Raw genomic sequence first — 461373 nt, 5'->3', positions numbered from 1 at the left:
AGCGGAAATACTATTATCGATTAAATCTGCAATTGCAGTTTCAAGAGAATATCCGAGATCTCTCATTGAAGCGGAAAGACAAGCAGCACTTGGTGGGTGTAGGCAGTCACGAGCCATATATTATTCCTGTAAACTACTATTGGCGCAATTTTCCACTATAGCCGAAGATTTAAAATATTACATGCTATTACACGGAGTCCATTTATATAGAGTTAGAAGATCCTCTCTCGCTGTAATTTTGCTCCTAGTTCGTTAGATAGTGAGAAATGCAGCGAGCAGATAAACCAACATAGCAAGAATTGGCATTATTGGTAAATAAAGCATTAGCTTCTTATTGAGCAGAATGCAGGAAATTGCGGGCAGCATGGGGCAATAGGTAATAACTAAATTTTCATTAAAGCTTTTGATTAAACCGGAAGCTTCATTTTCGCTTTTACAAGGCGCCCCACCAAACATATAAATTGTGTTTGATTTGAAGGATTTTCCATTTAGCTCATATTTGTATAGAACATCCAATTTAAAAAGCTTTCTGCGATTTATTTCTAACGCGTGATAATCAGCTTTTTCAAGAAGCCCTTCGACTTGCGGCCAATACGTAGACCAAACTAATATTCCCCACATTACAATTGATGCCACGCTTACCAGTATTAATAAAATTGTAATTAAATTCGTCATTTCTCTTAGCGCTCCAGCTAATTCTATTTTTCGTTATTGGTCTCAGATTTCGATCATATCCATTGTATGCGGGATAATACCTGTGCTTGGAATGTTTCGTCTGGATTTAAGGTCCAAAAGCCAACGAAATTGTCTAGCAAATAAAAATGATTTTTTGCGAGTTTAAATGAACGGCTTTATGGATTATTCGCCGCATATTGCGCAGCAAAAGCGCGCTGGTAGGCGGGCCGAGCTTCGCCGCGTGCGACGTAAGCTGCAAGGTTTGGAAATTCATTTAGGATTGCCGATGGCCTTAATCTTAGTAGTACGGATACCATCATTAAATCGCCGGCGCTGAATGCGCCTTGCAGCCATTCGTTATCGCCAAGGTAATTGGACAGTTGTGTGAGGCGGTTGCGAATGCGCTCTGCTACTAAAGGTATTCGTTCGTTAGCCCATGGCTTATCGCCCTCAAAAATTTTTGCGGTTACTAATTCCAGAATGGGTGGCTCTATGGTGTTGACTGCTGCAAACATCCAACTGATGGAGCGTGCTCGAGTGTTGTCGTTTGGCAGTAAGCCTGCGTAAGTTTGTGCGATGTGTAAAACAATGGCTCCTGTTTCAAACAGGGCAATATCGCCTTCTTCGTAAGTGGGGATTTGGCCAAAGGGTTGCAGCGCAAGGTGCGCGGGTTCTTTCATTGCCTGAAAGGATAAATAGCGAACCTGATATGGCTGGCCCACTTCTTCAAGCGCCCAGCGCACGCGTGTGTCGCGCGCTAAACCTTTGCCGCCGTCGGGTGATTTTTCAAACGCTGTAATGGTGATTGTCATGTCGGTTCCCTCTCGGTTTAACTAAGGATGATCAAATGAACAGCGGGAAAAGTGGAAGCAAAAATAATTAAGCGTGCGAGTGCAATCTAGCCCAATATAATCAACAAATACGGATTAAATCTTTTTTCGCAAATAACCGCGTTGTTTTTAACATCAGCAACGGCGGTTGTTTGTATATGTTTTTATTTAACAAACCATCTGCTGCTTACAGCTATCAATCTTTTGTTGCGACGGGTGTCGCTAACAATTCCATCAACTTGGTAAGGTCAACAGGTTTTACGAAATGCTCGTTAAATCCTGCTTGTGCAGATTTACGTCTGTCTTCATCTTGGCCCCAACCGGTTAGCGCAATAATTAAAATATTTTCTGCCCATGGATGTTTGCGAATTTGTTGGCAGGTTTCAAAGCCATTTAAATTAGGCATGCCTATGTCTAGCAAGATGGCATCCGGGCGTTGCGCATTTGCCACAACAACGGCTTGTTCTCCATCATGCACTACAAAAATTTCATTACCCATTAACCTTAAAAATTCCGCCAGGGTGTTTGCGCTATCGACATTATCATCGGCAATGAGAATGCGTTTTTTTGCCGTGGGTTTTTCTACGTTTTTTGATGCTGCAAGTGTTGGTGCTTCATCAATAACAATTGGCAAACGCACGATAAACTCACTGCCTTTACCTAACCCTTCACTAAAGGCTTCAATGTTGCCGCCGTGGAGTTCAACCAAACGCTTGGTTAAGGTAAGACCAATGCCCAAGCCACTTCGTGATCGCTCCAGGGATTGGTCGACTTGCGAAAATATTTCGAAAATAGTTTTAAGCATCGTGGGAGGAATGCCGATACCGTTGTCTTCTACGGTTATTGTCAGGCTGCGATTATTGGTGTGAACATCCAAACTTATGTGGCCATTTTTGTTGGTGAACTTGCAGGCGTTGACGAGCAAGTTGCTTAGCACTTGGGATAACCGAACCGGATCAGCATTTAAATAAATGGGTTGGCTAGGCAGATTAACGGTAATTTTGTGGCTTGCCGCTTCTGCTAATGGTTTACAAATTTCGAGCGATTGTTGAACCACTGACGACAACTCGATGCGCTCACGGCTCAGTTCAATTTTTCCCTGGCTTATGCGGCTCACGTCGAGCAATTCATCCACGAGTCGCACGAGGTGTGAAAGCTGTCGCTCAATAATGTTGGTTGCCTGTCCCAATACTTCTGGTTTGCTTTGTGCAAATTTTAACATTGACGCGGCGTTGCCAATGGGAGCGAGAGGGTTGCGCAACTCATGAGCCAAGGTTGCGATGAATTCGTCTTTACGTTTATCTGCTTCACGTTCGCGTTGTTCCTGACGGCGCAAATCTTGTAATGCCTTCCACATTAATAAGACTGAACCGCACATCAAGGCCGCTGCGCCTAAGGCCCGGCTCGTGCCAAGATCAAATAAACCGAGCTCGTATCCTTTGACTCGAAGCCAAATGAGCAGCGGAATCATAAGAATCAAAATCGGCAGAACTTTTCTTGCCATTGCACCGGCGCTTGAGCGTTCGATTAATAAAAGCATTGGCTGGTGTTGCGGGGCGCTCATGATCAAACTCACTGCTAGCGTCATTAGCATTGCCGCGCTCGGTAGGGAAATAGCTGAGAGCCAGGGTATAGCGTAAAAATTGCGCGCGCCAAACATGTAACCTAAAAGCGAGAACATCATAAGCAGCACGACAAAAAGAGCGAGACCAGGAACGAGCCGACACAAATTATTTTTACGCGCTCCCAATAACGCTAGTGAGATGCCAATGATGACAAACGATATTGATGCCGGTGGGCCAAAGCGGCCTGGTGCCATGGTAGCGGCGCGACCCCATTCGCGACCAAAGAGCAGCTGATGATTAAAACCAAAATCTGCGTCAACCATGTATTGCAGCAAATTGAGTGCTCCAATAAAGGCAACAAATCCGCCCAGTAAAATGGTGGACTTAAAATATTCATATTGCAGTAACAATACTGCGGCACCAGCTAGCGCGATCAATACAGTTGTATTGGGTTGAATTGAAATACCGTCATTCAGCCAGTCTGTAAGGCGTGGGATATCCAGGGCCCAACCACTGAATGAAATAACACCGGCTATTAATGTGCATAAGCCTAAAGCTGATGTGAATCGTTGCAGCCAACGCAGATCATGTTCAGTCACGCTTCACCCCGCATCTTGCGGTTGGTTAAATATTTGTTTAACAACTTGGAGTTCCGTTTATGAAATCTTGAGGGCCATGCGCACATGGCTAATTAATTTGGTGCCAAAAGCGATCAATCGGCGCAATTATACAAGTAATGATTTGGCTACCCGTGCGACAGACCTTAAAAACGCCGGGCAACCTTGGTTAAATGATAGTGTTGGTTTTTCTATAAGTATTCAAGAATTAAATCCAATTTAGCATTTAGATGAGGATACACGGATAAGATTTGAGAGCTATGTCATTTAAATAAGGGTTGCAGCTTTATCGACATACTTTTGCTGTAAATCGCTTTCACAAGATATTTATAAATATCCCTGTCGATTTCTGGCGCGGATGTTTTATTTAATATTTCGCTGTAGTCCGCTACTGAGTCTGCCGCACCCAAAATGCACCAGTTATCTACCAGTAGGTGTACCTCTCTTTCGTCGTGTTTGCATTGCTCGATAAGCGCTATTGGGCCTTGGTAGGGCCAGGTTTTAAGCGCTAGTGTTGATAAGCCTTGCAAGAGTTTAAGGTTATGGACCACGGCAGATTGTTTGCCCACACAGTAACCTTCGCATTTTTTTAGTTGGTGACTTGTGCATGCTCGCTTGGCAGTTTGTTCAAGGCCAATCACTTGGTAACAAAGTTTATGTTCGTTGCTGATTAACTCCAAACTGTCGCGGGCTTTTTTATTGGAGGGGAATAAGCCGTAGAGTTTTTTTCGCCCTGCGGGTATTTCTGATACCGAGAATATGTGTGGCTTTAAAAGCCCTTCCGCATTTTCTTCCAAATGAACGCTATAAAATTTGCTAACCCTGCGCAGCCTGCGATTATAAATTGGGTTTAACTCTTTTACTTTTTTGGATTCGAGAATTAGCGCGGTTAATTCACCAGCGGTTTTATCAAAAGTGACATGACGTGTTTGTTGGCAAATTTTCATTTCCTTTGATGATTTATGATCGGACGTAAAATGCGACAGAACCCGCTTACGAATATTGATGCTTTTACCAATATACAAAAGCTCTTTGTTTTCGCCCCAAAAATAATACACGCCCGGTGAATTGGGTAATTCATCAATCAAGGTTGCATCGAAGCCTGCGGGAATACTTTCTTTACGGTATTGGTGCGCAATAGCCGATTTGATTTTGTCTTCGCCATGTTCGTCTTCAGCAATTCGCATAAAGGTGTAGGTTGCTTGGGCATCTGCCAATGCGCGATGTCGGTCACTCACGAAAATTTGGTGGCGCTTGATAATTTTCTCAAGACTGTGGCCGTCGCACTCGCTGTAAAGAAAACGCGAAAGTTTTACGGTGCACATTAGTTTTGCTTTATAGGTGTAGGCCAAACGCGCAAATTCATTGCGGATAAATCCATAATCAAAACGCACGTTATGGGCTATAAATAACTTTCCTTGTAATTTTAAAATGATTTCTTTGGCAACTTGTTCAAAGTAAGGCGCTGATTCAACCATAGCATTGGTGATGCCAGTGAGACGCTGGATAGTCTCGGGAACTTTCGTCCTGGGATTAATGAGTGTTGACCATTCCGTAATGCCGTTTTCGGTGACTTCGATAATACCGATTTCGGTAATACGATCATAAGTAACATTGCCGCCCGTTGTTTCTATATCAACAATAACGCAAGGCAAAGGAAAATGTTTAAGCATTGATTACACCTATTAAAGGAAGCCGCGGCTTTTTACCGCTGAGCAAAACTGAAAATGCCCACATACTATTTACACCAGTACGTGGGCACTTCGGTAATGGATCTCAATGTTCCTTTAATATGCGCAACTAATATGCACAACTTTCTTTAACAATTATATGAGCATTTGTCCGATGGGATTTATAGCCTTAATTATTTAAGCGTTCAACGCGAGCTAGCTCATTTACGCGACAATATTTATTTCGCTTCCGCCTTTTTGTTAGCTGCGGCTGAATCTTGAATTGCGTTAGTGATCACATCCAGCTTTTTGGTGTCACTGGCCTTGGTCGTTTTTTCCCAAATAATATAATCCAGATCGTGTGAAACGCTCGATTTAACATTTATATAATTTTTTTGATATGGCGTGAAAGTCAGAGTCGCCTCTTTATTATCAGCACTTATTTTTGCAACGACTGAAGGCGGAGTAGCCGTTATTGTACCGAGAGGAATTATCTCTTTACTTTCACCCAGATGGAAAATTACTTTATTTGTTGTTACTTCTAACCTCATAGCATTCATCATGCTCGTGAGTGCTTGTTTAAAGTCCTCTTCTTGTTCCTTTTTATATTTAGGGCTGTTTTTGGAGTTTTCCAGAGTCTTATCTACGCTCACCGTCCAATTTCCCGTATAGGGTGACATTTCATCTGCGAGAACAGACTGGGTGAGTGATAATAATAAAATGCCTAATGCTGCAATTAATTTCATTTTTTAATCCTTCTAATGAGTAAGTTATTATTAGACACATATGAAAAAGACCCGTTGCTAAATTAACAAAGGGTCTTTTTTTCATTTTCACTAGGCTGAAAATTATTCCACAGTAACCGATTTTGCCAAATTACGAGGCTGATCCACATCTGTGCCCTTAATAATTGCCACGTAGTAACTCAACAACTGCAACGGCAAGGTGTAGAGAATTGGCGCTAACCATGGGTGAATATGCGGCACGTTGATAACGCGCATGGTTTCGTCGGATTCGAATTGTGCGTCTACATCGGCAAACACATACAAGATACCGCCGCGTGCGCGAACTTCTTCTACGTTGGATTTTAATTTTTCCAACAAGTCGTTATTTGGTGCAACTACGATGATGGGCATTTCTGCGTCGATCAATGCGAGTGGGCCGTGTTTTAATTCGCCCGCTGCGTATGCTTCTGCGTGGATGTAAGAAATTTCTTTTAACTTCAATGCACCTTCCATTGCGATTGGGTATTGATCGCCACGGCCCAAGAAAAGTGCATGGTGTTTGTCTGCAAATTCTTCAGCGAGCGCTTCAATGCCTTCTGCAAGCTTCAAAGATTCTTCTAATTTCGCAGGCAAGTTTTTAAGTGCGGCAACCATGTCTTTTTGTTGCTCTGCACTTAAGCCATTATATTTACCAATGGCTAAAACCAACATCGCCAAGCCCACTAATTGCGTGGTAAATGCTTTGGTTGATGCCACACCAATTTCTGCACCGGCGCGTGTCATAAATGCGAGATCTGATTCGCGCACTAATGACGAACCTGCAACGTTACAAATAGAAAGGCTTCCCAAGTAGCCGAGTTCTTTTGCCAAACGCAATGCGGCTAAAGTATCTGCCGTTTCACCAGATTGGCTGATGGTGACTACCATGCTGTTAGGTTGCACGAATGATTTTCTGTAGCGGAATTCGCTGGCGATTTCTACGTTACATGAAATACCCGCGAGAGATTCCAACCAGTAACGCGCAACCATTGCTGAATGGTAGCTGGTGCCGCAAGCCACGATTTGAATGTGTTTTACTTTTTTGAATAATTCAGCAGCGCCGTTGCCGAAAGTTTCATCCATTACGGATTCATTGCTCAAACGACCTTCCAATGTGTTCAACACAGCGTTAGGTTGTTCGTAAATTTCTTTAAGCATGAAGTGGCGATATTGGCCTTTGTCACCAGCGTCGTAACTTGCGGTTGATTCGTGGATTTGACGCTCAACGGCTTTGCCATCTTTGTCGAAAATTTTAATCGTTTGGCGAGTGATTTCTGCAACATCGCCTTCTTCCAAAAAGATAAAGCGGCGCGTTACTGGCAACAATGCAAGTTGATCTGATGCGATAAAGTTTTCGCCAATACCCAAACCAATTACGAGTGGTGACCCAGAACGGGCAACCACTAAACGCGATGAATCGTTTTTATCCATCAACACTGTGCCGTAAGCACCGTGTAAATTTTTAACAGATTTTTGTACGGCTGCTAATAAATTGCCGGTTGCTTTTAATTCTTTTTCTACCAAGTGCGCGATAACTTCTGTGTCTGTATCTGACGTAAATACATAACCTTCTTCTTGCAAAAGGCGACGCAGGTTTGCATGGTTTTCGATAATGCCGTTGTGCACTACCGCGATGTGTTCATTGGAAACGTGTGGATGCGCGTTGCGCTCGCTTGGCTCGCCGTGAGTTGCCCAGCGTGTATGTGCTATGCCAGTGCCGCCTGGTGTTGGTTCTGCTTTTACTGCATCTGACAATTCTTTTACTTTGCCGAGACGACGCAAGCGTTGCAATTCACCGCCATTGCTAATAACGGCAACACCCGCAGAATCATAACCACGGTATTCAAGGCGACGCAGGCCTTCTACCAAAATTTCTACTACATCACGCTGCGCAACTGCGCCTACAATTCCACACATAATTGAGTTCCTTTTTGTCAGGATAAATAAAATTAGTTAACGCGTATTAATGACATGGTGGAGGATTCTTCTTTACCTGCCATCCAATAAACTTCTTCTTTCTTAAAATGATCTTTGTCGATAAAGGTGTATTTCATGCGCACCATATGCGGATCATTTTTGTCTTTCAGATTGGTAATATCCTGAAAGTTAAATTCGATTGTATTTCCAACTAACTTGCTCGCTTTTAAACGCGGCTGGTTACCGCGAGCGCAATAATGTGTTCCCAATAGTTTTTCGCCATCGCGGTGAAAAATCGTTTCTGTCGTTTGGCGCGCTGGATCACCGTAAACTTCTACCAACGCAGAGTCGCGCGAAATAAAGTGGTAGTTGAGTCGAAAATTTTTCTCTTGCTCTGATGCCGGCTCAGTTAATTTCCACATCCCAACAATATTTTCCAAACCTGAAAAATTTCCTGAAGCTGGCTGCGCCTGTGCAATCGTTGATGCAAAGCAAACGATCAGGAATAGGGTTTTCAGGTTATTCATTACTGGTTTCCTGCTACAAGGTTGCGCAAATTACTTGCACACCTTGTTGCTCAATTCTTGTTTTGTCTTGGCTACTAATTCCGTCGTCAGTCACCAATACTTTTACCGCTGACCAGGGCAATTCCAGATTGGGAATTTTGCGGCTGATTTTGTCGGACTCGGCCATCACAATCACTTCGCGCGCAACTTCGGCCATAACGCGGCTCAGGCTGTAAAGCTCATTAAAGGTAGTTGTTCCGCGTGTTAAATCCAGTCCGTCTGCACCTATAAAGAATTGGTCAAAGTTATAGGAGCGCAGTATTTGTTCGGCCAACTGGCCCTGGAAGCCTTCTGATTTTGGGTCCCAAGTGCCGCCGGTCATAAGAATCGTGGGTTCGTTTTCCAGCTCGCGCAGGGCGTTGGCGATGCTGAGGGAATTGGTCATCACCACCAAGCCTTGCTTGCTGGAAAGTTCAGGCAAAAGGGCGGAGGTGGTGGAGCTACCGCTATCCAGAATGATGCGGTTGTGGTCGCGGATAAGCGCAGCAGCGGCTTTAGCAATGGCTTGTTTACGAACTGAAACTTTTTCTTCGGCGGGGTTGGCAATGAGCTCTTGCGGAACTGGAACAGCGCCACCGTAACGGCGCAACAGCAAACCATTGGTTTCTAAAGCGGCAAGATCCTTTCGAATCGTAACTTCTGAGGTCACAAACTGCCCCGCCAAAGCCTCAACACTGACTTCGCCACTGGCGTTAAGCAGGTCAATAATGGCGCGGCGACGCTGTTGAGTGTTACGTTTGGTCATTTAGGCTTGCCTTAAGTTTCGTTTCGAAAGATATTGTAGCTTTTCGAAAGATAAAAGCAAGCCTATTGATTACTAATTGAGCCTAAGTTGCACTTCACCAGCCAGAACACTGGCTTTGGTCTGGCAAGAGCCCGTGCCTTTCCAGCTTGCATTTGCACCTACCAACAGCGAGCGGTCACCTTCGATTTTTTCGCCTGTAGGGGAAATTACATGTGCATCGCCAACTTTGGCGCTGAGCTCTGCCGAGGCAAATTGATTTTCCTTGAGCCTGATATTGAGCTCACCGGCGTTGACTTCGGCAGTGAGGCAGGCGCTGGTGTCGCTAATGCGCAGTTCGCCAGCGCTCAAGTTAACGTCCAATTTTTTATCTTTGGGTACGCCGATTTTCACCTTAAGGGTAATGTGATCGTAACGGGTAATTCCAGCCGGGCTTAAGCTCAACTCGGTGACCGTGCCAGTTTTTTTGCTCCAGCCTAATTCTTTGATCAGCTTGTAACAGTTTTCCTGATTTTCTTTCTGGCAAACTACCGTAACCACTGCAGTTAAACCAGTACCCGCCGTGCCAATGATTTCCACATCACCAGCGGGTATTTCTAACCGCAGGAGCTCCGCCTGAGCAATATCCTCTTGCAAGGTTACTGTTCGTTCACCTTCTGCTGCAAAAGCCATGGCAGAATTGAACGCCACCGCCAAGGTAAGGGCGCTGTAGACGATTTTGTTGCGACTCATGCTAAACATATTGGCCATCCATTAGAGTTAGGTGATGGCAGCCCGAAAGAGCTGCCTTATTATTTATTGATCCTGATTGCGCTGATTCATCTTGTCTCGCTGTTTGTGTCCGATTTCGGAATTAGCAGTTCGTTTTCGGAATAATCCTGCCAATAGATTTACTTCTTAAAATAATTTTCACGCAAATCAACGAGTTAATTTTTTGGCATAGACATTGTAATGCAGTACAGAAATCTACTCGGGTGCTGTGCCTGCAGTTCTCTAGACGTATGTTTGTACCTGTTTGGATTCTTTTTTTAGAAAAATATTTTCAGCAATTCACCATAGACAGGGTTAAAGTAACTCACCGTTTGTTAGCCTGTCGTTATTAAGGAAAAACTTATGAAAGCTTTTCAGATTTTAAGTGCGCTTTTAGTGTCGAACATTTTAGTTTCAAGTAGCGCCTTCGCCCACGACCCCAGCTGGAGCGAGCCTCACGCGCCCTTTCAAATTACCGATCACATCTATTCTGTGGGTACCAAAGGCATAGGTGTTTACCTGATTACCACGCCGGAAGGCCATATATTAGTCGACGGTGCTACTGAGGAAGGTGGGAAGATCGTGGAGGCTAATATAAAAAGCCTGGGCTTTAAGTTAAGCGACGTTAAATATCTTTTGGAAAACCATGCACATTACGATCATGTCGCGGGCCTTGCGCAAATAAAAAAATCTACTGGCGCTAAATTGCTTGCGAGCAAGAACGATGTAAAAGCTTTGGAGAGAGGCGCGCATACTGGCGATAATGAAAACGGCGCAACAAAATTTCCTGCTGTGAAAGTTGATCGCATCATCGCCGATGGTGAGCAAATAAAATTAGGTGGTATTAGTCTGCAAGCGGTATTTACACCGGGCCACACCGAAGGCGCAACCAGTTGGTTAACGCGCGATACAATTAACGGCGAAGATCACAGCGTGTTTTTCTTAAGCAGTATTACTGTGGCGGGAAATCGTTTAATTAATAATAAAGTGAGCCCTAACATCGTTGAGGATTACCGCAAAACTTTTGCGCGCGCCAAGGTGATCCAGGCAGATATTTTATTGATTGGCCATCCGCCTGTTATTAATCACGATGAAAAACACCAAGCGCAAAAAAACGGTAACCCGAATGCGTTTGTTAACCCAAATGAATTAAAGGAATTTGTCACCAAAGCAGAAGCTGCTTTTGACGCTGAATTAGAAAAGCAAAAGCAGAAATGATTGTTGTCTTAATCAAGCCGCAAATTTTAAAACTCTCCCAAACTAGCGATGCGTTTTTCTAACAAGATCTTCGCACCGCTAATGCCGCCTTCTGCAGCGTCGGCGTAATTCCTCCTCATCAACAGAAAAATCCTCAGGCTTGGCGATTGCCCAAGCCCGGGTATTTCTGCGTCAACCTTAATCACAACATAACTGAAAAGCTCATGACGTCTTTAAAGGTGGCGAGCTGACTGTCCACGCAGCGGAAATATTTACAGCCCCCTGAGGTTAGGGAACTTGTTTCCCAGCTCAGGTATCTCTTATGATAATCAGATTAAATATCATATAGAATGATGATTAAGTTTAGTTAAGCGAAATTTTTATCTTATTGATTTTTAAGTAATTATTAAATTTTTGGATTTATTTTCAAACTGACTAGCGGATTTTTTTCGCTAATTCGTCTTAGTATTTTGGGTCAAAACATAATAATCACAGGTCACCTATGTCAAACCGAGAGAATCTTTCGACCCTGTTTATGGGTATCCAGCGGAGTTTGGCCAAGGTCGCATCTACTATTGCACCGCCCAAGGAAATTGAAGACATAGTTCAGGAAACCTACGTCCGGATTTGTGAAATATCCAACGAGGAACCTATAAAAAGCCCTCGTTCGTTTATGTACCGGATTGTGAAAAACCTGGCGCTGGACCATGTCAAACGCGCGGAAAACCGGTTGTCCATCAGCCTTGATGATAGCGAGCATGCCGATATCCAGGAGCTCATTGAGCAGACGGGCGAAGATTCCACCTTCAATACAGTCGCTTCCAAAGAAGAATTTGAATTGTTTTGCAGAGCAGTTCGCGAGCTGCCTATTCAATGCAGACGCGTATTTGTGATGAAGAAAGTTTATGGTTACAGCCAAAAAGAAATTGCCGCTGATTTAAATATCAGTGAGAGCACCGTTGAAAAACATATAGCCTTCGGGATTAAACGATGTTTCCACTACATGAACTTTCAGTTGGAACCACTGCCAGAAACCAGCAGAGAAGATTCCGTCATGGAGGTTCATTGTGAGTAATATTGTGGATTTCCCCAATCAGGAAAAACGTTTTGACGAAGCCAGTTTGTGGATTGCGCGTCTGGATAGAAAATTAACCAAAAGCGAAGAAGCGGAATTACAACACTGGTTAGCGCAAGATGCCGAGAACGGCAAAGTATTAATGCGTTTGGCCCAGCTCTGGGACAAGATGGACAGACTGTCTTTGTTGTCAGAAATTTTTCAGATACAACCGCGAAAAAAATCCTACACCATGCACTACGCCGTGGCGGCATCTTTTTTGTTTGCCTGCCTGGGTGCTTTTTTGTTGATGCCATTTGCCGTGGAAAAAGCTACGCCTGAACTGGCTTACAAAACGTCTGTAGGCGAACAGCGAAAAATTTTGCTCGACGATGGCTCAACGCTGATTTTGAATACCGATAGCCAGGTGAAAGTTGTCTATTCCCCCAAGCAGCGTTTGTTGTTGCTCAGCCGCGGTGAAATTCATGTTGATGTTGCTCACGATACCTCACGGCCTTTACGCGTTGTCGCTAACGACAAAGTCGTTCAAGCAGTGGGCACTGCTTTTGATGTGCGAGTACTGAGTTCGAACAAAGTGAAATTGTGGGTTACCGAAGGGCGCGTGGCTATTGCGGATAACAAACATATTGAAAATCCTGTCGCACTGGAACAAGAGCCGCTGAATAATCCCAACCTATTTATTTCCAAAGGCGAGAAGGCAATTTTATCTGGCGTGATCCAACAGGTAGAAAAAATCAGCGATGGTGAAATGACGGCACAACTAAGCTGGCAACAAGGCACTATCGTATTTCGCGGCGAAACACTGGATGAAGCTGTGTTGGAATTTAACCGCTACAGCGACCAAACTTTTGTGATTCACGACTCCTCCCTTAAACAAATTCGTATTGCCGGTGTATTTAAAATTGGCGATACCCCCAGTTTGCTATCAACCTTGCACAATAATTTTGATATCCAATATGAATACGATAAAGCGAACCAAATCCTGTTAACCATGGATAAATGATTCGGCTAATCGAAGAATAACTTTTTACATAGGAAACTTTTTTATAAAAATAATTTTATGCGGTCAACAATAAACTGGTAAATGAAGCACTCGCAATGGTGGAAAAAGCAATCTCTATCGTCTTATAAGTGTGCAGGCAAAAACCTGTCACCACGTATGGTCGATAAAGTCTTATTCAGCACTTTAGTCGTAGGTTGTCTGGTATTAAATTCACCGGCAACTTTGGCTAGCGCTGAGGTTTTGTCAAAAAAATATGACTTCGACATACCGAGAGAACGAGCTGATCTTGCTCTGACTACCTTTGCCGAACAAGCCAACCTGACGCTGATATTTCCTTACGATAAAGTTAAAGAAATACAAGCTCACAAGTTGTCTGGTCATTATTCTATTGACGACGCTATAGATATTTTATTGCGTAATACCGGTTTAAAAATGGTAGTCGATACCAACGGTCAGCTCATGATTATCCAAAATACTAATAATCAGGAGTCTGAAGAGATGCCAAAAAAAACCAAGTTATCAACCGCTATAGTGGCGATAATATCTTCGGTGTTCACTTCGCAATATGCAGCCGCACAGGACAATGGAACTGCGCCTACTGCTGAAGAAGTTATAGTCACCGGGATTCGCCAATCTTTACAACGCAATATGGATATTAAACGCGATGCTTCCGGAGTTGTGGACGCAATTACCGCTGAAGATATAGGTAAATTTCCCGATTCAAACATTGCAGCATCATTGCAACGTGTTCCTGGTGTTTCAATTCAACGCAGCGGTGCGCGTGGTGAACCTACAGGTATTACCGTGCGTGGTTTTGGTGGCGACTTTAACGAAACATTATTTGATGGCCGCAGAATTTCTACTGCATCCGGCGGCCGCTCGGTTGATTTCAGTACGGTAGGTGCAGATTTTGTTGGCGGTGTTTCCGTCATGAAAACACCTGACGTAACCATGGGCAGCAATTCGATTGGTGCCACCGTTAATATTTCATATCCGAAACCTTTTGATCATCCCGGCCAAAAAGTTGCGCTATCTGCTTCTGGCTCCACGCAAGATCAGTCTGGTGAAATAAAACCAACATTGGGTGCTTTGTACAGCAACACTTTTGCTGACGACACCCTGGGTATTTTGGTGAACCTGATTCAAACCGAACAGGAAACCGAAGCCAACCACGTATTTGTTTCCGGATGGCAAGGCGGAAAAGTTCGCCCCTGCCAATTAACAGCGAATTGTACGAATAGCGAATTAAATGCGCCCGGCTCACTTGTTAGCTGGAGCCAAATTCAATTTGGTGCTGATCAAAATATTACAACCGATGAACGTCTGGACGGACGCATTGCTTTCCAATGGAAACCTAACGATCAATTATTATTAACCATTGACGACAACTATTCGCGCCAGGAAGTTGAAACTTTTAACTATGGTTTTGGTGTATGGTTTGATTTCAACGCGTTTCGTAATGTTAAGCAAGATTCAAACGGCACCATTGTTGATTTCGTTAACCTTGATGACGTAATGAATTTAAACGCGGGCATCAACCGTTCACTGCTCGAAACCAATCAAATTGGCGTGAACGTAAAATATGATCTTAACGATAATCTTTCATATACATTTGATTTAGCACACGCAAAAAGTGAATTAAATCCCGACGGGCAAAATAGTACCGATGGTATGAACCTGGGTTACGGTGGCGCCCTGGGCTGTGATATGGGCGTTGCTGTAACGGGCGATAGCAGCAGTCACTTGCCGGTGATGTCTACCTTTGGTCCTTCTTGCAATGAAAGCAAAGTTGTGCGCGATCCGAGCGTGATTGGTTCGCACGTTATTGTGCGTATGCGTCAGGAAAATACTGACACTATTGACCAAGCGAAATTCGCGGTGAATTGGACGCAAGATAATCTTAAGCTAAGCCTTGGTGCGTCGATTGTTGACGATAATTTCACGCTGCAAAACAGCAATACCTTCGCCAATAATTTCTGGCAAACCTGGTCAGGTTATGGTTTGCCATCTGGCAGAACCACTGGCGTGGTCATTCCAACATCAGTGCCCAGACATTTTGTTAGCACTTCAGATTTTATTCCAGGATTCTCTGGTAATGATGCGTTAATTCCTGAGTTGTTGGCCTACAATCCGTTTGATGTGTACAGCTATCTTGAAGGATTAGGTAATCCGCAAACGAAAAATATTCCAGGCTACAACTATGATTGCTGTGGTACTAACTACACCGGCAAATTGGAGTTGGCGTTAGATCCTGGTAGCGTGCAAGATATTACGGAAACCACAACATCATTATTTTTGAAAATTGCATTTGATACCGAATTAGGTAGCTTACCTTTCCATATCAACGCAGGTGTTAGAGAAGAACAAACCGAAATAGAATCCAAAGGCCAAGGTCGTGTACCCACTCAATTAACTTTGAGCCCCGCCGACCCCACACTTTTGACAACCACTTTCTCTGATTCAAAATCTATTTCAACTTCGCACGATTATGCATTCCTGTTACCCAGCCTGGATTTAAAACTGGAATTAACCGACGAATTGAATTTGCGTTTTGATGCATCACGCACACTCACTCGTCCATCCATTAACTTCCTCACTCCAGTATTAAACGTAGGTTCATTGCCACGCGTAGGGGCCTTAACGGCAACGGGCGGCAATCCGAAATTGGAACCCTTCCTGTCGGACAACATGGACCTTGCGTTGGAATGGTATTACCAGGACAACTCTTATGTTGCCGGTAACTATTTTGTGAAGGATGTAACCAACTTCATCGTGCAAGGTACGCAACGTCAAACCATTAACGACGTGATTGATCCAAGCACCGGCCAAAAAGCCATTTATAACGTGAGCCAACGCGTGAATGGTCCTAAAGCGCGCGTCGATGGACTTGAGCTTGCGTGGCAACATGTATTTGGTGAATCAGGTTTTGGTTTCAATGCCAACGCCACCATCGTAAATACCGACAAACCCTATGACCGCAACGATTTAAGTCAAAGTGGATTTGCAGTGACCGGCCTTGCCGACTCAATGAACTTTGTTGGCTTCTATGATCGTAACGGTTTTGAATTGCGTGTGGCTGTTAACTGGCGCGATGAATACTTGTTGCAATTCGGGCAGGGCCAAAATATTTCTGAATACGGCGCTGAACCTACATTTGTTAACGCAAGTACACAAATCGATGTCAGCGGAAGTTATGCATTTACCGAACAATTAAATGTATTTTTTGAAGCGACCAATATCACCAACGAGACAATGAGTACTCATGGCCGATATGACAACCAGTTGTTAGATGCCTGGGCATATGGCAGCCGTTACAAACTGGGCGTTCGTTACAGATTTTAATTTTGTTGTTGCTTACCCCTTTGGAATCAGCTCTTTGAGCTGGTTCCCTTTTTGTTTTTAGAACGATACTTGTTTAAATAAAAAATAATTACATTATGAAACCCATAAAAAAAATCGTCGTCGTCGGTGGCGGCACAGCCGGCTGGTTAACCGCTTGCATTATCGCAGCGCGGCACAAAGGTCGCGAAGCTTCGGGCTTTAGCGTGACGCTCATTGAATCCGCAAACACTCCAACCATTGGTGTCGGCGAAGGAACCTGGCCAACCATGCGCAGTACTTTATCGCGCATTGGCGTTTCCGAAACAGAATTTTTCCGGCAGTGCGATGCCGCTTTCAAACAAGGCGCGCTATTTTCACGCTGGACCACTGGCCAAGCCAGTGATGCTTATTTTCATCCTCTAATGCTGCCGCAAGGTTTTTCGCACACTAATTTGGTGCCTCATTGGTTGCAGCAAAACTTGCATAAAAGCAGTGAACAAAATTTTTGTGATGCGGTTTGTCCACAAGGTGTCATTTGCCAAAAAGGCCTCGCACCCAAAACGATTAGTCATGCAGAATTCGAAGCTGTCGCTAATTATGCTTACCATCTAGACGCTGGAAAATTTGCCGTTTTTTTACAGCAACACGCCTGCAAACAATTAAATGTCCAGCACCGCATTGCCGACGTCACCCAAGTCAAATTAACCGACTCAGGTGATATTGATAGATTGGTATTGAATGGAGATCAGGAAATTGCCGGTGATTTATTTATTGATTGCACTGGCTTTCGCGCGCTTTTAATTGGCGACGCCATGCAAGTTCCCTTTAAAGATTGCAAAGATATTTTATTTTGCGATACAGCGCTTGCGGTACAAGTGCCTTATGAAAATGAATTTTCCCCGATTGCCACCCATACAATTTCAACTGCACAAAGCGCCGGCTGGATTTGGGATATAGGCCTACCTACGCGGCGCGGCGTAGGGCATGTTTATTCAAGCCAACATATTAGCGATGAACAAGCAGAGCGCGAATTGGCTGCTTATATTGGAAAAGATTCTGTATCGGCTCGAAAAATAAAAATTCGTGCAGGTCATCGCGAAACCTTCTGGAAAAATAATTGTGTTGCTGTGGGTTTATCCGCAGGATTTATGGAGCCGCTTGAAGCCTCTGCGATTGTGATGATTGAGTTATCCGCAAAACTGATTGCCGAACAATTGCCGGTTTGCCGCGAGGTGATGGACATAGTGGCAAAACGTTTTAATGCAACCACGCTTTATCGCTGGGGCAGAATAATCGATTTTCTAAAATTGCATTATGTGTTGACCCAACGCCGCGATTCCGATTTTTGGCGCGACAATCTCGATCCATCTTCCATACCCGACAGGTTAAAAGAATTATTGTTATTGTGGAGTTATCAGTCGCCCTGGTTTCATGATGAGTTCAACCAAGTCGAAGAAATTTTTCCGGCCGCGAGTTATCAATATGTTCTCTACGGTATGAAATTTAAAACTCAGGTTGAAGCGGATACTTTGCAAAACACCGCCAAATACGCCGAACGCTTGTTGCGCGAGAATAGAAACCTGACAGAAAAGCTGGGCTTATCCTTGCCTTATCATCGCGACTTAATCATGAAAATACATGAGCGCGGTTTACAAACTGTTTAACTGATTCCGGAGAAATTCGTGGCCCGTTTTGAATTACTGTCTGCTGACCAACATCAGGATTTGCGTTTGATAGCCCAAGGTGAAACGCCGCATTTTACATCGGTCATTACGAGCGAGTTTTTTGAGGCGGCTAATTCATTGCCCATCATGCTGACCAAAAATTCGGAGACAGGTGAATTTTTTGCCGTTGTAATTTTGAGCATGAAATCTGGTGAGCCACCCATTAAAAATCTTGCGCAACGGGGTGGTTTCGTTCCACTGTCACTGCAATGCCAGGGCTTTTATATTTCCGACCAGCAAATTGCTATAGACAGGGACAATCCCCGTTTTAGTAGCACAGAGGGCGAAGCTTTATTTACGGCAAGCCGTCAACCTGCTGAGTGCCTACGTAAGGTACAACACACGTTAGGCAAATTGCATATCGGACAGGAACAAAACCAGGCGTTTATTAAAGCCATGACAGAAAATCAATTAATTGAACCGGTTGATTTGGATTTTAGTTTTGAGAAGGGCGAGCGGATCTCATTAAAAGGTTTATACAGCATTAGCCTGGATTCACTTCATCAATTAGATGATGCAAAAGTCATTGAATTTTTTCGCTCGGGTTATATGCAGCTGGCTTATTTGGTTGCAGGTTCGCTCAAGCAATTTAATTCGCTCGCGCATATGCGCAATCAGGCTTTGTTAAGTAAAACTGAAACAACCTGATACTAATCGCACTTGAATTATTAGGATAACGCGAAGTTAGTCAGATTAAACCTGTGTGAAAAAAATGGCGCGAAACTCATATTGATTAAGTCACCTCTAAACGATATAAATTAATCCGTTTTGCTAGTCGTTTATTTACGACGTGCTTTAATTGTCGGATTGCAAAATTTTGCCCGAGAATTTACTTCTGGATATTTATCATTGATTAGGAGGGAACATATGGACGCCACAATTAACCAATTTATTCGCTTAATAAAAACTACTGTTGCAGTTACGCTTCTCTACCTGATCAATTCTTCCGCCCATGCCCAATGGTTAGGCGCCGATTACGCCACTTATGGTGTTCCCCAAGTTAACTACGCTGCCAATAGCTTTCTTAACTTTTCGGTGCTGAACAACGCGAGCGGTGAAGCCGCATCTTCAGAAGTATCTACTTTAGCACCGCGCGTTGGTCGCTCCACCACTGCCGCAGATTTGGCAGCGCGCTATCCGGGTGGCGCGCAGGCTCAACTCACGCAAATTTTCACCGAATCGCTAACTAACTTTGAGCAAGTCGCTGCGCGACTTGGCTTACCGAAGGATGATGTAGCCGCAGCACTGGCAGCTTTTCTGGTCGGCAATTACATTGCCATGAAGGACACAGCATTACCAGCTGACGAAGATTTCATCGCATTGACCAAACAATTGCGCGCATCACTCGCCAGTTCGCATAAATTTGCAAAGGCATCGCCATCACAAAAACGCCAAGCCTATGAACAACTGGCAATGATGGGCATGTTTATGACCACTGCCCAGATGGCACTAACGAAGACACCAAATCCGCAAGCGCAGACACATTTCCAAAACCACGCAAAAGCTAATCTGGAACAACTTCTCAAGCGATCAGCAGACACTTTGGAAATCAAGGGGGGTCAATTAAACCTGCACTGATTCTCCGACTAAGCGGAAAATAAAAAGGCGCGATTTAATCGCGCCTTTTTATTTTCTAATGAGCAATGTATCAATATTATTTTTTCTTAACCGGGCGCTCCCAACCCTGGATATTTCGTTGCTTGCCGCGACCAATCGCCAACTCGGCAGCTTCTACATCTTTAGTAATTACCGAACCCGCGCCAATCGTACTGCCTGCGCCTAATTTTACTGGCGCAACTAACGCGGAATTAGAGCCGACAAAAACATTATCGCCAATTTCGGTTTTGGATTTATTCACGCCGTCGTAATTGCAGGTGATGGTGCCCGCTCCCACGTTTACGTTACTACCGACAATTGCGTCACCAACATAAGACAGATGATTTACTTTACTGCCCTTCGCAATTACCGCTTTTTTGGTTTCCACGAAGTTACCGATTTTTACGCCGTCTGCCAAATTTGTACCCGGACGCAAGCGAGCGTAAGGGCCAATATCACAATCTGCAGCGAGTACAGAATCTTCAATGTGTGTGTAAGCTTTGATGTGGCTGCCCGCGCCGATTTTGCTGTTAACAATTACGCAGTTTGGTTCCAGCACTACGCCATCACCCAATTCCACTTCGCCTTCAAATACGCAGTTCACATCAATAACAACATCGCGGCCTACGGTTAAATTGCCGCGAATATCAATACGCGCCGGGTCGAGCAAAGTCACACCAGCAACCATCAAATCATTGGCTTTTTGCTTTTGGTAAAAGCGCTCCAGCGCGGCTTGTTGTTGGCGATTGTTAATGCCTTCTACTTCTTCTACTGCGTTGGGTTGTTCAACATGAATCGCAACACCATCGGCTTTCGCCATGGCAATAATATCGGTGAGATAGTATTCGCCTTGCGCGTTATTGTTCTTCAACGCGGGCAACCACTTTTGTAAATGCTTTGCTTTTACCGCCATGATTCCGGTATTAATTTCAGCAATTTTCTTTTGCTCATCACTCGCGTCTTTGTGTTCAACAATCTCTGTGACTGCGCCGGAAGCATCGCGCACTATGCGGCCATAACCGGTGGGATCTTGCATGTTTACGGTAAGCAAGCCCATTTGGGTTTCGCTCACGCCCGCAATTAATTTTTGCAGGGTTTCAGCGCGGGTGAGCGGAACATCGCCGTAGAGAATTAATACGGTAGCGTCATTACGCAATTGCGGCAGGGCTTGTTGCACCGCGTGACCGGTGCCGAGTTGTTGCGCTTGCAACACAAATTTCACATCAGGCGCGGCCATGCGTTCTTCCACTTTTTCTGCACCATGACCGACAATAATCAGCAGTTGCTCACCGCCCACCTGACGCGCCGTTTCCGCTACGTGTTGCACCAGGGCTTTGCCACCGATAGGGTGCAAGACCTTGGGGAGATCTGAACGCATGCGAGTGCCTTTACCAGCGGCGAGAATGAGAATGTCGAGCATGATGATTCCTTTACGATGAAAAATTTGACTGAGAATAAATGGGAATGCGCGCATTCTAGCGCTTTGCGCGCGGCTGTGCCCAGATTATGAAGTCATGATGACGTTCTTGCGTACGATAAGCTCCAATGATGCTTTTAACCCAAGGTGCCAGCATGTCTTTTCTTATCTGGGCTTACTATAAATCCAGATTCGCGTGCATTCTGCCTATCATTTTTATTGGATGTATTTTTTAGGCTCTTAATTTTTCAGGTGATGAAAACAATAAAATGAGCATGTCATCATCTGCGGAAATAAAAAAGGCGACTCGAAAGTCGCCTTTTTGTTTTACATCTTGCTTATTACTTGCCAGCCTTTTTCTTGATGGCTTGCAAGGTACGCAATTGAGCTGAGGCTTCTGCCAATTGGATGGCAGCGCGCGAGTAATCAAACTCACCGCCTTTGTTCGCCAACTCTTGTTGAGCGTGTTGCTGGGCTTGCAGGGCAGCAGCTTCGTCTACGTCATCGGCGCGCAGGGCAGTGTCTGCCAATACGCTGATATGGTAGGGCTGTACTTCCAGAAAGCCGCCAGACACGTAATAGATTTCCTCGGTACCGTCTTGCTTGATCACGCGAATTGGGCCTGGTTTCAAACCAGTCAACAATGGCGCGTGGCCGTAGGTAATACCAACTTCACCTATGGTGCCTGTAGCAATCAACATTTCGACCAAGCCAGAGAAAATCTCGCGCTCAGCGCTGACGATATTGCATTGAACAGTCATGGCCATATCTGTCTCTCTTGATGAATTTCAAACTCACGGTTAACGGGGCAGGGGAAAAACCTGCCCCATCACATTATTTGAGTTTGCCAGCTTTCTCGATAGCTTCGTCGATTGAACCAACCATGTAGAAAGCTTGTTCTGGAAGGTGATCGTAATCGCCAGCCAACAAGCCTTTGAAACCACGGATGGTTTCTTTCAGTGGAACGTATTTGCCTGGAGAACCAGTGAATACTTCCGCTACGTGGAAAGGCTGAGACAAGAAACGTTCGATTTTACGCGCACGGTTTACGGTTTGTTTGTCTTCTTCAGACAATTCATCCATACCGAGGATCGCGATAATATCTTTCAACTCTTTGTAACGTTGCAGTACGGTTTGTACGCCACGCGCTACAGAGTAGTGTTCCTGGCCAATTACCATTGGGTCCAACTGACGTGAAGTTGAATCCAGTGGATCGATCGCTGGGTAAATACCCTTGGCGGCGATGTCACGGCTCAATACTACAGTTGAGTCCAAGTGGGCGAAGGTGGTAGCAGGAGACGGGTCAGTCAAGTCGTCCGCTGGTACGTATACCGCTTGTACAGAAGTAATAGAACCGATTTTGGTAGAAGTAATACGCTCTTGCAGAACGCCCATTTCTTCCGCCAATGTTGGTTGGTAACCTACTGCTGAAGGCATACGACCCAACAACGCAGATACTTCGGTACCGGCCAAGGTGTAACGGTAGATGTTGTCAACGAACAACAATACGTCTTTACCTTCGTCACGGAATTTCTCAGCCATGGTCAAACCAGTCAAAGCTACGCGCAAACGGTTGCCTGGCGGCTCGTTCATTTGGCCGTACACCATCGCTACTTTGTCTACTACGTTAGATTCTTTCATCTCGTGGTAGAAGTCGTTACCTTCACGAGTACGCTCACCTACACCGGCGAATACAGACAAACCGCTGTGCTCTTTCGCGATGTTGTTGATGAGTTCCATCATGTTTACGGTTTTGCCTACACCAGCACCACCGAACAAACCTACTTTACCGCCTTTAGCAAAGGGGCAAACCAGGTCGATTACCTTGATACCAGTTTCAAGCAATTCTTCAGAAGCAGCCAATTCTTCGTACTTAGGAGCGGCGCGGTGAATCTGCATACGCTCTTGTTCGCCGATGGGGCCAGCTTCGTCAATGGGGTTACCCAACACGTCCATAATACGGCCGAGGGTTTGTGAACCCACTGGTACTTTGATAGGCTCGTTGGTATTGGTTACTGTAAGGCCGCGACGCAGACCTTCAGATGAACCGAGTGCAATAGTACGAACAACGCCGTCGCCCAACTGTTGTTGAACTTCAAGGGTCAGATTGCCTTCGGTGATAACCAGTGCGTCATAAACTTTTGGTACTGCATCGCGTGGGAATTCCACGTCGATTACCGCACCAATGATTTGAACTATACGTCCGCTACTCATTTCCGGTTCCTCTTTGTTCCAGAAATATCAGATGCTTTTTCACAAAGTACATCTGAAGGTTAAAAATCAATAAAAACTAATTTTGTCGGTTCGCGTCTTAAGAAACCGCTGCCGCACCACCCACGATCTCGGAGATCTCTTGGGTAATGGCCGCTTGACGCGCCTTGTTGTAAATCAGTTTCAAACTGTTGATCAAATCGCCGGCGTTGTCGGTTGCACTCTTCATTGCAATCATACGCGCGGCTTGTTCGGCAGCGGCGTTTTCAACCACTGCTTGATATACCTGCGATTCAATGAAACGAGTCAACAAGCCTTTCAACAAGAATTCAGCATCGGGTTCATACAAGTAATCCCAGTGATGCTTAAGCTTGCTGTTCTCATCGGCCAACAAAGGTAACAATTGCTGTACACGTGGTGTCTGGGTCATGGTGTTAACGAATTCGTTGCTCACCACAAACAGCTTGTCGATCTTGCCTTCTTCAAACGCGTCCAACATCACCTTTACGCCACCGATCAAATCGGCAATGGCGGGTGCTTCACCTAAATCGCGAGTTGCAGCAACAATGTTGCCACCAAAACTCTTGAAGAAAGCACCGGCTTTTGCGCCTATCAAGCACAAATCCACACCTATGCCTTGATCGGCAAAGGACTTCATGGATTTGATGGCTGCTTTGAACACGTTAACGTTCAAGCCGCCGCAAAGACCGCGATCACTGGACACTATGACAAAACCCACACGCTTCACTGGACGTTCCAGCATAAAACGGTGTTTGTATTCGGGATTGGCGTTAGCCAAGTGCCCGATTACATCGCGCATGCGACTGGCGTAAGGCTTACCCAGCTGCATGCGCTCTTGCGCACGACGCATTTTACTAGCGGCAACCATTTCCATTGCGCTGGTAATTTTCTGCGTGCTTTTGACGCTTGCAATTTGCGTCCGGATTTCTTTAGTGCCTGCCATACTCAAATGCTCTTGAGAGATTGAGACCGCGCTTTCTGCGGCCTCCTGTTAACGGCTATTACCAAGTGCCAGTAGCTTTAAGCTTGGTAACCAGTTCTTTGAACTTGCCTTCCAATTCGCCATTCCAATCGCCAGTTGCGTCGATGTGATTGATCACATCAGCGTATTGCGATTTAGCGAACGAGAGCAAAGCAGCTTCAAAGTCGAGCACTTTGTTAACCGGAATATCTTTCAAGTGACCTTCGTTGGCAGCAAACAATACCAATGCCATTTGCGCTACGCTCAATGGAGCAAATTGCTTTTGCTTCATCAACTCAGTTACGCGTTGACCGTGATCCAACTGAGCTTTAGTAGCTTCGTCGAGGTCAGATGCGAACTGCGAGAACGCAGCCAATTCGCGGTATTGCGCCAAAGCAGTACGGATACCGCCTGACAACTTCTTGATAACTTTAGTTTGTGCAGCACCACCTACACGCGATACCGAAATACCGGCGTTCATCGCAGGACGTACGCCTGAGTTGAACATGGACGATTCCAGGAAGATCTGGCCGTCGGTAATCGAAATTACGTTGGTTGGTACGAATGCAGATACGTCACCTGCTTGGGTTTCAATGATTGGCAATGCGGTCAAAGAACCGGTTTGGCCTTTCACTTCACCCTTGGTGAATTTCTCTACGTAGTCTTCGCTCACGCGAGAAGCACGTTCCAACAGACGGCTGTGGAGATAGAACACGTCGCCTGGGTAAGCTTCACGACCTGGTGGACGACGAAGCAAGAGAGAAATTTGACGGTAAGCCCAAGCTTGTTTGGTCAAGTCGTCATAAATGATCAATGCATCTTGGCCGCGATCGCGGAAGTATTCACCCATGGTGCAACCGGTGAACGCTGCCAAGAATTGCATAGCGGCCGGGTCAGATGCAGTAGCGGCTACCACTACTGTGTGATCCATAGCGCCGTGTTCTTCCAATTTACGAACAACGCTCGCAATAGAAGAGGCTTTTTGGCCGATAGCTACATAAATACACTTAATGCCAGAACCTTTTTGGTTGATGATGGCATCAACAGCAATGGCAGTCTTACCGATTTGACGGTCACCGATGATCAACTCACGTTGACCGCGGCCGATTGGTACCATCGCATCAATTGCTTTCAAACCAATTTGTACTGGTTGGTCTACTGATTTACGCCAAATTACGCCTGGAGCAATTTTTTCAACTGCGTCAGTCATTTTGGTGTTCAATGGACCTTTACCGTCAATTGGGTTACCCAAGGCATCAACCACGCGACCCAACAATTCTGGACCAACAGGTACTTCCAGAATACGACCGGTACACTTACAGGTTTGACCTTCCGCAACGCTGCGGTAGTCGCCAAGGATTACAGCACCTACGGAGTCACGCTCCAGGTTCAGTGCCATACCATATACGCCGCCTTCAAATTCAATCATCTCACCGTACATAACATCGGCGAGACCATGAATGCGGATAATACCGTCGGTTACGGATACGACCGTACCTTCGTTTTGCGCTTCTGTAGAAAATTCAAGGCTCTCAATGCGCTTCTTGATAATTTCACTGATTTCAGAAGGATTCAGTTGCTGCATGCTCTGTTCCTCGATCCTAAAATTAGGATTTCAATGCTTCGGCGAGTTTCGCCAAGCGGCCACGGACTGAACCATCAATTACCATGTCGCCGGTGTGGATAATTGCACCACCCAGCAAGCTCTTATCAACAGAGCCATTTACATTCACTTGACGATCCAACTTGGCGCTCAGGGACTGGGCCAATTTGTTAATTAAGTCAACAGGCAACTCGTAAGCCGCTGTCACCTCAACATCAATAGTTTTTTCTTGCTGCGCTTTCAGGTTGGCAAACAAATCCTTGATGTAAGGAATCAATGCCAAACGCTTATTGCTCGCAAGGGTCTGGATGAAATTTTTGAAATTTGCATCCAACTGCTCACCACAAACTTGTACAAACACAGAAGCTTTCTGCTCGGCAGAAAGACCAGAAGCGGCGAGCGCTTTTTTAACCTGGTCTTGTTCTGCTACTGCGGCTGATACTTCCAATGCTTCAGACCATTGCTGCAATTTACTGGCAGCTTTGGCATATTCAAATGCGGCTTTGGCGTAGGGTCTAGCCAAGGTGGTTAGTTCAGCCATATCTACCTCTTAAAGCTGCGCAGCGAGTTTGTTTACCAACTCGTTGTGAGCATTTTGGTCGATAGAAGATTCGAGAATCTTTTCTGCACCAGCAAGAGCAAGAGTCACTACCTTCGCACGCAATTCTTCACGTGCACGGCTAGCGTTTTGCTCAATTTCAGCTTGGGCAGCGGCTTTCACACGCTCAGCTTCAACAAGGGCTTTTGCTTTTGCTTCTTCAACAATTTCAATTGCACGCTTGTTTGCCAAATCAACAATAGCGGCAGCTTCTTTCTTTGCAGTAGAAAGCTGTTCAACTACTTTTTGCTTGGCTAATTCAAGATCTTTTTCAGCCCTATCCGCAGCCTGAAGGCCATCAGCGATACGCTTGGTACGCTCAGCCATTGCCGCAACAATGGGTGGCCACACAAAACGGCTCGTCAGATAAATAAAGATGACAAACGCCACCATTTGGCCAATTAACGTTGCATTAATGTTCACGTTTAAATGCCTTTGTTAAAGGGTTTAATTATGTTGCGTGGATTAAGAGCCAACAACTGCGAACAGGATGTACAAGCCAATTGCAACACCGATAATTGGCAATGCATCCACCAGACCCATTACAACGAAGAATTGGGTACGCAACATTGGGATCAATTCTGGTTGACGAGCACCGCCTTCCAAAAACTTACCACCCAAAATACCTACACCGATTGCTGCGCCAACTGCACCCAAACCAATTACCAGGGCACCTGCGATATATAAAAAAGCTAATGCTTCAGTCACTGTATTTCTCCTACAAAGTTAAAGTTAAAAAGTTAAAACAAAAAAACAAACCAAAAACAAAAATTAATGCGCTTCGTCGTTTTGATAAGCCAAGCTCATATAAACGATGGTCAACACCATAAAAATTAACGCTTGCAAATAAATAATCAAAAGGTGGAACAGCGCCCAGATAATTTGTACTGCAACGGCTACACCGGCAAACAACCAACCTGCACCGTACATAATCGCAACAAGGATAAAAATAATTTCGCCCGCGTATAAGTTACCGAATAAACGAAGACCCAGTGAAACGGGTTTAGACAAAAGCGTTGGCAATTCCAAAACGAAATTCACCGGAATAAACAAGGTTTGAACAATAGGGTTGCTACTGCTGAAAGGATGCAAAGTTAATTCTTTAATAAAACCCAAAAGACCTTTTTGGGTAATGCTGTACCATAAAATCAATACGAATACACAAAGAGCCATACCCAAAGTAATGTTTGGATCTGCCGATGGAACTACTTTGAAGAAAACTTCGTGCGGATTAGCGCCCAATTGCACGCCGATTTTTTCAGCAATTTGCGGCAACAAATCGATTGCCAACAAATCCATAGAGTTCATGAACAACACCCAGACAAAAATTGTCAGAGCCATAGGTGCGATCATTTTGTTGTGATAGGGGAACATGCTCTTTACGTTGCTTTCAACTAACTCAACGGCACATTCAACGGCGTTTTGTAATCCAGTGGGTGCATCCGAGGTTACTTTTTTGGCAACGCTGCGGAAAATCAAAAAGAACACAAGACCCAGGAAAAGCGACCAACCCATGGTATCCACGTTAATTGCCCAAAAGCCCATTGCTTTGGCTTCTGCGCCGTTAGCAGCAAAACCCCATGAGCCATCTGGCAATTGACCATAGGTCAAATTGGTTAAGTGGTGCTGGATATACTGTGATGACGTGAGCGCCTCGTGGTGCTCAGCTACATGTTCAACGTCTGACATTTGTTAATCCCAAAAGTAAAAATAAAACCAGTAGCATCAACGCCGGCGAGCACTCTTATTTTTTAAGAGTCTGCTGCGAGCCAGCGGATATACAAACGCCATTGACTGGGCAATGACGTAAGCAGCAAACATTAACAGCGCATAGGGCGGCTGTTTGAGAAGCGTCGTTTTTTTGAAAGCGATCAAAAATAACAAGGCTGCAATAATAAACTTTCCAATCTCTGCCACATAAAAGGCAGCCAGCATCTGTCCGGGTGTTTTCCCCAGCGCAGGGCGAAACGCAACAATCGCAAGCCAAAAATTAGCTAACGAACAGATCATTCCACCAGACAGGATTGCAATTGCGGCTTGGTTACTGACGAGGAGCGCAACAAGGCTCAACCCGACACTAACGACAACTTGAGCAGCAACAATCTGCAAAGCAAAAGCACGACCTTTGGGTTCTGCCACGTAAGGCACAGGTCGGGACGAATTGGTTGGACTCGTCAAAGTGCTTTTCTCTTGGATTGTCTCAGGAGCTGTTATTACTTTTAGTAACAATCAGTCTCGTTTATCGCTCAATTTTGGCGCAGGCATTATAGTGACAAAGGTCACGCGCAGCAACCACGCAGGCGCTGCATTTCCAACACTTCTATCGGTAATCCGGACTTATTTTTACCGCCGTTATTGGATATGCCCCAAAATGCCGTCCAGTTCATCCAGCGAGTTATAAGTAATCACTAACTTGCCCTTGCCCTTGGTGCCATGCTGGATTTCAACCGCCGCACCCAATTTTTCCGAAAGACTGTTTTCCAGACGGCGGATATCCGCAGAAGGTTGGTTATCCGGTTTGACCTTTTCGTCTTTCTTGCCTTCCTGATACACGCGAACCAAAGCTTCGGTCTGGCGAACCGATAAACCTTTGGCCACAATCTGACGGGCAATGTCACGCTGGGCAGCGGCTTCCAAGGTCAGGATAGCGCGAGCATGGCCCATTTCCAGGTCGCCATGTTCCAGCAAAGTTTTGACTTCGTCATTGAGCGCAATCAAACGCAAGAGGTTTGTTACAGTCGCACGGGATTTACCCACAGCTTGCGCCACTTCCGCATGCGTTAATTCAAATTCGTCTTGCAGTCGCTTAAGCGCAACGGCCTCTTCGATTGGATTTAAATTTTCGCGCTGGATGTTTTCGATCAGTGCCATAGCGATGGCAGCTTCATCGGGAACATCGCGAATCACCGCCGGGATTTTATCCAGACCGGCTAATTGGGTCGCGCGCCAGCGGCGTTCACCGGCGATAATCTCATAGCGGCCTTCACCAATCGGGCGTACCACAATCGGCTGCATAACGCCCTGAACTTTGATGGACTCGGACAATTCTTCCAAAGCTTCAGGGTGCATATCGCGACGCGGTTGGTATTTTCCGCGCTGGATAATTTCTACCGGTAAATGTGCAAGCTTGCCATCTTTGTATTCGAGTTTTGCATCCTGGTCGCTCGGTACCAGCGGCATTTCCGGCGCCGGCGCGGTTACGCCAAGACCTGCACTCAAAAGTGCATCCAATCCTTTACCCAAGCCTTTACGTTTTGTCGACATCAGAAATAAACCTTATTCAATTTTTAGCTTTATTAAATTTAGTGCGCGGCTTCAGCTGCTGGAGCTGATTTGCTTGCGGCTTCATTGCGACGCAAAATTTCGCCGGCTAATGCAAGGTACGCAATGGCACCTTTGGACTGACGATCAAACGCCAGAACCGGCATACCAAAACTTGGCGCTTCCGCCAGGCGCACATTGCGCGGAATGCAGGTGCGATAAAGTCTATCGCCAAAATGTTGCGTTAATTGTGCTGACACATCGTTGGTCAAACTGTTGCGCGGATCGTACATGGTACGCAACAGGCCTTCGATTTTTAAGTCGGGATTCAACACGCGCTGGATTTGGTTGATGGTATTCACTAAGGCCGACAAACCTTCAAGCGCGTAGTATTCACATTGCATCGCAATGATCACACCGTTGCATGCGGTCATGGCATTCAGCGTGAGCATATTGAGCGATGGAGGGCAGTCAATCAAAATATAATCGAAATCATCTTTCACTTGATTCAATGCATTTTGCAAACGGCGCTCTTTATTATCGAGCGCAAGCATTTCAACTTCCGCAGCTGTCAGGTCACCATTCGCGGGCAGCACTTGATACTTTCCGCTTTCAGAAAGCACTAGACAATCTTTAATAGATTCACGCTCGGTGAGTACATCGTAAATCGATTTTTCAATTTCATTTTTATTCACACCACTGCCCATAGTGGCGTTGCCTTGTGGATCCAAATCCACCAGCAAGACACGCTTTTTGGTCGCAACCAACGAAGCGGCAAGATTCACACAGGTTGTAGTTTTACCCACACCACCTTTCTGATTTGCAATAGCGTATATCTTGGTCAAGTGAAAATCCTTTAACCACAAGGTGGTTTTCAGTATTTGTGAATTCGATTATTTTTTTGTTTGCAGCACTAACAGGTGACGCTCACCATCGGTTTCTGCAACATCTAATTTTATACTTTCCAGTAGTTCAATTTTTTCGGCGATGGGCGTTAATTCATCTTGTGGATACATTCCTTTCATCGCCAAAAACACACCCTCGTTTTCCAGCAAGTGCACACAACCTTCAGTCATATCTTGCAAGCTGGCAAAAGCGCGGCTGATTACAGCGTTAAATTTTTGCGCTGGTTGAAATTCTTCGACACGGCGATTTTCAACACTGACATTTTCTAATTTCAATAAAGTTTTTACATGAAAGAGAAAACGCGTTTTTTTTCCGGCGCTGTCAAGCAGCGTAAATTTTTTTCCGGGAAACATTATGGCTAATGGAATTCCCGGTAAACCGCCGCCTGTACCTACATCAATTACATTTGCAGTTGAATGTTGTGTTTTAAAAAAATAGGGCACCACACTCAAACTATCCAGCAAATGGCGCGCAACCATTTGGCGGATATCGCGAATCGCCGACAAGTTATAGGCCTTGTTCCATTTATCGAATTCGCGGATATAACCAAGCAAATTAGTAATCTGCGACTCGGCCAGCACAATATTCATTTCTTTTGCGCCCTGAACGAGAATTTCACGCAAATCTTTTTCTAAATCACTCACTCGATAAAACTCTTTTAGTCATCATGGCTTGTTAGCAACGCGCCAGTTATCCCGCGAAGCGGAAAATTTTATTTTTCAGGGAGTCGTCATCCTCGCGTAGCGGGGATCCAGCTCTTGATTTTTGTTTCTTTAATTCCAAGGTGATATTTGCATTCATGTCTGTAAGCGTCTTGCAAATATCATCAAGAATTTCCAAGAGTTGTCTTAGCTTCAATAATTTTAAAGCTGGATCCCCGCTACGCGAGGATGACGACTCCCTATTAAAACTATTTACGATGCTTGCTGTTCGGCAGCATCTGACGCTTTCATACGCTTCAACATGCCATGCTTTTTCAAGTACATGAGCAATTGTGAAATCGCCGCCGGTGTAATACCAGAAATTCGCTGTGCACGCGCCAGCGTTTGCGGCCGCGCAGCGGACAATTTTTGTTTCACTTCGTTGGAAAGACCTTCTACCAAACTGTAATCAAAATCATCCGGCAAAATCGTATTTTCATAAGCGCGCAAGCGATCAATTTCTTCTTGCTGGCGATCGATATAACCAGAATACTTCGCTTCGATTTCAATTTGCTCGGCAACGAATTCATCATTGACTGCTTCACCTTTTAAAGTGGCTACTTGATCGTAGGTTAATTCGGGGCGCTTCAACAAATCGTGCAAGCTGTATTCGCGAATTAATTTGGTGTTGATGATGGCTTCAACTTTTTCAGCTTCCGGTGACCCGGCTTGAATCCAGGTGGATTTCAAACGCTCTTGTTCGCGCGCAATATTTTCGCGTTTCTCGCAGAAAGCTTGCCATTGTTCATCGCCAATCAAACCTAATTCGCGTCCTTTTTCGGTCAAACGCAAATCAGCATTGTCTTCGCGCAACAACAAACGATATTCCGCGCGGCTGGTAAACATGCGGTAAGGTTCTTTGGTACCGAGGGTAATCAAGTCATCAACCAATACACCCACATAGGCTTGATCGCGATTCGGACACCAAGCTTCTTTTTCTTGCGCGCGCAGCGCAGCGTTTATGCCCGCAAGCAAACCTTGCGCACCCGCTTCTTCATAACCGGTGGTGCCGTTAATTTGGCCGGCGAAAAATAATCCACCGATCACGCGGGTTTCCAAACTGTGTTTTAAATCTTGTGGATTGAAAAAATCGTATTCGATTGCATAACCAGGACGAAGGATATGTGCGTTTTCAAAACCTTTCATGGAGCGCACGATTTCCAACTGCACATCGAACGGTAAGCTGGTGGAAATTCCGTTGGGATAAAGTTCGTGCGTCGTCAAACCTTCGGGCTCGATAAACACCTGATGGGAATCTTTGTCCGCGAAGCGGTGAATTTTATCTTCGATGCTTGGGCAGTAACGCGGACCAATACCTTCGATCACACCAGAGTACATGGGCGAGCGGTCAAGGTTACGACGAATTACATCGTGGGTTTTTTCGTTGGTGTGCGTCATGTAGCAGCAAATTTGGCGCGGATGCATAGCGCGATTGCCACGCACGGACATTACCGGCACAGGCGTATCGCCCCATTGTTTTTCGAGACCGTCGAAATTTACGGTGCGCGCATCAATGCGCGGCGGCGTTCCGGTCTTCAAACGGTCAACACGCAGCGGCAATTCACGCAAGCGTTTTGAAAGTGCGATTGACGGTGGATCGCCCGCGCGACCGCCCGAATAATTTTGCAAACCAATGTGGATCAAACCGCCCAGGAAAGTACCCGCAGTTAATACAACTTGATTAGCGAAAAATTTCAAACCCATTTGGGTCACAACACCACGAATCTCGTCGTTCTCAACAATCACGTCATCTGCCGCTTGCTGGAAAATCCACAAGTTAGGTTGGTTTTCGAGAGTTTCGCGAATCGCGGCTTTATAGAGAATTCGATCAGCTTGCGCGCGGGTCGCACGCACCGCTGGGCCTTTGCGGGCATTGAGCACGCGGAACTGGATTCCGCCTTTATCGGTCGCGAGCGCCATAGCGCCGCCGAGGGCATCAATTTCTTTTACCAGATGGCTTTTGCCGATACCGCCAATCGCCGGGTTGCAGGACATTTGGCCAAGGGTTTCGATGTTATGGGTCAGCAATAGGGTTTTGCAGCCCATGCGCGCTGCAGCCAAACAGGCCTCAGTCCCAGCGTGGCCGCCGCCTATCACAATTACATCAAAACGTTCCGGAAAAATCATCGAGCAACAACCTTGCAGCGCAGCTGCGTGTTAATACGTTGGGCACTATCCAAGAAACCGCAAAAACGGCTTTTTGGAAAAGGGCACGCATTATAGAGCGAGTTGAGCAATTGCACAAAACATGTACAGGGTTTAATCAGCTTATTTTTTGCACGAAAACTTATTCTGTTACAACAGAGGAAAATATTTAAATAAATATATATAGAGATATTTAGAAGGTTAAAAGATGTTGTAATTAATATGCGAAAGGAAATCTGTGGATAAGGATAATATTTATATATTTTTCAATGGCATATTAGAAGGAAAACCCTTAGGGAAAGATGCTCAAAAGCTACTGCTAAGTTGAAAATAAGCTGTCAATGAAAGCCTAAGTTATACAAGCGACGCCAGAGATCTGAGTTATCCCCAAAAGTATCGCAAGCTTTTATGCAGAGACCCCACAGAATTACACACACAAATGTGAATAATTATTAAAACCCCAGTAAAAACAGTTATTTATGGCGTAAATCTCTATTTTTTTGTGGATAACCTGTGTAAGTGTGTGGAAAAACATGAAAATAACTTTGTATAAACATGTCTGTTACTGGAATGTTTTGGTTTTTAGATCAGGATTTACCATCTATAAAGCTGCTGTCTAAATCCCGGAAAATAAACTAAAAAATTTATTTAAGAGGCTTATTTAAGAAACGTTAGAAAGCGAATGAATGGATTTTTGATCTGTTTGTGAATCCAATAAGTCTGCAGAAAACCCTTGTGCGTCTAACCAACGCAATAATAAATCCCAATCCTGACGATCGCGTGCATGGCTTTGTTGTGAATAATCGCTAATTCCACAGCCTTCGCTATAGGCTTTTATATAGTTCTGGGTGTCACGCAGAGTCGCTGGATAAGGAATGTTGAGGCTCAGCAAAAATTTTTGCAGACGTTGCCATGCGTGAGTTTGGTGTTTAACACGATTGGCAATCACAGCGATTGGGCGGCGCTGTTTACGCATGGCCTGGGTTAGCAACATATTGCCGATAAATTTGGCACCGGCGCGTATATCAATATCAGAAGGTAAAACAGGCACCAGGATCAAATCATGGTTTTGGATAATGTCATTTAAGGCGATATCCGATAATCCCGGTGGAGCATCGGTAATTAACCAGCGCGTGGATTTTGGTGCACGCCACTGGAAACTCAATGTGGTGCGGGTGTTGTGTGCGATCTTTACACCGTGAATTTTGGGCAAATCTGGCGAACGTGAGGCCAGCCAATAACTGGCTGAAGCTTGAGGATCTGCATCCACCAACACTGTAGTTTGCCCCCGTTGTGCTAACCAGGCGGCGAGATTGGTGCTGAGTGTGGTTTTGCCGCTACCTCCTTTTCCATTGATCACTAATATGCGACATGCTGATAAAAGTTGGATGGCGACTAGCGGCTCGCTATCTGTTTTAACTTTATTGATGAAGGGAGATTTATTCATAGTTGTGTACAATTAACTGCTTAATTATTAAGCAGTATAGACACAGAATAGGAAATTGAGCTTTATTGCGCGAGATGGTGACTTGTTCGCGTTTTTTAGCGGCTTATTTACCGATACAAAAGCTACTGAAGATACGGCCAAGTAAATTGTCGGGTGTAAATTCACCGGTTATTTCACTCAGGGCATTTTGCGCCTGGCGCAAGTCTTCAGCGAGTAGCTCTCCGGCGGCATAACCATGTAATTGAGCTTTGCCGAGTGCAAGGAAAGATTGGGCTCGTTCCAGTGCATCCAAATGACGGCGGCGAGCGGTAAATCCACCTTCACCACTGTTACTGAAACCCATAATATCTTTGAGATGTTGCTTTAAATCATCCACACCAACACCGGTTGCGGCACTTATACCTATATAAGAAGCACCATTGGCGAGTTGGATAAGACCAGCTGACTCACCACTTACATCAATTTTGTTGCGAACAAGCGTAATTTTGGTTGGATCGAGCTTATTGACAAATTCTGGCCAAATCTTGTCGGCTTCTAATTCCTGCGTACTGCCGCTATCAACCAATAGAAGAACTCGATCTGCTTGCTGGATTTCTTGCCAGGCGCGCTGGATACCAATTTGTTCAACTTCGTCCGGGCTATCACGCAAGCCTGCAGTATCAATGATATGCAGCGGCATACCATCAATATGAATATGTTCGCGCAGTACATCACGCGTTGTACCTTCAATACTGGTGACGATTGCGGATTCACGGCCACTTAATGCATTTAATAAACTGGATTTTCCGGCATTGGGACGACCGGCAATAACCACGCGCATACCATCGCGTACTAAAACACCTTGTTTGGCTTCTTTAAAAACCTGGGAGAGCTTTTGTTCGATACTGGCTAAATCGCTGGCGACTTTACCATCAGTGAGAAAATCAATTTCTTCTTCGGGGAAGTCGATAGAAGCTTCGACATAGATCCGTAGACTAATCAGCGCTTCAACCAATTCATGGATGCGAACCGAGAAAGCACCTTGCAAGGAGTGAAGCGCATTTTTTGCCGCTTGCTCGTTTGTGGCATCGATCAAATCGGCAATAGCTTCGGCTTGGGCAAGATCCAGCTTATCGTTTAAAAATGCGCGTTCAGAGAATTCGCCCGGTCTGGCTAGACGAATGCCAAGTTGGGTAATTTCACGCAACAGTAAATCGAGAATAACCGGGCCGCCATGGCCTTGAAGTTCAAGGACATCTTCACCAGTAAAGGAATTGGGGCCGGGAAAAAATAAGGCGAGGCCTTGATCGAGAATTTCACCTTGGTTGGAATAAAACGGAGTGTAATGCGCAAAACGCGGCTGAAGTGGTATTTTTAATAGATGTTCGGCAACTTTAACAGCTTTATTGCCGGAGATGCGAACTATACCGACACCACCGCGACCTGTCGCAGTGGCGATAGCAGCGATGGTGTCTGTATTTGGATTCATAATTAAGCTTTACTGGTATCTGCGTTTTCAATTTGCTTGGTAATTACATACTGCTGGGCAATGGTCAAAATGTTGTTGGTTACCCAATACAACACCAAGCCTGCAGGGAACCACAAGAACATAAAGGTGAACACCAAAGGCAACATTTGCATTACGCGTGCTTGCATTGGATCAGTCGGTTGTGGATTGAGTTTTTGCATAAACCACATGGTTACACCGTAGATCAGTGGCAATACATAGTAAGGATCCATTACCGATAAATCCTGAATCCAGCCGTAGAAAGGTGCGTGGCGAAGTTCTACGGATTCCATCAACACCCAATACAAGGCTAAAAATACCGGCATTTGGATAAGCATGGGCAAGCAACCACCGAGTGGATTTACTTTTTCGTCTTTGTAGAGCTTCATCATCTCTTGCGACATCTTTTGGCGGTCATCGCCATAACGCTCTTTCATTTCAGCCATTTTCGGGGCTAACTTCTTCATTTTCGCCATAGATCTGTAGCTGGCGGCAGAGAGATGGAAGAACAAAGCTTTTACAATGACGGTTAAACCAATAATGGCCAGACCCCAGTTGCCTAGGAACGCATGTATATGTTTTAGCAACCAGAACAGGGGTTCACCGATCATCCAGAGGAAACCATAATCAACAGTTAAATCCAAATGGGGAGAAATTTTTTCAAGCGCATCTGTATCTTTCGGGCCCGCATAGAAATTTGCTTTGACGCTGCCTTGCGCACCAGGCGCTACTTCAACCGGGCTGCCAATAAAACTGAACAGGAAAACATCGTTTGTCCCTTGTTGGCTCAGCTTGAAAGTATTGGTGGTGGCTGGATCTGGAATCCAGGCACTGATGAAGTAATGTTGGATCAAAGAAACCCAGCCGCCTTGTTCGGTGGTTTCGAAGGGCGCTTTTCTCAAATCATCAAACTTAACTTTTTTGTAATTTTCTTCTTTGGTTGTGACCGCACCACCAAGGTAGGCGCTCATCATCATGGCATTGGTTTTGGCGAAGTCTTTACTGTCGCGTTTGATTTGGCCGTAGAGTTGGCCGTTCCATTTGTTCGCACTTTGGTTATCAATTAAATACTCAACGCCTACAACATATTGGCCGCGAGTAAAGGTAAAGCGTTTGGTAATTTTCACCTGATCCTGTTGCAGGCTTAAATCAACGGTCAAAGTATCCTTGCCGTTTTCCAACGCGTATTCAGATTTTTCTACGCTGTAGGTTGGGCGACCTTGGGCGGTATCAGTTGCATTGGCACCCACTAAACCACTTTGGATGCGGTAGAGGTGATCGGGTGTGTTATCAATCAACACGAAAGGCGAATCCGGATTTTTAATATCAATCAAATGACGCGGTAGAGCCACGCGAACAATATCGCCACCCACTGGATCAATATTTACCAACAAACTGTCAGTCGCTACTTTAATTACACTGGTTGAAACTGCAGCTGGCACATTGGTTGGTGCACTTGCGTTGGCTGTAGCGGCAGGGATATCGCTGGATTTAGCCGCTGCTGCTGGAATTTCGGTAGTAGAAACCGGAGCAACTAGGGGCGCGTGTAATTCTTGATAAGTATTCCAGCGAATTGCCAGCATAAAAAGAACGGCCAGAATTGCCGCGATCAGTATATTTTTTTGCCAATCCATCTTATTGACTGCCATCTGTAGGTTGTTGAAATGAATTTGTATTTTTATGTAGTTCGGGTTTGATCACAGGATCTAATCCACCCGGGTGCCAAGGGTGGCATTTTAGTAGGCGACGCAAGGTTAAATAACCCCCTTTTGTCACCCCAAAAGTATTAATTGCCTCTTCCGCATAATGCGAGCAAGTCGGATAAAAACGACATTGGTTACCAATCCAGGGACTCAATAAGAAGCGATAGCCATGAATGCATTTTATGGCTAGATGGCTTGGGCTTATTGCCTTCATGATTGTTGTTCCGACTTGGCTTTTTGAAACTTGCGAATCAAACGTTGCCACTGCGCGTTGAGTTGTTCAATCAAGACTGCATTGGTCGAGTCATGCATGCCTTTGCGCGCGAGCACGATAACATCTATACCCGCTAATTGTTGCTGTTTTACACGAAAAGTTTCGCGAATCAGACGTTTCATCCGATTTCTATCAACTGCGTGGCGAATGTGTTTTTTAGCAATGACTAAACCCAAGCGCGGACAATCGAGCTGGTTTTGGCGAGCGAGAAATAGGAAGTGTTGGTGCGAGGTGCGAAGCGGTGCGTCATCAAAGACGCTTTGAAAATCGCTAGAGTTGAGCAGGCGCATCGATTTGGTAAATGCTTGACCAGATTTCCGGTCACCTTGCCATTCGATGGTAATGGCCTGCTTCACTCTAGAGATCCATCAAATACGGGAGACTATTAAACAGTTAACTCTTTACGACCTTTAGCGCGGCGACGAGCCAATACCAAACGGCCGTTTTTAGTAGCCATGCGAGCACGGAAGCCGTGGTTGCGAGCGCGTTTAAGAGTACTTGGTTGGAATGTTCTTTTCATGAAACTAAACCTGTTGTAGAGACAAATAAATCACACGGTGTGTGAAAGACGCGGGATTCTAATGAAGTTGTGCTTATAAAGCAAACAGTTTTCACTTAAATGCCCTATTTACTCGCAGAGTGTTAATAATCACTGCTTACACTCAGTTTATCCATACTATATCAACAGGTTTATCCACAGTTTATAGGTGATAAGGATTTTTAGTTTATTTTTTAAGCAAATCATAAGTTGTTGAATTTTTAGCACTTTGAATAGTCATTAAAAATTATTGCAGAGATTTATAGTCTAACTGTGGATAACTTTATAGGTTGGGAGTACACTGCCTTTTCTTAAAAATTCATTCCCTAAAAACCTCTGTATAACCCATTTTATGTGGCGTTTTTGGCTATTTTTTGGCCTGCGTACATAGATGTAGGTTTGCAGTCCTATATATAGATAAGATCGTCGGGAGTTTCACCTTTGTCGCAGTCAGTTTGGAAATTATGCGCATCCAGTTTGCAGGATGAATTGCCTTCGCAGCAGTTCAACACCTGGATTAAACCCTTGCAAATTGACGAAGTGGCAAGCCCCAATGAATTGCGTTTGTTGGCCCCTAACCGTTTTATCAGCAATTGGGTGGAAGAGAAGTTTTTAACCCGTATTAAAGAATTAGTTGCTCATTTTCAGGAAGGCTCACATTTATCGGTGGTTATTGCTGTAGGTGCAAAACCCCAAGCGGCCTTTGAGCAAGTTCGCTCACCAATCAGTGTGGCGCCCTCGAATTCGGTAAATTCACTTGCTTCTTCTATATCTACTATAAAGGAAGCAACACCCGCTGCTCCTTATATAGAACCCAAGCCAGAAGAGGTGCCTGAAAAATCCCGACGCTCCAACGATGACTCCCAGCGAGTTGCCCAAGAGGCAGAAGTTGAAGGCGGTTTAAAACACAGCAACTATTTAAATGCTGCATCTACCTTTGCAACTTTCGTAGAAGGTAAGTCCAACCAGTTAGGTTTGGCTGCGGCCCGCCAGGTGGCAGAAAATCCCGGCGGTGCCTACAACCCCCTCTTTATATATGGCGGCGTAGGTTTGGGTAAGACCCACTTGATGCAAGCCGTGGGTAATGCGCTGGTTGCGAAAAATCCCAATGCCAAAGTGGTGTATCTCCATTCCGAGCGTTTTGTGGCGGATATGGTGAAAGCGCTGCAATTAAATGCGATCAACGATTTCAAACGCTATTACCGTTCCATGGACGCACTCCTTATCGATGACATCCAGTTCTTCGCCGGTAAAGAGCGTTCGCAAGAAGAATTCTTCCATACCTTCAATTCACTGCTGGAAGGTGGTCGCCAAATTATTCTCACTTGTGATCGCTTCCCCAAAGAAATTAATGGTTTGGAAGAGCGCTTAAAATCGCGCTTCGGTTGGGGTTTGACGGTTGCGGTAGAACCGCCTGAACTGGAAACTCGTGTGGCGATTTTGATGAAGAAGGCCGAGCAGGTAAATATAGAGTTACCACACGATGCCGCCTTCTTTATTGCGCAACGAATTCGCGCTAATGTACGTGACCTTGAAGGCGCTCTGAAACGTGTAATCGCGAGTGCGAATTTTACTGGTCGTGCGATTGATGTCGAACTGGTACGCGAAGCACTAAAAGACTTATTAGCGTTGCAGGATAAACAAGTCGGTATCGACAATATCCAGAAAGTCGTTTGTGAGTATTACAAAATAAAAATGAACGATATGGTGTCCAAACGTCGTAGTCGTTCGGTAGCTCGACCGCGCCAGGTTGCTATGGCGTTGGCGAAAGAATTAACGAATCACAGCTTGCCCGAAATCGGCGAAGCCTTTGGTGGACGCGACCATACCACTGTATTACACGCTTGCCGAAAAATTAAAGAATTGCAGGAAGAAACCGCGGATATTCGCGAAGATATGAAAAACTTGCTGCGGTCGCTAACAACTTGATTTATAAAAGAGGCTTTCGCACGAATACTGCGCTCGATAGAACTGTGTTAAAAATCATTTAAAAATGCTCACTTACTTCGTGTAAGCTCCGCTTTTTAAATGATTTTTGCCTTTTTCTACCATCGCTCGCTACTTCGTGCAAAAGCCTCTTAGGCTGTGTTGATTTTTTAATAAAACCTTTAGATCCCGGACGATAACAAAAGAGACCATCACATGAAATTTGTCGTATCCCGCGAGGCGCTACTTAAACCCTTACAATTGGTTGCAGGTGTGGTGGAGCGTCGTCAAACGCTGCCCGTTTTGTCTAATGTGTTAATCGTATTAAATGGTGATCAACTTTCCTTAACGGGTACGGATCTTGAGGTCGAAATTATTGGTCGTGTTCATTTGGAGCAAGCCGGCGACTCAGGTGAAATCACTGTGCCAGCACGTAAGTTGGTAGATATCTGCAGATCGCTACCAGATGGCTCTAAGTTGGAGTTTATCCAGGAAGATCAACGCATAATTCTAAAATCAGGACGTAGCCGTTTTACTTTATCGACTTTGCCAGCTTCAGACTTCCCCAATGTGGAAGATTCACCCGGCAATTTGCGTTTCAGCTGCGCGCAGCAAGAAGTTAAACGTCTTATCGAGCGCACTGCATTTGCCATGGCGCAACAAGATGTTCGTTATTATTTAAACGGTATGTTGTGGGAAGTTCGCCAGGATCAATTGCGTGTAGTCGCAACCGACGGTCACCGCATGGCCATGTGTACGCGTGCAATTGCAGTTGATACTGCCGATGTAACCCAGGCAATTTTGCCGCGCAAAGGCGTGTTGGAATTATCCCGTCTTTTGGATGATTCAACGGCGCAAGTTGAAGTGACTTTAAGTGGTAACCATATTCGTGTTACTTCTGTGGATTACACCTTCACCTCTAAATTGGTAGACGGTAAATTCCCGGAATACGAGCGTGTACTTCCACGCGGTGGCAACAAAACTATTATTGGTTCGCGTATTGAATTGAAACAGGCCTTTGGCCGTACCGCGATTTTGTCGAACGAAAAATACCGTGGCGTGCGTCTTTTGTTGTCGGATGGTTTGCTAACAATCGTTGCAAACAACCCGGAACAGGAAGAAGCCGAAGAACAAGTTGTTGTGGATTATGCTGGTGATAGTTTGGAAGTAGGCTTCAATGTAAGTTACTTGCAAGACGTTACTAACGTTATCCAAAACGAAAATGTAAAAATTACTTTGTCAGATGCTAACTCCAGTGCGCTTTTGGAAGAGCCAGAGAACAGTGATTCATTGTATGTTGTTATGCCAATGCGCTTGTAAGAGCGCATTTTGTTTAGTTCCAATATTATCCTTTCTCTCTTGCTGTTGGTCGTATGACCTTAAAACGTCTCTTTATCCAGAACCTTCGCAACCTTAACTCGGTGGATGTACAACCATCCCACCGGGTTAATCTCATTTATGGCGAGAATGGTTCTGGTAAAACCAGCGTTTTGGAAGCGATTAATGTGCTCGCTTTAGGGAGATCTTTCCGCAGCCACAAGCACAAACCGCTTATTTCCAATGGCCAAAATGCGTTTACGATCTTCGGCAAAGTACTTGCTGATGACCATGCAGAAGTTCCAATCGGTATAAACCGGCAATTGGATGGAACTGCCAGCTTTAAGGCTAATGGAAATTTGGTAGGTTCGGCTGCCGTATTGGCTTCTTATCTTCCAGTACAGACGATTAATTCAGATACTTTTTTGCTGTTAGAAGGTAGTCCAAAGGTACGTAGGCAGTTCATCGATTGGCTAGTGTTCCACGTGGAACATAAATTCTTTCAAACCTGGAAAGATTGCCAGCGTTGTTTGAAACACCGCAACAGTCTGCTGCGGCATGATAGAATAGATCCCTTTGAGTTATCGACCTGGGATCAAGAGCTGGTGCAGCTTACAGAGCAGCTTCACCTCTATAGAGCCGAGTGTTTTGAGATATTTAAAACAACGTTTTACGAATTACTACAAGAATTTATCAGTGTTGATGGTATTGCTATTGGCTACTATCGAGGCTGGGATAAAGAAAAATCCTATGCTGATGTACTGGCAGCAGGCATAGATCGCGATCGTCAACAAGGTTATACCCATATGGGTAGCCACAGGGCAGACTTGCGCATTACTGTAAACGGCCAAAACGCGGCAGAAATACTGAGCCGGGGCCAACAAAAACTACTGGTATGTGCCCTTAAGATTGCCCAAGGTTATGTGTTTTCACGCATGACTGGCCGTAAAACTGTGTATTTGATTGATGATTTACCGGCTGAGCTGGACGAGAAGCATCGTGAATTGCTGACTCGTTGGCTTGATGCCATGGCTACCCAAGTGTTTATCACCGGGGTAGAGCAGGATAGTTTGCTGTCATCCTGGCACAACAAGCCTGAAACAGAGATAAAAATGTTCCACGTGGAACAAGGTTGCGTGACTGAACATAGTCCGTGATCGACTAAAGGGACAGCTTTTAATAGAAGCCAAGCCTTAAAAAGAGATCAATTTTAAGAATTTATACACGACTTAAACCCTCTTAACAGACGCGAGTGGGTTCACCGAATAAAAAGTGGAGATAGCTATGTCAGAAGAGAACACTTACGACTCGTCCAGTATTCAGGTTCTTAAGGGCCTGGATGCAGTACGTAAGCGCCCAGGGATGTACATTGGTGATACCGATGATGGCTCGGGCTTGCACCACATGGTGTTTGAAGTGGTCGATAACTCTATCGATGAAGCCTTGGCTGGCCACTGTTCTGAGATTAAAGTGGTGATTCACCCCGATGAAACCATTTCTGTAGCCGATAATGGCCGTGGTATCCCAACGGATATGCACGAAGAAGGTGTATCGGCGGCAGAAGTTATCATGACTATCCTCCATGCGGGTGGTAAGTTTGACGATAACACCTATAAGATTTCCGGCGGTTTGCACGGTGTGGGTGTATCGGTTGTGAACGCGCTGTCTGAGTATTTGAAGCTGACGATTCGTCGCGGTGGCAAGATTCACGAACAAATCTACCGTCACGGTGTGCCTGATGAACCGCTAAAAGTCGTGGGTGACACCACAACTACCGGTACTGAGACTCACTTTAAGCCTTCGGCTGAGACCTTTACCAACATTGAATTCCACTACGAAATCCTCGCCAAGCGCTTGCGTGAGCTGTCGTTCCTGAACTCCGGCGTGCGTATTGTGTTGAAGGATGAGCGCAGCGGCAAAGAAGAAGTCTTCCAATATGAAGGCGGTCTGCGTGCATTCGTGGATCATCTCAACAAAAATAAAACTCCTATCAATAAGATGGTTCACTTTGTTTCCCTGACTCGCGCTGACGGTATAGGCGTAGAAGTAGCCTTGCAGTGGAACGATTCCTATCAGGAAAACCTCCTGTGCTACACCAACAACATTCCCCAGCGTGATGGCGGTACCCACTTAGCCGGTTTCCGCGCTGCCTTGACCCGTGGTTTGAACAACTATATTGACAAAGAAGGCTTGGGTAAGACTGCCAAAGTGGCCACTACCGGTGATGACGCTCGTGAAGGCCTGACTGCCATCATTTCAGTAAAAGTTCCAGATCCTAAGTTCTCCAGCCAAACCAAAGACAAGTTGGTATCTTCTGAGGTGAAAGCCGCAGTAGAGCAGGAGATGGGTGAACATTTCGGTAACTATCTGCTGGAAAACCCGGGTGAAGCCAAGGCGATTGTGGGCAAGATGATCGACGCCGCCCGCGCCCGCGAAGCTGCGCGTAAAGCGCGTGAAATGACTCGCCGTAAAGGCGCGCTCGATATCGCTGGTCTGCCCGGTAAGTTGGCGGACTGCCAAGAAAAAGATCCAGCATTATCAGAAGTTTACCTGGTAGAGGGTGATTCGGCGGGTGGTTCAGCCAAACAAGGCCGCGCCCGTAAGACACAAGCAATTCTGCCGCTGAAAGGTAAGATCCTGAACGTAGAAAAAGCGCGTTTCGACAAGATGTTATCCAGCGCTGAAGTCGGCACTTTGATTACTGCCCTCGGCTGCGGTATCGGTAAAGAGGATTACAACCCGGATAAACTGCGCTACCACAGCATCATTATCATGACCGACGCCGACGTGGATGGATCGCACATCCGCACCCTGCTGTTGACCTTCTTCTTCCGCCAAATGCGCGAGTTGGTTGAACGCGGCCATATTTATATCGCCCAGCCACCACTCTACAAAATCAGTAAAGGTAAGCAAGAGCAGTATTTGAAAGACGAAGCGGCCATGACAGAGTTCTTGACTCAGGCAGCTTTGGAAGGCGCGAGTCTTCATGTAAATGCTGATGCGCCCGGCATTGCCGGTGAAGCCTTGGAAAAACTGGTTCAACAATACCGCAAGGTAATGGCAACTATCGATCGCCTATCGCGTTTGTATCCGGCAATTGTGTTGGAGAAGTTGATTTACATGCCAGCACTGCGTGCAGAGCACTTAACGGATCAAGGCCATATACAGCAATGGTGTGACCAGATGCTCGCCCGCTTCGCTTTGGACGCGCGTGCAGGTAGCCAGAAGTACAACATCGTTGTGCGCGAAGACACCGAACGTCATTTGTTCTTGCCGGTAGTGGAAATTATCGCCCACGGTATTTCTAACTACTTCCCGTTCAACCAGGACTTCTTCGGTTCAGGTGAGTACGCATCGATAGTGTCGCTCGGCCAAAACCTTGAAAATCTGATTGAGGAAGGCGCCTATATTCAACGCGGCGAACGTAAGCAACCACTAACTAGCTTCGCCGACGGCTTGGAGTGGTTGATGAAAGAATCGCGCAAAGGCTACAACATCCAGCGCTATAAAGGTCTGGGTGAGATGAACCCTGAGCAATTGTGGGAAACCACCATGAATCCGGAAACTCGCCGTATGCTACGCGTGACCATTCAGGATGCGATTGCAGCTGATCAAATTTTCACCACATTAATGGGTGACCAAGTTGAACCGCGCAGGGATTTCATTGAAACCAACGCGCTGGCGGTAGCAAACCTTGACGTTTAATCGATCTTGATAATGTGTACACCCCTTAAAGGCCATAATTTCACGATTATGGCCTTTAACATTTCTTATCTGACCCTACCCGCTAAAGCTATTGAGTTATAGTCAAAACAACTATATTTTTTATCGAATAAGTTTAATAAAGACTCAAAGGTGATCATTATGCGCGCAGGATATGTGTCATTGTCGGTAGCGGCTATAGCTGCTTGTCTGGTTTCTTGTCAGGCTGCGGATTCTTCTAAAACATCTTCTCGAGCGAGCACTGCTGCGGCCTGCAGCCTACCTGCGTTGCCTGATTTCGCGCAGCTGCCAGTTATTTCCGAATTGCCCAACCCCTTCGTAGGGCTGAATGGCAAAACCATCAAATCCAAAAAGGATTGGGCCTGTCGTCGGGCGGAAATCGGTGCTCAGGCACAAGCGTACGAATTGGGTACTAAGCCTGCTGCGCCCGAGCGCATAACAGCCGAATTGCAAGGCGAGAATTTGATTGTGAGTGTCGCCGACAAGGGCAAAACCATTTCGTTTACCGCCAAAATCACCTATCCCAAAACCGGCAAGGCACCGTATCCTGCGGTGATCGGTATGGGAGGCTCCTGGTTAAACAATGAGGAACTGGCGAAGCAGGGCGTTGCGGTTATCCAATTTCCTAATAATGACGTTGCAGAGCAGTTGAATGGCAGTTCGCGCGGCAAGGGCAAATTTTTTGAGTTGTATGGCGCAGATCATTCCGCCGGGGCGCTGATTGCCTGGGCTTGGGGCGTGAGCCGCTTGATTGATGGGCTGGAAGCAACGCCGGCCAGCCGAATTAATGCAAGCCGTTTGGGAATTACCGGCTGCTCGCGCAACGGTAAGGGCGCATTGGTTGCGGGCGCCTTTGACGAGCGTATCAAACTGACTATTCCCCAGGAATCAGGTTCTGGTGGTTCCGCAAGCTGGCGTGTTTCCGATGACCAAAAAGCGGCTGGCCAAAATGTACAAACTCTGGCGCAAATCGTGACTGAAAACGTTTGGTTTACCGATAGCTTCAAACGCTTTGGGCAATCGGCGAATCGTCTGCCCATAGACCAACACAGCATAATGGGCATGGTTGCTCCACGTGGATTATTGGTGATTGAAAACACATCCATGGAGTGGCTGGGCAATCGCAGTGCTTACACTGCTGTTCTAGGCGCCCGTGAAATATGGCGTGCTCATGGCATAGAAACTGACTTTGGCTTTTCGCAATTGGGCGGCCACAACCACTGCCAACTTCCGGCTGCCCAAGTTCCTGAAGTAAACGCTTTTGTGCAAAAGTTTTTGTTAGATGCAGTTAAGACCGATACTGCAATCTTTAAAAGCGACCAGGAATTCGACCTCAATAAAGACCGTTGGATTAATTGGAAGACACCGCAACTTAAGTAATTCAATGGGCTGGGGTTTCATGGATAGTGACAGGTTTTTATAGCAAAACACTGTTAAAAATTACAATTTTTTGCCCGGTACTTTGAAAAGCCTGAGCTATAATCAGGTCGTGCTTATGTTTAGCGCGAAGTATTTACTAACAGCAAATGGATTCCTAGAAAATGAGTGAGAAAAAAGCAGTAAAGGTGTTGCTCAGCCAGCTTGAGGAAGCGTTGGAAGAACGCCAGAGCAATGATCGTCGTAAGCAACAAACGCCGGTGACCGAGAGCAGTGATCGCCGCAAACAAGATAGAAGAACAGGCAGCAAAGCCTGATTCAGGACTGAACGTCTTTCAGGATAGATCTGGAAGGCGTTCCAGCCAAGCCTCCCCCCACACCACACTTTCGTTAGATTTACAGGACCGGCAAAGCAGTTCCATTTACGGCCGACTTCAACACAAACGACGAATGCACGCCGCTTACGCCTTCAATACGCGTTAACTTTTGCAGTAAAAATTGCTGGTAACCATCCATATCCTTCACGATCACTTTTAACAAATAGTCGGCAGACTGGCCAGTAATCAAATGGCACTCCAAGACTTCGGGATAGGAACCCACGGTTTTCTCGAAGGCGTCGAAGCGCTCGGGCGTGTGCTTATCCATGCTGATCTGGATAAACGCCATCAAGGTCAGCCCCAACTTGCGCGCATTGAGCAGGGCAACATAGCCATCGATTAAGCCGGCCTCTTCCAATTGGCGAACACGGCGCAGGCAGGGGGAGGGCGAAAGACTGATGGCGTCGGCCAGCTCCTGGTTAGTGATGCGGCCATTGTGCTGCAATTGTTCGAGGATCAGTCGATCGTAGCGGTCAAGTTCAATAGACATGCTAGATTCTCATTTAAGAGCATTAATTTTCAATAAAGATATCATTTGAAGCATATTATTGCTCAAAATTTACCATAGAGACAATCTTAGCAATCATCTGCCAGTCGCTTCTACCTATACTTTGTCAACCTGATAGCAGTGCCTTTATGTTTATCTAAACCAAAGGTGCGGAGTTAACGCCAAAAGCCAATGCTTGGGCAGAAGGGTAAAAAGCCCACCAAGGCTTTTTTAATACCGCTTCCGTCGTCATCGCCAACCCGCAATGACTTGCAAGTATTCTCCTCAGGTGAAACCACAGTTTTTTTTGATACGCACACGGAGTTCGCCATGATTGCCAATCCATCCACCAAGTACCAACGCTTTGTCGGCGTGAGTTTGCCCGACCGCCAATGGCCCAATAATTTTATTGTGAAGCCTCCTATTTGGATGAGCACAGATTTACGTGATGGCAACCAGGCACTCATCGACCCCATGTCGGTGGCAACCAAGCTGCGTATGTTTAAAGAATTAGTGGCGATTGGTTTTAAAGAAATTGAAATTGGCTTTACGTCGGCGAGCGAAATCGACTACAACTTTGCGCGTATGTTGATTGAAGAAAATTTAATTCCCGATGACGTTACCATCGAAGTTTTGGTGCAAGCGCGTTTTGATTTAATTGAAAAAACCGTACAAAGTTTACGTGGTGCAAAAAAGGCGATTTTGCATATGTACAATCCACTTGCGCCAGCGTTTAGAAAAATCGTGTACAACACCGACAAAGAAGGTGTAAAAAATATTGCGATTCAAGGCACCAAGTGGTGCAAACAATTAACAGAAACTGCACCGGAAGTAGATTGGACTTATCAATATTCGCCGGAAGTTTTTTCCAGCACCGAAATTGATTTTGTTAAAGAAGTTTGCGATGCAGTGGTTGATGTTTGGCAACCCACGCCGCAGAAAAAATTGATTTTGAATTTGCCTGCAACCGTTGAGATGAATACGCCAAATACTTACGCAGATCAAATAGAATGGATGCACCGCAATATCAACAAACGCGATTCGATTATTATCAGCGTCCATCCGCACAATGATCGCGGCACTGCAGTTGCCGCAGCAGAATTAGCAGTAATGGCCGGTGCAGATCGCGTTGAAGGTTGTTTGTTTGGCAACGGTGAACGTACAGGTAATGTGGATTTGGTGACGCTTGCGTTGAATTTATATTCGCAGGGCATTCACCCCGGTTTGGATTTTTCTGATATCGACAAAGTGAGAAAATTACACGAAGAATGCACGCAATTGCCGGTGCATCCACGTCATCCTTATGCGGGCGAATTAGTGTTTACCGCTTTCTCGGGTTCACATCAGGATGCCATCAAAAAAGGTTTTGCGGTTCAGAAAAAAGATACTCTGTGGGAAGTGCCTTATTTGCCTATCGACCCTGCTGATTTAAATCGCAGTTACGATGCGGTTGTGCGTGTGAATGCGCAATCGGGTAAAGGCGGAATCAGTTTCTTGTTGCAACAGGAAGCTGGTTTGCAATTGCCGCGTCGCTTGCAAATTGAATTCAGCGCAGCGGTGCAAAAAGTGAGTGACACCACCGGCAAAGAAGTGAAGAGCAGCGATATCGTTAAAATTTTTAACGACGAATATTTTGCCGTGAATTCACCCATTGCCTATCAGTCGAGTAAGTTTACCGAGCAAGATGATACGCACCAGGTTGATATAGTGATCCACGCGCAACACAAAAATGAAACCGTACAAATCAGCGGCAGCGGCAACGGCCCCATCGATGCAACAGCTCATGCGATTAGCCAATTTATCGACCAAGAAGTACATGTCATCGACTACCATGAGCATTCTGTAGGCGAAGGTTCGGATGTAGCGGCAGTAACTTACGTAGAAGTAAAGGTAAACGGCAAATCGGTTTACGGCGTAGGGCAAGATCGCAACATTATTACCTCGGCGGTGAAGGCGTTGATTAATGGTGTTAACCGCAGTGGGGCGATTGCTTAATCATCACGCTATACAGCGTTAATCTTTCGCCCTGCTTAGACCTTTGTTGCAAAACGGCTGATAACCCCGGTTATCAGCCGTTTTTTTTTAGCTGCAAGCCGGGGGTCTAAGATATGTTCTATATACCTTCCTACAACAAACCCAAACCCCCGATTTACCAAATAAACCTTCCGCAAGTGAATCTAAAACTGAGTTGTTAGCGTCAAAGTCGATATACAACCTAAGCCATTGAATTTTAAGCGCTGACACTTGTCATGACTTTGTTAATGAAAGTAAAAAAGTCAGCCAGATTTTAAATAGTGATTAAGCTTGGTTAGGTGAAAACCCGTGCACCTGGAGGATGAGAGATCCATGATTAAACTGCATAACATCCACAAATACTATCACTCCGGCGAACAGCCGCTACATGTACTTAAGGGTATAGACCTGCATATTCGCGAAGGCGAGTTAGTGTCAATCATGGGTTCCTCGGGCTCCGGTAAATCCACCCTGCTAAATATTCTGGGGATTTTGGATAACCATGACCAGGGCGATTATTTCCTGGCTGGCCGTGAAATTAAAAATCTCAAAGAAAAAACCGCAGCGCATTTGCGCAATGAATTGCTTGGTTTTGTATTCCAGTCTTTCAACCTGTTGCCTTTCAAAAACGCTACCGAAAATGTTGCCTTACCCCTCTACTATCAAGGCGTCGGTCGTAAAGAGCGTAACTATCGCGCTGCGCAATATTTGGAAATGGTGGGATTAGATCATCGCGCGAATTTTATGCCCAACGAATTATCGGGTGGACAAAAGCAGCGCGTGGCGATTGCGCGCGCGTTGGTTACCAAACCAAAAGTTATTTTAGCGGACGAGCCAACCGGTGCGCTGGATAGCCAAACCACGCAAGAAGTTATGTCCCTGATGAAAGACATTCATCAACTCGGCAACACCATTGTGATTGTGACGCACGAACAAGATATTGCCGATCAAACACAGCGCCAAATTATTTTGAAAGATGGTTTGATTGTGGCTGGCAAACATCATCATTCACATATCGCTGACGACCAAGCCGAACAGGACGAAGAAGAAATTCTGGGTTAATTATTATGTTGGATGGTTTACAAGAAATTTTATTTACCCTGCGCCAAAATAAATTGCGCACACTGCTCACTGCCTTCGGTGTGTTCTGGGGTATTTTCATGTTGATCCTTATGCTGGGTGCGGGCAGAGGAATGCAAAATGGTGTTTACGATGGCTTCGGTGGCGAAGTTATGGATTTTATTATCGTTTACACAGGCGCAACATCAGTTGCCTATAACGGCATGGGTTTAGGTCGTTACGTGCAATTAAACCAGGAAGATATACAGGCAATTAAACAGCAAATTCCCAATGTGCGTTTTATTGCTTCAGAAAACCAGACAAATGGCGCAACTATTACCTACGAGAAAAAAATCGGTAATTTCGCGGTCCATGGTATTCCTGATGACTATTTCAAAATTAAAGAATCAGTGCCCTTTAATTTAGGCAGAAAAATAAATCCGTTTGATCAGCAGGACAATCGCAAAATTTGTGAATTGGGCTCTGCTGTTGTTGAAAAACTATTCGGTAAAGATTTTGATCCGGTTGGTAAAGAGGTTCGCGTAAATGGTGTGGTTCTAAAAGTCGTGGGTGTTTTTCACGATAAAGCAAATCGTGGCCGCGACTCAGAACGCATTTATATTCCAGACACAACTTATCGCAAAGTGTTTGGTAGCGGTAACACTGTGCAAACTATTTGGTTGCGCCCAACCCAGGGTGTGGATGGTTTTGCTTTTGAGAAAAAAGTTATTGAATTACTGCAACGCCGCCACACAGTATCGCCAGAAGACAAACGTGCCGTTCGCTCATTCAACATGGCCGAACCGGCAAAAATGGTGAAGGGATTATTTTTGGGAATTAATGCCATTATCTGGTTTGTTGGTTTGGGCACTTTAGCGGCGGGTATTGTTGGTATTAGCAATATTATGATCATCACCGTAAAAGAGCGCACCCGCGAAATTGGAATTCGTAAAGCCTTGGGCGCGACGCCAAAAAATATTGTGGGCACCTTGTTAATGGAATCCATATTAGTAACCAGTATTGCGGGTTACATGGGAATGGTTTTAGGTGTTGCGCTCCTGGAGTTAGTTGCTTTTGGTTTGCGTAGCTCCGGTGCAAAATTGGAATTTTTCCAAAATCCGGAAGTAGATTTTCAAGTCGCCATTACGGCCATTATTTTATTAGTTGTTGTGGGTGCTTTAGCAGGGCTTGTGCCCGCATTAAAAGCGGCGCGCATCATGCCAATTGAAGCCATGCGAGCAGACTAAAGGACAACTTCATGTTTATTGATATTGAAAAATGGCGAGAAATATTTAGCACTCTTGGCCAACACAAATTGCGCACAACACTCACTGCATTCGGTGTTTTTTGGGGCATTTTTATGCTCACGATTTTATTGGGTGCCGGTAAGGGTTTGGAGAACGGTGTTATTGAAGATTTTAAAACCGTGCCTCCCACAGCGTGGATTTGGTCGCAAAGTAAAACGCAAATTCCCTACCAGGGAATGCCGGTTGGCCGCACCATTGGTTTAAAGGCAGAAGATGTAGAAGGCATTCGCAATAATGTGCCGAGCGTGGGAAGAATTTATGCACAGAACAGCGTAGGCATTTGGGGCGGCTCACCTGCCTATACAGTTTACAAAGATCGTAACGGAAGTTTTTCTATCCAGGGCACACATGCTGGCATGGCGAATATTCACCAGCAAACCATAGAAGAAGGCCGTTATATTAATGAAATTGACGATGAGAAGCATCGCAAGGTTGCAATCATTGGTGCGCGTGTAAAAACCCAACTATTTAAGCCGGGCGAGAAGGTAATTGGCTCAGATATTACGATTTCCGGCATCAGCTTTCAGGTGGTTGGCGTTTATAAAACCAGCGACACCAACCCTGGCAGTACAGAAGAAGAAAAAGTCTATATTCCAAACGACACTTTGCGTTACGCCTTTAATCAGGTGAGCTGGGTCGGTAGTTTTGTTGTTATTCCTAAACCTGGCATCCACGCCTCTGTAGCAGAGCAAGATGTAAAAAATTACTTGGCGGAAAAAAATAAAGTAGATCCAAAAGACCTTGGCGTATTTGGCAGTTTTAATTTGCAAAATGAATTCGACAAAATTTACGGATTATTTACCGGCATTAAATTATTCAGTTGGATTGTAGCTATTGGCACCATTATGGCGGGTGCGATTGGTGTGGGAAATATTATGCTGATTGTGGTGAAAGAGCGTACGCGGGAAATCGGTTTACGCAAAGCACTGGGCGCAACACCGCGCGCAATTATTACCATGATCATGCAAGAGTCGGTATTTATTACCGCCGTTGCGGGGTACTGCGGTTTGGTTGTCAGCGTGTTTTTATTGGAAGGTGTCAGCGCAATTATGGCTGCTAACGGAGGCAAAGCCGGAATGTTTCGACATCCCGAAGTAGATTTTAAAACCGCGATTATGGCACTCATTGTATTGATAGTAGCAGGCGTGCTGGCATCCTTATTACCAGCAGCAAAAGCAGCGAGTGTTAATCCCATTGTTGCATTGCAAGATGAATAATCTTTAAACCATATCAACTATTTCAACCTAGAAATTTCCATTTAGTAATTTATATAAAGGTAAGAAGGGAAAAATGAAAAAAATCATTATGTTTGGCGTACTGGGTTTGGTGGCAATAATTTTTATTGGCACCATCGTGTTCTTGTACAAAAAATCTCAGCAACCCCCGGTCGTCTATACACTTGATAGCCCTACAACTACCACGATTATTAAAAAGACAGTGGCTATTGGTAAGGTTATTCCACGCCGTGAAATCGAAGTTAAATCGCAAGTGTCTGGTGTGGTAGAAAAGGTTTATGTTGTTGCAGGCCAAACTGTGAAGAAGGGCGATATTCTCGCAAAAATTACTTTGCGTCCCAATATGCTTAATGTGAACTCTGCGGAGTCACAAGTACAAAGCGCAAAAATTAATTTGCAAAATTCCGAGACAGAATACAACCGCCAAAAACGACTCTTTGGTCAAAAGTTAATTTCAGAATCTGAATACAATAAATTTTTAGTGTCGTACAACTTGCAGCGTGAAGCTTTGGCTAACGCAGAAAACGCATTGCTCTTGTTGAAATCTGGCGCAACTAAAAATTCTGACAAGGTTTCTAACCTAATTCCTGCTACCGTTGATGGCATGGTGTTGGATGTACCTAACAAAGAAGGTGCGTTTATTGTTGAATCGAGTACCTTCCAATCGGGTACATCATTAGCAACTTTGGCTGATATGACCGATATGATTTTTGAAGGTTTAGTGGATGAATCTGAAGTTGGTAAATTGAAAGAAGGCATGGAGCTAGTGTTGAACATTGGTGCCCTGCAAGGCAAACCTTTCACTGCGGTGTTGGAATATATTTCACCAAAAGGTGTCACTGACCAAGGCACAATTAAATTTACTATTCGCGCCGCGGTAAGATTAAACAAAGATTTATTCTTGCGTTCAAACTACAGCGCTAATGCCGATATAGTTTTGGAGAAGAAAGAAAAAGTATTAGCGATTAATGAAGGCAATTTAATTATTGAAGATAAAGCCAGCTTTGTTGAAGTGGAAACTACGCCGCAAAAGTTTGAAAAACGCGAAGTTAAAACAGGTTTGTCTGACGGTATCAATATCGAAATTGTTTCAGGCTTGAAAGCGAGCGATAAAATTAAACACCGCTAATGCGTATTATTGCGACACCCAAAGCATCGGCTGACTACCGATGCTTTTTTTATGGGCAAGGCTCCGCTATCATACGGAACCGCTGAAAAATTACCTTACTTGCCCTGACTGCGTTAAATTCAAGTAGAAAAATGCTCATTTACATTGTGTAAACTCCGCTTTTTCTACTTAAATTTGCCTTGTCATGTCTGCGCCGCAAACATTTTTCAGCGGTTCCGAGAGGCAAACTCAGCAACTTACTGTTATTAACTAATAGGAATGCTCATGAAAAAGTTATGCGTACTCGCGCTTGGCCTTTTGGCTTTACCCGCATTTGCCGACAATGAACGCGGCTTTTATTTGGGAGCGGGTGTTGCCAGCATTGACGATACCCAGGACGGCGTAGATAACGTCAGCCAAATACGTGCAGTAGAATTTTTTGGTGGTTACAAATACAACGCTGCGCTTGGTGTTGAGTTGCGCTTGGGTAATGGCCAAACCACCGGCACCAGCAATCGCTATTTTGATGCTCAAGGTCAATTGCAAACTGGCACCATTGAGCGCGATATTGGCAGTTATCAAAGTATCTATTACAAGCCGGAATTAGTGAACGATGAAGCCAAGCTTTATGCGCTACTTGGTTATACTCACGTAAACAGTTCAGGCAGAATTCTGGACGCTACTGGTAAATTGGTTAGCAGTTCCGATGGTTCTGAATCCGGTTATTCTTACGGTATAGGCGTTGGCTTTGTGATTAATGAACACTTCAACGTTAACCTGGAATACAAAAATATTTGCGAGGAAATCAGCGGCAAGCCAAATCTGGCCAGCCTGAATATTGATTACCGCTTCTAATAAAAATCGATTGCTCCCATCAGCCAGCAAGTTTTATCTTGCTGGCTGCTCACAAAAGATTACAGATTTGCCCGAGGTTTGGCGGTATAACTAGCGAGTTATGCGTAAAAGGGCTAAGCCATGATCATTGTTAAATCACGTTTTCACCGCACATTTCTCGCTTTTGTAGCGCTCCTGATACTTAATCTAAGTATTATTGCGCAGTCATGGGCGGCTGAAGATGAATCGCGCTGGCAGTTCAGTATCGGATTAGGTCTCGGCGTTCGCACAAATCCCGTCATGGATAATGACGATATTCCGCTGGTTATTCTTCCGCAATTTAGCTATCAGGGCGAACGTTTTTTCATCCAGAATTTGGATCTTGGGTACAATCTTTTTCAAAATAATAAACAAGAATTAAATATATTGTTAACACCCAGTTACGATCAAATTTTTTTCAATGAGTGGGATATTAGTAATTTTGTTGATCGCTCCAACCTTGCAAGTATGGCCGGCGGCGCCAAAGATAGTCCTTCGCTAGAAGCTAACAATCGCGCTATAGATAAGAGCCGTTTACACGATCGCCATGTGGCCGCATTAGCAGGCGTAGAATATAGCCACACTATTTATGATGTAGATATTCAAGTCCAGCTTTTGCAGGAAGCCACCGGTTATTACGATGGCAATGAAGCGCGCCTTGCCATAAGTAAAAGTATTAATGTGGGCAAACACGACGTTAAATTAACGCTCGGCGCTAATTGGCAAAACGCAGCCACGATAAATTATTTTTACGGTTTGCCCGAGCGCGAGTCACCGGGAAATTTTGCTTATGAGCCAAACGCTGGACTAACCAGTTTGTTGCGTTTCGATTGGGCATACCAATTGGACGAGCATTGGAGTCTAAGGTTTTTTACCAGCTATCGTCACTTGAGTCATTCTATTTCCAACAGCCCTTTGGTCACAGAGAATAATGTGGTAACAGCTTTTGCTGGGGGGGTGTATCATTTTTAAGGAAAAATCGCTCGCCATAATAAGCATAATAAGTTGTTCGGTTTTGCTCAATCAACCTTGCCACGCAGAAGAAAATGCACCCCTAATTCAATTGGTGATGAAGCCAAATATTTGTGTGTTATCTGAAGCTGAATCCCAGTGCCAGGATTTATTAATTGCGGAATGGAAGGCACAAAATAACAAAACATATTCGTTGTGTTTATACCAAAGCCCTAACAAAACACCGATTGAATGTTGGCAAAATGTTAACAATGGAAAAACGGAATTTACACAAGCGATTGCTAAAACAACAGTGTTTGAGTTGCGCGATATGAATAACCAAAACCTGCTTGGTCAAGAGGCGTTTCAGGTTATTAACGCACAGAAAAAATATCAGCGTTCACGTCGCAATCCGTGGAGCTTTTTTTAGCGAGAACCGAGATGAAAAATCATATCCTGTTGGTTGAAGATGATCGTCGCTTGGCAGATTTAGTTAAAGACTATCTTGAAAACAACGAATTTATTGTCACCATTGAAGGCAATGGCAATCGTGTCTTGCGACAGTGCCAACAATTAAATCCTACGCTTGTTATTTTGGATTTAATGCTTCCCGGCAAAGACGGTTTGACGATTTGTCAGGAATTACGCCCTCAGTATCGCGGCCCAATTTTAATGTTAACGGCACGCAATGAGGATATCGACCAAGTATTGGGTTTGGAGTTTGGCGCCGACGATTACGTGATAAAACCAGTTGAGCCAAGGGTTTTGCTGGCGCGTGTCCGTGCGCTTATGCGCCGTTATTATCAGCAAGACAGCACCGAACAAGAAAATATGGTGTTCGATAAATTAATAATCCAGCCCACCGCGCGCAAAGTTCAGCTGGACGGTGAGGACATTAATTTATCCAGCCATGAGTTTGATTTGTTGGTTGCCCTCGCAAAACATGCAGGTCAGGTAATCGGGCGCGAATATTTGTTCAACCAAATTTATAATCGCGAATACGACGGCTTGGATCGTACTATTGATGTACGGATTTCCCAGCTTCGTAAAAAATTATTAGATAATTCTGAAAATCCGACCCGCATTAAAACAATCTGGGGTAAAGGTTACCTGTTCGTCGCAAACGCGTGGAGCTAGGGCGATGAATCGCGCCTTTGTATCTCTGTATTTAATTATCGTTTTATCCATTTTACTCTTGGGGTTAGTGCTCAACAAATTTTGGGACGATATTAATCCACCGCAAGCAGTTGATACGGCTGTAGTAGATTTATTCAGCTTAATTGAACAATCCCTCGAAGCAGACTCTGGTAAAGATAAACAAGCGCTGCTTCATAAAGCGATTGCCCAACTCAAATATAAAGTGAGCTTAATCTCTGTCACCGATTTCTCCCGCACAACAATGGCAGAAAAAATTAAACGCGGCGAAATCGTTAGCGCCACAGATGAGCACACCAATTATTTTTATAAGCGTGTAGCTAACACTGACGACGTTTTAATGTTGTCCTACCCATCTGAATTAAATAAACGCAGTGAATTTTATATTGCGTTCATCTTATTGTTTTACGCCGCCATCGCCGGAGTTGTATTTTTATGGGTATGGCCGCTAACGCGGGATCTTGCGCGCTTAAGTCAGCATGCGCAACAAATGGGCGGTGAAGGCCAAGCGACAACGATTGCAATTTCTTCGCGCTCGGTGCTCTATCCGTTTGCAAAAGTTTTTAACGCCATGGCCAAAAGGCTCGATGAAATTTTGCGTTCGCAAAAAGAAATGACGCTCGCTGTTTCGCACGAATTAAGAACGCCCTTGGCGCGCATGAAATTCGCTCTGGCGATTACGGAAGAACAAAATTTACCAGCAAATCTAGCGCGCCAACTTTCCAGCATTAATCGCGACATACTGGAAATGGAATCGCTTATAAATTCGTTTTTAGCCTACGCTGCGTTTGATCAACAATCACAGCGATTAAATCAGCGTGAAGGTCATATACAAGATTTAGTGCAAGATATTATTCATCGCCTCGCTAATCATTTGGATGATCAGGTCCGCATTGAGGTTGTTGATAAAACTGAAGGCGCCGCTATGAAGTGTGAGTGGTCCTTAATGCAAACAGCGATTCAAAATTTAATTCATAACGCGTCGGGTTATGCGAAATCAATAATCCGCATCACCTTACAGGTGAACTCGAACGATTTTGTGATTGCGGTAGAAGACGATGGTCCTGGTGTGCCTGAAGATCAACGCAACAGAATTTTTGAATCATTTGTACGTATCTACAGTGAGTTACCGAACAGAAGCGGTTTCGGGCTAGGCCTAGCATTGGTCAAGCGCATTATGGATTGGCACCTAGGATCTGCAGTATGTAGTCACTCAGACTTGGGTGGTGCAAAATTCCTGCTTAAATGGCCGCGTTAAAATCCCCAAGTACCTATGATGTATCTATATTGATGCGACGCTAAATGCCACATTTTTGGGCAAAATAGCATTTTATTGAATAAAGATGTAGGTATATATACCCAGTTGCTTGGAAATACCGCACAGTTATAGTCCAAAGTTGTAACTGAAAATATTAGGCTAATTTATATGCCAAATATTTAAGTGGAAACCTTGGGTTAGGCTTAAATAGCGCTTTTCATGGTGTTTAAGAGCGGCTACTATAGCCCCGTTTTTTAGGGGGGTAGCGTGTCTACCTGTGCATAAACCAAAAATAACCTAAAAAATTGTCAGAGTTTGTTAATAAGGTTTCTTAGCCAGTGAATCTAGCTATACTTGCTAGCCACTAAGGCCAGGTGCTTTAGGCGCTTACTCCGTGAGATTGTGGATACAACTGCCAGAATATTGGATTTGTTTGTACTGCGATGTCATTTTTTGCAGGTGAAATTCAGAAGGTGGCAGCTAAGTTATGTCATATCACGCCAAAAAAAGTGCAGGACAGCGTACTACAGGTATTATTATTGTAGTCGTCTTCCATGTGCTTCTAATCTACGGTCTGGCCGCAGGTCTTGATCGCGAAGCAGTTAAGAATGTTATTGAAATCCTTAAGGCAGATGTAAAAGAGGAAGAGATCGTTAAAGAGGAACTTCCGCCTCCACCTCCGCCAGAAGTAAAACCACCACCACCAGATTTTGTACCGCCTCCAATGCTTGACTTTGTTCCTGATGCACCAGCTCCAGCAGCTATTCAAAACGTGCAAAGAACAGAGAAGAAAGTTGAAGCTCCAGTAAACCAAACCAAGGCTAAACCAGCTGGTAAAGGTTTAAGTCGTCCGGAATATCCAGCTGCTTCTATTCGTTTGGGTGAAGCGGGAACTACAGGTTTGAACCTGTATATTGGTGAAGACGGCCGTGTATCTGATGCCCAGATTTCTTCTTCAAGTGGTTCCGCGCGCTTGGATGAGGCTGCACAAAAACATGCTATTCGCTCTTGGAAATTTGTTCCTTGCATGGTTGGCGATAAGCCAGTGGCATGTTGGCTTCCAATTAAATTCACATGGAAGATTGAAGACGCTAAGAACTAAGTATTTGCTTGGCTCTTTTGTCACTCAATCAAAAAAATAGATCTTTAAATTTACGTTAACTGCAGGGTTTGAAAAATGTTAAAAAAACTTTCATCTGTTTTAATTTTAGCGTTGGCTTTAGGTGGTCAGCATTTCGTAGTAAGTTCAGCTTTCGCTCAAGACACCGCTGCGCCAGCTGCAGATTCAGCAGCTCCAGCTACCGACGCTGCAGCTCCAGCGGCAGATGCTGCTGCGCCAGCTGCAGAAGCAGCTTCTTCTGAAGGTGCTGCCAGTGCAATTGATGCTGCTAACGACGATACCGCTAAGTCTGAAGAATACGGTATGGGCAAATTGTGGAACGAAGGTGACGCGGTAACTAAAACCGTATTGATCCTCTTGATCCTCATGTCAGCTGCTACCTGGTACATTGCAGCTATCAAATTGATGGTTCAATCAAAATTGTTTAGCCAAGCTAACGAAGCTCGTAAAGTATGGGATTCAAAAAGCTTGCAAGATGGTGTTAACAACCTCAAAGCAGACAGCGCTTTCCGTGCGGTTGCTGAAGATGGTTTGAAAGCACTTAAGCATCACGATGGCAAATTGACCGACAAGATCGATTTGGAATCTTGGGTAAGCTTGTCAGTTAACCGTTCAGTAGCAAATATCACTAACGATTTGCAAACTGGTATGGCTGTATTGGCTACCGTAGCATCTTCATCTCCATTCGTAGGTTTGTTCGGTACTGTATGGGGTATTTACCACGCGTTGATCGTAATTGCACAAACTGGTCAGCCTTCAATTGATAAGGTAGCGGGTCCAGTAGGTGAAGCTTTGATCATGACTGCAATCGGTTTGGGTGTAGCGGTACCTGCAGTATTCCTTTACAACTGGTTGGTTCGTCGTAACAAAGTTGCAAGCGAATCTTTGAATGCCTTTGCTTCTGACGTTCACGCATACCTCATCGTAGGTGTTCATGGCGGTGACAAGTAATTTTACATTAACGGTTTAATACCTGATGCCTAACTCAAGCATGGCGATTGCCAATGTTAGAGTTAGGTATAAGTAAAAACTTGTAACACGAAGGTATCTAAAAATGGGCATGAATATTTCCGAAGGCGGCGATAATACAGAACTGAACTCCACGATTAACACAACTCCATTGGTTGATGTTATGTTGGTACTTCTAATCGTATTCTTGATCGCTGTACCGGTGGTTCTAAAAACTGTACCGGTTCAACTTCCAAACGTTTCAAATATTCCAACACAATCCAAGCCTGAAAATATCGTTATTGCGGTAGACGCAGCTGGCGAAACCTATTGGAACAACGTTCCAGTGACTAAGGAAGATTTGTTGGCTAACTTACGTGCTAAAGCTCCTATTAAGCCTCAGCCAGAAGTACATATCCGCGGCGATTTGAATTCTCGCTACGAGCCAGTAGGCCGCGTAGTAGCTTATTGCCAAAAAGCAGGTATTGTCCGTGTGGGCTTCATCACTTCACCTGAACATCATTAAGTTGATGGTTCCACAATAAAGGTAATTCATCATGGGTATGAATGTTGGGAGTGGAAGCGCAGAACCCGATGTAATGGTGGAATTGAATACCACACCATTGATCGATTTGATGCTTGTACTCATTGTAATGTTAATTATGTCTCTCCCGCCGCAGACCCATGCGGTTAAGTTGGACATGCCAGTAACAACTCCTCCAGAAAATCCGGAAAAACCGCCAGTGATAGATATCGTAGTAGATTTTGACGGTACTATTTATTGGAACTCGGAAGTGATTTCAGGTGGAGATCAATTGAAAAGTTATTTAAGCCAAGCTGCACATGCTGAACCTCGTCCAGAGATTCACCTGAAACCTAACAAGTTAGCAAAATACGATTATGTTGCTAAAGTGTTGGCCACCGCACAGCGCTTGGGCGTAAAAAACATCGGTATATTGGGTAATGAAGCGCTGGAGTAATCTCCAGCGTTTTTTTCGCATTTGTGCTTAACATTGCTGTAATCAGTAAACGTATTGGTAAACATAGTTATGTGTGTTAAAAAAAATTTATTTGGAATCGCAAAATCAGTTTCATTTGTAGTGGCTTTAACAACCGGCATAACGACTGTTTCAGCAGTGTTTGCACCAGCTGTTATGGCGGCGGAAAAAGCTCAACAACTTAGCGCTAAAATGAAGCCTCTGGGCGAAGCCCAAAAATTAATGGCTGAGAAGAAGTGGAAAGAAGCCTTAGCTGTTATTAACGAAAAAGTTGTTCCTGTCTCTGGCAAAAACGCCTACGAAGAACAAGTTACTAACGAATTCAAAGCTGCTTGCTTGGTGCAATTGAAAGATTACGCTGGTGTAGCAAAAGTGTATGAAGCAATGCTTGCTGCAAACCAAGTTCCTGCTGATCAAGTTGGTCAACGTTTAAATACCCTCGCAGAACTTTATTTGTCTCTGGGTGATTATTCAAAAGGTATCGAAGCTTACGAAAGATACTTGAAAAATAATCCTGCAACTATCGAAGTTACCACCGGTATGATGCAAGCCTATTTCAAAAAAGGTGATTACAAAAACTCTGCTGAATACGCTCAAAAATTAATTAAGCAAGCAGAAGCGGCTAAAAAGCCAGTTGATAAAAACTGGTTACAAATTTTAGGCTACAGCTATTCAAAATTGGGTAATAACTCGGCATATATAGACGTTTTATCGAAACTGCTTGAGCTTTATCCATCCCCTGAGTACTGGAATGATATTTTGAAATTTACTCGTAACGAAGTGAATTTTTCAGACAGGGAAAAAATTGAGTATTACCGCTTGAAAAAAGCCGTAGGCGCAATGACTGCGGAAGACTACAACGACATGGCTGAATTGTCTTTGTCTATGTTGGATTCTGGTGATGCAAAATCTGCTATCGAAGCTGGTCTTGCTGCAGGTGTAGTTCCAAGTTCAGAGCGTACTACCAAACTCTTAAACCGCGCTAAAGCCGATGCTGCGACTGACCTCGCTACATTGGATGCAACTGCGAAAGAAGCTTCAACCAAACCAAACGGCGAGCCTTTGGCAAAAATCGGTGCTGCTTATTTGGGTCACGGTTTGAACGATAAAGCCATCAGCACTATTCAAAGTGCTATTGCTAAAGGTGGTTTGAAAGCTATCGACGAATCTTATGTACGTTTAGGCGTTGCATATTTGAACTCTGGTAAGAAAGCTGAAGCAATTAAAGCTTTCCAATCCGTATCAGATAAATCCAATTTGGGACGTGTTGCCAAGCTTTGGATCATGTACGCTAAAAAGTAATAGAATAGTGTTTAAATGAATGCCCGCATTAGCGGGCATTTTTTTTGGGCGCGAATTCAACCGGTGGAAGTGCGCCAGAAATCACTAGCCTGTGTATAATGGGCGTCCGTTTTTCGCCCTAGCGGGCGGCCTCTCGATTTCAATATAGGTAGCCTTGTGAATTTTATTCAGTTTTTGATACAAGAATGGATTTTAACCAGTCTGTTAGCGGTTCTGATTATTGTTTATGTTATGCGCGAGCGCGTGAAAAGTGGTGTACCGGTAACCAACAATCAGCTGACGGCCCTGGTTAACAGTGATAAGGCAGTGATTCTGGATATTCGCCCCAGTGCTGAATTCAAAGCAGGTCATTTGGTTGATGCTATTAATATTCCCTATGAGCGCATCAATAGTGATTTGGCTACTCTTGAAAAATACAAAAGCAAGACCATTATCATAGTAGACAAGATGGGGCAGTATGCAGGAGTTGCAGGTCGCCAATTGGCTAAAGAAGGTTTTGAGGTTCGTAGACTTTCAGGCGGTATCAGCGAGTGGCAAAACCAGAATTTGCCGCTAGTTAAAGGCAAGTAAAAGCAGAGATTTATATGGCGCGAGTTTTGATGTACACCACAGCGATTTGTCCTTACTGCGTTAATGCTAAAAAGCTATTGGCGCAAAAAGGCGTTAGCGTGGAAGAAATTCGTGTTGACCAAAATCCCCAGCTGCGTACAGAAATGATGCAGAAAAGCGGGCAACGAACAGTGCCACAAATCTGGATTGGTGAGCTTCACGTAGGTGGCTTTACTGATCTTTGGGCGCTGGACAAACAAGGTAAGCTCGACGGGCTTTTACAAAATAACTAAAGTGACATTAAGAGAATTATTATGAGTGAAGAAAACACCCAGGCTGCGGCAGCTCAAGAACAAGAAATTCCGCAAGCAGGTTTTGCAATCCAAAAAATTTATTTGAAAGATATTTCTTTTGAAACCCCAAGCGGTCTTGATGCTTTTACTAAAGCCTGGAAGCCTAACGTACAACAAGATTTAAACATTCAGGTAACTCCGCTTGAAGAAGGCTTGTTTGAAGTCTTATTGCTGTTAACCATTACCGCTCGTATTGATAACAAAGTTGTTTTTCTTGTTGAAGTAAAACAAGGCGGTTTGTTTGTGATTAATGGTTTGGATGGCATTCAACTGAGCCATGCAATTAACACCTTGTGCCCTCAAATTCTTTTCCCTTACGCACGCGAAACTATCGACAGTTTGTTAACGCGCGGCGGCTTCCCACCATTGATGTTGGCACCTATTAATTTTGATGCTGTATTCGCGCAAGCAGTTATGCAAGCGCAGCAACAAGCAGAGGCAAATGCGGCCGCTGCAGCACCAGCAGAAACAGCACTGAATTAATAACCACAATTTGCCCGACTTTTGTCGGGCAAATTTTTTTATCAGGTGTAAAAGTCGATGTTCAACCTTTCTCGCCTCGATCGTTCCAACACCAGTCACATAGCCGCTATTGACTTGGGCTCCAACAGTTTTCATATGATCATTGCCAAATGGGATAACGACCAATTGGTGGTGCTTGATCGTTTGCGTGATCCGGTACGTATGGGTTGGGGTTTGGGGAGTGACGGTTCGCTCAGTGAAGATGCGCGTATTCGCGCCTTAAATTGTCTTGAAAAATTTGGCGAACGCTTGCGTGAATATCCATCGCGCAGTGTACGTATTGTCGGCACAAAAACTCTCCGAAGTATTAGCGACTCCAGTCAATTTTTGGCAGATGCGCAACAACGCCTTGGTCATCCTGTTGAAATTATTTCCGGTGATGAAGAAGCCCGTTTAATTTATTTAGGTGTTGCACATTGCATAGCGCCTAAAGATGGCAAACGTTTGGTGATGGACATTGGCGGTGGCAGTACAGAAATTATTGTCGGCGAGGGTATGTCGCCGCTGATTAAAGAAAGTTTGAACATGGGTTGTGTTGCCATCACCAAAAGATTTTTTTTGGATGGAAAAGTCAACGACAAAAATGCAAACAAAGCTTTTATTGCCTGTATGCAGGAATTAACGCCGGTTGCGGAAGAATTTATTCAGCAAGGGTGGAACCAGGTTCTCGGAGCGTCCGGCACCATCAAAGCAGTTGCGAAAGTTTGCGCAGCGGCGGGTTGGAGCAACGGCATTGTTCGCTTGATGGATTTGGAAAAAATTGTGCGGCTGTATTGTCAGCACGGTAATACAGATTTAAAAATTCCAGGATTGTCGGAAGATCGGCAACCGGTTTTTTTAGGTGGTGTTATTGTATTAAGAGCCTTATTTGAAAGCTTGCAAATAGCTGAGATGATGGCGGCGGATTGGGCCCTGCGTGAAGGTTTGTTATTCGATTTAAAAGGTCGTTTAGAAAATCATGATATACGCCAAGGGAGTGTCGATGCTTTAGCATCACGATTTCACGTCAATATGGAAAAGGCTCAGGCGGTAGCCGCAACCGCATTAAATCTTTTGGCACAAGTTGCTGACGATTGGGATTTGAACCACACCGAAGCAGGTAAACTTTTAAGCTGGGCCGCGCGTTTATATTCTGTCGGCCTGGACATTGCGCACAACGATTATCACAAGCACAGTGCTTACGTTGTTCAGCACGTAGATTTAGCAGGTTGCTCGCGTGTTGAGCAAAGTCATCTCTCGGTGTTGGTGCTAGCGCATCGCAAACGTTTTCCCATTAAACATTTTCCACCGGGCAATGAAGAGCTTATTCATCTGGCGATACTTCTACGCATGGCGGTGATTTTTCATCGTGGAAAAAAAGTGGAAGGCTTACCGCCTATTAACTTATCCGCAAGCAAAAAGAAAATAAAACTGCAAATATCTGCTGCGTGGTTAGAAGAGCATCCATTAACCTTTGCAGATTTGGAAACAGAAATGCGCCACCTGGATGATATTGGCTACACCTTGGATATTGTTTAAATCACGATTATAAAAAAGGCCGATCAATGATCGGCCTTTTTTATGCGCTGAAATTGTTAATGTCGCGATGTCCAGCGATCCAATAAGATTCCCTGGGCATCAATTTCGATTTCATCACCTTTTGGTGCGAGCAATTGATAATTTCCCTCAGCATCCAAAATCCAGGCGTGGGTATTGTCTGAAAGATAAAGATTTAAATCTTCGATCATACGGTCGCGAATTTTTTTATGCTTGATAGGAAAACAAGTTTCCACACGATGAAACATATTGCGTGTCATCCAGTCCGCACTTGAGCATAACAATTCCGGATTACCATTGTTTTCAAAATAGAAAACGCGGTGATGTTCCAGAAAACGGCCGATGATTGAACGCACGCGAATATTTTCCGAGAGCCCGGGAATACCGGGACGCAACTGGCAAACACCGCGTACAATCAAATCAATCTGCACACCAGCTTTGGACGCGGCATAAAGTTCATTTACCAATTCTTCATCGTAAAGCGCATTCATCTTCGCAATAATGCGTGACGGCTTGCCATGTTCAGCGTGTTCTTTTTCGCTGCGAATACGACGCACTATGCCTCTGTGTAAGGTGAAAGGCGCATACAAAAGCGCTTCCATTTTGGATGCTTTACCCATACTGCTTAACTGCAAGAAAATTCGGTAAACGTCGTCACCAATATCTTTGTCAGAGGTCATCAAACCATAGTCGGTATAAAGCTTACTGGTTTTGGGATGATAATTACCTGTGCCCAAATGCACGTAGTAATGCAATTTGCCTTCTTCACGGCGCGCGATGAGCAACATTTTGGCGTGAGTTTTAAAGCCCACCACACCGTAAATAACGTGGATACCAAAACGTTGCAAGCGCTCGGCGAGGGCTACGTTTTGTTCTTCGTCGAAACGTGCGCGCAGCTCAACAATAGCGGTAACTTCTTTGCCAGCTTTGGCAGCGGCAACCAAGGCATCAACAATCGGTGAATTTGAACCTGTGCGATAAAGCGTTTGCTTAATGGCGAGTACGTGAGGATCTGCAGCGGCCTCCCGTAAAAAATCAACTACACCCTGGAACGAATCGAATGGGTGATGTAATAAAATGTCCTGCTTCTGCAAAACTTCAAAATAGCTGTTGGTGCGCTTTGAAAGTTTTGGCATTGCCTGCACAAAAGGCTGAAAAAATAATTCTTTATTTTTGATGAGTTCAAACAAATCGCTGTAGCGATTTAAATTCACCGGACCGTTAATTTTATAAAGATCGCGCTCTTTAATTTCACAGCGCTGCAATAAAAAATCTACCAGCTCGTCCGGACAGGTGTCAGAAATTTCCAAACGCACTTCATCGCCGTATTGGCGATAGGCAAGTTCACCTTGCACGGCGCGCAGTAAGTCTTCGGTTTCTTCTTCGTCCAGAAAAATATCGGAGTTGCGTGTAAGACGGAATTGGAAGCTATCAATTACCGTCATGCCGACAAAAATTTCCGCCATAAAGAAATGGATGATGGAAGAAATAAATACAAATTCACGGCATTGGGTTGTTAGCTCAATGGGCAACTCGATGATATGCGAAAGCGAGCGCGGAACTTGCACAATAGCGCGCCCGGAGCTGCGCCCAAAGGCATCTTTGCCATCAAGCTTTACAATAAAGTTTAAACTTTTATTCAGGATGCGCGGAAAAGGGTGAGCAGGGTCCAGGCCGATGGGGCTGAGCACCGGCAAAACCTCTGACATAAAATAATTTTTGAGATACTGGATTTGTTCCGGCGTCCATTCGTTGCGGCGCAAGACACGTATGCCCGCTTCGCGCAGACTGGGGACGATTTCAGTATTTAAAATCTTGTACTGTTCTTCAACCAGCAAATGCGCACGTTCCGAAATTTGTTCCAGTGTCTGGATTTCGGTAAGGCCATCGGGGCCGAGCGGCGTTTTAGTGGGTAACTCCAGGCGTTCAACCAGACCGCCAACGCGCACCTCAAAAAATTCATCGAGATTGGTGGAGAAAATACACAGGAAACGTAAACGTTCCATCAGTGGTAGCGCCCTGTTATAGGCCTGATAGAGCACGCGTTTGTTGAATTCAAGCAAGCTAAGCTCGCGATTGAAATAGGCGCTGGACACAGTAAACCTCAGTGTTTAAAGCAAATCAACAGCAGAATATGGCACTTAAATATGACGAGAAAAAGACAGGTAAACTAACCTTAGCAAACAATCCGGCGCCTGCACACATTTCACTTTGTTGAATTTAATGCCAGCAGCATAGTAGCTGCTGGCGAAAAACATTATTTATTGCATTTGTAAACGTTAAAGCTCTGCTTACCGTTTTCGATAGTAGAGCTGGGCACAATGGTATCGCCACCCAATCCGGCAGCTTCGTTGCGTGCCAGGTTAGCAAGTTCAGTGGCAACCTTATCGGCATCACGCTTATAAAATCCTACTTTGCTCGTCACGCTCACGGTAACTTCACTCAAGTTTTTGCAACCGCGCACATTTACAGAATTCGCAACGGCGACGCTGCTGGCAGTTTCGCTAACTTTTACCCAGGTACAGCTGCTGGTCATTGCGGCCACGGCGATCAAGGTGAGTGTTAATTTTTTCATGGTGTGATCCTCAAGCATGTTGATGGTGCGACATAGGATTAATTAAAAAATCCCTGGCGCTGTAAAGAAATAAACAGCGGCTACACTAATCGCATGAATCATGAGATGCAACCAATGCCGGGAGTTTTGGGCATTAAATAACAATACTGCGCGAGAATACCAAGAAAGCAGCTTAAAACGACGTGAAACTCTGGTTTGCTGGTGTTCAGGTGGTTATGATGCGGTGCAAACCTTAAGGTTTATTTTGAGGCCAATCTTGGCCTACAGGGAAGTAACGACCTGCCAACTAGTTTTAATAATAAATTGCGCAACTCACCAATGTGTCATCTGTAAACGGGAATTTCTCAGGAGTCCACCATGTTTATCATCAAAGCGATTGTCGGTTTGTTTCACTGGATTCGCCGTAATTTTCGCACCCTTTTAAAATTCAAAATCGTTTTTGCAATTATTCTGCTGGTGATTCTCGCGGCGGGAAAAACCTATCAGCGCTGGGACGATGATCCCGAGCGTGGTGCTATAGCGGTGACTAATGGCGCTAACGGTGAAAATTATTCCACTCCCGTTTACCTTGATCAGGGTTGGAGCGAAGCAGATAGTTTGTGGTTCTACAACACCACCCAGGGTTCGGGCTTGCTGCCCTACGACTTCTACCTCGCGCTTGAGCAAGTGGATTCCACAGAATTGCTGCGTGCAAACAACAACATCGACAAATTCCGTTATTTGCCGCAAAAGCCAACTTTCTTTAATCCTGACGGCTTGGCCGTCGGATTCGTAAAAGAAACCTATCAGGGCAATGACTACATGGGTTACACCTGTGCCGCTTGTCATACCGGCCAAGTGAATTACAAAGGTAAGGCAATTCGTATCGATGGCGGCCCGGCAATGGCAGATATGGTGGGCTTCCTCACTGCCATGGAGAAAAGCCTGGAGCAAACCCAAACCGATCCGCAAAAACGCGAGCGTTTCGTAAAAGCGGTATTGGCGTTAAAAAATAATTACTCCAGCGAAGAGCAAATTCTCAAAGACCTCAAAAAGTGGGGCGATACCATTGAGCTCTACAATACGGTGAACCATAGCCATCTCGATTACGGCTATGCTCGTCTGGATGCTTTTGGCCGCATTTATAACCGCGTGCTTGAGCACATGATTAACAAAGCCCAATTGAAGTTGGCGCTTATGCAAATCACTACGCCTGAAGACAAGCGCATGCTCAACGAAGAGCAAGTGGATGCGATTCTTGAAGGCATTAATGAAACCATCATCGGTGACGTGCAATTTGCGCTAATCATGGAGCGCCTGGGTTCAACAAAGGGCAAGTTACCGGGCCTAAACCAGCGCGACCAGTTGCGCGTGCGTGAAGTTATTTTCAACGAGCCTAACGCTCCAGTTAGCTACCCTTTCCTGTGGGATATCACTCACTCGGATTACGTGCAGTGGAATGCCTTGGCCGCTAACGCAGGAGTGGGTCCTTTGGGGCGCAACACTGGCGAAGTCATTGGTGTATTCGGCATTCTCGATTGGAAAGCACAGGAGTCACGCTTTAGCCTCTCTGCACTTATCACTGGCGAGAAAGCTAAAAAACATACGATTGATTTTAAATCTTCTATCGACCTGACCAATTTGGGTCGCATTGAATCGCATTTGAATAGTTTGCAGTCGCCGGTGTGGCCACAAGAAATTTTGGGCAAGGTGGATCGTGAAACGGCAAAACGCGGTGAGCTGGTTTACAACGAATACTGCGCGTCTTGCCATCAGGTTATTGAACGCGACAATTGGGATCGTTTAGTAGTGGCCAATATGTCGAGTATCGATGTGGTTGGCACTGACCCGACAATGGCGACTAACAGTGTGGCTTACACAGGCTATGCGGGTAATTTTGAGTCGGTTTACCAGGAGACTGACGTAGGCTCGGTAGTCGTTCAAAAACGCGCGCCGGTTGTTCAAGTCCTGACCGCAGCAACCAAAGGCGCAGTAGCGACACCCGATGCTGACAAGTGGGTAGTGCGCCGCGTTGCCGATTGGGCGTACATGTTGGGTAAATCCTTCTTTGATAATGAGATAAGACCCAGTGTAAAATCCGGTAACTACAAACCGGACACCACTGCGAACCCTTATCAATCACTCTTGTCATATAAAGCGCGCTCATTAAACGGTATTTGGGCGACTGCACCCTACTTGCACAACGGCTCTGTTCCCAATCTGTGGACTTTGCTTTTGCCAGTGGAGGAACGCCCCACGGAGTTCTGCGTGGGTAACCGCGAGTTTGACCCGGTGAATGTTGGCTTCAATGCGGATGGTTGCGATAAAACTGATCCTAAAGATAAGCGGAGATTCATTGTTGAACCGCTTGGCAATCACAATACCGGCCACGAATACGGCACAGGTAAAGATGGCAAGGAAAAACTTACTGAGCAGGAGCGTTGGGATTTAATTGAATATATTAAAACGCTGTAAGCTTTAAAAATATTTATGATGTTCAGGAAACCTTTGAACGATTATTGCGCTTGTTCGCCACATCGTACAAAGGTTTCTTTTTATTGCTAAGAATTAAAAAGAACAGCATAAATTTTTGCGAATTTTATTCAGCGTTCTTTGCCGATGGTTGTGCATAAGACGTTATGAAAAAATTGAAAGAAAATGTTCCACTTATAAACCTGCCAGGATTTTTTGCGCGATACTTTTTTAAGTTTGTCGCCTTGTGCACACTGATGTCTGTTGCTCAGGTAAATGCGCAAAATGAAAAACAAATTTCTTACCCTGTAGCGATTCAAGCTGAGCGTGCAGCTGCAAGCAGCGCCCCGGCCGCGCCTGTGTATAAAGCACCCGAACCTGTGATTCGCCCGCTTGATGAAGCATCCACAACACCACCGGTTGCGCGCAAAAAAACGGCTGCAAAAACCACGCAAGAAAAACCGGCAGAGAAAATCACTAAAACTGGTGCTGAGAAAAAAACCGCCAAATCCACAGCAACAAAAAAAGCTGTAGCCAACAAATCAGAAAAGAAAGTTGTTAGTAAAAAGCCCGCACCAACGATTGCCAAAACATCCGCTAAAAACCAGCGAGCTCCTGCTAAAGCACCTGCAACAGCCAGCGTAAAAAAAAACCTGACCGCAACAGACACAAAACAGGACGTGGAAAAATTAGCACCGCCCATGGTTGCGGCAGTGGGAGCTGGATCTGGTACCGAGGCACAACCACTATCCTCGGCCATGAAGATGGCGATTGCTCCGGTAGCGGCAGCAACTTTGGTTAAACCTGAATTAGCGGATGAAGAAGATCAACTCACAGAAGGCACTTTGGATGATGAAGATTTTTCCGGTGGCCCAGAGCCTATCAATGATGTAAAACCCGTCGCAGCAACCGCGTCTTCTGTCGCCGCTTCAACTGCAACTGGCGCAATAAAAAATTCACCGCTACCCGTTGCAAGCCCGCGTGAAAAATTTGTTCTGGATTTTAAAAATTACGTTGAAACAAAACTTGTTCCGCGTGTGCCTGGTCTTGCAGTCGCCATTATCGCCGACGGAAAAGTAAAAGTGCTGCAAGCTTACGGTGTTAAAAAAGTTGGCACTAATGACCTGATTAATACGGATACAGCATTTCGTTTAGCTTCTGTGTCAAAAACTATTGCGGGCACTACAGCGGGCGTATTAGTGAACGACGGTCTTATTAATTGGGATACACCAATTACCTCGGTTTTGCCAAACGTTGAGTTTAGTAATCCGCGTTATGGCAATCAGCTGACTTTGCGCAATATCATGTCGCAATCAACCGGATTGCCAACCCACGCCGGCGATAATTATATTGAAGAGGGTTTGCCCTTTGATGCGGTGATGCAAAAATTTAAAACGGTAAATTTTGTATGTCCGCCGGGTAAATGTTACAGCTACCAAAATGTAACCATGAGTTTGCTGGCTAATATTGTGTTGAAAAAAACTGGCAAGCCTTATGAACAGTATGTGAAAGAAAAATTATTTACACCCTTGGGGATGCGCTCGGCTTCAATTGGCCTGGAAGGTTTGCTGGCCACCAAAAATTACGCGTTGCCACACGAAGTAAGTGGACGCGGCAAATGGTATACCAAAGAAATTACGCAACATTATTATCGGTTAAATCCCGCTGCTGGCGGCAATGCCAGTATCAATGATATGGCGCGTTGGGTGTTGGCACATATGGGTCACAATCCTGAAGTTTTGTCGCCCGCAACCTTACAGGCGGTTCACGCCAAGGTAACAAAAAATACTGCGGCGCAATCTCATTATGGCGCGCGTGAAGGTGTTACAGATACGCATTACGGAATGGGCTGGCGAACCTTTGATTACCGCGGCGATAAAAACTTTTTGCACCACGGCGGCTATGTATTTGGTTCACGCTCGGAAATGGTATTTAACCCTGAGTTGCAAATTGGCATGGTGATTCTCAGCAATTGCAACAAATTACCGGGCTCGGTTGTGTTTGAATTTTTGGATGCATACGAAGATGAAAAGCGCGGTGAAAAACGTCCCTCACTGGTTCAGCCAGTAAAAAAGAAAGCCAAACCCAAATAAAAAAGCCCGTCGAATGACGGGCTTTTTTATTTAACTCATTCTTAATATCAACAGTTAAATTTAAAAAATTCCGTGATCTTCAGCTGCAGGATCTTTTAAAGCGAGTACTTGCAAAATTCGGCGTCCTTCCATTTGTTTAATCTCAAAGATAAAACCGGAGATACTAATGGTCTCGCCTACAACTGGAATATGTTGGAGCTGTTCTAACAAGAGACCTGCGAGCGTGAAGTAATCGCCTTCTTCGCGGACAAGTTCTGTTTCCAACAATTCTTCGAGCTGCTCCAGTGAAATACTGGCGTCCAGTAGCCAACCATTTTCCTGTTCGACCACTAAGGGAGCTTCGTTACTATCTGCCAATTCACCGGCAATTGCGGCGAGCAAATCGCTGGTGGTGACCACGCCTTTAATGCTGCCGTATTCGTCGATCACAATTGCGAGAGGTACGGCTTGTTGGCGCAACATTTCCAATACGTTTAAGGCGCTGGTTCCTTCAGGAACTGCAAGTGGCTCTACGGCCAATGCCGCAAGGTCGAGTGGTTGATTGCTGAGTGCGGCGGCAAGCAAGTCGCGACTTTGCACAACACCGTGCAAATTATCCAATTCATCGCGCGCAACTAATAATCGTGTTTGCGGCGTAGTTTTAAGAACGTTAAGTAATTCTTCCGGCGTTGCGTTCACGTCTACCCAAATGATATCGGGGCGTGGTGTCATAAGTGATTGCACGGAGCGATCAGTAAGTTGCAGCACTGAGCGAATCATTTGGCGTTCGCTGTTTTCAAATACCAGCTCTTCGCCTTGTGGATGAGCCATAGCAACTATGTCATCGCCCACTTCATCAGCGTCGCTGCGGCCGCCCAGGAGTTTCAATACCGCTTCTGCCGTGCGGTCGCGCAGGGGTCGCTCGCCGATAAGGTGGCGAGTGCGATTTGAGCGTGCGAGTTGGTTAAAGAATTCAATTAATACCGAGAAGGCGATAGCGCCATAGAGGTAGCCTTTGGGTATGTGAATACCTGCGCCCTCGGCAACCAAACTGAAGCCAATCATCAACAGGAAACCCAGGCAGAGCATAACGACCGTAGGGTGTTTGTTAACGAAATCGGTCAGGGCCTTGCTGGCGATAATCATCATGCCCATGGCAAAGATGACTGCAAGCATCATGACCGGAAGGTGGTTGGTGATACCTATGGCAGTAATGACTGCATCCAGGGAGAAAACCGCATCCAACACAACTATTTGGGTAATTACGGCCCAAAAGGCGGCGTGCACCCGGGAACCACGTTGCGTGTTGACCTTGCCTTCCACCCGCTCATGCAGCTCGATGGTGGCTTTGAAAAGTAAGAACAGTCCGCCAAAAATCAGGATTAGATCACGCCCTGAAAGGTCCTGACCCAATACCGTAAATAGCGTCGTGGTAAGGCTCACCATCCAGGAAATACCGGCGAGCAGACCGAGGCGCAACACTAGCGCTAAACTCAAACCGATCATACGTGCGCGATCACGCTGATGTTTGGGGAGTTTGTTGGCGAGTACGGCGACGAAAATAAGGTTATCTATGCCGAGAACGATCTCGAGCACGATGAGTGTGAGCAAGCCCAGCCAGGCTGTGGGGTCAAAAATCCATTCCACCGCTAATACCTCACCAACAAGTTAAGGAGCGAGGGCGTAGATGCAGAGCAGGTTTTACGCGGGTATAGACTGTGACACTGACATTCAGGGTCGGGTTCTGCGCTTGGCATTGAAAATCCAGAGTGACCAAAGGAAGGGCGATTCTACTGTAAGCATGCCAAGAATGACCAGTCTTGCCTTAGACAGTGTCTTAATATGTCGCGAAAGGGCGCTGCACGAGCATTGTTTGCTTGCTCCTTATTTGGTTGCCTTAATTGATTACGCCTTAGGGTAGAATCGGCCCATGCAAATTACCTTTATTTCTCAAATAGCCGAGATTGGCGCTGAGCGTTGGAATGCGTTATGCGCTGAAGATTACCCTTTCGTGCGCTATGAATTTTTGCACGCGCTGGAAACCAGTGGCAGTGTGGGCGCCGGTACAGGTTGGCAAGCGCAGCATTTGGTTGCGTATGAGGGCGACGAATTAATCGCCGCTATGCCGCTCTATAAAAAAACGCATTCATACGGTGAATATGTTTTTGATTGGAGCTGGGCCGATGCCTATAAACGCTATGGCCTTAATTATTATCCAAAACTAATTAATGCCATTCCTTTTACACCTTGCTCGGGTACGCGGCTTTTATCAAAGAACACGAAGCGAGAGGCAGAACTTTTGCCCGCAATTGTGGCAGCAATAAAAAACCAGGCGCTAAACATAAATGCATCCAGCTGGCATTGTTTATTTCCATCAGCAGAGTTGTCGGCGCTCTTGGTTGAACAGAATATTTCGCAACGTTTAGGCGCACAGTTTCATTGGTTTAATCGCGACTATAAAAACTGGGATGATTTTGTTGCGACCATGACTTCGCGCAAGCGAAAAAATATTAATAAAGAGCGGCGTATAGTAGCAGAGCAGGGCATTGATTTTATCGCTAGCAGGGCACAAGAAATTAACAAAGAAGATTGGAAATTATTTTACCAATTTTATTGCAACACCTATTTAAAGCGCAGTGGCCATACAGGTTATTTAACAGAAACTTTTTTCGAATTACTACGCGAAAATCTTGCCGAGCATTGTTTAATGATAATTGCGCGCAAAGCCAATCAGCCTATAGCGGCGGCATTATTTTTTGTCGATAGCAAAACTATTTATGGTCGCTATTGGGGGTGTTTGGCGGAATATGATTTTTTGCATTTTGAAACTTGTTATTACCAGGGCATTGAATACGCCATTAAACATGGCTTACAGCGTTTTGATGGTGGTGCGCAGGGCGAGCATAAAATACAACGCGGATTTGAACCTATAGCAACCTATTCAAATCATTTTTTAGTGCGTGAAGATTTTCAACAGGCGATTAATCGTTTTCTGGAATCTGAAAAACCGTCAGTTGAACTTTATATTCAGGATGCAAAAACCTATTTGCCCTTTAGTGAACTAAGAGTCATAAAACAATAAAGAGAAAATAATGCTAGAAAAACTCCACCCTAAAAATATTTTGGTTGTGCTCGACGACATTGATGCGCAGTCACCTTCCTATTCAATGAATCGCCCGCAAGCATTACGCCGCGTGTTTGCCGTACTCGCCTGCGTCTCCGTCTGTTTGCTGTTTATGCATTACGGAAAATTTTCCGATAACTTGCTGTCGTTGTTGCGTTCAGTTGCAGAATGGAAAAACCTGCCGAGCAATTATTACGTTGAGCCCTTAGTGCGCGCCGGTGTGTGGGAATTGTGTGGCTATGTGTGGTGGACGAGTGTATTGGCGATTGGCTATGTGTTAGTGCCCGCGCTTTTGATTCGCTACCACTTTAAAGTGCGCATGCGCGATTTTGGTTGGCAGCTTAATCAAGCGCCGCAACATTGGCGCGGTTATTTATTGCTGCTGAGCCCGATTTTGCTTTTTGTGTATTTGGTCAGTTTGGGTAAGGATTTCGTCAACCATTATCCTTTTTATTCGCAGGCAGGCAGAAGCTGGGCTGATTTAATTGCCTGGGAATTTTTGTATCTCACGCAGTTTATTTGTCTGGAATTTTTCTTTCGTGGATTTATCCTCAATGCCTTACGCCCTGCAGTAGGTGCCAATGCAATTTGGATAATGTGCGTTCCCTATTTAATGATTCACTTCCCTAAACTCTGGCTTGAGGCAACAGGCGCAATTTTGTTTGGCCTGTTCCTTGGCATATTGGCGCTGCGCTCGCGTTCTATCTGGGGCGGTGTTTTGGTACATGCCGGTGTTGCACTCAGCATGGATATTAGTGCGCTTCTCCGTAAGCAAAATTTGCCGCAACATTTTTGGCCGTTTTGAATTTTGTTGTTTACAAATTCCCCAGCAATGATTTCTAAAAGCACATGGTTCCCTTCCCTCCTCAAATTAAGGTATTTACCCTAGAAATTGTGGCACCTCATTAGTCATTTGAGGTCTATACAAATTTTTTTTGGCGTCCAAGGAGTCTTGGCGGTTGGCGCATAAAATTGCTACGATTTTTTTGCGGTAATGATTTTCAAGCGGGATTTTTTTTGGAGGCTTTTATGAATAAGTATTTCATGTTCAAAGCGTTCCTCATGTCAGCTCTGCTCGGGATAACGCTTAATAGCTATGCAACTTTAGTGACTTGTACCGGGGCTAATACCCTGAGCCTGGTTGAACATGCGAGTGCCTGCCAGCGCAGCACCGAATTCCAGGACTACCTTAGCGACCCCATGACGGTAAATACCGAGGGGTTTTTTGGCAGCAGTGATTGGGTTTATTTTGATAAAAAGGATGACCCGGCAGGGGATGGCCAGAGTGGCACTTGGTCCCTGACAAATAATGAATGGAGCACCTATGCCAACATCATGCTTGTTTTTAAGAATGGCGAAGGTACAACTTTATTGGGCTACCTTTTAACGCCCACCTTTACCAGTGGTGATTGGTATTCCCCTTTCAGGGCCGATGACGAGTTCCCTAACCTCTGTGTACACCATGATGCCAAAGGCAATAAACCAGCCTACGACGATTGCAGCAAAGTTAAAAATGTATCTCACATTACCTACTATGGCCGCAGTACCCCAGCGGGTGAGGATCCACCACCAACACAGGTAACAGAACCAGGAACATTGGTGTTGGTAGTATTTGGTTTGGCCAGCCTGGCGTTTGCTCGTCGTCGTCAAACAATCTAACTTTTTGTGCGTTCGTGAACCCCTCGCTATGAGGGGTTTTTTATGTGCGGATTTCCCGTTGTCACCCCCGGTGCCGTCATTGTGTACAAAGGTGTCAGGTGAGCGTGCCGCTGTGCGATTTTTAAAAGTGAACCCTCCCATGTTGCTGGTAATCGTCAATCTGGGACGATGCCTTGAGCCGTCACGCATAGTCTGATCAGGTAACCTTCAGTGCCTGGTCGAGAGAGTTGAGGACGCAGTTTTAACAGGGGGGACGAAGTTTTAAAAAGGGGATTGGCGCGCTGGGTGTTCGTATCTAACAATAACGAGGACACTCCCAAAATGTTAAAAATAAAACCCGTTTTATTATTGTTGACTACGCTCGGCGTGGCGCAATACAGCAGTGCGGCCCTAACAACCTACGGCGCCGGCAACATTAGCGACAGTGCAAACCCAGCTGGCTACAAGTGCGCGGTTGACCACGGTAACTGGATTTTCAGTGCTGGTGTGGTCGCTCCCGGTGTGAGCAGCTGCAGCCCAATTGGCACTCCAACGCCGATCTACCCACAAAAAGTAGCTCCTGCTACTAGCAAACCGACTATGACTCACCGTTGGTGGGGTTCGATTTCGTTTTTTGGCGAAATGAAAGTAGGTGATTCTGCAGGTGCGGCCTACATTACTCCCGATCCAATGACCGCGCGCATTACTGATCGCGGCGCACGTATTCTGGGTATCCCCGGCGGCCTGCGCACCAGCGCGACCCAAACCGCTTACTCTATTCCTGATCCGTTCAGCGAAGTCTTTGATGGCTTGGCAATTGGAAACACCAATTACGCCAACATGGAAGCTTACTTGAAAGATTACAGCGACGGCTCAGTAACTGTTCAATGGAACAGCGGCAGCACGCCAGTGATGGAAGCGACCTTTGTACACGGCTCGCCCTATGCTTATTTCACAGCATTGCAGGGCAACATTGTTATCCGTACCAAAGCGGCGGATAGCGGTGAAAAAGGGGTCTTCTACCAAAGCGGCAATAGCCTGGGTGTGTGGACCGATGTTGCGGGCGATCGCAATAACTTCCTCATTACCGGACACGATGCCACCACCTTCAGCAACGTAAATAGCGCAGCGATTGGTGTTGCTAACAGCAGCAAGCGCGTCACTATTACCTTGCTGCCACAAGTAACAGGTACACCTGACAGCGCCATGATTTCAGCCTTCGCCCAATACGCTCCGCAGCGTGTGGACAAGGTGAACATCAACTATGCGGTAGACCGCAACACCAACAAAGTGACCGTTAGCCATCAGTACCAATTCAATGGCTCAAACGTAACTACTATGGTGGGTATGTTGCCTTTGGCCTGGAAAAACTCCAGCCAAGCGGTAACCAGCTACAAAATCCGCAGTGCACGTGGCGTGACCAAATTCGCCACCACTAACGGCTTTAGCTACACCATTCCTTACGTAGGTGTGTTGCCAACCCTGCCTGCGGGCATTGGCGATTACAACCTGACTCAATTGAAAGCCTTCGTGACCGAGTTTATCAACCAGGGTTCTGCTAACTGGAACACCGCAACTGATACCTACTGGGCTGGTAAAAACTACGGCAAAGTGGCGGAATTGGCAGCTATCGCTCGCGGTATCGGCATGAATACCGAAGCTGACCAGCTGATCAATTGGTTGAAAGGCGAATTGCAAGACTGGTTCCGCGCCAATACTAACGGTGGTTTGGATACAACCAAGTACTTCGCTTACGACAACAACTGGAACACCTTGCTCGGTTTCGATGAGTCATTCGGCGCGCAACAACAGTTGAATGACCACCACTTCCACTACGGCTACTTTGTGCGTGCTGCTGCGGAAATCTGCCGTGTAGATGCAAGCTGGTGTGGTTCTAGCAAATACGGTCCTATGGTTGAGTTGTTGATTCGTGACTACGCGGCTGATCGCAACGATGCCATGTTCCCTTACTTGCGCAACTTCGACCCGGCTTATGGTTTCTCATGGGCATCTGGCCACGCTAACTTCGTGTTGGGTAACAACAACGAATCAACTTCAGAAGCGGCTAACGCTTACGGTGCAATGGTTCTTTACGGCCAAATCACTGGCAACAACAGCATTACCGAGCGCGGTATGTACCTGCATGCGTCTTCTACCTCTGCCTACTGGGAATACTGGAACAACTACGACCGCTACCGTGGTCTGACTGGCGATTACGATAACTTCGATGCGTCTTACCCAAAAATGACCACCTCTATTATCTGGGGCAACGGCCATGTATTTGGTACCTGGTTCAGCGGCGCTTATGCGCACATCCTCGGCATTCAGGGCTTGCCTTTGAGCCCGTTGGTATTGCATATCGGCCAGCGTCCGGACTATTTGGCTAACTACGTGACTTTGGGTATGACCGAGTCTAGCAACGGTAAACCTTCTGGTTTACCAAACGGCCAATGGCGCGATGTATGGTGGAATATCTGGGCTATGACTAACGGTCAAGCTGCTGTAAACGATATGACTACTTACGGTTTCAACTACACGCCAGAAGAGGGCGAAACCAAAGCTCACACCTATCAATGGATTTACACCCTTAAGCAATTGGGTACGCTTGCAACGGGTACTGGTGCGTTGACTGCTAACAGCCCAGCAGCGGTAGCCTTTGAGAAATCCGGTGTGAAAACTTACCTCGCCTACAACTTTGGTTGCACAGCGCAATACGTAAGCTATTCAGACGGCATGAAACTCGCTGTACCTGCGAACAGCTTCCGTATGAAGAAGAGTGGTGACGCGGTAGATGCTAACCCAGGCACCACCACTTGCTCTGGTTCAAGCAGCTCAGCGGCTAGCTCCAGTTCAAGTTCAGTAGCCAGCAGCGTTGCCAGCACTTCAAGCAGCAAAGCAAGCTCTAGCGCTTCTTCTGCAGCAACAGGCAATGGCCACACGGTATTGAGTAGCACAAGCGTTCAGTTCTACTCGAACAACGCACCATGGGCTGATATTCACTACACCATTAACGGCGGTGCACAGCAAAACGTGCGCATGACCCACAATGCGGATAACAGCAACACCTTAACGGTGACAGGAATTCCAGCGGGCGCAACCGTAAGATATTTCTACACCGTAGGTTTGGCAGCTGGGGGTGCAACTGATACCGCATGGGTACAATTCACCATGAGTGGTACGGCGTCTTCTGCGGCCAGTTCATCTAGCAGCAGCAAAAGTTCAGCAGCTAGCAGCGCATCCAGTTCTATGCCAGCAACTGGCAATGGCTACCAAGTGCTGAGTACCACTAGCGTGAAGTTCTACGCGAATGCTGCACCTTGGGCTGATATTCACTACACCATTAACAATGGTGCGCAACAAAACGTGCGCATGACTCACAATGCAGATAACACTAATGTTTTAACGGTAACGGGCATTCCAGCTGGTGCGGTGGTGAAATATTTCTACACTATTGGCCAAGCAACTGGCGCGACTGATACCGCATGGGCACAAGTGGTTTGGTAAGTTAGACTTTTACTAAATCCGAAAATAAAAAAACCTCAACCATGAAAGTGGTTGAGGTTTTTTTATTCTGGTGAAATTTTTATTCGCTCATCCTAGCCGGCATGTCCTGAGCGAAGCAGTCGAAGGATTTTGGTAAGCACACTTCGACAAGCTCAGTGTGAGCGGGAAAGATTTAAGTAGGGAATCGTCATCCTCGCGTAGCGGGGATCCACCGGGCTGGCGTTCCAGCTTTTGATTTTACATAGCTCTTTTTAAGAGCTGGATCCCCGCTTCGCGAGGATGACGATTCCCCATTGAATTACATTATGAATAACTAACGATTTAATTTATTCAACAACAATGCCCGCAACTTACGCGATTGCATTTCATCAATTTCACCTAAAGAACCACGCGCTGCTTCTGGCAAATGTTCTCCCGCATGTTTTGAATCACCAAAAATATAGTAATCAAAAATATGTTTCCACGCGGCTTTTTCGTGTTCAGGTAAATCGCGAATGCTTAAAATGGCGTGGTTAAGTACAGTGACTGCTTGCCCCATATATTTGGGTGCAAGCCGCCACCAATAATTCACGAGCATATTAAAACTGCTTAAGCCTTCCACGTGGTGCCACCACATAGTTGGTATTAATAAAGCATCACCCGGTTCCATGTCGGCAACCAGTGCGCTTTCCAGTGCAGTTTTAAAGCGCGGAAATTTTTCGTAATCGGGATTGTGAAAATCAACCACGCTGACCACTTGGCCTGCGGGTGTAAAATCTAATGGGCCGGGGTAAAGATTTTCAATTTGGTTAGGTGGAAATAAAGTGAAGCGACGTTTGCCAATCACTACGCAGGCAATATTTTCGGGTGCATCGTAATGCGCTGGAACGCGAGTTTGATTGCCAACCCAAATACTCACCAATGGATTTAAATCATTCATGTTTAAATCATTTTCAGCGCGCATGCCGGGCAAGCAGGCATCGAGGGTAGTGGAACCTACGTAAATCGATGGTGGCAGTGTGTCGTTTTTATGTTCAAAGATTTTATCCAATACCATATCAAGTGTTGCGGTATGGGTAGCAAAATTCATTTGCGAGAAATCGTCGTTATAAAAAAAACGGCCGCGATTCTCTGGCACATTGGTAGAAACGGTTACCGGATAGCCCTGGTAAAATTTGCGCAAATAATCGCGTGCTTCTTCATCTGAACGCAAACCGGCTTGCACCAGCGGCCAGTCTTTTACCAATCCTTTTAATAGCAATGGCTCGGTAGAATTTAAAACCTCGGCAGGTAGTGACTGCGGTGAACAGCCTTCAATTTCTTTTACCTTTTGAGTGATATTCAATAAAGCCGGGTTAGCCATGGGATTCCTGTGCGCTGGGCGTTAGCAAGTGTGTTCTGGTGATTAGCTGTTTATGAAGACTTGGGCGAGAGATCAGTATACGTAAAGGGTAGGAGTGAGGAAACAAGGCAATTTGCAAATTTGCTGATGTAAAACAAAGCGCGAGGCAATAAAAAAAAGCCGCTGCTTGCAGCGGCTTCTCCAATCTATTTTTGATCTGACAGAGACTTTGGCAGCGCTAACATCTGGTCATAAGTTGCACGAGACTTGGCAACGTGGCCGAGATGTTTTGGTAAGACTATATGAATAAATCATACATACCAATCGCCGAATTTCTTTTACTTCATCCTGAACGCGAGATGATTGCTCACGCGCGGTGCGGATAAACTTGTCAGACATTTTATAAGCTAACTGTTTTTGTAAATGGAGAGTACTGCTATTTATATTTTCCAATCCATGTGCGCCTGATTTAAAAAAACAACAATCGTTTTTAAACGGAGCTTCCGTTTTTTACAGCAAAACGGTTTTCCTTTTGCTGACATTCTTCTGTAGCAATATTTTTTTGCATTCAAAAGACAGCGCTGTCAACTTTCTCATGTGCACTTTTTTTACGCAATACTTTTTACATTAAAGTGAGTTTTTTTGTTCGCCTTAAAGTGTTCGCAGTAGAAACTCGCAGGTGTTCAACGCAAAAAAATTAGCGAAGTTCAAACCTGTTTGCTGGAATTTTTTCTAAAAAAAATGCCTGAAAAGGTTCTGTTGATGTTTTTCCGCCTATTCGAACGCGCAAAAAAAATGAGAAATGCGCGTTAATTAAACTGAACTTTTTTCGCAAAAATTTCATAACTTGTTGATTTGCATAACAAAGCAACATTCCCACCTAAATGAAATTTAAGTGAACTTCCCACGTTAGGTAAAAAATCGATAGTGGGACGAAGAGATTCCTCGAAATCGTGACCATAGCCCGCGGTTAGATGCCAGATGTCTATCCGAATGATAAGACCAGTGTGGTAACTGGCAGGAAGGATTGCGGCAATCCCAAGAGCGCGGCACCAACTCGCAGTTACGATAACAATAACGGTTTGAGGAATTACTCCATGCAAAAAACAGTTAGCTTTAAAAAGAAAATCATCGCTAGTGCCATAGCTTCAATAGCGGGCTTCAGCGGTGTAGCTTTTGCGCAAGACGACGCAGAAGAAATTGTAGTTACCGGTATCAAGGCTTCTTTGCAAGCGTCGATGGAAATCAAGCGTCAGGCAGTCGGTGTAGTTGATGCAATTTCTGCGGAAGATATCGGCAAGATGCCAGATACCAACCTTGCAGAATCTCTCCAACGTATCACCGGTGTGTCGATTGACCGCGCGGGTGGTGAAGGTTCTAAAGTAACCGTTCGTGGTTTCGGTGCGGATTACAACCTGGTTACCTTGAACGGTCGCATGATGCCATCGTCAGGTTTTGACTCTCGTTCATTCGAGTTTGCTGATTTGGCTTCTGAAAGCGTAAGTGGTTTGGAAGTGTACAAAACCGGTCGTGCGGGTGTAGCCAGCGGTGGTATTGGTGCAACCATTAACATCAAAACCTTGCGTCCATTGGATAGCCCAGGCTTGAAAGCGAGCATTGGTGCCAAAGGCGTACACGACACTACCGTACGTGAAGGTTCTTCTATTACTCCGGAAGTTTCTGGTCTGTTCAGCAACACCTTCGCTGACGACACCATTGGTGTTGCTTTGACTGGTAGCTACCAAAAACGTGACCAGGGCAACTCAGGCGCTTACAGCCAACAATGGAATACCGGTGTTTGGAACTCAGCTAAAGGCAATGACAACTTCAGTACCTACCAAGGTAAAGGTGTTGTAACCAATGCTCCAAAAGACGGCGATTTGTTCTCAACGCCAATTGACTTCCGTTTGACCCTGGGCGACCAGGAGCGTGAGCGTACCAACGGCCAGTTGACCTTCCAATACAAGCCAAATGACAACATCAAAGCAACTTTGGATTACACCTATTCCGAGTTGGATTGGCACCAGGATCGTATCGAGCAATCAGTATGGTTCGTAGGCTCTCGCTCTGCGGTTACCTTTGACAACGACATTGTTAAAACGCCAGTGTTGTTCACTGAATATATCGATTCTCCAAAAGACATCAGCTTTGCACGCCAAGTGCAAGGTAACCACCGCGAGAACAACGCTGTTGGCTTCAACCTTGAGTTCAACCCAACAGATGATTTGAGCCTGACTTTCGACTACTTCAAAGCTAAAGCTGAAACTCGCGAATACGATCCACGCGGTAACTTGAACTTGTCAGTAGCGGCTAACGTTGTTAAGCAACAAAGCATGAACTGGAACCCGGCTCTGCCAATCATGACCGTATCTATTGACGATAAAGTATTCGGCAATGGCAATGGCAAGTTGGACGCTGGCGACATGACCACCACTGCTGGTACTACCAACTACAACTGGGTAGGCGATGACATTGAGCAAATCCGTTTAGACGGTAGCTATAAGTTTGAAGACAGCAGCCTGGATTTCGGTATCGAATCACGCTCTAACGATTACCTCGGCCGTAGCCGTGGTGACTGCTGTATCGTATTCGGTGACTGGGGTGGTACAGACGCGAAGAACGTACCAGATTCATTCTGGACTCCACGTAACTTCCTGGCTGACTTCGAAGGTTACAACCTCGGTACTTCATTCACCGGCGGTATGGACTGGGACTTCAACGAAGTTGCTGCATGGGTTGAGAGCCAAAACGGCAAGTTGCCAAACTTCCGTGACTTCCCGCCAAGTGGCAAGTTCGAAGCTAAACCACGTGTATCTACCTACCGCGGTATCGTAGAAGACGTTCAAGCAGCTTACTTGCAATACAAGTTGAGCGGCGAATTGGGCGGTAAGGCTTACCACTTATTGGCTGGCGTACGTTACGAGAAAACCGACATCACCTCTAGCACCAAAGCGGCGAACCCAACTCGCATCCGTTGGACTGGTGACGACGACTTCGTATCTGATGCTTCTGCCGATCTGCAAGCATTTAGCCGTGACGCAAGCTACAACCACACCTTGCCAAGCGTGGACTTCGACATCGACTTGACCGAAAACCTGAAAGGCCGTTTGTCTGCGAGCAAAACTATTGCGCGTCCAACTTACGGTAACTTGAGAGCGGATATAGGTGTAGGCGATTTCAGAACTTACACTGCTGACCAAGGTAACCCAGGTCTGTTGCCACTTGAATCTACCAACTTCGATGCGTCCATCGAATGGTACTACTCAGATTCAAGCTACGTTTCTCTCGGTCTGTACCGTAAAGACGTAGACAACTTCAACTCTACTCAAGCTGTTGACGGTACTTTGTTCGGCTTGCGTGACGTGACCAAAGGTCCACGTGCTGAAGCTGCCAAAGCTCAATTGATTGCCAAGGGCAACACTGCTCCTAGCAAGCAAGAGATCTATGACCAGGTATTGGCTAACCAGGGCGACAAAGGTCCAAACGGTAACGTAATTCCTAACGATCAAGACCCGGTTGCTGTTTGGCACATCAACACGCCAATCAACAACAAGAGCGCAACTATCGACGGTGCTGAATTCGCGGTTCAACACATGTTCGGTGAGTCTGGCTTTGGTGTTTCTGCGAACTACACCACCGTTAACGGCGACATCGCTTACGACAACAAAAAATTGGGTACCCAATTTGCGTTGGTGGGTATGAGTGATTCTGCAAACGGATCTGTGTTCTACGACAAAGACGGTTTGCAAGCGCGTATTGCTTACAACTGGCGTGACAAGTTCCTCGATACCGCTAACCAATACAACAACGAACCTGGCTACACTGAAGCCTTTGAAACTTGGGATGCAAGCATCAGCTACCAAGTTAGCGAAGAACTCAGCGTATCTTTAGAAGGTTTGAACTTGTTGGGTGAAGACAAGCGTCGTCACGGTCGTACACAAGTGCAATTGTGGAACCTTGAAATCCTCGGCCCACGTTACACTGTTGGTGCTCGTTACACCTTCTAATTTCAAACCTGTTAATTTGAAATTTGGAAGTGAAAAAAGGCCGCTGGAAACAGCGGCTTTTTTTATAAGCGATGGCTATCAAAATAAAGTTCAAAACCCTATTCTTTTGCCTCTCCAAAAAACCAGCGAAAGCAAGACTGGGAATACAACGAAAAATAAGTGAGTTATTCGATGGAAAAGCGCATAAAGCAAATTGTTATTGTCGGCGGCGGTTCCGCAGGTTGGTTAACCGCAGGTCTTCTGGCGGCACAACATAGCACTAACACCGAAACCGGATTGCAAATCACCTTGGTGGAATCACCCGATGTTAATACCATAGGTGTAGGTGAGGGCACTTGGCCTTCCATGCGCAAAACATTGCAGACTATTGGCCTTTCCGAAACAGAATTTATTCGCGAATGCAGTGCTGCGTTTAAGCAGGGCTCAAAATTTGTCGGCTGGAAAAATGGCCGCAGCGATGATTTTTATTATCACCCCTTCACCTTGCCCAATGGTTATACACAATTCAATTTAGTGAGCGCGTGGCAAGCAGGTTTTGCAAATATTCCTTTCGCTGATGCCATGTGCGAGCAGAGTCATGTGTGCGAAGCGGGCCGCGCGCCCAAACAATTCAATACACCGGAATACGCCGGTGTTGCCAACTACGGCTATCATTTGGATGCCGGAAAATTTGGCATGATGTTGCAAAAACATTGCACGCAAAAATTAGGCGTAAAACATGTGCTCGATCATGTTACGCATATTAATTCCGCTGAAGATGGTGATATTGAATCCATCGCCACAAAAAATAGCGGTGACATTGCCGGCGATTTATTTATCGATTGTTCCGGCCTAGGTTGCTTGCTCATTGGCCAGCATTTCCAAATTCCGTTTGTAGAAAAAAAACAATTTTCACTTAATGATTCTGCCATCGCAATCCAAGCACCTTATGCAGAAGAAAATTCACCTATTGCATCGCCCACTATCGCCACCGCGCAAGACGCGGGTTGGATTTGGGATATTGGTTTAAGCTCGCGCCGCGGCACGGGCCATGTTTATTCAAGCGCGCATATTTCAGATGAACAAGCAGAAAAAACTTTGCGTGCTTATATTGCTAAAGCCATTGGCGAGAAAAAAGCCGAAGAATTAGGTTGCAGGAAATTATCCATTCGCGCGGGCCACCGCCAAAAATTCTGGCACAAAAACTGTGTGGCTGTAGGTATGTCGGCGGGCTTTATCGAACCACTGGAAGCTTCTGCCCTCGCGTTGGTAGAGTTGTCTGTCAATATAATCAGCAGTGAAATGCCAGCAACCCGCGAAGTGATGCATATTGTTGAAAAACGTTTTAACGAGGTTTTTGAATATCGTTGGTCGCGCGTTATTGAATTCCTCAAATTACATTATGTATTAACGCAGCGCACTGACACTGATTACTGGCGCGATGCAGCGAGTCCGGCATCCACGCCAGACGGCTTGAAAGAATTACTGACCCTGTGGCGTCACCGCGCACCTTATTACAACGACTTTATCCACAACGAAGAAGTCTTTCCTTCTGCAAGTTACCAATATGTACTTTACGGAATGGGCTTTGAAACCCTGGCCCAGCCTTATCCAAAAATGTTGGAAAACGTGGATGGCGGTATAAAAAATATCAATGCCACGCTCAATAAAGTGTCCAAATATATCGCCGGTTTACCCTCAAACCGCGAACTGCTGGAACACGTCATTAAAAATGGAATGTATCGAGGCTAGCAGTGAATCTGCTAGCCGTTTTAAAACCCGGCGGATTAGCCCGAGTTTGTTTTCTATTTTTCGAGCTACAACATCCCAAACAATATTATTAAGAACTGAAATTACTTTAAGCTTTAGAGTATTTATGTTTTGGTTATTAAATACTGCAGGTTCTAGCAAAGTTATTTGTTCAAACGCTTATTCGAACCCTCCGCAAAAAAGTGAACAGCCCCACCTTACAAGAATTTTGAAAGTGGGACGACACCTTAATCAAATCTCCGCAATATTCGCCTCACGGTAAAGCTTTTTTACCAACCAGTTTTTGTTTCGGCGTTGTCATAACTCGATAAGTCCAGCGCCAAAACACCGAACCTAGATACGGGTCAGGCCGTATTTGGGCGTTAGCAAGTCTGTCAGGAGTTTTTGTACGTCAAGCCGACCCCTTTCCATTCTTGTTAGCTCTCCTTGCATAGCCCCCGGTTTCGGGGGCTTTTTTGCGCAAACAAAATTTATGAATTGTGGATGCCTTATGGCGCACTCCATAAAAAATAAACGCTCCTTATCTGGAGACACGTTTTAAAAAAGTCACTATCAAAAATGAATCTATAAGGTGCGCCAGAGTACATCACCTGTGTATAGGGTTAGGAATAATACCGGGAGTCACTTGCAGTAAACGAGATCAATACGTAAAGCCAAGCCAGGTATGAGCTATTTCGTACCTGTTCAATAATAAAACGCGAAACATCGGAGAACACCCAATGAAAAAACTACTTTTACTTAACGCAATTGCATTAACCATGGTCGCCTGTGGCGGAGGTGGTAGTGGCAAATCTGATACTCCTCCGGCTAGCTCGTCTGCGTCTACATCAAGCAGCTCAGTGGCCAGCAGTGAAGCGCCATCATCGTCAAGTTCTTCATCCTCAAGCACACCGGCAAATTCAAATACCTGGGAGCTGGTGTGGAACGATGAGTTCGATGGTTCTGCTATAGATACCACCAAATGGTCATTTGAAAAAAATTGCACCGGCGGCGGCAACAATGAATTGCAGTGCTACACAGATCGTGCAGATAACGCATTCGTTGCAGATGGCAAATTGCACATAGTGGCGAAAAAAGAAAGTTTTAGCGGTCAGGCAAAAGTAGACGACGACCCGGGTTATAACGCTGGTGATACCTCTGTTAAACGCGATTACACATCGGCGCGTTTGCGTTCCAAAAATAAAGGTGACTGGACTTATGGTCGCATGGAAATTCGTGCGAAATTGCCGCAAGGCCAAGGCATATGGCCAGCAATCTGGATGCTGCCAACGGAATGGAAATATGGCGGTTGGCCGCTAAGTGGTGAAATCGACATCATGGAAGCAGTGAACTCTGGTTCAGCAGCATACGGTAATAAAGTGCATGGCACTTTGCATTACGGCGATGTGTGGCCAAACAATAAATATGAAGGGACTTTCTACATACCGCCAAAAAATGTGTGGGAGGAATATCACACCTACACCATTGAATGGGAAGAGGGCGAAATTCGTTGGTACGTGGATAACAAACATTTCCAAACAGAAAATAAAAAAGGTTGGTTCACCAAAGGATCAACAAATGAGAACGCACCTTTTGATCAAAAATTCCATATGTTGTTGAACCTTGCTGTTGGCGGCAACTGGCCGGGCAATCCAGACGGCACTACAACATTCCCGCAAGAAATGTTGGTTGATTCTGTAAAAGTTTATCGCTGCCCTGCGAACCCAACGACAGGGAAAGGCTGTGCAACAAATGTTGATTCTGCAATCAAACCACTAACAGGCCACCCAAGAATTACCGGTGAATTTGCTGCGCCACCATTGTTCACTATGTATGACGATGCCTTGGCGACGGGTTTGAAATTTGATTCATACAATCCAAACGGCGCAATTTCCTATTCGCAAATTGCCGAGGCTGATCACGGTACTGTATTAAATGTGGTGAAAACTGGCGCAACAGGGAATGTTTATTTCAACATCCCGGCAGGTTCAGCAAATTTGAGCACATGGGGAACGGGCGGCGAATTGGTATTTAATTTAAAAGTTAACAGCATGGCCGAGGGCGCAAAACTGCTAATTAAAATGGATAGCGGCTGGCCAAGCGTGAGTGATGTAGCGGCAACGCTTCCCGCAACAGGTGTATGGGGCGAATACCGAATCAACGTGTCAGATTTAATTGCAAAAGGTAATTCAATTCAAAGCGGTATTGCTAATTTATCCTCAATCTCCAACATTTTTGTAATCGAGCCAACGGCTGCAATGAATGTCAGCTTCGATAACATACGTTTAGTAAAACCTTAATTAATAACGCCCACTCAATAATTTGTGTGGGCGTTATTTTTTTGTTCTAGTTTTTCCTGAAAAAAATAATGTTGAAAATCTATTAAACAATGGGATCTGTGTATGGAATACAAAATAGTTAAGCGATTCATTATTAGTTCAATTCTTCTGGCGCCCGTGTGCTACGCGCAAATATCCGGTGATACTGGCGGAGCTGCACCACAATTAGGTGGCGCATCAGCTATGCCTGCAGATGGGCGTATAGAAGATTGGAAAAAGTTACTAGAGCAAAAAGAGTTAGACAAAACGGCAGCTCGCCCGGCGTTTTATGCAATTTTTAAATCCGCGCAATCAGATTTAATGGCAAACAAATTACCCAAAGCTAAAAAGAATATTGATCGCCTGCACGAAATGCAGGAAACAACGGATTATGAAAAATCCCGAATTTATTTGTTAGATTATTGGTATGCAGGAAAAACTGGCGATAAACAAAACGAAACCGCAGCAATGGAAGCGCTAATTCCCATTGGTGCAGGCAACGTAGATTCACAAGTATTTATCGAAGCAGGCATTCGTCTTTTCAAACGCCAATACAACGCTAAAGATTATGGCGGCGCGCTGGATACAGTAAACCATTTACGTAAAGACCCCACATCAGTTTCAGAGCTAAACAATCTTGCAATGCTCACCAGCAAACTGGAAGATCTCGCGTCGGGAACACAAAATGTCAGCCACGATGTTAAAACCGATAAAAGCGGTTTATGGAGCACTACTCTTTTAAGACGTTATTTTTATTTAACGAATATTGCAGGCGAAGTAAAAACCATAGATTTCAAATGCGAAAACAAAACTACATCAATTCCCTATAAAGCCGACAGCGTAATGGCCGCACCAGAAGCCTGGGGGAAATGCTCCATTAATATAACCGCAACACCAGAAGCGACTTACAACCTAATCCAGTTGACCAACAAACCCTCCTAGATTCTTCCTCAACTTATGGCCACCAAGCCATGCTTCGCGCAGCGAGTTAACTCGCTGCGCTTTTTTCTTTACGCCTTTTGAGCCTGCTTCCTAAACTCTGTAGGTGAAACTCCCACCAACCGGTTAAAAAATCTGTGGAACGCCGATTTACTGTTAAAGCCGGCTTGCAACAAAATATCCAGTACTGTCATTTCTGCGCATTTCTCATCCAGCAATAAACGTTTGGCTTCCTCTACTCGATACTTATTCATAAACTCAAAAAAGTTGGTGCCGTAATGTTTGTTGATAACGGCTGATACGTCTTTGATGGGCAATTCAATGCGTTTGGAAAATTCTTCGATATTTAAATTGTGTTTTAAATAGAGTTTTTGAATCTCCATGCCCGTCTGTACTTTTGCTATAGCTTGGCTGGTGACTTTTTCGTCGGTTTTTTCTTCTTTAATGACTTCCGGTTTTGTCGCGAGTAATTGGTGGGCGTATACCACGCTGTAGGTAAAGAGGGCGTTAATTAAAATAAAACCTACATAGTTGTCGGTAATGCCGAAGGTATCGGAAATAGAAGGGTCTGCAAATTCTGCGATTATGTGAACGAGCAGGGTGAGGCTCCAGCTAAATAAAAATCCGTAGGTCAAAACACTGAGCCAGCCCGGTTCGGTAGGAGAAAAATGTGAATATTGGTTTTCTAATTGGGTGACATATTTGCGCACTTTCCATACGGCTGCGATTACGTAGGCGAGCGGTACAATTTTGATTGCGCCCCACAAAATATCGACGGCCCATTTATTGGGAAGGGGATTGGCTGAATCGCGGAACCACACCAATGAATGCGTATCAATTTTAAAAATCACCAGCCAAAGTATTCCAATCGCGACGGGTATGAGGTGGCCCAATTTTTTGGAATCGATTGCGAAGGATTCCTGGGTAATAGCACGCACGTACAAATAGAGCGCAGCGCCTTTCAGCAATAGTGAGCTTGTTAAAAAATAAGGTAAGAGCGTGTGATCGAATAATGCGAAGAAGCGTACATTGTTATTCCACAGCATAAGCACACAGGTTGCACTTACGGCTACCGATAATAAAAATATCGTAAGTAAAATGCTGGAGGCCTTATTTTTGGCGGGTAAAACAGCTTGAAAAATGGCGAGTAAAATACACTCGGCTGCTGTCATGAGCAAAATAACATCGTGGATGTTAAAGATATGATCTTTCATGAGACACTCGGTTGATTGCACGTTGCCGCTCTGTAGTGGAGCCACGGCGGCTAACGAGTCAGGCGGTTAATTATTATATGGAGAGATTATAGTTGAGGCTGACTGCGCTGTCGCCAAGTCCAAGTGTAAAACTATCGTCAGCGCGGCAAGACTAGGTTAAATTAACTTCAATAATCCTCGCCACGACTTATATTCATTGTGACTAGAAACTGGTTTAATTCAGCCTCAACCCGCGTTAATAATTGAAGTTACCACTATGACACTCAGCCTACAGGATTTGCGCGAACTTGCCCGGCAGTTGCCTGAGTTGGAATTTTCGCCAGCCAAAGATTGCGATTGGCCGCAAACAGATCTTGTACAAGCCTACCTCAATGACTACGACATAAATTTCGCGAATGAATTTGCTCAGGTTTCCCACGGCTTTGGGTGCGTAAATGTTGCTGGATTCAAAATAGCCACACATTATTGGTTGCCAGAAAACGCGCAGGGCACAATGCTTGTTGTGCATGGCTATTACGATCATGTTGGAGTTTTTGATCATCCCATTCGGTTTGCGCTGCAACATAATTTTGCAGTGCTCGCTTTTGATTTGCCCGGCCATGGATTAAGTAGTGGCGAGCCAGCGGCAATTGATTCGTTTAATCAATACGGCGACGTGCTCGCCGAAATTTTGCAACAAAGTGCCATCATAATGCCGCAACCTTTATACGCATTGGGCCAGAGTACAGGTTGCGCGGTCTTGTTGAATTATTTGTGGCGTTACGCAATCGCGCAGGATTCCCTAGCTTGTCTAGAAAAGGAGCGTTTTGAAAAAATTGCACTGTGTAGCCCCTTGGTGTTACCACGCGGCTGGCGCGGTGTTCATATGGGGCGTTATGTGTATGCAGTGCTGCGCCACTTTATTCGCCAAATTTCGCGCACTTTTTCCAAAAGTTCGCATGATCTCGAGTTTAATCAATTCCTGAAAGATCAGGATTTATTGCAGGCACGAATACTATCGCTCAGCTGGGTAGGCGCTATGAAGGCCTGGCACGAAATGGTTTTGCACTTTGCTCCTTTGCAAAACGAATGTTTAATCGTGCAAGGCACCGACGATATGACCGTGGATTGGCGATACAATTTACCCTTGTTACAGCAGAAATTACCCAATGCTAAAATTGCCTTAATTGCCGATGCAGGCCATCAATTGGTCAACGAAAGCGATCTGTACCGATCACAAGTTTTCGCAGCTATAAAACAATATTTTTTTAATTAATTATTTTTTCACTCTTTTTAACTATTTCGTGTAAGGATTTTCCGTGGAATTTATTCAGTTGGTTATAAGTTTTATTTTGCACATTGATGTCCATTTGTCTGAGCTTTTCAGTCAATACGGTTTATGGATTTATGGCATTTTATTCTTGATTATATTTTGTGAGACAGGCTTGGTCGTAACACCTTTTTTACCCGGCGATTCACTGTTGTTTGCAACAGGTGCGCTGGTTGCCATAAGCGCCAGCAGCGGGCTTGATATCAATGTGATGGCGGCAATTGTTGTTACCGCAGCTGTGTTGGGGAATATTGTTAACTACACGATTGGTCGTTTTTTTGGTGCACAATTATTTCGTAACCCCAATTCAAAAGTGTTCCGGCAAGATTATTTAAACAAGGCGCGCGATTTTTACGATAAGCACGGCGGTGTAGCCATTATCATGACGCGCTTTATTCCCATCATCCGCACCTTCGCACCTTTTGTAGCAGGTATGAGCGGAATGAAATATCCCAAATTTATTGCATACAATATTATCGGCGCGCTTTTGTGGGTGGGTATCTTTTTGTATCTGGGTTATTTCTTTGGCAATCAGCCAGTGGTGAGAAAAAACTTCACCTTGTTAATTTTTGGAATTTTAGTTGTATCTGTACTGCCTATTTTTTATGAGGCCTGGAAAGCGCATAAAGCAGCGAAATCGCCAGTCAAATAACTAAATCAATTTTTTGAATTTAAAAACCGCTGCTTTGTGCAGCGGTTTTGCTTTCTAGATAGATGAAATGCTGCGCCCGCATTAGCCTTGGACTCCAGAGGATGTTAATATGGATATAATAATACAAAAAAGGAGTCCTCATCGTGCGATATTTTTCTTTTCTTCATGCTCCAGCCTCATCCAAATTGATTTTCACCGGGCTGCTATTAGTGCTCTCATATTCCGGTGCAAATGCGGCTGTGGAGACTTCAGCTTGCGGTGATTTGCTGCAGCACAAATTTCCCGCTGCCATGAAGCTCGAACTTCAAACCACCAAATTGAATGAAGCCGATGCGTTTTGCCAGATCAATGGCGTGGTTAACGCGCGGACTGGTATTGATGGCAAACATTACGCTATCGGATTTGAAATGCGTTTGCCTTTGTCATGGAATGGACGCTTTGTTTACCAAATGAATGGTGGCAATGATGGTGCTGTGGTTCCTGCGGAAGGTGACATGTTTGAGGGACGATCTGCGCGTTCGCGAGGTTTTGCTGTTCTGAGCACTAATGCCGGTCACGATGGCAGCGCGGCAGAGAATCAACAATACGGTTTGGCGGCAGGTAATCGTTTTGGTTTGGATCCGCAGGCGCGCGAGGATTATGGTTACCAGGCAACTGCAACCATGGCCCCTATAGCCCACGCGATTATCAAAACTTTTTACACCAAAGAAGCTGAATATTCTTATTTATCTGGGTGTTCCAACGGCGGTCGCCACGGCATGGTTGCGGCGAGTCGTTACGGTGATCAGTTCGACGGAATTTTAGTGGGCGCTCCCGGTTTTAATTTACCCAAAGCCGCAGTGCAGCACGCATGGGACGTACAAAGCACGCAACAAGTTGATCCAAAATTACATAACGCGTTTAGCCGCGCTGATATGCAATTAATCGTTAATAAAATTACCGATGCTTGCGATGGGCTTGATGGCGCCAAAGACGGGTTGGTCAACAATATTCGTCAGTGCCAAAAAACCTTCGATATAAATAGTTTGCGTTGTTCGGGCGAAAAAAATGCGAGCTGTTTAAGCGATGTGCAAACCAAATCCTTCGCGCGCCTAATGAGTGGCCCACATAACAGCAAAGGTAAGCAACTTTATAATCACTGGTGGTACGACACAGGTATTGCCGATGAAGGTTGGCGCTTCTGGAAATTTGAAAGCCCTATACCGCCTTGGAACAACAATCCTTTAATTGCCACCATGGGTGCGGGTTCGCTTGCCTATGTATTTACGACACCAGCAACCCAAGTGGAAGGTTCACCAGATAAGTTGTTGCAATTTTTAAGCGAATTTGATTTTGATCGCGATGCACCCAAAATTTTTGCAACGCAAGGCGAATTCAAAAAATCTGCCATGGAGTTTATGACTCCACCGGATGTAAACAATCCCTATTTAAAAACCTTTTATAAAAACAAAGGCAAACTGATTATTTACCAAGGCCAAAGTGACCCGGTATTTTCTACAGTAGACCTTGTGGATTGGTATGAAAAATTAAATAAAAATTATCGCGGCAAAGCGCAAGATTTTGCGCGTTTGTTTGTTGTGCCCGGTATGAACCATTGCAACGGCGGTCCGTCGACAGATCAATTCGATGGGCTTGGCGCATTGGTTAATTGGGTTGAAAAAGGGCAAGCACCCGACACTATTGCGGCCAAGGTGAATCCTGCAAATAAATCACTGCCTGCTAATTGGAGCAAAACTCGTTCAAGAAATTTGTGCCCCTGGCCGAGTATTGCAACTTATAAATCGGGTGATATTGAATCTGCAGCAAGTTTTGCCTGCGTAACGGAGTAACTGATGATGAAAAAAATAATCTTGTGTTTGATGATAGCCGCTACCGCAAATTTCACTTTTGCCGCCGATAAAAAACCAGCGGATACGAAAGACCTAACCGCAAAAAAAGAACAGATATTTACCACCAAACATATTTGGGATGCAAAAGTGTTAATTGGTGAGGGTGTCGAGTTAGGTAAAACAAAATATGGCACGCGCAGAATGATCCCTATCACTGGCGGTACCTTTAAAGGTGCAGATATTGAAGGCACTGTATTGCCAACGGGTGCCGATTTCCAAGTGACACGCGCCGATGGCGATACCGAATTTAACGCGCGCTATATGTTAAAAACCAATGATGGGGTTTTGATTCAGGTTATTAACCGCGCTCTCTACTCGCCGCCATCAGATAAAAAAGGCGCACCCTATATGCGTTCTGTATTGGAGCTGGAAGCTCCAAGCGATAGCCGCTACGCCTATCTTAACCACGCGATATTTTTAGGTACTTTGGACGTTCCGCCATTAAAAGAGGGTGAAAAACCTTACGTAGTTATTGGTGTACATCAGTTGTTGTAATCAGTTTGTGTTCACTCGGTTTGTAGAGAAAATAAAACCCTTCGATAGACTCAGGGTGAACGAGGTGTTGAAAATAAATGCATAAAATGGGAGTCGTCATCCTCGCGCAGCGGGGATCCAGCTCTTAAAAATTTAATAATAAATGGTGTATTGTCTATAAAAAATATGCCATAAAAAACTAAAAATTAATCTGATTGCGAACATTGAAAAAGCTGGATCCCCGCTGCGCGAGGATGGCGACTCCTAATTAATGATATTTAGCGTGATTGTTATTTAAGCATCTACATCATAAAGCCCAAATTCTTTAGGCTGTAATTAGAAATATTCGGCAACACAGTTGTCAATTCTGAATTGCTCACCCCAAACCATGTCGCCAGTGTTGCGCCTAATTGATCAACAGAAATTCCCGGTAATAATCTTCCTTGCCCAACATCATCCGGGCCATTGTTAGCGATAGCAGGTGGTGTGCCGTAATAATTTTTTCCATTCACTGCACCGCCCAATACAAAGTGCATGCTACCCCAACCGTGATCGGAACCATCGCCATCAGTAGTGAGCGTGCGGCCAAAATCGGATGCAGTAAATGCAGTAACTTTGTCAGAAATTCCCAACTCAACCATGGTTGAATGAAATGCATTTAATGCGGTACCAACTTTAGTCATGAGCACCGGGTGATCGGTGAGAATATTATCGTGTGTATCAAAACCTCCGAGCGATACAAAAAATACCTGACGCTTTGCACTGAGTGCATTTCGCCCTGCAATCATTTTCGCCACCATTTTTAATTGCGAGGCCAAACTGTTTCCGCTCGGGTAAACCGTTGTGAATTCACTGACACTTGCTAGCGCCGCTTTTAATTGTACGTCGGCATCAATCGAACGTTTGGTTATGGTGGCGAGTTCTGCTTCGTAAATATGATTACTGTTTGCAGTGATGGATGCCCGTAAAGCATTTGCGCACGCTGTCGAACCGAAGAGTGTGGATTTAATTCCATTGATTGCAATAGAACCGCTCGTGGAAACTTGATAGGGAATTGCCGTGTTACCTGCGAGATAAACCGCATTGCCCGCCGCGCTCACGCAAGTAAATGTTGCGTTGCCGTTACTCGCGGCAAATAAATCACCCATGCGGCCGCCCCAGCCTTTGGTTGAACCTTCGGGCGATGAAGATTGCCACACCGATTGTTGATCGTTATGTGAAAATAATTTTGGCGGCAAGGGAACGCTTTTAGCGTTGTATTCGGTTTTTGTTGTTGGTTGAATCAAGGTTCCAACATTTAATAACACGCCCATTTGCCCCGCGTTAAAAATCGGTACCAAATCTTTCAATTCCGGAGCGAGTGCATATTGGCGTGAATTCGCTAAAGACAATGCGGGATTCAATACAGTTGCGGTGAGGCTATCGCGCGCAGTTGCAATGGCAGGGCGCAAACCGCTGTAGAGGTTGTAGCTCGCCGTATCATAAGGTACCAGTGTATTGGCGTAATCATTTCCACCGTACAAAAACACGCACACCATAGCTTTGTAATCTGTCGCCGTTGCAGCAGCGGCTTCACCAATAGCGGCGAGGTTTAATGCAAAAGGTGCGGCGATTCCCGTCATTGAGAGTGCGCTGGCACGCTTCAAAAATTCGCGGCGCGATAATTCTGAACTCATAATTGGCTCCTGTTTTTATCGGCCATTTATTTTTGTGTGAGATATTCGGGGCAAGACATAACCAGCAAAATCGCTGCGTAAATACGATTGTTTTGTCCCGTTGTAGTAGTGGCCGCAATGCTGTCGAGCGCCGTTTTGAAATTAGTGATGGTTGTGGCAGAGAGCTGATTTGCAGCCAAACTGGTATTTAATTCTGCGAGTAATTTATTTGAATCTGTCGCGAGCGGCACAAGTTTGCTGTAATCGGCTTTGATGCTGGCAATGCCGTTGCTAATAACGTTCTGCATAAAATTGATGTAACCCGCCACCGAGGTTTCGGTAGTGATTTGAAATTCCGGCGCGGTGCGCTGGCCGATAAACGAGCTGGGCGGAATGTAGCCGGGCCGAAAAAAATTGAACACAGATGATGAACGCAATGGACTTTGCCCGAGGCGCGATGCAGGATCAGAGGTATCGCCAATATTCCAATTGTCAGCGGGATCTGTGTAGCCAAAATTGCGCGCCCAGTGCACAAAACGCAAAACAGGTTCGCGCAATTTTCCAAAAGTCACGTTGCTTAAACGGCTGGCAGAACGTGCTTCGGTATCTAACAACACGGCTTTAATAACGGCAGCCAAATCACCTCTTACGCCTTTGCCGTTATCGTTAAAAATTCCTGCGACGCGTGCGACATAACTAATGCTCGGATTGCTCGTCACCAAACGCTGAATTAATTGCCGGCTGATAAAAGGTGCAATGTTTGAATGGGCCATTAAAGTATTGAGCGCAGTTTGCAAACTGGCTTCGCCACTTGTGTTAGCGGGAATTGTTGTGCCTAAAAAAGTTTTTGTTCCAGTCTCATGATATTTGGCGATTTGTACCATGGGGCGATAAACCGCATCGGGCGTATCGTTGGTGCCTGTGCTGGTGTCCAAATCCCAACCGGTAAACACGCGAGCGAGTTGGCTCACATCATCTTGCGTGTAAGTTTCTTTGGGTTTTCCGTTGAAAAGTTTAACTGTGCCGTCGATATTTAATTCGTAAACACCAATGGTGAACAGCTGCATAATTTCGCGCGCGTAATTTTCATCGGGCAAACTATTGCCTGATGCTTTACGGTTACCTTTGAAGGTGAGCCAGGTACCCATGGCGGGTGATTTGGAAATTTGTTCGAGTAGATCGCGATAATTTCCAAAGGCATTTAACTCAAGCGTGTCCCAATAGTAGGCCATGGCAAATTGACGAAAACGAATGCCTTCAATACCCAGGCTAACCACAACAATTTCAGAGAGTGCTAAAGCAACACGCTGGCGCAATACATCGCTGCTGTTGATTAATCGCCGCCACATCATGCTATCGGCGCCGGTTAGACTATTTTTGTTGGCAACATCCGCCAAACCTTTTTGCATCAAGATCGCTACGTTTTTACTGCCGAAAGGTTTTTTCATTTCATCGTCAATCCAGCCTTCGTAACCCAAAGACTGCACGCGTGCAATTTCAAGATCAGTGCTGGATAAACTCGCTTGCGCCAAAAAAGCCACTGCTTGTGCATTGCTAATATTGGCAGCGGAAGAGCTGGATGAAGATGACGAAGAACTTTGTGTTGATGAGCTCGATGACGAACTTGGCGCTGAGCTTGAAGACGAACTCGATGAACTTGAAGAAGATGAAGGCGCAGAACTGGATGAAGAGCTTGAGGAAGAACTGGAAACCGAACTGGATGAAACTGAAGAAGAACTTTTAGACGATGAAAGCAAGCTTGAGCTGGATGAAGATTTTGATGATGTAACTGAACTGGCCACACTGCTGGAACTAACCGCCGCTGAACTCGCAGCAGACGACAGCGTAAAACCGCCGCCGCCAGCGCCACCCGCTGCACCGCCACCGCAGGCGGTCAGGGTCGCAGAAGCTAGTGCTATGCCTAATCCTGTTTTGGTTGAGTTTTTACTTTCTGGAACATCGCTTTCTAGAGCGTCAATGTCATCCAAGTGGTTGGCTTGCATAGCGCGGCCTTTAAAAAAGAATTATTAGATGAACCAAAGTGTAAAAGACAATTCAGCAAGCACCTGTGAACGAATGCCAGCTTTTGCGCCAAAAAGCGCGCGATTTTCCAAGCTTGTGAACTGGTTTGTATTGGGGTTACAGGAGATATAACGCAGAAAACAAAAAACCGCTGACAAGGCAGCGGTTTTTATTTTTGGAGCAGAGGTAAAACTAAATGAATTAGAACAACACGCGGCAACGGATGGTGCCTTCAATGCTCTTCAATTGTTCCAGTGCAACTTCATCGTAAGGTGAATTGATATCTACCACCACATAGCCAACCTTGTCGTTAGTTTGCAGGTATTGCGATGCAATGTTGATGTGGCGATCAGAGAAGATGTTGTTGATCTTGGACAAAATACCGGGAACGTTGGCGTGTACGTGCAGCAAACGATGTGCGTCCGGGTGGCCGGGCAAGGCAACTTCGGGAAAGTTAACCGAGCTGATGGTGGTGCCGTTGTCGGAATACTTGATTAGCTTTTCTGCCACTTCAATACCGATGTTAGCTTGTGCTTCCATGGTCGAACCGCCGATGTGCGGAGTCAAAATCACGTTGTCCAAACCGCGCAATGCCGATACGAATTCGTCGTCGTTTGCTTTGGGTTCTTCCGGGAAAACGTCAATCGCAGCGCCAGACAAATTGCCTGCTTTAATTGCAGCGGCGAGCGCATCAATATCTACCACTGTACCGCGCGAGGCGTTGATCAGGATTGCGCCTTTTTTCATCAAACCAATTTCGCGTGCGCCAATCATATCTTGAGTCGCTGCAGTTTCTGGTACGTGCAGGCTGACAATGTCAGATGTTGCCAACAACTCATCCAACTCGCGAATTTGGTTGGCGTTGCCTAAGGGCAATTTGGTGATGGTGTCGTAGAACTGAACGTTCATACCCAAAGATTCTGCGAGCACAGAAGTTTGGCTGCCAATAGAACCGTAGCCAATCAAACCTAAAGTTTTGCCGCGAATTTCGTAAGAGCCTACAGCTGATTTATCCCAACCGCCGCGATGGCAAATGGCGTTCTTTTGCGGAACATTGCGCAACAACAAAATTGCTTCAGCAATTACCAACTCGGCTACTGAACGAGTATTCGAATAAGGTGCGTTGAATACCGCAACACCGTGTTCTTGTGCGGCTTTCAAATCCACTTGGTTAGTACCAATGCAGAAGCAACCAGCGGCGATTAGGCGCGGGGCGTTTTCAAATACACGGCGAGTCAATTGGGTGCGTGAACGCAGGCCAACGAAATGCGCATCCTGGATTTTCTCGATGAGCGCGTCTTCATCCAAAGCGGTTTTCAGGTATTCGATATTGGTGTAACCCTGATCATTCAGGACTTGCACGGCAGATTGGTGCACACCTTCCAGTAATAAAAACTTGATCTTGCTTTTGTCTAAGGACGTTTTGCTCATGGCAACCTCGGAGTAGTGGATTCGCAGGGCTGGGGGTAACCGGCACGCTGGAATGGGGAGCTGGGGAAAATTTGGGCGGCATGATAGCACAAAGGTGCGCCTCGACGACTGCCTTTAACCCCCTCCCAGCCTCCCGTTCATAAACCACATCCTTGTGGTTTCCCCTTCGGGTGGCGTTGCCATGCAAATTGCTCCTGCAATTTGTGAAAAGGGGGAAGGCTGGGTAGGGGTGCTTTTAAAACGAAAAAAATATCCGCTATACACACTTGCCAACTGTGTATATCCGTGCATATACTGTGCATATCGTATATATACAGTTTGAGGTGTGCGTGACCGACGAGTTGTTTCTCTCGCAAAACGATAGCCGCCCCATGTACTTGCAAATCATGGCGCAAATTAAACAAAAGGTTCGTGTGGGCGATTGGCCTGCAGGTCACCCCCTGCCTTCCATTCGCGAATTGAGCGCAGCGACCAAAGTCAGTGTGATTACGGTTAAGCGCGCTTACACCGAACTGGAAGCTGAAGGTGTGATTGTGACGCAACCGGGGCGCGGTTCTTTTGTAGCCGATGGCGATGGCCTGCATAGCAATCTCGCTCGCCTTGAGCTGAACAAACATTTAAATGGATTGATTGAGAGCGCTGACGCGGCGGGGTTGAATGAGGGCGAGTTGATCGCGCTGGTTCAAGCAGCAATTGCCGCGCGCAAGCAGCCCTAACGATTTCTTTGAGGCATGAATATGCAAAATGCGATTGAACTTGAGCAGGTATCCAAGCGTTATTCCAGTTTTTATCTGGAGCATCTCAGCTTGCAAATGCCCGCTGGCCAAATTATGGGTTTGGTGGGAGTGAATGGTGCGGGTAAATCCACCATCTTGCGTATGCTGATGGGTTTAATCCAACCCGATACCGGCAGCGTGAATGTGTTGGGTTATCGTTTGCCCGAGCAACAGGTTCTGGCCAAAGAAAATATCGGTTTTGCCTCTGAAGATATGCGTCTCTACAAAAGCGAAAACTTGCGTTGGCACATGCAATTTATTCAATCCATTTTCCCCTCCTGGGATTACAAGTACGCAGAACACTTATTAAAAATATTTGATTTGAATGCCGAGCAAAAACTCAAAGGTTTTTCACACGGCCAGCGCGTGAAAGCCTGCTTATTATTAATTTTGGCGAGAAAGCCCAAGCTGCTGATTTTGGATGAGCCCACTACAGGTTTAGACCCGGTTGCACGTTACGAAGTCTTGAGCGAGCTCGCTGAAGTGTTACGTGATGAAGATCGCAGCGTTTTATTTTCATCGCACAACACCCAGGACGTAGAACAACTTTCTGATTCCATTACCTTTTTGCACAAAGGGAAATTATTGGCCTCGCAAGATAAAGAAAGCTATTTGGAATCCTGGCGACGCATTGTGTGTTCCGGTGATATTAACGGCAGAAAAATTGAATTGCCGGGCTTGGCTATGCAGAAAAGTAACGGTTCGCTACATGAATTAAAAGTGAAATCTTTTAATGAGTTTTCACTTGGAAAATTGCAGGCCCAAGGCTTGGAAGTATCGCAAGTTGAACCTATGTCGCTGGAACAAATTTTTGTGGCCAGTGTGAAGGAGGTGGCTTAATCATGACATTGAATCAACCTATGATTAAAAAATTGATTGCCAAAGACTGGCATCTCACGCGAAAAATAAATGCACTCTATTTGGCCGGTGGAATTTTCGCTTTGAGTTTTATCAGCTTGGGTGAATGGCAATTTTATATCGGCAGTGTTTTTCTAATAACGGTATTGATTGGTTTAGGAAATCATCAAATCGCAATAACAATTGTTCAAGAGCGAAAAGAGCAAACGCTTCCTTTTATTATGACGTTGCCGATTTCGCCCATGGATTACATCATCGCAAAAATGATTGCAAACATGACAATATTTATTGTGCCCTGGTTAATTATTTTGGCAGGAATGGTTGTTGTTTTTATAGCTACGCCAATTCCTGATGGCCTTCTGCCGTTTTCCATCATTCTTTGCCTGTTAATGTTAGTGAATTATTGCATCACCTGGAGTGTTGGTACGGCACTGGCAACTGAAGGTGCAACTATATTTGTGATGATTGTGCTTAATTGTTTGGTTAACCCGGCTATGTATTTGCTGGGTAAAACACCCGAGATCGGAAGCCACACTAAAGACGCCTATATGGTGTGGAATAGTACAGCTACAGGTATCGTGCTCGCCGAAGTCCTAATTGCTGTACTTGCGTTAATTGTTGCCGTTTGTATTCAAGCGCGAAAGAAAGTTTTTCTCTAACCAACCTGCCAACTTTAAGCCCCGAATTTTTCGGGGCATTTTTTCCATATTATTCTTGAGGTGGTTGCTATGAACTCCACGGTTGAGTCACGCCCGTACGAAGTACCCGTTGCAGATGCACTGATGTCTGATACACGTTTGCATTACATGGATAACCTGCGCGCTATTGCCATGTTGGCAGGCGTTCTATTTCATGCTGCGCTTGCACACAGTGTTTTACTGCATAATGTATGGTTGCCTGCAAATGCAGAGCAATCGCAATGGGTAGATGTATTCGCCTGGTTTTCCCATTTATTTCGCATGCCTTTATTTTTTGTCATCGCCGGATTTTTTGCAGCGCTCCTGGTGCAAAAGCGCGGTGTCGGCAGGATGTTAAAAAACCGGGCAGTGCGAATTTTATTGCCACTGGTTATTTTTCTACCGCTTTGTATGTGGGCAGTTATTGCCGGGCTGTTTGATGCACTTGCCCATGTGCAAAATAAATCGCCGGTACTGTTGATGATTGCAAATGCGGCACCAGGTACTCCGCCCCCGCCACCGACAACTCTGCATTTGTGGTTCTTATACAATCTGTTATTTTTCTATTTAATAACCTGGATTCTATGTCAGTTCCAATGGGGAAAATTGAGCGAATTTTTTAAGCGTGTAAAACCCTGGCAATTTATTTGCGTGTTTCCATTGATAATGGTGCCGGCGCTAAGTTCAGTTAACGTCCCCATGCCTGCCCCAGACAGCTTTTTCCCGCAGCTGTGGTCGTTTGGATTTTTTGGAATATTCTTCCTGCTGGGCTATTGGATATTTAGCGCTGAAAACTTCATTGAAAAATTTCAGCCCTACTGGAAACTTCTTTTGGTATTGAGTCTGGTTGCCTACGGAATTTTTTATACCTTAATCCCTAAAGAATTTTCAATGGTGCCAGCACCAATGGTGTTATGGAAAAAAATCATTGTGAGTTTATGTGAAGCTTATGTTGCGGTTTGGATGACCCTGGTGTGTTTAACTCTTGGTAAAACCTGGTTGAATTCGCACAGCAAATTTATGCGGCTAATTGCCGATAGTTCCTATTGGATTTATATCATCCACTTACCCTTGCTATTTGCATTGCAATATCAGTTGATGGATAAGAACTGGAGCTTGTTCGCTAAATTTAGCGTTGCATCGGGAGTGACTTTGGCAATAGGGTTTGTCACTTATTTGTTGCTGGTGCGCTGGACACCTATAGGTTGGATGCTCAACGGTCGCCGAAAATAAACCCGTCTTTATAGATCTCTAAAGAAACCGCTTTTAGCGGTTTTTTTGTACATATTCAGGTGGGCTTATGATCTTTAAGACTATGGTAGCTTTAAACCACATGGTGTAGTTTTTCTTGGCTATTCTTGTTAAATCGAACTACAGGAATGGACAGCCGTTGATAAATTTTCTGCGTCGCATACTAAGTGCACCCGGCTTACTTTTGGTAATGCTCATTACCGCAACCGTGGGCGGCGTGCTATGGGTAGTAAAAGTCACCATCGTCCAACAAGACGAACTCTTTATTGTGCATTCGCAGGAAATGGTGGCATCTGGCATGGAGCAACGCCGCCAACAATTAGTGGGTGCCTTGCGCGAATACTCAATGTGGGATGGCATGGCAGAAAACGCCAATCGCGGGTCGGTCAATAGCGAGTGGCTCAGGGCCAATATGTCGGGCTCGGCCTACATTAACCAAAGCATTAATATTGAAGCGATTGTAGATCGCCAACAGCAAATCAATTACTTGCTAGTTGATGGCAAGTTCGTTCCCTCGGACACCAAATCAGCAACCCTTAAGCGCTTGATTGCCGACCTTTACCCGATTGCGAAATTTTATAATCCCTACGTTAAAACGCCTTCGCCCATGGGTTACGTGAGAGTCATTGAGCAGGGCAAGAGTGTTTATTATCTGGTGATTATGGAGCCCATTGTTTCCGAGAGCGGTACCCAGGTTCCGGTGAATGGGCGCTTGCTGTTATTTGCGTCTGCGCTGGATGATCAATGGCTCGGCACCCTGGGCGAAAACTTCAAATTGCGCGCTCCTGAAATTCGCGAACGCGCTTCCAAAACCGAACCTAATTTACCGCTTAAAAATCCTCAGGGTGTGGTGCAGGGCTATCTGGTTTGGGGTTTGGACATGCCGGGCCACACTATTTTTTCCGCCATCATGCCTTACGTGTTGGTGCTCTTGGGTGTGGTGGTTACCATCGCCGTTTTGCTGGGGCGGCTTGCTTCACATTTGCAATCCAGCCAACTGGCGCAAGCGGTGCGCTTGGCGGCTCAGGGCGATGCACTGCGCAGCCTGGCGCTGAGTAAAGATGCTATTCCCACCTCTGAAGCCTATGCAGAAGAGGCGGCCGCATTGGCGCGCGGAACCCTGCAATTACCGCATTTATCCGTGTGGGAATTAAGTGATGATCGCCAGTCGCTAAAAAATAAGGCCCTGGTTGAACAGCCGCGTGGGCTTTCGGTATTTGGCCAAAGTATCGAGCGCGCCCATGCACCCTGGCTGTTTGATTTACTTGATCGCAAAGTCGGTTTGGTTGTCCCCCGTGTGTCGCGTACAGATAATCCGGGTTACTGGGTCAATATCGGCGGAGCTGGTGCTTTGCTCGCCATGCCCACATTGGTACGTGACCAGGCAATTGGTTTGGTGCTGGCGATGAGCCCCTGGCCGCGTCAATGGCGGCCAGACGAAACCAATTTCTTAGCATCAATTGCAGATATGCTCGCGCTCTCCATTGAATCCCAGGCACGCAAACGCGCAGAGCAAGAATTGGCGCAACGGATTTATTTTGATCAGCTGACTGAATTGCCCAATCGCGTTTACCTTGATCAAAAAGTACAGGAATTATTAACCAATCCCCAAGCTAATAATCAGTATGTTTGTACGCTCGTAAATGTTGAAGGCTTGGTACTTATCAACGATAAATATGGTGTAGCAACGGGTGATCAACTATTGGTGAGCGTAGCCAAAAGGCTGGCGCATTTTTGCGGCGCAAACGAATTGGTTGGGCGCGTTGGCGACAACCGTTTTGCACTAGTGCTGGATTTGGAGCGCGGCGTTAACTTGCCGCAACGCATGGACATGTTGTTCGGATTTTTTTCCAGCCCAATTAAAGCCCGCGATACTTCTCTGCCTGTGCGTTTAAACATAGGCGTAAGTTACGTACAAGGTGGCGCTGATTGGGCGAAAGCATTACATAACGCAGAAATTGCGTTGCACAGTTTGCATCGCGCCAATCGCGAAAATGCCTGGGTGGAATACAGCATTGAACATCATGCGGCTGAACAACAGGAACAGGCTCTGCGCGAAGATTTGCAGCAAGCGCTAGAGCGCGACGAATTCTTTTTACTTTATCAACCGATTATTAATTTGATATCAGGTGAAGTGTGCGGCGCAGAGGCACTCATCCGCTGGCAGCATCCTTTGCGCGGTTTGATCAATCCCGCTACATTTATTCCACTTGCAGAAGCTACCGGCAGCATTTATTACATTGGCTTGTGGGTACTCAAAGAATCTTTGCATCAAATAAAAATTTGGCAAGCTGCAACCAACAATAAACTTACGGTGTCGGTGAATGTTTCCATGATTCAATTGGAGCACCGCGGTTTTGCAGAAGATGTGAGCCGCATACTGCAAGAGGAGGAAGTGGACGCGAGTATGCTGGAACTGGAAGTTACCGAAGGTATTGCGCTAAGCGCAGCGCCGGAAGTGGAAGAAAATCTAGCGCATTTGCGCGCGCAAAAAATTGGCCTGGCGATTGACGACTTTGGAACGGGCTACGCATCTTTCAGTTATTTGCGTCGTTTTGAAGTGGGCAAATTAAAAATTGATCGTCTGTTTTTGGAAGGTGTTCCCGACAAAAGACGCAGCGCAAATTTAGTCAAAATGATTATTGCTATGGCTCACACACTCAACGCCAAGGTAACCGGTGAAGGTATAGAAACTCCTCAGCAAGCTGCATTTTTACGCAGCACAGGTTGCGAGTTTGGCCAAGGCTATCATTTTGGTAAACCGCTTGCCGTTGCCGATTTTACACAGCAATTAAACAAAATTTATCGCGTGCCGGAGTAATTGTTATTATGATTTAAATCATTGGCGTTGCAAGAAGCACGGGATTTTCTATAGCACTTTTGAAGGATTCATTATTTATAAATGGCCAAAATTCAATTTCTCCGGATGTCAAAAATTCATGCTGCTTATTATGTCGATTTAATAGTCTGCCTAAAAAGTTGTATTTGATTGGACGAACCCCGGGAGAACTAATTTTAGGCCATTTATATTCTTCATTAGAATACAAAAATAACAACCATCGCATCATCAAAGCTTTTGTTTCTTCTGGAATGGATTTAAGTGTGTGTTCTTCAAAATCGTCGTAGAAACACCAAAGAGTATCTTCTATAGCATAAAGTGCTGGATCATCGGACGAAGGAAAGCAGTTTTCGAATTCAAAGTTAGAAAATTGGCCCGCAATGAAACGCCGAGTTACCTCTGCCGCTTTTTTTCTTGCTTCAATGTCAATCATGTTTATCTTAATCGTCCAATTTGTGGTGGGCTTTAAGTAAATAACGTGAACCGCTATAACAAAAAATAAAGCCAAATATAAAAAGTGCACTGCCGGCAATATACGTAGCAATTTTTTCGTCGACTAACGTGAAAAATAAAGCAATTATATCAAATTGAGGCGGCATAAAAATCGGCCATTTCCCAGAACTAAAAGAAACGAAAGCGCCCATCAGGAAATATGCGCCAAACAATATTAGCAAGATGGCTGTTGCTGAATGATTGCGAGACTTGCTTTTATTATTGGATTTTAATTTGATCATAGATATTCTATTTCTTGGTATTTCCTTTCCATTATTTTACAGAGCGAGGTAGTTAAAGCTGAATCCTATTAAATTCAGTGTTCATGATATCGCTTGTGCATATCGCAGTGATGTCTTAAAAAACGTACATCAACAGCGATCCCTAACGAAATGAGGCGAAGCTAATGATAGCTTCGCCTCATAGCGGTTACTTCATAAGATCAATAAAATGCTCAAACGTTGGTGTTGCCATTTCGTTGTGGGTTTCCTTTAGCTCGATATTTTTTATGTCGAGCGTCGGGTTATTTAAGCTTTGTACGCGCTTAACAAAATCTAAATTGGGAATGTAATTTCCCTGGCGCGTGCCGGAGGTAAAAATCGAAATGGTTTCTGATTTCGGTTGCGTTAAAGCAACGTTAAGTTGTTGCTGAATTTCCGGTGGGTTTGCCCAGAAAGCACCATCGCTTAATGCATAGGTACTAAAATAAGGTTTCTTACCGGTTTCCTGGCTCAACAAAATTTCGCCGACAGTAGCGCCCAGTGATGCACCCCAAAAAAGTCGATTTGAATTGGTGCGATATTTCTTTTCAATGTGCGGAATAATTTCCTCTTTCAGGAAGCGAATATAAGGTAAGGCACCGGGCAACTTATAATCTACCATGCGACGATCTTCCGGGCCTTGCTCGATAGCAACAACAATAAAATCTTTATGATGCGCTTCTACGGCTTTGTGGAATTCTTTCACCCATTGGCCATCGGTTAAATAAAGCACAGGATATGTTTTCTTTGAGGTTTCATAGTTTGGTGGCAAATAAACTGAGTAAGGGTATTCGATTTTGGTGTGCTTTGATTTGTACTTTAAGCCGTCCGTAAACTTGCCTTGAACTTTATAGTCGGCCACCGGTATCCAGCGTGAACTCATAAACATGCCGCTCGCTTTAAACGCGCCGTTACCAACGTTCACTTCAAACTTGCCAAAATAAAATTGGTCAAAATGCAATTGAATTTCAAACGGTGTATCACCATGCACCAGGCCTTGAATGCGCTTATTAAACGTATCCACTGCAATCAATTGATAATTTTTTATTTCAAAGTCTTTGTTGTCCAACGTGTATTTTGCATTGGTGGAATCACTGAAGCTCAAGGTAATTTTGGACCCGGGTTTTATGCCCATGTTTTTTTCATTGGCGCTGATGTCTTGAAAGGTGAGATCCAGATTAGAGTAAGCTAATCCTTTCGACATCATATCCAGCTTGGTGTCGATAGGATGAAATGTACCTTCATGTCGATAATGAACACTACCGGCAAGACTGTGGGTTTGGTTTACGTCTAATTGGAAGGTGCCTGAGTTTGGTGTTGTATAGGTTAATTGGGTTTTAACTGTTATATCCACCGTTGCGTTGTTGTCTGGAAATTTCATGGCCTGGACAATTTCGGCATGATCACCTTTGGTGGAATATTTATATTCCGAACTCCATGAAGAGCCGTTGTAATCGCGCCCATCACTAAACATGCGGTCGGCATAAAAATAATTTTTTAAAGTGCCGTCATGGAAAAGACGTTGTTCTTGGCCGCTAACAAGTTCAGTCTTGCTGATATCAAATGCAAGCGCGCTTCCTTGTAAACTGACAGGTGCGCTAATAGTTGCACTTTGATTAGCAGTAGTTGGTTTTTTATTGGAATCGGCGTTATTGCTGGTGCAGCTCGACAATAAACATAAAAAAACACTGGCTAGCAAACCAAAGCGGTATTTATGAATTAATTTATTCACGATATCTCCATTAAGTGTGATATTAAAAATGCTGAGCTGTATAGCCCGAGTTTAGTCTAAAGTAGGAACGCTATTTCTTTGCTGAATTGGTTGCAGGGTTAGTTGTACCCTGGTGTTAGATGCATTTATGTAAGGAACAGATTCAGCCCGGCAAAAAAAATCCCGCTAGATGCGGGATTCTTCACAACACACAAGTGCACTAATAGCACTTAACGCTTATTTTCCTTCAACATCACGTCGCGGAAATGTTTACCCGATAGCGTAGGTGTGTAATTCCAGTCGGAAATTAATTGTGGTGACCAATCCGGGTCAAAGCACCAGGCAGTCCAGCTGATGCCTTTGCTAGCCATGTAGTTGGTAATGCGTGGGCCGTAACTGCCATCGTCGATCACGGGAATATGTGCGCCTTTATCGGTTGCTAACTGGTAACCAATTTCGGTGGTGATGACAGGATATTTATCGGCAACATAACCCCAATCACGATCCCAATTTTTTTCAAATGGCGCTTTGACTTTCATGGGGTAGGGGTGGCTTACGTAAGCGACATTTTCTTTTTCGATAGGCGCTGTTGCAATAGGTGTTAAATCGTAGGCCCAGTTAAAACCGGCAACCAATGAAATTGCGTTAGGGTTATGCGCTTGAATAATGGTGATGGCTTCTTCGTTAATGGCTTTCCAATCTGCCCAGCTCAATACACCTAACTGGCCGCCATAAACTGTTGGCTCGTTAAAAATTTCATACATAGCTACTGAGTTTACAAATTTATAGCGCGCGGAAACTGTGCGGAAAAAATCAAAAGTCTCTGGTTTGGTCGTGTAATAACTTGGGGTTTGGTACATCTCGGATTTCAAATTACCGATGGAATGCCAGTCGATAATCACGTACATGCCTAATTCATTTGCCCATTGGATGCTTTGGTCGAGTAACGGCAAATAGCCTTTCTTGCCGCGCTTTTGCCAGGCCGATGGATGCACGGGAACGCGCACAACGTTCGCACCCCAACTTTTTATCGCTTCAAAATGTTTGCGGTTGAAATGACCCTGGGTTTCAAGTTTATCCGGGTCGGCAATATTCACGCCGCGAAAGATAACTGTGTTGCCTTTGTCGTCGACAAATTTATTACCTTGCACTTTTACCAGTGGCAGCTGCTTGGTAATTTTGCTGCTATCAAATGCGGGAATGTCAGTGGCGTTCCACCAGCCTTGTTTGTTTTGCCAGGCGTCGGTGTGTTCGTCGGCAGCCGTTGCGAAACTGGCGATGCAGCTTAGGAGAAGAAGCGAAAAATAGTGTTGGAGGCTTTTCATTTTATTGGCTCTCATGTGGATGGGCACCCATAAGCATAGATAAGTGGCCGCCCGAGTGAGCCAGGTTTAACCCTAATTTACATAGCGGGCGGGAGCTTGTTGATGCTGGTGACCACTATGTACGGAGCGCTTTCACTGGCGGGATACTGCCATTGCACATCCACATCTAACAACTTCATTCCATAGACGCGCTCGGGCTCTGGTTGCTGGTATTGCGGGCGCGGGTCTTGTTGCAGAACTTGGCGGATAAGTGTTTCAAGGTTTATTTGAGTTTTTTGACGATGTTCGCTGCAAATGGCGTTGGCTTCGCTGCTAAATTCCACAGGAATTAGCTTGGGCGGAGCATCGGCAAAGCTGTTGGTGGCTTCTGGAACCAAATCGACATAGGGAACATAGGGTTTGATATCGAGTACGGGGGTGCCGTCCAGCAAATCTATGCCGCTAAGATTGAGCAGTAACTTTCCGTCTACTTCTTCGATAGATTCCAGCTTCACCACCGAGAGCCCAATAGGTGCTGGGCGTGTGGGCGAGCGGGTGGCGAATACGCCGAGGCTTTTGTTTCCACCCAAGCGTGGCGGCTTCACTTTGGGTTTCCACGCTTCGCGCTTGTTGGCGTGGAAGACAAATTGAATCCAGATGTGGCTACAGCCGTCCAAGCCGTTCAGTGCATCCCAATCGTTATAGGGCGGCAGCAGCTCGAGTTGTGCGGTCGCTAAAGGCGCTAAACCCGGCTGGCGAGGAATGCCAAACTTCTCTTTGAAGCATGAATGGATAATGCCGATGGCCGGGAAGCTGAAGTTCATGGATTAATCGCCTTGTTATTCATGCGCTTAGTGTACTTCATGTGTTGAAAATCTCTGCGAAAAGGTGACAGCGCTGTCGGTTTAATTTACACTTTTGTGTGATGTAGTTATCATTTTTTGGGTGATGTCCTTCCACGGTAAGGACTTATAAGGCTCGGCACAAAACCTGCATTTAAACGTCAGGTTCTATTCTTCATTAAAAAAGGTTCTGATATGCCTGTTAAATACATTAAAAGAATCGCTGCACTGAGCTTGGTAGCAGCGTCTGTAGGTGCAAGTGCAACTCCATTAAATGATTACAACCTTATTCTTAGCGGCGATTTGAATGTATCTGGCGGCAGCGGCCATATTGAAGGCAAAGCCTTTATTGGCGGCAATGTGCTTAAGGGTTCGGTATTTGCGCAACACGTAAACAAAAGCTCCACTGCTGATACTGTAAAAGTGGTTGGTAACTTCACCAGCAATAACGCCATGCACGTAGAAGCGGGTTATGTGGCTTACCAAGGCACTTTTTCGGGTCCAACCAACATTTGTAATGGCAATGGTATGGGCCAAAGCGGTTGCTTGAAGAAGGTGAACGATAATTCCCTGACCACCGAAAAAAATGCCCTTTTGGCCGAATTGACCAGCGAAACTAACTATTTCAAAAGCCTCGCGACTTCTGCGAACTTCGCTATCACTGGTGATAGCCAGAACAAAACCTTCAAATACACTGGCGCTGCAACCGATTTGGCGGTGTTCAACATTGCGGCGGCCGATCTTGCCAACCTGAACTGGGGTGTGGATTTTGGTTCGGCGGTAAATGTATTGATTAACGTAAGCGGTACCACTTTCAACGCGGGCAACGCCCACGTGAACGGTTTCCAAAACAAGGCTAACAATGTTTTGTGGAACTTTGCCGATGCTACCGCATTGAACTTTGGTGATTCCTGGTACGGCTCGATTTTGGCTCTCAACGCTACCATTAATACCAACTCCAATTTGAACGGTGCCATAGCTGCCAAGTCTTACATCGGCAATGGCGAGATTCACGATTATCACTGGAACTACACTCCGCCGAAGCCACCAAAGCCACCGGTTAAAGTATCTGAGCCATCAACCTTGTTATTGAGCTTGTTAGGTCTGGGTTTGATTCTGGTTGGCCGCGCACGTCGCAAGTAAGCGCTGGCATTATCATGTTCTAAACAAAAACCCCGGCTTTTGGCCGGGGTTTTTGTTTAAGGTCGCAACTCATCAGCAACTGTCCCTAGACGCTTTTCATCCCTAAAGCTTTCAATCCTGGAAGCCTTTTGCCCTGAATGTCTTAACCGTAAAAACTTTTACGGCGCAGGGTGAATATACCCAGCAAGCCAATCGCCAATAAAAACATACTGCTGGATTCCGATACCTGCGTCTTGGTAGTGACGCTTACCAGGTTCACGCCCCACCATTCGTCAGTAGGTGGTTGTCCCCAGCCGGTATAAGAAAATACCAGTTCATTGGCACCGAGTAACAAGTTAATGGGAAGCGCAATTTGGGTTAGGCCACCCGCCCAGGTTACTTGATGTGAGTTGTGGATATCGTCAGTTGCGCCGTAAGTCGTCGTAACTGCGGTTCCCCCATTTGGATTGAACAATATGGTGTTCCAACCGCCTCCACCCATATTGAATGATCCCGTAAAGATTTCAGTCCCGTTTAACCATAAATGGAAAATATCGGTGTAATTGTTGTTGTAACCATCCAGGCTGCGGTAACCAGCAAGATCAAAGGCAAGGCTGGCGGGGCCGCTTGGTGCCCAGAGAGTCCAATTGATTTGCCCTGGGCTGGTGCGGGTGCCCGCAACACTGAGATCATCCGTGATAACCAAGGCAAAACTGGCAGTTGAAAACAGTGCCATTATGGAAAAAAACGCAACAGCGACCTTACTAAAGACACGTTTCATATTTCATCCTCGAATTGAATGTTGAGATTCGCAAGCGCTCTCTTTCGTGGCCAAATCCAATGTCCCGCGGGGCATTTAGCCTGCTGGCTACCTCGCACGGATAAAGGATGAGGGGGCCAACGTCGAAAGGTTAGCTAGAGTCTCACCAGCCTCTTATCGCTTCGGTACGCTGAGCAACACAGGCACCTAAATACTTTTGGGATGAAATACTAAAAACTATTAATTAAAGGGAAGCTATTAATAAAAGAGAAGCTATTCATAAAAGAAAAACTAGGCGAACTTAAGAACTTTGGTCGTTTGCATCATGCGCAAGGCAATCTGGTTTTGCTGCTTTGCGCTCAGCGCCAGGCGTGAGATAGATTCGTCCGTTTGGTTAACTGCATTAACCATTTCCGCCAGACGGAAGCGCATGGTTTCCGCCCGGGCAGACTCACCTTGCGCTTGGCGAGTGAGGGCGCTGGTGATTTTTTGGATATCTACCACGGCTTGTTGAATGCTTAGCAGGGCTGACTCTGCTGCTTCGGATTCTGCAAGGCATTGTGCGGCGCTTTCCTGTTCGCGGTTGAGGCCTTCGGCTGTTTGATCGACAGTTTGTCGCAGGTTATTGATCAACTCCTGGATTTCACCAGTTGCTACCTGGGTATCTGCAGACAGGCGGCGCACTTCATCGGCTACCACTGCAAAGCCGCGCCCATGCTGCCCGGCACGCGCAGCTTCAATAGCGGCGTTGAGTGCAAGCAGGTTGGTCTGTTCGGCAACGCTTTGGATGGTATCCAACACTTTGGTAATTTTATCGGCTGCGGCGCGTAGCGCGGCCATGCTCTCGCAGGACTCAGTCACCTGACCCGAGAGCAAACGCATATTTTCTGCTACTGCAATCACACGGCCTTTACCCCTTGCAGCGGTTTCAGCGGCCTGCTCAACCTGTACAGCGACTACATCCAATTGCCCGGTCATGTGATTGAAGGCTATTACCATCTTGGTGGTTTCACTATCCACAACGGTAACTTCATGGCGTTGGCGTTCAGTTTCGATACGGCATTGCTCGCTGGTGGCGGCGTTTTCGCTCGCGCTGGAAACTGAGTTATGCGATGCGGTCGTAACTTCCGCCAACATCATGCGCAACTCTGTGAAGAGCCCGTTAAGTGCCTGGCTAATCTTGCCAACTTCGTCTTTGTGCTCCACGGTAAATTCAACGCTTAAGTCTTTATGGTCGCCCACGCGCTGGATTTGCTGCGCCAGCCGTGTGATCGGCTGGGTGATATGGCGAGAGAAGAAATAGGCAATAACCGCAGCAACCGCAGTCAGCATGAGCGCAGCAATAATCAGGTTGCGCCAAACATGTAGTTCGAGTGTGTTAATGGTGCTGAATACTTCATCCGGCGTCTGCTGGGTGATGAGTGCGAATTGCTGGTTGCCAATGTGTAGGGGGCGCCAGGCTGTAAGCATATTGCGACCCAAATAATCGATGTGCTCACCCATCCCGGCCGTTCCGGCCAGCGCCTGTTTTACCGGCGCAGTGGTAATAGGCATCCAACCTGCGGCAGTTTGGTTGCGTTCTATCTCATTAACGGTGGGCGTTTCTTTGCCTAACCGGGTAATAAATTCCTTACTGTTTTCGTGCATGGGGCGCAGTTCAGTAATTAAGTTGCCGTTGCTAGCAACCAAATAGGCCTCGCCGGTTTTACCCAAACCTAATGACGCCCAATTAAAGCCGCCGGTCATGATGTCGGAAAAACGGCTGGCCGGAATTTCGGCAATCAAAAAACTCACGGGTTTGTCTTTGCTGAAGAGGTCGTAAAATACCGGCACGCCCAGGTAAATTACTTGCTGCTCAAATTGAAACGGGCTGCGGCTGAATTCCGAAATGACCAGGTCACTTCCAGGGTTTAGCGCGAGGCTTTGCGCCGTGGCCGCTAGTTGGGTGTTTTTAAAAGCACCGTCTTTAAGCGAACTGATTAGCTGTGGGCCTTTTTTAACGGAGTAGATGACGGTGAGGGTTTGGCTATCTACCAGCATCAAATCGTTAAAGCCAAAACGTTTTACCAAATCGTGAAAGCTGCTGTGATAGCGCTTGTATTGCTGGCCGTAAATGGTGCCGTCAGCTGCATCTTCCAGCTCGGCCATGGCGCTCACGCTTTTGCTACGCGCCATATAGTTGGTTTGAATTAGCCGAGCATCTACCGATAGGGAGGCCAGCCAATCATCCACCGGCGCGTTTAAACCGTGGGTTTGCTGTTGATAGGCAGGAGCGTATTCCTGTTGATACCACTGGCTGAGCTGGGAGCGCAGTTCTTCGGTTGCGGGGGCAGTGACTTCATAGTGGTAACTGCTAAAGGCGCGCACTAAACCATAGCCCGCTTCTTGCGTCATACGGTTGTGGGCAAGCGATTGCAGGAGATCTTTGTAACTTTCAAACTGTGCGCGCAAGGCATTTTCACGCCCCACGGCGACGGCTTCAAACTGTTGCTCAATCGCGGTTTCAACCGCATCTGCGCTATCGGAAATAGCAATCCAACCGGTGGTTCCGGCGGCGAGGATAACCACAGTGGCGGTGAGCGTGACGGCCCCAATCATTAATCGTGCAGCAATATTCATTATCAAAATCCCAACTGGCCAGGAATAAATCAGCAGTTCAGCTTATGGGATTGATGTGACAGGATGGAGACAGAGTGCGCCAGAAAGGGTGTAAGGCAAGGAGTGTCGAACAGGAAAGCCATCCCCAATACTGCAGGGATGGCGTCAGGTATTAATGATTAAAATGAGTAATCTGGCGCTCCAGCTCGCGCGCCACGCTGTTAAGTTCGGTGGCAACATGAGTGGATTTTTGTGCGTTGTTCGCTGCGCTTTCCACCAGGTTCACCACCCGTACCACGTTTTTATTGATCTCTTCTGCCGCGTAGCTTTGTTCCTCGGCAGCTGTGGCGATTTGTGTATTCATCATATGGATACGCGCTACAGCTTCGGTGATTGAAGAAATTGCCTGACCGGCCTGACCCGCCATTTCGCTGGTGTTTTGGGTTTTGGTTTGGCTGACTTTCATGGCGTTCATTGCCTTGCTCGCTCCCTGCTGTACGGCTTGGATAATATGTTGAATCTCGGCAGTGGATTCCTGCGTACGCTTGGCAAGTGCCCGCACTTCGTCTGCAACTACCGCAAAGCCACGCCCCTGTTCTCCAGCGCGCGCTGCTTCAATCGCCGCATTTAACGCAAGTAAGTTAGTTTGCTCGGCAACGTTTTTAATCACATCTAGCACCCCGCCAATACGCCCAGTCTCGGTCTCCAACTGGGTCATAGCGGTGCTTACGTTGTCCACTTCCTCGCTCAACTGCTGAATGGAGGCTATGGTGCTATCCATAATCTCAACACCTTTGCGCGCGTGCTCATCGGCTTCCTGCGCAGCATTGGCCGCACCTGAGGCATTATTCGCAACCTCCTGCACGGTCGATGTCATTTCATTAATCGCCGCTGCAACCTGATCGGTGGATTTATGGCTGTTGTCGGTATCGACAGAAATAGCCCGTGCTACATCAGTAATTTTTTGCGATGAGTTGTTCAAGGTATTTGAAGATTGCTTTACGGCATTAATCACACTGATAAGCGAATCCTGCATACGGTCAATATTGTGGTTAAGCTCGCCCAATTCGCCCTGCTGGTTTAAATGCAGGCGTGTTTTAAAATTGCCTTGAGCCAGCAATTCAATATGCTTGATTACTGCCAACAAGGGCGTGACAAAACTGTTTTTCAGGGTAATTAACACCAGTGCAATAATCGCTATGCCAAAAAGAGCTACCAATAACTGCGACCAAAACACCACAGTCGCACTGCCAGATTCAATTTTGGTGTTGGTTTCTGTGCCGATCTTATGGATAAAAGTCGCGCAGTCACTCAGCATTTTGCTCGGCTCGCGGTCTATGCCGGTAACAGCTTTATCACCCGCAGCCGGATCAAAGTCCGCCGCTTTAAAGGCGTTTAAACCTGATTCATATTTTGGATAAGCTGCCGCGTGGGCACGCAAAAAATCCTGCAATAATTTTTTGCTGTCATCGTTAGGCAATTTACTGCCTAAGCTCTCACCTTTAGCCTGAATTTCTTTTTGCAGCGCAGAAAATTGATCCCAGTATTTTTGGAGTTTTTCGGAATCTTTTCCGCGCAACAACACGTTTTTCCATTCCTGAATTTGCGTTTTATACGACAAGTTCAGCTCACTAATGCCGCGCTCAAACTCAACACTGTGGGAGATTAATTGGTGATATTCATTGAGGTGGGATTTCAACTGAAATACCGCAACACTCGCCACTAATAAAAGCACGCCAATCCCGCCACCTACCAAAACTGTAAGACGCGATTGCACGCTGGAAAATAAACCGTTCATAGCAATACCTTAAACCGTGAAAACTGCTTGGAGTATAGTCAGGATTGCTGGAGTTTCAGAATAAAAGGGAAAAAACTGGCGAGAAGGGAAAATAGACTAAGCGGTTGTAATACAAGCGTAACAAAAGCAGATCCGAGGCCGAATCTGCTTTCTTTAAATGCTAGAGAGCCTTAATAGTTTTTACGCCATCAGCGGTTCCCAGCAATAAAACATCTGCAGGTTTGGCGGCAAATAAACCATTGGTAACTACGCCAGTAATTTGGTTGATAGCGTTTTCCAATCCAACCGGATCAATTATTTGCAGGTTGTGCACGTCCAGAATAACGTTGCCGTTATCGGTCACAACACCTTCGCGGTACACTGGCGCGCCACCGAGTTTTACCAACTCGCGCGCTACGTAAGAGCGTGCCATTGGAATCACTTCAACTGGCAAGGGAAATTTACCCAATACATCCACCCATTTGCTGCCATCGGCAATGCAAACAAATTCTTTGGAAATCGCACGCACAATTTTCTCGCGTGTTAGCGCTGCGCCACCACCCTTAATCAAATGCAAATATGCGTTACTTTCATCGGCGCCATCTACATAAACAACCAACTCGCTCACCGAATTGCAATCCAGCACATCAATACCCAACTTTTTTAAGCGCTCGGCAGAAGCATCCGAACTTGCCACGGCGCCCGCAAAACGGGTTTTGATATCGGCTAGATAATCGATAAAAAAATTCGCAGTAGAGCCAGTGCCCACACCGATAATCGAATCGTTAAATAATTTGGGGGTGATGTATTCAACCGCTGCACGGGCAACAGCTTTTTTAAGCTCGTCTTGGGTCATTGCCGAATCCTCTGTTGTTTTTAACCCCCATCCTCCCTTTGGAAAGGGGGACGGGCCGACTCCCTATTTAGTTATTGCGGAGTGCAATCAGTCCCCTCCTCTTTTCACGGGGAGGGTTAGGGTGGGGTTTTCGTGCGCGCATTATACGGAAAATCATACCTAAAGCGCGTTTTGAGTACCCCAGATGCGCGCAAATTGTTTACTATGCGGATCACATTTATTTCATTCCAAAAGTTTGTATTCCTATGCCTGAATCCTACATAAAACGCATCCTCAATGCCCGCATCTACGATCTTGCGGTAGAAACCCCGCTTGACGAAGCGCGTCTGCTATCTGCCCGTACCGGCAACAAAGTCTTGCTCAAGCGCGAAGATTTGCAGCCGGTATTCTCATTTAAATTGCGCGGTGCCTATAACAAGCTGCTGCAATTGACGGAAGCAGAGCGCAATCGTGGTGTGATTTGTGCCTCTGCCGGTAATCACGCACAGGGTGTTGCACTCGGCTCGCAACACCTCGGGATTAAAGCCACCATCGTTATGCCACGCACCACACCCAACATTAAAGTGGATGCGGTAAAAGCGCGCGGCGCAAAAGTTGTGCTGCATGGCGACAGTTACGATGAAGCTTCTGCACACGCGAAAAAGCTCACCGAAGAAAAAGGCTTAACCTATATTCATCCCTTTGATGACCCGGACGTAATTGCAGGCCAAGGCACCATCGCAATGGAAATTTTGCGTCAGCATCCCGGTAAAATCGACGCGATTTTTATCGCAGTCGGCGGCGGTGGTTTGGCAGCGGGCATAGGCGCGTACATTAAATTCGTACGCCCCGAGACAAAAATTATTGCCGTGGAATCTGATGAGTCAGCGTGCCTCTATGCTGCCATGGATAAAAAGAAACGCGTAGTACTTCCGCAAGTTGGAATTTTTGCCGATGGTATTGCAGTAGCGCAAATTGGTGAAGAAACGTTCCGCGTACTGCGCAAAGTAGTGGACGAATGCATCACCGTCACCACCGATGAAATTTGCGCGGGCATTAAAGATATTTTTGAAGATACGCGTTCAATCGCAGAACCTGCGGGCGCAACGGGTGTTGCAGGCTTGAAAAAATATGTGGCGCAACACGGCATCACTGGCCAAACGCTGGTGGCCATTGATTGCGGCGCAAATATTAATTTTGATCGCCTGCGTTACATTAGCGAACGCACAGAAATTGGCGAACAGCGCGAAGCAATTTTGGCGGTAACAATTCCAGAGCGCCCCGGTGCCTACAAAGAATTTTGCAAAGCACTCGGTAAACGCAATATCACTGAATTTAATTATCGCTACGCAGATGCAAAATCGGCCAAAATTTTTGTCGGTATTCAAGTTGCTGCTGGCGGAAAAGATCGTGCAGATTTAGTGAGCGAATTGCGTGAGCAAGGTTATGACTTGGTAGATATGACTGAAAACGAATTGGCGAAATTACATATCCGCCATTTGGTAGGCGGCCACGCACCGCAGGCGACAGATGAAGTTCTGTATCGCTTTGAGTTCCCCGAACGCCCCGGTGCCTTAATGACTTTCCTAACCAAAGTTGCAGGCCGCTGGAATATTTCTCTGTTCCATTACCGCAACCACGGTTCGGCATCTGCGCGGGTGTTGGTGGGAATGCAGGTTCCTAAAAAAGATTACGCGGAATTAAAAGTGTTCCTAAATGATTTGAATTATCCATACTGGGATGAAACCAAAAATGAAGCTTATAAGTTCTTTTTAGGGTAAGTGATTGATGGAAAGGCGCAACGGAAGTTGCGCCTTTTTTAGTTGCGATTACGGTAAGGTATTGTAGATTTCCTTACTTCAACATCTATAAATCCATTATCACGCAAAAAATCTTTAATAATGTCAATCGGTGTTGGGTGGTTGGGCCCTAATACAATTTCTTGAAATATTCCAGCTTCTAAATAAGGAAGGTTAAAAACGCGGTATGGTGTTAAGACGTCGTTTCTTTCTTTATATTTAATTTTTGTGTTTATCGAAGGTAGATATAAATAATCAAATAATCGCCATTCTTTTTCTTGATAAAAACAAGAAGACTTTATGGAATGTATTTTTTGTATTAAATATAGTGATAAAAATAAGAATTTTTTTTGTTCATCTGAATTAAAAAGTTTAGATAAATCTGAGTTGTCCATATCACGTAAATCGTGAGTAGCACTATGATTAAAACCATTGATGATTTCATCTGTTAGCAAACGATATAACTTTTCAATTAGAGGGCGAATTTCATTTTGGACGTTATCTTCATAGAAAACTTCTGTAAAAAATAAGCTTTTTGGATCTACATTTAGAATATCAGTGGATATTTTTTGTAGATAGTCTAGTGAAAAGCCTATGGCTACTCCTTTTCCACCGTTGCCATATTCTCTCCATTGACTTAATAAATCGTCATGTCCTGAAAGGCAAAATCCTAAACTTCTAAATTGAATTTCAAATACTTCAAACAGTTTTACTAAAAAATCACTCTTCTCCGAAGATATGTTCTGTTCGGTACCAAAATCTTTTATTGTTTTGGTAATTATCTTACCCTCCGTATCATCATTTGATAGAGAAAGAAGCGAAAGATAGATAGATCTAGTTTCAATAATGGAACGAAATGTAGGTGTGCTGCAATAATGATACAGGATGTTAGGCTTTTGATTTTTTAGTTCTACTTCCATTGCTTTGTTCCATCCGACTTTATCGTTAAGCATAGTTTTTATGCATATTAGCAATTGTTGGAACTTTAAAATAGACTTAGAATTCGCCCCTTGGCGAGTCACTTTTCGTTGCTTGCCCAACGAAAAGTAACCAAAAGGAAGGGCACCCATCTCGTTCGTGTTTCCTGTGCGCTTCAGAAAATGGCTGTCGTTCCGGTGCGACATCCATGTCGCATCGTCACTAAAACAAACATCCTGTTTGTTTTCCACCAATTTTCCTCCAGTGCTCGGCGAACTCGCATGGGAAGTTGGTGCCAATAGATGTTAAATAGGGAGTCGTCATCCTCGCGTAGCGGGACTAAAGCACAAAGTGCTTTGAACAACCATAGGTTGGCCCGAAGGGCGAGCGTAGCGAGTAATCCAGTGTGGTTGCTTTATAAGTAGATCTCTTTCACCAAGAGGCGAAATAAAAATAATTTAAGATCACAAAACCATTCGGCAATGGCTCAATTAATACCACCACAATAACATTAACTGGTTGGTGTAATTAGCTATGAAAAAATTGAAAGCATTACTCATAAAAATTATTTGTTGTTCTGCTCTATTGAGTGGATGCAACTTTTCCTTTGCAGAATCAGCCAGCAAAGCATCCGTTCTATCCACCATGAAAAAATCCACTCATTTTATGATGGATAAAGTGAGTTATCAGGGTGGCTTCGTTTGGTCATATCTTCCTGATTTCTCCCGCCAATGGGGTGAACTTGAAGCGCGTCGCTCAATGATTTGGTTGCAGCCGCCCGGTACAGCAACAGTTGGTCATGTGCTATTAGATGCATATCACGCAACAAAGGACGAATATTATTATCGCGCAGCTGAACAAGTTGCTTCAGCAATTATGCGTGCACAATTACCCAGTGGTGGTTGGAATTATGTAGCTGATTTTTCTGGTGAAGATTCGCTGCGTGAGTGGTATAGCACTGTGGGGAAAAACGCCTGGCGCCTGGAGGAGTTCCAGTATTATTCCAATAACGCCACTTTTGATGATGGTGGCACTATGGAAGCTGCTACCTTTTTGTTGCGGCTTTATCTTGAGAAGCATAATAAAAAATATCGACCTGCACTAACCAAGGCAATTGATTTTGTATTGCAAAGCCAATACCCGATTGGTGGATGGCCGCAGCGTTATCCGCTGAGTAAATCGCAGCCACATAAAGGTGTGGCGAATTACGCTTCTTTTATTACCTTTAATGACGATGTTGCCGATAAAAATCTGGAATTTTTATTGATGTGCTATCAGTCGCTTGGCGAAACACGTGTGCTTGGTGCTATAGAGCGTGGAATGAATGCCTATGTTCTCTTGCAATTAAAACAACCGCAACCCGGTTGGGCATTGCAATATAACGCGGATTTGTTGCCTGATGGCGCTCGTTCATTTGAACCAAAATCTGTTTCAACGAGCACAACCCTAGATAATATTTACCAGCTACTAAAATTTTATAAGTTAACCGGTGATAAGAAATTTATTGCGCGAATTCCAGAGGCACTGGATTGGCTGGAAACGAAAAAACTGCCGCCAGAGGCGATAAAAAATAACCGTACTTATGCAGGTAATGTGGAGCTTGGTACCGGCCGTTTTTTATTTACCCACAGGCGTGGCTCTAATGTAGTGAATGGCGAATATTATGCGGATTACAACCCGGAAAAAACGCTGGCGCATTATGGTTCTGCTCGTCACATTGAAATAGATGCGTTGGGTGCAGCTTATGCAGATGTCCTGGGTTTATCGTCCGATGAGCTCGCCAAACAGTCGCCATTTAAATCCCTCAAACGCATTCCTCTGCCAGCTTATTTTAGTTTTAAACAGGGAAATAATTCCGATCTTAATTTGCGCGGCAGAAATTCCATGGACAGCGAGCGACACTTGCAAGAAATTCTTACTACACTTAATTCTCAAGGTTATTGGTCAACGACTTTAGTGATGACCAGCAATCCCTACAGAGGCGAGCCACCGGCAACGGGCTTATCGAAGGATACACGCTATGCTGAAACTATGGTGGGTGACGAGTGGGATACCTCGCCTTATATTTCTGAAGCGCCGGTGGAAGGTATTTCAACCGGTGTTTATGTGAAAAATATGGGTGCCTTGATTCGTTATTTAATAGACAATAAAAATCTGTAACACTTTTGGAATAAGAACTGGATGAATATTTCCCTAAAACGTTTGGCTGTGCCCGTGATTGTGATTTTGCTGTTGGCAGCTTGCGCGCAATTTTTTCTGTTGCGCGATGCTAGCGCCGCAAGTTCACCAGGCGAATTAATTGATATTGGCGATATAAAAATATACGTAGAGCAGCATGGTAAAAAAGATGACAAAGCTGTGCCGATTATTTTTTTGCACGGCGGTTTGGGTAGTGCTCGTTCGTGGGGGCATCAGGTCAATTATTTTTCAAAAAATTATCCTGTGATTACACCGGAAAGTCGCGGGCAAGGGCGCTCTACAGATAATGATGCAACCTTGACCTATCACTTGATGGCAGAAGATATGGTGCGCTTGATGGATAAATTAAAAATACCGTCGGCTTATATTGTAGGTTGGAGTGATGGTGGGAATATCGGCATTGATATGGCGATTCATCATCCGTCACGCGTAAAAAAAGTGGTAGCTTACGGTGCTAATATTAATCCTGCGGGTTTGCAAAATCATTTTCTGGATTACTTGCGCACAGTCACGCCGGAAAAAATGCAGCGCGATAGCGGCGGTGATTTTTTGGCCTTATCTGCCCATCCTGAAAAATTGCCGATTATTGTCGAAAAAATTAGAAAGATGTGGTTGACCGAACCGCAATTCACGCCTGCGCAGCTAGCGGGAATTACAACCCCAATTTTGATCATGGATGGTCAACAAGAAGAATTAATTCGCCCGGATCACGCACCGGAAATTGCTGCAGCAATTCCAAATGCCAAACTGGTGATGTTACCGGATGTTGGTCACTACGCGACTTTTAAAACGGCGAAGCTTTGGAATGAAACGGTGGAGAGTTTTTTAAAATCGAATTAGCTTTCGTTGATCCATTCATTGGAAAGCATAGCACCCCCGTTATTTGAATATGTTCTTTGCGTGCTGCAGCTATGTATTGCTGAGTTGCTCGCCGTTTCCTGAAAGGTTAATTTTTGTTCCGCCCCTAGCGTTTCAGGAATTATTGTGTATTCTTGGACAACGTTGTCTTTAGCGTCGACTAAACTGCACCCGTAGAAGCGATTAGCTGTAAATGGCTAGATGGCTAGGCGAAATTAAGACAGATCAAATGACCACATACGAGAGAGTCTAATAATGAAATCAACCCTCGGCATGGCTCTGCTATGCACATCTTTAGTCAGCGCTATGAGCTTTGCCCAGGCTCCCAAAAGCCTGACTCAGCAGGAATTAACCCAATTTGGCCAAAAAACCGAACTTCGGCTTGGGGTAATTACCAATTTTGGTCGCGAGGGTATGCAGGCGCATTTGGTTCTGAACAACCATTCTTCTGTGGCTTTGCCAGCGGGCGAGGGTAATTGGCGAATTTATTTCCACTCGGTGCGCAACATCCATGCGAAGGAAGTTGGTGGCCTGCGTCTTAAACGCATTAATGGCGATTTGAACGAAATTGCGCCTACCAAGGATTTTGCGGGTTTGGCAGCGGGTGCCAGTCTGGAGTTTTTATATGGTTCGGGTGAATGGGCGGTCAGTTACACCGACTTTATGCCCCGTGCCTTTATTGCCCAACAGGATCTGACGCCAGTAATTTTTGCCAATACGGATACCGAAGATCTGCCCCGTTTTGTCGATGCCTTTGAGAAACCGGAGCAGCAACAGCGTTTTGGTGGCAATGGCAAAAGCGATCTCTATCCCGTAGCGACTGCGGCTTCGCGCTATCAGGATAATCTTGCATTAAACCAGGTAAACGCTAAGGCGCAGCTCATTATTCCCACCCCAAAATCGCTTAAGTTGGGTAAAGGCAGTATTAAGCTCGATAACACTTGGCAGATCCGTTATGCCGGTCGTTTAACCCAAGAGGCGCTCTATCTCCAGCAGCAGTTAAAAGCTGCTGGTCTTAGTCTCGATTCCCAACCAGATAATGTCCCTGCAACAGGAAATATTATTTTATTAGGCGTTGATGAAACTGCAAATGTCCAACCGAAAGATAGCGTCAAGTTCAGTGAAGAAAGTTACCAATTATCAGTAGATACCAACAAAATTACGCTAAACGGGGCTGATAACACCGGTACTTTCTATGCTATTCAAAGCTTGTTGAGCCTGCTACCTGCGGGTACAGCAAATCAGTTTGAAATTCCCAAGCTCAGTGTTGCGGATAGCCCACGTTTTAGCTGGCGTGGTATGCACTATGACATGGGCCGCAACTTTCACGGCAAGGCAGTTACCCTGCGGTTGATTGAGCAAATGGGCCGCTACAAACTCAATAAGTTGCATTTGCATTTGACGGAAGACGAGGGCTGGCGCATTCAGATTCCGGGTTTACCAGAATTGACTGACGTAGGCGGAGCGCGTTGTTTCGATCTAACGGAAACCCAATGTGTGCTCACCCAATTAGGCACCGGGCCAAGCAAATCGGGTTCTGGCAATGGCTATTACACCCGTGAGGATTTTGTAGAAATCCTTAAATTCGCGGCTGCTCGCCATATTGATGTTATTCCCGAAATTGATATGCCTGGCCACGCGCGTGCGGCAATCAAATCCATGCAAGCGCGCTACAAAAAACTGCTCGCGGCTGGCCAAAAAGAAGCTGCCGAACAGTATTTGCTGAGTGATCCGGCGGATAAGTCGCAATATATGAGCGTACAAAATTACACGGATAACGCCATTAACGTTTGCTTGCCATCAACCTATGCCTTTGCTGAAAAAGTAATTTACGAGCTACAGCAAATGTACCGCACTGCGGGTTTGAAATTGACTACCTTCCACATGGGTGGCGATGAAGTTGGAAAAGGCGCCTGGGAGCAATCGCCCGCCTGTAGAGCGCTCTTCGCAAAAGGCGAAAAAGGCGTTACTGGCGTGGCGGATTTGAAGCCTTATTTTGTGAGTAAAATTGCCGATATCACCCATTCGCGCGGCCTGAATTTGGCCGGTTGGGAAGATGGTTTGATGTACGACACCACCAACACCTTTAACCGCAAACAATTCGCCAATGACAAAGTTTTCGCCAACGCCTGGGACAATATTTGGGAGTGGGGCGTTGCCGACCGCGCTTATCGCTTGGCGAACGCGGGCTATCAGGTGATTTTGTCGCCCGGCTCGCACCTGTATTTCGATCACCCTTATGAAGCCAACTCAGAGGAGCGCGGCTACTACTGGGCGACCCGTTATTCAGATACCGCCAAGGTGTTTGGTTTCATGCCAGACAACTATTACGCCAACGCCGATAAAACTCGTGAAGGCGTGCCCATTACCAATCTGGAAGCCTTAATTGGACGTGAGTTGCCCAAGCTTCGCAAACCCGAAAATCTGGCGGGGATTCAGGGGCAGCTCTGGAGTGAAACGGTTCGTACACCGGAGCAGTTGGAACAAATGATTTATCCGCGTGTGATTGCTCTGGCGGAGCGCGCGTGGCACAAGGCGGATTGGGAAGCGGATAAGCCAAATACCCAGGCGCGCTTGCAAGAATGGGCAAATTTTTCTGCGGCTCTCGTCGCCAAAGATTTGCCCAAAATGGCTGCCGCAGGTTCTTCGTTTTATTTGCCTCCACCTGGGGCCATCATCCAAAACGGGCAACTTTTAGTTAACACGGGTTACGCTGGATTGGGAGCAGACTACAGCTTGGATCAAGGCGCGACATGGCAAGCTTATACGGCTCCGGTCGCGGTAAGCATCAAATCGGTGCAGGTGCGCAGTCGCGTGGGTGATCATTACAGCCGTGTGACAAAAACAGAATAATTGAAGCGACAAGGACGTCTTAAGTGTTGTTTTTGGCATATAAAATGAGCTTTAGTGCACAAAAACGATGCAATTTCGTTATTTATCTATGAAATTCGCGTTTCGCCTGTATCTTTTTTAAACAGCTGTACTATGCTGTTCTTCTCACCACAGTTTTAGTTGTTGTTGTGGCTGACGTCGGAGTGGTTAATAACCCTCTAAAAATAACGATGCGTCAAAGGTGAACCATGAAACTCGATGTTATTTCGGTCGTTGTAATGGTGTTTTGTCTCTGCGTTTGCGTCACTTTAGCGTCTGAGGCCAAAACCCTTTTTAGCACCAAGACTTCAGAAGTCGTTGTTGCTAAAGCGCCCTAGCTTAAGTCCTCGTTGCCAAGGAGTTGGCAACCCACGACCTCACTTCTTACCCGCCAATATCAACTCTTTATCAGTCACTATTCCGAACAGCGGAATATCCCAATCGGCCATTTCCAAACTATCTACTTCCTGGCACGCGTGCGCCATACCTAACAAATAGGGTTTAGTCTGCTTTCCTTTATGAAACGCAAAAGTCCTGTCATAAAAACCACCGCCCATACCCAGGCGACCACCTTTGCGGTCAAACCCGACCAAAGGCAAAAGCACGACATCCAATAAGTTAGCCGCAAATTTCCGCTCAAGGCGATGGTCAGGTTCGGGAATGCCAAAGCGATTAGGTTTGAGTTCGGTAGTGGGGGTGTACTCCACAAACCAAAGCTGGCCTTCAATCCGTGGATGCAAAACCGGCAGGTAACAATGCTTGCCCATCTTCCAGAGCTGCTCTGCTACAGGATGCGGATTCAACTCGCCGTCAGCCGCTATATATAAGGCGACATGCTGGGCGCGTAAAAACTTTGGCGACTTCATTAAATGGCGCAAAGCCCAGGCCGCTGCTGCTTCTTGTTGCGTTGGATTCAAAGCGTTGCGCCGCGCACGCAGTTCTTTGCGCAAGGCCTGTCGGGGATCAGGAGTCGTCATAAGAAAATAAGCGTGTTATTGAACATCCCGTCATTGTAGAGATGAACCAGCAAAAAGAGGAGAAAAGCACAAAAATTGACTCGACAAGCAGTCAGGGCAAGATTTTTTTACACGAGGAAACTACTACGAAGCACCAGCGATACAGGAAGTATCGCCCATTTGCCACCGGCAAATGCGAGCTTAAGACTACAAGCAAACCCACGTGTTTGCGCCAGTAATCGCAAAACGACGCTTTAAAAGTCGCCAAGGATGGCATTTTTAAAACATGGTAATAGGAAACCCCGAAAATGCCGCTACCAAGCTGGCCTTGAACCCATAGGTTCAAGGAGGTAGCACCTGTGGTTTTTAAGGCTTTCCGTCAAGCGGACATGCACACCAAACACAACGAGACACCACCAGTTTTGTGGAAATCGGCTCAAGGACTTGTCGGTTTGCAAACATTCCAGGGCTGGGGCCCAGTATAACCCAGAGTCTATAACCCATCGCAAATGATATTAAGCTTGGGTCTTATAACCATTTAGACAAAATCAGTCTTATAAACTGCTGGACAGGCACTGAAAGTTAGAGTTTCGCATGCACAAAAACCAAAATGGTAAACTTGTGAACAAATTGATTAAAAGCATCGCACAATTATTTAGCGCTTTTCTTCCATCAGCCCGACTAAATTTCCATCGGGGTCGCGCAAAAAACCAATCCAGAGTTCGTGGTCAGGCATTTTCGCTGCCAGCTGCGGCGCTCGTTCACTTACTGCTCCACGCGCGACTTTATCGGCGTAAACAGCTTCCACATTTTCGGCTTTAAAATAAAGCGTTGAATTTGCGCCAACTGAGCCTGCCCCTTGGGGTGTGCTCAGCATAATGCGGATGTTGCCTGCTTTTAGAAATGCGAGGTTTGGGCCTGCGCTAAATAGAAACTCCAGCCCGAGGATATCGCGGTAGAACGCCAAGGCTTTTTCTACATCGCTCACGGTAATGGCAATTTGCCCAATTTCGGATAGTTTTGTGTCCACAGCTTTCTCCTTGGCAATCTATAAATAAAAACGCCTGCACAAGGCAGGCGTTAGTGTGTGGCGCTTGGGATTAGTTACCCGCTAGCACTCGTTCAATTTTATCGCTTAAACGCTGCAGGTCGGCTTTGTCAGTCGCCACGCCAACAGGTGCTGGGCTATCAGATTTAGCTTGCAAGAGTTCATGGCTTAAATTCAGTGCGGCCATAACTGCGATACGCTCCAAACCTATCACTGCACCTGAACCGCGAATCGCTTTCATGCGCTCGTCCAGCAGTTGGGCAGACTCCATAAGTGCCTGGCGTTCTTCGCGTGGGCAGGCGACTTGATATTCTTTATCGAGGATTTTTACAAAAACAGTTTCGTTAGCCACGGTAAGTTCTCTTGTAATTATTCAGTATCTAGACTTTTCAGGTGCGTGATCATGGCTTCCACGCGGCTGCGCGCAAGCTCATTCTTTTCAATCAAGCGCACACGCTCTTGCTGCCAGGCGCTTTCACGCGCTTTTAACTCGGCATTTTCCTGCTGCAACCGGCTGGTGAGCAGAATCAAGCGGTCGAGCTTGGTTTCTAAAGAGAGTAAGAGTTCGTCAGACATGTTTGGTGACCAATAACAAGGCAAATGTACTTAAGCTAGCCACTATATTGCGGGACTTGGCGAGGGTCAATCGCCCTAATGCTTTAGCGGGCAGATTTAAAGTGAATTCGAGGACTGATCGAAAATTCGCCGACATCGAATGTGCGTTTTGCAAATGCCACTTGCGACAGAAAAGTGCGGATTAGCGCATGCATCGTGATAGCATTCTCTTTCTATTTATTGAACGGCTTTTAGCACTCATGACTGAACAATCGCTCTCCACTGAAACCTCTATTTTTAACTTCGACGACTTCTGCAACTTGATCGCGCCACTTGGCGCTATTAATAGTCCCTCTGAATTACATGGTTTGCTCTGTGGCAAATTTAGCGGTGGCGCCGAATTGAGCGAAATTCGCTGGCTGCTGGATGCCGTAGAGTTTTTGGATTTTACCCAAGCCCCTGATGAGCGCGTTCGCGAAGCCTTAACGAATCTCTACCACTCCAGCTTGCAACAGTTGCGTGATGGTTTTGGCCTGACACTCTTATTGCCTGATGACGATACGGATCTTAGCCAGCGTACAGCTACACTGGGTCAATGGTGTTACGGATTTTTAACCGGCTTTGGTTCCGCAGGAAAAACTGATCGCGTATTAACAGAAGAAGCCGAAGACGGTTTGCGTGATCTCGCCGCCATTTCGCAAATTGCGATTGAAGATGGTGATGAATCCGACGAAGCAGATTATATGGAAGTGACTGAATACGTCCGTCAGCTCGCCGCCTCCTTGTTTTTGGAATACGGGGCACAAACTAATAAAGCATCCAGTGACGCTATAGCTGCACCGGCGTCTGATCAGATTCATTAAATACATCAGCGTTAATGATTAAGAGAATGTTATGAGAATCAGCAAACAGGAATTCGCGCGTCGTCGCAAAGCATTAATGGCAATGATGGAGCCGAACAGCATTGCAATTGTACCGGCAGCGCCGGAGCGCACACGCAGCCGCGATACTGAGCATCACTATCGCCAAGATAGCGATTTGTTTTATCTCTCCGGTTTTCCTGAACCACAAGCTGTGCTCGTATTAATTCCTGGCCGCGAACATGGCGAATATGTTTTGTTTGTGCGCGAGCGTAATCGCGAACGCGAAATTTGGGATGGCTATCGCGCAGGCCCCGATGGTGCATGCAGTGAATACGAAGCAGACGACGCATTTCCTATTGATGACATCGACGATATTTTGCCCGGCTTAATCGAAGGCCGCGAGCGTGTTTACTATGCAATGGGTAAAGACAGCGAGTTCGATAAGCAAGTCATGGATTGGGTAAATACAATTCGTGCAAAAGTTCGTTCAGGTGCAACACCACCGGGCGAATTTTTAGATCTCAGTCATTTCCTGAATGAATTGCGTTTATTCAAAAGCGCCGCTGAATTGCGCGTGATGAAAGAAGCGGGCGAAATTTCTGCACGTGCGCATGTGCGTGCAATGAAATTTTCCAAACCCGGTGTTATGGAATATCAGCTCGAAGCAGAAATCATGCACGAGTTCCAAATGGCCGGCGCACGTTTTCCGGCGTACAACACCATTGTCGGCGGCGGCAAAAACGGTTGTATCCTGCATTACATTGAAAACTCCGCGCCGCTAAAAAATGGCGATTTGGTATTAATTGATGCTGGATGCGAATTGGAATCTTACGCTGCCGATATCACTAGAACATTCCCCGTAAATGGAAAATTTTCACCCGAGCAAAAAGCGCTCTACGAAATTTGTTTGCAGGCACAATTAGAAGCCATCGCCGTTGCTAAACCAGGCAACCATTGGAATGATCCGCATGAAATGACAGTAAAAGTGATCACCGAAGGTTTGGTAAAAATTGGTTTACTCGAAGGCGATGTCAACGAATTAATTAAAACCGAAGCTTACAAAGAATTTTACATGCATCGCGCTGGTCACTGGTTAGGTATGGACGTGCACGACGTAGGCGATTACAAAGTCGGCGGCGAATGGCGCGTACTCGAGCCCGGAATGGTAATGACCGTAGAGCCAGGAATTTACGTAGCGCCCGACAATGAACGCGTTGCAAAAAAATGGCGTGGCATAGGTATTCGTATTGAAGATGACGTTGTGATTACCAAAGATGGCAACGAAGTTCTGACGAAAGATGTACCCAAGACTGTTGCAGAAATTGAAGCGCTAATGGCCTAAGCTAACTACCTTTTTCTCTCCTTATCAGGAGAGAGGCTAACTCCCGTCTGAATTGGGAGCGAGATGTTTGAATGAATGAATTAGGAAATTTTGATATCGCCATTATCGGCGGCGGCATGGTGGGCGCTAGCCTTGCGCTTTTGCTTGCGCAGCAAAAGCCGGACTGGAAAATTGTTTTGCTGGAGGCACAAAATTTTTCTGATTCAGATCAATCGCAATTCGAAAATAGTTTTGATGCCCGTTCCACTGCTATAGCCCAGGGCAGTGTAGAAATTTTGCAAGACCTTGGTGTATGGGAAAAGCTTTCACAAGAGGCGACCGCCATTTCACAAGTACATGTGAGTGACGCGGGACATTTTATGGGCGGTTTAATTGATGCCAGCGCTTATCAGCTGGACGCAGTAGGTTATGTAATTCCCAATGCGTGGATTGGCCGGGTATTGCTTGATCAATTGCGCACGCAAAAAAATATCCAATTCATTGCTCCCATTCGTGTTGAAAAGTTAAAACCACAACAGCAAGGCGCGCTCTTGCAAGTTCAAGCGCAGGGCGAAAGCTTTGAGCTAAATTGTAAACTTGCAGTAGTTGCCGATGGTGGTGATTCACCCTTGCGCAAATCTTTGGGAATTGATTCCCACATTAAAGATTACAATCAAACTGCACTTATCGCGAATGTTGCTTATAGTGAACCGCACAAAGGTGTGGCTTACGAGCGCTTTACCGCTCAAGGCCCCTTGGCGCTCTTACCCTTAGGCAACAAACTTACCGCAAAAGAATCTGCTTTGGTGCTGACGTTACCACGCGATCAGGCGAATGACATCGCGCGATTAAATGACGAAGATTTTTTGCAGCATTTGCAAACGCGTTTTGGCAATCGTTTGGGAAAGTTTTTGCGTGTCGGCAAGCGTCATAAGTACGAATTAAAACTGGTTACGGCCAGCGAGCAAATTCGTTCACATATTGTATTGGTTGGCAACGCTGCGCACTTTCTTCACCCTGTCGCTGGCCAGGGCTTTAATTTATCGCTGCGCGATTGCGTATGTTTGGTAGATGCTTTGGTTAACGGCGATGCTACAGACAAACACTTGGGCGAGTTGGGCACACTACAAGATTATTTACATCGCCAGGAATTAGACCAAACTCTTACAATAGAATTTAGCGACAAGCTTGTTCGTTTATTTTCCAGTTCATCTTTACCTTTAATCGCATTGCGTCATTTAGGGTTTGTGGGGCTGGATTTAATGCCCGCTGCAAAAATTCGTTTTGCGAACCAGACAATGGGAATCGCGGGCGAAAAATATTTATCTCGAATTAAATAAAGCTCGAATAGGAAAAAATAATGGCTGAAGATACCGATGAGAAATTCTATAACCGTGCTGATGCACACATAAACCTGGCCAATGAGCAATTAGCAGAGGCGGCACGCGGTAAAGTGAGTGGTTCACTCATGTTTGCAGCTGCGCGTTACAATGCATGGATAAGTGCGACTGATTTGCAATCCAGCAAAGAATTACAAAATCGTCGTGACGGTTTGGTGGAATTCTTTTTAAACCAATATAAATCTATGTTGGAACACAATCTGGACAACTATATTGCCAATTACGACGATTACGTGAACTCGAAAAAATCCTGACCCTATGACAACCCTTACCGCACAGTATGATCTGATTATTGTTGGCGCTGGCCTGGTGGGGGCGAGTCTTGCTTGTGCTATTGCCCAACAAGAAAACGCGAGCACTTTGCAAATCGCATTGATTGAAGCATCTAACGAAGCACAGGATTTCGCAGGCGAAAATTTCGATCCGCGCGTGGTGGCACTTACGCAAGCATCGCAAAATTTATTAAATAACCTGGGTGTGTGGGAGGATGTTGTTCAAGCGCGTGCTTGTGCTTACAGCGATATGCATGTGTGGGATGGCGAAGGCACGGCTGCTATTCATTTCAATTGCGCAGATGTAAGGGCAAATCATCTTGGCCACATTGTTGAGAATTCCGTTGTGTTAAATGCATTGCGAAAAAAAATATCGCAGCACCAACAAATTAGGGTAATTCAACCGGCACGCGTGGCAGGTTTAAAAAATGGCAGCGGCGTTGAAGTTCAGTTAGGTGATGGTTCGGTTCTTGTTGCAAAATTAATTATAGCTGCCGATGGCGCGCAATCTAAAGTGCGCGAATTAACTGAATTTGAAACGCGCGAGTGGGATTATGGCCACAAAGCAATTATTACTACGGTGCAAACTGAATTGCCGAACCAGGCAACGGCGTGGCAGCGTTTTATGCGCACAGGTCCGCTTGCATTTCTGCCTTTACCAAGCATTAACGATAAACATTTTTGTTCAATTGTTTGGTCGGCAGAAACTGAATTGGCCGAAGAATTAATGCAATTAAACGATGCTGAATTTTCCAAGCGTTTGGGTGTTGCCTTTGAACATAAGCTCGGAAAAATTTTACATACAGCGGAGCGTCACGCAATTCCTTTGCGGCAGCGCCACGCGAAAACTTATATTCAACCCCACATTGTTTTAGTGGGTGATGCCGCGCACAACATACATCCCTTGGCAGGCCAAGGCGTGAATTTAGGTTTGCTTGATGTTGCTGCACTCGCGCAAGAAATTGAGCGCGCGCTATTGCGCAAAATTCCGCTTAATGATTTTTCAATATTGCGCCGATACCAGCGCCAAAGGTTGGCCAGCAATTTGGTGATGATGAGTGCAATGGAAGCTTTCAAGCGTTTGTTTGGTAGCAATTCACTAATGCTTACCTGGTTACGAAATACTGGCATGCGCCAACTGGATTCCATCACTGAACTGAAAAAAATTATTGTCAAAGCGGCAATGGGGATTCATTAATTTAAAGTGCAGGTTTTACAATGACATTTGCAGAAATTATTTCTATTGAGCCTTTTGAATGGCGCGCGGTGCTGACCTCACTCGCTTGCGGTGGCATCATTGGTCTTGAACGGCAGTTGCGTGGAAAGCCCGTTGGTATTCGCACCTCGGCATTAATTGTGTTGGGTACTTATATTTTTATTGCCGCTTCTATGCTGGTGTCGGCATCCAACGCAGCGACTGATCCCTCGCGCATCATCGGCCAGGTAATTACGGGCATAGGCTTTTTGGGTGCGGGGGTGATGCTTGCGCGTGATGGTATGGTGTGGGGTGTCACTTCAGCGGCAACCATTTGGTCGCTCGCCTCCATAGGTGTTTGCATTGCGATTGGCTACGATTTGATTGCTATCAAACTCTCGCTCGTTGTGGTTTTTGTGCTGGTCGGTGTGGATACCATGGAAGATTATTCCCAAGCATTGACCCGTGGTGTACACAAAAAATATCAGGATTGGTTTGAAAAACCCCGTAGCGAAGATAAGCCGCAATAATTTTGGTGTAAAAAAGTAACACTTAATTTAGGTCACAAACAAATGTCAAAAACTTACCAGGTCGCAAAGTTTTTAAATTGGGTTCTATTGTTATTGCTGGTCTTGTCGGTGGCCGGGTTTTTATCATTTAAAAATATTTATGGATTATTTTTGGCGTCTGTTACCGCATTAATCGCTTTTGGAGTCTATAAAAATAATGCTTTGGGTTATTTTTCAGCGGCCGCATGGGGTTTAGCGGCTTATCAGCTAGCTAAACAGGGTTATGAGTTTCAGGACATTAAGCGTTACGTAATGATGGCCGGCTTTATTGTTATACCCGTTGCACTCTTTTTGCACGAAATTCTGGCAAAGAAAAAAGATAAAAATGCGCAAAAAAGTGTCAAAAATGAAACAGATAGCCGCAATATGCCGCAGTAAATTGTGTGTTCCTTACACATCTTTGTGAAATTTGGCGATATTCCTTAAATTAGCTCATAACTGCTTGAACTCACCTTTCACAAGTGCTTTAATTTTGAACTGCTGCAGATTGAGATTCGCCCGAAGATCCGCTTTTGTAAGACAACCGCTTGCACAAGACACTTGGACGTACCACGACCTGAGCAATAGCTTTATTAACAAGCTATTTCACTCTGGCTTTTAGTAAAGTCGGTTTTTTTGTTCGGTCAGCTTCGCTGACGTTTTATAGTAAGACGAGGAAAGTATGTCAGATTTAGTCTCTGGTGTTGTTAAGTGGTTCAACGACGATAAAGGCTACGGTTTTATCGAGCGTGAAGGCGGTGCAGACGTATTTGTTCACTTCCGTGCAATTAACGGCAGCGGTCGTAAAACCTTGAAAGAAGGTCAAAAAGTGACTTTCGAAGTGACCGCAGGTCAAAAAGGTCCGCAAGCGGAAAACGTAACTCCTCTGTAATAAGAAGAGTTCCGCAACAAAGGGCGATTGAGCAATCAATCGCCCTTTGTTGTTTTCAGATTAGTCATTTCTGAAATCGTTAGTGTTAAACAGTCTTTCTGGTTGTACTTGAAGTCCTGCACTAATCCCCCAACTCTATATTTCCCATAAGGCCAATAAGTCACGTCCATGTATTTTGATATTAGTTCTATCCTCTGGCTCACTGCGTTTGCAACGGTTGTGTTTTATTGGATCCACGCAATGCGTACCAAAGAAATTGCGGTTAAAGCTGCGGAAAAACATTGCGAGTTCATGCAGGTACAATTTCTTGATCAAACGGTATTCCTGAAGAAGCTTAGTTTTAAACGCAATGCTGGCGGGCATTTAGGATTTATGCGTGAATACTATTTTGAGTTTACGGTGAGCGGGGAAGATCGCTATTTCGGTCGCGTGTTTATGCTAGGCAACCGCATTGAAAGCGTAAATCTTGATCCTCATCGCATTCACTAAATCGCATTCATTAATTGGTTGAGCATCCAATGGAATTCCTTAATAAAGTTATTTTCGTTTCCAAAAAGCTAATCATGGAAGACGGAAAAGTCTATTTCGATAATTATTTTGTCACTGTGAAAGCTATTAATGATGAGGCTTTAGTTGTAGTAAAGCCCAATGGCGAAGAAGAAAATTTGCCAAAAGGGGAAGACTTTTATGACGAGGCTGATGAAGGCTTGTACGAGCTGGATGACGGTACTAGCTATGAAGATCCGGATTATATTGGCGAGTTCCTCATTTTTGAAAACGATGTCGCCTACGAAAAGTTTAAAGACGAACACTAATTGAGCTGGAAGATGACTGAGCAAAAATATCCGATTGAAAAAATAGGCGGCTGGAAAACTAAAAACTCTAAAGTCGCCTATGAAAATCCCTGGCTAAAAATATCGCATGAAGAAGTCATCACACCTAAAGGTACCGATGGGATTTATGGGGTGGTGCATTTTAAAAACACCGCTATAGGTATTGTTCCTATTGATGATGAAGGAAATACCTGGCTGGTAAAACAAAGCCGGTACACGCTCAATCAATATACCTGGGAAATTCCAGAGGGTGGCTGCCCACATGGGGAAGAGCCATTAGATGCCGCGAAGCGTGAATTGGAAGAAGAAGTTGGTTTGCAGGCGCGCGAATGGCAACAATTAATGACTATGCATTTATCCAATTCAGTAACGGATGAATTTTGTGTGGTTTTCCTCGCGCGCGGTTTGTTTGCGGGCAAACAAGAATTGGAATCTACGGAAGATATTGAATATAAAAAATTACCGCTTATCGAAGCCATTGAAATGGTAAAGCGTGGTGACATTACCGATGGTATTTCAGTCGCTGCTTTGCTGCGTGTAGCGCTGATGCTCAAAGAATAAATCCGTATGACGAGCAATCAAAAAAATCTTTATGAAGCATTTGCCAATCATATCAGTGAATATGTTCAAGCCAATCTTGATAAAGAAATTGTCATTGATGATTTATCGAATAGAGTGGGCGTTTCCAAGTATCATTTAAACCGTTTGTTTCAAGCCACCACAGGTTTTCAGCTGGGTGAATTTATCCAGCGTCGCCGACTGCAACATGCTTATTCGCTGCTGGCGTCGGGTGAATCGTCTGTGATAGACGCAAGCCTGGCCGCGGGCTACGAATCCCACTCGGCATTTTCGCGCGCATTTTTCAAAGCTTTTGGTTGCAAGCCCAATGAAGTAAAGCTGGGAACTGAATGTGAATGGAAAACACCTAATACGCTAAAAAATGTTTCCAGACGCGACCTCGAATTGCAACCAGACATTGTGGATCTACCCGCGCGAACCTGTTTTGGTCTTTATGGCAGAGGATTCAGAGACAACAGCTTTAAAAGCTTGGGTGAAAGTTTGTTTGCTGAATTGGGGCAGCGTTTTCAAAGGATAAATTACACAGATTATTTTTCGTCAGCGGTAGGTGTCGCATTGGAAAGCCCCTGGCAAGGCGATCAAACAGCCAGCCGATTTTTTGCAGGTGTTTTGCGCGCAGACTTACCTGCGAACCTCGGATTGGATGAATATTTCTGGGCTGAGGGAAAGTGGGCGAGGTTTCGGTACAAAGGATCTTACAGTCTCATGTGGCAAACCATATCGCGCATCTATGCTGGCTGGGTCATACCGGAAGCTATCAGCTTGAAAGATGACGCAATTGTGCAGGTCTATTTAAATAACCCGAAAAATACGCCTGAATCTGAATTGCTGACGGAAATCTATTTTCCCCTGCTTTAATCTCACTTGTCCTAATGAATTTATCAAATCGCACTTTCTGCACAGTAGTGCTGATCATCCTTTATTAAACTAATATCCAGTGACTAACAAAGACCAAAATTTCGCCTTTTGGAGATCTTAATGAATTACCTGGTTCGTGCCTTACTGCTTATAGCATCGTGTGCTGCCCTTTCCCTAGCGGTGCATGCTGATAATACTTCGGTCCCTGTTGCCAAACATGTGGTTGATCTCGGTGAATTACCTTCGGGACGCCCGGCAAAAATTACGCTTTGGTTTCCCGAAGGAAAGTGTGCCTCCAATCAACCGCATTGTTTGGCCGAATCAGCAATTACCGACAGAACTCTCGTATTTAGTCACGGCGCTATGGGTGCCGCGGATAATTATAATTGGCTTGGCGAAGCTATGGCCGCAGCTGGTTACATTGTGGTTGGTATTAACCATTACGGTGAATCCTGGCTTTATGGTCAGGACACGCAAGATGTGCGCGCTACGGCAATGGTTTGGCAACGGCCTACGGATATTTCCGATATTTATACCGCCTTGTCGAATCGCGAGTTGTTTCAAAAATCTGTTAACTGGTCAAATATAATCGCGCTTGGTCATTCATCGGGCGGACAAACAGTCGCCATGCTTGCAGGTGTTCAATACGATTTATTAAACATGATGGATTTTTGCAAAACCCCTGCAGCAGCACAGGATCACTCCTGTGATTATGGAATTCGCAACTCACCAGCTCCGGGTGAATCTTTCCTGAAAAAATTTGGCGGCAACTATGCTGATAGTCGCGTCAAAAAAATCATCTTGCTTGATGCAACACTTGGCTATGGAGCAAGCCCTCAAAGCTTGGCAAATGTAAAACTTCCAGTGTTGGTTGTAGGTGCACAACACAATGATTTCCTGCCATGGGAAAATCACGGTGCGCGCTACATCAAGGGATTTCTGAATGCAAAATCGTTTCTGCTAAGTGGACAGGAAGGGCATTTTACTTTTCTCGATTCGTGCAATAACGACATACGAGTCATGGGCGTTTCATTATGTCAGGATCGCGCTGGGGTTGACCGGGTTGCAACACACGCGTCACTCATACCCATCATCCGCGAATTTGTAGCAGAAGATAATATAGTGATTGATGCATCCCAAAAATTTGTTGAGCGCGAAAGAACTGTAATAAAAATGGAAGCAATAACACAGGTTTTGATGTACACACCGCGATGGGTATTTGGACTCTTGGCAGGGTTGGTGATTTTGGGTTTAACACAAGTGCGCACACGCAAAATTCCAGTTCAGGTAGCCTTTATTATGCCTGTCGCCATGATGTTAATGTCGTTGATAGGTACTTTGATGGATTTGGGTTTTAATGGCGTAGTGATTTTGTGTTGGTTGTTGGGAGCAAGTTCCGCTACTCTGATATTTACTAAACTTCTTAGCAACAATTCCGCGAGTTATGATCAGGTTACGCGTAAATTACTGTTGCAAGGCAGCTGGATTCCGCTGTGTGTTATTTTAACGATTTTTTGCGTACGTTATGCGTTGGGAATGGCGCTGGGTATGAAATTAGACATAGTGCAAAAATTCTATTTCGCACCCGGATTCAGTTTAATTTTAGGTTCATTAAGCGGCTATTTTATCGCACAGGGTGTTCGCTATTTAAATCTTGTACGCAGTCGGGATTTAGTGGCGGCTGTTTAACGTGTCTCTGCTTCAAGTTAAAAAATAATCTTGAAGCAGATGCTTCACACTATCTCACTTTGGCTCAAACTGCTTAATCAGTTGAGCCATTTTTGTCTTGCCAATGTTTTCCAGCGCCGCAATAACAGATGCGCGATCCTGCGCCGGGCGATTTTGGCTGAGTTTCCATTTTCCCTTTAGCTCTTTAATTTCAATTTCAAAGCCAATAATCGCCTTGGATAAACGCGCTATAAATTCATCTGGCGCATCACTTACTTTCCACGGATGCGCAAATGATTTTTCATGGTGATCGCTTAACGCGTTTAAATGCGTGAGAAGCCAATCGGTTTCCTGAATGAAACGAATCGAGCCGCGCACATGCACCGCAATAAAATCCCAAGTGGGTACTACCTTGCCATTCTCCGGTTTGGTGGCATACCAACCGGGCGAAATATAAGCGTTCTCGCCTTGGAAAATAGCCAATACATCTTTGGCGCAGTTGTGCTTTTCCCATAGAGCATTTGGGCGTGGAATATGGCCAGTTAAATAATCTTTTCCGTCGCGCGTTTCCAGCAACATGGGAAAATGATTAACCTCGGGAAAACCATCTGCATCAGTGATCAAGGTAGCGAAAGGATAATCGACCATCAGTTCATGAAGGACGGTCTTTTCGGTTATTTCATAAAGCGATTGCGTAAACATAATTAATTCCCTGTAAAAAAGCTGCTTATTCTAAAGCTCTAGCGACATGTGGTGCGACGTTAATTTCATTTTTTTACGCAGGTATAGACGATGCGCGTCGTGTCGCGCGTAACCTGTATCAAGGTGCACAGCTTTGCATCCCTGTTCCCTGGCGTAATTGATAACCCAATCCATCAACATATCGGCGTAACCCTTACTACGCGCGCTAGATAAAGTAGCTAAATCATCTATATAAACAATTTTCCCCCAGGCTAAAAATTCACCCATACGAAAACCTGCAACACTTTTTACCGAATCGTTTTCGCGCAACAATAAGAGCTGGTAACCCTGTGCTTGTTGACGTCTAATTTGCGGTAAAAAAAGTTCTGGTTCCAAATGTGGACGCAGCTCTTTAAAAACCGAGAAACTGCCTTCAATTTCTTTATCTGTTTGAGCGATTAATAAGGATATAGTCATGGCTTTTATTCAAAGTTTGTATCAAGTCGTATTGCTTGCAGAAATTAATCGTGAAAACTTTATTATGAATACCCTTGGCAATTAGGCATCGGTTTTGACAAATTCAAATGTGGGCTTAGTTTCATTGCTAACCTGTACGCTAAATCCGCAGTCGGTGGAATAGATGCCGTTTATTGGCTTACAACTATAATGTAAAACCCACTTTCCTGGTGTAGTGCCGTACCGGGCGTAGTAGTTAAAAACAATTAAGGACAGCTGATACTTTTCTATATCAATTGCCCGCTCTTTTATTAGATAGGCCTGTGTTTGCTCAAGAACAGCTTCTGGTTTAAGCACGGGTTTAAATATTTCCAGTGCCACTGAAGCATTACACCAACTAAATAGAAATAAAATGAAAAAATATTTTTTCATCGACTGTCTCCAATAAATAAGCTTTGGCAAATAATAATATTTAGGTTTTTGTCGCTATCAACACACCACTTCCTAAGATAACACTGCCAGCAGTGATATTAAGTGTTGTATTTGTTTTAGCATTTTTAAATATTGTGCTGGCTTTACTAGCGGTATAGGCATAAGCAGCCATTACCGAGCCTACGGCCAAGGTTGCCAGTAATAATAATTTACCAATCTCAACAGGCGTAACTTGTTGCACATTCACAAACGCAGGAAAGAAGCTTGCATAAAAAAGAATAGCTTTGGGATTGCTCAGCGTTGTAACCAAGCCGGCCGTAAAGTTGGCAAAAAATGATAATTCATGTACGGGTTTAACTTCCATGGTATCAGGCTTGGCTAAAAGCAATTTTAACCCTAACCAAATAAGGTAAGCTGCGCCGGCATATTTTATAAAGGTAAATAAACCGCCCATAGTCGTTGCTAAAGCAGACAAGCCGTAAAGTGAAAGCAGTATAAAAACATAATCACCGAACACAATACCAAAAACCGTTATCAGGCCATGGGCGAACCCTGACGCAATAGAACGGGCTACTACGGTGAATACACCGGGGCCAGGAATTGCCGCTAGAATAACTAAAGCAACAAATAGCGAAAGCATAGTAGCTAAAGACATAATATTTCCTTTTAAAGGTGGAGCAAAAGCTAGTCATTTTTACGCGGTGCAATCAAATACCGCAACCAATTCCAAATAGAGTTTTTGCCAAGCACGTAGCGATCCAATTGATCTTGATTATAAAAATAATGCTCGGCATCTTTAAATAATAGTTCGCGCTTTAACATTCGCCGATTCGGATTAATTGATTTAATAATCCGCGCCGGATTGCCAGCAGCAATTGAGTTTGGCGGAATATCTTTAGTCACTACTGAGCCTGCGCCTACCACGGAATTCTCTCCAATAGTTACGCCTTTATTAACAATAACACTTTCGCCGAGCCAAACATTATTTTCAAGTATGACCGGTTTAGTACACCGGAAGGGACGAATGCGGTTGTAAATCCCGTGCCAGTCACTATCGCTGATGTAGACGTTAGCTGCAATCATACAATTGTCACCAATGCGAATGGATTGCGCTGCTGAAATTCTTACGCCTGGCGAAATCAGGCAATAATTTCCAATAGATATTTCGCCTGAATATTGCTTGCCCGGCCAAGTGGTTAAACGAATACAATTATCGGGTGCTGCAATGATTTGGGCGTAATTGCCGATATGAATATTGTGCCCAAAAATCACGAGATGGCGCGGATGCCCTATATCCAAACCAGCGCCCACACTATCGAATTGTGGTGCAATAAAGCGTTTTACATAAAAACGGTTTATTGCAGTGCAAATACGTTTAACGAAATAGGGTGTGTTATTACGGCGCATGAAAGGATTCGCAACAAGTCTGTTATGTGTAAGTCTGGTAGAATAGCGGCTTCATTATGCTTGAGACTCGCCATGCTGCCAAATTCTGTAGATCTGCCGCTGGATATCAATTCAGTGAAAGGCTTTTTAGATGATGATGAAGCAAAAGCACTTTATCAGCATGCAATTGCGGCCGCGCAGCGAGGGCCAATTTTGGAGGTAGGCAGTTATTGCGGAAAATCCACGGTCTATTTAGGCGCGGCGTGCAAGCAACACAATAGTGTTTTATTTGCAGTGGATCATCATCGTGGTAGCGAAGAACATCAATTGGGTGAGGAATATCACGATCCAGATTTATATGATGTACGCTTCAAAAAAATGGATAGCTTTCCAGAATTCCGCCACACACTTGCACGTGCAAATTTGGAAGAAGTAGTCGTACCGATTGTTGCGCCTTCTGTACTGGCTGCGCGTTTTTGGTCGACTCCATTGGCTATGGTTTTTATTGATGGTGGCCACAGTATGGAGGCTGCGTTAAATGATTATCGCTGTTGGTCTGGGCATGTAATGCGCGGTGGCTTGTTGGTAATTCACGATGTATTTCCCAATCCCGCAGACGGTGGCAGGCCACCTTATGAAATTTGGAAGCTTGCGCAAGAGTCAGGTTTGTTTGAAGCATTGCCACTGGTAAAAAGTTTAGGCGTTTTAAAACGCCTTTGATTTTCGCTTTTAGGTTTTTGAATTTAAATTCCACTTATGGCTTCGCCGAGCACTGGAAGAAAATTGCCGTCAAACAAACAGGAAGTTTGTTTGAGTGACTACGCGGCATGGATGCCGCGTCGGAACGACGGCTATTTTCTGAAGCGTGGAGGAGAAACGAAGCCATGGGGTGCATTTTCTTTTGGTTCCTTTTCTTTGGGCAAGCAAAGAAAAGGAACTCGCCAAGAGGCGAAAAACTTAGTATCCGGATTGTTAAATGTTTTTAAATTTATTATGTATGTCTGCAGCAGGCCTCACTTTTCTTTCATGAAAGCCATCCATAGCTTTCACCCTAGCGGGCAGCTTCGCTGTGCAAAATTACTTTCCTGTAATTTTGTGCTCACGCCAAAGAAAAGTAACCAAAAGAAAAGATACCCTGCGCCTTCCTGTTTGTTTGACGGCTATTTTCTTCCAGTGCTCGGAGAAGCCACAAGGGATCGCTTCGGTGCCAAATTCGAAGTTTTCGTTTTTTTATTTAGAAAATTATTTATATTGAGTTATTTATGACAGCAACAAACTTTTCATCTCTTTTTCTTTCCGCCGAAATGCTTAGCAATTTGGAATCCCTCGGCTATAACGAGATGACACCTATTCAAGCGCAAAGCTTGCCGATTATTTTGCAGGGCCAAGATATTATCGCCAAAGCAAAAACCGGTAGCGGAAAAACAGCGGCATTTGGAATTGGTTTGCTCGCACAGCTCGATGTAAAAAAATTTGCAATTCAATCTTTAGTCTTGTGCCCAACTCGTGAGCTTGCAGATCAAGTGGCGAAAGAAATTCGCCGTATCGCACGTGCTACTCATAACGTAAAAGTGCTCACCCTGTGTGGAGGTGTTTCTATTGGCCCGCAGTTGGGTTCGCTTGAACATGGCGCGCATATTATTGTGGGAACTCCGGGACGCATTGTTGATCATATTGAAAAAGGTTCGCTTAAACTCGAAAATGTAAAACAGCTTGTGCTTGACGAGGCTGACCGCATGTTGGACATGGGGTTTGCAGATGCATTAAAGGTGGTTCTCGACGCTTGCCCGAGCGAGCGCCAGACATTGCTCTTCTCAGCTACCTACCCGGATGAAATAAAAAAAATCAGTGCGCATTGCCAAAAAAATCCGCAAGAAATTCATGTTGAATCTGTTCATAGCGATGCCCATATTGAACAGCATTTTTATGAGCTGCGTGAGGGCGATCAGAAAGATGTTGCAGTGCAAAAATTATTGGCGCACTTCAAGCCGCAATCTTCAATTGTATTCTGCAACACTAAAATTCAATGTCAGGAAGTGTGTGATCTTTTGCGCGCGCAGCGAATCAATGCACTGGCATTACACGGTGATCTTGAACAAAAAGAGCGTGATCAGGTATTGGTGCGTTTTGCGAATAGAAGTTGTTCAGTGTTAATTGCAACTGATGTAGCTGCGCGCGGTATTGATGTTAAGGGTTTGGATGCGGTGATTAACGTTGAGCTTGCACACGATAGTGAAGTGCATGTGCATCGAATTGGTCGTACGGGCCGCGCGGGTGAAAATGGTTTGGCATTAAGTTTAATTGCACCAAAGGAACTGGGTCGGTTAAATCGACTGGAAGATTATTTGCAAAAACCAATTACGCTGGAAAATTTGCCAGAGAATGATGGAAATATTGGGATAATGCCGGAGATGGTGACCCTGCATATTGATGGCGGCAAAAAAGATAAGGTGCGCCCTGGCGATATTATTGGTGCTTTAACCAAAGAGGCTGGTTTGGAATTTGAAAAAATTGGCAAAATAGATATTTTTGAATTTTCGGCTTATGTGGCTGTGCATCAATCAATTGCAAAGCAGGCATTGCAGCATTTGCAGGATGGAAAAATTAAAGGCCGTAAGTTTCGCGCGCGTAAATTGTAATAAATGATTGCAGCGGAGATGAGATCTATGAAAAATCCTAGATGTTTGATGGTTATTATTGTTGGTGTGATCAGCTTGGTCTGTTCAGTTTCGCTATTCGCGAGCACATCTTCTTCAGTTACGTCCAGTTCCGCAAAATCCAGCCGAAGCAATAGCGGCATCTCACAGGGCACGGCAATTACTAATGAAGCTGAATATGCGGAATTTGTGCGTAAGAGAGAAGGAAGCAGTCAGCGCAGCTCGACTAAATCGGTGCGCGCCTCCAGCAGTTCATCTACTTCCTCCGCGCATAATTTGCACTCAGTGTAAAACACTGCCACCCAGCAATTTGCGTACATCTTCGGGACTGAAGTGATAATGTTGATTGCAGAATTGACAGTCGATGTTGATGCTGCCTTTTTCAATGAGCAATTCTTCCACTTCACTTTTACCCAAGGCTAGCAATGCGCTTTCGCTGCGTTCACGCGAACAGCTACAGGCGAATTTTACCTGGGTTGGGTCAAACACTCGGACGGGTTGTTCGTGGAATAAACGATAAAGGATTTGCTCGTGGTCTAGTTGTAACAATTCTTCCGGCGTAATCGTATCTGCAAGCGTCTCAATGGTTTCCCAGTGATCTTTATTTTCTTCAGCATTGGTTTTTAATTGATTGGGCAAGGATTGAATTAAAAATCCGCTGGCGTGTTGGCTATCGGCTGCAAACCAAAAACGTGTGGCTAGTTGTTCTGATTGTTGAAAATAATCTTCCAAACAGCCCGCCAATGTTTCGCGTTCAAGCGGAACAATACCTTGGTAGCGTTCCAGTTTTCCACCGAAGTTCTCAGCGCGCTTGGGTTCAATAGTGATCACTAAAACACCATTGCCTAACAAGTCTTGCATGCTGCCATTTTGTGCTAGTTGTTCATTCAGTTCTGCGTCTTCTTTTAAACGAACTATGCCGCGAATATTATTGTGGTGATTGCATTCGGCCATGATGGTGGAAATGGCACCATCACCGCGCGCTTGAAGAATAATCATGCCGTCAAATTTTAATGTAGATGACATAAGACTGATGGCTGCCAAAAATTCGCCCAAAAGTTTTTGAATAGCAGGCGGATATTCGTTGTGCGAAAGAATTTCGCGATAGCTTTCACCCAAGGTGACGAGCTCACCGCGAATGTCGCAGTCGTCAAAAATAAAACGGTTTAATAAATCATTGCTGGGCATAGTGTAAGTCTTTTAAAAAATTAATCTTCTGGAAATAAATTGATGCGTTGGAATCTGTGAATATGGCGGCGCTCACGTTTGTCGGGCTTGTGATCGCTAGCGATAAAACTTCCCATTCCAGCTTTGCGTTCGGCGGCGCGTTTTTCGCGCAGGGCTTTGCTCTCTTCGGTTTCCTCGTATAACAAAACTGCTTCTGGTGAGCCTCGTCTTTGGTCAGAGAGCATTTTTACGACGACAACTTTTTCATCCAAATCCTGACGGATGCTTAGAGTGATTCCCACGCTAATTTCTTTTGCTGCTTTTACGCGTTGGCCATCGCAATGAACCTTGCCACCTTCAATTGCTTGCTTGGCGAGGTTGCGGGTTTTAAAAAAACGTGCCGCCCAAAGCCATTTGTCGAGGCGAACTTTTGAATCCAAATAGGGTTTAAACATGAGTGTGTCAGCAAAAAATGTTTCAATAATTGTCGGCTAAGCGGGCGGCATAATCTCATCAAAATGATGAATGGCAGGAAAAGCGTCCATAGTGCGCGCTTTTTGACTGTCGGGCTGATGAATGCCAATCAAGTGCCGAATGCCGAAGGTTTGTGCTGATTGTAAGATGCGGGCGGTATCATCAATAAACAAGGTGCGCTCGGGATCAAAATGTTCACGGGCCTGTAATGCGTGCCAAAACTCTTGCGCTTCTTTAGGTTGGTTGAATTCATGGGACGAGATAATGATATCCAAATCTTTATCAATTTCAGTGACTTCGAGTTTTAACGACAGGCTTTGCGGATGGGCATTGGTGACCAACAAACATTTTTTGTGATGCTTGCGCAGGCGTGACAAAAATTCTTTAACATGCGGACGAATCTGGATTTTATGTTTGATTTCCACTTTAAGGCTGCGAATGTCTACATCCATTTGGCGCGACCAGAATTCCAGGCAATACCATTGCAAAGTGCCTTCATATTGTTTGATATTTTCAGTCAAACGTTGTGTAGCTGTGGCAAAATCCACCTTGTGAATTTCAGCGTAGCGTTTGGGCAAATGTTCCAACCAAAAGAAGTTGTCGAAATGGAGGTCCAGTAGGGTGCCATCCATATCCAAAAGCACCGTGTCTATCTGGTCCCAATCAACGAGCTGTGCGGCCATAGAAATTGTCATGAATAAATAGGATTCGTCATCAGTAAAGAGGGCAGTATGCCGACAAAACCCGAGATATTAAAGCGCGAAACTGTGATGCGCAGTCGCCTGTTTCGCGCCGATCAAGTGCATTTGCGCTTTAGTAATGGCGAAGAGCGCCACTATGAAAAGTTGGTGGGCGGCGGCAGCGGCGCGGTTTTGATTGTTCCTGTGCTGGACGACAATACGTTTCTTCTGGTTAAAGAGTATGCCGTTGGTTTAGAGGACTATCACCTCGCTTGCCCTAAGGGCGCAATCGATCAGGGTGAAAATATATTAGACGCCGCCAATCGCGAATTAAAAGAAGAAGTAGGCTATGGCGCGCGCAAGCTGACCTTTTTGAAGAAGGTGCATCTGTCGCCTTCGTACATGGAGCATGGCATTAATATCGTGATTGCCCAGGATTTATACCCTGAGCGCTTGCAAGGTGATGAACCTGAGCCCATAGAAGTACACCAGCTCCCCGTTGCTGACTTAGCGGACTTTTGTTTGCGTGCCGACGTTTGCGAAGGGCGAAGTATCGCTGCCCTGTTTTTGGTGCGTGAATGGCTCGCTAAGCCAGAGAATCTTTTATGACCATGGAATTAACGTCAACTTTGTCCCTGGATCATACTTTTACATCCCGGTTAATCGACATTACGCGCGCTGCGGGCGCTGCGATTCTTGCGATATATAACGCACCTGAAACTGCCAATATCCAAACCAAAAATGATGACTCGCCGCTAACCGCAGCAGATTTGGCGGCTCATCAACTTATCGTTCGTGAGCTTCCCGGGTTGCTTGATGTTCCTGTCATTTCTGAAGAATCTGCTTTGCCCTCCTTGGCCGAACGCCAAGCGTGGTCTACCTATTGGCTGGTTGATCCATTAGATGGCACCAAGGAATTTATCGCTCGCAATGGGCAATTCACCGTCAACATCGCCCTGATTGTGAACACTGTGCCCTTATTGGGAGTTGTCCATGTTCCGGTTACCGATGAAACCTATCTTGGCGTTGATAAATCTCTTGCCGAAGATGAACTGACCCGTGCAGAAAAATATGTAAATGGTATTTTTGCAAGCGAGATAAAAACACAATCCGTTGGAAAAAAACTCGCGGAAAATCGGCCTTTAAATGTACTTATGAGCTTGCGCCATGGCTCCCGCGAGCAAACGGAACTTGTGGCCAGGTTGCAATCGCGCTGGCCAGTACCTTTGAATCCGTTAAATGTAGGCAGCTCGCTTAAATTCTGCTGGATCGCAGAAGGGCGCGCCGATTTTTACCCGCGGCTTGGCCCCACTTCTGAATGGGATACTGCGGCTGCACAGGCGGTGCTCACCGCAGCAGGTGGCATGGTTGTGGAAGCAAATGGTTTTAGGCCCTTGCGCTGCAATACCCGCGAAACTGTTCTTAATCCCTTTTTTCTCGCCATGGGTGACGCCAGTTTTGATTGGCAATCCCTATTGGTCTGAGCTTCATAATTGTCTGTCGCTTAAAATTTCATATTTGATGGGAATTTTTTGTCCCTCTTCTGGTAAACATACCGATCTGAACTAGCCTTTAAAATTGGACGGCGTGTTTTTTCAAAAAGGCCAAGTTAATTCTTGGACGTCGTTCAGGGCAGGGGATCAGCGACGCCGCTGAGGGACTTCCCGGGAAATTAGGCCATTGTCAGCCACGCTGCCAAAATCTTTTAGCCATAGAAATTATGACTGACGGGCGCGACCAAGATTCTCAGAACAAGGAAGCGCTGGAGCAACGTATCCAGCAGCTTGAAGGTGAGGTGAAACGCCTCGAGGAACGCCTGCGCCATTCAAAAGCCAATACCATTGGCACCCGTTCGCCAGAAGGCGGTTTGATCAAAAATTCCTGGCTCATTCCCTTCGGCCAATATCTTCTTATCGAATCCGATAAAGCCAATATCAACGATGCGCTGAAGAAGCTTGGGCAATTGTTTGAAGTGGTTGATTGCAGCCTGTGGCGTATGACGGCAGTTCCGCAGACACCTAGTACAATCACAACGTCCGCCTGGCATTGTCTGGGGCGATGGCAACCCAAAGCGACTCCCAAGTTACAAGAAGCGGATTGGCTTACCGGCATTTGGCAGCGCGATTCGCAAGTGGCAGAGAGTTTAAATAAAGGCAAACCGGTCGCTTTATTGGCTGCTGATCCTGAGCTCGCGGCGGCCACTGCACCTTTGCGTAAAGCGAATGTGTTTAGCTCGCTGCTGGTGCCAGTGTTGCGCTACAACTTGCTCGAAGGCTTTGTAGTATTGCACCGCGACAACCCGCGCGGTTGGTACACGCGCGATCTTGATCGGTTGATGTTTATTGCAACAGCACTTTTCAACTTATACGACCGACAAACACTACTCACTAAATTGAGCGACCGCGACACGCGTTTTAATTACGCCATTGAAGCGAGTAACGATGGTTTGTGGGATTGGAATATTCTCTCCGGCAAAATTTATTTCAGTCGCAGTTATTTGCGCATGCTGGGTTACTACTATGAAGATTTGCCCGGCAATTTAACGACCTTACAAGATTATTTTTTATATAGCGAAGATGCCGAAAAAGTAATGAACCGCCTCTATGCCGCCATAGAGGAAGGTGAAACCTATGTAGATTTGCAATTTCGCATGCAGCATCAAAACGGCAAAGTCATTTGGGTGCATTCCAAAATGAAATTTTGCGAACATGATGTGTCTGGAAAACCGACTCGCTGCGTGGGAATCAATAACAACATTAACGACTTTATTCTCGCACGCGAAGATCTGCTTGCTGCAAAAACCCAGGCGGATATGGCTAACAAAACCAAAAGCGAATTTCTTGCGCGCATGAGCCATGAAATACGCACACCTATGAATGCCATTATTGGTTTGGGCTATTTGCTCAAAGATACGCAATTGGATGAGCAGCAAAAAAGTTATCTGGGTAGTTTAAATTCCGCGTCAGATTCGCTGCTGCATATCATTAATGAGGTTCTGGATTTTTCCAAAATTGATAGTGGAAAAATCATCCTTGAGCACTCGCATTTTGATCTGGACCAGCTTTTCGAAAAAATCTCGCGCCTGTTTGAAATTAGCAGTAGCAACAAAACTATTCGCATTATTTACGATATTAAAGCTGATGTGCCGCGCTTTTTACGTGGCGACGCTGCGCGTTTAAGTCAAATTATCGACCAGCTAATCACCAATGCCCAGCAATTTTCAGACACTACAGAAGTCATCGTCGGTGTAAAACTTTGCGAAGCCAATGTTAAATTTGTGGAGCTTGAATTTAGCGTTACTGATTTAGGCTCTGGCATGAGTGTGGATCGTTTGGCGCGGATCAACGAGAGCTTGAAAAACCACATTACCATAAGCGATTCAGGAAATCTGCGTTTTGGTTTGGGCATTTGCGATCATCTGGTGCACTTGATGAATGGCAAGATGAGTATTCAAAGTTCACCCGGTAAAGGTTGTAAAGTCACTTTCAATGCGCGCTTTGATCACAGCCATTTGGGCTCGCGTCTTTTGGGAAAACATTCGCGCGAATTAAAAAATATCCGCGCGTTGATTGTGGATGATAATTTTATTGCCCGCACCGTTATGGCAAGTACTGCAAAAAGTATAGGCTTATCAGTAGAAAATGTAGAAAACGCCGAGCAGGCGCTAGCGAAAATCACGGCGGCCAGCGCAGCGAATAATCCATTTCACTTTGTGCTTATGGATTACCGCATGCCGACTATGGATGGTATTGAAGCTGCTGCCGCGATTAAACAAATTGCAGATTTAACTTTTGTTCCCCACGTTATTTTGGTGTCTGCCTACCATCGCGATGAAATATCCAGCGCTGATAATTGTACGCTCAATGTGGACGAATTTTTGAGCAAGCCTGTGAGCGAAGCGCGCTTGCTGGAGACTATCAGCAATATCGTTAGCAGCGATGTGCATTTGCAATCCATTAGCTCCATCAACAACGAAACCTCCGAGCAAGACGCCTTTTTGCAACACAAACATGTGCTGGTGGCAGAGGATAATCTCGTCAACCAACAAGTTGTACGTGGCGTATTGAAAAAGAAATTTATGCAAGTCACCGTGGTAAACAATGGGCTTGAAGCTATAGAAGCAGTTAGTAAAAATGGTGATGCATTTGATTTGATTTTAATGGATTTGGAAATGCCCGAAATGGACGGTATAGTTGCGACGCAAAAAATTCGCAGCGGCGAATGCTCAAATAAAATTCCTATTATTGCTTTGACCGCACAAGCTATGCGCGGTGATCGCGAGCGCTGCATTGCAGCGGGCATGAATGCTTATTTATCTAAACCTATTAATCCCGAGCTACTTTACAAAACCATCGCTGAGCAGCTTAAAGCGCAATCGCTGGAAAGTGGCCGTGAAAGTTCACATTAATTATTCCTTGTTGACCCTTCAATTTGCGCCCAACTATGACCAATGACAATCAAATCGATTTTGAGGGAATAGATCGCAAGCAGTTAAGTAAAATAAAGCAGCATTTTATTCAGCTGAACCAAACGCGCTACCAGCGCACGCTTGGTGCGCTCTCAGAGCGCCAGCAACAATTTTTAATCCTCTTGCCCTTATTGTTTCACGTAAACCACCCGATGTTACCCGGATATATCAGTCACCTTACGCCATCGGGTGTGCAGGCATACACACCGAGTAAGGATGATATTCGTGTCGCAAAAAGTGTGGCGCGCAGCTTTAATTATCAGCGTGATTTGGTTGATAAAAAAGATGCAATTGAAGCGCTGTTTGTCATGGGTAGTTTGGGCACGATTGCCCATGCCGACAATAGTGATATTGATGTGTGGGTGTGCCACGCTAAAGATATTCCTAAAGCGGCGCTTGCAGAACTGCAGGAAAAATGCGAAGCCCTCACGCGCTGGGCAGAATCTATTCATATAGAAACGCATTTCTTTTTAATGGAATCAGAAAAATTCCGGCAGGGCCAGCAAGCTTTATTAAGCAGCGAATCCAGCGGGACGGCGCAGCATTTTTTATTGCTTGATGAATTCTATCGCACCGCCGTGTGGCTCGCGGGTAGATTGCCACTCTGGTGGTTTGTGCCTGCTGCACAGGAAAAAAATTATACAGGCTACACCAAAAATTTATTGGAAAAGCGCTTTCTACGTGCAAATGAATATATTGATTTCGGAGGAATTCCTGAAATTCCTCCGAACGAATTTATAGGCGCGGGAATTTGGCAACTCTACAAAGGTATAGATTCTCCGTATAAATCTGTGTTGAAACTCCTGCTGTTAGAAGCATATGCGAATGATCAATTTAATGAACCTTTATCGCTAAGGCTCAAGCGAAAAATTTATGCCGATCTGGATAACAACCAATCCTTGAATGCAGATGAGTTGGATGCTTATGTTTTGGTTTACCAACGCTTGGAAGAATATTTACTCGCGCAAAATCAACCTACGCGTTTGGAATTGGTACGCCGCTGTTTTTATTTTAAATCGGGTAAGCACTTGTCGCGTACTAGCCGTAATGTGGCTAAAGCCTGGCAGCGATTACTGTTAGAAAAAATGGTAAAAAATTGGGAGTGGGCACAGCACCAACTCACTATGCTGGATAACCGCGCCTATTGGAAATCGCCCCATGTTTTGGCGGAGCGAAATTTATTAGCTAATGAGCTGAGCCAGGGATATCGCCTCTTGGTGGATATGAATAAAAATAATCCCGGCGAGGCAGCAATCAGTAGTAATGAATTATTAATTCTCGGCCGAAAATTGCACGCAGCGTTTGAACGTAAGGCGGGAAAAATTGATTGGATCAACCCCAACATTTCGCAAGACTTAAGTGAACCCGCTTTGTGTTTTGTGCAAACGCAAGAGGCCAATACCAGTGTGTGGCAAGCATACCGGGGCAGCCAGCAAGATTTTACTTTGCGCAGCCAGGCATCTGAGCCAATCAAACGCTCGCGTAACTTTATGGAGTTGCTTTTGTGGTGTTATGGCAATGGCATATTTTCGGCGGGAACCAAACTCGATATAGCCGCAAAAGATTTTTCCCTGCAATCTTTCCAGCGTCAGCAATTGCTTCAGGTTATCCAGCAATGGTTACCCTTGCCGTTAAAAAAAGTAGAACATGAAAGCTTTATGCAAAACGCACAACCCACGCACATTTTATTGGCGTTTAACGTAGGCGTAGAGCCACAAGCGGATTTGCATAAAAAAGGTATGCAAATGTTAAGTAGCCAGCGCGATGCTTTTGGCTACAGCGGCATGAAAGAAAATCTGGTTATCAGTGTTGATATTGTCCAACGCAATTCCTGGGGCGAAATAGTGTGTCGGCATTTTGATTCCGATGCACTGGTCAATTGCCTTTTACATTATTTGCGTGCTATTCCACCGGGCAAACATTCTGCTCTACCCAGTTTAACCGTGCGTTGCTTTAGCCTTGGGCAAGGCGCAACAATTGAGCAGCGTGTGCTGGATTTGTGGCGCGCCATTATCACGTGTTTTTATTCCGGTTCGCGCGCGCGCAATACACGCTTTATTTTTGAAATGGCGGACGAATATTTTCTGTTGCAGTTTGTGCAACATCACGCGCAGATATTGCGTTTTGCAACATACGAAAAATTGTTAGAGAAGTTGGCGCTACCACAAATGGAATTTAGCCCATTGATGGTGGATGCCTACGCCTTGCGCGACAAACCCTTGCGTTTGTTTTGTGAAATGGTGAAAACACCAGCCATTTATTTGTTTTACCAAATTGAAAACCAGCAAGCGCAAATTACGATTGTTGATCAAAAGGGCGCATTTTTTAGTAAAACCTTAGCGCTCTTTAATGTGCAAGCTTTGCTGCGCCCTTTGTGCCGGTTTATTCGCACTGCTGTTGAGCGCCAAGCCCTGGATTATGAGCATCACCAGGATCACTTAATGGACGTAGAAGATTTGCAAGCGATTAAAATTTTTGAATTGGTTGGCGATCCAAAACAAAAAAATTCGTGGTTGGAACCGCGCAACGTCGCGCAGGATTTAACGCAAGTGCAATTTATCAATGTGTGCGCAGTAGCCGAGCCCCATGAAACTGAAGGCTTGAGTTTTACGCTCTATTGCGATGGCAAGGAATTTTCGGCGCTGCAATTTGGCGATGAATTATTCACTGAGGTTGCCAAGTATATTGTTGCGGGCCGCAAACATGGTGAGACCTATCCCTGCTACATCACCGACCTGGACTTGTCACTCTGCCGCGACATTATTGCGCCGCAAACCGGTGTGCAATTGATTCACTATCTGCATATTAAAAATGACATAGAGCTGAAATTGAACGAAGCCTTGTTGCAAACTTATGGTTAACCTTTACTAAACTGCTTGTCCTTACTGCCCTCTTAATGAATTATAAGCACCCCTTTCAGCCATAGAATACGGCTGGATAAATTTAACTTGCAATAACTAGACGACTGGTCTACTCTATTCTTATGGCAGAGAACACACGTGACAAGCTGATCGCTATGAGCATTGATGCCATGTCGATTAAAGGCTTCAACAATACGGGCATCGCGGAAATCCTGGCGCGGGTAAATGTGCCCAAAGGTTCTTTTTATCACTACTTTAAAAGTAAGGATGAACTGGGTTTAGCCATTATTGAGCACTATGGCCAGCAGCTGCAGGCTGGGTTGGCGGAACATTTGGCCAATGGAACGGGTTCGGCGCTTACACGCTTGCGTAGTTATTTTGAGTCCATTTTGACTTACTTTGCGGGAAATGTTGGCTCTTGCAATTGTTTGTTGGGCAACCTTGGGCAAGAGCTATCCATGCAAGATAGCGCTATGCGTGATGCGATTTTTGTTCATTATCGAGCGATTGAAAACCAGATTGCCAAGTGCTTGACCCAGGCAAAAGCAGAAGGGGAATTGGCTTCCGGGCTTGATCCACAGGTGCTCGCCAAAATGTTTTTTGCAGGTTGGGAAGGTTGTTTGGTGCGTTCGCGTTTGGAGCAATCTGAGCAGCCCTTGAGAGATTTGCTGGAGCTGTATTTCTCTTCTGTTTTTAGAAGTCGTTAGAGCAGGCTATATCCACATTTAACACGACCCTTTGGGGTCTTTTTTTAGCAAACAAATATAGACGACCGGTCTATTATTAAATCTAAGGTGATGATTATGAGTTACTCTCTTCAAGGAAAAAGTGTATTGGTAACAGGTGCTAACCGTGGCATTGGCAAAGCCTTGGTTCAGGCATTAATCGAGCGCGGCGCCAAGCGTATTTATGCGGCTGGCCGCAACTCGGAAGGCTTGGCCGCTATAGTCCAGCTGGCGCCGTCCATAGTGGAGGCCGTACAACTGGAAGTTACGCGTGCAGAAGATATTCAGCAGTTAGCCGGGAAGCTTAAGCAGTTGGATGTACTGATCAACAATGCCGGTATTGCCACAGGTATTACCTTTTCGGCAGAAACCAGCCTGTCAATCGCGAGCGCAGAAATGGCGGTTAACTATTTCGGCCCTGTGCATTTAACTCACGCGCTCCTGCCGCTATTGCGAGCCAGTAAAGGCGCGGTGGTGAATGTATCGTCGATTGCAGGGATTGCGAATTTCCCCATCCTTGGTCCTTATTCCGCATCCAAAGCGGCAGTACATTCGTTTACCCAAGGTTTGCGTGCGGAATTGCGTGGCGCAGGCGTCTTTGTGCAAGGTGTTTACCCTGGCCCGGTAGATACCGATATGACCAAAGATTTTGAAATGGATAAAGCCAGCCCGGCGGATGTAGCCAGAATCGTGTTGAACGGTTTGGAGACCGGCGACGAAGACATTTTCCCCGATGCTTTCTCGCAAGCCATGTATGAAGTGTTTAAACAAAACCCCAAGCAGTTAGAGCAGCAGTTTGGGCAGATGTTGGGTTAATTTTCCTGCTAAAACAAAAACGGGGCTTAAAGCCCCGTTTTTTTATTTCGCGTTCTTAACCGCTGCTTTGCGGCGTATGAGTACCAAACCTAAAAGCCCCAGTGCAAAGAGCGTCAAGCTGGCTGGCTCAGGCACCTGCACGGATTTTCCTGGCTGCTCTGGTGGTAGCTCAGGTAGCGGTGGGAGATCCAATGTAGGAATCTCAGGTACTTTTGGCGGTTCCTTTGGCGTATCGGGAGTCTCTTTTGGAGGCTCCGTTGGGGTCTTCGGCTCTGTCGGCTTCTCTTTCGGAGGCTCGGGTGTAACCGGCGGTGGAGTCACTGGTGGTGTGGTAACAGGCGGCTCGACCACCGGTGGTTGCACAACGGGTGGTTGAGTCGCCGGGGGTTGAACGACAGGAGGTTGCACAACAGGCGGTTGAACAACTGGATCTTTCAACACGGTGCCCGTACCCCAAAGTTTAATGTTGGATAAACCACCGCCTTTGCCAGACGAACGCAGATAGCTGAAAGTACCCGAGGCGCTGTCAGGAGTGATCAACCACTCGAAGTTATCAACAGCATCTTTTTGGCCGCCACCAACGTGCATGGTGATGAGCGCAGAAGTGAAGTTATCCCAGAACAAATCGTTGATGGTCCAGGTTCCGCTGGCAGATGAACCATTCCAGCTGGAGCTCGAAACATTAAACCAACCGTTGGTGCCGTTGCTGCTAAGGCCACTCACCATGGTCCAGTTGCTGCCGGTAATGCCTTTCAGGTCATCGGCTTTGGCGGTTGAGCCCAGGGTTTGCGCGGTGCAAGCGTCAGCAGAACTCACGCTAGCAGAACGATATTTATCGCCACAGCTAATAGTGGTGGCTTGGGTGCTGGCGGCAAAAGCCATGGTTAAAAGCGCGGTGCTGGCAATAAGTTTGAAATTTCTGGTGGGTAACAAAGTTCGCGTTTCCATAAAAATGTGATGTGATTCACAAAGTATGGCACGCATTCCAGATAACAAAAATAAATAAAAACTATAGTGCTTATTAAATCACCAGCTAAAGCCCAATGGCTCCGAAGCTTAGGACGCCAGCATCACTTGATCTGAAAAGCCGGAAACTCAACAAAACCGCACTTGCATCTTAGCGGTCAGAAGCGTCTAATTGCCCATTCCTACTATTGTATTACTAATGGGTGACTATGAAAAAATCTCTTGGTTATTTGCTGATCCTCGGCGTTGCTGGCCTCATGAAAACCTCAACAGCTTTTGCGACAAACCCTTTGATCATGGATCAGTTCACCGCAGACCCAACCGCGCGGATATTCAATGGCAAAATCTACGTCTATCCCTCCCACGACATCAAAGCGCCGCCAGAATACAAAGGTAAACCCGACTGGTTTGTGATGGAGGACTACCACGTTTTCTCATCAAGCAACCTTACCGATTGGAAAGATCACGGCAAAATCCTTTCACAAACCACTGTTGACTGGACCGACCCAACAGCCTATGCCATGTGGGCGCCAGACTGCGTATTCAAAGACGGAAAATACTATTTCTACTTTCCCGCCATTGCCAAACCTGAAGGCAAGGCTGAGAGCGCAACCGAACCCAAGCGCCCCGAATTCAGAATTGGCGTAGCCGTTTCCGACACACCCTACGGCCCCTTCAAACCGCTACCCAATTACATCCAAGGCGTGAAGGGAATCGACCCTAACGTGCTGATCGACAAAGACGGCACCGCCTATTTGTATTACTCGCAGGGCAAAATTTTCGTCGCCAAGCTCAAACCCAATATGACGGAGATCGATGGCGAACCAATCACTATCGACAATCTGCCCACCAAAGGATTACTGGAAGGGCCTTTTGCTTTCGAGCGGAAGGGCACTTACTACCTGACCTATCCACATGTGGAAAATAAAATTGAACGCCTGGAATACGCGACCAGCTCGTCGCCCATGGGGCCGTTCAAACAAACCGGCGTGATTCTCGATGAATCTGAAAGCGGTTGCTGGACAGTGCACCACTCCATTCTCGATTGGAAAGGGGAATCCTACTTGTTCTATCACGATAGAGATTTGTCGCCCAACTTCGACAAGAACCGCTCAATTCGCGCGGATAAATTATTCTTCAATGCCGATGGCACCATCCAAAAAGTAAAACCCACGCTGCGCGGTGTTGGGTTGGTAAATGCGAAGAGCGAAATTCAAATTGATCGCTACAGCGAGAAAAGCGCCGAAGGCGTTGCGATTTCATTCCTCGACCAAAACAACCCACACGCAGGCTGGAAAACAACCTTCGGCGCTGCAAAATCCTGGGTACGTTTCAACGAAGTTGATTTCGGTCGCGGCTCGCAAAAGTCAATCAAAGTGCGCGCGAAGACAAACGCAAGCAGCACGCTTGAAATCCATTTGGATAAACAAGACGGCCCCTTGCTAGGTAGCGTGAAAATTGACGACGCAGCTGATTGGAAAATTTCGAGCGCAACTGCCAAGAAAATTCCAAAAGGTGTACATGATATTGTTGTTACTCAAGCTGGCGGTGAAGCTGTTGATGTAGATTGGGTGAGTTTTAAATAAGTTTTTTAGCGGGGCGATTGGGGCAGAGTAAATTAAAAGCGAAAAATTTTCAGATTCGGAAGAATTCGCAATTTAATTTTACTCTGACCCCAATGGTACTTAACATTCGTACAATTACGCTGCGCTCATCGTATCTACTTGCTAGAAATTAAGCGGTTTCTACTGTCAGTTAACAAATCACAAAAACGTTTGTGCAATTTATGGTTAATAATAAAACTATACCCTTTAATTCTTTTATCATAGGGGACTTTAATCTGTAAGTTGTAATCATTACTGTCACGCGATGAAATAATTATTTTTGATGAGTAATTTTCAAAAATATAAATCTCAGAATTAAAATATGAATTTCTTTCTTCCATTACCTTCAATAGGGACATCGTTTCTTCAGTGCTTAATTTTGATATGCATATGGCTTTATTAACATTCTTCTCGCTATACGCTAGCAGCATAATATCTCTATTGAGCAAGGATATTTTAATTTCTATAACGTCTCCATCATCTAAAATAGAGCCTACATGTTCATAGGAATTTATATTTAAAAAATTACCAGTAGGAAAATCTTGGACAATCGAAGAATGCCTCTCGGAAAATTTATTCTCATTAGATATTAACTTTACATGACGGCTTTCATTTATTTGAAATTCATTTTCTCTAGATGATTTTTCATTTTTGATATTCTCCGAAATTGATAGGTCTACATAAGGAGCCTCTCCTTTATTTTCTAATGCAGAATTACTTTTACCGCTGATTCCTGCATCAATTAGAATGGCAAGTACGAATAAAGCTAATGCTAACCAAAGATTATGAAAAGCCAAAAAAAAGCAAAAAACGATAATAGCGCAATATATGCCTTCACGACTGTTAAGGTTTTTTCTTTCAGTTGTGTGAGAAATAGGCTTGTTAACATTATTTTTTTTGTATTCTGTATATGAAATTCCAGTTCCAGGAATCCCAGCTGTATAGCGCGTTCCATGCTTACTAAATGTGACAGTCGCTCCCCGTCCTCCCAACGAAATACTGGTTCCTTTTTTTCCAAAATTTAGCCTTACACCAGGAACTATTCTTACGCTCCGTCTAAATCTGAATCCCATAAATATCTCCTGTGCATTTGTAACGCCGCTATAAAAACCATCCGTTTGATTGCTTTGTTATGACAGTTCAGAAAAATTATACTTAATGCCACCTATTTCGTACCTGCTAATTTCTGAAAAATCTACTGAATTAACGTCAAAGAGCGCGGTATTAATGCCGCCTTCATGCAAGGAGCTTTTATATTTAACTCCCTGAACTCCTTGAGCCTTAAATATTTCAGCACGTAGGTACGATTAGCGCAGCGTAATCGTACGCATGAAAAAACTACATATTATCATCGCGCAAAATTATGCTATTAAAACTCCGTATAAAAACATATCGTGCAGAGAATAGTACAGGCATTGAGTCTGGATATTAACATTCGTACGATTACGCTGCGCTAATCGTACCTACTTGCTATATGGTGGAGCAATGGGGGAGTGTATGGTCTAAAGTTTAATCCCTCCGTTCCCTTTGTTCTCAAAAGCCATCCACTCATTTAATCGATAAGTGGATGGCAATATCGCTACTGAGCAGAGGCTTTAATATCATTAATAATTTGGTTAAAAGGCGTAACAAAATCGCTGTAATAAGCGCTCCTTTTTTGCGGATCAACCTCAACACTTGCCGTTATTACGTAGCCAGATTTTGCTTTTTTTTGTGTTAACTCCGCGTTGTAATTAAATTTTGCCCTATACAAAGACAAGCGAGAACCTTTGGATTTCACGCTAAAATTGTTTTTACGTAAAATCGGTTGTAATTTCTCCAAGGAAAGTCCGGAATTAAATGTTTCTTTTTGGATAACAGGGCGAGTATTCAATAAAGACAAAGTGCTAATTTCACTGGCTTCCATTTGTTCAACCGTTTGATTTCCATCGAGTGAAACTGAAGGTGGAAGATCCCGCGAATAAAAACCATCGACAGCTTTGTATTCGCAGTGGAGGTATTTTTTTTGTGGCTGGCAGTTAGCAGAAATTTTGTATTCAAGAAACGTATCGAAGAGATGTTTCGGATGAGGAATGCTCATTCCACTACGCAGAATATAGGTTGATTTTTCGTCAAGCGCCTTTTGTGCTTTCACATACTTACGCATAGATTTATTTTCAGTATCTTCATTCGATAAAGTAAAAATTCTATCTTGCTGATGTTGTAAATCTTCTCCCTCGATGAGTGGCATATCAATCGAAAAAACAACCCCTTTAACTTGCATCGGATAAATTTTTGGCTGGAACTGTTCTACAGTAATTTCTTCTGGTGCTTTTTTGGATTGTGGCTGTTCTACAACAGATTCTTCTGATTTTTTTTGCGGTTTGCAATGAGATGCTGTCAAGGAGCCCTTGGAAGAGAGGATGTATTCGCGTTGAAACATGTCTGGCTCCCTCACTCTTTGGGCACCAGCAAGTCGTTGTGCTTCCAAATTACAAACTCCGCCAGAATAAATAACATATTTCAGGTGGTAATCCTTATCGGTCGCATTCAAGGTATAGGTGATCTGGCAAGCTTTATTCACAAATAGCTTTTTGTCGCGCTGTCTTTCCAAAACATAATCCACCGTAAAACTTACCTTTTCTCCTTGTTTAACCTTAACCTCTTTGAAAGTTTCATCTTTCATCATGGGCACGAACGTCGGGCCTGCACATTGTTCGGGTTTCTCGTAAATAGTGATTTTTTTGTCGCCTTGAGGCAACTCAAATTTGATTGTAGATAGATCGCCAGTAACCGGCTGCATATAAGCGCTGGGTGTACAACCGCTCAAAACCAATGATGTGAATACAATAAAATTAAAACTGTCTTTTGGAAAATTTAACATCGTCTCTCTAACTCCCATGTAAAATTTATATAAACAGAGCTAACAATATTGTTAGCTTTTTTCTTACTCCCCACCAATCCAATCCACCGTCATTTCCCGTTCTGCCACTTGTCCTTGATCATCCACCACGCGGATATTGTGAATTCCTGAATCACTTGGGCGATAAGCCAGTGCGGTGAGCGGGTCGGTGCTGCCGATGTAGCGGTTGTCGTCGAACCAGAAGAGGGTGCGGACTTGGGCGGCGGCTTTGGCTTGTAGGGGGATGGTGACGTCTGGCTGACTGGCGCGAAGTTGGTAGGCAACGTGGCGTACCGGCGAGGTGATTTCCGGTGCTTGGGTTTGGAAACCTTGTTGGCATTTGGGTGGGCTGCGACGGGGCAGGCCGGCTTGGCGAAACAGCTTTTGCATGTCGCTGCTCCAAAATTCCATCACTTCCATACGCACCTGCTCCGGCTGGTATGGGGGGCAAAGAGCCTGTCCGGTTTTAAGGCTGATCGCCACTGGCTGGTGTAGCTGGCTCACTTTGATGGGCGATTTACCAGGAATGTACCAGGTCTTATGCGTTAGCTGGCACCAGGCATTGGGCAAGTCGCCGCTGGCGCTGCAAACGGACACCTGACTGACGCCCGCAGGTGGACGCGGGGCGGGTATATTCTCGGGCTTATGTAAGTAGAGCCCGTCGGCAATGCGGAAGAATAATGGTGCTGCGGCATCAACGCCTACAAACGCCGGGTTACCACGGCTATCAAAATTGCCAATCCACACCGCCAGCACATAAGGACCGACCACGCCCACGGACCAGGCATCCCTGAATCCCCAGGAAGTACCGGTTTTCCAGGCCGCGGACCAACCGGATTGCAAGTTGTAGGCAGAGTCTTCACCCGGCCGCGGATTGTGGCTCAGCATATCCAGCGTGATAAAACTGGCTTCTGGCGAAATCAACTGGGTTCCGGTGGTTTGTTTGGTTTGTGCGGCCAAGTGTTTGGGCTTTAGGTATTGAATTGTCTGCAAACGGCCGCCGTTGGCGAGCATGGCGTAAAGGCCTGTGAGTTCCTCCATAGAGACTTCGCCACCACCTAATACCAGTGCCAAACCGTAGTGACTTTCACTTTTTAGTTGCGAAATACCGGCCATGCTCAAAAAGTTGTAAAGACTGGGTGAACGTAGTTGGCTGGCGGTCCACACGGCGGGAATATTGCGCGAATGTATAAGTGCATTTTCAGCGGTAATAGGGCCGCGAAATTGATTGTCGAAATTCTCGGGTGTGTAGGGGCCAAAATCTGTGGGGGCATCTTTTAGGATACTCGCCGGGTGCAAAATTCCCTGATCCATCCCCAAGGCATAAATGAAAGGTTTGAGCGTAGAACCGGGCGAGCGTTTGGCGGTTACGCCGTTCACCTGACCATCAATTTCAGCATTAAAGTAATTTGCCGAACCCAGCCAGGCTTTAACTTCCATGGTTTTGGGATCTAACAAGAGCGCAGCCGCGTTTTGGATTCCTTTGCTACCGACTTCCTGTAAATACTGGCGCGTTTGGCGCTCTACCAGATTTTGCAGGCCCAGATTGAGGCTGGTGTGCACTTGTGCTGGTCGGTTTGGTTGTTGATTGACGGGTTCCTGTAGCAGCATGTCTACAAAGTGTGGCGCACGAAAAGGTAAATCCTGAATGCGATGAAAACGTACGGGTAAATGAGCAATGCGAGCTTGGGATTCCTCAAGTGGATAATGCTCCAGCCAGCGTTTCAATAATCGTTCTTTGGGCGCGTTGAGTGAGACTTGCAAGGCGTTGTTGCCGGCGCGGCGGTTGGGTTGCTGAGGAATAACCGCAAGCGTAAGGGCTTCAGAAATGCTCAACTGTTTTGCGGTTTTGCCAAAATAAATCAAACTCGCCGCGCCTGCGCCTTGCACGTTGCTGCCGTAGGGCGCGAGGTTAAGGTAAGCCTCTAAAATCTCCCGCTTGCTGTAGCGCATCTCTAACCATATCGCCAAGGCCATTTGCTGAAACTTGCCGCTGGGGCTTTTGGTGTTCAATCCATAAAACAACCGCGCCAATTGCATGGTGATAGTAGAACCGCCCTGCTGTTGACCGCCGCTGTAAGTGCGAAACGCCGCGCGTACCACAGCTTGCGGATTTACCCCCAAGTGCCAGTAAAACCAGCGGTCTTCGTAAAGCAGTACGGCTTTGGGCAGTTGCGGGGCAATCTCACTGAGGGGCGTCCAAACACGATACTGCTCGTCATTCGCCAGGGTCAGACGCAAGAGTTCGCCGTTTTCCGCTAAAAAAGCTTGGGAGCTGGGAATTTGTTGCGCGAGTGTGGGGCGTGGCCAAAGCCTGATTGCCCCCAGCAAGAGGACAATCAGGACAAGGGCAATAAGCGAGTAGCGAAGTTTTCTGGTGAGGCGCATGCGGTAGGTGATTAAAGATCCGCCGCTAAAACCTTAAGTTTCGCGCGTACTTTATCGGCGAATTTATCGTAGTAAGCGCCTAATAATTGTTTTAGTTCTGGCTCGGTGATGTAACCAATGGATTGCCGGTAGGCGCGTTTAACGGCTTGGCCGTTTACCCATCGTTCTTCCATTCCGGCTAAGTCCAGCGCTTGCATGGTGACTATACTGGGATGAGCGAGTTTATGGTCTTCCAGGCGCTCTTGATGGCGCGCTACCAATCCTGCAATGGAAACTTTGGGCGATAGCTTTTCAATATAGATAGGGGGTCCATATTCAAAAGGCGACACGCTGAAATATTGGGTGTTGAGGTAGTCGCCGTTGGAAAACTGGCTAACGCACTCCACCAGTGTATTCACTTTGAATAGAGTGCCCACCAATTTCCATTTGCCCGTCATTAGCAAGAACAAAATGGCGAGCGGGTTGGGCTTTTTAGGCTTCATACAAAAAGCCGCAACGCCCATTTCGCCTTCGGCGTCCGCATAAAAGCTAAGCAACACGCGGCTGCCCAACATCATGCGCATACCTTCGGCTTCGGCGTCTGCCACGTGTTGCAGGCCCTGCGCCTCCAGGTCGCGCTTGCACCGGGCAATAAATTTTTGTTGGTAGCTTGGAAAATCCTTGGGATCTACCGCGACTAAATTGGGCGGTGGCTCGTTGGCCACGTTGAGAATTTGCGCGGCGATGTTGGTAGCCATGTTGTCATCGGGGTCGTCCGACAAGCGCTCGTCAAGCGCATCGCTGACCGACTTGCCGCTACGCACCGCATTGGCCGCACTCAGTAGGGCTTGGGCGACATTATCTTCTTCCAGGCTGCGGTCTTTGCCGCTGTCTGCTATGGCTGACTCCAGTAGTTGCGCCATTTGTTCGCGTTCACCACCGCCGTTATTTTCCGAACGTGCACGGCGCTCGATAATGATTGAGCGATAAGGATCATCGGCAGACACATTTGCAAGCACCTTATCGTAAGCGGCCAAGGCTTCATTGAAACGACCCAAATCATGCAGAATCGAAGCGACCCTTAAACCAAAACGATGTTCGCTGGTAATTTGGTAGCAGGTGTGAAAGTCAGATAAGGCCAACTCCATTTGGTCGCGTTTGTAGCGCATGCCGGAAAAGGTGCTGACGATATTAATAGAGTTGGTGGTATCGCCATCTTGAACAATGGCGCTACCCAATAAACTGTTGCCGCGGTCTTCCAATAAATCTACGCGTTCGGGCGCGAGGCTGATTGCGCGGTTCAAGAGTTGATTGGCTTTCACCACATGTGCATCGCCTTCGTGCCCGCGCAATAAACCGGAGAGCATGTGCAGGGCATCCACTGCATTGGGGTCGATGCTCAAAATTTTGTAGAGCCGCTGTTCAATGAGGTTAAAGCGCGCGTGTTCGCTCAGAACTGGTTCCTCATCAAACTCGTCCAGGTCGTCGCTCTCATCAGAACCCTGGTGAAAATCGAGTTGCACTTGCATGATCAGTGCGGGCACAAAATCGCTACGCAGCTTTAGAACCTTACCAACGGCAACTCGCGCTTCAGTAAATCGCTCCAGTTTTTCCAACACCTTGGCGTGATGCCAGCGCAGGGCAAAAGAGTTCGGATAGGTCACCAAAAGCTTTTTTAAGCTATGCAACGCATAGTTAAAATTGCCCTCCTGGTAGGCCTTTTTAAAGTTTTCAAATTCCGGATCTTGCAAAGACATGGTTGCGTCCTTAAGCAAAAAGCTTTAGAGGGGATGTTGTTGTAAATAATCATCCAATGCTTTGATAAAATTATTAGGTTTGATCATTTCCAGTTTAAGGCTTTCGGCGGTTTCTATATCTTTAGGCGCCATACGCTTAACCAGTTTTTCACGATCACTGGCGCTGTCTTTTATATCGGCGGCATCCAGGGCTGCTAGTGCTACAACATCCGAGCGATTAACCCCATTGGCATTTGCGTAGATAAAGCCAATCACCAATTGCGCATTTTTAGAATTCTGAAGGGCCGCTTTTCGCAACCACTCCAACGCGAGTTTAAAATCCTTTGCGACTCCTGCGCCATCGTAATAAGCGATGCCGACATAGGTTTGGGCTTTGGCGTCGCCCTGTTGCGCGGCCTTAGTGTACCAGTAAATTGCCTGGCTATAATCTTGCGTAATCTTATCGCCGCGGAAAAATAAACTACCGAGATTCAACTGGGCTTTTAAGTCGCCTTGATTAGCGGCTTTAGCATACCAGGCGATGGCTTGGGGATAATCCACCGCCGTGCCTTTACCAAAGTGATACATCAAACCCAGATTAAATTGCGCGTTGGAGTCGCCTTGTTCCGCCGCTTTGGTGTACCAATGCAAGGTTTGCACATAATCTTGCGGCACAATTTTACCTTCAGCATAAATAAGGCCCAGGGTGAACTGGGCATTTTTATCGCCGCTATTGGCGGCTTTGGTGTAATGGGCAAGAATTTGGGATTTATCTGCAGGTAAATTTTTACCCGCGTAATAGGTTGCACCTAACTCAAACAACGCCAACCAGCTCCCTTGTTTTGCCTGTTCTTTGAATTCATCAACTTGATGGGCGAAACTGGTTTGCGCACAACTGAGCAAAACAAGCGCGAACATTTTCAACAGCCATGTTATTTTTTTTATAAGTGCATTCATCTAGTAGTCAGACCTAAACGAAAATGTTTCTATCTCTTTATTGAGCATGCGCTGATAGATTGGAATTGCAATCCAGGAATAAACCACAATTGCCAGCCAAGCGTAATCCACAACGCTAGACGCGCTGGTGTAACCCAAATCGAAAACAATATTTGAGAGCAAGTTAAAAAATACATAACCAAAAATTAACACGCCTACCTGATTGACGGGTTTCATGCGTGAAATCCAGTTATTAAACTTCCACCAGAGGCCTAGAAAAATACTTTTCCTGGCTTTTACATCGGCAAACAATGACAGAGCTTCGCGCGAGCTAGGGTTCAGCATAATGGTAAGGCGGGCGTGATATTCGGCCTCGGCAATGTTGCCGTCTATCAATTGCAAACGCCCCATAAGCACATTGGCGTGTTGATGTTGTGCATCTAATCCCAAGGCGGCGCGGGTAAATCCCATGGCTTTAACATTGTCACCGGTTTGGAAGTAATAATTTGCAAAAGCAAAAGCAGTTTTTACGCTGTCGGGATTCAGCTCTGATATTTTCTGGATATATTCGAAAGCTTCTTTGAAATGTTTATTGGCCAATAAAATATCTGACTTTAATTCAAATACATCCACATTTTCCGGATCGAGCTGCAAAGCTTGATCGCAGGCGGCCAGTGCTTGTTTGACTTTATTTTGCAAATAAAAAATACGTGCATACACAAGGTGGAAAAAAGGCGTATTGGGCTCCAGCTGCAAGGCAATTTTTAATTCGTATTCGGCAGCATGGATGCGCATTTGCAATAGCAAACAATAGGCGAGCACACCGTGGTATGTAGCTGAGTTGGGTTCATTGGCTAACAGCTCTTTAAGCAACTCAATTGCATTGGGTAACTGACCGTGCGCAATGTGTCGCCATACTTGTTCGTACTTATAATCGTTATTCATGGCGGCCCTGCTGTTTTACATATTCGTAGACAGAAAATGGCACCGACTGGGTAAATACCACCAAGTAGAGCGCAATAAAATAAATGGCATTCACTAATACTCGCATATAGGGTGCAAGTTTATTGGGCGACGTAATCACTTCTGTTTTTATCCCGTAACCAAAACCTATGAAAACTCCGGCAATTGCAAACAGACCTATCAGCGAATAACAAAATTCCCGCCAAAAAGTAGGTGATCCCAAGAAGTAAGCATTCATGATTAGCCAAATAAAAGGCAGCCAGAATTTTCCATGGAAAGGAATGGTGACAAATAGGGGAACCAGCATGGCGGCAAATAGAATCACCACCGGATTTACAATCAGTTGCTGGTCTATTTTGACTTTGGGTTCGTCGATAATGCGGTAAGTAGACAAGATTTATTTCCCGTGTTTATTGATAAATTCCAATACATCATCGTAGCGACCGCCGTCATTGGCGTAGCGCGCATAGTTTCTCGCTGTGGTTAACCATTCGGTAGTTGACGAGCGCGAGTCCGACAAGGCTTCACTAAAATGTTGCATGGAAATTGCGGTTTCTTCTCCGATGGTAATGGTGCTGTCAATAGCTTCATCGGCTGCCATTTCCACCAGGTTAGCCAAGTCTGCGCCGGAGTAACCGGAGGTTTTGTTGGCGATGACATCAAATTGTATATCGCCTGCATTGGGGCGATCTTGCATGTGATGTTCAAGAATGGCTTTGCGCGCAACCTTATCTGGCGGCGGCACAAAAAACATGCGATCAAAACGGCCGGGACGCAAAAAGGCGGAGTCCAAAGCCCAAGGTACGTTGGTGGAGCCCAGAATTAAAACGCCTTCGTTATTTTGCGCAAAACCATCCAGCTCGGTTAGAAATTGGCTCACCGTATTGGCTTGTGAACTGTTACGCGTGTGCTCGCGTTTGCCTGCAAGAGCTTCCAGTTCATCAAAGAAAATAACACTGGGTGTTTGGCTGCGTGCTTTTTCAAAAATAGCACGCAGTTTTTGTTCGGATTCACCAATATACATATCCAGTACATCGGAAATTTCAATATTAAAAAATGCCGCTTTGCATTCACCGGCCGTTGCGCGCGCTAATAATGTTTTGCCGCAACCCGGTGGACCATAAAGTAAAATGCCGCCGCCAACTTTCTTTTTAAAACGCTGGAACAAGGATGGTTTTTGGAAGGGAAGAATAATTTTTTTATGGATTTGTTTTTTTACCTCCTCCAAACCAACAACATCAGAGAAATTGGTAGTAGGGCGCTTAAATTGTAAGAGTTCAAAACTTTCGGCGGGCTCGGCTTTTTCAATAACCCGCAATTTTACCGGCTCTTTATCTGCCGATAATTTTAAACGGCGATTGAGTTCAGCTGATTCGCAATGTGGATGTTCCTGTAATAATTGTTTGTAGCTTGCTTGTGCTGAGTCTAAGTCTCCCAGCTCCAATTTGCAGCGAACAATCAATAACGCATGGTCAAGTTCATCCTGGTTAAGAAATTGTAACGCACTGGTGTAGGCACCGGCCTTGAGCGCCGCTTCACCAAGCCGGGTTCCGTCCTCACCCGAAATGGTGTTGGTTAAGTGCGTTAAATAGGTTGTAGCAGTTTCATAATCGCCGCGCGCAGAGAGTTGCAGCGCAATAATCTGTGCTAATTCCGGTGTTGGATTTGCTGTAAAAACCGCTTGCAAACTCTGTAATGTTTTATCGTCCACGGTGCCTCTGAAATAATTTTTAGATTAATGATTCGCGCGCCCATGAGCGTTTGGGCGCGAGCTTGCCTTGCTTAAGGCTTCACAACCTTAAACTTGCTGGCTTTGGTGCGTGCGAACAAATTGGGTTCGTACATGGCCTCGGCGTAAGCTGCCGGGGTTTGGTATGAGCCTGTGTTGGTGGCGCGCACGCGGTAGGTGAAGGTCACCATATCTTTGGTGAGGTGACCGTAAACTACCACGCGGTCATCGCGCAAATCGGCAAAGTCGGCTTGCCAGGTGGATTGCCCGGGTTCGCCGCTAAAGCCGGGAATGTAATAGACCGTGGTGGCAGCGCCATCAGGATCTAAAGGTGTATCGCCAGAGCCTTCGTCCTCGCCGGAGTCTTCAACCGCCTGATCACCTTCCTCTTGGCCTTCCATATCGCCTTCGCCTTCAACATTTTCGTCCCCCTCGTTAGCTACTTGCTCTTCGCTTTCCTCATTAACACGGGCGGGCGTGGGCAAAACCATGCGGTTGATAACGGGTTCTACGCCGCCGGGCAAGAGATCTACCACTGCGACCTGGCTAAGATAATCTTTATTCATAGTGCGCAGGCGCAGGCGTACCAGGAACTCTTCGCCAACTTTGATTTGCTCCAAAGGCTTACCGGTGGTGTCCAGGTATTCACGCTGGATTTCCAGTCCTTGTTTTACTTCGGGCAGGTTTGCGCTTTGTTGATCAAACCCACTTTCAACTAGGCTATAAAAGAGCGGTAGCTTGGTGTCCTGGTTCAACTGCACGCCTTTGGTGTTTTGGGGGATATCAGCTTTCTTTAAAAGATTACTTGAGCTGGCTAAAGCTTGCAGGGCATCGTTAAGGTTTATAGCGCTTATCTTCACCGGTTGGGTGACATGATCTGCAGCGGCTTCGCCGTATTGGGTCAGTGCCAATAGCAGATAGGCTGCACTCAGGCTTGAATACTCGCGGTTGCTAAGGCGTTGACCCATGTCGTCCAGGACCGTAGTGGGGATTTTCGACAGGGCTTCGGGAAAGTGTCGTGCGTAGATATAAAGCAATTGTGATTGGTGACCCAAAGCGTCGTAATAGACGTCGCTGCTATAGGTCTTGTTATTCCAAGGCACAGTTTTGATGGTCTTTTGGGCCAGACTTACCTGCTGTAGTAAGTGCTGGCTGGCAGATATATAAGCAGCAGTGATATCGGTTGGCCAGACATCCTGATAGCGAGAGTTGAGTTCCTGTTGCAGGCTGCTTAACAAACTACCGGTTTGCACGCCTAAACGGCTAAGCAGGTAGATGGCGTAAGCGCGCTGGCGCATCTCATCCATGTTGTTGCCCCAAGGTTGTGCCATGCTGTGGAGCCACACTTGCGAACGGTTGAATAGGCCGAGGGGTACCTGCTGATTGCGATCCTTAGCTTCAATCATATAGTGAATGGCCCAGAGCGAAGGCCAGTTGGCGACACGGGTGCTGGCCGACCAGAGACCAAATGCACCTTCCTCATTTTGGCGCCCTTGCAGCATTTGGATAACACCATTCACCGAGCCATTGCCCTTGAGTTGGCCAAGGTCAGGATGCTGGCTGAAGAGCAAAGCGGGCAAGCCCATACTCACTAACTGCTCAGTACAGGAATAGGGATAATCGTTCAGGTATTGTTGCAAACCACTCGCCCAGGCCAAGGGTGTGTAAGCCGCAGTCACATTTACGGTACGGAAAGGATCGTAAAGCTTGCGGGTCAGCAACAGCTGCTTTTTATCGCTCTCGGTGCGGCCAGTGGTTATTGCGGTGCGATAGGGCGCAGCCGGGCGCACACTCAAACCTTCCTCTAATTGCGCTTTTGCGGCGCCGGTCGTCGCTACAAAAGTCAGGGTTGCTGCGCCGGGTGTATCTTTCGCACGTATGTGGAAACTGCCTTGGCCTTCTTTACCGGCTGCGATATCCAGGCTTTGTTTGGCATCGCCCACGACTTCGATGTTAGCCGATGTTTTGAGGCTGATATCGACTTTGCCGGAACCCGCCTTCAGGTTGTTGGCGAGGCCAAAACTCACATCCACTTCATCGCCCGGCGCTAGCATTACCGGCACATTGGGGGTGATGATCAAGTCGCCGCGCACCTCTGCGCCACCTTCGGTTACGCCAATGGTGTCGTGGTCAACCGACACGGCGAACAGATGGAGTTTACCGTTGAAGTAGTCCGGCACTTTGTAACTGACTTTGGTTCCGGATGGGCTTACATCCACCAAGCCCGACCAATAAACCGCAGGGGCTTTGCGTTTGTTTTTGAAGGGGTTGAGGTTGCGGCCAAGCGCGCCGTCACCGTCACCGCCGGGTGCGGAGGCTTTCAACAGCTGGCTGAATTCCGGCAGGATCAAATCCAGGATTTGGCTGGAATCCACTTCCAACCGGCTCTTCTGGAAGAAGAAGGCGAGCGGATCAGGTGCCTTGTAACGGGCAACCTGGAGTATGCCTTCATCTACCGCGTAGATAACGGCTTGGCTGGCGGTCGGCGCCTGTAATTCCAGCTCTAAAGTCTCCCCGGGTTTAATCAACTCGGGCGCTTTAAGCATGAGCACTTGCGTGCGCGGTGCTAGCGACATCTTGAACGGCAAGGCGCCGTAAGAGAGTGGGCTGGTAAAAACTTCTTCAGAATTTAACGAGCGCACAAATTGCACGGTCACATAGCCGTTGCCTTCAAAGTTGGCGGGAATAGTGATGTGTTGCACCGAGCTGGTGGTATCGGTTTTGAACCACTGGTGTGCGAAAACCTTATCGCGCTCAAGGGTAATTAAACCCGCGCCTGTGTAGGGTGCCTGGATGGAAATCTCAATGCTATCGCCAGGTGAGTACTCGGTTTTATTGAGCTTGAGTTGCAGTTCAGCGTTGCGCTCCAGCGAACGGCTGAGGTTGCCCTGGCCAATCACCGAATAACTTAAACGGTTGAGTTCCTGGCCCTCTGCGTTGCGCAGCACCAATGCGAAATCGCCCGGTTCGTCTGTGGGTAAACTAATGTCAGATCCTTTGGCCGCAAGGCTTTGCGGGTGCGAATCGCGCAGGGTTTCTTTTAACCGTGATTGGTATCTATAAGTGCCGTTGTCTTGTTTCATCAGCACCGACACATATTTGCGTTGTACCCATTCCAGGGTCAAACCATCGACTTGCTGGCCTTTTAATTCGGGGTTAAGGGCAATCCATTGGCTGGATTGTTTGCTGGATTTGGTGATGAAGCTTAAGTCCGCGTCTGTCTTTTTCACGCCGACCAAATAGGCCGAACTGGAAACCAAGACATCGCTTACAGCGGCGACGTTGCGCCCGCCCTCGGGTTCAAATACACGGGCCAAAATGGAGAGACGGTAGGTCGCTTTAGCAAAACGGTTAAGGCTTAGGTCAAATGTGGCCTGACCTTTATCGTCAGTTTTCCCATCGGGCAGGGCTTGTTCAGAGCCTTCATTAAACTTGTTGGGGTCGTAGAATTTGTAGTCCGCGTAGCCGGCAAAACTCGGTACCGTGGGCGACAAGGTCATGGACGCCGCCACGCGTCGATTAGCGGCGGGCGTGCCGAACAGGTTCATGGCCTGGACGTTAGCTTTCACTTTATCGGGGTTGAGCCAGCCAGTGACGGGTTGCTCGGATAGGCTCGCGGTAACTTTCAAACGATCCGGCTCAAACTCTTGAACCTTAATGGTCGTGCTGCCTAACATGCGGTCGCGATGCCCGCTTTTCACCAGATAAACCATAGCGCTATAAGTACCCGTTGGCGCACTCACCGATGGCTTCCAACTGAATTCGTTGAAGCCGGTCGCTTTAGCATTAAACGCCTGACGATAAGCCTGCATACCGCGTGGGTCGAGTATTTCCAATTCTAGCGGTACGCCTTCCAGCGCACTTTTCCAATCCTGGGTGCGCACAATATTGCCCAAATGAATTTCTTCGCCGGGGCGGTACAAACCGCGGTCGCTAAAGATGTAGCTGCTCAAACTGTTAGGGTCGATTTCAGTGTCCACTCCGCCCGTATCAAAGCGCGAGAAATTCAGGCGGCGGCTGTAGTTGTTGTAAGGCAGGAAGGACATATCCTCGTCGTGGCGAGCCAGAATCAACAGCGGTGTTTTTTCGCGGCGATACTGATCTGAAAACTTGGGCAGCTCGACCTTACCGCTGGCATCTGTAGTGCGCGTTTCCAGCGCAAGGCCGTTGCGGCCAATCAACTCCACCCGCGCGCCAGCAACTGGCTCACCTTTTGAAATGGATTGCACGTAGACATTTTGGCTACCGTCTTTGTTGGTTTTAACCAAAATACCCAGATCGGTCACCAGCAAGAGGCGGCCATCGCGCTTATCGGTATTGTTGTAATCCTTGCGAGTTTGCGAGCCCTTTTTGGTTTGGTCATTCAGGGTTAAACCTTTGGAGCGCACCAGGAATATGCCCAATTTGGAATGACCGGGGCTATCGGATTTGAAGTAACCGCTCAAATCAAGATTGTCGTAAACCGGTTTGCCGGGTGCGTTACCTAGCGTGGGGCGAACCTCAGAAAAACGCTCTACGATGCGGTCTTCCTGCCAACCTTCATAGTCGCCGGGAATATTTAATTCGCCGCCGGTTTGCGCCAATAACTGGTGTAGCTGGTTGGGCAGTAAGCGGCCAACTTCCAATTCCACGGCGTCTAGCGCACGGCTGACAAAACCGATTTTGCGCTCACCATTCAAGCCTAGAATCACACCATCGCCCAACAATTTGAGCGAACTTTCATAGGGTTTTACGCGGAACACCTCAACACTGGCCTGTGGAGATTGGGTGCCGCCCACAGCGATAATGCCGGGCGCAACTTCTACGTAAATATAACGCCCGACCGGCGCTTTAAATTGATAGCTATGCAGCGCCTGTTGCGAATCATCGCTAGGTAATAAATTTAAGGGTAAAGGTTCTGCGCCCGCGAGAATTTTTTGATCCACATAATCACTGCGCCAATTAAACGGATACTTGCGTGAAATCTGGATTTTTTCGTCAGGATGAAATTCGGGTAGCACCCAGGCTTTGATTTTTTTATCGAGGCTGCTGTCGGTCACGGGTGCGTTGCTGTTAAAAATCAGTACTTGTTCCGGCTCCAGTTTTTCGTTGTCCGCCAAAATCATACCGAAATTATTAAAACGCAAACTGTAGCGACCCGGAATGGTGATATTGCTGCTTAGATCGTCGCTGGTACCATCGCCACCGCGGCTGGCGTGAATGCCCTTTTTCAAGGTGAGCGTCATGGGGGTGTCTTCGCGCGGCAAACTTAAGCTGTGCGAATGGATGTAAGCATTGAGTTTTAGTTTGTCGTAATTAACGGTAAAACCCGTTGAGTCGTTACTTAAACCTAAAAAGGCTGCGTCTTTCGCTAAGGAAAGCTGAACGTGTTTTTCAAATTCTTCGGTATTAACGCTGTGGCTAAAATGCACGTTAGCCACCAGTTTTTTCTGGGCTGGATCAGTAGGGTCCTGGTAGAACTGGTTTTCAGTAATTTGTACGGTGAAGGGTGCGGTTTTAAATTCGTAATCGTATTTTTCCAACCGCACTTGCGAGGCAAGCAATTTATCTTTGGCAAGACCAAGATCAAACCTTTGCCCCACTGGCCAATCTGCGGCGGGCGTGAACACCAACTTGCGATCATTTTCCCATACCCACTGGCCCGCAATTTTCGGTTTTAAAGTCACACCTTTTGCGACAGGTTTTCCCACGGCTTCCAGCGGTGCGATTGATTCATTGCATTTGAGAACCAATGGATGAATTTTTTGTTTGTCGTCGGGATAAGTAGTTAACGCGGGTGCGCTGACTTCGCACTGGGGGTAAACAGGTTTGGGTAAATGTTTATACCATTGGTAGGCGAAAAGACCGCCAGCGGTTAATGCAACTAAAGCGGCAAAGCCTGCCATGCTCGCTTTGGGTTTGCGTTTGATGAGAGCGCCAGCATTAGTGAGGTGGTTACCGCTCCAGCGCATCCAGGGTGGCAGATTCCAATGCATTTCACCGAAGAGCCCGCGCGCCAGCCATTGCAAAGCTGCCAAGCCCTTCTTTAGTCCTTTACCAATCAAAGCACCAACTGCCGCCACTCTTGCCGCCACCATAAAACCCACCCTGGATATTGAAGTTGAGCGGCGATTGTAGCAGGCAAAATTTTTAAAAATGAGTGGTGGCAAGTCGCAAACTGCAAATATATTTTTTGCGAATTGCCCGCTATTTTCAGCGCTCTTAGTCGGGCTTTAAGGCGTCAAAACCAAAACCTTCAATGCGATAACCTTTGGCTTGCAGCTTTGCCATTACATTGTCCTTTTTTAGCATTTCCAGCGTGGGTACCAAAGCAAAACTCGAGGTGTTATTGGTGAGTGCTTCATCGATTCGTGCATACCATTCCGCTTCCACCTTTGCGGGCAAGTCCTTCATGCCTTCTTGTTCTGCAAAAGATGATTTCATAAAAGCATCCCAACATTCGCTACCGGGGTCGGTAATGGGTAAGTCCGCGAGTGCAGCAAGATCACCCGTTGCCCAGGCATTGGCGCGCAAGCGCATATTGTTCAGATCTTTGGCCAGGTGATCGACCATTTTGGTAAAGCAGGGCACATCATCCATTTCAGTTTGTTTGAAACGCTTGAGCGTTTGGCGCGGTGCTTCCACGGTAAATTCGTAAGTGGGCGTGGTCACTTTAATTTTGTGTTTTTTGGCGAGCTCCTGCACGCGTTTCACGATCATATCTTCATCATCGAAACCTGCCTTTTTTTGCGCAGTTTCAAGCAGTTCATGGCCCGCAAAAATAGGGCGATATTTTTCTACGGCTTTATCCTTGCCAATGTATTTTTCTTTAAGGCTGAGCCAGCGTTCATAAACATCGGCCGGAACTTTTTCCTCCAGGGTCAAACCATCGGGGCTTTTTTTAAGGCCAATAACGGAAGGTAAAAGCGCTAACTGGCTAAAGAATCCAATTTTTGCATGTGCACCAGGCGGCATAAAAACTTCCTGGGAATTGATAATCGCATCTTCGGCCTGCTTTGACCGCCATTGCAATTTTTTCGGCAATGGGCCGAAGGTTCCCAGAATCCAAAGTACGTTATCGCCCTTATAGACCCTCCATAAACTTGGGCCAGGTTGTTCGCCAATAATTAAAATTTCGTCCACTGCGTCAAGATTGCTGGAGGGTGCATCGCTCGCTGGATTAGTCTGTGCAAAGCAGTGAGCGGATAAAATTAAGGAGCAGAAGACGGTAATGAAGAATTTAGACATTAGAATCCCTTAAATAAAATTAGGTCGCTGTTAGATGATGCAAAATGCAAATAGGTTGCATCGTTCAACAGATTTTTTTAACAGAAGGGATCGCCAGAGTTGAATGGGTCAGCGGCCGTGATCGTTTTTCTGAACTCGCATTCGGCTAAGCGCGAGCCAAGGCAAGGGCGTATGGAATGCTGATTTATTGCCTTGAATTGTGGGCAAAGACAAAGCAAACAACTAGACTTAAGTTAGGATCAGCCGAGAATAATTATGGACCGTCTAACGAGTAAAATTTACACCCTCATAATGGCGCTTATCGCTTGCAAGCTGGCGTGCGCCGCAGAGGATGTGACTTATGTATCGTCCCCTCAAAACAGTGCTGGGCCCATGGTGGTGAGCTATTTAAAACTGGACGATTTTGACGCTCACTATGCCTACCGTTACCAATTAATTGACCGCGCGCTTGAACTCACCCGCACGGAATTTGGCGATTACCAATACCAGCCTTTTAACTCCCAAAGCACCTCCATTCGTTACGCCCAATTACTGGGCGAAGGTAAACAAATAAATTTGCTTTGGGCCTCGCCCGGCACACCGATTTCCAGAGCTAATGCGGTGATGATCCCTATTGATATTTTAAAAGGCCTCTTGGGTTATCGCGCTTGCCTGATTAATAAAAACGAATTGCCCGGACTGGAATTTGTGACCGACCGCCTTAGCTTTGACAAAATAAAATTTGGGCAGGCGCAGTGGCCTGATCGTGAAATTTATAAAACTAATCGGCTCATAGAAGTTGATGCTCCCAGTTTCGATGCCCTGTTCAAGATGCTCGGTGCCCGACGCTTTGATTGTATTCCCTTAGGGATTGATGAAATCGAAGAGGTTTACCACAGTAAAATCACTGAGTATCCTTTTTTGGCGATAGATTCCCACTTGCTTATTTATTATCACTATCCGATGTATTTTTATGTCAGCAAAAAAACACCAGAACTTGCACAACGTTTGAAACTGGGTTTGCAAAAAATGCAGGTTAACGGCGAATTTAACCAAATATTCGCAAAACATCACGCGCAGCACCTAGCCAAGCTGGATTTAAAAAAACGTAAGCTTATCTGTTTGAACTCACCTTACAGCAGCGACCAGGGCGATTGTGCAATTCCGCAAGTTGACTGATACAAATCCGCGAGAAATCTTTTCTATAAGTGTTTATATGTGATGTCAGTCACAAGATTTGGCTGCGCTTAAAAATTTTTAAAAGTTTGGGAATAAATCCAATCCTCAATCGTTAACAAGGAAACCGCTGCAAAAAAAGCACGGTTGCATAACCCGGTTAACTAACTTATTGAGGATTTCATCATGACCAAACTTATTACTAAAACATCTTTGTTGTTTACTGCTTGCTCTTTGGCGTCAGCATTAACTTGGGCGGAAGTGCCACCAAGTTCTGCCAGTGTTAGTGCAAACAACAGCGCTAATTCGCAAGCATCCACTCAGGTAAAAACTGAATCTGGCAATTTAACCAGTTCAACTCAAACTCAAAATTCTGCGCAAAACCAATTAAATCTCTCTCTCACTAAGCCTGCTACAACGCCAGCAGCTGCAACACCCGCGAGCAGCACCTCCACTGCAGCACCTACTGCCAGCAATTCCACTGGTGCAGCACAAACAGCTCCTACTACCACTGGGCAAGCCGCCAATCAAAATGCAAACACACAAACATCTTCAACCACAACTCAAGCCACTTCCGCATCAACACAGTTAACCCAAACTACCGATGGAAAAATTTCACAACAAGTGCAATCGCTCAGCGCTGGTTTGGATAGCGGTGTAAAAAGTGCAGTGAGTATTTCCAATAAAGAAACTGCCTCTGTAACCAATGCGATTAAAAGCCAGGCCGATTTTGCGCAAGTTACGGCGAATAGCGTAACAGCCCATGCACAAACTACATTGGCTTCTGCCACTGAAAATTTGCGCGACGTGCAAGCTTCAACTTCCACTGCACTTAATGAAGCAGTTAAAGCCGGCGTAACTGATAGTGTAACTTCAGCAACCAATAGTGCCTTGAATCAGGAAGTAGCGAGCCAGGTTACCAGTCAAGTCACCAATCAAGTTAATACCGCGGTGACTCAAGAAATTGGTAAAGCAGTTCAATCATCCGTTACCAACTCAGTTACCAATAGCCTGACACAAAATATTGGTCTTGGTTTGTAAGTCTGTGAGCCGGCATGCAAATGCCGGCGATTTTTTCCGGGGAGATTATTATGAAAAACCTTACGCAAAAAAAATTACTTTCTCGTTTAATTGCATTTTCGTTTGGTGGTATGGCGCTCTGCGCACAACCTTTTTGCGCTGTAGCGGCCAATGTAGATTTTGAGGTGAGCGCTGGTGCCGAGCAGGATTCAAACCTCAACATAGTTGAGCTGGATAAAAACTCTAATGAAAGCGATACCGCACTTCTATTAAATGCCAAAGTGGATGCGAGTGGGAAGCCTGCTGAAAAATTAAACCTGAGTGGTGGCTACGCATTTACCAGCAAAACATACCAAAATCACAATGAATTTGACTTGGCAATCCACCAGCTGTATGCGGATGCCAATTACGAATTTAGCCTGCTGACCGCAGGTGCCAGTCATCACTTTGCTAAAGCACAGTTGGACGGCAGCGATTTTTTGGATTTACACCAAACCAGTTTGTACATTTCAAAATTGATTAACAACACAATTTACTTGCGCGCTGCCGTTAACTCGCAAGATAAACAATTCGCGAAATTATCCGACCGCAACGCAAAAAATAATGGTTATTCGGGTGATGCTTTCGTTTTCTTTAATGACGGAAAAACCTTCGTAAATATTGGTGTAAACAAAGAAAAGGAAAATGCTCGTGCAAAACAATTTGATTATCAGGGTGTGACCTACAAAGCCAAAGCCTCACATAAGTTCACAGCGCTAGGCAAGGATAATAAACTGCAATTGGGTTGGCGTTATACGACGAAAGATTATTCAGGTATTACGCCAGAGATTAAAGCAGAGCGTTACGATTCAGGTCATGCGGTAGATATCAATTGGGAGGTTTCTTTAACGCCCAGAGTTTCTATAGAAACAAAAGTGGAACATGGAAAATATAATTCTAATTTCGCATCGGCAGATTATTCAGACACACGCGCTTCCATTGCCATCAAAGCCCGCTTTTAAATGCGGGCTTGCCCTTTATTACAAAGCATTTTTTACCTCAGCAAACCGTAACCAAAAATATTATCGCGACCAGGCTCACCTAAATCAATGGCTTGTTCTTGCAAAATTTTTAATGCTACCGAAGCTGAATTGGTTTTTGTGAAAACACAGCTCACTAATGCAGATATAACTGGCGCAGCCATTGAAGTTCCGCTTTCCCTTCCCAAGCCTCCGTTGCTGCGCGCTGTTAAAACAGATACACCAGGTGCAGCGAAGTAAATATGCGCACCGCGATTTGCCCAACGATAAATTTTTTGATCGCGGTCTACCGCCGTCACTGCAATCACATTTGCATAAGCAGCAGGATACATTGCCGGCGCAGCAGGCCCTTCGTTACCAGCAGCGGCAACAAGAATTTTTCCATTGTTAATAGTTTTTGCAATCGCCGCTGCAAGTATCTGGTTGTCGGGACCCGCAAGGCTCATGTTAATCACGCTGACATTTTCTGCCAGCAACCAATTTAAGGCGCGCACCAAATTCATCATGGTTGCACCTTGCGCATAATCATTGCGCGCATAAAAAACGGAAGCCGCATATAAGTTTGCGTTAGGGAGTAAAGGTTTTAGTTCAGCGTTGTTGCCAATGAGTAAACCTGCAACTGCTGTTCCGTGCGCGTCCGGCTGTGCCAGGGTTTCGTCTAAAAAATTTCGCGTAATAATATGTGATGACGATCTCGCCAAAGAAAACGCTGGGTGATCCATTTTAATAGCGGTATCAATCATGCCAATTTTAATTGGCGCCTCACATGCAGAGCCCTTGGTTAATTGAGTTTCAGACGTGTTTGTTGAGGCGTCTGCTTGTGCAGCATAAATGTGGTTGCGATCCAGACGTGCGACTAATTCAGGTGCAAGTTGTTTTTTTAAGGCTGCGAGTGAATCCAGTTCAGCAGGCACATGAAAACGCACCAACGTCATTTCCAATTCATCAAAACGTGTTTTTTCCACTACCGTAATCGGCAATTGCTGCAAACTTGCCAGCTCGCTTTCGTTCACCATAATCAACCATTCGCGTTGTATGGCACGCCAGCCATTTTCTACTTCCACATCCACAAATAGGGGTTGACCCACACGATTTAAAATCGGTAGTTGCTGCGGGAGTTTGACTAAAGGATCGACCAGCTTATTAGTTGTATCGGTTAACTTTTCAAGCGTGGAATCGATTGGGGGTTTGAGTCGTTGCAAGTCGCGCTCGGTTTTCCGCTGAATTTGCTCGGTAGTTGCTTCCAGCTGTCGATTCGTGACGTTAATTTGGTTCAGCACCCCTTGGGTATTAAGCAATTGCGCCTGTGCTGGTTGCTGCATTGTTGCCAGTAAGAGGACGCTAAAATAGAATTTTCGCATGTGGATCACCCATCGTCATTAAACATAATTTACTACAAAAACCAGCGCGTCTTTGTTAAAAGGATCGCTTTCAGTTAAAAAGATCGCCGTCGATATAAATAAAGCCTGCCTTAACCTGAAAACGTTTCAGCAAGTAAAAAATTCCCGCTGGTCGGGAATAAACTTTGGGCTGAATCGTCTTAATATAAAATCGGGCAAAATGCTCGTGTGGCCAACGTTAAGATGACAACTATGAAACAAGAACTTACAGCATTAATGCCCATGATCCGGCGTTTCGCCTATTCGCTTACGGGTTCCGCCCCCGACGCCGATGACCTATTGCAAACCACCATTGAGCGCATATTGAGCCGTGGCGTTCCTGAGGATGTAGAGCTCGCCAAATGGGCTTTCCGCGTATGTCGTAACATCTGGATTGATGAATATCGCGCGCGCAAAATTCGCCATAACGCGTCACAGTTGCCTGAATTGGAAGAGCCAACGGTTGACGGTGAAAATATTATTTACAACCAAATCACTTTGGGTCAGGTCAATACGGCTATGGATCAATTGCCGGAAGAGCAGCGCTCAATTCTAGCCCTGGTGGCCGTGCAGGGAATGTCTTACAAAGAAGTGGCAGAAACCTTGAGCATTCCCATGGGTACTGTGATGAGCAGGCTCGCGCGTGCGCGCATCGCACTTAGCCAATTTTTAAACAGCTCCTCCGCGGAGATAAACGCATGAACCAGCAAAATGTGAACATAAGCGATGAACAGCTCTCCGCATTTTTAGATGCGGAATTACCCGAAGCTGAAATGGAACTTATTCGCGAGCAATTAATTGAAGATGAAAACCTGGCGAATCGGCTAGCTGATCTAGCCATTGTGGATCAGGTTGTTGCAGCAAGCTACGCGTCTATAGATACACGCCCCCTGCCAAAAGCAGTCACTCAATTGTTAGCAGAAGAAAAAACCACAGCAAAAATTATCGCATTTCCGGTGCTGAAAAAATTTCAGGAAAATATACAGCGTAATATCGCCATAGCAGCAAGCTTCGCCTTCGTCGTTGCATTCGGTATTACCCAATTGCCAACGCAGGGCAGCGGTGAATGGCAATCTATTGCAAACATTCTGGAACATAACGCTAGCGGAGTAGAACAATTATCCAGTGAAGGTATTTATATAAAACCGCGTTTGACCTTCATCAATAAAGCGGGTGACTACTGCCGGCAGTTTGCAATGACTGACAAAGAAAGTGCATCGGAAAATATTGCGTGCAGAACAAAAGGCAGTTGGAAACTATCTGAAAGTGTTGCAGTAGAAAAAATTCAAAATTCCGGTGAATATCAAACGGCCAGTGGTGGCTCAGTTTTGGATGAAAAAATTGAACAAATGGCGAGTGGCGATTTTTTTGATGCGCAAGCTGAATCAGCAGCCATAAACCAGCATTGGGTTAAGTAACAATTAGCAGGTGGAATTTATGAAATCATTAAAATTATTTTCGCTAGTATTGTTTGCAATCTTGCTGAGCGCTTGTGCAAGCCAGCCGAAATCTGCCTACAAACCCGCAACCAATGCTGGTTTTGGTTACAAGGAAATTGCACTCGCAAATAACCTGTATCGTGTGGAATTTAAAATATCAGGCAACGCGAAAAGAGCGAATGATTATGCTTTATTACGCGCTGCTGATATTACCACTAACGAGGGCTTTGATTGGTTTCAGGTGCTTAAGCGCGATAGTTTTACCGGGCCAGAAGAAAAGTTTGGTGCGCGTGATATTGGTTCCCGCCAGCTTGTCACACGCAGATGTGGACTGCTGACCTGCCGCGACGAAGTTCAAAGCTTGTCCGGTTCGACAATGGACGATATGGGCAAAGTTGAAGATACAACAGCAGTGTTGGAAATAAAATTGGGCAAAGGTGTTCGCCCTGCGCTGGATAATACCTATGATGCCTATGAAACAAGCGAGAAATTGCGCGCACAATACTCGCTTAAATAAGGAGTTAAATAACCTTAATTTTCATAAGTATTTGCAGTAAACCAGTTTGATATTGGCGCGATCATATCTACCGACGCAAAAAATATAAGCTACTCTTTATGGACTACGTAGAGTGCATATATTGTTTTCGGAGATGTTGTAGTGAAAATACGGAAAATTGCGCCAAAAAAATTCGTACGGATATATAGGGCAGGTTTGTTAGCCAGCTCCTGCGGCCTTGTGTGGCCTGCTTATGGATTGGAATCCAATAACTATTTTGACCTTACCCTCGAACAATTGCTCGATACCAAAGTGTTGAGCGTCTCCAAAAAAGTTGAAACTGTAGCAGCTGCCCCCGCTGCCGTTTATGTAGTGACTAATGAAGATATTTTACGCGCTGGCGTCACCAGTATTCCTGATGCTTTGCGAATGGTGCCAGGCGTTGATGTTGCGCGTTCAGATTCCAATAGCTGGGCGATAAGTATTCGTGGTTTCAACAGTACCCTGACCAACAAATTATTAGTGCTTATTGATGGACGCAGTATTTACAACCCTGTGTTTGGCGGTGTGCTGTGGGAAGCGCAAAATTTAGTTCTGGCTGATATAGACCGCATAGAAGTTGTACGCGGTCCCGGCGGCACTCTGTGGGGCGCCAATGCAGTAAATGGCGTTATCAATATCATCACCAAACACACGCGCGATACTAAGGACAATATTGTCAGCGCGCTCGGTGGCAATGAGGAAACCAATTTAGCTGTGCGCCATGGTGGAGCTCTGGATAATGATGGTGCCTACCGTGTATATGCCAAAGCGTTTCGCCGCGATGCTTCGCACAGTCCCGCAGGTGGTGATGCTTACGATAAGTGGGATGGAGTGCGCACGGGCTTCCGCGTCGATTGGAGTGATAAATTTACCTTGCAAGGCGATGCATATCGCACCAATACCTTACAACGCAAACCCAATTTTTCTTTAACACCACCTTACGCAGCCGTCACAAACCAAGAGATTGTTTATGAAGGTGTTAACCTTCTCGGTCGCTGGACAGAGATTCGCGATAACGGCGCACAATTTAGTGTGCAATCTTATATTGATTGGGCTCGCCGCGATGAGCCGCTAAATTTCATTGATAATCGCACAACCTATGATCTGGAGGCACAATACAATTTTGCGGCTATGGGCGCGCACGAATTAATAACAGGTGCCGGTATACGTTTTATGGCAGATGATAAAACGGGCAACAGGAACGTTTCATTTTCGCCTAAGCAACTTCACAGCAATTTGTACAATGCATTTGTGCAAGACAAAATTACACTTGCTCCTGAGCGTTGGTTTTTAACGCTAGGTTCAAAATTTGAACACAATGATTTTTCCGGTTTTGAAGTTCAACCCAATGTGCGTTTGCAATGGCATCCTAATCAAACGCAAACTCTGTGGGCTTCTGTGTCGCGCGCTGTGCGCACCCCTACGCCTGTGGAAGAAGATCTCACCAGTACACTGTTAACGGCAGCCAATGCGCGTGCCGCATTTGTTCCCAATGATGATTTTAAATCAGAAAAATTAACGGCCTATGAGTTAGGCTATCGTCAACAAATTACACCTACTTTGTCGGCTGATGTAGCAACTTTTTACAACGATTATGATTATTTGGCCACGACTAGTGTTCAGCCTGTGCAATTAATTAATAATGGTGTAGATCCTTTACATATATTAATTCCAATAAAATTTACTAACGATATGACAGGGAAATCCCGCGGCGCGGAAGCAGCATTTAATTGGTCAGTAAATTCAAATTTAAAAATAGCACTCAACTACACCTATTTGCGCTTGGCAGTAACTGCGCTCAATTCCGAGCAGGAAAGTGCGGAACTACTCTATCCAAAACATCAAGCCGGAATAAAAGTGTTTTGGAATATTACCGGTAATTGGACTTTAGATGGCTGGGCAGCACATGTAGATAAATTACCTGGCGGTAACGTAGATGATTACACCCGCTTGGATATAAACCTCGGTGGACAGCTTACAAAAAATCTGCGTTTCAATTTGGTTGGCCAAAATTTATTAGATAAACGCCATCGCGAATTTGGTGCGGCAGATGATATTAATGCGGCAGAAATAGAGCGCAGTATTTTTGGAAAATTGACGTGGTCTTTTTAATACTTGCGGAAGAACTTTAATTTTATTGAGGACTTTGCAGAATACGCCGGGAAGATATGCTTCCCGGCGTTTCAATATTACTTAGAAAGCGTAACTTACACCAAGGGTGAATGAAGAAATATCAGTATCACCGAACTTGATATATTCAGCACGCAAACCAACTTTTTCGTTGAGTTTGTAGCCGGCGCCCACACCGTAAACTGGTTTGTTTTCAGAAGCTGAATCGCTTTCAGTTCCGGTTACACCTTGAGCAGAAGCAGTAGCGGTTGCATCAAGCTTAATGCGTCCGTAACCCAAGCGAGCAAATAAATCAAATGAATCATTCAATGGCAATTTTGCCAGAGCGCTCACTTGCACCGCACTTGCGTCAACAGAGCCATCAACATCTACGTTGCCCACACCTGGGTAGTACATAGTTTCAGAAATATCTATACCACCAAGATCATGGTAGCCCAATTCCAAACTGAAATTGTTGTTTAACTTGTAACCAAGACCAAGTGCGGCTGCGGTATCGGTTTCATCGGTGTCGCCAGAAAATTTGCTTTGGCCAAGGTCACCGTAAATATAAAAACCATCAGCTGCTGCAGGTAATGCTACTGCGGCCAACAATCCCAAAACTAACGCGTGCTTTCTCATACAAACTCCATTCTAATTAAAGATCCTTGCTCCCATAGCAAGGCCGCGCATTTTAGGCATTGCGCTGCGAGAAATCTACCAAACTAATATAAATTTACGTGAATTGATTATTTTCAAATACGCGCATATTTATCTTATATATGCGAATGTGAGATAGGTTGAAGCCTGACATGGTAATCAAGCTTCACTATTTAGCGAGGGATTGTTGCGCAATTGTTCAACCATTAAATCAACAAAGCTGCGAATTTTAGCAGAGGCATAACGACCCTCGCGGTGAATAACGTGGATGGGAATTTTGGTTTGTTCAAAGTCCGCTAACAAAACGTTTAATCGTCCGTCTGCTAATTGCGGAGCTATTTGGTAAGACAGTAAACGTGTAATTCCAAACCCGGCAATGGCGGCTTCCATGGCCGCATCATTAGTGGCGAAACTTAAACGCGGTTTTACACGGATATTAATTCCATCTTTAAATTTCCACTCGGTACTCGCATTTAATCCATTGGCAGTGATGATGGTGTGTTGAAGTAATTCATCTGGATGCTGTGGTGTACCGGCACGTTTTATGTATTCGGGTGACGCGCAAACGATTCGTTTCACCGCGCCCACACGAATTGCGCGCATGCTTGAATCTGCCAAATCGCCAATTCGAATTCCTACATCCAACCCCTCTTCTAATAAATTTACTACGCGGTCCAAAAAGAGGGCATTCACTTCCATTTTTGGATAGCGATTTAAAAATTCGATCACGCCCGGTAGTACAAACATTTTGCCGAATAACACCGGGGCAGTAACGGCCAAATGTCCGCTGGGTTCGCCATTAATACCAGTTGCGGCTTCGTCAGCTTCGGCAATATCCAGAAGTATGCGTTTGGCGTCATCCAAATAGCGCTTGCCGGCATCGGTTACCCGCACATGGCGTGTGCTACGGGTTAAGAGTTTTATACCCAAGCGCGCTTCCAAATCAGCCACTGCCCGCGTGGCAACAGGTGGGGATATTCCCAGCTTACGCGCGCCTACTGCGAAGCCTTCACTTTCAGCAACCGCAACAAAAACCTGTAATTCGGTATATCGATCCACTGATTATTCCTGTTTTAAAAATAATGAATTGCTTTTTCCAAGTATTCTTTATTTTAGTGGCTGTTGGCAATATGTCGTAAAGGTTTGCAGTGAGGTGGATATGTCGCGGGCGTTTGCAGATATTACTTTTACTCCGAGCGTACTGGCGGCGCAGGAGCGCTATGCCAGCCGGGAACAGAACAGGCGGTTTGAGCTATCGCCCGATCAACGCAATAGCATCACGGCGATGGATGCAGAATTCATTCGCACGCGCGACAGCTTTTACATGGCTTCCGTTGGCGAAAATGCCTGGCCTTATGTGCAGCATCGCGGTGGGCCGGTGGGATTTGTAAAAATTTTGAACGAGCGAACTTTGGGTTACGCGGACTACCGTGGGAATCGCCAATACTTGAGTGTCGGCAATATCAATGCAAATGAACGCGTATGTTTATTTTTAATGGATTACGCCAATCGTCGCCGGTTAAAAATTTGGGGGCGTGCAAGCATTGTGCATGAAGGTGAAAATCCGGAGCTGTTCAATCAGTTGAACGATCAAAGCTTGGGGATTATTGCGGAGCGCGCTTTTATTATTCACATAGAGGCATTGGAATGGAATTGTTCCAAATATATTACCCCGCGTTTTACGCAAGATGAAATTAGAGAAGCGGTGCAGCCATTGGTTGACGAAATTGAGCAACTAAAAACAAGGCTTGCCTATTATGAACATGGAAAACAAGAGTAACTGATTATGATTGAATTATACGAATTTGATATTTCCGGCAACTGCCACAAAGTACGTTTGCTTTTGTCGCTGTTAAATATTTCCTATCAAAGTATTGAGCTTAATCGCACGGAACGTGAACAAAAGTCGGCGGAATTTTTAGCGAAAAATTCGTTTGGGCAAGTTCCCGTATTAAAAGATGGGGATCTAATTATTCGCGATAGTCAAGCGATTTTAGTTTATCTGGCAAGAGCATACGGTGAAGAAAAATGGTTTCCCAATGATGCGGTGCAAGCGGCAGAAATAACACAGTGGTTGTCGACAGCGGCCAACGAAATTGCACATGGACCTGCGGCACTGCGCGCGCATCATAAATTGGGTCGCGCCATTAACCTGGAAGCTGCAAATCAGATTACACAAAATTTATTAAATATTTTAGAGGCACAGCTCGCGCACAAGGATTGGCTGGCCACTGATAATTTAACGATTGCGGATATTGCGGTTTATCCATACATAGCACTCGCTAATGAAGGCAAAGTTGATCTTGCTGACTTTCCTGCGATTAGAAAATGGCTGGGGAGAATTGAAAAGTTGGATGGGTTTGTTTCTATGGCTGGAATTGAATTGCAAAGTTAATTATCGAGTGGCACCAAAACGGGCCCCTGTGAGTTCCCCGAGCACTGGAAGAAAATGGGTGTAAAACAAACAGGAAGTTTGTTTTAGTGACTACGCGACATGGATGTCGCGTCGGAACGACAGCCATTTTCTGAAGCGCGCAGGAAACAGGAACGATCGGGGTGTCTTTCTTTTGGTTACTTTTCGTTGGACAAGCAACGAAAAGTGACTCGCCCAAGAGGGCGAAATATATTTAAATAAGCAATTAAACATTAAAGGATCAAAACATGCCTGAATCACGCCCTCCCTTTCCTCCATTCACCCGCGAAACTGCAATTCAAAAAGTCCGTGCTGCAGAAGATGGTTGGAATAATCGCGATCCTGTTAAAGTTTCACTTGCTTATACACCCGATAGCCAATGGCGAAATCGTAATGAATTTCCGCAGGGGCGTGAACAAATTGTGGAGTTTCTTACGCGTAAATGGGCGAAAGAAAAAGAATATCGCTTGATTAAAGAGCTATGGGCGTTTGAAGGGAATCGTATCGCCGTGCGTTTTGCTTATGAATGGCACAACGAGGCTGGTGATTGGTTCCGCTCTTATGGCAATGAAAACTGGGAATTTAATGAGCAGGGCTTGATGCAGAAACGTTATGCGAGTATTAATGATTTAGCGATTGTTGAGAGCGAGAGAAAATTTTATTGGCCGCAGGGTCGACGGCCAGATGATCATCCCGGGTTGAGTGAGTTGGGATTGTAGCTAACTATAAATTTTCATGGAATCGTCATCTGCGTTGCGCGAGCGAGCATGACGATTCCCCTTCTTAAAAAATCAAGCGGCAAGATTTTTATGCTGCAAATTCACTTTCGCTTTGCGAACTAATTGATGTAATAAAGTCACGCCTTCTTGCCACAAACCAAGTTTCGATTCGCTGTTAATGTGGCCAACATTTTTAATTCGCAAATAATCTGCACCCCAGGTCAACGCCCAAAAAGCCGCTTTGGTTTCTGTCATCCAGGGATCGTCGCTGCTGGCAATTACTTTTGCATCCACCGCTAAAAAATCTTGCGGTAATTGTTCAGCAATACCAAATTTATTAGGGTCAGCCGGCGCCACTAAAAATAATGCTGCTACTTTTTCCGGGAATTCCGCGGCAATAGCTGCGCTCGCTAAAGTGCCAAAGCTGTGCGCAATTAATACTGCCGGTTGATCGAGTTTATCTAGTTCTGCTTTTATGCCGGCACGCCATGCGGCGAGGTCAGGTGTATTCCAATCATTTACATGAATACGTTTGCTGTTAGGCAAGCGCGCTTGCCACAAACTTTGCCAGTGATTTTCATCGCTATTGCGCAGGCCCGGCACTATAACAACTGGAAAATTTTCTACCGCACGCGGCAAATAAACATTGTGATGGGATGGCATAAGCGTGACTCCAATTTGATATGGGGGCCAGCTTAATAGCTTTTGTGCTGTGCGAAAAATAATCGTTTTTTATGAGCTTATTCCAAAATCGGCAAATTTTGAAAGTTATAAGCTAATGAATAAACGGTATTTTTAGAATTAAAAATCACTGATTAGTATGGCCACCGTCGCTAGGCAACTTATCGCAGATCAGCAATTCAGCCGTAAGTAACACGCTTGGTTTTATTTATTGCGAGGTAGAGATGGCACATCATCATCACGACATTCCATCGATTCACGAGCATAAGGTGGATGACGACGTGCTTGCCGAAATCAGACGGCAACTGGCACAGATCCAATACGGATCACTGGAGATATCGGTGCATAACGGTCAGATAGTCCAGTTAGAAAGAAGAGAAAAAAAGCGTTGGGGCAAAGGGGACAACTCCAAATAACCACGCGGTAGTAACGATTAAAAACACACACTGAAAAGCACTGACCGGACTACCGGAAGTGATATGACTACACTTTGGAGCTTGGCATGTCATTTCTAAAACAATCTGGATCGGCTAACCGATCAGTAAAATTTGCAGCAAAACTTTTACCTTTGGCTGTTGGTGCGTTGATTTCTACTACTGCATCAGCTGGCTTTCCAACCTTGTACGGCAAGGTCTATTTGACCGCTAGCCAATACGATTTGGAAAAAATCAATTTTGGATTAACCGCACCTGGAGCCACCACTTACAAGCACATTGGTGCTACGGGTGTTACAACAGAACTGGACACCAGCGCTATTGAAAGTACTGGTTCACGCTTTGGTATCCAGGGTGACTTCGGTGCAGCCAACGATTTAACTGTGTTTTACCGCGTTGAATACGGTATTGACGTAGATAACGGTACTAACAGCAACGGCCGTGAATTGACCCAACGTAATATCTTCGGTGGTGTTCGTGGCGATTGGGGTCAAGTACTTGTGGGTAAGAACGATACCCCATTGAAAACCTTGCAAACCAACAGCGTATTAAAGACTGACATCGACCAATTCAACGACGCGCCTTTGGCCGATATTGGTACTTACCTGGTTGGTGAGAACCGTCCTGATAACGTAATCCAATACACCTCTCCAATTTTGTTGGGCGGCTTGGAAATTAACTTTGCAGCCATCCAGTCAGAAGAAACCGGCGTGTACGAAAGTGCGAGCAAGCCACAAAACGATGATGGTTTTGCTGCTGGTAAGTCTTTGTCCGTTGTATACGGCAAAGCCAAGTGGTACGTGGGTGCAGCTTACGAAACCAACGTATTGACCACCGATGCATTCCGCGCAGTGGGTGAAGTGACTTTAGGCCCAGTCAAATTGGGTGCGATTTACCAAAAAGCAGAACGTCATGAAGCAATCGACAGCTTGCAAGCTTTCTCAACTTTCGTAGGTACTAACGGTACTACTTTGGGCGCACAAAACGGTTTGACGCTGTTGTCTGAATGGGATGGTGCCGCAGGCAATGCGTTTAAAGAGCAAGACGGTTTTGTATTGAATGCCAACTGGAAAATTGCTGGTCCATGGACTGCAAAACTTCAGGTAGGTAGCTCTACAACTACACCAACCAACGCTGCTTACAAAGACGTTGAGGCTGATGCAGTTGCTGTAGGTCTTGATTACAAACTTAGCGATGCCGCGCGTTTGTTCACTTACTACGCCAGCGTTAAAGCAGAAGGCGATGAGAAAATCAGTACCGAAGCAACTGAAGATAAAACTTTCGCACTTGGGTTAGATTTTAAATTCTAAGTTGTGTGCCTGTGAGGGCTGAGCTTCCGGCGACCACATAAATTGCCGGAAGCTGTAACAAACTTAGCCTATATAAATGTCATTCTTCAGGAACTAAAACCATGAATGCAATTAAGAAAATAGCGATCCTTACGGGTGCCTTGTTGCTCTCAGCGGGTGCCGTTGCGAAAGAGGTAAAACTCTTAAACGTATCCTACGATCCAACGCGCGAACTTTATCGTGAATACAACACGGCCTTTAATAAATATTGGCAAGCAAAAACCGGTGACACTGTAAAAGTTGAACAGTCACACGGTGGTTCAGGTGCGCAATCACGTGCGGTAATTGACGGTTTGCAAGCAGACGTAGTGACATTTGCGTTGGCGGGCGATATTGATCCACTGTTCAAATTTGGCAAATTGATTCCAGAAGATTGGCAAACACGTTTACCACAAAGCAGTGCGCCATACACCTCGACTATCGTATTCCTTGTTCGCAAAGGCAATCCGAAAAAAATCAAAGACTGGGATGATTTGATCAAGAAAAATGTTGAAGTTATTACTCCAAACCCAAAAACATCTGGCGGTGCTCGCTGGAACTATTTGGCAGCCTGGGGTTTTGCTAAAAAGAAATTAGGTTCTGACCAAGCCGCGCAAGAGTTTGTAAAAAGTCTGTTTAAAAACGTACCAGTACTTGATTCGGGTGCGCGTGGCTCAACCACTACTTTCGTGCAACGCGGTATTGGCGATGTATTGTTAACCTGGGAAAACGAAGCGTTTCTCGCGGTAAACGAATTGGGTCCAGATAAAGTTGAAATCGTAGTTCCATCGGTTTCTATTTTGGCTGAAGCATCAATTACTGTTGTAGATAAATATGCAGATGCACATGGCACTCGCCAGGTTGCAGAAGAATATTTGAAATATCTCTACACCAAAGAAGGTCAAAACATTATCGCCAAAAACTACTACCGTCCACGCGACAAAGAAGTATTGGCTGCATACGGTAGCAAGTTCCCTAAAATTGAATTGTTCACGATTGAAGAATTTGGTGGATGGAAAAAAGCACAGCCAGAACACTTTGGTGATGGCGGGATCTTCGACAAGATTTATCAGTAATAGCACCGCATCGCTCGCACTCAGTGCGAGCGATTTTTCAACTGGTTTTTCAATAAAGGTCGCTTTCAAAGAGTTACCTGACCACAGGTACTGACGAGATTTTTTAAATGAGTGCTTCAACATTAATAGAGCCGCTACCACAACAGGCGTCTCAGAAAAAACAACCTTGGTTACAAAAATCTGTACTTCCTGGTTTTGGCTTGTCGTTGGGTTTTGGAACCCTGTACGCAAGCCTTATTGTGTTTATACCCCTGGCGGCATTAGTGGTAAAAAGTTTTGAAATGCCACTGGATCAGCTTTGGGATGTAATTACCAATCGCCGCGCTTTGGCGAGTTATCGTTTGACTTTTGGTGCATCGCTAATTGGTGCAACCCTGAATTTATTTTTCGGTTTGATCGTCGCATGGGTGTTGGTGCGTTACACATTTCCCGGTAAACGCATTGTCGATGCGATTGTCGATTTACCTTTTGCATTACCGACTGCTGTCGCCGGTATTGCGCTCACTGCAATCTATGCGCCCAATGGTTTAGTCGGGCAATATTTTGCATTGATCGATATTAAAATTGCTTACACCTGGATTGGTGTAACCATTGCGCTGACATTTATTGGTTTGCCCTTTGTGGTGCGCACCGTGCAACCCGTGCTTGCAGATTTGGAAGCCGAAGTGGAAGAAGCTGCTGCAAGTTTAGGTGCAAGCCGCTGGCAAACTTTCAAACGCATTATTTTCCCTGCGCTTTTACCTTCACTTTTAACTGGCTTTGCGCTTTCGTTCGCGCGTGCCATTGGTGAATACGGTTCGGTGGTTTTTATCAGCGGCAACATGCCTTATCGCACTGAAATTACCCCACTATTAATTATGACTAAATTGGAACAATTTGATTACGCCGGTGCTGCAGCATTAGGTAGTGTGATGTTGCTGTTCTCTTTTATTTTGTTGTTATTGATTAACTTGCTCCAGCATTGGAGCCACAAGAGAACCGGGGGTTAATCATGGGCGGTATAGTTTCTAATTTACATAGCAGTAGCGCTGCACGCGTTCAAGGCGCGACTACAGAGGCGCCTTGGATTCGCTACACGTTAATTGCAGTTTCGCTACTGTTTTTAACATTGTTTTTAATTTTGCCTTTGGTCGTCGTATTTGTTGAAGCTTTTAGTAAAGGTGCTGAAGTTTACTTTGCCGCGATTACAGAACCTGCTGCAGCACATGCGATTAAATTAACATTGATCGCTGCCGCAATTGCAGTGCCGCTCAATGTGATATTTGGTTTGGCAGCAGCTTGGGCAATTGCAAAATTCCAATTCCGCGGCAAGCAATTAGCAATCACTTTAATTGATTTACCCTTTGCTGTTTCACCGGTCATTGCCGGTTTGATTTACATGTTGTTGTTTGGTGCACAAGGCGTGTTTGGCCATTGGTTAATGGATCACGATATTCGCATTATGTTCGCAGTACCGGGAATTGTATTGGCAACGGTATTTATTACTTTCCCATTTATTGCACGCGAATTAATCCCGCTTATGCAAGAGCAAGGCAAAGAGCAAGAAGAAGCGGCAATTACTTTAGGTGCAAGTGGTTGGAAAATGTTTTTCCGCGTAATCCTGCCGTCGATTAAGTGGGGTTTGCTATACGGAATTATTTTATGTAACGCGCGTGCTATGGGTGAGTTCGGTGCGGTGAGTGTAGTGAGCGGAAAAATTCGCGGCCAAACCAACACCATGCCACTGCATATTGAAATTTTGTATAACGAGTATCAATTTGCTGCCGCCTTTGCTGTTGCATCTTTGTTAGCGCTTTTGGCATTAGTTACTTTGGTATTAAAGAGCGCGTTGGAATGGAAGGCAGCGCGAGAGCATGAGTTGGCAGTTAGGACTGCACAGGCGCAGTAAATGAGTGATTTTTTCGCCTGTTGGCGAGTCACTTTTCTTTGCTTGTCCAAAGAAAAGTAACCAAAAGAAAAGACACCCTGTTCGTTCCTGTTTCCTGCGCGCTTCGGAAAATTCACGCCGTGGCAACGCGACATCCTTGTCGCGGTGCCACTAAAACAAACGTCCGGTTTGTTTTGCGCAAATTTTCCTCCAGTGCTCGGGGAACTCGCAAGGGACCCATTTGGTGCCAGTAAATAGAATTAGTTTATTTTTTGAGAAATTATTATGAGCATCGAAGTTCGTAACCTACACAAAACCTTCGGCAACTTTACCGCGCTGAACAATGTATCCCTGGATTTTCCTACGGGTGAATTGGTAGCATTACTCGGTCCATCAGGATGCGGCAAAACAACTCTGCTGCGCATCATCGCCGGTTTAGAAAACCCGGATAACGGCAGTGTTTTATTCCACGGTGAAGACGCAACTGATGTTCACGTGCGTGAGCGTAACGTTGGTTTCGTATTCCAGCATTACGCCTTGTTCCGCCACATGACCGTGTTTGATAACGTGGCTTTTGGTTTGAGCGTTCGCCCGAAAGAAACGCGCCCAAGTAAAGAAGAAATCAAACGTCGCGTACACGAATTGTTAAAACTCGTGCAGTTGGATTGGTTGGCTGATCGCTATCCGCATCAATTGTCTGGCGGTCAACGTCAACGTATTGCCTTGGCGCGTGCGCTGGCGGTTGAACCAAAAGTATTATTACTGGATGAACCTTTCGGTGCACTCGATGCAAAAGTGCGTAAGGATTTGCGTCGCTGGTTGCGTCGTTTGCACGACGAATTGCATATCACTTCTATCTTCGTAACTCACGATCAGGAAGAAGCCATGGAAGTGGCCGACCGTATCGTTGTGTTGAACAAAGGCAAGATCGAACAAATCGGTTCGCCAGATGATATTTACAACAATCCGGCAAGCCCTTTTGTGTACGATTTTATCGGTCAGGTGAATTTATTTCACAGCCGCGTAGAAAATGGTTGGGCGCACATTGGCGACTACAAATTGCCTGCACCGGAATTTAATGGCATCAACAACCGGACGGCAGTGGCTTATGTAAGACCGCATGACATTGAACTAACGCAAGACAATAGCGAAGGTTCAATTCCGGCAACCATTTCTCATGTGAGCACGGCGGGATCAGTATTGCGTATAGAGCTTAAAAATAATTTAAGCGATGACGTGATTCATGTTGAGCTCCCTCGTTCACACGAGCGCTCGCTGGATTTAAGTGTTGGTGCTAACGTATTTGCGCGCCCCACCAGTTCCAAGGTGTTCTTGCAGGGATAGAACTCCAGTTCTTTTTGGGAAGCTTTAAAAAAAGCCGACAACTTTGGTTGTCGGCTTTTTTATTTTGGCTGTTACCCGGTTTTTTGAATCTGTATCAGAAATGACTACAACAAAAAGTTTTCTCGTGCTGGTGAATTTATAGACTAGGCTTAGCTATACAGCGCGGCAAAAGCCCGCGACAAAACAAGTCTAAAACTTTAACGCTCAAGGATTCATCCATGTTTGGCTTTAATAAACAAGAACTTATGGCCGCACAAGAAGAAATTTCTACGCTGCGCCGCGCCCTGAATACCCGCGATACCGAATTATCGGCAGCTAACCAGGAACTCGAAAAGCTGCGCAAGAATGTAAACGGTGACAAGCTGGAATTGTTACGCGTTAAAGATTTGCTTGTCCAATTGCAATCAATGGGTGAATCCATCACCGCAATTCAAGGTAGCCTGGGTGGCTTTGCTGCCAACATGCGCGATGAAAAAGAACGCGCTGCCGATATGCAAGCAACCTCCGCCAGTTGCAGCACCGCAGTGAGTTTAATTTCCGGTCACTTGGGAAAACTCGCAACTGATTCGCAAGTCTCTGCAACTCGCGTAGGTGAGTTGGATAGCCGTGCGCAACAAATTAGTGGCATTGTGAATTTAATTAAAGGCGTTGCCGACCAAACTAACTTGCTCGCGTTAAATGCGGCAATTGAAGCGGCGCGTGCTGGCGAACAAGGGCGAGGGTTTGCGGTAGTAGCTGACGAAGTGCGCAGCCTTGCGCAACGTACCGCGCAAGCCACTGGCGAAATTTCTGCACTGGTAAGCCAAATGCGTGAAGACAGTGCCGCAAGCCGTGAACAAATTGTTTCTTTTGCGCAGCAAGCCGATTCATTCAGTAGCGATGGTGCTGAAGCCGCAAAAACTATTAGCCATATTTTGGATATCGCAAAAATTTCCGAACGTACAACCACGGCTGCTTCACTGCGCAGTTTGTGCGAAGTTGCCAAGGTCGATCATCTTTTATATAAATTTCGCGTTTATCGCGTGCTATTTGGATTATCGAGCGAAAGTTTGCGGGACTTTCAAACATCGAATTCTCCTTTAAGTGGCAAAAAAGAAATTGATGACGCGCAAGAAACTTTACAGCGCGAAGTAGCCGCTGTGTTTGAAGCTAATAGCCGTGGCAATTCTGATGCAACTGTGTCTGCAGTAAGACGCATGGAAACTGCCAGCTCGCGCTTGATAGACGCGCTCGAACGCATGGCACATTCTGGTGAGTCAGTGGTTTATCATCATTAATTAATGGTATTAAGAAGAAAGCCCGGCTGAGTTACCTGAGCCGGGCTTTTTTTATTCGCGTTTAAATTTGAGCGAGATAACCAATTCTAAATCCACCCCAGTGTTTTCCATTGACATAAATGGGGCTGGAAAGATCGTGCATCACTTCGCCGGTGTCACGCTTGTAAGTTTGTAGCAAAAAGATTTCTATGTTTTTTCCGCAGCGCGACCCGGTGCGGTCATTAAAGATTCGCTTGGTGCGGCTGCTGACTAAATCTTTTTCATAATTTCCGGTTAGTGGTTGGCTAAATTTTTGGTTATGCGTGGGAAAATAACCGTTAATATCCACTGCGCCAGCAAACACAATAAAGCTATTGGCGGTCAAAATGGGTTCTTGAATTGCCGGCAAATGTTTATCAGTAAAACTATCAAAACCGGTGGTGAACTTTTGTGGTTTGGTGTTGGGTACCGCTTTGTAATTAAAATCAAATAAGTCGCGCTCGGAAATTGCGCCGCGCCTGATCGCATCTTCAAACAGTTCTCCAATTTGTTTGGCGGTCGATATAGCAATGTTCATGACCTGACTGTTGCGATCCCCCAGTTCGAATAAATGCAAATGGCGGAAGATACCCTCGGTTTGGTTGGTCAGGCTGAGAATTTTTTCCGAGGTACTTTCCAGCTCTTTATCCACGGACAAAATTGAATGATGCAAATTTTCAGCGTTGGCAAAAATACCGGAATTAGTTTGTTCATGCTCGCGAATAATATGGGTTACCACATTCATGGAATTAAATGCTTCGCTGCTATTGGCGGATGCGGTTTTGATAAAGCCTGCAACTTCCTGAATGGATTGGTTCATTTGCTCGCCGGATTTCACAACAGAATCCATTGCTGCTACAGAGGCGGAACTATCGTGGGTAATTTCAGTAACCAACTGTTCAATATTCTGGGTTGCTTGCGCCGTTTTGTAGGCGAGGTTGCGCACTTCATCGGCCACTACCGCAAAGCCTCTGCCTTGTTCGCCTGCGCGTGCAGCTTCAATCGCGGCATTGAGCGCAAGTAAATTGGTTTGCTTGGCTAGCTGATTAATAACTTCGGTAATTGCGCTAATGGAATGGGCTTGCTGTTGGAATTTTGCGAGTAACGCACTGGTTTCCGCAATTTGGGTGTTGAGGGTTTGCTGTTGCTGCGTCACCACACTCAAATGTTGGTGGCTCTTTTGGGTTAACTCATAGGCTTCCTGGCCCTGGGCTTGGGCCTGGTCAATTTTAGCGGTGAGCTGATTGTTACTGGATTCGAGCGCGCCAATCCGCTCGGCGATTTCTTTAGCGTGTTCTACTTGTTTACTTAACGATGACGCCAGTTTCTCCAAAAAACTGGAAAGGGTTGCACCACCAATTGCAATTGAAGTTGCAGCAGTACTGATATTTTGCACGCCCTTGATCTTAGCGCTGCTAAAAGAATCCTTATTGGCGCCTTGTGTTTCATCCCCTTGTGCATGAGAAAATTTTGCGAAATGGACAGCAGCCAGAGTTAAGCCTGAGGCCAGGGCGCCCAAAACAATACTGGTGAAGCTAAAGCTTAGTGCGCTAATGACAATTAAAAAGTTCGCGAGCGCAAAGCCCCAAGGTAGATAATTTTTCATAGGGTCAGGATTTATTCTTATTCAGGTGAAGGTTGTTTTTTAACCGGTCAGCTAATCCTAGCTGTTGATTGTGGCTATTACAACAAAGTGGTTCCAGCTGGCGAAAAATCAAAGACTTATTACACTCTTTAGGTGGATCACTAATAGCCAACAGGCTGCCGGGCTGCGACAACTGCATCAGTGCCTGGAACATGGACTCATCGGCTTAGCTTGGCTACACATTCATAAAAACATTCATAAAAATAAGTTTCGGCAGAACGGCTAATTTCTTTACCCTGTTGCTACCAATAAAATGAACTAAAAGGAAAGATGGAACTATAAAATGGCAAAAAAATATCGCGTTTTATCCTCGGCCAGTATTCATTCTTCAGCCCAGCCAGCAGATGTGATTGCGGCATTAAAAGATATGAAAATGAGTGAGCAACAAGCAAATGTGCTGCTTACTAAAAAGGTCATCATCAAAAAGGAACTGGATTACAGTAAAGCTCTGGAGCTACAAGAGCGTTTTGCCAGGGTGGGGTTGTTAGTGAATATCCAGTCTTATGACGTTGAACTGCCAGTTGAAGAGCAGCAAGCTCAAAAGCCGGCGCAAGATGTGTACGCACTGTTGGAGAAAACCTTTAGTACACCCTTCAAGGCCGTTAAGGTATCGAGTAGTTACAAGTTATCGCTACTGCTCGTGGTTGTTGCATCGCTAATTGGCCCGCTGATTTATTTTGGCATTTTATCGGGCAGTGCATGGAGTTTATGGTGGTATTTCCATGAAGGCCGCCAACACATGTTTGGTAGTTTCCATATCGTTGGGCGCGGCGGTTTATGGTGGCAATTGCTTACTTATGTAGTACCAGCTTTTGTTGGGACTATCCTGATTTTATTTTTAATTTATCCGCTCTGGCCGCAGGGTAATCGGCCCAAACCTTTTATGCTTGATCGAAAAAAGAATAAACGTTTCTACGCTGCGATTGATCAAATGGCTCATGCCATTGGTGTGCCTGCACCGCAATATATTGAATTGATTCCCGATGTAAATGCCGCTGCGGGACCGGTCAATGGTTTACTCAGTTTGCAGCAGGGAAAGTTGCGCTTGGTGATTGGTTTGTCGTTGGTAGCCGGTAGCACCGTTCAGCAATTGCTCGGCGTAATTGCGCATGAGTTTGGTCACTTTGCACAGCGCTCTGCTATGACAACAAATATGTGGGTTAATTACGTTAATCGTTGGTTAGGTGAATGCGCATTTGGGCAAGACGAATGGCATGCGCGTTTGGCTCGCTGGCAAGAAACTTATGATAATGGCGTAGCGCAAGCTTGTATTTTCTTTGCGCAAATGATGATTTTAGCCGTGCGCTATTTATTTGCTTTTTTGTACAAGCTAAGTATTAAGCTAACCTCATCCATGTCACGCAATATGGAGTTCGATGCAGACTGTTATGAAACCCAATTGATAGGAAGCCAATATGTAAAAGCCAATACTTTAAATATTCGTAAGCTTTCTTACGCCTGGCACAATGCAATGGAATTAAATTATCAGGCGCTGCATGAAAAAGATAAATTGCTGCGCAACATTCCCGCTGCGATTATGCATGTGTTTAACGAATACCCTGCGGATATGTTAAAGCGCATTGAAGAAGACCTGCATGAAGACCAAACCAATTTCTGGGATAGCCACCCGCCTGATCATGAGCGCATTACTGCTGCGGAAGCTTCTAAGGAACCGGGACGTTTGCAGTGTGATTTACCAGCCACTGTATTGTTTAATGATTTTGATGCATTAAGCGAGCAGGTAACAAATTACTATTATTACTGTCACGGCATTAGCGGCGCCAAAGAATTTATTGTGGATAATCATTTGCTTTTGGCTAAGCAATAACACCCTTCTATTTTTCCCCTCCCAGAAATAAAAAAGCCGTTTACATAAATTATGTAAACGGCAAAGGGAGAACAACAGCGAAAACATTACAAGCCTCTGAATTTTTTGCTATGCCTGCACGCACAGCAAAAAATATCAGAGGTTATTTCAAACGGTAAAACATAAAACAACAGCGAAAAAAATTAATAAACTAATGTCTGTATGGCGTGCGCTGGAATCTTCACTACAGATTTATCAGTGCCTACGAACAAGTTGTAAGTCACTTCGTTATCCGTTGGGTTCATCACCACAGTTGCCATTTTGTTATCCGCATTGAGAAATGATGTGGTTAACAAATTACTTCTGCTCGCAACAGCGCTCACACGTTGAGCTTTAGGTTGAACAAACTTGGAAATGTGGCCAATGTAGTAGTAAGGGGGTGTATAAACTAATTCGCCAGTTTTGCTCATTACATGCAATGGAGAGAAACAGAAATTGCCAACGTGATTTGGGCCACCGGTTTCATCTAACAAAATATTCCAGTCAGTCCAGGCCACTGTGCCGTTATTCAAATCGTTAATCATCGAATCGCCGTAGCGCTCGCCGTTGGGCCAGTATTGCAAACGGTCGAATGAATATTTTTCGATAGAAGCTTCAGTCAACATTAACGGCTTGTCTGGATAAGCTGCGTGAACATCGGCAACGTTTTTATACATGGGTTGACCGCCAGCCCATGTCTCATACCAGTGATAACCAATACCCCACGCGTATTTCGCCGCTTCTGGATCGCCCAAAATAGTATTTACGCGTTGATTGATTAAATCGCGGTTGTGATCCCAAATAACAATAGGTCTATCACCCAAGCCTTCTTTTTTCATCACCGGGCCGAGATGATTTTTTAAGAAGTCGCGCTCTTCTTCTGCGCTGTAAATCATGGATTCCCAGGTTTGTTTTGCCATAGGTTCGTTCTGAACGCTAATACCCCAAATTGGAATGCCTTCTTTTTCATAAGCTTTAATAAATTTGGTGTAGTAGGTCGCCCAGGTATCGTAGTACTCAGGTAAAAGTGTTCCACCTTGCAACATGGTTTTATTGGTTTTCATAAACGCTGGTGGCGACCAAGGGCTTGCCATGAGTGGTAATTTTCCACCTGCAGCTTCAATAGCTTTTTTGATTAAGGGAATGCGATATTTTTGATCGTGTTTAATGCTAAAACTTTTCAGGCTTTTATCGCCTTCTTTAATGTAGGTGTAACTGCCACTACTAAAATCCGAGCTGTGTATTGTGGTGCGCGCCCAGGTGTAACCAATGCCTGTGTCTTTGTTGTAGTAAGCGTTTAAAAATTCTTGTTGTTTTGCCGGTGTTAATTTTGCAAAACTTTCTGCCGCTGCATCGGTAATTGCACCACCAATACCGATCATGGTTTGGTAGCGAATTGCCGGGTTTACAAAAATAGAAATATCGGTTTCCGGCGGTTGTTTGCCGGGAGCAAAACTCAAAGTATCCGTTAAGGTTAAGCGCTTATTGGTATCTTTTGCGGTGGTATAAACGCTAATGCTTTTACCACTGGTAGAAAAAGCGGCTTGTTGTTCATCTGCGTATGCAGTTAACGAACTGGCCGTTAACGCGCCCAGCAGCGACACGGCGGTAAAAACATTTTTCTTCATCGTTTGCTCTCTGTGTTTTGTTAATAAAAATGTTGGAAGAGGACAGGCTTTCACCCGTCCCCCGGTTTGTTAAATAGCTTTCACATCAAAATAATTCATATTCCATTCCTTGCCGATGGATTTGAAGCGCAAGGTATGGTTGCCCGCTGTCATCGCAAAAGTTGCACCTGTGTAAGTTTTCCAGGATTGCCAGCCGCCAGTAACAGGTACTGTCATTGCATCAACTTTCACACCGTCGATCTGGACTTCAAAACCACCGGTGCTGCCGTTTGCAGTTGCAAGGCGATAATCAATGGCGAAATTTCCTGCAGTGGCAACGCTGACTTTGAATTCGATGTAATCATCGGGATCAAAGTAACCAACGTTTTTACCACCGCCGGCATCCGAACAATCTTCTAACTGAATACCCGACATTGATGTGTAAAGTTCCGCTTCAACTTTAGCGGGCAATGCGGTGTAGTTAATTTTGTTGGCGGCTTCATCACTGCGATAGCTCTCATCTTCTGCATCAGTTGCGCTAACTGTGTAGTAATAAGTGGTGCCATCTACAGCGGTTGAATCCGTATAGGTATTGGTTTTCACGCCATCAGCCAGCAAGGTGCCGCTGCTTGGAGTAAGACCGCGATAAACTTTGTAGCCGGTAAGGTCGCTTTCAGTGTTTGCTGTCCAATTGAGTGCAACACTGCCAGTGCCTTGAACCAACGTCAGGCCCGTTGGGCGTTTAGGTAAAGTGTAGATGGTGGTTGGCGTAGACGGCAGGTATTTCGCCAAACCGGAATGTACGTCATAACCCTGGGTTGCAAAGCTCTTGAAGAGTTTTTCGATATCGGCGACAGAAGCGGTCGCAAAATCGACTTTGCCGGTCATATCCACAACGTCTTTACCTGCTACCGGAGCCTGGTCGATCAAGTACATTTCAGCCCAGGTATTTACGCTACCGTTGTCTTTGAATGTACCGTTAAAGGTATAGCTTTGGCCGCCTTCAAGGGTGATGGCTTGGTAAATGCCGCCGTTGATTTCGCCCGTTACACCAGCAGGACGTGTGATACGCAAAACTGGGCCTTCACTGCCAACAGGTGTTTTACCTGCTACGTTGTAGTTGAAGTCCAGATTTTCGCTGCCGCTGATGCTCAGGGTGGTCCAGTCTGTGTTAGCACCAAAATTGCCGTTCTTGATAATTTCGGCTTTGGTCGTATCATTCACGATACTGATTTTGTCGAACACTACGTCAGGATTAGCACCGGCGTTGGCGCCGCTCTTGATGACGAAGTAGTAGGTTTTAGAGCCAGTGCCGCCCACTTTGATGGTGGTCGCTTTCTTGGCGCAGGCATCTGCAAAGGTAGAGTTCCAATTGGCGCAATCCCAGGTGCTCGCCTTGGCAACCAAGCCTACACCGCTATCGTTATTGGTGTTAACGGCGTTAGTAACCATGCCCCAGGTACCTTTACCTGAACCGCCCGCCGCACTTACAAGCTTGTAAGCCCAGCTGGTAGAGGCCCAACCGTAGCTGGCATAGGTGTCATAAGTTACTCGGCCAAGCTTACCGCCCAATTCCAAACCAGCGGATTGCCAGGGTTGGAATTCACCCATGAGGAATGGGGTTTTAAGCGCAGTGATCTTGGTATTCCAATCGCACACGCCGCCAGTGCCAGACGCGCCACAGCGTAACCAGTCGCGGTGAATGTCGTAATGGGTATCATTAGGACGATCACCAAACAAACCTGGGTAGGGGTGCAATTCAAAGGCAACGTTGGTCATGCCCTTAGCTGCCGGGTTGCCGTAGACTTCAATGTTGCCGTAATGGCTTGGCAAAATAACGATGTGTTTATCGTCAATCTTACGGATGGTGTTGTACAGCTCGGTCACGCGGGTCGCCATATCTTCCGCGCTTGAACCCCAAGGCTCATTGAGTGGATCGTAAGCGGCTACAACAGGCTCATCTTTATATTTGGTTGCGATTTGCTCCCACAACCACTTGGTGCGGTCCTGGTATTCGGTATTGGTCCAATACTTGTTTTGACCAGAGCAACCGGTATGGTCATTGGGCGTTTGGCCGCCCAAAGCACCGTGCAAATCCAGGATTACGTAAATGCCGCGCTTCTTGGCTTCAGCAATACTCCAATCCAGATAATGCCATGCATCTGCACGCAAGGTTTTCGGGTTCTTCTCGTCTTCAATCACGCTCCACAAAATCGGCAAACGTACAACATTAAAGCCGAAAGCTTGCAGCTGGTCCCAGTCACGCTCAGTCATCCAGCTGTCGCGGAAAAGTTTGATCAAACGCTCTTTTTCGGCATAGCCAAAGCGCTCGGTGAGTTTGTTTTCAAGGGTGCATTGGTCGACAACGCCGTTGCCGCCCTGGCCCATCATCCAGAATTCCTGCACCAACCAGTTGCCGAGGTTGGTGCCTTTCAAGTTGACCGCTTTGCCGCTGGCTTTCGCCCACTTGGCACCGTCGGCGCGCAACAGGGTTAAGCCTTCGTTATCGACTGATGAAGACGATGACGAACTGCTGCTGGTAGTAGCAACACTCGATGAGCTTGAACTGGCTTCGCTGCTGGCAGAACTTTTACTGCCGCCAGACGAACCGCCGCCGCAGGCGACCAGACCGAGAATACTTGCCGATGTAATAAGACTAAGTGCGCTAAGCCGTAGGCCGCGCTTGGCTATGTTATGCATGATGGAGACTCCGCTTTTATAGTTATTGCCGTTGGAGGGCACTTTCATTTTTTAATTTGGGCGTTTTTATTGGGTTGCTCGCTCGTTGCTGTTAGTTATTTGTTTTCGCCGTATTGGGAAAACACTTTTATTAATTGCAGCTCTGAGTAGATGCATTCTTAACGGAAACCGAAAAGCCTGCGCCCGAATAAACCTATTCGAACTTAAATGATGAAAGTGGGAATTGGGACGGCGTTTGGATGGGTTTATTCGAACGCGCTTTGAGTCTTATTCGGACGAATAACATCCTCAAGATGTTCAGCCACGTCGCGCTGGATAAAAGCTGGAAGGGCCAAAAATTAGCCAGTGTGATTTGCAGCAAGGTGTCAGCAGCTTGCGCATCAAGTTTTCCTGCGGCGCTTAAAAAAATATCCTTCGTACGCTATCGAACGATGGAGTTTGGCTTGCTTAGGTAAGATTGATAACGAGAAATCCTAATTCCATCGGTCAATGTTTTAGGCGACCAAGTGTCGTCGGAGGGTAAAAAAATGGAACATCGTTATGTAATTGACTACACACTGGATGGCCAAAAAGAATCTTTGGAAGTGATTACTGACTCAGAAGTATTAACGCAGGAAGAAGCGCAAAAACGGGTAAAAGCTGCCGCCAAGCCCTACGGCAAAACAAATGAGGTGAGCGATATTAAAATCGTAACCGTCCACAGCGCAGATGTAATTGATACAGACCCCGCGACATCTGCAAGCGAGTGAATCCAACATATTACTGGCGATGTACAAACCAGATTTTTAAGTAGGCGACACCAATTATCGCTTCAGTGATGACGGCTAAACCTATACCCGGCCCCGCAAAACCTCGCAGGTATTCAAATAACCCCAGGCATGCGAGTCCCAACATCATTACACCTAATCCCATGCAAATCGATTGGCGCGATTGTGAGTGAGGCTGAGCACGACCTAGCCAACTCAAAATCGCAATGCCAAGAAACAACATGGCAGCTCTGCGCGCAATAAAAAAGGCCGAGCCGGTTTCGGTAAGTTGGAAGATAAAAAATATGGGTTCAGGTACGAACAATAAGGATAAAAATAAAATTAACGCGAGTGCCGCCGTAAATATACTTAGCGCTTTGAACCCAATCATAAGAACTCCTGTCAGCTAATGTTTGCCAAGCATTTTTAATGCTTTAGCGAGTAGTTCCCAGCGGATTTTTTTCAAACCACTCCACTATAGATGGCATATGCTGCTCAAAATTTCCCGGAGTAGAAATATTCAGTGCGCCTGCACGCACATCAGTGCGGTTTTCAAAATCATGCGTGACTCCGCCGGGTGCCAACACAAATGAACCTTTGGGTGCATCCGTCCATTGATCGCCTACTAAAAAACTCATCACCCCTTCAAGCACATAAAAAATATCATCTTCCGGGTGAGAATGTGCGCCCGGCCCTTTCGAGTAAGGCTCCAACCACCATTCAGATATTGAATAGGCGCCATTAGCTTCATCGCCATCAGCTTTAAATACTGCAGACATGGTTCCCATATCATAAGCGCGCCCTGCACCGGGCAATAAAATAATGGGTTTGCGCATATAGCTTATCCTTAAGTTTTTGTGGCTACAACAAAACGAACATTATTACCTTTGCAGTGTTTCGAAGATTCAAGGCTTCCAATTATCTCATTACAGATTTCAGGATACTGCGCTGGATATCTATTTTTCAAACCTTGCATGCGCTCGAGCCGTGCTTTCCAGTTGAGTAGAATCTGGTGCTCACAAGATCCGTCAAAATTAAGTTCCGCATCAGTCACATTATTATTGACGTAGATGATATTAAAACCGACTTGCTTAAGCAGGCTTTCCATCTTGGAACCAAAATCAAAATCGTATAAACCGAGTTTTAAAGATTCAATTTCAAAATCCCTTACGCGTTGGTAATGCTTGCTGTCCAGCAGCATGTTTCCAGAAATAAAACAACTTACATCTGCTAACGCAATCCAGCCACCGGGCTCCAAGGCATCATACAGTGATACTAAAATTTCAGCGGGGTTCTTCAAATAGGATAATGAAAAGCTTGCCCACACACCGGTAATTGGTGAAAGCTCGCGATAATTAATTGTTGCGAAATCGCTGCAAATAAAATTCTGGTTGGGTTGCTTGTTGGCGTTGCAGTAATTTATAAAATCACTATTCGAATCAATGCCTGTTACAGAAGCAACCCGTTGCGCAAATAAATTAGAAACACCGCCTATAGAACAACCCAAATCAAGAACACGGTTGTTTGCGTCTAATGGAATCGCTTCAAGATATTTCTCCCAGTTCCGCCATGATTGTTGGCGTTGGTATTCTTCAATAATATCCACGACATGGGCCCGCTGCTATATTCCCGGTTTTCTTAAAATACATGTAGTGCAAGTAGCCACTTATTTATTTGCACACAACTTTGGTGGAATATCGAATATATAAAACCAACTCGTCTACGGCAGTTCTATCCCAAGCAACTCTACCAGAAAGACCTTCATTCTCTGTGTAACAACCGCTGCCTAATGATTCCTTAAGCTTGGTGTTTTCTTTTGCTATTAGCGATAGTATTTCAGAGCGATATTGTTCAGGTCTTACAATGCTTAAGCCGATGTCGCCGTTATTTTCAATTTCGGTTCTTCCTACCAGATTTGCGTTTTTCAGGAATTTTTTAAGCTCCTCGATTTTTGCCTTGGCTGATTCTTTTTCTGTGATGGCGATTTTTATGGAAATTTGAATGTGGCTCGTATCGCTGGATCTTTTGTCATCCAATATTTGCAGTGATTCATCGTCCAGATTTATTGGCGATAAAAACCCTTTACCATATGAAAGTTCTATTCCACGAATTTTCTTGGATGCTGAAATTAAGTTTTTAATAGTTTGCAGAATTTCGCTTTTACGTAGATCTGGCGATCTACTGTCATTAATAAGTTCAACTTGTTGTACCAGGAAGTCCGCTTTCTTGCTAAAGGTGATAGCAGGCAATTCGTTGTAATCATTCGCCCTAAGCCCGGTAACTACTATTTCCTCGGCATCCTGGGCGGATGCAAGTAACGAGAGAGATAAAATGCTTGCGCCGATTAATAAGTTTATATTTAATTTCATTGTAGCGTCCTTTGTTAATTTGAATGTACTTCAATCTTAAACTAGTAATGTGTTCTTGATTTTAAAAATTAATGTACTTTCTAGATGCTATACCACTTACTTAAAAATAACTGCGATAGATTTCAACATGTATAAGAAAGGTTTTTCCATTCCTCGACAGTTACCGCTAGTTTCAGATTCACATAAATGTACTGAGTAAACAGCTAAAGCGACTATTGCTAAGAAAACAATACCAAGTATTAGCTTTAGCTTTTTGTTGAGCGTTTGTATTTTTCGCTCCATTGCCTCTTCGCTTTTTGAGTTGTACTTTCTTTTCATGATAACCAAGCTCAGGGTTGTCTTTAAGTTTTTATACGACTTGTCCTAAGGTAAAAATTGGTAAGTACAGTGAAATTAACGATAGGAAAAAATAAAAGACCATGGAAAAGAAGGCTATAAGCGTTATTTTGAAATATAACCTTTGGCCTTTAAACGAAAACTCGCCTAAGCCGAAAATAAATAGTACGGGAACAATGCAAAAATACGCTATGAGCTTATAGCTCGGTGCCAAAGTCAAAGATATATTCGTAAGCGTAGGCAGTTGCACTCCAAACGAATTAAACGTTTCTTGGAATTGCGGGATGATTTTGGATAAACCATAGAATAGATAGCCTCCTGCACCCCACAAACACCCAGCAATAATTTTTTTGGTTCGGCTTAAATTTTGAATGTTTTTATTGTTTTCTGTTGTCATGACATATTCCCTTGCTAAGTTTTTTAGGAGCTGGAGCTCCATTAAGGTGGGTTCTCGCCTAGCGAGCAATTAAAGAGTTAAAATTCGCGGGTTACGCCATTTTGTGGCTAACCAGCACTACATGGCTTTGTTATTTTGTATTTTTAAAATGTGTCATAATATTATTTTCTATACAGATTCTTTCTATTTCTTTTGACAGTGGTTCGGAAACTTTTTCTCCGATTATTACCCCTGTTATTGGGGCATCGAATAGAATATTTATGTTGGGTGTTTTCCCAAGAAAGCGTATTTCCATTTCTGGCTTCCACTTTAATGTTTTTGTGCAAAGTATTTTTCTAAAAACTTTTTCAGTATTACCTAATGCAGCTTCCAAGAAAAGATCGACGTGAAAAACGCTTGCTCTTGAATAAGTAACTGAATGATAAGTTTCCTCTAGATCCTCATCTGAAATTTCAAATTCAACAACGGCACCAAATCCTTGTCCGCCATATGTTTCCCATAGCCAAGGATCAGTTTGTGATAATGAAAAACTTGTTACTCCGATTGTTTTTCGACAGTTTTCAATAATTTTATCAACTTCAGGTTTTGCATATTCTTCAATTTTATTATTGAGGACGGCATAAGAAGCCGTCATGTACGCTGGAAAAGCTAAGGATCCAAATTTTTGAATCGTAGCCGTCAATAAAGCAGCTGTCTTCTCCGAAGGTGTGTAGTCCATGGAAAAATTAAATTCACTACTATCATTTAGGGAGCATGGAGCTGCACACCAAATCTTTTTTTCTTCTATGATTTGAAAAAAATGACTGTGAGTATTTTTCTGCCTTAAATCCTTGAACTTGTATATTTTCATCCGCTCTCTACATATGGCTAACTGTTTATTAAATCTCCCTGACTATATCCTTCTCAGATACCAAAATCCAACTCTTCCCAAAAAACAATAAAGCCAGCACATTTCTGCACTGGCTTTTCTTTTCTCAAACAATTTTAAATCTTACTGCGCGTTCAACTGCCACCAGTTGATATTCCAGCCGCCTTTTCTTACAAAAATTGCGAGGTCTTGTTGGCCTGCTTGTAAGTTGACGGTGATGGAAACGGTTTGCCAGTTTTGCCAGCCGCCGGTGTTAGGTACTGTAACTACGCCAACATCGGCTCCGTTTTTACTCAGCACTAATTGGCCGCCTGCGTAAGGTGATGCAACACGAACCTGGAAGGTGTAGTTGCCGGAGGTTGGGATGTTGATTGGGTAGCTCATCCAATCGTTGTCGTCGGTGCTACCTGCGTTAAAACCGCCGCCTGCATCGGTTGTGGTTTCCATGCGAATGCCGCTGTGGTTGGTGAACATTTCTGCTTCAACGCGGTTGTTTACGGTGGGCTTCCAGTTCATCCAGTAGGCAATGTTTTCATTGCGCACCAATGGTTGCGTTGCGAATGAGCGGAACCAACTTTCGATTTGCGCGCTGCTTGCGGTGTTCACATCAATATTGCTCATGGTGCCGCCATTGCTGCTGTTTTGGACCATGCCCCAGCCCCACGAATCTGTGTTGCCATTTGAGCCAGCGTTGGATGTGGTTTTGTAAGCCCAGTTGGTCGCCGCCCAGCCGTACATGTTGTATATGTCGTAGGCTTTGCGCGTCATTTGGCCGCCGTAGCTACCCATCAATGTCCATGGTTGGAATTCGCCGACGAGGAATGGCGTTTTCAAATTGTCGATTTTGGTTTTCCAATCACAACTTTCACCCGTGCCGTTTTGATTGCAGTGCAACCAGTTGGCGTACATGTTGGCTTGGCCTGCGCCGTAAGTGGCGGTGTCGTTCCAGCCCCACAAGCCTGGGTAGAAGTGCATCCACAATGATGAGTTAGTGAGGCCGCGGCTGTTGGGGTTGCCGTAGGCATCGATGCCACTGTTATGGCCGGGCAACAGAATTACGTGATCAGGATCTTTCGCGCGCACTACGTTAAACAATTCGTAAGAACGGTTTGCCAAAGAGGTTGCGTCTGTGCCCCAAGGTTCGTTCAACAAATCGTAAGCGGCAATGGCGGTACGGCCACGGTAGCGCGAGGCGATGTTATCCCACAGCCACTTGGTGCGATCCCAGTAGGTGTTGTTGGTCCACATTTGCGCAGCGCCAATGCAGCCGTCGTGTTGTTCGCTCGCGGCAGCTTGGCCACCGACTGCGCCGTGCAAATCGAGAATCACATACATACCACGTTTTTCGGCTTCGTTAATCGCCCAATCCAAATACTGCCAAGCGTCGCTGCGCAAGGTGTAAGGCGCATATTCGTTTTCGACGAGACTATATAAGAAGGGGATGCGCACTACGTTCATACCCATGCCTTTCATTAAATCGAAATCGCGGGTGGTGATGAAGCTGTCGCGGAAGACTTTCATCAAGCGTTCTTTTTCAGTGTTGCCAAAGCGTTGTGAAAGTTTGGATTCGAGCGTGCACTGGTCGTTGATGCCGGTCATGGAACCGCCCATCATCCAGAATTCCTGAATCAACCAGTTACCCACGTTGGTGCCGCGCAAGTTCACGCGTGCACCGCTGGCATTAACCCAGTATTGACCGCTTTGCTTGATAGCAGGCAGAGCTGTAATCGGGGTGGATTCAGCGGTGAGCTTGATCCAGTTGATATTAAAACCGCCAGTTTTGGCGAAGACCGCTAGGCTTTGGATACCTGCATTTAAATAGACGCGCGAGTTCACGTTAGTCCACGCCTGCCAACCGCCAGTGTTGGGGATGGTGCTAACAGCGCTTACGTCCGTAGAGTTTTGGCTCAGTACAACTTGGCCTGTCGCGTTAGGTGAAGCCACACGATATTGCACGGTATACCAGCCTGCGCTGGCCACGTTGATGTTGTAACTCATCCAATCATTGGTATCGATCCAACCGACATCTTGTCCGCCGCCGGTATCGGTGGTGGTTTCAAGTTGTACGCCACTCATGCTGGCGTAACTTTCGGCCTGGATGGTGCCGGGAACGGCAACTTGCGCAAGGCTGATATTGGCAAATGCCAAGCCTGCCAAGCCTGCCAAGGCGAGTAAGGTTTTTGGAACATGGGCGAGCACGCCCGCCGGGCTGGAGTTTTTCATATGTATGTACCTGTAGAATTTATTGTTATTACAGAGTACGAAAGCCGGTGCGAACCCCCCAACTGGCAAATAGGAGGTCTCCCTGTAGTACTGCTATCCAGTATTGGTTGATCAATTGAGGTTGGAGTTTCCCAATTAATAATACGCAAGCGCTGGTTTCGTCAGCCAACATTAGGCCTGCGTGCAAGTGCTGTCGTTCTGGGGAAAACAAAGTGCAAAAAATAGTTGGAGACGAACGCGTTTGCCTGCGAGCAATTTGTTCGAACTGGTGGTGAATCAAGGTTTGTAGCGGTGTTTTGGCGCGCGGTTTCACATTGTTAAATCTCCGCGCTTATTTGTTCGAACTAAAAAAGCCCGCGTAACTTTTGATTACGCGGGCTTTTTTTAACTTCCTTTTAAATCTTTACAGCTAAATCTTTACTGCAATTGTGCCAATTTCGCTTTAGCTCGCTCACCCGCTTCGCCACCGGCGGCGGCAACTTGCTCGTAGTAAGCGCGGGCGGTGCCGCGGTCACCTTTGGTGAGCGCTATATCGCCTAACTGTTCGCTAGCTTCCTGAGTTGGCAGGAGTTTTTGGCTTGCAACCAAATCGCGCTCTGCAAGGCTGCTATTACCTAACTCCTTATACGCCATACCACGGTAAATATAGGGGCGGAAGAAATTTGGGTTAGCGTTAATAGCCCTATCCAACGCAGAAACCGCTTCTTTGTTTTGGTCTTTTTGCAGCAACAACTTACCTTTTAACTCCCAAAAAAGCGTTTCTTTAGGTTGCTGTTGAATTGAATTATCCGCCAGCGACAAGGCCTTGTCGTATTGCTTGGCTTTTGCAGCTTTCATTGCATCCTGGTAACCGGTGTAAGCGTCTTTGTCTTTTTTAAGTTGGGACAAGGCGCGCTGGAAAGCTTCCTTGTTGCGCGCCCCACCTTTAGGATACTTGGCAACTTCAGCTTTGTTTGCGGCTACGCGGTCGCGTGAAGGTGGATGGCTGGCAAACAAACCTTCCAACCAACTTGGTTCCTGTTTTTCCGCCATGCGTACAAATAACTCCTGCAATTCTACGGCGGCTTGTGGGTCGTAGCCGGCTTTTTGCATGTACTTGATGCCGTAAATGTCGGACTGGGTTTCATGGTCGCGTGAGTATTTAGAATTCCAGGCATTCGCCCCCACGGCCAAAGCCCCCACGGCCAAAGCACCGTATTCGGATTTTTTATTGGCGATAGCAACACCCGCCAATAATGCGCCTGCACCAACGACCATTTGTTGGGATTTTGCACTGGCACCATGACGCGCCGCGGCGTGGACAATCTCGTGGCCCAAAACGGCTGCCAGCTGGGCTTCATCCTCCAGTTGAATCAAGAGCCCACGGTTAATTGCCAGCTTGCCGCCAGGCATAGCCCAGGCATTGGGGACATCGTTATTCAAGACCACAAACTCGTAGGGCAATTTAGGCCCGTCAGTCACAACAGCCGCTAACTTTTTACCAACCTGATTCACGTAGGCCGTCAAACCTGGGTCCACCACATACTGGCCGCCTTGGGATTGCTGGCTCGGCAAATAATTTTGGTTTCCAGTTTCTATATCTTGCGCGACTGAATCGAAGATCATTTCTTTTTTGCCCGTCACCGGGTTTACGGCACAGCCCACAATGCTCATGGCAAGCAACGCGCAGGCAGATAGTCGAATTAAATGTTTCATGGTTCCTCCCATTGTTAGTGCCACCATTGTTAGTACCACCATTATCAGTACCCCCATTATGAATGCGTAACTCAGATATAATGCCACACAACCACCGTTAAACTAAGTTAACTGGAATACCAAGCTGCGAGACTGTGAATGAAAGCCTTACAAGTGATTGAACTCTTTGCCGGATTAGGCGCGCACGGCAAACCTATTGTAGAAAAAATGCATGTGCGCGAATTGGAAAACGGCCACATGCAACTCGTTAAATCCCCGGCGTTTATCAAAGGCCTCGCCAGCGGTGATGTCATTCGCTGCGATGTTCCCAATCAGGAATTCGAAATTGTCCAACGCAGTGGCAATTTGAGTGTGCGCGTTTTTAGCCGCGATGATATTAGCCTTTTGGCAGATGCCCTAACCGCAGAAATTGAAAAGCTGGGTGGTGATCTGGATGTAGAAACTCCGCGTATGCTGGTTTATTCCCTACACGTTAGCGTTGGTTTTAGTGTGCTTGAAGATTTATTGAATCAGTTCGTTGGCAAAGATGGCCGCAGCACCTGGATGTACGGCAATGTCTATGATCCTATCGACGGCCAAACACCACTGAATTGGTGGCAAGATATTTTAAAGCCGGAATAATTACGCCGATTTTTTTAATCCCAAATTTAATGATTAGAACTCTATGCTGTTATTGATTTCCCCCGCGAAGACTCTCGATTTTGAAACGCCTGCGCCGACCCCTGAGTTCACACAAGCAGATTTTCTGAAGGAATCCAAACTGCTCATTAGCGAGTTGCGCGCATTAGCGCCGCACGACATTTCAAATCTGATGAGCATTAGCGACAAGCTGGGGCTTTTGAATTTTGATCGCTTCGCCAATTGGAAAACACCCTTTAAACCGACGAACGCCAAGCAGGCGATATTTGCATTCCAAGGGGATGTTTACACAGGTATGCAAGCAGAGCGCTTTTCTGCGGAGGATATCCAGTTCGCGCAGCAACATTTGCGCATCCTGTCTGGCCTTTACGGGCTGTTGCGGCCGCTGGATTTAATGCAAGCCTACCGTTTGGAAATGGGCACCGGTTTCGCCAACTCGCGCGGCAAAAACCTTTACGAATTCTGGGGCGATAGGATTACAAAGGCGGTCAACAAACAGTTAAAGGAACTGGATTCCAAGGTGCTGATCAATTTGGCCTCTAACGAATACTTCAGCGCAGTAAAGCCCAAGTTGGTAAAAGCCGAGATTATTACTCCCATCTTCAAAGACCAAAAAAACGGTCAATACAAGATCATTAGCTTCTTTGCTAAAAAAGCGCGCGGCATGATGAGCGCTTACATCATTCAAAATCGAATTACTGATCCGCAAGCCATCAAACAATTTGACGTAGCCGGTTACAGCTTTGATTCTGCGTTGTCGAGCGAGTACGAATGGGTGTTCACGCGGGAAGAAATATAAAATAAACCCGTTTGTTAGATAAGTTTTTTATAAATATTGGCATTTGCGGCTTTATATTCCATAAAACTCATCTAAGCTTCGCTTATTAAAAAATTCATTCTTAGAAGCTTGTTGCATTCACTTGGGCTGCGACATAGAGTTCCACTTATTTTTTGTCTCACTCTAGTCAAAATAACATCTATAAAAACAGGAAAATTATGACGGTAAGCAATCACTTTTTACTGCATGCAGTAGAAAGTATGAGCCACGTGGCCCCGGTGTCCTATCGTCGTATTTTTAACGGCTACGGGATCTATCACCACGGCGTACAGTTCGCGATTGTCATTAACGACCATCTTTATTTTCGGGCCGACGATTATTCCCGCAGCCTTTATATCGCCAAGCGCATGACTGCTTTTTTACCCTCCACTATCGAGTCCGGTGACTCCCATTTCTTTCAGTTACCGGATGATGTTCTCACGCACCCCGCCGAGCTAATCTTCTGGATGCGCATTGCCGTTGAAGCCGCTCAGGGCAGTTATTCACTTGAAGATGATGAGCCTGCGAGAGTAAATATACCTATACGTCATTTACGGCAGCGTTAAGCAAAGCCTATAAATTGAGCTAGTCTGAAGAGATACTCACAAGGACTTCAGCTCATGGCTTTGAAAATTCTGGTCGCGGACGACGCAACCTTCATTCGCGATATGATTAAAAAACAGTTGCGTGACCGCATTCCCGGCGTAGAAATTTTTGACGCTGCCGATGGTGCTCGCGCGCTCGCGCTTTTCAAGCAAAATGATATAGACATGATTTTGTCGGACTGGGAAATGCCCCTCATGACCGGCGAAGAATTCCTGCGTAACGTGCGCAGCAGTCCCAACGGTGCCAAAACCCCCTTCGTGATGATCAGCAGCCGCGGTGATCGCGATCATATTGTTAAGGCCATTCAATCAGGTGTTTCTGATTACCTCTCTAAACCTTTCTCTGCCGAGGAACTGCTGAGAAAGGTTTACAAACAACTTAAAGTGCTTGGCAAATTACCCTCATCTGCCGCACCGCGCGCCGCAACCCAAGGTATTGCCGCAGCTTCTATAGATGTACTCACTGCTGGCCGCGTGGAAGCCGTAGCTCCAAAAGCTGCAGCTGCAGCGGGCAATGGTAGCGCGGCGCTCTTAACGGGCTCGCCTTTGCTAACTGCCAAGCCTGTGGTGGCCGCCGTTAAATCCACACCCAAAGCGCAAGCCCAACTGCGTTTTTCCGATAATCGAATTTTTGCCTGTGTTATTCGTGAAATGTCATTGCAGCTAATGAGTTGTGCTTTACAGCGCACGGAAAAACTTCCCAGCTTGTTTGAACAAGCGGTGGTGGATATAGACATGGGTGAGGGCAATGGGTTGGCGCGGGTTAACGGCTATGTACATAGTATTATTGCGGGAGAAAACCGACCTGACTCCAGCACCGTAAAAATGGTTATTCGCTTTGTGGATAACGATGCAGAAAAGTTTGAAGTCCTTTCAAAATTTATTTCCCAGATGTAAGCCTTAAAAATACAGCCCCGCCAAGGCAGGGCTTGGTCTCGGAATTTTTATAGCCAGCGCCGGGAAAACAACCCCAAGAATCCCAATAAAAATAACGCGACGGCAGATGACTCGCTCACCAACACGTGCTCGCCCCGCATTTCAAAAAATAACTGACCGTTGGCTTTAATAAAATCGACGAACACAAAATCCTTGTGATGGAATGCGGAGTCGGAAGGATGGTCAATACTCTTACTCTCGAGGCGAAAGGTTCCGTCGCCCATTGTGCTGGTAAAAAGCGCTGTTTCAAAGGTAATAAAATTTAACGCCTGGGTTCTATCCTGATCACCTAAATGGCCAAGCGCATCCGGGCGCTTGTGCAATTTGGAAGAAAAAGTCACTGTAGGTTCGTCGCCCGATGCAGGCACCGAAAAAAGCGCGCGGCTCTCCCAATAGGTTTCTGAGTCCGGTAGGGGGCCGGTCGGTACTGCCAGCAAGTCACCCGCCACACCATCCCATTGCAATCGCCAAATAAATCCCAACCCATCGGTACCTGCACCTGCGGGTTGTAACTCATCATATTTAATCGTATTAACAATAATCGCAAACGCATTAGAGGTGAGTACACAGAAAAAAACCAAACCCAAACATAATTTTTCCAAAGCTTTCTTGCTGTCAATTTTCATTTCCCTCTCCCATATTTATTAATATGAAAATCATGAAATAGAACACCGCCCCAATGAGTCCAAGGGGGGGAACTAATTCTATGCTGATTGAAAGAATTCGCGAGGGGAAAGTAGCGTTTTTATAAATTCGATTGAAATAATAACGAGTTGCTTAATAGTGCCTGGTAACTACTTATAGATAAGTGAGTTAACAGTCGCTATTTTAATCTGCTTTAGAATTAAGCCGCGAGCTAGTTGCTCGCAGCTTCCAGTTCCTCACTAACGGCTAACCAACTTTCCTCTGTCTCTTCAAGTTGCTGTTGCAGCTTGGCTTGATCTAACAAAAGTTGTTGGAGGTTGGCTTTGTTTTTATCGTCGTAAATACTGCTGTCACCTAACTGTGTTTCAATATCGGCGAGCTTGGTTTGCAATTTTTCCATCTGGCTTTCAAGGTTTTTTAATTTATTGGTCAGTGGTTTTAATTGCTGACGCTGCGCTGCTGATTGCTGGCGCTGTGCTTTTTTGTCTACCTTATTCTCATTTTCTGGCGTGTATTTTTCTTCTACCGCGGCTTGCGCTTGGCGCTGTTGTAGCAGCCATTTGTAGTAGTCCTCCAGGTCACCATCAAACTCACTTACCTTACCATCAGCGACTAATAAAAATTCATTCACGGTATTGCGCAATAAATGGCGATCATGCGAAACGATAATCACCGCGCCTTCAAAATCTTGCAGCGCCATGGTGAGGGCCTGGCGCATTTCCAAATCCAAATGGTTGGTCGGTTCGTCGAGCAATAATACGTTGGGTTTTTCCCAGGCAATAATCGCTAAAGCCAAACGCGCTTTTTCGCCGCCAGAAAAATGTGTAATAGGTTCGAAAGCACGATCGCCGTGGAAATCAAAACTGCCGAGGAAATCGCGAATTTCCTGTTCGCGCGCTGTGGGCGACAAACGTTGAATATGCAGCGCGGCAGAAGCATTGATATCCAGCGCTTCCAATTGATGCTGCGCAAAATAGCCAAGCTTGAAATGTTCGCCGTTAGTGCGGTCACCAGCAAGTAGTGGTAATGAACCTGCAAGGGTTTTTACCAAGCTGGATTTACCCGCACCGTTGGGGCCGAGCAAACCTATACGCGTTTCAGCGCGAATAGCCAGTTCCACTTTTTCTAAAATTTTTCGAGTTTCAGAATCTGAAATTTTATAGCCGATATCTGCGCGGGAAATGTGTACCAAAGGTACAGACATTTTTTCAGAGCATTTAAAGGTGAAAGTAAACGGCGAATCCACATGTGCGGCGGAAATTTTTTCCATGCGCTCCAATTCTTTAATACGGCTTTGGGCTTGACGCGCTTTGGTCGCTTGGGCGCGGAAGCGGCGAATATAATTTTCAACGTGCGCAATGCGCTCTTGTTGTTTTTCGTAGCTCGCCTGTTGCTGCGCTAATTTTTCAGCGCGCTGACGTTCGAAGGCAGAATAATTGCCGCTGTATAAATCAAGTTTTTGTTTTTCGATATTAACGATGCGATCAACAATGTTGTCGAGGAAATCGCGGTCGTGCGAAATAATAATCAAGGTGCCGGCGTAGCGCTTGAGCCATTCTTCCAGCCAGAGCGTTGCATCCAAATCCAGGTGGTTGGTCGGTTCGTCGAGCAGCAATAAATCTGACGGGCACATTAAGGCTTGCGCGAGGTTTAAACGAATCCGCCAACCACCGGAAAAATCGGTTACGGGGCGAGCATCGTCGCCGGGATTAAAACCCAAACCATTTAATAATTGTTGTGCTCGTGCCGGTGCAGAATAGGCGTGAATGTTTTCCATATCGCCATAGAGATGAGCAAGCTTTTCGCCATCGCTACCCGCTGCTGCGATTTCACTTTCAAGCCGGCGCAATTCACTATCGCCATCCAGCACATAATCGAGCGCGCTGCGCGTAGTGTGGCCAACTTCCTGCGCCATATGGGCGACACGCCACTGCTTGGGAATATCCAGCGTGCCGGTATCGCTGGCGAGTTTGCCGAGCAACATTTGGAAAAGAGTGGATTTACCAGTGCCATTGCCACCAATCAGGCCGACTTTTTGGCCCGGGTAAATCGTGAGGTCGGCGGAGTCCAACAGAAATTTGGGGCCGCGCTGCAGTGAGATATTTTGTAATTGAATCATGGCGCGCATGCTAGCAGACTGCGAGCCTCATTCATAAGTCAAAATGATGGATGAAAAGGCCAATCTTCTAGCGAAATGTTGTTTTGTAATATAATATTTAATATTGCTGCTTGGAGAATAACATGAGGTTGGATATGTATAAGGTTTTTGTTCCTGTATTGGGGCGCGCGACAATGAAATTGCTGCGTTTGGTCGGTTTGATTGGTGTTGTTTTTGGTATTAGTTCAATCAATGCTTCGGCTAATACTGCTGTTAAGGTGTCTATAGATCCCGCCCAGGATGGCCCCGTAATCAATCGCCACATTTTCGGTCAATTTGCCGAACATTTGGGGCGCGGTGTCTACGAGGGCGTTTGGGTTGGCCCGGATTCTACAATCCCCAACACGCGCGGCATTCGCAAAGATGTAGTCGGGGCACTAAAAGCCTTGAAGGTGCCTAACGTTCGCTGGCCGGGTGGATGCTTTGCGGATGAGTACCACTGGCGCGATGGCATAGGCAAACCAGAAGACAGGCGCAGCCGTATTAACGCCAGTTGGGCTGGTCGCCCTGAGCCTAACTCATTCGGCACTCACGAATTTTTTGATTTCATCCAACAAATTGGCGCAGATGCCTTTATCTCGGCCAACGTGGGCTCGGGTACTGTGCAAGAGGCGGCAGATTGGCTCGAGTATTTAACAGCGCAAGATTCCAGCCTGGCAAAAGAGCGTGCGGCCAACGGTCATCCCAAACCTTATGAAGTGGCGTTTTGGGGAATTGGCAACGAAGTCTGGGGTTGCGGCGGGCCATTCACTGCCGAGGAATATGTGACCAAGCTGAAGCAATTTTCCAATTTCAGCACCAATCACAATAAAAATATGCCGACGCAACAAGTCGCCGTTGGACCTGATGGCGATGGCTTTCCTGAATACGCGGAAGTGGTGATGAACGCCTGGAGCAAAAGAACCTGGGCGTGGAATATTGAAGCGCTTTCATTGCATCGCTACACGCGCAACGGATGGCCGCCCAATATCCCAGCAACCGGTTTTAACCAAAAACAATATGCCAGTGTGATTAAAGAAACATTGGGTATGAATGATTTTATTAAAACCAATATCGCGATCATGGATAAATATGATCCCGAGAAAAAAGTGGGTATTTTGGTTGATGAATGGGGTACCTGGTACGCGCCAACTAAAGGCACAGACCCCGGTTATCTGGAGCAAGAAAATTCCCAACGCGATGCTATTATCGCCGCATTGAATTTTAATATTTTCGCTCGCCATGCAGATCGCGTGCGTGGAGCAAACATTGCGCAAATGATTAATGTATTACAAGCAATGATTTTAACGGACAAAGAAAAAATGGTCTTAACGCCAACCTATCACGCGTTTCGAATGTATGTTCCATTTCAAAATGCGGTAAGGCTTAAGACCAACTATGACCAAGGTGTGTATAAAGAAGGTGATATTAATTTGCCAAAAATTGATGTTATATCTGCACGCGACAATCAAGGACGCATCTGGGTAGCGGTAACTAATATTGATCCCAAACAATCTATTGATGTTGATCTTTCTTTGTTGGGCAAATCGATTGCCAGTGCAGATGGTGAAATATTAAAAGCGCCCACCATAGATGCCGTTAATAGTTTTGCTAAACCTGATGTAGTGTCGCCCAAAAATCTTTCGTTGAAAGCAATTAATGGGCAGCTTAAATTCACTATTGCGCCGCAATCAGTGTCGGTTATTTCTGTTAAAAGCCAATAAGAGCATTTTTATAAGTTGAACAGCCAGACTATGGTTAAATCACAAACACTCTGGAATTTTGCGGTTGCGTTTTATGCGCAGCCGCAGGTTGCCGATACCTGCCTGCGTTTGCAGGATGAGTACAAAGCCAACGTGTGTTTGTTAATTGCCCTGCGCTGGCTCGACACCTGTGATCAAGCGCTCAGTGATGAGGAGTTTGTCGCTTTAAAAACTCACGTAGCAGCTTGGACAGCGCAGATAGTTGAACCTTTGCGACAGCTGCGCAGACAACTAAAGTCACCCTTTGAACCTTATCAGCAAGATGAAACCCAGGAGCAATTGCGTAACGCGGTAAAGCAAGCAGAGCTATTGGCAGAAAAAAAATTGTTGGAAGAAATTGAGCATTGGATGAGCAAAAATGTTCAAGCTAGTAAGGCAAACGCTAGCAGCAATATTGAAGACTATATTGTTGAATTAAATGCGCCGAAAGAATTGCTGGTAGTATTGTGTAAGTAATGGAGTAAATTTTGAAAATAAAAAAGCGCGCCATGGGCATCCAGGCGCGCTTTTTTATTGCTTTCAAATTAATCGTTTACTGGTTTTTCTACATTTTCATCTTGATTCGGGGTAGATTCTGCTGGTGGAATCACTTCTGTTTCCACCACTACATCTTTGCCGGTTTCGCTTGCAGGCAGTTCTGCACTGGTATCGGCCGATACATTCTCTATGGTAATAGGAGCGGGTAACGTAGCTTCTACTGGCTCAGTGGGTGATTGTTCTTCCGGATTATTTTGTACGCTTGGAACTGGCTTTTTAACAGGTGCTTTTTTAGCCACTGGTTTTTTTGTGACTGTTTTTTTCGCTACAGGTTTTGCTTTGGGTGCTTCAGGTGTTGTTTGTGCTGAGGTTTCTGTTTTTGCAGGTGCAGATTTTTTCGCTTCGTCTTTTGCGTTTTGCTTGCTGGTTTTTTTTGCCGCTTTAGCTTCTTTCTTCGCCGCCTTCTCTGCGTCTTTAACGCGTTTCTTCTCGGCTTTTTTATCTTCTTTAAGAACTTTCTTTTCGTGTTTGTTCAGTTTTACTTTTTTGCCCAGCTTTTTACCTGACAGCACCAAGGCTACATTTTTGGCAAATTCATCAGCAGCATCTTGCACGGCTTTCGCAGCATTGAACTGATCACTGGCCTCTGCCAATAAGTTTTCCTGTTCGGTCAATGCAGCTCTGGCCAGCGCCAGGCGACTTTGTGCGGCTGCCGTAGTACCACCTTTTGCAGCCAGGTCATTTACCTTTGCCTGGGCGGTAGCTGTGCGTTTTTGCGCAGCGAGAAAAACTTTTTCAGCAGCGCTGTATTGTGCCGCGCGCGCCTTTTCAAGCTCGGCTGTGACTTTGGCAATTTGCGCTTCAATATCGGAAATAGAGGGGTTTTTAAGGTTGCTGGGAGCCATAATAAAATCCTGCTTGATATATAAGTAAAAGGGGGGGCAAAAGTCGTGAGCCAGTGTAGTGTGGGGACCTGCAAAAAAGTATTACATTCAGGTGACAATTTAGTTTCTGCTTGGTTTTCTGTAACTCAGGCTTACTGCCGCCAACATAAATAGGGCGCTTTTGTTGGTTTTCAAGAACTAAGCCGCATGCCGCGTGTCTTAAGCGTTCATGCGTTTCCCCAGCATCGGCTAATTCGCTGTATTCCGTGAAAAAATGGGCAAAATACCGCACAATTTAAATGTTTTGGTATACCATTGGCGCCCGTTAGGGCTGTTACACCCGTGGTTTAGCTGCAGGTTGCCCATCACGTGCTTGGCTTAGATTGTTCGGGCAAACATGAGCCAATATTCCTTTAAAAATGTAATCCACTAGGGTGCAAAATGATCAACAAGAAATTAGCAATTATCGGTTTAATGGCTTCTGCAGCCTTAGTTGCAGGTTGTAAAGAAGATGCCAAAAAGCAAGCGCCAAAATTGGACACGCTTGAGCAAAAAGTAAGCTACTTGATTGGCCAAAACATCGGTAGTGGCATTAAGCAAAATGATATAGCTTTGGATCAGGATTCTTTCCTCTTGGGATTGAACGACGCTAAAAATGCTTTAAGTCCAGCTGACCAGGAAAAACTTGCTGCGTTGAAAGCGAAAGCGCCAGAATCTTTGACCAAAGAAGAAAAAGCTGAATTGGATAAATTGAATGCTTCTGCTCCGCGCATTTCGCAAGAAGATGCGGTAAAAATCATGGAAGAATTCAAAACAAACATGACTAAGAAAAAAGAAGAAGAAGCTAAAAAATTAGCTGAAACTAACAAAGCTGCTGGCGAGAAATTCCTGGCTGAAAACAAAACCAAAGAAGGTGTAAAAACTACCGAATCTGGTTTGCAGTACAAAGTCATTACTGAAGGCACTGGTGTTAAGCCAAAACAAACTGACACCGTAAAAGTTCATTACACCGGTAAGTTGTTAGATGGCACCGTTTTTGACAGTTCTGTTAAGCGTGGCGAGCCAGTTGAGTTCCCGGTAGGTGGCGTAATCGCTGGTTGGGTTGAAGCTTTGCAATTGATGCCACAAGGCTCCAAGTGGGAAGTATATATTCCAGCAGGTTTGGCTTACGGTGATCAAGGCCAGCAACAAATTCCACCAGCATCTACTTTGATTTTCGAAGTTGAATTGTTGGAAGTGAAATCTGCTGCTGCCGCAGAAGAAAAACCAGCTGCTAAACCAGCTAAAAAATAAGTTGAGTTAATCAGCTTTAAAAGAACCCGCTTCGGCGGGTTTTTTTATGGGGGAAAATATAGTGGGTAGATGGAGCCATTACCTCGGTCTTTATTAAAAGGGGAGTCGTCAACCAGCTTTTGATTGTAGCTTTTTACTGCTGGATCCCCGCTACGCGAGGATGAAGACTCCCGTCTACTATGTCTTTTCGAGTTTTAACTCAACACCAATACTTAAAAAGTTAATTTTTGAAAAAGCGATGCGGGGATTTTAAAATCAATAAAAAACCCGCACTAGGCGGGTTCTTCGCAATAAATTTGGTGTTAGCGCTTAACCATTCACCAAATCTTTATGCGATGTGTGCAATACAGAAATCATGCGGTCTTCTGCGCTGAAACGAATTTCCAAAGTCTCACCCAAATGAGATAAGTCACTATCAAGGCTGCTGAGGTCATCGGTTTCAAGATACTTGTCATTGAAGTCGAGCAACTTTTCGGTGGTGCCGTCAACGATGGTAAACAAATGACCGGCTTCGTGAAGTGCCTCTTCATCATCAAATTCACGGCCTTCTTTAATCAATTGGTCGTAAATTTCAAAGTGGCCTGCAGAGACGTAATCCACCAGAATCTGGCAGAGGTTACGCAATTTTTCGCCGCGAATTTCTTCGCTCTGATCTGCACTGCCAACGTCACAGTACTGCACTAACATGTCTTGGCGTTCTTGTAGCCAGCGGTCGATGATGATGCTTACACCACCCCAGCGTTCTTTAGCGTTTTGGCAATTTTCTAACATGCTCAGTGTTCCTGATTACTGCTTGGTTATCGGATTTGGTTTGTTTGTGCTCTTTGGCTTATGGCCGCACAACTGACGCTTGATGCTGAGTCGCCAAGTGCGCTCTGGTTAAAAGCGCGGGTTTACATCACCGGTATGGCGACACAATAGGCCATCTTGCCGAGTGCATCAACTGGCTTTTTGAATTTTTAGGCCGCGAATCAACTGCCAGATGTTGATTAAAGCAAAACCGGTAAAGGCAATTAGCGACCATTTTGGCAAGCTTAAACCTAAAACTTTGTCCACGTGAGCGCAGGTACCGTCGCCTTGCAGCAAGAGTTTCATGGCTTCCATAAAGGGGAACACTTCAAACATGTAAGCTAAGCCGGGGCCGCATGCAGGGACTTGGTCTTCCGGCAAGCTCTGCAACCACACTTGATGCTGGGCGAAGTAACCACCACCCAGGGCGGCAATTAAACCGAGTAGGGCGTAAATCCAGATTCCCCTGCCACGCGGATTGTGGATGGCGGCAATTAGCCCCAGGATTCCTACCAGATCAAAAAAGGCGCGTTGGGTAATACACAGGGGGCAGGGCTCCAGCTTCATGACGTGTTCCATGTAAACGCCGCACAGAATGGTGAACACACCGCCCAGGAAAAGCAGGACATTGGTTTGGCGAATCGTTGGAAGTTGGCGTATAGATGGAAGCATGACGGCCTCTTAGTCCAAATGGGGCGCCTATAGTAAGCAAAAAGGTATTAAGAGAGCCAGATGTTTGCGACAAATCGTCTATGCTGTAGATAAACGTCACTCTGGTGGTGACGAATGACTAATTGCGATTGTTTTTCCTTGGGAGTTTTCATGAAGTTAGTGCGTAAGTGCGGTGCGATTGCGGCTTTGTTGGGGAGCATTTTATTGCCCTCGCTTGCTTCGGCCAGTGGCGGTGGTGAAACCTTTAAAGAAGGCGTTAATTACATTGCGATCAAACCGCCTTTAGTGGTGAATTACGGCGGCCCCGGCCGTGTTAAATACATAAAGGCCGAACTGTCTTTGCGTACTGAGGATGCCCACAGCGCGCAGGAAGTGTCACACCATATGCCGCTGATTCGCGACACCTTGATTATGTTGATCAGTAGCGTGACCGACGAGCAAATGGCCAGTGGTGAGGGTAAGGAAAAAATGCGTGTAGAAGCGCTTGCCAAAATAAATGAAGCTTTGGAGAAGGTTAGTAATCCGGGCGGCGATCATAAGCCGGCGAAAGATGAACACGCCAAACCTGAAAAATCCAAAGGCGACAAAGCTAAAAAAGACACTAAAGCGAAAGACGATAAATCCAAGAAAGACAGCAAAGCTAAAAAAGATGAAAAATCAGATGACGACGAACATAAGGAAGAAGCTCACAAGGGTCCACCCGTGAGCGACCTGCTGTTCGATAATCTGGTTGTGCAGAAGTAAAGGTAAAACTTAGTGATAAAACAAAACGCCTCTTGTATCAACAAGGGGCGTTTTGCGTTTGGGGGGCACTCGCTGGCTCGCAGTTACAGGACTGGTACTGCTGATAATAATTCACCAAATATTGGTCAAAGGAAATTTGCTGCGATTGTTCCAGCTCGCGTTGCTCTTCCAGGGATTGGCTAGCCATCTTCTGGAAGCTGCTGGAAGTCTCTGGCGCTAGTGCCTTTTCTGCAAAAAATTGACGATGTAATTCCGCCAAGGCGAGCGTGTGATCAAAGAAGCTTTTGCCTTGCGCATGCATATCAGCCAATACGCGTGCTGATGGCGTTAGGGATGGATCACTTACCTTGGCAAATTGGCGGTTGACCGCTGCAGTGTAATCTTCTCCACCATTCGCTTGGTCGAGCAACCTGGCGCAGGCGAGTGAACTATCAAGGATCTCTTTAGCCCATTCAGCAAAATTGACCTCTTTACCCTGGCGGAGCAAAGTCAACTCAGGATTGCGCCCAAAATAGACAATACGCTTTTGGTTTTCCAACCATTCGGTGTATTCGCTTCGCGGAGTTTCCGGGCTATTGCTCAGCAGGCAGTAGAGTAAGAAGGCATCTATCACGCGCAGTTGTTCTGCACTAACACCCAGTGGCTCATAGGGATTCAAATCCACACAGCGCACTTCAATATATTCCACCCCGCGCAAACGCAATGCTTGCAGAGCCGTCTCTCCGGAGTGAGTCGTCCGTTTGGGGCGAATGCTGGAATAAAACTCGTTTTCGATTTGCAATAAACTGGTGTTGAGCTGCTTGTAGTGGCCTTGTTCGTCTTTAACGCCGATAGTTTCGTAGTCCGGGTGTGGATGCGTAATCGCACCACAGAGCGTGCGCAAGTAGCTGCTGACGTTGTTGTAGCAGACAAACAGGGATTGCTGGGCATCGCTTTGGTAACCCAAATCGCCCATGCGCAAAGAGGTTGCGAAAGGAAGATGTTGGGTATCATCGCCGAGCGGTTGCAAACGGTGTTTGCGTCCCGCCACAAAGTTATTGCTCACCGCCGGGGCCGCGCCAAATAAATACACTAATAGCCAGAAGTAGCGACGGAAATTGCGAATAAGCGCGAAGTAACGCTGGGTTTTAAAGCTTTGCAAATCCTGGCTATCGCCTTCTTGCTGTTGCAGCTCACGCCAGAAGTCGTCAGGTAGCGAGAAGTTGTAATGCACACCCGCAATGGTTTGCATGCTGCGGCCATAGCGGTGCCCAAGTCCAACCCGATAAATGGTTTTCATGGTGCCGCTATTAGAACTGCCGTAACGGGCGACAGGAATTTCTGAATCCGCCGGGAGATGGCTGGGCATGCTGGCTGGCCACAAACGCTCATCAGTCTTGGCGAGTTCTTTGTAAGTAAAACGATGAATATCGTCCAACTGCTGCAAAAGTGCTGGGATATTGTCGAAGGGCTCGGTAATAAATTCGAGCAGGGCTTCGCTATAGTCGGTGGTGATATGGGGGTGCTTGAGTGCTGAGCCCAGGCCGAGCGGGTGAGCGGTTTGCGCCAAATTGCCTTCGGGCGTTATCCGCAAACTCTCTTTTTCCAAGCCACGCAAAATGCCACGCAAACTTTTATTGGCGGGAGCTTCCGCGAAGGCGGCTAGGTGCGCGCGCCAAATGGCGTTATTGATAGAAGGCAAAACCGAACCCCTTTTTGATTGTTGTTGGTCGATTGTGGTTAGTCGATACCGGGCGCGTGCTACAGGTTAAATGAGTGTAGCCTGAGTTTTGTCTTCATCGTCGGCAGCCTCAGCACTAAAGCTGAGTTCTTCTTCCGGCTCTTCGTCCATTTCCGCCACAGCTTCAGGGCTTTCGGCAGGTTCTGCAAATAAATCTTCGCCCGCTTTGGGTGGTTTAGGTACTTTGGGAAGGGGAGCGGGCATGATTTCGCTGTCGATAATGGGTAGGGCTTTTTCGTCCAACGCGCAACTAATGACCTTAACGCGCTGTTTGTAATCTTTAGAGGTGATTTCAAACATCTGGTTCACTGCTTCATCTTTATGCGGTGTTTTGAACACGGCGTTGGCGTCGTAGCCATCTACCCATTCTTTGCTTTTGCCAAAGAAAAGCTTGTCCTGATTTTGCAGAATAAAGGTCTCGTTCATAGGTTTGGCTCTGTAGACGTTTGTTCGTAGGTGGCAACCAAAATGCCAGCTGGCAATGATGGGCGAAAGTTTGGGGCGGTGCGGGAAAACTTCAAGGTTAATGGAAAAATTATGCTTGTGATTTCCCTTGAATCTGTAGGGATAAACTGATTAGCTAGCTGCTATTGATTAGGCGCTTAAGTCGCGCTACCGAGCCAAGAGCTTCGCTTATGTACCAACAAGAACTTGCCGAATTTATTGAATTTTTGCGCAGCGAAAAGCAACTGTCCTTGCATACCCAAACTAACTACCAACGCGACCTGCAAAAATTTGCCGAATACTGTCAGAAATTTTCGCTTGCCAATCTGGATGATATTCGCACACAGCATGTTCGCCAAATGGCCGCGCAATTACATCGTCAGGGTTTGGGTGGAAAAAGTTTGTCGCGCTGGCTCTCAGCAATGCGCAGTTTTTTTGCGTTTGCAATTCGCAAAGGTTGGGCAAAAAATAATCCCGCCGATGCTATACAAGCACCTAAAAGCCCCAAAAAATTACCCAAAACTTTGGATGTGGATCAAACCGCGCAATTTGTAAGCGTGGAAGGTGATTCTATTTTGGCGCTGCGTGACCGCGCGCTGCTGGAATTAATTTACTCATCGGGTTTGCGCCTTGCCGAAGTGGTTGGTTTAAATTTGCACGATATGGATTTGCAAGAAGGAATGGTGACAGTGTTAGGTAAGGGTAATAAATCCCGCATGCTGCCGATAGGAAGCCAAGCCATAGCCGCGCTACGCGAGTGGCTTCCTAAGCGAAAAAATTTGCTGAAAGACAGTGCAGAGCAAGCAGTTTTTATTTCGCAAAAAGGTACGCGCATTACTCACCGTGCTGTGCAATTGCGCATGCAGCAATTGAGTGTAAAACAGGGCATGGATACCCCCGTTCACCCACACATGCTGCGCCATTCATTTGCCAGCCACATGCTTGAATCCAGCGGTGATTTACGCTTGGTGCAAGAAATGCTGGGGCACGCCAATATTTCTACAACGCAAATATATACCCATTTGGATTTTCAGCATTTGGCGAAGGTCTACGACAATGCGCACCCGCGCGCGCAGCGAAAAAAATCCAATCCCGATTAATGCGTAGAAAATAAAAAGCCCTACGCATTGATCAATGCATAGAGCTTTTCCGATGTGCTCGTTTATTTTACAGGCGCGTTATTTTGCTTTGGCTTTCACTTGCTCAATAGCGTCCTGTTGGATTTTTTGAATTTTAGGAATGACCGTAGACATTTGCGCTTGCACATTTGCCATGGTGGATTGCATAACAATAGGCATTTTTTTGGTTACGGCTTGCCCGGCTTTACTTTTATAAAACGCAATCATGCCGTCCACTTCTTCTTGCGAAAATGATTCTTTATAAATGCTAACCATCATTGGCTTCATCTTGTCGTAGCTAAATTCTTCTTTAAATACGGCGGCGACTTTTGCATTTGCATCTTCCATCACCTTTTGTTGCTCGTTGTTCAAAGTAGTGTTACCTAGAGCTTGTTTGGCTGCATTGTTCATCATGCCTTCCACCTGAGGCCACATACCGTCAACCAGGGCTTTTGAGTCGGTAAGGGTTAAAAGCTCGTTCAGGGAAGCATCGCTAGGTTTGGTGTCTGCAAAAGCAGCAACTGAAACCAGGCAAATTCCGGCAATAGCTATTAATTTTTTCATGGTTATTTCCTTTTAAAATGCGTAGGTAGTTGTCAGCATAAAGCTGGTGGCCAGAATAAACCCTGCTCAACAATAAATCAGCGGGCTTCCGCACAAATATATAAGCGTGCTTAAAAATCGAAAAGGGTAAAAGCTGTGGTAAATTAACGACATAATTTACGGCCAATTAACTTATGTCTTATTTCCCCGTTGCTTCACCTAAAACTATAACGCCTGTGCAGCCTGTTAATCCTTCGGTATCGCGTTCGGGTTTGCGCATAGCTTTGTTAGGTTATCGCAGCCACCCACATGTGGGTGGGCAGGGTATATATTTGCATTATTTGAGCAAAGCCCTGGTGGACTTAGGTCACAGTGTCGATGTAATTTCCGGGCCGCCTTATCCTGAACTTGATGCGCGAGTTAATTTAATTCAATTGCCAAGTCTGGATTTATACGCCGTTGAAAATCCTACGCGTGCTTTGCGTGTTAAACATTTATTTTGTTTTGCGGATTTTTATGAATGGTGGAGTAAATTAAGCGGCGGTTTTGGCGAGCCTTATTGTTTTGGTCGGCGACTGGTAAGTTACTTTAAAAAACACAAACCGCACTACGATATAATTCATGATAACCAAAGCCTATGTTACGGCTTGCTGCAATTGCAAAATAATGGTGAACATATTATTGCCACTGTGCATCATCCCATAACGCGCGACCGCGAGATTGCATTAGAGTCTGCAACCACAAAAGGGCAGCGTTGGTTAATCAATCGTTGGTACGGTTTCCTGCACATGCAAGAAAAAGTTGCACAACAGCTTAATCACATTATTACCGTATCTAAAACATCACAGCAGGATATTGCGAAAGCATTTGCGCTACCGGCAAAAAAAATAACGGTTATTGCTAACGGTATAGATACGGAAATATTCCGGCCTTTGCCACACATAAAACGAAATCCATGGCAAATCATTACTACAGCCTCTTCTGATCAACCCTTAAAAGGTCTGAGCGTATTATTAAACGCGCTGGCACAATTGCGTTTGGAATTTCCGCTACTGCGTTTATTGGTAATAGGTAAATTAAAAGCCGATGGCATAACCGAAAAAGAATTACATAATTTACAGCTGGCTAATTGCGTCGAATTTAAAACAGGTATTAGCACAGAACAATTGGTTAGCTGCTATGCCGAATCCAAAATGGCGATAGTGCCTTCGCTTTATGAGGGTTTTGGTTTGCCTGCCTGTGAGGCCCTCGCTTGTGGTATTCCACTTATTTGTAGTGACGGCGGCGCCTTGCCAGAGGTTGTGGGGGATGCGGCGCTTCTTGTTAAAGCCGGCGATGCAAGTGCGCTTGCACACGCTATTCGCACACTGCTGAGCAGCGAATCTACATGTGAAGCTCTAAGTCTTGCGGGTCGCCTGCACAGCCTGCAGCATTTATCCTGGCAGGTCGTGGGCGAACATTTAAGTGACTATTATCGCCATGTGTTATCAGTTAGGGAAAATACATAATTGCTAACCGTCAACTTTAAACAATTAAATATTAAAGACGGTGACACACTTCTTGATGTAGGTTGCGGTGAAGGTCGCCATATTATTCATGCATGTCTTGAGCATAATATTTTAGGTGTTGGTGTAGATCTGTCGCTGCGCGATTTGAAAACAACTCTGGAGCGTTTTGCGCCTTTTGCGGCCTATAACCCAAACAGCTATTTTTCCATTCAGCAAACCGACGCTACGCGTTTACCTTTTGCCGATCATAGCTTCGACAAAATTATTTGTAGCGAAGTGCTAGAGCACATTGAAAACTACACAAGTGTAATGCAAGAAATTAATCGCGTGCTAAAACCAAATGGCATTCTGGCAATTTCAGTTCCACGTGCATGGCCGGAAAAAATATGTTGGCGTTTAAGTTCGGCCTATCATTTGGTTGAAGGTGGCCACATTCGTATTTTCAATGCAAAGGAGCTGCGTGCAGACATTGAAAAGCTGCAATTTAAATTGACTCATCGCTATTGGGCCCATGCACTTCATGCGCCGTTTTGGTGGTTGAAATGTCTTTGGTGGGGCGACCAGGAAAATTCCCGCATTATCAAGGCCTATCATCGTCTGTTGGTATGGGATTTAATGCAAAAGCCCTGGGTTACACAAACGCTGGAAAAATTGTTGAATCCTATTTTGGGCAAGAGTGTAGTGATGCATTTTAAAAAGACAGGCGAGTCCTTATGAAAAATTTATTACTCACCAAAGGATTTTTCCCTGAAAGCCTCCTGCGGCCAACGGTAAATTATATTTTAAAGACGCAACTACCTAACGGTTGTATTCCCTGGTTTGAAAATGGCAAGGCCGACCCTTGGGATCATATCGAAGCGGCCATGGGGTTGAGTATTGGCGGCGAACTTTCTGCGGCTGAGCGTGCGTATCAGTGGCTGGCGCAAGAGCAACTGGATGATGGAAGCTGGTGGGCAAATTATTTAGACAATCAACCTGTCGATAAAAATCACCGCGAAACAAATTTCATTGCTTATATGGCCACCGGTGTTTGGCATCATTATTTGATTTCAAACGATACCAATTTTCTGCGCTCCTTATTCCCCTGCGTTCAAAAAGCGATAAATTTTGTGTTGAGTTACCAGTCCCCAACGGGCGAAATTTATTGGGCAGTTGATCAGCATGGTGATCCAAAAAAAGATGCATTGGTAACGGCCTGTTCATCCATCTACAAAAGTTTGCAATGCGCTATTTTTTGCGCGCAGGCATTGAATCAGGATTGTCGCGATTGGATTCAGGCGCATAAAAAGTTAGGCAACACGTTGCGCCATCACCCCGAATGCTTTGATCGAACCTGGGGGTCCAAAGAACGTTTCTCTATGGATTGGTTTTACCCTGTACTTGCAGGCGTGATGCAAGGCAAAGCTGCGCAAGATAGAATTGAATTACGCTGGAAATTTTTTGTCGAAAATAATATAGGTTGTCGTTGCGTTAGCGATGAGCCCTGGGTAACAGTTGCGGAATCTTGTGAATTAACGCTAGCGTTGTTGGCCGCAGGTGAGCACGCGAAGGCACTGAGTTTATTCAGCTGGTTGCATCAGTTTATGGATGAAGACGGTGGCTATTGGACGGGTTACAACTTTCGTGACAAGGTTATTTGGCCGCGCGAAAAAACGACCTGGACTGCCGGGGTAATTTTACTCGCTGCTGATGCGCTCACCGAGCACAGTGCGGCGTCAAAATTATTTCTTGATCACACAGTGCCTGCTCACTGGTTAGATCAAATTGAAGCTTGATGTTAAAAAGCGAAGGGTAAAAAATTTCATCATTAATAATCTTAGGGACTTATATGAAATATTTAATGTTTTATGAAATGGCCGTTGATGGTATGGCAAAAGCACAGGAAAATTTTCCGGGGCATCAGGCTCGCCTAAAAGAGTTTCATGAGCGCGGCACTTTGCTGATGGCAGGGCCTTATGGCGTACCGCCTATAGGTGCTTTGGGTATTTTTACATCGCGTGAAGCGGCAGAAGAATTTGCCGCAGGCGATCCTTTTGTTATTAACGGCGTAGTGGGCAAATATTTAGTTCAGCAATGGTCAGAAGTATTGGCACCTTTGTAACTGAAAAGCATACGCCTAATTTATTGTACGAGCAGTTTATGAACCCGATTCAAATTGCGTGTCCACATTGTAATGCGGTTAATCGTATGCCCGGCGAACGTTTAGGTGATAAGCCGCAATGTGGAAAATGCAAAAAGCCTCTTTTTATTGGTAAACCCGTTGAACTGCATCCCGGCAATGTGAATTCAGTTCTGGACAAAAATGATATTCCCGTATTGGTAGATTGTTGGGCGCCATGGTGCGGGCCCTGTAGAAGTTTTGCACCAATATTTGAACAAGCCGCCACTAATCTTGAGCCCAAAATCCGTTTGGCAAAATTAAATACCGAAGCTGTACCGAGCATTGCCCAGCGTTGGGCTATTCGCAGTATTCCAACGTTAATTTTGTTTAAACAAGGCAAAGAAGTGCAGCGAGTTTCCGGCGCTATGTCATTACCGCAATTACAACAGTGGCTTCGCTCAGTCGGAATTTAAATTTTCATTTCACATGCAGGATTTACGCATGACAGATATTTTACGAGTCCCCTACGAAACTTTGTGCGAAGCAGTTAAGCAAGCTTTATATAAAGCCGGTGTAAGTTTGGAGCAGGCTGATCTTGAGTCCAGCATTATGGCAGAAGCCGATTTATTGGAAGTGCCTTCGCACGGCGTGCGAATGTTGCCGGGTTTGTTAAGCGCGCTTGCAGAAAAACGTGCAACTCTTCGGCCGCAATTTTCAATTGTTCGCGAGCTTGGCGCAATATGCGTGTTGGATTGCGATAATGGCCCGGGCCGTTATGCATCTGCGCAAGCAATGGACGCCGCAATTCAACGCGCGCGAAATTTTGGTGTCGGTGTTTGTCTCGCAAAAAATACCACGCACTGGGGGCGTGCCCACGCTTACGCCAGTCGCGCTGCGCAGGCGGGATTTATTGGCATGTGTACCACCAACGCGATTCCAACAATGGCAATTGCAGGTGCAAAAAAACGCGTGATAGGTAATAACCCATTAGCGATTGGAATTCCTAACGAAAATGCCAGTGAGCCGATTGTGTTGGACATGGCGATGAGCCAGGCGGCTGTAGGAAAAGTTGGCACCTGGTTGCGTGAGGGAAAATCAGCGCCCGACAATTGGGGAATTGATATCAATGGAAACCCGACGTCTGATACCAAAGAAATTTTAAAAGGCGCAGTAACACCCATGGGCGAACACAAAGGCGCAGGCTTGGCGTTGATGTTTGAACTTTTAACCGCTGCGTTAGCCGGCTCTGCATTTACATACGAAATATTAGCGCGCGATACCAGCGGAATTGATTCTGCTTCTAGCAAAATATTTATTGCACTAAATGTAGAAGCCTTTATTGAACGCAAGGAATTTAATTCGCGCGTGAAAGATTTTCTTTCCTATCTTGATCGCGAAGCCTCGCCATTCCAATACCCCAGTGAACGCGGTTGGCAAGCGCGGGATAAGAATTTAATCGAAGGTGTGCCGTTGCATAAAGAAATTGTTGAGCAGTTGGCGGGCGTGGGGATTAGATTTTAATTAGCGAATTCATCCCCTCCCCCTTGTTAGGGGGAGGGGCAGGCACTCCGATTTTTATTTCACGGTTGGTGCAGGCGGTTGTTTCTCAAAATGCGGAATATTTGGGTCAAGATGCGCCCATGCAGGTGCTGACGAAGTCCAAATCAATGCATCAATTTTTACATCCTTCTGATCATCCAACGTGCCCGCACGCACAATTAAAATATGCGGCCTAACTTCCGCCTGACTAAACAAATGCACTCCACATTTGGGGCAAAATTTTCTGTGCATTTTATTACCGCTATCCGCAGTGCTTTCATAATCGCTTAATTCACCGGTGATATAAACGGCCTCAGTAGAAAATACTACGTTGATTGTTGCGCTACCTGCAGCAAGATGCTGGCAGGTACGGCACCAACAAGCGCGGGTCATTATAGGTTTTGTGTTTGCTTCGTAGCGAACTGCACCACAGAGGCAGCTGCCGGTTAATTTTTCCATTTTTATATCCAAAAAGCTGAAAATTTAATTGGAGTGGTGCTCTTAATTTAGACGAACCAAATTTTATGCTAAGTTAATAGCTACAGATCTTCGCTGTCAAAGAAATCGTTGTCTAGAACTTTAACTTCGTAGAAACTCTTGACTTGCACGCCCACATTAAATTTGTGCATAAGTTCGACCAGTTTAATTCCATCCACCAAAATAATTGTATGGTGAGCTTCTCTTGCTTTCTTTTTCGCATTTTCGTCGAAGTTTGAGGTTGTTACAAAAATTCCTTTTCTAGTGTCGCCACTCATGGCTCCAATAAAGTTTCTAATGTCTGTTTCTCTGACTTTATTCTCGCTGTACCTTTTTGCCTGAATATATATTTTTTCAAGACCTAATTGATCTTCATTAATAATTCCGTCAATACCACCATCTCTAGATTTTGAGGTTTCTATAAAGTCACCGTATCCCATTTTCTTTAGCAGTATTAAAATTATTTTTTCAAATGAATACGGGTCTATAGCTTTGAGTTTTTCAAGAAGCTCACTTTTAATACTGCGTTCAATTTGCTCAATTCCACTATCTATCAAATCTTGTGGGCTTGACGTGCTCATATTTTCATCGATTGTCGATTTACTACTTTCCGGTTCATAAAAAGAAATTACGTTAGATTGCATGTGTTCTAAGGAAAGATTTTCAGGCTTTGCTTCTTTTCCTTTGCTTGTAATTTGCACGTGCCCCCTCTGTGGGTAGTGAACCAAGCCTCCCTTTTTAAGGTAGGACTTACCCCACGCAATTCTATTCTCAATTAACCTATCCCCGCTTTTTGTCGTTTGACTTAGTAGCTCTTCGGGCAGGTGAGAATAGAATTTTTGCTCAACTAATTGCGCGAGTTCCCGACCGGTAATAGTCTCGCCATTACTTAAAACTTGAAGAATGGGTAGGAATGTTTCGTTAAACTTGGGGAGATCCATATTTTTTCCCTTGGTTGTTGCGCTATTAGGTTTTTTAAATCACAGAGATTAATTTTCAGTAAACAGCTTCCGCGTAAAAATAACATTTAAGGATTTGCTTTCCCCTTCAGGAACCACACTAACCTCAAACCGAATATCTTCTTCATTAGTATGGCGGAATTTTGCAATGTAATAAGTCGCTTCTGGTTCTTTGATTTCCATAAATTCCAAGGCTTTAACTTGCTGCATAAGGTTTACGGCTTTAACCGATACTTTTGCGGGTAACCCCAAACTTGTTACGCCGCTTTCGGTTTTGGTAAGGCTGATATTTACCAAGGCAATATCTTTGCTGCGCGTGAGTTTGTAAAGGTTGGCGACTTCGGCAGGAATATTTTTGCTGTTGAAGACGTTGTAGTGAACTGTGTAGTTACCAAATTTTTGCGAGGTATGGATTTCTTTGGTTTGGTTTATTTGTGCTTGAGTTGTTACTGCAGTAAACAGAATTGCAAATATCGCTAAAACTTTTATCATGATCATGTCCTCTTGGCGAAGTATCTAGCTTTTGACAAGCAGAATAAAATAAACCGTTTGTATTCGCGAGTCTTGTGTTATCCCAAATTCGTAGATGCTGTAATTGTTACCAAATGACCACCAGTATTGTTGGCGAAGATCGGCAAAAATGAGTGGCCACGCGCTGGTGTTAGTTGCTAATAAGCGAATTTCACAAATATGAGCCTTGCATGCAATGGAATCAATTTTTAATGCATTGGAATATGGGTGGCTGTATATAGCATCGACCAGTTGCCCTTGCATGGTTAAATCCCAGTCATCTGATAGCTCGGCATCAGAAAACTCTCTGTAAGTTGAGCGGTCGTTGTCTTTAAAGATTCCCAGTGCAAGATTGAAGGGATGGGGAATAACTTTTTTTGCCTCTTCATCGGTAATTTTTGCGACTAGTTTAGACGTTGGCGTTATTTCTTGTGCGTTGCTGCTGGCTTCATTATTGTTTGAAGCGGATGCGCTAACGGTTTTGATTTTTCTCGTTGGATTTGCTCTTGTATTAATAGTAGAGCTAGTCTCAGGGGTTTTGCTTAAGGTCACTAAATTTTCTGGATTGAAAGGTTCTGTATGCGTTTGTTTTTTAATCTCAGGTTCAAGAATATTTGATGCAAAAAGGACTGGCCTGATGAGGTTGTTTTGAAAAAGCCAAATAGAAATGGCTGCAATTGCGATTGCGGCCATCCAGATGATGTTACTAGTTTTGCTGCGCATATTTGAGTTCTTTCCGTATCATGATTTCCCTTGAAATAAATACTACTTACTCAAATGATAAATCGCCGTCTCGCCAAATAAATTGGGTAACGCATCTTTTAGTAATTGCCCGCTTTGTTCATTCACTACCTGACGATTGATGACTTTATAGTTTCGTTCACGACACAAAACTTCAAAATCTTTAAAGGTACAGAAGTGGATGTTGGGTGTGTCGTACCATTCGTAGGGCAATAAATCGGATACGGGCATGCGGCCGCGGGTGAATAAATGGAAGCGGGCTTTCCAGTGACCGAAGTTGGGGAAGGTGACTATGCATTCTTTGCCGACGCGCAGCATTTCATCCAACACCAGGTGTGGAAAGTGCAAGGTTTGTAGCGCTTGCGTCATGAGCACAGTATCAAAACTATTGTCTGCAAAATTGCCAAGGCCGCGGTCAAGGTTTTGTTCGATAACGTTCAAACCTTTGTCGATGCACAAATTAATTTGCGCGGCATCAATTTCCAAACCGTAGCCTTGGGTTTGTTTGTTGTCGTTAAGGAATTTTAACAAGGTGCCGTCGCCGCAACCCAAGTCAAGAATGCGGCTGCCTTGTTTGATCCAGTTTTGAATTTCGTTTAAGTCGATACGCATCTTTTGATCACTCCGTAACTATGCCAGCGAGATAACGACCAAATACTTGTTGGTAGCGCTCATCGGGTAAGAGAAAGGCATCGTGGCCGGATTTGGATTCGATTTCTGCATAGGTGACGGATTTGTTTGCGCCAATTAATGCGCTCACAATTTCGTGGGAGCGCTCGGGTGCAAAACGCCAATCGGTGCTGAATGAAATTACTAAAAATTTTGCCTGCGCATTTTGAAATGCGGCTATAGCATCGTCACCGTATTCGCGCGCCAGATCAAAATAGTCGAGCGCTTTGGTAATGAGCAAATAGCTATTCGCATCAAATTGTTTAGCGAAGTTGCCGCCCTGATAGCGCAAGTAACTTTCAATTTGGAATTCCACTTCCTGATCGCTGCCGATATCGAAACTGCCGCTGCGTAAATCGCGCCCAAATTTTTCGCCCATGTCATGATCGGACAAATAAGTAATATGACCAATCATGCGCGCAACGCTTAGGCCGTTGCGTGGAATAGTGTTTTGTTCCAGATAGCGGCCGTCGCAAAAATTCGGGTCGCTGATAATGGCTTGGCGAGCCGTTTCGTTGAAGGCGATATTTTGTGCGCTCAATTTCATGGCCGAGGCGATTACCGCACAGTGACGTACGCGCTCAGGGTATTCCAATGTCCAGCGCATGGCTTGCATGCCGCCTAGGCTGCCGCCAATGACCGCTGCCCATACCTCTATCCCCAGCTTGTCAGCCAAGCGCGCCTGGCTGTGTACCCAATCGCGCACGCGCAATTTGGGGAAATCCGGTCCCCATGGTTTGCCGGTTTCGGGGTTGATACTGCTTGGCCCAGTCGAGCCGTGGCAGCCGCCGATGTTGTTGAGGCTAACCACAAAGAATTTGTTGGTATCAATTGGTTTGCCGGGGCCTATGTAGGCATCCCACCAGCCGGGGCGTTTGTCGCTCATGCTGTGGTAACCGGCGGCGTGGTGGTGGCCGGAGAGCGCGTGGCAAATCAATATGGCGTTGTTTTTTTTGGCGTTGAGCTGGCCGTAGGTTTCGTAAACGAGCTGGTAGTCGGTCAGGGTTTTGCCGCAAGCCAATAAAAGTGGCTCGCTAAAATGCAGGGTCTGCGGTGTGACAATCCCGACGGAATCGGGCGGTAGCACATCAGGCATGGGTCTTCTCTTATAGGTAAAGGCGGAAAGCGTGAGCTAAACGCAAAGCTTAGCCTGCTTTCGGTGGGTCTGGCTGGCTTTCGTTAGATTGTTGGGCGCCAGTCTAAAGACGCGGGCTATAGCCTGCAAGTTATGTAGCGGAGCGAGAGTCTTTTTCAGCTCAGTTCTCGCTGCGAATAAAAGATTTTCCTAATCCCCAAGCGTCGTGAAGTGTTAGATGGCCTGTTTCAGGTTGATTTGGAGCCCTAGGGGAATTGGGCTGTGTGATAGCAATGGAAGCTGCGTTGCTTTGGTGCTGGCAAGTCCATCCTGAGGCGCTCATTTGCACCATATTGGGCTGCGAAATATTCATCGGCCTAGACTGATGGCGCATTTTTCCACTGGCACGCTTAATGCTTTTACCCTAGTACTAACATACGAGGTGCTTGCATGCGTTTGGTGTCCATAAGCTTAGCTGTTGTCTCATTATTGTTCTGTTTCGCGGTAGCACCTGTGTTTGCGCAGGATGCTTCTTCAAGTTCGATTTCTTCTGAAGCTGGCGAAACTACCGCTCCTGTTGCAGAGGTTCCCGCTGCAGTTCCCCTTACCAGCGCTGTCGAAGCCGTGGTCGAACCGCCAATGACCAAGCCGACCTTGGTAAGCGTGAGCAAAATCAGTGCAGGAGATACAGCCTGGATGTTGGTTTCTACCGCGCTGGTTTTATTGATGACCATTCCCGGCGTTGCGCTTTTTTACACGGGTATGGTGCGCAAGAAAAACGTCCTTGCGACCATGGCGCACAGTTTTGCCGCCACCTGTATTGTTTCGATCTTGTGGGTGATTGTGGGTTACAGCATTGCCTTTACGCCGGGTGTTTCGCCTTGGTTGGGCAGCCTGGACCGGTTCATGTTGAATGGGATGGATTTCATTAAGGAAACCGGCATGGTTACGGTTCACCACGTTGCGCAAAGCATTCCGGAAAGCGTCTTCATGATGTTCCAAATGACCTTCGCCATTATTACCCCCGCTCTGATTACCGGCGCCTTTGCCGAGCGCATGAAGTTCTCTGCGCTGGTGGTGTTTATCGCCTTCTGGTCGCTACTGGTTTATGCCCCGGTTGCGCACTGGGTTTGGGAGCCAACGGGTTGGTTGGCATCGCTTGGCGTGCTGGATTTTGCGGGCGGAACTGTAGTGCATATTAATGCCGGTGTTTCTGGTTTGGTGGCTGCAATAATCGTGGGGCCACGGCTTGGTTTTGGGCGTGTTTCCATGCCGCCGCACAATTTGATTCTCACCGTAATAGGCGCTTCCTTACTTTGGGTTGGCTGGTTTGGTTTTAACGCGGGTTCTGCTGGTGCTGCGGATGGTCGCGCAGGCATGGCGATGTTTACCACGCAATTAGCCACTGCCGCTGCGGCCATGACCTGGATGCTGATTGAATGGTTCAAACGCCGTAAGCCTTCGGTGCTGGGTATGGTATCGGGCGCGGTTGCTGGCTTGGTGGCGATTACACCTGCATCTGGTTTTGTTGGCGTAACAGGCGCGTTTGCAATTGGAATTTCGGCCGGTATCGCTTGCTACTGGGGAGCAACCTGGTTGAAATCTACTCTGGGGTACGACGATTCTCTCGATGTGTTTGGTGTGCACGCTATAGGTGGAATTGTTGGAGCTTTACTCACTGGCGTTTTCGCGGTGAAAAGTATCGGTGGTGTTGAAGGCAGCATTGCGATCCAAGCGATTGGCGTAATCACTACCGTAATTTACGCGAGCATAGTGACGGCCATTATTTTGTTGATTATCGACAAAGTCATGGGCCTGCGCGTTGAAATAGATGAGGAAAACGAAGGTCTTGATATTGAGCAACACGGGGAGCAAGTCCTATGAACCCAACATCCGTAGAAGAATTGGAAAGCCAGGCTTTCGGTTTAATGGGGCGTTTGCATGTGTTGCTGCGCCGTGAAATCGGGCGGGTTACCGACATCAAATACATGAGCACCAATCCAGAATATTGCTTACATGTTTTGGAGTTGGCTAACTCAACATCAAATACCGATTTACACACAATGTGTCACAAGCTTGAAGATATTTATTTTGCAGAAGGTGGCTTGTTTGCCAATTCGCCTTTTAAGCCGCGTCGCTTAATGGTTGCCTCCTCATCGCGGGTTTCAATTCCTATTGAACATGCAGTGCATGAAGCAGTAGAGCCTGAAGCTGATGCAGTGGTTGAGCAGGACCAACATTATGTAGGGCGTTTGCGTTAAAGATTTTTTAGTGGAGATGTACTCTGTTGGCCGGACTCCAGACCAAGCTGGATCCGGCCTTTTTTATGTTCAGGATGAACGGGCAGAAAATTGCTCCTGCATTTTCTGCATTTTCTGCACTTTCGCCATCCATGGCGGTCGTATGCCGCGGGCGTATGGGTGAGTTGAGTGTTTGTGAAGCGTGCTTCATGCGAAAACGAACGGAACTCGGTTAACTGAGTTTCAGGTCCGCTTGCGGCGCAGGAGCGGTGATGTTCAAGGTGACCGGAGAGGACTCCATACCTAAAATTAATTCGCCCGCGCAGCCTTCCTCGCTTCCAACAAAGACACCACTTGCCCGCTGCGAATTTCCGCAAGTTTTTCGCTCGCATCATTTACCAAGGGCGCGCTAATAATTTCCTGATACAAAGGTTCCAGTGAGTTGAGCGCAGTTTGCAATTGATAAATATTTGTTTGCAAACTTTCGATTTGTTCCGCATGAGTATTGCGTTGGGTTTGCAATTGGGTCAGGCGCAGCATGTGGGTTTCCAGCAGTTGCTTCTGGTATTGGTTGTTGTGCATTAAAGGTGTAAGTGCTTCTTGCAGCCACAAGCCGATGTGTTCGTTTAATTCCTGATAAGTATTGCGAACTTCTTGCACCAGGGTGTTGATAAAGCGATTAATCAACGCACCTTTGCGGGTGAGTAATGTGTTGAGCGAAAAACGGAAATCATCGGCACGTTTATGCAGTTGACGCAGTTGACGGCGCTGATTATGAATTTTAAGTAAGTGGCGCATCATTAAATCATCGCCAGTCAAATTGTGTTCCGGGCGTTGATAAATTGAAACAAGCACGCGATTGGCGCGATCAATTTCGCGTTCAATATGTTGCAGGCTGCTATCTACATCATCGAAGAAATTGCCGATAGCGCGTGCTAGGCCAAGTGTTGTCCAACTCTGCGCAAGGTTGCGATGAGCGCTATTAATTTGTTGTTCCAACAAGCCCGAACTCACAGGTGCAAGCAATGCAACGCGTTGCGATTCCAATAGGCGCTGGCTAGTGCGCAAAGACAGCGCTTGCTTGTGATATTGGTGATGCGTTTGGCGAATCGTATCGCGCAATTGTTGCAATGTTTCGGCGGCTTCTTGCGGTGCAGCCGAGCGCAATACATTAATTTCTGCTTCGCATACGGTTAAACGTTGGGCGAGGCTATTGCGCGTGTTGATAATCATTTCATAACTATCGCCTACCAGGCGATGGCCAATAATTTGTTGCTGGCTGTGCAAAACGACATCCGCCAGTTTGCGCTCCAACTGTGGAAAATTACTGCGCTCCAGTTGCGGTAAGTTGCGGCCCACCTTTCCCAATAAACCTTGTTTGGCAGAAAGTGCAATAACTTGCTCGGGCGCGAGTTTCAATTGCTGGGCTGTGATGTGGCGAATGTTTTCTATATTTGCAGTGACTTCCGCAGGTGATTGTAAATCGTCCCACAAACTATCAATTTTATTGAGCAGGGCAAGCACAGCTGTGCATTGTTCGTCGCGCAGGGTTTGCACGTGCTCGCGCCAAATGGTCATATCGCTTGCAGTTACACCCGCATCGGCAGACATCAAAAACAAAATGGCTTGTGCTTCCGGTAAGGTTTTTAGCGTGAGCTCTGGTTCGTTACCCAAAGCATTCAAGCCGGGTGTATCCACAATGCGCAAACCCTGGCGCAACAATGGGTGATCAAGGCTAATCAGTGCATGGCGCCACGCGGGTACAGCAACTCTGCCGTTCTCATCGCGATCACCCAATTCATCCATCGCAAAACCCAGCTTGAGTGCATCGGCAGGGGTAACCCATTTATTGGCTGATACCTGGTTAATAGCGGCGCGGGTTTGTTCGTGATTATGCGGATCAAAAGTTACCGTCACCCAGTTTTGGGGGATGCGTTTGAATTTTTGCAAACTGGTATTGGTGCGGCGGGTTTCAATCGGCAGAAGACGCACGCAATTGACGGGCACTTGCGGGTCCCAAAAAATTTCGGTGGGGCACATAGTGGTACGCCCCGGTTGGGATGGCAGCAAACGGCGGCCACCCTCGGTATACAAAAGTGCATTGATCAGTTCGGTTTTACCGCGAGAGAACTCGCCGACACAGGCAATGGTAAAGCTATCACCACGCAACAGGTTGCGGGCTTTCTGCAAGGTACGTTGCACATCCAAACTCAACATTTGGTGGCTGTTGCCCCAGGCATCAAATCGTTGCAAACGCTCATCAAGTTGGCGTTTCCAGCGGTTGTACTGGGTCATCTGGCGATGTAATGCTCTAACGTCCATAGAGAGTTGCTCGTTCTGTTGTGTAAAAACAGTGGGTGTCAGCCGCTTAGAAAAAAATCGGCTAAGTCTTTATTGTTCTAATTTCCATTAAAACCGAAAAGGGTATTAGTGGCTAGATGTTGAGCAGTTAGTGGTCAATTTGGCTGACTAATGGTGGAGAATGGTGACATTTTGAGAGATATGTCACCTATTTTGTGTGAGGTGACGCCTTGGGCTACCAAACCCGATTTCCAGTTTTATTTGGCAGCAAGACTAAGAATATTATATTATAAAACATACCAATACTTACTTCGGACAGGAAAGCAGTATGAAATATAAACTTAAAATAATTACCGCAGCCTTATTGCTGGGTGCGGCTAATGCTCTGGCAATCGACCTTGAGGTTGATGCAAGCAAGTCCCTCACAAAAATCCAACCCACTATGTACGGTATCTTTTTTGAGGATATTAACTTTGCTGCCGACGGTGGGCTCTATGCGGAAATGGTGAAAAACCGTTCCTTTGAATTTGAAAACCGTTTAATGGGTTGGAAACAACCTAACACCAGCGCTCACTCCTTTAACGAGCAGTCTGGCATTGCTGACATCATTCACACGGCGGACAATAAAACCAACAAAAATTTCGCGCGCTTTACGATTAACGATGACCAGGGCTACGAAATTATCAATGAAGGCTTTCGCGGCATGGGCGTTAAAAAAGATGCCCGTTATAACCTCACACTGAAAGCCGCCAATCACGATGGCGCGATTAAAAAAATCCTGGTGCAACTTATCGATAAAGATAAAAAAGTCTTAGGTGAAACCAGCATTACTCCCAATGCTAATGAATGGAAAAGTTACTCGGCACAATTATCTGCAAAAGCGACAGAAGCCAAAGCCCAATTAAAAATTTCATTTGTGGGCAAAGGCACTATTGATCTCGATATGATTTCGCTTTTTCCTGAAGAAACCTGGAAAAACCGCAAAGGTGGTTTGCGCAAAGACTTGGTGCAATTACTTTATGATTTGAAACCGGGCTTTTTACGTTTCCCCGGCGGTTGCATTGTAGAGGGCCGCACGCTTGCCGAGCGTTACCAATGGAAAAAAACTGTGGGCAATGTGGAAGACCGCGAGTCCATGATCAACCGTTGGAACAAAGAATTCGCGCACAAACCAGCGCCAGATTATTTTCAATCCTTTGGTTTGGGTTTTTATGAATATTTTCAACTGTCGGAAGATATTGGGGCATCACCACTACCGATTTTAAGTTGCGGAATTGCTTGCCAATTTAATACTGGCGAATTAGTTCCCCTGGCTGAACTCGACCCTTATGTGCAAGACGCGCTTGACCTTATTGAATTCGCCAACGGTGATTTAACAACGCCATGGGGTAAAGTGCGCGCCGATATGGGCCACCCCAAACCCTTTAATTTGAAAATGATTGGTGTGGGCAACGAGCAATGGGGTTACCAATACATTGAACGCTTTAAAGTTTTTCAAGCAGCGATAAAAGCCAAGTATCCGGAAATTCAAATTGTGTCTGGTGCTGGTCCCTTCCCGGAAGGTCCACACTTTGATTACGCGCAAGCAGAACTTAAAAAGCTAAAAGCCGAACTGGTTGATGAGCATTACTACAAAGATTCAAAATGGTTTAGGGAAAATGCTGGACGTTACGACAAGTACGATCGCAATGGCCCAAAAATATTTGCTGGTGAATACGCGGCGCAAAGCGTCGCTACCGTAAGCCCGGACAATAAAAACAATTGGGAGACTGCATTTTCAGAAGCGGCATTTATGACGGGTCTTGAACGCAATGCCGACGTGGTTTATTTAACTTCTTACGCACCGCTGTTGGCGCATGTAGATGCATGGCAATGGACGCCAGACCTAATTTGGTTCAACAATTTGGAATCTTACGGAACGACCAATTACTATGTGCAAAAATTATTTTCCAACAACAAAGGTACAGATTTAATTTCATTGACCAGCCAAGGCGTGCCTGTAACCGGACAAAACAATTTGTTTGCATCGGCTACTAAAGATTCCACAACTAAAGAAATTATTGTAAAACTGGTTAATACGGATAAAAACGCGCAAACAGTGGCTATTAATGTTAACGGCGAAAAGTTAAATGGTTCTGGTAAATTGATAATCCTGACGAGTGCTGGCTTGGATGACCTTAACTCTTTTGAAAAACCGAAAAATATTTATCCTGTTGAAAAGAAATTTTCTCCCAAGGGTAACAAAATGGATTTGGATCTTGGTCCCTATTCGGTGACTATTTTGAAGCTCAAAGTAAAATAAGATCTTCCTCTGTGTAAAAAGCCACCTATAAGGTGGCTTTTTACATTGTGGTTTTTAAAAGTATCAAACCGTTGTATGTGTTGATTTTTGTGACAAACAGTCGAAGATAAACTCTTTTTTGATAAGCATATCGGTAAAAATTCGTTATTTTTGTTTTGCACGGCTTGCCAAATTACGGGGTGTAGTGTTGAACTACTGGCTTTGTTTAAAAAGTGCCTTACAATTAACGGGAGTTTCGGGATATGAAGTGGTTAAAAATAGCTGCGATTGTTTGCCTCACCATTTTTCCATTTCTATCTAATGCTTTTGCGAAAAGCGCTACACCAGCCTATTTAAAGCGGCTGGATGGTACAAAAATTTCAACAGTAGATGTTGAACAGCTTGTCCAACGCTTAATGACAGAGGCGAAGGTAACCGGTCTTAATATCGCGGTATTAAACGATAACAAAATAACTTACGTAAAAAGTTTCGGTTGGCGAAACAAAGAAGAAAAGCTGCCTTTAACGGAAGATACAGTCGTGTACGGCGCATCTTTTACCAAAGCTGTATTTTCTTATTTCGTCATGCAGTTGGTGGATGAGGGCGTGTTGGATCTTGATAAACCCGTCCACCAATACTTGCCAAAACCTTTGCCTGAATATGATCGTTATAAAGACCTTGCTAATGACGAACGCTACAAACTTATTACCTTGCGTATGTGCTTGAGCCACACTGCTGGTTTCCCCAATTTCCGCTGGATCAATCCTGATAAAAAACTGGATATTAAATTTACCCCAGGCTCACGCTACGCTTACTCTGGTGAGGGCATTAATCTGGCGCAATTTATTATTGAAAATGTGACGGGAAAAAATGTGGGCGAAATGATGCGCGACCGCATATTCAAACCCTTTGGAATGACCGGCACTAGCATGACCTGGCAGCCAGAGTGGAAGAATAATCTCGCAAAGGGTTACGATGAAAACGAACAGCCATTGGAACATGACGAGCGCTCCAAAGTCAGCGCTGCAGGGTCAATGGATACCACCATTAATGATTACGCAAAATTTATTGAGGCGGTTATGCGCAATAAAGGCGTGTCCAAAAAAATGAAAAACGAGATGGTGACTTCGCAAATTCAAATTTATTCACCGCGCCAATTTCCTACTCTGATGACAGAAACAACTGAAGCTAATCGTGCAATTAAACTTGGTTATGGTTTAGGTTGGGGCGTATTCGAAACGCCTCACGGCAAAGCCTATTTTAAAGAAGGCCACGATGATGGTTGGGAAAATCACTCGGTGGTATTTTCCGACAAAAAATTAGCCATAGTGCTCATGGCAAACAGCTCGAATGGCGATAAGATCTTTAAAGAAATATTGGAAAAAGTCGTTGGCGATACTTACACGCCATGGCAATGGGAAGGTTATATTCCTTACGAAAAATCTATTCAGTGACTTAGGTCCGTGATGTTCATGCGTAGCGAAAAAGTTATTGTAGCGTTAATGTTAACTGTGCTTTTAGCGCTAACTGGCTACTGGTTGAAAAATCAATTTAAAATCGATTCCTGTTTTGATTTAGGAGGTAAGTGGGATTACGAAGAAAAGCGGTGTTTGAAATAGAAATTAAAAATGCTGTTAGATAAGCTTTGCAATTTTTTACTCATTATCCGCATCTTCGCGCGCAGCTTTTTTGCGCTCCATTTCTAAACGGGCGTCTTCGATTTCACGCAGCACGGCTTCTATGTCGGCCTCAACCGTTGAATGTTCGAACTTTCCGGTGAGTTTGACACTGGGGTTTAATTTACCACTTTCGTACAGCGCCCAAATTTCGTGGGCGTAATCTGTATCAAGTAATTCCGGTGCAAAGCGGCCAAAATAGTTGGCCATGTTTTTTACATCGCGCTCCAACATTGTAAACGCGTGATTATTACCGGCGGCATTTATCGCTTGCGGTAAATCGATAATGACGGGGCCCTGCCAGCTGAGTAAAACATTAAATTCCGATAGATCGCCATGAACAACACCCGCGCATAACATGCGCACCACTTCCATCATCATAAACTCGTGGTATTCGCGCGCTTGTTCTGCCGTCAATTCCACGTCGTTTAAGCGCGATGCGGCGTAGCCTTCGGAATCAATCACAAGCTCCATCAACAACACGCCGTCAAAACAACCGAAAGGTTGAGGCACGCGAACGCCAGCATCGGCAAGGCGATAAAGTGCATCCACCTCAGCATTTTGCCACGCGCTTTCTTGCTCTTTGCGCCCATAGCTAGAGCCTTTGCCCATAGCGCGTGCGCGGCGCGAATTGCGTTCGTTACGACCTTCCTGATATTTGGTCTGGCTGCGGAAGCTGCGTTTTTCTACTTCTTTATAGACTTTGGCACAGCGAATTTCCCCGCCGGATGAAACAACATAGACAGTAGCTTCTTTACCGCTTTTAAGTGATCGTAAAACATCATCGATAAGTCCATCTTCTACGAGGGGTTCGAGGCTTTTGGGGATTTTCATAAGGTGCAGCAGTGTCCGTAGCTGGGGTACTAAATATTCATCGCCTTAGCCGCGTGTGGCGTGCGATTTGGGATAGGGCGGTATCATATTGGAGATAGCTCACTAAAGCTTGGTGATTTTGTATAAAATGCCTTTTTCCATGGCGGCAGGATTGAGTTGCGCGCTTGTAAATGGGCTTTTTTGAGGGTTTGGCTAATGTTTAAAGTTCTGTTTCGCTTTTGGTTGCGCCGTTTTATTTTCACTTTTAGTGTGGCATTGGTAGCCCTGTTTTGCTGGAACTACAACCGCTACGGGCTTTCACAAAATATGTTGATTAACACCTGGGTGTGGGCGCTGCTAGCTGCGATTGTCTCCTCATCCCTGTCAACCTATTGGGCTTACACTCGCCAGTGCAAGGTGTTAAAAACGCACTACGAAAAACGATTTGATCAAAAGTCAGAGTAGCAACGCATACCGGTTGGGTAGTTACTCAACCGGTATAAATTACTAAAATTTATATTCTGCTTTTATTCGTAAGCTGCGCGGTTCTAGTGGGTGATAATGTAAATCCTCCACACCTTCTTCTGACTCTCCTATCAGGCGAGAGCTGTAAAAATAATCTATGTCGTGATCTTTGCTATCGAATAGATTTAATGCATCCAACTCCACACTAAATGATTGCCATCTATAGCCAATACCGAGATTGGTGGTGCTGGTTGCTTGCGCACTACGAGTATCAAAACTATCCAGATGGCGCGCGCCAAAATATCGGTAACGCAATGAACCATGCCAACCTGTGAGAGCGCCGTAGCTAATACCCGCGCTCGTCACAAAAGGCACAGAGCCCTCAACATATTTTCCTTCACGCGTTTGGTTCTCGGTAAAGTTAGCGCGCGTCCACGCCAATTCCAAATCAAAGTTCCAGCGGTTATCTAACCAATAATAAGCAGCGATTTCATTGCCGTAGCGTTCAGATGCTCGACTCGCTTCGGTGTTACCGGCATCACCTACAAATACCAGTTCTGAATCCGAGCGCAAGTACCACAGTGACGTAGAAATATTAAAGCGTTCCGCATCAAATAATTTAATACCTATTTCTGCACCGGTTGACGGCACAATTAAATCTACCGCTTCACTCGCCTCACCGCTAACAGGATCTTGCGTGATAGTTGCACCGCGTGCGTCATTGGAGTGAAGACCTTGGCCAAAGTTGGCGTAAGTTTCTATGTTGTCGCTGACTTTATAGCTTGCACCTAATTTGAAGCTGAATTTTCCCTGGGTGGCATCGCCTGAGTTTTCGGTAATATTGCTGTCCACATCTGCTGAATAAAAATCGTAACGTGCACCTAGATGAAGATGTAAATTTTTGCTTACGGAAATTTTTGATTGCACAAATACTCCGAGAGACGCTTCTTTAACGGCATCTTCCCGCGTTGTGCTTAAGCGTTCACGTTCGCGCGTATGGTAGAGCGCGACTTTGGAGATGTTGTCGTAGCGTAAATCGCTACCGATTTTATAATTGATTTCCTTGTCATTGATAATCCTTGTATCTGCTCGAACAATTTCTCCGCCAAAAATATTGCGTTCATCAACCTGCTCAAATTTATCGCCATTAATAGGGTCGTCCAGAAAATATGTGAAGTTGGAAAATAAATCGAGCGAGGAGTGAATCGCGTATGCATTGGCTGACCAGTGCTCGTTTGACCAAGAACTGGATAAGCTGTACCGACTAGATTCTCCACCTACATTGGTATCTAATGAACCTAATGTATCAATAATATGCTCACGTACTGCACGCTCGGGAATCTGGTCTGCAGAATTCCAGCGATTTTTGTAAGCCATTAATGTGAATGAAAAATTTCCTTGGAGAACATCTTCAGAATACCTTGCCAGCAGATTATTTTTAGCGACATCTTCGCTAATACTTGACCAGGGGCCATCGTAAGTTTGGTGTTCAAATCCAACTAGCAATTGACCACGCGTTACACTTATATCGCCACCGGCAACCAAGCGAGAGAAATTATTTTCACCTGCCGTTAATGAAACAATGCTTTCACCAGATTTATTTTTTAAATTGAATTGTGCAGAGCCTGCACCAGAAAAATCGCCAACCTCAGCGTAGTAGGGACCTTTATGATAATTAATACTTTGGATAAATTCCGGGATAATAAAGTTAAGATCTGTGTAACCCTGCCCGTGACCATGGGTGCGCATATTTACTGGCATGCCATCAATACTGGTATTGAAATCAGTGCCGTGGTCTAAATTAAAACCGCGTAAAAAATATTGGTTGGCCTTGCCGGAGCCACTGTGTTGGGTAACAACCATGCCGGGAATAAATTCTAAAATTTCACCCGTGCGCAATACTGGGCGGTTGGCGATTTCTTCACTGCCAATAACACCTTCAGACGCAGATAAAGTTTCGCCTAATAAATTTACGCGATAGCCTTGGATAATGACGGTGTCCAAATCCAGATCGCTTAGCATTAAATTATTTGCTAATTGTTCACTGGCTTTAGCGTTTAAAGCAGATGTGGTTACCAGCATAGCAAGGAATAAATATTTTCTAGAGAAGTTTTTCATGGTTTTTCCTTAAATACGTTGAAGTGTCCATTGCACCGCCAGCAACACAATAATGGCCGACAAACCTGTCATGGAGTAACGCGCGTACAAGAAGTGTTTACGCAATAAAATTAAAAGCGGTAAAACCAGAATCACGATAAACATTTGGCCGATCTCCACGCCTAGATTAAATGCCAGCACAGTGAGTGCTTGTTGATCTGCAGGTAAACCCAGTTCGCCAAGTGCGCCAGCGAAACCCATTCCATGCAGTAAACCAAAACCAAAGGTTAACCAACCCAGGCGTTTAACCATGGGAAAAATATTATTGAGCGCTGCAAGCGCCACCGTAATGGCAATACCCACTTCAACCCAGCGGCTGGGTAAATGAATCCAATTTAAGGCGGTGGCGGTGAGTGTTATGGAATGCGCGAGCGTAAAAGCCGTGACAATCCATGTTGCTTGAACTACAACCTCTTTGATGTTTGGGTTGTCATGTGAGTAATGATGTTTGCGAATGAGTACGCAGCTTACTAATAGCGAGAGCAAAAATAGAATATGATCAAACCCGATCCATATATGTACTACACCTTGAGTAACAAATTCTTTAAAAGTGGCAAAGCGACTGCCTGCACCTTCGTGTAAATTAAGACTGCGGTTGGTATCAGATAAAATTCGTGGACTGGAGTTTTTTTCATTGCTCATGCTCAGTAATAATTTGTGTTGGCTATCCACGTCAAAAAAAGCAGAGTAGTTAATTCTTACAACACCATTAATTGGGCATTGTGCGCGTAGAGGTAGTACTAGATAGCCTTCATTGAAATGAGAATCCACTTGCCAGTTTTCAGCAATCGCTAAAGTGCAATTTTTATTGTTGCGAGAGATTTGCAAGTGGTGCTGCAAATATTGTGTGACGATTTGAGCGCGACTCTGCAATTCTTGCCAACGTAACTGACCATCGCCATCTATATCAACACCAATAGCTTGCTCCAGATCATAGAGGCGAACTTGCCAGTCACCTTTGAATACACCGGTACTATCAACGCTGCCATTTAAATAAGCGGTGCTGAGTTGGTGTGCCTGGCTAGTGTTGGTAATACATAGAAGCAACAAACTTATTAATAAGGAAATAAAATTTTTCATGATTACATTTCCTTTGACTGGTTGAGATATTTGGCGCGTGCCAATAAGTTTTTATCGTTATATTCGCGGGTGTTGGCAAAATTGGTTTCAGCCCAGAAAAGCGCTTTTTTTGCGTCGGGTGCAAGATCCAAATAATAAATCGCAAGTTCGCTTGCATGGAGGCTGTCCTGGCGTTGCTCACGCAGACTGACGCGCTCAGCTAATTGTGTTTGCCATTCTGGTTTTAGCCCGAGTTCTTTCTCGGCAAGGGCGAGGCGCAGTAAAAGGGCGTCGTCCATTTCCATTGCAGATTTAACAATGGGCGCAAGACGTACCAGAACCGCCTGTGGATTATGTAGTGCTAATTTTACATCTGCCCATTGTGCTAAATAATTTACGCTGGCATTGGTCAAGCGAATTTCTAACCATTCTTCACCAACAGCGGGTTGCTGATTGCGTAGTGCTAAATCAGCGAGTAACTGGATGATCCAGTTTGCGCGCTCATCATTGGGCAGACCTTCGCGTTTAACCATATCGGCCAGTTGTTGGTAGGTATTTTTTAAATCATTAGGGTGTAAGTAAGAATTAGCTTCCAGGCTGCAGGCGGTCACCGTTAATAAATCGGCAGTGCCCAATATTTTTAAACAGGCATTGCGCGCTGCTGCAGATTTATCTTGAATTACATAAATACGCGCCGCTAATAAATTAGCGTTAATATTGGTTGGGTCTTGTTCCAGAACTTTTGCAATAGCGTTTTGTGCTATAAAAAAATTATGTTGGTGCTGTTGCACCTGCGCCCAGGCGAGCCACACATTTTTGTCGGGAATATTTTTTTCTATTAAGGGTTTTAACGCAGCTTGCGCTAAACCGTAAAAACGCGATTGACCGGGTTGTGCAGCCTGTTCCAAATAAGCATTGGCGAGTGCTGTTACAGTCTGTGGATTGTCTGGCTGCAAATGTGATGCAGCTTTAAGTGATTGAAACTTATCATTCGCCGTTGCGGGCCAACGTGCGATGATTTCATCATTTGATTGTGGTGTGTAGGGTGCGGCATTTACCGCACAATAAGGCGCGCACAATAACAAGATTGTTAAAAGTTTATTCATGATTTTTCCCTATCAGAGAATGTACCTCTGATGACAAGCCCGCTGAAATTCAGCTATTAAGATTAAACAATCGGTTTTAGATAAAATCCTCGCCGTCCCTAGCAAGGTAAATTTTTATTTAGAATTTAATAAATCGTCGTAAGCGTTTGCAGCAGTAACATCTTGCGTAACTTTGCGACTGTTGAGTGGCAGCGGACTATCGCTAGCTTTTTGGTTGAAGGCTTTGCGGCTGTAATCGTTAAACGACACTTGCTGCAAATCGACGGTGATCATGACTGCTGCGGGTGCTGACAAATGCCATTGATCAGAAACCGTGAAGGTAAATTTGTCACTGCCCAAAAATTCGGAGTTGGGCAAATAAATAAAATTGCCGTCGGCTTCGAGTTTGAGCGTACCTTTTGTGGGTGCCGTGCCGACGAGGAAAGTGAGCTTGTCCGATTCCGCATCTGAGCCCGCTAATTTGCCGGTGTAAGTGGTATCTGCCTGCACGGTAAAATTGCTCGCCGTTGCAGAGGGCACCATATTTTCTTTAGGTGGTTTTTTATCGTCGTCGCCGCAACTGCTGAGCAGCGCGGTGGTGAGAATTAGAGTAAAAAATATTTTTAATGGGGTCATGTCAGCGCTCCTTATTTAGAACCTGGCAATGGATCAGCCAGGTAAGGGAAGCTGGTGGTTGTCATGCTCGCGTTAACAGGTGCGCCGTCGGTAAATGGCACATTGCCCACGCTGGCATCAGCGGGTTTACACAAGCCTAAATCTGTATCAACACCGGCAACTGGAATTGGATAGCAGAGGCGACCCATCACAACACGCAGTGCAATGTCTACCACGTCATCGCCAGGGCGACGGCCGTTGGGGAAACCGGCGAGGTCATTTCCTGCAACACCAAAAGCAGATTGTTTATCCGCAGCGGTTGCTGCAATGCCTGTGTTCAAACGCAACATTTCCGATGCCGTAACTTTAGAAAGTTGGTTCACGCCGGGGAAGCCAGTGAGAAACGCAGTGACCAAATCATTACGTGGAAAGTTGGTTGGTGCGAGAGTTTTCAGGTTTGCACCGAGCGTGGTGTTCACCGCATCTTTAAACAGAATGTTGAGTAATTCTGGTAGCGATGGATGAGTTACATAATCTGCAAATTGCGCGTCGTCTTTTGGTTCAGACGTTGAAAATTTATCTTTGTCTTTGAGGCCAATAACCAATTCATTAACCAGCGGATTTCCCAAGCGGGAAACTTGAGTCCATGCACCGCCGTTCACTTCAGTTTTGTTAAAGGATGCATTTGGGTTAAGGATGCGCGCTTGCGGCAAGCTTGCAGTTGTCCAGGTACCGATTACGCCGTTACCGCTGCCAATCAAACACGCCTTGGGAATTTCCAACGCAATTTCAGTTACGTTTTTAAAACGCAATTCGTCGTTGTTTGCATTTTGGGTAATACCGCCGGGGAAACCTTTGCCGTCGCCAGCACCGGGCGCGCTATCGCCTTCAACCGGAACATAATTTACCAGGTCAAAAGTTTTGCCGAGGTTAACTACAAAAGGATCTTTGCGTTGACCAACAAAAACTTTACCCGTAGTGGCGCAACCCGGAATAGTAATTTCGTGAATAAAAGTGTTTGCATAGGTTTTGTAGTTGGCAACAGAACCAAAAGTTTTGGTGCCGACAAAATCCAGAGGCTTAGAAAAGGTTGCGCTACCCGTTGTGGTATTTTTAATATCGGAACGTGTACCTGTGCGACGATTACCGGACACAAGTTGTAAAGTATAAGTCTCGCTAAAATTTACATTGGCTTCGTTACCTGCGCCTACACCGCCCACATTCTTTAAGGGCACAGCTACTGCTTTGGTGGCACCGGCGGTGCCAACGTCTAACTTCACGCCCTCGCCACCCGCCAACATTTGGCTGAAACGAAAATCGAAAGTTAGATCTTCAACGGCATCACCATTGTTGTCTACATGAATGCTGTACAGCGCAGTGGGATCCATTGCAAAATAATTTGGGCCACCATAAGCATCTTGCAGTGGAACATAGTTGGCGACGAGAGTTACATAATTGCCGCGACCCGCTTCGTAACTGTTAAATGCATAAAAATCTGAAGAATCCACCGCTGGGCTGCGGGTGATGTTCGGTGCTTCGCGGTGGCTGGATGCCAGTACTTGTGTGGTGATGAGTCCGGCGCATAGCGCGCCTATAACTGTAGAGAGATATGTGCTTTTCATTTGTTTTTCCTTTTGTGAATGCTGTTGCCAGCAGTGCAATAAATCGCGCAGAGCGCGAGTTTGTTTAACGTGCACAACACAAACGGATCAACCGGGGTTTTGGATTCAGAAAAGTGCGAAAAAATAAAAATAGTTTTTTGCAGACATAAAAAAGCCCGCACGAGGCGGGCTGTAAACTTAATCAGAAGCGATTGAACGGGTTTTAAATCGTCACAATCTGCGCAACGTAAAGCACTTTTGTAGGCTGGCCATTAGGCGATCCACCTAAAGGTTCTTGACTGACTGCAAGCGCTGCAATTTTCACCTGATCCAGAATTGCCTTGCGCGGTAAGGTCAACTTGCCTTGTTTAGGTAAAAGGCCCAGTGAAACAGGCGGGCGACCATCGGCAGCGACCATCCACAATTCGTAATCCTGATCGGGCAAGGCTTTGAAATTGTCGGTGGCCACAATGGAAAGTTCATTTTTGCCCAACTCAATCGACCAGAGTGCTTCGGCTTTTTCACTTTGCACCACGGCAATTTGCGTTGCTACGCGATCGGGTGTGGACGGCGTTTGCACGAGGAAAATCGTCAACACTAAAGCTGCCGCGGTTGCCGCACCTGTGAGCCATTGCCAGGTACGATTGGGTTTGATAGTTACACTAATCGGCGCTTGCGGAATACGAATTACATTTGCGGGTAATTCAGTTTGATTAAAGCCCAGTTGCTGCTGGATTTTTTGCCAAAGTTCGGGCCGTGGTTCAACCGCGGGCAAGCTCGCGCCCAAGGTATTCAAACGGCTTTCCCATTGCCAAAGCACATGGCGCAATCCTCGATGTTGCATTAACAGGGCTTGGAAACGTATGCGTGCGCGCCCGTGCAAGGTGCCCAATACATATTCTGCAGCGAGTGCGTTTTTTCGTTCCTCGGTAAGGTAATTCATACTTCTATGCACCTTTTTAAACGTTCGAGTCCGCGGCGAATCCAGGTTTTCACCGAGCCCAATGGCGAGCCTGTGTGATCGCAAACTTCCGCATGGGTAAGGCCGCGAAAGTAGGCGAGCTGGATGACGTTGCGGTGCTGGTCTTCCAACAAATCCATGCAGCGATCAATCAAGGCGCGCTCGCGCTCGGCGTAAAGCTCCTTTTCGGGACTCTGTTCGTCTTCGCCCTCCTCGGTTTCCTCGTCACTTTCGCGGCGGCTCTTTGCGGCGCGCAGCATATCCAGAGCGCGGTAGCGAACTATGGTACTCATCCAGGTCAGTACATTGCCTTTTTCCTGTTGATACTCGCCCGCGTTGTGCCAAATCCGCACAAAAGCTTCTTGCACGGCGTCTTCCGCCAAATCGCGGCGACGCAGCATTTGCAAGCTAATGGCATAAAGTTTTCCGGCGGTGTGTTGGTACAGCTCTTCAAAAGCGAGCCGGTCCCCTTGTGCGGTTGCACTCAGCAGCCGCAGGGCGTGTTGATTGGGGTCCATATTCTTGTCCGTTATGTGCTGGATGAATTTTTACCCGAAAGGAGGGTATTCATTGCTAATACGGAGCAGAAGGGTGTTTGGATTCAAAAAATTTTTGAGGCGGTCGGGCGCGCTGCAATTACTACTCGAATTTACAGCGCGCGTGCAGGAGGTTTATCTATTATCTGTTTGGATTAACAACACTGGTTTGGGTAGGTTTTCTAGCGTTGAGCTGCTCTTCCTTAATCAGGTTGGCGATACTTTCGTTACCTACTGCCATGGTGATGGCATCCATCACTTCAGTGTTGGCGACTGTCCATTCACTAAATTGTGGATTGGGTGCGAGTTCAAGGCGCATCTCCTGTAAAAGTTCTGGACGATTAATCTCAGTGTTAAGCCGTGTTTGCCAAGTCGTAGCCCATTTTGCAATTTGCGGATCACGCGAGTTTTGCGCCATGGAGGTCAGTACGCGAATCGCTTCTGGTTTTTGCCCTGCATAGGCGTGCGCAAGTGCGGCTGTACGTGCGTAGGCGTTCACTTCACGTGCTTGCTTCCATGCCAAAATTGCAGAACCTAAAACGTCGTCGGATGGATTTTCCTGTGCGAGAACGCCAGCCCTGAAATAAGCGTGCAAAGCTTCCGGTGCTTTGGGATTGAGTGTGCATGCCTTTAAAAGATTGCGCTGCGCCGATTCAAGATTGCTTTTTCGTAACTCACCTTGCGCCTGTTCTGCCACACGCAATTGCGCTAAACCTAACAGATAAACCGCATCAAAATCTGGTTTAGGTTCGTTGGCTTTGTTTGTTAAGAACGCCATAGCATTTTGTGGATTTCCACTGTCGATTTGTGCACGGCTCAAGACCAATTGTGCGAAATCACTGGTGGGAAATTTTTTCGCCGTGTTTTGGATTTTAGTAAACACTGCCTGAATTGTTTTGCTATCGGGGCAGGCTTTTAAAGTAGCATTCGGTAACAGCAAATCATTGGCTGCCAAGGGCATAACGCTAAACGTTATTTCGCCAGTAGGGCCGGCAGCAAAGTTGGTTTTGAGTGCATCGGCTTTGTAGTTATAGCGCTGAAGAACCGTACCGAGTTTGGAAACTTTATAACCAAAAGCGTCTTCAAACGCGCGCGTTGGCTCTGTACCTTTTGCAATTAAATTCAGGTAATTACTGAAATGTTGGATGTTCTCGCTCGATGACAAAATATAGTGAGTCAGCACCCAGGATTTTGCCTCAAACTCCAGGCGCACACCCGCCTTGCCCGCATAGTTATGCCCTTTGGTATTGTTTTGCAAGAGAATGTCTTTGTAGTCAAGACTGTGTCTGTGGCCGCTTAAAAAGCGAAGGTATTCGCTGATCGTTTCAGGGGCCATACCCACAATAGTTTCTGAATCAGAAAAACGGGTATTGGCAAAATATTGTGCAAAGCCATCGATGTACCAGGTGGGCGCACGCAAGTCGCTATAACGATAAATAAAATGTCGCGCGTAAGCGGCGAAAATGTAAGAAAGTCCTTCGTTTTCCGGTTTCTTTTGCAAGTCTGAATCAGGTCTTTCGGCGTAAAACATGTGCGCACCAAATGCCTGTACACCCTGCGTGCAACTTTTGTATAAACCTATGGCCTCCGATGGATGTTCTTTATCAATTTGATAAATATCGTGGAAATCTTTTAAATAATAAAGCGTGAGTTTAGGGCTGGAATCTACCGCTGTTTCGCTCAAAGTGTAGGTGCGCAGCAGGTGATCCAGGCGTTCAAGCTTATCGAGCAATCTTTCTACATGATCGCGCTTGGTGTCGGAGTAAACGATGAAGTGCGGGCTCTCGGCGCGAAACCAGTCTGCTGCATGTTGCTGGCCACTAATGACCAGTTCGGTGACATCTTTTTGTTTGGATGATGTAAGCGTCGTAGTCTGTGCTGTCACATAAGGAATAACTAACAGCCCGAGAATTATTATGGCATTCGTGCAATATTTTTTTTTCATAGCTTGTCTCGCTGTTATTTAATTATTTTCGACGCTTCACCACGAACAAACGACTTATTTACTTAAAATCCAAACCCCAAACCAGGAATCATCCCGGTTGCTTGTGCGAGTGCGGGCAACACAAAACTGCGAATAATATGTAGCACCATGAAAAAAATAATCGGAGATAAATCGAGCACACCGAGCGGTGGCAAAATTTTGCGGAAGGGCGCCATTACTGGATCAATAATTTGCTGCAATAAACGCAACGCAGGGTTGTGGTTGTGAGGAGCGATCCAGCTGGCAATGATCATTATGATCGTGCCCCAGTAATAAAAAGTCACCAACAAACCTAAAAGCGCAACAACCGACCAGATGAATAACAACGCCGGGTTTACAATGCCATAGCTGGCAATGAGCAATACGATTTGCATCAAAATAGCTTCAAGAATAAGGGCGAGTATGAGTGCAGCCCAATCTATTCCAAAAAAACCGGGAATTATTTTGCGCAGCGGAATCAGCAAGGGGTTGGTGTATTTCACCAAGGCTTTACTCAGCGGATTGTAATAATCTGCGCGCACCAATTGTGCCAAAAAGCGCAACAACACCAGGCTTACATAAAGGGTGCCAAGGGTACTGATAATGTAGATGGCGATTTGAGCCAGTGTTTGCATAATGGAATCTCTTATTTACAACAAGTGAATAAAATTATTTGCCCAACAATTCTGACAACTCCACCGCACGGTTTGAGCAGGCGGTCATAGCGCGGCTAAACATAGCGCGAATTTGGTCGTTCTCAAAGGAGTTAATCGCTTGCTCGGTAGTACCTTTGGGCGAAGTGACGCGACGGCGCAATTCGGCAATGTCCACATCACTTTGCTTGGCTAAGATGGCGGCGCCCAAGGCCGTTTGCAAGGTCAGCTCGGTGGCAGACTCGCGCGTAAGCCCCAGCTCTACTCCTGCGTTGATCATGGATTCCATCACCAGGAAAAAATAGGCAGGGCCAGAGCCGGAAACAGCGGTAACCGGGTTGATTAGCGCCTCGTCGCTCACCCATTGCACAATACCCACTGCACCCAAAATGGTATTGGCCGTAGATTTTTGGGCCGGGTTTACATTCGCGTTAGCAAACAGGCCGCTTGCGCCTACGCGTACCTGGGATGGCGTGTTGGGCATACAACGCACTATGGCTTGATCAGTTCCCAGCCATTTACCCATGCTTTCGGTGGTAATGCCCGCCGCTAACGAGATAATCAGGGGTTTGTGATTGAGTGAATTAGCCAGGCCTAAACACACCTCCTTAAGCATTTGCGGCTTGACCGCCAGGACTATAACGTCGGCCATGGCCGCTGCCGCCGCGTTGTCGGTGGTGATATTGATTCCGAACTCAGCTGCAACCTTATCCAGCGATTCCTGCCGGGGGCCACTGGCGATGATATTGATTCGCTTGAAACCTTCGGCCAATAATCCGCCGATAATGGCTTTAGCCATGTTGCCTGCGCCTATAAACGCGATTTTGGAAGAACTGGTGGTGAGCAGTGACATGGTGAAATCCTGATAATAAAGCGGTTGTGATTGTTGGGGGTTAATTTAAGGTTTGATGCGCGGACCAAAAATATCCGTACCCACCCTTACCATAGTTGAGCCTTCGGCAATTGCTGCTTCCAAATCGCCCGACATGCCCATGGATAAAGTATCTACCTTGTAGCCTTGGGCCTGTAGCTCGCCAAGTGCGTGGCGTAGTTTAGCGAAAGCCATAAGTTGTTGTTCCTGCGAGTTGCTAGCGGCTGGAATCGCCATAAGTCCACGCAGTTGCAGGCGTGGCATTTGGCTTACAGCTTTGGCGAGTGCGGGCAAGTCCTCCAATGAAACACCGGATTTAGTGCTTTCATCATCTATATTTACCTGCAGGCACACCTGCAAGGGCGGCAAATTTAGCGGGCGTTGATCATTTAGACGCTGCGCTACTTTTTCCCGGTCTATACTGTGAATCCAGGTAAAGTTTTCTGCGATGGGGCGCGTTTTGTTGGATTGGATTGGGCCAATAAAATGCCATTGAATATCCGCCAGGCCGACTAATGCGGCTTGCTTTTCCAGCGCCTCTTGCACGTAGTTTTCACCAAAATCGCGCTGACCGCTGGCATAAGCTTGCGTCACGGCTTCTGCGGGTTGGGTTTTGCTCACAGCGATCAAACGCACAGTTTCGCATTTTCGCCCCGCAGCTTGTGCGGCTTGGTGGATGCGTGCGGTGACTTTCGCGAGCGCCTCAGCTATGGTGTGGTTAGTGGGTCTGTCCATCTTATTGGGCACTTTGGGCATAATAAACGTAAAGAATTTCCGCAAACATCGACGCTAGCTGACCGCTTCAGCTAACAGAATAAAATAAAGTAGTTCTTAAATAAGGTAGCTCTATGGATATCACCGAACTCTTAGCCTTTAGCGCCAAACAGGGCGCCTCAGACTTGCACTTGTCGGCAGGTTTGCCACCCATGATCCGCGTTGATGGCGACGTGCGCCGTATCAATCTGCCGCCCATGGAGCACAAGCAAGTCCACGGCTTGATTTACGACATTATGAATGACCGGCAGCGTAAGGACTACGAAGAATTTCTGGAAACCGACTTTTCGTTTGAGGTTCCCGGTGTGGCACGCTTCCGTGTAAACGCCTTTAACCAAAACCGCGGTGCGGGTGCCGTGTTCCGTACGATTCCATCCAAGGTGTTAACCATGGAGGAATTGGGCATGGGCAACGTGTTCCGCGACATTTGCGCCGTACCGCGTGGGCTTGTGTTGGTGACAGGACCAACAGGCTCTGGTAAATCCACAACGCTGGCGGCCATGATCGATTACATCAATGACAACAAATACGAACACGTTTTAACCATTGAAGACCCCATCGAATTCGTGCACGAATCCAAAAAATGCCTGGTGAACCAACGTGAAGTTCACCGCGACACTCACGGCTTTAACGAAGCGCTCCGCTCCGCTCTCCGTGAAGACCCGGATATTATTCTGGTAGGTGAGATGCGCGATTTGGAAACTATTCGTCTCGCATTGACCGCCGCAGAAACGGGCCACCTGGTGTTCGGCACCTTGCACACCACATCAGCAGCAAAAACGATTGACCGTATTGTGGATGTATTCCCCGCGAATGAAAAATCCATGGTGCGTTCAATGTTGTCCGAATCATTGCAAGCGGTTATTTCGCAAACATTGATGAAGAAAAATGGCGGCGGTCGCGTTGCGGCGCACGAAATCATGCGCGGTACTTCGGCAATTCGTAACCTGATTCGTGAGGACAAAGTGGCGCAAATGTATTCGGCTATTCAAACCGGTGCGTCACTTGGAATGCAGACAATGGATCAGTGTTTGGCTGATTTGGTTGCGCGTCGTATCGTGAGCCGCGAAGCTGCGCGCGCGAAAGCAAAAATGCCAGAGAACTTTTAATTAATTATTGCGCAATAAATCTTATACCTAGCAGGCACACTTATGGATTTTGATCGTTTATTAGCATTGATGGTAGAAAAAGGCGCGTCTGACTTATTTATCACCGCCGGCGTTCCGCCTTCAATGAAATTGCATGGCAAAGTCGTGCCAGTAACTGCTACGCCACTTGCGCCGGAAAAAGCGCGCGAGCTGGTGTTAAGTGTGATGAATGAAAAGCAGCGTAATGAATTTCTCGACAACAAAGAACTTAACTTTGCGGTAAGTGCGCGCGGAATCGGCCGTTTTCGTGCAAGTGCATTTTACCAACGCAACCTTGCGGGTATGGTGTTGCGTCGTATTGAAACCAACATTCCGAAAATTGATGATTTGGGATTGCCCGAAATTATTAAAGAATTGGCAATGACCAAACGTGGGTTAATTATTTTTGTGGGCGCAACGGGTACGGGTAAATCTACCTCGCTCGCCTCCATGATTGGCCACCGTAATCGCAATTCCAAAGGCCATATTATTTCCATCGAGGACCCGATTGAATTTATTCATCAGCATGAAGGTTGCATTATCACCCAGCGTGAAGTGGGCATTGATACTGAATCCTTTGAGGTTGCACTGAAAAATACTTTGCGTCAGGCGCCCGATGTAATTTTGATTGGTGAGGTGCGCTCGCGCGAAACCATGGATCATGCGATTGCCTTCGCTGAAACTGGTCACTTGTGTTTGTGTACATTGCACGCCAACAACGCTAACCAGGCGCTTGATCGTATCATTCACTTTTTCCCTGCTGATCGTCACCGTCAATTGTGGATGGATTTGTCGTTAAATTTGAAAGCCATTGTCGCGCAGCAATTAATTCCAACGCCTGATGGACAAGGGCGCCGCGCCTGTTTGGAAATTTTAATTAATACTCCACTGGCGCAAGATTTGATTCGCAAAGGTCAGGTTTCTGATCTAAAAGAGTTAATGAAAAAATCTGCCGAGCTTGGCATGCAAACATTTGATAAAGCCTTGTACGACCTTTACGACAACGGCGAAATTACTTACGAGGATGCGCTCCTGCACGCTGACTCACCGAATGATTTACGTTTAATGATTAAACTGGGTTCAGAAACTGATGCTACTTATTTAAGTAACGCTGCGGATAGTCTGTCTATTGATAACGATGATCGGAATAACCGTGGGAAGATGTTTTAATATGTCATAAAAAGAGGCTGCTTGATCATGCTTAAAAAAATTATAATTTTATCAAGTGTATTGATGTCCCCTCTTGTAGTCGCTGAGGATTCAGCAGAAGTGAAAGCGCTTAAAAAAGGTATGCCCCAGGATGTGGCTGTACTTATTGAGCGCACTGTAGAGTGCAACTATTGGGGTGGTGAAGACTCCTCCAATAAGGCGCGCGCAGAAAAAATTAATCAGGCTATGGAAAGATTAAAATGCGACGCGCTTGAAAAAGATCACGCTAGCATTGCTAAAACTTACCAGAATAATTATGAAGTGAAAGTGCGTATGCAGAAGGCTAAAGAATTATTCTGATGCGAGAAAGAAATGCTACAAGGTGTTTCTTTCAAACCAGCTTTCCAAAATGAGCCGTGCGGCAATCGAGTCTACCGGATTATTTTTATAATCGCGGGAGCCGCCGCGGCTCATGACTTCTCCCTTGGCCTCAAAGCTGGTCAGGCGTTCGTCTATCATTTCAATTTTCACACCAAAACGGCCATGCAATCGATTGGCAAATTTGCGTGCGCGCGTACTAAGTTCGCTCTCGCTTTCATCCATGTTTAAGGGCAAGCCCACCAATACCAAATCGGGTTTCCATTCCTTAATTATTTTTTCAATTTGCGTCCAATCAGGTACGCCGTCTTTTGCTTTAAGCGGTGCGAGGGATGTAGCAGATGAGATGATGGTTTGACCTGTGGCAATACCAATATTTTTGGTGCCGTAATCAAACGCTAGCAGGGTTTTAATCATGGTTTTTTAAATCAGCGTGTTATTTTTTCGATAGCTTTTTCGTTAGACAATTCAGCGCCAACCCAGAGCACGACTTTGCGGGCTCCTGCACCCAAGCCAAGTTCGCGGAAGACTCTATCTTCAATTTCGCTTAAGCCGCCTTCATTCATTTCCATCGGCTGAATCAGTAAACAGGGACTCGCTCCCAACCAGGATGTTGATTTCGAACTTTTTATCGCCTGTTTTAAACATTGCACAGCGGGTGCAAAAGTGCCAACCAGTAAACGTGATGTGGTAAAGGAGGTGTCGGGCGTAAACATTTGTGCTGAAAGATTGTCGGATAAATTTTTTATGACGATTTTGTTTTTATAAATTTTTACGTAGAGCATCGAGCTAAAAAAATTGTTAAACATTACGCATTCCCGGCGGTTGCAATAGCTTAAGCATGTCCTGCGACATTAGAAATTAAATTGACGTCAATCCCCAGCGCTTGCGCAGCGGCAGTCCAGCGCTGTTCGAACGGAGTATTGAAAATAATATGTTTGCTTGCGGGAACCGTCAGCCAGGAATTGGCGGCAATTTCTGCTTCCAATTGGCCTTCGCCCCAACCGGCATAACCCAGCGCGACCAAACATTCTTTTGGTCCCTGACCCTCAGCAATAGCGGTAATAATATCGCGCGAAGCAGTAAGGCTAATGTCTGAAGAAACTTTTAAGGTTGAATGCCATTCACTGTCGCTACTGTGTATAACAAATCCGCGCTCCTGTTGCACAGGTCCGCCCGCAACAACGGGGTGGTGGCCCTGATTTTTGGAGTCAGTTAAATCCATTTGCGCAAAAATTTCATGCAGCGTCATGGGCATAGGATTATTGATGACAATCCCCATAGCGCCTTGGCTAGAGTGTTCGCAGATGAATGTGACGCTGTGAGCAAAAGAAGAGTCTTGCATGCTCGGCATAGCAATCAAAAAGTGATTGCACAAACTGCCAGGAACAAGCTCATTAGTATCTATATGTGGAGTATGTTTTTCAGTCATGCCTTGAGTATTGAGGCAACGCGCGCGGAAAACAAGTAAAACCTGCGATTTGTGATTTATTGATCGCTAGTGGTGATGTTGTTGGGTTCAAATCGCACGTAGCGAATAATTTTTAAGCGATCAATTTGGCGGCTGATCTCCGGCGGAAATTTCGCATAGGGCGCCGCCAAACGTACGATCTGGCGCGCAGAGTCATCCAGGATGCGGCTGCCGGATGAAAGTGTCACAAGTACCTCTTCAACGCTGCCATCTGGCCTGAGCGTGACACTCAACATAACGCGGCCAGTAATATTTTTGGCGAGCGCTTCACCCGGATAGTTTTTAGTACCTACCCGCTCAAATTTTTCGCTCCACTTGATCAAATATTCGGCATCGAAAGATTCCTTGGCGGAAACGGCGGTTAGCGTGCGTACCCGTGGGCGGCGCGCATATTCTTGTTTTTGTTTGTCGAGCCGAGCTTGCAGGGTCGCAATTTCAGTGGTGATGGCGGTTTGGTTTTCCAGTAGGCCTTTGTGCTTTTCTTTTTCTTCCTGGCTTTTCGGGCTTTGCAAATCGCTGAGTTTAAAATCGCTCAAGCCAGTGGTAGTGACAATTTGCTGCTGTTTCTTTTGTGCGGTGGAGGTTTCGGCAACCTGCGGCAAAGGATTCACATTGCGCACTTGGGTGTCAGCAAATTCGGCGTGCTTTTCTGTGGTGAGTTGACGCGCTTTTTCTTCGGTACCGCTGCCTTCCTGATTATGTTGCGCCAGGAAATCTGCGTCTTTTGGCGCTTTGGCGGATTTATGGGTAGCGAGGGTGATTTCAATTGTCTGCGACCCCTTTGAGGCGGGTGGCATCTTAAAGGTTACGCCAAGAATGATCAGTGCATGTATGGCAATCGCCATAAACAATGTAAAGCTCAAGCGGTCGCCTGCATCAACAGGCTTGGCTTGAAAGTCACTCATATCCATTGCTACGGCTGTACTCACAGAGCGGAATCCCGGCGTTGCTGTTCTTTGCGACGCGCAATGGCGCTCATTAGGAGGTCACCAATATTGGTACCGTAAGCCTTATCGATTTCGCGAGCGCAGGTCGGGCTGGTAACGTTGATTTCGGTGAGATATTCGCCAATCACATCCAGGCCAACAAAGAGCAGACCTTTTTCGCGCAAGGTTGGTGCAACTTGGCTGACGATCCAACGGTCCTGATCCGACAAAGGTTGCGCGACACCGGTTCCGCCTGCCGCAAGGTTGCCGCGGGTTTCACCTTTCGCGGGAATGCGGGCGAGGCAATAGGGTACAGGTTCGCCATCAATCACCAGAATGCGTTTATCGCCCTCGGTAATTTCCGGAATGTAACGCTGCGCCATAATAGTTTGCGATCCCATTTCGGTCAGGGTTTCCAAAATAACCCCCACATTGGGGTCGTCAGGACGGCAGCGGAATATGCGACTGCCGCCCATGCCGTCCAGTGGTTTGAAAATCACGTCAGAGTGCTGTTGGTGAAACTCACGTAATTTGGCCGGGTCACGACTCACCAGTACTGGCGGGCAGCATTGGGGAAATTGGGTGGCGAAGACTTTCTCATTGCAATCGCGCAGGCTGCGGGGATCATTGACAACTAAAGTGCCTTTTTTCTGCGCGGCTTCCAGAATGTAAGTGCTGTATACAAATTCGTTATCAAAGGGCGGGTCTTTGCGCATGAGGATAACGTCGAGGTCGGCCAGTGGGCGATCTTCGCTTACGCCGAGGCAAAAAAAGTCGTCTGGATCCGCCTGCACGCTAAGGTTTCGCATATTGGCGCGCGCTTCACCCTGTAATAGATAGAGATCACCCTGCTCCATATAAGACAGTTTCCATCCCCTTGCTTGGGCCGCTAGAAGCAGGGCGAGAGAGGTATCTTTATAGAATTTGATATTGGCGATGGGGTCCATGACTACGCCGACGGATAGCGTCATTAGAGAATCTCACTGAGGAATTTGCGGTTGTTAGAAATGCGGCCTAAAGTTAAGTCCTAAGAGCGTTTAAAGCAAGGGTAAATCGCACACTTCTGCGACAGAATCAGAAGTGCTAAAAAGACAAAATTAAGAACAGATTACTTATGGTTTCAAGTAGTTATAGCTAAATCTTAAAAACTGTGTTAAAAGTTTATTTCGCGTATGTCTAAGACACTATAAATCAACAACGCACGGTTATTTTCGCAAATCAACCTGTTCTATAAGCGTAATTCACCGGTTCTGGCGCAACCACGCATAACAAAGGCAAAGGTCAGAGAGTATGGACGTAAGTTTAGAAAGCTTGAAAGTAATGGTTATTGACGACAGTAAAACCATTCGCCGCACTGCAGAAACCCTATTGAAGAAAGCCGGTTGTATGGTGATTACCGCCACCGACGGCTTTGATGCATTGGCAAAAATTGCCGATAGCCGCCCTGATATTATCTTCGTTGACATCATGATGCCGCGCCTCGACGGTTACCAAACCTGCGCCCTCATCAAGAACAACAGCGAATTCAAATCCACGCCCGTCATTATGCTTTCAAGCAAAGACGGCCTGTTCGACAAGGCTAAAGGCCGTATTGTTGGTTCAGACCAATATCTCACCAAACCTTTTAGCAAAAGCGAACTTTTGGATGCGATTGAAACTCACGTTAAGCACGTGAAAGCATCCTGATATTTGATCTCCTGATATTTGATTTAAGGCATCTATAAAAACTCCAAAGGACTGCCAACTCTAACATTTACGATTCAACCTGGAGCAGCTATGGCTCGTGTACTGATTATTGATGACTCTCCAACTGAAACTTACAAGCTCACAACTATGTTGGAAAAAAACGGCCACGTAGTGCTGACCGCCGAAAATGGCGAAGCAGGCGTAGCCCTGGCGGTAAAAGAGCGCCCCGATTTGGTATTAATGGATGTGGTTATGCCCGGTCTTAATGGCTTTCAGGCGACGCGTCAGTTGTCGAAGCTGCCGGAAACAGCCCATATCCCGGTGATTATCGTAACAACCAAAGACCAACAGACTGACCGTGTATGGGGTATGCGCCAAGGCGCTAAAGCCTATTTGGCCAAGCCAATTACGCCCGATGTACTTATGTCTGCCATGGCTGAGGTGATGGGTTAATCGCGTTATTCGGCAGTTTCACCAACGTCTACACAATAATTAAGTTCCGCGGCCACCGACCTAAGTTGGTCGCCAAGAGTCGCGGGATAAGATGGATGCTGTTATGTCAGAACCTCAAGCAGCCTTCGAGGCGCTCATCGACCTGGCCCAGCGCAGCCGTGCTGCTGCTCGTGGTCTGCCAGCGCAAACCGATATTCGTCCGCTGTGGAGCGGCATTGGCTTTTCATTAATGGGCAGCCATTTTGTGGCGCCGATTGGTGAAGTATCGGAGATGCTCGAAGTTCCCAACTATACTCACTTGCCCGGGGTCCAACCTTGGGTAAAGGGCGTCGCCAACGTGCGCGGCCGCCTCTTACCGATATTTGATCTCGCCGCCTATTTTGGCGACCGCCTTACTGGTGGGCGTAAACAGCGCCGGGTGTTGATCCTGGAAACCGAGACGCTGTATTCCGGTTTAATGGTTGATCAAGTTTTCGGTATGCAACATTTTCCCATGGACGAATACAGCGAGCAGGCGGGAGCTGTGGCGGAGAACATTCTGCCATTTGTGACGGGAAGTTACCCTTCTGGTAATCAGCAGTGGTCGCTTTTCAGGCCTGCGTTGTTGGCGGAAGATCCGCGTTTCATCAATGCGGCAAAGAGTTAATCGGTACGAGTTGGATTTACAGTCAAAGGTTTTAGCAGATTAAAGTTTTAACGATCAAAGTAAGAGAGCGTTGAGAGAGTTTCTGGATTTTACCCCCTTGGATAAAAATTAAAACGTAGAGTCGGTTAGGAGATTTTTAGATGAAAGCAGATTCAAAAAGTCTAGTTGGCGCGTATAAAACAAGCCCTGGAATCTTTTATGCTGTGGTAATTGGAGCGCTGTCCTTGATCGCGTTCTTTGTCACGGGCTACCTTGTTTATAGCGACGGCGTTAAGGACCAGAGCAACCTTCAGCAAATCGCTGAATTGCGTGCGCAGGCCTACCGACTCACCTCGCTTTCGCGCGACGCAACCTCGGGCAGTGAAAAAGCCTTCGGTGAATTGTCTGGCGTGGTATCCAAAATGGATACTACCTGGAACCAGTTGCGCACCGCCGACCCTCGTACCGAGAGCGAATTGAAAGCGCAGTTTGATGCTTACGCTGCCATCTGGGGCCGTGCAAAAAACAACGCGCAGGACATCGTAAAAAACAAAGACCTGATCGTAACCTTGAACGGCGTGGGTAAAACCCTGAACGCCAACCTTCCGAGTTTGCAGTCTGAACACCGTAACATCGTGGAAATTTTGCTGGATACCAAAGCGCCTGCGGATCAGGTATCAGATGCCCAATTGCAATCATGGATCGCCGAACGTATTGGTCGTAATGTGGATAAGATGCTTCGCGGTGACGCCGACGCAGCCCAGGCAGCTGACCAGTTCAACACCGACGCCAACGTTTATGGTCGTATGTTGCGTGGTATGAAAGAAGGTGACTCCATGATGCACATCTCCAAGGTGACCGACGCCAGCGCGCGCGTCAGCTTGGACAAAATTACCAAACTCTATGAAGGTGTGAACAAGTCTGTACAAGAAATGTTTGAAGGTTCTGCAACCCTGTTCCGCGCTCGTCAGGCATCTGACGCACTCTTGACCGAATCTCCACAACTGTTGCAAGCACTGACCGATACCACCGATAAAATTAACGACCTGTCTACCTCACGTCCAATCAACAGCAAGGTATCTATTGGCGCTGCCGTTGTGTTCCTGATCTGTTTGGCCGTTATTGGTGTGAATATTCTGAGCGGTACTCGTAAACGTCTGTTAAATACTGCGGAAACCAACGAGCGTAACCAGACTGCGATTTTGCGTCTCCTCGACGAACTGGCTGACCTCGCGGACGGTGACCTGACGACTACCGCAACAGTAACCGAGGACTTCACCGGTGCGATTGCTGACTCTATTAACTTCACTATCGACCAGCTGCGTATTCTGGTAGCGCGAATCAACGAAACCGCGGTGAACGTATCCGCCGCTGCGCAAGAAACACAGCAAACTGCACTTCACCTCGCTGAAGCTTCTGAACACCAGGCGCAAGAAATTGCCGGTGCATCTGCCGCGGTAAACGAAATGGCCGTGACCATTGACCAGGTATCTGCAAACGCCGCCGAATCGGCAGCGGTAGCGGAACGTGCGGTATCTATCGCCGGTAACGGCGCAAAAGTGGTACAGAACACTATCAACGGGATGGATACGATTCGTGAGCAGATTCAAGACACCTCTAAGCGTATTAAACGTCTCGGTGAATCGTCACAAGAGATCGGTGATATCGTAAGTTTGATTAACGACATTGCGGACCAAACGAACATCCTCGCACTTAACGCTGCGATCCAAGCATCGATGGCGGGCGACGCGGGCCGCGGGTTCGCGGTGGTAGCGGACGAGGTTCAACGCCTTGCGGAACGTTCCGCAGCAGCAACCAAGCAGATCGAAGCACTCGTAAAAACGATTCAGAACGATACCAACGAAGCGGTAATTTCGATGGAACAAACCACGTCTGAAGTGGTTCGCGGTGCGCGCCTCGCACAGGATGCGGGTGTGGCACTGGAAGAAATTGAAAACGTATCGAGCAGCTTGGCGGAATTGATTCAAAACATTTCGAACGCTGCGCGTCAACAAGCATCATCGGCGGGTCACATCTCTAACACGATGAACGTTATTCAAGAGATTACGACCCAAACGTCTGCTGGTACATCAGCTACTGCACAGTCGATTGGTAACCTCGCAGAAATGGCGCTCGATTTGCGTGAATCTGTAGCGGGCTTCAAATTGCCAGAAGAAGATGTGGCTAGCGAAAGCCAAAGCAATGCCTTCGCTCCCAAGCCTACGGGTGCGAGCTACGATCTGTCTTCCGAAACAGATTTGGAATTGGATACCAGCTTGTTGGATGATGACGACATCTATCCACACCAGGCAAAAGCTTAATCACGCATTGACGCTTGCTGTTCGCTCTAAGGTTGAAATTGTGTAGGCGTCGATTAGGTATTTGTTATGGGTTGGTCATTACGCACATTACCGACACTCACTCTTGAGCAATTTGCCCAGTGGTGCAAATTGCTCGAAGAGCGCACGGGCATGCAACTGGTTCCGCAACACAAAGCGTTATTGGAATCGCAAATTTCCTCACGCATGCGCGAATTGGGTCTCGATGATTACGACCGCTACTACCAGCAAGTCACCAACGGCGCTGCAGGTATGTTGGAGTGGACCGTTATCATTGATCGCATCGCGGTTAAGGAAACCAGTTTTTTCCGTCATCGCCCCTCGCTTGAATATGTGCGTAATTACCTGCAACACAAAATTAATAACCAATCGCTCGCGCAAAGTTTTGATGTGTGGAGCGTTGGTTGTGCATCGGGCGAAGAAGCTTATTCGCTGGCCATGGTCATCAACGATTGTTTTGAACTGGCCGCACTCAATCCCTACTACGGTATTACCGCATTTGATTTAAGTATGTCGGCCCTGGCAACTGCCCGCAAAGGCCGCTATGCCAAACGCAAAATCGAAACGGTTAAAGCTGAAGAATTTAAGCGTTACACCAAGCAAACTACCGATGGAAATTATGAAATCGTCAGCCGTTTGCGCGAGCGTGTGTGTTTTACCCAGGCAAATATTATCAACCATAGCAATTTGCCCGGCGTAAAAGTTGATGTGATCTTTTGTCAAAACTTATTGGTGTATTTCCGTCGCTGGTTGCGGCGCGATATTTTAAATGCGTTCACTGATCACTTAAAACCAGGTGGCATTTTAGTCACGGGTTTAGGTGAAGTTACCGAGTGGGAGCATCCAAAAATGCAGCGCGTTTCCGCCGATGAAGTACAAATCTACGTACACGAATAATATGCGCCCGGCACGCGAAAAAAAGTGCGGCGAGAGAATAACGAAGAGGAAATCACCACATGGCAGATAATCGTAATTTTGCCGCGCTGGATTGGCTAATCCATGAGATTGGCGAAACCCTGAAGGAAGCGCGTCAAGCACTCGAAGCCTATGTAGAAAATCCCAAAGATGCGGTGCGTATCCGTTTCTGCCTGACCCACATTCACCAGGTGCACGGCAGCTTGCAAATGGTGGAATTTTTTGGCGCCGCCATGCTCGCCGAAGAAATGGAAAAACTCACCCAAGCCATGATTCAAGGTGCGGTTGCAAACCCGGCAGAAGCGCAAGAAGTATTGATGCGCGCGATTTTGCAATTCCCTGTTTATCTCGATCAAGTAAAAGCCACTCGCAAAGATAATCCGCTTGTTGTGTTGCCGTTGCTAAACGATTTGCGTGCGGTGCGCGGTGAAAGTTTATTAACCGATACAAAATTATTTGTTCCCAATTTAGCGCCTGCGAAAAAAGTAACTGGCGCGCGCTCACCCGCTGCACAAGACAATGTGCAATTCCAGGCCATGGCGCTCAAGTTGCGCCAAATGTATCAGTACGCTGCTGCCGGTTATATCCGCAATGTAAACAGCGATGAAAATCTCGCGTACCTGCAAAAAGTATTTAGTCGCCTGCATAAATTAACCCAGGGCACCGCGCGTCACGCGCTGTGGGATATTTGTATGGCATTGGCCGAGGCGCTTGAAATTGACGCCTTGGAAATGAGTGTGGCCATTAAAAATTTGCTGCGTCAGCTCGATAAAGAAATAAAAATTCTTGCGGTGCACGGCACCAAGGCTCTCAACTCTTACACCAACGACGAGTTGATTAAGAATTTACTTTATTACGTGGCGCGCGCGGGAAAACATGCTCCGGGTTTTACACCTAATTCGCATTTGCAACGCATTTACGAAACCTATCATTTAGATGACGCATTGATTGAAGGCAGAGAAACTGGTGATGACAGTTCCAATATGTTGTCGTCGCCCGATCCGGAAGCTATGCGTTCAGTTGTGGAAGCGCTTAAAACTGAATTGGATATTATCAAGCACGCGCTTGATGTGTGCTTGTCGGGCGGGGAAACCCAGACGGTATTGAACGAAGCCTTGCCTGTTGTGAAACGCATTGGCGACACCATGGCCGTGCTCGGCTTGGGCGATTTGCGCAAGCAAGTTTTAGAGCAGGGCGCTGCGCTGGAAATGGTGGTTAACTCCGACAGCCATTTGTCGCAAGAACAATTGATGTCAATCGCAAGTAAAGTGATTGAAATTGAAGATGCACTTGAAAGCCTGGCGCAACAGCAAACTACCAATGTAAACAACGATGCGCCTTCAAACGAAGCGGACATCACACTTACGCGTGCGAAAGAATCTGTTTTGCGTGAATCGCGCAATGGTTTGGAGCACGCGAAAGACGCCATTATTGAATACATCGCCTCGCAATGGGATCGTGTACATCTTCAAAACGTACCCGAAACCTTGCGCGAAATCCGCGGCGGTTTGGATATTATGCCGCTACCACGTGCAGCCAGAATTTTAGGCGCTTGTGCACGCTATATTGAAGAGCAATTGCTCTCTCAAGAAATTACCCCGCAATGGTCATCGCTGGATACGCTTGCAGATGCAATCACCAGCGTTGAATATTATTTAGAGCGTTTGAGTGGCGGCAGCACTAAAGAAGAAAACGATTTATTGCTCACAGTTGCAGAAGAGAGTGTTGCGGCACTTGGTTACGCCGTTGCAAAAGTATCGCGTTCCGATATTTCCTCCGCAGATATCAGCGCTGTGCGTTCAAGTTTACCAGACGCAAGTATTCATACGACCCAGGAAGCCGCCGAAGCCGATGAAGCGAGTTTGGCTGCAGCTTATGCTGCAATCCAAACCGAGCCTGTTGCAGAAGTTGAGACAGCTCCTGAGCTTGAAGCAATTTCTGAAACTGAAACTGAAACTGAAACTGAAACGAAACCTGAAGTTACGACTGAGGTTGATGAACCGCCAAGTTTATTAAAAAGCAATGCCCCATCCATCGGTAACCGTTACGCGTCACCTGCTACAACTATTTCAGTTTCACCGACTTTCCTCGGCAATATTGAAGTCGCATTAAATTCATCGGCCAAATCGGCACCGCTTGTTGAAGCAGAAGAAATCGTGGCCGATCTGGATCTTGATTTGGATGCTGATCTTGATAGCGAGGCATCATCCACCGTTAACGAAGTTCAAGTCGTCGCAGAGGAAATTGCAACACCAGAAGTTATTGAGCCCATTGCCGAGCCGATTGTAGAGGCATCCGTTTCAGCTGAACAAGCTGACGATGACGAAGAAAATTATATTGATGACGAAATCGTCGAAATTTTTGTGGAAGAAGCGGGCGAAGTTTTAGAAACCATCGCGCAATACTTCCCTCGCTGGGCGAAAAATTTTGAAGACGAAAATTCATTAACAGAGTTCCGTCGCGCGTTCCACACCTTGAAAGGCAGTGGCCGCATGGTTGGCGCTAACGAGGTTGGCGAGCTTTCCTGGTCAATTGAAAACATGTTGAATCGTGTTATTGATAACACCATTCAAGCCGGTGAGCCGCACATCGCCATTATCGAAAAAGTGCGCAATATTTTGCCAGCAATGGTTGAAGCCTTTAGCCACAAGTTGCCCAATCCACATCCAGAATTGAGCGAACACTATCGCAGTCTTGCGGAGTCTTTGTCGAAAGGCATAGTACCGGATGAGTTGCTATCAAGCGAACCCGATGCTGATGCTGCGCAAGCAGATATAGGTGCGCAACATGATGTAGAAGCAGAACAAGAAGAAATTCATTACGAAGAAGTGCTGCTAACGGAAGCAGATGAAGCTGAAGTAACAGAAGTGGAGTTGGTTGAAGCCGCCGAAAATAATGTGGTTACAGCAGCCAATGAAACCTATAGCAGCGCCTCAACTCATCGTGAAGTTGATCTGGATAGCGAATACCTAACCGAAGAATCGGTAGATGATTCGGACGCACAGCTTTGGGATATTTTTGGCGCAGAGGCCATTACCCATTTGCAGACCTTGAAAGAATTTATTGCGCACATGGAAGCAGAGGCGCCGGTGTATGAGCCGCCGAGCGATAGCATCCAGCGCGCTTTGCACACTTTAAAAGGCAGCGCGCACATGGCGGAAATAACGCCTATTGCAGAACTCGCCGCACCGCTGGAAAAATTTGTAAAAGAATTGCGTTCTTATCACGTTGTGATCAACGAGGATATTTTGCAATTGCTGCGTGATGCAGTGAGCTACACCGAAACTGGCCTTGCTCAAATTGAAAACGGTGAAGAAGTAGATATTCCACGCTTGCAACAATTTACAGCACGCGTTGCCGAGCTGCGCGAAATTCATGTTGCGCCGCTGGTGCGTCAACAAGAATTGGATGAAAACGGCAAGCGTCCGGTCGATCCGGAATTGTTATCGATTTTCATGGCAGAGGAAATGAATCTGCTGCTGGATGCGGACAAGATTATTGCGCAATGGCAGTCTGCACCAAACGATGTTGCTGTGTTGCAACCCATTCTGGATGAATTGCGCAATTTAAACCGCGGCGCACACCATGCGTACTTGCCAGTTATGGCAAATTTGGGCGAAAAACTTGAGCAAGTTTATACCCATATAATTGCACGGCGTTTGGCGTGTTCTGATCCATTATGTCGCGATATTAATTCAGCGCACATTGCTCTGCTGGATATGGTTGATGCTATAGCGGCAGGTCAGAATTTAGTAAATGCACCTGAATCTATTTTGCTGGCGTTGGACGATTTAATTGCGGAAGCCCAATCATACCCAGCGGAAAATATTGATACTTCGGTTGCAGAACAATTGGCGACATCTGAATTCGATGCTGTTGCAACACTCGATGATCAAATTGATGTGGATGCCGAAGCTGCGTTGCCTTTGATCGAAGAAGTTGATTACGAAGAATCTGCTGATCATGAGCAAGTGACACTTGAACTCGCAGAAGATGAAGCGCTGCACGCTGCTGATACCGTTTTGGCCGATAATCTTTTGGTAGAGCGTATTGCTGCAGATGTTGCAGAAGAAGATCACGGCTTTGCTGAATTGGAATTGGACGAGTCAGTAACAGTCGATTCAGAGTCAGATGCAGAAGAAATCACGCTCTCCACAAATGATTTTGATCTTGGTGAAGAAATCGTTCTGGAATCAGATGATGAAATCATTCCTGCACTACCTGTGGTTGATGCCGTTGATGATGAAAATATTGCGGCACTTGCAATCGACCTTGATGACGCCGAAGAAATTACGCTTGAGTTGCCAGACGAAGATTCGGTAACCAGCACAGAAGCAATTGAGCTTGGTGATGTCATTGAACTTGAAGATCTAGCGGACGATGTTGAATTGACTGCTGATGAATCTTCCGTTGTTACGTCTGTTGATGAAGAGAATGAAGACGAAGAGTTTGAATACGAAAGTGCGCTAGATAAACTCACAGAAGCTGAGCTTGCAGAAGAGCATGAAGCTAATGAACTTGAAGATCTTGAAGAAAGCGATTCAGAAGCAAGTGACCTTGCAGAAGTTGAATTAATAAAAGCGCCTGTTGCGCCAGCTCCGCAAGTTGTTGTGCAAAAACAGGCTGCACCTGCGGTTTCAAGAGCGTCTATTTCCAGTTTTGAAAATGATGAAGATTTCGATCCGGAAATTATCGAGATTTTTGTTGAAGAAGCGACCGAATTGCTCGAAGACATGGAGCGTGCGCTTCATGATTGGCAAGAAGATTGGAATAACACCGATTGTGTTGAAGAATTAAAACGCTGCTTACACACCTTCAAAGGTGGTGCGCGTTTGGCGGGACTCACCGACTTGGGCGATTTGTCGCACAACTTTGAAACCATGTTGATTGAGATGGATGCCGATGCGGAGCTCGACCAAAACTTCTTCAAACAATTAAATAATTATCAAGACCAATTGCACAGAGGCGTAGGTCAGGTAACTGCTTACTTGAATGGCGAAGCCTCGGCGAATGCTCAAGCTGAAGAATACGAAGAAGAGTATGAAGAAGTTGCCGCGCATGATGAGGAAATAATTGCGCAAGCTGGTACAGATACAAGCGCAGCAGATGATGAAGAATTTGAATCTGTCGCTGAGCAGCCAGCAGAATCCGCAACACCTCATATCGAATACAGTAGACCAAGCCTGGTAGTCGATAACGACCGTTCAGGTTTGGATCTTCCAGCAAGTGATTTGTCTGGCTCCAATCAAAAGCCCAACGTACTCACGTTTGCGCCAAAACCAAAACCGCCTTCAGCACCGCTGCCCAAAATTCCGGGCTCTGAATTTGGCGGTACTCGCCAGGGTTCTTCTGGCCCTGCGCAGGTGCAGCACTTGGCAGCGCGCCGCGCTGGCCCGCAAGAAGTTGTAAAAGTCTCGGCAGAGTTGTTGGAAGAGTTGGTAAACCTCGCGGGTGAAACCTCCATCAGCCGCGGTCGTATGGAGCAGCAAGTTAGCGACCTGGGTTCGTCGATCGAAGAGATGGATGCAACCATTCACCGTTTGCAAGAACAGTTGCGCCGTCTGGATATCGAAACCGAAGCGCAGGTGTTATTCCGTCAGGAACAAATGGCACAACACGAAGGCTTCGATCCGCTGGAGATGGACCGCTATTCGCATTTGCAACAGCTGTCGCGCTCCCTGATTGAATCCGCATCTGACTTGATGGATTTGAAATACACACTCGCGGACAAAACTCGCGATACTGAAACTTTATTGCTGCAACAATCGCGTATTAATACCGATTTGCAGGAAGGCTTGATGCGTTCGCGCATGGTGCCTTTCTCGCGTTTGGTTCCGCGTTTGCGCCGTATCGTTCGCCAGGCTGCGACCGAGCTCGGCAAAGAAGTCGATTTCGAGCTGGATAACGTTGAAGGTGAATTGGACCGTACCGTATTGGAACGTATGGTTGCACCTTTGGAGCACATGCTGCGTAACGCGGTGGACCACGGTATTGAAATGCCAGATGACCGTGCGGCAGCAGGCAAAGCCGTAGAAGGCCGTATCAGACTTAGCCTTGGCCGTGAAGGTGGCGATGTAATGTTGCGCCTCGCGGACGATGGTCGCGGCATTAACTTGCAGCGCGTGCGCGAAAAAGCGATTGAGCGCGGTTTGATGGCCGAAGATGCACCGCTCAGTGACCAGGATTTGATGCAATTTATTTTGCACGCCGGTTTCTCTACCGCCGATAAAGTTACCCAAATTTCCGGCCGCGGTGTGGGCATGGACGTGGTGCACTCTGAGATTAAACAACTCGGTGGCGCCATGTTTATCGACTCGCGCTGGGGTGAAGGTACTGAATTTACCATCCGCCTGCCGTTTACCGTCTCGGTAAACCGCGCTTTGATGGTTCAGATTGGCGATGACCTCTACGCAATTCCGCTCAACACCATCGAAGGTATTGTGCGCGTTAGCCCCTTCGAGCTGGAGCACTACTATCAAGATCCGGATGCACGCTTCGATTACGCCGGCGACAACTATTTAGTGCGCTACCTGGGCACCATGTTGGATAGCGATTCATCGCCCAAGCTGGATGGTCAATCACTACCTTTACCTGTAATCCTAGTGCGCAGCACTGAAAATACCGTCGCCCTGCAGGTAGATCGCCTCTTGGGCTCACGCGAAATCGTGGTAAAAACCCTGGGCGCGCAATTCGCCTCTGTACGCGGTGTGTCTGGTGCGACCGTGACCGGTGACGGTAGTGTGGTAGTAATTCTCGATTTGCACGCGTTGATCCGCGAACAGTTAGCTTTAGGTTTGGGTCATGCGATTTTGCTCGATCCTAGCGTCGTAAGCACAGCACCTGTTGCTGACGAAGCCGAGAAAACTATTATGGTGGTGGATGATTCGGTAACCGTACGTAAGGTTACCGGCCGCTTCCTTGAGCGTGAAGGTTTCCGCGTAATCACCGCCAAAGACGGTGTGGAAGCTCTGCAATTGTTGCAAGATCACATTCCGGACGTCATGTTGCTCGATATCGAAATGCCGCGTATGGACGGCTTTGAGGTGGCGAAAAACATTCGCACCAGCTCTCGTTTGCGCGATATCCCAATCATTATGATTACCTCGCGTACCGGTGAAAAACACCGCGAGCATGCGTTTGAATTGGGTGTGAACAAGTACATGGGTAAGCCATACCAAGAGGATTTGTTGTTATCCAACATTAAAGAGTTAATTAAATAGGTGTAACCCAGGAGTCCCAAGTGTCAGGACTAAGCATCGGGATATTGGTGGATAGCCCACTCAAGCAACAATATCTTGGCAACATGGTAGTGCAAGCGGGTCATAAAATCGGGTTTGCCTGGTCACTCAGCGCGAGTTCCGTGCTGCCGGGTATTCAACAAAATGTGGATGCCTGGGTGGTAGACGTTAATGAGCCTGATGATGGTGATGAAACCAACAGCCAAAAAATGGCGTTATCGGCATTTATTGATAACTTGTTGGAGCAAACCAGTGTTCCCGTGATAGTGAACGATGCGGCAGAGCTCACCCAAAGTAGCGCTGACTACAACAATTGGGTGCGCCGTATGTTGCAGCGGCTTGAGCGCCTAAGTGGCGATATAAATTTGCAAGCAAGCGGCGGTGCCAGCGAAGTCTGGGTCTTGGGTGCGTCTACCGGCGGGCCTGCCGCCGTAAAAGATTTTTTAAAACAGTTGCCACCTGAGTTGAATGTCGCCTTTGTTTACGTTCAGCATATCGACAGTGGCCAAGCTGAAACCCTGGTAAAAATGATGAGCAGTGCAGGGCGCTACTCTGTCAGCATTGCCAGGCAAGGTTCGGTCTTAAGTGACAATACGATTACCCTGGTAACTGCAGATCGCAGCGTAAGCATTCACGATAATGGCACCCTGGTTGTCGGGAAAAATCCTTGGGGCGGCTGCTATTCGCCGTCCATCGATCAGGTAACTGCCAATGTCGCTCGTGTATATCGCCAACGCAGTGGCATTATTATTTTTTCGGGTATGGGCGATGATGGGGCTGCCAGTTGCCGGCTGATTAAACAGCAAGGCGGCAAAGTGTGGGTGCAATCACCCGAGCAAAGCACTATTTCTTCAATGCCCGAGGCTGCGATTGCAACAGGTACCGTAAGCTTTACCGGCACACCACCGGAGCTGGCAGATGCCTTGGCGCGATTAAAAAGCCCGCGATCAATAAAACAATATTCGTAAAAATTTCAACAATTAGAATGTGTAACAGGAGCGCCTCGCATGCGAGCACCCAAAAGAATTGAGCAGAAAAAAATTCAGGAAGTCGCAAGCCTGTTGATTCCTTTGCAGGGTCACACCATTTTGTTGCCCAACGTAACTGTGGCAGAAATTATTCCATCGTCACCCGTGCAAGCCATAGAAAATTCACCGCTATGGTACCTGGGTAACTTTCAATGGCGTGAATTAACGGTACCCTTGCTGTCATTGGAAGCACTTAACGGCGAGGCAGTACCAAGCATTCACTCCCGTGCACGTTTTGCGGTGCTGAATACCACCGGCCTCCATGATGATTTACCCTTTATTGCCATACTCACCCAAGGTTTGCCTCGTTTGGCTCGGGTGAGCGAAGATGAAATCAGCGCGCGTGAAGACTCGGAAAATCGCCGTTACGATTTAATGCACGTGTCATGGGCGGGTGAATACACACTTATTCCCAATGTCACCGCCATTGAGCAAACTTTCCTGGATTATTTGCATACGAATGATTAACTTTTTTTGCCAAACATTGCGTTCATTAACCGCAAGCCTGTTGTTTGTTAGCACCATAATTTTTTTACAGGGATGTGGCGGTGAACGCAGCACACCTTACAATCCGCAAATTCCCTCGACACCTTGTTCAAGCAGTTCCAGTTCCAGCAGTAGCTCAAGCAGTTTGGAAATTACTGATGCAAGCTCAAGTTCGAGTTCATCCAGCTCCAGTAGCTGCTCAAGTTCGTCAAGCTCCTCTAGTTCCAGCAGTTCAAGTTCGTCGAGTGCATCGTCTGTGGCATGGGAGCTAATTTGGTCTGCAAATAAAACAGCAACAGTTGTTGATAAAAAAGAAAAAAATATTCAGGTTTTACGTACGGATACTGATTTCTACGCCGTTGCCAATGCTTATGCCGACCATAATCTTGCCGCGCAAGATTTCGCGCAGGGCCAAGTGATTCTTATTGATGACGGTGAAATAGACAGCTGCGCAGCGCATCTGGAATTTAATTCGAATTGGAGTGCAACTGAACTGACCGATAATTCAGTGAAAGTCACGGTAAATTATATCGAGAAACCCAAACTCGACAAATGCAGCTCCACCTTTACGCGGCCGTTTTATTTTTATTATTTGAAGACCAAAAAGCTGTTGGTGTTTGAAGAAAAAATTGCCCAATAAAAAAGTCCTGCGCTAATACCGCAGGGCTTTTTTCTTTTACTCGTATCATTAAGGTCTGGAAAATTCCCGGCGACGATATGAGTTTCGAGAGGAGGAAACGGCAAGTGATTTTCCGTTAGTTTTAAAAATCTCCCCATAGATATTGCACCAGGCTAATCGCTGCAACGGGTGCCGTTTCTGTGCGCAATACTCTTGGGCCAAGTGTGAGCGGCGAGAAGCCTGATGCAACGGCTTGCGCAATTTCATGCTCATCCAAACCACCTTCCGGTCCAATCAACAGTGCGACACTTTGCGTGGTTTTTTCTTTCGGTAAACCTTTGCTATCGCGGTGATGCAATACAAATTTTAATTCCGAGTTGCACTGAGTAACCCAATCCGAATAATTCGCGGGTTCTGATAATTCCGGAAGTAAATTGCGCTGGCATTGCTCACAAGCGCTAATAATAATTTGCTGCCAGTGCTCCATTTTTTTATCGGCGCGCTCGCCAGTTAATTTTACTTCGGTGCGCTCAGTGATTAGCGGAATGATTTTGGTTGCACCAAGTTCAGTTGCTTTTTGCAGCACCCAATCCATACGTTCGCCGCGTGAAACACCAATCGCCAATTCTAATTGCAAATGTGATTGACGATTTTCCGCGCTAAATTCTTTTATGTGTACATCAACATGTTTTTTGTGCACAGCGGAAATTTCTGCCGCATATTCGCCGCCTTCGCCATTAAACAAAATCAACTCGCGCCCGGCTTGCATGCGCAAGACTTTGCTGAGGTAATGGGATTGCGGTTCTGCCAGCGAGAGTGTGCTGTTTGAAACGAGTGCTTGGTGGGTGAAAATTCTTGGAATGCGCATAATAAATTATTCTTTAGGGGAGTCGTCATCCTCGCGCAGCGGGGATCCAGCTTTTGATTTTTCGATATTTTTAAGAGCTGGATGGCCAGCCCGTGGATCCCCGCTACGCGAGGATGACGAGTCCCTGCTTCATTGCTTGTTGAGGGGTTAATTCCCACGCTCAATAATATACGCAGAAAGCGCACGCAAATAATCTGCACTTTCACCAAAACCTTCGAGCGCAGCAAGCGCCTGTTGATGCAATTCTTGCGCTTTTTTGCGCGCGCCATCCAGCCCCAAAAGTGCAACATAGGTAGGCTTATTGCGCGCAATATCCGCACCTTGTTGTTTGCCCAGGGTTTCTGTATCGGCAGTAACATCGAGAATATCGTCTTGCACCTGAAAGGCGAGACCAATAGCAGCGGCGTAGGTATCCAATGCTTTTAATTGCGCATCGCTCGCGCCTAAAGCGGTTGCGCCCATGCTCACGCTTGCGCGAATCAATGCCCCGGTTTTATGGCGATGCATATTCTCCAATTGCGCAAGGTTTATGGTTTTATCCACGGCGGCCAAATCAATTGCTTGGCCTAACACCATACCTTGTACGCCAGATGCATTGGCTAATTGGCGAATTAAACCAATCTGGATTTTCGCATCAATATTTTCAGCTTCACTCAATAATTCAAACGCAAAAGTTTGCAGTGCATCGCCTGCCAGAATCGCGGTGGCTTCGTTAAAAGCGATATGACAAGTCGGCTTGCCGCGGCGTAAATCATCGTCGTCCATTGCGGGCAAGTCGTCGTGAACCAAGCTGTAGGAGTGTAAGCTTTCAAGTGCGCAGGCAATACGGTCTAACAGCTCCGCTTGCGAATTTAATGCATTACTCGCAACAGCGAGCGCACTGGCGTAAGCGAGGGTAGGGCGTACGCGTTTGCCGCCATTGAACAAACTGTAACGCATGGCTTCGCGCAGTTGCGTGGAATCCTGGTCAAGTGGCAAATAGTGAGCAAGTGCACTGTCTACGCGCTCGTGGCTCGCGCGGGCAAAATCTTTAAAGGCCAAATCTTTGAGCGGCAGTGCTTGCGTCATTCATCGTCGCTCGCATCAAACTCGGTTAAGACTATCTCGCCCTGTTGTTCCAGCAGCAAGCTCACTTGCTGCTCGGCTTCCGCCAAACGTGTTTGGCATTCGCGCGTTAATTGAATGCCTGTCGAGAAGGCTTGCAGAGATTCTTCCAGCGATAAATCGCCTTGTTCCATTTTATTAACGAGGGCTTCAAGGGCATTGAGCGACTGTTCAAAGTCGGCGGCTTTCTTTTTGGCGGCCATGATAATTCCGTGAGGATTGAAAGTGCGACGATTATAAACGCCGTTCCCGCCCTTGGCGACCACATTGATTTGTGTGAGTTCGGCGTGGCGTGTGAGACATATCCTACAAAGATTAGCGATATTCGCCACTAGAGGCTGGCATGCGAATCCACAATAATGAACGCTTAAGGACGAGCGCATTTCGGAGTGAATGTGACTTAGGAATGATAAGGAATGTCCACCGTATTTACCAAAAGGGCGTATCCTGTCGCCTGATTGGTACAATCTGTAAAGAAGACCCGCTGCATCCCCCTGTAGCGGGTTTTTTTATGTCTGAAATTACCTTTCCCGAAATCGGCGTGCCATAGGCAATCGCCCTAAATTCCAGTAGTATGCCTCGCACCTATTGTGCAGGTTCGTACACTCATCATTCAGGTTTGCGCCTGCACAATCTATTAATAAGATCTTCAATTACTGCCTGTGTTCAGGCGCAGAGGGTGGCGCAACGGTGAATAAACGGATTGGTGAATTGCTCATAGAGCGCGGCCTGATCCAGCAAGACGACATAAAAAAAGCCCTGCAATTACAGCAGTCTATCGGTGGCCGGGTCGGTGCCGGATTAGTGCGTATGGGTGCAATTTCTGAAGATGCCTTGCTTGATGCCCTTTCCATACAGCTCAATATTCCCGTTGTTCGGTCCGGTTCGGATATTCCCGATGCGACCGGCCTTTACGCCTTTGCTAAATCTGCTCCTATCGACATCAACTGGTGCATCGACAACCGTGTGCTCATTTGGGCCGATGACGAAGGTCAATTGAATTTTATCAGCCGCGATCCGCTTCTGCCTTTTATCCATGAAGTCTTGCGCTACCACTACCCGGATTCACCCTTAAAGCCCTGGCTCATCACCAGTTCCAGTCTCGATAATCTTGTGGATTACGTGCGCCGCGAAGTGAGCGCCGAGCGTTTTTTTGCAGAAGGCAGTGAAACCAAAGGCCTACGCGAAATGGCTGAGGAAGCGCCGGTCGTCGAACTGGTCAATAACATCTTCGCCAAAGCTGTTGCTTTTAATGCATCGGATATTCACCTCGACCCGCAGGAAGATGTATTCCGCGTGCGCCTGCGTGTGGATGGTATTTTACAAACCCAGCTTGAGCAGCCTATTGACCGCTACCCGGCGGTGGCCTCACGCGTAAAACTTATTTCTGAAATCGATATTGCCGAGCGTCGTTTGCCGCAAGATGGCCGTATCACCACGCGCGTAAATGGCCGCGAGATGGATGTGCGTGTGTCTACATTGCCTGGTGTTCATGGCGAATCCATTGTAATGCGTCTGCTACCGAAAGATCGCAAAGAATTATCGCTGGAAACCCTTGGGCTTGAGCCAGACCATATCGAACTGGTGCGTTCGCTCATGCAGGAGTCCAACGGGATTGTGCTGGTAACCGGACCGACAGGTTCTGGTAAATCCACAACCTTATATGCCGCTTTGCAGGAAGCGACTGACGGCACGCGCAAAATTCTCACGGTGGAAGATCCGGTTGAATATCAATTGCCCGGCATCACCCAAGTACAAGCGCATTCTGAAATTGGCTACACCTTCGCCCGTGCATTACGTGCCTTCTTGCGGCAAGACCCGGATGTGATCATGGTGGGCGAGATCCGCGATGTGGAAACCGCGCAAATTGCGATTCAATCAGCACTGACAGGCCACTTGGTACTATCAACCCTGCACACCAACGATTCACTCTCAGCATTTACCCGTTTGATTGATATGGGCGTTGAACCTTTCCTCGTCGCCGCGCCCATCAAAGCCGTGCAGGCTCAGCGTTTGGTGCGCAAAATCTGTAAGCATTGCGCCAAGCCAAGTCATGTCCCTGAGTCCATCGCCGCCGAATTTTCTAGTCTGAAAACCACCATTACCCCCAACTGGGTTGAAGCGGTTGGCTGCGCCGCTTGTAACAATACCGGCTATTCAGGGCGTATGGGTATTTATGAGATTGTGCCTATATCTGGCGAGTTGCATGACATGATTGTAGAAAACGTTCCCGTGGCCGAAATGCGCAAGCTCGCGCGCAGCCAGGGTCATCGCAATATGTATCAGGATGGACTTATTAAGGCCGCCAAAGGTCTTACGACCGTTGAAGAAGTCCTGCGCACTACCAGCATGGACATTGAATAGGTCACGCCATGCAATTTTCCTACAAAGCACTCGACGCAAACCAAGCCCTGATCGCCGGCAACATAGATGCTGGCGATGAGCGCGAGGCTTTGCGTTTGATTCGCGAGAAAAACCTGCAAGTCGTGGAAATTGCTCCTCAGTTGGAAGACAAAAGCGGCTTGCGCAAGAAGCTGAGCCAGGCGGAAATCACTGTTTCCCTATTTGAAATGACTACCATGCTGGATTCCGGCGTAGCCATCGCCGATGCCCTACAATCCCTGCAAGATTCCGATGCCCATCCCAAGCTCCTGCGCTTCTACCGCACCGCCTCCGAGCGTTTGCAACAGGGCGCTAATTTAGGCTCTGCGCTGACCAGCAACGAAGTAAAATTGCCACCTTATTTCATCCAATTGATCGCCGCCGGTGAAGCCTCCGGCCAACTCGCCAACGCCATGCGCCGCGGTGTCGAGCAGATGGAATACGATCTTTCGGTTGCGAATGATTTGCGCAACGCATTGATTTATCCAAGCGTATTAGTTTTAACCGGAATCGCCGCCGTAGGCTTGATTTTCGTCTTCGTGGTGCCCAAATTTGCGAATTTATTGGATGGTAAAAACGAGTTGCCTTTGCTCGCACACGCGGTTTTGTCGACGGGCATGTGGCTTAACCAATATTTCTTATTTGTGCTGGTGTTATTGGCGGGTCTCGTAACTTTTGCAGGTGTGCAGCTGTCCAAGCCCGAAGTGCGTCAGGCATTGTTGGATAAGGCTGCAGGCTTCCCTATTTTTGGCCGCTGGCTGGGTGAGTCTGATATCGCACGTTGGTCATCGGTAATGGGAGCCATGCTCGCGAGCCGGGTGGAATTGGTTAAGGCGATGGATTTAGCACGTGCGAGTGTAAAAAACTCGCGTCGCAGTAAAGCCCTAAACGCGGCTTTATCTGCTGTGCAAGCCGGTGGGCATTTATCCAAAGCCTTGCAAGACAACCAAATTCTCAACGCAACTGCTTATAACCTTGTGCGCGCAGGTGAAAAAACCGGGCGTCTTTCGGAGATGTTGTTTGCGGTTGCCAAGATTTATGAAAACAGCAGCAAAAACCGTATGAAACGCTTTTTGTTGTTGATCGAACCTCTCGCCATTGTGCTAATCGGCGTGGCCGTGGGCGTGATTATGATGGGGCTAATTCAGGCCATCACCAGTGTGAATGACATTGCTATTTAACTCCTTCTGCACCTCGCCCTTATTAAGGGGAAGGTCGGGAGGGGGTTAATTTTTTGGAGAAGATTATGTTTGTTAAAAAATCTCAACGCGGCTTCACCATGATTGAGCTTTTGGTAGTGCTAGTAATTCTAGGGTTGATGGCGGGTTTTATCGGGCCAAGAGTACTCGGCAAGGGTGAAACGGCCAAAGTGGGAACCACCAAAACCCAGCTTAAAGCCCTCAAATCGGCCTTGCAAACGTACAAGCTGGATGTGGGCGAATACCCAAGCACGCAAGAAGGTTTACAAGCGCTCAATAGCAGCCCGGAATCTTCCAAAGCTAAACAAAATTGGCAGGGGCCTTATCTGGACGGAAAAGTCCCACAAGACGGTTGGGGTAATCCATTCCAATATCGCCGTGAAGCTCACGGTCAGGAAGATATAACCCTGATCTCCCTGGGTGCTGACGGAAAGCCGGGCGGTGAAGGTCTGGATGCTGACCTGACCTTAGGCGATTAATGTCCCTTGAAATTCATGAACCAGCGCAATGGCTTCACATTGGTTGAAGTGCTTGTTGTTCTCATCCTCTTAGGACTGACGAGCGCGCTGGTTCTGCCCAAATTTCCCGCCATTTACGAACGCTTTAAAAGCCGCTCAGAGCAAGATGCTTTTTTCCAAAGTTTGGGTACGCTTCCGCTCAAGGCTTACACGACGCAGAAAAATATTGTGCTCGACCAGGCTAATGCGCTTCAACTGATCGAACTGCCTTCAGGTTGGACTCTGCGTATTCCAAAGCCCATCATCTATAAAGCCAACGGCGTATGCCTTGGCGGTGAACTGACCTATACCGCCAAGGGCATACATACCCGCATCAAACTCGCTCCACCCTACTGCGAAGCGGTCAGGTTATGAGTTCTTCGTATTTGCACATTCATAAATCACGCGGATTCACCTTGCTTGAGGCTATGGTCGCGCTGGTGATTTTTTCCATGGTTGCTATCGGCATATACAGCTGGGTCAACACCAACCTTATTACCCTCAACCGCCTCGCTGAAGTTGCCGCTACCGAGCAAGTACTTAACTCATCTGTTGAGCGTTTGAAGCTTGTGGACATGAGCAAAGAAACCAGCGGCCGTTTTAACGTAAATGGCTATTGGGTTGAGTGGAGTGCAGAGCTGTTGGAGCCTTGGAAAAATGGCACAACTGCAGCCGGCGCGATTGGCCTTTATGACCTCGGGCTGTTTAATGTAAAACTCTCATTTTCTAAAGATGATCGCATCGTGGGCGGCTACGAATACCGCCACGCGGCTTATAAACAAGTTCGCGAATTTAAGCTGGAAGGTGATTAATGAACCCAAAAATCCGGTTTTCCCGCGCTCAACGCGCCTTCACACTGGTAGAAATGCTGGTGGTAATGGTGATTGTTGGCTTGCTCATTACGGTGATTATGCAAGGTTTTGGATTCAGCATGGGCATGTACCAGCGCGTGGTGCGCGTGCAAAAAAATGCCTACAGCGAAGTGCTCGCCTACAACTGGTTGCGTTCTACGTTGGGTTCACAAGTTGCCATGCGCCCAAAAGATCGTGGTCTTGAAGGTGGCGTGAGCAGCCTTTCCACATTCACTTACGAACCCTTGGTTGAACAAAGCGGTTTAAAAACTCGAGTGGAGTGGCAGTTGGTGCAGTCGGGGGACGCTGTCAGCCTCGAATATCGCGAAGGCAATAACACCTTTGCTGTTTACCGCTGGCCGGAATCCACAGGGCAATTTGAATATCAGGACGAAAAAGGCCAGTGGATAAATCGTTGGCCAGCAGAAAAATCCGATTTGCCACCGTTGCCAGAGTCAGTGCGCATCTTGATTAATTCCGGCAAAGAAGCCCGCAATTACGTGGTAAAGGTCGCTACACGTAAACGCTCGGAAGTTACTATGGATGAGGCGCTCTATGGTCGCTAAATTCGCCAAACAGCAACAGGGTTTTATTTTAGCGGCAGTGCTTTGGGTGCTGGCCATTATGCTTGTTGCTGTAGGGATTTTTCACGCCTACGTCCAGCGTAAACTCGCAATAGGTCTTGAAGCCAAGGCGCATATTCAGGAGCGCCTTGATGCACATTCCACCGAGCAAACCCTATTATATCTTCTCGCTACCTCACGTTTTACCCTTGCGGGCGCAACCTTCACGCCTTTACGTCCAGAGCAGTTGATTGACGAAAGTTTTTCCTACACATCCGCCGTGGGTGACGAAATGTGGATGGACGGCACTGTCTATCAAGGTTTAGGGACAGCGAAATTTAGTGTGCAGGATAACGGCGGTTTGATTCCCGTGAGCCCACCGGATCTTTTGGTCCTCTCCAACTTTTTAGATCATTTTGAAACCGATGCTGGTAAAAAAGCCCGTTTACTAAGTGCTCTGCGGGATTACGTGGATGCGGATGATCTAATCAGTCTTTCCGGCGCAGAGACGCAGGATTACACCGCAAAAAAAATGCTGCCGCCCACCAATGATTTTTTGCGTACCGCGCCCGAAATCAAACGGGTAATGGGCTGGCAAGAATGGATGGAAGCCCATCCCGAATTTGACGCGCAAAATTGGTTGAGCGTGGGGCGGTTCGGCATTCTGAATTTAAATACCATGCCTAAAGACTTGCTGATGAAATACCTCGGGCTGAGCGAGCAATTGAGTGACCAGCTTATCGTTGAGCGCAAAACCAATCCATTCCGCTCAGGGGAAGATTTTATTTTACGAACTAATTTGTTGCTGACATTGGACGAAGATCGTTTGCGCTTTTTGCCCGGTAACGAAATACGGCTGAAGATTTGGAATAAAGGGGGGTCACAAGCCCGGTTGATTAGCCTACAATTGACGCCCAACGGGCTGCTGGGGCCTTGGCAAGTGGATTATGAGTACAGTGTCCAATCTGTTGAAAACAATAACGAAGCTTTGGCCATTCGCCAATCAAACCTCTTCAATCCAGCCTTGGGTGATGACCGCCGAGGGCATTAAATTATTGGCCAGCCGTAGCGAATACGAATTGGTCACGCTGGAATCCCCCACGCTTATACTTCCGCGCAAATTCCTGTTCTACCAATGCATGGATTTTGAATCAGTACCCCGTGCATTGCGAAAAAATCTATTGGCCCAGCGCGTTCGCCAATTTAGTCCATTTAATAATCCCGCCAGTTGGCAAGTCAGCGAAGGCAAGAGCGCACTGGTTTGGTTCTGGGATTCCGAGCGCGTTGTGCGCATGCATCATGAGCAAGATCTTCCCACGCTCAGTGTCGTTCCTGAAACCATGCTCTATCCAGCGCTCGAAAAAGGTTTGCGCTTGCAACCCTGTATCGAAGGTTGGGAATTGCAATATTGGGTCAACAAATTACTCTTGCACTCCCGCTGGTTTGCCAACAAACCCGATGCGCGCGAGCAAGCAGATTTCGTGCGCGTGTGTGGCGCAACGGAAGATGAATATTGGATTGAAGGCAGCGCAGAATTACTCAGCAAACCCTGGAACGAAAAAGCCTTTTGGAGCAAAGAAAATTTACAAAGCGAAGCCGTTGCACCGCGTTTGGTTTTGGGGATTTTCCTCGCATGGTTTTGTTTGCAATTGGGTTTAGGTTTGGGCGTACAAATTAAAAAAGCTTTTTTATCCGCGAGTGTTGCTACTAAAAATCATCGCTTGGCCGATGTGGTCAAACAGCGCGACGGCGCGTTACAGCAACAAGAATTTAATCAATCAGTGTCAGCATTAGTCGATGCACCTAGTCAATTACATTTAGTAGCGCAAGTGCGTTCCTGTCTTGCAAGTCTGGATAAATTCATGATTCTGGATTGGCAATATCAACGCGGCCAAATTGCTGTTGTATTGCAGCAAGATAATTTGGATACGCGCGCGCTTATCGAAGCCTGCAATAAAAATCCGCTATTTACTGATGTGCGCGCAGAGCCTGGAATTACGCCTAATCAATCGCGTTTAGTATTTAGTTTGCCCAATGCTGTTAAGGAGGCAAACGATGCTCAATAATTTGCGCGCGCAACTTATACCCTATTGGTTGCAATTTCAGGATCAGTTGCAAGCTAACCAACGCCTGCGTTGGATGATGTGGGGCATTGCCTACATTTTTGTTTTTTATTTTTCGCTAGTGCTTAACGATTGGCGTCAGGAACAAAATAATTCGGTTGCGCAACTGCAGCGCACATCCACCAAGCTCGATCAATTAAAACATCAAACCCAATGGCCTGAGCGCTGGCAACAAGAAAAAGCGGTCGGCGAAAAACTGCGCGGCAAATTGTGGGAAACCCAATCAGAAAGTCTTGCAGAAGCTGATCTGCAAAACTATTTGCGTAAATTAATGAATGATCACAACGGCCAAAATTATCGTCCACGTTTAGCACCTACGGAGCGCATCACCATTGCAGGTGAAACCATGATTAAAGTGGCTGCGGAAGTAACAGGCGCAGTGGCGAGCACTCAAATTGATCACTTTATGAAAGCCATGGCCGATAATCCCAAAAGTCTTGAGGTTGAGCGTTTCAGTTACAGTCCACAACGCAGTGGTCAGTTGAACATGCAAGTCGCTGCTTATTTTCTAATTGTGGAAGCGCCTGCTGCAGATGCTTCCACTCAGGAGGCCGCAAATGCTCCTTGAAAATTTATCCTCACAAGAGCGTCAACTTTACGGACTAATAGGTGTCTCTTCTGCTGCGGCTTTGGTGCTGGGTTTGCTGGGGGGGTTAATAAGCTTCAGCTGGGGAAACAAAGATCGCGCCGATAATTGGCAGGCGTCTGCTACACCAGCCCAAGTCGATACGCTAAAAGATTTTACGGATATTTCTACCCAGTCACGCTGGTTTACCGAAGCTGGCCCTGCTACAGCAGCGCAAACGGCGGAAGCCGCCAGGAAAGCTATAGAAGGCCAGCCAGAAAGCCTTAAATTGATCGGCATAGTCCAGCGCAACAACCAACCCTACGCTTTGTTTATCCCGGTTGACCCTAACCCGGCTAGCAGTGGAGCGCCTAAAGGTGTTACTCAATTTACGGTGGGGCGAACCCTGGTTGGCGACTGGCAGGTAAAAGAAATTACCGAGAGCAAAGTCGTTGCAGCAACCAACAAAGAAGGCGCAGAGCAACAAACGCGGGAAATATTCTTGTATCAAGCAAAAAAATAAGCGTTACACCTGAGGTTTGCGATAGATCCTTACCCAAAATCAGTTACACAAAAATCACATTAACGCTAGTATTCGCACACCTGCAAAAACCAACATGCAAACCCATATCGCACCATCTGTTTCACCAAGGAAATACAGCCGAATGTCGACTCACAGCATTAAAAAATCGATCCACGCAAGCTCCCCGCGCTTTTGGGCGGTTATACCACTTGTGTTAGCCATCGCGGGTTGTAACTCTTTGCAGTCCAGTGATGCAGAAAAAAAAGCCCAGGCGGCAAAAGTCAGCCCCATTGCAGAGCTAAAGCCCCTGCGTGAACCCAAGGCGCAGTTGGATATACCCACCTTTACGCCTGAAAATATCAACATGCAAACCCAGTACAAACCTGGGCCGGGCGTGAATATCACCAGCACCGTGGCCGATTCACAGGTGAGAGAGTTGAGTCCCAACTTAACTGGCCAACCTCTCAGCGCTAATTATCACGATATGCCGCTGCCAGTGTTTATTAATGAAGTATTTGGCAATCAATTGGGTTTATCATTCAGTCTCGATCCGCAAATCCAGAAGCAAACAGATCTGGTGTCATTACGGGTTAACGATCCTATTCCACCGTCCGAACTCTTCCGCATAGCTGCACGTACCTTATCAGCCTACGGCGTAGCTATTTCACAGCAAGACAATGTTTATAGCTTTACGGTAGATAAAAACGTGAGCGGCGGTGAGACCCCCTTATTAATAAGCGGCCGTACACTCCCCGATGTTCCGGAATCCCATCGCCCAGTGTTCATGTTTGTGCAGTTGAAAACAGTGGGTAACAATAAAGTGGCTAGCTGGGTTTCTTCCGCATTACAGGGTAAGGACATAAAGGTTACGGAGGATGCGATACGAAATGCAGTGATGATCAGTGGTAAGCCAGATGTGGTAAGACAAGCTTTGGCGATTATTGACGTCCTAGATCAGCCTTTTATGCGCGGTAAATATTCAACTAGTATTGAGCCAGCGTTTACTAAAGCGTCTGACTTAAGTAGAAATCTGAAAGATGTTCTCAGTGCCGAAGGCTACGATGCTAGTTTAAAGTCAGCTCCAGGCTCAATAATCATTATACCGTTGGACGGTACCAATCAATTAGTTGTATTTGCAGGTTCTCAAGCAATACTCGATCATGTTCGTGATTGGGTAAAAACGCTAGATCGTCGCCAGCAGATGAGTATTGATCAAGGTATCTTTTCATACGAGGTTCGGAATACTGAAGCAGGCCACATCGTCGAGCTGCTCAATGGTATCGAAAGTGGTGCGTCGCCTAGCTCTTCGAGCGCTTCTATGTCAAGAAACGCTACACCCCAAGGCAGCGCTGTATCAGATGCTGTAACGACAAATTCAACGTCTAACCGCCCATCCGCCGGGAGTATTAGTGGTGGTAACTTTGCGGTTGATACCAATAGAAATACCATCGTATATAAAGGAAGTGGTCAGGCGTGGGCAGATTTGTTACCCGTTATTCAGTCTCTGGATAAGTCGGCACCATCGGTATTAATAGAAATGCTTATCGCAGAGGTATCGCTTAATGACAGTGATAGCAGCGGCGTAGAGCTCCTTACCAACGGTATAGTGAGTAATAACGGTCGCGTTTATGATGCTACTGTAAAAACCTTAGGTGGCTTGGGCATAGGCAAATCAGGTCTTACGGGCACTATTAATAGCGCAGGCCAAACCCGCGCAATACTTAATCTTTTCCAACAAAACAAGCGTGCCGAAATTCGTTCACGTCCGCGCTTAATGGTCAAAAGCGGCCAAGAAGCGACAATTGATGTCGGTAAGGAGGTTCCTACTCGTGGCTCCGCATCAACAACCGGTAGCTCAGCAGATTTTGTGGTGCAAAACATTAATAATGCCAAAACCGGCGTTCGTTTAGCTGTTAAACCGGTGGTGCATGCGTCGGGCAATATAGATATCGATATTGATCAAGAGCTTAGTGAAGCAACAAAAACCGATACGAGTAGCATTGACTCGCCCACTATTTTCAATCGTAAAATTAAAACCATCGTTACCCTGCGGGACGGTGGATCAATATTGTTGGGAGGACTTATTTCTACCAACAAGTCTTCTACTAGATCAGCAGTCCCTAAATTGGGTTCAATTCCGCTTTTAGGTAAATTGTTCCGGAGTGATACCGGCGGTACTGATCGCACGGAGCTTGTGGTAATGATTATTCCTTATGTAATAGAAACTCCCACAGAAGGTGAAGCCATCACTAAAACCATTCAGGATGCCTTCCAAAAGGCAGAGTAGCTAACTCAGAATGAGTTGACGTCCCCCCTCATGGAGGGGGGACGTCAAGGAGTAAACCGTCCCATTAAAACAGCATTTCCCTCCCAGCACAAAAGTCCTATAATAGATTCCACTTATAAGCGCGAATAACACTCATCAGATTTTACTTTGATGGCTGTAGTGACTTTGCAGCCCAAACGCCCTTTTAAGTAAGTCTACATTGGCGAAAAATCGCATAAATAAAAGCAGAATAATTGTATAAAGCTTCTACACTGTGCTTACCAAGAAATATCTTTGTAATAAAGTGTACACATTAAGCAGCTAGCCTTTAAAGTTAGGCATACTTTTAGCATGACAGTAAGTGTAAAAAGGTAGTTTAGACTCGGTGCTTAACCTGTGCATACTGTTTTACTGGTACCGTTTGTTATAAAACGGTAATTATTGCCGTAAAACATTGTTCAGCTGGCGTTGGGGATGTGTATTTTATGCTCTTGGTGTGCATATTTTGTGCATTATGGTTGTGAAATACATTCACTTCCCTTGGTAAGTGTCTGCTTTTAATAACTTAAGGCTTGATAAATTGATTTGATAGGGTATATTCTTGGTCGGTCTTTAAATCGTGGGATTGCTCTTGCAGACCCAAGGACCCCAAGACCAATCAAATCAACGTTGATTATAAAGTTTACTAATTAGGAGTTTAACCATATGGTTTCCAAGAAAATTTTAGGCGTAGCTATTGCTGCTGCTATGTTCTCAGGTTCAGCTTTTGCTGTTACCAACATCGATACTACTGCTGCAAGTGCTTATCCTGCAGAAAAGTATGCGAAAGAAACAATTTTATCTTCTGATAAAACAACTGTTAGCGGTGTTGACTATTACACTATTACTAGTGGTGCAGACGCTGATCTTGATGTATCAGCACCAATTTCTAAAGCTATGGTAACCAACGACGTAGCCTACGTTCGTGTTAGCTTGTCTAAAGGTATCTTTAAGGCAGACCCATCTTGGACATTGGCGAACACTACTGGTGCTATCCAACAAGGTGGTAATGGTTTCAGTTATGTAATTTTCAAAGTTACTGCTACCGGTGCTGTTACTCAAACGGCTACTCCAGTTATTGGCATAACCTCTCTCGGCTTGACTACTTCTTTAGACCCTGTTTCAGTTACCTTCTCTGCACATGAAACCTTTACCGGTGCATCTACTTCAAAAGATGCTTGGTACACTAAAACTTCAGCTGCCGAGTTAGTTAGCGTGGTTTCGGGCTTGAAGCAATCTTTCGCTGCTGGCACTGCAACTGCTGATGTTGAGCAAGCGTTCAAGAAATTTACCAACACAACCACTCCGGTTGGTAAAATTGATTTGACCGTTGATACTTCTACAGTAAATCGTGTGGGTGTTACTACCACTCTTGCTGACATTGCTTCTGCAGCTGCTGTGAAAATTACCGGCGACTTCACTTTAACTGCTGCTAACACTTACACTTTGAATGCGGCTGCTGATTGTTCTGGTGCTTCTACTAACTTGACAGTTGATACAAGCAAGACGTTTGCAACCTCTACTTTTGCTACAGTTACTGCTAGACCATATTTCTGCATCGTTTCTGATGGCTCTAAAGTGATTCCAGAATCATCATACAGTGCTACTGTGACTTACACCGCTGTAACCAACGCGGTATGGGCGCCAGCAGTATTCTCTGGCAAAGTGGGTGATGTAGTTCGTAACGGTACAACCATCCAAGTTCCATACATCACTACTTTCGAAGGCTATACTCAACGTTTAGTATTGGTTAACCGTGGTGCTGCAGATGTTACTTATGCTGTAACCTTTACTCCAGAAACTGGCGTAACTGCTGCTGCTGGTGCTAAAGCAACTGGTACTTTGAAGGCTAACTCTACTACCATCATCCCATCTGTGGATTTGGTAACATTGACTGGCGCTTCTCGTACCGCTGCTACTGTAGCTATCGTATCTGCTCAAGCTAACATTGATGCAGCTACCACCATCGTTAACGCTGGTGACAAGTCTACTGACACTGTAAAACTGAAGTAATTCAGTAATATAGTTAAGTAAAAAAAGGGAGCTTCGGCTCCCTTTTTTTATTTTTATAAAACAGGATTTAATGGCGAATTAGCGTTATGTTGCGTAGAAAATTTTTGCAATGGAGTTTGGGTTCTCTGGCTATTGGAGCTGCTGGTGTTGGGTGTACGCCATCCAATAAAAAGCCAAATGTTTTATTCATTGCAATTGATGACTTGAATACCTGGATTGGTTGTTTAAATCATTTGCGTGAAGGTGTTCCAAGCGCAAAAACGCCAAATATCGATAAACTTGCTGTGCAGGGAATGTTATTTACCAATGCGCACACACCTGTTCCTTGGTGTATGCCAGCTCGCAATAATATGCTCACTGGCTTATATGCCAACCAATCAAATATTTTTAGCGATGAACTCTTTCGCGATTTCCTGCCAGATATTCGTACCTTGCCCGAGCACTTTAAAGACAATGGTTACTACACCTTGGCTGCTGGAAAGATTTTCCATGACACTTATCCGCAAATAAGTGCATGGGATAAGTACGAGCAATTTGCACGTCCAGCCTCGCAACGTCGGCAAAATCCATCTCTAAATAAAATGGCTGGCGAAGGTGTCGTTGATACGGATACCTTTGATTGGGGTGCAATTGCGGTAGATGAAAAAGAACTTACGGACGCAAAAATTGCTGATTGGGCTGTGAATGAATTAGCCCGGAATTACGAAAAACCATTTTTTATGGGCGTAGGCTTTCGTTTCCCGCATCTACCTTGGTACTTGCCGGAGTCTTATTTAAATAAATATCCGCTTGAAGAAATAAGCTTGCCTTGGGTGAAGGAAGATGATCTGGATGATGTTTCTTTGGCAGCAAAAAAAATGGCCCTCGCTAATCCATTTTCACAAGAACTAAAAATTGAAAATTCAGATTATTATCATGTAGTGAAATCTGATAATTGGAAGAAGGCAGTTCAGGCTTATATGGCTGCTATTACATGTGTTGATGAGCATCTTGGCAGAGTAATGGCCGCATTGGATGAAGGAAAGCATTCTCAAAATACAATCGTGGTGCTATGGAGCGATAACGGATTCCATTTGGGCGAGAAACTACACTGGCGAAAATTTACGCTGTGGGATCAGGCTACACGTATTCCGCTTATATTGCGTGCACCTAAAATTACAACTCCACAAAGCACGTCAAATCAAGCAGTAAGCTTGGTAGATATATATCCCACGCTCATTGAATTATGTGGGTTAACCGCACCAAATCATAAATTAAGTGGCGAAAGCCTGGTTCCCCTGTTAAAAAATCCCGCACTACAGAAGAAAACACCAGCGTTTACTACTTACGGAAAAGGTAATGATTCAGTTGTAGATGAGCGGTGGCGATACATTCGTTATGCCGACAACAGCGAAGAGTTATATGATCATCAAACCGATCCTCATGAATGGTTTAATCTCAGTAGTAGAACTGAATTTCAGGATATCAAAAACCATTTAAAAGCTTTCCTGGTTTAGTTGGTAATAATAAGGTCGTATGCCTAATGTTTATGCGCGGTAGAGAATTATCTGATGCTCGTTTTCAAATTGATTCGCTGGATGGTTTGCGCGGTATAGCCGTACTATTAGTTTTTTTGAGTCATACAAGCAATCAAGAATTTTTTCTATTCCCCTTTTTAAATTTGGCAGGCATAGGCAAGGAAGGTGTTTATCTATTTTTTCTATTAAGCGCTTTTTTGCTGACGCTGCCGTTTCTGGAGAAAGGTCGTGATGCGTTTAAGATTGCTCCGCTGGCAAATTATTTTTTGAGACGTTTTTTTCGAATATATCCTTTATATATTTTCTTTTTATTGTTTTGTTTTATATCGGGGAATTATTTGTGGGTTCTTCTGGGATTGCCCAAACCCTTAGGTGTGCCTTACATCCTTTCACTCCAACAAATATATGAGCACATTTTTTTAATTGATGGAGTGGGGGTTTCCTGGAGTATCTTGGTGGAATTTCGTTTTTACTTTATTTTGCCGCTAATCGCGTTTCTATATGCAGTGGTATTCAAAAATAATGTTTATCTATCTGTCGCGACAACCTTATTGTTAATTGCGCTTGGTCAGCTGGTGTGGCCAAAAGAGGGTGAAACGCTTTATCCGTCATTATTGGGCCCCTATATTGGCATCTTTCTAATGGGTTGTGGGCTCGCGTCCCTGCATCACTATTCAAAAAAATCATTATTCCTAAATAAAAAAAGTGTTCGGATTTTAATTGATGCCTGGGCGATCGTTGGGGTTTTTGGATTGGTGTATTTAATTCCTTCTGTAACCAATTTAATTACAAACAAAAATATTCCTTTAGATTATTACCATAAAGAGGTTTTGTGGTTCGGTGGTTTGTGGAGCTTGGTGTTATTTGCGTGCGTAAATGGTTTTGGATTATTTCGGGTGTTCTTCGAAATGCCGATATTAAGATATTTGGGATTCATCAGTTTTAGCTTGTATTTTTTTCATACAACGTCCGTTGCGCTCATCAAGTACTTCGCACCGCAAATGCCGCTAGCTGCTTGGGCGATGTTGCTGCTGGGTATTTGCATCTCCCATGTAACCTGGCTTTATATCGAGCGACCAACAGCGAAAATTAGATTGAAACAAAGTGCATCTTAATTGACCCGCGCAGGGGAAATGTAGCAGCTTAAACAAGAGAGGGGCTGCCCTTTCGGTGCAGCCCCATAACAGCATCCAGTTTCCTGAAAATCTCCCAAACATTCCTGGTTCTATACATCCTGTTGTACACAAATCCTATGTGTACATTGAGCATCCACTCTTCCCCTTAGCTAACATCCTTTCTTCTAAAGGGCGCTTCCGTTGATCTTACTTGATCGACAATCTTCCTTAAGTTCCTCCTTGTGGTAAGCATTGTGCTTAAAATGAACCCTATGAAATAGTCGCTAAAATCGCTATTTTTGTAGGAAATTAGCCCGGCTTTATGTGAGCTATTTAGGGGGCAGATAAAGATATCTGCTTATGTTTTAATGGCGCCTTCCCAAAAGCCAAGGTTTTGATGTGTTTAAAAGTCTCTATCAAAAAATTTTTAGGCCGAAGCGCGTGCTTTTTTATCGCGATGTGCAAAAACTTTTTGGTGGGCATTTGAAGGTTGCAGATTACTTTGAACATTTGGCCTCCAGCGCCTCTTTTGTTCCCTGTGTCAGTTTGTCGGATAACAGCCGCATGGATGCCTCTAACCCTTGGTTTGGCAAGAGGTCAGTAGAGTATCTGCCCGCAAATTACGACTACGTGTTTTTGGCAGGTATGGATTGGCGCGATTATTTAGCTGTTGATCACCCGCCAAACCAACCGGTTATAAATTTAATTCAGCATGTGCGTCATGCGGACCCTGCGGAAGATGTGTATCAATATTTGACCCAGCGCGCGATACGAATTTGTGTCTCCCAACAGGTCGCCGATGCGATCCAGCAGACGGAGAAAGTTAAGGGGCCAGTGTTTACTATCCCCAATGGTGTCGACTTACCCGACCTGTCGCTCGAGAAATCTTATGACGTGATCATTCTGGGTGTAAAGCAACCGGGGCTTTCACGGGAAATACATGAGCAGCTGACTGTCTCTGGTGAGAAAGTCGTGTTGGTGAGCGAACAGGTTCCGCGTGATTTGCTGTTCGAGTATTTGGCGGCAAGTCGTGTTGCGATATTGCTTCCTAATGTCACGGAGGGTTTCTATCTCCCTGCGTTGGAGGCTATGAAGTATTGTGATCTGGTTATTGTTCCTGATTGCGTTGGTAATCGCGATTTTTGCAAAGACAACCAAAATTGCCTGATGCCCGAATATAATCTCGAAGCGATTCTGGCAAGTGCTGCACAAGCAAAACATCTGCTGCAAAATGAACATGTTTTAACAGTATTTAAACGAGAAATGGGCGAAACTCTGCGCGCTCATAATTTGGCTAAAGAGCGCCAAGCTTTTCTGGAAATAATGGCCAATGTAAAAAAGTTGTGGGCGATGTAAACCAATCCTGGATGGTGCGTTAAAGATTCGCACTCACGTTAAAGAGATACAGATTGAGCATAAATACCATACTCCTAACCGGACTACCGCGCGCAGGAACAACCTTAAGCTGCAATATTTTAAATCATCATGCCAATTTGGTGGCCTTGATGGAGCCAATGACACCCAGCGATTTTGAGCCCAGAAAGGGGAGATTGGCTGCCGTAAATCTAATTGAACAATTCGCTAAGAATACTCGCAAGCAAGCCTTAACCTCGGGCGAAGTGTATTCCCGCCAAAAAAACGGTGTTGTGCCTGAAAACCCGGTGGGATATGAAAGTGCCGAAGGCGGTTTGCGTCAGCCAGAAACGGCGCTAGGGACGATTTCGGTCAGCAAAAATATTCAGAACGCTGACTTCACCTTGGTCATTAAACACAACGCACTTTTCACGGCGCTGTTGCCGGAGCTGCGCGAGGCTTTTCCCGTTTACGGCATAGTGCGCAACCCGCTTTCTGTGCTGGCCAGTTGGAACTCTGTAGCATTGCCTGTCAACGAAGGCCGTATTCCTGCGGGCGAAATGTATAGCCCTGATTTAGCGGATTTATTAGCGGATACTCCCGGGCGGATTGAGCGGCAGCTGCATATTCTGGAATGGTTTTGCCAACGCTTTTTGAATGAGTTGCCCAATCGAATTTTGCGCTACGAAGATTTTGTAGTGGATCCACGAGTTATAGGGCAGGCATTGTCGCTGTCATCGCCTTATACGGGCAATATCCAGACCAGAGCAAGCCGTAACGATGCATATGACTTGGTGCTTATGGAGCAGCTTTATCGCCGCTTAATGCGGTTTGGCGATGCTATTTGGGAATTCTATTCGCGTGATCAAATTACCGAATTGATGGAATCTATTCGGGAGGCGGCGTGAAGTCATTGGATTTCATGATCATAGGCGCGCAAAAATCCGGTACCAGCGCGCTAAGCCATTTTTTAGCGCAGCATACAGATGTGTGTATGGCTGCTGGAAAAGAAGTTCATTTGTTTGATGCGCCTGACTATTCGCAAGATTGGACTGTTGAGGAAATTAACCAGCGCTATTCAAACTATTTTGAGGGTGCGAATGAGTCTCTGGTTTGGGGCGAAGCGACGCCGATTTATCTCTACCGGCCAGAAATAATTCCCGCATTAAAGCGGTATAATCCGGCACTCAAGTTAATTATCATTTTGCGTGATCCGGCAGAGCGCGCCATTTCGCATTATGAAATGGAAAAATCTCGTACAAACGAAACTTTGCCCTTATGGCTGGCGCTATTGCGAGAGTCTGGGCGGCTGCTCGCAGAAGGTAAAAATTTAGGGCACGCACATCGTTGTCATTCTTATGTGGATCGTGGGTTCTATGCGGAGCAACTCAACTGTGTGCGTCAGTATTTTAGTGATGCCCAAATTTTAGTGTTGGAGAGCGAAGAGCTAAAACATAAGCACGCTGAGGCTATGGCAAAGGTGTGTAAGTTTTTGGCAATTGATCCAACGCACGGCATTAAATCGGAACAAGTGTTTTCCGGTAATTATCAAAAGAAACATTTATCACCTTATTACTCTCTGGTTAAAACTTTTTTGAAATGGCGTTTTCATGCAGCCAACATGAAGTTAAAAATGGTGTTGCTCGAAATGGGCGTGGCTGCCGATTGGCGCTGGCTAAAATAAAATCCTTATGGAATTTTAAATAGATGTCGAACAAAGATTTTCCCAAAAAAAATCGCAAAGGTATTGTACTTGCGGGAGGCTCCGGCACTCGGCTTTATCCACTGACGAAAGCGATTAGCAAGCAAATCGTTCCTATTTACGATAAGCCCATGATTTATTATCCGCTGACCACCCTGATGTTGGCGGGCATTCGCGAAATTTTAATTATTTCTACTCCGCGTGATTTACCTACTTATCGTGAGCTATTAGGTGATGGTAGTGATTGGGGCTTGCATATTGAATATGCTGAACAGCCCTCGCCAGATGGTTTAGCGCAAGCATTTATTATCGGCGAAAAATTTATCGGCGATGACAATTGTGCATTAGTACTTGGCGATAATATTTATTACGCGCACGAATTCTCACGCTTATTACAAAATGCAGATGCCCGCACGAGCGGAGCGACTGTATTTGGTTATCATGTTGATGATGCGCGTGCCTATGGTGTGGTCGAATTTGATGATCAGGGCAATGTATTATCGATTGAAGAAAAGCCTGCGCAACCAAAATCAAAATATGCAGTAACGGGTTTATATTTTTACGATAACAGCGTTATTGAGATTGCAAAATCTATTAAGCCTTCTGCGCGTGGTGAGTTGGAAATCACCGATGTCAATAAAACCTATTTAGAGCGCGGGCAGCTGACAGTTGAATTGTTGGGTCGCGGAGCCGCTTGGCTAGATACTGGCACGCACGATAATTTATTGGCCGCCAGTCAATTTATCCAAACAATTGAAAAACGCCAGGGCTTAAAAGTCGCTTGCCCGGAAGAAATTGCTTACCGCATGGGTTATATCGATAAAGCACAATTGTCTCGCCTTGCTGAACCTTTGTTAAAAAGTGGCTATGGACAATACTTGTTAGAAATTTTGAATGATCGAGTGTTTTGATGGAAGTTATTAAAACGGCTATTCCAGAAGTATTAATACTCAAACCCAAAGTGTGGGGCGACGAGCGCGGCTATTTTTATGAAAGCTTTCGCCAACAATGGTTTGATGATCTTGATATGGATATTAAATTTGTACAAGACAACCAAAGTTCATCACAAAAAAATGTGTTGCGCGGTTTGCATTATCAAATCCAAAAACCGCAAGGTAAATTGGTACGAGTTATCTCGGGCGAGGTGTTTGATGTTGCTGTTGATTTGCGTAAATCGTCACCTACCTTTGGTCAGTCGGTTGGTGTGAATCTTTCAACTGAAAATAAATTAATGCTGTGGATTCCGGCTGGGTTTGCACACGGGTTTTGTGTTGTCAGTGAGCACGCAGAGCTTTACTACAAGTGTACGGAATACTATGCCCCAGAATTTGATCGCTCATTATTGTGGAATGATGCCGACCTTAACATTCAGTGGCCAATAGGGAATGCTTCACCGATTTTGTCACCAAAAGATTTGGCGGCAAAATCTTTGGCGGAAGCTGAGGTTTACGCGTGAAGGTTTTAATTACCGGTGCGAATGGCCAACTCGGTTTTGCATTGCAAAAGACACAATCGTTTTTCGCGGCGGCCGGTAACCTGGAATTAATTGCGTTAACCCGCGCCGATCTGGATCTGGAAAAGCCCGACACTATAGCGAATGTTCTCGATCAATTTTCGCTGGATGCAATTATCAATGCGGCTGCTTATACAGCAGTAGACAAAGCAGAAAGTAATTGGCTGTTGGCGCAAACGGTAAATTCCGAGGCAGTGAAGCAACTTGCGATTTGGTGCGAAAAAAACAAAAAAACGTTAATTCATATTTCAACGGATTTTGTATTCGATGGGAAAAAATCAAGTCCTTATGAAACTTCCGATCAAACAAATCCCTTAGGCGTCTACGGAAAAACCAAACAACAAGGTGAGCAGCTGGCGTTGAGCGAGTGCACTAGTGCTTACGTTGTTCGTACAGGATGGGTGTACGGGGAGCAGGGCGCTAATTTTGCAAAAACGATTTTACGTTTAGCGAGCGAGCGGGAGCAGTTAGGTATAGTGGCGGATCAAATTGGTACGCCAACTTACGCTACGCATTTGGCTGAAATGCTATGGCAATTATTGTTGCTAAAACCTGGGCAGCGCATGTGGCATTTTTCAGATGCAGGTGTTGCTAGCTGGTATGACTTTGCGGTCGCGATTGTCGAGCAAGCTGAAATCCATGGCTTGTTGCAGCGTAAGCCTGCTATTAAACCTATTGCAACTGTAGATTACCCAACACCGGCGCAGCGTCCTGCGTTCAGCGTTTTAGATAAAAAAAATACTTGGGAAACTTTAAACCTTACCCCGGTGCATTGGCGTGAGGCCTTAACAAAAATGTTGCAGGCACTCAAAGCCTTATGATTTTTGCTCTATAAATTATTTATTGAATTCTTATATGAAAAAAATGCTTGTTACCGGTGGTGCTGGATTTATCGGCGCAAATTTTTGCCATTACTGGTTAGAAAATTACCCGAATGATCAGTTGATTGTGTTGGATGCCTTGACCTACGCAGGGCACCGTAAACATATCGCCAGTTTGGAATCTCAAGGATTGGTTTTTGTGCAGGGCGACATTTGCGACGAGCTGCTAATTGAAAAATTATTTGAGCAGCATCAAATTAATACCCTTGTGCATTTTGCGGCTGAATCCCATGTGGATAGATCTATCTCGGGACCGGATGCATTTATACAAACAAATGTTTTAGGTACTCATAGCTTGCTGAAAGTTGCCAAAAAGCATTGGTTGGATAAGGGTGTTGATGATCACAGGTTTCATCACGTATCTACCGACGAGGTGTACGGTTCTTTAACTGATACGGCGCCCGCGTTTACCGAGCAAACTTCGTTTGCACCTAATTCGCCATACTCTGCATCCAAAGCAGCCTCTGATCATTTGGTGCGGGCTTATCATCACACCTATGGTTTGCGTGTGACCACCAGCAATTGTTCAAATAACTACGGTCCTTATCAGGATAACGAAAAGTTAATTCCGCTCATTATTAAAAATATATTATTGGGCAAATCTCTGCCGATTTATGGCGATGGAAAAAATATACGCGACTGGCTTTATGTGGAGGATCATTGCCGCGCTATAGATTTAATTTTGCAACGCGGAAAGCCCGGCGAGGTCTACAACGTTGGTGGCGAAAATGAATGGCGCAATATTGATATAGTCAATTTGATTTGCAGTTTACTTGATGAATATTTTGCTCGAGACGCTTCCTTGTGTGAACGATTTCATTTGTCGCCCTGCGCGAACGGCGGCACGGCAAAATCTTTGATTACCTATGTTACAGATCGTTTAGGGCACGACCGACGTTACGCTATAGATCCCGGAAAGTGTCATGCCGAATTAAATTATCGCCCTGTGGAGAGTTTTGAAACGGGCATTCGTAAAACAATTGCCTGGATGCTACAAAACCAATAATTGCTGCCGGAATTTTTATGTTTACTCAAGCTTGGAAAAATAGATCGCTCATTTGGCAGTTGCTAAAGCGCGACGTGCAAGCGCGTTATCGCGGCTCTGCTTTGGGTTTGTTGTGGTCGTTGGTGACACCAATCGTTATGTTGTCGATTTACACCTTCGTGTTTCAAACAGTATTTAAATCGCGCTGGAGTGATTCATCCGGCGAGACAACTTTAAGTTTTGCAATTATTTTGTTTTTAGGTTTGACGATTCATGGATTGTTGACAGAAACCTTAACCAAGTCGCCTTTGCTAATTGTAACCAACCAAAACTTCGTGAAAAAAATTGTATTTCCCCTGGATATTTTGTCATGGGTTACGTTAATGAGCGGCTTGTTCACTTTCATTATTAGTTTTGTGCTTTTGCTAATATTAATTTTGTTTGAGTTGAAAACCATTCCCCTGACTGCGCTGCTCTTACCCATTATTCTATTGCCTTACTGTATTTTATTGCTGGGTGTTTCATGGCTTCTGGCAGCGCTGGGTGTGTACTTGCGCGATATTCAGCAAATCACCGGAACCTTGGCAACCTTGTTGCTTTTTTTAAGTCCGGTATTTTATTCAACCAGTATATTGCCCGCACAATTTCAAACGCTGTTATTTTTAAACCCCTTATCCTATGTTGTGGAAGCGAGTCGCGCTGTATTAATTTATGGAAATTTACCAAGCTTTAGTGGCTTGGCAATTTATTCATTAGTAGCAATTCTGGTGGCGTATGCGGGTAACCACTTCTTTCGTAAAGTAAAGCCTGGCTTTGCAGATGTTCTTTAAGGCGGCCAGGGAATATCTATGATTCACGTTACTAATCTCTCAAAAACATACCTAATTTGGAAAACGCCTTTCAGTCGTTTGTTTGTGCCTTTAGTTGTGCGTGTATTGGGCAAGCTATTTCCTCGTTACGCTAAAAAACTTATTGGTGAATACTGCCAACCGGTGCAGGCCTTAAATAATATTAACTTCAGTGTGGCGACTGGCGATAGCTTGGGCATCATAGGTTTGAATGGCAGTGGAAAGAGCACGCTGTTACAAATTATTGCGGGAACTTTGCAAGCTACCCAAGGTTGTGCAGAAGTGAAAGGGCGGGTTGCTGCGCTATTGGAGTTAGGTAGTGGCTTTGACCCTGAGTTTACCGGCAGAGAAAATGTTTTTCTCAATGCATCCATTTTGGGTTTGAGTCAAACTGAAATTCAGGAACGTTACGAAGCGATTGTGGCTTTTGCTGATATCGGTGATTTTATTAATCGGCCAGTGAAAACATACAGCTCTGGTATGATGGTGCGTTTGGCTTTTGCGGTGCAGGTTCATGTTGATCCTGATGTATTAATTGTCGATGAAGCTTTGTCCGTTGGCGATGCGCGGTTCCAAGCAAAGGCGCTCGCAAAGATAGAAGAAATTTTAAAGCGCGGTACAACGCTTCTATTTGTTGGGCACGATTTAAGTGCGGTGCGCGCATTTTGTAACAGGGCATTATTGCTCGATAAAGGCCAGGTTGTTAAATCAGGTTTGCCAGATGATGTTATCGCTGAGTATCTTTTTATTGTTCAGAAAGATCGCGTTGACGAGGCTGGTTTAGGAGTAGCTTTAGAGCGCCATGAAAAAGGTTTTGCTGCTACTGGATTTGATGTGGCTGCGGCTCAATTTTTAAATATGGGGCAGCACGCAACCCTGGCTTACGGGGATAAGCTCGCATTATTGATTGATGTTAATAAAACCATTGCCGTTGAATGCCCATTTTTAATTTTAGATATCATTGATAGTCGGGGCATGCAATTAGGTGGCCGCCGGATTGCTATACCAGAATTCGAAGGCGTACGTCGGTTACAGGTGGATTTACACTGCATTTATCAAAAAGGTATTTATCGTATTCGCATTCGATTAGTGAGTGCACCCAGCATTGAATTGACGGTAATGATGAGCCGTTACGATGAGTTACTTTCAATAGAAATGGTTGACGATGTGCGGGATAAATTTACAGGCTTATTTCCATTGCCTATGGATGCTCATTGGGAGGAAAAATAGCCATGTTGCAATCAGCTGATCAATTCCAGGCAAAAGTTTTATGGCAATCCAGTCGTCCGTTATTGGCAGGCCGCACTTATTTATTAGTGGCGGGAATAAATTCAGTTTTATTTAATGTTACCGCAATTAAGTATCGCGAACAGGAACAAACGGGCGAGCATCTTTCAGCAAAAAGAATCGATGCAAATGAGCGTGCATTAATTAATATCAGTACCTCAGAGCCTGTCGCGCTGGCTAACGAAGAAAATTTTACCATCCTTGATGCGCAATCATCGGAACCTTTGGGATATGGGCACATTGAGTTCGCGCTACATCGCGCAACCAATATTCGCTGGCAGCAACTCACTATCAATAAAGCCGCACGCGCCGAATCAAAACAGCAAAAAGCATTATGCATTTGGTTTACTGGTTTATCGGGTTCTGGAAAATCAACCATTGCCAATTTGTTAGAAAAGCGTCTCTTCGACAAAAAAATGCACACTTATTTGCTGGATGGCGATAATTTGCGTCATGGCTTAAACCGCGATTTGGGATTTACAGAAGCGGATCGGGTCGAGAACATTCGTCGCGTTGCTGAAGTTGCGCGCTTGATGGTAGATGCTGGTTTGGTGGTTCTGGCGTCGTTTATTTCTCCCTACAGTGCTGAGCGTTTAATGGCGCGCAAACTATTTGCGGATAGGGAGTTCATCGAAATTTTTGTCGATACGCCTTTAAGCGAATGTGAAAAGCGTGATGTAAAAGGTCTCTATGCAAAAGCTCGTCGCGGTGAGTTAAAGAATTTTACCGGTATAGATAGCGCCTACGAAAAGCCTGTCCAGCCAGAGCTTCATCTATTTGCGGCCAACCAAACTGCGGAAGAGTGTGTTGAGCAGATCGTCCAATATTTGGGTCTGGTTTAATCCAGTCCAACAGCCCCATGCTTTAAATGGAATGGTGTCTAATCCTAAAGTGTAGGAAAATAGTACTCATCAACGTCAGCCTATTATTTTCGCCTTTTTATTCAAGAGAGTTACTGTGGTTACAGAAACTAAAAAATTAATTGTTGTTATCGGCATGCATCGTACAGGCACGAGTTTAATCACCCGTGGCTTGCAGGTTATGGGGGTCAACCTCGGTGATAATCTTTTGCCTGCCATGGCGGATGTTAATGCTAAAGGCTTCTGGGAAGATGCAGACATTAACGCTTTCAATATTGAGATGTTGCATGCAATAAACAGTGAATGGGATTACTTAACTCCCATAACGGAGGCGAATATTCAACAATTGCAGCAACAAGGATTCTTCTTGAGAGCTGTTGAGATCTTACGTGACAAAACGGCTCAAGCGCGCATTTTTGGATTAAAAGATCCACGCATAGCCAAGCTCTTGCCATTTTGGGATCAAGTATTTACGCACTGCCAATTTGATGTAAGTTACCTCTTAACGATTCGTCATCCACTGAGCGTGGTTAAGTCTTTGCAAAAGCGCGACGGTTTTGTCGCTGAGAAAGCTTATCTTTTGTGGTTTACCCATGTCATTACAGCGCTGACATTTTCCAATAAAGAAAATTTATCCCTTGTGGATTATGATTTTTTTATGCAGAACTCTGCTAGTGAACTGGCCAGGCTTGCAAAAGAAATTGATCTGCCGATTAACCCACAAGAATTGGATTTATTCCTGAACGAGTTCGTTGATAATAGTTTGCGCCATACACATTATGAATTATCGGATTTGGATCTCGATGAAGCCTGTCCGAATCTTGTGCGTGAGATTTATACCGAATTATTGCAAGTGGCCCGTAATCAGCTCTCGTTAAGTGATAGCGCTTTCAATTCTCGCCTCAAGTTTTGGTATGAGTCTTTAGTGTTTGCTAAAATTCCGTTTACTGTTATCGATGATTTATATGTTGCAAAGGCTGATGCTGATGCAAAAGTGCTGCAAGCTGAGCAGTCAATCGAGCAAAAAAATCAATACATAGAAAATTTGGAACGTTTTACCCGCGAACGCGCGGAGCAAGTTAAAATTTTGTACAGGGACTTGGAAGTCCTGAATCAGGAACGTTTCATTCAGGTGAAAAAATTAAATGCAGATATTGTTGAACGCGATACCCATATTAAGGCCCTTGATGAAAACATTTCAATTTTAAGTAGAGATCTTCAGTTATCGTATGAGCATAGCTATCGCTTAAATGCCCACATTCAGTTAATGACAAATAGTCACTCCTGGAAAATTACCAAACCTCTGCGTTTCCTGATGCGTTTTCTAAAGCATGGATTAAGCGTTGAAGATAAAAGCAAAATTTTGCTTGGCCTGCGAGCAATTAATCAGCGATTACCGGGTTTTGTTCAGCGCTTTAATCGTACCTTGTTTGGCGGTGTGATTCGCTCCATGATGAAGCCCTCGGTACCTTTGATTACTTCAGATTCCCAAGCGCTTTCACCTCATCTTGTCCAAGTAGGAAAGACCCCTGTTATGCCGGTGGATTCTTCGGGCAAAGATTTTATCGTGTGGGGCGTTATTGATTGGCATTTCCGTCATCAGCGGCCACAACAAATTGCACAAGCATTGGCAGAGGAAGGCGACCGTGTTTTCTATGTGTCGTCGAATTTAATTGAAGCTAAAGTCCCGGGGTTTTCAATAGAGCCGTTGGACAAACAGGGCAGGTTATTCCAAATAAACCTGTGCGTTAAATCCTTAACTGTCATTTACCATCACGCGCCTTCAGCCGATGTTACGCAACAATTGTTAGCAAGTATTGGTGAACTTTTGCTATGGGCTAAAACTCAAAAAATCATTAATTTAGTTCAGCATCCATTTTGGTATCCGATTGCACAGCAATTGCCCAATAGTCAGTTAGTTTATGATTGTATGGATCATCATGAAGGTTTTGAAAATACGGGCAAAGAAGTTATTGCGTTAGAGCATGAATTATTCCGCGCCGCAGATTTGACTGTTACTACATCCGGCTTTCTGGACGACATAGTTGCCAAGCACACATCTCGTCGAGAAGTTATTCGCAATGCGGGCGAATACGAATATTTTTCTCAGGTGCCTGCCGATATTTATCGCGATGCAAAAGGTCGAAAAATTATTGGTTACTACGGTGCGATTGCAGAGTGGTTCGATATCGAATTGATTCGTTTATTATCGCAACGCTTCAATGATTGTTTGATTGTATTGGTTGGTGCTGACACAGTTAACGCTAAAGCACAATTGAAGTCACAGCATAATATTGTGTTTATTGGTGAGGTTCCTTACCCAAAGTTAACTCATTATTTGTATGCGTTTGATGTGTGCTTGTTGCCATTTAAAGTAATTCCCCTAATTCTTGCGACCAATCCTGTCAAGGTTTATGAATATCTTGGCGCAGGAAAACCGGTTGTGGCCGTCGATGTTCCAGAGATCAAACAGTTTGGTGATTTGGTGCGTGTTGGAACTAGTCATGATAATTTTGCTGAGCAAGTTGCTGCGGTATTAGCCGAGCCGGTCACCGACACCGCAATTGCTGCGCGTAAAGCTTTTGCAGAGCAGCAAACCTGGCATCATCGTGCACGTGATTTATCGCGCGCGCTTAATAATTTGCAAATACAACCAAAAGTCAGCGTTATAGTTGTCACTTACAATAATCTGGATTTAACCAAGCAATGTTTAATGAGTTTGGATAAGTTTACGGATTATTCCAACCTCGAAATTATTGTTGTTGATAATGCATCTAGCGATGATTCGCCTGCTTATTTGAGTGAATGGTCTAAGCAGGGCGACAATCGTATTCTTATTTTAAATCCTGATAACAAAGGATTTGCTGCGGGAAACAATCAGGGATTGGTTGTTGCGACCGGTGATTATCTGGTATTGCTCAATAATGATACCCATGTGACGCCTGGCTGGGTTACGAGTTTGGTTAAACACATGCAGCGTGATCAATCCATTGGATTGCTGGGGCCGGTGACCGGTAATATCGGTAACGAAGCCAAGATTGCTATTCAATATTCCACTATGGAAGAAATGTTGATTGAGTCCAGTAAATTCACCTTGCGGCACATAGGTCAGTTAACACCTTTGCGTACTGCTGCTTTTTTCTGTGTCATGATTTCGCGCGCCGCTTACGAAAAAGTTGGTTTGTTGGATGAAGCTTTTGGTATAGGTTTTTTTGAGGATGATGATTACTGTCGTCGCGTTGAACAAGCTGGCTTTACAATTTATTGTGCAGACGATGTATTTATCCATCACCATTTATCAGCATCGTTCAATAAGTTAAAAATGGAAGCGCGTCAAAAGCTATTTGAACAAAATAAAGTAACTTACGAGAAAAAATGGGGCCCCTGGGTTCCGCATTCGTATCGTCCCGGCGTAAATTAATTGTTGTTTATTTGTTTGAGTTAATTACATGAAAATTATTTGTGTTGCCGGAACGCGTCCAGAAGCCATCAAGATGGCGCCGGTTATTTTGGAACTGAAAAAAAATCCTGACTTTGATGTGCGCGTATTGGCTACGGCGCAGCATCGTCAAATGCTCGATCAAGTATTTGCCGTATTTAATATTATTCCCGATATTGATTTGGATATCATGCAACCGAATCAATCCCTGCCAATTTTGACCGCGCGCTTGTTAATTAAGCTGGACGAAGTTTTGCAAATTGAAAAGCCAGATGTTGTTCTCGCCCAAGGCGATACTACAACGGTTATGACAGTTGCCTTGGCCTGTTTTTATTTACGTATTCCGTTTGGTCACATTGAGGCTGGCTTACGTACTTGGGATATGGAAAATCCTTTTCCCGAAGAAATGAATCGTGTAATTGCTGGCCGTTTGGCCAAATGGCATTTCGCGCCTACGCCAAGCTCACGTGATAATTTACTGAAGGAAAATGTTCCAGCGGAAAAAGTGTGGGTCACAGGCAACACGGTTATTGACGCCTTGCATTCGGTTAGTGCCAAGAATTTACCACTCGATCTTCCTTTGGATGAAACGAAGCGCTTAATTTTGGTAACAGCACATAGGCGCGAAAATTTCGGCCAACCTTATCGTGAAATTTGTAGAGCTGTAAAACATATTGCGGATAACAATCCAGATGTACAAATTTTGTATCCTGTGCATCCCAATCCAAATATTCAGGCGATTGCTTACAAATTATTGGATAAACATCCGCAAATTATTTTATGCCCGCCGCTGGATTATTTGCCTTTTGTTGCCGCTATGCAGCGTGCGCATATTATTCTGAGTGATTCTGGTGGCGTGCAAGAAGAGGCGCCTGCACTTGCAAAGCCCGTATTAGTTTTACGCTGCGAAACTGAACGCCCGGAAGCGGTTGAGGCGGGTGTTGTAAAATTAGTAGGCCCGAACTTTGATGCGATTGTGCGCGAGTGCCAATTGTTGCTTGATGATGATTCGGCCTATCGCGCTGTCGCACGCGGTGTTTCACCTTATGGCGATGGCAAAGCGGCGGATAGAATTCATCAAGTGCTGCGCGAGTATGCGTCGCAATGCGATTAATTTATCTAGCGCCTTTAGCTTGGTCCAGTTTTGCCCAGCGCCCACATATGTTTGTGCGCTGGTTTCACGAAAAATATAAATGCCCTGTACTTTGGGTCAATCCTTATCCCACTCGTTTTCCTTCTCTCGGTGATTTTAAAAGAATTGCGCAATCGCCAGATGATTGTGCAACTGAAGTTCCTGATTGGTTAGAAATTATTTTACCAAAAAGTTTGCCGATCGAGCCTTTGGCGGGTTCGCAGCTTATTAACGCTTTGTTATGGCGCCCCTTGCTAAAGCGTATGCAGGAATTTTCTGCAGGAGAGAAAACTATTATCGCTATCGGAAAGCCCTCTGAACTTGCGCTGCAAAGTTTGCTTGCATTACCTGATTGCATTTCATTCTACGATGCGATGGATGACTATCCACAGTTTTACCAAGGCTTGTCGCGCTCGGCATTTATTCGGCGTGAACAACAAGTCGTGCAAAAAGTAAGTGTAATGGCGGTATCTTCTAGTGGATTAAAAGCTAAATGGAAAAAGACCCGCGCGGATCTTCAATTAATTCGCAACGCTTTAATGCCAGATTTGTTTCTACCTTTGTCGAGCAGACCTCAAAAAAATAATCCCTTGGTCTTTGGTTATCTCGGCACCATTGCGCAATGGTTCGATTGGGATTGGATTGTTTGTTTAGCCAAATTGTTTCCGGAGGTTAGTGTGCGTTTGGTTGGCCCATGCTATATAAGTGTGCCAGAAAGTTTGCCGTCAAATATCCAGATCTTGCCTGCCTGTGATCATTCATTGGCAATAGAGACAATGAAGCAGTTTGATGTAGGATTAATTCCCTTCAAAAAAAATCAGCTGACAGCGAGTGTGGATCCCATAAAATTTTATGAATACCGCGCTTTAGGGATTCCTGTTGTCGCTACAAATTTTGGTGAAATGTTAGAGCACCAAGCTCATGCCGGCACCTTTTTGAGTGAATCTGAATTGGATATAAGTAAAGTCGTTCAGGCCGCGCTGGCGCATGTGGACTCTGCAGAGGCACGCGAAAATTTTATTTCGGAAAATACTTGGGCAAAACGTTTTAATGCGTTAAGTTTTGAATGAAGTTGATAAAATAAAATCTGTGAAACAATAAAAAAAGCCTGCATCGTGCAGGCTTTTTTTATTGTTGCTTTTTAAATTGGCGCACCCAGCAGGAGTCGAACCTGCGACCAACGGCTTCGGAAGCCGCTACTCTATCCAACTGAGCTATGGGTGCTGGAAATTTTTTCAAAAATAAAACAGTAGTTGCTGTAAGTTCTGGCAGTGCGTTGCACTGCACGCTACTCCTTTCGCTTCGCTCAAGTCCTGCCCAGCAACAAGTTGCTGGTCGTTTCCCTGCACACAAAGCTGCACTTTGTAAACGCTTGGTGCACCCAACTGAGCTATGGGTGCTGGAAATTTTTTCAAAAGTAAAACAGTAGTTGCTGTAAGTTCTGGCAGTGCGTTGCACTGCTCGCTACTCCTTTCGCTTCGCTCAAGTCCTGCCCAGCAACAAGCTGCTGGTCGTTCGCCTGCACACAAAGCGCTTTGTAAACGCTTGGTGCACCCAACTGAGCTATGGGTGCTAAAGGCAGTTTGAACGAATTTAAAGAAGGCGCGATTCTACTTAGATAGCCTTAATTCGTCCACATTAAGCTATGGATTAATATCTTCCAATAAATCATTCAGCTTAATCGTTTTCGAAATCGACACTGACCCCAGGCTTTGACTGATTGTTCCGAACTCAAAATCATCAATCATGCGTTCTAAGCGGGGCAGGCAACGCTTGAGGTTGGTGTAGTGGCGGAAATTGCTGAACCAGCTGGCATTTGGCACACGCGGTTGGTCGGGGTCAATTTCCCATGGGTGCAAATAGAAAATCTGCGGTTTCGTTTGGTTGAGGCTTGCGCGCTCAAATAACCAACGCGACAACGCGTAAGGGTATTGGCGAAAATATCCGCCGCCCGCTGCCGGTACAGATTGTCCAAATACTTTTGCAGTCGTGAGCGGGAACTCGGTGAGCACGGCGCCGTTTGTGGTGATAATTTTGTAAGGCTCTTCCGGGCTGCCAGGAATGCCGTAGTTATCGTGGCGCGTTGGAAAAATACTGGAATCCCAAGTGAAACCAAGTTCTGCCAAAGTATCCAAAGCCCACAAAGATTTACGAGTAATCGAATAACTGGCGGCGCGATAGCCAACAACCGGGGCTTGCCCTAAATCCTCCAGAATGTGTTTGGATTTGGCCGTTTCATCGCGAAAAACTTTTTGATCTTGCTTGTAGATCAATTGATGGCTGTAGCCATGCGAAGCAATTTCATGGCCTTGGGAGCGAATGGTTTTCACTAACTCAGGATAACGTTCTGCAACCCAGCCCAAAATAAAGAAAGTGATTTTGATATTTGCATCTGCAAAAAGTTGAAGCAACTTGTGAGTATTGGCTTCTACCCGGCACGGCCATTGATCCCAGCTTGCTTGATCGATAACTTTATTGAATGCTGCGACATGGAAGTAGTCTTCTACGTCGACAGTCATGGCGTGGGTGATTTTGCTTTGAGTCATAAATAGAGCCAGGTTTAAACGAGTTAAACGCGATAGTAGTCGCGATACCACTTCACAAATCTTTCGACGCCGACTTCGACTGAGGTGGATGGTTTGTAATCTACATCTTTGATAAGCGCATCGACATCTGCGTAGGTATCGGGTACATCGCCGGGTTGCATAGGTAGTAAGTTTTTAACCGCCTTTTTTCCCAAGCAATCTTCAAGCACTTCAATAAAATGCAACAATTCGACTGGATTGTTAGAGCCGATATTATAAATTTTGTAAGGTGCTTTAGAGCTGGCTGGGTCTGGTTGGTCGCCCGTCCATAAAGCATTTGCGGCAGCGGGTTTATCCAGGGTGCGAATGATGCCTTCTACAATGTCATCGACATAAGTGAAATCGCGGCGGTGGTTGCCGTAATTAAAAACATCAATGGATTCGCCCGCTAAAATCTTTTTGGTGAAAATGATGGGCGCCATATCCGGTCTGCCCCAGGGGCCATAGACAGTAAAGAAGCGCAGGCCTGTTGTTGGGATATTAAATAAATGGCTATAAGTATGGGCCATCAATTCATTTGCCTTTTTGCTAGCGGCATAAAGGCTGACCGGGTGATCCACATTATTTTGCGTAGAGAACGGCATGGAGGTGTTCGCGCCGTAAACCGAGCTGCTTGAGGCATAAACCAGATGCTCAATTCCAAAATGACGGCAGGCTTCCAAAATGTTGAGAAAACCAGTGATATTGGAATCGATGTAGGCTTGCGGATTTACTAAGGAGTAACGCACGCCGGCTTGGGCCGCGAGGTTAACTACAGCTTGCGGCTTATGGGTTTTAAACAGCTGATCGATAGTTGCTTTGTCTTCGAGATTGCAGCGAATATCGGTGAAGCTTGCGTTGGGCGTTAGTAGCGCTAGCCGGCTTTTTTTGAGTTCAATATCGTAATAGTCATTGATGTTGTCTATACCAACAACTTCATCTCCGCGAGCCAGCAGGCGCTGCGCAAGTGCAGCACCTATGAAGCCAGCGGTTCCTGTGACAAGAATTTTCATAAAAACCTACGGCTAGAATTAAAGGCGGGCGTCAACGCTGTGCTTGGGAAGAATATGTTTTACGTCGAACAGCACGCTATTGGGCTTGCCAAGTGCGCGTATCCCTTCAGCGCCCATTTCTTTAAATTTGTTATGGCCAACACAGATAACGATTGCGTCGTAAGTACCCGGGATTGGAGCGTCAATCAAGCTCACACCATATTCGTGGTGAGCTTCTTTGTGATCTGCCCATGGGTCATAGATATCCACATTGGTATTGTAGGTTTGCAGTTCTTCAATAATGTCGATCACACCGGTGTTGCGTAGGTCCGGGCAATTCTCTTTAAAGGTAAGACCCAGGATCAATACTCTTGAATCAACCACGTGAGCTTTGCGCTTGGTCATCATCTTAACAACCGAGTCAGCGACAAATGCCCCGATACTGTTGTTTACGCGGCGGCCAGACAAAATAACTTCAGGGTAATAACCGACTTGCTGTGCCTTGTGAGTCAGGTAATAAGGGTCCACGCTGATGCAGTGGCCGCCAACCAGACCCGGACGGAACGGCAAGAAGTTCCATTTGGTGCCTGCCGCTTCAAGAACTTCCAGGGTGTCGATGCCGAGTTTATTGAAAATTAACGCAAGCTCGTTAACGAGGGCGATATTCAAATCACGTTGGGTATTTTCAATAACTTTTGCAGCTTCAGCCACTTTCAGGCTGCTGGCTTTGTGCGTTCCCACCACCACAATTCGGCGATAGAGCTGGTCAACATAGTCAGCAACTTCCGGAGTGGAGCCCGAAGTGATCTTGATGATGTTATGTACACGGCGTTCTTTATCGCCCGGGTTAATGCGCTCAGGGCTGTAGCCAGCAAAGAAATCTTTGTTGAACGTTAGTCCCGAAACTTTCTCGATAATAGGTACGCAAACTTCTTCAGTGCAGCCCGGGTACACGGTAGATTCGTAAATAGTGATGGCATTTTTGCCAATCACGCGTCCCAAAAGGGCGGATGCCTTCTCAAGCGGAGTTAAATCTGGCTGATGACTGGAGTTAATGGGTGTGGGTACTGTAACTATATAGACATCAGCATTTTTGATGTCGGCTTCGTTGGTGGTGTAAGTGAGCAGGGTGGCTTCCGCCAGTTCTTCGGCATTTAGCTCAAGCGTGTGATCAATGCCTTTTAATAACTCATCAACGCGTGCTTGGTTGATATCAAATCCAATAGTTTTGGTTTTCTTGCCAAATTCAACGGCGAGGGGCAGGCCAACGTAGCCTAAGCCGATAATACAAATTGTGGGATTGCTGGCGAACATAGGTTAAATCCTTAGCTATCGGTGTATCCGTCAAGAGTATTCGAGGTGCGATAAGTTATCACATGTCCTCATTTTTTTCGAAAAAAAAGCTGGAATTCCGCAGCCTATTACAAAAAATGCAATTTATGGCGACCGCCTGACAGATTTACGTCGCTGAAGGTCGAGTATTTGTAACAAAAGTCGCTATAATGCCCGCCTTTGTGTCACTGTTATTGTGGCAGCCAATTATTACCGCTAACTAATCGTTACGTGAAGGATCCGGATTTGTCATACATACGTCTCAATAAGCACTATGTGCACCTTCCTTATCTATTTTTGGGTATTGCGGAAGCAATACTTTTGGTATTGGCCGCGTGGTTTGCGTTGAGCTTTATCGAGTCTATGGCGGACCCCGAAAAAGTGTTCGCACTCACTGAGTTTGACTGGCCTCCATTTGCAATATTTTCTTTTGTATTGAGTTGTTGCACACTTTCGATGGGTGTTTATCTGGCAATGGTGCGCGAAGGTTTTCGCAGTATGGTGTTGCGCACTATAGTTAGCTTCTTCTTTTTGGGTAGTTTAAGCCTTTATCTTTTAGCTCTTTTATTGCCGCATAATTTTATTCATCAAGGCTTTATATTTTGGAGCGTGATAACAGGAAGCATGTTTGTCATTATCGCGCGCGTGTTTTTTATGATGGTGGTCGATACCGCCAAGTTAAAGCGCAGGGTTGTGATTTATGGTGCGGGCAACCGAGCCAAGAAATTATTGGAAGATTTGGCGCCCGAGATTGATGTGGTGGGTGTGCAAGTTGTTGGCTGTATCCCTAATGCTAATGAGCATGTTCAGGTAAGTGAAGCTACTACCTTACCTTATCCGTCAGATTGGTTGAGCTTTGTGCGTAATTCGCAAATATCCGAAATTGTGGTTTCACCGGATGAGCGTCGCCGGGTGCAGGGCGATTCCGCCTTTCCGCTTAATGATTTTCTGGATTGCAAGCTTGCCGGCGTTCCGTCTTGCGATGCGTTAAGTTTTTGTGAGCGGGAGCTGGGCAAGATAGACATTACGTTGCTGCAGCCGAGCTGGATGTTGTATTCCGATGGTTTTAAGTATTCCAAACGCCGCCTTATGGCCAAACGATTGTTTGATTTAATTCTCGCCTCTGCATTCTTTGCAGTGCTCTGGCCGTTCATGTTGTTGACCGCCATTGCGGTAAAGTTGGAGAGTCCAGGTCCCGTTTTGTATCATCAGGTTCGCGTCGGTTTGAACGGTCGCCACTTCCGTATCTACAAATTTCGCAGTATGCGTCAGGATGCTGAAAAGCATGGCGCTATGTGGGCACAGAAAAACGATTCTCGTGTAACCAAAGTTGGGGCTTTTATCCGCAATACGCGTCTGGATGAATTACCCCAGCTTTACAATGTGCTTGCTGGTAGCATGAGCTTTGTCGGCCCGCGTCCTGAGCGCCCCGAGTTTGTGACTGATCTTGCACAGCAGATCCCTTTTTATGATACTCGCCACAAGGTAAAACCCGGCTTGATGGGCTGGGCTCAGTTAAAGTATCCCTACGGCGCATCGGTAGAGGACGCTAAAAATAAGCTGCAATACGATTTGTACTACACCAAAAATCACAGCTTTCTGATGGATATGTTAATCATGATTCAGACAGTTGAAATTATATTATTGGGCAAAGGTGTCCACTAACCTGGAATTATCAAGGAATCACTTTATGAAGAAAATTGCTTGGCTAGGCTTGGTTTGTTTTGCGGTTATATTGGCTGCTTGCAGTGGATCAAAAAAGACGGCTGCACCACCTATTTCAGAGCGTGGAGTTCTGGATGAGTATCGTATTGGAGTAGGTGACGTCTTGCAGGTGAATGTGTGGCGCAACCCAGAGCTATCCATGTCAGTACCTGTTAGGCCAGATGGAAAAATTTCCATGCCGCTAGTAGGTGATATAGTCGCTGCAAATCTAACAACAAAACAATTGTCCGCTAATATCGTTGACTCTTTAACCAACTTTGTCCGTACTCCGCAAGTTACTGTGATAGTAACGAATCCAAGTAGTTCAGACTTCCAGCTTCGTGTTCGTATTACAGGTGCGGTTCGCAGTCCACAATCGATTCCATACAGAGAGGGCATGACTGTGCTTGATTTGGTATTGATGGCAGGTGGGCCTAATGAATTTGCATCTGCCAATAAAGCCAAGTTGTACCGTAAGGTAAATAATGAAACAAAAGTATATCCAATCTACTTGGGTGATTTGTTAGAAGATGGCAAGGTAGACACCAATTATCCGTTGCAGCCATCAGATATAGTTACCGTTCCAGAGCGTTCGTTTTAAATAGAGATTATTCATGGATAAGGTATACATAAGAGAGCTTATCAATGCTCTAAAAACCGAATTAATCAGGTTTCGCTTTTGGTTTGTTCTCGCATTTGTAGCAATTAGTTTTGCTGTGCTTGTTGTTGGAATGAGTTGGCCCAAAAGGTACGCTACCACTGTCACATTAGTTGCTGATGTGACAAATATTATTGAGCCTTTGCTTAAGGGAAGTGCGGAAGTCACCAAAATAGATCGATCCGAGCAAGCGCAGCAATTTATCCACACTAGAGGTGTGATTGAAGCCGCAGCGCGCCAACGTGGATTAATCACAAAAGATATGTCCCCCGACCAGCAGGACCGAGTTATTAAAGGAATTCGAGCTAGCTTAGTTGTTAATTCAGACAAAAATAATTTCTTCAAGCTTTCATATAGTTCAAACGATCCAGATAACTCTTTTGAAATGTTGAATGCCATTGTTAATGTTTTTTTGGCTGATACCGAAAAAAGAAAGCGCGAGGAAAGTTTAGGTGCGTATAACTTCATTGACGCGCAGGTGCAATCTTATAAGCATCAACTTGAACTAGCAGAAGAAAAGTTAAAAGATTTTAACTCTGAGAATCTTGACGGTAGTAGGGAGGCTGTCACCGGGCGGCTGAGCACGCTCAGATCGGATATAGAAAATTTAAAAATTACTATCGAAGAGTCCCAAGCGCGGGTGAACACTCTGCAGCAGCAACTTGGTAATGAAGGTCAATACCAACAATCAAAAGGGCAGGCAGACGAGCTTAGACAGCGTCGTTTAATTCTTAGTGCGCAACTCGAAAAATTACTCTTGGATTATCAAGAGGATTATCCTGATGTCGTTGCTACGCGCGCGCAATTGGCCACGCTAAACGCCTCAATCAATAAAATTGAAGCTTCGGGTCAGGTTTACAGCAACAGTGAAAATGTTGCGAATCCTCTTTATGAAGAGCTGCGAAAACAATTGTCTGTAGCCGAGGTAGATTTGCGCTCTCAAAAAAGAAGAATGGAATCCTTACTTCGGTTACAGTCACAAGAAGAGGATCGGGCTCAGCGTGTAGCGGCAGGCCAAGCACAATTGTCGGACTTAACGCGTGACTACAATGTCACTCGTAAAGTCTATGAAGAAATGTTACAGAAAAAAGAATCAGCTCGCCTCTCGATGACTTTGGATATTGAAGGTCAAGGTGTTAGCTATCGTATCCAAGAGCCTGCTGTGTTTCCATTAAAACCCTCAGGAATTGGATTTATGCAATTTGCTTTATTGGGACCTTTAATTGGATTTTTGCTTCCGCTCGGATTGTTAATTGCCTATGTTTTGGTTGATCCACATATTCGTTTGTCGCGAGTACTGCAAATGCAATTGCCGCAAGAAGTAGAGCTGTTGGGTGTAATTCCGCACTATAACTCACCATTAGGGGAGCGCTTACTCAGAAAAGACATGGTGGCGCTCTTAAGTATTTCGGTGGTGTGTATGGTTGTTTACATCGTTTTAGCTTGCTATTGGCAAATTCTGAAATCATAGAGGCAAAAAAAATGGAACAGAGTAAAGAGCATAGCCTCAAACAATTAATTGAAGATATTGATGATGGTTTGGTTGAAACAAGTGGTTCGTTAGTAAAAACCGCCGTAGATGAGCATCGCAAAAAAGAACAAATTAAAAATATGGCATTGCCTGCGTTGTGGACTCAGGATGAGCTATACGAAAAGAAAGTAGTATTTGCTGGTATGCGTCAACGCGAGCTACTCAATGCCCTGCGTGAAATAAAAATCAAATTGTTGCAGAAAAGTAAATCAGACAACATAGTTGTTTTAGTTGCTTCTGTAAGTAGTGCAGGCGGATCAAGCTTTGTTGGTTTTAATTTAGCGGCTACTTTTGCGTTAGATATGCATAAAACAGCACTGTATGTTGATTGCAATCCATATGGTTCCGCAGCCGATAGATATATAGTTACACCGGTGGAGCTGGGCCTAACACAGTATTTGACTGATAATAATGTTCAGCTAAAACGTATTATTTATCCTAGTGGTGTAGAGCGCTTGCGTGTTATACCGTCTGGTGGCTCTAGCGAGTCAGCGGCAGAATTTTTTAGCTCAAAGCGCATGGAAGTTCTAGTTCAGGAAATTAAAAATCGATATCCGGACAGATTTATTGTGCTAGATGCTCCTGCAATTCAACAGTCAACTGAAGCGCGTATATTGGCTCAATATTGTGATCATGCCGTATTAGTAGTGCCGTTTGGTAAAGCTGTAAAAGATGAGGTGCTCTCGGCTGTAGATGCAGTAGGGAAGGATAAATTTGCGGGACTGATCTTCAATAACTAAATGGTGAGGTGCAGGGAATGAAGGTAAATCCAATTTATTATCTACTTTTTGTTGCACCTGTGGCGGTTGCTGAAACGGGTAAAGACTATTTTACAGCTGATATATCTGTTTCAAGTCAACTTACAGACAATGCGCAAAAACAATTTGTAGAATCAATTCGGGTTGATGAACGCCAAGACCTGTATCAATTCGCGTTTTCAGGAGCGTACTCGAATGAATGGATTGTCGCAAACACACACTATAGTTTAGCCGAACAACGATTTTCAGAAAACTCTCAACCTGCTTATACAAGCTTAGTTGGTGGATTCGATTTGGATGTTGGAGCGAATTCTCAGCCTGCCCATTTAAAAGTTTCCCACTCCAGCGAAAATTTATTGAACGCTCCAGATGCTTTAGACTTCACAAACAACCGCGATGAACGATCTATTTTAACCACGGAACCATCGTTGCGTTGGCGAATGACTGCGGCAGACACTTTTGTGATTGGTGCCAGGGTTTCTGAAATCAATTACAAGGAGCACTCAGAAAAAGATTCGTCGCTTAGAGGTGTTCAAATTGTTTGGCAGCGTGAAATTAGCAAAATTGATAGTGTTAAATTGGCGGCAATGTCCAGTAGGACGTCATTTGATATTGATTCAACATTAGACTATAGGTTAGACACTTTACTGGCAACTTACTCCGCGAAATTGAGTCATTTGGAATATGATATTTCTGTCGGAGCTAATAGTGTTTTCCAGGAAGCACAATCTTTAGATTTTACCCGCCCCAGTATGGATATTGATTTTAAATATACAGCAGGAAGCAACACTTTCAATATAAACGTAAATCGTCACATCAGCGATTCATCTTCCGGGAGTGGACAACCGCTTGGCTTTGAGTCTGCAGGTTCTTCGGCAAGCGGCGTTGGGCTTGATTTGATCGATGTAACATCTGCCTCAGTATCATGGTCAACAGACATTTTTTGTGACAGCTGCATGCTAAACTTGTCATCGGCAAAAAATAAAGAGAATTACGAGGTCTTAATAGAAGATTCGGTTGAAAATGTTGTAAATATGTCATTCTCATATCGTCTTGTCAGAAGTGGAACTGTGATTTTATCATTTTGGCAACGCGAACGAAGTTTTGATTCCAGCTCAATTCGTGAAGATATTTCTAATAAAAACATTGAAGTACGATACCGTCACACCTTTTCAAACAAAGTATCTCTGGACGCCTTTGCTAAAAAATATCAACGTGATTCTGCAAATAAATTTTCCTCTTACGATGAAAATGTTACAGGTATAAGATTGGCATATAGTTTCTGATTTAAATTTAATAAAGGCTTTTAAAGGCACATAAAATGAATCTATTCAAATATTTTTCCAACAGCAAGAGCTTGAGCAGAGCATATAAAGGTCTCCTGCTTATCGCTGTTATATCCGGTAGTTTGCAATTGGCCGGCTGCAATGGTGACAAAGCTGCTAGCAAAGAAGAGGTCTCACGTTTTGTAAAGTCTGCGGAAACCTATCGCGATCAAGGCCAATTTCGTGCAGCCATGTTAGAAGCCAAAAATGCCATTCAAAAAAATTCAGCCGACCCTCAGGGTTACATAGTGCTGGGTAAAATATATATAGAGTTGGGTGGATATCCTGCAGCTATATCACTTTTGGAGCCAGCGCAAAAAAAAATGCCGGAACTGGCTCTTGTGTTATCGGAAGCATATGTTTCAAGTAAAAAGTATCGATCGGCTCTCAACGTGTTAGCCGATTATAAGCCCGTATCCGATGATGTTAATACTTTAGCAAAAAAACAAATTTTAATTGCGCGTAGTAATATTTATTTGGGTGATAAGCAGGGGTACGAAAAAGCAGTACAAGAGCTAAAACAAATAGATGGTAATAATATAGAGATTTCAATACTGGAAATTGAAGCCCTAACTGCAGCGGGGAGCCAAGAAGCGGTAGAGGGTAAAGTAAAAGATTTAATGGCTCTGCCTCATCAAGATGTAAAAACGTTGATGTTCTTGGGCGATGTTGCATTACGTCAGAACGATTCAGCTAAAGCTGAAGATTATTACACTAAAGCATTAGGGCTTTTGCCTAAAACAGATGTTTTTACGGCCAATAAACTTATCGTTCTTCGCCAGCTAACAGAGTCATTAATTCGTCAGGGAAAATCTGGTGAGGCATATCGATACCAAAAAATAATGGCAGAAGCTAATCCAGAAAGCCATGCAGCTCAGGAAAAATTCAATGACGCTATGGAGCTCTTCCGTCAAGGAAAGTTTGCGGAGGCAGAAAAGTCATTAAAAGAATTACGAGAACAATTCCCTGAAGACAAAAATACAGCGATGTTATTAGGGATGGTTGAATACCAGAAAGGCCAAGATAAAAAAGCAATTGAATTATTTGATCAATATATTGATCCAGAAACAACTACGTCACCCATAATCCAAGCCGCTGCACTTGCAAAATTTCGTAGTAATAAGATGGACGAAGCTATCTTACTATTAAAGAAAAGTTCGGATAGTCAGCCCGACAATCCGGAAATTTTATCGACATATGGATTGGCGTTGCTACAAAAAGATCCCACGAGCACAGAAGGGCAAAAGGCTCTTGAAAAGAGTTTGGCACTAAACCCCAAACAACAACGGTTAAGATTAGCGCTTGCAAAGCGTGATTTTGCAATGAATAACAATGCCCTTGGTTTAGGGCAACTGCAGAAAGCATATGCTGAAGAGCCGCTGGATTTGCTTATTCAACAAGCATACTTTAAAGCTTTATTTGCTGAAGGAAAGAACGATGTTGTTAAATCAGAGATAGCACAATTTCAAAAAAATTACCCAGACAATTCTCGTGGTTATTTTTTAGATGGCTGGTTTAAGTTTGTTCAAAAAAATTATCCTGAGGCGCAGCGTGCTTTTGAAAAATCGCTCGCGATGAAAGAGAATCGCGAGAAAAATCTTTCTTATGCTGGCCTGGCAGAAATATATAAAGTTCTGGATCAACCACAGAAAGCAGCTGCTTTATGGCAAGAGTTTTTAACGGAAGACCCAAGTCAAATTAATGCTTATCCTGAGTGGCTGCAGGTAATGCAAAAGTTAAATCGTTCAAAAGAAGCGATTTCTTTTTTGACGACCCTGGAATCAAAAACAGACAAATGGCAGCCATCAGTTGTATTGGCACAGGTGCTATTTACTCAGGGGCAAGTTGCGGACTCAATAAAACATATAGAAATTGGATTAGAACGTAGTGGTAAGTCGGAACAAATTAAGCAAATTGCTGCAGGGTTGTATCAACAGTACGGTTTGGTTCTTTTTAGAGAAAACAAGCCCGCGGAGGCAAAAAGCTATGTGCTCAAAGCGTTGAGCTTTTCTCCAGAGAATATGAATTTTCTTGCAAGCTTAATTGAATTGGAGATAGCACAAAAAAATATTGCTGAAGCTCAAAAGGTGCTCGATCAATTTTCATCTTCAAAAGATGTAGCTGCAGAGCGTGATTATTTGCAAGCATTAATCCGGGCGGCTGAGGGTAAGTCTGAGGATGCGTTGGCGTTATATAAAAGTTCCTGGTCTAAAAAGCCAATGGAAATTACTGCCAAAGCAATATATGAGTATTATCAAAAGACCAATCAAACAGATCTTGTGTACAGTTTTGCTAAAGAATGGTCTACTAAAATACCTAACAGTGCACATTCTGCATTGATGATGGCCGTAGATGCGCAACAAAAAAATGACCCGGCAAGTGCTATTAAGTGGTATGAAAAATCGGTAGAGTTGGCCCCCAATACTCCAGTATCTTTAAATAATCTAGCTTGGCTTTATTACGAACAGAAAAACCCTAAGGCCCTGGAGTTAGCTGCCAGAGCCTATAAATTGGAACCTAATAATCCCGCCATTATGGATACTTATGGTTGGATCTTGGTAGAAGGCAATCAAGTTACAGAAGGGCATGAGATACTTGAGCGCGCTGCCAGTTTGGCGCCTGCAAATAAGGAAATACAAGACCATTTAGCGGCAGCTAAAAAAAGGCTTAAGAAATAGTTTTCTTTATTTTATTTAAGAGTTCAACGGAAGTAGTTCACCTTAAAACTTTGTGCATTGAATTGCACAAAGTTTTTTCATTTTCATCATCTAATTTTAGGTTTCATATTTGAACCCCTTTTTTTTCAATAAGCATTACCCGGGATTATTTAGATCGCAAGCTTGGCTGGATGCGTGGCTAAAAAGCTGGGGGAATGATCCAAATTTAGTTTTGGTAAACGATGGAAATAGCCAACCGTTAGATCAGGTGCTCTTCTCGTTCCGTCATAAGATAAAAAAAGTTCTCCCTGTGCGGACTGCCTTTCCTTTAGGTGTTTCTACGTCTATAGCGCCAAGTATAAGAAGCGAATATTTTAATACAGCTGCATACGCTTCAAGTAATTCTCTTGCACGTAATTATGTAGAAGCTTTTTTAGAAAGCCGTTGCGATCAACTTTATCTCCCCGACATTTTGCAGGATTCGCCAGAATATGATCTGTGGAAGACATTAAGTGACGAGAGTGGTTTTGATTTTATTGTTAAGGATATTAATCCGACGTACGGGGTTGATGTTAGTTGCGAGAGTTTTGATGTGTATTTGTCAGGGCTTGGTAGTAACACGCGGCTCAAGTTGTATAACCGTAGAAAAAATCTCCATATGTTGGGAGAAGTTAAAGTTGAAAATCTATGGCCTGACCAAGAATATTTTTATAAGTTAATCAATGATTTCCATCAAAAGCGTTGGGGCAGAGATTGCTATCAGGGTAGGAATCTAACTTTTATACGTTTGTTGTTAGACAATTTAGTTCATGATGGTCACGAAGTAAATCTATCACTTATGACGGTAAATAAAAAACCAGTATCGGTTGTGTTGGATATTCAATTCAATGGTCGAATTTATAATTTGCAATCGGGATATTTGGAAGGGTTTGCCAAAAATATTTCTCTAGGCACACTGCATCTTGGTTATCAATTAGAGTCGGCGTTTTCGCGTGCAGACGTAGATTTTTATGATTTTATGGCTGGAAAGGGAAAAAACGCGGATTATAAATCGGCACTTTCAAATCGAAAGGCCGCATTTAATACTCTGCTTTTGGTTAGAAATCCGGTTTTGAAAATATTATACAGAATGCAGAGAAGGTTCAATCCGCATAATTGATTAAGGAATATTACGTATAATCGCTGGCCCGATCGTATTAGCTAACCAAAGCGGAAGCTTTTTCCATACGGCGATCATTATTGCGAATTTTGGATTGTCTGGATTTAATTCAGGGCCTTCGTTATTGGTCGCATTAGGAAGAATTTTATACCAATAATGTTGGTAGGGAACTGCACCCCACTGCTTTTTGAATTTATAAGTTCCGGCGTCTTGAGTGGACCTGCCAAAATCAAAAAATGAAAATTTATTATGGATTGCAAAATCCAAAATTTTGCGGTACATCCACATGTTGCTATTAAAAATGTTGGCTTCTTTTATTGTTGACGCCCAAGGGATTTCCATCATTTCATTATGGCCTATCAAAAACGCCGCCGATACGGGTTTTCCTTTTATATTAACTACTGCGATGGTTGCATTTACCTGAGAATTTTTTAGGATTGCCATAAACCATTTTTTGCTGTAAACAGGCGTGCCTAGGTCTCGCATGTTTTGCGAAAAAACCCTATAAAAATCATTTAACAATTCCAACTTACCAAATTTTATAGTTGGGAGATAATCTTCAGCCTTCTTTTGCTGAGCCCTAACTTTGGAGCCTAGGTCTTTTTCCAATTCTTCGCTTGTTTTAGGTAGCCTTAAGATCATAGATGCTTTTTTGGAAGAGGATTTTTCGGCCAAATCTGGTTGCATTGTGCGAACTTCAATGTGCGATAAGCTCTCGCTGTCGCAAACGAAACGCAAATGAGCTAGTAGTTGTTGGGCAATATTAAAATAACGAGTAATTACCCCACCGTAGTTAACATAGGGAATTGATACTGCAAATTTTCCAAACAAATGGCTATCAAAAAAAGTTAATGGGATTCCGCCAATAATTGCATTTTTTAAATCGAAAGCAGCCCATACACGTGTTGTGTTTTGAAATGAAAACTCAATTAGTTCTTTCCACGCTTGTTGGTGGTAAGCCGTAGCATTTGGAATGGTGGATATGAAATCATACCAAGCCGGAAATTCCTCCGGGATAATCTCCCGAACTATAAAGTCATCAGCCCAATTCACGTCATTGGGTATGGTTAGTAATGGTGGATGGATGGCATCGGGGATGTCTGATAAAAGAGTTTGATCGATACTGGCCTTTTCAATCGCTTTAATTTTTTTCTCAATTTCTTTTACTTCATTCGACACTGTCTGCATCGATAGCAATAGCGCTGAATACTCTTCACTACCAACTACAAGGTGCTTAAATTGAGATGCAACTTTTGCTTTTGCATCTTTTGCGATTTTCAATTCTAATTTGTAGTTGCACAATTGCGTTTTAAGTTCGTCTTGTTTCGTTAGTTGCGTCATAGAAATCTAAATAAGCAGGTTTGATGTCGATTAAAAGGGGAGCTTGCTACGCACAGCTTCTCTCCATGAGGTGTAGCGTACAAATGTATCAAAATTATTTGGAAACGCTATGCGCTGAATTTGAAAAGGATTCTTACGTATTTGTGTTGGATTGGTAATGTTTGAAATAGTTGAGACCGCGGACTTATATCCAGCTTCCTTTATAAGAGCGATATGGTGAGATGAAAAATCATTGTGTGAGCCTAAAGGATAACAGAAAACTGAAGAAGGGTCTGATAGCTCAGTTTTAAGTTTTAAATATGATTGTTCCAGTTCATGCGTAATTAAAGCGCCGCTACTTGAATTAAATACTATGTGGCTTTTAGTGTGTGAGCCGATACGAACTCCCTTCGACTCAAGATCTCGAAGTTCCTGCCATGTTATAGACTTAAAATCATTTGGTATTTCATTTGGTAGCGTCAATTGACAAGCACTGGAAATTATATCAATTGCTTCTAGCAATTGTGCATGGGGTAAGGTTTTTATCAACTTATTAATTTTACGTCTGGTAATAATACGTTTTTCTTTCGTGGATAGATCTAACGTTAGCTTGTGCGCACCAATTGAAACATTGCAGGATGACAACGATGTTTTCCATATTAAATAAGTGAGCTTGGCGTCCCATGGCCACATTTGTTGATCAATAAAATCTGTAATTACAAAAAGATTCGGTGATGTTCCATAATCGATAAGAGTTGGAAGCAAACGAGTGGCTTGGTCGGAATAACCATCATCCAATGTGAAGCATATGATTGGCTGATCAGGTGAACGGAAGTTTAAGGAGTCATCAACTAATTTGTCCACCGACATAAATTGATAATTTTTCTTATTGGCATAATCCAAGCATTTTTTAAGTAAATCTTCGCTGGCTCCGTTATAAGCACCATTTCCCGGATCGGGTCTGTGGAGTGTGAAAATCGTAGCAAACGGCCCCACGAGCCGGTTCATTATCCGCTCAAACGAGGATTGGTTTTCCATAGGATTATTCATTATTAGTCCGTGTATTCGAGAGCAAATTTTAAGTTATTAAAGCCAGCCAGAAAGACGGGCGCGAAACTTTTCTTTATTTTGACTTACTTCTTCATGCAAGCCGATTCGGGTTAGTTCATGTAGGTTAGTGTTACTCGGAAGATTGATTCCCCTGCGAGTAGTTACGGCAGCAGAATAGTTCTGCATTACCAAGCTTAGTGCTTCTTGGTTGTAGTCTCCATTGGGAAAGCAAAATAAATTTACAGGGGTATTTAGTTTCTCTTGCAATTTTAATTTACTTGTAACGATTTCGTGCTCAAGCTCATTTGGTTGTAGGAAGTTTGTCAGGCGCCGATGCGTACAGGTATGGGAGCCGATTTCTACCAAGCCAGTATTCTGCATAGCCTTTAATTGGTCCCAGTCCATCAAGGCAGGCGGTAAGTTTGCTGGGCACAGGCTGCGCCAGGAAATATCCTCTAACGCGGAAAAAATGGCTTCATCGGAAAATTTTTTTAAATGTAAAATTATATTGGCCAGCTCGTCCCTGCTAGAGCTTGATGTAACTGCTGTGAGTTTAGCAGACAGAGGTTCAAATAAGGGGTGGAGGCACATTGCCTTGGCTGCGCCATTTAGTAACAATATTGAAACAATGTTCGGCCAGAACTGAAAATCTGTACCTATTTTGTCTGCTACTACGAACAAGGTTGCAGGTGCAGCTTCGTTTTTCAAAATAGGAAGCGCGTATTCAAAGTTATCAAGCCAGCCATCATCAAACGTAATGGCACATGCCTTTGGAGGTAATTTTTCACCACGCTCTTTAGCGCTCACCCATTCACCAAGAGAGATTAAATCAAAATTTCGTTTGATTTCTTTCACATGCATCTCGAATGTTTCGGGTTTCACCAGCATACCAGGTTCTTCCAATTGAAAGCGCGCGTCATGCGCTGGGAGTATGCGGTGGTACATTAATATCCATAAGTCACCGCTATTACCTTTTCTGGCATGAGGTCCAAAATAACTGGCAAAAGAAATTAATACCGGCTTGAGTGCAGATTTGAGTAAGTTATTCATAGAGGTTATCGACCCAACAAATGCTTTAAATAAATGGATAGTTCATATTGCGCTGGTGCTAAATCATCCCAACGATTGACCTCATGGCGACATTTAGTTGGACGGGGTGTTAGAAATTGGATAATTCTGGCTAATTTATTTTTAAAAGAGTGTGAGGACTTTAAATATAAGTACAGACTATCCACATCGCCTAAAAACCAGCGTAAATGTTGTCCTACACGGTACCTTTCGATAGTTGGCGCTTGTCCCGTCAATTCGGCTTGTGCGAGCAATGCGGGGAAATCAACCCCGGAATCAATAGCTAATTGCAGCGAACCCCAAAAGCGCGTGTTTACTTCCATAAGATAGGCTTTACCCTCAGGCGATACCCTGAACTCCACCATTGCGACGCCATGCCAATTAACACCGCTCAGTAAACGAGTCGCATAATCTTTAAGTAAAGGATCGGCTTCAACGCTCCGGCTGAGGACGCTAACCCCACCTTGGGGTGGCTTCTCGCGTACCCGGTGATGAGCGAAAAAAGCCAGGGGTTTGCCTTTATCAAATAAACAAAAAACGCCAGCTCCATGGCCGGGGATGAATTCTTGCAACATAAACGACGTATTTTGCAGATATGTATCTCGCTTCAATATGGTTATGAGCTCCTCTGCTGATGAAGCTATCCTCACTGTTGTCGCAATCCAATGTGTGCCAGTATAAATTTTAGATAGGCAAGGCTTTAACACTAAAGGGTAGGTTTGAATGCTTGGATCTACGGAGGGCGCTGACTCATAAAGCTCTGATTGAGGTGCTGGAACACCCAATCGATTAGCAGCCTCTACTAAATGGCCTTTGTGAGCCAATTTCATGACTTTTTCATAAGATGCGAATGGGAGTTTAACCCCGTGAAGGTCTTGGTGGCTCATTAGTAATAATTGGCTGGTAATTTCAGTAACGGGAATTACCAAATCAAACTTGCGCTCACTCTGTAATTTGATTAACCAATTTACATAATCTGCTGGATTGGTTTCTGAATTTGGGCTTTGTATATATTGGGAAGAGTAGCGCGATACGCCAGCTAACGCCCTATCTGTAGAGTCAGCGGTAGTAACAACATAATTACTTCTGCCCAAGGATCGAGTAACTGCAAGCGCACTACGCTGGTTTGCATCTAGAACTAAAACAGAAAATATCATTGACAATGATTCCATCCACTAAGGGCAGGTTAATAATATGAGATGATAACGGAAGTGTTCACATATTTCACAAACAGTAGGTGAATTTCTCCTGTAATGGTTGTTCAGATGTTTTAAACTGGTAGCCCTTTTAAAGTGCACGTTACGGCTCCCCAAAACAATACTGTTATTTAAGGATATTCAATGGTGAATAATGAACCATCAATATTGCATGCTATAGACACTACAGGCCCTGGCGGTGCTGAAACAGTATTTTTAGATCTGGCGCAATATTTAACATTGGATGGTTACAATACCATAGCTGTTATCAAGGGGCCGGGGTGGGTTGAGGAGCAACTCAAACAGAGGGGGGTCGACTATTATATTGTTAAGCCTAAGGGCGGGCTGTCGCTCAATTATTACATCTCTCTATACCGCATCATAAAAAAGCACAATGTTAAGTTGATTCAAGCTCACTTATTAGGCTCAACTTTGACTTATTCTCTTTTGTCTTTGGTATTAAAAATTCCGTTGGTAGCCACCCTACACGGGCGTGTGGATGTAAACCCGAATGAAAAACGAATATTTATTAAAAATAAAATAATGCAAATGGGTGTCAGTAAATTGATTGCGGTAAGCCATGATTTGGCTGAGTACATTGCAGCGAGAGGATTATTTAAAAAGGAAAAAATTGCTGTTATATACAATGGTGTTAATGTAAAAAAATATCAAAAAAATGCTGACGCTAGTATCCGCAACACACTAGGAATAAATAATGACGCCGTGCTGATTGGTTGTGTCGGTAACGTCAGGCCAGCGAAGGCGTATAACGTTCTTATAAATGCTGCCAAACTTGTTGTTGAGCAAAATTCCAACGTGCATTTTATCGTAGCGGGACATAAGAAGGCAGATTTAATGGTTAAGCTTGATGATCAAATACGATCTCAGGATTTAGCCCAGCATGTTCATTTTGTGGGATTCCAAGAGGATACAGCCCACTTCTTGGGGCAAATGGATTTATTTGCATTGTCCTCCAGCTCAGAAGGTTTTTCAATTGCAACCATCGAAGCTATGGCAAGTGAACTACCTGTCGTTGTAACTCGTTGTGGTGGGCCTGAAGAAATAGTAACGCACGATGAAACGGGATACTTGGTAAAAGTAAATGATGCTTTCGAGTTATCAGAGGCTTTGCTCAAATTAATAAGCAATGAATCACTCAGGGTTCAGTTTGCGCAAGCTGCCAAAAAGCATGTAATTAGTACATTTTCAATGGATAAGTTGCTGGAGGAATATAGGAAAATCTTTACCAGTTTAATAAAAACAACATGATTCTTATGTTCACCTTCCATCGGTAGAACAATAAGTAAATTGAGTTTTATTTTGTGAGTATGAAGTATGGTTACACCGCAATTTATCAAGGATCGTTTTGGCTCCAAGAGAGGAATGCTAAATACATTCATTTATGGGGTGAAGCATAATTTTGGCGCTTTTGACAAATACCAGAATATCCAACTTTCAAAAGTGCGACGATTAATATTTATTTGCTCGGGTAACATTTGCCGTAGCCCTTTAGCAGAGTATGTTGCCAAGAAAAACGGCGTGGAAGCCATATCTTTTGGTCTACATTGCCGTGGTGGTGATGCGGCAGATATAAGAGCTATTAATTATGGTAAGACTATAAATCTTGATTTAAGTACACATGTGACTCAGAACATCGCTCAATACCAACCGAAAGAGGGCGATTTGTTGGTTGGGATGGAGCCCAAACATGCAGACGAGCTTGAGCAGATATTTAACGGTAAAGTCTCTATCACTTTGGCAGGGTTATGGTTACATAAAAAACAAAGCTACTTACATGATCCTTATGGTTCTGGATCTATTTTCTTTAATTACTGCGAGGATCAAGTGGTGAGAGCAGTTGAATCGTTAGCTAAGAAAATAAACTAGTAATATTTTATAAGAGAAAGTATGGCCACGCAAATCTATACCGTTGATGATTTTTACGCATTCAAAGTGAAGAATATGTGGTCTTATTGTAAGACGCAGCATTTCTCGTTTTGGGCGATTTGTTGCTATCTATTTGTAGAGTTTGTTCGTCCTCAAACTCTCATTCCCGCCTTAAATATCTTGCCTTGGGCAATGCTCTTTATTCTATTAGCCGCAATCGGCGCTATGACTGATCCTTCAGTGAAAGCAGTATCCAATTTTGCCAATAAACTCATGGTTCTTTTCCTGTTGATGATTATTATTTCTATTGGGTTCGCTCAATATTTCGATCTTGCCAGAAAAGAATTTATGCAGATTTTTAACTGGTTTGTTATTTATTTTCTAATTATTAATATCGTCAATACCCGTGAGCGGGCCTATATTTTTATTTTAATTCTATTGATTGCAAGTGCAAAAATTGCGATAGGTACATCAAAAAGTTGGGCCATGCGTGGCTTTTCATTTACGGCCTGGGGGCTAAGTGGGCCTGCTGGATTTTTCCAAAACTCGGGTGAGTTGGCCATCTTGATGTTGGTGCTTTTTCCATTAGCATTTTACATGTACCAGGCATTAAAAGATAAAGTGACCAAGTGGGAACGAGGTATTTTGATTTTATTTTGGGTGTGTCCGATTTTGACAATTCTAGGCGCGAGTAGTCGTGGTGCCCAGCTTGCTTTAGCTGTACAGCTCGTAATTATGTTTAGAAAAAGCATGTTTAAATTAAAACCCTTAATTGGTGTGGTGATCTTGTGCGGTGCTATTTTTTACCTACTTCCCCAAGAGCAAAAAGATAGGTTTTCGAATAGCGGAGACGATAAAACGTCACAACAAAGATTGCTTTATTGGGAACATGGATGGGAAATGTTAAAAGAATATCCGCTGACTGGTGTGGGCTTCTTTAATTTTGCACCCTACTATGAAGATTTTTACCCGCAAGATATGTTGTATCCCAGGGCTCAGCTACCACACAATATTTTTATTCAGGTAGGAACAGATGCTGGTTTCATAGCGCTGTTTATATTTATGCTGCTTATTTTTTACTGTTTTGTATTGGCTATTAAGCTTGGTAAACACAACAGTGTAGATGGTAAGTTTGCAGCTGGTTTAGGTTTTGGTGTGTTAGGTTTTGCTATAGCTGGCCAATTTGTAACAGTGACTTATTACCCATTCTTATGGATTAACCTGGGTATTCTGGTTGCATTAAACAATATTACAAATCAGCAAAAAAAATAAATCTCCTGACGGGCTCACTATATGAATGACATTTCTCCGCCCAAGGAAAGTATGCGTTTACGATCTATTGATGGACTACGTGGAATAGCTGCCATGGGAGTGGTTTTGTACCATCTCTCCGGCAATTTGAAAGAAGATTTGCAGCAGTTATTACCAGCATTCCTAAATACGATAATGTCTTATGGCTATTTAGGAGTGCCAGTTTTCTTTGTTATTAGCGGTTTGGTTATCTCCCTGAGTATTGGCGACTCCCTTGTTACAAAACACTATGCTGCAAAATTTATTGTGCGCAGGAGCATACGGCTCGATCCTACCTATTGGGCTGCCATATTTTTTGGTATTGCGCTGTTAATTTTTAAAAATAAAATATCTGCTGTGCAGGAGCCCTTGCCCTCGGTGGGTAATATTTTGGCGCATATGTTTTATTTGCAGGATCTGCTGACCGTCAGGCCACTAATATCTGTAGTTTTTTGGACATTATGTTTAGAGATCCAATTCTATTTGTTCTACTTATTCAGTCTATGGATATCTCAAAAGGTCACCAAAAAATTGAATATTTCGAATTTTCATTTACTTATTATTATAGGACTGGGCGTTTTTTCTATATTAGTAGACAGAAGCTTTTATTCGCTATCGGTGAATGGTTTATTTATTTCAAACTGGCACTATTTTTTGATTGGCGTTTTAGTTGCCAGAGTGTTCAGACGTAAAGCCTACAGCACACAGGTGTTTTTTATATGGATTTTATTTGAGTGTATTACGTCCTTATATTTTGGTGAAAAACCATATCAAACTGCCGGTATCATTATTGGTATTTTTTTATATGCCTTGTGGTGGCGGTCATTGTTAGATCGAGTATTTACGTCTGCAACCTTACAGTATCTCGGCACTATTTCATACACTTTATATCTAGTACATCCTGATATAGGGTGGAAAGTTATATCAACAGCAAGAATGTTTTTTCATGGGCATCTACCGAAAATCTATGTAATACCTGTGCTATTAGCAGCTATTGTAGTGAGTATTATAGTAGCCCATATTTTTCATCTTTTATTTGAGAAGCCTTCATTGAGACTGGCGGAAAAACTAAAAAAAGTTGATTTTGAAAATTTGTTTAGTTCTAAAGCTGCTGTTAATTCACAGTAAATTGAACGTTTGTACTGGAAATATAACTGACCCTTAATCTAATTATTGCTGGCGAGGGTTGTGGGTAATTTATTTGTGAAAAGCTGAGCGCAGGAAATTTTTATGAGATTTATGAGAACATTTTTTAAATCAATTGATTTCCTTTTGAGTCTGCGCTTCCATATTATTTTTGGTTTATCTGGCAATATAAAAACAGGCAAAAAACTAACTATAAAAGGACATCCAATAATCCACATAGAACCTGGTTGTCATCTGATTATTGGCACTCATGTAGTATTAAATTCAAGCAATATGGGATATCACGTTAATATGTTTGCACCTGTAAAACTTTTTGCAGACAAGGCAACTGCAAAAATTATTATTGGTGACAATACGCGTATTCATGGTTCTGCAATTCATGCTTATGAATTGGTAGAGGTCGGAAAAAACTGTTTGATTGCGGCTAACTGCCAAATCATGGATTGCAGTGGCCATGATTTATCATTTGAAGATGTTGAGAATAGAATTCAAACCAAAGGCACCAGTTCGCCAGTTGTTATTGAAGATAATGTTTGGCTAGGTACGGGATGTGTTGTATTACCCGGTGTGAGAATAGGTCGAGGTAGCGTAATTGCTGCTAATAGTGTCGTAACAAAAAGTATTCCTCCTATGACTTTAGCAGGTGGAAACCCGGCCAAAGTCATAAGAACATTTGGATAATTATCGTATATCAACTTTTTGATCTTTGGCGGGATTAGCAAGCGCATTTTTAAAGCTTAATAAAATCCCACAAGTCCTGCCAATAAGATACAACCAATCCACCGCATAGATGGAAATAACATCAAAAAAACCAGTGTAGGTAGTTTGGCTGCGCGAAATTCTTTTATAAGAAAGCAGCGCAGGTGGGGTCACCATCAATAATAAAAACAACAGATTAAAGTGGCCATGGAAAAGCAGGCCGCTTGTAAATGTAATTACACCTATCATAAAGCAGAGCGTGAGAATGAATATTTTATCTTTAAGCGATTTTTTCAAGCTGGTTATATAGTCGGATGAATGCCAGATTTGTCGTTTGATAAACGGTAAAATTTCTGAAGGATACCCCATATGTATCACGCTAAGTGAGGGATCTATATTGACTGTAAAGTCGGCCTGAATAAGACGGTAGGTCAAATCACTATCTTCGCCTGAATTCAGGTTTTCGTTAAATCCTGCAACACTCTCGAAGGTTTTGTTCTCAATAAATATGCATCCACCAACCAGTGTGGTTTGATATATTTTTTCAACAGAATTGGTTAATACCCAATACTTTTCTAACCAGGATGGTGATTCCCTCATCAGGTATTGGCCGCCCAATACAAGCTTGCTATCTTTTTGAAGTTTATTAATGCCACGGCTTAACCATTGTTTATCTACTACACAGTCGGAGTCCAAAAATACAATATATTTTCCTTTTGCATGCGATACACCGTAATTTCTTACTGCTCCAACTTTAACTTTTTCTTTAATGATTACATTTGATGTATAGCTGCGGGCAATTTCTAATGTTCTGTCAGTAGATCCATTGTCAACAACAATAATTTCAAGCTTATCTTTATCAAACTCCAGCTCGGACAAAGATTGTAAACACATACCAATGTATTTTTCTTCGTTGTAGGCTGGTATGACTATAGATACGAGTATTTCATTATTAATCATATTCATTTCCTTCTACTAAACTTTGTCAGCTTTTGAAAAAAGAAAGAAAATTTAAGTCCTGTCCTTCCTTTCAAGATATTTTTGATGAGATAGAGTGTTTTTTTAAGTTGTTGATATTCCATGCTATCGCCATGATTATAGAGGGCAGTGACCTTATCAATATTGACTGGCGCAGAGGTTAGATGCGGGATGCAGCCGTTTTCTTTTAATTCTACGGGATGTACTTTTCCACTTAATCCATCTTTGGTGAAATTAACTTCAAGGATTCCTGATTTTAACAAGCGTTTATCCCATGCAAGATCAAAAATGAAGTTACCAAGAGAATATGCACAAATAAAATTATCTGTTTTTTCTACTTCATAAAATAAATGCGTATGACTACCAATAACAGCCCTTACACCTAGAGTTTTTAATTGCTGGCATATAGTTCGTTGACGTTCGTTAGGTTTTGTTGAATCTTCACTTCCCCAATGCATTAGCACGATTAAGTGATCGACGAGAGGCACCGATTGCTTGACTGTAGTGAGAAAGTCGTCATCGAACCTTTGATAAGATTGCTGGTTTTTATACGTGTTGTCGGGGATGTCCGACGCTGACAGCATTCCTACTGTAATTCCGTTGGATGTAAATAACTCCATCGGTTGATCTTTCAAGCCTAACGCAGTTATTTTGTGATTCGATAGCGACGTTAATGTTTCCTGAAATATTTCCAAACCATGTTGCACGATATGGTTGTTGGAAATTTGCAGATATTTAAAATTTGCGTCCGCAAAATATTTAAGATCAGGGGCATGACCGATAAGAGTTAAAGAATTTAATGTTCCATTTTCATTTATAGTGTGCGAGACCGGTGCCTCCAAGTTACCTATTACGGCATCTGCCTGATGGAATAGTGCATGTAGAGCTGCCAATGGGTCTTTGCTTTTCATGAGACTGCGAGGACCATTTCCTATAGATGTATAATATTCTCCAGGATTTATATCGCCAACAAACATTAATTTCATAAGTTTTTCTACTAGAGTTCGCTAATAACAGATTTCAACTTTCCATTTTTGGTTTTTTCTATTTTTTCTACGTAAAAAATATGCACTTTCATGTTGCTGCTAGTTCTTGTTTTTATGTTTGCTATTAACAGTGCCTCATTAAATGAGGAATTATCAACGTTAAGTTTAATAAGAACATTAAGGGTATCTATAGTTTTTTGTATGATTTGAGCTTGTTCTACACCCTCGATACCTTTGAATGCAGGGTCCATGCGTCCAATCCTATTTCCCTCTGGCGTTACTATCACATCGTCCGTTCTGCCTTCAATTGAGTCAAAAACATAATTGCAGTCAGGAAAAGATTTTATTGCCAAATCACCTATTTCATATCTAAGCAAAGGCATGGCGAAATTCAACAATCCTGTAGTGATAATTGAATAAACATTGTCAAAGGCATGCTCCATTTCGACAGCAGCATAGGTTGCAGGAACGAAATATTTTCCCTTGTGTGAAAAGGCTGAAATTGCCATTTCGGTACAACCATAATGATCCAATACTGGAGCATCAAAAAACGATTCTATGATGTTTCTTGCATAAGGACTTAAGCTTTCAGAAGAGGTTAAAACGACCTTGGGTTTAAAAGTGACTTTCGCATTATTCTGGATGGCCAGTGAGCACAACTCAGTTAATGCAGACGGGTAGGCATCAATAAAGTTTGGCTGCCATTTATTCAATGCATCAATGTAGCTGTGGATTGTTGCAGGTGAAATAAAATAGGAAGATAGATACTGTGTATTGTTGAAGAAATCGAATCTTGCAGGACTATTGCCTGGATTTTTATACAGAATTCTTCCGGCAAATGTTGTGCTTTTAGAATGATAGGTGCACCCAAATTCATTTAGAGCTTGTTCGTAATATTTGTAATTGATTCGACGAGCTTCATGGCTAGCAAAAAGTGTTAATGGTGTACCACTGCTACCGCTTGTATTTAATTTCAGGAGTTTTTTTTTGTCGTATTCCGGTGCTCGTGATATGAACTCGTCAGGACAATTCAGAATCATTTTCTTAGTAAGTTTTGGCAAATAGGCGTCTAAATTCTCAGCTGTTATATTAGTGATATCTATGCTTTTTAAAAATGGTTCATAATATGGTACATATTTCTGGCAGTGTGTCAGAAGTTTGTGTAAGCGCTGGGTTTGCTGTGCAATATCGGATTTGGTGGGTTTGGCAAAAGGAGAGCCCAATTGGTTATAAGGAATTGGAATAGGGCCCTTGAATCTTTGATTATAAAGATTCATTCCATAAGCGCTTAATGCGATATTTTGGCATAATGCAGGGAGTGATAGGTAAATTTCATGTGACATTATTGCTCAATTCCTTGTTCCTAGGTGCTTTATACAGCTCTGTACTAAGATTTGATTTTAGAAAGCAAACTAATATAAGTGGATTACTTAAAATATGACTGTGTAACAGAATATTGCTTCTACACTATGCATAATGATTTGGTTGTTATTCTACCATTGAGATACACATAATTAGCAATTTGAAGCTATAAGGCGAAAGCTAATTCTTTTATTAGAGGTAAACAGTAATGAAAATTCGACAACTAGCTTCATACGCGTGTGGTGCATTAATTTTGACATTGAGCTCGGTAATATGGGCTGATGTTATTGCAGAGGATAACTTTGAATCGGGTGTTCATAGCAGTTTGTGGAACGGTTTCTCATATGTTTCGGTTGCAAAGCTTCCACAGGAAACGGGCAGAACTGGCTACGGATTGAAGATGTGGTATAAAGGTACTGCGTTGGATACTTCGGATGCAGATGCGGAAGCGCGATTTGATCTAAAGAAAGAGTATACCGACCTATTAATTGAGTTTGATTTATTTATCCCAGCAAACTATAAACACGTCACCCCTAGTGATCGGGCTGCAAATAATAAATTTTTGCGTTTATGGCAAGTCTCCTATTCAGAGGGTGAGCAGATCGGTGCTGGCACTATTCCCCAAGATAACACCACCACGTCAATAATTGGAACGGATTACAAAAGGTTTCCTAACTGGGGAGTTTCGACTGCCGTTAAGCAATCTAGAGATTTCATTACCCCAGAAGATTTGGGGCATTGGATGGCAATAAAGATCTATGCTAGAGCACCTACGGATACTTCCAATGGAGTGCTTCGCATATATAAAAATAAATATGTCGTACTTGACGATACTAACATCGCTAATATTTTGCCGGGCACTCAAGGCTGGCGATATGGGTATTTACTAGGTTGGGCGAATTCAGGTTTTAGGGAAGATACAATTTTGTACATCGATAACGTTCGTTTTTCCGATGTGGCCCCCCCTAAATCTCCTGGCGGCGCTCCATCATCCTCTAAGTAGCCATTAAAAATATTTTTTCTCGCCCTATTAGCCGCCTAATAGGGCTTTTTTATTTAAGAATAAGGATGTCATAACGTCGTCGCGCAAGTTTTTATGCGTTACGCGTGAGTATGATTCCGCACATTATAAATCCCATAAGGTTTTTTCGATGACTGCTTCTGATACACCCATGCGTGTAATGCACATAATATCAGGTGATCTTTGGGCGGGGGCGGAAGTACAAGCATACACTCTATTAAAAAAACTGCAGCCTCATACCAATCTGTACGTGGTATTAATGAATCATGGTGAGCTCGAAAATCGCTTACGTGAAATAAATATCCATGTCACTGTCCTGGATGAGACAGTACTAACGAGTCTGGCGATTATCGGACAGCTCAGAAAGCTCATCCGCGAGTTAAAACCAGATGTTTTGCATACTCATAGACAGAAGGAAAATATATTTGGCAACCTTGCCAATGTCCTAGCTGTCCCTTTTTTCAGGTGGCGGGCTAAATCAATTCGCACTAGTCACGGTGCTCCCGAATCAACACCTAAAGGAAAACAGAAACTCCAGGTGTGGTTAGATACTTGGATTGGAAATCATTTACAGCAATGCGTTATTGCTGTTTCTGATGACCTGGCCAAAAAGCTTACGTCTATATTTCCCCCTGATCATATTCGAGTGGTTCACAATGGTGTTGATTATGAAGCCTTATTAGCTAGTGCCAAGACAGCAGAGTTCAAATTGGCATTTCCTGAGTACAAACACATAGGAATTATTGGCCGGATTCAGCCAGTGAAAAGAGTGGATATTTTTTTAGAAACCGCTGCGCTTCTTCTACTAAAGCATCAGCACATTAAATTCCATGTGATTGGTGATGGTAATTTAAAGGGGCAAATGGAAGAGAAAGCTGAGCTGTTGGGAATTACGGATAATGTGGTTTTCCATGGGCATCGCGCCGATATTGCCTCTTGCATAGTTTCTCTTGATGTTATTGTCATGTGTTCAGATCACGAAGGTACACCCATGACCGGATTGGAGGCGTTGGCTTTGGGCACTCCACTGATTGCACATGATGTGGGTGGGTTGCATGAAATGCTTTGTACGCAACCAGAATTGCTAGTGTGTGATCATTCACCATCAGGTTATTTTGAAGCTATCAACAATGTGCTAGTAAATAATAATTACAAACCTGTTCTGGCGAAACACTATGATGCTGACGTCAACTCTCTGGCGACTCTTGAGATATACAAGAGCCTTTTGAATTGACATTTATGTGAGAGCTTTGATTCGTTTTGAAATGTGAAAAGTAATTTTTTCTAGCGGACTTTCGATAGTCTTTGCAAAGAGGGACCGCCAAAAAAAAGATAATTTTTGCTCAATCAAAAAATGCATTAAGTAGCTGGTGGCAATAATTGCGCTAAATATCATTAAATAGACATATATTTTATTACTATCATTCGCAAACATATTAAGCAAAATGTAGCCTATGTGGGCATGAATCAAATAAACAGGATAGGTTAGCGCGCCCAGTGTTTTGGAATAAGGTAATGTTAACCTACTGCCAAGGTTAGATTGTAAAAAGAAGAACAGCATAAAACATGCAAGGATAACAGCGATGACAGTGGTTTGAGAGAAGTCGATATTTTTACGATTGGCCATTTCTATAGTTTGCGCTACAGAAAAGGATGCGCACAGGTACAGTGAAATTAGTAAAGAAATCCAGACAATTAGATTTTTTTTGTTTTTAAGAATTGCAAATAATGCACCAGCCGCAAAATAAGAAAAATAACCGCCCAAATAACTATAGCCATCCAAATCCATAGCTTTTGCGGCGATCATAAGTACAGGCCATGCTATAAATATTTTTTCTAAATGTTTTCCCATGCCAAATAATAAAATTAAAAATACAGCAAAATAAAATGTAATCTCATAGGCCAAGGTCCAGTAGACTCCATCAATAGGTGGAAAGCCAATGAAGGATTGCAGCATTGTCATATTCACTAATACTTGAGTGCCACTAATTTTTCCTATATTACTTCCCCACAGATACATAAATGTTGCTGTAAGTAGTACAGCAAACCAGTAACACGGCATTAATCTAATGGCACGACTTTTGGCGAATTCAGCAGCACTGTGGTTTTTGGCAGAGAAAAATATTACGTAACCACTAATCATAAAAAATAATTCAACCCCCAGGTAACCATACTTGGTCACTTCGATTAACCCAGGTATGTGAGCTATGGATGTCACTTTTCCATTGGCAATACCATTGTATGAATAGTGAAATGCTATTACTGCAAGAGCGGCGAAAAATCTCGCGTAATCTAATAACTCCAATCGTTTCATTATTCTTATTGCCAATTAGTTTTTGGTTGTAATTAACTGCTTAAGCAGGTCAAAGTTGCGTTGGGCTTTCGCTCTGATACCGTCATTTAGCGAATGAGAGGTTGTATTTTCTGATAGTTCAGAATTAATTGCCTCATAAGTAGAGTCAAAAAATCCCCCACTCAAAAAATGCTCAATACTTATGATTCTTTCTGGAAGGTTGGCAAGTTCAAGAACACCAGAGACTTTTTGCATGTAGGCTATGCCAAGAAATGGAGTGTTAGTGTTTAGCGCCATTATAGAGCCGTGCAATCTTTCGGCGAATACAAAATCAGCGGAGCTTAAAATACCTTGTATCTCATTAGCGGCATAATTTTTTTGCAAAATGGTGCATTTTTTTTGTGCGGCTGGGTTAAGTCCATTATAAATAGTGTTAGCAGCAAAATAATCATCAAATGTTTCATGGCGCTGCAAAGGTACCATCCATATTTCCGTACTCGGGATTTCTAAAATTTTTTCACAAAGATTGACGTATTGCTCTAGCCAGCCTTCCTTTTCCATGTTGTAGCAGCAAGGCACAAGAGATACGATTTTTTTGGAGGTTTTATTTATCCCTTCATCTTTCAGAATAGATAAAACTCGTTCTTCAGGTGCGGAGTTGAACGTAAATACCAAGTCCGGGATAACGTTAATTTTTTGTTCCGGAATATGTAAACTGGTTAATAGCTCTTTGGAAAGATTGTCTCTCACTGTTATCAGGTCTGCGCGTACAAATGCAGCTGCAATTGCATCTTTGGAACCCTGATGGTGAAGGGGGCCTACACTTATTCCAACAAGAGCTACTTTTTTGCCGAATTTTTTTGCCAAATGTATGAGATTTATATATCCAAAAATCCATTTGTTGGTTTCTTTGGTATCAAAGTAAAGTCCACCACCGCCAATAATAATTAAATCGGCCTTAAAAAAAGTAAAAATTGATTTTAAATAAGCAAGCCTGCTTCTGCGAAGTAAACCTTTGATTATGGCCTTGGGTGCGAGGCTAAAATAATTAAATGCATCTATTCCGTGACTTTTTTTGGTTTCTTCCGGCTTTGCCGAGCAGGCTGATATTACTGCTTCAGGGTTTGTTCTTTTAATGCCACTAGCTAATGCACTTAATATTGCCTCATCTCCAGCATTGTCTTGTCCGTAGTAACCAAAAATAGCAATTCTTGACATGGTTATATGTTCCAGTTTGGGGCTAATAATTTATATAAATGTTTTTAAGAGTAAATAGATAGATCTGAACGATGCGCGTAGTTTTATCGCCGTTAGCAAATTTTTTCTTGCGTCCTGTTTTTTATTAAGACACAGCTCGGCAGATGCTATACAGGTGTAAATTGAGGATTTAGCGGTGTTAATTAACAGACGATGATCTCTTTCGAATGCTTCGTTCTTTTTGCAAAAAGCTTCTATTACATCCAGGTGAGCTAAAAAAGGAGAGTAAGCGGCTCTGTAAGTGAGGCTATTTTCTTGTTGGATTACTGTACATAGTTCATTTTCAATGAGCGCGTATTTTGCTGCATAGCAGCTGCGCAACCAGAGATCTACATCTTCCGCAGTAATTAAAGATTCGTTAAAACCACCCAGCGATTCAAACAAGGATCGTTTTAGCATAACAGTAGGTGTAGCGAGAAATGGTTCTAAAAAAACGTCATCAAAACTGATTAATTCAAACCTCAAGTTTTCAAGTGGAATTTCTTGCTGTGCTACATCATTTGTGAAATTTGCTTCACGAACGGTTTGAAATCTAGTGCTTAAAATACCTAAATCTGCATGTTTATCAAAAACGGCCACCTGAAATTCCAGTTTTTGGGGATGCCATAAATCATCTGAGTCCAAAAATGCAATCAGGTCGCCTTGTGATAATTTTACGCCTTGATTGCGTGCTGCGGCAGCGCCAGAATTAGGCTGACAAAATAATGTAATTTTATCTTTAAACCTTGCCAAAAGCTGAACAGTATCGTCAGTTGAACCATCATCAACCACTATGACTTCATAAGAATTATAAGTTTGCTTAAAAACTGATTCTAATGTTCTTACGATAGTTTTAGATGAGTTATAGGTAGGTATAACGACACTAATTTTCACGGTAGTACTCATGGTAATAGTTTAAAAATAGTTAGATCAAACCCGGGCTTCATTGATAAATCCTTTCTCAATCATTGCTTTAAAATATTCATTTTCAGAAATGAGTTGAGAATATTCTCCATTTGCAAGCAGCTTCCCATCTGCGATAACAGTAATTTTATCTGAGAGTTTTATTGCAGCAGGGCGGTGTGAAATTACAATAATGAGCACTTCATTTTTTAATTCATTAAGTAATTGCATGATTTCATGTTCGGATTCAATATCAAGCGCACTGGTAGGTTCATCTAGAATAAGCACTTGATTACTACGATAAAGTGCACGGGCTATACCTATGCGTTGTCGTTGACCACCGCTCAGCAATTTTCCGTCTTGTCCTAATCCAGTATTTATTCCTTGCGGTAACTTTTCGACAAACTCCATGGCGTTTGCTTGTTTTAGCGCATATTTTACTTTTTCAATATCGACGTTTTCTCGCTCCACACCAAAAGCAACATTGGCTGCAACGCTGTCATCTAGTATAAAAATATGTTGTGGCACATAGCCTATGCTGCGCTGATAAGAATATTTTAGATCACCTGCAACTACATTTCGGTTTACCAGTAATTCACCGTGTTCTGCTGGAAGCAAGCCGAGAATGATATCAGCCAGGGTTGACTTTCCTGAACCGGAAGGCCCGGCTATCGTATTTAATTCACCCTTTGAAAAATTGACTGAAACACTATCCAAAACAGGCTTATCAGTTTTTGGATATTGATAACGAATGTTCGTGAGATTGATTTCATTAATATCGCGCATTGGGCTGGCAGAGTTTTCACTGCTATGGGTAATCACATCGAGATTCGATTTAAGCTCAAGTACGACCATTCCATTCGCACTAATGCTGGAAATAGATTTATACATTTGTTGCATGGTGGGTAATAGTTTATAACCTGCAATTGCATAAATACTTAAGATAGAAACTATACCAGCACTGTCGGAGTTTTGAGATAACAATAAAATTGCAAATAATAAAATTGCGCTAAAAGAAATGGTTTCAATTGCGAATCGTGGAAGCTCTCCAGAGAGCGAAATATAAGCTGTCGAATCAAGTCCCTTTTTATTGATGCTACGATAGTTTGCCGTATATTTTGATTCCAGGGAGTTTAATTTAATATCTTTAATGCCTATGAAGCTTTCTGATAACAACGATTGGATTGCTCTGTTCCTGGCTGTAATTAATTCACCGTGCTTTTTTAATGATCTTTTGATAATCCAATAGGTTCCTAAATATGCTCCGCCAATTAACAAAGCCGAACCTATTGCGATAACGGGATCAAGGAATAGCAAACCAATCAATATGATAAAGGCTACGAATGCCTGGCTGCACATCATAAGGTAAGGCTGTAATACCATATAAATAAAACGAGGCGCATCAGATGAAATAATGGAAATGAGTTTGTTGTAGTTGGTCGATTTATGAAATAAATAATCGCGATTAATAAATCGATCAAATAACTGATATTGGAAACTGCTGCCTAGATAAATAGAAAACTTAAGTTGGAGCCATAAGGTTAAAGCGCTAATGCCATTTGATATAAAAATCATTGCGATGGAAAGCAAAGCGAAGGCAAGAATGAAAGACTGGCTTGATGTGAAATTCCCCAATGAGTAAATCTTTTGAAAAACTGGATTGGTATGAATTGAATCCGGGTTCGAGATGATACCAATGAAAGGCGCTATGCTCGCAACACCAACGACTTGTACAATAGCTGAAAACGCAAAAAACAGTTGCAACAAGAGCATTTTATTTCTTTGCTCTTTGCTCAGCACAGCATAGATGCTACGGATAATACTAAGAATATACATATGCGTGAATAACCTGATCCTATTTGTTAAAAGTTTTCATGTGACGTGTTTCCACATTCTATATTGAGTATCCATCAAACTATCTTTGCGTAAAACTACGCTCGCATTCTCTATGTGGAATGTTTTTCCATCCAGTCCACCATTAAATTCCATTGACGGCTTGCGTCAAATCTTTCTCGCAGGTTGCTATAAATTAATGCGTGTTTTTCAGCGCGTTGGGCAGGCAGATCTGTGGCAATTGCGCTACTCATTTCAATCCATGCATTTAGATCTGTCGCAGGTAAGCTGTAGTGTTCGAAGGGTGAGTTTAATATTTCTCTCATACCACCAATTGCAGCACCAAGTGGTAAACATCCACAGGCAACTGCTTCGATGAGCGTCATACCAAGTCCTTCATCTGCAGACGGCATTAAAAAAAGATCAAATGCATTCCATGTTTTAGGTGCACTTTCTTGCCAGCCGGGAAAGCGAACTCTTTCTGAAATTCCCAAGCTGTCTGCCAATTTTTGCAGGCGAGCCAGATCTGATCCCTTGCCCGCAATCACGCACCAAATATCCAGCTCAGGTTTGCGGTTGATTAGCTCCGCTACAATGCGAAGTGTAAAATCATTACCTTTGTGCGCTACTAATCTGCCCAGTGATCCTACAACGAAAGAAGATTCTGGAATGCCCCAGCTTGTGCGCAATTCCTTTCGTGCGTTGTCCAATCGGGTAAAAAAATTGAAATCCACGCCTGGGTATATTACATCAATCTGGGCGGGTGCTATTGGGTAAAAACTAATAAGCGGTTCGCGAACGGCATGGCTCACTGCAATTGATTTTTTTACTGAACGAATGTGCAGGTGCGTACGGATAAAAACTTTTATCTTTGCTTTTACGCTGGTTGCTTTAACGGGTGCTATGGCTGGATGGTGTTCCCATCCGAGGTAAGTTGCACGAGATAAAAGCGCCACAAGATCAAGTCTCCAGTTTGCACATCCAAACCAGGTTTTTGATCTTATGATGATTGCAGGACGTGTTTTCTTAACGAGATCGCGCCACTCTTTTATTGAGACACTATCAAAATATGAAGTAACTATGTTGTATAGCTGTAAACCTTTTGCGTCTTCACTTTTTCCAAGAATCGCTTTTCCTACTTCTACAATAATCGGGTGATAGCCTCTCTTTAACAAGGTTTGTGCAAAGCGTACTGTGTTTTGCTCTGTTCCACCAATCTGGCCATGAGTGGTATCCAGAATCAATAAGACGCTATGGCCATTAGCTTTGTTGTTTGAAATATCACGCGCATTACTATCAGTGATAAGTTGAGGCTTTTCTGTCATTAGTTCACGCTTCCGTTCTTCAATGTCGTTGCCAGGCGGGCGATGATAGTTGAAATAAGTTTTGTTTGAAGTTTTTTTGAAAATAAAGATTCAGCACGAGCCCGCGATGCTAGCGAAAAACGTTTTGCCAAGGTTTCATTGATAATTAATTCATTAATATATTTTGCCAGGTTGTGCGAATCGCCAGGTTCGATGTGGAAGCCGTTGGCATTGTGTTCTATAGTTTCCCCCAATCCCTGAAGGTTCGAAACGATTAGTGGCAAACCAGATGCCATCATTTCGACACTTGACATGGTAAACGAATCCCAGCCCGTGGATGCTATTACCCCAACAGAAGCGCTGCGCATTAATTCAGCTATATCGTTACGATAGCCTGCAAATGTTACGTGGTTTTTGGCTTGTGTTCCCGCGAGAAGATCCTGATAAACATCTGCTTCGTTATTTTTATTTCCACATATTACAAAGTGGACTTTTTCTTGCTGCAGTTGGTCTACCAATTCAATAGCGGCTTGCATAATGACGCGAACGCCTTTGCGCTCCTCCATATGACCAGAATAGAAAACTATTTTCCGGTCAGAGGGAATTGCCAAGGATTCATGAGCGTAGTAAAAATCTTGATAAGACGGGAAAAATTTTTCCGTATCCACTCCCAATGCTACAACAGCGGTTTTATCTTTTGGAATTCCACGGCCTTTTGTTGCTGTTAATTGCATAGCGGCAGATTCAAAAATAAAAAAATCCGGTTTGTGGCTACGCATCAACCACTCTATTTTTTTGTACAACAATTTAACGCCAGAGTTGAGCGAGCTCATGCTTGCTCCCCAATAAGAAATAATGCTTTTAACACCTGCTGAGCGAAGCACTGGTAATACATTGGCGGGATAACCAAGGTCGAATGCCAATACTTGCTGGATATTGTTTTGAACAATAAATGCTTTTAGGTCGTTGTGCTTATGGCTGCTTTTAAATTGACATTCAATGATATTGGTATTGGCTTCCACTACTTTGGGGTAAGACCAAAAAATATTTTCTTGCGCGTATCCTGCATCAATCGCAGCATTAAAAAAAACTTGTTCGAGTGTTCCAATCGCATATCCCGTGAATTGCTCACAATGTATCATGATTAATATTGATGCTGACTTGTTCATTAGGCTTTAATCCACAAAAACATTGTCATTAAAGATTTTCTTATGCACAGTGCGTTGTAAAACCTTTGAGGTTTGTTACCATCAAGCGCATGAATAATAAAATTAAAAGTGGATTTGAAAAAAACACCTAAGCTGGATGCAAGAACACCAATTGGTCGGCCAAAAATTTTTTTATTTTTTGAAACTCGCGCAATGTGAATTGATGAATAAGCGCCATCAATAAAAAGTTTTTTTATATGTGCTTCGGTATATTCCTTGGTTTTTAGCCTGTGCCCGACAGGAGCATGGGGGAAGTACAATACTTTTGATTGTGAACGAATAAGATTGCGATATAGAAGGGTCTCTTCGCCGGCGATTAATTTAGAGCCCATGCGACCTAACGACGGATCAAATCCTCCCTGGGATAATATCAATGGTTTTCTCACACAAAAATTCTTACCAAAAAATTCATGATGAATATCTTTGATATGCAGTGGATTATCACCATAATTCAACTCCACGAAACAAGCGCGGTAAGAATTTTGATACCACCAGGGTTTTGGTTGATCCCATAAAACGTGAATGCTGCTGTAAAGACAGTCAGGTTCGTATTCTTTGATATGGTCGTAATAAGCGCTAAGCCAATTGTTTGGTAATTCCGCGTCATCATCTGTAAATAAAATATAGTTACCTAAAGCCTTGGCAACTCCCGTGTTACGAGCATGGGATAGTCCTTGGCGATCCTCGAACAGGTAGTGCATGGAAATGTTGCTTTTCTTAATCGCGGATAGACAAACCTTTTCAGTGTGATCAGAGGAGTTATTGTTGACCACAATAATTTCAAAGTTATTAGAATCATCCACTGCTTGCGATAACAATTGCTCCAAAGTGAGACTCAATGAGTCTGCATTATTGTAGGTGCATAGGACGATGCTTATGGTGGGGGATGTACTCATCGGCAATCTCGTTTGGGCTTGCATGTGGTGTGCAGTTACAGTCAGCTAATTAATGGGGGCTTATTATAGAGAGTAATTATTAAATGTTTACATTGTTATTCGATTTATTGAATTATTTAGTGTCGTTCTGACTTATCAACGATAAGTTTTGCCATTTATCTATGCGTCAGTTACCTCGCATTAGAAGAGTCTGTGATAATTTACGCGCCAATGTGCCTCGATATTCTTGCTGGTGTTATTAGGGTCAATTGCGCCATGAAATCGAAGATAAATCTGATTTAGATCATTTGTCATGATTAACTTATACAAATAACGTGGATGATATGTTTGTTCGAACTCCTAGAGTTCTATTTCTAATAAATCCTGCGTCATCGCGGAGATGTTTTGGTATCCTTGCCCCACTTGAAATGACGGTGAGCTGAGATTTCACCATCAACCTTAGATTTCACGAGGCGACTAATGGTTTTAATAGCATTATTTTGGTTTTTAGGTGTTTTGGCTGTGTATAGTTACTTTATATACCCCGTTTTGCTAAAGATTTTGGTGGTTTGGAAACCTTCAAGGCTTGCCTCTACATCGCTACAGACTGATTCCTCTCCCGTAAATATCTCTCTGATTGTGACTGCTTATAACGAGCAAGCTCGTATTAAGGAGAAAATCGAAAACTCACTTGCTCTGAATATAGATAGCAACCGGTTTGAAGTCATAGTGGCTTCCGATTGCTCTGAAGATGATACGGATGCGATTGTTAAGGGATACGAAGATAGGGGAGTAAGGTTGGTCCGCGCTAATGAAAGGCTAGGGAAGGAAAATGCTCAGTTGGCTGCTATCAGGGTAGCGCGTGGTGATGTGTTGGTGTTTTCAGATGTTGCCACCCAGATTCCTGCAGACGCAATTAGTCGGTTGGAGGCTTATTTCGAAGATCCGAGTATAGGTGCGGTTTCAAGTGAAGACAGGTTTATCAGCCAGGATGGGACAGTGGCTGGTGAGGGTGCTTATGTTAGATATGAAATGTGGTTGCGTAAGTTGGAATCGCAATTGTCTGGATTAATCGGTTTGAGTGGCTCTTTTTTTGCGGCGCGCAAGAGTGTATGTCAGGAGTGGGACATCTATTGTCCGAGCGATTTCAATACAGCTTTAAATACTGCCAAGGCTGGATTGCGCTCGGTGAGTGCGCCCGATGTGTTGGGTTATTACCAAGACTTGAAGGATGCATCCAAAGAGTACCAACGGAAAGTGCGTACTGTCATTAGAGGTATGACGGGTTTGTCTCGTCATAAGGAAGTAATGAACTTCGGGTTATTTGGTGCTTTTGCTTTTCAGGTTATTAGCCATAAACTTATGCGTTGGTTGGCGCCGTGGTTTTTTCTGGCATTTTTCATTGTAAGTGCGTTGGTTGCCAGAGATGGTTTTTTCTACGCATTGGTATTTTTTGGGCAGTTGCTTTTTTACGGAATTTCTGTGGTCGCACATTTTTTGCCGCAGTTGCGCGAGATAGGTTCCGTAAAGATTATCTATTTCTTTGTGCAGGTTAATGTTGCTTTGCTTGATGCTGCGATTAAGTTTCTTTCTGGAAAGAGAATGACTACATGGAAGCCCTCCGCTCGCTAATTCGTGGTGATCTGCCACCGGTCGGAAACTCGATTATCCATAAGCGCAACCAGGATGACATTGGAATGCCTGAGTTTGCCGGCTACAAGGCAACATGGGTTGATTCTGGAACTTCGGCATTAGCGCTCGCATTTAAGGCAGTAAGATTTCTGCGGCCCGACCTTTCCTCTCCCGAAGTGTTGATTCCAGGATATTGTTGCCCTGATTTACTTTCGGCAGCGCATTACGCAGGTATTAAACCTGTGTTGGTGGACATCAATGATAATGATCCGTCTTTCAGTCTCACGCGAGTGCGTGATGCAATATCCAAAAATACATTGGCGATCGTCGCTATAAATTTTTTGGGTGTTAGCGAAGATTTACACGGACTATCAAAGCTTAAAGCTGAATTTCCCCAGCTGTATATCGTTGAGGATAACGCGCAATGGTTTCCTTCTAGCGGTGAAGATGACCTTTTGATTGGTGATTTTGTAACCTTTTCTTTTGGCCGTGGCAAACCGCTAAGTTTACTAGGTGGAGGGTTGTTGTTATCAAAGCTAGATCTGCCTGAGGCGTTCATTCAGGAGAATATTGAACCCATAGCTGACTCCAGTTTTGTTTCAAGGTGGAGTGTTAAAGCTAAACTCATGGCTTACAACCAATTATTAAATCCTTTCTTTTACCAAATGATTAGTAGAAATCCATTTATCAGCCTTGGTAACACTCGATATAGCGCGCTTGAAAAAATCACATCGTTTGATGATGTTAGGCGAGAGTTATTTACAGCCAACATGATTCAATACAATCGGAGTAGTAATCATATTGGGTCATGTTATGACCAGCTGTTGAGTGATATTCACTTTAACAACAGGTTTAGCGCTTTGCATACTGCAAGAAGGAGGAGGTTGCTCCGCTACCCCGTGTTGTTTTCATCTGTTGAAGAAAAACAACGAGTTTATAAAGTTTTGGTTGAGGCAGGATTAGGGGCTACTGAAATGTATCGTTTGGCATTACCAGAAATTTCAGGTGTTCAGAATTATACAATTGCCGGAAGTCTTGATAACTCAATGGCCTTTGCTGAGCGATTCATTAGCTTGCCTGTTCATCAGGCGGTAAGCGCTGTCCATTTGAAGCTAATTAGAGCTGCTTTTGAGCGCGTGAATTTAATTTTCTAGCGTAGCTTTTTGGTGGTTGTATCCCAATTTAGTGCTATTTGCGTTGCTGAAGCAAGTTCGTTCGCACAGCTTGGTTCGCTACATAAACTATGAATGCTCATTATGTTGAAATAGCGTCTACCAGTAAATGTTGCAGGTATCTGTAGCAACTTTGCTATCTCGTAATTGTTGGTGTTGTATTCACCTATTTCAAATCTGTAAATAAAGATTGCAAAATTTTGTCCGCCTGTGCGCCTCAAATTAAAAACCTTATAACCTAATTCTTTAAGCTCTACAGGGGTGGCGCGTGGATCATTTTGCCATTCTTCAGTGTTATAAAGTGATTCAAAATAGGGAATGATTTTTTCACGTAAGGTTTCTGGCTGATATTGATTCAGCCGAACGTGAAGCTCGGTGTTATCAATTGTTTTAGATGCATACTCCTTGACTTCAGCAGCAGGCAAGCGTGGAGGGAGGAGTGAGTCTGTAGGTTTGGCTTGTACATTTAATCCGATAGATTGAAGCGACAATGTTGCAGTATTTCCAACAACGTTCGGTATTAAGTTAAATACTAAGGGGCCAACAGCTAGGGCTAGCGTAGGAAGAAGCGGTTTGATTACGGGGTTTGATTGCCCCTCATACCTCTTATGTTTACTCACCGGGGCAAAGAAAATGGCCGGTAGCATCACGCACGAGAAAAGTATCCAGCCAAACATCTCGTGATCGTGCATAAGGCTGCTTTTCATATGGGTGATATCACCGATTAAAACGAGCAGAAAAATTCTCAACCAATTTGTCGCAAGTCCTAAAAGGGTTGCTATGACAATAGCTATTATTGTTTTAGAGATGCTGTAGTGATTGAGGATTGAAAGAAGATAGCCCAGCAAAATTGATATAGTGAGATAGCGCAAGCCTGAGCAACCATCCGCAATAAAAATATGGCCATAGGTGATAAATATATTTTGGCCATCAATCAATGCCGTTATACCAACCGCCTTCACCAAGAGGCCGACTACATAAGCGCTCATCTGTACCAAGATAGTGTTTAGCTGACTGAAAATTGGTAATGTAAAAATTAGCAGCCCTAAAATAGGTATAAAAAAAGTAGTAGTTCTAAGTGAATAGCAGGCAGTTAAAACAAGAGGAATACACAGTAGAAGACAAAGATTTGCCAAGAGGGTGATATTGGCTATTACAAACAGCAGCCAGGCTATTGAGGTTAAAGCGATAAATGTAATAAATATTGCGCGAAGAAGTTTAGGATCCGCACGGTATGGAAATTTTTCTATCCTGAAAACTAAAAACAGGAGTGCTAGCAATGTTGGTATTGCATGAGATAAATCCTCATCCCATTTCAACCAGCGAGCTAGCAAAGAGGAGGTGGATTCATTAAATAATAGGCCGAGAGCTAAGAAAAAAATCGAAAATTGTAACAATAGAGACCAATTTTTCGGCGACTTTTGCTGACCTACGTTTCCCTCTTTATCCATTCGTTGTTTGCTCTGGAGCTTGATCTAGTGTGCGCGAATTCTATACGTTTCACGTTACACTGCCAATCATCCTACCCGCTCCAGATTAGGAAATTTTAAAGTATATAGCGTTGCTACTGGGGCTTGATACTCGTGAAGGGGCTGTATAAATCATGTGTATCAAATGCAGCAATTTCGAAAGCGTAATCCCCAATTAGTCCCTGGAGCGTTATTTGATCCACATCTTTACTTACCGTTTTATAAGTGTAAGTACTTTCTAGAAGCGCCTTGTAACGTATTTCATAACCGCCGATGTCTGCAGCGAGTAAGGGAACTAGGTTTTCTCTTTGGGTGGGCGGAAGCCACTTTAAGGTTACGTTGCCTGACACCAATGCTAGTGGCGTTTTGATATTGATAAGTTTTTGGGATGACCAGTTGCCAGCAGCATCTCCAGCGCTAACGCCATACCAGTAGGAAATGTCAGGCGCAACTGTCTTGTCAATAAACGTGGTTATGTCTGCTGTTAGCGTTTTAATTAATATGGAGTCTCGGTAAACCCTGTAAGCGGTGACACCAATATTATCTGTGCCAGCGTTCCAGCTGATTTCAACTTGAGTACTGTAGGCGTTAACTTTGGTGACTTGTGTGGGAGCTGTCGGTAATGTCAGGTCTATGCCAGCGGATGACTTGCTCGAGTTGCTGCTAGCTGAAGATTTCTGAGCGCTTGAATTGGCTCCAAAAGCGGCGGTATTGGCTGTGGTTTCACTAAGCCCTGACCAGTTTTCCGATGTATCGCCTGCACTTATGCTGTAAGTATAAGATTTGCTCGGGGCAACATCGAAGTCATAATACAGAACGTCACCACTACGAATGGTGTCAATTTGTACCTGATCACGATAAATCTTATATGAGATAGTTCCGCTGTTGTTATCTGTAGATGCTGCCCAAGCAAGAACGACCCGATCAGATTGGGCGGTTTCAACCCTGAAATTTGCAGGAATGCTAGGCGGTGTTTGGTCGATGTTTGATGCCCGACTTGAAAGTGATGACGAGCTAATGCTGCGGCGAGAAGACGACGAGCCGGGAACACTGCTTGATCGGGACGAGGTAGCCGAACTAACTTGACTAGAGGCAGTTTGTGCCGGTGCGGAAGATTCCTGAGTAGCCAAGACGCTAGATGCGACCGCCGAGTCTGACGCTTGGGGCTTTGTATTATTGGGAGTTGAATTGAAACCGCCACCGGTATCGGTGCTGCCACCTCCACCACCACAACTTGAGAGAGCTAAAATAAATATGGTTGCAAGAGACGCAAGATTTAGCTGAATTTTCAATTTATTTTTCATCAAAACTACCGGATTGGTACCACTATGGTGATCTTAGGTCTGAGCTGAGCAGACCACGAATACAGTTATATGTAGCACCAATGTTTCCATTTAAGTGAGATTGGTAGGGCAAAATTCATGTTTAGCGATGGGATGCGCGAATCTTGTGATGCACGGTTTTGCCGAATGGGCGCGGTTATAGCATGTTTTGTTATAAGTTTATTTGTGCGCCGCCGGATTTCTTTTAAAAGTGTTAATCAGTCCTCATCTGGATGACTGCTGGCACTGATTTGCATATCGTATTTTTTAACGAGGTCGTAAAAGGTGGGGCGGGTGATGCCGAGGAGTTTTGCGGTAGCGGAAACATTGTGGTCGGCCATACTGAGCGCACGTAAAATCGCACTTTTTTCGGCTTCCTGGCGAACATGGCGAAGGTTGAGCGATAGGTCGCCCGCCTCGGCCAATCCTAAATCTTCACGCGTAATGTATTTGCCTTCGGCCATGATCACGGCGCGTTTTATTTTGTTTTCCATTTCCCGGATATTGCCGGGCCAGTTGTAACCTTCGATGGCTTCAATAGCGTCGGGTGTAAAACCTGAAACAGCTTGGCTGTGTTCTTTGGCGAATTTGAGTTGGAAATGGCGTGCCAGTAAGGCTTTATCGCCCTGACGTGCGCGTAGTGGTGGAATATCCACGGTCATTTCGCAAATCCGGTAAAAAAGGTCCTCACGAAAGCTGCCTTCGCGCGACATTTTTTCCAAATCTTTGTTGGTTGCGCAAATTACGCGTACGTCTACCGGGATTTCGGTGCGGCCGCCAACCCGCTCAATGACACGCTCTTGTAAAAAACGCAGCAATTTCGCTTGTAAATTCAGCGGCATATCGCCAATTTCGTCGAGAAAAAGCGTACCTTCGTTGGCGGTTTCTACCTTACCGAGCGTAAGTTTGTTGGCGCCCGTAAAAGCACCTTTTTCGTAGCCGAAAAGTTCGCTTTCAATTAGGTTTTCTGGCACAGCAGCACAGTTAATGGCGACAAAGCGCTTGTTTTTGCGCGGACTCAATTGATGAATTGCGCGTGCCATAACCTCCTTGCCCGTTCCGCTCTCGCCGAGCAATGTGCAAGTCACTGTTGTGGGGGAGATTTTTTCCAGCTGGCGGCAAATCTTCAGCATCTGTGGATCGTTACTAATCAGACCTTCCAGCGGTGCTTGTTTGGCGATGGTAAGGCGGCGGTTGTCAGCTTCTAGGTCAAAAATATGGAAGGCGCGCTGTACAATCAAGTCCAGTGTGTTGGCATCAACCGGTTTATGGTAGAAGTCATAAGCGCCCATGCCCACAGCGCGAATTGCATTTTCGTGGTCGGTTTTACCGGTCATCACAATGATTTTGCTGGATGGTGCTATGCGTAAAATGTCCTGAATGCATTTAAACCCTTCATCCACGCCATCTTCATCGGGCGGCAAGCCTAAGTCCTGAATAATTACTGAGGCCTCGTGCAGGCGGAGTGCTGCAACGGCATCTGCCCGGTTCTCCGCAAAGATGGTTTCGTATTGGTCAAAGTGCCAGCGTAATTGGCTTTGCAGGCCTTGGTCATCTTCAACAATTAGAAGGATGGGCTTTTGGTTCAGGGGTTTAGTCATGCGGGTATTTAGTCCATCTTATTCAAAGGGAGGGAGATGGTGATTGTGGTGCCTTCGCCTACGGTACTCATCACGTTGAGCGATCCGCCCAATTCACTGATGTACTCACGCGATAGGTAAACACCTATACCCATTCCCTTGCCAGATTTTGTTGTTTCAAAAGGCTTGAACAAACGATTGTGGATAAAGTCCCAGTCCATGCCGGAGCCGTTATCCTCAATGGTAATCACCGCCCGATTGTTATTGTAGGCGAGTGTAACATGAACTCTGCCGCCGGTTGGTGTGGCCTCCAAAGCGTTTTTGATGAAATTCGTGATGGTCATCACCAAACGCACCTGATCAGCGTTGAGCGTGTATTTTCCTTTTTCAATACTGCTGGTCAATTGCGGATTATTGCGGCGACATTCGGAAACGGCCACTTCCACAACCTCGGTCATACTCAGGCATTTGACCAAGTCGGATTCGTCGCGACGCAGCTTTTTAAGAAGGTTGTTCATGCGATCTACGGAATTGCTGATGGTTTTGATCGCATCCTCCACAAAGGCGGGGTTGTCTTTGTGTTTCTCCGCGTTCTTGACCATGAGGGCTTGTTGCGCAATTAAATTGTTGAGGTCATGAATAATGAAGGCGACCAGCTTGTTATAGGTGTCGAATTGCTTGCCCTCGGCCAGCTGATCGGCCTGATGGTGGCGCTTGAGGTAGCTCGCAATTTGGCGGCCGATAGTTTTGAGAAGGTCCAAGTCTTCCCAAGTCAAAGCAGTGTCATCTACGGGCTTGGTTAAGGCCATAAAGCCCACCAACTCCTCGCCCACGATCAGCGGAAAGATCAGCCATAAGTTGGGAAAGTTGCGAGCCCAATATGGCAAGAGGTGGTTGTTTTGGCTAAGTGCTTCGTTATCACCGCTATCGGGAAAATATACCCATTCCAAATCCAGAAAGGCTTGGCAGAAGAGGCTATCAGCAGGTTCCTCTTGCAGGTCTACTACTCTAGGCAGATTCACCTGATAAACCGGCTCGTAAAACCCTTGCTTAAGTAACCAGATGGCACCGCCAGGAGCTTTGGTCGTAGAGGCCACTGCAAAGAAGGCGCGTTGGTTAACTTCGCTGGCTTCCGCCGGTTGCGCGAGATAATTGATGATGCGCAACCATTCGCTGCGATAATCGTACTTATGGCGGAACAGGTGTTTATTAATTAATACCGACAGGCGAGAGCGCAAGCTGCTCGATACAAAAACCATGGCGATGATCATTACCGCCGCAACCAGCACGAAGCTGTATATCACCGTTCCCCAGTTGCCGCCGTAAAGACGCACGTAGTAACCACCCAAAGAAAGGGAGGTGATAAGAAGTCCGACACCAATTAAAGAGGTGGTGTAAAAGGCAATGGGGCGGGAAATATTAAAGTTGGCGGTGCGTTGGGATTGCTGCAAAGGCACCAATCCGCCCAGTGCCATAAACAGACAAGTGGCAATTGCAACGGCAGCGCGGGATTGCCAAAGCAGCGGATCAATCCCTTGGAAAATAAGGCCATGGGTGTAGAGATAGATATCGTAAATAAAGATGGCGCCCAGGTTCATGCACAACAGTTTGATCTGGCGATCATTGCTGGCCGCGTAACGATAAAGCTGCTCAACACTCACTAAGCTGATCACTGCCAGGCTCAGTGCAAACCAGGGGGTCAGGGCAAATATGGTTTTATTGTTTACGAGTGCGAAAACAAAGATGAGCGCTGTAAGCGGCCAGCCAATCCCGAACAAAATTTGCAGGCTGCGCGGAAAGTGCTGCTGCTTGCTGTGTTTGCGTAAGCTCAATGCAATCGCAAGCACCCACACGTTGTAATGCAAGCACTCCAAAAACAATAACCAATTGGTGGTTAAATGATGGTTCGAAAAAGACAACGCTATAGCGGCCAAATGAAAAGTATTGATAGTCGCTGCCACGGCGAAAGCGCTACCGCGTTGCTGGTGCCAGAACTGGTATAAATAGGTAATGGTAAGCAAGGTAGAAATTACAGCTGCACTTAAGTAAGCCGTAAAGGTGACTTCTGCATATTCCATATATCGACGGATTCCGGAGTTATTATCGGCTTAAGCATAACATTGAGGCGATCCAGATCAAAACCGCCGTCGCGAAGCTGAGCTAGACTTCAATAAGCTCGTTATCGAGGTAAGCAATCGCGAACACTTTTGGCTATAATGCCCGCGAGCTGTTGAAAAGACTCGAAAATCGCCACCAGCTTTAAGTGCGCTTTAGTTGCGTAAAGAATATCGATGAGGAAAAAACCGTGATCCCGATGAAAAAATTGTTAGGAATGTTGATGGTTGCCGGCTTGGTAGCTGTTTCTGGAGTTGCCTATAGCGAGAGCAAAGCCGTCGATACGGTTAAAGAGCGCATTGCGCCTGTGGGTAAAGTTTGTATGTCTGGTGAGCCTTGCGCCGCAGCACCAGCCGCGCCTGCATCTGCTGGCCCCAAGTCAGGCAAGGATTTATATGGCAGCGTTTGTGCCACTTGTCACGGTACTGGTGTGCTCGGTGCGCCCAAGTTCGGTAATGCTGGCGATTGGGGTCCTCGTGCGGCCAAAGGTTTGGACACTCTTTATACGCACGCTATCGGCGGCTTCAACAGCATGCCACCAAAAGGGACATGTGCTGCTTGTTCCGATGATGAGATTAAAGGCGCAGTAAAATATATGGTAGATGGCAGTAAATAAGCTGTCGTTACTCTGCCCAATAAAAAAGCCAGCATTAATGCTGGCTTTTTTATTGGACGCATTACCGTCTGGTTAATCTTTCTGGCAACCGAAGTTGGATTGCTTGGAGGTATTCGTCGTTAGGCGCATTTTTAACAAGCGCAGCTAAGAAGTCGTTGCTCCTCATTGTCAGGCACATTGATGCCAGAAGTGTTCAGCTAGAGGAAAGGGGAGGTGGGTAGCTTTCGAAGTTCAATCAGAGCGCGAGTAACAGCAAGCTTATAGCTGAGGTTTGGCGGGCGTAAGTATTGTGGCGAGCTGAATTGCGTGTCGAGTCAAGGCGTGGGCCATGGTAGCGAACCCGCTAAAATCTCGACATACAAATGAAAAAGCCAGCTCCTTGTGGGAGCTGGCTTAAACAATTATCACCTTATTATGGGTGACAAATTAACTTACTTGGCAGCACGTCTACGAGCAGCGCCAAGAGCTACCAAGCCCAAGCCCAACAGTACTAAGCCTGCTGGTTCTGGAACTGCAACGTTGGTAAATACGAATTGGTGATCGTTATAATCAAGGTCGCCTAGATTGAAAAGATCTTCGAACGCGATGTAAGTGCCTGGAACGATGCTGTGGCCATGGATATCGCTACCACCGCTGAATGAAGTCGCGTAGGTATGGTTTTTCTTGTCAGTGTTGTGCACTGGAACAGAGTACCAGCTGTTATTGATTGACAATACTTGCAACACGAATTCCAGTGTATCGCCTGAGTTAACATTGCCGAAGCTTATTGAGTTGCCGTAGTGAGAAACGTTGTTGGTTAAACCGTAGATGCCAGTATCAACGCCATTTACCTTCAAGCCAATACGGCTTACATAGCTTGCGCTAGAGCCGAAAAAGTAAGCTGAAATGTTGCCAGTGCTGGCAGCATGGAAAGTATTGGCTGGTGCTGGGGTACCAACATTTGGATATGGAATAGCGTCAGCGTTTGCCATTGAAGCTGCAGCGCCGAGTACAAGACCTGCTAACAATTTAAATTGAGTTTTCATCTGTAAAGACTCCTTGAGTTAAAAATCTGAACTAGTTCACACTAGTTGGGTCGATTGTTTGAACTAGTTCACACTAGTGGTCTTTATGATGCAAGTGATGAGCCAACTGACATAATTCTTTTAAAATCAAAATGTTGGTGTGTTTTTGGCTGCATTGGTAGGGTTTCGGTGTAAAGTAAGTCGACATCTAGACTTGCGGGGGGTTAATCAAACAAATTCAGTAGGCTGGACAGTGTTTCCGCTCCTTGCGCTGTGTTTTTTTCCGGGTTGTGTTCGCCAAATCCTTCGTGTTCAACATCTTCTTTTGGTAGTTCGTCCAAAAAACGGCTGGGCGTAGTTGGGCTGTGTTCGCCAAACTGTTTGCGCTTGCCAGCTAGCGTCATGGTCAAGGTTTTTTGCGCGCGAGTGATTCCCACGTAAGTCAGGCGGCGCTCCTCTTCAATATTGTTATCGTCGATGCTATTGCGGTGCGGTAGTAAATCCTCTTCCATGCCCACCATAAACACGTGCGGAAACTCCAGGCCTTTGGATGCGTGCAGGGTCATTAACTGTACTTGGTCGCTTTCATCTTCCTCTTCCTGGCGCTCAAGCAAATCTCGCAATACTAATTTAGCGATGGCATCTTGAATGCGTTTTTCGTCGTCTTCATCGTCGTCGGCAGTTTTGTCCAAGCTTTTTTGTAGGGATTCGACCAGATAAAAGACGTTTTCAATACGTTTTTCGGCGGCTTTGCTGCTGGGCGAGTTTTGATGCATCCAGCCCACATAATCGATGTCATCAATCATCTCGCGCACACCGGCGATGGGGTCATTGGTTGTGCAGTTGAGGGCAACCTGTTTCATCCACTGCGAAAAACGTAATAAGCGCTCTAGATTTTTTTCGGGGATATGGCTGTGGAGGCCCACTTCATCCAAGGCTGCGAACAAACTGATTTGGCGTTGGCTCGCGTAGCTGCCGAGAGCTTCCAGTGTGCTGGTGCCTATGTGGCGGCGCGGGGTGTTGACGATGCGTAAAAATGCGTTGTCATCATCGGGATTAACCAATAAACGCAAATACGCCATTATGTCTTTAATTTCGGTCTTGGCGAAAAATGAGGAGCCGCCGCTGATTTTGTAGGGAATCTGGTGTTGCTGTAATTTCATTTCCAGCAACCGCGATTGATGATTGCCTCGGTAGAGCACAGCGTAATCGCGAAATTTATTTTGTTTACGCAAGCGCTGGGTCAAAATTTCGGTGGCAACGCGCTCAGCTTCAGCATCTTCATTTGCGCAGCGCACCACGCGGATAGGGTCGCCCAAGCCCATTTCACTCCACAGCGCCTTATCAAATTCGTGTGGGTTATTTGCAATTAAATGGTTAGCAACGCGCAGAATGCGACTGGTGGAACGATAATTCTGTTCGAGCTTGATCAGGCGCAGTTGCGGATAGTCGACTTTCAGTTGCGCCATATTTTCTGGCCGCGCGCCACGCCATGCATAAATTGATTGATCGTCATCACCCACCACCGTTAACGCGCCGCGGTTACCGACCAGCAATTGCACCAATAGATATTGACTAGAGTTGGTGTCTTGATATTCATCCACTAATAAATAGCGAATTTTTTTCTGCCAGCGCAAAAGTATTTCGCTGTGCTGCCGAAATAGGTCCACAGGAATTAAAATCAAATCATCAAAATCGACAGCATTGTATGCGCGAAGTGCTTGATTATATTGTTGATATACCAAGGCTATAGTTTGTTCGCCTGGACTTTGCGCTAACTCCAATGCTCGTTTGGGGGTGATTAAATCATTTTTCCAATTTGAAATTTGGTTTTGTACCAAATTCAAATGGTCGCTATCGAGGTCGCCGTCTTTTAGCATTAATTCTTTTAATAATGAGCGTGCATCTTCGGCATCAAAAATGGAGAAGCCGGGTTTAAAGCCAAGGCTCTTGTATTCGCGCCGAATAATATTTAAGCCAAGATTGTGAAAGGTTGAAACAGTTAAACCTTTCGCGGCGCTACCCCGCACCAAATTGCTCACACGCTCTTTCATCTCGCGTGCCGCTTTGTTGGTGAAGGTGAGGGCGGCGATGTGGCGTGCAGGAATTTCGCACTGCTGAATCAGGTAGGCGATTTTACGGGTGATCACGCTGGTTTTACCGCTGCCCGCACCAGCCAGCACGAGGCATGGACCGTCAATGTAAAGCACGGCTTCTTGTTGGCGGGGGTTGAGCTGATTCACGTTGGTTTGGCTATCAATAGGAAAGGGCGGCTATTGTAACAATCGCCGCTGACGATGCAATTACTCGTTTTTTTATAACCTATACTTTTAAAAATAATTTAAGCGTCTTTGTTTGTTATATGTGATCAAATCTTATTTATTCTCGCGAAAGCAGGGTGTAAAGTTTGCTTGGCGCGACAAAGAGTACAAGTATAAATAGAGAGTGGAGAGTTCCCCTTCAGTTCAATCAAACCGGGTTGAAGGGCATGTGAGGTTATGGAAAAAACCATAAAAATTTTATTTATTGACCGAGAGCACGGCGAGTATTTGTTAATTGCTGACATTTTGTCACAAGTGCGTAACGTCAACTACGAACTGGTTTGGTGTGATCAGCTGGAGACGGCTGCCCCTAAAATTTTATCCAATGAGTTTGATGTTGTTCTGCTCGACTTCTATTGGGGCGATTTGAGTGCTCGCGATCTGCTCAATAGTGTGAAAGTCCAAGCCAATAAAACCCCCATCGTTATTATGACCGACGAGATGGAAATTGAAGTCGACCGGGATGTAATTCGCACCGGCGCTTCCGACTATCTTATTAAAGGCCAGATTGATCATCAATTGCTAGAGCGCACTCTGCGCTACGCCATCGAACGTAAACAAACTGAAATATATCTTGCTCGCCTTGCGCATTACGATCAGCTCACTGATATTCCCAATCGAATTTTATTTCGTGACCGCTTGGAACATGTCCTTCATTTAGCTAACCGCGATAAAACATCGTTTGCTTTGTTGTTTATCGATCTCAACGGTTTTAAACAAGTGAATGATAACTTTGGTCACGATGCAGGCGACGCAATTATTCGCATCTGTGCAGAACGCTTGAGCGCCTGTATGCGTCGCAGTGATTCGGTAGCACGCATGGGCGGTGATGAATTTACCCTGTTGTTATCGCACATTGAAAACCATACGGATGTTGCGCACATTGCTGAAAAAATTATCGCACTCTTATCAGAGCCAGCAGAAATTAATGGCTATGAAGTTGTGGTGGGTTGCAGTATTGGTATTGCGATTTATCCGCAAGCCGGGCGCGATGCAGATAGTTTGCTGAAAAATGCCGACATGGCGATGTATAAAGCAAAGCAGGAAGAAGGTAGTAGCTTTTGTTTCTTTACCGACGCCATGAATAAAAATGTGCGTCGACAATTGCGGATGGAATCCAATCTGCGTAAGGCGCTGAAAAAAAATCAATTCTTTTTGCAATATCAACCGCGAGTTGATGTGGAAACGCAGAAAATTGTTGCCGTTGAATCACTCTTGCGTTGGGATAATCCTGATGTGGGTGTTTTAAATGCGGGTGATTTTATAGCGGCAGCGGAAGACACCGGATTAATTACGGCAATAGGTTATTGGGCTATTCGCCAGGCCTGTAATGATTTAAAAGTTATCCACGCGCGCTTCGGTAATACTATTACCATGTCAATCAATATTTCCATGCGTCAATTTAAAGATGAGCGTTTGGTACAGGAAATAGCGAGTATTTTTGAAGATTATGACGTTCAGGCGGGCGATGTCGAATTCGAGCTAACTGAATCTTCCTTTATGGAAAATATTGATTTAGTAAGTCTATGTATGCGGCCGCTCGCATTTTTTGGAATTAATTTCGCGCTGGATAATTTCGGCACTGGCAGCTCATCATTTTTACATTTGCAGCGCCTGCCTATTAGTTCGGTGAAATTGGCTTCGCGATTAATGTCGGAATTACAGCGCAGCGCGAGTGATCGTCGCTTGGTAGCCGCCATGATTAATCTTGCGCATAACCTGGGTAAAATTGTAGTGGCTGAGGGTGTTGAAACCCTCGAACAAAAACGCTGGCTGCATGAATCTGGCTGCAACCAAATGCAAGGTTTTTATTTTGCGCCACCACAATCGCTTGAAGATTTATGTAATACCTTGCAGCAATATGAATCAGGCATTACTGTCGATCAAGTGTGCGATAACTCAATGCCTCGCTGATATTTTCAGTGTCGGGTTGCGATTTGTTTTGCATGTCTGCCAAAGTGCGTGCGACTTTTAGTACGCGATGGTAGGCGCGAGTCGAGAGTCCCATCTTATGAATGGCGTGCTCTAGTAAAGCTTTGTCGCAGTCTTTTAGTTCACAATATTTTTCCAGCTCTGGCGCGCTTAATAAATTGTTGGCTTTGCCTTGCCGTTCGAGTTGGCGTACGCGTGTTTGTTCAACACGTTCGCGAATATGCGTGCTACTTTCGCCATCGCTTTTGCTATGCAATTCGCCTTGGCGTAACGCACGAACTGGGACATGCATATCGATGCGATCCAACATTGGCCCGGAAATGCGATCACGATAGCGACGGACTTGATCAAGTGTGCAGCGGCAGCGATCATCATTGTTGCCAAAATATCCGCAGGGGCACGGATTCATTGCCGCGATCAATTGAAATCTTGCCGGAAAAGTAGCTTGGGTTTTTGCACGCGATATTCGCACTTCGCCGCTCTCTAAAGGCTCGCGCAAAACTTCCAAAACCTGACGATGAAATTCCGGCAATTCATCCAAAAATAACACACCACAATGGGCGAGCGAAATTTCCCCCGGTTTGGGATTGCTTCCTCCGCCGACAAGTGCAATTGCAGAAGCTGTGTGATGGGGCGATCTAAAAGGACGGGTGCGCCAGGATTGATGCGGGCTTTGCGATGCTACTGAATAGACCGCAGCAACCTCCAGCATTTCCTGCTCACTCAGGCGCGGCAAAATAGCGGGCAAGCGGCTGGCGAGCATGGTTTTACCTGTGCCCGGAGGGCCGAAGAACAATAAATTATGGCCGCCGCTGGCGGCTATTTCCAATGCACGCTTGGCTTGCGCCTGACCCTTAACATCCTGCATGTCGGTAAGGTGTTCCAAATCGAGTGCTTCGGGGGCACTGGCCTGAAATAGATGCTCCCGATCATGCAAATGGGCACAGACTTGCAGCAAGCTTTTGGCTCCGAAAACCCTTGAACTGGTACTTAGGGCAGCTTCGCTAGCGCTTTGGTTAGCGATAATCAGTTCGCGTTGATGCTCGGCGCAGGCGAGTGCAGCTGGCAAGGCACCACTGACCGAACGAAGTTCTCCCGAAAGCGCTAGCTCTCCCAAAAATTCGTATTTCTTGAGTGCTGCGGTGGGAATTTGACCGGAGGCTGCGAGAATTCCTAAAGCTATGGCCAGATCAAAACGCCCACCTTCTTTTGGTAGATCTGCGGGAGCCAGATTTACGGTGATTCGTCGTGCGGGAAATTCTAAATGGCTATTCAGAATGGCGCTGCGGACCCGATCCTTACTCTCTTTAACGGCTGCTTCCGGGAGGCCGACAATTGAGAGGCTGGGTAAACCTGCAGAGAGATGAACTTCAACAGTAACGAACGGGGCGTTGACCCCAAGTTTTGCGCGGGTGTAAACAATGGCGAGTGACATTAGTATTCCTTTACGTAAGTGTTTGTGGCTCCTTGCCGCTTATTTAATCAATAAGTCAGTTTTCGAAATATAACCAACTTATGTTTGGAAATCAAAACGAATCGGCTATTCCGGTTGATTGAGTTTTTGCTCTATTTCGGCGCAGCGCAGTTCCAGTGCTTCCAGCTTTTGGCGGGTGCGTTGAAGGACAGCCGTTTGCGCATCGAATTCTTCGCGCGTGACCAGATTCAGTTTTGATAGCGCCGCTTGCAAACCTATTTGTAATTCCTTTTTAGGGATGAGTCCGCTGATAAAAGGGATGGCATCTTGTAGCTCTTGGCTCAGGCGTTGGGCTAATTGACTAATCATTAATTTTCCTCGATATGCTTTGGTGCAGTTTAACGCTAGTTTCGTCCGGGCGTAACTCAATTAAGAGCATGGGTGAGCGAGGTTTTAAGTCTTCATTTTTTTAGATGATTTAAATGCCTTTGATTGCGTTTATCTCCGTAATTTATAGGCCGCTGTAGGCCATGAACACCAAAATGGTGCCGGACGCACGCGCATATGCATTGTTTTGGTGCGTATTGCCTTTCGGGAGCTCAGCTGGAAGCTTGAATGCAAGTTGGTATTTTTTGTAGGTAGTTGAATTTAAAAAGTAAATTTTAATTGGCCTGCAAAATGCTAAACCCAAAATGAATATAAAGGCGTATGCCAAACAGAGCCCCTTGAGGCTTTATGGTGTTGCTTTTGTGGTTTCCATCTTAAATAAAGTGGTATTTCCGGTGCTTCCTGCCCTGTGGGATGCAGGATTTTTTGAGGAGTACAAGCATGAAGTTAGTAACAGCAGTCATTAAGCCATTCAAGCTCGACGCAGTGCGTGAAGCATTGTCCGAAATTGGTGTACATGGGATGACGGTAACCGAAGTGAAGGGTTTCGGGCGCCAGAAAGGGCATTCTGAGCTTTACCGTGGTGCCGAATACGTGGTGGATTTTCTGCCTAAGACCAAAGTGGAAATCGCTGTGGCTGGATCAGAAGTTGATCGCGTGGTTGAGGCTATCACTAAAGCCGCCAATAGCAGCAAGATTGGCGACGGGAAGATCTTTGTATCGAGTCTGGAGCAAGTGGTGCGTATCCGCACTGGCGAGACTGGCGACGAAGCACTTTAAATCAATAACAAGTACAAAAACGTTGATCGTTTTGTGCATAGATAAATCACTTAGGAGAATTTCCCGTGAAGAAATTTGTCGAAATTAGCCGTAAGCTCCTGCTCGTCGCAGGCGTTGTGGGCTTAATGGTTGGTGCAGCCGATGTGTTTGCCCAAGATGCTGCTTCTGCAAGCAGTGCTGCTGAAGTTGTTGCCCCCGCTGCAGAAGTTGCAGCAACGCCAGAAGCTGCTGCTCCCGCGGAAGCCGCTGCGGCGCCAGCTGCACCGGAATTTAACAAAGGCGATATCGCCTGGATGCTGACCAGTACCTTGTTGGTATTGTTCATGGTGTTGCCAGGCTTGGCTCTCTTCTACGGCGGTATGGTGCGTGCTAAAAACGTACTGTCACTGTCTATGCAAATCTTTGTAACCTTCTGCCTTATCAGCATTTTGTGGGCAGTTTATGGTTACTCTCTGGCGTTCACGTCAGGCAGTCCGTTTATCGGCGGCCTCGATCGTCTCTTCCTAAAAGGGATGCTGGATGCGGCAGGCAATTTGACGGCTGCAGCAACGTTCAGCAAAGGAATTTATATTCCTGAATATTTGTATGCTGCGTTCCAAATGACCTTCGCTGCCTTGACTCCTTGCTTGATCGTAGGTGCTTTCGCTGAGCGTATGAAGTTCTCTGCAGTGCTGATTTTCATGGTGTTGTGGTTCACCTTCGCTTACTTGCCAATTGCGCACATGGTTTGGTTCTGGGCGGGTCCAGATGCTTACACCACTAAAGAAGCTGCTGACGCTGCAACTGCCGGTGCTGGTTACATCTTCCAAATGGGTGCCCTGGATTTCGCAGGCGGTACCGTAGTGCATATCAACGCCGGTATTGCTGGTTTGGTTGGTTGCTTGTTGATTGGTAAACGTAAGGGTTACGGTACTCAATCTTTGGCTCCGCACAATGTTCCGTTCACTATGATCGGCGCTGCTTTACTGTGGGTAGGTTGGTTCGGTTTCAACGTAGGTTCTAACCTTGAAGCTAACGCCTTTGCTGCTCAAGTGTTTATCAATACCTTCCTTGCTACCGCTGCGGCAGTATTGGCTTGGGCATTCGGTGAGTGGGCAATCCGTGGCAAACCAACCATGTTGGGTGCTGCTTCAGGTGCAGTTGCTGGTCTGGTTGCTATTACTCCTGCGTGCGGTTGGGTAGGCCCAATGGGTAGTATCGTAATTGGTGTGATTGGTGGTTTCGTATGTATGCTTGCGGTACTGAAACTCAAAGCAATCCTCGGTTATGACGACAGCCTTGACGTGTTTGGTGTTCACTGTATCGGCGGTATCTTGGGTGCATTGTTGACCGGTGTGTTCAACAGCCCTGATCTGGGTGGTACTGGTGTGTACGATTATGTTGCTGGTACTTGGGGCTTCTCTGGAATTGGCACGCAAGTGTGGATTCAAGCCAAAGCGGTTCTCATTACCATATTCTGGTCAGGCTTGGTTTCGCTTGTAGCTTACAAACTGGTTGATGTAATTGTTGGCCTGCGTGTAACTGAAGAGTTGGAAACCGAAGGTTTGGATACTGCTGAGCACGGTGAGCGTGCTTACCACTCTTAATCGTTGAGTTGATCCAGTGAATTGGAAAAGCTCCTTGTGATTCCGCAAGGGGCTTTTTTTAACCCTCCACAATGCAACCATAGATGTAATGATGTCCAATTCGGCGATGCGGAATTGAGGTCATCAAATTGTGCAAAGTGGATAGGTGCTTTTCGTATAGCTAACGTGTATCTTAGGTTTTTTTAAATTCGTAACCAAATGCAATTGGTGAAGAAAAGACAATTTGGGCGTTCTTTTAATAAAAGCGCTACACTCAATGAGACCATAAACAAAGGAACAAACAATGAAACTAATTACTGCTGTTGTTAAACCTTTCAAATTAGATGACGTGCGCACTGCACTTTCTGAAGTGGGTGTGACCGGTATGACGGTAACTGAGGTAAAGGGCTTCGGACGTCAAAAAGGCCATACTGAATTGTATCGTGGCGCTGAATATGTTGTTGATTTTCTACCAAAAGTAAAACTTGAGTTGGCTGTAGATGACTCAATGGTTGAGCAAGCGGTAGAGGCTATTAGTAAAGCTGCACACACCGGTAAAATTGGCGACGGGAAAATTTTTATCGCGCCACTGGAAGAAATTATCCGTATTCGTACGGGCGAAACGGGTCCAGAAGCGATTTAAGTTTATATCACAAAAATGCGCACTTTCAGGTGCGCTTTTTTTTACCTTTAATTTGGGTAGATGAAGCAAAAGTGTGTTGTTTGGTGGCAGGTTTGTGTAAAAAATGAGCACGACAAGGGTTTAAAAACCACTTTTTATTTTAATTTGGGGTTTCTGGTTAAGTTTTATAAATACCCGATTGCGCTTGTCGTTCGTAACAGTAAAATGCGACTGCATCTCATAAGGGGTAATAACTGTAAAGGCTGCGCTAGTTGACCTTAAGAGAGAAAAAGACTAAAAATTTATTGTAGTATCCATGACGTAGCGCAAAGTCTGAGCTATATACTAAAGCAAAGAACAAACCGCGCGTTTGTGATTGTTATCCGGTGTAAATCAGATTTAAAAATAGTTAAATGAAATGCAGGTGAAAGTATGAGTGATGATCTCATTAACGAAGAAGATGAAATCGAAGAACCCATTGAAGATGGGGAAGTCGAAGATACCGATGATGAGCCATTAGATAGCGATGAGGGTGGTTATACTGCAAGTACCAAAGCAGCAGCTGTGACAGCTGAGGCCTTGGAGGATTTCAGTATTGCATCACGTCAAAAAATTCGCGACGAGTTGGAAGACCAGGTAGCTGCATTTCTGGCGCGTGGTGGCAAAATCAATGAAGTGCCAGCCAATGTCACTGCTGATCCGCCAAAAAAACCTAGCCCTGATTACGGTGGTCGCCCCATTTAAGATCATTTCTGTATTCTTTCGCTCTACATTTGACCTCGCTATGCGGGGTCAAATTGTTTTTGTCCTGCCATTTTTTCCTACAGCTTAATTTCTCAGTATGGCGCTGGATTTTGGTACGCAAAACTCTTTAAAATGCAGCGTCTTAAGCACTTTGATATTTTTTACCAGCCTGCTTCAGATTGGTAAAATTATTGCAAATAAGTCGAATAACAAGCGTATTGTCCCTTCGTCCTGAAGGATCGGTTCTTCCTCATTCAAAACAGTTGGGCTCCATGGCTAAATCCCTGCCGGTGGAGATTGGAGAGTGGCTTACCGTGCAGCGCTATCACCAAAATCAATTTTTAAGAGGGCTGGTTCCATCATGCTACTAGGCTTGGTTTTTCTTTATCTGCTAGTCACTATCGCCATAGGTTTGTGGGCGGCAAAGCGTGTGAAAAATACCACGGACTTTGCAATCGCCGGTCGTCATTTACCCTTAATCATGGTGATCACTACCACCTTCGCAACCTGGTTTGGTTCTGAAACAGTATTAGGTATTCCAGCACGTTTTGTAGAGTCCGGTTTAAACGGAATCGTTGAAGATCCGTTTGGTGCAGGAACCTGTTTAATTCTGGTGGGATTATTTTTTGCGGCCAAGCTGTACAAAATGACCTTACTAACGATTAGCGATTATTACCGCGAACGTTATGGTCGCAAAGTAGAAGTTGTTTGTTCAATAACAATTATTCTTAGCTATCTTGGTTGGGTGTCTGCACAAGTGACCGCGTTGGGGCTGGTGTTTAATTTGTTATCTGCAGGTGCCATTAGTGTTCCAGTTGGCATGATGATAGGTACAGCTTCCATTCTCGCCTACACACTTTTTGGTGGTATGTGGTCGGTGGCAGTAACTGATTTTGTACAAATGATTATTCTGGTTGTGGGTTTATCGATTATTGCATTTGTGGCTGCAGATTTAGCGGGCGGTGCTGGTAAAGTTATTGAGCTTGCACAAAGCAAGGATTTGTTCCGTTTTTTACCCGAGCCTAGTTTTAGCGAAGTTATGTTTTTTGTCGCCGCTGCTATTACGATGATGTTTGGTTCAATTCCGCAACAGGATGTGTTCCAGCGTGTGATGTCTGCAAAAGATCAAAAAGCTGCAACGCGCGGCCCGGTAATTGGTGGTATCAGTTATATTTTGTTTGCGTTTGTACCCATGTTCCTGGTGACTAGCGCTTTAATTATTATGCCGGAAAAAGCACAGCAACTAATTTCAGAAGATCCGCAAAAAGTTATTCCAACCTTAGTTCTGGAACATATGCCGTTTATCATGCAGGTGATTTTTTTCGGCGCACTTTTGTCAGCCCTTAAATCAACAGCATCTGCAACTTTGCTTGCGCCTTCTGTTACGTTTGTTGAAAATATTTGGAGACAATTCTTTCCGCGCGTGAGCGACAAACAAGAATTGCGCACCATGCGTATTGCCGTTTTACTGTTTAGTATTGCTGTGTGTACTTACGCAATCGCATTAGAAGGCACGTCAATTTATGACATGGTGTCCAGCGCTTATCAGGTGACTTTGGTGGGTGCCTTTATTCCTTTAGTGTTTGGCCTGTATTGGAAGCGTGCAACTACCCAGGGTGCAATTTTTTCGATTACCCTGGGTTTGGTCGTTTGGATATTTTTCCTGATTACTCCTTATGGTGAAGAAATTCCGGGGCAATTGGCGGGCCTGATTGCGGCAGTGATTGGCATGCTGGCAGGCTCACTAATGAAACAGATAATTGCCAACACTCACGGTGTTCACCACAAGCTGGCCGGCGGAGCCTAATAAGCACATGCTGCTGAAAAAACGCCAGGCATGTCCTGGCGTTTTTTTTGGGGGAATTTATTGGCGATATTGCAAATGTCCATGACAGCTGACATTGGTTGCCGTCCGCTGGCTCTGGTATGATTCGCAGCAAATGTGTTGTCAGTGAAGCCTTATATGTCCGCCTCTCCATCCGCCTCGCGCGCCCGTCTGCGTATCGCAACGCGTAAAAGCTTGCTTGCCTTGTGGCAAGCCGAATATGTAAAAGCAGAACTTCTTAAATATCACCCCGATTTAGAGATTGAACTGGTGCCCTTGACCAGCCGCGGTGACAAGATTCTCGACGTTCCATTGGCCAAAGTGGGTGGCAAAGGTTTGTTTGTGAAGGAGTTAGAGCAGGCGCTTCTGGAAGACCAGGCCGACATCGCCGTGCATTCGATGAAAGACGTACCCATGGAGTTTCCTGAGGGTTTAGGCCTGTCGGTTATTTGCCCGCGTGAAGATGCGCGCGATGCATTTGTCTCTAACGATTACAATAATTTTGATGAGCTGCCGGCGGGCAGCGTGGTGGGCACATCGAGTTTGCGTCGCCAATGCCAGCTGCTGGCCGCTCGCCCGGATTTAACGGTCAAGTTTTTGCGCGGCAACGTTCAAACCCGCTTACAAAAACTCGACAATGGTGAATATGATGCAATTATCCTCGCCGCTGCAGGCCTGATTCGCCTTGAACTGAGCGAGCGCATTCGCTCCTACATAAGTGTAGATTTTTCGCTGCCTGCGGGCGGCCAGGGGGCGGTAGGTATTGAATGCCGTATAGATGATGATGCCACGCAGGAATTGTTGTCACCCTTACATCACGAACTCACTGCGCAACAGGTTATTGCAGAGCGTGCAATGAACCGCCGCTTGAAAGGTGGCTGCCAAGTGCCCATTGCTTGCTACGCAGTGCATACCGATGATGGTCTATGGTTGCGTGGTCTGGTGGGGTCGCCGGATGGTGAGCGCATGCTACGCGATGAAATTCGCGGCCATGTTAATGACGGCGAAGCTATGGGCATAGCCCTGGCTGATCGGCTTCTGGCTGCGGGAGCCGATAAAATCCTTGCCGAAGTCTATGCGACAGGCGCAGATGACTAACGAGCTAGGCGCCCTCTATGGATGATCTAACTGGATTGCATATAGTCGTCACTCGCCCCCAGGCACAAGCCAAGCCATGGGCGGAGCGTTTGCGCGCGCAGGGAGCTAAGACCAGCTTAATTTCCTTGCTGGAAATTGTTCCTGTAAGCGAGGAGCCACAAGTTCGCGCGATTAAAAATCGCATCCTGGATTTTGATCTCTACAGCAAAGCCATTTTTGTAAGCCAAAATGCGGTAGAACATGGTTTTGAATGGCTTGAAAATTACTGGCCACAATTGCCTTACGGGGTGGACTTTTTTGCGGTGGGTGAAACTACCGCAAGGCAACTGCAAGAGCGCGGTGTCAGGGTAACGGATTTGGCGCAATCGCAAACCGGCGCTATGACCAGCGAAACCCTTTTGCAATCGCCCGCGTTGCAGTCGGTAACCGGTGAGAGAATTCTGGTTTTTCGCGGTTTGGGCGGTCGTCCACATATTGGTGAAGTCCTGCGTGAACGCGGTGCGCAAGTGGATTATTGTGAGCTCTACCAGCGTATATTACCGGCTGAATCCGGGCGCGCCTTTGCGCAACTCTTGACGCAAACAATTCCCAATTTAGTGGTAGTTTTGCACAGCGGCGAAGCCTTGGAAAATTTGCAAAAGATCGTACGCCAGATGACCGTCACGGCCACTCAGGTCATGCTAAACATGCATTTGCTGGTGCCGAGCCAACGTATTCTGGAACTGGCGAAAGCGGCGGGATTTCCCCGGGTATATGCCGCTCAAAATGCAACTGAAGCCAGTATGTTGCAGGGACTTTTGGATTTAAAACGAGAGTACTCATTGAGTGAAAACACACAGGGTTAAATCGCAAGCTAGTATTGTTTAAACGCAAGTTAATAAGGGTGTACAAACGTGAGTGACCTGAATACTTCGGCACAGGCTGATGAAGTGCAAGCTGCAACCAAAACAACCCTAAGACCAGTGAGGTCGCGCTTGGGCCAATGGATTATGTTGGTGTTATTGGCATTGGTTGCGGGCGTATCAGTATTTTTATGGTATCAACATCAAGCTATAAAAAAATTGAATAGCGAGTTGCTTGAACAAACCCAGGCGATTGAAATTAAACGCAAAGCGCTTGAAGCAAAAGTTGCTGAAGATCTCGCTGCACAAGATAAGCAGGTGCAGGGCGATGTCACAGAATTAACCCAGCGTTTGGATAGCACAACGTCGAAAGTTTTGGCGCTCACTAATATGAGTCATGACGATTGGAAATTGGCAGAAGTTGATTTTCTGTTACGCATGGCTAACCAACGTATTTTGATGGAACACGAGGCCACTAATTCCTTGGCTTTGGCGCAATCTGCAAATAGTGTTTTGGCAGAAATGCAAAATGCCGATTTGTTTCCTGCCCGCAAAAAACTGACGGAAGAAATTGAAGCGCTAAAATTAGCGAGCAAAGTTGATCGCGAAGGCATCTATTTGCAATTGCTCGCTATTACCCAGCAAATTGAAAATATTCCCTTAATCGAACCTTTGTTTGAAGAAGACGAAGAAGCCATTGCGGCAATGGAGCAAGGTGAAGAGCCAACCTCTACCACCCTGTGGCAGCGTGTAAAAAATATGGGTAAGCATGTTTGGCATAAATTGAGTATTTATGTGCGCGTGCGCGACCAGGGCCGCCGTGTCGACGCAATTCTTCCACCCGAAGATCAAATGTATTTGAAACAAAATTTGCGTTTAATGTTAGAGCAAGCGCAAATCGGTTTGCTGCGCGAAGAACAACACGTTTATCAAGCGAGTTTGGACAAAGCCCAAAGCTGGATTCGCGATTACTATCCGTTAAATGATCAAGCGCAAATTGTGCTCAACGATTTGGATCAGTTAAAGAAAAATAATGTGCAGCAACCGCTACCAGATTTTTCGGGTTCAGCGGCGCTGGTAAAAGAATATTTGCGTCAGAAAGACCGTTTAGCTTTTAGTCGCCACGGAGGCAATTAATGAAGAAACTGATTGTCTTCATCATTATCCTCATATTTTTAGCGCTCTGGGGATTCGGCGTTATTTTGCCAGATGCCGGTTACGTGCTGGTTATCCTTGGGCAAAAAACAGTTGAAACCAGTCTGTGGTTTGCCTGTTTTGCGATTTTGGCCATTGCTGTTATTTGGTGGTTGGCAACTCGCTTCGTGCATGTGAGTTGGTCGATCGCCCAGCGCTTAACAGATTTTTTTGTATTCGGCACAACCGAGCGCGCGAGCAAGCGTGCAGCCAGTGGCATGATAGATTTTTTATCGGGTGATTGGCTGCAAGCACGTAAAAAATTATTGCGTACAGCTAATAAAGTAGAATCGCCATTGGTAAATTATTTAGCCGCAGCGCGTGCAAGTTACGAATTGGGTGATCACGAAGAAGCCGTAAAGATTTTGCATGAGGCGCAAAAAAAATACACAACTTTTTCTGTGCCTATAGGCGTAGCCCAGGCAAAAATGGAAATGCGCGATGGCCGTTATGAACAGGCAAAAATTATTTTGTTAAGTTTGCAGCAGCGCGCACCTAAAAATCCTCTCGTCATCAACAGCTTGCGTGAACTTTATGAAGTTCGCAACGACTGGCTGGCGCTAAATGACCTGGTGCCACTGGTTAAAAAATTTAAAGTCTGTTCTGTCGCAGATATATTCGCCATGGAATCGTCTATCGTCATCGGACAAATAAAACTGGCGAGTGAATCAGCTGAGCGCTTGGCAATTGGTGATCGCTTGCATGAATTGCGCAAAGCCTGGGGTAAGGTTGCAACTTATCAACAACGCATACCGCGCGTCGTTGCCGCTTACGCGCAAGCGTTAATGCACAATTTGCAGGATCAGGAAGCGGAAGTTATTTTGCGCAAAACCCTGAGCAAAACCTGGGATGACAGCTTGATCGATTTATACGGCGTGTTGCGGGTTGTCGATGTTGCCGAGGCAATCAGTAATGCCGAAAGCTGGTTGAAATATTACCCTCAGAATCCTTATTTGTTGCGCGCATTAGGACGTTTGAATTTGCGCAATCACTTATGGGGTTTAGCGCGCGATTATTTCCAACGTAGCTTGGTCGTGCAAAAAAATGCCGAAACCTACGCAGAATTGGCGCGCTTGTTAAACAGCTTGGGCGACTCTCAAAAAAGCACAGAAGTTTATCAAGCAGCTTTGCAATTAAGCGTACCTTCATTGCCGGATTTGCCACAGCCTAGTAAGTCTTATTAAGAGTTATTTGGTTAAGTAGGGAATCGTCATCCTCGCGTAGCGGGGATCCAGTGTTTATAAGCACTTCAAGACTTTAATTGTGGGGGCTTAAAATGAATGCATTGACTTATCAATGTTGTTTCTGCGGTGAAGGAATTGGTGATAGTTCCGAGAAATCAAATAAGGTAGATCCATGTTCAATTATCTTAATTGCTAATTGGACGAAGCATGAATCTGTGCAAGCAGAACAACAGTTTTTTGCTCATGTAAATTGTTTCAAAGATACCTTGTGGAAAAATGTCCCTGTCGAAGTTGGGGAGTTAGCGTTAGAGTTAGAACAGAAGTAACTAAATGACCCAACTGTTTTTTTAGCAATTAAAAGCTGGATCCCCGCTGCGCGAGGATGACGATTCCCAGTGCAGGCAAGTTTGTCGTGCTTCCTCATAGCAATATGTACATTTAGCCAGTAAAATCGCTCAATCTTTTCCAGCTCGTGTAAATACCATGGAACTCTCTCATCTCCTTCAGGGCCTTAACGAGGCTCAGCGCGAAGCCGTTTCGGCGCCGGCGTGTAACCAGTTGATCCTTGCCGGAGCTGGCAGCGGTAAGACCCGCGTGTTGGTGCATCGCATTGCCTGGTTGATTCAGGTGGAGCAGCTTTCGCCTTATTCAATTATGGCGGTGACTTTTACCAATAAGGCGGCGCGCGAAATGCGGTCGCGGTTGGATGAGCTTTTTTCCGAGAACCACACTCATGTAAACACTCGTAACATGTGGGTGGGGACTTTTCACGGTATTGCGCACCGTATCCTGAAAGCCCATTGGCAAGATGCCGGGCTACCGCAAAATTTCCAGATTCTGGATAGCGATGATCAGCTGCGTATGATCAAGCGCGTCTGCCAGAACCTGAATATTGATGAAGATAAATGGCCGCCGAAACAGGCGCAGTGGTATATCAGCGCCCAAAAGGATGAAGGTTTGCGCCCCCAGCATATCCAGGAAACGGGCGATCCTTTTGTGCGCACCATGCTGCAAATTTATCGAGCTTACGAGGCTGATTGTGAGCGTACCGGCACGGTGGATTTTGCCGAAATTTTGCTGCGTGCTCACGAGCTGTGGCTCAATAAGCCGCACATTCTTGAGCATTACCGCAACCGCTTTCCGTTTGTGCTGGTAGATGAGTTCCAGGATACCAACAGTGTGCAATACGCCTGGTTGCGGATGCTTGCCGGTACCCAATCCTGTGTAACGGCGGTGGGCGATGATGACCAATCCATTTATGGATGGCGCGGCGCGAAAATCGAAAATATCCAGCGTTTTACGCAGGACTTCAGCCATACCCAAACTATTCGTTTAGAGCAAAACTATCGTTCTACCGGCAATATTTTGTTAGCCGCCAATGGTGTTATCGCCAACAACTCTGGGCGCTTGGGCAAAAATTTGTGGACTGAGGATGATAAGGGCGAGCCCATTTCACTCTACGCCGCCTATAACGAACAAGATGAGGCGCGTTTTATTGTCGAGCGCATTCAGGATTGGGTGCGCAAAGGCAACCCTAATAATTCATGCGCAATCCTTTATCGTTCCAACGCCCAATCGCGGGTATTGGAAGAAGCTTTGTTGCGCGAAGGTATGGCTTACCGAATTTACGGTGGCCAGCGCTTCTATGATCGCCTCGAAATCAAAAATGCCGTTGCCTATATGCGTTTAATTGCCAACCGCCACGACGATACAGGTTTTGAGCGCGTTATTAATACGCCCACTCGTGGCATTGGAGGTAAAACCGTTGACGATATTCGCGCTTTTGCCCGTGAGCAGGGTTGTTCCCTGTGGCATGCGGCGGAGCAAATGCTTGAAAAACGTGTGTTCACCGCACGTGCTGGCAATGCGGTACAGGGTTTCCTGAATGTGGTGGATAAGCTAGCTCACGACGCCAGTGAAATTGATATTCACGGCGATGTACTGAGTCTTGATCAAATCGCACAGCGAGTTCTGGATGACACGGGGCTGTTAGTTTTTCATCAAAGTGAAAAGGGTGAAAAAGGCCAGGCACGTGGCGAAAACTTGCAGGAATTAATTACTGCTTGCCGCGCGTTCGATGCCGACGAAGAAAACGAAGAATTAAGTGTATTGCAGCAATTTTTGGACACTGCCGCCCTGGATGCAGGGGAAACCCAAGCAGATGAGTTTGAAGATGCGGTACAATTGATGACGCTGCACTCTGCTAAAGGTTTGGAGTTCCCGCTGGTGTTTTTGGCGGGTGTTGAAGAAGGATTGTTCCCGCATAAAATGTCGGCCGATGACCCCGACCGTTTGGAAGAAGAACGCCGCTTGTGTTACGTGGGTATTACCCGCGCTATGCAAAAACTTTACATCTCTTATGCTGAAACCCGCCGTCTCTACGGCAGCGAAACGTTTAATCAGGTTTCGCGTTTCGTCAAAGAAATTCCGTCAGAATCTATTCAAGAGGTGCGGTTAAAAGCCGCTGTAACAAGACCTGTGTCATTCAATCGCGCTTACACTCAACCATCTACCCGCCAACCTATGTATGACACCGGTGAAGGCACAGGCTTCCGCCTTGGCCAACGTGTTAAACACGCCATTTTTGGCGAAGGTGTTATTTTGCATTTTGAAGGCTCCGGCGATAATGCTGTGATCCAGGTGAATTTTAGTTCCGCTGGTAGCAAGCGATTGGTTATGCAATACGCAAAGCTGGAAGCGCTTTAATTTGAAATACCCGCTAAAAGCCCTGCCGGAAACGGTGGGGCTTTTTTATTTATGGCTCTTAAAAAAATGGTTGAGTGGATTAAGGTTCAATTTTTATAACGACAAGTTTGGTTTTTATGGTTCTAAGCAGAATAGGTTTTTATGAAGCTTAAGCCTGAAAAACGTCTTAGGTGCCAAAATTTATTGCATTTCTATTTTTTGTGGAGGTCGATCACATCCTGAGGTTCAGGTTTACGTAATGCAGAAGTTTAAACGACCAATTTGGGTGTTTTGGTTAATTTGTGGGCTCACAACAATATGCCGCAGTGCCACGGTAATTGCGCGCAAAGGAGAGACACATGCAACCCTTTCAACCGATCAGTTTTTTGCCATCGTGCAAGCCTGTAATTCTATTGTTATTTAGCGTGATCTTAAGCGCCTGTGGTGGCGGAGGGGGTGACCCAGCCACATCGCCATCGCCTAATCCGTTTACGCCATCCTCCACCGCTACGGCAAGTGTTGCCAGTTCAACTACGGTTTTGGTGGATCAACCGATTGGTTCATCTGCGGCATCACTTGCAGTTAGCTCGGTACCTTTGCAGGGTGATGAAATACCGCCCGGATCTTCAAATAACCCTAAACAAACAGACCGAAAATCCAGTAGTTCTGCGGTGGCCAGTACCGCAAGCTCAGTGATCGGCAATCCTGTTTCTAGTGTTAGCGGCGTCACGTCCAGTTCCTCTGTTAGCTCCGGTGTAGCAAGCAGTTCTACGCCGAGTGTTTCTTCAAGCTCCAGTAGTAAATCAAGCTCTTCAACGAGTAGCTCCAGTAAATCGAGTGCGGCTACGAGTTCCGCTAGCTCATCATCCAATGTGAGCAGTAGTTTAAATTCCAGCTCATCCCCAAGTTCCAGGAGTTCATCTTCAAGTGTCGTTAGTTCCAGCAGCTCCAGGTCGAGCAGCTCGGTAGCGTCTACAAGCTCAAGTGTGGCGGTGAATCCCAATAGCTGTTCCCCGGCTATAACCACCCCAACGCCCAATGTGCAAAAGCTCTTGCCCAAGGGGAGTAACTGCGCGGCCTTGGGCTATTCAGAATATGTGCCCGCAGCCTATGCAAGCCAAGGGGATTGGCCGTTAATTATTTCGCTAAACGGCGATGGGCAAGCCGGTAACGGTAGTGCCAGTGAAATCCAGAAAATTGATGACGACGGTTTGCCCAGGCAAGTCGCAATTAGCGCGTGGGATGCGAGCAAACGCTTTGTTGTACTCGCGCCGCAAATGAATTGGGAGACGCGTACGGCGGCACAGGTGAATGCGTTTATCCAGTTTGCCAAAGCCAACTATAAAGTTGACCCCAAGCGTATTTATTTAACGGCTTTGTCCGGCGGTGGCGGACCTTTTTATCGTTATATGGAGGCTTATAACGGGGTTGATATAGCCGCGGCTGTGCCGATTGATACGCTTTACAGCTTCTCTGGCTCGCCTGCGCCCTGCATGTGGAAGCAAGTTCCCACTTGGTTGTTCTTTGGTGAGAACGACGGAACGGCACAGGTGTTTAGCCATGCTACGGCGCCCTACAACGGCCTTAAAGCCTGTACGCCCGCGCCAGCAGTTCTGCCGCGCCTTACAGTTTACAGCGGCGTTGGTCACGATGGTTGGACGCGCACTTATGATCTTTCCGGGATGAACACCACCGTCGTGAGTGGCCGCGATGCTTACAACAAGAATGTATATGACTGGCTATTGCAGTACAGCAAGGGCGATAGTGTGGTGGTTTCAAGCTCCAGCTCATCCGCGACATTGTCCAGTTCGTCTGTGGCGACCAGTTCCAGCAGTTCATCCAAATCGAGCAGCTCGTCCAGCAGTGCGGTGGTTATCGTCAGCTCTTCTTCCAGTTCCCCCTCCAGCTCATCCTCAAGCTTGGGATTGACCAAAGTAGATCCTGAGTTTGGCACGCTCACACTGGTGGATAGCTTTGATCCCGTATCCCCCGGCACCCGCGAAACCCAAATGGAACCGGCGGGCGCGTTTACCACGCCGACCATTCTCGGCCGTCAGGCGCTCATGCTCACACCGCAAAATACCGCGGGCAATATGAAGGCGAGTTATGCGGCATTTGTAATAGGTAAAAACAAAGGTTTGATAGCGGGTAACGCTTATGTGCTGGAGTTTGACTACCCGGACGATGCGCCGCGCCACATGGTGTTTTTGAATCGTGGTGCAGATCTGGTCCGCACGGTTGCGACCGGTAAAGAGCTTGGCGATAACCGCGAGCAGTACGCCTATCCCAACCCGGAATCCATGGCCTATCCGCTCACCAATCAATGGAAAACCTACAGGTTCTATTTCACTTTACATGATCGCTTCCAGCCCTTGGCTGCGGTGCGCAATGAAGTGGATACCAAGCGTCCTTACGGTCCGGCTGATGGCTTCTGGGTTGCTGTGGGTCAGTTCAATCCTATCGGCAACCCCACCAACGAAGGTGCGGTTATGGGGCAGGTAAGGCTCTATTCGGTTAACAGCACGGCTAGCGCTGCCCTTGCAATCAATTACCCGCCCGGCAATTTGCCGCACAGACGCACCTTCTGGCGCGAGGAAATGAACGATAGCACTGCCCTCTGCCAGCGTGGCGACAGCGTGGTTAACACCGACCCCACATCGGCCACTTACGCGAATGCAGGTATCTGTAACCCCGCCACAGGCACCAGCCCCGGTACTACGACTAACACCTGGCTCGAATACAAAATGAAGCTTTCCAAAGTATTGGGATTCAACGTATTCACCAAAGACTTGCTGGAGTTCGGCCACAACCAGGGCTTTAACACCAGCAACTATGGCGGCGCCAAATGGTACTACTCCGCACGTGTCGCCTACTGGCCGGAGATGGTGCAAAAAGCGTCCAGCTACGGTTTGGAAGTTATGCCTTACTTTGAATATTACGGTGCAATGGGCGATGGCGAATACACCACCACAAGCTGCCCGAGCGAAGACGTAACCGGCAATAACTTCTGCGCTACCAACTTGCTGGATTCGGCCTATCAATGCAAAAAGCCCTGGGGCCAAACCCAGGCCAAATGCTATATGCCGAGCTACGGCTCCCAGAAGAATTGCGAGCCACTTACCCGTGTTGAAAAGCGCTACACGCCTTATTCATGGGCAGAAACCGCCTGTGTCGATGTGAGTGACCCCAACGCGCTGGTGGATGTGAAAAAACTTGTCGCTGCCAACGTACTCGACCTGAAAGATAGCGCCAATTTTGCCGGTGTCTGGTTCCGCACTCGCGTTGGCTCATGGCCTATCAACTTTAGCGATGCCGCTCGCGCCCGTTATGCCGCTGACCGCAATGTGGTAACTCCCAGCAAAGCAGATCTGCGTGCGAGCAGCAGTATGCGCTCAGACTATTACGCCTGGTGGAATGGCAAGCGCAAAGCCTACCTCACCGCAATCCGCGATTATTTGCGTGCGGGCAAGTTGGGTAACAACGGTGTTAGCAATGCCGATGTGCTCTTCACCAGCTATCACGAAGAAGGTTTGCCGATTCCTGCACCTAATTACGGTGATACCCGCGTAGTGACGGACGATACCAATTCCTGGTCAATCGTTAATGGCGATGGCCGCTGGCAGTATCGCTATAGCCCTATTAACTTCCTGACCTGGCTCACCGACAAACGCTACGAGACCACCTTGTCAGCCATGAACTTGCCTACCGACGCGCAATTTGCTGGTACCAGCGGTTTTGACGAGATGTCCCACGGCACACCACCTGCGGACCCGGCGAGCTACCAAAATGGTGAAGGCGTGCTTATGACTATGCCCTACGGCCGTCAATACACCATGGCTGACCCGGCACTGCTGCAAAAATTCAGCACTCAAAAAGGTATGGCGCTGGTTCGTCACTTCCCGCTGAATGAAGACGATGGAACCGGTGATTTTGCAGCGGACAGCGCCAAAGGCTCCTTCAAAAACTGGCCCATGAGCGGTCACTTTGGTTACTTCGTTAGCGATGTAGAGCGCAGTACGCCCTACACCATGCTGGCCGAAGTAAAAGGTGTCGCCAATGCCGACCCCTACTGGATTGGTTATCTTTCCAGCAACTCTTTCAACACGGGCGCACCCCAGGACTTGCGTCGCTTTAACGCTGCCTACCTCGCCTGGCCCGCACAGCCGAGCCTTAAAGTAACGGCGGCCAGCTCCACCAGCGGCGTCATAGTGCGCGATATGGTGACCTCGGCCGGTAAGTTTGTGGCCGTGTTCAATACAGATATGACGGCAAAAACCGGTGTGCAGATCAATTTAGGTGCTACGCGCATGGGTTCGGTGACGAGTGTGCAGGATCGGGTGACGCTACAGAATTTGGTGGTCACCGGCGGTACGCTCACGCTGGATTTGCAAGTTGCTGACTTTAAAGTGTTTTACGTTCCATAAATGCGCGGTGGCTAGCTCTTAGGGTTCGCCAGTGCTAAGACAGTGTTCTCCTGCTGTAAACCTTCAACCCGCTTCGGCGGGTTTTTTTATGATTGGTTTAGGCTTTGGTACTTAGCGAGCCAGGAGTGTCCATGGGCCTACATCGGGGTGGAAAAACCCGCATTCGCGGTAGGCGCGTGCGATGGTGCCTTTGGATTCCAAAAGTGCGAGGCCGCGCTCCAGGGCTTGGAAAAACTCCTCGCCATAAGGGTGTTTGCGGCTAATCGGCCAGTGACGTGAGCCTGAAATAGCCACTTTCACTCCTTTGATGGGATAGAGAGTTACATCATCGACTGCAATTGTCATTTGCGGAGTGGTTTGGAATGGCGCAAGGGTAATGTCAGCACGCCCGGCTTCAATCATGCGGGCGATATTGACCCAGTTGGGCGAATAGGTAATGCGGTTGAAGCCAAGGTCCTTCAAGGTTTGCACGTCGCTTTTCCACTGCGAGTTGGTCACTATATTGAGTTGGTTCAAGTTGTAGGGGGCGTAGTTGGTTACGCGTTGCAACTTCTTTTGGGTGGTGTAAACACCCACCACAAACTCACCTTCCTTAACCAGCGGGCGACTCACATGCAGCGCAGGTTTCAGCATGTCGATATCACTTTTCCACATGAGTGCGCCCGAGCTGACAAAGCGACCATCGGCTACGCCGCGCAATAGACGCAGGTAGCTCGGCTCCACACGCAGTTCAACTGGTTTGGTAAAGCCCCCCAAGCGCAAGGCCTGCATGAGCAAGGTGATTTCGACAATATCGCGGCGCGCGCCATCGGTGTTGAATGCCTGTACATCCACAGGATCGCGACCGTGTAAAAAGCGCTTGTAATCAGCGGGAATGTCTTCGTTAACGGCAACGAGAACCGCTTCATCGGCGTAAGCGCTGACATTTGCGGTCAGGGCCAGGAAGCAAAGCAGAAGACAAAGGGAAAATCGCACCATGGATATTTTGTTATTGGCTAAGGTAGTGCGAATCATCTGGTAAATGCCCCGCCGGGTCTAGCCCCGGCAGGCAAATTGGCGCTTAATTGATATGGTGATCCATATCGCGCGCTGGCTGCAGGCAAGGACTGGCGCCAATTTCACGAGCAGGCACGCCGGCGACTGTAGTACGCGGCGCAACATCTTTCAAAACAACGCTACCCGCACCAATTTTGGCGCATTCGCCAATTTCAATATTGCCCAACACTTTGGCTCCAGCACTGATCAATACACCGCTGCGCACTTTCGGATGGCGGTCGCCATGTTCCTTGCCGGTACCTCCGAGGGTCACGGATTGCATGATAGACACGTTGTCTTCCACCACGGCGGTTTCGCCAATCACTATGCCGGTCGCGTGGTCAAACATAATGCCCTTACCGATTCTGGCGGCCGGGTGTATATCCACCGCAAACACGCAGGAAATACGGTTTTGCAAAAACAGCGCGAGCGAATTGCGGCCCTGTGTCCACAACCAATGGGCGACACGATAGGACTGCAATGCATGAAAGCCTTTAAAAAACAGGAAAGGTGTTACCAGTGAGCAGCACGCAGAATCGCGCTCGCTTACTGCTTGCAAATCGGCACGCACGGCTTGGCTAATACTTGGGTCAGATTTGATGGCTTGCTCAATCACTTCGCGTACCAGCATCGCGGGCAAAGCCGGGCTGTCGAGTTTGTTGGCCAGGTGGAAACTAAGCGCTGCTTCCAAGGTATCGTGATTGAGGATGGTGGCGTACAAAAAACTCGCCAGCACTGGCTCGTGTTCGGCTTGCTTACGCGTTTGGCTGCGAATGGATTCCCACAGGGTATCCAGCGGAAGCGCGGGGGCGGTGGCGTTCATTGGGTGTCCTCGGTGGATCAAGTACCGAAAAAGTATAGAAAGATTATTGGGGTTGGCAGCTGTGCTGGCAAGTGTTGGTTGTCATGGGTGTTGGGTTTAGGGCAGTTTTTAATCCCCCCGGCTACGCCGACCCCCTTTTGCAAAGTGGGTTAACTCCCTCCCTTGGAAAAAGGGAGGGCGGGGGAGGGATTTCCTATCTATTCCCCGTCTGAAACAGCCTTTGCTTGTCGCGCGCCCAATCCCGTTCTTTCTCGGTTTCGCGTTTATCGTGCTCCTGCTTACCTTTTGCCAGGGCGATTTCGCATTTCACCAAATGGTCTTTCCAGTAAACCGCAGTTGCTACCACTGTGTAACCTTTTTGTTGCGAGGCCTCCTGCAACTTGGTGATCTCGCGGCGGTTAAGCAGCAATTTCCGGTTGCGCATAGGTTCTGCAACGTGGTGAGTGGATACGCTTTGAATGGGTTGGATTTGCGCACCTAGCAGCCAGGCTTCATCATTTTTGAAAAATACATAGCTGTCGGTAAGCTGCAATTTACCTGCGCGAATGCTTTTGACTTCCCAGCCTGCTAATACCAAACCCGCTTCAAAACGGTCGGTCAGGTGGAAATCAAATTTGGCTTTCTTGTTGAGCGCTATAGTGCTGCCACTATTTTTTTGCGAATTCTTTTTGGCCATAAGGTCTTTCAGACTCCTATCATCTAGCCTACTTCAGGCATCTAGCCCCAATTCATTTGCTCCAAATCCGCAGCCAGGTTAGGCCAGCGAAGAGCAGGGGGCGCATTATACGCAGACTTGTACAGAAATTTCGCGCCCGGGCGTGAACCGGGCGGACTTATGTTACGTGCATATTCTCGATACAATCCTGTTCCTGAGGTTTCCATTTGGAGTTTTGTGCGTGAAGCGACTTAAACAACATGCGATATGGGGGCGCGGCAGCTTTATTCTAGCGGCGACCGGTTCGGCAGTTGGCTTGGGCAATATCTGGAAGTTTCCCTATATCACTGGCGAGAATGGCGGCGCAGCCTTTGTGCTCTTGTATCTTTTCTGCGTCCTGCTGGTGGGCATCCCGATTATGATGGCTGAGATTATGCTCGGCCGTAAGGGGCGCTCTAACCCGATTAATGCCGTAGATAACATTAGCGTCGATATAGGCGCTACGCGGGTTTGGTCGGTTATCGGCTGGATGGGTGTAGTCGCCGGTTTTGTGATTCTCTCCTACTACTCGGTCATTGCGGGCTGGACGCTCGACTATCTGGTATCCGCCCTTGAAGGAAAATTCTCTGGCCTTAATGGCGATTCCTCGAATGAATTATTCAATGCGCTACTGGCCGATAAGAGCCGCTTGGTGCAGTGGCACACGGCTTTTATTGCAATCACGGCTTTAGTATTGATGTTTGGGGTTACCAAGGGTTTGGAAAACGCCATACGCTTTATGATGCCGAGCCTGTTTATCCTCCTCTTGATCTTGCTTGGTTACGCTTACACCACGGGTGAAATGGTGACCAGCGCACGCTTCATGTTCAGTTTTAATCCGGCAGATTTGTCCTGGAATTCGGCATTGATTGCCCTTGGTCATGCATTCTTTACGCTGAGTATTGGTATGGGTGCGATTATGGCTTACGGCGCCTATATGCCCAGCACGGCAGCCATAGGTAAGACGGTAATTACTGTAGCAATTCTTGATGTCATGGTTGGCTTGCTGACTGGCGTAGCGATTTTTGCGTTCGTATTTGCGACGCCTGGAATTGAGCCCAGCGGTGGCCCGGGGTTAATGTTTGTAACCTTGCCCGTCGCTTTTGGCTCCATGCCCATGGGTACTTTTGTCGGTATCGCCTTCTTCGGCATGGTGGTTTTGGCAGCGTGGAGTTCAACTATGTCGCTGCTTGAGCCAGCGGTGGCGTTTTTCCATGAGCGTTTTGGTTTTCATCGCATCAGTGCCAGTTTGCTGGTGGCGGGTGCGGCCTGGTTGTTAGGTTTAGGTTCGGTGCTTTCCTTCAACCAATGGTCAGATCAGGAGTTGCTCTGGGGCATGAACTTCTACTCCTGCCTGGATTTCTTTACCACCAATTTACTTCTGCCTATCGGCGGGCTTTTAACGGCGATTTTTGTGGGTTGGCGAATGAAGCGCGATATGCTCGCCCATGAAATGCAGCAAGATCATCCGCGCCTGCTAGCGGTGTGGCGATGGATATTGCGTTACGTTTCGCCAATTGCTGTGCTCGCAATTATTATCAATTTGTTTTTCCCGATTGCGACGCGTTTTGTCGTGGAGTAACACCTTTGTCTCATATTGTTAATCGCTCCGCCCTGGTCAGTTACTCAGCGCAGCAAATGTTTGATCTGGTCAACGATATTGAAGCTTACCCGCAATATATGGATGGTTGTGTGGGTGCAAAAATCCTCAAGCGCGAAGGCGATTGGTTGGAGGCGCGGCTGGATTTAAGTCGCGCAGGCGTGCATCAGAGTTTTATCACTCGCAACCATCTGCAATCCCCCGTGAGCATGAGCATGACTCTGGTTGATGGCCCTTTTAAATATCTACAGGGCGGCTGGAAATTTACTGCGCTGGCCGAAAATGCCTGCAAAGTATGCTTTGAGTTGGAATTTGAGCTGCAGAACAAATTAATAGGCATGGCGGTTGGCAAGTTGTTTGAATCTGTCGTCAATAAACAGGTTGATGCCCTCTGCGAGCGCGCCCGCAAAATATATTCTTAAACCTGATCTTTTCCTGAGCTTTGCTGTTAGAGAGATGCGCTGTGGCAGATTTCGATTTAATCACCGTGGAAGTGGCCTATGCCCTGCCGCATAAACAAAAGATCATCGCGCTCTTGGTAGAGCCTGGTACTACGGCGTCGCAAGCTGCCGAGCGTTCAGGTATCACCCAACACTTTCCTGAAATAGATCTCACTACCGCAAAAATGGGTATTTTTGGCCAAGCGCTTGGTACCAAAGGTTTGGAATCTGCGGCTAACTATGTTTTGCATGAAGGCGACCGCGTAGAGATCTACCGTCCCCTCAGCGCAGATCCAAAAGAAGCGCGCCGCAAACGCGCTGAAAGAAACGCCACCGCCCAACATTAAGCGCTTTCCTTCCCTCGTTTTTTATTATCCCCCCTTGTTTTTTATTATCTCTCCGCTGTTGCCAGCAATTTCCTTCCGTTTTTCTGCCCTTTTTCTGCCCCTCAAAAAATCTGCACTACACTGGATAGAGAACCACAGCGACCCTGATTGGCGCTGGCTTTGTCTGCATGAGATTATCGATGGATTTAGAAAATAAGCGGCTCTACAGCTGGTTGCCGTGGGTTATAACACTTCTCGTTTCTGCTCTCTTTGTGCTCTTGTTGCGCAATGAATTAGTTCATCAGGAACACGAGTGGCAAGAGCGCTTGCGTTTGCAGCAAGCGGCGGCTGAGTCTGCACTCAATGTGTCGCAGCAAGATCTCTTGCGCCAAGCCACAGCGTTTGCGCAGCTTATTTCCCAGGATTCTGCGGTTGTTGCCTTAGTGCGACGAGCGGCCGTCGTACATGAACGCGAAGGTGGTAATGGCGGTGATGAACAGAGCGCTGCGGTGCGCAAACAACTTCAGCAAGTACTTGAACATTATTGGATACGGATGATGCCTTTTGGGGTGCGTGAATTAAACGTTCACCTGGCTCCTGATGCCATAGTATTTTTGCGCGCAAATAAAATTGAGCGCTTTGGTGATGACCTATCCAAATCCAGCCCCTTGCTAATGTCAGCATTAAAAAGTGGCGTGATTTCCAGTGGAATGGAGGTTGGCCATTACGGTGCAAATTATCGTGCTATTGCGCCTGTTAGTTCATCTGGCCCCACGAGCGAAACTGTGGCTGCAGTAGAGGTGGGCCTTGGTTTATTACCGCAGCGCGATGCGCAAAAAGATCAAGGGCAAGCGGTGCTTATCAGCTCAACGCTCACCAACGATTTACTCTGGGGCAGTGCCCAGCAAGAAGTCATGGCCAACTCGAAAAATCGCTACAGTCAATGGTATGTTGAGTCCTACACCAATCCCCTTGTGAAGGAATGGCAAGCTAACGGAGTTTTCACCAATCTTGTGCTCGATAAACCAACTCCTACATTAGTTCAGGATCAAAATAAAACTTATATGCTGGGGCTAGTGCGATTGGATGGCTTCGCATTAGCTCACGCGCACATGGCCTCACCACATACGCTTCTGGTGAATTGGATTGATGTTACCGACGAACTAAATGCCCAGGCAGAGCAACGCAATAAAACAATTTTCAACTTTGTTGGTGTGTGGTTGTTTTCATTGGCCGTGCTTTGGTTTTTGTTCCGTTTGAATCGTCGCCACGTTTTACAACTGCTGCGTGAACACAGCACGCAATTGCAAAAAGAGCGCGATCTGAGTGAACAGTCCCGTCAACGTTTAACGCTTGCTTTATCGAGCAGTGAATCAGGTTTTTGGGAATGGAATATCACTAACAACCGCGCGCTCTTTTCCAAAGAATGGCGCGAACTTTGCGGTTTACCGGGTGGCGATGGCAGCGCTGATATAGAAGAGTGGTTGTCGCGTGTTCACCCTAGCGATAAGCGCGCAAGCTACACCGAGATGATTCGCCACATAAAAGGCGAAACGCCCATGTTTGAAAATGAATACCGTTTACGCATTGCAGATGGTAGTTACAAATGGATTTTCACGCGCGGTAAAGTTGTAGAGTGGCAGCCCGATGGCAAAGCTGCGCTTATGTTGGGGGTGTACACCGACATTACCGAGCGCAAAAAAAATGAAATTATTGTTATTCGCCAACAAGCGGCATTGCGTGCACTTAATGAAATTGCCTCACTGTCTGCGATTGATGCAGAAGAACAATTGCGCAGTGCATTGGGCGTGGGCTCGCGTTATCTGGGTTTGCCGCACGGTGCTGTTAGCGCAGTGCTTGGAAACCAATATCAAATAAAAATAAGTGTAGGCAAAAACCGTGCTTTCGAAAACACTGAGGCGGAAAAACGCGAGCAAGGAACCATAGCGCCGCTCTCCAATTATTTTTGCGAAATGACTTTGCGCAACAAAGATATTTTTTGTTGCGATGAAATTTCCAACAGTGAATATGCGAGCCATTACGCGCACAAAGAAAATAAGATTGATACTTACATAGGCGTGCCTATCTGGTTACAAGGAAAAATTTACGGCGTATTAAGTTTTGATTCTGAGCGCAGTCGCCATCAGTCTTACGATGAATTGGATCGCGATTTTATGCGGTTGTTTGCGCGCTGGGTGGGGGTGACTCTTGAGCGCTGGCAATACCAATCCGAACAACAAATTCTGATCGAGCGGTTTGAAAAGCTGTGCAATCAATTACCCGGGTTCCTCTATCAATTCCAATTGAATTCAGACGGCACCAGTTTGTTTCCGTTCTCCAGTTCTGGCATAGACCAAATATATGGCGTGCGCCCGGAAAACGTGTTTACCGATGCTACCTCTGTGTTCTCGGTTGTGCATCCTAGTGACGTAGGTTGGGTGAGTGAAAGTATTTCAGCATCGGCGGCAAGCTTAAAAGATTGGAATGCAACATACAGAGTATGCCATCCACGGCGCGGGGAAATCTGGGTGCGCGGTGAGGCGCGTCCAGAGCGCTTAAGTAATGGCGCGACTTTGTGGAACGGATATATTCAGGACGTTACCGAAGAAAAATTAGCGGCAATTAAATTGCAGGATATTAATGCCCTGCGCGAAGCTATTTTTGATGCGGCAAGCATCTCCATTATTTCAACGGACCCCAAGGGTTTAATTAAAACTTTTAATCAGGGTGCAGAAGATCTTTTAGGGTATTCCGCTGCTGAAGTGATTGATGTGTTAACGACAGCGCCCTTTCATTTACCAGAAGAAATTGCTGCGCGCGCCAAACTTCTTTCGCAGGAATTTGGAATTGAAATCCAACCGGGCTTTGATGTATTTACCACTAAATCCCGCGAAGGCGACAAGGATGAAAGCGAATGGACTTACGTGCGCAAAGACCGCAGCCAGGTTCCGGTGATTTTGTCTGCCAGCGCTTTGCGTGGTCCCGATGGTGAAATCACCGGCTATCTAGCACTGGCGCGTGATATCAGTGAAATAAAACGCATTGATCGCATGAAGAGCGAATTTATTTCCACTGTGAGCCACGAGCTGCGTACACCACTCACGGCAATTAGCGGCGCCTTGGGAATTATTGTCAATGGTGCCGCCGGGGCAGTTCCCGATACTGCCATTAAGATGCTTAACATAGCTCACAAAAATAGTTTGCGTTTAATTCACTTGGTGAATGACTTGCTGGACATGGAAAAATTGACGGCGGGCAAAATGCATTTTGAACTTAAATCCCAAGCCATAATGCCCATTGTTGCGCAATCCATTGAAGCAAATGCTGCTTACGCAGCGCAGTACAATGTTAAATTCAAACTCGTTAGCCAGGTGCGTGATGATCTGCGTGTAAATGTGGATGCTCAACGTTTGCAGCAAGTGCTCGCCAATTTTTTATCCAACGCCGCAAAATTTTCTCCACCCGCAGAAGTTATAGAACTGCGCATTGAATATTTCTACAACACTGTACGCGTATCAGTAATCGATAAAGGCCCTGGTATTCCAGAAGAATTTCGCGGTCGCATATTCCAAAAATTCTCGCAGGCAGATTCATCCGACACGCGTCAAAAAGGCGGAACTGGTTTGGGGCTGGCTATCTGCAAAGAAATTATTGAGCGCATGGGTGGGAAAATTGGTTTCTTTTCCGATGGCATAAAAGGTTCGCAATTTTATTTTGATATACCTACCGAAGAGTCTCCACATCAAAATCATCAGTCAGACAGTCATCGCCTTGCAACTGGTGAACGTTTATTAGTGGTGGAAGATGATCCAGAAGTTGCGGAACTCTTTGCTACTATTTTGCGTGGAAAAAATTATCGCGTCGACATTGCTTATTCAGGGCAAGCCGCATTGGAGCGTTTAGCGCTTTACGCTTATCAAGCTATGACTATGGATATTGAATTACCTGATATGAGTGGCCTTGATTTAATTCGACAATTGCGCAGCGATGCGGTCACCAAAGATATTCCTATTATTGTTATTTCAGCCAATCTGGATGCAGAGCGTATGTCAAATCGAAGGACATCTATGTTTTCTGGCGTTCAATGGTTACAGAAGCCCCAATCAGCTCTAGCAATTGCTTCTGCTGTTAAATCAGCGCTTTCCCACTGAAGGCATCAATATTATGAAAGCTGAATTGCCAATCAATGAATCGCTGCGTCTAAAGGCCTTGCAAGATTTGGCTATTTTAGATTCACCGCGCGAACAGAGTTTTGATGATGTTGCGCTTGCTGCCATGCACGTTTGCGATGTACCCGTAGCAGTGATTTCATTGATTGATAAAGATCGCCAATGGTTTAAAAGTTGTTTGGGGTTAGACGCAACAGAAACACCACGTGATCTGGCCTTTTGTGCTCACGCTATTTTAACGCCTGCTGATTTAACCTTGGTTGAAGACGCTACAAAAGATGTGCGTTTTGCTGATAACGAGTTAGTTACTGGGGAACCTTATATACGCTTTTATGCGGGAGCTCCGCTGGTTACCGCCGATGGTATGGCGCTGGGGACATTGTGTGTAGTTGATTATAAGCCGCGCCAACTTACGCGGGAGCAATGCAATGTTTTATTGGCATTGTCTCGCCAAGTTGTGCAATTGTTACGATTGCGCTCTGCACATGATGTTATCCAGGAAAAAGAAAAATTAGTAAGTAGCTTGTTAAAAAATTTTCCCGGTGCTGCCTATCGCTGCAGTAACGACGAAAAATGGACTATGCATTATTTGAGTGACGCTGTTGAGCAATTAACGGGTTACCCCGCACATGCATTTATGCACGAACCTGAATTAAGTTTTGCGGATCTTATGCATACCAGTGACGTTCTGCGGTTGAACGAAATCTCTGAACAAGCACTGCAAAATAAAACGTCATTTGAGCTTGAGTACGCTATTCGTCGCGCAGATGGAAATTGGCGCTATGTGCACGAAACCGGGCGTGGTGTTTTTAACAAGCAAGGCGAGCTGGAATTTATTGACGGCTTTATTTGGGATATACAAGCGCGTATCGATGATGAATATGAAAAGCGCGCAATGGCAAATAAACTTGCGCAACTTTTTGAAACAGCTCCCATAGGTATTTTGCAAGTTCACAGTGATGGGCGCATTTTAGCGACCAATCCTGAATTTAATAAAATGTTGGGCTACACCGAAGCTGAATTAAAAGGTTTAAGTTTTTTGGATATTACGCCTGAACATGATTGGTGGCGCAGCAATCTTGCAGTAGAAAGTATTAAGGCGACCGGGCGTTTTGGGCCTGTTGAAAAAACCTATTTGCACAAAAATGGCGACACTATTCCAGTCGAAATCAGTGGCTCCCTCATTAATATCCACGAAGGCCACGGACAAACCTGGTGGACATTAGTAAAAGATATTCGCGAGCAAAAACGCATGGATCGTATGAAGAGCGAATTTATTTCTACGGTAAGCCACGAGTTACGCACGCCTTTGACGTCTATATCCGGGGCTTTAGGTTTAATTTCCAGCAATGTTTTAGGTGTTCTGCCCGATAAAGTTAAAAGCATGCTGGATATAGCCTACAAAAATAGCCAACGTTTGAGTTATCTCATTAACGATTTGTTGGACATGGAAAAATTAATTGCCGGAAAAATGTCATTCGATATGAGCGAGCAGGCGGTTGCGCCTTTGGTGCAACAGGCTATGGTGGAGAACAAATCCTATGCGGATAAATATCAGGTTCGCTTTGTTTTGCACGATAAAGCACAAGACGCGCATATCCTCATAGATGCATTCAGATTGCAGCAAGTGTTGAATAATTTTTTAAGTAATGCTGCCAAATACTCGCCAGCACAAGCGCCTGTTGACATTTATATTGAAAAAATTCACGGCTACGTTCGTATCTCAATTCAAGATCATGGCCAGGGTATTCCAGAAGAATTTAAAAAGCATATATTCCAAAAATTCTCGCAAGCCGATTCGTCAAATACGCGTGACAAAGGTGGTACGGGTTTGGGCTTGGCTATCAGTAAAGAGTTAGTTGAACGCATGGACGGCCACATTGGTTTTGAAAGTGAGTTGGGGAAAGGCACGTGCTTTTACGCTGAGTTTAAATCTTTTAGTGAAGATGCTTCCTGGTTGCAAGGGAGGCATTTGCCATGATGATAGAAAATATCCATTTATTATTGGTGGAAGACAACCACTCACAGGCGATAATTTTGCGTGAGCATTTATTGAGTGTTAAGTCGCCCGCAATAAAAATAGATTGGGTGGAAACCTTGGCAGCGGCGAAAAGTTTTTTGCGGGGGCATTTACCTGATGTCATCTTACTGGATTTAACCTTGCCCGATTCAGATGGCATGGAAACCCTTAGTGAAGTTTTAGCTGTGGCGGATCGAACCCCTATCATAGTGCTAACAGGGCTCTCTGACGAAAAAATTGCAATGACCGCGCTGACCAAAGGCGCGCAGGATTATTTAATTAAAAGTAACGTAGACCAGGAAAATATTTTTCGATCAATACGTTACGCACTTTCGCGCAGTAAAAGTGAACGCAATAATTTTCTATTGGTGTCCGCGTTAAAAAACGTTCCATACGGCGTTTTAATCACTAATGCTCACTCCCATATTGAATGGTGCAATCCCGCATTTGAAAAAATATCCGGTATTAGCACTGCACAAGCTATCGGGCAGGTTTTGAGTAAGCTGATAAAGTTGAAGCCGTTGTCCTCAGGTGAGAAAAATCAAAATGGCAATATGTGGAAAACTTATGAGTTCGATAATGGATGGAGTGGAGAGGTAACTGCTCTGCACAAAGATCAGCATTTGCTTGAGCTCGATTTAACCATTTCTCCGTTAACCAATAGGCTCGGACATATAGAACATTTTATTGTCACCTTGCAGGATATTAGCGAACGCAAACGCGTTGAACGCATGAAAAAAGAATTTGTCTCCACGGTAAGCCATGAACTGCGCACCCCATTGACCTCCATTAGTGGCGCCTTAAGTTTGTTGGCGCACGATATGTTGGGCACATTGCCTGACAAAATACGTGAAGTGTTGGATATAGCTTATAAAAATAGCAAGCGTTTAACCCAGCTGATTGATGATCTACTGGATATGGAGAAGTTGTTGGCAGGAAAAATGCACCTCGACATAGAGATGCAAAATCTGTTGCCTCTTGTGGAGCAGACAGTAGAAGAGAATAGAGCCTATGCCGATAAATACGGCGTTGAGTATGAGATAAAAAATCAACTTGATGTTGCCATGGTGAAACTGGATGGCTTTCGTTTTCAGCAAGTTCTTAATAATTTTTTATCTAACGCCGCAAAATTTTCACCACGCGGTAAAAATGTCATTATCAGCATTGAGGATGTTTCTGGTTATCTACGTGTTTCGGTTCGTGATTATGGTGATGGTATTCCAGAGGATTTTAAAGTTCATATTTTTGAAAAATTCTCGCAAGCCGATTCTTCTGATAGCAGGCATAAAGGCGGTACGGGTTTAGGCTTGGCTATTAGTAAAGAATTGGTAGAGCGTATGGGCGGTAAAATTGGTTTTCACAGTGAGCTTGGTAAAGGCACTTGTTTCTTTGCTGAATTCAAGCGAATAGAAAACGCCTAAGCTTTTAAAAATTTTTGTTTATGAAAATGTTTCGATGATTTAACAGACTCTTAAGGACACAGATATGGCTACAGCATTAGATAAAATATTATACGTAGAGGATGACCCGGATATTCAGGCAATTGCCGTCATGGTGTTGGATGCGATTAGCGGATTCACCCTGGAACCCTGCTCATCAGGAAGTGAAGCCGTGAATAAAGCGGTTGCATTTAATCCGGATTTAATTTTGCTGGATGTAATGATGCCCGGAATGGACGGTCCAGAAACTTTGCAAGCTTTGCGTAAATTGCCGGAGCTTGCAAATACTCCCGTAGTATTTATGACCGCAAAAGTGCAGCCGCAAGAAGTGCAAGGTTATTTGGAATTGGGTGCGGTCGGTGTTATCGCAAAGCCTTTTGATCCTATGACCCTGGCAGATCAGTTGCGGGAAATCTGGGCGCGTGTTGTTACCAAATAAAATAGCGTAGCTATTTAACTACCTAACTGCCATCCAGTGTTCATGGGTTAGTTCTGATGCATGAATTGGTTCATCGTAAAAATAGTAAAGTATCAGCAGCGCTATTGTTAGCGCTTTTGTTGTTGCTGACTTTTTTTATTAGTTGGACTATGCATCGGCAGTCGCTACGTTTTATGCAGTTAGCATTTGATGCGCAAGTTGACGAACTCGTACAAAGCATTCAATTACGCATGCGTGATCATGAACAATTACTGTTGGGCGCAAAAGGATTATATGAGGCGAGCCAAACCGTAGAGCGCGATGAATTTCATTTATATGTAAATAGTTTGGATGTTTCAAAAAAATATCCAGGCATCCAGGTTGTTGGGTTTAGTGAATGGATAAAGCCCGACAAAATTGCTGAATTTACCACGCGCATCCGCGACCAGGGGTTTCCGCAATTTAATATTCGCCCAATGGGCAAGCGCGATCATTATTCCGCCATTATATTTATGGAGCCTTACACCAGCAGGAATATATCCGTGTTTGGTTTTGATATGTTTTCAGAACCGGTTAGGCGGCAGGCCATGAGTGCGGCGGTTGCAACTAACCAGGCGCGATTATCTGGCAAAGTTATTCTCTTGCAAGAGCAGTCTGGCAGCGTTCAAGCTGGTACCTTGTTGTATTTACCCATCTTTAATAAACATTCGATGATAGATACTGAAGCGCAGCGTTGGAATTCCCTTGCTGGTTTTGTGTATGCGGCATTCCGCATGGGCGATTTAATGGATGGCGTTTTACAGCAGCGCAAACTTAATATGCACTTTACCTTGTACGCAGGTGATTCTGCTGCGCCAGGGCAAGAATTATATGCTTCGGCAAAAACATCTCAGGAAAATTTTACGCCAGCCTACGAAAAAGTTCTTCATTTGGAATTGTATGGGCAGCCCTGGCTGCTAAAAGTTGTGAGTGATGAAGTGTTTGAGCGAAGCCATAAATCGCATTTGGCGTTGATTGTTTTTGCGTTTGGTGTGGTCATTAATTTTTTATTGTGTGCAATATTTTATGTTTTAGTGAACCAACGCCAACATGCACTTTCGTTGGCGCAAATCATGACCGAAGATGTACAAGCTAAAAATGCGCAATTAAAAAATAATCAGGAGCGTTTTGAACTTGCGTTGGAATCCTCTGCCATGGGCATTTGGAGTTTGCGTTTTGGCGATGACCATATGCAATGGGATTCCTCCATGGGTGCGCTTTTTGGTGTGCATACAGAAGAACCTATATCAACTTACGAACGTTTTCTTTCCTTTGTACATAAAGATGATCGCCAACGAGTATATGCTGAAATTGCACAGGCAATTGAAGGCAAAAAAGGTTATGACACTGAATACCGTGTTGTTTGGCCTGATCATAGTGTTCATTATTTGGCATCGCGCGCAAAAATTATTTACGAAGGTGACGACGCCGTGTCCATGATTGGTACCTGTTGGGACATTAGTGAACGTAAACGTTTGGATAAAGTAAAAACCGAATTTGTATCTACCGTTAGCCACGAATTACGTACGCCCTTAACGGCAATTACCGGTGCTTTAGGTTTAGCTGTTGGCGGTGCTCTTTGTGACTTGCCTGATAAGGCCAAGCAAGTACTGGATATCGCTTACAAAAATGCGCAGCGCCTTAAGCTACTTATCAATGATTTGTTGGATATGGATAAGTTGCTGGCTGGAAAATTGGAGTTCCACTGCGAACCGCAAACGCTTATGCCGTTAATTGAGCGAGCAGTGATGGAAAATCGCGCTTACGCAGACCAAATGCAGGTGCGTTTTGTTATTGCCCCCATGAGTGTGGCACCACGCGTTGATATTGAAGATATTCGGTTTCTACAAATCATGGCTAATTTTTTATCCAATGCTGCAAAATTTTCCAAACCCGATTCAGAAGTCGTTATTAAATTAAGTGTGATAGATGACTACGCAAGGATTTCAGTTACCGATACTGGTGTAGGTTTGGATGACGAAAGCAAAAGCCATATTTTTGAAAAATTTTATCAAGCGGATTCGTCAGACACGCGTAAAAAAGGCGGCACAGGTCTAGGTTTGGCGATTACTAAAGAAATTGTTGAGCGTATGAATGGGCGGGTAGGTTTTTCGTCAGTGTTGGGCGAGGGCAGTACATTTTACGCGGAGTTTCCGGTGGTGCATTAACGTCTTACAAGCCACTCCATAATTCATCCAGATTGCGAAAGCCCCAATCGTCTGGTGATTCGCGGCCAATAATTTTTTCCTTGCCAATAAGTTTTGCCAAGTCCAAGGTTTCTTGCAGAATAGGGGTTTTTAATTTTGCGGAAAAAAATACTTTTACTTTCGGCGTAAGCAATGATGTTTCACTTTGTTCGGTAACAACGCCCAAGCGGCCGCTTTCCAATCGCACCAGCGAACCCGTAGGATAAATCCCCACAGTTTTTACAAAGGCTTGAAAAACTGCTTCATCAAAATGGCCTTTGCTCCACTCCGCCATTTTGCGAATTGATTCGGCAGGTGACCAACCTTTTTTATAGGGGCGGTTGGATGTGATTGCATCATATACATCGCACACTGCGCCCATTTTTGCAAACAGACTGATGGTGTCGCCTGCCAATTTATGCGGGTATCCACTGCCGTCAACTTTTTCGTGATGATGCAAGACCACGTCCAATACCATGGCGCTAACCAAAGGATTGTCCATTAAAATATTTGCACCAATTTCCGGATGGGATTTTATGGTGTTGAATTCGTCGTCGGTTAATTTGCCGGGTTTATTTAAAATTTTATTGGGAATTCCCATCTTCCCCAAGTCATGCAGCAAGCCAGCCAGGCCAGATTCGCGCACTAATTCTTCATCCAGATTTAATTGTCGGGCCAATGCAATCATGAGCGCGCACACCGCAACAGAATGCATATAAGTGTATTCGTCCGCGTTTTTTAAGCGCGCCAGGCTAATGAGCGCATGGGGCTGGCGTAAAACTGATTCGGAAATTTCTTCCACTAATTCTTTTGCTTGTGCAACTTCAATGGCGTTGCCCATGCGCGCATCGTTGAACATAGAGATAACTGCGGCTTTGGATTTGCTACAGATTTTTTGCGCGATTCGAACTTCGTCATCCATGCTGGTTTTTTCCGTGCTTTTCACACGTAAGGTATCGCGCAGCATGAGTTCTGTTTCAAGTTCTATGTCAGACAGTGTTTTACCGGGAACAATTTCGTCAGCATCCAAACCTTTTGTTGTATTAATCCACACTTCTTTTATGCCGCTTTTAAGCAAGCTGTCCAAATCCTGTTTATCTTCCAACAGGAACTTGGTTTTAAAAAAAGGGTGTTCCATCCAGGAACCGCAAAGTTCAGTAATGAACATTCCCATGCGGACATCTTTGACGGCAATACGTTTGAGCATGGAGCAGAAACCTCGAGCTTGGCTGATGTGGCTCTTTTTTTGGTATAGGTTTGGATATAACTGTTTGGAGATCGAACAGCTTGATAGTGTGAGTATAGGTGAGCTTTATCAGCGGCTTAGATTATTTATACAGTTTTCTGCCCTAGCTTAATCTCAATCAAATTTTGGGTGTTGTTCGAATTGCCGCGCATGGGATAGGGCATCTTGCAGGGGGAGGGGTTTGCCGAAATAGAAGCCCTGTGCATCGCTACAACCGCAGGAGCGCAGTATTTCTGCTTCCACTTGCGATTCTATGCCTTCGGCGGTGGTATCCAGCATCAAAGCATCTGCCAGTTGGATAATGGCGTTGACTATGGCAAGGGCGCCCGTGTCTTTGGAAAGTGCGCTGACAAATGAGCGGTCAATTTTTAATTTATTGAGCGGGAAGGTGCGCAAGTAGGCGAGCGATGAATAGCCAGTGCCAAAATCATCCAGCGCTATGCGAACGCCGAGTTTGCGTAGCGCAGTCAAGGTTTCTTGCGCGGAAATATTGTCCTGAATCAACAGGGATTCAGTAATCTCCAGCTCGAGCCGCTCAGGTGCCAAACGACTAATCTGCAATGCCCAGCGCACAATATCGACTACATTGCCTTCACGAAATTGCACCGCGGACAAGTTAATGGCAACACGCCAATTGTTGGGCCATTTAGCCGCATATTTACAGGACTCTACCAGCACCCAGGTTCCAATAGGCACTATGAGGTTAGATTCTTCTGCCAGCGGAATAAACTGCGCTGGCGGAATCAATCCCAGCTCCGGGTGGCGCCAGCGAATTAGCGCTTCAAAACCTATGACTTCTTGCGTCGCTAATTTAATTTGCGGCTGAAAAAATATTTCGAATTGCCCCACGATAGGCGTCTGCGGCCACACCAAATCTTCGCTGAAGCGTTTGTTCAATAGTTTGTTGGTGGCAGCGTGTTCTTCTAATGCGGCGCGCATGTCGTTGAGCAAATGCAGTTTTTGTTGCGCGACTATTTCCATTCCCGGTTCATAAAAGCGGAAAGTATTACGCCCCGCAGATTTTGCTGCGTAAAGCGCCATGTCTGCATTTTTTAATAAGGTTTCTGTGTCATTACCGTGGTCAGGTGCGAGGGCGATTCCAATACTGCAGCCAATTTGTAAATTTTTTCCGTCGATTACGCAGGGCGCGACAAAGGTATTTAGTAGCCGTTGCGCCAACACGCTCGCTTGCGTGGCAGAATCTTCACCGTGGCTTATGATAGCGAATTCATCGCCGCCGAGGCGCGCTAATAAATCGTTGCTGCGCACAGTTTTTAATAAACGTTGTGCAATATTTTTCAATACCAAATCGCCCACGCCGTGGCCGAGTGAATCATTCACATTTTTAAAATTATCCAAATCTAAAAAGAATAAAGTGAAACAGCTAAACTGGTTTTGCTTTTTTAATGCTTCCAGTTGCATATAAAAATAATGGCGATTGGCGAGGTTGGTGAGTGAATCAAAATTAGCCAGGCGACGCATTTCCAATTCAGCGTTGTATTTGTGGGTGACATCCGCGCCCACACCACGCCAGCCAATAAATTGTTCTTTGTTATTTAATAAAGGTTTTGCGGTTAATTGCCACCAATGGCGCTCGCCATGAATTTGTATAGGAATTACCAGTTCGCGAAACGGCGTGCGGTTTAACAAATGTTGCTCAAGCTGGGTGATAGGATTGTTGTCAATGAATTCGATACGTGAATAGTCGGCATCAAACAATGCCGTAAAAGGCGTGTGCGTTAAACCACCGGCACGGGTGCCCAAAAGGCTGAGTAATTTCTTGGAGGGCGCGTGCAAAAAACCGGATGCATTGAGCTCCCACAACCAGTCGCTCGCGTGGGATTCAAAATCGTGCAGCAGCAAGCTGACAAGTTGTTGTTGATGCTCAGCCGTCGCTTCCGCCATAAGGCGAGCGCCAAATGTTTTTGCGCTGGCGATCACCGCAAAGCAAATAATAAATGCATACAAAAGAAGTAAGAGGGCCAGGTTCCAATTGCGCGCAATATCATCCTGGAAAATTGCAATTTCACAACCGAGTGTTAAAACGCAAACGTAACTGATTGCCGCTTGCGGTACAGTGGCGAGAGCAAAACCACCGGCGCAGATCATGCCGGTACAAATGGTTGTTAAGAGCAAGGTATTGGCAGAATCGGGATGGGAGTTAAACGTTAGTATTGGCAACATGCCCCAAATGATTGCCAGAACAGTTGCATGCAAGGTCGCACGTTTGAGTGCGCCTTTGGATACATGGGTTGGTGCGGGTAGCTTGCGTTGCTTTAACCAGGCGCGCGTGCCCAAAAAAATCGCCAGGGTTAAAAAAATTGACCAAATGCTAACGGCGTAAAAATAACTCGTGTTCCAATAGATCGCCAAAAGCACACAGGTATTGAATGCATTAGCGAGCATGGTGAGTGGAGTTAAACGCAAAATTGCTTTAATTTGCTGCGCGCGAAAACCTGCCGTAACTCCGGCATCAGCCTCATAAATACGAAATTGCGCCGCTAGAATTCGCGCTGCGTAACGCCAGCGTTTGGTGAAATAATCCATTGGAAAACTTTCACAGATTAAGGAAAAAAAGTTGCGCGCCAAGCTTATGGTTTGAATGTGTATGCTGGGCGCAAAATAAACATGAAACAGCTGATGCTTATATTCAGCCTAGTTGAGGGGAGGGGGGTGTCAAGGTTGGGCGAGCGCCATAGTTTGGGGGAAGTTGTCAGGGCACATCCTTGTGCCTTGGTACTGGATTGCGTTGATGGGACTATTTCTTTGGTTGTTCTATTTTTTAGGTTGTTCTACTACCGGTTCCGGTTTCTTCTCGATATTGGTTGGCAAAGGCATGTCGCGCTTGGCGTTGTCCAAATATTTCTCGGATTTTTCTTCGCTCAAAGGCGCCGGGCCCGGCAGATAATCACCCTCGGTTTTCACCAGCTTATCGTTCTCAAAATAAACGCTAAACAAATGCTTGGTATAGCTGCCATCGCTACCGCGTTTGATGCTGTAAAAATAATCCCAACGGTTATCGTTGAAGGTATCCGGCAGCAGGGTGTTGCCCAATACGAAACGCACTTGGCGCTTGTTCATTCCCAGCTTTAGCTGATCGACCATTTCAGGGGTGATAATGTGCCCTTGTTGAATGTTAAGTTTGTGCACGCTGGGGAACAATTTACAGCTGGCAAGACTAAACGCACACAGGGTGACCAGTAAAATACGACTGGCTAATTTCATAAGAGGGCTTCCACTAAATTATTTGAACACGGATAATACCCGAACCACAGGAATACTGAGAAGGTTTTGGGGGAAAAATGGCGGACGAAAACCAAGAGTTGCGCAAAGTAGGCCTTAAGGTCACCTTGCCGCGGATTAAAATCCTGCAAATGCTGGAATCCGCCGAGCAGCACCACATGAGCGCCGAGGATGTTTATAAGTCCTTGATGGAGCAGGGTGATGACGTTGGTTTGGCAACTGTTTATCGAGTTTTGACGCAATTTGAAACCGCAGGTTTGGTTGTTAGACACAACTTTGACGGCGGTCACTCGGTATTCGAAGTCGCCCGTGGCGAGCATCACGACCACATGGTCGATATAGATAGCGGAACTGTCATAGAGTTCCATAATGATGAAATTGAAGCCTTGCAGCGCAGAATCGCTGCTGATCACGGTTACGAATTAACCGACCATAGCTTGGTGTTGTACGTTAAGCCTTTAAAGCCGCAATAAGTATCTTCCTTTTGGCTGCGCGGACCAGAACCGCGCGCGCCAGACAGTCATTCTTTATCAAAACATACTTTTCTTCGTCTATAGCGCTATAGCTTTGCATCTCCCACTCATTAAGCGAGGTGTAAATGATGAAATTTGTTATTCGGTTATGCATTGCCGGTCTGATAGCTTGCGTGTTTATGGCCAATGCCCAGACCCCAGCCCAAACCCAGTCTCCCAAATTGGAGACAGCGGTAATTGAGTTGCAGTTAAAAAACTATAGCGAAGCCTGGGTCACGACAGATCCTGTTGCGCGCCGTACAAAGTTACAAAAGATTTGGGTACAGGATGCGACCCACGAAAGCCCATTTGGTCTTTCAGATGGTTTGGAAGCCATCAACAAAGAAATTGATGGCTTCGTCAAAACCTATCCCAACGTAAAAATCCAACTCACTACTCTCCATCGCACAGGTAACCATGTGTTGTGTAATTTTGTTGTCAATAAACCTGACGGCTCGCTGTTATTTAAAGGGGCGGATTACTTTGAATTCAATGAACAAGGCCTATTGAAAAAAGCAGTGGGGTTTGTACAGCAGGGTGCTTGACGCCATATTTGCGTAACCTCAGCGCTATTGTCTCGCTATGTGGAGCAATAGCTGGCAGAAGTGACAAGGTTAGTAGATAAAAGACTAGTAGATAAAAATATGAAGTGCAGGTGGTCGCATGTGTGACCACCTTTTGCTGTGCCCAACAAATGAATAGCTGCTATTTCAGTTGGGTATTAACAAATTTTACGACTTCCTCCACCGCTTTGGTACGCGTTGGGCCTTTTCTCAAGTGATGGTCATCGCCTTCAAGCTCGACTTTCTCAACTTGTTTATTGTTTTTGACTAAAGCCTTGTACATGTTTTCTGATTGCTCTGGAGATACAATTTTATCGTTTGCAGAGCTGATCAAAAGTGTCTTGGCTTTAAATTGCTGCGCAAATTTCTCGGGTGATCTACTCTCCAAATCTTTTTTATCAATGTCGCCATTGGCATTTGCTAATTGCCGCTCCCAATAAATAGTCTCCTCACTATTTTCAATATTGGTGTCTCTATCGTGAGCTAACATTGCGTTTAGGTCTCCAATGCCATTGATAGAAACTATGCATTTATACAAATCTGGTGTGAATGCTCCTCCTGCTAATGCTGCGTACCCACCATAACTGGAACCAACAATGCACACCTTTTCAGGGTCTATATAACCCTTATCGACAAAAAATTTCACGGCATCGGTAATATCGTCCTGCATTTTTCTGCCCCATTCACCCAAACCGGCGTTGCTAAATTTTGCGCCGAAACCTGACGAACCTCGGAATTGTGGTTGTATAACTAGATAACCTTGGCTAGCGAGCGCTTGTGCAAAATAATCAAAACCAATTTCGTCGTGCGCAGCTGGTCCACCGTGAGGATAAATAATCGCGGGCAATTTTTTGATTTCACTGGCTTTGCTGCGCGGAATAGTCAGAAGTGTTGGAATTTTCAAGCCATCGCGCGCTGTTACCTTAAGTTTACCGAGCGGGTTAATATCTGCTTGTTGAATTTGTGGGAGACCAGCGGTCAGGAATACAGGCGTCTGGTTTTCGCTAGCTAGGAAATAATCACTCGCGTAATTTGAACCTTGCACGTTAATAACAATATGTTTCCAGTCCGGCGACCAATCGGTTAGGTAAACAGAATGTTCTGGAAACTGTGCAATTAAATCTTTCATGCGTTGATCTAATGCGGCATCAAAGAATTTATAGCTGGGAGAAAAACCAGAGAAGCGTACACCTTGAACAACCCGGTGCAAGTCAACGAGTCCCGCTTCTATGTCGGCATCTTCTCTGCTTAACACAGCGTTGGTAATAGTTCCGTCAGAAAGCTTCATTAAGTTATAGGTGTCTCTACCCGTTTTTTCATCGCTTTCTACGAATACCAGCGATGCATAATCAGGCGTTAAGCCAACGAAATTTTTTTTACGAATAGTTGTTTTTTCAGTAAAAATTTCGGTCCATTTTCCGCCGTTAAGTTTGGAGCGAATTTTGTGCAAGCTATTGCGCTCGTCAAACTCTTCAATTGCAATCGTTTCGCCTTCTTTGTCAATAAAGAAATCTTTCACGCGTTGGCCGCCGCGCGTTGCGGGGGTGACTGCTCTTTTCGTCAAATCTACTTTGTATAAACTGTACTCGGAATTTGGGAACTGATTGTCCACGTCTGACCAAGCTGGCATATAAGCGTAGTGGCCATCCGGGCTTACCCCCACCACACGACCAAGTCCAGTTTGGCCTGCAAGAATTAGCTCGCCTGGAATCAGCAATTGGCGAATTTTTTTGTCTTTAATATCCAATACGTAGGCAGTGCTCAGATCGAACTGGCCACGGAATCCTTTAACGCGCGTGAAATCAGAGGCCACTAACTTGATCTTATCATCAGTAAAAAATTCGATAGTTTGTGGCTGGATCTTGGACACATCAGCCATAAACACAACTTTCTTTTCACTGAGGGAGTTAACAGTCACCATGTCTCGTCCGTCGCTGACACGGCGGAATGCAATAAGATTTCCGCTGGGGGAAATTGCGACCATTTGCGTAACGGGAAGTGCGCCGTAATCGCTAGCGCTTGGAGTTGCGAAAGTAGTGCTGCTTAGGAGTGTAGATAAAAAGAAAATACAGGTAAGAGCGCGTTTAATATCCATGTTGAAAATCCATCTAGGTATTTATTCTTGGTGCACAAGAAAACGCCTGAGTGACCCCGAGCTATTCCTTGCAGGTGTGAAAACAGGGTTAAGATGCCAGAGATGGTTTGAAAAGAAAACCCGATGCGCACGCAAATCCGCGTTTAATTATTATTTCGTGAAGCGGCTAACGACTTTCCAAAATTTCCCGCGCATGCGCCAGGGATTGTTCTGTCACTTTAGCGCCGCCGAGCATGCGGGCGATTTCGCCAACTTTGTCTTCGCCTTCCAAAAGCACAAGCGTGGATTCTGCGCTGGTTTTGGTGGATTTTTTACTGACCAATAAATGCTGGTGACCCTTGCTGGCGACTTGCGCCAAGTGGGTTACGCAAATGACCTGGCCTTTTTCACCCAGCTGACGTAAAAGTTTGCCGACTACATCGGCAGTTGCGCCGCCAATTCCCACATCCACTTCGTCAAATACCAAAGTTGGTGTGGCAGAGGTTTGTGCGGTGATGACTTGTATTGCCAGGCTAATACGCGAAAGCTCACCACCCGATGCAACTTTCGCGAGCGGTTTGGGCGCTTGGCCCGGGTTGGTGCTAATTAAAAACTCCACTTCTTCCAAACCATTGGCTGAAGGTTTATCAATCAAAGGATGCAAGTTCACGGTGAGCTTGGCATTTTCCATCGCCAAATTTTTGAGTTGTTCGTTAACTAATTTCGCGAGCGTCGTTGCCGATTTAAGACGTTTGTTGGAAAGCTGCCCGGCGAGTTGCAAAAAGGCGTTTTCTGCCGCAGTGACTTGTTGAGCGAGTTGATCCAGTTTCGCATCGCCGCTTTGCAGTTGGTCGAGTTCCAAACTTAAGCGCGCGGTAAATTCTTGCAACTCTTCCGGGCGAATGCGGTGTTTGCGAGCTATATCGTAAACGGCACTCAGGCGCTCCTCTACCAACTGCAAGCGTTCGGGGTCGAGATTAAAAGTATCTATGTGATGATCGATTTCGTGGCAAGCCTCTTCCACCTGAATTTGCGCGCTGATCAGTAATTCTTCGGCGGCAATTAGAGAGGCAGATTTTTCCGGCATATCGCGCAGGATATGGAGCGCGCGATGCAGATTGGTGTTAAGGCCAAGTTCGTCGTCGTTGCACAGCGCCAGTAATTCGTGGCTGCCTTGCAAAATATCGCCAGCATTTGCCAGGCTGCGCTGTTCAGCTTCCAATTTTTCCAGCTCGCCGGGTTGCAAGCCCAGCTGGTCCAATTCGCTCACTTGATAGCTCAGCAGTTGAAAACGTGCGCTTACTTCTGCAGCGTTATCGCGCAAATGTAAATAATGTTCCAAACGGCTTTGCCATTCGCGGTAGGCGAGGCGTACTTGCTTGGCAAGTTCGGCCTGGCCGCCGAATTCGTCTAGCAGGCGACGATGAGTTTCTTTTAACAGGAGTGATTGATGCTCATGCTGGCTGTGGATATCAATCAGCATTTCGCCAAGCATGCGCAATTGCTGCAAAGTGGCTGGTTGGCCGTTAATGTAGGATTTGGATTTACCCTCATTGTTAATCAGGCGGCGCAGCAAGCATTCGTTGGGCGAATCGATTTGTTGCAAGTCGTTAGCGACTAACCATTCTTGTGCGGCGGGAATGCGGCTGGTATCAAAACTGGCGGTAATGTCTGCGCGGGTCGCGCCCAGGCGCACGCGATCAGCCTCTGCGCGGTCACCCAAGGTCTGGCCAAGGGCGTCGAGTAAAATGGATTTCCCCGCACCTGTCTCACCGGTAATGACTGTCATACCGGGCCTCATATCGAGATCGAGCTTTTCTACTAAAGTGAAATTTTGGATACTGAGATGAGTGAGCATGGCGCGGCTCCGTGCAACGTGAAAAGAGCAAAAATATTATCTGGCTGTTTATACAGTAAATGCGCTAAATGGGCTAGCCTCCCGGTCACTAAAAATCCAGCTATAGTTATTCGTTATCAATTTACTGTAAAAATGAGAAAAGTCTGACGCCGATATAGTCTTATGGACTATAATCTGCGTTCACAATAATTAAGCTGTACGATCCTGAAAGCTATAACTCCACCAAAAAATCATCGGGCGTCTCATGAAGGAGAAAGTCATGCAATTTAATCGCCGTTTTAACCTTGCGCCACTGGCGCTGCTAGGCAGTTTGCTGGTCTCAAGCGTGGCAGTTCACGCAGAAACACCAGCGGCCTGTAAAGATTTGAAGAAAGGCGCAACCTGTAAATATCTTGAGCCATCGCTAACCCCACAAGAGCGCGCTGCTGATTTGGTGTCGCGTATGACGCTGGAAGAAAAAGCTGCCCAGCTCGGCCACACCGCACCTGCTATTCCACGCCTCGGTGTGCCCCAATACAACTGGTGGAACGAAGGTTTGCACGGTGTAGCTCGCGCGGGTTTCGCGACTGTGTTCCCGCAAGCCATTGGTATGGCGGCATCCTGGGACGAACCTATGATGCAAAAAGTTGGCGATGTCGTCAGTACTGAATTCCGCGCTAAATACATCGAGCATTTGCACCCCAACGGTGGTTCTGATTTCTACCGTGGCCTAACGGTCTGGTCGCCCAACATCAATATTTTCCGTGATCCACGCTGGGGCCGCGGCCAGGAAACTTACGGTGAAGACCCGTACCTCACCTCGCGTATCGGTATTGGTTACATCAAAGGTTTGCAGGGCGATGACCCCAAGTTCTTTAAAACTATCGCCACGTCCAAGCACTTTGCGGTACACAGCGGGCCGGAATCCAACCGCCATAAAGAAAGCGTGTATCCAACACCGCACGATCTGGAAGACACTTATTTGCCTGCTTTCCGCGCGACTGTGACGGAAGCGAATGTGCAATCGGCCATGTGCGTTTATAACGCGGTTAATGGCGTACCCGGCTGTGCCAACGAAGAGTTGATGGAAAACTACCTGCGTAAATCCTGGGGCTTTAAAGGTTACGTAGTATCTGACTGTGGTGCCGCCGCCAACATCTACCGCGAAGATAGCTTGCACTACAAGAAAACACCGGAAGAGGGTGTTGCTGCAGGTATTAAAGCCGGTATGGATTTAATTTGTGGTGACTACCGCAACCATATGACTACTGAGGTTCAGCCGATTATCAATGCTGTTAAGCAAGGTCTCTTGCCGCAAGCCGTTGTTGATAAGTCGTTGGTTCGCCTGTTTGTAGGCCGCATCCAATTGGGTATGTTTGAGCCATCCTTGCCCTTCGCCAATATTAAGAAAACAGATTACGACACAGCTGCAAACCACGCGGTGTCTTTGGATATGGCCAAAAAAGCGATGGTTCTGCTGAAGAACGATGGCCTGTTGCCACTCAAAAAAGCACCTAAAACCATCGCCGTCATCGGCCCTAATGCTGATAGTTACGATGCTTTAGTGGGCAACTATTACGGTAAGCCATCCAATCCGGTCACTGTAGTGGACGGTATTCGCGCGCGCTTCCCTGAGTCCAAAATCGTTTACGTGGAAGGTACAGGTTTGGTGGGCCCAGCTGAGCCGCCCGTGCCTGATTCAGCCTTCTGCCTTGACGCCGCTTGCAAAACCCCAGGTTTAAAAGCTGAGCATTACGCGGGTGCAAAACTCGCCGGTGCTGCGACTCTAACCCAAACTGATACAGGTGCGCATTTTGAGTGGAAGGGCGAAGAGCGTGAATCCTCTATCCGTTGGACGGGTTTCATCAAAGCACCCGCAAGCGGTGATTATCAATTCCGTTTCTCCAGTGAAGGCGGCTACCGCGTTTGGGTGGGCGACAAATTGGTGGTGGACGAGTGGGGCGTAGGCGATGCGCCTTCAATGCTCGCGGGCTCAACCACTTTGAAAGCCGGTGAAATTTACCCTGTTAAAGTTGAAGCCTTCCAAATTGGCCCAATTGGCGATCAAAAGCTGGTATGGAGCTTACCGGGTGATGCAGGTAAAGAAGCTGTCGATGCAGCGAAAAAAGCTGACTTGGTTGTCTTCGTAGGCGGTTTGTCTGCCCGCGTGGAAGGCGAAGAGATGAAAGTGAAAGCTGATGGCTTTGCCGGCGGCGACCGCACCAGTCTCGATTTGCCAGCGCCGCAGCAAAAACTGCTTGAGCGCCTGCACGCTACCAAGAAACCATTGGTATTGGTGTTGATGAACGGCAGTGCCTTGTCTGTAAACTGGGCTGATAAAAATGTTCCAGCCATTGTTGAAGCCTGGTACCCAGGTAGTGAAGGCGGTACTGCAGTCGCTCAATTGCTGGCGGGTGATTACAGCCCGGCGGGTCGCTTACCTGTAACTTTCTACAAGTCTGCTGATCAATTGCCAGCCTTTGGCGATTACAAAATGGATGGTCGTACCTACCGTTACTTTAAGGGCGATGTGCTTTATCCATTCGGCCACGGTTTGAGCTACACCAGCTTTAACTACGCAGTACCAAGCTTGTCGACCAAAACCCTTAAGGCGGGCGATGCGCTTGATGTGACTGTTGATGTGACCAACGCCGGCAAGGTGGATGGTGATGAAGTAGTTCAGCTCTACATCACCAAACCAAATGATACTGCCAACCCGGTATTGGCTGGCTTCGCTCGTGTAAACCTCAAGGCTGGCCAAACCAAACCAGTTACCTTGAAGGTTGATGCACGTGCACTGTCCCTTGTAGATGCCAAAGGCGTTCGCAAAGTACAAGCCGGTGATTACACCCTGCATTTGGGTGGCGGCCAGCCTAAGTACGCGAAAACAGCTGCGGCGCGTTTGAGTGTTACAGGTGAGGTTGAATTGCCCAAGTAAGCCCAAGGGCAAGATTAAAAGGCGATACCCGCAAGGGTGTCGCCTTTTTTTATGCGTGATGTAAAGCAGTTTTCACCGCACTTGAATCCGCCAATCCCAACCCCATATAGCGAGCACTGATTTGTTTTGCGGCAAGCAAGCCGCCTGAAAATATGTAGGAGAACCCAAGTGTCCACAGAAGATTACCAAGACATCCAAAACGCCGACGCCAAGGCAGATACCGAGGCCAACGAAGCGCCAGAAGTCAGCATTGAAGGCCTGCAGGCCCAGTTAGCAACTTTGGCTGCCGCTTACGAATCTGCAAAAGAACAATCCTTACGCTCACAGGCAGAGGCGCAAAACGCACGCCGCCGCGCAGAGCAAGATATCGAAAAAGCGCACAAATTCGGCCAGGACAAAATCGTTAATGATTTATTGCCGGTGGTAGATAACCTTGAGCGCGCACTCTCCACTATTGACGCAAGCAATGAAGCTTTCACCGCAATTGCAGAAGGTATCCAGCTGACTCACAAATCCTTTATCGATGCGCTTGCGCGTCACCAGGTGATCGTTGTGAATCCACACGGTGAACCTTTTGATCCAAATTTACATCAGGCCGTTTCTGCCGTTCCCAATCCAGATGTAGAGCCAAATACCGTTATCAATGTGTTCCAAAAAGGTTACACCTTGCATGGTCGTTTATTGCGCCCGGCGATGGTCGTCGTTTCAAAAGCGCCATAAATAGGGCGATCTAGTTAAACGGAGAGTCGTCATCCTCGTAGAGGATCCAGTGACTTAAAAAGCCAGGACGCTGGATCCTCTGCGAGGATGACGATGAAATGAACTGTGAGATGAAGCTGCAATATCACCAAATTTTGTAAGGAATTTTTAATCGCTGACCTTGAATTACATTTGTCAGCTCCAATATAGATTTCAACGGTAGGGAAAAGCCTGCAACTCGCTGCCAAAATGCAGGAGATGCAAAGCAAAACCACCATTAATTAACATCGCGCTGATTGCTTTTTATAGAAAGGGTCCGCGCCGCAACAGAGAAATCTCGTCACAGAGAAAGTATCAGAGATAAGAGGAGCAATATTATGGGTAAAATTATCGGCATCGACTTGGGTACCACCAACTCTTGCGTATCAGTATTAGAAGGCGGCAAGCCAAAAGTTATCGAGAACGCCGAAGGCGATCGCACCACGCCATCCATTATTGCGTTCACTAACGACGACGAAATTCTTGTCGGCCAATCTGCAAAACGCCAATCAGTAACCAACCCGCACAACACTTTGTACGCGGTAAAGCGTTTGATCGGCCGTAAATTTAAAGACGATGTTGTACAGAAAGATATCAAAATGGTTCCGTACAAAATCGTTGCTGCCGATAACGGCGACGCATGGGTAGAAATCAAAGGCGATAAAAAAGCACCGCCACAAATTTCTGCTGAAGTATTAAAGAAAATGAAAAAAACCGCTGAAGATTATCTCGGCGAATCTGTAACAGAAGCAGTAATTACCGTTCCTGCTTACTTCAATGACTCACAACGTCAAGCAACAAAAGACGCAGGCCGTATCGCAGGCTTGGATGTAAAACGTATCATCAACGAACCAACCGCTGCTGCATTGGCTTACGGTTTGGATAAAGGCGTAGGTGATCGCACTATCGCAGTTTATGACTTGGGTGGTGGTACTTTCGATATTTCTATTATCGAAATTGCAGACGTAGATGGCGAACACCAATTTGAAGTGCTTTCAACCAACGGCGATACATTCCTTGGCGGTGAAGATTTCGATATGCGTTTGATCGAATTTCTCGCAGACACTTTCAAGAAAGATACTGGCATTGATTTGCACAACGATCCGCTCGCACTGCAACGCTTAAAAGAAGCGGCAGAAAAAGCGAAAATCGAATTGTCATCAAGCCAACAAACTGAAGTGAATTTGCCATACATCACCGCTGATGCAACTGGCCCAAAACACTTGGTTGTTAAATTAACTCGTGCGAAGTTGGAATCTTTGGTTGAAGATTTAGTGGCTCGTTCAATGGAGCCAGTAAAACAAGCGATTAAAGATTCAGGCGTAGATTTGAAAAAAATCGACGACGTCATTTTGGTAGGCGGTCAAACCCGTATGCCATTAGTGCAAAAAGCCGTAGCAGATTTCTTCGGCAAAGAGCCACGTAAAGACGTAAACCCTGACGAAGCTGTAGCAATCGGTGCTGCAATTCAAGGTTCTGTTTTGTCTGGTGACACCACCAACGTATTGTTGTTGGACGTAACTCCCTTAACTCTCGGTATCGAAACCATGGGTGGCGTTGCAACTCCATTGATCGACAAAAACACCACGATTCCTACCAAGAAATCACAAGTGTTTTCGACAGCAGATGACAACCAGTCAGCAGTAACGATTCACGTGGTTCAAGGTGAGCGCAAACAAGCATCACAAAACAAATCACTTGGTCGTTTCGATTTGAGTGACATTCCACCAGCGCCACGTGGCATGCCGCAAATCGAAGTTACTTTTGACATCGACGCTAACGGTATTTTGAATGTAAGCGCGAAAGACAAAGCAACTGGCAAAGAGCAATCCATCGTGATCAAAGCATCATCTGGTTTGTCTGATGCTGAAATCGAAAAAATGGTAAAAGACGCAGAAGCAAACGCAGAAGCAGATCGCAAGTTTGCTGAAGTAGTCACTGCACGCAACACACTTGACGGTTTGATTCACGCAACTGAAAAAACCGTAAAAGAAGCGGGCGATAAAGCAACTGCAGAAGAAAAATCTGCAATTGAAGCTGCGTTGACTGAAGCACGTGATGCGTTGAAAGCAGATGATCTGGCGAAGATTGAAGCTGCAACCACCAAGTTGACTGAAGCTTCTGGCTCACTCGCACAAAAACTTTACGCTGAGCAGCAAGCAGCTGGCGCACAGGGTGGCCCAGGTGCGCAACAAGCTGGCGGCAAACCAGAAGATGATGGTGTTGTAGATGCTGAGTTTGAAGAAGTAAAAGACAAGTAAGTTGCATGCGGTAAATTCTAAAAAATTTGCCGCATGTAAATGATAAAACAAATGCGGGCTTGCCCGCATTTGTCGTGTAAGAAACTTAAGAAATTTATTCTAATAGGGAGTCGTCATCCTCAGCTAGGCGCCAGCCGCTTGCGGGGATCCAGCTCTTGATTTTCATTCCTTAAAAGCTGGATTTTCGCTCGCCGGAACGCGTAGTTGAGAATGACAGCAGAAACCAAATAAATATTGGTGAATTGGTGTAACCATGGCAAAACGCGATTATTACGAAGTGCTCGGCGTCGAAAAAGGCGTAGACGCTGCTGATTTGAAAAAAGCCTATCGCCGCGTGGCGATGAAATTTCACCCCGATAGAAATCCGGATGATCCAAAAGCCGAAGAAAAATTCAAAGAAGCAAACGAAGCTTATGAAGTTCTGTCGGACGACCAAAAACGCGCTGCCTATGATCGCTTCGGTCACGCGGGCGTAGAAGGTCAAGCAGGCGGTGGCGGCGGTGCAGGCTATAGCAACTTCAGCGATATTTTCGGCGATGTCTTTGGCGATATTTTTGGTGGCGGTGGTGGCCGTCGCGGTGGGCCAACACGTGGCTCCGATTTACGCTACAACCTCGAATTAAATTTAGAAGAAGCGGTAAAAGGCACCACCACACAAATCAAAGTTCCTACGCTGGTTTCGTGCAAAACCTGTGATGGTTCCGGCGCAAAAGCAGGCAGCAAACCTGTTACCTGTACAACTTGTGGCGGCCACGGCCAAGTGCGCATGCAGCAAGGCTTTTTCTCCGTACAACAAACCTGCCCGAATTGCCGCGGTCGCGGAACTATTATTGCTGACCCCTGCAAATCTTGTAACGGTCAGGGCCGCGTAGAAGAAACCAAAACTCTGCAAGTTAAAGTACCAGCAGGTGTTGATACCGGTGATCGCATTCGTTTAAGTGGCGAAGGCGAAGCAGGTGAATCCGGTGGGCCATCAGGTGATTTATACGTGCAAGTTCACGTGCGCGAACACGCCATCTTCAAACGCGAAGGCGCAGATTTATATTGCGAAGTTCCCATTGATTTTGTGGATGCGGCGCTTGGCGGTGAATTGGAAGTTCCAACATTAGATGGTCGCGTGAAATTAAAAGTTCCGGCAGAAACGCAAACCGGTAAGTTGTTTAAGTTACGCGGTAAAGGTGTAACGCCAGTGCGCGGCGGTGGAGTGGGGGATTTGCTCTGTCGTGTAGTGGTGGAGACTCCGGTGAACCTCACTAACAAGCAGAAAGAAATGCTGAGAGATTTCCAAGCGAGTATGAAAGGCGGGAAGTTCTCGCCCAAACAATCGAGTTGGTTGGATGGGGTTAAGAAGTTTTTTAATGACTAATAAGTAGTTGAAAACGAAACGGGCTGATTGAGAAATCAGCCCGTTTTTTGTTTTAAATATAATAGACTTTTTGCTGGCTCATTAATTCAGTTGATATGGAGGTTTAAAATCTTGAAAACAGTTTATGTCATAGGAGCGGGCGCCAGTTATGAGGCTAATTTACCTACAGGCGATATGCTGAAAGGTGAAATAGCAACACTATTGAATATGAAGTTTAATCACCACGAGCAAACATCTGGTGATTATGAAATTCAGCAATCGTTGAGGCTTCATACAGAAGAAGATAGAACATTCAATTCGCTAAATGAGTATTTGCGTGAGTGCCGACATATTAGTGAAAATATGCCATTGGCAATATCAATTGATAATTTTATAGATTCACAAAGAGAAAATGATAAGTTAGCTCTCTGTGGAAAGTTAGCCATCACAAAATCTATTTTAAAAGCCGAAAAAGGAAGCAAGCTATTTTTCGATAGGAATAATGGTCAGAGAACATTAAATTTTTCTTCTCTTGAAAAAACTTGGTATCTGTTATTTTTTCGAACCATTACAGAGAATTGTAGTGTTGAAGACCTCCTACTAAGATTCCAGAATATTACTTTGATTATCTTTAATTATGACCGATGTGTTGAACATTTTCTTCTGCAAGCACTAACGAGTTATTACCGTCTTTCACAGGATGCGGCAGCCTCAATAATTAGTAATTTAACAATTATTCACCCTTACGGGACTGTTGGTGCCCTTTCATGGCTTAATCCTAAGAGGTCGGTAGCGATAGAGTTTGGCGGCGAACTTCATGTTAGTCAGTTGGTTGCCTATGCGAATGGAATCAGAACATTTACAGAGGGCGCCCATTCTGAGTCTATGGAAATACTAGAAGCTAATATGAAAAATGCTGAGCGGTTAGTATTTTTAGGCTTTGCTTTTCATCGATTGAATATGAATTTACTTCGTGGAAGCTCCAATGGATATGACAGCGAGAATGCTATTAAATGCATCGCAACTGCTTTTGAAATGTCAAAAAGTGATCGAGATTCTATAGCTGAATCTATTCAATATTTATACAATTGCCCTGTTTATGTTCATATTGAAAACTCAACGTGTAATAAAATTTTTAAGGATTACTCTAGAAGCTTAGGGTTTTCATAATTAAATAAATTCTTTTATGGTTTGGATGACAATACCTAACATTCTCTTACAATTTCAGATTTATTTTCGTCTCCTGGTGAGTCACTTTTTTTCATAAAGGCCATCCATGGCCTTTACCCTTCGGGCAGCTTCGCTGTGCAAAATTACTATCCTGTAATTTTGTGCTTCGCCGAAAGAAAAGTAACCAAAAGAAAGGCGACCCGGTTCGCCCCTTATCCTGCGCGCTTCAGAAAATCGCTGTCGTTCCGACGCGACATCCTTGTCGCGTAGTCACTAAAACAAACTTCCTGTTTGTTTTCCAACGATTTTCTTCTAGTGCTCGGGGTGCTCGCATGGGATGAAGAGCAAAGAGCAAAGGCTGGATCCCCGCTGCGCGAGGATGACGACTCCCTGCTTGGATATAACTCGATAGTGATAGATAAAGCTGTCTGCGTTTAATAGGTTTGATTTGGCTTACGGTTTTAGATTATATTTTTACGAAACACGAAACACGAAACACGAAACACGAAACACGAAACACGAAACACACTTATATCTTATTAAGTAGGGAATCGTCATCCTCGCGCAGCGGGGATCCAGCTCTTGCTTTTAAAAAGGAATTTGAATTGAAAAATCCTGCCGTATATATCCTCGCCAGCAAAAAAGATGGAACACTGTACATTGGTGTAACCAGCAATTTACCCCAGCGTATTTGGCAACATAAGAATCATCTAACCGAAGGTTTCACCAAAAAATATAACGCCACTAATTTAGTGTATTACGAACTAACAGAAACAATGGAATCTGCAATAGCTCGTGAAAAAACACTTAAGAAAATTGGGCGTGAAGAGAAAATACAACTAATCGAAGCTAGCAATCCTGATTGGTTGGACTTGTACGAGAGAATAACTTAAGAACAAAAGCTGGATCTCCGCTTCGCGAAGATGACGATTCCCTACTTATGTAGATTTTTGCCTTATTCCCAAGTTTCACCTTCGTGAAAAAATGGCTCTCCGCTTTTTTGCTTTTGCTGTTACACCCCCTTATCGCTTCGCCGAGTACTCATTCAGGCCATCCATGGCCTTCACCCTTCGGGCAGCTTCGCTGTGCAAAAATGCTCCTGCGTTTTTGTGGAGGAAAATTTCCGTCAAACAAACAGGACGTTTGTTTGAGTGACTACGCGGCAAGGATGCCGCGTCGGAACGACGGATATTTTCCGAAGCGCACGGAAACACGAAGACGTAGGGTGCACTTTCTTTTGGTTCCTTTTCTTTATGCAAGTAAAGAAAAGGAACTCGCCAAGAGGCGAAATGAAATCTATAAAATTAGAGATGCAAAACAAAGTCACTGGATTCCCTGCGGGGATGACGATAAGAAAGTTAAGTCGCCAAACCTAAAACTACTTTCAATCCATCTTTTGCTCATCTATCATCCCCCAACTAAAAATAATTGTAACCCCCGGCTTTGGTCATCTGTCTCTATCACTCAATTTATATTAGTGAATTAGGGAGACATCTGAGTGCGTATCATTTTATGTGTGTTATGGCTATTGCCTAGCTTGGCAATGGCTGAAGTAAATTACGGAAACTGGTTGGCCGGTTCAATTGTTAAGCGCTACACCCCAACAATCGACGCAATGACCCATCACGGCTGGGATCACTCCAATAGTGCAATTTTGCACGGCATCGAAAAAATCTATTTAAAAAATCACGATAAAAAATACCTCAGGTACATCAAAGCCTATGCTGACCAATTCGTAAATGCGGATGGCAGCATTAAAGGCCTATTGCTGACTTTGGATGGTATGCACCCTGGCGTTATTTGTTTATTTTTATATGAACAAACGGGCGATAAGAAATATCTACTTGCAGCCAAAACCATGCGTGACCATTTGATTGGTACGCCTATCAAACCCTCCCAATTTAATAAAACGCCAGAAGGTGGCTACTGGCACAAAACCGACGAAAAATATAAAAATGTAATGTCGGTGGACGGCTTGTACATGGCTTATCCGTTTCTGGTTCACTACGCCGTTATCGCTAATGAAAAAGAGTTGTTGGATGTTGCGGCCAAACAGATCTTGTTAGCTGCTGAACGATCCTACAACATAAAAGCGAACTTGCCTTATCACGCATGGAATTACGATAAAGAAAAACCTTGGGCTAATAAAATTACGGGCACGTCCTCGCAATTTTGGTCGCGCACAACGGGCTGGTATTCCATGGCCTTGGTGGATGTGTTGGAATATTTTCCTAAAGATCACCCCGCATACAATAATATTTTGTTGGCTTTCCAAAGTTTGGCGCAAGGTATAAAGGCTTCGCAAAATCCACAAGATGGTTTGTGGTATCAAGTGTTGGATGCTTATGACAAACCACTCAATTACCCCGAAACCAGCGGCTCAGCCATGATTGTTTATGCTTTGCAAAAAGGCGTAAATTTAAAATTGATTGATGCGGCTTATCATGATATTGCGGAAAAAGGTTGGTCTGGGATAAAAACCAAAGTTGCAACCTTTAATGACGGTGGTCCGCAAATTAATTCTGTGGCGCCGCCTATGGGCAGCCAAATTAATTACGACGGTTATGTAGCAATTCGCCCCGTGAGTGTTCCTGTTGCAGAGGGAGCACATTATCCACACGGTTATATTGGTGTGCTAATGGCGGCTTCGGTAATGGAAAATTAACTATCATTCCTGCAATTTTGTGGTTCCTTTTTCTTTATGCAAGTAAATAAAAGGAGCTCGCCAAGAGGCGAAATAAATGTTCGATTTGAACTCAATTCCCTTCATCTTAAAAAACGTTTAAATAATTCTACTATATCAGCGAATTACTTCTCATCAGATCGAAAAAAACTCATGCAGAATAAGCGTTCCCCAATATTGCGCTAAGTCCCCATCGCTACCAACAAACAATTTGCTAAAGCAAGGAATCAAAGTGAAGTTAACAATAAAAAACCTTTCCAGTTTAATTTCTGTAATAACACTGCAGCTTTTCCTAATGCTATCTGCGCAGGCGGCTGTTCTTGCCACAAGCCAATTGGTTACTCCTTTAATCCCTGGCTCACAAAAATCCTTGTCGATAGATTTGCTATCCATAGATCCTAAACAACCTGTATGGGTTATATATCAAATGGTGGGTGTGTCGGCAGATGCGAAACCTGAAGGAGAAATGGTGCTCGACTCTTCATTTGAAATGATTCCGCTTTCCATGGGAGATTCCGTTGTGGTTTTCAAACCAAAAAATATGGAAATCGTTAAGGCGACCAAAGGTTTGGGGGATCAACTAACGGCAAACGTTGGTGAGCGTAAGCCAGAAGAATTAAAAGCGATGTTTGGGGCTGACATGTATGCAGCCTATGAAGCAATCAGTAGAAATGAAGGTACATATCTTACGGGCACTATCGTCAAAGAATACCAAACCGATGGTAAACGGGATGTAAGATTGATGACCAGTTTCAATCGGGTCAAAGGTATACAGCCGGTAATGCTTAATGTAATTGTGGGGCAGGGCGAGATTCCCGCCCGATATAAACAGTTTGGTAAAAAGTCTCTTTCCCCCGAAAAAATAATTACCGCGTTAATTTCATTTGCTATAGCTGGGGTTTGGCTGATGCGCCGCCGTAAACAATAGGATGTATTGTTTAAGTTGGTGTGTGATTAACTAATTTCACTCGCGCCCTTTAGGCGGACTGCTATAGAATCCTGATTCGCTAGCCAACTCAACTTGCTACTGAAGGAACACTGCATGAAATCTTATCTCGAAAAGGTCATCACCGAGTTACCGGGGTACCTGAGTCAATTCATTAGCTGTCTGCTGCACCCCAAAAGGTTCGTAACGGAAAAACTTGCCGCAACAGATGCATCGCCAGCATTTGAAAAGTCCGTTGCGTTTATTGTTACCTCATTCCTAATTTCGCTATTCCTTTCTTACGCATTGCCGGAAGTAACTAGCCCATTAAAAGTGCTGCCTGCCAATGAAAATGAGTTTATCCGCACGGGTTCAGAGGCGCTGTTAATGCTTTTTTATTTGGTGGGTGCCTGCGCAATTGCGATGGGTTTTTTAAAGCTTTTTGGAAAATTGGCAGACCCGCATATTTTTTTCACATTGGTCTTTTATTTTTGCGGTTGTAGTTTGGTGCTGTTAGTTTTTGCTAATGCAATTAGCAATATTGCAATGGCCGATCCATTTTTTGCGAAAGCATGGATTGAATCTGAAAAATTCACCAAAGCATTTATGCCGCAGATACACAGTCAGTTCTGTTCAATTGATTTAAAGACGGGAAATTTTTCTGCTGTGCAAGATGTTGTTGAAAAATCGCCAGAGTTTAAAAGTCAGCAGGAAATTTACCTTGCCGCTATGCAAAGAACCTTGCCCAAAATCGCATTTGTTATGCAGGCTTTTGTGGCCTTGGTTGCGCTTCTTTGGTTGCTTAAAGCATGGTTTTCATACACAACTGCTGCTGGCGTAGGCACAGGAAAATCAATTGCGATTATTGTGCTCACTGCGGTAGCGGTGTTTGTTGTATCGCTTCTGGTAAGTATGATTAACGCTGGAATTTTGGTGTCCAGTATTATGAGAAACTGCCCGACTTAAACGTCGGGCTTATTATTCTCAATTATCCTGGCTAGAGTCGTTAATCCTTTTCTCATATCGGTTGAATTGGCGTGGCTAAAATTCAGCCGCATAGTGCCGAATACAGGCTGCCCACTCGCAGGATAAAAAGCTTCGCCCGGCATAAACGCTACATTATTTTCCAACGCAATTTTCAACAGCGGTCGCGTGTCAATTGCGTTGCGCAACTTCAACCAAAAAAATAACCCACCGGCAGGAATTTCCCAATCGGCTAAATCTCCAAAGGTATTGGTGAGTGCGTCGTTCATTGCATCGCGTTTTTTGCGATAAGTTTCACGCAGGTGCGCTAAATCTTTGTGGCGTTCATCGCAAGCCAACCAATTGGCAACGCGAATTTGGCCGGGGCGATTGGTGTGCAAATCGCCCGCTTGTTTTAATCGCAACAAATGCGGAAATAAATCATCAGACGCGGCTAAAAATCCTACGCGCCAACCGGGCCACAATGTTTTGGAAAAGCTACCCAAATAAATCCAGGGAGCACGCTTGAGCAAACTGCAAATCGGCGTGCGATCTACATTGTCGTACATGAGTTCACGATAAGGCTCATCTTCAATTAACGGCAAAGCATAATGATCGAGCACTTCAGCAATAGCGCGGCGATTTTCCGCGCTGTAACAATGACCGGATGGATTTTGAAAAGTAGGGATTAAATAAATTGCGCGCGGCTGATATGTTTCAATTATTTGCGCAAGCAACTCGGGATCAATACCGTCATTGGTTAAAGGCAATCCCAAACAGTTTGCACCGAACAATTGAAAAGCTTGTAGCGCAGCCAAATAGGTGGGCGCTTCGCAGAGCAAAGGCGTGCCCGGGTCAACAAATAATTTTGCGGCCAGGTCTATACCTTGTTGCGAACCGGAAAGCACCAGCGTTTGATGCGGCGATACCTGCATACCGCATTCGGCTAACCAATCGGCCAAACGCGCGCGCAAAATCGGTTCGCCTTCACTTTGTCCGTACTGTTGAAACACCGGGCTCAACCAATCATGTGAGTGGGGCGTATCGCGCAAGAGCGGCATGGCTTCCGCACTGGGCAAGCCGCCCGCAAAGGAAATCATGCCCGGCGCTTGTGCAGCGGCAAGAATTTCGCGTACCAATGAGGAGGTTAAGCGGGAGATGCGCTCGGAGAGTTGTGGAGACGAAGGCATACTGGACTCGTTGTTTGAATAAATTTGGTCATGTATATTGACCTATGATTCGCCTCTTAAGGAAAAAAGTCAATATGATTGACCAATCAAATTTAATGTCCAGCGCTCGCGAAGACGAGCTTAATCGCGCTTTGGAGTTATTCCACTTCGCCTTCCGCGCTTTTACCGCCAAGCCAGATCAGTTGCTGGAGGCGCGCGGGCTTCAACGTGTTCATCACCGAATCCTCTACTTTGTAGGCCGCAACCCGGAGATTCGGGTAAGCGGCCTGCTCGCCATCCTGGGTGTGACCAAGCAAGCGCTGCATGCTCCCTTGCGCCAACTTATAGCCATGGGCTTGGTTCAGGATTCACCCCACGCCAGTGATAAGCGCGGCAAGTGCCTAAGGCTTACGCCTGAGGGTGAAAAGTTGGAAGCCGCATTGAGTGGGGCCCAGCGTAAATTGTTGAATCAAACCTTTGAGCAAGCGGGGGTTGCCGGGGAGCAGGCTTGGCGGAATGTTATGGAACAATTGATGGGGCAGCTGCCTAAATGACGGCTGCTGTCTTCGCTGAGTTTATCAAGCAACTTAAAACGAATCCTTTTTCCTATATCCCTCGTTACCTCCTTCAAGGTCAATAATTGTAAACGGCGCGCAAACCCTGTTGACTGGAGTTTTTTTTAAGGAGTATGGTTGCGCTATCATTGCACGCCATTTAAAAATAATAGCCACAATCGCTAAAAAGATTTTCTATCGCCATTTATGGTAGCGCAAACAAATAAACGCTTTTGTTGCTCTTTGAAGTCAGGATCAATCCTGGTTTCGCTAGAAGAAAATGAAACCAGCCGGGATTACGGCCAATCAATTACCTGGTTCGCCCGTTCCCGGCCTATGTCAACAATAATCAACCAGACAGAGGGTATTCGCATGAATCTAAAGTTAGTAACGGCAGCTTGGCTGCTGGGGATGTCGTTGTCCGCGCAGGCGGCGACAAACTCGGTTTTGGAGACTATGCCAAAAGATCCCAACGCTGTTGTGGTCAAGGCTGTTGGAGATGGCCGTACCGATGACAGTGCTGCGATCCAACGTGCAATTGATTCCGCTGTTGTGGATAAGTGGCGGGGTGGTGTTGTGTTTCTTCCATCGGGTCGCTACCTCATCTCTCGAACGATCATCATGCATCCAGCGGTACGACTCTTTGGTGTGGGTAAGACGCGCCCGGTGATTGTGCTGGGTGACAACACTCCTGGTTTTGGCGAAGGCGTGGCAACCATGTTTACCTTTGTCGGCAACGACCAATATGGCAATAAGCAGCCACCATTCCCGCCTAAGACTGTGGTGCCCTTTAACGATAAATTGTTTGATGCAAACTCAAGCACCTTCTACTCCGCCATGGCGAATATCGATATTGAAATTGGCCAAGGCAACGCAGGTGCCGTAGCCGCGCGCTTCCACGTTGCACAGCACGCGTTCTTGTCGCATATGGATTTCAATCTCGGTTCGGGCTTGGCGGGCGTCTATCTCGCCGGCAATGTGATGGAGAATGTTCACTTCCATGGCGGGCGCTACGGCATCCTTACCGAAAAGACCTCTCCCGCATGGCAGTTCACCTTGATTGATAGTTCTTTCGATGGTCAGCGCGAAGCTGCCATTCGCGAACATGAAGTTGATCTCACCCTTGTGAATGTTTCCATCAGCAATGTTCCTGTGGGAATTGATATTGATGAGGGTTACTCAGATTCACTGTGGGGCAAGGATGTTCGTTTCAACAACGTTTCCAAAGCCGCGGTGGTAATTAGCGCTGAGAATAGTGTTTTCACACAAATTGGTTTCGAGAATGCGTTGGCGACCAATGTGCCGACTTTTGCGCGCTTCCGCGACAGCGGCAAAACGATTGAGGGCGTGGGCAAAGGCTACCGCATTAAAGAATTTAATTATGGCCTGACGCTGGTTGACCCGCGTCAAATGGGGCAGATCAAAACCAACTGGCAAGCTGAACCGCTCAACAGCATGCCAGCCGCAAAGCGTGCCATTCGTCCACTCCCCTCAACTACAGCATGGTTTAGCGTACGTGATACCGGTGCAAAAGGTGATGGTAAAACAGACGATACCGCCGCTATTCAGCGCGCTATAGATTCGCACAAAGTTGTCTACTTCCCACAAGGCAACTACATCGTTAACGATACTCTGAAATTGAAAAAAGATACGGTGTTGGTTGGCTTGCACCCTGCTCAAACGCAACTGATTATTCCAGAGAATTCTCCCGCATACGCCGGTCTTGGTACGCCTAAAGCCTTGGTAGAAAGTGCTAAAGGCGGCAACGCTATTGTAAGTGGCATTGGTATTTATACCGGCGTTACCAATCCACGCGCGGTGGGTTTGTTGTGGAAAGCAGGTGCGGATTCGCTGGTGGATGACGTTAAGATTCAGGGCGGTAGCGGCACACCGCGCGATCAACGCGATCAGCCGGTTAAAGGGCGCGATGACGGGCAGTACCCCAGTATTTGGATTACGGATGGCGGCGGCGGTACCTTTGCAGACATTTGGACTCCGCATGAAGCTGCACACGCTGGTTTCTATGTATCTAACACCAAAACGCCCGGCCACGTTTACGAGCTGTCTACCGAACACCATTTCCGCAATGAAATCGTTTTGGATGGCGTTGAGAACTGGGAGTTCTTGGCTCCTCAAACCGAGGAAGAAGTGCGCATTAGCTCTGATGCGAACAGTCTTGATGTGCGCAATTCACGCAACATTCTTTTTGCCAATTACCACGCGTACCGCGTGACTCGCTCGCCCAAGCCAAATGCTTTTGCCGTGCGTCTGCAAAACTCGACGGATATTCGTTTCCGCAACCTCCACTCAAATGCAGAAAGCGGATTTGCGATGTGCGACGAAAACGGCTGCGCACCTTATTTGCGCGCGAGCAAATTTCCGTTTGAAAACGCTATTCGCAATGTAACTGCGGGTTGGGATATACGTGAGCGCGAATTTGCGGTCTTCGACGTGACCGATAAGATGCCGAAGACTGAACCTGTTGCGCCGCTCTACACTGCCGCACCCATCCAGAAATTGGCTGATAGCTTTTATTCAATATCGGGTGCGGCTGTCGCGCCGGACGGAGCGCTCTATTTTGTGGAGCGATACTTCCAACGTATCTACCGCTGGACACCAACAAAAGGCCTGGAAATTGTGCGTGACAACACGCTTGATCCGGTCAACCTTGCAATCGATAAATCCGGCAACGTAATGGTTATGTCGCCCCAAGGCTCCGAGATCACGGTATATGCGTTCAAGCCAGATACTCCGTTCGATAAAATCGACATCATCCAGCCTACCGCTGCAGTAGCTCGACCCAATGTACAGGTTGCGTTGCCGGGCAATGTTTGGAAAAACGATGGCGAGTTCCAGGATCAGCTCGATTACGTCACTTACCGTTATTCAACCTTGGCTGAGCAATTCATCAAGGGCATGGGCACGCCCAAAGCGCGTGAATATGTGTCGCCGGATGGCAGCCTTGTGTTGCCTGCGTTCCGCACTTTCCGCCAAGGTGATTGGCGCTTCTCGGATACCATGGACACTATGGGTTTGGTGACAGCCAAAGTGGGTGAGCGCGTGTTCCTGAATAATTCATCAGAGAATCGTACTTATCACGGTGTGGTCGGCACTGGAGGCGTTGTAACTGACCTTAAGATGTTTGCAGAACGCGGTGGTGAAAGTGTTGCGGTTGGGCAGGATGGGCGAGTTTATGTCGCGAATGGCCAAGTCTTTGTCTATGCACCAGACGGCAAATTGATCAATCAAATTAACGTGCCTGATCGTCCTACCCAGTTGGTGATTGGTGGCAAGGATAAGAAGACGTTGTTCATTCTTGCGCACCACGCGCTTTACTCCATTGCTCTGTAAAGCTGAGAGCTAAATAACGATTGTGAGGAATGGCATGCTGATAAATACTCAGCATGCCTTCGCTAACTCACATCAATAAAGTTAATCAGCATTCACTTGATGCAACCGACAAGCGAAGCAATTGTCTCCTGTTAATACAGATCAACTAACAGGAATTGATAATGCCTTTCGCAAAATTCGATTACTCGCTGGATTACAAAAGCCTCGATTTGCGAACGCATCCAGAGTTGTATCGCACTGGAATCGGCGAGCAGGGTGTTCTGCTGGTAGAGCCATATAAAAGCGAAATTCTTCCTCATTGGCGATTTAAAACGCCAGATATTGCAAAAAAATCGGCTGCAAAAATCTACCAACTTTTTCTCGCTTACAAACAACAAAAAGATTTTGTTGGAATGGATATGGCGAGGAAATTTTTGCAAATGGGCTATACCCGCAGTCGTCGTTACGCGAATCATAAAAGTGGCAAAAAATATGACGGCCCTGTTCCTGCAGATAAAAAATCACAAAGCGGCGCACATGGTCGTTCGCAGTTACCAAAAGATGAAGATCTGATCAAAGCTGAAAGCGCCAATATCTTTTATGAAGTGTGGCAAAAGGCTCGCAACAATAAGACCTATCAAAAAATGCTCTTGGCCCATAAAGAAAAATATAAATTGCTGGACTTGTAATCAAATTAACATCTGGTTGATTTGTGATCTTATTTTGTTTATGCAAATTTAAACGAAAAATGCATTCAGGTTAAATTCATTCCCGATTGTTAAAGTTCGCTGCAATACATTTATACATAAAATGTATTTCGACTTTTCATCTGAAGCAATTAAGGAATATTTTATGAAAAAGCAATTATTAGCAGCATGTGTGTTGGGTGCATTTACTTTGCCGGCCATGGCAGATAATTTTTACGTGCTAGGCGATGTAGGTAGCGGTAAGGTGGAGGTTGACGCTGGCGACGATTATACCTTCAGTAAAAGTGACACCAGCTATTCATTTGGTGCTGGCTTCGATATTAATAAGTTTTTTGCTGTTGAATTAGCATATCGTGATTTAGGTAGTGTTTCTGATCGTGGCAGTTATACAGAGGCAGGAATCAACTATAACTATCGCGATAAAACGAGCGCTACCGCATTGCAAGCTTCGGTTGTTGGTAGCTTGCCAATCAGCGAAGACTTCAGTCTGTTTGGCCGCGTAGGTGTGGCTAAAATAGATGTAGATTATGATTCAGTTGAAACTAGCGGCAACAGTAGCTGGAGCGATTCTGATTCCGAATCAAAAACCAAAGCTCTGTTAGGTGTTGGTGCAAGTTACAAAATTACTCCACAAATTGCATTGCGTGCTGAGTACAGCCAATTTGCAAAATGGGATGACACCAAGTTGTCTGCAGTAACCATTGGTGCAACTTATCATTTCTAATTGATTTATCTTGATCAATAAGCCCCGCTATTCAGTAGTGAGTAGCGGGGTTTTTTTATTGAAGTGGGATTTTACACTTAACAACCAAATAGCTAGCCCTAAAATACCCGCTAAAACCATAGCACCTTCATTAATTAAGCTGGTGGCATCATGTATAGATTTTACGCGGTGAATCGCAATATAAATAAAGGGAAGATAAAGCGCGAGCGTTAAATATTGTACGGCGATATGAGTGATATTCCATTTTTCATGTGTACAAAGTAATCCGAAAAATATACCAATAACTGCACCAGCAAAGACGTCGGCTGGCCAATGGGCGCCAACGGCAATGCGTGAAATTCCTACCAGGCATGCATAGCTAATTAGTAGCCATAGTTTCCAGCTGCGCAATTGATAAGCGGAAGCGATAAAAATAACCGCCATGAAAGCACTAGCGGTATGGCCTGATGGCATTGCGTAATTGTCGAGCTTTAATGCGGGGCCGAGCGTAATCAGGTTAGTAAGGTCTAATGTATGTTCAGGGCGAAGTACGGCAAAAATATTTTTGGTAAATTTAATTGTATAATGAATAAAAACTCCGCAAATCACAGCGTTTGTTAATAGTCGTTTGTGATTATGCAAAGCTATCAACAAGGCGCAGCTTAAAAAAGTCGCGTCACCTATGTTGGTAATGGTCATCCAAAGTGCTTTAAAGGGCAGTGCATGATTAATGGTGCTAAAGATAGCGTGGTTGAGTGGTATAAAAATACTTAGAAAAATGGCTAGGATAATAAACGGGATACACACGAAGCTGAAAATTTTTATCATTATGATCTGTCCCTGAGGGTAGTGCTATTGGTAGGTCAAAAACTTTAGGTTGGTCTGCTTGTGACGTGGCGCAATTATAACCATGAAGACACAGGATAAAAAGCGTGCCTGCGTTCACAATTGCAAAAGAGCATGTAAATTATTCACATACTGTTAAGAAAATTTCGCTAGTCTAGCCTCCGTTTGATGCGGTGGTTGTCGCGTGTTATTTACATTACGTCATGAGGGAACTTAATATGCTGAATAAATACCTTACAGTCTTTGCATTGCTGGCCGCGACTTTTTCAGTGACAAGTTTTGCTGGTTCCGAGCGTGAAGATCATCCGCTGATTGCGGGCTATCCCGGTGCTGAAATTCGCAAAACAATTGTTCAGGCCTATGAGCCTTTCCAAATTCCCACCTCCATTATTAATGTCAGCAGTAAACCTTATAAATATTCAACCTTGGATGTAAAGGGCGATTTGTCGCGTCATTTTTATCGCATCAAGGATGTTTCAAGCTTAAAAGTTTACGAAAACTACGCGGCGGCCGTTAAAAAACTTGGTTTCAATATTATATTTTCCTGTCAGTTGAATGCGTGCGGAACTGAAGATCAAGCTGAAGAGTTGGGTGGATTAGTATCAAATGAAGATACGGTTTATAACTATAAACAAAAGCCCTATTACATGGTTGCCGAAAAACAAGGCGCTAATGGAATTAAAATATATGGCGCATGGTTCGTGGGAGCTTATGATAATGAAGTGGCTGTGCAGCAAGTTATTTTGGAGGCTAAACCTCTGGAAAATAATTTAATTAAAATTGATGCAGCTTATGCCAATAAAGCTCCTGTACCTGAAGCTGCAGATAAAACGGATGCCAGGGAATTGGCCAAAGACCATAAATTGTTTGCGCGCTACCCTAATGCTTATTTGCGAAAATCACATCATGTAGATACTGAAACTGTAGTCATTCCTGTTGCACCTAATGCTGCAGATCGCACACCATTAAATTTAACGGGTGATCTATCGCGTCATGTTTATACCATTCAAGATGTTTCAAGTCTTAAGGTTTTTGAAAATTACAAACAAGCTTTGAGCAAGGCCGGCTTTAGCATTTTGTCCAAGTGTGAGTTGGCTGAATGCGGAAGTGAAGAGGCGATTCGTAAAGTGGGTGATAAAGTTTCAATGGATAACACGGTGTATAACTGGTATCGCAAACCTTATTACGTGCTTGCCAAAAAAGCTTCTGATGCTGGTGATATTTATGTTGCGATTTTTGTCGGCGCTTATGAAAGTGAAGTTGGCGTGGAACAATTAATTTTGCAACAAAAAGGAGTTGTTACAGGTTTAATTAAAGTCGATGCCGATGGCTTGAAACAACAAATTGATGCTGACGGTAAAGCACTTATTTATGGAATTTATTTTGATACAGGTAAATCAGTTGTTAAGCCTGAATCAAAACCAACTCTTGACGCTATCGCCCAGCTGCTCACTAAAAATAAAGATTTGTTGCTCTACGTTGTGGGCCACACCGACGATACGGGGGCGGGCGCTGCAAATTTAGAGCTATCGCGCCAGCGCGCTACTGCGGTGGTAAATGAGTTGGTCAAAACCTACCAAATTCCGGCTGCCCGATTGCAGGCCCAAGGTGTTGGGCCTTACGCACCGGCGGGTAACAACACCAGTGAGGCGGGCAAGCAAAAAAATCGACGCGTCGAGTTGGTTAAGCGCTTACAGTAATCTTAAGTAAAGTTTCATCCTGCAGGCCTCACCAAATGAGGCCTTTTTTGCCATCTGATAGGCCAAAACTTGGCCAGGTTTCTCAAGATTTGCAAAGTTCACCCCAATCTACCAAGAGTTTATTTTCCTGACCGAAGCTGCGTGTTATAAAACGCATCTTTGGCTTGGGTTCGCCCCATCTGGCAACTATTTTTGTGTCTTCTGGTCTAGGTTTCACTTGTGGCCGCTAAGGCAAAACGCGTGTTGTAAGCCGCTGTGCTTATAGTCATAATGACGATTCATATTTATAAGATAAAAGGGTGAAAACCATGAAAACTCTTAAGGGTCCAGCCATATTCCTGGCGCAATTTTTAAGCGATAAAGCTCCATTTAACAGTCTTGATAGCATTGCTGGTTGGGTGGCAAGCCTGGGTTTTAAAGGTGTGCAAATCCCTACTTGGGACAAGCGCGTGTTCGACCTTGAGCAAGCTGCAAACAGCACTGAATACTGCTCACAGTTTCTGGCGACTTTAGCCAAACACGGTTTGGTTCCCACCGAGTTATCCACCCATTTACAAGGTCAGTTAGTAGCCGTTCACCCGGCTTATGATGAAATGTTTGACGGCTTCGCTCCTGAATCTGTACGCGGTAACCCAACCGCTCGCCAGGCATGGGCAGTAGAGCAATTAATGTTGGCCGCCAAGGCGAGTAAAAATTTAGGTTTGAAAGCGCACGCGACTTTTTCTGGTGCTTTGTTGTGGCCTTATTTGTATCCGTGGCCACAGCGCCCTGCTGGTTTGGTCGATGCAGGTTTTGGTGAATTGGCAAAACGCTGGAAACCAATTTTGGATGCGTTCGATGCAGTAGGCGTTGACGTTTGCTACGAAATTCACCCTGGTGAAGACTTGCATGACGGTGCAACTTTCGAGCGCTTTTTGAAAGCCGTAGACAATCATCCACGCTGCAATATTTTGTTCGACCCATCGCACTTTGTTTTGCAACAACTCGATTATTTGGCGTTTATCGATCGCTATCACGACCGCATTAAAATGTTCCATGTTAAAGATGCGGAATTTAATCCAACTGCACAACAAGGTGTGTACGGCGGTTATGAGTCATGGGTTGATCGCGCTGGTCGCTTCCGTTCTCTCGGCGATGGCCAAGTGGACTTCAAACAAATTTTCTCAAAATTCGCTGCATACAATTATGAAGGTTGGGCGGTGTTGGAATGGGAATGCTGCTTGAAGCATCCAGAAGTTGGTGCAGCAGAAGGCGCTCCATTTATCGCGCAACATATTATTAAAGTCACTGAACGCGCGTTTGATGATTTTGCAAGCGGTGGTACAGATCACGCAGCGAATCGTCGTATTTTGGGTTTGAAATAGTTTTTGCTTTTAGCTTTTGATGTTCACTTCCCTTATGGCTTTGCCGAGCACTGGAAGAAAATTGACGGCAAACGCACAGGATGTGCGTTTGAGTGACGATGCGACACGGATGTCGCACCGGAACGACGCCAATTTTCTGAAGCGCGCAGGAAAAACAAAGCCATAGGGTCGCTTTTCTTTTGATTACTTTTCTTTGGCGAAGCAAAGAAAAGTGATTCGCCAAGAGGCGAAAAAGATTTCTGACAATAAAGAGTTATTGTTAATCACTCCTTACTAAATTGAAGAAAACAATATGACTACTCCAAGAATTCGTTATGCAATGGTTGGTGGTGGGCGCGGTGCTTTTATCGGTGCCGTACACCGTATCGCTGCGCGTATGGACGACCGCTATGAATTGGTTGCTGGTGCACTCTCATCCAATCCAGAAAACGCAAAAGCATCTGCGGCAGATTTACATATTGCTGCAGATCGCGCTTATACATCCTTTGAAGAAATGTTGCGTGTGGAAAAAACGCGCGCAGATGGTATTCAGGCTGTTGTGATTGTGACTCCAAACCACATGCACTTCCCCGTTGCAAAAGCGGCCTTGGAAGCTGGCATCAATGTGATTTGTGATAAGCCTGTTACGCGCACATTAGAAGAAGCTTTGGAGCTGCAACAAATCGCCGCAAAAAGCACTGCTTATTTTGCATTGACTCACAATTACAGTGCTTATCCGCTTGTACGCTATGCGCGTGAATTGGTTGGTAAAGGTGTGCTTGGAAAAATTCGTGTAGTGCAAGTGGAGTACCCACAAGAGTGGCTCACAGTTGCCGCTGCTGCGGATAACAAGCAAGCATCATGGCGCACTAATCCTGCGTTGACAGGAACTGGTTGTCTTGGTGATATTGGCACTCACGCATTTCAACTTGCGCAGTTTATTTCGCAACAAAAAGTGGAAGCTGTTTGCTCAGATGTAATGAGTTGTGTCGACGGACGCCAAGTGGACGACAATATTCATGTGCTCTTACGTTTTAACGGCGGTGCACGCGGTATGTTATGGGCGAGCCAGGTTGCTCCCGGCTGCGAAAATGGTTTGCGTATTCGCGTCTATGGCGAGAAAGCCAGCATTGAGTGGGCGCAAGAAACTCCCAATGAATTATGGTTCGCTGAGCTGAATAAGCCCCGTCAGCGCGTGACTCGCCGTGGCGATATTGGCAGTGACATTGCGGCGCGTGGTATGCGTACTCCGGGCGGCCATCCAGAAGGTTACCTGGAAGCCTTCGCCAACTTGTATAACGACATCGCCGATATTTTAATTGCGCATGAAGCGGGCGAGCGTCATTATCTGCAAGACTGGGTGCCCAGTATTGATACTGGCGTTGAAGGTATGAAGTTTATTCAGGCGGTGATTAATTCATCATTGGCTGATGGTAGTTGGAAATCGCTGTAATCGCTCTATAACTATAATTATTTTTTTGTGATCGCTGATATCTTCCGGCGATGGCAGTAGTAGGCAAAGTCTGCGGAAAAAGCGCTTATGTAATAAATGCACACTTTTCCGCAGGTTTTTAACGACCTACTAGTGCCTGGCTTCACAGGAAACTCTATTAACAATAAAAAGGTAGAAAACTATGTCTAACACGATTAACCCAAATCGCTTATTTACGGCGTGCTGCGTGGCCTTAATTGTCACTGCAATGACTTTTGCAATTCGCGCTGGCATTTTGACTCAACTCAGTGCGACTTTTCAGTTTACTGATGCGCAATTAGGTTGGATCAACAGCATGGCGTTCCTGGGCTTCCCGGTTGCTATGATGGTGGGTGGTTTACTTTATAACGCTTTAGGTGCTCGCACGCTTTTGTACCTCGCGTTTATTTGCCACTTGCTCGGTTTGATCCTCACAATTACCGCAGGCGGTTTCTGGGGTTTGTTGCTGTCTTCGTTCTGTATCGGTTTTGCTAACGGTTCCGTTGAAGCAGCATGTAATCCATTGATCGTAGATATTTACCACACCAATAAAACCACCAAACTGAATAAATTCCACATGTGGTTCCCGGGCGGTATTGTTATTGGTTCTTTGATTTCTGCATTGATGACCAAATTGAACATGGGCTGGCAAGCACAAATCGCTGTTATGTTGGTGCCAACGGCCATTTACGGTTTCATGATTTTCGGCCAAACATTCCCTGTGCCTGTTAACACCGAAACCTCAACCAAAAATAATATTCGCGCGCTCTTCTCACCCTTGTTCATTTTCATGTTGCTCGTTATGACAGTTACTGCAGCGTCAGAATTCGGTACGCAACAATGGGTTGATCGTATTTTCGGTGCATCAGGCGCACACCCAATGTTGGTGTTGGCTTTGGTGACTGGTTTGATGGCCTTGGGTCGTTACTTCGCGGGCCCAATTGTTGAAGCATTGAATCCCGTCGGTGTGTTGCTCATGTCAGCAGTTGTTACCACCATTGGTATTTATTTGTTGAGCATGGCGTCTGGCGGTTTGATTTATGTTTCGGCGATGGTGTTCGCTATAGGCGTAACTTATTTCTGGCCATGCATGATTGGTTTCATCAGCGAATACCAACCAAAAACCGGTGCGCTTGGCATGTCGTTAATGGGCGGCGCAGGTATGTTCTCCTTGAGCATCTGGAACCCCGTTATCGGCGGCTGGTTAGACACTGCAAAAGCAGAAGCCGCTGCAAAAGGTGTAGCGCCTGAAGCAGTGGAGTTGGTTGCTGGACAAGCAACCTTGCAAAACCTCGCACTCTTCCCTGCAGTGTTGATCGTTGTGTTCACTGGCTTGTATATTTTCCGCAAAAAATTTGCGAACAAATAATTGAGCTCAAACAAAAAAGCCCCGGTAGAGAAATCTGCCGGGGCTTTTTTATAGCATACAAAAACTTACGATAAATGTTGTGCGTGATAGCGCAAGTGATCGTCGATAAAGGTTGCTATAAAAAAATAACTGTGGTCGTAACCTTCTTGATGACGCAGCACTAACGGGTGTTGGCGCTGATAACAAATTTGCTCCAACAATTCGGGGCGCAATTGCTCCGTTAAAAAATTATCTGCAGTTCCCTGATCGATAAAAAAGGGTTGTTTGGATTCGCCTTTCTTAACCAGTGCGCAGGCATCGTATTCGGCCCAGGCCTGTTGGTCATCACCTAAATAACCGCTCAAGGCTTTTTGCCCCCAAGGTACTGTGCTTGGGCTAACAATGGGTGCAAATGCAGAAACAGATGCATAGCGACCCGGTTGACGTAAGGCGAGCACAAGCGCACCGTGGCCTCCCATGGAGTGACCACTAATACTTTCTTTGCCGTTGAGTGGGAAATTAGCAAAAACTAATTCAGGTAATTCCTTCGCAACGTAATCAAACATTTGGTAATGCGTGGCCCAAGGCTCTTGCGTTGCGTTGACATAAAAACCTGCGCCAGAACCAAAATCATAACTGTCATCAGCACCGGGAATATCTACGCCGCGCGGGCTGGTGTCCGGGCAAATAATGGCGATACCTAATTTTGCAGCAACTTGTTGTGCACCGGATTTCTGCATGAAGTTTTCATCAGTGCAGGTTAATCCAGAGAGCCACCATAAGAGCGGCACAGGATTCGTTTCTGCTTGCGGCGGCAAGTAGATTGCAAAAATCATGTTGCATTTAAGTGTGTTGGAGTAATGCTGATAACGCTTGATCCAGCCATCAAAACTTTTGGTGGCGGAGATAAGTGTTAAATTGGATTCAACTTCAGTCATACATCGGCTCTCGGTTGAGAATACGCTGCGATTATTTTTAATTGCGAGCAATTAAAAATGCAGCACAGTTCGAATGCTTTTACCTTCGTGAAGCAAATCAAATGCTTCATTGATTTTGTTGAACGGCATTTCGTGGGTAATAAATTCGTCGATTTTAATTTCGCCTTTCATATAGCGCTCAACGTAATCCGGCAATTGCGTACGGCCTTTTACACCGCCAAACGCCGAACCTTTCCAAACGCGACCCGTCACTAATTGGAATGGACGAGTGGAAATTTCCTGGCCTGCACCGGCAACGCCGATAATGATCGATTCGCCCCAGCCTTTGTGACAGGCTTCCAATGCAGATCGCATTACATTTACGTTGCCAATACATTCAAACGAATAATCCACACCGCCGTCAGTCATATTCACAATGACCTGCTGAATCGGGTCTGAATAGTCTTTTGGGTTCACAAAATCGGTGGCGCCGAATTGACGAGCTAATTCAAATTTATCCGGGTTGATATCAATCGCGATAATGCGGCTCGCTTTGGCCATGAGTGCGCCTTGAATCACTGCCAAGCCGATTGCGCCTAAACCAAATACGGCAACGGTTGAACCGGGCGTAACTTTGGCGGTATTAAAAACGGCACCTATGCCGGTGGTTACGCCGCAGCCGAGCAAGCAGATTTTATCGAGCGGTGCATCTTTAGATACTTTGGCGAGGGACACTTCCGGCAATACGGTGTACTCAGAGAAAGTCGAGGTGCCCATGTAGTGAAACAGCGGTTTACCTTCCAGCGAAAAACGCGAAGTGCCATCCGGCATTACGCCTTTACCCTGGGTTGTACGTACGGATCCGCAAAGGTTGGTTTTGCCCGACAGGCAGAATTTGCATTGACGGCATTCGGCGGTGTAAAGCGGGATGACGTGATCTCCAACCTTCAAGCTGGTTACGCCTTCGCCGACCTCCTCAACAATCCCGGCACCTTCATGGCCGAGAACCGCAGGAAATAAACCTTCAGGATCAGCACCAGACAGCGTGTAAGCATCAGTGTGGCAAACGCTGGTAGCAACAATTCGCACCAGGACTTCGCCCGCTTTCGGGCCCTGTACGTCAATTTCAGCAAGTTCGAGTGGTTTGCCAGCGGCAAGTGCGATAGCGGCGCGTGATTTCATCGTCATCCCTCAGGTTGTTTTTTGTGATGGCAATTGGTCTGCAAATCTTACGGTAAGTTCAAGGACGGGCAGTTTAAGTTGTGATTCGCTGGCAACAAAGTGTTTAGTTTTACATTTTTGTAAATCCAAAATGCTTAAATTAGCACCATTTGGCTATTTCCCTTGACATCCCCGCCCCAGCTGCGAAAATTGTCGCTCCTCCAGATGGCTGCAAGATGACCGATAAGCTCGGAATCTCATCTGCACCCAGCCAAGTCACCCTCTTGGCGAACCATCTGCGGTAGGCGCTCAAAAACCTTGGGTGCTGCCAAGAAAGCCGCTGTTTACCTGCACGGTTTTCGCTGGTCCGATCCTCACCTTGCCGGGTTTTGATCGTGGATCATTCACATTGCGTGGGTAGACTCAGTCGCCAACGTATTTTTTCAGTGTCTATAACCTGTCCATTTTTTTGCAGCAATCAGGCTGCTGCAGGCTATTGCACCTTAATACATTCTAAAAGGGGAATGATTGTGGAAATGCTATCCGGCGGAGATATGCTCATACGCGCCCTGAAAGACGAAGGTGTTGAATACATTTTCGGCTATCCAGGTGGTGCTGCACTGCATATTTACGATGCCATCTTTCGTCAAAAAGACGTTAAACATATTCTCGTTCGTCACGAACAAGCTGCTACTCACGCTGCGGACGGCTACAGCCGCTCAACCGGCAAAGTGGGCACTGTACTCGTGACTTCAGGTCCAGGTGCGACCAATGCCATTACTGGTATTGCGACGGCCTATATGGACTCTATCCCGATGGTGGTGATTTCTGGTCAGGTCCAGAGCCATTTGATCGGTGAAGATGCTTTCCAGGAAACAGACATGGTCGGTATTTCCCGCCCGATCGTGAAACACAGTTTTATGATCAAGCACCAAAGCGAAATCGCTGAAACCGTTAAAAAGGCTTACTACATTGCATCGACTGGCCGTCCCGGTCCGGTTGTTATTGACGTGCCTAAAGATTTAACGCACCCGGCTTTCACTTTTCCTTATGAATATCCGGACAAGGTTAAGTTGCGCTCCTACACGCCCGCAACGCGCGGTCATGCTGGTCAAATCAAAAAGGCCGTGCAGTTATTGTTGGCAGCCAAGCGCCCAATGATTTATACCGGTGGCGGTGTGGTGCAAGGCAATGCATCTGAGTTGCTGGTTAAGTTGGTGGATACGCTGGATTACCCGGTAACCAATACCTTGATGGGTTTGGGTGCTTACCCAGGCACCGGCAAGCGCTTCCTCGGCATGCTCGGTATGCACGGTACTTTCGAAGCTAATACCGCTATGCATCACAGCGATGTAATCCTCGCTGTAGGCGCGCGCTTTGATGACCGCGTAACTAACACCGTGAGCAAGTTTTGCCCTAACGCAAAAATTATTCACGTAGATATAGACCCGGCTTCAATTTCGAAAACGGTTGTGGCTGACGTACCTATTGTTGGTTCAGTAGAAAGCGTGCTGACCGATATGCTTGCACTCATTAAAGAGTCGAGCGAAAAACCGGATGCAGAAGCGATTGCGGCCTGGTGGAAACAGATCAACGAATGGCGCGAGCGCCACGGGATTTATGCGCAAAATCGTTTCGATACCACAAGTGACAAAATCAAACCGCAAGAAGTTATTCAAGCGATTTGGGAAGTTACCAAAGGCGATGCTTATGTAACTTCTGACGTTGGTCAGCATCAAATGTTTGCGGCGCAATACTACAAGTTTGATAAGCCACGTCGTTGGATCAATTCCGGCGGCCTCGGCACCATGGGCTTTGGTTTGCCTGCGGCTATGGGTGTACAAATGGCGTATCGCGATGCGACCGTTGTGTGTGTAACTGGCGAAGGTTCAATCCAAATGTGTATCCAGGAATTATCTTGCTGCACGCAATACCATTTGCCGGTAAAAATTATTTGCTTGAACAACCAGGCGCTCGGCATGGTTCGCCAGTGGCAAGACATGCAGTACTCCAGCCGCTACGCCGAAAGTTTGTATGAAGATTCTTTACCAGATTTCATCAAGCTTGCTGAAGCCTATGGTCACGTTGGTATTCGCGTAACCAAAAAAGAAGAGCTGAAAGCGAAATTGGAAGAATGTTTTGCCATGAAAGATCGCGTAGTGTTTATGGACATTATGGTTGATCAATCAGAGCACGTTTATCCAATGCAAGTTGCGCCTAATGGTTCAATGCGCGATATGTTGTTAAGCAAAACGGAGCGCACATAATGAGACGTATCATTTCTGTTTTATTAGAAAACGCCCCCGGTGCTTTGTCACGCGTTGTTGGTTTGTTCTCACAGCGCGGTTACAACATTGAGAGCTTGACGGTAGCGCCAACGGAAGATCCAACGCTTTCACGTTTGACGCTAACCACACTTGGCGACGATCACAAAATCGAACAAATCACCAAGCATCTCAACAAGCTTGTGGATGTTGTGAAGTTGGTTGATCTTACCGAAGGAGCACACATCGAACGTGAACTGATGCTGATTAAAGTCAAAGCATCAGGCGCACAACGTGCAGAAGTAAAACGTTGTGTGGATATTTTCCGCGGCCAAATTATCGATGTCACCAGCTCGCTCTATACCATTCAAATCACCGGCGCGAGCGACAAGCTTGATGCTTTTTTGTTGGCGGTAGGCGATGCAGCGATTATCGAAGTTGTGCGTTCCGGCGTAAGCGGAATTTCACGCGGCGAGAAGGTTTTGAGTTTGTAATTTTACACGTCAATCCACTTGTACAAAAAAGCCGAATCACAAAATGATTCGGCTTTTTTTATTCAATGTTTTATTCGGCGAAAATAAATTCTTGCCGGCCATCACATTTAGCTAATCGCAAATAGCGCTGTAGTTTTATTTTTTGTAATCTTGGTTCGTTAGATTAACTGCGAATTTACGCTGCATATGGCGCGTATCCACACTTTTTTTCACCAAGGATTGTTTATGAAAAATTTAATGTCTGTCTGCGCATTCAGTTTGCTGTTGTTAGCCAGCTGTGGCCAATCCTCCAAAGAGAATCAGCAAGAAGAGTCTGAGGCACCTGCTGCCGAGACGTCCGCCAGTCCATCGGGCGAACCTATTACCCTGCATGCACGTTTGGACTTTGTGGATTCATATGCATCGCCAGCCATTAATTCCAGTCGCAAACTTAACGCATCAATTTATATAGAAATGGACGTGACACGCGAAGGTAGCGGTGCCAGTGCTAGCTTCGCGCTAGATTCAGAGACGTCGCGCGTGCAGGGCTCGCTGGTCGCTTCAGGATCATCTTCAATCAAGCTTAGCGAGGGGTCGGCTGATGAATCCTATGATATGCATAATGAATGGAGTGCCTTAACCACTCAGCCTGAAGGAAAATTTATGATTAAGCTTCCCGAACCATCTCTTTTGGGTGAGGGATTTAGTGTAGGTGTTGAAATTGAAGCGCCCGTCAACGGGACTAAAAAAGCCGCGATGGCTGATACCGAGATAATGCATGCACGCCCAATGTTTTGCGCATCGCACGAAGCCGATAAAAGTAAAGATGTTTGTAAACTGGAATTTACGATTGATGCCGTGCCTACCAAAGACCCAGGCGTTCCAGATTTACTTGAAAGCGCCAAAGGGCTTTATGCCTACCAGGGCAAAATAGGTCCCGAAGGTGGTTTGATTATGTATTCCGGTATGGTGCCTGTGTACGGAGCAACTACTCATTATCACAACGGCCATTTTGTTACAGAATTAGACCAAGAATATAATGTGAACCTTAAGGATGCGAACATCGGCCAACATATTCATCTCGTTGTGTGGTCAACTAAACGCGGTGACAAATGGCAGCCAGAGGGATTACCACCGCTGAAAAAACCCGAAACATTGCAGTGAAGTAAAGTAAATCAAAAATGGCCAGGTTTGAAAAAATTATACTTAACTCAGCTGGCCTTTTTTGCAAAAAAATCCGCAATTATTCAAACTTAAAAGATGTACTGAATGCCAAACGAAGGTAGGAATGGAAGCCAGTTATCGAAGTGAGGTACAGTTTTTCCTTCTGAATCACTACCTGAAAACTCAGCTTCGTATTGAGCGCAGCAAGGGTTTTCGCTGTCTAATAAATTAAAAATTTCGAGGTAGTACTCCAGCGAACTGCCGCTGGCAAAACGTTGTTTTTTCAAAATACGTAAATCCAGGCGCGAATATCCATCTTGCTTGTTGGTGTTGTATTTTTCAAAGTCAGGTTTAGTCGCATGAAGGTTGCGTGCCCGGCTGGAATCTATGCGTGCAGGAGTGGTTGGCCAACCAGAGCGAATCATTCCGCTAAGGTTAAAATGCCATTCTGTGTATTTCCATTCAAAGCCAAAATTAAATACATTTTGTTGATCCCAGCTACGCGGTGTTTCTTTTCCGTTTAAATAATCATTAACCTTGCTATATGTGTAATTTGCCCATGTAGAAAAATGTTTTTGGTTGTCGTAAGTGACTGCTAGTTCTATACCTTCTGCTTTTGCGGAGTCCGGTGCAATTCTCAACCAGTCATTGCTGGCTTCCTTGATGACTTTTTCGAGGCTAGGGTACACATTTTCATAACGCGGTATTAATTGCGAATATTTTTTTTGATAAGCATCCATACGCAAGGCTATTTTCTCATTCAACCTGTGGTGTAAACCTATGATGCTATGTTCCGCTAGCTGGCTGGGATGAAATTCAACATCGTCGCCACCGGGATATAGATCATCTATAGCTTGAGCTTGATAAAATTTTCCCCAGGAAAAATTGAGTTGGCTTGAATCATTAATGTTGTAAATGGCATTAAAGCGTGGACTGAATAAAGGCGCATTATCTAATTCAACATAGGTGTGTTCACTCCAGCGCCCACCTAATTCAGTAACCCATTTTTCTGAAACCTTATAGCGCCATGCAAGGTAAGCTGCGCGATCTTGTCCTTCCGGTTCCATATCGGCTTGATGATAGGTAGTTTCCATGTGCAAGTGATTTTCGTGCTGGGGTGAAACATGGATTGCGAGAAAATAATCATATTTTGCAGTGAGGTCTTTGATATCTAGGCCCCACTTAAATAAGTGTTCTGGTGTTGGCGTAGCTGTCCAATCTGATTTAAATCCCAATGCCCGGTATTTTCTATTGTCTTGCCAAACAACATAGGGGTCTTCGTAATAGCCTTGCATTTCATGATTAAAATCAATGAATGACAATGCAGTTTTTGCCTCGATAAAGTCGCCGATATGGCTGTTTAAATTCAACCAGATATTGTTATTCCATGATGTTTCATCTAGATAAATATGTTTGTTAGGGTCGTTGTCTTCCCAAAAGAAACGATCCCCGGCTAGCAACATATCAATACTGAGTTTGTGATTTTCGCTTAACTCAAAATCTGCTTTCGCAAATAAATCGCTGTAGCGCGGTTGAATATCTGCTTCGGCTCCTGCCAGTTGGAATACTAAATCCAGATAACCACCACGTAATGATCCGTACCAGTTGCCAGTGTTATTATTAAATTGACCACTTGTTTGCGCAAACGCCGTTAAAAAACTGAGGCCGACACGGGATTTTACTTCCACAGCGTCCATGGTTTTGATGTCAATAATAGCGCTGCTTTTGTCAGCATATTCTGCAGTGTAACCACCGGATAAAACATCTGCCGACGCAATCAAATTTGCGTCGACAATACTGCCTAGTCCATCCATACCTTTGAAATACCATGGCTTATGTAATTCAAGTCCATCAACTACCATAGCCGTTTCATTTTGCTCGCCGCCGCGTACATTGATTTTGGGCGAGAAATCGCCGGAAGATGCACCTGGCAATTGACGGAACACGCGCGCAATGTCGTCACCAATATGTGGCATGGTTTCAATTTGCTCGCGATCAAAAAGTGTTTTTTGTGAAACGCTGTTGTGCATAACCTGATGGCTACTACCAATAATAATAACCTCTTCAATATCTGTCGAAGCTACATGATTAACCTGGATATTCCACCAATTATTTTGTGTACTTACAGCAACGGGAATTTCTGTTTTGTTAGTTCGTATTGTCGGCTTTCGAGGTGGCGATTTGTGTTGGTCATCACTATAAAAACAATTGCTGGGCGATAGGACGACGCTATTGCTTATGCCTGAAATAGAAATTGGGGTTTGATTTGTGGCTTGATTTAAGCCATTAATTTTTCCGGCGATAAAATCAGATGAGGGCGCACGGGTAATCAAATAATTTCCCGAAGAAGTATTTGCAAGCTTTAATCCGTAAAGCGCCAGCCAGCTCGATAGTTTTTCCTCAAATGAGCCCGTGCGCGTGCCAATAGCGCGCATTTGAGTGGTGATCAAACTATCACTGTAAATCAGTTGCAATTGTTTTGCTGGTTCGCTTTTGAGTACATCTTGCAGCAAGGGGTCACGATCACATTGGTTAAAAATCTCATTGATCATTCTCTGGGAATTATTGCTTTGAATATTTTCCGCATTGGCTATATTAGCAATCAGCGAAAGCAATGATATTGCCGCTAGTGTATATTTTTTATGAGGTAGTTCCATGATGGTTAAAGAGATCATAGGTAGCTCACCAGCAATGTATTATTTATTATTTGATAGCGCATGTTTGAAACAAGGGTTAATTGATCCAGTAGTTTTCGGCTGTCAGTCGTTTTAAATTGCCCATGTAACCTATCGCGCTCTGCATGCTGTCGATCAATGCTGGTTTTAAATTCAAGCTTCCACCCTTCGCGTTTAGCTATCCATGTTAAAACGTCGGCCATGGTGTGGTTATCGAGCGTTTTATTATCAAAATTGATATTCCCGTCCATAGCATCTGCCCACATCCAGGGCTTTTTTTCTTTATCAATGTCCAGAACTTTCGCGCTACCTTGAGTTAAATGCAGAGCTTTTCCATCTGGAATCATTAAATTTTTGTTTTCCTGGTTTTCAAATTTTACTTTTCCCTCGCGCACAAAGACGGATAAAGACTGTGGCTCCGTCCGAGTTTCAAATTGAGTTCCTATATCATTAAGTGTTCCGTGTGCAGTTCTTATGTGTATATTGGATTGATGATGGGAGTCAAAATACACCGCGCCTTTAATCAAATGAATTTCATTGTCATCAACAAAAATAATTTGGGTACCCTTATTGACTTTCAATATGCCGGAGTCTTTCCAGCTGATTTCTAAAAGATTATTTTCGGTATTGATTTCCTGCCCTGCATAAATACCGTTGCCGGGTTTTAACGATAGATTGTCATCGGCGTTTCCCTGCACTTGCGTAATTCGGGCAACCAATTCTTGCTGCTTATAGCTATTTACAAAAAATAGAGCAGCGCACAAACAAACAACGCTGGCAGCTAAAGCCCAGGGTTGTTGCCAAAATACTTTTCGTTTTGCAACAGCTTTGCTTGTGACGTTATTGGCATGTTGTTCTTCCCATATTTTTAGCAAGTTTTGGCGCACGCGTTCGTGGCGGATGGGATCTATTTCATCGCGCGTGCCGCCCAAGCGAATCAATTGTTCAATGTGAGCTTCATCAGATTGGTCTGCACTTTTTAGTTGGTTTGGATTTTCTTTCTGCATGATCAATGCCCCTCCATATTCAGATAGTCATCTTCGGCCTTGTGGATGCTGATAAATGCATCGCGAAAAACGTCTCGCGCCCTTGAGAGGAGTGACTCGGTTGATTTGTAACTTTTATCTATTTTTTCGGCTATTTCTTTCACGGAATCTCCGTGCAGGTAACGCCATTCCAGAATGTCGGCGTAATGGGATGGAAGGCTTGCCATTACCAGGCGAACTTTTTCTGCGAGCTGCAATTTATTGATTTGGTGATGAGGATCTTCGGCCTGAAAACTTCCCAATGAATCCAAAGCCGCCAACAGGTTTTCGTCAGCAATGGATATGGCTTGATTCAAAGAAATTTCTTCGCGTTTAAGAACCCGGCTGATTTCATGGCGGGTAATAGTGCATAGCCAAGTGAAAAGGGCGGCTTCACCCAAATAGCTGTGGATATTAATAATGGCCTTGCCCAAGGCTTCTTGAACAACCTCCTCAGCCAGATTTGCATCGCGCAAGCGGCTATTGGCAAAGCGATACAATCGTGGAAAAAAGTGATCGAAGAATTCGTTAAAATCCCGTTCCCGCTTCGACCGCAATTTTTCAACCCAATATAAGTCTGTTTGTTGCATTCTCATCTGCCTGTTATGTTTTGGCTTATTAGAGTCATCCTTTGCGAAAATCCTTCGCGCAATTAAGAATTTTCTTTTAACGCTTATTTTTATTGGCGGCGAAGGATATTTCCAATATGCCTACTCTAACCTGTCCAGGTATGAGTGCCATATATGGAGTTGCAATGAAATCTATAAAAATCCTCTTTATTACGCTATTGACTTTTTTCTTGGTCACTGCCTGTGGCGGTGGTGGAGATGCGCCAGCGCAATTGAAAAATTTGTCGCCCGATTTTCCTGTGTTAACACCTGTTGCGGCTACGTTGGAACAAACTTTGGATGATTATCTGGATAAAAATCAGGATGGCAAGGCGGCGGGGCTTTCAATTCTGGTGCGCAAGAACGGTCAGGTTGTTTATCAAAAAAGCCGGGGTATGGCGGATATAGCTGCGCAGAAACCTGTAGAAAATAGTACAGGTTTTCACATAGCTGCATTGAGTAAAACATTTTGTGTGCTGGCGATTATGCAATTGCGTGAACAGGGGCGACTGCATTTGAATGATTCCATTCTTAAATATTTACCTGAACTACCTGAAACATGGAGGGCTATTACAGTTGAGAGATTACTCAGCCATCGCTCGGGCATTTACGATTACATTATGGATTTACGCCCCAAAGGCAGTGTTGGTGATCTTAATAGCCAGCTTATGTTGGAATATTTTGTGAAAAATCCTGTTTTAAAAGCTATTCCTGGAACCAAAACAGAATATAACAACTCGGCTTATGTAATGCTTGCTGAAATTGTTGAGCGCGCATCTGGTATGGAATTTTCAAAATATATGGAGAATTATATTTTCTCGCCTTCAGGCATGATAGATACCTATATCAATGATGCGCATCGGCCATTGAAAGAAAAAGACGCATTGAATTATGGTTTGCGCGATGACTGGTACGGAATTCACTTATACACACAAGGTGATAATAATCAGGTAAGTTCAACGAATGACTTTAATCATTTTTTTGATGCATTAGCCTTCGGAAGAATTGTATCTATTGAAAGTCTTGTGTTGATGGCGCAGGCACAGGTGGTATTAGATGGACGGGAATACGGTTATGGTTTGGCAATAGATGGTTATGTGAATGGCGCACCGCAGCTTAGCCTGCGCGCTATGCGCGATGGCTATGCCACCTTGTTCGTCATCGATCAAGCCTACGGAGTTGAATATGTGGTGTTGGCTAATGGTGGGGAAAGAGCCGCAATGGATCAAATTAATATTCGTTTGTTGATAGAGCGATTTTACAAAATCAATTAATGTTATTTCTATAGCGTGTGGATACGGATGGCGCTTCAATGAAAATACTCATTTTTATAATAATGATCTTTATATGCAGAAGATGGCTCTAACTTTATTTGCAGCTCTTTATAGGTGATAATTCTTGCTAATGCTTAAGCCTATCTGAGAAATACCGAATTATGCAAGACACGCTTTTTGGCGAACCTGAAGATTCTTCTGAAAGCTCTTCTCATAAAAATAGCTCTACGAAAATTGCCTCTAGTAAATCGGTTAAAAAATCCAGCACGCTAGTCGAGCCTTTGGAATTTCCGCCGGAATTATTTACCTTAGCGAAAACTCTGTCTCCAAATTTACGGTTGGGTACTTCCTCATGGAGTTGTCCAGGATGGAACGGGATTGTGTGGGATGGAGACTATTCAGAAAGCACATTATCCCGCTATGGTCTCACGGCATATCATAAGCATCCCTTGTTTCGCACTGTGAGTGTTGACCGCAGTTTTTACCAGCCAATGAATGTTATGCAATTTGGCGCCTACGCTTCACAGGTGGACGATAATTTTCGATTTATGGTGAAAGCACCGAGCTTAGTGACGGATGCGTTAGTTCGCGATGAATCGGGTCGCGGCATGCGGACTAACAACCGGTTCCTCAATGCAGACGACGCCTTGCAAATGTTTGTAGAGCCCGCATTGGAAGGCTTGGGTCACAAGCTTGGTGCGTTGGTGTTTCAGATTAGCCCGCTACCCAACATGTGGCTGATGCGCATGCCGGAAATGATCAATCGCTTGCATCATTTATTAAAATCAATTCCAGATTTTCGCCACAGAGCACCAGACGGCGTAGTCGCGGTTGAAGTGCGTGATCGCGAATGGCTTACGCCGCAATTTGTTCAAGCATTGAGAGACACACGCACAACTTATTGCATGGGTTTACACGCAAAAATGCCGCCGATTGATGAGCAACTCCCCATTCTCCGTGCGTTGTGGCCGGGGCCGCTGGTGTGTCGTTGGAACTTGAATCCAGTGCATGGCGCTTATGGTTATGAAGATGCTGCAGAAATTTATTCGCCCTATAACAAAATAGTTGACCCAGATGTGCAAACGCGAGAAGAGCTTGCAAAAGTGATTTCAAAAATAGCGGGTGCCGGCCAGAATGTTTATGTCAGCCTCAGCAATAAAGCCGAGGGTTCCGCTCCCTTGTCTGTAGTGGAATTATCGAAAGCGATAAACAATTATAGTGTTGGTAAAGATTCATAGTGAAATCTTGCATTCATCCTTCGCCTCAAAACATCTGAAGCTTAAGCTTTTTGTTGTTGCGTCGTAATCAAATGGCTTTTTCGTGTAAGGATTTTTATAAGCCGATGTTTTGATTGCTTCAGCTATATTTTGTGGCGGATTTGTTTTTAACTCCAACTGCAATCCAACCAGCGAATAAATCCCCGCTAAGTCATGGCTCCGGCCAATATATGGAGCGTATTGCCAGTTTTGCGACTGACTGATTTTTCCACCCAGGTTGTATGGGTTAAATCGTGAGAACTCCAATGGTTGCGTTGCCGCTTGTGCGCGTTCATAAAACTCGGAAGCTGACATTTTGTTAAATGCAAATACGGGCTTTAACGTTTGGCGGTAAAACCAGTTGGAAGAGGCGGTAGGCTGATACAAGGTTGCGAGAATGACCGAGGATCCTTCAATGAATTCTTTAGGAGCCGTTTTCCAATTCTCGGCGCTAAAACGCAATTCTGCAGTGAGTACTTTCTCCATATCGGTTTCATCGGCGGTGAGTGGTATTAGCAGAGCTTGCAATGCTTTTGTTTGGTCGCTGGATATCACGGCTTCTTTGCTAATGACATAGGAAATGGCGGACAGGTTTCGGCGCAAGCTTGCTATTGCAACCATTCGACCAATCATTATTTGGCTATCGGTGAGCGCCATCCTCCAAAAACGCATGTCTTCTTTACTGCTTGCAAGCAAGCCCTCTAATCCTTGTTGCTCGTAAGCTTTGGCCTGGTTTAGTTTGCCCAGCTGCATCATCTGACCGTAGGGAGGTACAGGGGATTTGTAATCCATCAAGCGAGTTTCTTCAATCAAGTGCGGCATTTTAATAATCTGTTTATAGCGCTCAAATTGCGCAAGCAAACGCGGATGAGTGAAGGGCTTTCCACTAATCTCCGCAAGCAGTTCGGTAAAGCAATTTGCTTTTAATCGTGCATTGCACTGAGAGGCGGGATACATGTCACTCCATTCTTTATCCAGGGATTCGCCGTCACCATAGAGCTCAAGAGTCTCCGCAGCTGTTAGATGAGCAAACTGGCCTTTCCCATGTTTCTCCTGCAATCTTTTGACAACGGCCTTGCCAACCGTCTCCATATCTTTGTTGGTTGCTGCGTTTATTCCGTACAGGGAATAGAGTGCGTTGCCCTCTATGTTGGGGTTAGCTTGTTTACGTAAGTGCTCGGTAATTTCCGGCAGTTGGGCTTCGTCGAAAATAGCCAGATTGGGGATAATCAAAATGCCCAGTGCAAGACTGACAATTAAAATAATACCAACAAGAATTTTAAGAAGAGGTGATCGTGTGCTGAACATATTGGGCTCCTTGGTGGATGACACTTTAACTCTGGCATACAGCTAGTAAAAGCATCTGAGGAAAACCTCCGTAAAACCTCTGTAGCGGAAATCTGTTGGGCGTGGAGCGCTATACTCTCTCACACTAATCATTGGCTGGGGTGGAATAATGGGAGCTGGAATCTACGCAATGGTGTTTGCGTCTATTTTAATGTTTAAGGTTGCCGAAGCCGATAAAAAGCGCGGTTGGTTGTGGGCGGGCATTAACCTGTGTGTTTCAATGATTATGGGTAAGTTCTTTGGGCTGGACACCTATATCGCGGCGGGTGCGTTCGTGATCACCTTTTTGGCAATGTTTATTTCCAATATCGTTTTTCCGAAAAAGCTGCAATGACATCGGCTTTATTTATGCACCGGGGCTGTTAGGGGTTTGTTAAACTGAATCCATGACGAATAACTTAACTAACCCTGTTTACTGTGCCGTCCTTGAGTTCAATCTTGAGCTAGGGCAGGTCGCAAACTCATTGGGAGAAACCCAGCGCCTCAGTTCGGTTAATTTAAAACTGTTGATTTATTTGTTGGCTCGTCAAAATCAGGTGGTGAGCCGAACAGAACTCTTTGATGCAATTTGGCCAAATCAAATAATCAGTGACGATGTTTTAACGCGTGCCATATCAGATATACGCACTCAATTAGCTAAGTTGGATTCAGATACCAAATATATTGAAACTTTGCCCAAGCGCGGATATCGCTGGTGTATTGAGCCTCGTTCGCTGAAATCTTCGACGGCAGGCAGTATTGGTATCAATTCGGCTGATCAGCAACCCGTGGTTCAGTTAACACCTGCTCCCACTAAAAGCTGGTTGGCAATGATGAGCATTTGTTTGCCATTGGCGATTATATTGGCAATGGCATTGATGTGGGGTATTTCGTACACCATGGAAACCCGGGCGGTGAAGCTTGCCGTTTTACCCACGGTAGTTGATCGACCTTCAATCGAACCTTTGGCGCAAGCAGTGGATGATGCCTTGCTAAATTCGCTGCGCAAAAATGCCCAAGTGAAACTGCTTTCGGCCGCTGCGATCAATTCGCGTCCGCAAAACCCGTTTCCTTATTTTTGCCAATGAATTTGGTGCAGTTTGGGTCATTGAAAGCCGTGTGACAGATGTGGATGGCATCAATAATATCGAGTTAAGTTTGGTGGATGCGCGTACGGGGATTGAGTTGCGGAATATTCACGTGGAGTTTTCTGGGAAATTAGATCTGTATTCCGTTCTTGCTAAAAAAATAAATGCAGGTTTTCTGGACGAGACCGGTGCTTATTGAGTTTTGGCCGGTCAATGTGCTTTACTGCGGGTTAATGTCAAAAGTACAAAAACTTCAAAAGGATAAATGGTGGGATGATAAAATTAATATACCAAGTGGGATGGTTCTTGTTCGTTTCTTTATGCTTGTTGGGGTGTGGCGGGGGCGGCGGTTCAGGCTCAAGCCCTGGTTCTAACACTGAAGCTCCTCCCAAGGTTTCATCTGCTGCGGTAAGCTCTACGGAATCAAGTTCTTCCAGCCAGAGCTCATTTAGTAGCTCTATGTTGTCATCTAGTTCTAGTCGATCTCAGAATGTTTACATTAACACTTCTAAACAGTTCAAATTAGTCTCCGATCCTTATTTATTGTTGTCATTTGAAGATCCAGGCAGTTGGAGTGCTAGCACCGGAACTTTGTATAAATCCACAGATGTTTTTCAAGGGATAAGCTCACTTGGAATAAAAAATTTCCAAACCACTACGTTGACATCGAAACCGTTGAATACTCTGCGTGCGATAGGTGATCTAGTAAGTTTTGGTGTCAAATTAAATCAATCACAATCGGGTAGCATTAAGTTATTAGTCAGTATTCCTTCGCTTTCGTTATTCGATAAGCAAATTGGTACTACTGAGCTGGAAAAGTTGCACGTTGGTGCATTTGAGAAAATCGTATTTGATATTCCTGATGATGTGAAGACTGCGTTAAATAACGAATATAACGACCTTGTATTTAAGTTTGAGATATCAAGTACTAAACCAATAGATGAAGTTTTGTTGGATGATATTTCATTTGAGGCATCTGTTATAAGTACAAGCGATAAGGTGGAAATTGAAATACGATCTGCAGATGATTTCGTCTATTTGACTGTCAACGATGTCCAGAAAAAGATGTGGTCTGATTTTGGTAATTCTTCAACAGGAAAAATAGATATAAGCTCCATGTTTTGGCGGGGAGCGAACTCCGTAAAAATTTACGCCACTAATTCGGGAGGGGCGGCCAAATTTTGGGTTGCTTTATGGGTTAATGGTGAACAGGTGTTGCTGAGAGATTGTGTTACGGAGTCATGCGGTGTTTATGTAGATGAGGGAATTTATTACCAAACCAGTTTGGTTCTTAATACTCCAGGTAGGCCGGTAGCCCGATTGTTAGAACTCGATGGTGCAGAAAAATCTAATATCTATATCGATGACCATTTTAGCGGTAAACAAATTCCAACATCATTTTTTATTCCTCAGGTTAATATGACGCTTGGTATTGGTGAGTATACGGATGCACCGTTAAATTATAAGTCGCGATATGTTGAAGAAAAAATATTGGCAGGTGCATCTAATGTAAAATTTGATGCATCCAAGGCGCCTGCACTGGGTGTCCAGAATGTTAACAAAGTAGCTGTGGTTTCTATTAGAAAAACTATTGTTTCTGATACGCCAAGACAGGGTATTTTGCGTGATTCCGAGTTGGCATTATTTAATAAAAACATGCAAATGGTAAGTGATATATGGGTGGAGCCTTTGTCATATGGATTAACAAAGTGGCAAGTAGATGTAATTCCCACGATTGAAAATGTTGCGCTGGAAATGCCGACGTTGGGATCTGGATTTGACGGTAGCGAATTTCTTACCAAAGCGAAATTGGATTACATCAAATCGCAATATCAAATAATTGTGTTTCATTATCCAGGGTACGATATAAATGGTGTACGCCTTGATAACGGAGGTGGTGCAGGAGCTTGGGCAATGAATGGATATTTTTATGTATCCGATTTGTGGTCTTTTGCTGATGATCGTCCTAATTCAGTCATTCTGCATGAGATATTGCATATCTATGAGCAGTATCAGGTGCTAAGAAATTTTACCCCTACTGGTACCATTGGTTTACATGGTGCTGAGTGCCACGGCTATCCTGAGGCTAACCTTCAGGGGGAAACGGATTGGGTGGGGTGGTATAGAGAATTCATTCGTGGGACGGTAAAGGAAAATGAAAATATTAAGCAGGGTATCGAAATAACTAAGCCTGTAGAAAATCCAGAAATTTATGTGGGAGTATTTGAAACATTCAGGCGTGGCTTGGGGTTTCTTCACTAGTAATTAATGTTTAATGCATATTTTTTGAATATGTAGTTTATTTAAATGAAATCTACAGCTCTTAATTTTTTACGTCCATCACATGAAGTTGCGCGCGATTTGATCGGCGCAACTTTTACTGTAAATGGTGTCGGTGGAATTATTGTCGAGACAGAAGCCTACGACCAGAGCGAACCGGCATCACATACATTTGTTGGCAAAACACCACGTAATATAGCTATGTTTGGTGCTCCAGCACGCGCGTATGTTTATCGTTCCTACGGCATTCATTGGTGTTTAAATTTTGTGTGCGAAGCAGAAGGTCATGGTGCGGGTGTTTTGATTCGCGCGATTGAACCCATCATAGGTTTGCAGACTATGATGGAAAGACGTGGAGTTGATAAGGTTAACTTACTGTGTTCCGGTCCAGGTAAGCTGGGGCAAGCATTGGCGATACAACATAGCTTTAACGGCATGTCTTTGTATGATTCGCCTTTTGAATTAATTCCTGCAGCAAAACCGGCTGATGTTATCTGTGGTCCGCGTATTGGTATTTCAAAAGCAGTTGATTTGCCGTGGCGATTTGGTTTGGCGGGCTCGCCTTTTTTGAGTAGGCCGTTTCGTTAATTTTTCGCGAGAATTATTTTTCGCTCGTGAGCTGCGCCCAGAACGCATTTAGAATCGGACTTTTCAATCGCTTTTCCATCACGCAAATTCCCATGGAGTAGGGGCCTAAATCTGGCTGTAATATAAATGGCTCAACGCGTTCGGCGAGTGGGCTGTTATCCACCACGATTTTTGGCAGCACGCCGACCCCAAATCCCAAACTCACCATGCTTACAATCGCTTCGTTGCCTTTTACTTCGGCGTAAATATTAGGTTTGATGTTTTGTTGTTCAAACCAATTATCTAAACGCTCCCGCACTAAACCTTCTTCAGAGATAATCATCGGAATTTTTTTCCAAAAATCGGGCGTGTCGAGTGCGGGTGCTTGCCAGTTGGGATTATTTTTCGGTGCGATAAACATCATCGGCGAGCGGGTGATAGGTTTGTAACTAATCCCGGCGGGCATTTTGTCTGGCTTGGCGGCAATCGCGATATCTTCATAACCGGCGAGCACGCGTTCGATGGATTGCGCGGGGTCGCCAGTGTGCAACTTGATCGCAATGCCTGGGTGCTTGACGCGAAACTCGGTGAGAATGTCATATAAGAAGCTGTAGCTCGCCGTCACCGAGCAATAAATACTGAGCTGGCCGTGCAGTTGATCCGCTTGCGCGAGCAGCGATTCCTGATACGTCTCCCACTGCTGTAACACTTCTTTGGCAAACTGCAGGTAGCTTTGGCCTTCATGGGTAAGGGCGACCGAGCGGTTATCGCGCTCAAACAGACTCACGCCCAGGTCATCTTCAAGCTGCTTGATATTGCGGCTCAGGGTCGAAGGGCTGACATGGCAGGCGCTAGCAGCGCGGCCAAAGTGCAGGCTGCTGGCGAGGGCACAGAAAAGTTTGAGTTTGGTGATATCCATGGCGGCGACCGTTCTGCGTTGCATAAGCTGCAACATTAACATGCAAATATATCATTTTACGTGATATTAGTTTTTTTCTACACTGCGCGCCTTGTTAAAACCCTGTCGATTAGACATAACCCTCTCTTTAGGAGTCTGCCATGCACGTTTATTACGATAAAGATGCCGATCTTTCCATCATCCAAGGCAAAAAAGTAGCCATCATTGGTTACGGTTCACAAGGTCACGCACACGCGTGTAACTTGAAAGATTCAGGTGTAGACGTTGTTGTTGGTCTGCGCACTGGTTCTGCAACCGTTAAGAAAGCTGAAGCTCACGGCTTGAAAGTAACTGACGTTGCTACCGCAGTTGCTTCTGCTGACGTGGTTATGATTCTGACTCCAGACGAATTCCAATCAAAATTGTACAAAGACGAGATCGAGCCAAACATCAAGAAAGGCGCTACTTTGGCTTTCGCTCACGGCTTCGCGATTCACTATAACCAAGTAGTTCCACGTAAAGACTTAGACGTAATCATGGTTGCTCCAAAAGCACCAGGTCACACTGTACGTTCTGAATTTGTACGTGGCGGCGGTGTTCCTGACCTGATCGCGATCTTCCAAGACGCATCTGGCAAGGCGAAAGATACTGCACTTTCTTACGCATCAGGCGTAGGTGGCGGCCGTACCGGTATCATCGAAACTACTTTCAAAGACGAAACTGAAACCGACTTGTTCGGCGAGCAAGCTGTATTGTGCGGCGGCGCGGTTGAATTGGTAAAAATGGGCTTCGAAACTTTGGTTGAAGCGGGCTACGAGCCAGAAATGGCGTACTTCGAGTGCTTGCACGAGCTTAAACTCATTGTGGATTTGATGTTCGAAGGCGGTATCGCCAACATGAACTACTCAATCTCTAACAACGCTGAATATGGCGAATACGTGACTGGTCCTAAAGTGATCAACGAAGAGTCACGCAAAGCTATGCGTCAAGCGTTGAAAGACATTCAAACTGGTGAATACGCTAAGAAGTTCATCCTTGAAGGTGCAACTAACTACTCTTCAATGACTGCTGCTCGTCGTAACAACGCTGCGCACGGTATCGAAGTTGTGGGTACCAAGTTGCGTGCAATGATGCCTTGGATCCAGGCGAACAAAATCGTTGACCAAACTAAGAACTAATTTGGTTTGATTGATGTAAAAAGCCCCGCACCGGGTAACTGGTGCGGGGCTTTTGCGTTTTTGAACATCGAATATGTTCAGGTGTCATTTGGTGTGTACAATGGCCGCTCTCTTGAGGTGAGGTGATTATGAATAGCAATAACCCCGAACAACAAAAATCCATTGACGTTAACGATCCAGAATTAGACGTTTTCGATGATGTAGAAGAGGTGCACGAAAGCGGGCGCAAAGTTCGTCATCGCGGTGTTTATTTGCTTCCAAATTTATTTACAACTGGCGCCTTGTTTTGTGGTTTTTACGCCATCGTTTCGGGTATGGATGGGAATTTTGGCCATGCTGCCGTCGCTATTTTTCTGGCGATGTTGCTTGATGGGATGGATGGTCGCGTCGCGCGTATGACCAATACCCAAAGCGCATTTGGCGAACAATACGACAGCTTGGCCGATATGGTTTCCTTTGGGGTGGCGCCAGCCTTGGTTATGTTCAGTTGGGTGCTGCAGGATTTGGGGCGCTGGGGCTGGGCTGCCGCCTTCATCTATACGGCATGTGCTGCGCTACGCCTTGCTCGTTTCAATACCCAGATCGGCGTGGTCGATAAAAAGTATTTCATTGGTCTTGCTAGCCCCATGGCGGCGGCGATCATTGCGGCTACCGTGCTCACGGTGTCTAACTACCAGCCAGAAACTGTTTGGGCGAAATCCGGGTTGGCCATTTTGACCGCATTTGTAGGGCTTTCAATGGTGTCTAACTTTCGCTATACCAGCTTCAAGAGTGTAGATTTTCGCGGTCGCGTGCCCTTTGGTTTCATGTCGCTTGTCGTCATGGCTTTTGCGCTGCTGATTATTTATCGTGAAGAAGGCTTGCTGGCGATATCCGTTCTTTATGGTTTGTCCGCTCCAGCAATCTGGGTATTGAGAAGGCTGGGGCTCGTGAAAGGCGAGTAAGCTGTTTGTAAATTCCGCGTATTGGTCGCTTTGCGATGCATCTGTATAGGTGTTGAGCGGGGCGACAAAGTCCCTTCAAAATCTCCTCAAAAAAAGCTTGCAATGGAATGTGTGGGTGCCTATAGTTCGCGCCCTCGCCGAGCAGGCGGTTTTAGTCTCCGGATAAAAACCTTGAACGGCGAAATTTGTAAAAACCGAATGAAAATAAGGGTTTACAAATCGAAAAAATAGCGTAATATGCGCGCCTCGCTTCAGGGGTAACTCGAAAGCGAGAGGCAAAA

General features: G+C 45.4%; 394 protein-coding genes, 1 tRNA gene, 1 other RNA gene and 1 pseudogene (1 of these 397 only partly in view). 228 read left to right on the top strand and 169 right to left on the bottom strand.

Features of this window, described 5'->3' with window-relative positions; translation table 11 throughout:
- The 10 genes from IE104_RS16095 to IE104_RS16050 all read right to left on the bottom strand — a co-directional run.
- A protein-coding gene (locus IE104_RS16095; protein WP_189420381.1) for an ATP-binding protein crosses the window boundary here: on the bottom strand, window positions 1-117 show its 5' end (the start). The gene continues 1365 nt to the left of window position 1, outside the view; only the first 117 of its 1482 coding nucleotides appear in the window; its start codon is at window positions 115-117; its stop codon lies beyond the left edge, outside the window.
- Between the two features lie 135 nt (window positions 118-252).
- Window positions 253-675, bottom strand: a complete 423-nt coding sequence (locus tag IE104_RS16090; protein ID WP_189420380.1) for a hypothetical protein — start codon at window positions 673-675, stop codon at window positions 253-255.
- 176 nt (window positions 676-851) lie between these two features.
- Window positions 852-1487, bottom strand: a complete 636-nt coding sequence (locus tag IE104_RS16085; protein WP_189420379.1) for a glutathione S-transferase family protein — start codon at window positions 1485-1487, stop codon at window positions 852-854.
- A gap of 214 nt (window positions 1488-1701) precedes the next feature.
- Window positions 1702-3669: a hybrid sensor histidine kinase/response regulator gene (locus IE104_RS16080; protein WP_189420378.1), complete on the bottom strand. Its 1968-nt coding sequence runs from the start codon at window positions 3667-3669 to the stop codon at window positions 1702-1704.
- A 281-nt stretch (window positions 3670-3950) separates the two neighbouring features.
- Window positions 3951-5360, bottom strand: a complete 1410-nt coding sequence (locus tag IE104_RS16075) for an exonuclease domain-containing protein (protein WP_189420375.1) — start codon at window positions 5358-5360, stop codon at window positions 3951-3953.
- A 236-nt stretch (window positions 5361-5596) separates the two neighbouring features.
- Entirely contained in the window at window positions 5597-6103 is a 507-nt protein-coding gene (locus IE104_RS16070) for a hypothetical protein (RefSeq protein WP_189420373.1), read from the bottom strand.
- A gap of 102 nt (window positions 6104-6205) precedes the next feature.
- Entirely contained in the window at window positions 6206-8038 is a 1833-nt protein-coding gene (gene glmS, locus IE104_RS16065; protein WP_189420371.1) for a glutamine--fructose-6-phosphate transaminase (isomerizing), read from the bottom strand.
- A 32-nt stretch (window positions 8039-8070) separates the two neighbouring features.
- Complete coding sequence (locus IE104_RS16060; protein WP_189420369.1) at window positions 8071-8565, bottom strand: hypothetical protein; 495 nt, start codon at window positions 8563-8565, stop codon at window positions 8071-8073.
- 13 nt (window positions 8566-8578) lie between these two features.
- Window positions 8579-9349 carry a DeoR/GlpR family DNA-binding transcription regulator gene (locus IE104_RS16055; RefSeq protein ID WP_189420368.1) on the bottom strand — a complete coding sequence of 257 codons (771 nt, stop codon included), beginning with the start codon at window positions 9347-9349 and terminating at the stop codon, window positions 8579-8581.
- 72 nt (window positions 9350-9421) lie between these two features.
- On the bottom strand, window positions 9422-10087 hold the full coding sequence (locus IE104_RS16050) for a DUF4097 family beta strand repeat-containing protein (RefSeq protein WP_189420366.1): 666 nt from the start codon (window positions 10085-10087) through the stop codon (window positions 9422-9424).
- 372 nt (window positions 10088-10459) lie between these two features.
- Between IE104_RS16050 and bla the strand changes: the two genes are divergently transcribed.
- The 7 genes from bla (at window position 10460) to IE104_RS16015 (ending at window position 19994) form a co-directional block, all read left to right on the top strand.
- Entirely contained in the window at window positions 10460-11314 is an 855-nt protein-coding gene (gene bla / locus IE104_RS16045) for a subclass B3 metallo-beta-lactamase (RefSeq protein WP_189420364.1), read from the top strand.
- A gap of 481 nt (window positions 11315-11795) precedes the next feature.
- Window positions 11796-12368 carry an RNA polymerase sigma factor gene (locus tag IE104_RS16040; RefSeq protein WP_229838017.1) on the top strand — a complete coding sequence of 191 codons (573 nt, stop codon included), beginning with the start codon at window positions 11796-11798 and terminating at the stop codon, window positions 12366-12368.
- Entirely contained in the window at window positions 12361-13371 is a 1011-nt protein-coding gene (locus tag IE104_RS16035; RefSeq protein ID WP_189420362.1) for a FecR family protein, read from the top strand. Before IE104_RS16040 ends, IE104_RS16035 begins: the two co-directional genes overlap by 8 nt.
- A gap of 81 nt (window positions 13372-13452) precedes the next feature.
- Entirely contained in the window at window positions 13453-16713 is a 3261-nt protein-coding gene (locus IE104_RS16030) for a TonB-dependent receptor (protein WP_229838015.1), read from the top strand.
- A gap of 95 nt (window positions 16714-16808) precedes the next feature.
- The gene (locus tag IE104_RS16025; protein WP_189420360.1) at window positions 16809-18356 is read left to right on the top strand and encodes a tryptophan halogenase family protein; all 1548 of its coding nucleotides are present in this window, start codon (window positions 16809-16811) and stop codon (window positions 18354-18356) included.
- Between the two features lie 18 nt (window positions 18357-18374).
- On the top strand, window positions 18375-19064 hold the full coding sequence (locus tag IE104_RS16020; protein WP_189420358.1) for a SapC family protein: 690 nt from the start codon (window positions 18375-18377) through the stop codon (window positions 19062-19064).
- A gap of 219 nt (window positions 19065-19283) precedes the next feature.
- Complete coding sequence (locus IE104_RS16015; RefSeq protein WP_189420356.1) at window positions 19284-19994, top strand: DUF6683 family protein; 711 nt, start codon at window positions 19284-19286, stop codon at window positions 19992-19994.
- A 76-nt stretch (window positions 19995-20070) separates the two neighbouring features.
- Here IE104_RS16015 and glmU read toward each other — a convergent pair whose 3' ends face one another.
- From glmU to rpmH, 20 genes are all read right to left on the bottom strand, one after another.
- Window positions 20071-21432: a bifunctional UDP-N-acetylglucosamine diphosphorylase/glucosamine-1-phosphate N-acetyltransferase GlmU gene (gene glmU, locus IE104_RS16010; RefSeq protein ID WP_189420354.1), complete on the bottom strand. Its 1362-nt coding sequence runs from the start codon at window positions 21430-21432 to the stop codon at window positions 20071-20073.
- A 338-nt stretch (window positions 21433-21770) separates the two neighbouring features.
- The gene (locus tag IE104_RS16005; protein ID WP_189420352.1) at window positions 21771-22196 is read right to left on the bottom strand and encodes a F0F1 ATP synthase subunit epsilon; all 426 of its coding nucleotides are present in this window, start codon (window positions 22194-22196) and stop codon (window positions 21771-21773) included.
- A gap of 67 nt (window positions 22197-22263) precedes the next feature.
- Window positions 22264-23643, bottom strand: coding sequence for a F0F1 ATP synthase subunit beta (gene atpD / locus IE104_RS16000; protein WP_189420350.1), 1380 nt, complete (start codon window positions 23641-23643; stop codon window positions 22264-22266).
- A 97-nt stretch (window positions 23644-23740) separates the two neighbouring features.
- Window positions 23741-24604, bottom strand: a complete 864-nt coding sequence (atpG, locus tag IE104_RS15995; RefSeq protein WP_189420348.1) for a F0F1 ATP synthase subunit gamma — start codon at window positions 24602-24604, stop codon at window positions 23741-23743.
- Between the two features lie 58 nt (window positions 24605-24662).
- Window positions 24663-26207, bottom strand: coding sequence for a F0F1 ATP synthase subunit alpha (gene atpA, locus IE104_RS15990; protein ID WP_189420346.1), 1545 nt, complete (start codon window positions 26205-26207; stop codon window positions 24663-24665).
- Window positions 26208-26229: 22 nt separating this feature from the next.
- Window positions 26230-26766 (bottom strand): F0F1 ATP synthase subunit delta, encoded by a 537-nt coding sequence (locus tag IE104_RS15985; RefSeq protein ID WP_189420344.1) that lies wholly within the window; start codon window positions 26764-26766, stop codon window positions 26230-26232.
- A 9-nt stretch (window positions 26767-26775) separates the two neighbouring features.
- Entirely contained in the window at window positions 26776-27246 is a 471-nt protein-coding gene (locus IE104_RS15980; protein WP_189420342.1) for a F0F1 ATP synthase subunit B, read from the bottom strand.
- 42 nt (window positions 27247-27288) lie between these two features.
- Window positions 27289-27531, bottom strand: a complete 243-nt coding sequence (atpE, locus tag IE104_RS15975; protein WP_189420341.1) for a F0F1 ATP synthase subunit C — start codon at window positions 27529-27531, stop codon at window positions 27289-27291.
- Between the two features lie 63 nt (window positions 27532-27594).
- The gene (atpB, locus tag IE104_RS15970) at window positions 27595-28512 is read right to left on the bottom strand and encodes a F0F1 ATP synthase subunit A (protein WP_189420340.1); all 918 of its coding nucleotides are present in this window, start codon (window positions 28510-28512) and stop codon (window positions 27595-27597) included.
- Window positions 28513-28548: 36 nt separating this feature from the next.
- On the bottom strand, window positions 28549-28962 hold the full coding sequence (locus tag IE104_RS15965) for an ATP synthase subunit I (protein WP_229838013.1): 414 nt from the start codon (window positions 28960-28962) through the stop codon (window positions 28549-28551).
- Between the two features lie 213 nt (window positions 28963-29175).
- A complete protein-coding gene (locus IE104_RS15960; RefSeq protein ID WP_189420339.1) occupies window positions 29176-30087 on the bottom strand; it encodes a ParB/RepB/Spo0J family partition protein in 912 nt (303 codons plus the stop codon).
- A 38-nt stretch (window positions 30088-30125) separates the two neighbouring features.
- Window positions 30126-30929 (bottom strand): ParA family protein, encoded by an 804-nt coding sequence (locus IE104_RS15955; protein WP_189420338.1) that lies wholly within the window; start codon window positions 30927-30929, stop codon window positions 30126-30128.
- A gap of 48 nt (window positions 30930-30977) precedes the next feature.
- A complete protein-coding gene (gene rsmG / locus IE104_RS15950; RefSeq protein WP_189420337.1) occupies window positions 30978-31634 on the bottom strand; it encodes a 16S rRNA (guanine(527)-N(7))-methyltransferase RsmG in 657 nt (218 codons plus the stop codon).
- Window positions 31635-31904: 270 nt separating this feature from the next.
- Entirely contained in the window at window positions 31905-33818 is a 1914-nt protein-coding gene (gene mnmG / locus IE104_RS15945; RefSeq protein ID WP_189420336.1) for a tRNA uridine-5-carboxymethylaminomethyl(34) synthesis enzyme MnmG, read from the bottom strand.
- Window positions 33819-34497: 679 nt separating this feature from the next.
- Entirely contained in the window at window positions 34498-35283 is a 786-nt protein-coding gene (locus IE104_RS15940) for a nucleotide-binding protein (protein ID WP_189420335.1), read from the bottom strand.
- A 103-nt stretch (window positions 35284-35386) separates the two neighbouring features.
- Window positions 35387-36751 (bottom strand): tRNA uridine-5-carboxymethylaminomethyl(34) synthesis GTPase MnmE, encoded by a 1365-nt coding sequence (mnmE, locus tag IE104_RS15935; protein ID WP_189420333.1) that lies wholly within the window; start codon window positions 36749-36751, stop codon window positions 35387-35389.
- 2 nt (window positions 36752-36753) lie between these two features.
- The gene (yidC, locus tag IE104_RS15930) at window positions 36754-38403 is read right to left on the bottom strand and encodes a membrane protein insertase YidC (protein WP_189420331.1); all 1650 of its coding nucleotides are present in this window, start codon (window positions 38401-38403) and stop codon (window positions 36754-36756) included.
- Window position 38404: 1 nt separating this feature from the next.
- On the bottom strand, window positions 38405-38686 hold the full coding sequence (gene yidD / locus IE104_RS15925; RefSeq protein WP_189420328.1) for a membrane protein insertion efficiency factor YidD: 282 nt from the start codon (window positions 38684-38686) through the stop codon (window positions 38405-38407).
- Entirely contained in the window at window positions 38683-39102 is a 420-nt protein-coding gene (rnpA, locus tag IE104_RS15920) for a ribonuclease P protein component (protein WP_373298516.1), read from the bottom strand. The genes yidD and rnpA overlap by 4 nt, the downstream gene beginning before the upstream one ends.
- 29 nt (window positions 39103-39131) lie before the next feature.
- Complete coding sequence (gene rpmH, locus IE104_RS15915) at window positions 39132-39266, bottom strand: 50S ribosomal protein L34 (RefSeq protein ID WP_189420326.1); 135 nt, start codon at window positions 39264-39266, stop codon at window positions 39132-39134.
- A gap of 459 nt (window positions 39267-39725) precedes the next feature.
- Between rpmH and dnaA the strand changes: the two genes are divergently transcribed.
- The 6 genes from dnaA (at window position 39726) to IE104_RS15885 (ending at window position 47944) form a co-directional block, all read left to right on the top strand.
- Window positions 39726-41213 carry a chromosomal replication initiator protein DnaA gene (dnaA, locus tag IE104_RS15910; protein ID WP_189420324.1) on the top strand — a complete coding sequence of 496 codons (1488 nt, stop codon included), beginning with the start codon at window positions 39726-39728 and terminating at the stop codon, window positions 41211-41213.
- Between the two features lie 213 nt (window positions 41214-41426).
- Window positions 41427-42530 (top strand): DNA polymerase III subunit beta, encoded by a 1104-nt coding sequence (dnaN, locus tag IE104_RS15905; RefSeq protein WP_189420322.1) that lies wholly within the window; start codon window positions 41427-41429, stop codon window positions 42528-42530.
- A 53-nt stretch (window positions 42531-42583) separates the two neighbouring features.
- Window positions 42584-43684, top strand: a complete 1101-nt coding sequence (gene recF, locus IE104_RS15900) for a DNA replication/repair protein RecF (RefSeq protein ID WP_189420320.1) — start codon at window positions 42584-42586, stop codon at window positions 43682-43684.
- 127 nt (window positions 43685-43811) lie between these two features.
- Window positions 43812-46232 carry a DNA topoisomerase (ATP-hydrolyzing) subunit B gene (gyrB, locus tag IE104_RS15895; RefSeq protein ID WP_189420318.1) on the top strand — a complete coding sequence of 807 codons (2421 nt, stop codon included), beginning with the start codon at window positions 43812-43814 and terminating at the stop codon, window positions 46230-46232.
- Window positions 46233-46391: 159 nt separating this feature from the next.
- On the top strand, window positions 46392-47630 hold the full coding sequence (locus IE104_RS15890) for an alpha/beta hydrolase family protein (RefSeq protein WP_189420316.1): 1239 nt from the start codon (window positions 46392-46394) through the stop codon (window positions 47628-47630).
- A 161-nt stretch (window positions 47631-47791) separates the two neighbouring features.
- Window positions 47792-47944 carry a hypothetical protein gene (locus IE104_RS15885; RefSeq protein ID WP_189420315.1) on the top strand — a complete coding sequence of 51 codons (153 nt, stop codon included), beginning with the start codon at window positions 47792-47794 and terminating at the stop codon, window positions 47942-47944.
- Window positions 47945-48023: 79 nt separating this feature from the next.
- Here the strand turns inward: IE104_RS15885 and IE104_RS15880 are convergent, their stop codons facing one another.
- Window positions 48024-48494, bottom strand: coding sequence for an Lrp/AsnC family transcriptional regulator (locus IE104_RS15880; protein ID WP_189420313.1), 471 nt, complete (start codon window positions 48492-48494; stop codon window positions 48024-48026).
- A gap of 173 nt (window positions 48495-48667) precedes the next feature.
- Entirely contained in the window at window positions 48668-48823 is a 156-nt protein-coding gene (locus IE104_RS15875; RefSeq protein ID WP_189420311.1) for a hypothetical protein, read from the bottom strand.
- Between IE104_RS15875 and leuA the strand changes: the two genes are divergently transcribed.
- From leuA to IE104_RS15780, 19 genes are all read left to right on the top strand, one after another.
- Entirely contained in the window at window positions 48822-50486 is a 1665-nt protein-coding gene (leuA, locus tag IE104_RS15870; protein WP_189420309.1) for a 2-isopropylmalate synthase, read from the top strand. The two genes, IE104_RS15875 and leuA, sit on opposite strands and share 2 nt — an antisense overlap.
- Window positions 50487-50837: 351 nt before the next feature.
- A complete protein-coding gene (locus tag IE104_RS15865) occupies window positions 50838-51566 on the top strand; it encodes an ABC transporter ATP-binding protein (RefSeq protein WP_189420307.1) in 729 nt (242 codons plus the stop codon).
- 5 nt (window positions 51567-51571) lie between these two features.
- A complete protein-coding gene (locus IE104_RS15860; protein ID WP_189420305.1) occupies window positions 51572-52810 on the top strand; it encodes an ABC transporter permease in 1239 nt (412 codons plus the stop codon).
- Between the two features lie 11 nt (window positions 52811-52821).
- Window positions 52822-54087: an ABC transporter permease gene (locus IE104_RS15855; protein WP_189420303.1), complete on the top strand. Its 1266-nt coding sequence runs from the start codon at window positions 52822-52824 to the stop codon at window positions 54085-54087.
- 73 nt (window positions 54088-54160) lie between these two features.
- Entirely contained in the window at window positions 54161-55234 is a 1074-nt protein-coding gene (locus IE104_RS15850) for an efflux RND transporter periplasmic adaptor subunit (protein WP_189420301.1), read from the top strand.
- A 264-nt stretch (window positions 55235-55498) separates the two neighbouring features.
- Entirely contained in the window at window positions 55499-56068 is a 570-nt protein-coding gene (locus IE104_RS15845) for a porin family protein (RefSeq protein WP_189420299.1), read from the top strand.
- Window positions 56069-56188: 120 nt separating this feature from the next.
- Window positions 56189-57058, top strand: coding sequence for a MipA/OmpV family protein (locus tag IE104_RS15840; RefSeq protein WP_189420297.1), 870 nt, complete (start codon window positions 56189-56191; stop codon window positions 57056-57058).
- 43 nt (window positions 57059-57101) lie between these two features.
- Window positions 57102-57467, top strand: a complete 366-nt coding sequence (locus tag IE104_RS15835; protein WP_189420295.1) for a DUF3019 domain-containing protein — start codon at window positions 57102-57104, stop codon at window positions 57465-57467.
- A gap of 11 nt (window positions 57468-57478) precedes the next feature.
- Complete coding sequence (locus IE104_RS15830; protein ID WP_189420293.1) at window positions 57479-58174, top strand: winged helix-turn-helix domain-containing protein; 696 nt, start codon at window positions 57479-57481, stop codon at window positions 58172-58174.
- A gap of 4 nt (window positions 58175-58178) precedes the next feature.
- Window positions 58179-59450, top strand: a complete 1272-nt coding sequence (locus IE104_RS15825; RefSeq protein WP_189420292.1) for an ATP-binding protein — start codon at window positions 58179-58181, stop codon at window positions 59448-59450.
- A 487-nt stretch (window positions 59451-59937) separates the two neighbouring features.
- Entirely contained in the window at window positions 59938-60552 is a 615-nt protein-coding gene (locus tag IE104_RS15820; protein WP_189420290.1) for an energy transducer TonB, read from the top strand.
- A gap of 75 nt (window positions 60553-60627) precedes the next feature.
- Window positions 60628-61521 carry a MotA/TolQ/ExbB proton channel family protein gene (locus IE104_RS15815; RefSeq protein WP_189420288.1) on the top strand — a complete coding sequence of 298 codons (894 nt, stop codon included), beginning with the start codon at window positions 60628-60630 and terminating at the stop codon, window positions 61519-61521.
- A 103-nt stretch (window positions 61522-61624) separates the two neighbouring features.
- Window positions 61625-62044 carry an ExbD/TolR family protein gene (locus IE104_RS15810; protein ID WP_189420286.1) on the top strand — a complete coding sequence of 140 codons (420 nt, stop codon included), beginning with the start codon at window positions 61625-61627 and terminating at the stop codon, window positions 62042-62044.
- Between the two features lie 31 nt (window positions 62045-62075).
- On the top strand, window positions 62076-62498 hold the full coding sequence (locus tag IE104_RS15805; RefSeq protein ID WP_189420283.1) for an ExbD/TolR family protein: 423 nt from the start codon (window positions 62076-62078) through the stop codon (window positions 62496-62498).
- A gap of 69 nt (window positions 62499-62567) precedes the next feature.
- Window positions 62568-63818: a tetratricopeptide repeat protein gene (locus IE104_RS15800; protein ID WP_189420282.1), complete on the top strand. Its 1251-nt coding sequence runs from the start codon at window positions 62568-62570 to the stop codon at window positions 63816-63818.
- 156 nt (window positions 63819-63974) lie between these two features.
- Entirely contained in the window at window positions 63975-64388 is a 414-nt protein-coding gene (locus tag IE104_RS15795) for a rhodanese-like domain-containing protein (protein WP_189420280.1), read from the top strand.
- 14 nt (window positions 64389-64402) lie between these two features.
- Complete coding sequence (gene grxC / locus IE104_RS15790; protein WP_189420278.1) at window positions 64403-64660, top strand: glutaredoxin 3; 258 nt, start codon at window positions 64403-64405, stop codon at window positions 64658-64660.
- Between the two features lie 21 nt (window positions 64661-64681).
- Window positions 64682-65203 carry a protein-export chaperone SecB gene (gene secB, locus IE104_RS15785; protein WP_189420276.1) on the top strand — a complete coding sequence of 174 codons (522 nt, stop codon included), beginning with the start codon at window positions 64682-64684 and terminating at the stop codon, window positions 65201-65203.
- Between the two features lie 57 nt (window positions 65204-65260).
- Window positions 65261-66760, top strand: coding sequence for a Ppx/GppA phosphatase family protein (locus tag IE104_RS15780; protein WP_189420274.1), 1500 nt, complete (start codon window positions 65261-65263; stop codon window positions 66758-66760).
- A 56-nt stretch (window positions 66761-66816) separates the two neighbouring features.
- On the opposite strand, the gene ppk1 is transcribed toward IE104_RS15780, so the two are convergent.
- Window positions 66817-68874 (bottom strand): polyphosphate kinase 1, encoded by a 2058-nt coding sequence (gene ppk1 / locus IE104_RS15775; protein ID WP_189420272.1) that lies wholly within the window; start codon window positions 68872-68874, stop codon window positions 66817-66819.
- Window positions 68875-69035: 161 nt separating this feature from the next.
- The gene (locus IE104_RS15770) at window positions 69036-69353 is read right to left on the bottom strand and encodes a DUF4156 domain-containing protein (RefSeq protein WP_189420270.1); all 318 of its coding nucleotides are present in this window, start codon (window positions 69351-69353) and stop codon (window positions 69036-69038) included.
- Window positions 69354-69710: 357 nt separating this feature from the next.
- Here IE104_RS15770 and IE104_RS15765 point away from each other — a divergent pair, with 357 nt between their 5' ends.
- Window positions 69711-71807, top strand: a complete 2097-nt coding sequence (locus IE104_RS15765; protein ID WP_189420268.1) for a di-heme-cytochrome C peroxidase — start codon at window positions 69711-69713, stop codon at window positions 71805-71807.
- A gap of 164 nt (window positions 71808-71971) precedes the next feature.
- The gene (locus IE104_RS15760) at window positions 71972-73897 is read left to right on the top strand and encodes a serine hydrolase (protein WP_189420266.1); all 1926 of its coding nucleotides are present in this window, start codon (window positions 71972-71974) and stop codon (window positions 73895-73897) included.
- Between the two features lie 60 nt (window positions 73898-73957).
- On the opposite strand, the gene IE104_RS15755 is transcribed toward IE104_RS15760, so the two are convergent.
- Window positions 73958-75523 (bottom strand): TerC family protein, encoded by a 1566-nt coding sequence (locus IE104_RS15755; protein ID WP_189420264.1) that lies wholly within the window; start codon window positions 75521-75523, stop codon window positions 73958-73960.
- A 283-nt stretch (window positions 75524-75806) separates the two neighbouring features.
- Between IE104_RS15755 and IE104_RS15750 the strand changes: the two genes are divergently transcribed.
- The 4 genes from IE104_RS15750 (at window position 75807) to IE104_RS15735 (ending at window position 82142) form a co-directional block, all read left to right on the top strand.
- Window positions 75807-76958, top strand: a complete 1152-nt coding sequence (locus IE104_RS15750) for a GNAT family N-acetyltransferase (protein WP_189420255.1) — start codon at window positions 75807-75809, stop codon at window positions 76956-76958.
- Window positions 76959-76968: 10 nt separating this feature from the next.
- Entirely contained in the window at window positions 76969-77805 is an 837-nt protein-coding gene (locus IE104_RS15745; RefSeq protein ID WP_189420253.1) for a CPBP family intramembrane glutamic endopeptidase, read from the top strand.
- 224 nt (window positions 77806-78029) lie between these two features.
- Window positions 78030-78659: a PEP-CTERM sorting domain-containing protein gene (locus IE104_RS15740; protein ID WP_189420251.1), complete on the top strand. Its 630-nt coding sequence runs from the start codon at window positions 78030-78032 to the stop codon at window positions 78657-78659.
- A 321-nt stretch (window positions 78660-78980) separates the two neighbouring features.
- Window positions 78981-82142, top strand: coding sequence for a glycosyl hydrolase (locus IE104_RS15735; protein WP_189420249.1), 3162 nt, complete (start codon window positions 78981-78983; stop codon window positions 82140-82142).
- Between the two features lie 313 nt (window positions 82143-82455).
- Here the strand turns inward: IE104_RS15735 and IE104_RS15730 are convergent, their stop codons facing one another.
- Window positions 82456-83484 (bottom strand): cupin-like domain-containing protein, encoded by a 1029-nt coding sequence (locus tag IE104_RS15730; RefSeq protein WP_189420247.1) that lies wholly within the window; start codon window positions 83482-83484, stop codon window positions 82456-82458.
- A gap of 1076 nt (window positions 83485-84560) precedes the next feature.
- Between IE104_RS15730 and IE104_RS15725 the strand changes: the two genes are divergently transcribed.
- From IE104_RS15725 to IE104_RS15710, 4 genes are all read left to right on the top strand, one after another.
- Window positions 84561-87470: a TonB-dependent receptor gene (locus IE104_RS15725; protein WP_189420246.1), complete on the top strand. Its 2910-nt coding sequence runs from the start codon at window positions 84561-84563 to the stop codon at window positions 87468-87470.
- A 171-nt stretch (window positions 87471-87641) separates the two neighbouring features.
- Window positions 87642-89201, top strand: coding sequence for a tryptophan halogenase family protein (locus IE104_RS15720; RefSeq protein ID WP_189420244.1), 1560 nt, complete (start codon window positions 87642-87644; stop codon window positions 89199-89201).
- A 737-nt stretch (window positions 89202-89938) separates the two neighbouring features.
- On the top strand, window positions 89939-91498 hold the full coding sequence (locus tag IE104_RS15715) for a glycoside hydrolase family 16 protein (RefSeq protein WP_189420242.1): 1560 nt from the start codon (window positions 89939-89941) through the stop codon (window positions 91496-91498).
- A 102-nt stretch (window positions 91499-91600) separates the two neighbouring features.
- On the top strand, window positions 91601-92458 hold the full coding sequence (locus tag IE104_RS15710) for a hypothetical protein (protein WP_189420240.1): 858 nt from the start codon (window positions 91601-91603) through the stop codon (window positions 92456-92458).
- A gap of 68 nt (window positions 92459-92526) precedes the next feature.
- Here the strand turns inward: IE104_RS15710 and IE104_RS15705 are convergent, their stop codons facing one another.
- Window positions 92527-93669, bottom strand: a complete 1143-nt coding sequence (locus tag IE104_RS15705; protein ID WP_189420238.1) for a helix-turn-helix domain-containing protein — start codon at window positions 93667-93669, stop codon at window positions 92527-92529.
- Between the two features lie 256 nt (window positions 93670-93925).
- On the opposite strand from IE104_RS15705, the gene IE104_RS15700 reads away from it, so the two are divergent.
- The 4 genes from IE104_RS15700 (at window position 93926) to IE104_RS15685 (ending at window position 98014) form a co-directional block, all read left to right on the top strand.
- Window positions 93926-94924, top strand: coding sequence for an alpha/beta hydrolase (locus IE104_RS15700; protein WP_189420236.1), 999 nt, complete (start codon window positions 93926-93928; stop codon window positions 94922-94924).
- 43 nt (window positions 94925-94967) lie between these two features.
- Window positions 94968-95630, top strand: coding sequence for a DedA family protein (locus IE104_RS15695; RefSeq protein WP_189420234.1), 663 nt, complete (start codon window positions 94968-94970; stop codon window positions 95628-95630).
- Between the two features lie 143 nt (window positions 95631-95773).
- Window positions 95774-97459 carry a tannase/feruloyl esterase family alpha/beta hydrolase gene (locus IE104_RS15690; RefSeq protein ID WP_229838006.1) on the top strand — a complete coding sequence of 562 codons (1686 nt, stop codon included), beginning with the start codon at window positions 95774-95776 and terminating at the stop codon, window positions 97457-97459.
- A gap of 3 nt (window positions 97460-97462) precedes the next feature.
- Entirely contained in the window at window positions 97463-98014 is a 552-nt protein-coding gene (locus IE104_RS15685; RefSeq protein WP_189420232.1) for a DUF3237 domain-containing protein, read from the top strand.
- A 281-nt stretch (window positions 98015-98295) separates the two neighbouring features.
- Here IE104_RS15685 and IE104_RS15680 read toward each other — a convergent pair whose 3' ends face one another.
- Window positions 98296-99669, bottom strand: a complete 1374-nt coding sequence (locus IE104_RS15680) for a DUF1501 domain-containing protein (RefSeq protein ID WP_189420231.1) — start codon at window positions 99667-99669, stop codon at window positions 98296-98298.
- Between the two features lie 26 nt (window positions 99670-99695).
- A complete protein-coding gene (locus IE104_RS15675; protein ID WP_229838005.1) occupies window positions 99696-101180 on the bottom strand; it encodes a DUF1800 domain-containing protein in 1485 nt (494 codons plus the stop codon).
- On the opposite strand from IE104_RS15675, the gene IE104_RS19055 reads away from it, so the two are divergent.
- The gene (locus tag IE104_RS19055) at window positions 101155-101679 is read left to right on the top strand and encodes a hypothetical protein (protein ID WP_229838003.1); all 525 of its coding nucleotides are present in this window, start codon (window positions 101155-101157) and stop codon (window positions 101677-101679) included. The genes IE104_RS15675 and IE104_RS19055 overlap by 26 nt on opposite strands.
- Before the next feature lie 192 nt (window positions 101680-101871).
- On the opposite strand, the gene serA is transcribed toward IE104_RS19055, so the two are convergent.
- Window positions 101872-103101, bottom strand: coding sequence for a phosphoglycerate dehydrogenase (serA, locus tag IE104_RS15670; protein ID WP_189420227.1), 1230 nt, complete (start codon window positions 103099-103101; stop codon window positions 101872-101874).
- Between the two features lie 329 nt (window positions 103102-103430).
- Between serA and IE104_RS15665 the strand changes: the two genes are divergently transcribed.
- From IE104_RS15665 to IE104_RS15645, 5 genes are all read left to right on the top strand, one after another.
- Window positions 103431-103817 carry a GntR family transcriptional regulator gene (locus IE104_RS15665; protein ID WP_229838001.1) on the top strand — a complete coding sequence of 129 codons (387 nt, stop codon included), beginning with the start codon at window positions 103431-103433 and terminating at the stop codon, window positions 103815-103817.
- Between the two features lie 21 nt (window positions 103818-103838).
- Window positions 103839-104717: an ABC transporter ATP-binding protein gene (locus IE104_RS15660; RefSeq protein ID WP_189420225.1), complete on the top strand. Its 879-nt coding sequence runs from the start codon at window positions 103839-103841 to the stop codon at window positions 104715-104717.
- A gap of 2 nt (window positions 104718-104719) precedes the next feature.
- Window positions 104720-105394, top strand: coding sequence for an ABC transporter permease subunit (locus tag IE104_RS15655; protein WP_189420223.1), 675 nt, complete (start codon window positions 104720-104722; stop codon window positions 105392-105394).
- A 69-nt stretch (window positions 105395-105463) separates the two neighbouring features.
- Window positions 105464-106645 (top strand): acyltransferase family protein, encoded by a 1182-nt coding sequence (locus IE104_RS15650; protein ID WP_189420221.1) that lies wholly within the window; start codon window positions 105464-105466, stop codon window positions 106643-106645.
- 157 nt (window positions 106646-106802) lie between these two features.
- On the top strand, window positions 106803-109484 hold the full coding sequence (locus IE104_RS15645) for an EAL domain-containing protein (RefSeq protein WP_189420219.1): 2682 nt from the start codon (window positions 106803-106805) through the stop codon (window positions 109482-109484).
- A 13-nt stretch (window positions 109485-109497) separates the two neighbouring features.
- On the opposite strand, the gene IE104_RS15640 is transcribed toward IE104_RS15645, so the two are convergent.
- The 5 genes from IE104_RS15640 to tsaA all read right to left on the bottom strand — a co-directional run bounded on the left by IE104_RS15640 (window position 109498) and on the right by tsaA (window position 114093).
- The gene (locus tag IE104_RS15640) at window positions 109498-109935 is read right to left on the bottom strand and encodes a hypothetical protein (RefSeq protein WP_189420217.1); all 438 of its coding nucleotides are present in this window, start codon (window positions 109933-109935) and stop codon (window positions 109498-109500) included.
- 7 nt (window positions 109936-109942) lie between these two features.
- Entirely contained in the window at window positions 109943-110236 is a 294-nt protein-coding gene (locus IE104_RS15635) for a hypothetical protein (RefSeq protein WP_189420216.1), read from the bottom strand.
- 187 nt (window positions 110237-110423) lie between these two features.
- Window positions 110424-111986, bottom strand: coding sequence for an alpha/beta hydrolase (locus IE104_RS15630; protein WP_189420214.1), 1563 nt, complete (start codon window positions 111984-111986; stop codon window positions 110424-110426).
- Window positions 111987-112195: 209 nt separating this feature from the next.
- Window positions 112196-113290 (bottom strand): glycoside hydrolase family 5 protein, encoded by a 1095-nt coding sequence (locus tag IE104_RS15625; RefSeq protein WP_189420212.1) that lies wholly within the window; start codon window positions 113288-113290, stop codon window positions 112196-112198.
- 77 nt (window positions 113291-113367) lie between these two features.
- Complete coding sequence (tsaA, locus tag IE104_RS15620; RefSeq protein WP_189420210.1) at window positions 113368-114093, bottom strand: tRNA (N6-threonylcarbamoyladenosine(37)-N6)-methyltransferase TrmO; 726 nt, start codon at window positions 114091-114093, stop codon at window positions 113368-113370.
- A gap of 213 nt (window positions 114094-114306) precedes the next feature.
- Between tsaA and IE104_RS15615 the strand changes: the two genes are divergently transcribed.
- Window positions 114307-115254 carry a choice-of-anchor A family protein gene (locus IE104_RS15615; RefSeq protein ID WP_189420208.1) on the top strand — a complete coding sequence of 316 codons (948 nt, stop codon included), beginning with the start codon at window positions 114307-114309 and terminating at the stop codon, window positions 115252-115254.
- 142 nt (window positions 115255-115396) lie between these two features.
- On the opposite strand, the gene IE104_RS15610 is transcribed toward IE104_RS15615, so the two are convergent.
- From IE104_RS15610 to rpiA, 4 genes are all read right to left on the bottom strand, one after another.
- Window positions 115397-116014, bottom strand: a complete 618-nt coding sequence (locus tag IE104_RS15610; RefSeq protein WP_189420206.1) for a PEP-CTERM sorting domain-containing protein — start codon at window positions 116012-116014, stop codon at window positions 115397-115399.
- 270 nt (window positions 116015-116284) lie between these two features.
- Window positions 116285-118612, bottom strand: coding sequence for a methyl-accepting chemotaxis protein (locus IE104_RS15605; protein WP_189420197.1), 2328 nt, complete (start codon window positions 118610-118612; stop codon window positions 116285-116287).
- Window positions 118613-118763: 151 nt separating this feature from the next.
- Window positions 118764-120389 (bottom strand): methyl-accepting chemotaxis protein, encoded by a 1626-nt coding sequence (locus tag IE104_RS15600; protein WP_189420195.1) that lies wholly within the window; start codon window positions 120387-120389, stop codon window positions 118764-118766.
- A gap of 160 nt (window positions 120390-120549) precedes the next feature.
- Entirely contained in the window at window positions 120550-121224 is a 675-nt protein-coding gene (rpiA, locus tag IE104_RS15595; RefSeq protein WP_189420194.1) for a ribose-5-phosphate isomerase RpiA, read from the bottom strand.
- Between the two features lie 245 nt (window positions 121225-121469).
- Here rpiA and ilvA point away from each other — a divergent pair, with 245 nt between their 5' ends.
- Window positions 121470-122984, top strand: coding sequence for a threonine ammonia-lyase, biosynthetic (ilvA, locus tag IE104_RS15590; RefSeq protein WP_189420192.1), 1515 nt, complete (start codon window positions 121470-121472; stop codon window positions 122982-122984).
- Window positions 122985-123022: 38 nt separating this feature from the next.
- On the opposite strand, the gene IE104_RS15585 is transcribed toward ilvA, so the two are convergent.
- Window positions 123023-124171, bottom strand: coding sequence for a DUF2971 domain-containing protein (locus IE104_RS15585; protein ID WP_189420190.1), 1149 nt, complete (start codon window positions 124169-124171; stop codon window positions 123023-123025).
- Between the two features lie 283 nt (window positions 124172-124454).
- Between IE104_RS15585 and IE104_RS15580 the strand changes: the two genes are divergently transcribed.
- The 3 genes from IE104_RS15580 to IE104_RS15570 all read left to right on the top strand — a co-directional run bounded on the left by IE104_RS15580 (window position 124455) and on the right by IE104_RS15570 (window position 129830).
- On the top strand, window positions 124455-126080 hold the full coding sequence (locus tag IE104_RS15580) for a pectate lyase (protein ID WP_189420188.1): 1626 nt from the start codon (window positions 124455-124457) through the stop codon (window positions 126078-126080).
- 21 nt (window positions 126081-126101) lie between these two features.
- Window positions 126102-126959, top strand: coding sequence for an alpha/beta fold hydrolase (locus IE104_RS15575; RefSeq protein ID WP_189420186.1), 858 nt, complete (start codon window positions 126102-126104; stop codon window positions 126957-126959).
- A gap of 273 nt (window positions 126960-127232) precedes the next feature.
- A complete protein-coding gene (locus tag IE104_RS15570; RefSeq protein ID WP_189420184.1) occupies window positions 127233-129830 on the top strand; it encodes a beta-N-acetylhexosaminidase in 2598 nt (865 codons plus the stop codon).
- Between the two features lie 395 nt (window positions 129831-130225).
- On the opposite strand, the gene IE104_RS15565 is transcribed toward IE104_RS15570, so the two are convergent.
- From IE104_RS15565 to IE104_RS15545, 5 genes are all read right to left on the bottom strand, one after another.
- Window positions 130226-130825, bottom strand: a complete 600-nt coding sequence (locus IE104_RS15565; protein WP_189420183.1) for a 5-formyltetrahydrofolate cyclo-ligase — start codon at window positions 130823-130825, stop codon at window positions 130226-130228.
- A 274-nt stretch (window positions 130826-131099) separates the two neighbouring features.
- A non-coding RNA gene (gene ssrS, locus IE104_RS15560) (6S RNA) lies at window positions 131100-131277 on the bottom strand.
- A gap of 182 nt (window positions 131278-131459) precedes the next feature.
- Window positions 131460-131834 carry a VOC family protein gene (locus IE104_RS15555; protein ID WP_189420181.1) on the bottom strand — a complete coding sequence of 125 codons (375 nt, stop codon included), beginning with the start codon at window positions 131832-131834 and terminating at the stop codon, window positions 131460-131462.
- Between the two features lie 70 nt (window positions 131835-131904).
- Window positions 131905-132204 carry a cell division protein ZapA gene (locus IE104_RS15550; RefSeq protein ID WP_189420180.1) on the bottom strand — a complete coding sequence of 100 codons (300 nt, stop codon included), beginning with the start codon at window positions 132202-132204 and terminating at the stop codon, window positions 131905-131907.
- Window positions 132205-132221: 17 nt separating this feature from the next.
- Window positions 132222-132428, bottom strand: a complete 207-nt coding sequence (locus IE104_RS15545) for a TIGR02449 family protein (RefSeq protein WP_189420179.1) — start codon at window positions 132426-132428, stop codon at window positions 132222-132224.
- 188 nt (window positions 132429-132616) lie between these two features.
- On the opposite strand from IE104_RS15545, the gene IE104_RS15540 reads away from it, so the two are divergent.
- The 13 genes from IE104_RS15540 (at window position 132617) to IE104_RS15480 (ending at window position 142857) form a co-directional block, all read left to right on the top strand.
- Complete coding sequence (locus IE104_RS15540; RefSeq protein ID WP_229837993.1) at window positions 132617-133270, top strand: UPF0149 family protein; 654 nt, start codon at window positions 132617-132619, stop codon at window positions 133268-133270.
- Between the two features lie 31 nt (window positions 133271-133301).
- On the top strand, window positions 133302-134612 hold the full coding sequence (gene pepP / locus IE104_RS15535; RefSeq protein WP_189420178.1) for a Xaa-Pro aminopeptidase: 1311 nt from the start codon (window positions 133302-133304) through the stop codon (window positions 134610-134612).
- A gap of 71 nt (window positions 134613-134683) precedes the next feature.
- Window positions 134684-135931 (top strand): 2-octaprenyl-6-methoxyphenyl hydroxylase, encoded by a 1248-nt coding sequence (gene ubiH / locus IE104_RS15530; RefSeq protein ID WP_189420177.1) that lies wholly within the window; start codon window positions 134684-134686, stop codon window positions 135929-135931.
- A gap of 20 nt (window positions 135932-135951) precedes the next feature.
- On the top strand, window positions 135952-136245 hold the full coding sequence (locus IE104_RS15525) for a DUF3144 domain-containing protein (protein ID WP_189420176.1): 294 nt from the start codon (window positions 135952-135954) through the stop codon (window positions 136243-136245).
- Between the two features lie 4 nt (window positions 136246-136249).
- A complete protein-coding gene (locus IE104_RS15520) occupies window positions 136250-137461 on the top strand; it encodes an FAD-dependent monooxygenase (RefSeq protein ID WP_189420175.1) in 1212 nt (403 codons plus the stop codon).
- A 20-nt stretch (window positions 137462-137481) separates the two neighbouring features.
- The gene (locus IE104_RS15515; protein WP_189420174.1) at window positions 137482-137988 is read left to right on the top strand and encodes an MgtC/SapB family protein; all 507 of its coding nucleotides are present in this window, start codon (window positions 137482-137484) and stop codon (window positions 137986-137988) included.
- Window positions 137989-138030: 42 nt separating this feature from the next.
- On the top strand, window positions 138031-138405 hold the full coding sequence (locus IE104_RS15510) for a DUF1774 domain-containing protein (protein WP_189420173.1): 375 nt from the start codon (window positions 138031-138033) through the stop codon (window positions 138403-138405).
- A 283-nt stretch (window positions 138406-138688) separates the two neighbouring features.
- Window positions 138689-138898 (top strand): cold-shock protein, encoded by a 210-nt coding sequence (locus IE104_RS15505; protein WP_189420171.1) that lies wholly within the window; start codon window positions 138689-138691, stop codon window positions 138896-138898.
- A 168-nt stretch (window positions 138899-139066) separates the two neighbouring features.
- Window positions 139067-139387, top strand: coding sequence for a DUF3301 domain-containing protein (locus tag IE104_RS15500; protein WP_189420169.1), 321 nt, complete (start codon window positions 139067-139069; stop codon window positions 139385-139387).
- Window positions 139388-139416: 29 nt separating this feature from the next.
- Complete coding sequence (locus tag IE104_RS15495; protein ID WP_189420167.1) at window positions 139417-139713, top strand: hypothetical protein; 297 nt, start codon at window positions 139417-139419, stop codon at window positions 139711-139713.
- Window positions 139714-139725: 12 nt separating this feature from the next.
- Window positions 139726-140292 (top strand): NUDIX domain-containing protein, encoded by a 567-nt coding sequence (locus IE104_RS15490; RefSeq protein WP_189420165.1) that lies wholly within the window; start codon window positions 139726-139728, stop codon window positions 140290-140292.
- A 6-nt stretch (window positions 140293-140298) separates the two neighbouring features.
- Entirely contained in the window at window positions 140299-141168 is an 870-nt protein-coding gene (locus IE104_RS15485) for an AraC family transcriptional regulator (RefSeq protein ID WP_189420163.1), read from the top strand.
- A 120-nt stretch (window positions 141169-141288) separates the two neighbouring features.
- Window positions 141289-142857 (top strand): DUF6622 family protein, encoded by a 1569-nt coding sequence (locus tag IE104_RS15480; protein ID WP_189420161.1) that lies wholly within the window; start codon window positions 141289-141291, stop codon window positions 142855-142857.
- A gap of 54 nt (window positions 142858-142911) precedes the next feature.
- Here IE104_RS15480 and IE104_RS15475 read toward each other — a convergent pair whose 3' ends face one another.
- The 5 genes from IE104_RS15475 to IE104_RS15455 form a co-directional block, all read right to left on the bottom strand.
- Window positions 142912-143538, bottom strand: coding sequence for an FMN-binding negative transcriptional regulator (locus IE104_RS15475; RefSeq protein ID WP_189420160.1), 627 nt, complete (start codon window positions 143536-143538; stop codon window positions 142912-142914).
- A 30-nt stretch (window positions 143539-143568) separates the two neighbouring features.
- Window positions 143569-143994 (bottom strand): GNAT family N-acetyltransferase, encoded by a 426-nt coding sequence (locus IE104_RS15470; RefSeq protein WP_189420158.1) that lies wholly within the window; start codon window positions 143992-143994, stop codon window positions 143569-143571.
- Window positions 143995-144075: 81 nt separating this feature from the next.
- The gene (locus IE104_RS15465; RefSeq protein WP_189420156.1) at window positions 144076-144405 is read right to left on the bottom strand and encodes a hypothetical protein; all 330 of its coding nucleotides are present in this window, start codon (window positions 144403-144405) and stop codon (window positions 144076-144078) included.
- Between the two features lie 40 nt (window positions 144406-144445).
- The gene (locus tag IE104_RS15460; protein ID WP_189420154.1) at window positions 144446-145060 is read right to left on the bottom strand and encodes a LysE family translocator; all 615 of its coding nucleotides are present in this window, start codon (window positions 145058-145060) and stop codon (window positions 144446-144448) included.
- A gap of 29 nt (window positions 145061-145089) precedes the next feature.
- Window positions 145090-145812 (bottom strand): acyltransferase, encoded by a 723-nt coding sequence (locus IE104_RS15455; RefSeq protein WP_189420153.1) that lies wholly within the window; start codon window positions 145810-145812, stop codon window positions 145090-145092.
- 72 nt (window positions 145813-145884) lie between these two features.
- On the opposite strand from IE104_RS15455, the gene IE104_RS15450 reads away from it, so the two are divergent.
- From IE104_RS15450 to IE104_RS15435, 4 genes are all read left to right on the top strand, one after another.
- Window positions 145885-146511: a class I SAM-dependent methyltransferase gene (locus IE104_RS15450; RefSeq protein WP_189420151.1), complete on the top strand. Its 627-nt coding sequence runs from the start codon at window positions 145885-145887 to the stop codon at window positions 146509-146511.
- Window positions 146512-146601: 90 nt separating this feature from the next.
- Window positions 146602-147057, top strand: a complete 456-nt coding sequence (locus IE104_RS15445; RefSeq protein ID WP_189420149.1) for a hypothetical protein — start codon at window positions 146602-146604, stop codon at window positions 147055-147057.
- On the top strand, window positions 147054-148430 hold the full coding sequence (dbpA, locus tag IE104_RS15440) for an ATP-dependent RNA helicase DbpA (protein WP_189420147.1): 1377 nt from the start codon (window positions 147054-147056) through the stop codon (window positions 148428-148430). The genes IE104_RS15445 and dbpA overlap by 4 nt, the downstream gene beginning before the upstream one ends.
- Window positions 148431-148457: 27 nt before the next feature.
- The gene (locus IE104_RS15435; RefSeq protein WP_189420146.1) at window positions 148458-148739 is read left to right on the top strand and encodes a hypothetical protein; all 282 of its coding nucleotides are present in this window, start codon (window positions 148458-148460) and stop codon (window positions 148737-148739) included.
- Here IE104_RS15435 and hslO read toward each other — a convergent pair.
- Genes hslO through yrfG form a run of 3 tightly spaced genes read right to left on the bottom strand, consistent with a single transcriptional unit; the run spans window position 148731 to window position 150772 of the window.
- Complete coding sequence (hslO, locus tag IE104_RS15430) at window positions 148731-149636, bottom strand: Hsp33 family molecular chaperone HslO (protein WP_189420144.1); 906 nt, start codon at window positions 149634-149636, stop codon at window positions 148731-148733. The genes IE104_RS15435 and hslO overlap by 9 nt on opposite strands.
- 20 nt (window positions 149637-149656) lie before the next feature.
- Entirely contained in the window at window positions 149657-150070 is a 414-nt protein-coding gene (locus IE104_RS15425; RefSeq protein ID WP_189420142.1) for an RNA-binding S4 domain-containing protein, read from the bottom strand.
- A gap of 36 nt (window positions 150071-150106) precedes the next feature.
- Complete coding sequence (yrfG, locus tag IE104_RS15420; protein WP_189420140.1) at window positions 150107-150772, bottom strand: GMP/IMP nucleotidase; 666 nt, start codon at window positions 150770-150772, stop codon at window positions 150107-150109.
- Between the two features lie 48 nt (window positions 150773-150820).
- On the opposite strand from yrfG, the gene nudE reads away from it, so the two are divergent.
- The 6 genes from nudE to IE104_RS15390 all read left to right on the top strand — a co-directional run bounded on the left by nudE (window position 150821) and on the right by IE104_RS15390 (window position 159639).
- Window positions 150821-151378, top strand: a complete 558-nt coding sequence (gene nudE, locus IE104_RS15415; protein WP_189420138.1) for an ADP compounds hydrolase NudE — start codon at window positions 150821-150823, stop codon at window positions 151376-151378.
- Window positions 151375-152253: a 3'(2'),5'-bisphosphate nucleotidase CysQ gene (gene cysQ / locus IE104_RS15410; protein WP_229837990.1), complete on the top strand. Its 879-nt coding sequence runs from the start codon at window positions 151375-151377 to the stop codon at window positions 152251-152253. The genes nudE and cysQ overlap by 4 nt, the downstream gene beginning before the upstream one ends.
- A 236-nt stretch (window positions 152254-152489) precedes the next feature.
- Window positions 152490-155177: a PAS domain-containing hybrid sensor histidine kinase/response regulator gene (locus IE104_RS15405; RefSeq protein WP_229837988.1), complete on the top strand. Its 2688-nt coding sequence runs from the start codon at window positions 152490-152492 to the stop codon at window positions 155175-155177.
- Window positions 155178-155212: 35 nt separating this feature from the next.
- Window positions 155213-158098, top strand: a complete 2886-nt coding sequence (locus IE104_RS15400; protein ID WP_189420136.1) for a class I adenylate cyclase — start codon at window positions 155213-155215, stop codon at window positions 158096-158098.
- A 122-nt stretch (window positions 158099-158220) separates the two neighbouring features.
- Window positions 158221-158805, top strand: coding sequence for a TetR/AcrR family transcriptional regulator (locus tag IE104_RS15395; protein WP_189420134.1), 585 nt, complete (start codon window positions 158221-158223; stop codon window positions 158803-158805).
- Between the two features lie 96 nt (window positions 158806-158901).
- A complete protein-coding gene (locus tag IE104_RS15390) occupies window positions 158902-159639 on the top strand; it encodes an SDR family oxidoreductase (RefSeq protein ID WP_229837987.1) in 738 nt (245 codons plus the stop codon).
- Window positions 159640-159681: 42 nt separating this feature from the next.
- On the opposite strand, the gene IE104_RS15385 is transcribed toward IE104_RS15390, so the two are convergent.
- On the bottom strand, window positions 159682-160572 hold the full coding sequence (locus IE104_RS15385) for a PEP-CTERM sorting domain-containing protein (RefSeq protein WP_189420131.1): 891 nt from the start codon (window positions 160570-160572) through the stop codon (window positions 159682-159684).
- Window positions 160573-160814: 242 nt separating this feature from the next.
- Between IE104_RS15385 and IE104_RS15380 the strand changes: the two genes are divergently transcribed.
- Window positions 160815-162191, top strand: a complete 1377-nt coding sequence (locus tag IE104_RS15380) for a family 43 glycosylhydrolase (RefSeq protein WP_189420129.1) — start codon at window positions 160815-160817, stop codon at window positions 162189-162191.
- Between the two features lie 134 nt (window positions 162192-162325).
- Here the strand turns inward: IE104_RS15380 and IE104_RS15375 are convergent, their stop codons facing one another.
- From IE104_RS15375 to IE104_RS15330, 10 genes are all read right to left on the bottom strand, one after another.
- Window positions 162326-163282 (bottom strand): DUF4236 domain-containing protein, encoded by a 957-nt coding sequence (locus tag IE104_RS15375; RefSeq protein ID WP_189420127.1) that lies wholly within the window; start codon window positions 163280-163282, stop codon window positions 162326-162328.
- A 506-nt stretch (window positions 163283-163788) separates the two neighbouring features.
- Window positions 163789-165072 carry a hypothetical protein gene (locus tag IE104_RS15370; RefSeq protein WP_189420125.1) on the bottom strand — a complete coding sequence of 428 codons (1284 nt, stop codon included), beginning with the start codon at window positions 165070-165072 and terminating at the stop codon, window positions 163789-163791.
- Between the two features lie 63 nt (window positions 165073-165135).
- Window positions 165136-167478: a penicillin-binding protein 1C gene (gene pbpC / locus IE104_RS15365; RefSeq protein ID WP_189420123.1), complete on the bottom strand. Its 2343-nt coding sequence runs from the start codon at window positions 167476-167478 to the stop codon at window positions 165136-165138.
- An 11-nt stretch (window positions 167479-167489) separates the two neighbouring features.
- The gene (locus tag IE104_RS15360) at window positions 167490-169214 is read right to left on the bottom strand and encodes a tetratricopeptide repeat protein (RefSeq protein ID WP_189420122.1); all 1725 of its coding nucleotides are present in this window, start codon (window positions 169212-169214) and stop codon (window positions 167490-167492) included.
- A gap of 24 nt (window positions 169215-169238) precedes the next feature.
- The gene (locus IE104_RS15355; RefSeq protein WP_189420120.1) at window positions 169239-170111 is read right to left on the bottom strand and encodes a tetratricopeptide repeat protein; all 873 of its coding nucleotides are present in this window, start codon (window positions 170109-170111) and stop codon (window positions 169239-169241) included.
- 39 nt (window positions 170112-170150) lie between these two features.
- Window positions 170151-171074 (bottom strand): tetratricopeptide repeat protein, encoded by a 924-nt coding sequence (locus IE104_RS15350; RefSeq protein ID WP_189420118.1) that lies wholly within the window; start codon window positions 171072-171074, stop codon window positions 170151-170153.
- Window positions 171067-171486 (bottom strand): hypothetical protein, encoded by a 420-nt coding sequence (locus IE104_RS15345; RefSeq protein ID WP_189420116.1) that lies wholly within the window; start codon window positions 171484-171486, stop codon window positions 171067-171069. Before IE104_RS15345 ends, IE104_RS15350 begins: the two co-directional genes overlap by 8 nt.
- A 3-nt stretch (window positions 171487-171489) precedes the next feature.
- Window positions 171490-172803 (bottom strand): ATP-binding protein, encoded by a 1314-nt coding sequence (locus IE104_RS15340; protein WP_189420114.1) that lies wholly within the window; start codon window positions 172801-172803, stop codon window positions 171490-171492.
- 71 nt (window positions 172804-172874) lie between these two features.
- Window positions 172875-178898 carry an alpha-2-macroglobulin family protein gene (locus IE104_RS15335; RefSeq protein WP_189420112.1) on the bottom strand — a complete coding sequence of 2008 codons (6024 nt, stop codon included), beginning with the start codon at window positions 178896-178898 and terminating at the stop codon, window positions 172875-172877.
- 124 nt (window positions 178899-179022) lie between these two features.
- Complete coding sequence (locus IE104_RS15330) at window positions 179023-180048, bottom strand: TraB/GumN family protein (RefSeq protein WP_189420110.1); 1026 nt, start codon at window positions 180046-180048, stop codon at window positions 179023-179025.
- 255 nt (window positions 180049-180303) lie between these two features.
- Here IE104_RS15330 and IE104_RS15325 point away from each other — a divergent pair, with 255 nt between their 5' ends.
- The 3 genes from IE104_RS15325 (at window position 180304) to IE104_RS15315 (ending at window position 183224) form a co-directional block, all read left to right on the top strand.
- On the top strand, window positions 180304-181206 hold the full coding sequence (locus IE104_RS15325; RefSeq protein ID WP_189420108.1) for a transporter substrate-binding domain-containing protein: 903 nt from the start codon (window positions 180304-180306) through the stop codon (window positions 181204-181206).
- Window positions 181207-181389: 183 nt separating this feature from the next.
- Window positions 181390-182244, top strand: coding sequence for a hypothetical protein (locus IE104_RS15320; protein ID WP_189420107.1), 855 nt, complete (start codon window positions 181390-181392; stop codon window positions 182242-182244).
- 50 nt (window positions 182245-182294) lie between these two features.
- On the top strand, window positions 182295-183224 hold the full coding sequence (locus IE104_RS15315) for a hypothetical protein (protein ID WP_189420105.1): 930 nt from the start codon (window positions 182295-182297) through the stop codon (window positions 183222-183224).
- 32 nt (window positions 183225-183256) lie between these two features.
- Here IE104_RS15315 and IE104_RS15310 read toward each other — a convergent pair whose 3' ends face one another.
- Entirely contained in the window at window positions 183257-184603 is a 1347-nt protein-coding gene (locus tag IE104_RS15310; RefSeq protein WP_189420103.1) for a S8 family serine peptidase, read from the bottom strand.
- A gap of 231 nt (window positions 184604-184834) precedes the next feature.
- Here IE104_RS15310 and IE104_RS15305 point away from each other — a divergent pair, with 231 nt between their 5' ends.
- The 4 genes from IE104_RS15305 to IE104_RS15290 all read left to right on the top strand — a co-directional run bounded on the left by IE104_RS15305 (window position 184835) and on the right by IE104_RS15290 (window position 188710).
- Window positions 184835-185323 carry an RNA polymerase sigma factor gene (locus IE104_RS15305; RefSeq protein ID WP_189420101.1) on the top strand — a complete coding sequence of 163 codons (489 nt, stop codon included), beginning with the start codon at window positions 184835-184837 and terminating at the stop codon, window positions 185321-185323.
- Window positions 185320-186039, top strand: a complete 720-nt coding sequence (locus IE104_RS15300) for an anti-sigma factor family protein (protein ID WP_189420099.1) — start codon at window positions 185320-185322, stop codon at window positions 186037-186039. Before IE104_RS15305 ends, IE104_RS15300 begins: the two co-directional genes overlap by 4 nt.
- A 19-nt stretch (window positions 186040-186058) precedes the next feature.
- Window positions 186059-186577 carry a CC0125/CC1285 family lipoprotein gene (locus IE104_RS15295; RefSeq protein WP_189420097.1) on the top strand — a complete coding sequence of 173 codons (519 nt, stop codon included), beginning with the start codon at window positions 186059-186061 and terminating at the stop codon, window positions 186575-186577.
- 141 nt (window positions 186578-186718) lie between these two features.
- Window positions 186719-188710, top strand: coding sequence for a TonB-dependent receptor plug domain-containing protein (locus IE104_RS15290; RefSeq protein WP_189420095.1), 1992 nt, complete (start codon window positions 186719-186721; stop codon window positions 188708-188710).
- An 81-nt stretch (window positions 188711-188791) separates the two neighbouring features.
- On the opposite strand, the gene IE104_RS15285 is transcribed toward IE104_RS15290, so the two are convergent.
- Both IE104_RS15285 and IE104_RS15280 read right to left on the bottom strand, forming a co-directional pair.
- On the bottom strand, window positions 188792-189346 hold the full coding sequence (locus IE104_RS15285; protein WP_189420093.1) for an outer membrane beta-barrel protein: 555 nt from the start codon (window positions 189344-189346) through the stop codon (window positions 188792-188794).
- Window positions 189347-189523: 177 nt separating this feature from the next.
- Complete coding sequence (locus IE104_RS15280; protein ID WP_189420091.1) at window positions 189524-190423, bottom strand: LysR family transcriptional regulator; 900 nt, start codon at window positions 190421-190423, stop codon at window positions 189524-189526.
- Window positions 190424-190523: 100 nt separating this feature from the next.
- Here IE104_RS15280 and IE104_RS15275 point away from each other — a divergent pair, with 100 nt between their 5' ends.
- The 3 genes from IE104_RS15275 to IE104_RS15265 all read left to right on the top strand — a co-directional run bounded on the left by IE104_RS15275 (window position 190524) and on the right by IE104_RS15265 (window position 192496).
- Window positions 190524-191144: a pyridoxamine 5'-phosphate oxidase family protein gene (locus tag IE104_RS15275; RefSeq protein ID WP_189420089.1), complete on the top strand. Its 621-nt coding sequence runs from the start codon at window positions 190524-190526 to the stop codon at window positions 191142-191144.
- 6 nt (window positions 191145-191150) lie between these two features.
- Window positions 191151-191759 (top strand): glutathione S-transferase family protein, encoded by a 609-nt coding sequence (locus tag IE104_RS15270; protein ID WP_189420087.1) that lies wholly within the window; start codon window positions 191151-191153, stop codon window positions 191757-191759.
- A 266-nt stretch (window positions 191760-192025) separates the two neighbouring features.
- Window positions 192026-192496 carry a nuclear transport factor 2 family protein gene (locus IE104_RS15265; protein ID WP_189420085.1) on the top strand — a complete coding sequence of 157 codons (471 nt, stop codon included), beginning with the start codon at window positions 192026-192028 and terminating at the stop codon, window positions 192494-192496.
- Window positions 192497-192568: 72 nt separating this feature from the next.
- On the opposite strand, the gene IE104_RS15260 is transcribed toward IE104_RS15265, so the two are convergent.
- Complete coding sequence (locus IE104_RS15260; RefSeq protein ID WP_229837985.1) at window positions 192569-193159, bottom strand: RBBP9/YdeN family alpha/beta hydrolase; 591 nt, start codon at window positions 193157-193159, stop codon at window positions 192569-192571.
- 242 nt (window positions 193160-193401) lie between these two features.
- Here IE104_RS15260 and IE104_RS15255 point away from each other — a divergent pair, with 242 nt between their 5' ends.
- The 7 genes and pseudogenes from IE104_RS15255 to IE104_RS19220 all read left to right on the top strand — a co-directional run.
- Window positions 193402-193593, top strand: a complete 192-nt coding sequence (locus tag IE104_RS15255; protein WP_189420084.1) for a YezD family protein — start codon at window positions 193402-193404, stop codon at window positions 193591-193593.
- An 86-nt stretch (window positions 193594-193679) separates the two neighbouring features.
- Window positions 193680-194921: a porin gene (locus IE104_RS15250; protein WP_189420082.1), complete on the top strand. Its 1242-nt coding sequence runs from the start codon at window positions 193680-193682 to the stop codon at window positions 194919-194921.
- A gap of 101 nt (window positions 194922-195022) precedes the next feature.
- Complete coding sequence (locus tag IE104_RS15245) at window positions 195023-196015, top strand: sulfate ABC transporter substrate-binding protein (protein WP_189420080.1); 993 nt, start codon at window positions 195023-195025, stop codon at window positions 196013-196015.
- A gap of 107 nt (window positions 196016-196122) precedes the next feature.
- Window positions 196123-197004 (top strand): sulfate ABC transporter permease subunit CysT, encoded by an 882-nt coding sequence (cysT, locus tag IE104_RS15240; protein WP_189420078.1) that lies wholly within the window; start codon window positions 196123-196125, stop codon window positions 197002-197004.
- Between the two features lie 2 nt (window positions 197005-197006).
- On the top strand, window positions 197007-197903 hold the full coding sequence (gene cysW / locus IE104_RS15235) for a sulfate ABC transporter permease subunit CysW (RefSeq protein ID WP_189420076.1): 897 nt from the start codon (window positions 197007-197009) through the stop codon (window positions 197901-197903).
- Window positions 197904-198167: 264 nt separating this feature from the next.
- A complete protein-coding gene (locus IE104_RS15230; RefSeq protein WP_189420075.1) occupies window positions 198168-199226 on the top strand; it encodes a sulfate/molybdate ABC transporter ATP-binding protein in 1059 nt (352 codons plus the stop codon).
- Between the two features lie 638 nt (window positions 199227-199864).
- Window positions 199865-200503, top strand: a pseudogene (locus IE104_RS19220) (methyl-accepting chemotaxis protein); the annotation flags it as partial.
- Between the two features lie 61 nt (window positions 200504-200564).
- Here IE104_RS19220 and IE104_RS15220 read toward each other — a convergent pair.
- Window positions 200565-202127 (bottom strand): methyl-accepting chemotaxis protein, encoded by a 1563-nt coding sequence (locus IE104_RS15220; RefSeq protein ID WP_189420072.1) that lies wholly within the window; start codon window positions 202125-202127, stop codon window positions 200565-200567.
- Between the two features lie 322 nt (window positions 202128-202449).
- Between IE104_RS15220 and IE104_RS15215 the strand changes: the two genes are divergently transcribed.
- Complete coding sequence (locus IE104_RS15215) at window positions 202450-203994, top strand: M48 family metallopeptidase (RefSeq protein WP_189420071.1); 1545 nt, start codon at window positions 202450-202452, stop codon at window positions 203992-203994.
- A gap of 182 nt (window positions 203995-204176) precedes the next feature.
- Here the strand turns inward: IE104_RS15215 and IE104_RS15210 are convergent, their stop codons facing one another.
- Together IE104_RS15210 and IE104_RS15205 are read right to left on the bottom strand one after the other, a co-directional pair.
- A complete protein-coding gene (locus tag IE104_RS15210; protein WP_189420070.1) occupies window positions 204177-205640 on the bottom strand; it encodes a glycoside hydrolase family 30 protein in 1464 nt (487 codons plus the stop codon).
- Between the two features lie 69 nt (window positions 205641-205709).
- Window positions 205710-208319, bottom strand: a complete 2610-nt coding sequence (locus IE104_RS15205) for a cellulase family glycosylhydrolase (RefSeq protein ID WP_189420069.1) — start codon at window positions 208317-208319, stop codon at window positions 205710-205712.
- 527 nt (window positions 208320-208846) lie between these two features.
- Between IE104_RS15205 and IE104_RS15200 the strand changes: the two genes are divergently transcribed.
- Window positions 208847-209068 carry a hypothetical protein gene (locus tag IE104_RS15200; protein ID WP_189420068.1) on the top strand — a complete coding sequence of 74 codons (222 nt, stop codon included), beginning with the start codon at window positions 208847-208849 and terminating at the stop codon, window positions 209066-209068.
- A gap of 10 nt (window positions 209069-209078) precedes the next feature.
- Here IE104_RS15200 and IE104_RS15195 read toward each other — a convergent pair whose 3' ends face one another.
- The 9 genes from IE104_RS15195 to IE104_RS15155 form a co-directional block, all read right to left on the bottom strand.
- Window positions 209079-209456 (bottom strand): hypothetical protein, encoded by a 378-nt coding sequence (locus IE104_RS15195; RefSeq protein WP_189420067.1) that lies wholly within the window; start codon window positions 209454-209456, stop codon window positions 209079-209081.
- A 43-nt stretch (window positions 209457-209499) separates the two neighbouring features.
- Window positions 209500-209901 carry a cupin domain-containing protein gene (locus IE104_RS15190; RefSeq protein WP_229837983.1) on the bottom strand — a complete coding sequence of 134 codons (402 nt, stop codon included), beginning with the start codon at window positions 209899-209901 and terminating at the stop codon, window positions 209500-209502.
- A gap of 11 nt (window positions 209902-209912) precedes the next feature.
- Window positions 209913-210671: a class I SAM-dependent methyltransferase gene (locus tag IE104_RS15185; protein ID WP_189420066.1), complete on the bottom strand. Its 759-nt coding sequence runs from the start codon at window positions 210669-210671 to the stop codon at window positions 209913-209915.
- 64 nt (window positions 210672-210735) lie between these two features.
- Window positions 210736-211434 (bottom strand): hypothetical protein, encoded by a 699-nt coding sequence (locus tag IE104_RS15180; protein ID WP_189420065.1) that lies wholly within the window; start codon window positions 211432-211434, stop codon window positions 210736-210738.
- Window positions 211435-211530: 96 nt separating this feature from the next.
- Window positions 211531-211752 carry a hypothetical protein gene (locus IE104_RS15175; RefSeq protein WP_189420064.1) on the bottom strand — a complete coding sequence of 74 codons (222 nt, stop codon included), beginning with the start codon at window positions 211750-211752 and terminating at the stop codon, window positions 211531-211533.
- Between the two features lie 31 nt (window positions 211753-211783).
- Window positions 211784-212167 carry a hypothetical protein gene (locus IE104_RS15170; protein WP_189420062.1) on the bottom strand — a complete coding sequence of 128 codons (384 nt, stop codon included), beginning with the start codon at window positions 212165-212167 and terminating at the stop codon, window positions 211784-211786.
- Between the two features lie 130 nt (window positions 212168-212297).
- Window positions 212298-213017, bottom strand: coding sequence for a hypothetical protein (locus IE104_RS15165; protein WP_189420060.1), 720 nt, complete (start codon window positions 213015-213017; stop codon window positions 212298-212300).
- A gap of 141 nt (window positions 213018-213158) precedes the next feature.
- The gene (locus IE104_RS15160) at window positions 213159-215258 is read right to left on the bottom strand and encodes a carbohydrate-binding protein (RefSeq protein ID WP_189420058.1); all 2100 of its coding nucleotides are present in this window, start codon (window positions 215256-215258) and stop codon (window positions 213159-213161) included.
- A gap of 417 nt (window positions 215259-215675) precedes the next feature.
- Complete coding sequence (locus IE104_RS15155) at window positions 215676-216953, bottom strand: M48 family metalloprotease (protein ID WP_189420056.1); 1278 nt, start codon at window positions 216951-216953, stop codon at window positions 215676-215678.
- Window positions 216954-217091: 138 nt separating this feature from the next.
- On the opposite strand from IE104_RS15155, the gene IE104_RS15150 reads away from it, so the two are divergent.
- The 4 genes from IE104_RS15150 (at window position 217092) to IE104_RS15135 (ending at window position 219911) form a co-directional block, all read left to right on the top strand.
- Window positions 217092-217574, top strand: a complete 483-nt coding sequence (locus tag IE104_RS15150; protein WP_189420054.1) for a DUF4265 domain-containing protein — start codon at window positions 217092-217094, stop codon at window positions 217572-217574.
- A gap of 43 nt (window positions 217575-217617) precedes the next feature.
- Window positions 217618-218391, top strand: coding sequence for a peroxide stress protein YaaA (gene yaaA, locus IE104_RS15145; RefSeq protein WP_189420052.1), 774 nt, complete (start codon window positions 217618-217620; stop codon window positions 218389-218391).
- Window positions 218392-218588: 197 nt separating this feature from the next.
- The gene (locus IE104_RS15140; RefSeq protein WP_189420050.1) at window positions 218589-218975 is read left to right on the top strand and encodes a TfoX/Sxy family protein; all 387 of its coding nucleotides are present in this window, start codon (window positions 218589-218591) and stop codon (window positions 218973-218975) included.
- 54 nt (window positions 218976-219029) lie between these two features.
- Window positions 219030-219911: a response regulator gene (locus IE104_RS15135; protein WP_189420048.1), complete on the top strand. Its 882-nt coding sequence runs from the start codon at window positions 219030-219032 to the stop codon at window positions 219909-219911.
- Between the two features lie 47 nt (window positions 219912-219958).
- On the opposite strand, the gene IE104_RS15130 is transcribed toward IE104_RS15135, so the two are convergent.
- Window positions 219959-220576: a hypothetical protein gene (locus tag IE104_RS15130; protein WP_189420046.1), complete on the bottom strand. Its 618-nt coding sequence runs from the start codon at window positions 220574-220576 to the stop codon at window positions 219959-219961.
- A 230-nt stretch (window positions 220577-220806) separates the two neighbouring features.
- Entirely contained in the window at window positions 220807-222714 is a 1908-nt protein-coding gene (locus IE104_RS15125) for an ATP-binding cassette domain-containing protein (protein WP_189420045.1), read from the bottom strand.
- A 134-nt stretch (window positions 222715-222848) separates the two neighbouring features.
- Here IE104_RS15125 and IE104_RS15120 point away from each other — a divergent pair, with 134 nt between their 5' ends.
- Together IE104_RS15120 and IE104_RS15115 are read left to right on the top strand one after the other, a co-directional pair.
- Complete coding sequence (locus tag IE104_RS15120; protein WP_229837981.1) at window positions 222849-224456, top strand: alpha-N-arabinofuranosidase; 1608 nt, start codon at window positions 222849-222851, stop codon at window positions 224454-224456.
- 30 nt (window positions 224457-224486) lie between these two features.
- Window positions 224487-224951 (top strand): TIGR02444 family protein, encoded by a 465-nt coding sequence (locus IE104_RS15115; RefSeq protein ID WP_189420044.1) that lies wholly within the window; start codon window positions 224487-224489, stop codon window positions 224949-224951.
- 68 nt (window positions 224952-225019) lie between these two features.
- Here IE104_RS15115 and IE104_RS15110 read toward each other — a convergent pair whose 3' ends face one another.
- Window positions 225020-225877, bottom strand: a complete 858-nt coding sequence (locus IE104_RS15110; RefSeq protein WP_189420043.1) for a hypothetical protein — start codon at window positions 225875-225877, stop codon at window positions 225020-225022.
- Between the two features lie 420 nt (window positions 225878-226297).
- Here IE104_RS15110 and bamJ point away from each other — a divergent pair, with 420 nt between their 5' ends.
- Window positions 226298-227149, top strand: coding sequence for a BamJ family beta-barrel-assembly machinery protein (bamJ, locus tag IE104_RS15105; protein ID WP_189420042.1), 852 nt, complete (start codon window positions 226298-226300; stop codon window positions 227147-227149).
- Between the two features lie 309 nt (window positions 227150-227458).
- Here the strand turns inward: bamJ and rsd are convergent, their stop codons facing one another.
- Window positions 227459-227920, bottom strand: coding sequence for a sigma D regulator (rsd, locus tag IE104_RS15100; RefSeq protein WP_189420041.1), 462 nt, complete (start codon window positions 227918-227920; stop codon window positions 227459-227461).
- A gap of 168 nt (window positions 227921-228088) precedes the next feature.
- Window positions 228089-228610: a disulfide bond formation protein B gene (locus IE104_RS15095; RefSeq protein WP_189420040.1), complete on the bottom strand. Its 522-nt coding sequence runs from the start codon at window positions 228608-228610 to the stop codon at window positions 228089-228091.
- 150 nt (window positions 228611-228760) lie between these two features.
- Here IE104_RS15095 and IE104_RS15090 point away from each other — a divergent pair, with 150 nt between their 5' ends.
- Window positions 228761-229354: a flagellar basal body-associated FliL family protein gene (locus IE104_RS15090; RefSeq protein ID WP_189420039.1), complete on the top strand. Its 594-nt coding sequence runs from the start codon at window positions 228761-228763 to the stop codon at window positions 229352-229354.
- Window positions 229355-229391: 37 nt separating this feature from the next.
- Here IE104_RS15090 and gshA read toward each other — a convergent pair whose 3' ends face one another.
- Both gshA and IE104_RS15080 read right to left on the bottom strand, forming a co-directional pair.
- Window positions 229392-231014: a glutamate--cysteine ligase gene (gene gshA / locus IE104_RS15085; protein ID WP_189420623.1), complete on the bottom strand. Its 1623-nt coding sequence runs from the start codon at window positions 231012-231014 to the stop codon at window positions 229392-229394.
- An 87-nt stretch (window positions 231015-231101) separates the two neighbouring features.
- On the bottom strand, window positions 231102-231500 hold the full coding sequence (locus IE104_RS15080; protein ID WP_189420038.1) for a hypothetical protein: 399 nt from the start codon (window positions 231498-231500) through the stop codon (window positions 231102-231104).
- Between the two features lie 209 nt (window positions 231501-231709).
- Here IE104_RS15080 and xerC point away from each other — a divergent pair, with 209 nt between their 5' ends.
- Complete coding sequence (xerC, locus tag IE104_RS15075) at window positions 231710-232618, top strand: tyrosine recombinase XerC (protein WP_189420037.1); 909 nt, start codon at window positions 231710-231712, stop codon at window positions 232616-232618.
- 78 nt (window positions 232619-232696) lie between these two features.
- Here the strand turns inward: xerC and IE104_RS15070 are convergent, their stop codons facing one another.
- The gene (locus tag IE104_RS15070; RefSeq protein WP_189420036.1) at window positions 232697-233200 is read right to left on the bottom strand and encodes a DUF2059 domain-containing protein; all 504 of its coding nucleotides are present in this window, start codon (window positions 233198-233200) and stop codon (window positions 232697-232699) included.
- Between the two features lie 173 nt (window positions 233201-233373).
- Between IE104_RS15070 and IE104_RS15065 the strand changes: the two genes are divergently transcribed.
- The 6 genes from IE104_RS15065 to IE104_RS15040 are packed head-to-tail and all read left to right on the top strand — an operon-like array spanning window position 233374 to window position 238309.
- Window positions 233374-234687 carry a glycosyltransferase family 4 protein gene (locus tag IE104_RS15065; protein ID WP_189420035.1) on the top strand — a complete coding sequence of 438 codons (1314 nt, stop codon included), beginning with the start codon at window positions 233374-233376 and terminating at the stop codon, window positions 234685-234687.
- The gene (locus tag IE104_RS15060) at window positions 234688-235404 is read left to right on the top strand and encodes a class I SAM-dependent methyltransferase (RefSeq protein ID WP_189420034.1); all 717 of its coding nucleotides are present in this window, start codon (window positions 234688-234690) and stop codon (window positions 235402-235404) included.
- Complete coding sequence (locus IE104_RS15055; RefSeq protein WP_189420033.1) at window positions 235401-236462, top strand: prenyltransferase/squalene oxidase repeat-containing protein; 1062 nt, start codon at window positions 235401-235403, stop codon at window positions 236460-236462. Before IE104_RS15060 ends, IE104_RS15055 begins: the two co-directional genes overlap by 4 nt.
- A 53-nt stretch (window positions 236463-236515) precedes the next feature.
- The gene (locus IE104_RS15050; RefSeq protein WP_189420031.1) at window positions 236516-236788 is read left to right on the top strand and encodes a YciI family protein; all 273 of its coding nucleotides are present in this window, start codon (window positions 236516-236518) and stop codon (window positions 236786-236788) included.
- A 38-nt stretch (window positions 236789-236826) separates the two neighbouring features.
- On the top strand, window positions 236827-237261 hold the full coding sequence (gene trxC / locus IE104_RS15045) for a thioredoxin TrxC (protein WP_189420029.1): 435 nt from the start codon (window positions 236827-236829) through the stop codon (window positions 237259-237261).
- Between the two features lie 28 nt (window positions 237262-237289).
- Complete coding sequence (locus tag IE104_RS15040) at window positions 237290-238309, top strand: Ldh family oxidoreductase (RefSeq protein ID WP_189420027.1); 1020 nt, start codon at window positions 237290-237292, stop codon at window positions 238307-238309.
- 54 nt (window positions 238310-238363) lie between these two features.
- On the opposite strand, the gene IE104_RS15035 is transcribed toward IE104_RS15040, so the two are convergent.
- The 6 genes from IE104_RS15035 to metX all read right to left on the bottom strand — a co-directional run bounded on the left by IE104_RS15035 (window position 238364) and on the right by metX (window position 242779).
- A complete protein-coding gene (locus tag IE104_RS15035) occupies window positions 238364-238786 on the bottom strand; it encodes a GFA family protein (protein ID WP_189420025.1) in 423 nt (140 codons plus the stop codon).
- An 80-nt stretch (window positions 238787-238866) separates the two neighbouring features.
- Window positions 238867-239745, bottom strand: coding sequence for a restriction endonuclease (locus tag IE104_RS15030; RefSeq protein WP_189420023.1), 879 nt, complete (start codon window positions 239743-239745; stop codon window positions 238867-238869).
- Window positions 239746-239793: 48 nt separating this feature from the next.
- Window positions 239794-240255, bottom strand: a complete 462-nt coding sequence (locus IE104_RS15025; RefSeq protein WP_189420021.1) for a DUF4426 domain-containing protein — start codon at window positions 240253-240255, stop codon at window positions 239794-239796.
- A 24-nt stretch (window positions 240256-240279) separates the two neighbouring features.
- Entirely contained in the window at window positions 240280-240996 is a 717-nt protein-coding gene (locus IE104_RS15020) for a hypothetical protein (protein ID WP_189420019.1), read from the bottom strand.
- A gap of 42 nt (window positions 240997-241038) precedes the next feature.
- Window positions 241039-241626, bottom strand: coding sequence for a methionine biosynthesis protein MetW (metW, locus tag IE104_RS15015; RefSeq protein ID WP_189420017.1), 588 nt, complete (start codon window positions 241624-241626; stop codon window positions 241039-241041).
- 7 nt (window positions 241627-241633) lie between these two features.
- The gene (gene metX / locus IE104_RS15010) at window positions 241634-242779 is read right to left on the bottom strand and encodes a homoserine O-succinyltransferase MetX (RefSeq protein WP_189420016.1); all 1146 of its coding nucleotides are present in this window, start codon (window positions 242777-242779) and stop codon (window positions 241634-241636) included.
- 429 nt (window positions 242780-243208) lie between these two features.
- On the opposite strand from metX, the gene IE104_RS15005 reads away from it, so the two are divergent.
- Window positions 243209-244642 (top strand): ammonium transporter, encoded by a 1434-nt coding sequence (locus tag IE104_RS15005; RefSeq protein WP_189420014.1) that lies wholly within the window; start codon window positions 243209-243211, stop codon window positions 244640-244642.
- Window positions 244639-245019 carry a hypothetical protein gene (locus IE104_RS15000; protein ID WP_189420012.1) on the top strand — a complete coding sequence of 127 codons (381 nt, stop codon included), beginning with the start codon at window positions 244639-244641 and terminating at the stop codon, window positions 245017-245019. Before IE104_RS15005 ends, IE104_RS15000 begins: the two co-directional genes overlap by 4 nt.
- A gap of 288 nt (window positions 245020-245307) precedes the next feature.
- Here the strand turns inward: IE104_RS15000 and IE104_RS14995 are convergent, their stop codons facing one another.
- The gene (locus tag IE104_RS14995) at window positions 245308-247320 is read right to left on the bottom strand and encodes a dynamin family protein (RefSeq protein ID WP_229837979.1); all 2013 of its coding nucleotides are present in this window, start codon (window positions 247318-247320) and stop codon (window positions 245308-245310) included.
- 307 nt (window positions 247321-247627) lie between these two features.
- Between IE104_RS14995 and IE104_RS14990 the strand changes: the two genes are divergently transcribed.
- Both IE104_RS14990 and IE104_RS14985 read left to right on the top strand, forming a co-directional pair.
- On the top strand, window positions 247628-249601 hold the full coding sequence (locus IE104_RS14990; protein WP_189420010.1) for an alpha-L-arabinofuranosidase family protein: 1974 nt from the start codon (window positions 247628-247630) through the stop codon (window positions 249599-249601).
- A gap of 242 nt (window positions 249602-249843) precedes the next feature.
- Window positions 249844-251034: a serine hydrolase domain-containing protein gene (locus tag IE104_RS14985; RefSeq protein ID WP_189420008.1), complete on the top strand. Its 1191-nt coding sequence runs from the start codon at window positions 249844-249846 to the stop codon at window positions 251032-251034.
- 201 nt (window positions 251035-251235) lie between these two features.
- Here the strand turns inward: IE104_RS14985 and IE104_RS14980 are convergent, their stop codons facing one another.
- On the bottom strand, window positions 251236-252090 hold the full coding sequence (locus tag IE104_RS14980) for a PA4780 family RIO1-like protein kinase (protein WP_189420006.1): 855 nt from the start codon (window positions 252088-252090) through the stop codon (window positions 251236-251238).
- A gap of 195 nt (window positions 252091-252285) precedes the next feature.
- On the opposite strand from IE104_RS14980, the gene IE104_RS14975 reads away from it, so the two are divergent.
- Entirely contained in the window at window positions 252286-252534 is a 249-nt protein-coding gene (locus IE104_RS14975) for a hypothetical protein (RefSeq protein WP_189420004.1), read from the top strand.
- A gap of 42 nt (window positions 252535-252576) precedes the next feature.
- On the opposite strand, the gene IE104_RS14970 is transcribed toward IE104_RS14975, so the two are convergent.
- The 11 genes from IE104_RS14970 to IE104_RS14920 all read right to left on the bottom strand — a co-directional run bounded on the left by IE104_RS14970 (window position 252577) and on the right by IE104_RS14920 (window position 264770).
- On the bottom strand, window positions 252577-254652 hold the full coding sequence (locus tag IE104_RS14970) for a TonB-dependent receptor (protein ID WP_189420001.1): 2076 nt from the start codon (window positions 254650-254652) through the stop codon (window positions 252577-252579).
- A gap of 9 nt (window positions 254653-254661) precedes the next feature.
- Entirely contained in the window at window positions 254662-255771 is a 1110-nt protein-coding gene (locus IE104_RS14965; RefSeq protein ID WP_189420000.1) for a HupE/UreJ family protein, read from the bottom strand.
- Between the two features lie 2 nt (window positions 255772-255773).
- Window positions 255774-256856, bottom strand: a complete 1083-nt coding sequence (locus IE104_RS14960; RefSeq protein WP_189419998.1) for a tetratricopeptide repeat protein — start codon at window positions 256854-256856, stop codon at window positions 255774-255776.
- A 114-nt stretch (window positions 256857-256970) separates the two neighbouring features.
- Window positions 256971-257471, bottom strand: a complete 501-nt coding sequence (locus IE104_RS14955; RefSeq protein WP_189419996.1) for an Ig-like domain-containing protein — start codon at window positions 257469-257471, stop codon at window positions 256971-256973.
- Between the two features lie 11 nt (window positions 257472-257482).
- On the bottom strand, window positions 257483-259072 hold the full coding sequence (locus tag IE104_RS14950; RefSeq protein ID WP_189419994.1) for a DUF4331 domain-containing protein: 1590 nt from the start codon (window positions 259070-259072) through the stop codon (window positions 257483-257485).
- A gap of 202 nt (window positions 259073-259274) precedes the next feature.
- The gene (locus tag IE104_RS14945) at window positions 259275-259994 is read right to left on the bottom strand and encodes an anti-sigma factor (protein WP_189419992.1); all 720 of its coding nucleotides are present in this window, start codon (window positions 259992-259994) and stop codon (window positions 259275-259277) included.
- The gene (locus IE104_RS14940) at window positions 259991-260530 is read right to left on the bottom strand and encodes a sigma-70 family RNA polymerase sigma factor (protein ID WP_189419990.1); all 540 of its coding nucleotides are present in this window, start codon (window positions 260528-260530) and stop codon (window positions 259991-259993) included. Before IE104_RS14940 ends, IE104_RS14945 begins: the two co-directional genes overlap by 4 nt.
- A gap of 160 nt (window positions 260531-260690) precedes the next feature.
- Window positions 260691-262493 carry a tetratricopeptide repeat protein gene (locus tag IE104_RS14935; protein WP_189419988.1) on the bottom strand — a complete coding sequence of 601 codons (1803 nt, stop codon included), beginning with the start codon at window positions 262491-262493 and terminating at the stop codon, window positions 260691-260693.
- A 62-nt stretch (window positions 262494-262555) separates the two neighbouring features.
- Window positions 262556-263146 carry a YggT family protein gene (locus IE104_RS14930; protein ID WP_189419986.1) on the bottom strand — a complete coding sequence of 197 codons (591 nt, stop codon included), beginning with the start codon at window positions 263144-263146 and terminating at the stop codon, window positions 262556-262558.
- Window positions 263147-263180: 34 nt separating this feature from the next.
- On the bottom strand, window positions 263181-264017 hold the full coding sequence (gene proC, locus IE104_RS14925; protein WP_189419984.1) for a pyrroline-5-carboxylate reductase: 837 nt from the start codon (window positions 264015-264017) through the stop codon (window positions 263181-263183).
- 45 nt (window positions 264018-264062) lie between these two features.
- A complete protein-coding gene (locus IE104_RS14920) occupies window positions 264063-264770 on the bottom strand; it encodes a YggS family pyridoxal phosphate-dependent enzyme (RefSeq protein ID WP_189419982.1) in 708 nt (235 codons plus the stop codon).
- A gap of 113 nt (window positions 264771-264883) precedes the next feature.
- On the opposite strand from IE104_RS14920, the gene IE104_RS14915 reads away from it, so the two are divergent.
- From IE104_RS14915 to IE104_RS14905, 3 genes are all read left to right on the top strand, one after another.
- A complete protein-coding gene (locus IE104_RS14915; RefSeq protein ID WP_189419980.1) occupies window positions 264884-265918 on the top strand; it encodes a type IV pilus twitching motility protein PilT in 1035 nt (344 codons plus the stop codon).
- 42 nt (window positions 265919-265960) lie between these two features.
- Entirely contained in the window at window positions 265961-267106 is a 1146-nt protein-coding gene (locus tag IE104_RS14910; RefSeq protein ID WP_189419978.1) for a PilT/PilU family type 4a pilus ATPase, read from the top strand.
- Window positions 267107-267169: 63 nt separating this feature from the next.
- Window positions 267170-267445 (top strand): hypothetical protein, encoded by a 276-nt coding sequence (locus IE104_RS14905; protein WP_189419977.1) that lies wholly within the window; start codon window positions 267170-267172, stop codon window positions 267443-267445.
- Window positions 267446-267460: 15 nt separating this feature from the next.
- On the opposite strand, the gene ruvX is transcribed toward IE104_RS14905, so the two are convergent.
- The 5 genes from ruvX to gshB are packed head-to-tail and all read right to left on the bottom strand — an operon-like array spanning window position 267461 to window position 270831.
- Window positions 267461-267880, bottom strand: coding sequence for a Holliday junction resolvase RuvX (gene ruvX / locus IE104_RS14900; protein ID WP_189419975.1), 420 nt, complete (start codon window positions 267878-267880; stop codon window positions 267461-267463).
- Window positions 267881-267891: 11 nt separating this feature from the next.
- Entirely contained in the window at window positions 267892-268272 is a 381-nt protein-coding gene (locus tag IE104_RS14895; protein ID WP_189419973.1) for a 1-pyrroline-5-carboxylate dehydrogenase, read from the bottom strand.
- A 26-nt stretch (window positions 268273-268298) separates the two neighbouring features.
- Window positions 268299-268895 carry a YqgE/AlgH family protein gene (locus IE104_RS14890; protein WP_189419971.1) on the bottom strand — a complete coding sequence of 199 codons (597 nt, stop codon included), beginning with the start codon at window positions 268893-268895 and terminating at the stop codon, window positions 268299-268301.
- A 56-nt stretch (window positions 268896-268951) separates the two neighbouring features.
- Window positions 268952-269863, bottom strand: coding sequence for an energy transducer TonB (locus IE104_RS14885; RefSeq protein ID WP_229837976.1), 912 nt, complete (start codon window positions 269861-269863; stop codon window positions 268952-268954).
- Window positions 269860-270831, bottom strand: a complete 972-nt coding sequence (gene gshB, locus IE104_RS14880; RefSeq protein WP_189419970.1) for a glutathione synthase — start codon at window positions 270829-270831, stop codon at window positions 269860-269862. The genes IE104_RS14885 and gshB overlap by 4 nt, the downstream gene beginning before the upstream one ends.
- 319 nt (window positions 270832-271150) lie before the next feature.
- Here gshB and pilG point away from each other — a divergent pair, with 319 nt between their 5' ends.
- From pilG to IE104_RS14830, 9 genes are all read left to right on the top strand, one after another.
- Window positions 271151-271546, top strand: a complete 396-nt coding sequence (pilG, locus tag IE104_RS14875; RefSeq protein ID WP_189419968.1) for a twitching motility response regulator PilG — start codon at window positions 271151-271153, stop codon at window positions 271544-271546.
- A gap of 90 nt (window positions 271547-271636) precedes the next feature.
- Complete coding sequence (pilH, locus tag IE104_RS14870) at window positions 271637-271999, top strand: twitching motility response regulator PilH (protein WP_189419965.1); 363 nt, start codon at window positions 271637-271639, stop codon at window positions 271997-271999.
- A 103-nt stretch (window positions 272000-272102) separates the two neighbouring features.
- Entirely contained in the window at window positions 272103-272645 is a 543-nt protein-coding gene (locus IE104_RS14865) for a chemotaxis protein CheW (protein ID WP_189419962.1), read from the top strand.
- 140 nt (window positions 272646-272785) lie between these two features.
- Window positions 272786-274945 carry a methyl-accepting chemotaxis protein gene (locus IE104_RS14860; protein WP_189419959.1) on the top strand — a complete coding sequence of 720 codons (2160 nt, stop codon included), beginning with the start codon at window positions 272786-272788 and terminating at the stop codon, window positions 274943-274945.
- 66 nt (window positions 274946-275011) lie between these two features.
- The gene (locus IE104_RS14855; protein WP_189419957.1) at window positions 275012-275860 is read left to right on the top strand and encodes a CheR family methyltransferase; all 849 of its coding nucleotides are present in this window, start codon (window positions 275012-275014) and stop codon (window positions 275858-275860) included.
- Window positions 275861-275919: 59 nt separating this feature from the next.
- Window positions 275920-283098 carry an Hpt domain-containing protein gene (locus IE104_RS19050; protein ID WP_229837975.1) on the top strand — a complete coding sequence of 2393 codons (7179 nt, stop codon included), beginning with the start codon at window positions 275920-275922 and terminating at the stop codon, window positions 283096-283098.
- A gap of 20 nt (window positions 283099-283118) precedes the next feature.
- Window positions 283119-284084, top strand: coding sequence for a chemotaxis protein CheB (locus IE104_RS14840; RefSeq protein WP_229837969.1), 966 nt, complete (start codon window positions 283119-283121; stop codon window positions 284082-284084).
- A 39-nt stretch (window positions 284085-284123) separates the two neighbouring features.
- Complete coding sequence (locus IE104_RS14835; RefSeq protein ID WP_189419955.1) at window positions 284124-284612, top strand: chemotaxis protein CheW; 489 nt, start codon at window positions 284124-284126, stop codon at window positions 284610-284612.
- Window positions 284605-285270 carry a hypothetical protein gene (locus IE104_RS14830; RefSeq protein WP_189419954.1) on the top strand — a complete coding sequence of 222 codons (666 nt, stop codon included), beginning with the start codon at window positions 284605-284607 and terminating at the stop codon, window positions 285268-285270. The genes IE104_RS14835 and IE104_RS14830 overlap by 8 nt, the downstream gene beginning before the upstream one ends.
- A 121-nt stretch (window positions 285271-285391) precedes the next feature.
- Here IE104_RS14830 and IE104_RS14825 read toward each other — a convergent pair whose 3' ends face one another.
- The 3 genes from IE104_RS14825 to IE104_RS14815 form a co-directional block, all read right to left on the bottom strand.
- On the bottom strand, window positions 285392-286117 hold the full coding sequence (locus tag IE104_RS14825; protein WP_189419952.1) for a 16S rRNA (uracil(1498)-N(3))-methyltransferase: 726 nt from the start codon (window positions 286115-286117) through the stop codon (window positions 285392-285394).
- Window positions 286118-286264: 147 nt separating this feature from the next.
- Complete coding sequence (gene ispA, locus IE104_RS14820) at window positions 286265-287185, bottom strand: (2E,6E)-farnesyl diphosphate synthase (protein ID WP_189419951.1); 921 nt, start codon at window positions 287183-287185, stop codon at window positions 286265-286267.
- Complete coding sequence (locus IE104_RS14815; RefSeq protein ID WP_189419949.1) at window positions 287182-287424, bottom strand: exodeoxyribonuclease VII small subunit; 243 nt, start codon at window positions 287422-287424, stop codon at window positions 287182-287184. The genes ispA and IE104_RS14815 overlap by 4 nt, the downstream gene beginning before the upstream one ends.
- Before the next feature lie 487 nt (window positions 287425-287911).
- On the opposite strand from IE104_RS14815, the gene IE104_RS14810 reads away from it, so the two are divergent.
- From IE104_RS14810 to IE104_RS14680, 27 genes are all read left to right on the top strand, one after another.
- Window positions 287912-289585, top strand: coding sequence for a GspE/PulE family protein (locus IE104_RS14810; RefSeq protein WP_229837967.1), 1674 nt, complete (start codon window positions 287912-287914; stop codon window positions 289583-289585).
- Window positions 289586-289593: 8 nt separating this feature from the next.
- Window positions 289594-290784, top strand: a complete 1191-nt coding sequence (locus IE104_RS14805; RefSeq protein WP_189419947.1) for a type II secretion system F family protein — start codon at window positions 289594-289596, stop codon at window positions 290782-290784.
- 65 nt (window positions 290785-290849) lie between these two features.
- On the top strand, window positions 290850-291281 hold the full coding sequence (gene gspG / locus IE104_RS14800) for a type II secretion system major pseudopilin GspG (RefSeq protein WP_189419945.1): 432 nt from the start codon (window positions 290850-290852) through the stop codon (window positions 291279-291281).
- Window positions 291282-291296: 15 nt separating this feature from the next.
- Complete coding sequence (locus tag IE104_RS14795) at window positions 291297-291674, top strand: prepilin-type N-terminal cleavage/methylation domain-containing protein (protein ID WP_229838050.1); 378 nt, start codon at window positions 291297-291299, stop codon at window positions 291672-291674.
- A complete protein-coding gene (locus IE104_RS14790) occupies window positions 291671-292111 on the top strand; it encodes a PulJ/GspJ family protein (RefSeq protein WP_189419942.1) in 441 nt (146 codons plus the stop codon). The genes IE104_RS14795 and IE104_RS14790 overlap by 4 nt, the downstream gene beginning before the upstream one ends.
- Window positions 292111-292716 carry a type II secretion system protein gene (locus IE104_RS14785; protein WP_189419940.1) on the top strand — a complete coding sequence of 202 codons (606 nt, stop codon included), beginning with the start codon at window positions 292111-292113 and terminating at the stop codon, window positions 292714-292716. Before IE104_RS14790 ends, IE104_RS14785 begins: the two co-directional genes overlap by 1 nt.
- On the top strand, window positions 292706-293764 hold the full coding sequence (locus IE104_RS14780; protein ID WP_189419938.1) for a type II secretion system protein GspK: 1059 nt from the start codon (window positions 292706-292708) through the stop codon (window positions 293762-293764). The genes IE104_RS14785 and IE104_RS14780 overlap by 11 nt, the downstream gene beginning before the upstream one ends.
- Window positions 293661-294779 carry a hypothetical protein gene (locus tag IE104_RS14775; RefSeq protein ID WP_189419934.1) on the top strand — a complete coding sequence of 373 codons (1119 nt, stop codon included), beginning with the start codon at window positions 293661-293663 and terminating at the stop codon, window positions 294777-294779. Before IE104_RS14780 ends, IE104_RS14775 begins: the two co-directional genes overlap by 104 nt.
- Window positions 294769-295404, top strand: a complete 636-nt coding sequence (locus IE104_RS14770) for a hypothetical protein (protein ID WP_189419932.1) — start codon at window positions 294769-294771, stop codon at window positions 295402-295404. Before IE104_RS14775 ends, IE104_RS14770 begins: the two co-directional genes overlap by 11 nt.
- Window positions 295394-295924, top strand: coding sequence for a hypothetical protein (locus IE104_RS14765; RefSeq protein WP_189419930.1), 531 nt, complete (start codon window positions 295394-295396; stop codon window positions 295922-295924). The genes IE104_RS14770 and IE104_RS14765 overlap by 11 nt, the downstream gene beginning before the upstream one ends.
- Window positions 295925-296066: 142 nt before the next feature.
- Window positions 296067-298211, top strand: a complete 2145-nt coding sequence (locus tag IE104_RS14760; protein WP_189419928.1) for a secretin GspD/PilQ domain-containing protein — start codon at window positions 296067-296069, stop codon at window positions 298209-298211.
- A 684-nt stretch (window positions 298212-298895) separates the two neighbouring features.
- On the top strand, window positions 298896-300242 hold the full coding sequence (locus IE104_RS14755; RefSeq protein WP_189419926.1) for a Slr4 family S-layer protein: 1347 nt from the start codon (window positions 298896-298898) through the stop codon (window positions 300240-300242).
- Window positions 300243-300328: 86 nt separating this feature from the next.
- On the top strand, window positions 300329-301738 hold the full coding sequence (locus IE104_RS14750) for a sulfatase (RefSeq protein ID WP_189419924.1): 1410 nt from the start codon (window positions 300329-300331) through the stop codon (window positions 301736-301738).
- 26 nt (window positions 301739-301764) lie between these two features.
- On the top strand, window positions 301765-302874 hold the full coding sequence (locus tag IE104_RS14745) for an acyltransferase family protein (RefSeq protein ID WP_189419922.1): 1110 nt from the start codon (window positions 301765-301767) through the stop codon (window positions 302872-302874).
- Between the two features lie 399 nt (window positions 302875-303273).
- Window positions 303274-304230: a glycosyltransferase gene (locus IE104_RS14740; RefSeq protein ID WP_189419920.1), complete on the top strand. Its 957-nt coding sequence runs from the start codon at window positions 303274-303276 to the stop codon at window positions 304228-304230.
- Window positions 304231-304283: 53 nt separating this feature from the next.
- On the top strand, window positions 304284-305135 hold the full coding sequence (locus tag IE104_RS14735; protein WP_189419919.1) for a sulfotransferase family protein: 852 nt from the start codon (window positions 304284-304286) through the stop codon (window positions 305133-305135).
- Window positions 305132-305911, top strand: a complete 780-nt coding sequence (locus tag IE104_RS14730; RefSeq protein ID WP_189419917.1) for a sulfotransferase domain-containing protein — start codon at window positions 305132-305134, stop codon at window positions 305909-305911. The genes IE104_RS14735 and IE104_RS14730 overlap by 4 nt, the downstream gene beginning before the upstream one ends.
- Window positions 305912-305934: 23 nt before the next feature.
- Window positions 305935-306840: a glucose-1-phosphate thymidylyltransferase RfbA gene (gene rfbA / locus IE104_RS14725; RefSeq protein WP_189419915.1), complete on the top strand. Its 906-nt coding sequence runs from the start codon at window positions 305935-305937 to the stop codon at window positions 306838-306840.
- Window positions 306840-307385, top strand: a complete 546-nt coding sequence (rfbC, locus tag IE104_RS14720) for a dTDP-4-dehydrorhamnose 3,5-epimerase (protein WP_189419913.1) — start codon at window positions 306840-306842, stop codon at window positions 307383-307385. Before rfbA ends, rfbC begins: the two co-directional genes overlap by 1 nt.
- Window positions 307382-308263, top strand: a complete 882-nt coding sequence (rfbD, locus tag IE104_RS14715; protein WP_189419911.1) for a dTDP-4-dehydrorhamnose reductase — start codon at window positions 307382-307384, stop codon at window positions 308261-308263. The genes rfbC and rfbD overlap by 4 nt, the downstream gene beginning before the upstream one ends.
- A gap of 34 nt (window positions 308264-308297) precedes the next feature.
- Complete coding sequence (rfbB, locus tag IE104_RS14710; RefSeq protein WP_189419909.1) at window positions 308298-309329, top strand: dTDP-glucose 4,6-dehydratase; 1032 nt, start codon at window positions 308298-308300, stop codon at window positions 309327-309329.
- 17 nt (window positions 309330-309346) lie between these two features.
- Window positions 309347-310138, top strand: a complete 792-nt coding sequence (locus IE104_RS14705) for an ABC transporter permease (protein ID WP_189419907.1) — start codon at window positions 309347-309349, stop codon at window positions 310136-310138.
- An 18-nt stretch (window positions 310139-310156) separates the two neighbouring features.
- Window positions 310157-311386, top strand: coding sequence for an ABC transporter ATP-binding protein (locus tag IE104_RS14700; RefSeq protein WP_189419904.1), 1230 nt, complete (start codon window positions 310157-310159; stop codon window positions 311384-311386).
- Window positions 311387-311388: 2 nt separating this feature from the next.
- Window positions 311389-312285 carry an adenylyl-sulfate kinase gene (gene cysC, locus IE104_RS14695; RefSeq protein WP_189419902.1) on the top strand — a complete coding sequence of 299 codons (897 nt, stop codon included), beginning with the start codon at window positions 311389-311391 and terminating at the stop codon, window positions 312283-312285.
- A gap of 115 nt (window positions 312286-312400) precedes the next feature.
- Entirely contained in the window at window positions 312401-315724 is a 3324-nt protein-coding gene (locus tag IE104_RS14690) for a glycosyltransferase (RefSeq protein WP_189419900.1), read from the top strand.
- 28 nt (window positions 315725-315752) lie between these two features.
- Window positions 315753-316856 (top strand): non-hydrolyzing UDP-N-acetylglucosamine 2-epimerase, encoded by a 1104-nt coding sequence (gene wecB / locus IE104_RS14685; RefSeq protein WP_189419898.1) that lies wholly within the window; start codon window positions 315753-315755, stop codon window positions 316854-316856.
- Window positions 316847-317944: a glycosyltransferase family protein gene (locus tag IE104_RS14680; RefSeq protein ID WP_189419896.1), complete on the top strand. Its 1098-nt coding sequence runs from the start codon at window positions 316847-316849 to the stop codon at window positions 317942-317944. Before wecB ends, IE104_RS14680 begins: the two co-directional genes overlap by 10 nt.
- A gap of 77 nt (window positions 317945-318021) precedes the next feature.
- Here IE104_RS14680 and IE104_RS14675 read toward each other — a convergent pair.
- The 4 genes from IE104_RS14675 to tviB all read right to left on the bottom strand — a co-directional run bounded on the left by IE104_RS14675 (window position 318022) and on the right by tviB (window position 321744).
- Window positions 318022-318098: transfer RNA gene (locus tag IE104_RS14675), tRNA-Arg, on the bottom strand.
- 419 nt (window positions 318099-318517) lie between these two features.
- Complete coding sequence (locus tag IE104_RS14670; protein ID WP_189419894.1) at window positions 318518-319420, bottom strand: XrtA system polysaccharide deacetylase; 903 nt, start codon at window positions 319418-319420, stop codon at window positions 318518-318520.
- A gap of 23 nt (window positions 319421-319443) precedes the next feature.
- A complete protein-coding gene (locus tag IE104_RS14665) occupies window positions 319444-320451 on the bottom strand; it encodes an NAD-dependent epimerase (protein ID WP_189419893.1) in 1008 nt (335 codons plus the stop codon).
- A gap of 18 nt (window positions 320452-320469) precedes the next feature.
- Complete coding sequence (gene tviB / locus IE104_RS14660; protein ID WP_189419891.1) at window positions 320470-321744, bottom strand: Vi polysaccharide biosynthesis UDP-N-acetylglucosamine C-6 dehydrogenase TviB; 1275 nt, start codon at window positions 321742-321744, stop codon at window positions 320470-320472.
- A gap of 264 nt (window positions 321745-322008) precedes the next feature.
- On the opposite strand from tviB, the gene IE104_RS14655 reads away from it, so the two are divergent.
- From IE104_RS14655 to IE104_RS14625, 7 genes are all read left to right on the top strand, one after another.
- Window positions 322009-323427: a TIGR03013 family XrtA/PEP-CTERM system glycosyltransferase gene (locus tag IE104_RS14655; RefSeq protein WP_189419889.1), complete on the top strand. Its 1419-nt coding sequence runs from the start codon at window positions 322009-322011 to the stop codon at window positions 323425-323427.
- A 25-nt stretch (window positions 323428-323452) separates the two neighbouring features.
- Complete coding sequence (locus IE104_RS14650) at window positions 323453-324067, top strand: XrtA/PEP-CTERM system exopolysaccharide export protein (RefSeq protein WP_189419887.1); 615 nt, start codon at window positions 323453-323455, stop codon at window positions 324065-324067.
- 13 nt (window positions 324068-324080) lie between these two features.
- The gene (locus tag IE104_RS14645) at window positions 324081-325595 is read left to right on the top strand and encodes an XrtA system polysaccharide chain length determinant (protein WP_189419885.1); all 1515 of its coding nucleotides are present in this window, start codon (window positions 324081-324083) and stop codon (window positions 325593-325595) included.
- Window positions 325596-325606: 11 nt separating this feature from the next.
- Complete coding sequence (locus IE104_RS14640; RefSeq protein WP_189419883.1) at window positions 325607-326395, top strand: tyrosine-protein kinase family protein; 789 nt, start codon at window positions 325607-325609, stop codon at window positions 326393-326395.
- Between the two features lie 17 nt (window positions 326396-326412).
- Window positions 326413-327699 (top strand): hypothetical protein, encoded by a 1287-nt coding sequence (locus tag IE104_RS14635; RefSeq protein WP_189419881.1) that lies wholly within the window; start codon window positions 326413-326415, stop codon window positions 327697-327699.
- 35 nt (window positions 327700-327734) lie between these two features.
- Window positions 327735-330416, top strand: a complete 2682-nt coding sequence (locus tag IE104_RS14630) for a tetratricopeptide repeat protein (RefSeq protein WP_189419879.1) — start codon at window positions 327735-327737, stop codon at window positions 330414-330416.
- A gap of 109 nt (window positions 330417-330525) precedes the next feature.
- A complete protein-coding gene (locus IE104_RS14625) occupies window positions 330526-331554 on the top strand; it encodes a GNAT family N-acetyltransferase (RefSeq protein ID WP_189419877.1) in 1029 nt (342 codons plus the stop codon).
- Here IE104_RS14625 and IE104_RS14620 read toward each other — a convergent pair whose 3' ends face one another.
- The 4 genes from IE104_RS14620 to IE104_RS14605 are packed head-to-tail and all read right to left on the bottom strand — an operon-like array spanning window position 331555 to window position 336149.
- Window positions 331555-332895 (bottom strand): FemAB family XrtA/PEP-CTERM system-associated protein, encoded by a 1341-nt coding sequence (locus tag IE104_RS14620; RefSeq protein ID WP_189419875.1) that lies wholly within the window; start codon window positions 332893-332895, stop codon window positions 331555-331557.
- A gap of 30 nt (window positions 332896-332925) precedes the next feature.
- Window positions 332926-333924: a polysaccharide deacetylase family protein gene (locus IE104_RS14615; protein WP_189419873.1), complete on the bottom strand. Its 999-nt coding sequence runs from the start codon at window positions 333922-333924 to the stop codon at window positions 332926-332928.
- 36 nt (window positions 333925-333960) lie between these two features.
- On the bottom strand, window positions 333961-334974 hold the full coding sequence (locus IE104_RS14610) for a polysaccharide deacetylase family protein (protein ID WP_189419870.1): 1014 nt from the start codon (window positions 334972-334974) through the stop codon (window positions 333961-333963).
- A gap of 5 nt (window positions 334975-334979) precedes the next feature.
- Window positions 334980-336149, bottom strand: a complete 1170-nt coding sequence (locus IE104_RS14605) for a carboxylate--amine ligase (RefSeq protein WP_189419868.1) — start codon at window positions 336147-336149, stop codon at window positions 334980-334982.
- Between the two features lie 183 nt (window positions 336150-336332).
- On the opposite strand from IE104_RS14605, the gene IE104_RS14600 reads away from it, so the two are divergent.
- The 5 genes from IE104_RS14600 (at window position 336333) to IE104_RS14580 (ending at window position 341192) form a co-directional block, all read left to right on the top strand.
- Window positions 336333-337457 (top strand): glycosyltransferase family 4 protein, encoded by a 1125-nt coding sequence (locus IE104_RS14600; RefSeq protein WP_189419866.1) that lies wholly within the window; start codon window positions 336333-336335, stop codon window positions 337455-337457.
- Between the two features lie 66 nt (window positions 337458-337523).
- Window positions 337524-338075: an arsenate-mycothiol transferase ArsC gene (locus IE104_RS14595; protein ID WP_189419864.1), complete on the top strand. Its 552-nt coding sequence runs from the start codon at window positions 337524-337526 to the stop codon at window positions 338073-338075.
- Window positions 338076-338096: 21 nt separating this feature from the next.
- Window positions 338097-339347 (top strand): O-antigen ligase family protein, encoded by a 1251-nt coding sequence (locus IE104_RS14590; protein WP_189419862.1) that lies wholly within the window; start codon window positions 338097-338099, stop codon window positions 339345-339347.
- 21 nt (window positions 339348-339368) lie between these two features.
- A complete protein-coding gene (locus tag IE104_RS14585) occupies window positions 339369-340493 on the top strand; it encodes an acyltransferase family protein (RefSeq protein WP_189419860.1) in 1125 nt (374 codons plus the stop codon).
- 102 nt (window positions 340494-340595) lie between these two features.
- Window positions 340596-341192 carry an acyltransferase gene (locus tag IE104_RS14580; protein WP_229837961.1) on the top strand — a complete coding sequence of 199 codons (597 nt, stop codon included), beginning with the start codon at window positions 340596-340598 and terminating at the stop codon, window positions 341190-341192.
- Here the strand turns inward: IE104_RS14580 and IE104_RS14575 are convergent, their stop codons facing one another.
- The 3 genes from IE104_RS14575 to IE104_RS14565 are packed head-to-tail and all read right to left on the bottom strand — an operon-like array spanning window position 341193 to window position 344517.
- Complete coding sequence (locus IE104_RS14575; RefSeq protein ID WP_189419858.1) at window positions 341193-342170, bottom strand: glycosyltransferase family 2 protein; 978 nt, start codon at window positions 342168-342170, stop codon at window positions 341193-341195. It lies immediately after the preceding gene.
- A 2-nt stretch (window positions 342171-342172) separates the two neighbouring features.
- A complete protein-coding gene (locus tag IE104_RS14570) occupies window positions 342173-343174 on the bottom strand; it encodes a CapA family protein (RefSeq protein WP_189419856.1) in 1002 nt (333 codons plus the stop codon).
- Window positions 343175-343185: 11 nt separating this feature from the next.
- Window positions 343186-344517 carry a phenylacetate--CoA ligase family protein gene (locus tag IE104_RS14565; RefSeq protein ID WP_189419854.1) on the bottom strand — a complete coding sequence of 444 codons (1332 nt, stop codon included), beginning with the start codon at window positions 344515-344517 and terminating at the stop codon, window positions 343186-343188.
- A 227-nt stretch (window positions 344518-344744) separates the two neighbouring features.
- Here IE104_RS14565 and IE104_RS14560 point away from each other — a divergent pair, with 227 nt between their 5' ends.
- Together IE104_RS14560 and IE104_RS14555 are read left to right on the top strand one after the other, a co-directional pair.
- Window positions 344745-345539 (top strand): hypothetical protein, encoded by a 795-nt coding sequence (locus IE104_RS14560; RefSeq protein ID WP_189419852.1) that lies wholly within the window; start codon window positions 344745-344747, stop codon window positions 345537-345539.
- A 148-nt stretch (window positions 345540-345687) separates the two neighbouring features.
- Entirely contained in the window at window positions 345688-346791 is a 1104-nt protein-coding gene (locus tag IE104_RS14555) for a glycosyltransferase (RefSeq protein WP_189419850.1), read from the top strand.
- 3 nt (window positions 346792-346794) lie between these two features.
- Here the strand turns inward: IE104_RS14555 and IE104_RS14550 are convergent, their stop codons facing one another.
- The 7 genes from IE104_RS14550 to IE104_RS14520 form a co-directional block, all read right to left on the bottom strand.
- Entirely contained in the window at window positions 346795-347871 is a 1077-nt protein-coding gene (locus IE104_RS14550; RefSeq protein WP_189419848.1) for an acyltransferase family protein, read from the bottom strand.
- Between the two features lie 15 nt (window positions 347872-347886).
- Window positions 347887-349068, bottom strand: coding sequence for a polysaccharide pyruvyl transferase family protein (locus IE104_RS14545; RefSeq protein WP_189419846.1), 1182 nt, complete (start codon window positions 349066-349068; stop codon window positions 347887-347889).
- A 30-nt stretch (window positions 349069-349098) separates the two neighbouring features.
- Window positions 349099-349980 (bottom strand): glycosyltransferase family 2 protein, encoded by an 882-nt coding sequence (locus tag IE104_RS14540; RefSeq protein ID WP_189419844.1) that lies wholly within the window; start codon window positions 349978-349980, stop codon window positions 349099-349101.
- 36 nt (window positions 349981-350016) lie between these two features.
- Window positions 350017-351825 carry an ABC transporter ATP-binding protein gene (locus tag IE104_RS14535; protein ID WP_189419842.1) on the bottom strand — a complete coding sequence of 603 codons (1809 nt, stop codon included), beginning with the start codon at window positions 351823-351825 and terminating at the stop codon, window positions 350017-350019.
- 110 nt (window positions 351826-351935) lie between these two features.
- Window positions 351936-353147 (bottom strand): glycosyltransferase, encoded by a 1212-nt coding sequence (locus IE104_RS14530; protein WP_189419840.1) that lies wholly within the window; start codon window positions 353145-353147, stop codon window positions 351936-351938.
- On the bottom strand, window positions 353147-354295 hold the full coding sequence (locus IE104_RS14525) for a glycosyltransferase family 4 protein (protein ID WP_189419838.1): 1149 nt from the start codon (window positions 354293-354295) through the stop codon (window positions 353147-353149). Before IE104_RS14525 ends, IE104_RS14530 begins: the two co-directional genes overlap by 1 nt.
- Window positions 354295-355254: a glycosyltransferase family 2 protein gene (locus IE104_RS14520; RefSeq protein ID WP_189419836.1), complete on the bottom strand. Its 960-nt coding sequence runs from the start codon at window positions 355252-355254 to the stop codon at window positions 354295-354297. The genes IE104_RS14525 and IE104_RS14520 overlap by 1 nt, the downstream gene beginning before the upstream one ends.
- Window positions 355255-355689: 435 nt before the next feature.
- Here IE104_RS14520 and IE104_RS14515 point away from each other — a divergent pair, with 435 nt between their 5' ends.
- Window positions 355690-356841: a glycosyltransferase family 2 protein gene (locus tag IE104_RS14515; protein WP_189419834.1), complete on the top strand. Its 1152-nt coding sequence runs from the start codon at window positions 355690-355692 to the stop codon at window positions 356839-356841.
- Window positions 356820-357995: a DegT/DnrJ/EryC1/StrS family aminotransferase gene (locus IE104_RS14510; RefSeq protein ID WP_189419832.1), complete on the top strand. Its 1176-nt coding sequence runs from the start codon at window positions 356820-356822 to the stop codon at window positions 357993-357995. The genes IE104_RS14515 and IE104_RS14510 overlap by 22 nt, the downstream gene beginning before the upstream one ends.
- Here the strand turns inward: IE104_RS14510 and xrt are convergent.
- The 4 genes from xrt to prsK form a co-directional block, all read right to left on the bottom strand.
- Window positions 357992-359464: an exosortase gene (gene xrt / locus IE104_RS14505; protein ID WP_189419830.1), complete on the bottom strand. Its 1473-nt coding sequence runs from the start codon at window positions 359462-359464 to the stop codon at window positions 357992-357994. The genes IE104_RS14510 and xrt overlap by 4 nt on opposite strands.
- Before the next feature lie 113 nt (window positions 359465-359577).
- Complete coding sequence (locus IE104_RS14500; protein WP_189419828.1) at window positions 359578-360786, bottom strand: fibronectin type III domain-containing protein; 1209 nt, start codon at window positions 360784-360786, stop codon at window positions 359578-359580.
- Window positions 360787-361022: 236 nt separating this feature from the next.
- Window positions 361023-362405, bottom strand: a complete 1383-nt coding sequence (prsR, locus tag IE104_RS14495) for a PEP-CTERM-box response regulator transcription factor (RefSeq protein ID WP_189419826.1) — start codon at window positions 362403-362405, stop codon at window positions 361023-361025.
- Window positions 362406-362413: 8 nt separating this feature from the next.
- Window positions 362414-364462: an XrtA/PEP-CTERM system histidine kinase PrsK gene (gene prsK / locus IE104_RS14490; RefSeq protein ID WP_189419824.1), complete on the bottom strand. Its 2049-nt coding sequence runs from the start codon at window positions 364460-364462 to the stop codon at window positions 362414-362416.
- Between the two features lie 236 nt (window positions 364463-364698).
- Between prsK and IE104_RS14485 the strand changes: the two genes are divergently transcribed.
- Window positions 364699-365115, top strand: a complete 417-nt coding sequence (locus IE104_RS14485; RefSeq protein ID WP_189420609.1) for a c-type cytochrome — start codon at window positions 364699-364701, stop codon at window positions 365113-365115.
- A 431-nt stretch (window positions 365116-365546) separates the two neighbouring features.
- Here IE104_RS14485 and IE104_RS14480 read toward each other — a convergent pair whose 3' ends face one another.
- Together IE104_RS14480 and rep are read right to left on the bottom strand one after the other, a co-directional pair.
- Window positions 365547-366140 carry a PEP-CTERM sorting domain-containing protein gene (locus IE104_RS14480; protein WP_189419822.1) on the bottom strand — a complete coding sequence of 198 codons (594 nt, stop codon included), beginning with the start codon at window positions 366138-366140 and terminating at the stop codon, window positions 365547-365549.
- 203 nt (window positions 366141-366343) lie between these two features.
- Window positions 366344-368362: a DNA helicase Rep gene (gene rep / locus IE104_RS14475; protein ID WP_189419820.1), complete on the bottom strand. Its 2019-nt coding sequence runs from the start codon at window positions 368360-368362 to the stop codon at window positions 366344-366346.
- Between the two features lie 255 nt (window positions 368363-368617).
- Here rep and IE104_RS14470 point away from each other — a divergent pair, with 255 nt between their 5' ends.
- The gene (locus IE104_RS14470) at window positions 368618-370354 is read left to right on the top strand and encodes a putative bifunctional diguanylate cyclase/phosphodiesterase (RefSeq protein WP_189419817.1); all 1737 of its coding nucleotides are present in this window, start codon (window positions 368618-368620) and stop codon (window positions 370352-370354) included.
- On the opposite strand, the gene IE104_RS14465 is transcribed toward IE104_RS14470, so the two are convergent.
- Window positions 370314-371807, bottom strand: coding sequence for a YifB family Mg chelatase-like AAA ATPase (locus IE104_RS14465; protein WP_189419816.1), 1494 nt, complete (start codon window positions 371805-371807; stop codon window positions 370314-370316). The genes IE104_RS14470 and IE104_RS14465 overlap by 41 nt on opposite strands.
- A gap of 105 nt (window positions 371808-371912) precedes the next feature.
- Window positions 371913-372155, bottom strand: a complete 243-nt coding sequence (locus IE104_RS14460; protein ID WP_189419815.1) for an accessory factor UbiK family protein — start codon at window positions 372153-372155, stop codon at window positions 371913-371915.
- Window positions 372156-372614: 459 nt separating this feature from the next.
- On the opposite strand from IE104_RS14460, the gene IE104_RS14455 reads away from it, so the two are divergent.
- The 11 genes from IE104_RS14455 (at window position 372615) to uvrD (ending at window position 384733) form a co-directional block, all read left to right on the top strand.
- Window positions 372615-372953, top strand: a complete 339-nt coding sequence (locus IE104_RS14455) for a P-II family nitrogen regulator (RefSeq protein ID WP_189419814.1) — start codon at window positions 372615-372617, stop codon at window positions 372951-372953.
- A gap of 65 nt (window positions 372954-373018) precedes the next feature.
- On the top strand, window positions 373019-374539 hold the full coding sequence (locus IE104_RS14450) for an ammonium transporter (RefSeq protein ID WP_229837959.1): 1521 nt from the start codon (window positions 373019-373021) through the stop codon (window positions 374537-374539).
- Between the two features lie 283 nt (window positions 374540-374822).
- The gene (locus tag IE104_RS14445) at window positions 374823-375161 is read left to right on the top strand and encodes a P-II family nitrogen regulator (protein ID WP_189419813.1); all 339 of its coding nucleotides are present in this window, start codon (window positions 374823-374825) and stop codon (window positions 375159-375161) included.
- A 411-nt stretch (window positions 375162-375572) separates the two neighbouring features.
- The gene (locus tag IE104_RS14440) at window positions 375573-375884 is read left to right on the top strand and encodes a hypothetical protein (RefSeq protein WP_189419812.1); all 312 of its coding nucleotides are present in this window, start codon (window positions 375573-375575) and stop codon (window positions 375882-375884) included.
- Between the two features lie 361 nt (window positions 375885-376245).
- Entirely contained in the window at window positions 376246-377691 is a 1446-nt protein-coding gene (locus tag IE104_RS14435; protein WP_189419811.1) for a high affinity choline transporter 1, read from the top strand.
- A gap of 156 nt (window positions 377692-377847) precedes the next feature.
- Window positions 377848-378807 carry a hydroxymethylbilane synthase gene (gene hemC, locus IE104_RS14430; RefSeq protein WP_189419810.1) on the top strand — a complete coding sequence of 320 codons (960 nt, stop codon included), beginning with the start codon at window positions 377848-377850 and terminating at the stop codon, window positions 378805-378807.
- Window positions 378808-378824: 17 nt separating this feature from the next.
- Window positions 378825-379652, top strand: a complete 828-nt coding sequence (locus IE104_RS14425; RefSeq protein ID WP_189419808.1) for a uroporphyrinogen-III synthase — start codon at window positions 378825-378827, stop codon at window positions 379650-379652.
- 48 nt (window positions 379653-379700) lie between these two features.
- Entirely contained in the window at window positions 379701-380786 is a 1086-nt protein-coding gene (locus IE104_RS14420; RefSeq protein WP_189419806.1) for a uroporphyrinogen-III C-methyltransferase, read from the top strand.
- Window positions 380786-382027, top strand: coding sequence for a heme biosynthesis HemY N-terminal domain-containing protein (locus tag IE104_RS14415; protein WP_189419805.1), 1242 nt, complete (start codon window positions 380786-380788; stop codon window positions 382025-382027). The genes IE104_RS14420 and IE104_RS14415 overlap by 1 nt, the downstream gene beginning before the upstream one ends.
- 92 nt (window positions 382028-382119) lie before the next feature.
- Window positions 382120-382353 carry a hypothetical protein gene (locus IE104_RS14410; protein ID WP_189419804.1) on the top strand — a complete coding sequence of 78 codons (234 nt, stop codon included), beginning with the start codon at window positions 382120-382122 and terminating at the stop codon, window positions 382351-382353.
- 157 nt (window positions 382354-382510) lie between these two features.
- On the top strand, window positions 382511-384733 hold the full coding sequence (uvrD, locus tag IE104_RS14405; RefSeq protein ID WP_189419802.1) for a DNA helicase II: 2223 nt from the start codon (window positions 382511-382513) through the stop codon (window positions 384731-384733).
- A 526-nt stretch (window positions 384734-385259) separates the two neighbouring features.
- On the opposite strand, the gene IE104_RS14400 is transcribed toward uvrD, so the two are convergent.
- Window positions 385260-385739, bottom strand: coding sequence for a hypothetical protein (locus IE104_RS14400; RefSeq protein WP_189419801.1), 480 nt, complete (start codon window positions 385737-385739; stop codon window positions 385260-385262).
- Between IE104_RS14400 and IE104_RS14395 the strand changes: the two genes are divergently transcribed.
- Entirely contained in the window at window positions 385705-389136 is a 3432-nt protein-coding gene (locus IE104_RS14395) for a carboxylesterase family protein (RefSeq protein WP_189419800.1), read from the top strand. The genes IE104_RS14400 and IE104_RS14395 overlap by 35 nt on opposite strands.
- Before the next feature lie 111 nt (window positions 389137-389247).
- Here IE104_RS14395 and IE104_RS14390 read toward each other — a convergent pair whose 3' ends face one another.
- The 3 genes from IE104_RS14390 to smpB all read right to left on the bottom strand — a co-directional run bounded on the left by IE104_RS14390 (window position 389248) and on the right by smpB (window position 391670).
- Entirely contained in the window at window positions 389248-390150 is a 903-nt protein-coding gene (locus tag IE104_RS14390) for a hypothetical protein (protein WP_189419799.1), read from the bottom strand.
- 46 nt (window positions 390151-390196) lie between these two features.
- Window positions 390197-390994 carry a serine O-acetyltransferase gene (gene cysE / locus IE104_RS14385; protein WP_189419797.1) on the bottom strand — a complete coding sequence of 266 codons (798 nt, stop codon included), beginning with the start codon at window positions 390992-390994 and terminating at the stop codon, window positions 390197-390199.
- 193 nt (window positions 390995-391187) lie between these two features.
- On the bottom strand, window positions 391188-391670 hold the full coding sequence (smpB, locus tag IE104_RS14380) for an SsrA-binding protein SmpB (RefSeq protein WP_189419795.1): 483 nt from the start codon (window positions 391668-391670) through the stop codon (window positions 391188-391190).
- A gap of 220 nt (window positions 391671-391890) precedes the next feature.
- On the opposite strand from smpB, the gene IE104_RS14375 reads away from it, so the two are divergent.
- From IE104_RS14375 to IE104_RS14340, 8 genes are all read left to right on the top strand, one after another.
- Complete coding sequence (locus tag IE104_RS14375; RefSeq protein ID WP_189419793.1) at window positions 391891-393270, top strand: sodium-dependent transporter; 1380 nt, start codon at window positions 391891-391893, stop codon at window positions 393268-393270.
- A 5-nt stretch (window positions 393271-393275) separates the two neighbouring features.
- Complete coding sequence (locus IE104_RS14370; protein ID WP_189419791.1) at window positions 393276-393710, top strand: type II toxin-antitoxin system RatA family toxin; 435 nt, start codon at window positions 393276-393278, stop codon at window positions 393708-393710.
- A gap of 41 nt (window positions 393711-393751) precedes the next feature.
- On the top strand, window positions 393752-394075 hold the full coding sequence (locus IE104_RS14365) for an RnfH family protein (RefSeq protein WP_189419789.1): 324 nt from the start codon (window positions 393752-393754) through the stop codon (window positions 394073-394075).
- A gap of 179 nt (window positions 394076-394254) precedes the next feature.
- Window positions 394255-398205, top strand: coding sequence for a PAS domain-containing protein (locus IE104_RS14360; protein WP_189419787.1), 3951 nt, complete (start codon window positions 394255-394257; stop codon window positions 398203-398205).
- Window positions 398206-398218: 13 nt separating this feature from the next.
- Window positions 398219-400204 carry an ATP-binding protein gene (locus IE104_RS14355; protein WP_189419785.1) on the top strand — a complete coding sequence of 662 codons (1986 nt, stop codon included), beginning with the start codon at window positions 398219-398221 and terminating at the stop codon, window positions 400202-400204.
- Entirely contained in the window at window positions 400201-401664 is a 1464-nt protein-coding gene (locus IE104_RS14350) for a hybrid sensor histidine kinase/response regulator (protein WP_189419783.1), read from the top strand. The genes IE104_RS14355 and IE104_RS14350 overlap by 4 nt, the downstream gene beginning before the upstream one ends.
- Window positions 401665-401728: 64 nt before the next feature.
- Window positions 401729-402121, top strand: a complete 393-nt coding sequence (locus IE104_RS14345) for a response regulator (RefSeq protein ID WP_189419782.1) — start codon at window positions 401729-401731, stop codon at window positions 402119-402121.
- Between the two features lie 56 nt (window positions 402122-402177).
- Window positions 402178-404307, top strand: a complete 2130-nt coding sequence (locus IE104_RS14340; RefSeq protein WP_189419780.1) for a CHASE domain-containing protein — start codon at window positions 402178-402180, stop codon at window positions 404305-404307.
- Window positions 404308-404311: 4 nt separating this feature from the next.
- Here IE104_RS14340 and IE104_RS14335 read toward each other — a convergent pair whose 3' ends face one another.
- The 3 genes from IE104_RS14335 to IE104_RS14325 all read right to left on the bottom strand — a co-directional run bounded on the left by IE104_RS14335 (window position 404312) and on the right by IE104_RS14325 (window position 408796).
- Window positions 404312-405532 (bottom strand): cyclic di-GMP phosphodiesterase, encoded by a 1221-nt coding sequence (locus IE104_RS14335; protein WP_189419778.1) that lies wholly within the window; start codon window positions 405530-405532, stop codon window positions 404312-404314.
- A gap of 153 nt (window positions 405533-405685) precedes the next feature.
- Window positions 405686-408118, bottom strand: coding sequence for a putative bifunctional diguanylate cyclase/phosphodiesterase (locus tag IE104_RS14330; RefSeq protein ID WP_189419777.1), 2433 nt, complete (start codon window positions 408116-408118; stop codon window positions 405686-405688).
- A 228-nt stretch (window positions 408119-408346) separates the two neighbouring features.
- Complete coding sequence (locus IE104_RS14325) at window positions 408347-408796, bottom strand: outer membrane protein assembly factor BamE (RefSeq protein ID WP_189419775.1); 450 nt, start codon at window positions 408794-408796, stop codon at window positions 408347-408349.
- Window positions 408797-408873: 77 nt separating this feature from the next.
- Here IE104_RS14325 and fur point away from each other — a divergent pair, with 77 nt between their 5' ends.
- On the top strand, window positions 408874-409287 hold the full coding sequence (gene fur, locus IE104_RS14320; RefSeq protein WP_189419773.1) for a ferric iron uptake transcriptional regulator: 414 nt from the start codon (window positions 408874-408876) through the stop codon (window positions 409285-409287).
- Between the two features lie 125 nt (window positions 409288-409412).
- On the top strand, window positions 409413-409871 hold the full coding sequence (locus IE104_RS14315; protein WP_189419771.1) for a nuclear transport factor 2 family protein: 459 nt from the start codon (window positions 409413-409415) through the stop codon (window positions 409869-409871).
- A gap of 160 nt (window positions 409872-410031) precedes the next feature.
- Here IE104_RS14315 and IE104_RS14310 read toward each other — a convergent pair whose 3' ends face one another.
- On the bottom strand, window positions 410032-411984 hold the full coding sequence (locus tag IE104_RS14310; protein ID WP_189419769.1) for an alpha/beta hydrolase family protein: 1953 nt from the start codon (window positions 411982-411984) through the stop codon (window positions 410032-410034).
- Between the two features lie 166 nt (window positions 411985-412150).
- Window positions 412151-413821: a DNA repair protein RecN gene (recN, locus tag IE104_RS14305; RefSeq protein ID WP_189419767.1), complete on the bottom strand. Its 1671-nt coding sequence runs from the start codon at window positions 413819-413821 to the stop codon at window positions 412151-412153.
- 259 nt (window positions 413822-414080) lie between these two features.
- Between recN and IE104_RS14300 the strand changes: the two genes are divergently transcribed.
- The 9 genes from IE104_RS14300 (at window position 414081) to IE104_RS14260 (ending at window position 426826) form a co-directional block, all read left to right on the top strand.
- The gene (locus tag IE104_RS14300; RefSeq protein ID WP_189419765.1) at window positions 414081-416738 is read left to right on the top strand and encodes a glycoside hydrolase family 3 protein; all 2658 of its coding nucleotides are present in this window, start codon (window positions 414081-414083) and stop codon (window positions 416736-416738) included.
- Window positions 416739-416906: 168 nt separating this feature from the next.
- On the top strand, window positions 416907-417458 hold the full coding sequence (gene grpE, locus IE104_RS14295) for a nucleotide exchange factor GrpE (protein ID WP_268247526.1): 552 nt from the start codon (window positions 416907-416909) through the stop codon (window positions 417456-417458).
- A gap of 356 nt (window positions 417459-417814) precedes the next feature.
- Window positions 417815-419737 (top strand): molecular chaperone DnaK, encoded by a 1923-nt coding sequence (gene dnaK / locus IE104_RS14290; RefSeq protein WP_189419763.1) that lies wholly within the window; start codon window positions 417815-417817, stop codon window positions 419735-419737.
- Window positions 419738-419990: 253 nt separating this feature from the next.
- The gene (gene dnaJ / locus IE104_RS14285) at window positions 419991-421103 is read left to right on the top strand and encodes a molecular chaperone DnaJ (RefSeq protein ID WP_189419761.1); all 1113 of its coding nucleotides are present in this window, start codon (window positions 419991-419993) and stop codon (window positions 421101-421103) included.
- A 111-nt stretch (window positions 421104-421214) separates the two neighbouring features.
- Window positions 421215-422252: a hypothetical protein gene (locus IE104_RS14280; protein WP_189419759.1), complete on the top strand. Its 1038-nt coding sequence runs from the start codon at window positions 421215-421217 to the stop codon at window positions 422250-422252.
- Window positions 422253-422857: 605 nt separating this feature from the next.
- Window positions 422858-423145: a GIY-YIG nuclease family protein gene (locus IE104_RS14275; protein WP_189419757.1), complete on the top strand. Its 288-nt coding sequence runs from the start codon at window positions 422858-422860 to the stop codon at window positions 423143-423145.
- 605 nt (window positions 423146-423750) lie between these two features.
- Complete coding sequence (locus tag IE104_RS14270; RefSeq protein ID WP_229837957.1) at window positions 423751-424917, top strand: glycoside hydrolase family 88/105 protein; 1167 nt, start codon at window positions 423751-423753, stop codon at window positions 424915-424917.
- 250 nt (window positions 424918-425167) lie between these two features.
- Window positions 425168-425863 carry a hypothetical protein gene (locus IE104_RS14265; RefSeq protein WP_189419755.1) on the top strand — a complete coding sequence of 232 codons (696 nt, stop codon included), beginning with the start codon at window positions 425168-425170 and terminating at the stop codon, window positions 425861-425863.
- A 114-nt stretch (window positions 425864-425977) separates the two neighbouring features.
- Window positions 425978-426826 (top strand): hypothetical protein, encoded by an 849-nt coding sequence (locus IE104_RS14260; RefSeq protein ID WP_189419753.1) that lies wholly within the window; start codon window positions 425978-425980, stop codon window positions 426824-426826.
- On the opposite strand, the gene IE104_RS14255 is transcribed toward IE104_RS14260, so the two are convergent.
- Window positions 426823-428013, bottom strand: coding sequence for an aminotransferase-like domain-containing protein (locus tag IE104_RS14255; protein ID WP_189419751.1), 1191 nt, complete (start codon window positions 428011-428013; stop codon window positions 426823-426825). The two genes, IE104_RS14260 and IE104_RS14255, sit on opposite strands and share 4 nt — an antisense overlap.
- 74 nt (window positions 428014-428087) lie before the next feature.
- Here IE104_RS14255 and IE104_RS14250 point away from each other — a divergent pair, with 74 nt between their 5' ends.
- From IE104_RS14250 to IE104_RS14235, 4 genes are all read left to right on the top strand, one after another.
- Window positions 428088-428546, top strand: coding sequence for a MarR family winged helix-turn-helix transcriptional regulator (locus IE104_RS14250; protein ID WP_189419749.1), 459 nt, complete (start codon window positions 428088-428090; stop codon window positions 428544-428546).
- Window positions 428547-428918: 372 nt separating this feature from the next.
- The gene (locus tag IE104_RS14245) at window positions 428919-431897 is read left to right on the top strand and encodes a glycosyl hydrolase family 28-related protein (RefSeq protein ID WP_189419747.1); all 2979 of its coding nucleotides are present in this window, start codon (window positions 428919-428921) and stop codon (window positions 431895-431897) included.
- 161 nt (window positions 431898-432058) lie between these two features.
- On the top strand, window positions 432059-432565 hold the full coding sequence (locus tag IE104_RS14240) for a DUF4385 domain-containing protein (RefSeq protein ID WP_189419745.1): 507 nt from the start codon (window positions 432059-432061) through the stop codon (window positions 432563-432565).
- Window positions 432566-432728: 163 nt separating this feature from the next.
- Entirely contained in the window at window positions 432729-433307 is a 579-nt protein-coding gene (locus IE104_RS14235; RefSeq protein ID WP_189419743.1) for an outer membrane beta-barrel protein, read from the top strand.
- Window positions 433308-433334: 27 nt separating this feature from the next.
- Here IE104_RS14235 and IE104_RS14230 read toward each other — a convergent pair whose 3' ends face one another.
- Window positions 433335-433985: a phosphatase PAP2 family protein gene (locus IE104_RS14230; RefSeq protein WP_189419741.1), complete on the bottom strand. Its 651-nt coding sequence runs from the start codon at window positions 433983-433985 to the stop codon at window positions 433335-433337.
- A gap of 365 nt (window positions 433986-434350) precedes the next feature.
- Between IE104_RS14230 and IE104_RS14225 the strand changes: the two genes are divergently transcribed.
- The 4 genes from IE104_RS14225 (at window position 434351) to IE104_RS14210 (ending at window position 440015) form a co-directional block, all read left to right on the top strand.
- Window positions 434351-435832, top strand: a complete 1482-nt coding sequence (locus tag IE104_RS14225) for an OmpA family protein (protein WP_229837956.1) — start codon at window positions 434351-434353, stop codon at window positions 435830-435832.
- Window positions 435833-436140: 308 nt separating this feature from the next.
- A complete protein-coding gene (locus IE104_RS14220; protein ID WP_189419737.1) occupies window positions 436141-437196 on the top strand; it encodes a sugar phosphate isomerase/epimerase family protein in 1056 nt (351 codons plus the stop codon).
- Between the two features lie 292 nt (window positions 437197-437488).
- Window positions 437489-438628: a Gfo/Idh/MocA family protein gene (locus IE104_RS14215; RefSeq protein ID WP_189419735.1), complete on the top strand. Its 1140-nt coding sequence runs from the start codon at window positions 437489-437491 to the stop codon at window positions 438626-438628.
- 181 nt (window positions 438629-438809) lie between these two features.
- Window positions 438810-440015, top strand: coding sequence for an MFS transporter (locus tag IE104_RS14210; RefSeq protein WP_189419733.1), 1206 nt, complete (start codon window positions 438810-438812; stop codon window positions 440013-440015).
- A 65-nt stretch (window positions 440016-440080) separates the two neighbouring features.
- On the opposite strand, the gene fghA is transcribed toward IE104_RS14210, so the two are convergent.
- The gene (gene fghA, locus IE104_RS14205) at window positions 440081-440932 is read right to left on the bottom strand and encodes an S-formylglutathione hydrolase (protein ID WP_189419731.1); all 852 of its coding nucleotides are present in this window, start codon (window positions 440930-440932) and stop codon (window positions 440081-440083) included.
- Between the two features lie 51 nt (window positions 440933-440983).
- Entirely contained in the window at window positions 440984-442093 is a 1110-nt protein-coding gene (locus tag IE104_RS14200) for an S-(hydroxymethyl)glutathione dehydrogenase/class III alcohol dehydrogenase (RefSeq protein ID WP_189419729.1), read from the bottom strand.
- 509 nt (window positions 442094-442602) lie between these two features.
- Here IE104_RS14200 and IE104_RS14195 point away from each other — a divergent pair.
- From IE104_RS14195 to IE104_RS14185, 3 genes are all read left to right on the top strand, one after another.
- Entirely contained in the window at window positions 442603-444339 is a 1737-nt protein-coding gene (locus tag IE104_RS14195; RefSeq protein ID WP_189419727.1) for an acetolactate synthase 3 large subunit, read from the top strand.
- Window positions 444339-444830 (top strand): acetolactate synthase small subunit, encoded by a 492-nt coding sequence (gene ilvN / locus IE104_RS14190; RefSeq protein WP_189419725.1) that lies wholly within the window; start codon window positions 444339-444341, stop codon window positions 444828-444830. The genes IE104_RS14195 and ilvN overlap by 1 nt, the downstream gene beginning before the upstream one ends.
- 225 nt (window positions 444831-445055) lie before the next feature.
- Entirely contained in the window at window positions 445056-445973 is a 918-nt protein-coding gene (locus tag IE104_RS14185; protein WP_189419718.1) for a hypothetical protein, read from the top strand.
- 89 nt (window positions 445974-446062) lie between these two features.
- Here the strand turns inward: IE104_RS14185 and IE104_RS14180 are convergent, their stop codons facing one another.
- Genes IE104_RS14180 through IE104_RS14170 form a run of 3 tightly spaced genes read right to left on the bottom strand, consistent with a single transcriptional unit; the run spans window position 446063 to window position 450263 of the window.
- Window positions 446063-448648 carry a TonB-dependent receptor plug domain-containing protein gene (locus tag IE104_RS14180; protein ID WP_189419716.1) on the bottom strand — a complete coding sequence of 862 codons (2586 nt, stop codon included), beginning with the start codon at window positions 448646-448648 and terminating at the stop codon, window positions 446063-446065.
- Window positions 448645-449655 carry a FecR domain-containing protein gene (locus IE104_RS14175; protein WP_189419714.1) on the bottom strand — a complete coding sequence of 337 codons (1011 nt, stop codon included), beginning with the start codon at window positions 449653-449655 and terminating at the stop codon, window positions 448645-448647. Before IE104_RS14175 ends, IE104_RS14180 begins: the two co-directional genes overlap by 4 nt.
- 2 nt (window positions 449656-449657) lie before the next feature.
- On the bottom strand, window positions 449658-450263 hold the full coding sequence (locus IE104_RS14170; RefSeq protein WP_189419712.1) for an RNA polymerase sigma factor: 606 nt from the start codon (window positions 450261-450263) through the stop codon (window positions 449658-449660).
- A 164-nt stretch (window positions 450264-450427) separates the two neighbouring features.
- Here IE104_RS14170 and IE104_RS14165 point away from each other — a divergent pair, with 164 nt between their 5' ends.
- On the top strand, window positions 450428-451555 hold the full coding sequence (locus tag IE104_RS14165; protein WP_189419711.1) for a serine hydrolase domain-containing protein: 1128 nt from the start codon (window positions 450428-450430) through the stop codon (window positions 451553-451555).
- Between the two features lie 161 nt (window positions 451556-451716).
- Window positions 451717-452793 carry a DUF72 domain-containing protein gene (locus IE104_RS14160; RefSeq protein WP_189419709.1) on the top strand — a complete coding sequence of 359 codons (1077 nt, stop codon included), beginning with the start codon at window positions 451717-451719 and terminating at the stop codon, window positions 452791-452793.
- Here the strand turns inward: IE104_RS14160 and IE104_RS14155 are convergent.
- The gene (locus tag IE104_RS14155) at window positions 452788-454119 is read right to left on the bottom strand and encodes a hypothetical protein (RefSeq protein ID WP_189419707.1); all 1332 of its coding nucleotides are present in this window, start codon (window positions 454117-454119) and stop codon (window positions 452788-452790) included. The genes IE104_RS14160 and IE104_RS14155 overlap by 6 nt on opposite strands.
- Window positions 454120-454267: 148 nt before the next feature.
- On the opposite strand from IE104_RS14155, the gene IE104_RS14150 reads away from it, so the two are divergent.
- From IE104_RS14150 to IE104_RS14130, 5 genes are all read left to right on the top strand, one after another.
- On the top strand, window positions 454268-454492 hold the full coding sequence (locus IE104_RS14150) for a hypothetical protein (RefSeq protein ID WP_189419705.1): 225 nt from the start codon (window positions 454268-454270) through the stop codon (window positions 454490-454492).
- A 52-nt stretch (window positions 454493-454544) separates the two neighbouring features.
- Window positions 454545-455225, top strand: a complete 681-nt coding sequence (locus IE104_RS14145) for a winged helix-turn-helix domain-containing protein (RefSeq protein ID WP_189419703.1) — start codon at window positions 454545-454547, stop codon at window positions 455223-455225.
- A gap of 31 nt (window positions 455226-455256) precedes the next feature.
- Window positions 455257-455424: a hypothetical protein gene (locus tag IE104_RS14140; protein WP_189419701.1), complete on the top strand. Its 168-nt coding sequence runs from the start codon at window positions 455257-455259 to the stop codon at window positions 455422-455424.
- Between the two features lie 74 nt (window positions 455425-455498).
- Complete coding sequence (locus IE104_RS14135) at window positions 455499-457487, top strand: hypothetical protein (RefSeq protein WP_189419699.1); 1989 nt, start codon at window positions 455499-455501, stop codon at window positions 457485-457487.
- A gap of 45 nt (window positions 457488-457532) precedes the next feature.
- Window positions 457533-458093 (top strand): DNA-3-methyladenine glycosylase, encoded by a 561-nt coding sequence (locus IE104_RS14130; RefSeq protein ID WP_189419697.1) that lies wholly within the window; start codon window positions 457533-457535, stop codon window positions 458091-458093.
- A gap of 13 nt (window positions 458094-458106) precedes the next feature.
- Here IE104_RS14130 and ilvY read toward each other — a convergent pair whose 3' ends face one another.
- A complete protein-coding gene (gene ilvY, locus IE104_RS14125; RefSeq protein WP_229837955.1) occupies window positions 458107-459015 on the bottom strand; it encodes an HTH-type transcriptional activator IlvY in 909 nt (302 codons plus the stop codon).
- A gap of 116 nt (window positions 459016-459131) precedes the next feature.
- Here ilvY and ilvC point away from each other — a divergent pair, with 116 nt between their 5' ends.
- Both ilvC and pssA read left to right on the top strand, forming a co-directional pair.
- On the top strand, window positions 459132-460148 hold the full coding sequence (gene ilvC / locus IE104_RS14120) for a ketol-acid reductoisomerase (RefSeq protein ID WP_189419696.1): 1017 nt from the start codon (window positions 459132-459134) through the stop codon (window positions 460146-460148).
- A 128-nt stretch (window positions 460149-460276) separates the two neighbouring features.
- Entirely contained in the window at window positions 460277-461092 is an 816-nt protein-coding gene (pssA, locus tag IE104_RS14115; RefSeq protein WP_189419694.1) for a CDP-diacylglycerol--serine O-phosphatidyltransferase, read from the top strand.
- Window positions 461093-461373: the final 281 nt, after the last annotated feature.

The organism is Cellvibrio zantedeschiae (assembly GCF_014652535.1).
In the GTDB taxonomy this organism is placed as follows: Bacteria; Pseudomonadota; Gammaproteobacteria; order Pseudomonadales; family Cellvibrionaceae; genus Cellvibrio; species Cellvibrio zantedeschiae.
Note: the sequence above shows the minus strand (reverse complement) of the source record. Positions and strands in the feature narration are given on the sequence as shown.

Coding starts and splice junctions, on each gene's coding strand:
- IE104_RS16090 (WP_189420380.1), bottom strand. CDS start 675: ATGACGAATTTAATTACAATTTTATTAATACTGGTAAGCGTGGCATCA.
- IE104_RS16085 (WP_189420379.1), bottom strand. CDS start 1,487: ATGACAATCACCATTACAGCGTTTGAAAAATCACCCGACGGCGGCAAA.
- IE104_RS16075 (WP_189420375.1), bottom strand. CDS start 5,360: ATGCTTAAACATTTTCCTTTGCCTTGCGTTATTGTTGATATAGAAACA.
- IE104_RS16070 (WP_189420373.1), bottom strand. CDS start 6,103: ATGAAATTAATTGCAGCATTAGGCATTTTATTATTATCACTCACCCAG.
- glmS (WP_189420371.1), bottom strand. CDS start 8,038: ATGTGTGGAATTGTAGGCGCAGTTGCGCAGCGTGATGTAGTAGAAATT.
- IE104_RS16060 (WP_189420369.1), bottom strand. CDS start 8,565: ATGAATAACCTGAAAACCCTATTCCTGATCGTTTGCTTTGCATCAACG.
- IE104_RS16055 (WP_189420368.1), bottom strand. CDS start 9,349: ATGACCAAACGTAACACTCAACAGCGTCGCCGCGCCATTATTGACCTG.
- IE104_RS16050 (WP_189420366.1), bottom strand. CDS start 10,087: ATGTTTAGCATGAGTCGCAACAAAATCGTCTACAGCGCCCTTACCTTG.
- bla (WP_189420364.1), top strand. CDS start 10,460: ATGAAAGCTTTTCAGATTTTAAGTGCGCTTTTAGTGTCGAACATTTTA.
- IE104_RS16040 (WP_229838017.1), top strand. CDS start 11,796: ATGTCAAACCGAGAGAATCTTTCGACCCTGTTTATGGGTATCCAGCGG.
- IE104_RS16030 (WP_229838015.1), top strand. CDS start 13,453: ATGAAGCACTCGCAATGGTGGAAAAAGCAATCTCTATCGTCTTATAAG.
- IE104_RS16025 (WP_189420360.1), top strand. CDS start 16,809: ATGAAACCCATAAAAAAAATCGTCGTCGTCGGTGGCGGCACAGCCGGC.
- IE104_RS16015 (WP_189420356.1), top strand. CDS start 19,284: ATGGACGCCACAATTAACCAATTTATTCGCTTAATAAAAACTACTGTT.
- glmU (WP_189420354.1), bottom strand. CDS start 21,432: ATGCTCGACATTCTCATTCTCGCCGCTGGTAAAGGCACTCGCATGCGT.
- IE104_RS16005 (WP_189420352.1), bottom strand. CDS start 22,196: ATGGCCATGACTGTTCAATGCAATATCGTCAGCGCTGAGCGCGAGATT.
- atpD (WP_189420350.1), bottom strand. CDS start 23,643: ATGAGTAGCGGACGTATAGTTCAAATCATTGGTGCGGTAATCGACGTG.
- atpG (WP_189420348.1), bottom strand. CDS start 24,604: ATGGCAGGCACTAAAGAAATCCGGACGCAAATTGCAAGCGTCAAAAGC.
- atpA (WP_189420346.1), bottom strand. CDS start 26,207: ATGCAGCAACTGAATCCTTCTGAAATCAGTGAAATTATCAAGAAGCGC.
- IE104_RS15985 (WP_189420344.1), bottom strand. CDS start 26,766: ATGGCTGAACTAACCACCTTGGCTAGACCCTACGCCAAAGCCGCATTT.
- atpB (WP_189420340.1), bottom strand. CDS start 28,512: ATGTCAGACGTTGAACATGTAGCTGAGCACCACGAGGCGCTCACGTCA.
- IE104_RS15960 (WP_189420339.1), bottom strand. CDS start 30,087: ATGTCGACAAAACGTAAAGGCTTGGGTAAAGGATTGGATGCACTTTTG.
- mnmG (WP_189420336.1), bottom strand. CDS start 33,818: ATGATTTTTCCGGAACGTTTTGATGTAATTGTGATAGGCGGCGGCCAC.
- IE104_RS15940 (WP_189420335.1), bottom strand. CDS start 35,283: ATGAATAAATCTCCCTTCATCAATAAAGTTAAAACAGATAGCGAGCCG.
- mnmE (WP_189420333.1), bottom strand. CDS start 36,751: ATGAATCCAAATACAGACACCATCGCTGCTATCGCCACTGCGACAGGT.
- yidC (WP_189420331.1), bottom strand. CDS start 38,403: ATGGATTGGCAAAAAAATATACTGATCGCGGCAATTCTGGCCGTTCTT.
- yidD (WP_189420328.1), bottom strand. CDS start 38,686: ATGAAGGCAATAAGCCCAAGCCATCTAGCCATAAAATGCATTCATGGC.
- rpmH (WP_189420326.1), bottom strand. CDS start 39,266: ATGAAAAGAACATTCCAACCAAGTACTCTTAAACGCGCTCGCAACCAC.
- dnaN (WP_189420322.1), top strand. CDS start 41,427: ATGAAATTTGTCGTATCCCGCGAGGCGCTACTTAAACCCTTACAATTG.
- recF (WP_189420320.1), top strand. CDS start 42,584: ATGACCTTAAAACGTCTCTTTATCCAGAACCTTCGCAACCTTAACTCG.
- gyrB (WP_189420318.1), top strand. CDS start 43,812: ATGTCAGAAGAGAACACTTACGACTCGTCCAGTATTCAGGTTCTTAAG.
- IE104_RS15890 (WP_189420316.1), top strand. CDS start 46,392: ATGCGCGCAGGATATGTGTCATTGTCGGTAGCGGCTATAGCTGCTTGT.
- IE104_RS15885 (WP_189420315.1), top strand. CDS start 47,792: ATGAGTGAGAAAAAAGCAGTAAAGGTGTTGCTCAGCCAGCTTGAGGAA.
- IE104_RS15880 (WP_189420313.1), bottom strand. CDS start 48,494: ATGTCTATTGAACTTGACCGCTACGATCGACTGATCCTCGAACAATTG.
- leuA (WP_189420309.1), top strand. CDS start 48,822: ATGATTGCCAATCCATCCACCAAGTACCAACGCTTTGTCGGCGTGAGT.
- IE104_RS15875 (WP_189420311.1), bottom strand. CDS start 48,823: ATGGCGAACTCCGTGTGCGTATCAAAAAAAACTGTGGTTTCACCTGAG.
- IE104_RS15865 (WP_189420307.1), top strand. CDS start 50,838: ATGATTAAACTGCATAACATCCACAAATACTATCACTCCGGCGAACAG.
- IE104_RS15860 (WP_189420305.1), top strand. CDS start 51,572: ATGTTGGATGGTTTACAAGAAATTTTATTTACCCTGCGCCAAAATAAA.
- IE104_RS15855 (WP_189420303.1), top strand. CDS start 52,822: ATGTTTATTGATATTGAAAAATGGCGAGAAATATTTAGCACTCTTGGC.
- IE104_RS15850 (WP_189420301.1), top strand. CDS start 54,161: ATGAAAAAAATCATTATGTTTGGCGTACTGGGTTTGGTGGCAATAATT.
- IE104_RS15845 (WP_189420299.1), top strand. CDS start 55,499: ATGAAAAAGTTATGCGTACTCGCGCTTGGCCTTTTGGCTTTACCCGCA.
- IE104_RS15840 (WP_189420297.1), top strand. CDS start 56,189: ATGATCATTGTTAAATCACGTTTTCACCGCACATTTCTCGCTTTTGTA.
- IE104_RS15830 (WP_189420293.1), top strand. CDS start 57,479: ATGAAAAATCATATCCTGTTGGTTGAAGATGATCGTCGCTTGGCAGAT.
- IE104_RS15825 (WP_189420292.1), top strand. CDS start 58,179: ATGAATCGCGCCTTTGTATCTCTGTATTTAATTATCGTTTTATCCATT.
- IE104_RS15820 (WP_189420290.1), top strand. CDS start 59,938: ATGTCATATCACGCCAAAAAAAGTGCAGGACAGCGTACTACAGGTATT.
- IE104_RS15815 (WP_189420288.1), top strand. CDS start 60,628: ATGTTAAAAAAACTTTCATCTGTTTTAATTTTAGCGTTGGCTTTAGGT.
- IE104_RS15810 (WP_189420286.1), top strand. CDS start 61,625: ATGGGCATGAATATTTCCGAAGGCGGCGATAATACAGAACTGAACTCC.
- IE104_RS15805 (WP_189420283.1), top strand. CDS start 62,076: ATGGGTATGAATGTTGGGAGTGGAAGCGCAGAACCCGATGTAATGGTG.
- IE104_RS15800 (WP_189420282.1), top strand. CDS start 62,568: ATGTGTGTTAAAAAAAATTTATTTGGAATCGCAAAATCAGTTTCATTT.
- grxC (WP_189420278.1), top strand. CDS start 64,403: ATGGCGCGAGTTTTGATGTACACCACAGCGATTTGTCCTTACTGCGTT.
- secB (WP_189420276.1), top strand. CDS start 64,682: ATGAGTGAAGAAAACACCCAGGCTGCGGCAGCTCAAGAACAAGAAATT.
- IE104_RS15780 (WP_189420274.1), top strand. CDS start 65,261: ATGTTCAACCTTTCTCGCCTCGATCGTTCCAACACCAGTCACATAGCC.
- IE104_RS15770 (WP_189420270.1), bottom strand. CDS start 69,353: ATGAAAAAATTAACACTCACCTTGATCGCCGTGGCCGCAATGACCAGC.
- IE104_RS15765 (WP_189420268.1), top strand. CDS start 69,711: ATGTTTATCATCAAAGCGATTGTCGGTTTGTTTCACTGGATTCGCCGT.
- IE104_RS15760 (WP_189420266.1), top strand. CDS start 71,972: ATGAAAAAATTGAAAGAAAATGTTCCACTTATAAACCTGCCAGGATTT.
- IE104_RS15750 (WP_189420255.1), top strand. CDS start 75,807: ATGCAAATTACCTTTATTTCTCAAATAGCCGAGATTGGCGCTGAGCGT.
- IE104_RS15745 (WP_189420253.1), top strand. CDS start 76,969: ATGCTAGAAAAACTCCACCCTAAAAATATTTTGGTTGTGCTCGACGAC.
- IE104_RS15740 (WP_189420251.1), top strand. CDS start 78,030: ATGAATAAGTATTTCATGTTCAAAGCGTTCCTCATGTCAGCTCTGCTC.
- IE104_RS15735 (WP_189420249.1), top strand. CDS start 78,981: ATGTTAAAAATAAAACCCGTTTTATTATTGTTGACTACGCTCGGCGTG.
- IE104_RS15730 (WP_189420247.1), bottom strand. CDS start 83,484: ATGGCTAACCCGGCTTTATTGAATATCACTCAAAAGGTAAAAGAAATT.
- IE104_RS15725 (WP_189420246.1), top strand. CDS start 84,561: ATGCAAAAAACAGTTAGCTTTAAAAAGAAAATCATCGCTAGTGCCATA.
- IE104_RS15720 (WP_189420244.1), top strand. CDS start 87,642: ATGGAAAAGCGCATAAAGCAAATTGTTATTGTCGGCGGCGGTTCCGCA.
- IE104_RS15715 (WP_189420242.1), top strand. CDS start 89,939: ATGAAAAAACTACTTTTACTTAACGCAATTGCATTAACCATGGTCGCC.
- IE104_RS15710 (WP_189420240.1), top strand. CDS start 91,601: ATGGAATACAAAATAGTTAAGCGATTCATTATTAGTTCAATTCTTCTG.
- IE104_RS15705 (WP_189420238.1), bottom strand. CDS start 93,669: ATGAAAGATCATATCTTTAACATCCACGATGTTATTTTGCTCATGACA.
- IE104_RS15700 (WP_189420236.1), top strand. CDS start 93,926: ATGACACTCAGCCTACAGGATTTGCGCGAACTTGCCCGGCAGTTGCCT.
- IE104_RS15685 (WP_189420232.1), top strand. CDS start 97,463: ATGATGAAAAAAATAATCTTGTGTTTGATGATAGCCGCTACCGCAAAT.
- IE104_RS15680 (WP_189420231.1), bottom strand. CDS start 99,669: ATGAGTTCAGAATTATCGCGCCGCGAATTTTTGAAGCGTGCCAGCGCA.
- serA (WP_189420227.1), bottom strand. CDS start 103,101: ATGAGCAAAACGTCCTTAGACAAAAGCAAGATCAAGTTTTTATTACTG.
- IE104_RS15660 (WP_189420225.1), top strand. CDS start 103,839: ATGCAAAATGCGATTGAACTTGAGCAGGTATCCAAGCGTTATTCCAGT.
- IE104_RS15655 (WP_189420223.1), top strand. CDS start 104,720: ATGACATTGAATCAACCTATGATTAAAAAATTGATTGCCAAAGACTGG.
- IE104_RS15650 (WP_189420221.1), top strand. CDS start 105,464: ATGAACTCCACGGTTGAGTCACGCCCGTACGAAGTACCCGTTGCAGAT.
- IE104_RS15640 (WP_189420217.1), bottom strand. CDS start 109,935: ATGATTGACATTGAAGCAAGAAAAAAAGCGGCAGAGGTAACTCGGCGT.
- IE104_RS15635 (WP_189420216.1), bottom strand. CDS start 110,236: ATGATCAAATTAAAATCCAATAATAAAAGCAAGTCTCGCAATCATTCA.
- IE104_RS15625 (WP_189420212.1), bottom strand. CDS start 113,290: ATGAAAAGCCTCCAACACTATTTTTCGCTTCTTCTCCTAAGCTGCATC.
- tsaA (WP_189420210.1), bottom strand. CDS start 114,093: ATGAACTTCAGCTTCCCGGCCATCGGCATTATCCATTCATGCTTCAAA.
- IE104_RS15615 (WP_189420208.1), top strand. CDS start 114,307: ATGCCTGTTAAATACATTAAAAGAATCGCTGCACTGAGCTTGGTAGCA.
- IE104_RS15610 (WP_189420206.1), bottom strand. CDS start 116,014: ATGAAACGTGTCTTTAGTAAGGTCGCTGTTGCGTTTTTTTCCATAATG.
- IE104_RS15605 (WP_189420197.1), bottom strand. CDS start 118,612: ATGAATATTGCTGCACGATTAATGATTGGGGCCGTCACGCTCACCGCC.
- IE104_RS15600 (WP_189420195.1), bottom strand. CDS start 120,389: ATGAACGGTTTATTTTCCAGCGTGCAATCGCGTCTTACAGTTTTGGTA.
- rpiA (WP_189420194.1), bottom strand. CDS start 121,224: ATGACCCAAGACGAGCTTAAAAAAGCTGTTGCCCGTGCAGCGGTTGAA.
- ilvA (WP_189420192.1), top strand. CDS start 121,470: ATGCCTGAATCCTACATAAAACGCATCCTCAATGCCCGCATCTACGAT.
- IE104_RS15580 (WP_189420188.1), top strand. CDS start 124,455: ATGAAAAAATTGAAAGCATTACTCATAAAAATTATTTGTTGTTCTGCT.
- IE104_RS15575 (WP_189420186.1), top strand. CDS start 126,102: ATGAATATTTCCCTAAAACGTTTGGCTGTGCCCGTGATTGTGATTTTG.
- IE104_RS15570 (WP_189420184.1), top strand. CDS start 127,233: ATGAAATCAACCCTCGGCATGGCTCTGCTATGCACATCTTTAGTCAGC.
- IE104_RS15565 (WP_189420183.1), bottom strand. CDS start 130,825: ATGACGACTCCTGATCCCCGACAGGCCTTGCGCAAAGAACTGCGTGCG.
- IE104_RS15545 (WP_189420179.1), bottom strand. CDS start 132,428: ATGTCTGACGAACTCTTACTCTCTTTAGAAACCAAGCTCGACCGCTTG.
- IE104_RS15540 (WP_229837993.1), top strand. CDS start 132,617: ATGCATCGTGATAGCATTCTCTTTCTATTTATTGAACGGCTTTTAGCA.
- pepP (WP_189420178.1), top strand. CDS start 133,302: ATGAGAATCAGCAAACAGGAATTCGCGCGTCGTCGCAAAGCATTAATG.
- ubiH (WP_189420177.1), top strand. CDS start 134,684: ATGAATGAATTAGGAAATTTTGATATCGCCATTATCGGCGGCGGCATG.
- IE104_RS15525 (WP_189420176.1), top strand. CDS start 135,952: ATGGCTGAAGATACCGATGAGAAATTCTATAACCGTGCTGATGCACAC.
- IE104_RS15520 (WP_189420175.1), top strand. CDS start 136,250: ATGACAACCCTTACCGCACAGTATGATCTGATTATTGTTGGCGCTGGC.
- IE104_RS15515 (WP_189420174.1), top strand. CDS start 137,482: ATGACATTTGCAGAAATTATTTCTATTGAGCCTTTTGAATGGCGCGCG.
- IE104_RS15510 (WP_189420173.1), top strand. CDS start 138,031: ATGTCAAAAACTTACCAGGTCGCAAAGTTTTTAAATTGGGTTCTATTG.
- IE104_RS15505 (WP_189420171.1), top strand. CDS start 138,689: ATGTCAGATTTAGTCTCTGGTGTTGTTAAGTGGTTCAACGACGATAAA.
- IE104_RS15500 (WP_189420169.1), top strand. CDS start 139,067: ATGTATTTTGATATTAGTTCTATCCTCTGGCTCACTGCGTTTGCAACG.
- IE104_RS15495 (WP_189420167.1), top strand. CDS start 139,417: ATGGAATTCCTTAATAAAGTTATTTTCGTTTCCAAAAAGCTAATCATG.
- IE104_RS15490 (WP_189420165.1), top strand. CDS start 139,726: ATGACTGAGCAAAAATATCCGATTGAAAAAATAGGCGGCTGGAAAACT.
- IE104_RS15485 (WP_189420163.1), top strand. CDS start 140,299: ATGACGAGCAATCAAAAAAATCTTTATGAAGCATTTGCCAATCATATC.
- IE104_RS15480 (WP_189420161.1), top strand. CDS start 141,289: ATGAATTACCTGGTTCGTGCCTTACTGCTTATAGCATCGTGTGCTGCC.
- IE104_RS15475 (WP_189420160.1), bottom strand. CDS start 143,538: ATGTTTACGCAATCGCTTTATGAAATAACCGAAAAGACCGTCCTTCAT.
- IE104_RS15470 (WP_189420158.1), bottom strand. CDS start 143,994: ATGACTATATCCTTATTAATCGCTCAAACAGATAAAGAAATTGAAGGC.
- IE104_RS15465 (WP_189420156.1), bottom strand. CDS start 144,405: ATGAAAAAATATTTTTTCATTTTATTTCTATTTAGTTGGTGTAATGCT.
- IE104_RS15460 (WP_189420154.1), bottom strand. CDS start 145,060: ATGTCTTTAGCTACTATGCTTTCGCTATTTGTTGCTTTAGTTATTCTA.
- IE104_RS15455 (WP_189420153.1), bottom strand. CDS start 145,812: ATGCGCCGTAATAACACACCCTATTTCGTTAAACGTATTTGCACTGCA.
- IE104_RS15450 (WP_189420151.1), top strand. CDS start 145,885: ATGCTGCCAAATTCTGTAGATCTGCCGCTGGATATCAATTCAGTGAAA.
- dbpA (WP_189420147.1), top strand. CDS start 147,054: ATGACAGCAACAAACTTTTCATCTCTTTTTCTTTCCGCCGAAATGCTT.
- IE104_RS15435 (WP_189420146.1), top strand. CDS start 148,458: ATGAAAAATCCTAGATGTTTGATGGTTATTATTGTTGGTGTGATCAGC.
- hslO (WP_189420144.1), bottom strand. CDS start 149,636: ATGCCCAGCAATGATTTATTAAACCGTTTTATTTTTGACGACTGCGAC.
- IE104_RS15425 (WP_189420142.1), bottom strand. CDS start 150,070: ATGTTTAAACCCTATTTGGATTCAAAAGTTCGCCTCGACAAATGGCTT.
- yrfG (WP_189420140.1), bottom strand. CDS start 150,772: ATGGCCGCACAGCTCGTTGATTGGGACCAGATAGACACGGTGCTTTTG.
- nudE (WP_189420138.1), top strand. CDS start 150,821: ATGCCGACAAAACCCGAGATATTAAAGCGCGAAACTGTGATGCGCAGT.
- cysQ (WP_229837990.1), top strand. CDS start 151,375: ATGACCATGGAATTAACGTCAACTTTGTCCCTGGATCATACTTTTACA.
- IE104_RS15405 (WP_229837988.1), top strand. CDS start 152,490: ATGACTGACGGGCGCGACCAAGATTCTCAGAACAAGGAAGCGCTGGAG.
- IE104_RS15400 (WP_189420136.1), top strand. CDS start 155,213: ATGACCAATGACAATCAAATCGATTTTGAGGGAATAGATCGCAAGCAG.
- IE104_RS15395 (WP_189420134.1), top strand. CDS start 158,221: ATGGCAGAGAACACACGTGACAAGCTGATCGCTATGAGCATTGATGCC.
- IE104_RS15390 (WP_229837987.1), top strand. CDS start 158,902: ATGAGTTACTCTCTTCAAGGAAAAAGTGTATTGGTAACAGGTGCTAAC.
- IE104_RS15380 (WP_189420129.1), top strand. CDS start 160,815: ATGAAAAAATCTCTTGGTTATTTGCTGATCCTCGGCGTTGCTGGCCTC.
- IE104_RS15375 (WP_189420127.1), bottom strand. CDS start 163,282: ATGGGATTCAGATTTAGACGGAGCGTAAGAATAGTTCCTGGTGTAAGG.
- IE104_RS15370 (WP_189420125.1), bottom strand. CDS start 165,072: ATGTTAAATTTTCCAAAAGACAGTTTTAATTTTATTGTATTCACATCA.
- pbpC (WP_189420123.1), bottom strand. CDS start 167,478: ATGCGCCTCACCAGAAAACTTCGCTACTCGCTTATTGCCCTTGTCCTG.
- IE104_RS15360 (WP_189420122.1), bottom strand. CDS start 169,214: ATGTCTTTGCAAGATCCGGAATTTGAAAACTTTAAAAAGGCCTACCAG.
- IE104_RS15355 (WP_189420120.1), bottom strand. CDS start 170,111: ATGTTCGCGCTTGTTTTGCTCAGTTGTGCGCAAACCAGTTTCGCCCAT.
- IE104_RS15350 (WP_189420118.1), bottom strand. CDS start 171,074: ATGAATAACGATTATAAGTACGAACAAGTATGGCGACACATTGCGCAC.
- IE104_RS15335 (WP_189420112.1), bottom strand. CDS start 178,898: ATGGTGGCGGCAAGAGTGGCGGCAGTTGGTGCTTTGATTGGTAAAGGA.
- IE104_RS15330 (WP_189420110.1), bottom strand. CDS start 180,048: ATGTCTAAATTCTTCATTACCGTCTTCTGCTCCTTAATTTTATCCGCT.
- IE104_RS15325 (WP_189420108.1), top strand. CDS start 180,304: ATGGACCGTCTAACGAGTAAAATTTACACCCTCATAATGGCGCTTATC.
- IE104_RS15320 (WP_189420107.1), top strand. CDS start 181,390: ATGACCAAACTTATTACTAAAACATCTTTGTTGTTTACTGCTTGCTCT.
- IE104_RS15315 (WP_189420105.1), top strand. CDS start 182,295: ATGAAAAACCTTACGCAAAAAAAATTACTTTCTCGTTTAATTGCATTT.
- IE104_RS15310 (WP_189420103.1), bottom strand. CDS start 184,603: ATGCGAAAATTCTATTTTAGCGTCCTCTTACTGGCAACAATGCAGCAA.
- IE104_RS15305 (WP_189420101.1), top strand. CDS start 184,835: ATGAAACAAGAACTTACAGCATTAATGCCCATGATCCGGCGTTTCGCC.
- IE104_RS15300 (WP_189420099.1), top strand. CDS start 185,320: ATGAACCAGCAAAATGTGAACATAAGCGATGAACAGCTCTCCGCATTT.
- IE104_RS15295 (WP_189420097.1), top strand. CDS start 186,059: ATGAAATCATTAAAATTATTTTCGCTAGTATTGTTTGCAATCTTGCTG.
- IE104_RS15285 (WP_189420093.1), bottom strand. CDS start 189,346: ATGAGAAAGCACGCGTTAGTTTTGGGATTGTTGGCCGCAGTAGCATTA.
- IE104_RS15275 (WP_189420089.1), top strand. CDS start 190,524: ATGTCGCGGGCGTTTGCAGATATTACTTTTACTCCGAGCGTACTGGCG.
- IE104_RS15270 (WP_189420087.1), top strand. CDS start 191,151: ATGATTGAATTATACGAATTTGATATTTCCGGCAACTGCCACAAAGTA.
- IE104_RS15265 (WP_189420085.1), top strand. CDS start 192,026: ATGCCTGAATCACGCCCTCCCTTTCCTCCATTCACCCGCGAAACTGCA.
- IE104_RS15260 (WP_229837985.1), bottom strand. CDS start 193,159: ATGCCATCCCATCACAATGTTTATTTGCCGCGTGCGGTAGAAAATTTT.
- IE104_RS15255 (WP_189420084.1), top strand. CDS start 193,402: ATGGCACATCATCATCACGACATTCCATCGATTCACGAGCATAAGGTG.
- IE104_RS15250 (WP_189420082.1), top strand. CDS start 193,680: ATGTCATTTCTAAAACAATCTGGATCGGCTAACCGATCAGTAAAATTT.
- IE104_RS15245 (WP_189420080.1), top strand. CDS start 195,023: ATGAATGCAATTAAGAAAATAGCGATCCTTACGGGTGCCTTGTTGCTC.
- cysT (WP_189420078.1), top strand. CDS start 196,123: ATGAGTGCTTCAACATTAATAGAGCCGCTACCACAACAGGCGTCTCAG.
- cysW (WP_189420076.1), top strand. CDS start 197,007: ATGGGCGGTATAGTTTCTAATTTACATAGCAGTAGCGCTGCACGCGTT.
- IE104_RS15230 (WP_189420075.1), top strand. CDS start 198,168: ATGAGCATCGAAGTTCGTAACCTACACAAAACCTTCGGCAACTTTACC.
- IE104_RS15220 (WP_189420072.1), bottom strand. CDS start 202,127: ATGAAAAATTATCTACCTTGGGGCTTTGCGCTCGCGAACTTTTTAATT.
- IE104_RS15215 (WP_189420071.1), top strand. CDS start 202,450: ATGGCAAAAAAATATCGCGTTTTATCCTCGGCCAGTATTCATTCTTCA.
- IE104_RS15210 (WP_189420070.1), bottom strand. CDS start 205,640: ATGAAGAAAAATGTTTTTACCGCCGTGTCGCTGCTGGGCGCGTTAACG.
- IE104_RS15205 (WP_189420069.1), bottom strand. CDS start 208,319: ATGCATAACATAGCCAAGCGCGGCCTACGGCTTAGCGCACTTAGTCTT.
- IE104_RS15200 (WP_189420068.1), top strand. CDS start 208,847: ATGGAACATCGTTATGTAATTGACTACACACTGGATGGCCAAAAAGAA.
- IE104_RS15195 (WP_189420067.1), bottom strand. CDS start 209,456: ATGATTGGGTTCAAAGCGCTAAGTATATTTACGGCGGCACTCGCGTTA.
- IE104_RS15190 (WP_229837983.1), bottom strand. CDS start 209,901: ATGCGCAAACCCATTATTTTATTGCCCGGTGCAGGGCGCGCTTATGAT.
- IE104_RS15180 (WP_189420065.1), bottom strand. CDS start 211,434: ATGAAATTAAATATAAACTTATTAATCGGCGCAAGCATTTTATCTCTC.
- IE104_RS15175 (WP_189420064.1), bottom strand. CDS start 211,752: ATGAAAAGAAAGTACAACTCAAAAAGCGAAGAGGCAATGGAGCGAAAA.
- IE104_RS15170 (WP_189420062.1), bottom strand. CDS start 212,167: ATGACAACAGAAAACAATAAAAACATTCAAAATTTAAGCCGAACCAAA.
- IE104_RS15165 (WP_189420060.1), bottom strand. CDS start 213,017: ATGAAAATATACAAGTTCAAGGATTTAAGGCAGAAAAATACTCACAGT.
- IE104_RS15160 (WP_189420058.1), bottom strand. CDS start 215,258: ATGAAAAACTCCAGCCCGGCGGGCGTGCTCGCCCATGTTCCAAAAACC.
- IE104_RS15155 (WP_189420056.1), bottom strand. CDS start 216,953: ATGAAACATTTAATTCGACTATCTGCCTGCGCGTTGCTTGCCATGAGC.
- IE104_RS15150 (WP_189420054.1), top strand. CDS start 217,092: ATGAAAGCCTTACAAGTGATTGAACTCTTTGCCGGATTAGGCGCGCAC.
- yaaA (WP_189420052.1), top strand. CDS start 217,618: ATGCTGTTATTGATTTCCCCCGCGAAGACTCTCGATTTTGAAACGCCT.
- IE104_RS15140 (WP_189420050.1), top strand. CDS start 218,589: ATGACGGTAAGCAATCACTTTTTACTGCATGCAGTAGAAAGTATGAGC.
- IE104_RS15135 (WP_189420048.1), top strand. CDS start 219,030: ATGGCTTTGAAAATTCTGGTCGCGGACGACGCAACCTTCATTCGCGAT.
- IE104_RS15130 (WP_189420046.1), bottom strand. CDS start 220,576: ATGAAAATTGACAGCAAGAAAGCTTTGGAAAAATTATGTTTGGGTTTG.
- IE104_RS15125 (WP_189420045.1), bottom strand. CDS start 222,714: ATGATTCAATTACAAAATATCTCACTGCAGCGCGGCCCCAAATTTCTG.
- IE104_RS15120 (WP_229837981.1), top strand. CDS start 222,849: ATGTATAAGGTTTTTGTTCCTGTATTGGGGCGCGCGACAATGAAATTG.
- IE104_RS15115 (WP_189420044.1), top strand. CDS start 224,487: ATGGTTAAATCACAAACACTCTGGAATTTTGCGGTTGCGTTTTATGCG.
- IE104_RS15110 (WP_189420043.1), bottom strand. CDS start 225,877: ATGGCTCCCAGCAACCTTAAAAACCCCTCTATTTCCGATATTGAAGCG.
- bamJ (WP_189420042.1), top strand. CDS start 226,298: ATGATCAACAAGAAATTAGCAATTATCGGTTTAATGGCTTCTGCAGCC.
- rsd (WP_189420041.1), bottom strand. CDS start 227,920: ATGTTAGAAAATTGCCAAAACGCTAAAGAACGCTGGGGTGGTGTAAGC.
- IE104_RS15095 (WP_189420040.1), bottom strand. CDS start 228,610: ATGCTTCCATCTATACGCCAACTTCCAACGATTCGCCAAACCAATGTC.
- IE104_RS15090 (WP_189420039.1), top strand. CDS start 228,761: ATGAAGTTAGTGCGTAAGTGCGGTGCGATTGCGGCTTTGTTGGGGAGC.
- IE104_RS15080 (WP_189420038.1), bottom strand. CDS start 231,500: ATGAACGAGACCTTTATTCTGCAAAATCAGGACAAGCTTTTCTTTGGC.
- xerC (WP_189420037.1), top strand. CDS start 231,710: ATGTACCAACAAGAACTTGCCGAATTTATTGAATTTTTGCGCAGCGAA.
- IE104_RS15070 (WP_189420036.1), bottom strand. CDS start 233,200: ATGAAAAAATTAATAGCTATTGCCGGAATTTGCCTGGTTTCAGTTGCT.
- IE104_RS15065 (WP_189420035.1), top strand. CDS start 233,374: ATGTCTTATTTCCCCGTTGCTTCACCTAAAACTATAACGCCTGTGCAG.
- IE104_RS15055 (WP_189420033.1), top strand. CDS start 235,401: ATGAAAAATTTATTACTCACCAAAGGATTTTTCCCTGAAAGCCTCCTG.
- IE104_RS15050 (WP_189420031.1), top strand. CDS start 236,516: ATGAAATATTTAATGTTTTATGAAATGGCCGTTGATGGTATGGCAAAA.
- trxC (WP_189420029.1), top strand. CDS start 236,827: ATGAACCCGATTCAAATTGCGTGTCCACATTGTAATGCGGTTAATCGT.
- IE104_RS15040 (WP_189420027.1), top strand. CDS start 237,290: ATGACAGATATTTTACGAGTCCCCTACGAAACTTTGTGCGAAGCAGTT.
- IE104_RS15035 (WP_189420025.1), bottom strand. CDS start 238,786: ATGGAAAAATTAACCGGCAGCTGCCTCTGTGGTGCAGTTCGCTACGAA.
- IE104_RS15030 (WP_189420023.1), bottom strand. CDS start 239,745: ATGGATCTCCCCAAGTTTAACGAAACATTCCTACCCATTCTTCAAGTT.
- IE104_RS15025 (WP_189420021.1), bottom strand. CDS start 240,255: ATGATAAAAGTTTTAGCGATATTTGCAATTCTGTTTACTGCAGTAACA.
- IE104_RS15020 (WP_189420019.1), bottom strand. CDS start 240,996: ATGCGCAGCAAAACTAGTAACATCATCTGGATGGCCGCAATCGCAATT.
- metW (WP_189420017.1), bottom strand. CDS start 241,626: ATGCGTATCGACTTAAACGAAATTCAAAACTGGATCAAACAAGGCAGC.
- metX (WP_189420016.1), bottom strand. CDS start 242,779: ATGCCTGATGTGCTACCGCCCGATTCCGTCGGGATTGTCACACCGCAG.
- IE104_RS15005 (WP_189420014.1), top strand. CDS start 243,209: ATGCGTTTGGTGTCCATAAGCTTAGCTGTTGTCTCATTATTGTTCTGT.
- IE104_RS15000 (WP_189420012.1), top strand. CDS start 244,639: ATGAACCCAACATCCGTAGAAGAATTGGAAAGCCAGGCTTTCGGTTTA.
- IE104_RS14995 (WP_229837979.1), bottom strand. CDS start 247,320: ATGGACGTTAGAGCATTACATCGCCAGATGACCCAGTACAACCGCTGG.
- IE104_RS14990 (WP_189420010.1), top strand. CDS start 247,628: ATGAAATATAAACTTAAAATAATTACCGCAGCCTTATTGCTGGGTGCG.
- IE104_RS14985 (WP_189420008.1), top strand. CDS start 249,844: ATGAAGTGGTTAAAAATAGCTGCGATTGTTTGCCTCACCATTTTTCCA.
- IE104_RS14980 (WP_189420006.1), bottom strand. CDS start 252,090: ATGAAAATCCCCAAAAGCCTCGAACCCCTCGTAGAAGATGGACTTATC.
- IE104_RS14975 (WP_189420004.1), top strand. CDS start 252,286: ATGTTTAAAGTTCTGTTTCGCTTTTGGTTGCGCCGTTTTATTTTCACT.
- IE104_RS14970 (WP_189420001.1), bottom strand. CDS start 254,652: ATGAAAAACTTCTCTAGAAAATATTTATTCCTTGCTATGCTGGTAACC.
- IE104_RS14965 (WP_189420000.1), bottom strand. CDS start 255,771: ATGAAAAATTTTATTTCCTTATTAATAAGTTTGTTGCTTCTATGTATT.
- IE104_RS14960 (WP_189419998.1), bottom strand. CDS start 256,856: ATGAATAAACTTTTAACAATCTTGTTATTGTGCGCGCCTTATTGTGCG.
- IE104_RS14955 (WP_189419996.1), bottom strand. CDS start 257,471: ATGACCCCATTAAAAATATTTTTTACTCTAATTCTCACCACCGCGCTG.
- IE104_RS14950 (WP_189419994.1), bottom strand. CDS start 259,072: ATGAAAAGCACATATCTCTCTACAGTTATAGGCGCGCTATGCGCCGGA.
- IE104_RS14945 (WP_189419992.1), bottom strand. CDS start 259,994: ATGAATTACCTTACCGAGGAACGAAAAAACGCACTCGCTGCAGAATAT.
- IE104_RS14940 (WP_189419990.1), bottom strand. CDS start 260,530: ATGGACCCCAATCAACACGCCCTGCGGCTGCTGAGTGCAACCGCACAA.
- IE104_RS14935 (WP_189419988.1), bottom strand. CDS start 262,493: ATGAAAAAAAAATATTGCACGAATGCCATAATAATTCTCGGGCTGTTA.
- IE104_RS14930 (WP_189419986.1), bottom strand. CDS start 263,146: ATGCAAACACTGGCTCAAATCGCCATCTACATTATCAGTACCCTTGGC.
- proC (WP_189419984.1), bottom strand. CDS start 264,017: ATGTCACTGCTCACCACCAGTTCTTCCAAAATCGCGTTTATAGGCGCA.
- IE104_RS14920 (WP_189419982.1), bottom strand. CDS start 264,770: ATGGACAGACCCACTAACCACACCATAGCTGAGGCGCTCGCGAAAGTC.
- IE104_RS14915 (WP_189419980.1), top strand. CDS start 264,884: ATGGATATCACCGAACTCTTAGCCTTTAGCGCCAAACAGGGCGCCTCA.
- IE104_RS14910 (WP_189419978.1), top strand. CDS start 265,961: ATGGATTTTGATCGTTTATTAGCATTGATGGTAGAAAAAGGCGCGTCT.
- IE104_RS14905 (WP_189419977.1), top strand. CDS start 267,170: ATGTCCCCTCTTGTAGTCGCTGAGGATTCAGCAGAAGTGAAAGCGCTT.
- ruvX (WP_189419975.1), bottom strand. CDS start 267,880: ATGATTAAAACCCTGCTAGCGTTTGATTACGGCACCAAAAATATTGGT.
- IE104_RS14895 (WP_189419973.1), bottom strand. CDS start 268,272: ATGTTTAACAATTTTTTTAGCTCGATGCTCTACGTAAAAATTTATAAA.
- IE104_RS14890 (WP_189419971.1), bottom strand. CDS start 268,895: ATGACTGAAAAACATACTCCACATATAGATACTAATGAGCTTGTTCCT.
- gshB (WP_189419970.1), bottom strand. CDS start 270,831: ATGACGCTATCCGTCGGCGTAGTCATGGACCCCATCGCCAATATCAAA.
- pilG (WP_189419968.1), top strand. CDS start 271,151: ATGGACGTAAGTTTAGAAAGCTTGAAAGTAATGGTTATTGACGACAGT.
- pilH (WP_189419965.1), top strand. CDS start 271,637: ATGGCTCGTGTACTGATTATTGATGACTCTCCAACTGAAACTTACAAG.
- IE104_RS14865 (WP_189419962.1), top strand. CDS start 272,103: ATGTCAGAACCTCAAGCAGCCTTCGAGGCGCTCATCGACCTGGCCCAG.
- IE104_RS14860 (WP_189419959.1), top strand. CDS start 272,786: ATGAAAGCAGATTCAAAAAGTCTAGTTGGCGCGTATAAAACAAGCCCT.
- IE104_RS14855 (WP_189419957.1), top strand. CDS start 275,012: ATGGGTTGGTCATTACGCACATTACCGACACTCACTCTTGAGCAATTT.
- IE104_RS19050 (WP_229837975.1), top strand. CDS start 275,920: ATGGCAGATAATCGTAATTTTGCCGCGCTGGATTGGCTAATCCATGAG.
- IE104_RS14835 (WP_189419955.1), top strand. CDS start 284,124: ATGCGAGCACCCAAAAGAATTGAGCAGAAAAAAATTCAGGAAGTCGCA.
- IE104_RS14830 (WP_189419954.1), top strand. CDS start 284,605: ATGATTAACTTTTTTTGCCAAACATTGCGTTCATTAACCGCAAGCCTG.
- IE104_RS14825 (WP_189419952.1), bottom strand. CDS start 286,117: ATGCGCATTCCAAGAATTTTCACCCACCAAGCACTCGTTTCAAACAGC.
- ispA (WP_189419951.1), bottom strand. CDS start 287,185: ATGACGCAAGCACTGCCGCTCAAAGATTTGGCCTTTAAAGATTTTGCC.
- IE104_RS14815 (WP_189419949.1), bottom strand. CDS start 287,424: ATGGCCGCCAAAAAGAAAGCCGCCGACTTTGAACAGTCGCTCAATGCC.
- IE104_RS14805 (WP_189419947.1), top strand. CDS start 289,594: ATGCAATTTTCCTACAAAGCACTCGACGCAAACCAAGCCCTGATCGCC.
- gspG (WP_189419945.1), top strand. CDS start 290,850: ATGTTTGTTAAAAAATCTCAACGCGGCTTCACCATGATTGAGCTTTTG.
- IE104_RS14795 (WP_229838050.1), top strand. CDS start 291,297: ATGAACCAGCGCAATGGCTTCACATTGGTTGAAGTGCTTGTTGTTCTC.
- IE104_RS14790 (WP_189419942.1), top strand. CDS start 291,671: ATGAGTTCTTCGTATTTGCACATTCATAAATCACGCGGATTCACCTTG.
- IE104_RS14785 (WP_189419940.1), top strand. CDS start 292,111: ATGAACCCAAAAATCCGGTTTTCCCGCGCTCAACGCGCCTTCACACTG.
- IE104_RS14780 (WP_189419938.1), top strand. CDS start 292,706: ATGGTCGCTAAATTCGCCAAACAGCAACAGGGTTTTATTTTAGCGGCA.
- IE104_RS14775 (WP_189419934.1), top strand. CDS start 293,661: ATGAGTACAGTGTCCAATCTGTTGAAAACAATAACGAAGCTTTGGCCA.
- IE104_RS14770 (WP_189419932.1), top strand. CDS start 294,769: ATGCTCAATAATTTGCGCGCGCAACTTATACCCTATTGGTTGCAATTT.
- IE104_RS14765 (WP_189419930.1), top strand. CDS start 295,394: ATGCTCCTTGAAAATTTATCCTCACAAGAGCGTCAACTTTACGGACTA.
- IE104_RS14760 (WP_189419928.1), top strand. CDS start 296,067: ATGTCGACTCACAGCATTAAAAAATCGATCCACGCAAGCTCCCCGCGC.
- IE104_RS14755 (WP_189419926.1), top strand. CDS start 298,896: ATGGTTTCCAAGAAAATTTTAGGCGTAGCTATTGCTGCTGCTATGTTC.
- IE104_RS14750 (WP_189419924.1), top strand. CDS start 300,329: ATGTTGCGTAGAAAATTTTTGCAATGGAGTTTGGGTTCTCTGGCTATT.
- IE104_RS14745 (WP_189419922.1), top strand. CDS start 301,765: ATGTTTATGCGCGGTAGAGAATTATCTGATGCTCGTTTTCAAATTGAT.
- rfbA (WP_189419915.1), top strand. CDS start 305,935: ATGTCGAACAAAGATTTTCCCAAAAAAAATCGCAAAGGTATTGTACTT.
- rfbC (WP_189419913.1), top strand. CDS start 306,840: ATGGAAGTTATTAAAACGGCTATTCCAGAAGTATTAATACTCAAACCC.
- rfbB (WP_189419909.1), top strand. CDS start 308,298: ATGAAAAAAATGCTTGTTACCGGTGGTGCTGGATTTATCGGCGCAAAT.
- IE104_RS14705 (WP_189419907.1), top strand. CDS start 309,347: ATGTTTACTCAAGCTTGGAAAAATAGATCGCTCATTTGGCAGTTGCTA.
- IE104_RS14700 (WP_189419904.1), top strand. CDS start 310,157: ATGATTCACGTTACTAATCTCTCAAAAACATACCTAATTTGGAAAACG.
- cysC (WP_189419902.1), top strand. CDS start 311,389: ATGTTGCAATCAGCTGATCAATTCCAGGCAAAAGTTTTATGGCAATCC.
- wecB (WP_189419898.1), top strand. CDS start 315,753: ATGAAAATTATTTGTGTTGCCGGAACGCGTCCAGAAGCCATCAAGATG.
- IE104_RS14680 (WP_189419896.1), top strand. CDS start 316,847: ATGCGATTAATTTATCTAGCGCCTTTAGCTTGGTCCAGTTTTGCCCAG.
- IE104_RS14670 (WP_189419894.1), bottom strand. CDS start 319,420: ATGACTCAAAGCAAAATCACCCACGCCATGACTGTCGACGTAGAAGAC.
- IE104_RS14665 (WP_189419893.1), bottom strand. CDS start 320,451: ATGAAAATTCTTGTCACAGGAACCGCTGGCTTCATAGGTGCTGCACTT.
- tviB (WP_189419891.1), bottom strand. CDS start 321,744: ATGTTCGCCAGCAATCCCACAATTTGTATTATCGGCTTAGGCTACGTT.
- IE104_RS14650 (WP_189419887.1), top strand. CDS start 323,453: ATGAAGAAAATTGCTTGGCTAGGCTTGGTTTGTTTTGCGGTTATATTG.
- IE104_RS14645 (WP_189419885.1), top strand. CDS start 324,081: ATGGATAAGGTATACATAAGAGAGCTTATCAATGCTCTAAAAACCGAA.
- IE104_RS14640 (WP_189419883.1), top strand. CDS start 325,607: ATGGAACAGAGTAAAGAGCATAGCCTCAAACAATTAATTGAAGATATT.
- IE104_RS14635 (WP_189419881.1), top strand. CDS start 326,413: ATGAAGGTAAATCCAATTTATTATCTACTTTTTGTTGCACCTGTGGCG.
- IE104_RS14630 (WP_189419879.1), top strand. CDS start 327,735: ATGAATCTATTCAAATATTTTTCCAACAGCAAGAGCTTGAGCAGAGCA.
- IE104_RS14620 (WP_189419875.1), bottom strand. CDS start 332,895: ATGACGCAACTAACGAAACAAGACGAACTTAAAACGCAATTGTGCAAC.
- IE104_RS14615 (WP_189419873.1), bottom strand. CDS start 333,924: ATGAATAATCCTATGGAAAACCAATCCTCGTTTGAGCGGATAATGAAC.
- IE104_RS14610 (WP_189419870.1), bottom strand. CDS start 334,974: ATGAATAACTTACTCAAATCTGCACTCAAGCCGGTATTAATTTCTTTT.
- IE104_RS14605 (WP_189419868.1), bottom strand. CDS start 336,149: ATGATATTTTCTGTTTTAGTTCTAGATGCAAACCAGCGTAGTGCGCTT.
- IE104_RS14600 (WP_189419866.1), top strand. CDS start 336,333: ATGGTGAATAATGAACCATCAATATTGCATGCTATAGACACTACAGGC.
- IE104_RS14595 (WP_189419864.1), top strand. CDS start 337,524: ATGGTTACACCGCAATTTATCAAGGATCGTTTTGGCTCCAAGAGAGGA.
- IE104_RS14590 (WP_189419862.1), top strand. CDS start 338,097: ATGGCCACGCAAATCTATACCGTTGATGATTTTTACGCATTCAAAGTG.
- IE104_RS14585 (WP_189419860.1), top strand. CDS start 339,369: ATGAATGACATTTCTCCGCCCAAGGAAAGTATGCGTTTACGATCTATT.
- IE104_RS14580 (WP_229837961.1), top strand. CDS start 340,596: ATGAGATTTATGAGAACATTTTTTAAATCAATTGATTTCCTTTTGAGT.
- IE104_RS14575 (WP_189419858.1), bottom strand. CDS start 342,170: ATGATTAATAATGAAATACTCGTATCTATAGTCATACCAGCCTACAAC.
- IE104_RS14570 (WP_189419856.1), bottom strand. CDS start 343,174: ATGAAATTAATGTTTGTTGGCGATATAAATCCTGGAGAATATTATACA.
- IE104_RS14565 (WP_189419854.1), bottom strand. CDS start 344,517: ATGTCACATGAAATTTACCTATCACTCCCTGCATTATGCCAAAATATC.
- IE104_RS14560 (WP_189419852.1), top strand. CDS start 344,745: ATGAAAATTCGACAACTAGCTTCATACGCGTGTGGTGCATTAATTTTG.
- IE104_RS14555 (WP_189419850.1), top strand. CDS start 345,688: ATGACTGCTTCTGATACACCCATGCGTGTAATGCACATAATATCAGGT.
- IE104_RS14550 (WP_189419848.1), bottom strand. CDS start 347,871: ATGAAACGATTGGAGTTATTAGATTACGCGAGATTTTTCGCCGCTCTT.
- IE104_RS14545 (WP_189419846.1), bottom strand. CDS start 349,068: ATGTCAAGAATTGCTATTTTTGGTTACTACGGACAAGACAATGCTGGA.
- IE104_RS14535 (WP_189419842.1), bottom strand. CDS start 351,825: ATGTATATTCTTAGTATTATCCGTAGCATCTATGCTGTGCTGAGCAAA.
- IE104_RS14530 (WP_189419840.1), bottom strand. CDS start 353,147: ATGACAGAAAAGCCTCAACTTATCACTGATAGTAATGCGCGTGATATT.
- IE104_RS14525 (WP_189419838.1), bottom strand. CDS start 354,295: ATGAACAAGTCAGCATCAATATTAATCATGATACATTGTGAGCAATTC.
- IE104_RS14520 (WP_189419836.1), bottom strand. CDS start 355,254: ATGCAAGCCCAAACGAGATTGCCGATGAGTACATCCCCCACCATAAGC.
- IE104_RS14515 (WP_189419834.1), top strand. CDS start 355,690: ATGGTTTTAATAGCATTATTTTGGTTTTTAGGTGTTTTGGCTGTGTAT.
- IE104_RS14510 (WP_189419832.1), top strand. CDS start 356,820: ATGGAAGCCCTCCGCTCGCTAATTCGTGGTGATCTGCCACCGGTCGGA.
- xrt (WP_189419830.1), bottom strand. CDS start 359,464: ATGGATAAAGAGGGAAACGTAGGTCAGCAAAAGTCGCCGAAAAATTGG.
- IE104_RS14500 (WP_189419828.1), bottom strand. CDS start 360,786: ATGAAAAATAAATTGAAAATTCAGCTAAATCTTGCGTCTCTTGCAACC.
- prsR (WP_189419826.1), bottom strand. CDS start 362,405: ATGACTAAACCCCTGAACCAAAAGCCCATCCTTCTAATTGTTGAAGAT.
- prsK (WP_189419824.1), bottom strand. CDS start 364,462: ATGGAATATGCAGAAGTCACCTTTACGGCTTACTTAAGTGCAGCTGTA.
- IE104_RS14485 (WP_189420609.1), top strand. CDS start 364,699: ATGAAAAAATTGTTAGGAATGTTGATGGTTGCCGGCTTGGTAGCTGTT.
- IE104_RS14480 (WP_189419822.1), bottom strand. CDS start 366,140: ATGAAAACTCAATTTAAATTGTTAGCAGGTCTTGTACTCGGCGCTGCA.
- IE104_RS14470 (WP_189419817.1), top strand. CDS start 368,618: ATGGAAAAAACCATAAAAATTTTATTTATTGACCGAGAGCACGGCGAG.
- IE104_RS14465 (WP_189419816.1), bottom strand. CDS start 371,807: ATGTCACTCGCCATTGTTTACACCCGCGCAAAACTTGGGGTCAACGCC.
- IE104_RS14460 (WP_189419815.1), bottom strand. CDS start 372,155: ATGATTAGTCAATTAGCCCAACGCCTGAGCCAAGAGCTACAAGATGCC.
- IE104_RS14455 (WP_189419814.1), top strand. CDS start 372,615: ATGAAGTTAGTAACAGCAGTCATTAAGCCATTCAAGCTCGACGCAGTG.
- IE104_RS14445 (WP_189419813.1), top strand. CDS start 374,823: ATGAAACTAATTACTGCTGTTGTTAAACCTTTCAAATTAGATGACGTG.
- IE104_RS14440 (WP_189419812.1), top strand. CDS start 375,573: ATGAGTGATGATCTCATTAACGAAGAAGATGAAATCGAAGAACCCATT.
- IE104_RS14435 (WP_189419811.1), top strand. CDS start 376,246: ATGCTACTAGGCTTGGTTTTTCTTTATCTGCTAGTCACTATCGCCATA.
- hemC (WP_189419810.1), top strand. CDS start 377,848: ATGTCCGCCTCTCCATCCGCCTCGCGCGCCCGTCTGCGTATCGCAACG.
- IE104_RS14425 (WP_189419808.1), top strand. CDS start 378,825: ATGGATGATCTAACTGGATTGCATATAGTCGTCACTCGCCCCCAGGCA.
- IE104_RS14415 (WP_189419805.1), top strand. CDS start 380,786: ATGAAGAAACTGATTGTCTTCATCATTATCCTCATATTTTTAGCGCTC.
- IE104_RS14410 (WP_189419804.1), top strand. CDS start 382,120: ATGAATGCATTGACTTATCAATGTTGTTTCTGCGGTGAAGGAATTGGT.
- uvrD (WP_189419802.1), top strand. CDS start 382,511: ATGGAACTCTCTCATCTCCTTCAGGGCCTTAACGAGGCTCAGCGCGAA.
- IE104_RS14390 (WP_189419799.1), bottom strand. CDS start 390,150: ATGATTCGCACTACCTTAGCCAATAACAAAATATCCATGGTGCGATTT.
- cysE (WP_189419797.1), bottom strand. CDS start 390,994: ATGAACGCCACCGCCCCCGCGCTTCCGCTGGATACCCTGTGGGAATCC.
- smpB (WP_189419795.1), bottom strand. CDS start 391,670: ATGGCCAAAAAGAATTCGCAAAAAAATAGTGGCAGCACTATAGCGCTC.
- IE104_RS14360 (WP_189419787.1), top strand. CDS start 394,255: ATGGATTTAGAAAATAAGCGGCTCTACAGCTGGTTGCCGTGGGTTATA.
- IE104_RS14355 (WP_189419785.1), top strand. CDS start 398,219: ATGAAAGCTGAATTGCCAATCAATGAATCGCTGCGTCTAAAGGCCTTG.
- IE104_RS14350 (WP_189419783.1), top strand. CDS start 400,201: ATGATGATAGAAAATATCCATTTATTATTGGTGGAAGACAACCACTCA.
- IE104_RS14345 (WP_189419782.1), top strand. CDS start 401,729: ATGGCTACAGCATTAGATAAAATATTATACGTAGAGGATGACCCGGAT.
- IE104_RS14340 (WP_189419780.1), top strand. CDS start 402,178: ATGCATGAATTGGTTCATCGTAAAAATAGTAAAGTATCAGCAGCGCTA.
- IE104_RS14335 (WP_189419778.1), bottom strand. CDS start 405,532: ATGCTCAAACGTATTGCCGTCAAAGATGTCCGCATGGGAATGTTCATT.
- IE104_RS14330 (WP_189419777.1), bottom strand. CDS start 408,118: ATGGATTATTTCACCAAACGCTGGCGTTACGCAGCGCGAATTCTAGCG.
- IE104_RS14325 (WP_189419775.1), bottom strand. CDS start 408,796: ATGAAATTAGCCAGTCGTATTTTACTGGTCACCCTGTGTGCGTTTAGT.
- fur (WP_189419773.1), top strand. CDS start 408,874: ATGGCGGACGAAAACCAAGAGTTGCGCAAAGTAGGCCTTAAGGTCACC.
- IE104_RS14315 (WP_189419771.1), top strand. CDS start 409,413: ATGATGAAATTTGTTATTCGGTTATGCATTGCCGGTCTGATAGCTTGC.
- IE104_RS14310 (WP_189419769.1), bottom strand. CDS start 411,984: ATGGATATTAAACGCGCTCTTACCTGTATTTTCTTTTTATCTACACTC.
- recN (WP_189419767.1), bottom strand. CDS start 413,821: ATGCTCACTCATCTCAGTATCCAAAATTTCACTTTAGTAGAAAAGCTC.
- IE104_RS14300 (WP_189419765.1), top strand. CDS start 414,081: ATGCAATTTAATCGCCGTTTTAACCTTGCGCCACTGGCGCTGCTAGGC.
- dnaK (WP_189419763.1), top strand. CDS start 417,815: ATGGGTAAAATTATCGGCATCGACTTGGGTACCACCAACTCTTGCGTA.
- dnaJ (WP_189419761.1), top strand. CDS start 419,991: ATGGCAAAACGCGATTATTACGAAGTGCTCGGCGTCGAAAAAGGCGTA.
- IE104_RS14260 (WP_189419753.1), top strand. CDS start 425,978: ATGAAATCTTATCTCGAAAAGGTCATCACCGAGTTACCGGGGTACCTG.
- IE104_RS14255 (WP_189419751.1), bottom strand. CDS start 428,013: ATGCCTTCGTCTCCACAACTCTCCGAGCGCATCTCCCGCTTAACCTCC.
- IE104_RS14250 (WP_189419749.1), top strand. CDS start 428,088: ATGATTGACCAATCAAATTTAATGTCCAGCGCTCGCGAAGACGAGCTT.
- IE104_RS14245 (WP_189419747.1), top strand. CDS start 428,919: ATGAATCTAAAGTTAGTAACGGCAGCTTGGCTGCTGGGGATGTCGTTG.
- IE104_RS14240 (WP_189419745.1), top strand. CDS start 432,059: ATGCCTTTCGCAAAATTCGATTACTCGCTGGATTACAAAAGCCTCGAT.
- IE104_RS14235 (WP_189419743.1), top strand. CDS start 432,729: ATGAAAAAGCAATTATTAGCAGCATGTGTGTTGGGTGCATTTACTTTG.
- IE104_RS14230 (WP_189419741.1), bottom strand. CDS start 433,985: ATGACCATTACCAACATAGGTGACGCGACTTTTTTAAGCTGCGCCTTG.
- IE104_RS14225 (WP_229837956.1), top strand. CDS start 434,351: ATGCTGAATAAATACCTTACAGTCTTTGCATTGCTGGCCGCGACTTTT.
- IE104_RS14220 (WP_189419737.1), top strand. CDS start 436,141: ATGAAAACTCTTAAGGGTCCAGCCATATTCCTGGCGCAATTTTTAAGC.
- IE104_RS14215 (WP_189419735.1), top strand. CDS start 437,489: ATGACTACTCCAAGAATTCGTTATGCAATGGTTGGTGGTGGGCGCGGT.
- IE104_RS14210 (WP_189419733.1), top strand. CDS start 438,810: ATGTCTAACACGATTAACCCAAATCGCTTATTTACGGCGTGCTGCGTG.
- fghA (WP_189419731.1), bottom strand. CDS start 440,932: ATGACTGAAGTTGAATCCAATTTAACACTTATCTCCGCCACCAAAAGT.
- IE104_RS14200 (WP_189419729.1), bottom strand. CDS start 442,093: ATGAAATCACGCGCCGCTATCGCACTTGCCGCTGGCAAACCACTCGAA.
- ilvN (WP_189419725.1), top strand. CDS start 444,339: ATGAGACGTATCATTTCTGTTTTATTAGAAAACGCCCCCGGTGCTTTG.
- IE104_RS14185 (WP_189419718.1), top strand. CDS start 445,056: ATGAAAAATTTAATGTCTGTCTGCGCATTCAGTTTGCTGTTGTTAGCC.
- IE104_RS14180 (WP_189419716.1), bottom strand. CDS start 448,648: ATGATCTCTTTAACCATCATGGAACTACCTCATAAAAAATATACACTA.
- IE104_RS14175 (WP_189419714.1), bottom strand. CDS start 449,655: ATGCAGAAAGAAAATCCAAACCAACTAAAAAGTGCAGACCAATCTGAT.
- IE104_RS14170 (WP_189419712.1), bottom strand. CDS start 450,263: ATGCAACAAACAGACTTATATTGGGTTGAAAAATTGCGGTCGAAGCGG.
- IE104_RS14165 (WP_189419711.1), top strand. CDS start 450,428: ATGAAATCTATAAAAATCCTCTTTATTACGCTATTGACTTTTTTCTTG.
- IE104_RS14160 (WP_189419709.1), top strand. CDS start 451,717: ATGCAAGACACGCTTTTTGGCGAACCTGAAGATTCTTCTGAAAGCTCT.
- IE104_RS14155 (WP_189419707.1), bottom strand. CDS start 454,119: ATGTTCAGCACACGATCACCTCTTCTTAAAATTCTTGTTGGTATTATT.
- IE104_RS14150 (WP_189419705.1), top strand. CDS start 454,268: ATGGGAGCTGGAATCTACGCAATGGTGTTTGCGTCTATTTTAATGTTT.
- IE104_RS14145 (WP_189419703.1), top strand. CDS start 454,545: ATGACGAATAACTTAACTAACCCTGTTTACTGTGCCGTCCTTGAGTTC.
- IE104_RS14135 (WP_189419699.1), top strand. CDS start 455,499: ATGATAAAATTAATATACCAAGTGGGATGGTTCTTGTTCGTTTCTTTA.
- IE104_RS14130 (WP_189419697.1), top strand. CDS start 457,533: ATGAAATCTACAGCTCTTAATTTTTTACGTCCATCACATGAAGTTGCG.
- ilvY (WP_229837955.1), bottom strand. CDS start 459,015: ATGCAACGCAGAACGGTCGCCGCCATGGATATCACCAAACTCAAACTT.
- ilvC (WP_189419696.1), top strand. CDS start 459,132: ATGCACGTTTATTACGATAAAGATGCCGATCTTTCCATCATCCAAGGC.
- pssA (WP_189419694.1), top strand. CDS start 460,277: ATGAATAGCAATAACCCCGAACAACAAAAATCCATTGACGTTAACGAT.